The 454,030-nt window shown below is 67.1% G+C and carries 423 protein-coding genes, 4 tRNA genes, 1 other RNA gene, 2 pseudogenes and 1 riboswitch (2 of these 431 only partly in view); of the genes and pseudogenes, 228 read left to right on the top strand and 202 right to left on the bottom strand.

What is annotated here, in order from left to right:
• A protein-coding gene (locus tag WK25_RS12955; protein ID WP_040141817.1) for a FadR/GntR family transcriptional regulator crosses the window boundary here: on the top strand, positions 1-187 show its final stretch. 518 nt of this gene lie to the left of the window's left edge; the window shows 187 of its 705 coding nt (coding positions 519-705); its start codon lies beyond the left edge, outside the window; its stop codon occupies positions 185-187.
• Positions 188-208: 21 nt separating this feature from the next.
• On the opposite strand, the gene WK25_RS12950 is transcribed toward WK25_RS12955, so the two are convergent.
• A complete protein-coding gene (locus WK25_RS12950; RefSeq protein ID WP_059548649.1) occupies positions 209-454 on the bottom strand; it encodes a DUF1272 domain-containing protein in 246 nt (81 codons plus the stop codon).
• Between the two features lie 160 nt (positions 455-614).
• Between WK25_RS12950 and WK25_RS12945 the strand changes: the two are divergent.
• Positions 615-963: pseudogene (locus WK25_RS12945) on the top strand (GFA family protein).
• A gap of 45 nt (positions 964-1,008) precedes the next feature.
• Here the strand turns inward: WK25_RS12945 and WK25_RS12940 are convergent.
• Positions 1,009-4,116: a transglycosylase domain-containing protein gene (locus tag WK25_RS12940; protein WP_059548648.1), complete on the bottom strand. Its 3,108-nt coding sequence runs from the start codon at positions 4,114-4,116 to the stop codon at positions 1,009-1,011.
• Between the two features lie 410 nt (positions 4,117-4,526).
• Between WK25_RS12940 and WK25_RS12935 the strand changes: the two genes are divergently transcribed.
• Both WK25_RS12935 and WK25_RS12930 read left to right on the top strand, forming a co-directional pair.
• Complete coding sequence (locus WK25_RS12935; RefSeq protein WP_069241729.1) at positions 4,527-4,919, top strand: MAPEG family protein; 393 nt, start codon at positions 4,527-4,529, stop codon at positions 4,917-4,919.
• Positions 4,920-5,033: 114 nt separating this feature from the next.
• Positions 5,034-5,369 carry a PAAR domain-containing protein gene (locus WK25_RS12930; protein ID WP_069241728.1) on the top strand — a complete coding sequence of 112 codons (336 nt, stop codon included), beginning with the start codon at positions 5,034-5,036 and terminating at the stop codon, positions 5,367-5,369.
• Between the two features lie 43 nt (positions 5,370-5,412).
• On the opposite strand, the gene WK25_RS12925 is transcribed toward WK25_RS12930, so the two are convergent.
• On the bottom strand, positions 5,413-5,724 hold the full coding sequence (locus WK25_RS12925) for a cupin domain-containing protein (RefSeq protein ID WP_040141812.1): 312 nt from the start codon (positions 5,722-5,724) through the stop codon (positions 5,413-5,415).
• 95 nt (positions 5,725-5,819) lie between these two features.
• On the bottom strand, positions 5,820-6,503 hold the full coding sequence (locus tag WK25_RS12920) for a DJ-1/PfpI family protein (RefSeq protein WP_069241727.1): 684 nt from the start codon (positions 6,501-6,503) through the stop codon (positions 5,820-5,822).
• 116 nt (positions 6,504-6,619) lie between these two features.
• On the opposite strand from WK25_RS12920, the gene WK25_RS12915 reads away from it, so the two are divergent.
• Both WK25_RS12915 and WK25_RS12910 read left to right on the top strand, forming a co-directional pair.
• Complete coding sequence (locus WK25_RS12915) at positions 6,620-7,588, top strand: GlxA family transcriptional regulator (RefSeq protein WP_040141808.1); 969 nt, start codon at positions 6,620-6,622, stop codon at positions 7,586-7,588.
• 178 nt (positions 7,589-7,766) lie between these two features.
• Positions 7,767-8,741, top strand: a complete 975-nt coding sequence (locus WK25_RS12910) for a LysR family transcriptional regulator (RefSeq protein WP_059548642.1) — start codon at positions 7,767-7,769, stop codon at positions 8,739-8,741.
• A 644-nt stretch (positions 8,742-9,385) separates the two neighbouring features.
• On the opposite strand, the gene WK25_RS30345 is transcribed toward WK25_RS12910, so the two are convergent.
• The 9 genes and pseudogenes from WK25_RS30345 to WK25_RS12855 form a co-directional block, all read right to left on the bottom strand.
• Positions 9,386-9,646: a PAAR domain-containing protein gene (locus WK25_RS30345; protein WP_083252982.1), complete on the bottom strand. Its 261-nt coding sequence runs from the start codon at positions 9,644-9,646 to the stop codon at positions 9,386-9,388.
• A gap of 51 nt (positions 9,647-9,697) precedes the next feature.
• Positions 9,698-11,383, bottom strand: a complete 1,686-nt coding sequence (locus WK25_RS12895; protein WP_069241724.1) for a type VI lipase adapter Tla3 domain-containing protein — start codon at positions 11,381-11,383, stop codon at positions 9,698-9,700.
• A complete protein-coding gene (locus WK25_RS30340; RefSeq protein WP_226209320.1) occupies positions 11,380-12,102 on the bottom strand; it encodes an effector protein Tle3 domain-containing protein in 723 nt (240 codons plus the stop codon). The genes WK25_RS12895 and WK25_RS30340 overlap by 4 nt, the downstream gene beginning before the upstream one ends.
• A 48-nt stretch (positions 12,103-12,150) precedes the next feature.
• Positions 12,151-13,361 (bottom strand): IS3 family transposase gene (locus WK25_RS12885; RefSeq protein WP_135801118.1). Its coding sequence is split into 2 segments (ribosomal slippage): positions 12,151-13,046 and positions 13,046-13,361, totalling 1,212 coding nucleotides; the frame shifts between segments, so codons are not numbered across the junction.
• Between the two features lie 268 nt (positions 13,362-13,629).
• Positions 13,630-14,214: pseudogene (locus WK25_RS12875) on the bottom strand (site-specific integrase); the annotation flags it as partial.
• Between the two features lie 144 nt (positions 14,215-14,358).
• A tRNA-Met gene (locus tag WK25_RS12870) sits at positions 14,359-14,435 on the bottom strand.
• A gap of 132 nt (positions 14,436-14,567) precedes the next feature.
• Positions 14,568-16,226: an MFS transporter gene (locus WK25_RS12865; RefSeq protein ID WP_040141804.1), complete on the bottom strand. Its 1,659-nt coding sequence runs from the start codon at positions 16,224-16,226 to the stop codon at positions 14,568-14,570.
• A 235-nt stretch (positions 16,227-16,461) separates the two neighbouring features.
• Positions 16,462-18,015, bottom strand: coding sequence for a sensor histidine kinase (locus WK25_RS12860; protein WP_069241722.1), 1,554 nt, complete (start codon positions 18,013-18,015; stop codon positions 16,462-16,464).
• An 18-nt stretch (positions 18,016-18,033) separates the two neighbouring features.
• Positions 18,034-18,762 (bottom strand): response regulator transcription factor, encoded by a 729-nt coding sequence (locus WK25_RS12855; protein ID WP_069241721.1) that lies wholly within the window; start codon positions 18,760-18,762, stop codon positions 18,034-18,036.
• Between the two features lie 187 nt (positions 18,763-18,949).
• Here WK25_RS12855 and recA point away from each other — a divergent pair, with 187 nt between their 5' ends.
• The 9 genes from recA to WK25_RS12810 all read left to right on the top strand — a co-directional run bounded on the left by recA (position 18,950) and on the right by WK25_RS12810 (position 28,102).
• Positions 18,950-20,020, top strand: a complete 1,071-nt coding sequence (gene recA, locus WK25_RS12850) for a recombinase RecA (protein WP_040141800.1) — start codon at positions 18,950-18,952, stop codon at positions 20,018-20,020.
• Positions 20,020-20,907 (top strand): recombination regulator RecX, encoded by an 888-nt coding sequence (recX, locus tag WK25_RS12845; protein WP_069241720.1) that lies wholly within the window; start codon positions 20,020-20,022, stop codon positions 20,905-20,907. Before recA ends, recX begins: the two co-directional genes overlap by 1 nt.
• Before the next feature lie 146 nt (positions 20,908-21,053).
• The gene (locus WK25_RS12840; protein ID WP_040141796.1) at positions 21,054-21,662 is read left to right on the top strand and encodes a DUF2889 domain-containing protein; all 609 of its coding nucleotides are present in this window, start codon (positions 21,054-21,056) and stop codon (positions 21,660-21,662) included.
• 68 nt (positions 21,663-21,730) lie between these two features.
• The gene (gene sucC / locus WK25_RS12835; protein WP_040141794.1) at positions 21,731-22,897 is read left to right on the top strand and encodes an ADP-forming succinate--CoA ligase subunit beta; all 1,167 of its coding nucleotides are present in this window, start codon (positions 21,731-21,733) and stop codon (positions 22,895-22,897) included.
• Positions 22,898-22,964: 67 nt separating this feature from the next.
• A complete protein-coding gene (gene sucD, locus WK25_RS12830; protein WP_010090788.1) occupies positions 22,965-23,846 on the top strand; it encodes a succinate--CoA ligase subunit alpha in 882 nt (293 codons plus the stop codon).
• A 156-nt stretch (positions 23,847-24,002) separates the two neighbouring features.
• The gene (locus tag WK25_RS12825) at positions 24,003-24,707 is read left to right on the top strand and encodes a TerC family protein (protein WP_069241719.1); all 705 of its coding nucleotides are present in this window, start codon (positions 24,003-24,005) and stop codon (positions 24,705-24,707) included.
• 97 nt (positions 24,708-24,804) lie between these two features.
• A complete protein-coding gene (locus WK25_RS12820) occupies positions 24,805-25,401 on the top strand; it encodes a pilin (protein ID WP_040141790.1) in 597 nt (198 codons plus the stop codon).
• 165 nt (positions 25,402-25,566) lie between these two features.
• Positions 25,567-27,345 (top strand): PglL family O-oligosaccharyltransferase, encoded by a 1,779-nt coding sequence (locus tag WK25_RS12815; RefSeq protein WP_069241718.1) that lies wholly within the window; start codon positions 25,567-25,569, stop codon positions 27,343-27,345.
• A 406-nt stretch (positions 27,346-27,751) separates the two neighbouring features.
• The gene (locus tag WK25_RS12810; RefSeq protein WP_069241717.1) at positions 27,752-28,102 is read left to right on the top strand and encodes a TonB family protein; all 351 of its coding nucleotides are present in this window, start codon (positions 27,752-27,754) and stop codon (positions 28,100-28,102) included.
• Between the two features lie 158 nt (positions 28,103-28,260).
• On the opposite strand, the gene moaC is transcribed toward WK25_RS12810, so the two are convergent.
• Positions 28,261-28,749 (bottom strand): cyclic pyranopterin monophosphate synthase MoaC, encoded by a 489-nt coding sequence (gene moaC / locus WK25_RS12805; RefSeq protein ID WP_040141784.1) that lies wholly within the window; start codon positions 28,747-28,749, stop codon positions 28,261-28,263.
• Between the two features lie 240 nt (positions 28,750-28,989).
• On the opposite strand from moaC, the gene WK25_RS12800 reads away from it, so the two are divergent.
• Complete coding sequence (locus WK25_RS12800) at positions 28,990-30,690, top strand: M48 family metalloprotease (RefSeq protein ID WP_040141782.1); 1,701 nt, start codon at positions 28,990-28,992, stop codon at positions 30,688-30,690.
• A gap of 31 nt (positions 30,691-30,721) precedes the next feature.
• Here WK25_RS12800 and WK25_RS12795 read toward each other — a convergent pair whose 3' ends face one another.
• The 6 genes from WK25_RS12795 to WK25_RS12770 all read right to left on the bottom strand — a co-directional run bounded on the left by WK25_RS12795 (position 30,722) and on the right by WK25_RS12770 (position 35,300).
• Positions 30,722-31,330: a DUF2946 family protein gene (locus tag WK25_RS12795; protein ID WP_069241716.1), complete on the bottom strand. Its 609-nt coding sequence runs from the start codon at positions 31,328-31,330 to the stop codon at positions 30,722-30,724.
• Positions 31,323-32,360 carry a hydrolase gene (locus WK25_RS12790; protein ID WP_069241715.1) on the bottom strand — a complete coding sequence of 346 codons (1,038 nt, stop codon included), beginning with the start codon at positions 32,358-32,360 and terminating at the stop codon, positions 31,323-31,325. Before WK25_RS12790 ends, WK25_RS12795 begins: the two co-directional genes overlap by 8 nt.
• Before the next feature lie 33 nt (positions 32,361-32,393).
• A complete protein-coding gene (locus WK25_RS12785) occupies positions 32,394-32,840 on the bottom strand; it encodes a nuclear transport factor 2 family protein (RefSeq protein WP_040141776.1) in 447 nt (148 codons plus the stop codon).
• A gap of 115 nt (positions 32,841-32,955) precedes the next feature.
• On the bottom strand, positions 32,956-33,993 hold the full coding sequence (gene waaF / locus WK25_RS12780; protein WP_069241714.1) for a lipopolysaccharide heptosyltransferase II: 1,038 nt from the start codon (positions 33,991-33,993) through the stop codon (positions 32,956-32,958).
• Positions 33,994-34,131: 138 nt separating this feature from the next.
• On the bottom strand, positions 34,132-34,326 hold the full coding sequence (locus WK25_RS12775; RefSeq protein WP_006749970.1) for a zinc-finger domain-containing protein: 195 nt from the start codon (positions 34,324-34,326) through the stop codon (positions 34,132-34,134).
• Positions 34,327-34,376: 50 nt separating this feature from the next.
• Positions 34,377-35,300, bottom strand: coding sequence for a branched-chain amino acid transaminase (locus tag WK25_RS12770; protein ID WP_040141772.1), 924 nt, complete (start codon positions 35,298-35,300; stop codon positions 34,377-34,379).
• A 207-nt stretch (positions 35,301-35,507) separates the two neighbouring features.
• On the opposite strand from WK25_RS12770, the gene WK25_RS12765 reads away from it, so the two are divergent.
• The 3 genes from WK25_RS12765 to WK25_RS12755 all read left to right on the top strand — a co-directional run bounded on the left by WK25_RS12765 (position 35,508) and on the right by WK25_RS12755 (position 38,060).
• Entirely contained in the window at positions 35,508-36,263 is a 756-nt protein-coding gene (locus tag WK25_RS12765) for an AzlC family ABC transporter permease (RefSeq protein ID WP_069241713.1), read from the top strand.
• Positions 36,260-36,583, top strand: coding sequence for an AzlD domain-containing protein (locus WK25_RS12760; RefSeq protein ID WP_040141768.1), 324 nt, complete (start codon positions 36,260-36,262; stop codon positions 36,581-36,583). Before WK25_RS12765 ends, WK25_RS12760 begins: the two co-directional genes overlap by 4 nt.
• Positions 36,584-36,863: 280 nt before the next feature.
• The gene (locus tag WK25_RS12755) at positions 36,864-38,060 is read left to right on the top strand and encodes a phosphoglycerate kinase (RefSeq protein WP_040141765.1); all 1,197 of its coding nucleotides are present in this window, start codon (positions 36,864-36,866) and stop codon (positions 38,058-38,060) included.
• Positions 38,061-38,217: 157 nt separating this feature from the next.
• Here WK25_RS12755 and WK25_RS32265 read toward each other — a convergent pair whose 3' ends face one another.
• Entirely contained in the window at positions 38,218-38,346 is a 129-nt protein-coding gene (locus WK25_RS32265; protein WP_257785755.1) for a hypothetical protein, read from the bottom strand.
• Here WK25_RS32265 and pyk point away from each other — a divergent pair.
• The 6 genes from pyk to WK25_RS12725 all read left to right on the top strand — a co-directional run bounded on the left by pyk (position 38,345) and on the right by WK25_RS12725 (position 45,153).
• Positions 38,345-39,781 (top strand): pyruvate kinase, encoded by a 1,437-nt coding sequence (gene pyk, locus WK25_RS12750; RefSeq protein WP_040144787.1) that lies wholly within the window; start codon positions 38,345-38,347, stop codon positions 39,779-39,781. The two genes, WK25_RS32265 and pyk, sit on opposite strands and share 2 nt — an antisense overlap.
• Positions 39,782-40,103: 322 nt before the next feature.
• Entirely contained in the window at positions 40,104-41,168 is a 1,065-nt protein-coding gene (fba, locus tag WK25_RS12745) for a class II fructose-bisphosphate aldolase (RefSeq protein WP_040141763.1), read from the top strand.
• Positions 41,169-41,399: 231 nt separating this feature from the next.
• Positions 41,400-42,290, top strand: coding sequence for a phosphoribosylaminoimidazolesuccinocarboxamide synthase (locus WK25_RS12740; protein ID WP_040141761.1), 891 nt, complete (start codon positions 41,400-41,402; stop codon positions 42,288-42,290).
• 18 nt (positions 42,291-42,308) lie between these two features.
• The gene (gene purE / locus WK25_RS12735) at positions 42,309-42,830 is read left to right on the top strand and encodes a 5-(carboxyamino)imidazole ribonucleotide mutase (protein ID WP_011885906.1); all 522 of its coding nucleotides are present in this window, start codon (positions 42,309-42,311) and stop codon (positions 42,828-42,830) included.
• A gap of 86 nt (positions 42,831-42,916) precedes the next feature.
• Complete coding sequence (locus WK25_RS12730; protein ID WP_069241712.1) at positions 42,917-44,113, top strand: 5-(carboxyamino)imidazole ribonucleotide synthase; 1,197 nt, start codon at positions 42,917-42,919, stop codon at positions 44,111-44,113.
• 11 nt (positions 44,114-44,124) lie between these two features.
• Positions 44,125-45,153, top strand: a complete 1,029-nt coding sequence (locus WK25_RS12725; protein ID WP_040141757.1) for an L-threonylcarbamoyladenylate synthase — start codon at positions 44,125-44,127, stop codon at positions 45,151-45,153.
• 102 nt (positions 45,154-45,255) lie between these two features.
• Here WK25_RS12725 and WK25_RS12720 read toward each other — a convergent pair whose 3' ends face one another.
• The 3 genes from WK25_RS12720 to dacB form a co-directional block, all read right to left on the bottom strand.
• The gene (locus tag WK25_RS12720) at positions 45,256-46,395 is read right to left on the bottom strand and encodes an SGNH/GDSL hydrolase family protein (RefSeq protein ID WP_069241711.1); all 1,140 of its coding nucleotides are present in this window, start codon (positions 46,393-46,395) and stop codon (positions 45,256-45,258) included.
• Between the two features lie 95 nt (positions 46,396-46,490).
• The gene (locus WK25_RS12715) at positions 46,491-47,405 is read right to left on the bottom strand and encodes a sterol desaturase family protein (protein ID WP_069241710.1); all 915 of its coding nucleotides are present in this window, start codon (positions 47,403-47,405) and stop codon (positions 46,491-46,493) included.
• A gap of 374 nt (positions 47,406-47,779) precedes the next feature.
• Entirely contained in the window at positions 47,780-49,315 is a 1,536-nt protein-coding gene (dacB, locus tag WK25_RS12710; protein WP_069241709.1) for a D-alanyl-D-alanine carboxypeptidase/D-alanyl-D-alanine-endopeptidase, read from the bottom strand.
• Positions 49,316-49,499: 184 nt separating this feature from the next.
• On the opposite strand from dacB, the gene WK25_RS12705 reads away from it, so the two are divergent.
• The 6 genes from WK25_RS12705 to WK25_RS12680 all read left to right on the top strand — a co-directional run bounded on the left by WK25_RS12705 (position 49,500) and on the right by WK25_RS12680 (position 54,902).
• Complete coding sequence (locus WK25_RS12705) at positions 49,500-50,162, top strand: response regulator (RefSeq protein WP_040141750.1); 663 nt, start codon at positions 49,500-49,502, stop codon at positions 50,160-50,162.
• A gap of 3 nt (positions 50,163-50,165) precedes the next feature.
• On the top strand, positions 50,166-51,512 hold the full coding sequence (locus WK25_RS12700) for an ATP-binding protein (RefSeq protein WP_040141748.1): 1,347 nt from the start codon (positions 50,166-50,168) through the stop codon (positions 51,510-51,512).
• Positions 51,513-51,652: 140 nt separating this feature from the next.
• Positions 51,653-53,137 carry a DegQ family serine endoprotease gene (locus WK25_RS12695; protein ID WP_059548603.1) on the top strand — a complete coding sequence of 495 codons (1,485 nt, stop codon included), beginning with the start codon at positions 51,653-51,655 and terminating at the stop codon, positions 53,135-53,137.
• 94 nt (positions 53,138-53,231) lie between these two features.
• Positions 53,232-53,672: a carboxypeptidase-like regulatory domain-containing protein gene (locus WK25_RS12690; protein WP_069241708.1), complete on the top strand. Its 441-nt coding sequence runs from the start codon at positions 53,232-53,234 to the stop codon at positions 53,670-53,672.
• 134 nt (positions 53,673-53,806) lie between these two features.
• Positions 53,807-54,166, top strand: coding sequence for a DUF427 domain-containing protein (locus WK25_RS12685; RefSeq protein WP_040144786.1), 360 nt, complete (start codon positions 53,807-53,809; stop codon positions 54,164-54,166).
• 28 nt (positions 54,167-54,194) lie between these two features.
• A complete protein-coding gene (locus tag WK25_RS12680) occupies positions 54,195-54,902 on the top strand; it encodes a CoxG family protein (protein WP_069241707.1) in 708 nt (235 codons plus the stop codon).
• A gap of 54 nt (positions 54,903-54,956) precedes the next feature.
• Here WK25_RS12680 and WK25_RS12675 read toward each other — a convergent pair whose 3' ends face one another.
• Positions 54,957-55,958, bottom strand: a complete 1,002-nt coding sequence (locus WK25_RS12675) for a helix-turn-helix domain-containing protein (RefSeq protein ID WP_069241706.1) — start codon at positions 55,956-55,958, stop codon at positions 54,957-54,959.
• 154 nt (positions 55,959-56,112) lie between these two features.
• On the opposite strand from WK25_RS12675, the gene WK25_RS12670 reads away from it, so the two are divergent.
• Positions 56,113-56,778, top strand: coding sequence for a cysteine hydrolase family protein (locus WK25_RS12670; protein WP_059548599.1), 666 nt, complete (start codon positions 56,113-56,115; stop codon positions 56,776-56,778).
• Between the two features lie 121 nt (positions 56,779-56,899).
• Here WK25_RS12670 and WK25_RS12665 read toward each other — a convergent pair whose 3' ends face one another.
• On the bottom strand, positions 56,900-57,538 hold the full coding sequence (locus WK25_RS12665) for a TetR family transcriptional regulator (protein ID WP_040141734.1): 639 nt from the start codon (positions 57,536-57,538) through the stop codon (positions 56,900-56,902).
• 397 nt (positions 57,539-57,935) lie between these two features.
• Between WK25_RS12665 and WK25_RS12660 the strand changes: the two genes are divergently transcribed.
• The 3 genes from WK25_RS12660 to WK25_RS12650 are packed head-to-tail and all read left to right on the top strand — an operon-like array spanning position 57,936 to position 63,931.
• Entirely contained in the window at positions 57,936-59,192 is a 1,257-nt protein-coding gene (locus tag WK25_RS12660; RefSeq protein WP_069241705.1) for an efflux RND transporter periplasmic adaptor subunit, read from the top strand.
• A 15-nt stretch (positions 59,193-59,207) separates the two neighbouring features.
• Positions 59,208-62,408 (top strand): efflux RND transporter permease BpeB, encoded by a 3,201-nt coding sequence (gene bpeB, locus WK25_RS12655; RefSeq protein WP_040141730.1) that lies wholly within the window; start codon positions 59,208-59,210, stop codon positions 62,406-62,408.
• A complete protein-coding gene (locus WK25_RS12650; protein ID WP_040141728.1) occupies positions 62,408-63,931 on the top strand; it encodes an efflux transporter outer membrane subunit in 1,524 nt (507 codons plus the stop codon). The genes bpeB and WK25_RS12650 overlap by 1 nt, the downstream gene beginning before the upstream one ends.
• A gap of 267 nt (positions 63,932-64,198) precedes the next feature.
• Here WK25_RS12650 and WK25_RS12645 read toward each other — a convergent pair whose 3' ends face one another.
• On the bottom strand, positions 64,199-65,575 hold the full coding sequence (locus WK25_RS12645) for a nucleobase:cation symporter-2 family protein (protein ID WP_040141725.1): 1,377 nt from the start codon (positions 65,573-65,575) through the stop codon (positions 64,199-64,201).
• 447 nt (positions 65,576-66,022) lie between these two features.
• Between WK25_RS12645 and WK25_RS12640 the strand changes: the two genes are divergently transcribed.
• Together WK25_RS12640 and fghA are read left to right on the top strand one after the other, a co-directional pair.
• On the top strand, positions 66,023-67,489 hold the full coding sequence (locus tag WK25_RS12640; RefSeq protein ID WP_069241704.1) for a xylulokinase: 1,467 nt from the start codon (positions 66,023-66,025) through the stop codon (positions 67,487-67,489).
• 259 nt (positions 67,490-67,748) lie between these two features.
• Positions 67,749-68,597: an S-formylglutathione hydrolase gene (gene fghA, locus WK25_RS12630; protein WP_040141719.1), complete on the top strand. Its 849-nt coding sequence runs from the start codon at positions 67,749-67,751 to the stop codon at positions 68,595-68,597.
• A 105-nt stretch (positions 68,598-68,702) separates the two neighbouring features.
• Here fghA and WK25_RS12625 read toward each other — a convergent pair whose 3' ends face one another.
• The 4 genes from WK25_RS12625 to WK25_RS12610 are packed head-to-tail and all read right to left on the bottom strand — an operon-like array spanning position 68,703 to position 71,796.
• Positions 68,703-69,485, bottom strand: a complete 783-nt coding sequence (locus WK25_RS12625) for a metal ABC transporter permease (protein ID WP_040141717.1) — start codon at positions 69,483-69,485, stop codon at positions 68,703-68,705.
• Positions 69,478-70,365 carry an ABC transporter ATP-binding protein gene (locus tag WK25_RS12620; RefSeq protein WP_069241702.1) on the bottom strand — a complete coding sequence of 296 codons (888 nt, stop codon included), beginning with the start codon at positions 70,363-70,365 and terminating at the stop codon, positions 69,478-69,480. Before WK25_RS12620 ends, WK25_RS12625 begins: the two co-directional genes overlap by 8 nt.
• Entirely contained in the window at positions 70,362-71,285 is a 924-nt protein-coding gene (locus tag WK25_RS12615; RefSeq protein WP_040141713.1) for a metal ABC transporter solute-binding protein, Zn/Mn family, read from the bottom strand. The genes WK25_RS12620 and WK25_RS12615 overlap by 4 nt, the downstream gene beginning before the upstream one ends.
• A 49-nt stretch (positions 71,286-71,334) precedes the next feature.
• Positions 71,335-71,796, bottom strand: coding sequence for a Fur family transcriptional regulator (locus WK25_RS12610; RefSeq protein WP_014896195.1), 462 nt, complete (start codon positions 71,794-71,796; stop codon positions 71,335-71,337).
• A 326-nt stretch (positions 71,797-72,122) separates the two neighbouring features.
• On the opposite strand from WK25_RS12610, the gene WK25_RS12605 reads away from it, so the two are divergent.
• The 8 genes from WK25_RS12605 (at position 72,123) to WK25_RS12570 (ending at position 80,503) form a co-directional block, all read left to right on the top strand.
• A complete protein-coding gene (locus WK25_RS12605; protein ID WP_069241701.1) occupies positions 72,123-72,899 on the top strand; it encodes an L-iditol 2-dehydrogenase in 777 nt (258 codons plus the stop codon).
• Positions 72,900-72,971: 72 nt separating this feature from the next.
• On the top strand, positions 72,972-73,928 hold the full coding sequence (locus WK25_RS12600) for a sugar kinase (RefSeq protein WP_069241700.1): 957 nt from the start codon (positions 72,972-72,974) through the stop codon (positions 73,926-73,928).
• Entirely contained in the window at positions 73,916-75,274 is a 1,359-nt protein-coding gene (locus WK25_RS12595; RefSeq protein WP_069241699.1) for a D-tagatose-bisphosphate aldolase, class II, non-catalytic subunit, read from the top strand. The genes WK25_RS12600 and WK25_RS12595 overlap by 13 nt, the downstream gene beginning before the upstream one ends.
• A gap of 89 nt (positions 75,275-75,363) precedes the next feature.
• The gene (locus WK25_RS12590) at positions 75,364-76,689 is read left to right on the top strand and encodes an ABC transporter substrate-binding protein (protein WP_040141706.1); all 1,326 of its coding nucleotides are present in this window, start codon (positions 75,364-75,366) and stop codon (positions 76,687-76,689) included.
• A gap of 114 nt (positions 76,690-76,803) precedes the next feature.
• Positions 76,804-77,745, top strand: a complete 942-nt coding sequence (locus WK25_RS12585) for a carbohydrate ABC transporter permease (protein WP_040141704.1) — start codon at positions 76,804-76,806, stop codon at positions 77,743-77,745.
• Entirely contained in the window at positions 77,742-78,593 is an 852-nt protein-coding gene (locus WK25_RS12580; protein WP_069241698.1) for a carbohydrate ABC transporter permease, read from the top strand. Before WK25_RS12585 ends, WK25_RS12580 begins: the two co-directional genes overlap by 4 nt.
• The gene (locus WK25_RS12575) at positions 78,590-79,318 is read left to right on the top strand and encodes an HAD family hydrolase (RefSeq protein ID WP_040141700.1); all 729 of its coding nucleotides are present in this window, start codon (positions 78,590-78,592) and stop codon (positions 79,316-79,318) included. The genes WK25_RS12580 and WK25_RS12575 overlap by 4 nt, the downstream gene beginning before the upstream one ends.
• A gap of 75 nt (positions 79,319-79,393) precedes the next feature.
• Positions 79,394-80,503 carry an ABC transporter ATP-binding protein gene (locus WK25_RS12570; RefSeq protein WP_059547928.1) on the top strand — a complete coding sequence of 370 codons (1,110 nt, stop codon included), beginning with the start codon at positions 79,394-79,396 and terminating at the stop codon, positions 80,501-80,503.
• Between the two features lie 173 nt (positions 80,504-80,676).
• On the opposite strand, the gene WK25_RS12565 is transcribed toward WK25_RS12570, so the two are convergent.
• The 4 genes from WK25_RS12565 to WK25_RS12550 all read right to left on the bottom strand — a co-directional run bounded on the left by WK25_RS12565 (position 80,677) and on the right by WK25_RS12550 (position 85,916).
• A complete protein-coding gene (locus tag WK25_RS12565; protein ID WP_174554668.1) occupies positions 80,677-81,675 on the bottom strand; it encodes a sugar-binding transcriptional regulator in 999 nt (332 codons plus the stop codon).
• A 56-nt stretch (positions 81,676-81,731) separates the two neighbouring features.
• Positions 81,732-83,213, bottom strand: a complete 1,482-nt coding sequence (xylB, locus tag WK25_RS12560) for a xylulokinase (protein ID WP_069241696.1) — start codon at positions 83,211-83,213, stop codon at positions 81,732-81,734.
• Between the two features lie 123 nt (positions 83,214-83,336).
• Positions 83,337-84,731 carry a D-arabinitol 4-dehydrogenase gene (gene dalD, locus WK25_RS12555; protein ID WP_040141692.1) on the bottom strand — a complete coding sequence of 465 codons (1,395 nt, stop codon included), beginning with the start codon at positions 84,729-84,731 and terminating at the stop codon, positions 83,337-83,339.
• Between the two features lie 273 nt (positions 84,732-85,004).
• Positions 85,005-85,916 (bottom strand): LysR family transcriptional regulator, encoded by a 912-nt coding sequence (locus tag WK25_RS12550; protein WP_069241695.1) that lies wholly within the window; start codon positions 85,914-85,916, stop codon positions 85,005-85,007.
• A gap of 99 nt (positions 85,917-86,015) precedes the next feature.
• Between WK25_RS12550 and mdlC the strand changes: the two genes are divergently transcribed.
• The 4 genes from mdlC to WK25_RS12530 all read left to right on the top strand — a co-directional run bounded on the left by mdlC (position 86,016) and on the right by WK25_RS12530 (position 91,777).
• Positions 86,016-87,653: a benzoylformate decarboxylase gene (mdlC, locus tag WK25_RS12545; protein ID WP_069241694.1), complete on the top strand. Its 1,638-nt coding sequence runs from the start codon at positions 86,016-86,018 to the stop codon at positions 87,651-87,653.
• A gap of 26 nt (positions 87,654-87,679) precedes the next feature.
• Positions 87,680-89,131: an aldehyde dehydrogenase family protein gene (locus WK25_RS12540; RefSeq protein WP_069241693.1), complete on the top strand. Its 1,452-nt coding sequence runs from the start codon at positions 87,680-87,682 to the stop codon at positions 89,129-89,131.
• A gap of 13 nt (positions 89,132-89,144) precedes the next feature.
• Positions 89,145-90,089 (top strand): ketopantoate reductase family protein, encoded by a 945-nt coding sequence (locus tag WK25_RS12535; protein WP_069241692.1) that lies wholly within the window; start codon positions 89,145-89,147, stop codon positions 90,087-90,089.
• Between the two features lie 293 nt (positions 90,090-90,382).
• On the top strand, positions 90,383-91,777 hold the full coding sequence (locus tag WK25_RS12530; RefSeq protein WP_069241691.1) for an MFS transporter: 1,395 nt from the start codon (positions 90,383-90,385) through the stop codon (positions 91,775-91,777).
• Between the two features lie 23 nt (positions 91,778-91,800).
• On the opposite strand, the gene kynA is transcribed toward WK25_RS12530, so the two are convergent.
• The 3 genes from kynA to kynB form a co-directional block, all read right to left on the bottom strand.
• Positions 91,801-92,730 carry a tryptophan 2,3-dioxygenase gene (gene kynA, locus WK25_RS12525; RefSeq protein WP_040141679.1) on the bottom strand — a complete coding sequence of 310 codons (930 nt, stop codon included), beginning with the start codon at positions 92,728-92,730 and terminating at the stop codon, positions 91,801-91,803.
• Between the two features lie 93 nt (positions 92,731-92,823).
• A complete protein-coding gene (gene kynU / locus WK25_RS12520; protein WP_144245461.1) occupies positions 92,824-94,074 on the bottom strand; it encodes a kynureninase in 1,251 nt (416 codons plus the stop codon).
• A gap of 28 nt (positions 94,075-94,102) precedes the next feature.
• Positions 94,103-94,744: an arylformamidase gene (gene kynB, locus WK25_RS12515; RefSeq protein ID WP_059547938.1), complete on the bottom strand. Its 642-nt coding sequence runs from the start codon at positions 94,742-94,744 to the stop codon at positions 94,103-94,105.
• Positions 94,745-94,874: 130 nt separating this feature from the next.
• Here kynB and WK25_RS12510 point away from each other — a divergent pair, with 130 nt between their 5' ends.
• Positions 94,875-95,375, top strand: a complete 501-nt coding sequence (locus WK25_RS12510; protein WP_006477992.1) for an Lrp/AsnC family transcriptional regulator — start codon at positions 94,875-94,877, stop codon at positions 95,373-95,375.
• Here the strand turns inward: WK25_RS12510 and WK25_RS12505 are convergent.
• From WK25_RS12505 to WK25_RS12495, 3 genes are all read right to left on the bottom strand, one after another.
• Positions 95,362-95,871, bottom strand: a complete 510-nt coding sequence (locus WK25_RS12505; protein WP_069241994.1) for a flavin reductase family protein — start codon at positions 95,869-95,871, stop codon at positions 95,362-95,364. The genes WK25_RS12510 and WK25_RS12505 overlap by 14 nt on opposite strands.
• A 203-nt stretch (positions 95,872-96,074) precedes the next feature.
• A complete protein-coding gene (locus WK25_RS12500) occupies positions 96,075-96,740 on the bottom strand; it encodes a hypothetical protein (RefSeq protein WP_040141672.1) in 666 nt (221 codons plus the stop codon).
• Positions 96,737-98,143, bottom strand: a complete 1,407-nt coding sequence (locus WK25_RS12495) for a selenium-binding protein SBP56-related protein (RefSeq protein ID WP_069241690.1) — start codon at positions 98,141-98,143, stop codon at positions 96,737-96,739. Before WK25_RS12495 ends, WK25_RS12500 begins: the two co-directional genes overlap by 4 nt.
• A gap of 549 nt (positions 98,144-98,692) precedes the next feature.
• Here WK25_RS12495 and msrA point away from each other — a divergent pair.
• The gene (gene msrA, locus WK25_RS12490) at positions 98,693-99,253 is read left to right on the top strand and encodes a peptide-methionine (S)-S-oxide reductase MsrA (RefSeq protein ID WP_040141667.1); all 561 of its coding nucleotides are present in this window, start codon (positions 98,693-98,695) and stop codon (positions 99,251-99,253) included.
• Positions 99,254-99,334: 81 nt separating this feature from the next.
• Here the strand turns inward: msrA and WK25_RS12485 are convergent, their stop codons facing one another.
• From WK25_RS12485 to pdxH, 3 genes are all read right to left on the bottom strand, one after another.
• Complete coding sequence (locus tag WK25_RS12485; RefSeq protein WP_069241689.1) at positions 99,335-100,639, bottom strand: DUF72 domain-containing protein; 1,305 nt, start codon at positions 100,637-100,639, stop codon at positions 99,335-99,337.
• 23 nt (positions 100,640-100,662) lie between these two features.
• Positions 100,663-101,883 carry an SAM-dependent methyltransferase gene (locus WK25_RS12480; protein ID WP_040141663.1) on the bottom strand — a complete coding sequence of 407 codons (1,221 nt, stop codon included), beginning with the start codon at positions 101,881-101,883 and terminating at the stop codon, positions 100,663-100,665.
• A gap of 130 nt (positions 101,884-102,013) precedes the next feature.
• A complete protein-coding gene (pdxH, locus tag WK25_RS12475) occupies positions 102,014-102,658 on the bottom strand; it encodes a pyridoxamine 5'-phosphate oxidase (protein WP_040141660.1) in 645 nt (214 codons plus the stop codon).
• A gap of 128 nt (positions 102,659-102,786) precedes the next feature.
• Here pdxH and tcdA point away from each other — a divergent pair, with 128 nt between their 5' ends.
• Positions 102,787-103,644 carry a tRNA cyclic N6-threonylcarbamoyladenosine(37) synthase TcdA gene (gene tcdA / locus WK25_RS12470; RefSeq protein WP_040141657.1) on the top strand — a complete coding sequence of 286 codons (858 nt, stop codon included), beginning with the start codon at positions 102,787-102,789 and terminating at the stop codon, positions 103,642-103,644.
• Positions 103,645-103,749: 105 nt separating this feature from the next.
• Here tcdA and trxA read toward each other — a convergent pair whose 3' ends face one another.
• Both trxA and WK25_RS12460 read right to left on the bottom strand, forming a co-directional pair.
• Positions 103,750-104,598, bottom strand: a complete 849-nt coding sequence (gene trxA / locus WK25_RS12465; RefSeq protein WP_069241688.1) for a thioredoxin — start codon at positions 104,596-104,598, stop codon at positions 103,750-103,752.
• 51 nt (positions 104,599-104,649) lie between these two features.
• The gene (locus WK25_RS12460) at positions 104,650-105,531 is read right to left on the bottom strand and encodes a pirin family protein (RefSeq protein ID WP_069241687.1); all 882 of its coding nucleotides are present in this window, start codon (positions 105,529-105,531) and stop codon (positions 104,650-104,652) included.
• 282 nt (positions 105,532-105,813) lie between these two features.
• On the opposite strand from WK25_RS12460, the gene WK25_RS12455 reads away from it, so the two are divergent.
• Positions 105,814-106,692 (top strand): EamA family transporter, encoded by an 879-nt coding sequence (locus WK25_RS12455; RefSeq protein ID WP_174554675.1) that lies wholly within the window; start codon positions 105,814-105,816, stop codon positions 106,690-106,692.
• A gap of 58 nt (positions 106,693-106,750) precedes the next feature.
• Here WK25_RS12455 and WK25_RS12450 read toward each other — a convergent pair whose 3' ends face one another.
• Both WK25_RS12450 and tsaE read right to left on the bottom strand, forming a co-directional pair.
• Complete coding sequence (locus WK25_RS12450; RefSeq protein WP_069241686.1) at positions 106,751-108,277, bottom strand: N-acetylmuramoyl-L-alanine amidase; 1,527 nt, start codon at positions 108,275-108,277, stop codon at positions 106,751-106,753.
• Complete coding sequence (gene tsaE / locus WK25_RS12445) at positions 108,259-108,810, bottom strand: tRNA (adenosine(37)-N6)-threonylcarbamoyltransferase complex ATPase subunit type 1 TsaE (protein ID WP_059547944.1); 552 nt, start codon at positions 108,808-108,810, stop codon at positions 108,259-108,261. Before tsaE ends, WK25_RS12450 begins: the two co-directional genes overlap by 19 nt.
• Positions 108,811-108,827: 17 nt before the next feature.
• Between tsaE and queG the strand changes: the two genes are divergently transcribed.
• From queG to xerD, 3 genes are read left to right on the top strand one after another with little or no spacing between them, the layout of a single operon-like run.
• Positions 108,828-110,063 (top strand): tRNA epoxyqueuosine(34) reductase QueG, encoded by a 1,236-nt coding sequence (gene queG / locus WK25_RS12440; RefSeq protein WP_040141643.1) that lies wholly within the window; start codon positions 108,828-108,830, stop codon positions 110,061-110,063.
• A 55-nt stretch (positions 110,064-110,118) separates the two neighbouring features.
• On the top strand, positions 110,119-110,589 hold the full coding sequence (locus WK25_RS12435; RefSeq protein WP_069241685.1) for a methylated-DNA--[protein]-cysteine S-methyltransferase: 471 nt from the start codon (positions 110,119-110,121) through the stop codon (positions 110,587-110,589).
• The gene (gene xerD / locus WK25_RS12430; protein ID WP_040141638.1) at positions 110,586-111,539 is read left to right on the top strand and encodes a site-specific tyrosine recombinase XerD; all 954 of its coding nucleotides are present in this window, start codon (positions 110,586-110,588) and stop codon (positions 111,537-111,539) included. The genes WK25_RS12435 and xerD overlap by 4 nt, the downstream gene beginning before the upstream one ends.
• Before the next feature lie 51 nt (positions 111,540-111,590).
• On the opposite strand, the gene WK25_RS12425 is transcribed toward xerD, so the two are convergent.
• The gene (locus WK25_RS12425; RefSeq protein ID WP_069241684.1) at positions 111,591-113,153 is read right to left on the bottom strand and encodes a class I adenylate-forming enzyme family protein; all 1,563 of its coding nucleotides are present in this window, start codon (positions 113,151-113,153) and stop codon (positions 111,591-111,593) included.
• A 267-nt stretch (positions 113,154-113,420) separates the two neighbouring features.
• Between WK25_RS12425 and ybaK the strand changes: the two genes are divergently transcribed.
• Together ybaK and plsY are read left to right on the top strand one after the other, a co-directional pair.
• On the top strand, positions 113,421-113,912 hold the full coding sequence (gene ybaK, locus WK25_RS12420; RefSeq protein WP_040141625.1) for a Cys-tRNA(Pro) deacylase: 492 nt from the start codon (positions 113,421-113,423) through the stop codon (positions 113,910-113,912).
• Positions 113,913-114,094: 182 nt separating this feature from the next.
• The gene (gene plsY, locus WK25_RS12415) at positions 114,095-114,730 is read left to right on the top strand and encodes a glycerol-3-phosphate 1-O-acyltransferase PlsY (protein WP_069241683.1); all 636 of its coding nucleotides are present in this window, start codon (positions 114,095-114,097) and stop codon (positions 114,728-114,730) included.
• A gap of 85 nt (positions 114,731-114,815) precedes the next feature.
• Here plsY and WK25_RS12410 read toward each other — a convergent pair whose 3' ends face one another.
• The gene (locus WK25_RS12410) at positions 114,816-115,301 is read right to left on the bottom strand and encodes a YajQ family cyclic di-GMP-binding protein (RefSeq protein WP_040141621.1); all 486 of its coding nucleotides are present in this window, start codon (positions 115,299-115,301) and stop codon (positions 114,816-114,818) included.
• Positions 115,302-115,437: 136 nt separating this feature from the next.
• On the opposite strand from WK25_RS12410, the gene murB reads away from it, so the two are divergent.
• On the top strand, positions 115,438-116,487 hold the full coding sequence (murB, locus tag WK25_RS12405; protein ID WP_069241682.1) for a UDP-N-acetylmuramate dehydrogenase: 1,050 nt from the start codon (positions 115,438-115,440) through the stop codon (positions 116,485-116,487).
• 102 nt (positions 116,488-116,589) lie between these two features.
• On the opposite strand, the gene argF is transcribed toward murB, so the two are convergent.
• Entirely contained in the window at positions 116,590-117,519 is a 930-nt protein-coding gene (gene argF / locus WK25_RS12400) for an ornithine carbamoyltransferase (protein ID WP_040141614.1), read from the bottom strand.
• Between the two features lie 413 nt (positions 117,520-117,932).
• On the opposite strand from argF, the gene WK25_RS12395 reads away from it, so the two are divergent.
• Entirely contained in the window at positions 117,933-118,253 is a 321-nt protein-coding gene (locus WK25_RS12395) for a DUF3579 domain-containing protein (protein WP_011885815.1), read from the top strand.
• A 150-nt stretch (positions 118,254-118,403) separates the two neighbouring features.
• Here the strand turns inward: WK25_RS12395 and rpsT are convergent, their stop codons facing one another.
• Positions 118,404-118,676: a 30S ribosomal protein S20 gene (gene rpsT, locus WK25_RS12390; protein ID WP_006482211.1), complete on the bottom strand. Its 273-nt coding sequence runs from the start codon at positions 118,674-118,676 to the stop codon at positions 118,404-118,406.
• A gap of 305 nt (positions 118,677-118,981) precedes the next feature.
• On the opposite strand from rpsT, the gene murJ reads away from it, so the two are divergent.
• Both murJ and WK25_RS12380 read left to right on the top strand, forming a co-directional pair.
• On the top strand, positions 118,982-120,532 hold the full coding sequence (gene murJ / locus WK25_RS12385) for a murein biosynthesis integral membrane protein MurJ (protein ID WP_040141609.1): 1,551 nt from the start codon (positions 118,982-118,984) through the stop codon (positions 120,530-120,532).
• A gap of 8 nt (positions 120,533-120,540) precedes the next feature.
• On the top strand, positions 120,541-121,383 hold the full coding sequence (locus WK25_RS12380; RefSeq protein ID WP_069241993.1) for a SirB1 family protein: 843 nt from the start codon (positions 120,541-120,543) through the stop codon (positions 121,381-121,383).
• Positions 121,384-121,454: 71 nt separating this feature from the next.
• Here WK25_RS12380 and WK25_RS12375 read toward each other — a convergent pair whose 3' ends face one another.
• The 5 genes from WK25_RS12375 to lpxK all read right to left on the bottom strand — a co-directional run bounded on the left by WK25_RS12375 (position 121,455) and on the right by lpxK (position 125,416).
• Entirely contained in the window at positions 121,455-122,213 is a 759-nt protein-coding gene (locus WK25_RS12375; RefSeq protein WP_059547954.1) for an SDR family NAD(P)-dependent oxidoreductase, read from the bottom strand.
• A 218-nt stretch (positions 122,214-122,431) separates the two neighbouring features.
• Complete coding sequence (gene adk / locus WK25_RS12370; RefSeq protein ID WP_059547956.1) at positions 122,432-123,094, bottom strand: adenylate kinase; 663 nt, start codon at positions 123,092-123,094, stop codon at positions 122,432-122,434.
• A gap of 205 nt (positions 123,095-123,299) precedes the next feature.
• The gene (gene kdsB / locus WK25_RS12365; protein WP_040141603.1) at positions 123,300-124,091 is read right to left on the bottom strand and encodes a 3-deoxy-manno-octulosonate cytidylyltransferase; all 792 of its coding nucleotides are present in this window, start codon (positions 124,089-124,091) and stop codon (positions 123,300-123,302) included.
• A gap of 115 nt (positions 124,092-124,206) precedes the next feature.
• Positions 124,207-124,407, bottom strand: a complete 201-nt coding sequence (locus tag WK25_RS12360; protein ID WP_040141600.1) for a Trm112 family protein — start codon at positions 124,405-124,407, stop codon at positions 124,207-124,209.
• A complete protein-coding gene (gene lpxK / locus WK25_RS12355; protein WP_040141598.1) occupies positions 124,388-125,416 on the bottom strand; it encodes a tetraacyldisaccharide 4'-kinase in 1,029 nt (342 codons plus the stop codon). Before lpxK ends, WK25_RS12360 begins: the two co-directional genes overlap by 20 nt.
• Before the next feature lie 450 nt (positions 125,417-125,866).
• On the opposite strand from lpxK, the gene xseA reads away from it, so the two are divergent.
• Entirely contained in the window at positions 125,867-127,249 is a 1,383-nt protein-coding gene (gene xseA / locus WK25_RS12350; protein WP_069241681.1) for an exodeoxyribonuclease VII large subunit, read from the top strand.
• 239 nt (positions 127,250-127,488) lie between these two features.
• Positions 127,489-128,067, top strand: coding sequence for a superoxide dismutase [Fe] (gene sodB, locus WK25_RS12345; protein WP_040141592.1), 579 nt, complete (start codon positions 127,489-127,491; stop codon positions 128,065-128,067).
• A 102-nt stretch (positions 128,068-128,169) separates the two neighbouring features.
• Here sodB and chrA read toward each other — a convergent pair whose 3' ends face one another.
• On the bottom strand, positions 128,170-129,381 hold the full coding sequence (gene chrA, locus WK25_RS12340; protein WP_069241680.1) for a chromate efflux transporter: 1,212 nt from the start codon (positions 129,379-129,381) through the stop codon (positions 128,170-128,172).
• Positions 129,382-129,508: 127 nt separating this feature from the next.
• Positions 129,509-130,216 (bottom strand): Crp/Fnr family transcriptional regulator, encoded by a 708-nt coding sequence (locus tag WK25_RS12335; protein WP_069241679.1) that lies wholly within the window; start codon positions 130,214-130,216, stop codon positions 129,509-129,511.
• Between the two features lie 81 nt (positions 130,217-130,297).
• Here WK25_RS12335 and WK25_RS12330 point away from each other — a divergent pair, with 81 nt between their 5' ends.
• Positions 130,298-130,822 (top strand): DUF962 domain-containing protein, encoded by a 525-nt coding sequence (locus tag WK25_RS12330; protein ID WP_059547962.1) that lies wholly within the window; start codon positions 130,298-130,300, stop codon positions 130,820-130,822.
• A gap of 214 nt (positions 130,823-131,036) precedes the next feature.
• Entirely contained in the window at positions 131,037-131,660 is a 624-nt protein-coding gene (locus tag WK25_RS12325; RefSeq protein ID WP_040141583.1) for a methyltransferase domain-containing protein, read from the top strand.
• A gap of 15 nt (positions 131,661-131,675) precedes the next feature.
• Here WK25_RS12325 and WK25_RS12320 read toward each other — a convergent pair whose 3' ends face one another.
• The 3 genes from WK25_RS12320 to WK25_RS12310 form a co-directional block, all read right to left on the bottom strand.
• On the bottom strand, positions 131,676-132,950 hold the full coding sequence (locus WK25_RS12320; protein WP_069241678.1) for an EAL domain-containing protein: 1,275 nt from the start codon (positions 132,948-132,950) through the stop codon (positions 131,676-131,678).
• A gap of 211 nt (positions 132,951-133,161) precedes the next feature.
• A complete protein-coding gene (mdtD, locus tag WK25_RS12315) occupies positions 133,162-134,601 on the bottom strand; it encodes a multidrug transporter subunit MdtD (protein WP_069241677.1) in 1,440 nt (479 codons plus the stop codon).
• An 81-nt stretch (positions 134,602-134,682) separates the two neighbouring features.
• Positions 134,683-135,888: an IS110-like element ISBma3 family transposase gene (locus WK25_RS12310; protein ID WP_069240966.1), complete on the bottom strand. Its 1,206-nt coding sequence runs from the start codon at positions 135,886-135,888 to the stop codon at positions 134,683-134,685.
• A 386-nt stretch (positions 135,889-136,274) separates the two neighbouring features.
• Here WK25_RS12310 and WK25_RS12305 point away from each other — a divergent pair, with 386 nt between their 5' ends.
• On the top strand, positions 136,275-136,598 hold the full coding sequence (locus WK25_RS12305) for a DUF2917 domain-containing protein (protein WP_040141578.1): 324 nt from the start codon (positions 136,275-136,277) through the stop codon (positions 136,596-136,598).
• Here the strand turns inward: WK25_RS12305 and WK25_RS12300 are convergent.
• Positions 136,571-137,803, bottom strand: coding sequence for a citrate/2-methylcitrate synthase (locus WK25_RS12300; RefSeq protein WP_069241676.1), 1,233 nt, complete (start codon positions 137,801-137,803; stop codon positions 136,571-136,573). The two genes, WK25_RS12305 and WK25_RS12300, sit on opposite strands and share 28 nt — an antisense overlap.
• A gap of 136 nt (positions 137,804-137,939) precedes the next feature.
• On the opposite strand from WK25_RS12300, the gene WK25_RS12295 reads away from it, so the two are divergent.
• Positions 137,940-139,331: a CoA transferase gene (locus tag WK25_RS12295; protein WP_069241675.1), complete on the top strand. Its 1,392-nt coding sequence runs from the start codon at positions 137,940-137,942 to the stop codon at positions 139,329-139,331.
• A gap of 23 nt (positions 139,332-139,354) precedes the next feature.
• On the opposite strand, the gene WK25_RS12290 is transcribed toward WK25_RS12295, so the two are convergent.
• Positions 139,355-140,101, bottom strand: a complete 747-nt coding sequence (locus tag WK25_RS12290) for a GntR family transcriptional regulator (protein ID WP_040144783.1) — start codon at positions 140,099-140,101, stop codon at positions 139,355-139,357.
• Positions 140,102-140,258: 157 nt separating this feature from the next.
• On the opposite strand from WK25_RS12290, the gene WK25_RS12285 reads away from it, so the two are divergent.
• Together WK25_RS12285 and WK25_RS32325 are read left to right on the top strand one after the other, a co-directional pair.
• Complete coding sequence (locus tag WK25_RS12285) at positions 140,259-141,104, top strand: aldo/keto reductase (protein WP_040141573.1); 846 nt, start codon at positions 140,259-140,261, stop codon at positions 141,102-141,104.
• A gap of 35 nt (positions 141,105-141,139) precedes the next feature.
• Complete coding sequence (locus WK25_RS32325) at positions 141,140-142,285, top strand: hypothetical protein (protein WP_217265979.1); 1,146 nt, start codon at positions 141,140-141,142, stop codon at positions 142,283-142,285.
• 897 nt (positions 142,286-143,182) lie between these two features.
• Here WK25_RS32325 and WK25_RS12275 read toward each other — a convergent pair.
• The 5 genes from WK25_RS12275 to WK25_RS12260 all read right to left on the bottom strand — a co-directional run bounded on the left by WK25_RS12275 (position 143,183) and on the right by WK25_RS12260 (position 148,417).
• Positions 143,183-144,193, bottom strand: a complete 1,011-nt coding sequence (locus WK25_RS12275) for a HoxN/HupN/NixA family nickel/cobalt transporter (RefSeq protein ID WP_069241673.1) — start codon at positions 144,191-144,193, stop codon at positions 143,183-143,185.
• Between the two features lie 152 nt (positions 144,194-144,345).
• Positions 144,346-146,457, bottom strand: a complete 2,112-nt coding sequence (fusA, locus tag WK25_RS12270; protein WP_040141565.1) for an elongation factor G — start codon at positions 146,455-146,457, stop codon at positions 144,346-144,348.
• Positions 146,458-146,679: 222 nt separating this feature from the next.
• Positions 146,680-147,177 carry a DUF192 domain-containing protein gene (locus WK25_RS12265; protein ID WP_040141563.1) on the bottom strand — a complete coding sequence of 166 codons (498 nt, stop codon included), beginning with the start codon at positions 147,175-147,177 and terminating at the stop codon, positions 146,680-146,682.
• Positions 147,178-147,336: 159 nt separating this feature from the next.
• Positions 147,337-147,549, bottom strand: coding sequence for a hypothetical protein (locus tag WK25_RS30315; protein ID WP_006398520.1), 213 nt, complete (start codon positions 147,547-147,549; stop codon positions 147,337-147,339).
• A gap of 289 nt (positions 147,550-147,838) precedes the next feature.
• Positions 147,839-148,417, bottom strand: a complete 579-nt coding sequence (locus WK25_RS12260) for a pseudouridine synthase (RefSeq protein WP_069241672.1) — start codon at positions 148,415-148,417, stop codon at positions 147,839-147,841.
• Positions 148,418-148,690: 273 nt separating this feature from the next.
• On the opposite strand from WK25_RS12260, the gene icd reads away from it, so the two are divergent.
• Entirely contained in the window at positions 148,691-149,947 is a 1,257-nt protein-coding gene (gene icd, locus WK25_RS12255; RefSeq protein ID WP_040141560.1) for an NADP-dependent isocitrate dehydrogenase, read from the top strand.
• Positions 149,948-150,229: 282 nt separating this feature from the next.
• Positions 150,230-152,458 carry an NADP-dependent isocitrate dehydrogenase gene (locus WK25_RS12250; RefSeq protein ID WP_040141558.1) on the top strand — a complete coding sequence of 743 codons (2,229 nt, stop codon included), beginning with the start codon at positions 150,230-150,232 and terminating at the stop codon, positions 152,456-152,458.
• Positions 152,459-152,587: 129 nt separating this feature from the next.
• Here the strand turns inward: WK25_RS12250 and WK25_RS12245 are convergent, their stop codons facing one another.
• The gene (locus WK25_RS12245) at positions 152,588-152,812 is read right to left on the bottom strand and encodes a hypothetical protein (RefSeq protein ID WP_040141556.1); all 225 of its coding nucleotides are present in this window, start codon (positions 152,810-152,812) and stop codon (positions 152,588-152,590) included.
• A 696-nt stretch (positions 152,813-153,508) separates the two neighbouring features.
• On the opposite strand from WK25_RS12245, the gene WK25_RS12240 reads away from it, so the two are divergent.
• Positions 153,509-155,104: a multicopper oxidase family protein gene (locus tag WK25_RS12240; protein WP_069241671.1), complete on the top strand. Its 1,596-nt coding sequence runs from the start codon at positions 153,509-153,511 to the stop codon at positions 155,102-155,104.
• A gap of 181 nt (positions 155,105-155,285) precedes the next feature.
• Here the strand turns inward: WK25_RS12240 and WK25_RS12235 are convergent, their stop codons facing one another.
• A complete protein-coding gene (locus WK25_RS12235; protein WP_004196460.1) occupies positions 155,286-155,489 on the bottom strand; it encodes a cold-shock protein in 204 nt (67 codons plus the stop codon).
• Between the two features lie 56 nt (positions 155,490-155,545).
• On the bottom strand, positions 155,546-155,746 hold the full coding sequence (locus WK25_RS31210) for a hypothetical protein (protein ID WP_156432241.1): 201 nt from the start codon (positions 155,744-155,746) through the stop codon (positions 155,546-155,548).
• A gap of 289 nt (positions 155,747-156,035) precedes the next feature.
• Here WK25_RS31210 and clpS point away from each other — a divergent pair, with 289 nt between their 5' ends.
• The 4 genes from clpS to WK25_RS12215 all read left to right on the top strand — a co-directional run bounded on the left by clpS (position 156,036) and on the right by WK25_RS12215 (position 161,063).
• On the top strand, positions 156,036-156,350 hold the full coding sequence (gene clpS, locus WK25_RS12230) for an ATP-dependent Clp protease adapter ClpS (RefSeq protein WP_006398529.1): 315 nt from the start codon (positions 156,036-156,038) through the stop codon (positions 156,348-156,350).
• The gene (gene clpA, locus WK25_RS12225) at positions 156,347-158,647 is read left to right on the top strand and encodes an ATP-dependent Clp protease ATP-binding subunit ClpA (RefSeq protein WP_040141542.1); all 2,301 of its coding nucleotides are present in this window, start codon (positions 156,347-156,349) and stop codon (positions 158,645-158,647) included. Before clpS ends, clpA begins: the two co-directional genes overlap by 4 nt.
• Before the next feature lie 103 nt (positions 158,648-158,750).
• Complete coding sequence (locus WK25_RS12220) at positions 158,751-160,130, top strand: amino acid permease (protein ID WP_040144779.1); 1,380 nt, start codon at positions 158,751-158,753, stop codon at positions 160,128-160,130.
• Between the two features lie 162 nt (positions 160,131-160,292).
• Positions 160,293-161,063, top strand: coding sequence for a membrane protein (locus WK25_RS12215; protein ID WP_040141540.1), 771 nt, complete (start codon positions 160,293-160,295; stop codon positions 161,061-161,063).
• Between the two features lie 50 nt (positions 161,064-161,113).
• On the opposite strand, the gene dut is transcribed toward WK25_RS12215, so the two are convergent.
• The 5 genes from dut to WK25_RS12190 form a co-directional block, all read right to left on the bottom strand.
• Complete coding sequence (gene dut, locus WK25_RS12210) at positions 161,114-161,560, bottom strand: dUTP diphosphatase (protein WP_040144778.1); 447 nt, start codon at positions 161,558-161,560, stop codon at positions 161,114-161,116.
• A 55-nt stretch (positions 161,561-161,615) separates the two neighbouring features.
• A complete protein-coding gene (coaBC, locus tag WK25_RS12205) occupies positions 161,616-162,827 on the bottom strand; it encodes a bifunctional phosphopantothenoylcysteine decarboxylase/phosphopantothenate--cysteine ligase CoaBC (RefSeq protein ID WP_059548766.1) in 1,212 nt (403 codons plus the stop codon).
• A gap of 67 nt (positions 162,828-162,894) precedes the next feature.
• Positions 162,895-163,395, bottom strand: coding sequence for a signal peptidase II (gene lspA / locus WK25_RS12200; protein WP_040141536.1), 501 nt, complete (start codon positions 163,393-163,395; stop codon positions 162,895-162,897).
• A 2-nt stretch (positions 163,396-163,397) separates the two neighbouring features.
• On the bottom strand, positions 163,398-166,235 hold the full coding sequence (ileS, locus tag WK25_RS12195; protein WP_069241670.1) for an isoleucine--tRNA ligase: 2,838 nt from the start codon (positions 166,233-166,235) through the stop codon (positions 163,398-163,400).
• Between the two features lie 102 nt (positions 166,236-166,337).
• Positions 166,338-167,330 carry a bifunctional riboflavin kinase/FAD synthetase gene (locus WK25_RS12190; protein WP_040141532.1) on the bottom strand — a complete coding sequence of 331 codons (993 nt, stop codon included), beginning with the start codon at positions 167,328-167,330 and terminating at the stop codon, positions 166,338-166,340.
• Positions 167,331-167,452: 122 nt separating this feature from the next.
• Between WK25_RS12190 and purN the strand changes: the two genes are divergently transcribed.
• From purN to nadC, 6 genes are all read left to right on the top strand, one after another.
• Entirely contained in the window at positions 167,453-168,115 is a 663-nt protein-coding gene (gene purN, locus WK25_RS12185; protein WP_040141530.1) for a phosphoribosylglycinamide formyltransferase, read from the top strand.
• Positions 168,112-169,374 carry an RsmB/NOP family class I SAM-dependent RNA methyltransferase gene (locus WK25_RS12180; protein WP_069241669.1) on the top strand — a complete coding sequence of 421 codons (1,263 nt, stop codon included), beginning with the start codon at positions 168,112-168,114 and terminating at the stop codon, positions 169,372-169,374. The genes purN and WK25_RS12180 overlap by 4 nt, the downstream gene beginning before the upstream one ends.
• Before the next feature lie 18 nt (positions 169,375-169,392).
• The gene (locus WK25_RS12175) at positions 169,393-170,775 is read left to right on the top strand and encodes a mechanosensitive ion channel family protein (protein WP_069241668.1); all 1,383 of its coding nucleotides are present in this window, start codon (positions 169,393-169,395) and stop codon (positions 170,773-170,775) included.
• Positions 170,776-171,040: 265 nt separating this feature from the next.
• A complete protein-coding gene (locus tag WK25_RS12170) occupies positions 171,041-172,237 on the top strand; it encodes an acyl-CoA desaturase (protein ID WP_040141524.1) in 1,197 nt (398 codons plus the stop codon).
• A gap of 290 nt (positions 172,238-172,527) precedes the next feature.
• The gene (gene nadA / locus WK25_RS12165) at positions 172,528-173,664 is read left to right on the top strand and encodes a quinolinate synthase NadA (RefSeq protein WP_069241992.1); all 1,137 of its coding nucleotides are present in this window, start codon (positions 172,528-172,530) and stop codon (positions 173,662-173,664) included.
• Positions 173,661-174,542 carry a carboxylating nicotinate-nucleotide diphosphorylase gene (gene nadC / locus WK25_RS12160; RefSeq protein ID WP_040141522.1) on the top strand — a complete coding sequence of 294 codons (882 nt, stop codon included), beginning with the start codon at positions 173,661-173,663 and terminating at the stop codon, positions 174,540-174,542. The genes nadA and nadC overlap by 4 nt, the downstream gene beginning before the upstream one ends.
• A 99-nt stretch (positions 174,543-174,641) precedes the next feature.
• On the opposite strand, the gene nadB is transcribed toward nadC, so the two are convergent.
• From nadB to radC, 4 genes are all read right to left on the bottom strand, one after another.
• Positions 174,642-176,228, bottom strand: a complete 1,587-nt coding sequence (nadB, locus tag WK25_RS12155; protein ID WP_040141519.1) for an L-aspartate oxidase — start codon at positions 176,226-176,228, stop codon at positions 174,642-174,644.
• A gap of 161 nt (positions 176,229-176,389) precedes the next feature.
• The gene (gene rpmG, locus WK25_RS12150; protein ID WP_006478046.1) at positions 176,390-176,557 is read right to left on the bottom strand and encodes a 50S ribosomal protein L33; all 168 of its coding nucleotides are present in this window, start codon (positions 176,555-176,557) and stop codon (positions 176,390-176,392) included.
• A 17-nt stretch (positions 176,558-176,574) separates the two neighbouring features.
• Positions 176,575-176,808 carry a 50S ribosomal protein L28 gene (gene rpmB, locus WK25_RS12145; RefSeq protein WP_004186391.1) on the bottom strand — a complete coding sequence of 78 codons (234 nt, stop codon included), beginning with the start codon at positions 176,806-176,808 and terminating at the stop codon, positions 176,575-176,577.
• A gap of 238 nt (positions 176,809-177,046) precedes the next feature.
• Positions 177,047-177,823, bottom strand: coding sequence for a RadC family protein (radC, locus tag WK25_RS12140; protein WP_069241991.1), 777 nt, complete (start codon positions 177,821-177,823; stop codon positions 177,047-177,049).
• A 135-nt stretch (positions 177,824-177,958) separates the two neighbouring features.
• Here radC and WK25_RS12135 point away from each other — a divergent pair, with 135 nt between their 5' ends.
• The 8 genes from WK25_RS12135 to WK25_RS12100 all read left to right on the top strand — a co-directional run bounded on the left by WK25_RS12135 (position 177,959) and on the right by WK25_RS12100 (position 185,287).
• The gene (locus WK25_RS12135) at positions 177,959-178,414 is read left to right on the top strand and encodes an FKBP-type peptidyl-prolyl cis-trans isomerase (RefSeq protein WP_040141515.1); all 456 of its coding nucleotides are present in this window, start codon (positions 177,959-177,961) and stop codon (positions 178,412-178,414) included.
• Between the two features lie 2 nt (positions 178,415-178,416).
• Positions 178,417-179,397: a 4-hydroxy-3-methylbut-2-enyl diphosphate reductase gene (gene ispH / locus WK25_RS12130; protein WP_040141513.1), complete on the top strand. Its 981-nt coding sequence runs from the start codon at positions 178,417-178,419 to the stop codon at positions 179,395-179,397.
• Between the two features lie 270 nt (positions 179,398-179,667).
• Complete coding sequence (locus tag WK25_RS12125; RefSeq protein WP_083253015.1) at positions 179,668-180,471, top strand: branched-chain amino acid ABC transporter; 804 nt, start codon at positions 179,668-179,670, stop codon at positions 180,469-180,471.
• 211 nt (positions 180,472-180,682) lie between these two features.
• On the top strand, positions 180,683-181,633 hold the full coding sequence (locus WK25_RS12120) for a branched-chain amino acid ABC transporter permease (RefSeq protein WP_040141511.1): 951 nt from the start codon (positions 180,683-180,685) through the stop codon (positions 181,631-181,633).
• Between the two features lie 19 nt (positions 181,634-181,652).
• Entirely contained in the window at positions 181,653-182,822 is a 1,170-nt protein-coding gene (locus WK25_RS12115; protein WP_040141509.1) for an ABC transporter permease subunit, read from the top strand.
• Positions 182,823-182,846: 24 nt separating this feature from the next.
• Positions 182,847-183,623, top strand: coding sequence for an ABC transporter ATP-binding protein (locus tag WK25_RS12110; RefSeq protein WP_040141507.1), 777 nt, complete (start codon positions 182,847-182,849; stop codon positions 183,621-183,623).
• Positions 183,623-184,339: an ABC transporter ATP-binding protein gene (locus tag WK25_RS12105; RefSeq protein WP_012492822.1), complete on the top strand. Its 717-nt coding sequence runs from the start codon at positions 183,623-183,625 to the stop codon at positions 184,337-184,339. Before WK25_RS12110 ends, WK25_RS12105 begins: the two co-directional genes overlap by 1 nt.
• Positions 184,340-184,615: 276 nt before the next feature.
• Positions 184,616-185,287, top strand: a complete 672-nt coding sequence (locus WK25_RS12100) for a DUF2278 family protein (protein WP_040141503.1) — start codon at positions 184,616-184,618, stop codon at positions 185,285-185,287.
• A 36-nt stretch (positions 185,288-185,323) separates the two neighbouring features.
• Here WK25_RS12100 and WK25_RS12095 read toward each other — a convergent pair whose 3' ends face one another.
• From WK25_RS12095 to WK25_RS12085, 3 genes are all read right to left on the bottom strand, one after another.
• Positions 185,324-185,779, bottom strand: a complete 456-nt coding sequence (locus WK25_RS12095) for a GNAT family acetyltransferase (RefSeq protein WP_069241667.1) — start codon at positions 185,777-185,779, stop codon at positions 185,324-185,326.
• 13 nt (positions 185,780-185,792) lie between these two features.
• Positions 185,793-186,977 carry an acetylornithine transaminase gene (locus WK25_RS12090; RefSeq protein ID WP_069241666.1) on the bottom strand — a complete coding sequence of 395 codons (1,185 nt, stop codon included), beginning with the start codon at positions 186,975-186,977 and terminating at the stop codon, positions 185,793-185,795.
• A 294-nt stretch (positions 186,978-187,271) separates the two neighbouring features.
• Entirely contained in the window at positions 187,272-188,303 is a 1,032-nt protein-coding gene (locus WK25_RS12085) for a CDP-6-deoxy-delta-3,4-glucoseen reductase (protein ID WP_069241665.1), read from the bottom strand.
• A 105-nt stretch (positions 188,304-188,408) separates the two neighbouring features.
• Here WK25_RS12085 and WK25_RS12080 point away from each other — a divergent pair, with 105 nt between their 5' ends.
• Positions 188,409-189,446, top strand: a complete 1,038-nt coding sequence (locus WK25_RS12080; protein WP_059548778.1) for an NAD-dependent epimerase/dehydratase family protein — start codon at positions 188,409-188,411, stop codon at positions 189,444-189,446.
• On the opposite strand, the gene WK25_RS12075 is transcribed toward WK25_RS12080, so the two are convergent.
• Both WK25_RS12075 and WK25_RS12070 read right to left on the bottom strand, forming a co-directional pair.
• Positions 189,429-189,617, bottom strand: a complete 189-nt coding sequence (locus WK25_RS12075; RefSeq protein ID WP_040141491.1) for a hypothetical protein — start codon at positions 189,615-189,617, stop codon at positions 189,429-189,431. The two genes, WK25_RS12080 and WK25_RS12075, sit on opposite strands and share 18 nt — an antisense overlap.
• A gap of 105 nt (positions 189,618-189,722) precedes the next feature.
• Entirely contained in the window at positions 189,723-190,439 is a 717-nt protein-coding gene (locus WK25_RS12070; RefSeq protein ID WP_069241664.1) for a pseudouridine synthase, read from the bottom strand.
• Positions 190,440-190,705: 266 nt separating this feature from the next.
• Between WK25_RS12070 and WK25_RS12065 the strand changes: the two genes are divergently transcribed.
• Both WK25_RS12065 and WK25_RS12060 read left to right on the top strand, forming a co-directional pair.
• Positions 190,706-191,479, top strand: a complete 774-nt coding sequence (locus WK25_RS12065) for an SDR family oxidoreductase (RefSeq protein WP_069241663.1) — start codon at positions 190,706-190,708, stop codon at positions 191,477-191,479.
• A gap of 174 nt (positions 191,480-191,653) precedes the next feature.
• Positions 191,654-192,583 carry a LysR family transcriptional regulator gene (locus WK25_RS12060; protein WP_040141486.1) on the top strand — a complete coding sequence of 310 codons (930 nt, stop codon included), beginning with the start codon at positions 191,654-191,656 and terminating at the stop codon, positions 192,581-192,583.
• A 180-nt stretch (positions 192,584-192,763) separates the two neighbouring features.
• Here the strand turns inward: WK25_RS12060 and WK25_RS12055 are convergent, their stop codons facing one another.
• Both WK25_RS12055 and WK25_RS12050 read right to left on the bottom strand, forming a co-directional pair.
• The gene (locus WK25_RS12055) at positions 192,764-193,663 is read right to left on the bottom strand and encodes an SDR family oxidoreductase (RefSeq protein ID WP_069241662.1); all 900 of its coding nucleotides are present in this window, start codon (positions 193,661-193,663) and stop codon (positions 192,764-192,766) included.
• Between the two features lie 57 nt (positions 193,664-193,720).
• A complete protein-coding gene (locus tag WK25_RS12050) occupies positions 193,721-194,458 on the bottom strand; it encodes an SDR family oxidoreductase (protein WP_059548786.1) in 738 nt (245 codons plus the stop codon).
• A 117-nt stretch (positions 194,459-194,575) separates the two neighbouring features.
• Between WK25_RS12050 and WK25_RS12045 the strand changes: the two genes are divergently transcribed.
• Positions 194,576-195,478 carry a LysR family transcriptional regulator gene (locus WK25_RS12045; RefSeq protein WP_040141482.1) on the top strand — a complete coding sequence of 301 codons (903 nt, stop codon included), beginning with the start codon at positions 194,576-194,578 and terminating at the stop codon, positions 195,476-195,478.
• Positions 195,479-195,506: 28 nt separating this feature from the next.
• On the opposite strand, the gene WK25_RS31200 is transcribed toward WK25_RS12045, so the two are convergent.
• From WK25_RS31200 to WK25_RS12030, 4 genes are all read right to left on the bottom strand, one after another.
• Positions 195,507-195,674, bottom strand: a complete 168-nt coding sequence (locus WK25_RS31200; protein ID WP_156432242.1) for a hypothetical protein — start codon at positions 195,672-195,674, stop codon at positions 195,507-195,509.
• Positions 195,675-195,826: 152 nt separating this feature from the next.
• A tRNA-Leu gene (locus WK25_RS12040) sits at positions 195,827-195,911 on the bottom strand.
• A 101-nt stretch (positions 195,912-196,012) separates the two neighbouring features.
• Entirely contained in the window at positions 196,013-197,170 is a 1,158-nt protein-coding gene (locus WK25_RS12035) for an ABC transporter substrate-binding protein (RefSeq protein ID WP_059548788.1), read from the bottom strand.
• Positions 197,171-197,242: 72 nt separating this feature from the next.
• The gene (locus WK25_RS12030) at positions 197,243-198,184 is read right to left on the bottom strand and encodes a CysB family HTH-type transcriptional regulator (RefSeq protein WP_009689198.1); all 942 of its coding nucleotides are present in this window, start codon (positions 198,182-198,184) and stop codon (positions 197,243-197,245) included.
• Positions 198,185-198,400: 216 nt separating this feature from the next.
• On the opposite strand from WK25_RS12030, the gene WK25_RS12025 reads away from it, so the two are divergent.
• From WK25_RS12025 to cobA, 6 genes are all read left to right on the top strand, one after another.
• On the top strand, positions 198,401-200,080 hold the full coding sequence (locus WK25_RS12025; protein ID WP_040141480.1) for a nitrite/sulfite reductase: 1,680 nt from the start codon (positions 198,401-198,403) through the stop codon (positions 200,078-200,080).
• A 25-nt stretch (positions 200,081-200,105) separates the two neighbouring features.
• Positions 200,106-200,663: a DUF934 domain-containing protein gene (locus WK25_RS12020; RefSeq protein ID WP_040141479.1), complete on the top strand. Its 558-nt coding sequence runs from the start codon at positions 200,106-200,108 to the stop codon at positions 200,661-200,663.
• Positions 200,660-201,406: a phosphoadenylyl-sulfate reductase gene (locus tag WK25_RS12015; protein ID WP_069241661.1), complete on the top strand. Its 747-nt coding sequence runs from the start codon at positions 200,660-200,662 to the stop codon at positions 201,404-201,406. The genes WK25_RS12020 and WK25_RS12015 overlap by 4 nt, the downstream gene beginning before the upstream one ends.
• Positions 201,407-201,481: 75 nt before the next feature.
• Positions 201,482-202,444: a sulfate adenylyltransferase subunit CysD gene (gene cysD / locus WK25_RS12010; RefSeq protein WP_069241660.1), complete on the top strand. Its 963-nt coding sequence runs from the start codon at positions 201,482-201,484 to the stop codon at positions 202,442-202,444.
• Positions 202,445-202,466: 22 nt separating this feature from the next.
• The gene (locus WK25_RS12005; RefSeq protein WP_040141476.1) at positions 202,467-203,783 is read left to right on the top strand and encodes a sulfate adenylyltransferase subunit 1; all 1,317 of its coding nucleotides are present in this window, start codon (positions 202,467-202,469) and stop codon (positions 203,781-203,783) included.
• Between the two features lie 85 nt (positions 203,784-203,868).
• Positions 203,869-204,618 carry a uroporphyrinogen-III C-methyltransferase gene (gene cobA, locus WK25_RS12000; protein WP_040141475.1) on the top strand — a complete coding sequence of 250 codons (750 nt, stop codon included), beginning with the start codon at positions 203,869-203,871 and terminating at the stop codon, positions 204,616-204,618.
• Positions 204,619-204,741: 123 nt separating this feature from the next.
• Here cobA and WK25_RS11995 read toward each other — a convergent pair whose 3' ends face one another.
• The 3 genes from WK25_RS11995 to lptF are packed head-to-tail and all read right to left on the bottom strand — an operon-like array spanning position 204,742 to position 207,394.
• Complete coding sequence (locus WK25_RS11995; protein ID WP_069241659.1) at positions 204,742-205,125, bottom strand: sirohydrochlorin chelatase; 384 nt, start codon at positions 205,123-205,125, stop codon at positions 204,742-204,744.
• 25 nt (positions 205,126-205,150) lie between these two features.
• A complete protein-coding gene (gene lptG, locus WK25_RS11990; RefSeq protein WP_040141473.1) occupies positions 205,151-206,299 on the bottom strand; it encodes an LPS export ABC transporter permease LptG in 1,149 nt (382 codons plus the stop codon).
• A gap of 3 nt (positions 206,300-206,302) precedes the next feature.
• Entirely contained in the window at positions 206,303-207,394 is a 1,092-nt protein-coding gene (gene lptF / locus WK25_RS11985; protein ID WP_069241658.1) for an LPS export ABC transporter permease LptF, read from the bottom strand.
• A gap of 122 nt (positions 207,395-207,516) precedes the next feature.
• Here lptF and WK25_RS11980 point away from each other — a divergent pair, with 122 nt between their 5' ends.
• The 3 genes from WK25_RS11980 to WK25_RS11970 are packed head-to-tail and all read left to right on the top strand — an operon-like array spanning position 207,517 to position 210,254.
• Positions 207,517-209,028: a leucyl aminopeptidase gene (locus tag WK25_RS11980; RefSeq protein WP_069241657.1), complete on the top strand. Its 1,512-nt coding sequence runs from the start codon at positions 207,517-207,519 to the stop codon at positions 209,026-209,028.
• A gap of 34 nt (positions 209,029-209,062) precedes the next feature.
• Entirely contained in the window at positions 209,063-209,479 is a 417-nt protein-coding gene (locus WK25_RS11975) for a DNA polymerase III subunit chi (RefSeq protein ID WP_040141470.1), read from the top strand.
• A 25-nt stretch (positions 209,480-209,504) separates the two neighbouring features.
• A complete protein-coding gene (locus WK25_RS11970; protein WP_069241656.1) occupies positions 209,505-210,254 on the top strand; it encodes a DUF2486 family protein in 750 nt (249 codons plus the stop codon).
• 143 nt (positions 210,255-210,397) lie between these two features.
• Here WK25_RS11970 and WK25_RS11965 read toward each other — a convergent pair whose 3' ends face one another.
• Positions 210,398-210,727 carry a c-type cytochrome gene (locus WK25_RS11965; protein WP_069241655.1) on the bottom strand — a complete coding sequence of 110 codons (330 nt, stop codon included), beginning with the start codon at positions 210,725-210,727 and terminating at the stop codon, positions 210,398-210,400.
• A gap of 125 nt (positions 210,728-210,852) precedes the next feature.
• Positions 210,853-212,526 carry a dihydroxy-acid dehydratase gene (gene ilvD / locus WK25_RS11960; protein ID WP_069241654.1) on the bottom strand — a complete coding sequence of 558 codons (1,674 nt, stop codon included), beginning with the start codon at positions 212,524-212,526 and terminating at the stop codon, positions 210,853-210,855.
• 135 nt (positions 212,527-212,661) lie between these two features.
• Between ilvD and WK25_RS11955 the strand changes: the two genes are divergently transcribed.
• Together WK25_RS11955 and lgt are read left to right on the top strand one after the other, a co-directional pair.
• Entirely contained in the window at positions 212,662-213,579 is a 918-nt protein-coding gene (locus WK25_RS11955) for a LysR family transcriptional regulator (protein WP_069241653.1), read from the top strand.
• A gap of 110 nt (positions 213,580-213,689) precedes the next feature.
• Complete coding sequence (lgt, locus tag WK25_RS11950; protein ID WP_040141464.1) at positions 213,690-214,580, top strand: prolipoprotein diacylglyceryl transferase; 891 nt, start codon at positions 213,690-213,692, stop codon at positions 214,578-214,580.
• A 152-nt stretch (positions 214,581-214,732) separates the two neighbouring features.
• On the opposite strand, the gene WK25_RS11945 is transcribed toward lgt, so the two are convergent.
• The 6 genes from WK25_RS11945 to WK25_RS11920 form a co-directional block, all read right to left on the bottom strand.
• On the bottom strand, positions 214,733-215,473 hold the full coding sequence (locus WK25_RS11945; protein ID WP_040141462.1) for an SIMPL domain-containing protein: 741 nt from the start codon (positions 215,471-215,473) through the stop codon (positions 214,733-214,735).
• 205 nt (positions 215,474-215,678) lie between these two features.
• Positions 215,679-216,140, bottom strand: coding sequence for an EVE domain-containing protein (locus WK25_RS11940; RefSeq protein WP_040141460.1), 462 nt, complete (start codon positions 216,138-216,140; stop codon positions 215,679-215,681).
• A gap of 69 nt (positions 216,141-216,209) precedes the next feature.
• Positions 216,210-216,391, bottom strand: a non-coding RNA gene (ssrS, locus tag WK25_RS11935) — 6S RNA.
• Between the two features lie 80 nt (positions 216,392-216,471).
• On the bottom strand, positions 216,472-216,786 hold the full coding sequence (locus WK25_RS11930; protein ID WP_040141458.1) for a cell division protein ZapA: 315 nt from the start codon (positions 216,784-216,786) through the stop codon (positions 216,472-216,474).
• Positions 216,783-217,133: an ATPase gene (locus WK25_RS11925; protein WP_069241652.1), complete on the bottom strand. Its 351-nt coding sequence runs from the start codon at positions 217,131-217,133 to the stop codon at positions 216,783-216,785. The genes WK25_RS11930 and WK25_RS11925 overlap by 4 nt, the downstream gene beginning before the upstream one ends.
• 165 nt (positions 217,134-217,298) lie before the next feature.
• A riboswitch (cobalamin riboswitch) is annotated at positions 217,299-217,550 on the top strand.
• A 55-nt stretch (positions 217,551-217,605) separates the two neighbouring features.
• Complete coding sequence (locus tag WK25_RS11920; protein ID WP_069241651.1) at positions 217,606-218,013, bottom strand: hypothetical protein; 408 nt, start codon at positions 218,011-218,013, stop codon at positions 217,606-217,608.
• Between the two features lie 84 nt (positions 218,014-218,097).
• Between WK25_RS11920 and WK25_RS11915 the strand changes: the two genes are divergently transcribed.
• The 5 genes from WK25_RS11915 to cobC are packed head-to-tail and all read left to right on the top strand — an operon-like array spanning position 218,098 to position 222,348.
• Complete coding sequence (locus WK25_RS11915; protein ID WP_059548847.1) at positions 218,098-219,099, top strand: FecCD family ABC transporter permease; 1,002 nt, start codon at positions 218,098-218,100, stop codon at positions 219,097-219,099.
• Positions 219,096-219,896 (top strand): ABC transporter ATP-binding protein, encoded by an 801-nt coding sequence (locus WK25_RS11910; RefSeq protein ID WP_069241650.1) that lies wholly within the window; start codon positions 219,096-219,098, stop codon positions 219,894-219,896. Before WK25_RS11915 ends, WK25_RS11910 begins: the two co-directional genes overlap by 4 nt.
• A 52-nt stretch (positions 219,897-219,948) precedes the next feature.
• A complete protein-coding gene (cobT, locus tag WK25_RS11905; protein ID WP_069241649.1) occupies positions 219,949-221,013 on the top strand; it encodes a nicotinate-nucleotide--dimethylbenzimidazole phosphoribosyltransferase in 1,065 nt (354 codons plus the stop codon).
• Positions 221,003-221,779 carry an adenosylcobinamide-GDP ribazoletransferase gene (locus WK25_RS11900; protein ID WP_040141446.1) on the top strand — a complete coding sequence of 259 codons (777 nt, stop codon included), beginning with the start codon at positions 221,003-221,005 and terminating at the stop codon, positions 221,777-221,779. The genes cobT and WK25_RS11900 overlap by 11 nt, the downstream gene beginning before the upstream one ends.
• On the top strand, positions 221,764-222,348 hold the full coding sequence (cobC, locus tag WK25_RS11895) for an alpha-ribazole phosphatase (RefSeq protein ID WP_069241648.1): 585 nt from the start codon (positions 221,764-221,766) through the stop codon (positions 222,346-222,348). Before WK25_RS11900 ends, cobC begins: the two co-directional genes overlap by 16 nt.
• A gap of 42 nt (positions 222,349-222,390) precedes the next feature.
• On the opposite strand, the gene WK25_RS11890 is transcribed toward cobC, so the two are convergent.
• The 4 genes from WK25_RS11890 to cobU are packed head-to-tail and all read right to left on the bottom strand — an operon-like array spanning position 222,391 to position 225,815.
• A complete protein-coding gene (locus tag WK25_RS11890; RefSeq protein WP_059548849.1) occupies positions 222,391-223,308 on the bottom strand; it encodes a cobalamin-binding protein in 918 nt (305 codons plus the stop codon).
• Positions 223,305-224,324: a threonine-phosphate decarboxylase CobD gene (cobD, locus tag WK25_RS11885; RefSeq protein WP_069241647.1), complete on the bottom strand. Its 1,020-nt coding sequence runs from the start codon at positions 224,322-224,324 to the stop codon at positions 223,305-223,307. Before cobD ends, WK25_RS11890 begins: the two co-directional genes overlap by 4 nt.
• Positions 224,317-225,261 carry an adenosylcobinamide-phosphate synthase CbiB gene (gene cbiB / locus WK25_RS11880; protein WP_059548809.1) on the bottom strand — a complete coding sequence of 315 codons (945 nt, stop codon included), beginning with the start codon at positions 225,259-225,261 and terminating at the stop codon, positions 224,317-224,319. The genes cobD and cbiB overlap by 8 nt, the downstream gene beginning before the upstream one ends.
• The gene (gene cobU / locus WK25_RS11875; protein ID WP_069241646.1) at positions 225,255-225,815 is read right to left on the bottom strand and encodes a bifunctional adenosylcobinamide kinase/adenosylcobinamide-phosphate guanylyltransferase; all 561 of its coding nucleotides are present in this window, start codon (positions 225,813-225,815) and stop codon (positions 225,255-225,257) included. Before cobU ends, cbiB begins: the two co-directional genes overlap by 7 nt.
• Positions 225,816-225,889: 74 nt before the next feature.
• Between cobU and WK25_RS11870 the strand changes: the two genes are divergently transcribed.
• The 4 genes from WK25_RS11870 (at position 225,890) to WK25_RS11860 (ending at position 228,985) form a co-directional block, all read left to right on the top strand.
• The gene (locus WK25_RS11870; RefSeq protein ID WP_069241645.1) at positions 225,890-227,392 is read left to right on the top strand and encodes a cobyric acid synthase; all 1,503 of its coding nucleotides are present in this window, start codon (positions 225,890-225,892) and stop codon (positions 227,390-227,392) included.
• A gap of 82 nt (positions 227,393-227,474) precedes the next feature.
• The gene (locus WK25_RS31695; protein ID WP_167432646.1) at positions 227,475-227,612 is read left to right on the top strand and encodes a hypothetical protein; all 138 of its coding nucleotides are present in this window, start codon (positions 227,475-227,477) and stop codon (positions 227,610-227,612) included.
• Positions 227,613-227,783: 171 nt separating this feature from the next.
• A complete protein-coding gene (locus WK25_RS11865; RefSeq protein ID WP_069241644.1) occupies positions 227,784-228,197 on the top strand; it encodes a DoxX family protein in 414 nt (137 codons plus the stop codon).
• 128 nt (positions 228,198-228,325) lie between these two features.
• Positions 228,326-228,985 (top strand): ParA family protein, encoded by a 660-nt coding sequence (locus WK25_RS11860; protein WP_069241643.1) that lies wholly within the window; start codon positions 228,326-228,328, stop codon positions 228,983-228,985.
• Positions 228,986-229,154: 169 nt separating this feature from the next.
• Here the strand turns inward: WK25_RS11860 and panD are convergent, their stop codons facing one another.
• From panD to WK25_RS11840, 4 genes are all read right to left on the bottom strand, one after another.
• Positions 229,155-229,541, bottom strand: a complete 387-nt coding sequence (gene panD / locus WK25_RS11855; protein ID WP_040141426.1) for an aspartate 1-decarboxylase — start codon at positions 229,539-229,541, stop codon at positions 229,155-229,157.
• Positions 229,542-229,581: 40 nt separating this feature from the next.
• Complete coding sequence (gene panC / locus WK25_RS11850; RefSeq protein ID WP_040141424.1) at positions 229,582-230,421, bottom strand: pantoate--beta-alanine ligase; 840 nt, start codon at positions 230,419-230,421, stop codon at positions 229,582-229,584.
• Between the two features lie 254 nt (positions 230,422-230,675).
• Entirely contained in the window at positions 230,676-231,548 is an 873-nt protein-coding gene (locus WK25_RS11845; protein WP_040141422.1) for a segregation and condensation protein A, read from the bottom strand.
• A 4-nt stretch (positions 231,549-231,552) separates the two neighbouring features.
• Positions 231,553-231,741 carry a DUF3460 family protein gene (locus tag WK25_RS11840; protein ID WP_009692996.1) on the bottom strand — a complete coding sequence of 63 codons (189 nt, stop codon included), beginning with the start codon at positions 231,739-231,741 and terminating at the stop codon, positions 231,553-231,555.
• A 255-nt stretch (positions 231,742-231,996) separates the two neighbouring features.
• Here WK25_RS11840 and WK25_RS11835 point away from each other — a divergent pair, with 255 nt between their 5' ends.
• The gene (locus WK25_RS11835; RefSeq protein WP_069241642.1) at positions 231,997-233,823 is read left to right on the top strand and encodes an autotransporter assembly complex protein TamA; all 1,827 of its coding nucleotides are present in this window, start codon (positions 231,997-231,999) and stop codon (positions 233,821-233,823) included.
• A gap of 28 nt (positions 233,824-233,851) precedes the next feature.
• A complete protein-coding gene (locus tag WK25_RS11830) occupies positions 233,852-237,901 on the top strand; it encodes a translocation/assembly module TamB domain-containing protein (RefSeq protein ID WP_069241641.1) in 4,050 nt (1,349 codons plus the stop codon).
• A gap of 169 nt (positions 237,902-238,070) precedes the next feature.
• Here the strand turns inward: WK25_RS11830 and metG are convergent, their stop codons facing one another.
• Together metG and WK25_RS11820 are read right to left on the bottom strand one after the other, a co-directional pair.
• On the bottom strand, positions 238,071-240,242 hold the full coding sequence (gene metG / locus WK25_RS11825) for a methionine--tRNA ligase (RefSeq protein WP_069241640.1): 2,172 nt from the start codon (positions 240,240-240,242) through the stop codon (positions 238,071-238,073).
• 376 nt (positions 240,243-240,618) lie between these two features.
• Positions 240,619-241,260: an OmpA family protein gene (locus tag WK25_RS11820; protein WP_040141411.1), complete on the bottom strand. Its 642-nt coding sequence runs from the start codon at positions 241,258-241,260 to the stop codon at positions 240,619-240,621.
• A gap of 353 nt (positions 241,261-241,613) precedes the next feature.
• Here WK25_RS11820 and apbC point away from each other — a divergent pair, with 353 nt between their 5' ends.
• The 5 genes from apbC to WK25_RS11795 all read left to right on the top strand — a co-directional run bounded on the left by apbC (position 241,614) and on the right by WK25_RS11795 (position 247,334).
• Entirely contained in the window at positions 241,614-242,705 is a 1,092-nt protein-coding gene (apbC, locus tag WK25_RS11815) for an iron-sulfur cluster carrier protein ApbC (protein WP_069241639.1), read from the top strand.
• Between the two features lie 133 nt (positions 242,706-242,838).
• Positions 242,839-243,375, top strand: a complete 537-nt coding sequence (locus WK25_RS11810) for a superoxide dismutase family protein (protein WP_040141408.1) — start codon at positions 242,839-242,841, stop codon at positions 243,373-243,375.
• A gap of 195 nt (positions 243,376-243,570) precedes the next feature.
• Positions 243,571-244,140 (top strand): dCTP deaminase, encoded by a 570-nt coding sequence (dcd, locus tag WK25_RS11805; RefSeq protein ID WP_006398615.1) that lies wholly within the window; start codon positions 243,571-243,573, stop codon positions 244,138-244,140.
• 81 nt (positions 244,141-244,221) lie between these two features.
• Positions 244,222-246,501 carry an arginine/lysine/ornithine decarboxylase gene (locus WK25_RS11800; RefSeq protein ID WP_040141407.1) on the top strand — a complete coding sequence of 760 codons (2,280 nt, stop codon included), beginning with the start codon at positions 244,222-244,224 and terminating at the stop codon, positions 246,499-246,501.
• Entirely contained in the window at positions 246,501-247,334 is an 834-nt protein-coding gene (locus WK25_RS11795; protein WP_069241638.1) for a lysozyme inhibitor LprI family protein, read from the top strand. Before WK25_RS11800 ends, WK25_RS11795 begins: the two co-directional genes overlap by 1 nt.
• 97 nt (positions 247,335-247,431) lie before the next feature.
• Here the strand turns inward: WK25_RS11795 and WK25_RS11790 are convergent, their stop codons facing one another.
• The 5 genes from WK25_RS11790 to WK25_RS11770 all read right to left on the bottom strand — a co-directional run bounded on the left by WK25_RS11790 (position 247,432) and on the right by WK25_RS11770 (position 253,363).
• Positions 247,432-248,115 (bottom strand): HAD family hydrolase, encoded by a 684-nt coding sequence (locus tag WK25_RS11790; RefSeq protein ID WP_069241637.1) that lies wholly within the window; start codon positions 248,113-248,115, stop codon positions 247,432-247,434.
• A 103-nt stretch (positions 248,116-248,218) separates the two neighbouring features.
• Positions 248,219-249,628, bottom strand: coding sequence for an argininosuccinate lyase (argH, locus tag WK25_RS11785; protein WP_040141398.1), 1,410 nt, complete (start codon positions 249,626-249,628; stop codon positions 248,219-248,221).
• Between the two features lie 95 nt (positions 249,629-249,723).
• Positions 249,724-252,084 carry a fimbria/pilus outer membrane usher protein gene (locus tag WK25_RS11780; RefSeq protein WP_069241636.1) on the bottom strand — a complete coding sequence of 787 codons (2,361 nt, stop codon included), beginning with the start codon at positions 252,082-252,084 and terminating at the stop codon, positions 249,724-249,726.
• A gap of 25 nt (positions 252,085-252,109) precedes the next feature.
• Positions 252,110-252,820: a molecular chaperone gene (locus WK25_RS11775; protein ID WP_069241635.1), complete on the bottom strand. Its 711-nt coding sequence runs from the start codon at positions 252,818-252,820 to the stop codon at positions 252,110-252,112.
• 6 nt (positions 252,821-252,826) lie between these two features.
• Positions 252,827-253,363, bottom strand: a complete 537-nt coding sequence (locus tag WK25_RS11770) for a spore coat U domain-containing protein (protein WP_040141396.1) — start codon at positions 253,361-253,363, stop codon at positions 252,827-252,829.
• Between the two features lie 301 nt (positions 253,364-253,664).
• On the opposite strand from WK25_RS11770, the gene WK25_RS11765 reads away from it, so the two are divergent.
• Positions 253,665-254,666 carry a spore coat U domain-containing protein gene (locus tag WK25_RS11765; protein WP_040141394.1) on the top strand — a complete coding sequence of 334 codons (1,002 nt, stop codon included), beginning with the start codon at positions 253,665-253,667 and terminating at the stop codon, positions 254,664-254,666.
• Positions 254,667-254,672: 6 nt separating this feature from the next.
• On the opposite strand, the gene WK25_RS11760 is transcribed toward WK25_RS11765, so the two are convergent.
• Positions 254,673-255,482, bottom strand: coding sequence for a helix-turn-helix transcriptional regulator (locus tag WK25_RS11760; protein WP_069241634.1), 810 nt, complete (start codon positions 255,480-255,482; stop codon positions 254,673-254,675).
• Positions 255,483-255,664: 182 nt separating this feature from the next.
• On the opposite strand from WK25_RS11760, the gene WK25_RS11755 reads away from it, so the two are divergent.
• Positions 255,665-256,417 (top strand): class I SAM-dependent methyltransferase, encoded by a 753-nt coding sequence (locus WK25_RS11755; protein WP_059548822.1) that lies wholly within the window; start codon positions 255,665-255,667, stop codon positions 256,415-256,417.
• 139 nt (positions 256,418-256,556) lie between these two features.
• Here the strand turns inward: WK25_RS11755 and ppc are convergent, their stop codons facing one another.
• Positions 256,557-259,553 (bottom strand): phosphoenolpyruvate carboxylase, encoded by a 2,997-nt coding sequence (ppc, locus tag WK25_RS11750; RefSeq protein ID WP_069241633.1) that lies wholly within the window; start codon positions 259,551-259,553, stop codon positions 256,557-256,559.
• A gap of 217 nt (positions 259,554-259,770) precedes the next feature.
• On the opposite strand from ppc, the gene hemC reads away from it, so the two are divergent.
• The 3 genes from hemC to WK25_RS11735 are packed head-to-tail and all read left to right on the top strand — an operon-like array spanning position 259,771 to position 263,923.
• The gene (gene hemC, locus WK25_RS11745) at positions 259,771-260,757 is read left to right on the top strand and encodes a hydroxymethylbilane synthase (protein ID WP_069241632.1); all 987 of its coding nucleotides are present in this window, start codon (positions 259,771-259,773) and stop codon (positions 260,755-260,757) included.
• Positions 260,757-262,733, top strand: coding sequence for a fused uroporphyrinogen-III synthase HemD/membrane protein HemX (gene hemDX, locus WK25_RS11740; protein ID WP_069241631.1), 1,977 nt, complete (start codon positions 260,757-260,759; stop codon positions 262,731-262,733). The genes hemC and hemDX overlap by 1 nt, the downstream gene beginning before the upstream one ends.
• A gap of 2 nt (positions 262,734-262,735) precedes the next feature.
• Positions 262,736-263,923, top strand: a complete 1,188-nt coding sequence (locus WK25_RS11735) for a heme biosynthesis protein HemY (RefSeq protein WP_040141382.1) — start codon at positions 262,736-262,738, stop codon at positions 263,921-263,923.
• A gap of 125 nt (positions 263,924-264,048) precedes the next feature.
• Here the strand turns inward: WK25_RS11735 and WK25_RS11730 are convergent, their stop codons facing one another.
• From WK25_RS11730 to WK25_RS11720, 3 genes are all read right to left on the bottom strand, one after another.
• A complete protein-coding gene (locus tag WK25_RS11730; protein WP_040141380.1) occupies positions 264,049-265,353 on the bottom strand; it encodes an MFS transporter in 1,305 nt (434 codons plus the stop codon).
• Between the two features lie 133 nt (positions 265,354-265,486).
• Positions 265,487-266,245 (bottom strand): SDR family oxidoreductase, encoded by a 759-nt coding sequence (locus tag WK25_RS11725; RefSeq protein ID WP_040141378.1) that lies wholly within the window; start codon positions 266,243-266,245, stop codon positions 265,487-265,489.
• A 73-nt stretch (positions 266,246-266,318) separates the two neighbouring features.
• Entirely contained in the window at positions 266,319-267,758 is a 1,440-nt protein-coding gene (locus WK25_RS11720; RefSeq protein WP_069241630.1) for an aldehyde dehydrogenase family protein, read from the bottom strand.
• 436 nt (positions 267,759-268,194) lie between these two features.
• Between WK25_RS11720 and ppa the strand changes: the two genes are divergently transcribed.
• Positions 268,195-268,722, top strand: coding sequence for an inorganic diphosphatase (ppa, locus tag WK25_RS11715; RefSeq protein ID WP_011885693.1), 528 nt, complete (start codon positions 268,195-268,197; stop codon positions 268,720-268,722).
• Positions 268,723-268,779: 57 nt separating this feature from the next.
• Here ppa and WK25_RS11710 read toward each other — a convergent pair whose 3' ends face one another.
• Together WK25_RS11710 and WK25_RS11705 are read right to left on the bottom strand one after the other, a co-directional pair.
• Positions 268,780-269,685: a GIY-YIG nuclease family protein gene (locus tag WK25_RS11710; RefSeq protein ID WP_069241629.1), complete on the bottom strand. Its 906-nt coding sequence runs from the start codon at positions 269,683-269,685 to the stop codon at positions 268,780-268,782.
• Positions 269,686-269,755: 70 nt separating this feature from the next.
• Positions 269,756-270,934, bottom strand: coding sequence for a GNAT family N-acetyltransferase (locus WK25_RS11705; RefSeq protein ID WP_059548851.1), 1,179 nt, complete (start codon positions 270,932-270,934; stop codon positions 269,756-269,758).
• Between the two features lie 109 nt (positions 270,935-271,043).
• Here WK25_RS11705 and WK25_RS11700 point away from each other — a divergent pair, with 109 nt between their 5' ends.
• Both WK25_RS11700 and WK25_RS11695 read left to right on the top strand, forming a co-directional pair.
• Positions 271,044-272,750: an NAD+ synthase gene (locus WK25_RS11700; RefSeq protein ID WP_069241628.1), complete on the top strand. Its 1,707-nt coding sequence runs from the start codon at positions 271,044-271,046 to the stop codon at positions 272,748-272,750.
• A 98-nt stretch (positions 272,751-272,848) separates the two neighbouring features.
• Positions 272,849-273,187 carry a P-II family nitrogen regulator gene (locus WK25_RS11695; RefSeq protein WP_006398637.1) on the top strand — a complete coding sequence of 113 codons (339 nt, stop codon included), beginning with the start codon at positions 272,849-272,851 and terminating at the stop codon, positions 273,185-273,187.
• Between the two features lie 206 nt (positions 273,188-273,393).
• On the opposite strand, the gene WK25_RS11690 is transcribed toward WK25_RS11695, so the two are convergent.
• Together WK25_RS11690 and WK25_RS11685 are read right to left on the bottom strand one after the other, a co-directional pair.
• Entirely contained in the window at positions 273,394-274,473 is a 1,080-nt protein-coding gene (locus tag WK25_RS11690; RefSeq protein WP_040144770.1) for a porin, read from the bottom strand.
• Positions 274,474-275,048: 575 nt separating this feature from the next.
• The gene (locus tag WK25_RS11685) at positions 275,049-275,975 is read right to left on the bottom strand and encodes a LysR family transcriptional regulator (protein WP_069241989.1); all 927 of its coding nucleotides are present in this window, start codon (positions 275,973-275,975) and stop codon (positions 275,049-275,051) included.
• Positions 275,976-276,107: 132 nt separating this feature from the next.
• Here WK25_RS11685 and WK25_RS11680 point away from each other — a divergent pair, with 132 nt between their 5' ends.
• Positions 276,108-276,605 carry a GNAT family N-acetyltransferase gene (locus WK25_RS11680; RefSeq protein WP_040141369.1) on the top strand — a complete coding sequence of 166 codons (498 nt, stop codon included), beginning with the start codon at positions 276,108-276,110 and terminating at the stop codon, positions 276,603-276,605.
• Between the two features lie 53 nt (positions 276,606-276,658).
• On the opposite strand, the gene WK25_RS11675 is transcribed toward WK25_RS11680, so the two are convergent.
• The 4 genes from WK25_RS11675 to WK25_RS11660 all read right to left on the bottom strand — a co-directional run bounded on the left by WK25_RS11675 (position 276,659) and on the right by WK25_RS11660 (position 279,861).
• Positions 276,659-277,438 carry an ABC transporter ATP-binding protein gene (locus tag WK25_RS11675; protein WP_069241627.1) on the bottom strand — a complete coding sequence of 260 codons (780 nt, stop codon included), beginning with the start codon at positions 277,436-277,438 and terminating at the stop codon, positions 276,659-276,661.
• 18 nt (positions 277,439-277,456) lie between these two features.
• On the bottom strand, positions 277,457-278,170 hold the full coding sequence (locus WK25_RS11670; RefSeq protein ID WP_040141366.1) for an ABC transporter permease: 714 nt from the start codon (positions 278,168-278,170) through the stop codon (positions 277,457-277,459).
• Complete coding sequence (locus WK25_RS11665; protein ID WP_040141364.1) at positions 278,167-278,856, bottom strand: ABC transporter permease; 690 nt, start codon at positions 278,854-278,856, stop codon at positions 278,167-278,169. The genes WK25_RS11670 and WK25_RS11665 overlap by 4 nt, the downstream gene beginning before the upstream one ends.
• A gap of 228 nt (positions 278,857-279,084) precedes the next feature.
• On the bottom strand, positions 279,085-279,861 hold the full coding sequence (locus WK25_RS11660; protein WP_069241988.1) for an ABC transporter substrate-binding protein: 777 nt from the start codon (positions 279,859-279,861) through the stop codon (positions 279,085-279,087).
• Between the two features lie 366 nt (positions 279,862-280,227).
• Between WK25_RS11660 and WK25_RS11655 the strand changes: the two genes are divergently transcribed.
• Positions 280,228-280,926 (top strand): pirin family protein, encoded by a 699-nt coding sequence (locus WK25_RS11655; protein ID WP_069241626.1) that lies wholly within the window; start codon positions 280,228-280,230, stop codon positions 280,924-280,926.
• 68 nt (positions 280,927-280,994) lie between these two features.
• Here WK25_RS11655 and WK25_RS11650 read toward each other — a convergent pair whose 3' ends face one another.
• Positions 280,995-281,546, bottom strand: coding sequence for a periplasmic heavy metal sensor (locus WK25_RS11650; RefSeq protein WP_040141361.1), 552 nt, complete (start codon positions 281,544-281,546; stop codon positions 280,995-280,997).
• Positions 281,547-281,771: 225 nt separating this feature from the next.
• Between WK25_RS11650 and WK25_RS11645 the strand changes: the two genes are divergently transcribed.
• Together WK25_RS11645 and WK25_RS11640 are read left to right on the top strand one after the other, a co-directional pair.
• Positions 281,772-282,497: a response regulator gene (locus WK25_RS11645; RefSeq protein WP_039319657.1), complete on the top strand. Its 726-nt coding sequence runs from the start codon at positions 281,772-281,774 to the stop codon at positions 282,495-282,497.
• Positions 282,481-283,797, top strand: coding sequence for an ATP-binding protein (locus tag WK25_RS11640; protein WP_040141360.1), 1,317 nt, complete (start codon positions 282,481-282,483; stop codon positions 283,795-283,797). Before WK25_RS11645 ends, WK25_RS11640 begins: the two co-directional genes overlap by 17 nt.
• 40 nt (positions 283,798-283,837) lie before the next feature.
• On the opposite strand, the gene WK25_RS11635 is transcribed toward WK25_RS11640, so the two are convergent.
• A complete protein-coding gene (locus WK25_RS11635) occupies positions 283,838-284,104 on the bottom strand; it encodes a hypothetical protein (RefSeq protein ID WP_027786765.1) in 267 nt (88 codons plus the stop codon).
• Positions 284,105-284,597: 493 nt separating this feature from the next.
• Here WK25_RS11635 and WK25_RS11630 point away from each other — a divergent pair, with 493 nt between their 5' ends.
• The gene (locus tag WK25_RS11630; protein WP_069241625.1) at positions 284,598-286,355 is read left to right on the top strand and encodes an ABC transporter permease; all 1,758 of its coding nucleotides are present in this window, start codon (positions 284,598-284,600) and stop codon (positions 286,353-286,355) included.
• A gap of 22 nt (positions 286,356-286,377) precedes the next feature.
• Entirely contained in the window at positions 286,378-287,724 is a 1,347-nt protein-coding gene (locus WK25_RS11625) for an AAA-associated domain-containing protein (RefSeq protein ID WP_040141358.1), read from the top strand.
• Between the two features lie 88 nt (positions 287,725-287,812).
• Here WK25_RS11625 and WK25_RS11620 read toward each other — a convergent pair whose 3' ends face one another.
• Both WK25_RS11620 and WK25_RS11615 read right to left on the bottom strand, forming a co-directional pair.
• The gene (locus WK25_RS11620) at positions 287,813-288,307 is read right to left on the bottom strand and encodes a hypothetical protein (protein WP_069241624.1); all 495 of its coding nucleotides are present in this window, start codon (positions 288,305-288,307) and stop codon (positions 287,813-287,815) included.
• Positions 288,304-288,855: a hypothetical protein gene (locus WK25_RS11615; protein WP_040141356.1), complete on the bottom strand. Its 552-nt coding sequence runs from the start codon at positions 288,853-288,855 to the stop codon at positions 288,304-288,306. Before WK25_RS11615 ends, WK25_RS11620 begins: the two co-directional genes overlap by 4 nt.
• A 288-nt stretch (positions 288,856-289,143) precedes the next feature.
• On the opposite strand from WK25_RS11615, the gene WK25_RS11610 reads away from it, so the two are divergent.
• From WK25_RS11610 to WK25_RS11600, 3 genes are all read left to right on the top strand, one after another.
• Positions 289,144-289,341, top strand: a complete 198-nt coding sequence (locus WK25_RS11610; protein WP_040141355.1) for a hypothetical protein — start codon at positions 289,144-289,146, stop codon at positions 289,339-289,341.
• A gap of 149 nt (positions 289,342-289,490) precedes the next feature.
• On the top strand, positions 289,491-290,912 hold the full coding sequence (otsA, locus tag WK25_RS11605; protein WP_069241623.1) for an alpha,alpha-trehalose-phosphate synthase (UDP-forming): 1,422 nt from the start codon (positions 289,491-289,493) through the stop codon (positions 290,910-290,912).
• Positions 290,905-291,486, top strand: coding sequence for an AAA family ATPase (locus tag WK25_RS11600; RefSeq protein WP_069241622.1), 582 nt, complete (start codon positions 290,905-290,907; stop codon positions 291,484-291,486). Before otsA ends, WK25_RS11600 begins: the two co-directional genes overlap by 8 nt.
• A gap of 62 nt (positions 291,487-291,548) precedes the next feature.
• Here the strand turns inward: WK25_RS11600 and WK25_RS11595 are convergent, their stop codons facing one another.
• Positions 291,549-292,916, bottom strand: coding sequence for an MFS transporter (locus WK25_RS11595; RefSeq protein ID WP_059546313.1), 1,368 nt, complete (start codon positions 292,914-292,916; stop codon positions 291,549-291,551).
• 185 nt (positions 292,917-293,101) lie between these two features.
• Positions 293,102-293,482 (bottom strand): DUF5594 family protein, encoded by a 381-nt coding sequence (locus tag WK25_RS11590; RefSeq protein ID WP_040144767.1) that lies wholly within the window; start codon positions 293,480-293,482, stop codon positions 293,102-293,104.
• A gap of 156 nt (positions 293,483-293,638) precedes the next feature.
• On the opposite strand from WK25_RS11590, the gene WK25_RS11585 reads away from it, so the two are divergent.
• Positions 293,639-294,004 carry a hypothetical protein gene (locus tag WK25_RS11585; RefSeq protein WP_040144766.1) on the top strand — a complete coding sequence of 122 codons (366 nt, stop codon included), beginning with the start codon at positions 293,639-293,641 and terminating at the stop codon, positions 294,002-294,004.
• Positions 294,005-294,180: 176 nt separating this feature from the next.
• Here the strand turns inward: WK25_RS11585 and WK25_RS11580 are convergent, their stop codons facing one another.
• Positions 294,181-294,549 carry a hypothetical protein gene (locus WK25_RS11580; protein WP_059546314.1) on the bottom strand — a complete coding sequence of 123 codons (369 nt, stop codon included), beginning with the start codon at positions 294,547-294,549 and terminating at the stop codon, positions 294,181-294,183.
• A gap of 144 nt (positions 294,550-294,693) precedes the next feature.
• Here WK25_RS11580 and eco point away from each other — a divergent pair, with 144 nt between their 5' ends.
• Entirely contained in the window at positions 294,694-295,194 is a 501-nt protein-coding gene (gene eco / locus WK25_RS11575) for a serine protease inhibitor ecotin (protein WP_069241621.1), read from the top strand.
• Positions 295,195-295,546: 352 nt separating this feature from the next.
• Positions 295,547-296,317: an SDR family NAD(P)-dependent oxidoreductase gene (locus WK25_RS11570; protein ID WP_069241620.1), complete on the top strand. Its 771-nt coding sequence runs from the start codon at positions 295,547-295,549 to the stop codon at positions 296,315-296,317.
• A 30-nt stretch (positions 296,318-296,347) separates the two neighbouring features.
• Here the strand turns inward: WK25_RS11570 and WK25_RS11565 are convergent, their stop codons facing one another.
• Complete coding sequence (locus WK25_RS11565; protein ID WP_069241619.1) at positions 296,348-296,587, bottom strand: hypothetical protein; 240 nt, start codon at positions 296,585-296,587, stop codon at positions 296,348-296,350.
• 618 nt (positions 296,588-297,205) lie between these two features.
• Between WK25_RS11565 and WK25_RS11560 the strand changes: the two genes are divergently transcribed.
• Both WK25_RS11560 and WK25_RS11555 read left to right on the top strand, forming a co-directional pair.
• Positions 297,206-297,487: a type II toxin-antitoxin system HigB family toxin gene (locus WK25_RS11560; protein ID WP_069241618.1), complete on the top strand. Its 282-nt coding sequence runs from the start codon at positions 297,206-297,208 to the stop codon at positions 297,485-297,487.
• A complete protein-coding gene (locus WK25_RS11555; RefSeq protein WP_069241617.1) occupies positions 297,475-297,906 on the top strand; it encodes a helix-turn-helix domain-containing protein in 432 nt (143 codons plus the stop codon). Before WK25_RS11560 ends, WK25_RS11555 begins: the two co-directional genes overlap by 13 nt.
• Before the next feature lie 141 nt (positions 297,907-298,047).
• Here WK25_RS11555 and WK25_RS31690 read toward each other — a convergent pair whose 3' ends face one another.
• The 3 genes from WK25_RS31690 to WK25_RS11545 form a co-directional block, all read right to left on the bottom strand.
• On the bottom strand, positions 298,048-298,194 hold the full coding sequence (locus WK25_RS31690) for an Arm DNA-binding domain-containing protein (protein WP_167432645.1): 147 nt from the start codon (positions 298,192-298,194) through the stop codon (positions 298,048-298,050).
• A gap of 167 nt (positions 298,195-298,361) precedes the next feature.
• Positions 298,362-298,436, bottom strand: a tRNA-Arg gene (locus WK25_RS11550).
• Between the two features lie 147 nt (positions 298,437-298,583).
• Positions 298,584-298,766, bottom strand: coding sequence for a rubredoxin (locus tag WK25_RS11545; RefSeq protein WP_006478164.1), 183 nt, complete (start codon positions 298,764-298,766; stop codon positions 298,584-298,586).
• 199 nt (positions 298,767-298,965) lie between these two features.
• On the opposite strand from WK25_RS11545, the gene WK25_RS11540 reads away from it, so the two are divergent.
• From WK25_RS11540 to WK25_RS11520, 5 genes are all read left to right on the top strand, one after another.
• Positions 298,966-299,370: a DUF4399 domain-containing protein gene (locus WK25_RS11540; RefSeq protein WP_059546339.1), complete on the top strand. Its 405-nt coding sequence runs from the start codon at positions 298,966-298,968 to the stop codon at positions 299,368-299,370.
• A 204-nt stretch (positions 299,371-299,574) separates the two neighbouring features.
• Positions 299,575-301,560: an ATP-binding cassette domain-containing protein gene (locus WK25_RS11535; RefSeq protein WP_174554674.1), complete on the top strand. Its 1,986-nt coding sequence runs from the start codon at positions 299,575-299,577 to the stop codon at positions 301,558-301,560.
• 285 nt (positions 301,561-301,845) lie between these two features.
• Positions 301,846-303,828, top strand: a complete 1,983-nt coding sequence (parE, locus tag WK25_RS11530; RefSeq protein ID WP_040141330.1) for a DNA topoisomerase IV subunit B — start codon at positions 301,846-301,848, stop codon at positions 303,826-303,828.
• A gap of 69 nt (positions 303,829-303,897) precedes the next feature.
• Positions 303,898-306,219, top strand: coding sequence for a DNA topoisomerase IV subunit A (gene parC / locus WK25_RS11525; protein WP_069241615.1), 2,322 nt, complete (start codon positions 303,898-303,900; stop codon positions 306,217-306,219).
• A 208-nt stretch (positions 306,220-306,427) separates the two neighbouring features.
• On the top strand, positions 306,428-306,886 hold the full coding sequence (locus WK25_RS11520; protein ID WP_069241614.1) for a CopD family protein: 459 nt from the start codon (positions 306,428-306,430) through the stop codon (positions 306,884-306,886).
• Between the two features lie 64 nt (positions 306,887-306,950).
• Here WK25_RS11520 and WK25_RS11515 read toward each other — a convergent pair whose 3' ends face one another.
• The gene (locus WK25_RS11515; protein WP_069241613.1) at positions 306,951-307,835 is read right to left on the bottom strand and encodes a LysR family transcriptional regulator; all 885 of its coding nucleotides are present in this window, start codon (positions 307,833-307,835) and stop codon (positions 306,951-306,953) included.
• Between the two features lie 126 nt (positions 307,836-307,961).
• On the opposite strand from WK25_RS11515, the gene WK25_RS11510 reads away from it, so the two are divergent.
• Positions 307,962-308,408 (top strand): multidrug/biocide efflux PACE transporter, encoded by a 447-nt coding sequence (locus WK25_RS11510; protein ID WP_069241612.1) that lies wholly within the window; start codon positions 307,962-307,964, stop codon positions 308,406-308,408.
• Positions 308,409-308,484: 76 nt separating this feature from the next.
• On the opposite strand, the gene WK25_RS11505 is transcribed toward WK25_RS11510, so the two are convergent.
• From WK25_RS11505 to WK25_RS11475, 7 genes are all read right to left on the bottom strand, one after another.
• Positions 308,485-309,693 (bottom strand): chromate transporter, encoded by a 1,209-nt coding sequence (locus tag WK25_RS11505; RefSeq protein WP_040141320.1) that lies wholly within the window; start codon positions 309,691-309,693, stop codon positions 308,485-308,487.
• Between the two features lie 197 nt (positions 309,694-309,890).
• Positions 309,891-312,230, bottom strand: coding sequence for an EAL domain-containing protein (locus WK25_RS11500; protein ID WP_040141318.1), 2,340 nt, complete (start codon positions 312,228-312,230; stop codon positions 309,891-309,893).
• A 214-nt stretch (positions 312,231-312,444) separates the two neighbouring features.
• Positions 312,445-313,326, bottom strand: coding sequence for a PhzF family phenazine biosynthesis protein (locus tag WK25_RS11495; RefSeq protein WP_040141317.1), 882 nt, complete (start codon positions 313,324-313,326; stop codon positions 312,445-312,447).
• A gap of 8 nt (positions 313,327-313,334) precedes the next feature.
• Positions 313,335-313,793, bottom strand: coding sequence for a RidA family protein (locus WK25_RS11490; RefSeq protein ID WP_039319604.1), 459 nt, complete (start codon positions 313,791-313,793; stop codon positions 313,335-313,337).
• Between the two features lie 42 nt (positions 313,794-313,835).
• Positions 313,836-315,017, bottom strand: a complete 1,182-nt coding sequence (locus WK25_RS11485; protein WP_059546343.1) for a PLP-dependent aminotransferase family protein — start codon at positions 315,015-315,017, stop codon at positions 313,836-313,838.
• A 152-nt stretch (positions 315,018-315,169) separates the two neighbouring features.
• Complete coding sequence (locus tag WK25_RS11480; RefSeq protein WP_069241611.1) at positions 315,170-316,078, bottom strand: DMT family transporter; 909 nt, start codon at positions 316,076-316,078, stop codon at positions 315,170-315,172.
• A gap of 53 nt (positions 316,079-316,131) precedes the next feature.
• Complete coding sequence (locus WK25_RS11475) at positions 316,132-316,824, bottom strand: VOC family protein (RefSeq protein WP_069241610.1); 693 nt, start codon at positions 316,822-316,824, stop codon at positions 316,132-316,134.
• Positions 316,825-317,063: 239 nt separating this feature from the next.
• Between WK25_RS11475 and WK25_RS11470 the strand changes: the two genes are divergently transcribed.
• The 4 genes from WK25_RS11470 (at position 317,064) to WK25_RS11455 (ending at position 321,661) form a co-directional block, all read left to right on the top strand.
• Positions 317,064-318,524 (top strand): PLP-dependent aminotransferase family protein, encoded by a 1,461-nt coding sequence (locus WK25_RS11470; protein WP_069241987.1) that lies wholly within the window; start codon positions 317,064-317,066, stop codon positions 318,522-318,524.
• A gap of 157 nt (positions 318,525-318,681) precedes the next feature.
• A complete protein-coding gene (gene htpG / locus WK25_RS11465; protein ID WP_040144761.1) occupies positions 318,682-320,580 on the top strand; it encodes a molecular chaperone HtpG in 1,899 nt (632 codons plus the stop codon).
• Positions 320,581-320,588: 8 nt separating this feature from the next.
• Complete coding sequence (locus WK25_RS11460; protein WP_069241986.1) at positions 320,589-321,185, top strand: chorismate--pyruvate lyase family protein; 597 nt, start codon at positions 320,589-320,591, stop codon at positions 321,183-321,185.
• Positions 321,185-321,661: a DNA-deoxyinosine glycosylase gene (locus tag WK25_RS11455; RefSeq protein WP_059546349.1), complete on the top strand. Its 477-nt coding sequence runs from the start codon at positions 321,185-321,187 to the stop codon at positions 321,659-321,661. Before WK25_RS11460 ends, WK25_RS11455 begins: the two co-directional genes overlap by 1 nt.
• Before the next feature lie 277 nt (positions 321,662-321,938).
• On the opposite strand, the gene WK25_RS11450 is transcribed toward WK25_RS11455, so the two are convergent.
• On the bottom strand, positions 321,939-322,193 hold the full coding sequence (locus WK25_RS11450) for a hypothetical protein (protein ID WP_040144758.1): 255 nt from the start codon (positions 322,191-322,193) through the stop codon (positions 321,939-321,941).
• 197 nt (positions 322,194-322,390) lie between these two features.
• On the opposite strand from WK25_RS11450, the gene WK25_RS11445 reads away from it, so the two are divergent.
• From WK25_RS11445 to mctP, 3 genes are all read left to right on the top strand, one after another.
• On the top strand, positions 322,391-323,308 hold the full coding sequence (locus WK25_RS11445; RefSeq protein WP_069241609.1) for a spermidine synthase: 918 nt from the start codon (positions 322,391-322,393) through the stop codon (positions 323,306-323,308).
• A gap of 198 nt (positions 323,309-323,506) precedes the next feature.
• Positions 323,507-323,749 carry a DUF3311 domain-containing protein gene (locus WK25_RS11440; protein ID WP_059546352.1) on the top strand — a complete coding sequence of 81 codons (243 nt, stop codon included), beginning with the start codon at positions 323,507-323,509 and terminating at the stop codon, positions 323,747-323,749.
• Complete coding sequence (mctP, locus tag WK25_RS11435) at positions 323,746-325,296, top strand: monocarboxylate uptake permease MctP (protein WP_040144755.1); 1,551 nt, start codon at positions 323,746-323,748, stop codon at positions 325,294-325,296. The genes WK25_RS11440 and mctP overlap by 4 nt, the downstream gene beginning before the upstream one ends.
• Before the next feature lie 94 nt (positions 325,297-325,390).
• Here mctP and WK25_RS11430 read toward each other — a convergent pair whose 3' ends face one another.
• The 5 genes from WK25_RS11430 to WK25_RS11410 form a co-directional block, all read right to left on the bottom strand.
• The gene (locus WK25_RS11430; protein WP_040144754.1) at positions 325,391-325,846 is read right to left on the bottom strand and encodes a VOC family protein; all 456 of its coding nucleotides are present in this window, start codon (positions 325,844-325,846) and stop codon (positions 325,391-325,393) included.
• A gap of 244 nt (positions 325,847-326,090) precedes the next feature.
• Positions 326,091-327,044 (bottom strand): transaldolase, encoded by a 954-nt coding sequence (tal, locus tag WK25_RS11425; protein WP_040144753.1) that lies wholly within the window; start codon positions 327,042-327,044, stop codon positions 326,091-326,093.
• Positions 327,045-327,211: 167 nt separating this feature from the next.
• Entirely contained in the window at positions 327,212-328,423 is a 1,212-nt protein-coding gene (locus WK25_RS11420; RefSeq protein ID WP_069241608.1) for a benzoate/H(+) symporter BenE family transporter, read from the bottom strand.
• A gap of 57 nt (positions 328,424-328,480) precedes the next feature.
• Positions 328,481-329,656 carry a vWA domain-containing protein gene (locus WK25_RS11415; protein WP_040144751.1) on the bottom strand — a complete coding sequence of 392 codons (1,176 nt, stop codon included), beginning with the start codon at positions 329,654-329,656 and terminating at the stop codon, positions 328,481-328,483.
• Positions 329,657-329,677: 21 nt separating this feature from the next.
• Positions 329,678-330,520, bottom strand: a complete 843-nt coding sequence (locus WK25_RS11410; RefSeq protein WP_040144750.1) for an AAA family ATPase — start codon at positions 330,518-330,520, stop codon at positions 329,678-329,680.
• 245 nt (positions 330,521-330,765) lie between these two features.
• Between WK25_RS11410 and WK25_RS11405 the strand changes: the two genes are divergently transcribed.
• Together WK25_RS11405 and WK25_RS11400 are read left to right on the top strand one after the other, a co-directional pair.
• The gene (locus tag WK25_RS11405; RefSeq protein WP_006478192.1) at positions 330,766-331,125 is read left to right on the top strand and encodes a c-type cytochrome; all 360 of its coding nucleotides are present in this window, start codon (positions 330,766-330,768) and stop codon (positions 331,123-331,125) included.
• A 41-nt stretch (positions 331,126-331,166) separates the two neighbouring features.
• Positions 331,167-331,526 carry a c-type cytochrome gene (locus WK25_RS11400; RefSeq protein WP_040144749.1) on the top strand — a complete coding sequence of 120 codons (360 nt, stop codon included), beginning with the start codon at positions 331,167-331,169 and terminating at the stop codon, positions 331,524-331,526.
• A gap of 96 nt (positions 331,527-331,622) precedes the next feature.
• Here WK25_RS11400 and WK25_RS11395 read toward each other — a convergent pair whose 3' ends face one another.
• Positions 331,623-332,057 carry a DUF1841 family protein gene (locus tag WK25_RS11395; RefSeq protein WP_069241607.1) on the bottom strand — a complete coding sequence of 145 codons (435 nt, stop codon included), beginning with the start codon at positions 332,055-332,057 and terminating at the stop codon, positions 331,623-331,625.
• A 247-nt stretch (positions 332,058-332,304) separates the two neighbouring features.
• Here WK25_RS11395 and WK25_RS11385 point away from each other — a divergent pair, with 247 nt between their 5' ends.
• Positions 332,305-333,234, top strand: a complete 930-nt coding sequence (locus WK25_RS11385) for a DMT family transporter (protein WP_059546363.1) — start codon at positions 332,305-332,307, stop codon at positions 333,232-333,234.
• A gap of 106 nt (positions 333,235-333,340) precedes the next feature.
• On the opposite strand, the gene nth is transcribed toward WK25_RS11385, so the two are convergent.
• The gene (gene nth, locus WK25_RS11380) at positions 333,341-333,985 is read right to left on the bottom strand and encodes an endonuclease III (protein WP_040144745.1); all 645 of its coding nucleotides are present in this window, start codon (positions 333,983-333,985) and stop codon (positions 333,341-333,343) included.
• Positions 333,982-334,986, bottom strand: a complete 1,005-nt coding sequence (gene rsxB / locus WK25_RS11375) for an electron transport complex subunit RsxB (RefSeq protein ID WP_069241605.1) — start codon at positions 334,984-334,986, stop codon at positions 333,982-333,984. The genes nth and rsxB overlap by 4 nt, the downstream gene beginning before the upstream one ends.
• 156 nt (positions 334,987-335,142) lie before the next feature.
• Between rsxB and WK25_RS11370 the strand changes: the two genes are divergently transcribed.
• The gene (locus tag WK25_RS11370) at positions 335,143-335,775 is read left to right on the top strand and encodes a TetR family transcriptional regulator (protein ID WP_040144743.1); all 633 of its coding nucleotides are present in this window, start codon (positions 335,143-335,145) and stop codon (positions 335,773-335,775) included.
• 105 nt (positions 335,776-335,880) lie between these two features.
• On the opposite strand, the gene WK25_RS11365 is transcribed toward WK25_RS11370, so the two are convergent.
• Positions 335,881-337,371 (bottom strand): polyhydroxyalkanoate depolymerase, encoded by a 1,491-nt coding sequence (locus WK25_RS11365; RefSeq protein ID WP_040144742.1) that lies wholly within the window; start codon positions 337,369-337,371, stop codon positions 335,881-335,883.
• Between the two features lie 209 nt (positions 337,372-337,580).
• Entirely contained in the window at positions 337,581-339,410 is a 1,830-nt protein-coding gene (locus WK25_RS11360; protein ID WP_069241604.1) for a glycoside hydrolase family 15 protein, read from the bottom strand.
• 166 nt (positions 339,411-339,576) lie between these two features.
• Between WK25_RS11360 and WK25_RS11355 the strand changes: the two genes are divergently transcribed.
• Entirely contained in the window at positions 339,577-340,824 is a 1,248-nt protein-coding gene (locus WK25_RS11355; protein ID WP_156432188.1) for a lactonase family protein, read from the top strand.
• A 132-nt stretch (positions 340,825-340,956) separates the two neighbouring features.
• On the opposite strand, the gene WK25_RS11350 is transcribed toward WK25_RS11355, so the two are convergent.
• Together WK25_RS11350 and WK25_RS11345 are read right to left on the bottom strand one after the other, a co-directional pair.
• Complete coding sequence (locus WK25_RS11350; RefSeq protein WP_069241603.1) at positions 340,957-345,936, bottom strand: DNA translocase FtsK; 4,980 nt, start codon at positions 345,934-345,936, stop codon at positions 340,957-340,959.
• Between the two features lie 186 nt (positions 345,937-346,122).
• Entirely contained in the window at positions 346,123-346,668 is a 546-nt protein-coding gene (locus tag WK25_RS11345) for an META domain-containing protein (RefSeq protein ID WP_040144738.1), read from the bottom strand.
• Between the two features lie 233 nt (positions 346,669-346,901).
• On the opposite strand from WK25_RS11345, the gene purT reads away from it, so the two are divergent.
• The 4 genes from purT (at position 346,902) to WK25_RS11325 (ending at position 350,766) form a co-directional block, all read left to right on the top strand.
• Complete coding sequence (purT, locus tag WK25_RS11340; RefSeq protein WP_069241602.1) at positions 346,902-348,116, top strand: formate-dependent phosphoribosylglycinamide formyltransferase; 1,215 nt, start codon at positions 346,902-346,904, stop codon at positions 348,114-348,116.
• An 18-nt stretch (positions 348,117-348,134) separates the two neighbouring features.
• Positions 348,135-348,329: a DUF6726 family protein gene (locus tag WK25_RS11335; protein WP_059448675.1), complete on the top strand. Its 195-nt coding sequence runs from the start codon at positions 348,135-348,137 to the stop codon at positions 348,327-348,329.
• 82 nt (positions 348,330-348,411) lie between these two features.
• Positions 348,412-348,795, top strand: coding sequence for an MliC family protein (locus WK25_RS11330; RefSeq protein ID WP_059502684.1), 384 nt, complete (start codon positions 348,412-348,414; stop codon positions 348,793-348,795).
• A gap of 432 nt (positions 348,796-349,227) precedes the next feature.
• The gene (locus tag WK25_RS11325; RefSeq protein WP_083253013.1) at positions 349,228-350,766 is read left to right on the top strand and encodes a DEAD/DEAH box helicase; all 1,539 of its coding nucleotides are present in this window, start codon (positions 349,228-349,230) and stop codon (positions 350,764-350,766) included.
• Between the two features lie 331 nt (positions 350,767-351,097).
• Here the strand turns inward: WK25_RS11325 and gluQRS are convergent, their stop codons facing one another.
• Together gluQRS and WK25_RS11315 are read right to left on the bottom strand one after the other, a co-directional pair.
• A complete protein-coding gene (gene gluQRS / locus WK25_RS11320) occupies positions 351,098-351,994 on the bottom strand; it encodes a tRNA glutamyl-Q(34) synthetase GluQRS (RefSeq protein ID WP_069241600.1) in 897 nt (298 codons plus the stop codon).
• A 22-nt stretch (positions 351,995-352,016) separates the two neighbouring features.
• Complete coding sequence (locus tag WK25_RS11315; protein ID WP_059502680.1) at positions 352,017-352,871, bottom strand: sulfurtransferase; 855 nt, start codon at positions 352,869-352,871, stop codon at positions 352,017-352,019.
• A gap of 222 nt (positions 352,872-353,093) precedes the next feature.
• Between WK25_RS11315 and dnaE the strand changes: the two genes are divergently transcribed.
• From dnaE to WK25_RS11300, 3 genes are read left to right on the top strand one after another with little or no spacing between them, the layout of a single operon-like run.
• Positions 353,094-356,627 (top strand): DNA polymerase III subunit alpha, encoded by a 3,534-nt coding sequence (dnaE, locus tag WK25_RS11310; RefSeq protein WP_069241599.1) that lies wholly within the window; start codon positions 353,094-353,096, stop codon positions 356,625-356,627.
• Between the two features lie 57 nt (positions 356,628-356,684).
• The gene (locus WK25_RS11305; protein WP_069241598.1) at positions 356,685-357,863 is read left to right on the top strand and encodes a glycosyltransferase family 9 protein; all 1,179 of its coding nucleotides are present in this window, start codon (positions 356,685-356,687) and stop codon (positions 357,861-357,863) included.
• Entirely contained in the window at positions 357,856-358,794 is a 939-nt protein-coding gene (locus WK25_RS11300; RefSeq protein ID WP_040144729.1) for a glycosyltransferase family 2 protein, read from the top strand. The genes WK25_RS11305 and WK25_RS11300 overlap by 8 nt, the downstream gene beginning before the upstream one ends.
• Before the next feature lie 17 nt (positions 358,795-358,811).
• On the opposite strand, the gene WK25_RS11295 is transcribed toward WK25_RS11300, so the two are convergent.
• Positions 358,812-359,657 (bottom strand): beta-1,4-mannosyl-glycoprotein beta-1,4-N-acetylglucosaminyltransferase, encoded by an 846-nt coding sequence (locus tag WK25_RS11295; RefSeq protein WP_040144728.1) that lies wholly within the window; start codon positions 359,655-359,657, stop codon positions 358,812-358,814.
• 2 nt (positions 359,658-359,659) lie between these two features.
• Entirely contained in the window at positions 359,660-360,451 is a 792-nt protein-coding gene (locus WK25_RS11290) for a glycosyltransferase family 2 protein (RefSeq protein ID WP_059546385.1), read from the bottom strand.
• Between the two features lie 246 nt (positions 360,452-360,697).
• Between WK25_RS11290 and WK25_RS11285 the strand changes: the two genes are divergently transcribed.
• The 4 genes from WK25_RS11285 (at position 360,698) to WK25_RS11270 (ending at position 365,349) form a co-directional block, all read left to right on the top strand.
• A complete protein-coding gene (locus tag WK25_RS11285; RefSeq protein ID WP_069241597.1) occupies positions 360,698-362,038 on the top strand; it encodes an O-antigen ligase family protein in 1,341 nt (446 codons plus the stop codon).
• 41 nt (positions 362,039-362,079) lie between these two features.
• On the top strand, positions 362,080-363,042 hold the full coding sequence (locus tag WK25_RS11280) for a hypothetical protein (protein WP_226209214.1): 963 nt from the start codon (positions 362,080-362,082) through the stop codon (positions 363,040-363,042).
• Between the two features lie 56 nt (positions 363,043-363,098).
• Positions 363,099-364,883: a lipid A export permease/ATP-binding protein MsbA gene (gene msbA, locus WK25_RS11275; RefSeq protein ID WP_069241596.1), complete on the top strand. Its 1,785-nt coding sequence runs from the start codon at positions 363,099-363,101 to the stop codon at positions 364,881-364,883.
• A gap of 82 nt (positions 364,884-364,965) precedes the next feature.
• A complete protein-coding gene (locus WK25_RS11270) occupies positions 364,966-365,349 on the top strand; it encodes an RcnB family protein (RefSeq protein ID WP_040144723.1) in 384 nt (127 codons plus the stop codon).
• 58 nt (positions 365,350-365,407) lie between these two features.
• Here the strand turns inward: WK25_RS11270 and WK25_RS11265 are convergent, their stop codons facing one another.
• The 13 genes from WK25_RS11265 to upp all read right to left on the bottom strand — a co-directional run bounded on the left by WK25_RS11265 (position 365,408) and on the right by upp (position 376,801).
• Complete coding sequence (locus tag WK25_RS11265) at positions 365,408-365,992, bottom strand: FUSC family protein (protein WP_059546392.1); 585 nt, start codon at positions 365,990-365,992, stop codon at positions 365,408-365,410.
• Between the two features lie 39 nt (positions 365,993-366,031).
• Positions 366,032-367,300 (bottom strand): MFS transporter, encoded by a 1,269-nt coding sequence (locus WK25_RS11260; RefSeq protein WP_040144721.1) that lies wholly within the window; start codon positions 367,298-367,300, stop codon positions 366,032-366,034.
• Positions 367,297-368,262: a PRC-barrel domain-containing protein gene (locus WK25_RS11255; protein WP_040144720.1), complete on the bottom strand. Its 966-nt coding sequence runs from the start codon at positions 368,260-368,262 to the stop codon at positions 367,297-367,299. The genes WK25_RS11260 and WK25_RS11255 overlap by 4 nt, the downstream gene beginning before the upstream one ends.
• A gap of 261 nt (positions 368,263-368,523) precedes the next feature.
• The gene (locus WK25_RS11250) at positions 368,524-368,859 is read right to left on the bottom strand and encodes a YggL family protein (RefSeq protein WP_040144719.1); all 336 of its coding nucleotides are present in this window, start codon (positions 368,857-368,859) and stop codon (positions 368,524-368,526) included.
• A 91-nt stretch (positions 368,860-368,950) separates the two neighbouring features.
• A complete protein-coding gene (gene rng, locus WK25_RS11245) occupies positions 368,951-370,420 on the bottom strand; it encodes a ribonuclease G (RefSeq protein WP_040144718.1) in 1,470 nt (489 codons plus the stop codon).
• A gap of 8 nt (positions 370,421-370,428) precedes the next feature.
• Positions 370,429-371,076: a Maf family protein gene (locus tag WK25_RS11240; RefSeq protein WP_059546394.1), complete on the bottom strand. Its 648-nt coding sequence runs from the start codon at positions 371,074-371,076 to the stop codon at positions 370,429-370,431.
• A gap of 51 nt (positions 371,077-371,127) precedes the next feature.
• The gene (rlmH, locus tag WK25_RS11235) at positions 371,128-371,598 is read right to left on the bottom strand and encodes a 23S rRNA (pseudouridine(1915)-N(3))-methyltransferase RlmH (protein WP_059546396.1); all 471 of its coding nucleotides are present in this window, start codon (positions 371,596-371,598) and stop codon (positions 371,128-371,130) included.
• A 19-nt stretch (positions 371,599-371,617) separates the two neighbouring features.
• Entirely contained in the window at positions 371,618-372,055 is a 438-nt protein-coding gene (gene rsfS / locus WK25_RS11230; protein ID WP_069241595.1) for a ribosome silencing factor, read from the bottom strand.
• 4 nt (positions 372,056-372,059) lie between these two features.
• Positions 372,060-372,812, bottom strand: a complete 753-nt coding sequence (locus WK25_RS11225; protein WP_409995354.1) for a nicotinate-nucleotide adenylyltransferase — start codon at positions 372,810-372,812, stop codon at positions 372,060-372,062.
• Positions 372,809-373,729 (bottom strand): oxygen-dependent coproporphyrinogen oxidase, encoded by a 921-nt coding sequence (gene hemF / locus WK25_RS11220; protein WP_059546401.1) that lies wholly within the window; start codon positions 373,727-373,729, stop codon positions 372,809-372,811. The genes WK25_RS11225 and hemF overlap by 4 nt, the downstream gene beginning before the upstream one ends.
• Before the next feature lie 103 nt (positions 373,730-373,832).
• Complete coding sequence (gene purD / locus WK25_RS11215) at positions 373,833-375,113, bottom strand: phosphoribosylamine--glycine ligase (protein WP_040144712.1); 1,281 nt, start codon at positions 375,111-375,113, stop codon at positions 373,833-373,835.
• A gap of 105 nt (positions 375,114-375,218) precedes the next feature.
• Positions 375,219-375,947, bottom strand: a complete 729-nt coding sequence (locus WK25_RS11210) for a YebC/PmpR family DNA-binding transcriptional regulator (RefSeq protein ID WP_040144711.1) — start codon at positions 375,945-375,947, stop codon at positions 375,219-375,221.
• Between the two features lie 203 nt (positions 375,948-376,150).
• Entirely contained in the window at positions 376,151-376,801 is a 651-nt protein-coding gene (gene upp / locus WK25_RS11205; RefSeq protein WP_010091140.1) for a uracil phosphoribosyltransferase, read from the bottom strand.
• Positions 376,802-377,000: 199 nt separating this feature from the next.
• On the opposite strand from upp, the gene WK25_RS11200 reads away from it, so the two are divergent.
• From WK25_RS11200 to WK25_RS11120, 17 genes are all read left to right on the top strand, one after another.
• The gene (locus WK25_RS11200) at positions 377,001-377,780 is read left to right on the top strand and encodes an SDR family oxidoreductase (protein WP_040144710.1); all 780 of its coding nucleotides are present in this window, start codon (positions 377,001-377,003) and stop codon (positions 377,778-377,780) included.
• A gap of 61 nt (positions 377,781-377,841) precedes the next feature.
• Positions 377,842-378,234 (top strand): methylglyoxal synthase, encoded by a 393-nt coding sequence (locus WK25_RS11195; RefSeq protein ID WP_034208002.1) that lies wholly within the window; start codon positions 377,842-377,844, stop codon positions 378,232-378,234.
• Positions 378,235-378,401: 167 nt separating this feature from the next.
• A complete protein-coding gene (locus tag WK25_RS11190) occupies positions 378,402-378,647 on the top strand; it encodes a hypothetical protein (protein WP_069241594.1) in 246 nt (81 codons plus the stop codon).
• A 125-nt stretch (positions 378,648-378,772) separates the two neighbouring features.
• A complete protein-coding gene (locus tag WK25_RS11185) occupies positions 378,773-379,747 on the top strand; it encodes a quinone oxidoreductase family protein (RefSeq protein ID WP_069241593.1) in 975 nt (324 codons plus the stop codon).
• Between the two features lie 328 nt (positions 379,748-380,075).
• Positions 380,076-380,168, top strand: a complete 93-nt coding sequence (gene kdpF / locus WK25_RS11180) for a K(+)-transporting ATPase subunit F (RefSeq protein ID WP_040144707.1) — start codon at positions 380,076-380,078, stop codon at positions 380,166-380,168.
• Positions 380,165-381,970, top strand: a complete 1,806-nt coding sequence (gene kdpA, locus WK25_RS11175) for a potassium-transporting ATPase subunit KdpA (protein WP_040144706.1) — start codon at positions 380,165-380,167, stop codon at positions 381,968-381,970. Before kdpF ends, kdpA begins: the two co-directional genes overlap by 4 nt.
• A gap of 43 nt (positions 381,971-382,013) precedes the next feature.
• The gene (gene kdpB, locus WK25_RS11170) at positions 382,014-384,125 is read left to right on the top strand and encodes a potassium-transporting ATPase subunit KdpB (protein WP_069241592.1); all 2,112 of its coding nucleotides are present in this window, start codon (positions 382,014-382,016) and stop codon (positions 384,123-384,125) included.
• A gap of 27 nt (positions 384,126-384,152) precedes the next feature.
• Entirely contained in the window at positions 384,153-384,734 is a 582-nt protein-coding gene (gene kdpC, locus WK25_RS11165) for a potassium-transporting ATPase subunit KdpC (protein ID WP_040144704.1), read from the top strand.
• Positions 384,735-384,879: 145 nt separating this feature from the next.
• Positions 384,880-387,723, top strand: a complete 2,844-nt coding sequence (locus WK25_RS11160; protein ID WP_069241591.1) for a DUF4118 domain-containing protein — start codon at positions 384,880-384,882, stop codon at positions 387,721-387,723.
• Complete coding sequence (gene kdpE, locus WK25_RS11155) at positions 387,716-388,414, top strand: two-component system response regulator KdpE (RefSeq protein ID WP_040144702.1); 699 nt, start codon at positions 387,716-387,718, stop codon at positions 388,412-388,414. The genes WK25_RS11160 and kdpE overlap by 8 nt, the downstream gene beginning before the upstream one ends.
• Before the next feature lie 156 nt (positions 388,415-388,570).
• A complete protein-coding gene (locus WK25_RS11150; protein ID WP_040144701.1) occupies positions 388,571-388,861 on the top strand; it encodes a DUF333 domain-containing protein in 291 nt (96 codons plus the stop codon).
• 165 nt (positions 388,862-389,026) lie between these two features.
• The gene (sugE, locus tag WK25_RS11145) at positions 389,027-389,347 is read left to right on the top strand and encodes a quaternary ammonium compound efflux SMR transporter SugE (RefSeq protein ID WP_059546407.1); all 321 of its coding nucleotides are present in this window, start codon (positions 389,027-389,029) and stop codon (positions 389,345-389,347) included.
• A gap of 234 nt (positions 389,348-389,581) precedes the next feature.
• The gene (locus WK25_RS11140) at positions 389,582-390,199 is read left to right on the top strand and encodes a DUF4126 domain-containing protein (protein ID WP_040144699.1); all 618 of its coding nucleotides are present in this window, start codon (positions 389,582-389,584) and stop codon (positions 390,197-390,199) included.
• Positions 390,200-390,303: 104 nt separating this feature from the next.
• Positions 390,304-392,808, top strand: coding sequence for an ABC transporter permease (locus WK25_RS11135; RefSeq protein ID WP_156432190.1), 2,505 nt, complete (start codon positions 390,304-390,306; stop codon positions 392,806-392,808).
• Between the two features lie 42 nt (positions 392,809-392,850).
• The gene (locus WK25_RS11130; protein ID WP_040144698.1) at positions 392,851-393,261 is read left to right on the top strand and encodes a group II truncated hemoglobin; all 411 of its coding nucleotides are present in this window, start codon (positions 392,851-392,853) and stop codon (positions 393,259-393,261) included.
• A 102-nt stretch (positions 393,262-393,363) separates the two neighbouring features.
• The gene (locus WK25_RS11125; protein ID WP_059546411.1) at positions 393,364-394,095 is read left to right on the top strand and encodes an alanyl-tRNA editing protein; all 732 of its coding nucleotides are present in this window, start codon (positions 393,364-393,366) and stop codon (positions 394,093-394,095) included.
• A complete protein-coding gene (locus WK25_RS11120; RefSeq protein WP_069241589.1) occupies positions 394,092-394,715 on the top strand; it encodes a DUF924 family protein in 624 nt (207 codons plus the stop codon). Before WK25_RS11125 ends, WK25_RS11120 begins: the two co-directional genes overlap by 4 nt.
• A 120-nt stretch (positions 394,716-394,835) precedes the next feature.
• Here WK25_RS11120 and WK25_RS11115 read toward each other — a convergent pair whose 3' ends face one another.
• The 11 genes from WK25_RS11115 to WK25_RS11065 all read right to left on the bottom strand — a co-directional run bounded on the left by WK25_RS11115 (position 394,836) and on the right by WK25_RS11065 (position 404,364).
• Positions 394,836-396,728 carry an ArnT family glycosyltransferase gene (locus WK25_RS11115; protein WP_069241985.1) on the bottom strand — a complete coding sequence of 631 codons (1,893 nt, stop codon included), beginning with the start codon at positions 396,726-396,728 and terminating at the stop codon, positions 394,836-394,838.
• Positions 396,729-396,954: 226 nt separating this feature from the next.
• Positions 396,955-397,716, bottom strand: coding sequence for an SDR family oxidoreductase (locus tag WK25_RS11110; RefSeq protein ID WP_069241588.1), 762 nt, complete (start codon positions 397,714-397,716; stop codon positions 396,955-396,957).
• Between the two features lie 22 nt (positions 397,717-397,738).
• Positions 397,739-398,320: a TIGR00730 family Rossman fold protein gene (locus WK25_RS11105; RefSeq protein WP_040144694.1), complete on the bottom strand. Its 582-nt coding sequence runs from the start codon at positions 398,318-398,320 to the stop codon at positions 397,739-397,741.
• Positions 398,317-399,072, bottom strand: coding sequence for a TetR/AcrR family transcriptional regulator (locus tag WK25_RS11100; protein ID WP_040144693.1), 756 nt, complete (start codon positions 399,070-399,072; stop codon positions 398,317-398,319). The genes WK25_RS11105 and WK25_RS11100 overlap by 4 nt, the downstream gene beginning before the upstream one ends.
• Before the next feature lie 200 nt (positions 399,073-399,272).
• Positions 399,273-399,809, bottom strand: coding sequence for a diacylglycerol kinase (locus WK25_RS11095; protein WP_040144692.1), 537 nt, complete (start codon positions 399,807-399,809; stop codon positions 399,273-399,275).
• The gene (locus WK25_RS11090; protein ID WP_069241587.1) at positions 399,806-400,840 is read right to left on the bottom strand and encodes a glycosyltransferase family 4 protein; all 1,035 of its coding nucleotides are present in this window, start codon (positions 400,838-400,840) and stop codon (positions 399,806-399,808) included. Before WK25_RS11090 ends, WK25_RS11095 begins: the two co-directional genes overlap by 4 nt.
• A gap of 28 nt (positions 400,841-400,868) precedes the next feature.
• Positions 400,869-401,804 carry a UDP-2,3-diacylglucosamine diphosphatase gene (locus WK25_RS11085; RefSeq protein ID WP_069241586.1) on the bottom strand — a complete coding sequence of 312 codons (936 nt, stop codon included), beginning with the start codon at positions 401,802-401,804 and terminating at the stop codon, positions 400,869-400,871.
• A 264-nt stretch (positions 401,805-402,068) separates the two neighbouring features.
• Positions 402,069-402,509, bottom strand: a complete 441-nt coding sequence (locus WK25_RS11080; RefSeq protein ID WP_236857821.1) for an RDD family protein — start codon at positions 402,507-402,509, stop codon at positions 402,069-402,071.
• 78 nt (positions 402,510-402,587) lie between these two features.
• Complete coding sequence (locus WK25_RS11075) at positions 402,588-403,349, bottom strand: DUF3106 domain-containing protein (RefSeq protein WP_040144689.1); 762 nt, start codon at positions 403,347-403,349, stop codon at positions 402,588-402,590.
• Positions 403,350-403,375: 26 nt separating this feature from the next.
• Complete coding sequence (locus tag WK25_RS11070; RefSeq protein ID WP_040144688.1) at positions 403,376-403,804, bottom strand: DUF3619 family protein; 429 nt, start codon at positions 403,802-403,804, stop codon at positions 403,376-403,378.
• Positions 403,801-404,364, bottom strand: coding sequence for an RNA polymerase sigma factor (locus tag WK25_RS11065; protein WP_069241585.1), 564 nt, complete (start codon positions 404,362-404,364; stop codon positions 403,801-403,803). The genes WK25_RS11070 and WK25_RS11065 overlap by 4 nt, the downstream gene beginning before the upstream one ends.
• A gap of 351 nt (positions 404,365-404,715) precedes the next feature.
• On the opposite strand from WK25_RS11065, the gene WK25_RS11060 reads away from it, so the two are divergent.
• From WK25_RS11060 to WK25_RS11030, 7 genes are all read left to right on the top strand, one after another.
• The gene (locus WK25_RS11060; protein ID WP_040144686.1) at positions 404,716-406,479 is read left to right on the top strand and encodes an acetolactate synthase 3 catalytic subunit; all 1,764 of its coding nucleotides are present in this window, start codon (positions 404,716-404,718) and stop codon (positions 406,477-406,479) included.
• A gap of 111 nt (positions 406,480-406,590) precedes the next feature.
• On the top strand, positions 406,591-407,082 hold the full coding sequence (gene ilvN, locus WK25_RS11055; RefSeq protein WP_034207977.1) for an acetolactate synthase small subunit: 492 nt from the start codon (positions 406,591-406,593) through the stop codon (positions 407,080-407,082).
• A gap of 103 nt (positions 407,083-407,185) precedes the next feature.
• Entirely contained in the window at positions 407,186-408,202 is a 1,017-nt protein-coding gene (ilvC, locus tag WK25_RS11050) for a ketol-acid reductoisomerase (protein WP_069241584.1), read from the top strand.
• 1,191 nt (positions 408,203-409,393) lie between these two features.
• Positions 409,394-411,106 carry a group II intron reverse transcriptase/maturase gene (ltrA, locus tag WK25_RS11045; RefSeq protein ID WP_069241983.1) on the top strand — a complete coding sequence of 571 codons (1,713 nt, stop codon included), beginning with the start codon at positions 409,394-409,396 and terminating at the stop codon, positions 411,104-411,106.
• A gap of 116 nt (positions 411,107-411,222) precedes the next feature.
• Positions 411,223-411,867, top strand: a complete 645-nt coding sequence (locus WK25_RS11040; protein WP_006491035.1) for a phosphatidylserine decarboxylase — start codon at positions 411,223-411,225, stop codon at positions 411,865-411,867.
• Between the two features lie 16 nt (positions 411,868-411,883).
• A complete protein-coding gene (pssA, locus tag WK25_RS11035; protein ID WP_040144684.1) occupies positions 411,884-412,756 on the top strand; it encodes a CDP-diacylglycerol--serine O-phosphatidyltransferase in 873 nt (290 codons plus the stop codon).
• A 311-nt stretch (positions 412,757-413,067) separates the two neighbouring features.
• On the top strand, positions 413,068-414,612 hold the full coding sequence (locus tag WK25_RS11030) for a 2-isopropylmalate synthase (RefSeq protein ID WP_040144683.1): 1,545 nt from the start codon (positions 413,068-413,070) through the stop codon (positions 414,610-414,612).
• Positions 414,613-414,691: 79 nt separating this feature from the next.
• Here WK25_RS11030 and WK25_RS11025 read toward each other — a convergent pair whose 3' ends face one another.
• The 3 genes from WK25_RS11025 to WK25_RS11015 form a co-directional block, all read right to left on the bottom strand.
• Positions 414,692-416,242 (bottom strand): SulP family inorganic anion transporter, encoded by a 1,551-nt coding sequence (locus WK25_RS11025; protein WP_069241583.1) that lies wholly within the window; start codon positions 416,240-416,242, stop codon positions 414,692-414,694.
• 38 nt (positions 416,243-416,280) lie between these two features.
• Entirely contained in the window at positions 416,281-416,922 is a 642-nt protein-coding gene (locus tag WK25_RS32410) for a carbonic anhydrase (RefSeq protein WP_040144681.1), read from the bottom strand.
• 394 nt (positions 416,923-417,316) lie between these two features.
• Positions 417,317-417,829, bottom strand: coding sequence for a hypothetical protein (locus tag WK25_RS11015; protein ID WP_040144680.1), 513 nt, complete (start codon positions 417,827-417,829; stop codon positions 417,317-417,319).
• A 185-nt stretch (positions 417,830-418,014) separates the two neighbouring features.
• Between WK25_RS11015 and WK25_RS11010 the strand changes: the two genes are divergently transcribed.
• The 28 genes from WK25_RS11010 to WK25_RS10875 all read left to right on the top strand — a co-directional run bounded on the left by WK25_RS11010 (position 418,015) and on the right by WK25_RS10875 (position 444,717).
• The gene (locus WK25_RS11010; protein ID WP_069241582.1) at positions 418,015-419,274 is read left to right on the top strand and encodes a branched-chain amino acid ABC transporter substrate-binding protein; all 1,260 of its coding nucleotides are present in this window, start codon (positions 418,015-418,017) and stop codon (positions 419,272-419,274) included.
• A gap of 119 nt (positions 419,275-419,393) precedes the next feature.
• Positions 419,394-419,663 carry a 30S ribosomal protein S15 gene (gene rpsO, locus WK25_RS11005; RefSeq protein ID WP_006398792.1) on the top strand — a complete coding sequence of 90 codons (270 nt, stop codon included), beginning with the start codon at positions 419,394-419,396 and terminating at the stop codon, positions 419,661-419,663.
• Between the two features lie 294 nt (positions 419,664-419,957).
• Positions 419,958-422,102: a polyribonucleotide nucleotidyltransferase gene (gene pnp / locus WK25_RS11000; protein WP_069241581.1), complete on the top strand. Its 2,145-nt coding sequence runs from the start codon at positions 419,958-419,960 to the stop codon at positions 422,100-422,102.
• Positions 422,103-422,245: 143 nt separating this feature from the next.
• Positions 422,246-423,265: an NAD(P)H-quinone oxidoreductase gene (locus tag WK25_RS10995; RefSeq protein ID WP_069241982.1), complete on the top strand. Its 1,020-nt coding sequence runs from the start codon at positions 422,246-422,248 to the stop codon at positions 423,263-423,265.
• Positions 423,266-423,403: 138 nt separating this feature from the next.
• The gene (gene tpiA, locus WK25_RS10990; protein WP_059546422.1) at positions 423,404-424,159 is read left to right on the top strand and encodes a triose-phosphate isomerase; all 756 of its coding nucleotides are present in this window, start codon (positions 423,404-423,406) and stop codon (positions 424,157-424,159) included.
• Positions 424,160-424,231: 72 nt separating this feature from the next.
• Entirely contained in the window at positions 424,232-424,609 is a 378-nt protein-coding gene (secG, locus tag WK25_RS10985; RefSeq protein WP_059546424.1) for a preprotein translocase subunit SecG, read from the top strand.
• 111 nt (positions 424,610-424,720) lie between these two features.
• Positions 424,721-424,805 (top strand) — tRNA-Leu (locus WK25_RS10980).
• 154 nt (positions 424,806-424,959) lie between these two features.
• Positions 424,960-425,319, top strand: a complete 360-nt coding sequence (locus WK25_RS10975) for an NADH-quinone oxidoreductase subunit A (protein WP_006398798.1) — start codon at positions 424,960-424,962, stop codon at positions 425,317-425,319.
• A 62-nt stretch (positions 425,320-425,381) separates the two neighbouring features.
• A complete protein-coding gene (locus WK25_RS10970) occupies positions 425,382-425,861 on the top strand; it encodes a NuoB/complex I 20 kDa subunit family protein (protein ID WP_006398799.1) in 480 nt (159 codons plus the stop codon).
• Positions 425,862-425,882: 21 nt separating this feature from the next.
• A complete protein-coding gene (locus tag WK25_RS10965) occupies positions 425,883-426,485 on the top strand; it encodes an NADH-quinone oxidoreductase subunit C (RefSeq protein WP_040144675.1) in 603 nt (200 codons plus the stop codon).
• Between the two features lie 9 nt (positions 426,486-426,494).
• Positions 426,495-427,748 (top strand): NADH-quinone oxidoreductase subunit D, encoded by a 1,254-nt coding sequence (locus WK25_RS10960; protein WP_040144674.1) that lies wholly within the window; start codon positions 426,495-426,497, stop codon positions 427,746-427,748.
• A 181-nt stretch (positions 427,749-427,929) separates the two neighbouring features.
• A complete protein-coding gene (gene nuoE, locus WK25_RS10955) occupies positions 427,930-428,415 on the top strand; it encodes an NADH-quinone oxidoreductase subunit NuoE (protein WP_040144673.1) in 486 nt (161 codons plus the stop codon).
• Positions 428,412-429,722 (top strand): NADH-quinone oxidoreductase subunit NuoF, encoded by a 1,311-nt coding sequence (gene nuoF, locus WK25_RS10950; RefSeq protein ID WP_059546425.1) that lies wholly within the window; start codon positions 428,412-428,414, stop codon positions 429,720-429,722. Before nuoE ends, nuoF begins: the two co-directional genes overlap by 4 nt.
• Positions 429,723-429,806: 84 nt before the next feature.
• Positions 429,807-432,137, top strand: coding sequence for an NADH-quinone oxidoreductase subunit NuoG (gene nuoG / locus WK25_RS10945; RefSeq protein WP_069241580.1), 2,331 nt, complete (start codon positions 429,807-429,809; stop codon positions 432,135-432,137).
• Complete coding sequence (gene nuoH, locus WK25_RS10940) at positions 432,138-433,205, top strand: NADH-quinone oxidoreductase subunit NuoH (RefSeq protein WP_040144670.1); 1,068 nt, start codon at positions 432,138-432,140, stop codon at positions 433,203-433,205.
• Between the two features lie 15 nt (positions 433,206-433,220).
• A complete protein-coding gene (gene nuoI / locus WK25_RS10935) occupies positions 433,221-433,709 on the top strand; it encodes an NADH-quinone oxidoreductase subunit NuoI (RefSeq protein WP_011885529.1) in 489 nt (162 codons plus the stop codon).
• Positions 433,710-433,814: 105 nt separating this feature from the next.
• Positions 433,815-434,465, top strand: coding sequence for an NADH-quinone oxidoreductase subunit J (locus WK25_RS10930; protein ID WP_040144669.1), 651 nt, complete (start codon positions 433,815-433,817; stop codon positions 434,463-434,465).
• 18 nt (positions 434,466-434,483) lie between these two features.
• Positions 434,484-434,789, top strand: coding sequence for an NADH-quinone oxidoreductase subunit NuoK (gene nuoK / locus WK25_RS10925; protein ID WP_004185739.1), 306 nt, complete (start codon positions 434,484-434,486; stop codon positions 434,787-434,789).
• 17 nt (positions 434,790-434,806) lie between these two features.
• Positions 434,807-436,861: an NADH-quinone oxidoreductase subunit L gene (nuoL, locus tag WK25_RS10920; protein ID WP_069241579.1), complete on the top strand. Its 2,055-nt coding sequence runs from the start codon at positions 434,807-434,809 to the stop codon at positions 436,859-436,861.
• 17 nt (positions 436,862-436,878) lie between these two features.
• Positions 436,879-438,369, top strand: a complete 1,491-nt coding sequence (locus WK25_RS10915) for an NADH-quinone oxidoreductase subunit M (protein WP_040144667.1) — start codon at positions 436,879-436,881, stop codon at positions 438,367-438,369.
• Positions 438,370-438,405: 36 nt separating this feature from the next.
• On the top strand, positions 438,406-439,860 hold the full coding sequence (gene nuoN, locus WK25_RS10910; RefSeq protein WP_174554669.1) for an NADH-quinone oxidoreductase subunit NuoN: 1,455 nt from the start codon (positions 438,406-438,408) through the stop codon (positions 439,858-439,860).
• Positions 439,860-440,156 (top strand): DUF2818 family protein, encoded by a 297-nt coding sequence (locus WK25_RS10905; RefSeq protein ID WP_040144665.1) that lies wholly within the window; start codon positions 439,860-439,862, stop codon positions 440,154-440,156. The genes nuoN and WK25_RS10905 overlap by 1 nt, the downstream gene beginning before the upstream one ends.
• A gap of 41 nt (positions 440,157-440,197) precedes the next feature.
• Entirely contained in the window at positions 440,198-440,788 is a 591-nt protein-coding gene (locus tag WK25_RS10900; RefSeq protein ID WP_040144664.1) for an NUDIX domain-containing protein, read from the top strand.
• A gap of 135 nt (positions 440,789-440,923) precedes the next feature.
• Positions 440,924-441,346, top strand: coding sequence for a DUF1178 family protein (locus tag WK25_RS10895; protein ID WP_069241578.1), 423 nt, complete (start codon positions 440,924-440,926; stop codon positions 441,344-441,346).
• 51 nt (positions 441,347-441,397) lie between these two features.
• Positions 441,398-442,594, top strand: coding sequence for an acyl-CoA dehydrogenase family protein (locus WK25_RS10890; protein WP_040144662.1), 1,197 nt, complete (start codon positions 441,398-441,400; stop codon positions 442,592-442,594).
• 19 nt (positions 442,595-442,613) lie between these two features.
• Positions 442,614-443,747, top strand: coding sequence for an acyl-CoA dehydrogenase family protein (locus WK25_RS10885; protein WP_069241577.1), 1,134 nt, complete (start codon positions 442,614-442,616; stop codon positions 443,745-443,747).
• Positions 443,748-443,782: 35 nt separating this feature from the next.
• Positions 443,783-444,244, top strand: coding sequence for a MaoC family dehydratase (locus WK25_RS10880; RefSeq protein WP_040145002.1), 462 nt, complete (start codon positions 443,783-443,785; stop codon positions 444,242-444,244).
• Complete coding sequence (locus WK25_RS10875; RefSeq protein WP_069241576.1) at positions 444,241-444,717, top strand: MaoC family dehydratase; 477 nt, start codon at positions 444,241-444,243, stop codon at positions 444,715-444,717. Before WK25_RS10880 ends, WK25_RS10875 begins: the two co-directional genes overlap by 4 nt.
• Before the next feature lie 51 nt (positions 444,718-444,768).
• On the opposite strand, the gene WK25_RS10870 is transcribed toward WK25_RS10875, so the two are convergent.
• Both WK25_RS10870 and WK25_RS10865 read right to left on the bottom strand, forming a co-directional pair.
• Entirely contained in the window at positions 444,769-445,461 is a 693-nt protein-coding gene (locus WK25_RS10870; RefSeq protein ID WP_069241981.1) for a glutathione binding-like protein, read from the bottom strand.
• Between the two features lie 174 nt (positions 445,462-445,635).
• The gene (locus WK25_RS10865) at positions 445,636-446,427 is read right to left on the bottom strand and encodes an oxepin-CoA hydrolase, alternative type (RefSeq protein WP_069241575.1); all 792 of its coding nucleotides are present in this window, start codon (positions 446,425-446,427) and stop codon (positions 445,636-445,638) included.
• A 200-nt stretch (positions 446,428-446,627) separates the two neighbouring features.
• Here WK25_RS10865 and WK25_RS10860 point away from each other — a divergent pair, with 200 nt between their 5' ends.
• On the top strand, positions 446,628-447,284 hold the full coding sequence (locus tag WK25_RS10860; RefSeq protein ID WP_069241980.1) for a glutathione S-transferase: 657 nt from the start codon (positions 446,628-446,630) through the stop codon (positions 447,282-447,284).
• Positions 447,285-447,336: 52 nt separating this feature from the next.
• Here the strand turns inward: WK25_RS10860 and WK25_RS10855 are convergent, their stop codons facing one another.
• Positions 447,337-448,509 (bottom strand): pyridoxal phosphate-dependent aminotransferase, encoded by a 1,173-nt coding sequence (locus WK25_RS10855; RefSeq protein ID WP_059546433.1) that lies wholly within the window; start codon positions 448,507-448,509, stop codon positions 447,337-447,339.
• Between the two features lie 34 nt (positions 448,510-448,543).
• On the bottom strand, positions 448,544-449,044 hold the full coding sequence (locus tag WK25_RS10850) for a putative toxin-antitoxin system toxin component, PIN family (RefSeq protein WP_069241574.1): 501 nt from the start codon (positions 449,042-449,044) through the stop codon (positions 448,544-448,546).
• Between the two features lie 57 nt (positions 449,045-449,101).
• Between WK25_RS10850 and yaaA the strand changes: the two genes are divergently transcribed.
• Positions 449,102-449,884: a peroxide stress protein YaaA gene (yaaA, locus tag WK25_RS10845; protein WP_069241573.1), complete on the top strand. Its 783-nt coding sequence runs from the start codon at positions 449,102-449,104 to the stop codon at positions 449,882-449,884.
• Between the two features lie 88 nt (positions 449,885-449,972).
• The gene (locus tag WK25_RS10840) at positions 449,973-451,127 is read left to right on the top strand and encodes a M14 family metallopeptidase (RefSeq protein WP_040144655.1); all 1,155 of its coding nucleotides are present in this window, start codon (positions 449,973-449,975) and stop codon (positions 451,125-451,127) included.
• A gap of 84 nt (positions 451,128-451,211) precedes the next feature.
• On the opposite strand, the gene WK25_RS10835 is transcribed toward WK25_RS10840, so the two are convergent.
• From WK25_RS10835 to WK25_RS10820, 4 genes are all read right to left on the bottom strand, one after another.
• Complete coding sequence (locus WK25_RS10835; protein WP_069241572.1) at positions 451,212-451,868, bottom strand: BspC domain-containing protein; 657 nt, start codon at positions 451,866-451,868, stop codon at positions 451,212-451,214.
• Between the two features lie 137 nt (positions 451,869-452,005).
• Positions 452,006-452,680 carry an energy-coupling factor ABC transporter permease gene (locus WK25_RS10830; protein ID WP_040144653.1) on the bottom strand — a complete coding sequence of 225 codons (675 nt, stop codon included), beginning with the start codon at positions 452,678-452,680 and terminating at the stop codon, positions 452,006-452,008.
• A gap of 75 nt (positions 452,681-452,755) precedes the next feature.
• On the bottom strand, positions 452,756-453,592 hold the full coding sequence (locus WK25_RS10825) for a response regulator transcription factor (protein ID WP_040144652.1): 837 nt from the start codon (positions 453,590-453,592) through the stop codon (positions 452,756-452,758).
• Positions 453,593-453,801: 209 nt separating this feature from the next.
• A protein-coding gene (locus WK25_RS10820) for a DUF2863 family protein (protein ID WP_040144651.1) crosses the window boundary here: on the bottom strand, positions 453,802-454,030 show its 3' portion. The gene runs 989 nt beyond the window's last position; 229 of the gene's 1,218 nt are visible here — the last part of the coding sequence; the start codon falls outside the window, past its right edge — the gene reads right to left on this strand; its stop codon occupies positions 453,802-453,804.

Here is a 454,030-nt window from a genome sequence, read left to right as displayed (position 1 = left end):
CGCGCTGATCGACCGCACGCTCGAGGCGCAGCTGCATCTGAATGCGCGGCGCGCGCACGTGTTCAACGCGTCGCTGGCCGAGCATACGGCCGTCAGCGATGCGATCCGCGTGCGCGACGAGGACGGCGCGCGCCGCGCGATGGCGGCGCTGCTCGCGGTCACGCGGGCGCGGATCGAGAAGTCGTGAACGGCGGCCGGCGCGCGGCCGTCAGTGGCTCGGGCAGCCGCCCGGCTTCAGCACGCGCTGCGTCGACGCCGGGTACTTCGCGAGCAGGCTCGCGGGCCGGCGCGGCCGTGCGACCAGATCGCCGCCGCAGTTCGGGCAGCGCCCTTTGAGCACGTCGTCGGCGCAGCTCGCGCAAAAGGTACATTCGAATGTACAAATGCGTGCTTCCGCCGAATCGGGCGGCAAATCCTTGTCGCAGCATTCGCAGCCGGGGCGCAGTTCGAGCATCGCGGTATTCCTTGCAGTGGAACGGTTGTGGGCGGGGGGCGTACGCCGCAGGACATTGCACGCGGCACGCGTGAGCGCTACTGTACGCGCTTGAGCCGGCCCGGCCAACGGTGTCCCGCCGGGATGCCGATGCACGCACGGGCCGCCCCGGGAGACGACCATCCTCTATCGCGGAAGCTGTCACTGCGGTGACGTGAAGTTCGGCGCGCAAGGCGACTTGCGGCGCGTGATGGCGAGCAACTGCTCGATCTGCCGGCGCAAGAGCGCGCTGATGTGGTTCGTGCCGCGCGATCACATGACGCGCGTCGCGTCCGACGACAACCTTGCGACCTACCTTGTTCAACAAGCACGTGATCAGGCACCGCTTCTGCAAGCGCTGCGGAATTCACACGTTCGGCGAAGGCACGCATCCGGACGGCACCGAGATGGCCGCGATCAACGTGCGCTGTTTCGACGATGTCGATATCGATGCGCTGTGCGTCACGCACTTCGACGGCCGTTCGCTGTGAACGGCGCGCAGGCGCCGCGCGCGCGTCGAGCGTCCGGGCTCACTGTCACGACGGCTCGGCCGGCGCCGCTTGCGGCGTCGGCGTTTCCGCCTGCGGCGCGGGGCCCGCGGTGCGCGTGCCTGCCGTGGCCGGACGCTCGATCAGCGGCGCGAGCGCCGGCGCCATCGACTTCAGCAACTGCACGGCCATCGCGCTCGTGAAGTCGTAGCGCGCAGCGTATGGCTCGTGCGCGGTCGCCGTCAGCACGCCGAAGAAGCGGTCGCCGAGCACGAACACGAACGTGCCGCTGCGATTGACCTTGCGCGACTCGATCAGCCGCGCGCCGCGCGCGTAGACGTTGAAGCGCTGGTCGCCCGTCCCGGTCTTGCCGTACACGTCGAGCGTCTTGCCGTCGGGCAGCGTGAAGCCGCCCGCCAGGCGTCGCGCGGTGCCGTTCAGCACGACGCCGCGCAGCAGCGTGCGTGCGACGTTGACGATCTCCGGCGACAGCGTCTGCTGCGGCTGCGCGGCCGCGCGCACGAAGCGCGTTTCGTACGGCGTGCCCTTCGCAAAGTCGAGGCGGGTGATCGTCTCGGTGGGCGCCTTCTGCCCGCCGTTCGCGATCAGGCCGATCAGCTTGGCGAGCGCGTCGGGCTGGTCGCCCGATGCGCCGATCGCGGCCGCATACGACGGCGTGACTTCCGCGAACGGGTAGCCGAGCGCACGCCACGCCTTCGTGATTTCGCCGTATGCGCGCAGCTCGACCATCCGGCGGATGCGGCGGTCCTGCGTCGCGTGATAGCGCGTCTTGTAGAGCCACGAATAGGTGTAGAAGCGCGCGTCGTGGCTGTCGCGCTGGACGTCGGCGAGCGACGCGTCCGGGTGCGCGCGCAGGTAGTTGAGCGTCCACAGCGCGAGCGGGTGCACGCTTGCGATGTAGCCGCGATCGTTCAGGTTGAAGCGGTCGATCGCGTACTTCGCGTACAGCGCGGCGAGATCGTCGTCCGACAGCGTCGCGGCCGGTGTGCCCTTCAGCTGCGCGCGCATCTGCGCACTGAACCACGCAAGCGATTCGTTTGGCGCGACGCTGCGCAGCACCGTCGCGATCTTCGGCGGCGACTTGCGCACGTCCTTCAGCATCAGCGCGAGCGCGTCGTCGGGCGCCTTGCCCGCATAACGCGCGTAGTAGCGCTTCACGTACACCTTGCTTTCGCCGTCGACGAACTGAGCGAGGTAACGCTTGCGCTGTTCCGGATCGCCGAGCCACGACGACGACGGGCCGGCCGCCTTCAGCATCTCGTAATGGACGATGTCGCGCATCAGGCGCACGAACACGAGGTTCACCGAATGCTCGAACGCCGCATGCAGCGTCAGGATGCGGCCGTTGTCGGATTTTTCGAAGTTCGAGAACACCTGTGCGCCGCCGCCCGTGTAGAACACGTCCGGGCTCGCCGAGTACTTGCGTTCGACCGACGCGTCGAGCATTGCCTGCAGCGAGCGGTCGCGCGTGTGCGACAGGTAGTCGAGCGCCCAGCGCGACAGCCCGTCGAGCGGATCGGGCTTCACTTGCGCGAGCTGCGCGTTCGACAGGCTGCCGTAGCGCGCGTGCAGATCGGACACGATCTGAAGGTACGTGATCAGCGTGCGCAGCTTCGCGGTCGAGCCGAGGTTGATGCGGCCGCCGCGGTTCACGTCGAACGGCTGGTTCACGCTGTCGGTCTGCACCCGCAGCAGGTTCGCGCCGTTGCGATGCTCGTACAGCGTGAAGCTGTACGTAAGGTGCGACGGGTCGTCCTTCGGCGCGAGCATTTCGAAGCCGTACAGGCCGGCCGCCTGGGCGCCGTCGCGGGTCGACGCCTGCGCGAGCCGCTCGGCGACCGCCTGCTGTACGCCGTTGTCGAGCGTGCTGGTCGCTTCCAGGTCGAGCTGGTCGAGCTGGTACAGGTCGCTGATCCCGAGCGCGGCCAGCAGCGACGCGCGCGCGGACGACACGGCCTTGCGCGACACGAACGACTGCACGCGCGCCGCGGGCGGCGGCGCGCTGCGATCGATCCGCGCGGCGAGCGCGGCATCGCGCAGCGCGGGCGAGATCACGCCGCCGTTCGACAGCAGCCGAAGATAGCTGTCGGTCAGCTTCTGCAGCGCCGGATAGCCGCGATTCAGGAAGTACGACGGCGCGCGCTGCGCGATGATCAGCGACAGCACCTCGCGAAACGCCTTGCCTTGCTCGTCGACGTTGTCGCCGGTCGTCGGCGCGGACAGGATGCGATTCACGTCGTTGAAGTCGCGGCCGTACCACGCGGCGAGGCCATCGCCCAGGCCGGTGATTTCGCCGATGTGCGGCCGTGCGGCGAGCGGCACCGAATTCAGGTAGCGCACCAGAATTCCGCGCCGCGCGAGCATCGTCTGCGGGCCGTTCATATACGCAAGCACCGACGCGGATGCAATCTGCCGCAGCTTCTCCGGCGGCGTCGCCGTACGGCCGTCAGGCGAATGGCGGAACTTCTCGATCTGCGTCGCGAGCGTGCTGCCGCCGGGGCGCGCCTGGTGATGGTTGACGACGTGCAGCGCCTGATCGGCGAGCGCGCGGCTGAAGCGTCCCCAGTCGATCGCCGGATTGCGGTTCGGCTGGTTCGGGTCGAGCAGGTAGCGATCCTCGATGAACATCAGCGAATCGGCGACCACGCGCGGCACCGTGTCGAAATCAGCGTACACGCGCTGCGGGAACACCGTCGCGAACAGCGGCGCGCCGGTCGAGTCGAACAGCATCAGCCCGGTCTGGTCTTTCTCTTCATAAGGCAGGAACAGCCCGTGATCGGCGAGCGCCAGCATCCGGTCGGAATCGCGCGCCTGTTTGCCGACGACAAAGCCGTGCGCGAGCAAACGCTGCTGGAATGCAGGAATCATCGAATAGCCGAGGCGCTGATCGTACGGCCCGTTCGCGGGAAAGCGGATGTGGTCGCTCGCGCCCGCCTCGACGGTGTAGCCGACGTCACGGGTGAGCTCGGACAGATAGTGGGCCTGCAGGCGCGACGTCTCGATCTCGGTCATCACGAGCCGCGCGAGGATCGCGATCGCGATCACCAGCGCGGCCAGCAACGACCACTTGATCCACGTCCAGACCGATGCAGTCCCGGTCACCCGCGGCAGGATGCGATTCAGCGGCCGATTCATGGCGGCGTCTCCCTGAAGGCGCGGGCTCCGGCCGCACCTCATTAAGGATTAGTGTAGTCCTCCGCAGCGGGCTGCCAAGGGCGTTCACTACTGAGATGCGCGGGCGCAACGCGCATGCCCGCGACCGCGCAGCGCCGGTGCTGCACTGCCGCTGTGCATGCGGACCCGGTTCAACGTTTGCGCGTTTCGCGCGGGACCGCGTGCATGCCGCGCGCGGCGGCAGACGGCCGGGGCGCCGACGTTCCGACTGCGCGTGTCGCGGTGTTGCACACAAACAGGGCCGGATTATCGTTGCCGATTCAGGGGTGGCGCATGACGCCGCTACGGGTTTCCGAGATGGTCCGGCGCCGGCTGCCCACGGGTACGATCACCGGTTGTGCGGCGATTGCCGCTTTGGCTCCGGGGGTTCCATGTCGATTCATCCCGTCGCGCTCGTTTGCGCGGCAATTCTCGGAATGCTGCTGTTCGGGCTCGGGCTGTTCGTATCGGTCACGCGCTTTCGGCACACGACCGGTTGCGGGTGCACCTCCGATCCGGACAACGGGCTGCACAAGGTCGTGCGTGCGCACGGCAACACGGCCGAGTACGCGCCGTTTCTCGCGGTGCTGTTTCTCTATTTCGGTGCACACGATCCGTCGCGCGCCGTTTTGTCGTTGATCGTCGCGGCTACCGTTTGCCGGTGTCTGCTCGTGATCGGACTGCTCGCGTGGCCGACGATGGCGACGCCGAATCCCGCTCGCTTCGTCGGCGCGTTCGGTACGTATCTGTGTGGCGCCGCGCTATGTGTCGCGCTGTTGTTCTGATGGTCTGATCGCAGAACGCCCGCTGCGCTGAACCGCGTGCATCCGCCGAGCTGTCGCCCGCGCGACGATATCCTCGCGACACGCCCGCGACCGACAGGCGGATTCCGACTGCCCGTGCGCGGCTCGACGCCGTGCTGCGCGGCGTTTTCCGAGGGAGAGCGGAACCATGAGCCGCAAATCATTCTGAAGGGCGACGCGACCGACCATGGCGACGTCGTGCTCGACGGGATCGCCAATTCGTCGTTCGACGGCCGCGAACTCGCGTATCTCGGCGCCCCGGTGTTCTGCGCCGCGTGCAAGACGGAGGGCGTGATCGTGTCCGACGGCGGCGAACGGACGATGACCGTGATGGGAAAGGTCGTCGCGCTCGAACACGACCGGTGCCGGTGCCTGTGCACGCCGCAGCCGAAGCTGATTCCGTCGCAGGGGACGGGCACCGTGTCGGGCTGAAGCCCGGCGAATCTGCACGACGCCCGCGGCGCGGCGTCGATCTTCAGACGCTGCCTTCGGTCTCGATCACGAGAATGCGCGCGTCGCCAAGCGGATGCGCGACGTGTTCCGTGCCGGCCGTCGCGTGGAATACGTCGCCCGTTTCGAGCACCGTCGCGTGCTCGATGCCTGCTTCCCGGTAGCGCATCTCCACACGGCCGTCGAGCACCGCGAAAACTTCTTCTCCGTCGTTCACGTGCCAACGGTAAGGCTGATCGGTCCAGTGCAGACGCACCGTGATGCCGTTCAGATTCGCGATGTCCAGCGCGCCCCACGCGCGCTGCGCGGTGAATTCCGTGCTGCGGATGATCTTCATCGATAGGTTCGTGAGTGCGATTGCGAGGGATGGCGGCCAGGCGGCCCGCACATGGTTCCTGCGTGCGTGCCTGCCTGCCGATTGCCGTGTGCGGATTAGCGCGACGTCGCGCGCAACGCGGCGTCGATCGTCTTCCTGCGCTTGTCGAGTCCGGCCGCGGAGCGCTCGGTCACGCGCGCAAGGACCGACGCCGGCGCGGTGTCCGGCGAACCGGCATCGAACGGCGGTGCCGGCGCGTATTCGAGCTGCAGTTGAATCGCCTGCGCCTCTTCGTCGCCGACAAGCTCGGCGGCGATCGTCAACGCGAAATCGATGCCGGCCGTCACGCCGCCGCCGGTGATCAGGTTGCCGTCACGGACCACGCGTTCGCGCACCGGTACCGCACCGAGCGGTTCGAGCAGCGAATGAAACGCCCAGTGCGTCGTCGCGCGCCGCCCGCGCAGCAGGCCGGCGACGCCGAGCAGCAGCGCGCCGGTGCAGACCGACGTCACGTAGCGCGCCGAGGCCGCACGCTGCTGCACGAACGCGATCGTGGCGGCATCGAGCAGCAGATCGTTGATGCCGATTCCGCCCGGCACGCAGATCACGTCGAGCGGCGGGCAGTCGTCGAACGTGCAGGTGGGCGCGAGCGCGAGGCCGCTGCTCGACGCGACCGTGTCGCGCGATTTCCAGACCAGATGGACGGCCGCGTCGGGCAGTGACGCGAGCACGTCGTGCGGGCCGGTGAGATCGAGCTGCTGGACGCCGGGAAACACGAGAAGGCCGATATGCAGGGTCATGCGAACACTCCGACGGAAAGGGAAGGCGTCGCGGCCGGCGCTCGATGGACAGATCGATTGTAGGCGCGTAGTGTTTGGCGAAATTGCCATATCGCCCACGATTTCAGCCAACGCTCATGTCCGCCTCGCCACGCCCGATCCTGATCCTCGCGTTTCCCCGTGCGCAGTTGCTCGACGTCACCGGGCCGCTGCAGGTGTTCGCCTCCGTCAACGAACTCGCGCAAGAGCGCGGTCAGCCCGCACCGTATGCGCCGCGCGTCGTTGCCGCCGAGGCCGGGCCGATCGAGACGTCGTCCGGCCTCGTCGTGATGGCCGACTCGCTGCGCTCGGCCGGGCGGCCGGACACGGTGATCGTCGCGGGCGGCAAGGGTGTGCACGCGGCGTCGACGGACGCGCGGATGGTGCGTTGGGTACGGCAGCAGGCGCAGCGCGCGCGACGCATTGCGTCCGTCTGCACCGGTGCGTTCCTGCTTGCCGAGGCTGGCCTGCTCGACGGGCGGCGCGCGGTCACGCATTGGGCGCGCTGCGGCGAATTCGCCGCGCGCTATCCAAACGTGCGTGTCGAGCCCGATCCGATTTTCATCCGCGAAGGTACGTTGTGGACGTCGGCCGGCGTGACGGCCGGCATCGATCTCGCGCTCGCGCTCGTCGAAGAGGATCTCGGACGCGCGGTCGCGCTCGACGCCGCGCGCGAACTCGTCGTGTTCCTGAAACGGCCGGGCGGGCAAGCGCAGTTCAGCGCGATGCTGTCGATGCAGCGCACCGACGACCGCTTCGGCGAACTGCATGCGTGGATCGCCGAGCACCTGGCCGCCGATCTGTCGGTGCCGGCGCTCGCCGAGCGCGTCAGCATGAGCGAGCGCAGTTTCGTGCGCCACTATCGCGCGGAAACCGGGCGCACCCCCGCGCGGGCGGTCGAGCAGATCCGTGTGGAGGCCGCGCAGCGCCTGCTTGGCGAAACCGCGTGGCCGGTCAAGCGAATCGCGACGCGCTGCGGCTTCGGTTCCGAGGAAACGCTGCGGCGCAGCTTCGTGCGTGTGCTCGGTGTGTCGCCGCAGGGCTATCGCGAGCGGTTCGTGCGGTAGCGAGGCGACGGGCGGCAACCGGCGCGCAGCCGTCGTCGCGCGCAACTGCACGAAAACGGATCAGTTTCGACTCCGAAGCGTGTCGACTGTTCGGGCGATGGGAACAATGGACCGGGGCTTGTGCCGTGCCCGCCGCGCGCTCTATTCTGTCCCGTTGGCGATTCGAAGGGGGCGCAGCATGGACCGCATCCAGGCAATGGAAGTTTTCACCCGCGTGGTCGACGCGAACAGTTTTACGCGCGCGGCCGAAACGCTCGCGATGCCGCGCGCGTCGGTCACGACGATCATCCAGAATCTCGAGGCGCTGCTCGGCGTGCGCCTGATGCACCGGACGACGCGCCGGCTGTCGCTGACGCCGGAGGGCGCCGCGTACTACGAGCATTGCATGAAAATCATCTCGGAGATCGCGGAAGCCGACGCGAGCTTCCAGACCGGCAACCGCAAGCCGAGCGGCGTGCTGCGCGTGCACATGCCGAGCTCGCTCGGGCGGCGCGTGGTGTTGCCGTCGTTGTCGATCTTCCGGCAGCGCTATCCGGACATCACGCTCGACCTGGGCCTGTCGGACCGATACGTGGATCCGGTCGAGGAGGGCATCGACTGCATGATCCGGGTTGGGCCGCTCGAGGATTCGTCGATGGTTGCGCGGCGGATCGGGATGCTCAAACGCGTGACGTGCGCGTCGCCCGACTATCTGGCGCGCCAGGGCGAGCCGCAGGAGATCGCCGACCTGGCTGACCATCATGCGGTGAATTTCCGGGCGAGTCACGGTGCGCGCGCGATTCCGTGGGTGTTCATGATCGAGGGCAAGCCGGTCGAGGTGCGGATGAACGGCACTGTGACGGTCAACGATTCGGATGCGTACGTGACGTGCGGGCTCGAAGGGTTCGGGATGATCCAGCCGACACTGTTCATGGTGCTGCCGCACCTGCGCGACGGCTCGCTCGTCGAGGTGCTGCCCGACTGCAATCCGAAACCCAAGCCGATTTCGATCGTGTATCCGCACAACCGGCATCTGTCGCAGAAGGTGCGCGTGTTCGCGGACTGGATGGCGGAGCTGTTCGAGTCGACGCCGGCGCTGGAGGGCGGCGAGAACTGGCGCGGGAAGGTGCGGGCCGAGGCGCCGGATGTGCGGCGCGGGGCGGTGGTGGCGTAGCGGCGGTGCGCACGCGGCTCGGACGAGTCGCGGCGCAGGGCACCTGCGTGCGTCGCGCCGGATGACGCAATGAAAAAAGCCGCTGATCCTTGCGGAACAGCGGCTTTTCGCATTTGGTGGCGAATCAGGGACTCGAACCCCGGACCTGCGGATTATGATTCGAAAAACGGGCTATATTTCTCGCGCCATCTCTCCTGCAGTCACCTGATTTTACTACGCTTTTGATCTCTGGAGTCAACCTTGGCTAACACGACCTCTCGATCCAATTGTGGTAGATCTATGGCAGATTGTCATCGTCAGGTAGACCTACGTAGTGCAACTCGCGGCGGAGACGATCACGTAACCGGCGCGTCATCTCGGGCTTCCTGATTCCAGGAAATACGCCTGTCCGAGAGTCGTGTCGATAGACTAAATTGGTGACGACCTCCTGGGCGCTCATCAACCGTTCGTTTATCTCGGCCAATCTCTCACTTCGGCCGACTTCCCAGGCGCGGATTGCTTCAAGATCTAGGTCCCGGGAGGGAGTCGCAGTATCGACAACCACGGGATACTGGTTCTCAAGGCCGTACATGAGCTCCTGAATACGGCGTACCGCGTCATGTACTCGATTGGGCTGCCCGGAAAAAAGATCGACGTCAGGGCCATTAAATTCGACCTGCATTTCCCGTTGACGATCGAAGTGCCGAACCGCAGGTGGTCCGATGCCCGTCAAACGCGACAGCGCGGCCCTCGATCTTCACGTTCTCATCACCTTCGATGATCTCGCACGTACCGAGTCCAGCACGGCACGAACAACGATCACCGACTCGAGCGATGGCGCGTCCAAGAACGTCCGAGTTCTCGGCGCCCGTCTCGACCCGACAACCATGGTCCGTTACATCGCCCACCAGAATGACGCCGCGCATGTTCTACCTCGCTCGATCGTGCTTGTCCTCGATATTCGTCGTACCAGCATTTCAACCTGCTGACCGGTATTTCAGGGGATCGGGGCCGCGATGCTTGAGATTCGCGGCCTTACTCGCATCGTCCGGGGGGCTCACCACCACGATGCTGGCCGTGCCGTTGTCCATCAGATTAACCGTCACGCTCGCGCCACCACCCCGATAACTCCCGATGGTCGCAAGGCAGACCTGGACGAGGGCAGAGCTCACACCTGTATTGCCGATACGGCGACCGATATCGTAGCCTTCTTTGACCTCACTCAGATCGATGCCCTCGGCATTGCCGTGCAGCGCTTGTGACAGCGGAATCGCCCAGGCCCGATCCGACGACGTATCGTAGAACACGCGGGTCGGTTTAGCGCCGTCCGGCAGCGTCGCCATCGCCTGTTTCCAGCCCTCCTGAAGCGCTTGCGCCTGCTCGGCGCGCCGCATCGGCTTACCTTCGCTATCGGTCAACTTGACCGTGACGGGTCGGTGCAGGTATCCAAGCAGCGGTGCCTCGTCGAATTCCTCAACTTGCCAATTCGTCCACCGAACCGGAAGGTACGGGCTGGGTTTGAATTCGCCTGGTCCTTTGTTGGTGGCTTCTTTCCACAATTCCGGCAGCTTCGAAACCCACCAATCGGTCGTCATGGTCGCAACGCCAGTGCCGTTGTTCGGATTGTTGTTGAATTCCTCCTGGAAAATGTCATCTTGCTTCCAGTAGTAATTCCACAGCTTGACGACGTCGTATTGGGTCTTGTCCTTGTCAATATCGCCCGGCACGTCAACGGCGTAGGGACGTACAAGTTGATCGACGCGGTCTGTACGCGACACCAGCAAAGTCGCCATGCTGTCCGGGACAGGTGGAATAAAGGCGCCAGGTGGATCCGATGGGGTGCCGGGGGTTTTAGCCGCCCACCGATACTGCATTCCGTCTTGCGTCATCACAAGGACAGCCGGCACGTCCGGATGCTGATCGAAGAATTCGAACAGCTGAGAAAGTGCCGGAGCCGCGCTGCTGGTGTTCTTGTCGTCTATCCGCAAAAATAGCGTCACACCAAGCCCAGCATTTTGTCTTGCATCAGCAATTTCAAACGCTGATCGGTATTTCCCGATCGGTCCTTTCGGCGGCCCCAAGATGATCACTGGCAACGGCCAGTGATCAACTGCTTCACTGGCGGCATACTTGAACGCCGACCCCGAGGCTAACGTTGAAAAGATCTTTCGTTCGTCGGGATTCTCCCCATATCGCTTTGGATCGTCCGACAAGATCGTCGAATAGTTATCCTTTTTTTCCTCGATCTGTTCCCAAATCCCCTCTTGCCGACGTCCCGCAACGGCCAATCCGATACCGCGAATTTCCAGCGCGTATTTCTGACCGGTCGCCGCGAGCATCTTCGCGCTACCGGCATTTGCGTAGGGCGACGAGACCATCACATGTGCCGACGATGTGCTTGCCGCGACGGGCGCAGTCGCGTTAGCACTCGGCGTAGTACGCATGGCCCAATGTGCAGTGAAGCCAACCGCGACCAAGCCAACGATTGCGAACAGTCCGTTTCGGAGGGTGCTACCCATGTTGGGAACCTCAAGGCCGGTGCTCTCCCAGTGCTGGTAAGAGCCGAATAAGATATAGAACATCCAGGCGAACACGAGGATCGCCAACACAAACGCATAGGGTAGCAGGCGCGGGCGAGTGGCTGCAGTAAATGTCGGTTTCATTGGCGGTTCTTCGCGCGGTCCTTGTACGTTTCAGCATCAACCATCTTGGGTGGCTTTGTTGGAACCAGGCTGCTAGGAAATTTCCCTTGGGTGTAGTAAAAGAAATTTCCTTTAACCAGGCTCTTTGACGAATAGTCAAGGCTCGAGTAATAGGGATTATTTTCTATCGCGTCCATTCCCTTGGAGTCGATCTTCCAATCTGCAATCGCGATGAACAAATTCCGTACATTCGGATCGTCGAGACTCTTGGCCTGTCCGATCGCTACATCCATCGCAGCGACGCGACGAATGTTATCGGAATCACGCAGGACGGCCGAATGGTACGAATTCTTATCCCACGACTTCGCGTCTCTTTTCTCTAGCCGGCTACGGACCTCGTTCGGCGTTTCCAGTCGATGGTAGGTCAGTTTCCCGCCATCTGACAACCATACGGAATCCGTATGATCCTCCGGGTCCGGAGATTGACTATTGAACCACGCCAAAACTTTCTGATAACCGCCATCAAAAACATCTTTCGGCACATCGGGCATTACTACGGCTCGAATATCTTTGGCGCTAGGGTTGCCCAGTAACGTGTCGCGGGACACATAGTCCGGCTTATCACGTCCAGATGTATTCGGATCGCCCTTGATACCCTCATCTCCATATAAGTTCGGCTTGTACGGTGGCACAATGGCCTCACCATTGATCCAACGTTTTTCAATATCCTTCGAAATCAAGCCTGCGTCATAGGTGCTGGAGTTGACCCTGTAATCCCGGACACAGCGTCACACTAAGGTTGCTGAATCCATTGAGCGCCGGAACTCGCGAGGCGAGCGGTACTTCAGCGCGCTATGGGGATGCTTCTCGTTGTAATGCTCGAACGCGATGGCCAAGTTGCGTGCAGCAGTCGCTGCGTCCGGCTTTGGCATGAAGGCAACGTAGTCGCGCTTCATTGTCTTCACGAAGCTCTCGGCCATCCCGTTACTTTGCGGGCTGCACACCGGCGTGGTCAATGGCTTCAGGCCGATGGCCGCTGCAAACCGGCGTGTATCGTCGGCCGTATAGCCCGAACCGTTGTCACTCAGCCACTCGATTTCGGACGGTGTATGCAGCTCGTTGCCAAACCGATTTTCCACTGCTGCCAGCATGACGTCGCGCACGATGTCGCCGCTGTGACCTGCCGTCGTAGCCGCCCAGCTCATCGCTTCGCGGTCGCAGCAGTCAAGCGCGAATGTCACTCGAAGCGGCTCGCCGTTGTCGCAGCGGAACTCGAAGCCGTCCGAGCACCATCGCTGATTGCTGCGCGCGACGGCCACCTTGCCATCGTGCCGACGTTGCGGCCGAGGCGGGGCTGGACGCCGTTGCATCAGCAGACCGTGAGTGCGCATGATGCGATAGATGCGCTTCGCATTGAACGGCACCTGTCCGGCAGCAATGCGTTCATTGCGCAGCGAGCCCCACACCCGGCGATAGCCATAGCTGGGCAAATCGCCGACGACTCGGCGGATTTCCTCGACCACGCTCGCATCGTCCGTCTGCCGCGATTGACGGCCATCGCGCCACGTCACCGGACGCGACAGTCGTGCCGATACGTTCGAGCGCGACACGCCGAGAACTTCACAAACCAGTTTCACTGGTCGTCCTCCGGCAGCGAGGGCGAGTGCGCTATCCATTTTTTTGCTCGGCCATACTCGACTGCTTCGCGGAGAATCTCGTTCTCCATGGTCTTCTTGCCGAGCATCCGCTGCAGCTCACGAATCTGCTTGAGGGCATCGGCCAGCTCTGATGCAGGGACCACTTCCTCTCCAGCCTTGACCGCCGACAGACTCCCGTCCTGGTACAGCTTGCGCCAGTGGAACAGCTGGTTCGGGTTCACGCCGTGCTGGCGCGCAACCATCGAAACCGACTTCCCCGGTTCGAAACTCTCGCGAACCATCGCCAGCTTCTGCTCCGCCGTCCAGCGCCGCCGACGCTCCGGGCCCGTCAACACTTCCATCACTTCCTGCCTGGTGTTAGTCAAAAACACAGTCTTATGCCTACCCGCTAGTTTAAGTGAGAGGCTATGTCCGGTGTTTCAGGGGGCTGCTCCAGGTGCCCTCGTAATGAGCAGGTGTTGACCCAACCAGCACGGGTTGCCCGTTGTTAATGCCACTGGGCTTCTTCGTCCAGAGACGCTGATAAAACCGCAAGTTTCTTAGGTCGTTCATCGCGGGTATGACCGCTTTGGATTTTTGAATAGGTTTCCAGATACTGTTTTTCTTGTCGCTGAGGCGCACGATCCAGCCCAGCATCGGATTTGAGTGCTGGTCTACGGTTGCGAGTAGCTTCGCTTGCTCGCTTTCGGACAGACGTCGATTTCGCCCCTCGCCGGGACTGGGCTTACGGATGTTGGCGACCGGGTTGAAGATTAGCCCGATGTGCCATTCCTTGATGGCCACGTTAAACAGGTGGCCGAGTAGGGCGAGCTCAAGGCGGACGGTGTTGTTTGCCTTGCCGCGAGCGAGCCGGTCATCGCGATAGCGGCTCACCAGATCGGGAGTAACTGCGGCCAACGAGTATTTTCCAAAGTTCGCCTTCAACTCGCGGATGCGCGCGCCTTCCCGGCGCTGGGTGCTGGCCTTCTTGGTGGGGACGATTTCCCGCTCGTAGCGGTCGAGTGCGTCGGCAACCGTGGTCTTCTCGGACGGCGCGCGCTGTATGAACACGCCGCGCACCATCTCGTCCTCGGTGCGTCGAGCCCAATCCTCGGCATCGCGCTTCGTGCGAAACGTCTTAGCGGCCGTCGGCCAGCCAACGCGCCGGATGGTCGCTTTCCAGGTGCCAGAGGGGGTTTTTGTCAGTGCTGCCATGGTGCTCCTTCCTTGAGGTCTGCACCGCGTATTGCACCGAAATTGCACCGCGAGAGGATCGTAAAAGAAATCGGCTCGCAGCGAACCAGCAGGGCCGGAAGTGAAAAAGCCCGGTAGATCAAGGATCTACCGGGCTTCCACATTTGGTGGCGAATCAGGGACTCGAACCCCGGACCTGCGGATTATGATTCCGTCGCTCTAACCGACTGAGCTAATTCGCCGAAGACTTGAATTATGTCGATCTACCGTGAGGCTGTCAACACCTTTTTCGATCTTTCCCGAAAAAAGTTGCCGGCGGCCCGTTCGGGGCAGGCTAGCGGGTGGGAGGCGCCCGCTAGCCAATCTCAACGATCTCAATCCTGCGCGTAGATGTTGGAGTCCTTCGTCTCCTTGACGAACAGCAGACCGATCACGAACGTGGCCAGCGCGATCACGATCGGATACCAAAGGCCCGAGTAGATGTCGCCCTTGGCGGCGACGATCGCGAACGCGGTCGCCGGCAGGAAGCCGCCGAACCACCCGTTGCCAATGTGGTAAGGCAGCGACATCGACGTGTAGCGGATCCGCGTCGGGAACATCTCGACCAGCATCGCGGCGATCGGACCGTAGACCATCGTCACGTAGATCACGAGGATCGTCAGGATCACGATCGTCATCGGCCAGTTGAGCTGCGCCGGATCCGCCTTGGCCGGGTAGCCTGCCGCCTTCAGCGTCGACGCCAGCGTCTTGTCGAACGCCGCACCCTGCGCCTTCGCATCGGCCGCCTTGCCGTCATAGCCGGGAATCACCGTGTCGCCCACCTTGATCTCGGCGGTCGCGCCGGCCGGCGCCGCGACGTTCTCGTAGTTCAGGCCTGCCTTCGCCAGCGCGCTCTTCGCGATGTCGCACGAGTTGGTGAACTTCGACGTGCCGACCGGATTGAACTGGAACGAACAGGTGGCCGGATCGGCGACGACCGAGATCGGCGCCTTCTGCGTCGCGAGCTCGAGCTGCGGGTTCGCGTAGTGCGTGAGCGCCTTGAACAGCGGGAAGTACGTGAGCGCAGCGATCAGGCAGCCGGCCAGGATGATCGGCTTGCGGCCGATCTTGTCCGACAGCGAGCCGAAGAACAGGAAGAACGGTGTGCCGATCAGCAGCGCGATCGCGATCAGGATGTTCGCGCTCGCACCATCGACCTTCAGCGTCTGCGTGAGGAAGAACAGCGCGTAGAACTGGCCCGTGTACCACACGACGGCCTGGCCGGCGGTCAGGCCGACCAGCGCGAGGATCACGATCTTCAGGTTCTTCCACTGGCCGAACGCTTCGGTCAGCGGTGCCTTCGACGTCTTGCCCTCGGCCTTGATGCGCAGGAACACCGGCGATTCGTTCAGCTGCATCCGGATCCACACCGACACTGCGAGCAGCAGGATCGATGCGACGAACGGCACGCGCCAGCCCCAGCTGCCGAACGCCTCTTCGCCGACGAACGTGCGCACGCCGAGGATCACGAGCAGCGACAGGAACAGGCCGAGCGTCGCGGTCGTCTGGATCCACGCGGTGTAGAAGCCGCGCCGGTTGGCCGGTGCGTGCTCCGCGACGTAGGTCGCCGCGCCGCCGTACTCGCCGCCGAGCGCAAGACCCTGCAGCAGCCGCATCGCGATGAAGATCACCGGTGCGGCGATGCCGATCGACGCGTAACCGGGCAGAAAGCCGACCACGAACGTCGAGATGCCCATGATGACGATCGTCACGAGAAACGTGTGCTTTCGGCCGACGAGGTCGCCGAGCCGGCCGAATACGATCGCACCGAACGGACGTACGGCGAAGCCGGCCGCGAAGCCGAGCAGCGTGAAGATGAAGGCGGCGGTCGGATTGACCCCGGAGAAGAAGCTCTTGCTGATGTAGGCCGCGAGCGAGCCGGCCAGGTAAAAGTCGTACCACTCGAACACGGTGCCGAGCGACGACGCGAAGATCACCTTCTTCTCTTCGCCCGTCATCGGCGAGTGCGAAATTTGCCCGCCTAACGTTGCCATGAATCGTCTCCAAGTCCCTTGATAATAGATATGCGGCCGCCTTGGGTGGGCGGGCCTGTCAACGATTATTGGCACGGAAACTTACGGCGCACTGACTCGCGCGGACAAAACGACTGCGCGTTAACCCGCGAAGAATCGGCCGCTTTACGCGCCGATCATGCCGCAAACGGGCGGCAAAGCGTGCGTTCCGACGCGTTCGCAACGCGTCCGGTCCCGCGAGATGGTAGCCGGTGGATCACGATCGATCCGCAGCGGCTTCCGATAACGGCAGGCTGATGCGCACGAGCGTGCCGGCGAGGCGGGGGGCGTGCTGGTACACATGATCGTCGAGCGTCAGCGTGCCGCCGTGCTGTGCGGCGATCTCGCGCACGATCGCGAGCCCGAGGCCGCTGCCGTCGCCTTCGCGGCCGAGGATCCGGTAGAAGCGTTCGACCACGCGGTCTCGCTCGGCAGCCGGGATGCCGGGCCCGGTGTCCTCGACTTCGAGATGCACGCGCCGCGCCGCCGGCTCGGCCCGCACGCGCACCGTGATGCGGCCGCCTTCGGGCGTGTAGCGGATCGCATTGTCGACGAGGTTGCCGAGCATCTCGCGCAGCATCACCGGGTTGCCGTCGACGTCGAGCGGCGCGTCGTCGTCCGGGCCTTCGTAACCGAGGTCCATGCGTTTCGCGAGCGCGGCCTGCACCCAGTCGCGCACGGTGCGCCGCGCGAGCGAACCGATCTCGACCGGCTCGAACGTGAGCCCGCTCGCGCGGTTCTCGGCGCGTGCGAGCGCGAGCAGTTGCGTGACGAGCCGCGCGGCCTGCTCGGAACTGGTCGCGATCTGCTCCAGCGAGCGCTGCACGTCGGGCGGCACGGGGTGGCGCAGCGCGAACTCGGCCTGCGTGCGCAGCCCCGCGAGCGGCGTCTTCATCTGGTGCGCGGCATCGGCGATGAAGCGCTTCTGCAGCGCCATGTTCTGCTCGAGACGCGCGAGCAAATCGTTGAACGACGTGACGAGCGGCTCGATCTCGGGCGGCGCGCGCTGCGCCTCGACGGGCGACAGGTCGTCGGGCCGCCGCGCGCGGATGTGCGCCTGCAGCGCATTGAGCGGCGCAAGCCCGCGCGACAAGCCGAACCAGACGAGCAGGATCGCGAGCGGCAGGATCACGAACTGCGGCAGGATCACGCCCTTGATGATGTCGTTCGCGAGCGCGTTGCGCTTGTCGAGCGTCTCGCCGACCTGCACGAGCACGGGCTGCGCACCGTTCGACTGCGGCAGCTCGACGGTCGTATACGCGACGCGCACGTCATTGCCGCGCAGCAGATCGTCGCGAAACACGACGACGCCCGGCGGTGGGCGATCCTCGTCGCGCGGCAGCGGCATGTCGGCCTCGCCTGCGACCAGTTCGCCGCGCGTGCCGAGCACCTGGAAATAAACGCTGTCGACGTTGTCCGCGCGCAGAAAGTCGCGCGTCTGCTGCGGCAGCGTCAGTTCGGCGACGCCGTTGACGGGATGAATCTGCCGCGCGAGCACGTACGCGTTGGTTTCCAGCGCGCGGTCGAACGGGCCGTTCGCGATCGTCTTCGCGACCAGATACGTGACGGCGATGCTCATGGGCCACAGCAGCAGCAGAGGCGCCAGCATCCAGTCGAGGATCTCACCGAACAGCGAGCGCGGGCGGGTTGCCTCGGGCGCTTCGATTTCGTCGGGCGGCGCGAACGGGTTCGCGTAACGCGCGTCGCGCGCGACGTCGGCGGCGGACGGCTGCTCGCCGGTCGGATGGCGGGAATGGGCCGGCGTGGCCATCGCGGGCAACGGCCGGGGTCAGCGCAGCGGCGTGCCGGCTGCCGCGGGCGGGGCCGTGGCCGGGTCGGCCGGCGCCGCGGGTGCGACTTTTTCCAGGCAGTAGCCGAGCCCGCGCACGGTGGAAATCCGCACGCCGCTCGGCTCGATCTTCTTGCGCAGCCGGTGTACGTACACTTCGATCGCGTTGTTGCTGACTTCCTCGCCCCATTCGCACAGGTGGTCGACGAGTTGCTCCTTCGACACGAGCCGGCCGATGCGCTGCAACAGCACTTCGAGCAGTCCGAGTTCGCGCGCGGACAGATCGAGCACGCGCTCGTTCGCATACGCGATGCGGCCGACCTGGTCGAACGCGAGCGAGCCATGCCGCACGACGGTGGGGCCGCCGCCTGCGCCGCGCCGCGTCAGCGCGCGCACGCGCGCCTCGAGCTCGTTGAGCGCGAACGGCTTGGCCATGTAGTCGTCCGCGCCGAGGTCGAGTCCCTTCACGCGCTCGTCGACGCTGTCGGCGGCGGTCAGGATCAGCACGGGAAGATTGGAATTGCGTGCGCGCAGGCGCTTGAGCACGTCGAGCCCGGACATCTTGGGCAGCCCGAGATCGAGGATCAGCAGGTCGAAGGTCTGCATCGACAGCGCGGTGTCGGCCTCGACGCCGCTCTTCACGTGGTCGACCGCATAGCCCGATTGGCGGAGTGACCGGGTGAGGCCGTCCGCGAGTATGCTGTCGTCTTCGGCGATGAGAATTCGCATGTTGCTGACCGATGGCCGACGGGCGCGCGCCGGCGCGGTTGTCTCCGAAGTTATCCGTGTACAACGCAGCCTGCATTGCGGGCTTGCATAAAACACTGTTTTTTTATACAGTGTCTGCATTCGTGGGCGGCGCTTGAAAGCGGGCGCGCCTCTAACAGACGCTGCTCATCATAGCAAAGGACGATTCATGGAAGATAGCAAGAAGGGCTCCGGGATGACCGCCGAGAAGAGCAAGGCGCTGGCGGCCGCACTCGCGCAGATCGAGAAGCAGTTCGGCAAAGGGTCGATCATGCGGATGGGCGACGGCGAAGCGAAGGAAGACATCCAGGTCGTCTCCACGGGCTCGCTGGGCCTCGATATCGCGCTCGGCGTCGGCGGCCTGCCGCGCGGCCGGGTGGTCGAGATCTACGGTCCGGAATCGTCCGGTAAAACGACGCTCACGCTGCAGGTGATTGCAGAGCTGCAGAAGCTGGGCGGCACCGCGGCATTCATCGACGCCGAGCACGCGCTCGACGTGCAATATGCGGCGAAGCTCGGCGTGAACGTGCCGGAGTTGCTGATCTCGCAGCCGGACACCGGCGAGCAGGCGCTCGAAATCACCGACGCGCTGGTGCGCTCGGGTTCGATCGACATGATCGTCATCGACTCGGTCGCCGCGCTCGTGCCGAAGGCCGAAATCGAAGGCGAAATGGGCGACTCGCTGCCGGGCCTGCAGGCTCGCCTGATGTCGCAGGCGCTGCGCAAGCTGACGGGCACGATCAAGCGCACGAACTGCCTCGTAATCTTCATCAACCAGATCCGGATGAAGATCGGCGTGATGTTCGGCAACCCGGAAACCACGACGGGCGGCAACGCGCTCAAGTTCTATTCGTCGGTGCGTCTGGATATTCGCCGGATCGGCTCGATCAAGAAGAACGACGAGGTGATCGGCAACGAAACCCGCGTGAAGGTCGTGAAGAACAAGGTGTCGCCGCCGTTCCGCGAAGCGATCTTCGACATCCTGTACGGCGAAGGCATTTCGCGTCAGGGCGAGATCATCGACCTCGGCGTGCAGGCGAAGATCGTCGACAAGGCCGGCGCCTGGTACAGCTACAACGGCGAGAAGATCGGTCAGGGCAAGGACAACGCGCGTGAATTCCTGCGCGAGAATCCGGAAATTGCGCTCGAGATCGAAAACCGCATTCGCGAGTCGCTCGGCGTCGCAGCGATGCCCGATGGCGTAGTCGACGAAGCCGAGGCGATGGACGAAGAAGAGTGATGGTCGGGCGCCGAGGTCCGGCTGGCGAATCGGAGTCGAGCGACGCGCCTGAAACGGCAGATCGCTCGGGCCGACGAGCCGCATCCTCGGGTGCCGACCGGCGGCGCGCGGACAGTCATGCCGCGCACCGCACCGCGACGAGGGCATCCGACGATGCCCTCGTTTCGTTTGAGATCACTGCACCGGTCGATCCGTTCGACGACGACGAATCGTTCGATGCGCACGACAGGTCGCGCCGGCGCGTGTCCGGCGTCAGCTTCCCCGGCGAGCGCACGGGCGCTGCGGCCGCTGTGGACGATAAGGCCGCGCCCCCCACCGAAGATGTTTATACGCGCAGCAGCCAGCATCCGCGGCGCACTCGCCGTGCGTCAGGCAGCGCTGCCGGCGCCGCTTCCAGCGACGAGTCCGGTGCCGCGGGGCGCAAATCGTCGAAGCCGCCGCGTTCCCTGAAGGGGCGCGCGCTCGGCTATCTGTCCCGGCGTGAATACAGCCGCGCGGAGCTCGCGCGCAAGCTCGCGCCTTACGTCGGCGAGGACGAATCCGTCGAACCGGTGCTCGATGCGCTGGAGCAGGAAGGCTGGCTGTCCGACGCACGCTTTGCCGAAAGTCTCGTGCATCGCCGCGCATCGCGCGTCGGCGTCGCGCGGATCGTCAGCGAACTGAAGCGCCATGCGGTCGGCGACAGTCTCGTCGACGAAGTGAACGCACAATTGCGCGAGACGGAGTTCACGCGCGCGCAGGCTGTCTGGCGCAAGAAATTCGGTGCGCTGCCGCAAACGCCGGCCGAGCGCGCGAAGCAGGCGCGCTTTCTTGCCGCGCGCGGTTTCTCGAGCGCCACCATCGTGAAGTTGCTGAAGGTCGGCGACGATTTTCCGCTCGACGACTGACCGGCCCGGGCACGCGCGCCGCGCGCGATTTTGCTGCAATGCAACCGTTTCCGGACAGGCGGGAATACCCGCCGTCGGGGCCGAATGCCGCAAATACCCAATATGCTAAAATCCACGGGTTTTCCTCTTCGGCCTCAACCTCCAGCATGCCGCTATCCGAGCCCGTGCCCCGTCAGTTGCGACATCGACGCGCAATCCGAGCGGAAGCCTACGAGCGCGGCGACGGCTTGTGGGACATCGAAGCCTGCCTGACCGACCACAAGCCGCGCGATGTCGCGCTTGCGTCGGGCATCCGGCCGCAGGGCCTGCCGATCCACGAACTCTGGCTGCGCGTGACTATCGATCGTGACCTCAATGTCGTCGACGCCGAAGCGTCGTCGGAATGGGTTCCGTATCCCGGTCACTGTCAATCCGCCTCTCCTGCCTATCGGGCCCTCATCGGGCTCAATCTCTTCCGCAATTTCCGCCGCAACGCGAACCGGCTGCTCGCCGGCGTCGCGGGCTGTTCCCATCTCACCGAGCTGTGCGCCGTGCTGCCGACCGCGGCGATCCAGGCGTTCGCCGGTGATGTTTGGAATGTGCGCGAGGAGGGTGGCGAAGGGCCGGACCATGACGGCGTGCACGCCGAACCGCCTTTCCAGCTCGGCCGTTGCCGGGCGCTGCGGTTCGACGGCGAGGTCGTGCGGCAGTACTACCCGCGGTGGTATGGCCCGCTCCGGCCGGATCTGCCCGGTGAAGGCAGCACGAAGGAATGAACGGAAATCATTCGAAGAAGCGTCTTAAGCGACATTTCATCCAACTCTCAGACTGAAGGGAATCACGCATGAAGATTCACGAGTACCAGGGTAAGGAAATCCTGCGGAAATTCGGAGTCGCGGTACCGCGCGGCAAGCCGGCGTTCTCGGTGGACGAGGCCGTCAAGGTGGCAGAAGAGCTCGGCGGCCCGGTTTGGGTCGTGAAGGCTCAGATTCACGCGGGTGGCCGTGGCAAGGGCGGCGGCGTGAAGGTGGCGAAGTCGATCGAGCAGGTGCGCGAATACGCGAGCCAGATCCTCGGCATGCAGCTCGTCACGCACCAGACCGGTCCGGAAGGCCAGAAGGTCAACCGTCTGATGATCGAAGAAGGCGCCGACATCAAGCAGGAACTGTATGTCAGCCTCGTCGTCGATCGCGTGTCGCAAAAGATCGTGCTGATGGGTTCGAGCGAAGGCGGCATGGACATCGAAGAAGTCGCCGAAAAGCACCCGGAACTGATCCACAAGGTCATCGTCGAGCCGTCGACGGGCCTGCTCGACGCCCAGGCAGACGAGCTCGCCGCGAAGATCGGCGTGCCGGCCGCTTCGATTCCGCAAGCGCGCGCGATCCTGCAAGGCCTGTACAAGGCATTCTGGGAAACCGACGCATCGCTGGCTGAAATCAACCCGCTGAACGTCTCCGGCGACGGCAAGGTTGTCGCACTCGACGCGAAGTTCAACTTCGACTCGAACGCGCTGTTCCGCCACCCGGAAATCGTCGCGTACCGCGATCTGGACGAAGAAGATCCGGCTGAAATCGAAGCGTCGAAGTTCGACCTCGCATACATCTCGCTCGACGGCAACATCGGCTGTCTCGTGAACGGCGCAGGCCTTGCGATGGCGACGATGGACACGATCAAGCTGTTCGGCGGCGAGCCGGCGAACTTCCTGGACGTCGGCGGTGGTGCGACGACCGAGAAGGTCACCGAAGCGTTCAAGCTGATGCTGAAGAACCCGGGCCTGAAGGCGATTCTCGTGAACATCTTCGGCGGCATCATGCGCTGCGACGTGATCGCTGAAGGCGTGATCGCCGGTTCGAAGGCCGTGAACCTGAACGTGCCGCTCGTCGTCCGCATGAAGGGCACGAACGAGGACCTCGGCAAGAAGATGCTGGCCGATTCCGGCCTGCCGATCATCTCGGCAGACAGCATGGAAGAAGCAGCGCAGAAGGTCGTCGCGGCTGCAGCAGGCAAGTAAGCGCGCTAATGAATACGCATGGCGGCGCGGCTTGCACGCGACGCCAATCGAACAGAGGTCAAAATACATGTCGATTCTGATCAACAAGGACACGAAGGTCATCACGCAGGGCATTACCGGCAAAACCGGTCAGTTCCATACGCGTGCCTGCCGTGAATACGCAAACGGCCGCGAAGCATTCGTCGCGGGCGTGAACCCGAAGAAGGCCGGCGAAGATTTCGAAGGCATTCCGATCTACGCGAGCGTCAAGGAAGCGAAGGCCGAAACCGGCGCGACCGTGTCGGTCATCTACGTGCCGCCGGCAGGTGCAGCGGCTGCGATCTGGGAAGCGGTCGAAGCCGACCTCGACCTCGCGATCTGCATCACGGAAGGCATTCCCGTCCGTGACATGATCGAAGTGAAGGACCGCATGCGTCGCGAAGGCCGCAAGACGCTGCTGCTCGGGCCGAACTGCCCGGGCACGATCACGCCGGACGAACTGAAGATCGGCATCATGCCGGGTCACATCCACCGCAAGGGCCGCATCGGCGTCGTGTCGCGTTCGGGCACGCTGACGTACGAAGCGGTTGCTCAGCTGACGGCGCTCGGCCTCGGCCAGTCGTCGGCAGTCGGTATCGGCGGCGACCCGATCAACGGTCTGAAGCACATCGACGTGATGAAGATGTTCAACGACGATCCGGACACGGATGCTGTCGTGATGATCGGCGAAATCGGCGGTCCGGACGAAGCCAACGCCGCCCAGTGGATCAAGGACAACATGAAGAAGCCGGTCGTCGGCTTCATCGCTGGCGTCACGGCGCCTCCGGGCAAGCGCATGGGCCACGCCGGCGCGCTGATCTCGGGCGGTGCCGATACGGCCGAAGCGAAGCTGGAAATCATGGAAGCGTGCGGCATCACCGTCACGCGCAACCCGTCGGAAATGGGCCGTCTGCTGAAGAAGGCGCTGTAATTTCCAACGGATTCGTCCTGCAAAAAACGCCGGCTCTGCCGGCGTTTTTTGTTATGCTCGCGCAATGAATTTGTAAGCCCCGGCCATGCGCGACGCATTGGCCGGCGACGAAGCGGGCCGCGTGCCCGACCGCCGTTCCTCCATCCGATACCACTCATGCTTGAATTCCTGACGTCGCTGCACTGGGGCGCTGTGTTCCAGATCGTCATCATCGACATCCTGCTCGGCGGCGACAACGCGGTCGTGATCGCGCTCGCGTGCCGCAACCTGCCGGCCAACCAGCGGTTGCGCGGCGTCGTGTGGGGCACTGCCGGCGCGATCCTGTTGCGGGTCGCGCTGATCGCGTTCGCGGTCGTGCTGCTCGACGTGCCGTTCCTGAAGTTCGGCGGCGGCCTGTTGCTGCTGTGGATCGGCATCAAGCTGATGGCGCCGGACGCCGACGCGCATGACAACGTGAAGCCGGCCGACCGGCTGTGGGATGCCGTGAAGACGATCGTGATCGCCGACGCGGTGATGAGCCTCGACAACGTGATCGCGATCGCCGGCGCGGCCGAGCAGGCGGATCCGTCGCACCGGCTGGCGCTCGTGATCTTCGGGCTCGTCGTGAGCGTGCCGATCATCGTGTGGGGCAGCACGCTGGTGCTGAAGCTGCTCGACCGGTTCCCGATCGTCGTCGCGCTCGGCGCGGGGCTGATCGGATGGATCGCGGGCGGGCTGATGGTGCACGACCCGGTCGGCGATCGCTGGCCGGTGCTCGATACACCGGCCGCGGTCTACGGCGCGAGCATCGCCGGCGCGCTGTTCGTCGTCGCGGCCGGCTATGCGTTGCGCCGCCGCCGCGCGGTCTCGCACGCGCAGTGACATTGGCCGTCCGGCCGACTGCCGGGTTCGCGGCCCGCTGGCTACGATCGAAACGCCTGCCTTGTTCGGCAGGCGTTTTTCGTTTCCGGAGCCAGTCATGTTTGAAGCCTTTTCCGTTTCCCTGTTCCGCCGCATCGCCGCCGACCTGCGGCGCGCGCGCCGGCCGGCGCCGCGCTGGCGGCCGGCTGGCTTCACGCTGATCGAGCTGATGATCGTGCTCGCGATCGTCGGCGTGATCGCCGCGTACGCGATTCCCGCATACCAGGACTACCTCGCGCGGTCGCGCGTGGGCGAGGGCCTCGCGCTCGCATCGTCCGCGCGGCTCGCGGTCGCCGACAACGCTGCGAGCGGCGCTGCGCTCGATGGCGGCTACAGTCCGCCCGCCGGCACCCGCAACGTCGAATCGGTCGCGATCGACGGTGACACGGGCCAGATCACGGTGACGTTCACCGCGCGCGTCGCCGCGGCGGGCGCGAATACGCTCGTCCTGGTGCCGTCCGCACCGGACAAGGCCGACACGCCGACCGCGCGCGTACCGCTCAAGAAGGGCTCGATGCAGGCCGGCGCGATCGCATGGGAATGCTTTGCTTCCGGCAAGACGGCGTCGTCGCTGCCGGCGCCTGGAGCCGGTCCGTTGCCGACGGAGGCCGCGACGTTGCCCGGGAAGTATGCGCCGGCGGAATGCCGCGCGTAGCGTCGCAGGCGTGCAGGGCCGTGCCGGGCTGTGGGCACGGGGCGGCTCAGGCCGCGTCGGAGCCGGCCGCACCGGTGCTGCGGCATCGCGGGGCGGCACGACGGCGGCCGCACAGACCGGGGAAAGTTTTGTATAGTGCGCCGGTTGCTGACATCCGGTTCGCTCATGCCTTCTACTTTTTCCCGCTCGTTGCCGCTCGTTGCGCTGGCTGTCGCCCTGATCGTGCCGTACGCGATCACGAATCACACGTATCCGATCCCGACCTTCTATTCCGAATTTGCCGCGCTGGTGCTGTACTTGCTGTTGGGGCTCTCCGTCGTGCTGCTCGCGCGCACCGGCCGCCCGACGCAGCCGTTCGCCGCACCGGCCGCGTTCGTCGCGCCGCTCGGGTTCGCCGCGGTGCTGATCGCGCAGGTTGCGCTGATGCCGCTGAAGGTTCCGTCGATGAACTGGCTGGCGGTCGGCTATCTGGCCGCCGCGCTGGTTGCGATGCAGGCCGGCTATACGCTGGCGCGCGAAGGGCTCGCCGAAGCCGCCGCGCGCATGATGGCCGGCGCGCTGCTCATCGGCGGGGTATTTGCGGTCGCGAGCCAGGTCGTCCAGCTGTTTCATCTCGAGTCTGCGGTGTCGCCGTTCGTCGTCCTGTACAACATCGCCGTCGATCGCCGTCCGTACGGCAACATGGCGCAGGCGAACCACCTGGCGAGCTACATCGCGTTCGCGCTCGCGGGCGCACTGTATCTGGTGCAGACGCGTCGCCTCGCGGCATGGGTATGGCTCGCGCTGTCGATCGTGCTGTCGGCCGGCCTCGCGCTGACGGTGTCGCGCGGCCCGTGGCTGCAGGTCGCGGTGATGGTGGTTGCGGGCTTCTGGATGGCGTGGGTCGAGTCGCGCCGCGCGCCGGGCAATCGCCGCGCATGGTTGATGCCCGTTGTGCTCGCCGTGGTGTTCGTCGCGGTGAACGTCGCGGTGCGCTGGGCCAACGTGCATTTTCATCTCGGGCTCGCCGAGTCGGCGGCCGAACGCATGCGCGACGCCGGCCAGATCGCGCCGCGCCTCGCGTTGTGGAAGTACGGGCTCGCGATGTTCCGCGAGCATCCGCTGCTCGGCGTCGGCTGGGGCGAATTCCCGTCGCATCAGTTCGCGCTCGCGCGCACGCTTGGCGGGGTCGAGATCGCGAACAACTCGCACGATATCTTCATCGACTTGCTCGCGAAGTCCGGCATCGCCGGCCTCGGCGTGCTGGTCGTCGCGCTCGTCGCGTGGTTTGTGCGCGCGGTGCGCGCGCCGCAGTCGAGCACGCGCGTGTTCGGCTTCGCGCTGATCGGCATCCTGCTGATGCATGCGCTCGTCGAATACCCGCAGCAGTACATGTTCTTCCTGCTGCCGGCGATGTTCGTGATCGGCCTGCTCGACGTGAAGCCGCTGCGCATCCTGCCGGGCCGCGCGGCGTTCGCGCTGTTCGCGGTGCTGTCAGTCGGCGGCGTGCTGGCGGCGGTGCCGGTGCTGCGCGACTACCAGCGCGCGGAAGTGCTGTATTACGGCAGCGACCCGGCCGCGCAGTACCGCGACGCGCCGTCGTTGCTGTTCGGCGCATGGGGCGACTACGGCGCGGCGACACTGCTGACCATTTCGCCGGACAACCTGCCGCTGAAGCTCGCCGCGCACGAGCGCGCGATCGCGCTGCTGCCCGGCGAAACGGTGCTGCGCCGCTATGCGGCGCTGCAGGCGCTGGCCGGCCGCGAAGCCGACGCGCTCGATACGGTCGCGCGGCTGCACGTGTTCGCGAAGGAGTTGAAGGACTGGCCGCAGCAGCTCGCGTCGCTGTACAAGCTGTGCGACCAGCAGCCGGCGCTGAAGTCGTTCAAGGCGGCCGTCGTCGCGAAATACGGCGAAGTCCCGGCCGATGCGGACGACGACGACTCGGAAGACGATTCCGAGTAATCCCGCGCATCGCCGGGCGGGGAATCCCGGCGCGCGTTGGGGCGGGCAAAGCGGGGGAGCGGTGGCCACCCTTGGCCAGGCGGCGATTGTTTCCCGTCGAGAACGGGTAGTCGCGGAACCTGGCGCGATGCGCGTCAATCATTGTCAAATCGCCGCCGCGGCAGCCGCGGCGCGTGCACAATGCGCGAAAGCGTTCGCATACCGGGCCGGTGCACGCGCCCAAGCGAACGCGGCCCGCAGAGTCGGGAATTCGTGAAGCAGGATCGCGGCCGATGCACTCGGCGGCCGCGCGGCCGTAACGGAGCGCCGATCCGATGGCCGCGGCGCGGGGCGACACATGCGGTGCGGCTACTCACGTCCGCCGCCGCAGCTCGCCGGGAACAGTACTCAAGAACGACATTCGACCATGGTCCTTCGCTCCACATTCGTGATCCTGCCTGCCGTCACCGTGCTGTTTTCCGGCTGCGCGATGCTGTCGTCTTCGCAGGAAAGCAGGCTGACCTGCCACATTCCGCGTGCAGTCTATCCGGAGAGCGCGAAACCGCTCACGCGTCCGGTCACCGTACTCGTGCGCGCGCTGATGACGACTTCCGGCGAAGCGCAGAACGTAACCGTGACGACGAGCAGCCGCAATGCGGCGGCGGATCGCGCGGCCGTCGACGCGATGACGCATGCGACGTGCGCGCAAACCGGCGCGACCGCGAATCCGTTCCTGCTCACGCAACCGTTCGTATTCGAACCGCGGCGCGCGGAATGACGGCGCGGCCGGTGCGCGTGTTCGTGCCGTGACGCGACGCCCAGGCCGCTTGTCGTGATCACCTGCCGGGCGCGATCGCAATACCGCTTCATTACGCGGGCGACGCCTGGTGCCGCGGCATCAGATCCGCGCCGCGACACGCGACGCTCTGGGGCCGCTCAGCCCGCCGCATCCTCCGCCTTCCAGTCCCCCGACTTCCCGCCGCGCTTCTCCCTGACGCTCACGTCGGTGATCACCATCCCGCGATCGACCGCCTTGCACATGTCGTACACGGTCAGCAGCCCGACCTGCACGGCCGTCAGCGCTTCCATCTCGACGCCGGTCCGTCCGAACGTCTCGACCTGCGCGACGCAGTGCACGCCCGGCAGCGCGTCGTCGAGCTCGAAGTCGACGGCCACGCGCGTCAGCGCGAGCGGGTGACACAGCGGAATGAGGTCGGCGGTGCGTTTTGCGCCCTGAATGGCGGCAATGCGCGCGACGCCGAGGACGTCGCCTTTTTTCGCCTTGCCGTCGCGGATCAGCGCGAACGTCGCGGGCAGCATCCGGATCGTGCCGCGCGCGATCGCGATGCGTTGGGTTTCCTGCTTGCCGCCGACGTCGACCATGTGTGCGTGGCCGGCGGCGTCGAAATGCGTCAGTCCTGACATGTCTTGCTCCGATCTCGGGTTTCGCGGCCGGGCGATCCGCCGCATCCCGCGCCGGGCCGCAAACATCCGCAACGTTTCAACGGGCGCCTATCATAGCAGCGGGCCGCGCGGCGCCGGACGTGCAGATCGCGCATCCGGCGCGCGGAACAGCCGCGATCGCGCCGGTACAATGACCGGGATCCTCAGACCAAACGCCGCGATACGCGCCCGGCGCGCGGACGGCGTCGCTTTCAACCTGCCATGCGTGTCAAACAGTTGCTTGCCGTGCTGTTGTCGGCGGCGCTCGCGGTGCCGCCGACCGGCTATGCGCAGCGTGCGTCCGCGCTGCCGCTCGAGCCGGCGGACGGCGCTTCGCCGCCTCTTTCGACGGTGCCGGCCGGCATCGCGACCGGCGTATTCGGCACTTACGGCGGCGCGGAAAGCCGCTTTTCGGGCGCGGGCGCCGACGGCGCATCCGCACCGGTCGCTAACCTGCGCGCCCCGCTGCGCGCGCTGGAGCTGCCCGATCTCGGGGACGGCTCCGGCGGTTCGCTCACGCCGCAGGCAGAGCGCCGTCTCGGCGAGCGCGTGATGCGCGAGGTGCGGCGCGACCCCGACTACCTCGACGACTGGCTGGTGCGCGACTATCTGAACGCGATGGCGGCGCGGCTCGCGGCCGCGGCGGCGGCGCGCTACATCGGCGGCTACGCGCCCGACTTCGATCTGTTCCCGGTACGCGATCCGCAGATCAATGCATTCTCGATGCCGGGCGGCTTCATCGGAATCAACAGCGGGCTGGTCGTCACGACGCAGACGGAATCGGAACTTGCATCGGTGGTCGGCCACGAGATGGGGCACGTGCTGCAGCGGCACATCGCGCGGATGATCGGCGCGAACGAAAAGACGGGCTACACCGCGCTCGCGACGATGCTGCTCGGCGTGCTCGCCGGCGTGCTCGCGCGCAGCGGCGATCTGGGCAGCGCGATCGCGATGGGCGGCCAGGCATACGCGGTCGACAACCAGCTGCGCTTTTCGCGGTCGGCCGAGCGCGAGGCCGATCGCGTCGGGTTCCAGCTGCTTGCTGGCGCCGGTTACGACCCGTACGGAATGCCGGGCTTCTTCGAACGGCTCGAACGCGCATCGATGGGCGACGCCGGCGTGCCGGCCTACGCGCGCACGCACCCGCTCACGGGCGAACGGATCGCCGACATGGAAGACCGCGCGCGCCGTGCGCCTTACCGGCAGCCGCGCCAGTCTGCCGAATACGGGTTCGTGCGCGCGCGGCTGCGCATCCTGCAGAACCGCGCGCCGAACGACATCGCGGCCGAAGCGCGCCGGATGCAGCTCGAGATCGACGATCGCACCGCGCCAAACGTTGCCGCGAACGACTACGGAATCGCACTCGCGAACATGCTGCTCGGCCAGTTCGACGCGGCGGACAAAGCGCTCGCGGCGGCACGCGCGGCTTTCGACGCACGCGAGCGGCACGCCGACGAGCCGGCCACGAGTTCGCCGAGCCTCGACGTGCTGGCCGCGGACATCGCCCGCCGTGCCGGCCGGACCGACAGCGCGGTGCGGCTCGCGGCGCTCGCGCAGCAACGATGGCCGGCGTCGCACGCGGCAATCGTCGCGCATCTGCAGGCGCTGCTTGCGGCGCGCCGCTTCGCCGAAGCGCAGGCGCTCGCACGCACGCAGGCGAAGGCGGATCCCGAGCAGCCGGACTGGTGGGACTACTTCGCGAAGGCCAGCGATGGCCGGGGCGACGTGCTGGCGCGGCGGCGCGCGCTCGCGGAAAAGCTCGCGCTCGACGGCGCATGGCCTTCGGCGATCCGTCAGCTGAAGGAGGCGCGTGACGCGAAGGACGTGTCGTTCTACGACCAGTCGATCATCGGCGCCCGGCTGCTGGAATTCGAGGCGCGCTACAAGGAAGAGCGCGAGGACGAGAAGAACGGCCGCGGATGACGGCCGTCAGGCGATGGCGGCAGTTGTGCGTTCAGCATTCGCCGCTGCTGCCGTCGGCCGACGCATCGCGATCGCAATGCGCGCGGCGCGCGGGGCTCGCGACGAAGCCGAAGGTTGCGGGCACGTCGGCACACGCGACGGTACCGAGCGGCAGCGCGTGCCCGTCGCGCCAGCGCAGCACCGGCGGTGTCGCGTCGAAGTCCGCGTGATCGGCGAACAGGCCGAGGTCGTGGTCGTGCAGCGCGGCGATGCGCGGCGGTGTGCCGGCCGCGCGAAACAGCACGCCGCCCGCGTCGTCGAGCCACGCAGCTTCCGGTTCGAACGGCGCGCCGGTTTGGTCCGTCAACGCGAGCTGCCCGTCATGCTCGGCCAGGCGCACGATCCATGGCGTATACGCGAGTTCGACGTACACGCGCTGCGGGCCGTTCTGGAAGAACCACTGGCCCTGCGCATCGCACTCGTAGTTGCGTGCGATGAACGCGTTCAGCGCCGCATGCCGGATCGGCGAGCCGAGTTCGCCGGCGGCCTGCGCGGCGTCGTCGCGCAGCCGCCATTCGCCGCGCCGGTCGAGCAGCAGCCACCCGGTGCAGTGCGGAACGTTCGGCCACTTGGCGATGGCCTGCCTGACGATGTCATCCATGGTCGACGAATTTCGAGCAGTAGCCGAACACCCGCGCCGACAGCCAGTCGAGGCGGCCCGGGAACGGACCGGTCATGAATCCCGCGTGGCCGCCATGGGCGGGCTGATCCAGTTCGACGGCCGGTGACACGTCGGCGGCGCTCGGCAGCGCCGATTCGGGCAAAAACGGATCGTTGCGGGCGTTGAGGATCAGCGTGGGCACGTCGATTGCACGCAGCAACGGGCGCGTCGTCGCCTGGGTCCAGTAATCGTCGGCGTTCGCGAAGCCGTGCAGCGGTGCGGTTACGACTTCGTCGAAGTCGCGCATCGTCACGGCCCGCAGCATCGCGTCGCGGTCGAACAGCCCCGGGTACTGCTCGAGCTTCGCGAGCCCCTTGCGTTTCAGCGTCTTCAGGAAGCTGCGCGTGTACACCATCGCAAAGCCCTGCGACAGTGCGCGGCCGCCGGCATGCACGTCGATCGGCGTCGAGATCGCGGCGGCGGCGTGCACGATCGACGTGTCGCTGCGGTGCTCGCCGAGCCAGCGCAGCAGCACGTTGCCGCCGAGCGAGACGCCGGCCGCGACGATCGGCCCGCGATGCTGTGCGGCGAGCCGGCGAAGGATCCAGTCGACCTCGGCACTGTCGGCGAGATGGTAGAAACGCGGCTGCCGATTGAGCTCGCCGCTGCAACTGCGAAAGTGCGGGACAACCGCATGCCAGCCATTCGTGCGCGCGGCCGACATCATCGCGAGCGCATAGTGCGACGCGGAGCTGCCTTCGAGTCCGTGGAACAGCACGAACAACGGCGCGTCGGGCGGCGGCGCTGCGCTGTCGAGATGCGCGACCCAGTCGAGATCGATGAAGTCGTGGTCGGGGGTTTCCCATCGCTCTCGTCGGTACGCGACGGTCGGTCGTCGCGCGAACAGCGCGGGCACGATGGTTTGCACATGGCTGTTCGGCAGCCAGCGCGGTGCGCGATAGCGCAATGAATCGTCGTCGGGGGCCGGGGCCCCGCTCAGCGGCGAGGTGGGCGGAGAAGCCGTACTCATGATCGCCCCGCTAATGCGTTGCTTCGTTCTTCGTCAGTGCAGCGGACCCTGCCCGTGACGGATCTTCGCGGCGAATTGTCCGGCCGCCTGTTCGGGAATCGGACTCGCGTGGATGTGCGCGATCCGCCACTCGCCGCGCTCGTGGATCATCACGTACGTAGCGAAAACCATGTCGGGTTCGGCCGTCAGGTCGGCCTGCTGATGCGCTTCGGCGATCGTGTACACGACGGTGCCGAGGCTATCGTATACGCGGATGTCGAGCGGTTCGATCGTCACCGGGCGCGTCGCGAGGCGATTGCCGAGCCCGCTGCGGATCTGGTCGAGGCCGTGCAGATGCTCGCCGTCGGCCCACACGCAGCTGGCGAAGTCCTCGTCGATCCACAACCCCAGCAGCGCGTCGAGATTGGCATCGGCGACGGCCTGGTAGTAGGCGTTCAGCGTATCGGCAGCGGCTTCGAAAAGGCGGGCAAAGCGTGGCATCGGGGTTGTCTCTCGCGCGCGTCGCGCGCCGTATTCAGCACGGCGGCCCGGGTGGGGCCGCCGTACACCGGTGAATCGGATTGCCCGGCGCATCGTGCGACGCCGCCGGCCAGGGTCAGCGCTGCCCGACGAGCATGCCGCGCAAATCGCCGAATACCTGCTCGGGCCCGAGTTCGCGCAGGCAGTTCAGATGGCCGAGCGGGCACTCGCGTTCGAAGCAGGGACTGCATTCGAGATGCAACCATTGTACCTTCGCCAGCTCCGACAGCGGAGGGGTGTGGCGCGGATCCGTCGAGCCGTACAGCGCGACGAGCGGCCGGCGCAGCGCGGCGGCCACATGCATCAGCCCCGAATCGTTGGTCACGACCGCGTTCGCGCGCGCGATCAGCGCACATGCCTCGGACAGCGACGTCTGCCCGCACAGGTTGCGCACGTTCGGCGCATGGTCGGCGATCGCCTGCGCGGCGGCCGCGTCCTTCTGCGAGCCGAGCGCGATGATCTGCGTGTACGGGAACGACTGGTGAACGATTGTCGCGAGCGTCGCGAAATGCTCGGGCGGCCAGCGTTTGGCCGGGCCGTATTCCGCGCCGGGGCAGAATACGACGAGCGGCTTTCTCGTATCGAGATTGAAACGCGCGGACACGCGCGCCGTCTCGTTCAGGTCCGCGTCGAGGCGCGGCGCCGGCAGCGTCTTCATCGACTCGGGCAGCTTCGCACCCGGCGCGTACGCGAGCGCTGCGTAGTGCGTCGTCATCGGCGGCCGCTCGGCCGACTTGTCGGGGTTCACGTGGCGCACGTTGAGCAGGCCGTAGCGGTGCTCGCCGGTGTAGCCGATCCGCAGCGGGATGTTCGCGAGCCACGGGATGACCGCGGACTTCAGCGAATTCGGCAGCACGTACGCCGCGTCGTAGCCGACGTCGCGCAGGTCGCTCGCGAGCTGCCAGCGGCGCAGCAGTTGCAGCTTGCCGTGCGCGAGGTCGGTCGCGTAGACATCGTGGATCTCGGGCATCCGCTCGAGCACCGGCGCGACCCACGTGGGTGCGACGGCATCGATCGCGATGCGGGGATGGAGCTTCTTCAGCAGCGCAAAAAGCGGCTGCGCCATCAATGCGTCACCGATCCAGTTCGGTGCGATAACCAGCGCTCGACGCATCAGGTCGACTTCCGATGTCGTAATGAAGCGCGGCGCGCAGGCGCCGCGTTCGGGTTGTCAGAACAGGAAAAGGGCGGCGCGCCGGGCCTCCGGCTGCGCCGCCTCGCGTGCGGCGGGCCCGCAGGCCCGGATCGGGGCTCAGTGGCCCTTGACCACCTCGCCGTCGCGCAGCTTGTAGCGCGTGCCGCAGTACGGGCAGCGCGCCTCGCCGTGCGAGACGTCGATGAACACGCGCGGGTGCGCGCTCCAGCGCGCCATGGCCGGATTCGGGCAGTAGGCGGGAAGATCCTTGGCCGTCAGTTCGACCAGCGGCATTTCCTTGATTTCACTCATGAGACTTTCTCTTATCACTCTTTTGTGGGGCGGTCGGTCGCGCGGCGCGCTCAGACCTTGGTCAGCCAGTGCGCGTACTTCGCGTTCTTGCCCGACACGATATCGAAAAACGCCGACTGGAGCTTTTCCGTGACCGGGCCGCGCGCGCCGCTGCCGATCGTGCGGTTGTCGAGCTCGCGGATCGGCGTGACCTCGGCGGCCGTGCCCGTGAAGAACGCTTCGTCGGCCGTGTAGACCTCGTCGCGCGTGATGCGCTTCTCGATCACCTCGATGCCGGCGTCTTTCGCGAGCGTAATGACGGTGTCGCGCGTGATGCCGTCGAGGCACGACGACAGATCGGGCGTGTACAGCTTGCCGTTGTTCACGAGGAAGAAGTTCTCGCCCGAGCCTTCCGACACATAGCCGTCGACGTCGAGCAGCAGCGCTTCGTCGTAGCCGTCGGCGGTTGCTTCCTGGTTCGCGAGGATCGAGTTCACGTACCAGCCCGACGCCTTCGCCCGCACCATCGACACGTTCACGTGGTGGCGCGTGAACGACGACGTCTTCACGCGGATGCCCTTCGCGAGGCCGTCCTCGCCGAGGTACGCGCCCCACGGCCACGCGGCGATCGCGACGTGGATCGTGTTGCCCTTCGCCGACACCCCGAGTTTTTCCGAGCCGACCCAGATGATCGGGCGCAGGTAGCAGGACTCGAGCTTGTTCTCGCGCACGACTTCGAGCTGAGCGGCTGCGAGCGTTTCGTGGTCGAACGGCACGTCCATCTGGAAGATCTTCGCCGAATTCAGCAGACGTTTGGTGTGCTCCGGCAGGCGGAAGATCGCGGTGCTGCCGTCGGCCGTCTTGTACGCGCGCACGCCCTCGAAGACGCCCATGCCGTAGTGCAGCGTATGGGTCAGGACGTGGATCTTGGCGTCGCGCCAGTCGATCAGCTTGCCGTCCATCCAGATCTTGCCGTCGCGGTCGGCCATTGACATAGGATTCTCCTGGAAGCGGTGAGGTGCTGCGGGTTCTGTGCAGCGTTGAGCCGGAAAGACGCTTATTTTAGCGTCATTTGGCGTCGATCCGGTCGGTCGGCACAGGCCCGGGGCTATAATCGGCCGGTACCGATTCCAATAACGACGGGCCTTGCCGGCAGGAGACGCCGGCGCCCGGACGAACCGCCCGCTGCGGCCCGCTCTCCCATGCTCGCTCGATTGTCCGCCACCGACCGCTTCGCGCTGCTCCAGGGCGCCCGCGACTATTCGCCCACGCTGATGGCGATCCTGTCCTGGGGCCTCGTCACCGGCATCGCGATGAGCAAGTCAGTGATGACCCTCGGGCAGGCGAGCGCGATGTCGATCTTCGTCTACGCGGGCTCGTCGCAGCTTGCGGTGCTGCCGCTCCTCGTCGCGAAGCTGCCGGTCTGGACGATCCTGCTCACGGCCGCGATGGTCAACCTGCGCTTCGTGATCTTCAGTGCCGGGCTTGCCCCCCATTTTTCCTACCTCCCGCTGTGGCGGCGCCTCGCGATCGGCTATTTCAACGGCGACGTGATCTACCTGCTGTTCCAGAAGCAGGGCTTCGCATACGGGCACGTGCCGGGCAAGGAGGCGTACTTCTGGGGGATGGCGCTCGCGAGCTGGGCGTCCTGGCAGGTGTCGTCGCTCGCCGGCATCCTGCTCGCGAGCGTTTTTCCCGCGCGCTGGGGGCTGGGGCTGGCCGGCACGCTCGCGCTGATCCCGATCATGGTGTCGGCGGTCGCGAACCGCTCGACGCTCGCGGCCGTGGCGGTCGCGGGCATCGTGTCGCTGATCGCATTCGACCTGCCTTACCGGCTCGCGCTGCCGATCGCGGTGCTGGCTGCGCTCGCGGCCGGCTGCACCGCCGACTTTTTCGTCGAACGTGCCGACTGGCGACGCATCAGGACCGAAACCGTGCACGAAAAGGAAATCGATTGAGCGCGACCGACATCTGGATCGTCATCGCCGGGATGACGATCGTCACGGCCGTCACGCGGGCGCTGTTCCTGCTCGGCGGCGAACGCACGGTGCTGCCCGAGCGTGCGCAACGCGCGCTGCGCTATGCGCCGGCTGCCGCGCTCGTTGCGGTCGTGCTGCCGGACGTGCTCGAAACGCCGGCCGGGCTGTCGTTCGCGCTGTCCAACCATCCGTTCTACGCGGCGCTCGCGGGCCTGGGCTGGTATCTGTGGCGACGCAGCATGCTGGGCACGATCGTGATCGGCATGGTCGTCTTTACCGTCTTGCGCCTGGCCTCCTGACCGGCGGTCGTTGCTGCCGCCCGTACGCGTGCGCGTTCAGCGGCGTGTGCTGCTGCAGTGCAGCAACCGGTCGGCGCACACACGCGATCCCAAATAGGCGGAATTCGCCGCCGCACGGGTCAGTCTGCCGGATGGATCGGCTAGAATGCCCGTTCGAGATTTTTACCCGTGCGCGTCATGCGAACCGCCAGCCACGGCCGCATCCGGCGCCCTTTCGCGGCAGCCCGCGCACGTCCAGCGTGAACCCCCTTTCCCCATCCACTACTTCAATCTGTTCAACATGAGCCAAGTCAAGCGTCTTACCGACCTGATCGCCGCCGGCCAGCTCGCCGGCAAGCGGGTGTTCATCCGCGCCGACCTGAACGTCCCGCAGGACGATCACGGCAACATCACCGAAGACACGCGGGTGCGCGCGTCCGTGCCGGCCATCAAGGCCGCGCTCGACGCCGGCGCGGCCGTGATGGTCACGTCGCACCTCGGCCGTCCGACCGAAGGCGAATTCAAGCCGGAAGACTCGCTCGCGCCGGTCGCGAAGCGCCTCGGCGAACTGCTCGGCCGCGACGTGCCGCTCGTCGCGAACTGGGTCGAGAACGGTGTGAACGTCGCGCCGGGCCAGGTCGTGCTGCTCGAGAACTGCCGCGTGAACAAGGGCGAGAAGAAGAATTCCGACGAGCTCGCGCAGAAGATGGCGAAGCTCTGCGACGTATACGTGAACGACGCGTTCGGCACCGCGCACCGTGCTGAAGCGACCACCCACGGGATCGCGAAGTACGCGCCCGTCGCATGCGCGGGCCCGCTGCTTGCTGCGGAACTCGACGCGCTCGGCAAGGCGCTCGGCAACCCGGCGCGTCCGCTCGTCGCGATCGTCGCCGGTTCGAAGGTGTCGACCAAGCTGACGATCCTGAAGTCGCTCGCCGGCAAGGTCGATCAGCTGATCGTCGGGGGCGGCATCGCGAACACGTTCATGCTGGCGGCCGGCCTGTCGATCGGCAAGTCGCTCGCGGAAGCCGATCTCGTCGCCGAGGCGAAGGCGATCATCGACGAAGCGCGCGAGCGCGGCGCGTCGGTGCCGATCCCGACCGACGTGGTCACCGCGAAGGAATTCTCGCCGACGGCCGCGGCCACGGTGAAGCAGGTCGCCGACATCGAAGCGGACGACATGATCCTCGACATCGGCCCGGATACGGCGCGCGCACTCGCGAGCCAGCTCGAGAAGGCCGGCACGATCGTGTGGAACGGCCCGGTCGGCGTATTCGAGTTCGACCAGTTCGGCAACGGCACCAAGACGCTCGCCGAAGCGATCGCGAAATCGTCCGCGTTCTCGATCGCGGGCGGCGGCGACACGCTTGCGGCCATCGCGAAGTACGGCATCCACGACCAGGTCAGCTACATCTCGACGGGCGGCGGCGCCTTCCTCGAGTTCCTCGAAGGGAAGAAGCTGCCGGCGGTGGAAGTGCTCGAAACGCGGGCGGCCTGAGCGTGGCGGCGCGCGCAGGGGTAGCGAGGGCCGCGCGCTCCGCGAAAGCGGAGCAGCCGGCCGGCGCGGGCAAGCGCACGCGCGCGCCCGCGCAGGCGAACTCGGCCCCGCGCGCACCGGCGGCCGCCGGCGACGCGGTCGTGCAGCACCACGAGATTCAGAACAAAGCGATGCCGGGCGCAAGCACCGGCACGCCCCCCGGAACGGCCGCCGCTGGGCCCGCCGATTCCGGCTCTCGCAGCGTTTCACCCAGCGCATCCACCTTGATCCAGAAGAGGAGTTTCATGCAGCGCGCCACCAAGATAGTCGCCACGATCGGCCCGGCCTCCAGTTCGCCGGAGATTCTGCTGCAGATGATGCAGGCGGGCCTCGACGTCGTGCGGCTCAATTTTTCGCACGGCACGGCCGACGATCACCGCCAGCGCGCCGAGATGGTGCGCGAGGCCGCCCGCAAGGTCGGCCGCGAGATCGCGATCATGGCCGACCTCCAGGGTCCGAAGATTCGCGTCGGCAAGTTCGAGAACGGCAAGACCACGCTGGCGCCCGGCCAGCCGTTCATCCTCGACGCGGGCTGCGAGCTCGGCAACGACGAGCGCGTCGGCCTCGACTACAAGGAGCTGCCGCGCGACCTGAAGCCGGGCGATCTGCTGCTGCTGAACGATGGCCTGATCGTGCTGACCGTCGAGCGCGTGCTCGGCGACGAGATCCACACGATCGTCAAGGTGGGCGGCGAACTGTCCAACAACAAGGGGATCAACCGCCAGGGCGGCGGCCTGTCGGCGCCCGCGCTGACCGCGAAGGACATGGAGGACATCCGCACTGCGATGTCGCTCGGCGCGGATCTGGTCGCGGTGTCGTTCCCGAAGAACGCGACCGACATGGAAATGGCGCGCCAGCTCGCGAACATCGCAGGCGCGCCGTACGGCATCAAGCCGAAGATGATTGCGAAAATCGAGCGTGCGGAAGCGATCCCGGCGCTGCAAAGCATCCTCGACGCGTCCGACGGCATCATGGTCGCGCGCGGCGACCTCGCGGTGGAAGTCGGCAACGCGGCCGTGCCGGCGCTGCAGAAGCGGATGATCCGGATGGCGCGCGAGTCGAACAAGCTCGTGATCACCGCGACGCAGATGATGGAATCGATGATCTACGCGCCCGTGCCGACGCGCGCGGAAGTGTCGGACGTCGCGAACGCGGTGCTCGACGGCACCGACGCGGTGATGCTGTCGGCCGAGACGGCCGCCGGCAAGTACCCGGTCGTCACGATCGAGACGATGGCGGCCGTGTGCGTCGAGGCGGAAAAGTCCGAGCACGTCGAGCTCGACAAGGATTTCCTCGACCGCACGTTCACGCGCATCGACCAGTCGATCGCGATGGGCGCGCTGTTTACCGCGTACCACCTCGGCGCGAAGGCGATCGTCGCGCTGACCGAATCGGGTGCGACCGCGCTGTGGATGTCGCGCCACTACACGCACGTGCCGATCTTCGCGCTGACGCCGCGTGTCGGCAGCGAACGCACGATGGCGCTGTACCGCAACGTGACCCCGCTGCACGTCGACTTCAACAGCGACCGCGACTCGGCGCTGCAGGCGGCGCTCGAGATCGTCGTCAAGCAGGGCTACGTGCAGCACGGCGACATGGTCGTGCTAACCGTCGGCGAGCCGATGGGGCAGGCGGGCGGCACCAACACGCTGAAGATCGTGCGGGTCGGCGAACATTACTGAGATTGGGCCCGGGTGACGGCGGGCACGGGCCGGTCCGACGACCGGCCGCACCGCTGCCCGAGTCGATCCGGCACCTTTTTTTGATCCAAAGCCGCGCGGGGTCCGATGCCCCGCGCGGCTTTTTTTCTGTTTTTTGGCCGGATTGTGCCGTGCGAAGGTAACAAATTGCGAGCGCGCGCCCCCGGGCGGTCGGAAACGGAGGCGCTTCGCGATAAAATGCGGCTATTCGACGCTCAGCCGCGCCGTGCCGTCCCGGGTCAGCCCGGAGCGAGCGCCGGGCCGGCGTCAGGGCGCACCGGTTTTCATTCCAAGGAGTTCCACAATGCCTCTCGTATCAATGCGTCAATTGCTGGACCACGCGGCAGAGCACGGTTACGGCCTGCCGGCCTTCAACGTGAACAACCTGGAGCAGGTCCAGGCGATCATGGCGGCGGCGGACCAGGTCGGCGCGCCCGTGATCATGCAGGCATCGGCCGGCGCGCGTAAGTATGCGGGCGAGCCGTTCCTGCGCCACCTGATCGAAGCGGCGGTCGAGTCGTATCCGCACATCCCGGTCGTGATGCACCAGGACCACGGCCAGTCGCCGGCGGTCTGCATGGCCGCGATCCGCAGCGGCTTCACGAGCGTGATGATGGACGGTTCGCTCGAAGCGGACGGCAAGACGGTCGCCTCGTACGAATACAACGTCGACGTGTCGCGCAAGGTCGTCGAGATGGCGCACTCGATCGGCGTGACGGTCGAGGCCGAACTCGGCGTGCTCGGCTCGCTCGAGACGATGAAGGGCGACAAGGAAGACGGCCACGGCGCGGAAGGCACGATGACCCGCGAGCAGCTGCTGACCGATCCGGAGCAGGCAGCCGACTTCGTCAAGCTCACGCAGTGCGACGCGCTCGCGATCGCGATCGGCACGTCGCACGGCGCGTACAAGTTCACGAAGAAGCCGACGGGCGACATCCTGTCGATCCAGCGCATCAAGGAAATCCACGCGCGCATTCCGAACACGCACCTGGTGATGCACGGTTCGTCGTCGGTGCCGCAGGAGCTGCTGGCCGAGATCCGCGAATTCGGCGGCGACATGAAGGAAACCTACGGCGTGCCGGTCGAGGAAATCCAGGAAGGCATCAAGCACGGCGTGCGCAAGATCAACATCGACACCGACCTGCGTCTTGCGATCACCGGCGCGATCCGCCGCTACCTGTTCGAGAACCCGGGCAAGTTCGATCCGCGCGATTACCTGAAGCCCGCGCGCGAAGCGGCGAAGAAGGTGTGCGTCGACCGCTACCTTGCATTCGGCTGCGAAGGCCAGGCCGCGAAGATCAAGCCGGTCGCGCTCGAGAAGATCGCCGAACAGTACAAGTCCGGCGCGCTCGCGCAGGTCGTGCGCTGAGACTGTAGTACGATTGCCCCGCCCGGTTTCGCCGCCGGTCCGGGGCAGGCTGCCCCGGCGCCGGATCCGATCCGGCCCTGACAGCCATTTCGACCGGCCGAACAAGGGCCGGCCGGCAGCCGCGGGCGCGAGCGCCCGCCGGTTCGCCGACGCATTGCAAGACCGCCGTTCCCGCCTGCCGCGGGGAACGGCGTTTCCCTTTTTGTTTGGCTCCTTATCTGCGAAAAGACGATGTCTACCCTTTACGAATCCACGCTCCGCTCGCTGCCGCTCCTCGGTCGCGGCAAGGTCCGCGACAACTACGCGGTCGGCAACGACAAGCTCCTGATCGTCACGACGGATCGCCTGTCGGCATTCGACGTGATCATGGGCGAGCCGATTCCGAACAAGGGCCGCGTGCTGAACCAGATGGCCAATTTCTGGTTCGACAAGCTCGCGCACATCGTGCCGAACCACCTGACCGGCGACGCGCCGGAATCGGTCGTCGCGGCTGACGAAGTCGAGCAGGTCAAGGGTCGCGCGGCCGTCGTCAAGCGCCTCGAGCCGATCATGATCGAAGCGGTCGTGCGCGGCTACCTGGCCGGCAGCGGCTGGAAGGAATACCAGGCGTCGGGCGCGGTGTGCGGCGTGCAGCTGCCGGAAGGCTTGCAGAATGCGCAGAAGCTGCCCGAGCCGATCTTCACGCCGGCCGCGAAGGCCGAGCTGGGCGAGCACGACGAGAACATCACGTTCGAGGAAACCGAGCGCCGCATCGGCACCGAGCTGGCCGCGACGATCCGCGACATCTCGATCAGGCTGTACAAGGAAGCAGCCGACTACGCGGCGACGCGCGGCATCATCATCGCCGACACGAAGTTCGAGTTCGGCCTCGACAACCACGGCAAGCTGTACCTGATGGACGAAGTGCTGACGGCGGACTCGTCGCGCTTCTGGCCGGCCGACCAGTACCAGGTCGGCACCAACCCGCCGTCGTTCGACAAGCAGTTCGTGCGCGACTGGCTCGAGGCGCAGCCGTGGGGCAAGACCGCGCCGGCGCCGGCGCTGCCGGCCGACGTCGTCGAGAAGACGGCCGCGAAGTACCAGGAGGCGCTCGAGCGCATCACCGGCCAGCCGCTCGCCTGAGCGAAGGAACGCACGAAAATGACTGAAGTCCAGACTGCCCACACGCACAGCGCGCCGCTCGTCGGCGTGCTGATGGGTTCGAGTTCCGACTGGGACGTAATGAAGAACGCGGTCGCGATCCTGCAGGAATTCGGCGTGCCGTACGAAGCGAAGGTCGTGTCCGCGCACCGGATGCCCGACGAGATGTTCGACTATGCAGAGAAGGCGCGCGAGCGCGGGCTGCGCGCGATCATCGCGGGCGCCGGCGGTGCCGCGCACCTGCCCGGCATGCTGGCCGCGAAGACGACCGTGCCGGTGCTCGGCGTGCCGGTCGCGAGCAAGTACCTGAAGGGCGTCGATTCGCTGCACTCGATCGTGCAGATGCCGAAGGGCGTGCCGGTCGCGACGTTCGCGATCGGCGAGGCCGGCGCCGCGAATGCGGCACTGTTCGCGGTGTCGATCCTGTCCGGCACGTCGGTCGACTACGCGAACCGCCTCGCCGCGTTCCGTGTGCGCCAGAACGAAGCCGCGCATGCGATGGTGCTGCCGCCGCTCGCATGACGGCGCACCGCGGCCGCTGCGCGCTTCGGGCGGCCGCCTGATCTTCCTACTGCGGCGGGCCGTACCCGCCGCAACCGACCACTGACATGACCGCAACTCCTGATTCCGTTTCCCCGATCCTGCCCGGCGCGTGGCTGGGCATGGTCGGCGGCGGCCAGCTCGGCCGCATGTTCTGCTTTGCCGCCCAGTCGATGGGCTATCGCGTCGCGGTGCTCGATCCCGATCCGGCGAGCCCCGCGGGCGCGGTCGCCGACCGCCACCTGCGCGCGGCCTATGACGACGAAGCCGCGCTCGCGGAACTCGCCGGGTTGTGCGACGCCGTGTCGACGGAATTCGAGAACGTGCCGGCCGCGAGCCTCGATTTCCTCGCGCGCACCACCTTCGTCGCGCCGGCCGGCCGCTGCGTCGCGGTCGCGCAAGACCGGATCGCGGAGAAGCGCTTCATCGAGGCGTCCGGCGTGCCGGTCGCGCCGCATGTGGTGATCGAATCGGCGGCTGCGCTCGCCGCGCTCGACGATGCGGCGCTGGTCGCGGTGCTGCCGGGCATTCTGAAGACGGCGCGGCTCGGCTACGACGGCAAGGGCCAGGTGCGAGTGAACACCGCGCAGGAAGCGCGCGATGCGCATGCGGCGCTTGGCGGCGTGCCTTGCGTGCTCGAAAAGCGCCTGCCGCTGAAGTACGAAGTGTCCGCGCTGATCGCGCGCGGCGTCGATGGCCGCTCGGCCGCATTCCCGCTCGCGCAGAACGTGCACCACAACGGCATCCTGGCGCTGACCGTCGTGCCGGCGCCGGCCGCCGATGCGGCGCGCGTCGAGGAGGCGCAGCGGGCAGCGGTCCGGATCGCCGATACGCTCGGCTACGTCGGCGTGCTGTGCGTCGAATTCTTCGTGCTGGAAGACGGCTCGTTCGTTGCGAACGAAATGGCGCCGCGCCCGCACAACTCCGGCCACTATACGGTCGATGCGTGCGCGACCAGCCAGTTCGAGCAGCAGGTGCGCGCGATGACGCGCATGCCGCTTGGCAACCCGCGCCAGCATTCGCCCGCCGCGATGCTGAACATCCTCGGCGACGTATGGTTTCCGAATGGGGCCGAGGCCGACCCCGTCACGCCGCCGTGGGACACGGTCGCCGCGATGCCGGCCGCACACCTGCACCTGTACGGCAAGGAAGAAGCGCGCGTCGGCCGCAAGATGGGCCACGTGAATTTCACGGCCGAGACGCGCGACGGCGCCGTCGCTGCCGCCAACGCGTGCGCGCAACTGCTGCGCGTGCCGCTCGACTGAGGCGGCAGCCGATGTCGATCGATCTTCCGAACCCGGTGACGCCCGCGCAGATCGACGCGGCCGCCGCGCTGCTCGACGCGGGCCAGCTCGTCGCGTTTCCGACCGAAACCGTGTACGGGCTCGGCGGCGATGCGGCGAACCCCGAAGCCGTCGCGCGCATCTACGCGGCCAAAGGGCGTCCGGCGAACCATCCGGTGATCGTGCATCTGCCGCCGGGCGGCGATCCCGGCTACTGGGCCGACGACCTGCCGGCCGATGCGCGCGCGCTGATCGATGCATTCTGGCCGGGGCCGCTCACGCTGATCCTGAAACGCCATGCGCGCATTCCCGATGCGGTCAGCGGCGGTCAGGATTCGGTCGGCTTGCGCTGCCCGTCGCATCCGGTCGCGCAAGCGCTGCTGGCCGCGTTCAGCGCGCGGCGCAGCGGCCACGGCGGAGTGGCGGCGCCGTCCGCGAACCGCTTCGGTCACGTGAGTCCGACCACTGCGCAGCACGTGCGCGACGAATTCGGCGACACGGTGCACGTGCTCGACGGCGGCGCGTCCGAAGTCGGCATCGAATCGACGATTCTCGACCTGTCGCGCGGCTTCCCCGCGCTGCTGCGGCCCGGCCACGTGACGCCGCAGCAGATTGCCGACGTGCTCGGCCGCGCGCCGCGTCTGCCGGACGGCAGCGACGCGACCGCGCCGCGCGCATCCGGCACGCTGAAGGCGCATTACGCGCCGCGCACGCCGCTCGCGCTCCTGCCGTTCGACGCGCTCGAGCCGCTGCTCGCGGCTGCGCAGGTCGACGGCGAACGCGTCGCGCTCGTCGCACGCGCATCGCGAGCAGGGCGCTGGGCGCAGGCCGACGGCGTGCATTTCGTCGCGGCGCCGGAAGATCCGCAGGCCTATGCGCGCGACCTGTACGGGATGCTGCGCGCGCTCGACCGTGCGCAGGTCGCACGCATTCTCGTCGAGAAGCTGCCGGAGACCATCGAATGGATCGCCGTCAACGACCGTCTCGGCCGCGCGGCCGCGGCGTTCGAAGCGCGCGACTGACGCAGCAGCCGTTCGCAGCCCTTCGCATCGCTCCCGCAAACGAAAACGCCTGACCGGCGCGAACCGGTCAGGCGTTTTCGTTTTGGGCGCGTGGCCGGCGGCTTACTTGCCGACGCCGGACTTCGCGATCTGCTGTTCGACGTACTGCGCGAACAGCGCGTGCAGGCGCGTGGTCGGGTGCACCGTATCGGCGAACATGTAGGTCTGGTCTGCATTCGCGACCGTGTACGTCTGCGGCGAGCAGAACAGCGACGAACCGAACGCGGTCGCATTCGCGACGCCGTACTGCGTCGCGGCCTGGACCATCGCCTTCAGGTTGCACGCCGTATCGGTGTTCTTCACGCTGAAGCCGTTCGCCTGATAGTTGGCCGCGATGCCGTCCTGCCACGTGAACGAATCGATTACCGCGTACTTCGTCGCGTCGACCTTCAGCGCGGCCAGCGTGCCGACCAGCGTCTGGTTGAAGAGGCCCGACAATTGCGTGAACACTGCCTGCGTGCCGCCTTGCAGCGCGAGCGGCGTGCCGCCGATATCCGGCACGTTCGCGACGAACACGTGCGTCGCGCCGGCCGCGACGATCTGCTGGACGATGCCGCCGAGCTGCTGCGCGGCAAGGCCGATAGCCTGCGCGGCCGCGAGTTGCGCGGCCGGCGTGTTGCCTTGCGCCTGCGCGACCTGCGCCTGATAGAAGATGTCGTTCGCGCCGCCGTTGATCAGCACGATCTGGCCGGCGTTGAAGCTGCCGTGCTGCGACAGGTACTGTTTGACCTGGTCGGCGATCGGCGTCGTCGTCGCTTGTGCGTAGTCCGAGTTCGCGACGCTCGCGTCCGCGTGGCCGATGCCCGGCTGCAACGTCACGCGCGAGCCTCCCTGCGCATAGCCGAGCCCGCCGGTCGCCTGCAGCGGAATGCCGAAGCCGCCCTGGTTCGCGGGCTGCAGCGTGTCGCCGTAGTACTGCGCGACGTCCTGCGTCCACACCTGGCCCGGATTGGTCGTGAAGCGGCCGCCGCCGAAGCCGAGCTTGATCTGCGAGTAGGTGCCGACATCCGACAGGCTGTCGCCGAACGACACGATCTGCATCTTCACGCCGGACGGCGGCGTATTCGATGCACTGCTGCTGTTGTTGTCGTCACCGCCGCCGCATGCGGCGAGCAGCGCGAGCGCAGCGCCGGCGATCGCGACCTGCGCGGTGCGCAGCAGGCGTTGGCGGCTGCGCGACGGAGTGGATTGTTGCGTCTGCATCGATGGATCTCCTCGTAGATATGGCCCGATGTGTTGTGCATCTGCCGCGTGCCCGCTCAGGTTCGGACTGCGCGGCGGCCGTTGGCTGAAGCGGTTTATTGGTCGCGCACGGCCGCAAGCGGCGCGGTGCGCGGATCGTGATTCGCGGCCTCGGCGATCTGCGCATGATAAGCGCTCGCCCATTCGGGCGGGCCGAAAATCGCGCGCAGCTTGTTGCGCCATCCGCGCACGCGGATCGCGTCGGCCGCCATCGACACCCACTCGTGAAACGTCGCGACGAGCGGATTGTTCGAGCCGAGCGGCTCGACGATCCCGTATCGCGGCGGATCGTCGGACGCTTCCTCGACGAAGCTGCCGAACAGCCGATCCCAGATCACGAGCACGCCCGCGTAATTGCGGTCGATATAGCGCGGGTTGCGGGCGTGGTGCGCGCGATGAATCGACGGCGTGTTGAACACGTATTCGAGCCAGCCGAGCTTGCCGATCGCCTGCGTGTGCACGAAGAACTGGAACGCGAGATTGATCAGCACCACGCCGACGATCTGCTGCGGCGGAAAGCCGAGCAGCGCAAGCGGAAGCCAGAACACCCACATGCCGGCGACCGGATACATCAGGCTCTGCCGGAACGCGGTCGAGAAATTCATCCGCTCGGACGAGTGGTGTACGACGTGCGCGGCCCACAGCCAGCGCACGCGATGGATCGCGCGATGGAACACGTAATAGAGCAAATCCTGGCCGACGAACAGCACCGCGAACGACAGCCAGCCGTCGTGCCACGTGAACAGCCGGAAATGTGCGTAGCAGTACGCATAAACGGGGATCACGAACAGCCACGCGAGCTTGTCGGCGCCCTGGTGCATCAGCGCGAGCGCCGCATTGCACAGCGTGTCGCGCCACGCATAGACGTGATCCTGCGCACGCGTGCGCGCGAGGTGCCAGGCTTCCCACGCGATGCACAGCAGGAAGACGGGCGCCAGCGCGAGCAGAAGCAATTCGACGTCGAATCGCATGGACGTGTCTCCTCCTTTCCCCTGCAAGCCGTGAGGCCGGGCGTGCGGCCCGTTGTAGATATCGGTCAGGCCAACAGCCTACGCAATCGCCACGCACTAGGCGAGGGGGCAGCGTAGAGGGTTCCCTCTGAGGACAGGGTTTCTACGGAAGCCGCGCGGCGCGTGGCCGGGCGGTGTGGCCCTGTTTGCGGGCGCGGACGACGGGCAGCGCGCGGCGCACCGCAGCAGCTGGCCGTTTCAAACGGCGAACGGTGAATTCGATGGCGGGGCCGCGACCGCCGTTCCGCTACGCGCCGGGCATCCGATGCCGGCCAACGGACGCCGCAACGCGATCGCGAGCGGCGGCATGCTGCCGCGTCGTCGCGTATGCGGGGTCAGCGTGCGCCCGCGTAGACCCATTCGAGCAGCGTGTCGTGCGCGGCGCGCGCGGCTTCCGCATGATCGTCGTTGATGAAGCTGACGACGACGTAGCTCTGGCCGTCGGCGCCGGCCACGTAGCCCGCGATCGCGCGCACGTCGCGCAGCGTGCCGGTCTTGATGTGCGCGTTGCCGAGCACGCCCGCGTTGGTCAGGCGGTTCTTCATGGTGCCGTCGATGCCGGCGATCGGCAGCGAATCGATGAACGCCTGCGCGACCGGGCTCGCGTTCGCCGCCTGCAGCAGCGCGGCGAGCGACAGCGCGCTCACGTGCTCGTCGCGCGACAGGCCAGAGCCGTTGTCGAGTTCGAGGTCGGGCATCGCGATGCCGCTTTTCTGCAGGAACGCGTGAATCGCGCGGCTCGACTGCTCGGGTGTCGCGGGCGGCTTGCCGGCGACCGCGCCGATCGTCAGAAACAGGTTGCGCGCCATCACGTTGTTGCTGAACTTGTTGATGTCGTAGACGATGCTGCCGAGCACCGGACTGTGGTGCACGGCGAGCGGCCGCGCGGCGCTTGGCACCTTGCCTTCGGTGACCGGGCCCGCGATCGTGCCGCCGTCCTGCTGCCACAGCGCGAGGAAGCCGCGCGCGAAGAACGTCGTGTGATCGAGGATCGCGAGGTTGGTCGTGTGCGAGCCGCAGCGCAACGGATAGTCGCCGGCGAACGAGGCGGTCACGATCCCGCCGTTGCCCGCGGACAGCGTCGGACGTGCGGCCGCGGCGGCCGCGCCGCACGAGCCCGTGCCTTCGACGAGCTGATTGTCGATCGACAGGTTCGCGAGCGGCGGCAGCATGTCGACGGCAACCTTGCCGTCGTCGCCGGGCGTGACCGTGAACGAGACGGCCTTGAACGCGTACAGCAGCGGATCGGGGCCGACGTTGTACGGCGCGCTCACGTCGTCGTCGAACGACGGCAGGTCGCGCGTCGATGCGGCGAAATAAGTCTTGTCCAGCACGAGGCCGCCGGCCACGCGTTTGACGCCCGCCTTGCGCAGCTTGTCGACGAGGTCGATCAGTTCCTCGGGCACGAGCTTCGGATCGCCGGTGCCCTTGATGTACAGGTTGCCCTGCAGGGTGCCGTCCGGGTCGACCGGACCGTCCGCATATGCGGTGGTGCGCCAGCGGAAGTCGGGGCCGAGCATCGACAGGCCCGAATAGGTCGTGACGAGCTTCATCGTCGACGCCGGCAGCATCGGCCGGCTCGCGTTCCATGCAATGAGCGGCTCGGGATCGCCGACGCGCTCGACGACCACGCTCATCGCCGAAGCCGGCACCTTCGCGCGCTGCAGCGCGACGAGCACAGACGCGGGCAGGCCGGCGGCGCGCGCGGCGGGCGACACGATCGCTGTCTTGCGTGCTTCCTTGTGGGATTTCTTGCGAGCCTGCGCGGGCGGCGCGAATGCGAGGGCCGTGCAGGTGGCGACGACGGCGGCCGCGCGCAGGCAGACGCGGGCACGCGGGACGAAGCGGGCGGAAAGAGCGGAAATCGGCATGTGCGAATACGGGAAAAGCGCAGGGTCGGGGGCAGGGCGCGCGCGGCGCCGGAGCGCACATTGTAGAGACAACTGCGCGCACGGCCGCCGCAAACTGCCTTTCTGTTGCATTGCAGGGAGCACCCGGGATTCGCGGCGCTACAATGGTCGCCATGTTTCACTCGTCCCATGGGTTCCGGTTCCGATGCGGATTCTGCTAGTTGAAGACGATCGAATGATTGCCGAGGGCGTGCGCAAGGCGCTGCGCGCCGACGGCTTCGCGGTCGACTGGGTGCAGGACGGCGACGCCGCGCTCACGGCGCTCGGCGGCGAAACGTACGACCTGCTGCTGCTCGACCTTGGCCTGCCGAAGCGCGACGGCATCGACGTGCTGCGCACGCTGCGCGCGCGCGGGTTGTCGCTGCCGGTGCTGATCGTCACGGCGCGCGACGCGGTGGCCGATCGCGTGAAGGGCCTCGACGCGGGCGCCGACGACTACCTGGTCAAGCCGTTCGACCTCGACGAGCTCGGCGCGCGGATGCGCGCGCTGATCCGCCGCCAGGCCGGCCGCAGCGAGTCGCTGATCCGCCACGGCGCGTTGACGCTCGACCCGGCGTCGCACCAGGTGACGCTCGACGGCGCGCCCGTCGCGCTGTCCGCGCGCGAATTCGCGCTGCTCGAGGCGCTGCTCGCGCGGCCGGGCGCGGTGCTGTCCAAGAGCCAGCTCGAGGAGAAGATGTACGGCTGGGGCGAGGAGATCGGCAGCAACACCGTGGAGGTCTACATTCACGCGCTGCGCAAGAAGCTCGGGTCGGACCTGATCCGCAACGTGCGCGGGCTCGGCTACATGGTCGTCAAGGAAAGCTGACGCGTGAGGTCGATTCGTCATCAATTGCTGGTCTGGCTGCTCGCGATCGTCGTCGCGGGCGTGTGCGCCGCGGGCTGGCTGATCTACCGGCAGGCGCTCGCCGAAGCGAACGAACTGTTCGACTACCAGTTGCAGGAAATCGCCGCGGCGCTGCCGTCGGAACCGTTCTCGCAGGTGTTCGGCTCGCGCACCAACGGCGACGAAGGCATCGTGATCCAGATCTGGAACCGCAACGGTGTGCTGATGTACTTCTCGCATCCGCGCGCGCCGATCGCGCCGCGCGCGGAACTCGGCTTTTCGACCGAGCGCACCGATCGCGGCGAATGGCGCGTGTACGGCGCGATCGTCGGCGACAACGTCGTGCAGCTCGCGCAGCCTCTGTCGGTGCGCAACCGGCTCGCCGCAAACGTCGCGCTGCGCACGCTGTGGCCGCTGATCGTGCTGCTGCCGTTCCTCGGCGCGGCAGTCTGGATGATCGTCGGTCGCGGGCTCGCGCCGCTCGGCCGCGTGACGCGCGCGGTCGAGGCGCGCCGCCCGGAAGCGCTCGATCCGCTGCCCGACGCGCGGCTGCCGCTCGAGGTGCAGCCGCTCGTGCGCGCGCTGAACGGGCTGCTCGCGCGCTTGTCGGCGGCCCTCGATACGCAGAAGGCGTTCGTCGCCGATGCCGCGCACGAACTGCGCACGCCGCTCGCGGCCGTGCAGATCCAGGCGCAGCTCGTCGCACGCGCGAAGGACGACGCATCGCGCCGCGAGGCGGTCGCGGATCTGCAGGACGGCGTCACGCGCGCGACGCGCCTCACCGAACAGCTGCTCGCGCTCGCGCGCGCGGAGCCCGACGGCGCGACCGTGCGCGAGCCGGTCGACCTGCACGCGCTGCTCGCCGAATGCGTGGCCGCGCACGCGCCGCTCGCGCAGCGGCGCGGCATCGACCTCGGCTTCGAGGAGGCGCGCGCGGCGACCGTCAGCGCGGACATCAGCGCGCTGCGCGTGATGTTCGGCAACCTGCTCGACAACGCGGTGAAATACACGCCGGACGGCGGGCGCATCGACGTGTCGCTGACGCGCGATGCGGCCGGCCGCGCATGCGTGCAGATTGCCGACAGCGGGCCCGGCATCCCGCCCGACGAGCGCGAGCGCGTGTTCGACCGGTTCTACCGCGACAGCTCAGCACGCGCGCGCGCCGACGTGTCGGGCAGCGGACTCGGGCTCGCGATCGTCAAGCGAGTCGCGGCGCAGCAGGGCGCGACGGTGTCGCTCGGCGACGCAGCCGCGGGCGGGCTGCTCGTTAGCGTCGTGTTCCGCGACGCGGAGATGCCGCAGCCGGCGCCGCAAGCGTCCGAATCGGCGTGAGCTGCCGCAGTCGGCGCCGCAAGCGTCCGAATCGGCGTGAGCTGCCGCTCCGGCAGCGGCTTAAGCCCCGCTTAAGGCCGATTAAGCCTCCTTTAAGTCAGGGTCGTTACGCTGCGACCTAACAAAGAGGAGGTCCTACGATGAACACCCGATTCCTTGCGCGCGGCGCCGTCGCGGTCGCCGTGGCGGCCGCGCTGTCCGCCGGTTATGTCGCGGGTACCCGCCATGCCGATCCGCAGATCATCACGCCTGCGCAGGCTGCCGCGCTGATGCCGGCCGAAGCCGCGGCGAAGACCGGTATCCCCGATTTCTCCGGGCTGGTCGAAACCTACGGCCCGGCGGTCGTGAACATCAGCGCGAAGCACGTCGTGAAGCAGGTGTCGCGGCGCGTGCAGCAGCCGCAGCTGCCGATGGATCCGAGCGATCCGTTCTACCAGTTCTTCAAGCACTTCTACGGTCAGGTGCCGGGAATGGGCGGCGACGCGCAGCCGGACGACCAGCCGAGCGCGAGCCTCGGTTCGGGATTCATCGTCAGCTCCGACGGTTACATCCTCACCAACGCGCACGTGATCGACGGTGCGAACGTCGTCACGGTGAAGCTGACCGACAAGCGCGAATACAAGGCGAAGGTCGTCGGCTCCGACAAGCAGTCCGACGTCGCGGTGCTGAAGATCGACGCGAGCGGCTTGCCGACGGTGAAGATCGGCGATCCGGCGCAGAGCAAGGTCGGCCAGTGGGTCGTCGCGATCGGTTCGCCGTACGGCTTCGACAATACCGTCACGTCGGGCATCATCAGCGCGAAGTCGCGCTCGCTGCCCGACGAGAATTACACGCCGTTCATCCAGACCGACGTGCCGGTGAACCCCGGCAACTCGGGCGGCCCGCTGTTCAACCTGCAGGGCGAGGTGATCGGCATCAACTCGATGATCTACTCGCAGACGGGCGGCTTCCAGGGCTTGTCGTTCGCGATTCCGATCAACGAGGCGATCAAGGTCAAGGACGAGCTCGTGAAGACGGGCCACGTGAGCCGCGGCCGCCTCGGCGTCGCCGTGCAGGGGCTGAACCAGACGCTCGCGAGTTCGTTCGGTCTGCAGAAGCCCGACGGCGCGCTCGTCAGCTCGGTCGATCCGAACGGCCCGGCCGCGAAGGCCGGCCTGCAGCCGGGCGATGTGATCCTTGCAGTCAACGGCTCGCCGGTCGCCGATTCGACGTCGCTGCCCGCGCAGATCGCAAACCTGAAGCCGGGCTCGAAGGCCGAACTGCAGGTGTGGCGCGACAAGGCGAAGAAGTCGATCAGCGTGACGCTCGGCGCGATGAGCGACGCGAAGGTGGCGTCGAACGACGGCGGCCCCGTCGAGCAGGGGCGCCTCGGTGTCGCGGTGCGACCGCTGACGCCTCAGGAGCGCAGCGCAACGAATCTGTCGCACGGGCTGATCGTGCAGCAGGCCGGCGGCCCGGCCGCCAGCGCGGGCATCCAGCCGGGCGACGTGATTCTCGCGGTGAACGGCCGTCCGGTCACGAGCCCCGAGCAGTTGCGCGAGGCGGTCAAGGGAGCGGGCAACAGTCTTGCTCTTTTGATCCAGCGCGATAATGCACAGATCTTCGTGCCGGTCGACCTGAGCTGACCGGCGGCCGCAACGGGCCGGCCCGGCCGGCCCACGCGGGCGCCGCCGGCGTTCGGCGCCGAGATGTTGTGTTCCGACCCGAAAGGAGAGAGCCATGCAATATCTACGCAACGTGTCCCGATTTGCCGCCGCGGCGGCACTGGCCGCCGGCCTGGCGGTCGCCGTGCCGGCCGCGTACGCGCAATCGTCAGACGGCTTGCCCGAAGCGAGCCAGCAGGGCGATGTCAGCTTTGTGTCAGGCGGCATCGGCAAGGATCAGTCGACGGCGTTCGAGCGCAACGAAGCGGCATGGCCGCTGGCGCTGCGCTTCACCGGCAAGGGCGGTGAATATCTCGCGGACGTCCATGTGCGGATCGTCGACGGCAAGGGTAGCGAATTGCTGAAGACCGATGCGCGCGGGCCGTACATGCTCGTGAAGCTGCCGCCGGGGCGCTACACGGTGCACGCGTCGTATCAGGGCAGCGACGAGACGCGCGCGGTCACCGTCGGCGCGAAGGGCGGCGCGAAGGCCGCGTTCCAGTGGAGCGCCCAGTAACGCACCGTGCGTAGGCCCGCGGCGGGTAGCGCAATCGGATTAACTTTCGCCCATAATGAGAGCCACGGCTTCGTGCCGTGGCTTTTTCGTTTCCGCGCCCGGTGTGCCCGCCGGCGCTGCCCGGAGGAGAAACGATGTCCGATGCCGCCGACCCTCGCCTCGAAATCGTGCCGAACCGCCATCGCGTGCGCGTGATCCATCGCGGCATCACGTATGCCGACTCGCACGGCGCGCTGACGGTGCGCGAGGCGGGCCTGCCGGACATTCATTATCTGCCGCGCGGCGACGTCAACATGCGCAGGCTCGTGAAGTCGAGCGTCACGACGGCGTGTCCGCTGAGGGGGCAGGCCGTCTACTTCGACCTGCAGACCGAAGACGGCGTGATCGAGAACGCCGCATGGAGTTATGAAGAACCGGCGGAGGCGGCGGCCGCGCTCGCGCACTACGTTGCCTTCGATGCCGCACGGATCGACAGTCTCGTCGAGACGTCCTGATGCGGCGCGCGTTCATCGGGGAGGCGTCATGGAACTGAACGACACGTTGCGCGTACCGCTCGCGCCGGCCGTCGTGCGCGAGGCGCTGGAGGATCTCGCACTGCTGCGCGCGAGCTTCGATCATTGCGAGTCGTTCGAGAAGCTCGCGCACGGGGAATTCGCGCTGACGATCACGGTGCCGCTCGGCCCGCTGCGCGCGCGCTACGACGTGCGTGCCCATTCGGCGGGCGAACAGGGCGATGCGCAAGGGCTGCCGCGCCGCCTGCTGAACTTCAAGGCTCGGGCCGATGGTCTGGGCGCTCTGCGCGGCCAGGTCGAACTCGTGCTGCTGCGTGAACAAGGCGACGCCGAGGCGACGCGCATCGACTACGTGGTGTGGGCGACGGCGAGCGGGCCGCTCGCCGAACTGCCGGCGCGACAGATCGAAAATGCGCTGCGTGAATGGACCGACGATTTCTTCCGCGAATTCAGCGCGGTCGTGCAGGCGAAGCACGGTCTCGTGCCAAACCGCGCGCGGACGAATGCGCCGCGCCGGCAGCACGTGTTCCTGCGTCCCGCGTCGCTGATGGCCGCGGCGAAGCGTCCGCTGCCGCATCTCGGCGGCGCGCTGAGCGGCCGGGCCGCGAGCGTCGTGCATCATCGCGAATCCGGTCCGCTGTCCGGCTGGGCGTGGGCGGCGATCGTCGTGTTCGTCGCGCTGCTGCTGTACGCGGCGCGCTGGATCAACGGCGCCTGAGCATCCGCGGCCGCTCGCGCGTTGTCTGCGAGCCGGCCATCTGCGCGCCGGCCGTCAGCGCAATGCGTCGGGCCCGGCGCCGCGAAATTCCTTCCGATAAGCCGACGGCGACGTGCCGAGTGCGCTCGCGAAATGCTGGCGCAGCGACACGCTCGACCCATAGCCGGCCGCCTGCGCGATCGCGTCGATCGATTGTCCGGTGGTCTCCAGCAGATGCTGTGCGCGCGTGAGCCGCTCGGCCTGCAGCCATGCGGTCACGGTGGTGCCCGTCGCCTGGCGGAAGTGCCGCGTGAAGGTGCGCCGGCTCATCAGCACGCGCCCGGCGAGCGAATCCACGCTGTGCGCGACGTCGAGATGCGCGCGCACCCAGTCGAGCAGCCCCGCCAGCCGGGCGTCGCGCGGATGCGCGGCGACCGGCTGCGGCACGTATTGCGCCTGACCGCCCTGGCGGTGCGGCGGGATCACGAGGCGGCGCGCGATCCGGTTTGCGGCGTCCGAGCCGAAGCGCCGCCGCACGACGTGCAGGCAGCAGTCGAGCCCCGCGGCCGTGCCGGCCGATGTCATCAGGTTGCCGTCGTCGACGTACAGCACGTCGGGGTCGAGCTTCACACGCGGAAACCGCTGCGCGAAATCGTCGGCCCACGCCCAGTGCGTCGTGGCCGGACGTCCGTCGAGCAACCCGGCCGCTGCGAGCACGTAAGCGCCGAGGCACAGGCCGACGACCTGCGCGCCGCGCGCGGCCGCCGTGCGCACCGCGTCGACCATCGCGGCCGGCGGCGCTTCGTCCGGGTCGCGCCATGCCGGCACGATGACGATGTCCGCGTCGTCGAGCGCGTCGAGCCCGTACGGCGCGGTGATCGTGAATCCGCCCGTGGTCGACAGCGGGCCGCGCTCGGCCGAACAGACGCGGAAATCGAACGCGGGCGTGGCCGCGGCGTCGCGCTCCTTGCCGAACACGACGGACGGCACCGACAAATGGAACGGGCTGATACCGTCGTATGCGATCACGGCGACGATGGTCGGGGCGAGGGCGGCGGACGACGCGGTGACGCGCATGGGCGGACTCGGGCATGGTGATGGCCCGATTCTATCGAATATTGGCTATCGGGCCACTGTCCGCATGCGCGGTGCGATCCGACAATGCATCGCATCGCGCCGCTGTCCGTTCCGCTCCGGAGCGGGGCGGCGCAGTCCAACCGGGAGTCCTGCCATGTCGAATGCCGTGTCGTCGTCTTCTGCCGTTTCCGCTTCCCGCCGTGCACTGATCGTCATCGACGTGCAGAACGAGTACGTCACGGGCGGCCTGCCTGTCGAATATCCGCCGGTCGACGCATCGCTCGCGAACATTGGCCGCGCGATCGACGCCGCGCATGCGGCCGGCGTGCCGGTGATCGTCGTGCAGCACGTCGCGCCGGCCGGTGCGCCGATCTTCGCGCCCGGGACGGACGGTGTCGCGTTGCACCCGGTCGTTGCCGGCAGGCCCCATGCGCACCTGATCGTGAAGGCGCAGGCCAGCGCGTTCGCCGGCACCGATCTCGCCGCGTGGCTCGATGCGCACGAAATCGACACGCTCGCCGTCGCCGGCTACATGACGCACAACTGCAATGCGTCGACGGTGTATCACGCGGTGCATGCCGGGCTGACCGTCGAGTACCTCGCGGATGCGACCGGCGCGGTGCCGTACGAGAACGAAGCAGGAGCGGCGAGCGCCGAGGAGATTCACCGAGCGTACTCGGTGGTGTTCCAGTCGAACTTCGCGGCGGTGATGTCGACCGATGCGTGGATCGCCGGCATCGGCGGCGCGGCGATGCCGGCGCGCGATTCCGTCGCCGCGTCGAACCGGCGGGCCCGCGCCGGGCGCGCGAAGGCGGCGTGACGGACGCGCGCGGCGGGAAGGTCAAGAATTCGATCGGGTGGCGCATCGACCGCGTGCGGCCGGTCCATCCGGCCGCCGGCGATGAAACCGCACGCGGCGGCGTCGGCGGCGCGCTGGCCCGTCAGCCCGCTTTCAGCATCGCAGGGCTGTAACGCATCATGTCGAAGCAACCGTCGACGAGCTGCTCCGCGTGCTGCTCGGCGTCGATCTCGTCCGGCAGCATCAGCATGTCGCGCACGAAGCCGCTGACGAGCGTGTGCAGCATCAGCGTCGCGCGCCACGTGTCGAGCCGCTCGGGCAGCAGCTTGAGCTGCACGGCCGCCGCGAGATCGGCGTCGATCGCGTGCAGCGCTTCGCTCATGCCCGCGCGATTGCGTTGCAGCAGCGGCTCCATGTCCGCGACGTATTCGCATTTCATGAACAGGATGCTGAACACGCGCCGCAACTGCGAGTCGCGCTGCACGCCGAGCAGGCACCAGATCAGGATCTTGCGGATCTTCTCGAGCGGATTGCCGCCGGGCGCGTCGAGCGGCGTGCGCTTGAGCTCGTCGATCGGCAGGAACACGCGGTCGAACATCGCATCGAACAATTCGCTCTTGTTCGCGAAATGCCAGTAGATCGCGCCGCGCGTCACGCCGGCATGCTGCGCGATGTCCGCGAGCGACGTGTGCGACACGCCCTTCTCGAAGAACACGTGCTCGGCGGCGTCGAGAATGCGGTTGCGCGTCTCGAGCGCCTCCTCCTTGGTGCGTCTGACCATGTGCAGGCCTGAATGGATCGATCGTCGGTGAATATGGGTCTGTAACGCTCGCCGCCGCCGCGCCGAGCCGCTATGCTTGCGATTGGTAATAATTCGTAAGACTGAACGGGCGGGGGCGGGCGAGCGGGCTTTTTACATACATTCGTGAATGTATATACAATACCACCCTACGATCGAATGACCCAAGTGGCAATCAGTTAATATCCCACTCTGCTGATTCCCGCCCTAGTACAAGTCCGCAGTTCGCGGCATCTCGTCGGCATGGAGGTCTCGTGCCGACTTGCTGTATCCAGTAGTCCAGCAATTCAGGTGTTCGATCAGCGCCGCGAGGCGCATCCGTGTGGCGCTCCGTCCGGGCGCCGCACTCATTCCATTGGTTATACACAGAGGTCGCTCCATGCGCGTCGAACGGGTTCCATACCGCTTACTCACTGTCGCGACGGCCGCCGTTTTCCTGGCCGCGTGCGGGAAAAAAGAATCGGCACCGCCGCCGCAAACGCCGGAAGTCGGCGTCGTCACCGTCCAGCCGCAAGCCGTACCGGTCTTCACCGAACTGCCGGGCCGCACCAGTGCATTCCTCGTCGCGCAGGTCCGCGCGCGGGTCGACGGCATCGTGCTGCGTCGTGAATTCACCGAAGGCAGCGACGTCAAGGCCGGCCAGCGCCTCTACAAGATCGATCCCGCGCCGTACCTCGCGCAGTTGAACAGCGCGAAGGCGACGCTCGCGAAGGCGCAGGCGAACCTCGTCACGCAAAACGCGCTGGTCGCGCGCTACAAGGTGCTGGTTGCCGCGAATGCGGTCAGCAAGCAGGACTACGACAACGCGGTCGCCACGCAAGGGCAGGCGGCGGCGGACGTCGCAGCCGGCAAGGCAGCGGTCGAGACCGCGCAGATCAACCTCGGCTATACGGACGTCGTTTCGCCGATCACCGGCCGCGTCGGCATTTCGCAGGTGACGCCGGGCGCGTACGTGCAGGCGAGCCAGGCGACGCTGATGTCGACGGTGCAGCAGCTCGATCCGGTCTATGTCGACCTCACGCAGTCGAGCCTAGACGGGCTGAAACTGCGTCAGGACGTGCAGAGCGGCCGCCTGAAGACGAGCGGCCCGGGTGCGGCGAAGGTGTCGCTGATTCTCGAGGACGGCAAGACGTACTCGGAGCCGGGCAAGCTGCAGTTCTCCGATGTGACCGTCGACCAGACGACCGGTTCGGTCACGATCCGCGCGGTGTTTCCGAACCCGGGCCGCGTGTTGCTGCCGGGGATGTTCGTGCGCGCACGCATCGAGGAAGGCGTGAACGAGAACGCGTTCCTGGTGCCGCAGATCGGCGTCACGCACGACCAGAAGGGCCAGGCGATCGCGATGGTCGTGAACGCGAGCAACAAGGTCGAGCCGCGTCCGTTGAAGACGACCGGCATCCAGGGGCAGAACTGGATCGTCGAGGGCGGTCTGCAGGCGGGCGACCGCGTGATCGTGCAGGGCGTCGACAAGGTGCGTCCGGGTGCGACCGTGAAGTCGGTTCCGGCGCAGCTGCCGGCCGCCTCGGCGGCATCGGGCGTTGCAGCCGCATCCGCGGCGCCGGCCGCGGCCGGTTCGGGTGCCGCCGCCTCGGGCGCAGCACCGGCGAGCGCCGCCGCTGCGTCGAGCGCGCAATAACAGGGAGCCTGTTTCATGGCAAAGTTTTTTATCGATCGCCCGATCTTCGCGTGGGTGATCGCCATCATCCTGATGCTGGCCGGGGTTGCGGCGATCTTCACGCTGCCGATCGCGCAGTATCCGACGATCGCGCCGCCGTCGATCCAGATCACCGCGAACTACCCGGGCGCTTCCGCCAAGACGGTGGAAGACACGGTGACGCAGGTGATCGAGCAGCAGATGAGCGGTCTCGACAACTTCCTGTACATGTCGTCGACGAGTGACGACTCGGGCAACGCGACCATCACGCTCACGTTCGCGCCGGGCACCAACGCCGACATCGCGCAGGTTCAGGTGCAGAACAAGCTGTCGCTCGCGACGCCGGTTCTGCCGCAGGTCGTGCAGCAGCTCGGTCTGTCGGTGACGAAGTCGAGCAGCAGCTTCCTGCTGGTGCTCGCATTCAACTCCGAAGACGGCAGCATGAACAAGTACGACCTCGCGAACTTTGTCGCGTCGCACGTGAAGGATCCGATCAGCCGCCTGAACGGCGTCGGTACCGTCACGCTGTTCGGCTCGCAGTACGCGATGCGGATCTGGCTCGATCCGAACCGCCTGACGAACTACGGCCTCACGCCGGTCGACGTGACGAGCGCGATCACCGCGCAGAACGTGCAGATCGCGGGCGGCCAGATCGGCGGCACGCCGGCGAAGCCGGGCACCGTGCTGCAGGCGACGATCACCGAATCGACGCTGCTGCAGACGCCCGAGCAGTTCGGCAACATCCTGCTGAAGGTCAACCAGGACGGCTCGCAGGTTCGCCTGAAGGACGTCGCGCAGATCGGCCTCGGCGGTGAAAACTACAACTTCGATACGAAGTACAACGGTCAGCCGACCGCGGCACTCGGTATCCAGCTCGCGACCAACGCGAACGCGCTCGCGACCGCGAAGGCCGTGCGCGCGAAGATCGACGAGCTCGCACCGTTCTTCCCGCACGGCCTCGTCGTCAAGTATCCGTACGACACGACGCCGTTCGTGAAGCTGTCGATCGAGGAAGTGGTCAAGACGCTGCTCGAAGGTATCGTGCTCGTGTTCCTCGTGATGTATCTGTTCCTGCAGAACCTGCGAGCGACGATCATCCCGACGATCGCGGTGCCGGTCGTGCTGCTCGGCACGTTCGCGATCATGTCGCTGGTCGGCTTCTCGATCAACACGCTGTCGATGTTCGGCCTCGTGCTCGCGATCGGTCTGCTGGTGGACGATGCGATCGTGGTGGTCGAGAACGTCGAGCGCGTGATGGCGGAAGAAGGGCTGTCGCCCAAGGAGGCGACCCGCAAGGCGATGGGCCAGATCACCGGCGCACTCGTCGGCGTCGCGCTCGTGCTGTCGGCGGTGTTCGTGCCGGTCGCTTTCTCCGGCGGTTCGGTGGGCGCGATCTATCGGCAGTTCTCGCTGACGATCGTGTCCGCGATGGTGCTGTCGGTGCTCGTCGCGTTGATTCTGACGCCCGCACTCTGCGCGACGATCCTCAAGCCGATCCCGCAGGGCCATCACGAAGAGAAGAAGGGCTTCTTCGGCTGGTTCAACCGCACGTTCAACAACAGCCGCGACAAGTACCACGTCGGCGTGCACCACGTGATCAAGCGCTCGGGCCGCTGGCTCATCATCTATCTGGTCGTGATCGTCGCGGTCGGGCTGCTGTTCGTGCGCCTGCCGAAGTCGTTCCTGCCCGATGAGGACCAGGGCCTGATGTTCGTGATCGTGCAGACGCCGTCGGGTTCGACGCAGGAAACGACTGCGCGCACGCTCGCGAACATTTCCGACTACCTGCTGAAGGACGAGAAGGAAATCGTCGAATCGGCGTTCACGGTCAACGGCTTCAGTTTTGCCGGCCGCGGCCAGAACTCCGGTCTCGTGTTCGTGAAGCTGAAGGACTACTCGCAGCGTCAGCACGCGAACCAGAAGGTCCAGGCGCTGATCGGCCGGATGTTCGGCCGCTACGGCAGCTACAAGGACGCGATCGTGATCCCGTTCAACCCGCCGTCGATTCCGGAACTCGGCACGGCCGCCGGCTTCGACTTCGAGCTGACGGACAACGCCGGTCTCGGCCACGACGCGCTGATGGCCGCGCGCAACCAGTTGCTGGGGATGGCCGCGAAGGATCCGACGCTGCAGGGCGTGCGTCCGAACGGGCTGAACGATACGCCGCAGTACAAAGTCGACATCGACCGCGAGAAGGCGAACGCGCTCGGCGTGAGCGCGGATGCGATCGACCAGACGTTCTCGATCGCGTGGGCGTCGAAGTACGTGAACAACTTCCTCGACACCGACGGCCGGATCAAGAAGGTGTACGTGCAGGCCGACGCACCGTTCCGGATGACGCCGGAGGACATGAACATCTGGTACGTGCGCAACGGGTCGGGCGGGATGGTGCCGTTCAGCGCGTTCGCGACCGGTCACTGGACGTACGGTTCGCCGAAGCTCGAGCGTTACAACGGCGTATCGGCAATGGAAATCCAGGGTCAGGCCGCACCGGGCAAGTCGACGGGCCAGGCGATGACCGCGATGGAAGGGCTCGCGAAGAAGCTGCCGGTCGGTATCGGCTACTCGTGGACGGGCCTGTCGTTCCAGGAAATCCAGTCGGGCTCGCAGGCGCCGGTGCTGTACGCGATTTCGATCCTCGTGGTGTTCCTGTGTCTCGCCGCACTGTATGAAAGCTGGTCGATTCCGTTCTCGGTGATCATGGTGGTGCCGCTCGGCGTGATCGGTGCACTGCTCGCGGCGACGATGCGCGGCCTCGAGAACGACGTGTTCTTCCAGGTCGGTCTGCTGACCACCGTGGGCTTGTCCGCGAAGAACGCGATCCTGATCGTGGAATTCGCGCGCGAACTGCAGATGACGGAGAAGATGGGGCCGATCGAGGCCGCGCTGGAAGCGGCGCGCCTGCGGCTGCGTCCGATCCTGATGACGTCGCTCGCGTTCATTCTCGGCGTGATGCCGCTCGCGATCAGCAACGGCGCGGGTTCGGCGAGCCAGCACGCGATCGGTACCGGCGTGATCGGCGGGATGATCACCGCGACGTTCCTCGCGATCTTCATGATCCCGATGTTCTTCGTGAAGATTCGTGCGATCTTCAGCGGCGAGAAGGAAGACGTCGACGAGGCGCTGCGCCTGGCTCAGGAGCACTCGCATCACGAAGAGAAACCGGGCAACGGCGACGAAGGCAACAAGGGACAGTGATGATGCAAAAACACGCTTTGACTGCAATCGCAGTCGCGCTCCTGGCCGCGGGCTGCACGCTGGCGCCGCATTACACGCGGCCCGACGCGCCCGTCGCGCAGGCATACCCGTCGGGCGGCGTCTATGCGACGCAGCCCGGCGCTGCCGGCGCGCGCAGCGCGAACGGCCAGGCGGCGACCGCCATCGGCTGGCGCGAATTCTTCGTCGATCCGCGCCTGCAGCGGCTGATCGAGATCGCGCTGAAGAACAACCGCGACCTGCGCGTCGCGGTGCTGAACATCGAGGCGTCGCGCGCGCAGTACCAGATCACGCGCGCGGGCCTGTTCCCGACGCTCGACGGTACGGGCACCGGCAACATCCAGCGCGTGCCGCGCGGCGTGTCGCAGACCGGCGCGCCGTACATCTCGCGCACCTACAACGTCGGGCTGTCCGCGTCGTGGGAGCTCGACCTGTTCGGCCGCGTGCAGAGCCTGAAGGACCAGGCGCTCGCACAGTATCTGGCAACGTCGTACGCGCGTCAGGCGACCGAGATCTCGCTCGTGTCGCAGGTCGCGGACCAATATCTGACGCTGCTGTCGACCGAGGATCTGCTGAAGGTCACGGAAAACACGCTGAAGACCGCGCAGGCGTCGTACGACCTGACGAAGCTGCAGTTCGACAACGGTACGGGCTCCGAGCTCGACCTGCGTCAGGCGCAGACGGTCGTCGAAACGGCGCTCGCGAACCAGCAGGCGCAGGCGCGTGCGCGTGCGCAGGCGCTGAACGCGCTGGTGCTGCTGATCGGCGAGCCGCTGCCGGACGATCTGCCGGCGGGCATGCCGCTCGACGCGCAGAACCTGCTCACGGACGTGCCGGCGGGCCTGCCGTCGGATCTGCTCACGCGTCGCCCCGACGTGATGCAGGCCGAGCAGACGCTGCTTGCCGCGAACGCGAACATCGGCGCGGCGCGCGCGGCGTTCTTCCCGCGCATCTCGCTGACGGGCGCGTTCGGCACTGCAAGCCCGACGCTTGGCGGGCTGTTCAAGGCCGGCACGGCGGCGTGGTCGTTCGCGCCGCAGATCACGATGCCGATCTTCGAAGGCGGGCAGAACATCGCGAACCTGAATCTCGCGAACGTGCAAAAGCGCATCGAGATCGCGAACTACGAGAAGGCGATCCAGTCGGCGTTCCGCGAAGTGTCTGACGGGCTGGCAGCACGCGGCACGTACGACCAGCAGATCGCGGCGCTCGAGCGCAACGAGCACGCGCAGCAGCGCCGCTTCGACTTGTCGGACCTGCGCTACAAGAACGGCGTCGACAGCTATCTGTCGGTGCTGACCGCGCAGACCGATCTCTACTCGGCGCAGCAGACGCTGATCAGCGCACGGCTCGCACGCTGGACGAACCTCGTCGACCTGTATCGCGCACTGGGCGGCGGCTGGATCCAACGTGCCGGCGAGACGCCGCGAGCGCCTGACGAGACGGCCGGCTACGACAAGGCGGCCGCACCGGCGAGCGCGTCGGCAACCGCGACGAACGGGTAAGCACGGCGGCGGACACGGGCGGGGAACCGCTCCGCGTCGCCTCAGCTGCAGCACCTTCGATGCGACAACGCCACGGACGTTCGTCCGTGGCGTTTTTTTTGGGTGCGGTCGATGGATGCGAGCCGTGTGCGGCGAAGGCGGATCGTCGCCCGCGTCGCACGCATCGCCGCCGCCGTCGCGGGCCCGCTCCGCAAAGCAAAACGCCACGGCAGGCCGTGGCGTTTTATCCTTCACCGCAGCATTCGGCTGCGGCCGCTGCAAGACCAATCAGTGATGCACGTCGGCCGGACGTCCGTCGAAGTCGTGCCCTGCGCGGCGGATTTCGCAACGCGCTTCTTTTTCGCCCTTCACGCCGTTGAACACGATGTTCAGGATCACGGCCGTGGCCGATGCAAGCAGGATGCCGCTGTGCAGGATCGGCGCGAGCGCCGGCGGCAACTTCGAGAAGAAGTGCGGCGACACGACCGGCACGAGGCCCATGCCGACGCTCACGGCGACGATGAACAGGTTGTGCGCGTTGGTCACGAAGTCGACCTTCGACAGCACCTTGATGCCGTTCGCGGCGACCATCCCGAACATCACGATGCCTGCGCCGCCGAGCACGAACGGCGGCACCGATGCGACGACCTGCGCCATCTTCGGGAACAGCCCGAGCAGGACCAGGATCACGCCGCCGGTCGCGCAGACGAACCGGCTCTTGACGCCGGTCACGCCGATCAGGCCGACGTTCTGCGAGAACGACGTATGCGGGAACGAGTTGAAGATGCCGCCGATCAGCGTACCGAGGCCGTCGACACGCAGGCCGCGCACGAGGCGCTCCTGATTGACCGGACGATCGACCATGTCGCCGACCGCGAGGAACATCCCCGTCGATTCGATGAACGTGACGAACATTACCGTGACCATCGTCGCGATCGACAGCGGGTCGAAGTGCGGCATGCCGAAGTGGAACGGCATCACGAAGCCGACCCACGGCGCAAGCGCGACGCCGTCCGTGTTCACGCGGCCGATCGCGAACGCGATCACGAAGCCGGCGACGATGCCGAGCAGCACCGAGATGTTCGCGATGAAGCCGCGACCGTACTTGTTGATCAGCAGGATCAGCGTGAGCACGAGCAGCGACAGGCCGAGGTAGACGGGACTACCGTATTCGGGATTGCCGACGCCGCCGGCCGCCCAGTTGATCCCGACTTCCATCAGCGACAGCCCGATCACCGCGATCACCGTGCCGACGACGACGGGCGGGAAGAATCGCAACAGCCTGCCGATCATCGGCGCGAGCACGATGCCGATGATGCCGGCCGCGATCGTCGAGCCGAAGATGTCGAGAATGCCGAGGCCGGGATTGGTGCCGATCGCGATCATCGGGCCGACTGCCGCGAACGTGCAGCCCATGATCACCGGCAGCCGGATCCCGAAGATCCACAGGCCGAGCGTCTGGATCAGCGTCGCGATACCGCATGAAAACAGATCGGCGCTGATCAGGAACGCGATCTGGTCTTTGGGCAGCTTCAGCGCGCCGCCGACGATGAGCGGCACGGCGACGGCGCCGGCGTACATGACGAGGACGTGTTGCAGACCAAGCGTTACAAGCTTGCCGGTCGGCAGCACCTCATCGCACGGATGGACCGTGTTCGATTGCATCTGTCTCACTCCATGATCTTGTTTTCAGGGTGGTACGAAGTTATGCGGAATACCACATCGCAACAAGAGCGCTGGGTCCTATTCCGTTCTTTGCTGGTTCGATATGCCATTTCGGCATGAAGGGCGGTGTCGATCATCGGGAAACTGCCGCTGGAGTGAGGTTCCCCGGTTTTATAGCCGTCCAAAATAGCGCGGACCCCCGTGTCAAATATCGGTGTCTTTATGGTGTGTATCGCGACCTCGGCATAGTGGCAAAAACGACCGGTGGAAAATCGCGCCGGGTTAACCCGCGGGCACGCGTTCGCGCCGGCACGGTGCATCCCGGTGGAACCTGCCCGGCAGCCGCGTTCGTGCATCGTCGCGGCTACAAAAGACGCTGCGCCGATCGGGCCGCATGTCGCGATCCCGCTATCATCGGGATCCGTTTACTCGAATACGCGACCCGTCATGCGCCTGCTCGGAATCGACCTCGGCACCGGCTCCATCAAACTCGTCACGCTCGATGCCGATGGCGTCGAGCGCGCAGTCGCGAGCGAATCTTATGCGTTGTCGTCACCGCAGCCCGGCTGGGCGGAAATTGCGCCGGACGTGTGGTGGCACGCGCTCGTGCGCGCCGCTGCGCGGCTGCCGGCCGGCGAGCGCGAGCAGGTCGCCGCAATCGGGTTCTCGGGCCAGATGCACGGCGTCGTAGCGATCGATGCGGCCGGGCAGCCGGTGCGGCCCGCGATGCTGTGGCCCGATACGCGCGCGGTGCGCGAAGCGGACGCGGCCGCCTGGAACGACGCCGGCGTGTCCGTCGCAGGTGCGCCCGTTGCCCCAAATCCCGTCGCGCCGGGGATGGCGGGGCCGCTGTTGCGCTGGCTGGCCGCACATGAACCGGATGCGCTGCAGGCAGCGCGCTGGGTCGTACAGCCGAAGGAGTGGCTGCGGGTCGCGCTCGGCGGCGACGTCGCCGCCGATCCGAGCGATGCGTGCGCGACCGCACTCGCGACGCCGGACGGGGCATGGGATACGGCGCTGATCGACAGGTTCGGCCTGCCGCGAGACCGCTTTGCGCCGGTGCGCGCATCGAGCGCGCGCTGCGGCGTGCTCGACGCGAAGGCGGCCGCGGCACTCGGGCTGCCGGCCGGCGTGCCGCTTGCAACCGGTGCGGGCGATACCGCGTGCGCGGCGCTCGGCAGCGGGCTCGTCGCAGCCGGCGACGCGCTGCTGACGACCGGCAGCGGCGGCCAGATCGTCGTGCTCGCGCACGCTTTGCCTCCCGCGCGGCGCGGGCTGCATCGCTATCGGACGGCAGCGGGCGGCGGCTATTACACGATGGCCGCGATGCAGAACGTCGGGCTCGCGCTCGAAGCCGTGCGCGGCTGGCTCGGCTATGCGCGGTGGGCGGACGCATACGACGAAGCGTTCGCGCAGCCGGCGTCCGAGCGGTTGTGCTTTTTGCCGTACCTGACGGGCGAGCGCTCGCCGTGGATGAACCCCGATGCGCGCGGCGGCTGGCTCGGGCTCGGCCTCGGCGACACGCGCGGCGCGATGATGCGTGCCGCATTCGAAGGTGTCGCATTCGCGTTGCGCGCGGGGCTCGACGCAATCCGCGATGCGAACCGCACCGATCCGGTGACGACGCTGCGTCTGGCCGGCGGCGGTTCGGTCGATCCGCGCTGGCGCCAGTTGCTTGCGGATGCGCTCGGCGCATCGCTCGACGCGGTCAATTGCCCCAACGCCGCGACGCGCGGCGCGGCGCTGCTCGCCGGCGTCGCGATCGGGCACTGGCGCGAGGACGCGCTGCGCGCGCTGGCCCCGGCCGCGTCGTCGGTCGCCGTACCGCGCGACGATCGGGCGCTCGCCGCCCGTCACGCGCGTTTCGTCGATCTGTATGCGCGAACCGACGCATGGTTCACGACCGGCGATTAAACTCGGGCACGTGGCGCTTTGCAGCGGCGATGACGCATCGCGGCAAGCCGGCGGCTGTTTCGCGTGCGCGATGCGCGGCGCGATCGGCGATCATGGCGGGCACGCCGCGGCTTCGACGTGCCGCATCCGGGCCTGCGTCGCGGCATGGTGCGACCCGATCGTGCGCGTGCCGGCCGAGACGTGCCGCGGCAGCGCCGATCCGATGAAGAAGGGCGAATCGTTTCGCCCGAACGTGCTGTATTGAACGGAAGGGAATCCCATGCTCGAACTCGTTTCTTCGCATGCTTGCCACGGCGGCGAGCAACGCTTCTATCGCCACGATTCGACGGCCATCGGCCTGCCGATGAAATTCTCCGTGTACCTGCCGCCGCAGGCCGCGCACGGCCGCGTGCCGGCGCTGTTCTATCTCGCGGGGCTCACGTGTACCGACGAGACGTTCGCGATCAAGGGCGGCGCGCAGCAGTATGCGGCGCAACACGGTGTCGCGCTCGTGATGCCCGATACGAGCCCGCGCGGCGCTGGCGTGCCCGGCGAAGCCGATGCGTGGGATTTCGGCGTCGGCGCGGGCTTTTACGTGGACGCGACGCAGGCGCCGTGGTCCACGCATTACCGGATGGAGTCGTACGTGACCGGCGAGTTGCGCGAGCTCGTCACGACCGCTTTGCCGATTGACGGCGCGCGCCTCGGGATCTTCGGACATTCGATGGGCGGGCATGGCGCGCTGACGCTCGCGCTGCGTCATCCCGAGCTGTATCGCTCGGTGTCGGCGTTCGCGCCGATCGCCGCACCGACGCGTTGCCCGTGGGGCGAGAAGGCGTTCGCGGGCTACCTCGGCGACGATCGCGACGCATGGAAGCAGCACGACGCGAGCGAACTCGTCGCGCGCGCGGATGCGCCGAAGTTCGCGGACGGCATCCTCGTCGACCAGGGTCTCGCCGACCAGTTTCTCGCGAACCAGCTGAATCCGGACGTCTTCGAAGCCGCGTGCGAACAGGCAGGCCAGCCGCTGACGCTGCGCCGCCATGAAGGCTACGATCACGGCTACTACTTCATCTCGACGTTCATCGCCGATCACATTGCGCATCATGCGCGCGTGCTGGCCCGATGAGCGCGTCAAGCAGGTAACGCACATTTCGCGCGGCGAAGCGCGCGCAAAAAAACGCCGGCGTTGCCCATCGGGCACGCCGGCGTTTTCGTTATTGCCGCTCGACGTTCAGGGGCGCCGCAACAAACTCGCCCCATACACCAGCGCCGACAACGCCGTAATCCAGAAACTCGTCGGCCAGTCGGTGTGATAGGCGAGCGCGATGCCAACCCACGCTTCGAACAGCGCGAACAGCGCGGCGAGCGCGACGCCGGTCGACAGCCGCGTCGACACGTTCTGCGCGGCCGCCGCCGGCCCGACGAGCAGCGTGAACACGAGCAGCACGCCGACGATCTGGGTGGCCGCGGCCACCGCGAGCGCACACACCGCGAGGAACAACATCGACACCGTGCGCAGCGACACGCCTTTCGCTTCGGCCAGCTCCGGCTGCAGCGACGCGAACAGCAGCGGCCGCGCGATCAGCGCGAGCGCGACGAGGCTCACCGCGCCGATGCCGGCCAGCACCGCGAGGGTGTCGTGGCTCACCGCGAGCACGTTGCCGAACAGCAGCGCGGTGACCTGCGTCGCGAACGACGTGTAGAAGTGCAGAAACAACAGGCCGAAGCCGAGTGCGCCCGACAGGATCACGCCGATCGCGACGTCGCGACCCGCGAGCCGTTCGCCGAGCGCGCCCATTCCGATGCCGGCCGCGAGCGTGAAACCAACCATTCCCCAGATCGGCGAGATGCCGAGCAGCACCGCGCCGGTTGCGCCGGTGAAGCCGACGTGCGACAGCGCATGGCCGGCGAACGTTTGTCCGCGCAGCACCAGGAAATAACCGACGATGCCCGCGAGCACCGCGACGATCCCCGACGCGGCGAACGCGTTGATCATGAAATCGTATTCAAACATCGTGCGAATGCCCGGGATGAGCGTGTCCGTGGTGGTGATGGCCGTGGCCGCCGCCGCCGTGCGAGTGGCCGTCGTCTTCCTCGTGTTCGTGATCGTGCTTCTCGATCTCGACGTCGCCGGACATCACGAAGATCTTGCCGTTCACGCGCATCACGTCGATCGGCGACCCGTAAAGCCGCGACAGCACCGGCTTGGTGATCACCTCGTCGACGGTGCCGAGCGCCGCGACGCCGTTGCCGAGGTACAGCACGCGATCGAGCGCGTTCAGCAACGGATTCAGTTCGTGCGCGGAAAACAGCACGGTAATGCCGAGCTCCCGCTGCACATTGCGCACGAGTTCGACGACGCCGCGCTGATGATTCGGATCGAGGCTGATCAGCGGCTCGTCGAGCAGCAGCAGTTTCGGGCTGCCGAGCAGGCACTGCGCGAGCAGCAGCCGCTGCCGCTCGCCGCCCGACAGCTCGGACAGCGGCCGGCGCGCAAGCGCCGCGCCGCCGACGAGCTCGAGCACGCGATCGACGTCCCGCCGCGTTGCCGCGTTCGCGTGCGGCAACCCCCAGCGATGCCCGTCGGCGGCCATCGCGACGAAGTCGTAGCCGCGCATCCGGCGATTCGCGAGGCCGCTGCGGATCTGCGGCATGTAGCCGATCGACGCGTTGCCGCGCTCGACAGGCACGCCGCCGACCGACAGCGTGCCGCCCGTGACCGGAACGAGGCCGAGCACTGCGCGCATCAGCGTGGTCTTGCCTGCGCCGTTCGGTCCGAGCACGCCGACGAATTCGCCGGGTTCGATCGAGAAGCTCGCGTCGCGCAGGATAGTGCGACCGCCCAGTTCGAGCGTGACGCGATCGAGCGAGAGTGCGTGGGGAGTGGCGGTCATTTCTTGCTGGCGGAAAGCGCGGCCGCGAGCGCGTCGAGCTGGCCGGCCATCCATTGCTGGAAAGTCTTGCCGGCCGGCTGCGTCTCGGTGACGCTCACGCTCGGCACACCGCCGTCGCGCGCGATCTTCAGCAGGCGCCGGGTCATCGGCGCTTCGGCCTGGCTGTTGTAGATCAGCGCGCGCACCCGCTTGTTGCGAAGGTCGTTTTCGAATGCGGCGACGTCCTGCGCGCTCGCCTCGGTATCGTTCATCGTCGCGAGCTGGAAGCGCTGATTGCGCATGTCGAGGCCGATCGCGTCCGACATGTAGCCGAACACCGGCTCGGTGGCCGTCACCGGCACACCCTTGTACTGCGCGCGCAGCGCGGCAATCTTGTCGTCGACGGGCTTCAGCGATGCGATGAACTTCTGCAGGTTCGCGTCGTAGTCGGCCTTGTTCGCCGGGTCTGCGCGGCCCAACTCGGCCGCGATCGCGCGTGCGGCGACCGGCATCGTGGCCGGGTCGTACCACAGGTGCGGGTTGTCGCCGGCCTTCTTGCCGACCAGGTCGGCGACGACGATCGTCGCGCGTTTGGGCTGCTTCGACGCGGACAGCAGCTTGCTCATCCACGGATCGTAGTTCGCGCCGTTGTAGATCACGAGCTGCGCGCGCTGCAATGCGCGTGCGGTTTTCGGGCTCGCTTCGAACAGGTGCGGGTCCTGATCGGGATTGCTCAGGATGCTCGTTACCGCGACATGGCTGCCGCCAATCTGCGACGCGACGTCGCCATAGAAGTTCTCGGCGGCGACGACGTTGACGGCCGCGGCCTGCGCGACACCGGGTGCGGCGACCGACAGCATCGCAGCCGCGGCGGCTGCGGCCGCGAACAGGCGGGCAAGCGGCATGGCGCGCCGCGGCGCGCGCTTCAGGGCAATGGACATGAAACTCCTCGTTGGAAAGGGCGGCGCCGTGCGCCGCACGTGTGCGACGTCAGCGTTGGGCGGGCTTGCCCTTGCAGTGCCCGCACAGGCCGTTCAGCTCGACGACCTGATGGTGGACTTCGAACCCGTGCGCAGGCTCGCTCGCGGACAGTTGCTTCGCGAGGTCGCTGCCCGGGATCTCGACGGTCTCGCCGCATGAATCGCAGATCAGGAACTGGCCTTCGTGCGGCACGCCGATCTCGCAGCACGCGAAGAACGCGTTCTTCGATTCGATCCGGTGGATGAAGCCGTGCTCGACGAGGAAATCCAGCGCGCGATAGACGGTGGTCGGCGGCACGCGGCCGCGCTGCGGCTCGAGTTCGGCGAGCAGGTCGTATGCGCCGATCGGGCGCTGCGCGGCCAGCACGCGTTCGTAGACCTGGCGGCGCAGCGGCGTCCACGCGAGCCCGTGCTCGGCGGCGAATGCGTCGGCCCGGGACAGCCGGGCGTCGATGGGCGATGAGGTAGCCATGGCGGGAGGCGGCCAATGAAACGAAGTATCGCGATGATATAACGTATCTCCGCGCCGTGCAGCGCCGATTCCGTGTCGCGCGCCTGCTGCGCCCCTCGTCGCCACTTCAGCCGCGCCGCACCCAGCGCGTGACGCCTTGCGGCACGTGGCGTCCCGGCCGGCAGCCGATGCCGCCGTGCCGCAGCGCATCATCGAAAGCCGGCCCGCCGCCTTGACAGCGTCAATCGCGTATCCGATCATTCGACCAATAACAGAGCAATTGATCGGTCGGCGAGCGTTCGCTCACCTCGCGATCTTCGTGCAGCAGAACGAACCGGAGACAACCAGTGAGACTGGCAGACAAGGTCGCGATCCTCACGGGCGCGGCAAGCGGCATCGGCGAAGCCGTCGCGCAACGCTATCTGGACGAGGGCGCGCGCTGCGTGCTGGTGGACCTGAAGCCCGCGAGCGGTTCGCTCGCACGGCTGGTCGAGGCCAATCCCGGCCGCGCGGCGGCCGTCACCGCCGACGTCACCCGCCGCGACGACATCGAGCGCATCGTCGCGACCGCCGTCGAGCGTTTCGGCGGCGTCGACATCCTGTTCAACAACGCGGCGCTGTTCGACATGCGCCCGATCCTCGACGAATCGTGGGACGTGTTCGACCGGCTGTTCGCGGTCAACGTCAAAGGGCTGTTCTTCCTGATGCAGGCCGTCGCACGCCGGATGGTCGAGCAGGGGCGCGGCGGCAAGATCGTCAACATGTCGTCGCAGGCGGGGCGTCGTGGCGAGGCGCTCGTCTCGCATTACTGCGCGACCAAGGCCGCGGTGATCAGCTACACGCAGTCGGCCGCGCTCGCGCTCGCGCCGCACCGGATCAACGTGAACGGCATCGCGCCGGGCGTGGTGGATACGCCGATGTGGGAGCAGGTCGATGCGCTCTTCGCACGCTACGAGAACCGGCCGCTCGGAGAAAAGAAGCGGCTCGTCGGCGAAGCGGTGCCGCTTGGCCGCATGGGCGTGCCGGCCGACCTGACGGGCGCCGCGCTGTTCCTGGCGTCGGCCGACGCCGACTACATCACCGCCCAGACGCTGAACGTCGACGGCGGCAACTGGATGAGCTGAGATGCCGCCGCTCGTAAGCGCAACCCCGGTGGGTCCGCCGCGCGCGGCCGCCGCCGAACGAGGGCATGCCTGATGGCCGAGATCGTGGTTGCCGGCGAACTGCTGGCCGAATTCGTCGCCGCCGAGCGCGGCCAGGGCTTCGACGCGCCGGGCATGTTCGCGGGGCCGTTTCCGAGCGGTGCGCCGGCGATCTTCGCCGATCAGGCTGCGCGGCTCGGTGCGCGCGTCGCGTATGCGGGCTGTGTCGGCCGCGATGCGTTCGGCGACGCGATCGTCGCACGTCTCGAACGCGACGGCGTCGACGTCACGCGCATTCGCCGTGTTGCGCGCCCGACCGGCACCGCGTTCGTCGCGTATCGCGACGACGGTTCGCGCAGTTTCGTGTTCAGCCTGTCGACCAGCGCAGCCGCGTGCGTGGACGCGTCCGATGTCGACACGCCGATGTTCGACGGCTGCCGCTACTTCCACGTGATGGGGTCGTCGCTGACGAGCGAATCGGCGATCGCGGCCGTGCAGCGCGGCGTGATCGAAGCGGCGCACGCGGGCGCGAAGGTGTCGTTCGACCCCAACGTGCGGCCCGAGATGCTGAGCTTCCGGCCGATGCGCGCGGCGCTCGACGCAATGCTCGCCGCGTGCCACCTGTTCCTGCCGAGCGAGGCCGACTTGCCGTTCTTCTGCGGACCGCAGCCGGCCGAACGCGCGATCGCCGGGCTGCTCGCGACTCATCCGCTGCTCGAGCGCGTCGTGCTCAAGCGCGGCGCGGCCGGCAGTGTCGCGTTCGATCGGGCGAGCCGCGTCGATGCGCAGGCCTACCGTATTGACGAACTCGATCCGACCGGCGCGGGAGACTGCTTCGGCGGCACGCTGGTCGCGAGCCTCGTCGCGGGCCTGCCGATCGACGTCGCGCTGCGCCGCGCGAACGCGGCCGGCGCGATCGCGGTCACGCGGCGCGGCCCGATGGAGGGTAACAGCAGCGCGGCCGAGATCGACCGCTTCCTGACCGAACGAGGTGTCGCATGCCCGGCCTGACGAGCATCGCGGAGCACGCGCGCACCGCGCACGCTGGGACCGTGCTGCGGATGATCTTCGACGAGAACCGCGCGGATGCCCAGCGCGGCATCTACTCGATCTGCAGCGCGCACCGGCTCGTGCTGGAAGCCGCATGCGAAGCCGCGCGCGTCGACGGTTCGCCGCTGCTGATCGAGGCGACCTGCAACCAGGTCAACCATCTCGGCGGCTATACCGGCATGACGCCCGCGGACTTCCGGCGCGACGTCGATGCGATCGCGCAACGCTGCGGGCTTGCGCCGTCGGCGCTCGTGCTCGGCGGCGATCATCTCGGGCCGAACCCGTGGCGGCACCGCCGCGCGGCCGACGCAATGCGCGAAGCGGCCGCGATGGTCGCCGCGTATGTCGAAGCCGGGTTCGAGAAGATCCATCTCGACGCGAGCATGGCGTGCGCGGACGATCCGGTGCGGCTCGACGATCGCACAATCGCCGCGCGCGCGGCCGAGCTGTGCCGGGCCGCGGAGGATGCCGCGGCGCGCGCGGGCGTTGCGCCCGTCTACGTGATCGGCACCGAGGTGCCGACGCCGGGCGGCGAAGTCGCCGGCGACGGCGATGCGGACGGCGCCGCGATCGCGCGGATCGCGGTCACGCGCAGCGACAGCATCGCCGCGACGCTCGACGCGCACCGCAGCGCGTTCGCCGCGGCAGGGCTCGACGACGCATGGACGCGCGTCGTTGCGATCGTCGCGCAGCCGGGCGTCGATTTCGACGATCGTCATGTGCTCGACTACGACAGCGCGAAGGCGGCGTCGCTCGGCGCGAGCATCCTGCGCACACCGCGCCTCGTGTTCGAGGCGCATTCGACCGACTACCAGACCGAAGCCGCGCTTGCCGCGCTCGTGCGCGATCATTTCGCGGTGCTGAAGGTCGGCCCCGCGCTGACCTTCGCGCTGCGCGAGGCGCTGTTCGCACTCACGTTCATCGAGGATGCGCTGATCGACGACGTCGCGCAGCGCTCGCGCCTGCGCGACGTCGTCGACGCCGCGATGCGCGCGCAGCCGGAACACTGGGCGCCGTACTATCGAGGCGACGAGGCCGAGCAGCGGCTCGCGCGCCAGTTCAGCTACAGCGACCGGATCCGCTACTACTGGCTGCAGCCGGCCGTTGCGGCGGCAGTCGAGCAATTGTTCGGCAACCTCGCGCGGCAGCCGGTGCCGGAAACGCTCGTCGCGCAGTGGCTGCCGGACGTGTACGCGGCGTGCCGCGCGGGCGGCCTCGCACGGGAACCGCGCGCGTGGGTGCGCCACCGGATACGCGACGTGATCGCGCACTACGCGCGCGCGTGCGGGATGCAGCGGCCGGCATGACGGGCCGCGAAGGAAACGCGGCAACGCGACATACGCACTACGCAACACGCAATACCGACGACAGTTCGAACAATCACAGGAGACATGCCATGCAACGAAAGATGCTCGATGCCGCCGTACGCTGCTTCGCCGGAGCCGCGCTTGCGACGGCCGCGTGTGCGGCGTCCGCCGGCACGCTGACGATCGCGACGCTGAACAACCCGGACATGATCGAGTTGAAGAAGCTGTCGCCGGCGTTCGAGAAGGCGAACCCCGACATCAAGCTGAACTGGGTGATCCTCGAGGAAAACGTGCTGCGCCAGCGCGCGACCACCGACATCACGACCGGCAGCGGCCAGTTCGACGTGATGGCGATCGGCACCTACGAGACGCCGCAGTGGGGCAAGCGCGGCTGGCTCGCGCCGATGACGGGCCTGCCCGCCGACTACGACCTGAACGACATCGTCAAGACCGCCCGCGACAGCCTGTCGTACAACGGCCAGCTCTACGCGCTGCCGTTCTACGTCGAAAGCTCGATGACGTTTTACCGCAAGGACCTGTTCGCCGCGAAGGGGCTCAAGATGCCCGACCAGCCGACCTACGACCAGATCGCCGAATTCGCGGACAAGCTCACCGACAAGTCGAAGGGCACCTACGGGATCTGCCTGCGCGGCAAGGCCGGATGGGGCGAGAACATGGCGTACGTGTCGACGGTCGTGAACACGTTCGGCGGACGCTGGTTCGACGAGAACTGGAACGCGCAGCTCACGTCGCCCGAATGGAAGAAGGCGATCAATTTCTACGTGAACCTGCTGAAGAAGAACGGGCCGCCGGGAGCGAGCTCGAACGGGTTCAACGAGAACCTGACGCTCACCGCATCGGGCAAGTGCGCGATGTGGATCGACGCGACGGTCGCCGCCGGGATGCTCTACAACAAGCAGCAGTCGCAGGTCGCCGACAAGATCGGTTTCGCGGCCGCGCCGGTCGCCGTCACGCCGAAGGGCTCGCACTGGCTGTGGGCGTGGGCGCTCGCCGTGCCGAAGACGTCGAAGCAGCAGGACGCCGCGCGCAAGTTCATCGCGTGGGCGACGTCGAAGCAGTACGTCGAAATGGTCGGCAAGGACGAAGGCTGGGCGTCGGTGCCGCCGGGCACCCGCTCGTCGACGTATCAGCGCGCCGAGTACAAGGCCGCCGCGCCGTTCTCGGACTTCGTGCTGAAGGCGATCGAGACGGCTGACCCGAACGATCCGTCGCTGAAGAAGGTCCCGTACACGGGCGTGCAGTACGTCGGGATTCCTGAATTCCAGTCGTTCGGCACGGTGGTCGGGCAGGCGATCGCCGGTGCGGTGGCCGGCCAGATGTCGGTCGACCAGGCGCTCGCCGCGGGCCAGGCGGCCGCCGATCGTGCGGTGCGGCAGGCCGGCTACAAGAAGTAACGCCGGAAGTCACGCGGCGCGCACCGTGTGCGGCAGCGCGCACGATGCGCGCCGCCGAAGCAGCAATGCGGGCAGGCCGTTCGCGCCCGCGCATCAACCGGAGGGACTCCGATCATGCGTCATTTACGTCTTCCCCTGGGCCACGCGCCGTCGGTCGGCGACGCGTCGACGCCGCTCGCGCCGCGCCGCGCGCGCGGCGCGAGCTGGCTCGTGTCGCCGTCCGTCGCGGTGCTGCTGCTGTGGATGTCGATTCCGCTCGCGATGACGATCTGGTATTCGCTGTCGCGCTACAACCTGCTGAACCCGGACGTGAAGGGTTTCGCCGGGCTCGACAACTACCGCTTTCTCGCGACGGATCCGTCGTTCCTGCCCGCGATCTGGCACACGCTCGTGCTGATCGGCGCGGTGCTCGCGATCACGGTGATCGGCGGCGTGCTGATGGCCGTGCTGTTCGACCGCAAGTTCTACGGGCAGGGCATTGCACGGCTGCTGGCCATTGCGCCGTTCTTCGTGATGCCGACGGTCGCCGCGCTGATCTGGAAGAACATGATCCTGCATCCGGTGTACGGGCTCGTCGCGAATGCGATGCGCGCGTTCGGGATGACGCCGGTCGACTGGTTCGCCGATTACCCGCTCACCGCGGTGATCATGATCGTCGCGTGGCAGTGGCTGCCGTTCGCGTTCCTGATCCTGTTCACGGCGATCCAGTCGCTCGACCAGGAACAGAAGGAAGCCGCGCGCATCGACGGCGCGGGCCCGATCGCGATGTTCTTCTACATCACGCTGCCGCACCTGAAGCGCGCGATTGCCGTCGTCGTGATGATGGAGACGATTTTCCTGCTGTCGATCTTCGCGGAGATCTACACGACGACGGGCGGCGGCCCGGGCAATGCGACGACCAACCTGTCGTACCTGATTTACGCGCTCGGCCTGCAGCAGTTCGACGTCGGGCTCGCATCCGCGGGCGGGATCATTGCCGTCGTGGTCGCGAACGTCGTGTCGTTCTTCCTGGTGCGGATGCTCGCGCGCAACCTGAAGGGGGAGTACGAGTCATGAGCGACCTGACCATCGAAGGCCGGCGCGCGCCGGCCCCATTCGACCTCGTGCGGCGCGCGCTGCCCGGCGCGCTCGCGTGGCTGATCGCGCTGCTGCTGTTTTTCCCGATCTTCTGGATGGCGATCACCGCGTTCAAGACCGAGCAGCAGGCGTATGCGTCGACGCTGTTCTTCATGCCGACGCTCGACAGCTTCCGCGAGGTTTTCGCGCGCAGCAACTACTTCGCATTCGCGTGGAATTCGGTGCTGATTTCGGCGGGCGTCACGGCGATCTCGCTGCTGCTCGCGGTGCCGGCCGCGTACGCAATGGCGTTCTTTCCGAACCGCCGCACGCAGAAGGTGCTGCTGTGGATGCTGTCGACCAAGATGATGCCGTCGGTCGGCGTGCTCGTGCCGATCTATCTGCTCTGGAAGAACGCGGGGCTGCTCGATACCGTGTCCGGCCTCGTGATCGTGTACACGTTGATCAACCTGCCGATCGCGGTGTGGATGACGTTCACGTATTTCAACGAGATTCCGAAGGACATCCTCGAAGCCGGCCGCATCGACGGCGCATCGACGTGGCAGGAGATCGTCTATCTGCTGATGCCGATGGCGCTGCCGGGGCTCGCGTCGACCGCGCTGCTGCTCGTGATCCTGTCGTGGAACGAGGCGTTCTGGAGCATCAACCTGTCGAGCTCGAACGCGGCACCGCTGACCGTGTTCATCGCGTCGTATTCGAGCCCTGAAGGCTTGTTCTGGGCGAAGCTGTCCGCGGCGTCGCTGCTCGCGGTCGCGCCGATCCTGATCGTCGGCTGGCTGTCGCAGAAGCAGCTGGTGCGCGGGCTCACGTTCGGGGCGGTCAAATGAGCGCGGCCGGCGAAGGTGCGGCCGGCAAGCGCGCGGTCGGTCATGGCGTGAACGTGCTGATCTGCGATTGCGACGGCGTGCTGATCGACAGCGAGGCCGTCGCCGCCGACGTGATCGTGCGCGAACTCGATGCGCGCTGGCCGGGCGTCGATGCGCGGCCGGCGGTGATGCCGCTGCTCGGGCTGCGCATCGAGCGTGTGCTGGCCGGTGCGAGCGAAGCCGTCGGCCGTACGCTGTCGGCCGACGACGTCGATGCGATCCGCCGCGCGGTCGAAGCGGCGGCTGTCAACGCGCCGATGGTGGACGGCATCGATACGGCGCTTGCGGCGATCGAGCTGACGACCGCGTGCGCGAGCAACAGCTACCGCGCGTACGTCGAAGCGGCGCTCGCGCGCACCGGCCTCGCGCGCTTCTTCGGCGACCGGCTGTTCTGCGCGGACGCCGTCGCGCGGCCGAAACCGGCGCCCGACGTGTATCTGGCGGCCGCGCGCGCGCTCGGTGCGGTGCCCGCGCAGTGCCTTGTCGTCGAGGACAGCGTGACCGGCATCACCGCGGCCGCGGCGGCCGGCATGACCGTGCTCGGCTTCGTCGGCGGCGGGCATGCGTCGGCCGCGCAGATCGACGCGCTGCGAGGCATCGGCGCGCGGCACGTGTTCGACGACATGCGCGAGCTGCCCGACTACGTTGCGCGCTGGCAGGCGACGGGCGCCGTGCTGCCGGGCTAACGGCGAAAGACGATCGCGCGCGGCGTCGCCGCGGCGCACGATACATCAAGCATCACGAACGAACGGAGACAGACCATGGCAAGCGTGCTCCTGCGCAATATCGCGAAGCGCTACGACGACACCGAAGTGCTGCGCAACGTGAACCTCGACATCGCCGACGGCGAATTCGTCGTGTTCGTCGGCCCGAGCGGCTGCGGCAAATCCACGCTGATGAGGATGATCGCCGGGCTCGAGGACATCTCGAGCGGCGATCTGCTGATCGACGGTGCGAAGGTCAACGACGTGCCGAGCGCGAAGCGCGGCATCGCGATGGTGTTTCAGTCGTATGCGCTGTATCCGCACATGACGCTGTACGACAACATGGCGTTCGGCCTCAAGCTCGCGGGCGCGAAGAAGCCCGAGATCGACCAGGCTGTGAAGCAGGCCGCGAAGATCCTGCATATCGATCATCTGCTCGACCGCAAGCCGAAGCAGCTGTCGGGCGGGCAGCGACAGCGCGTCGCGATCGGCCGGGCGATCACGCGCAAGCCGAAGGTGTTTCTGTTCGACGAGCCGCTGTCGAATCTCGACGCCGCGCTGCGCGTGAAGATGCGGCTCGAATTCGCACGGCTGCACGACGAGCTGAAGACGACGATGATCTACGTGACGCACGATCAGGTCGAGGCGATGACGCTCGCCGACAAGATCGTCGTGCTGTCGGGCGGCGACGTGCAGCAGGTCGGCACGCCGAACGCCCTGTACCACGCGCCCGCGAACCAGTTCGTCGCGGGCTTCATCGGCTCGCCGAAGATGAATTTCCTGAAAGGGGCGGTCGAGTCGGCCGATGCGGGCGGCGTGCTCGTGCGCTTCGACAGCGGCGACATGCAGCGTGTCGCGGTCGACGCGGCCGGATTGCAGCGCGGTGCGCCGGTGACCGTCGGCGTGCGGCCGGAGCATCTGCTCGTCGGCGCGGCGGCGCAACATGTGACTGCGAAAACGATGGCCGTCGAGTCGCTCGGCGACGCGGCGTATCTGTATGCGGAGTCGTCGGCCGCACCGGACGGGCTGATCGCGCGAATCCCGCCGCTCGACACGTACCGTACCGGCGAGGTGCTGCAGATGCATGCGGATGCCGAGCACTGCCATCTGTTCGATGAGCACGGCCATGCGTTCCCGCGGCTCGGCGTGCACGCGAAGGCGGCGTGAGCGCAGGCCGGTCCCACGACGTTGCGTGATGCAACCGCCGGCGCGCGCGGCCGGTTACGGCACGTATCGAACGAGCCGTCGAGCGGTGACGGCGGCCGATAGCCCGGTACGGCGGATTGAAACCGGCTGCGCCGGTTTGGCGTCTTCGTTTTGCACGACCTCCATCGGCGCCATTACGCGTCGAGCGCCGCGCGTGCGCACGTCTCGTCGGTCACGAGCCCCGACACCCAGCCGCCGCGCAGCGCTGCGATCACCGCGTTGCGCTTCTTCGGGCCGCCCGCGAACGCGATCGTCGGCCGCTTCGGCGGCGTCGCGAGCGGCACGCTGGTCACACGCGCGCTCGTCGATACTTCGACGAGCCGGCCCTGCGCGTCGATCGGCACGCCGAGCAGCTCGGCCACCGCACCGCGCGCGATCATTTCGTCGCGCTCCTGTCCGGTGATGAAGCCGTCTTCGTACAGCGGGCAGTGCGGGCCGATGTTGCCGATTCCGACGAACGCGACGTCGGCCTGCGCCGACAGCGCGTCGACGATCCGGTACAGCCGGTGATTGCACCACTGCGCGCGCTCGGCGTCGCTGTCGGCGAACAGCGGCGCGGGCAACAGGAAATGCTTGCCGCCCGTTTTTTCGGAAATGTACTGCGCGACGTCGTAGCGGTTCGACGAGCCGTCGGCCGCGATCGCGCCGACCATCGACACGAGTCGATGCTGCGGCCGCTCGATCTGCGCGATCTGCGCGACCGCCGCCTTCAGCGTGCGGCCGCTGCTGACTGCGATCACCATCGGCCGCGTCTCGTTCAGATAGCGCTCCATCACCTGCGCGCCGGCAACGGCCAGCTTGCGGTCGATCGCATCGGGCGCGTCGGCATCGACGGGCACGACTTCGCACATCGCGAGCCCGTAACGTTTCGACAGCTGCGCGCCGAGATCGAGACAGTCGGCGAGCCGGTGATCGACGCGCACGCGGATCAGGTTCTTCTCGACCGCGAACGCGACCAGGCGCTGCGCGACGGGGCGCGACACCTGGAGCTTTTCGGCGATTTCGTTCTGCGTGTCGCCGGCTACGTAGTAGAGCCACGCGGCGCGCGTGGCGAGATCGAGTTTTTCTGAGGATTTGGACACGATAGCGGTTCGGTTCGAATCTGGGCCGGCCGTCAGGCGGCGCAACGACATCCACTGTAACGCATGCCCGGCGGCGGCCGACGCACTCGGCGCGCCGCAGCAGCGCGTTACGCGAGCCGCGCGCGCGACGGCTCGTAAAGCGGGCGCACGTGCCGATACAACGTGCGGAACGCATCGAGGCGCTCGTGCAGCGCCGCATGGCGGGACGGATTCGGCGCGTATTCGGCGCGCACCGGCGGCTTGGTCAGCACCGTATGCGGATCGCCGCCGACGGCGAGCCAGCCGAGGCGCGCGGCGCCGAGCGCTGCACCGGTTTCTCCGCCGCCGTGCTGGCGCGTGCGCACGTTCAGCGCGTCGGCGATCAGCTGCGCCCAGAACGCGCTGCGCGCGCCGCCGCCGATCAGCGACAGGCGATCGGTTTCGACGCCGGCCGCATGCAGGGCGTCGAGGCCGTCGGCCAGGCCGAGCGTCACGCCTTCGAGCACCGCGTAGCCGAGATGCGCGCGCTCGGTTGCATGTGTCATCCCGAAGAACACGCCTTGCGCATATGGATCGTTGTGCGGCGTACGCTCGCCGGACAGATACGGCAGAAACAGCGGGGCAGTGGCGAGCGCGCCGGCATCGAGCGCCTCGATTTCGGCGAGAAGTGCCGGCTCGTCGGTGCCCGTCAGCTTGCAGACCCAGCGCAGGCAACTGGCGGCCGACAGCACGACGCTCATCAATTGCCAGCGATCGGGAATCGCGTGACAGAACGCGTGCACGGCCGACGCGGGGTTCGGCATGAAGCGGTCGCCAACCACGCTCAGCACGCCCGACGTGCCGAGCGACACGAAGCCGTCGCCCGCATGAATCGCGCCGATGCCGAGTGCGCTCGTCGCGTTGTCGCCGCCGCCGCCCGCGACCACCACCGCCTCCGACAGCCCCAGCGCGCGCGCGACGTCCGCGCGCAGCGTGCCGGACGGCGCATTGCCTTCGACGATGCGCGGCATCTGCGCGCGCGTCATCCCGCAGGCGGCGAGCAGCGCGTCGGACCAGTCGCGGCGCGCGACGTCGAGCCACAGCGTGCCGGCCGCGTCCGACGGGTCGGACACTTTCGCGCCGGTGAGCCGGAACCGCAGGTAATCCTTCGGCATCAGCACGCACGCGGTCGCGGCGAACACGTCGGGTTCATGCTTCGCAACCCATAGCAGCTTCGGCGCGGTGAAGCCGGGCATCGCCAGATTGCCGGCGAGCGCGTGCAGATCGGGCGCGCGTTCGGTAAGCAGCGCGCATTCGTCGGCGCTGCGCATGTCGTTCCACAGGATCGCGGGGCGCAGCACGCGGTCGTCGCGGCCGAGCAGCACCGCACCGTGCATCTGCCCGGACAGGCCGATTCCGCGCACCTGCGCGAACGCTTCACGGTGCCGCTCGCGCAGTACCGCGAGCGCGGCGAGCGTGCCTTGCCACCAGTCCTCCGGATGCTGTTCCGCCCAGCGCGGGTGCGGCCGCGACACGCTGAACGGCGTGCCTGCGGTGCCGACCACGGTGCCGTCCGGGGCCAGCAGCAGCACCTTCACTTCCGAAGTGCCGAGGTCGATGCCGAGATACATGAGCGATCCGTTCCGTCAGAGAGGAGCCGCTACTTTAGCCGTACGCACGCACCGATGCCAACGCAGGTTGGCCCCGATGCAAGGCCGCGTGCGCGCGGCAGCCGCCGGAACCGGCGCCGCGCATCAGCGCTGCGCGAGCCATGCATCCACGCGGGCGAGCCCGGCGCGTAGCGCGTCGTGCAGCGCCGCGTTGCCGGCGACCGAGCCCCACAGCGCGCGGCTTGCGCACAGCGCGGCGGCCGGATCGTCGGCGTCGACGATCGCGCGTGCGGCGCTTTCGTCCATCACGCCGTCCTGGTACGCATACGGCAGCAGGCCGCGCGCCCAGCGTTCGAGAAAGCGCAGGAACAGCGCCGGAAGCACGGCGGTCGCGACAGGCGCGCGGCCGCGCGCGAACGACTCGACGAGCGTCGGGGCGATGAAGCCGGGAATCTTCGAGAAGCCGTCGGCCGCGACGCGCTGGTTCGTATCGAGCACGTACGGATTGCCGAAGCGTTCGAGCACGACGTCGCGATAGCGCGCGAGATCGAGCGGGCTCGGCGTCAGGCACGGCATCACGTCCTGCGTTACGTAATCGTGCGCGAAGCGGCGGATCGCCGCGTCGTGCGTGCCCTCGTGGATATACGTGTAGCCCGCGAGCGTGCCGGCCCACGCGATGCAGCTGTGCGTCGCGTTCAGGATGCGGATCTTCGCTTCCTCGTACGGGTGCACGTCGCCGACCAGTTCGGCTCCCGCCAGCTCCCAGCGCGGCCGGCCGGCCGCGAAACGGTCCTCGATCACCCACTGAATGAACGACTCGCCCATCACCGGACACGCATCGTCGACGCCGGTGGCCGCGCGCACGCGCTCGCGCACGTCGGCGGTCGGGCGCGGCGTGATGCGGTCGACCATCGCGCTCGGCGTCGCAACGTGCGCATCGAACCACGCGAGCAGGCCGCCTTCGCCGCGCCGTTCGAGGAATTCGCGCATGCCCGCGCGAAAGCGCGCGCCGTTGTTGCGCAGGTTGTCGCAGCTTTGCAGCGTGAGCGGGCCCGCGCCGCGCTGCACGCGTTCGGCGAGCAGCGCGGCGAGCGCGCCGTACAGCGTCGTGCGTGCGCCTTGCAGGTCCGCCGCGAGATCGGCATTCGCGACGTCGAGGCGGTTGTGTTCGTCGAGGTAATAGCCGCCTTCGGTGACGGTGAACGACACGATCCGGCACGCCGGGTCGGCGCCTGCATCGATCAGCGCGGCGAGGTCGACCGACCACGGCAGCACGCGCGAGATCGCTTGAATCGTCTCGTACGCGCGCTCGCCTTGCGGCGTGACGGTTTCGAGCGTGTATGCGCCGTGCTGCGCGGCGAGCGCGTCCATCGTCGCGCGCATGTCGTCGCGGATGTTGCCGACGGTCAGCGTCCAGCGCTCGTCGGCCGGCACGGCCGCGTTCACGCGGTGCAGGTACCACGCCTGATGCGCGCGATGAAACGAGCCTGCACCGATGTGCAGCAGCACGGGCGTGCGGGCGGAGGGCGAGTCGGTCATCCGGTGTCTCCTGTCGCGATCGGAGCGCGCGCAGCTGCGGCGCGGCATCCGCGATCGTTGCTGTCTAATACGATCATTTGCTCTTCATGTGAGCGAATGATCGTATTCGGAGGCGCGAAAGTCAAGGCGCGGACATGGCATTTCGATGGTGCGATGCGGCGGGGAGGGCTGGCGCCGGAGCCGCGAGCGCGGAGGGGCGGAGGGCGAGTGCCGCAGTAATGGCCGCAATGCGCCGGCGGCAAGCGCGGCCGGACACACCGGGCACGGCAGCGCTCACCCCGCGTCGCGCGTCAACGCGACGAGCTCGTCGAGGAGCTTCCCGGCCGGCCCCGGCAGGATGCCGTGACGCCGCCGGAACGCGGTCAGCGTGCGTATCGCGACGACCTCGCGCACCGGCAGCGTATCGATCGTGCCTGCCCGCCGTTCGGCGCCGTACATCGGTTCGGCCATCCAGCTCAGGAAGCCCGCATGCGCGACGAGGCCCTTCAGCGTCGTGACCGAGCGCGTCTCGACCGCGATGTCGGGCAGCGCGAGCCCGTGCGCGTCGAAGGTCGCGCGCATGTGGTCGAACGGTGCGGTGCCGCGCGGCGGAATCGCCCAGCGTGCGTGCAGCGTGTCGGCAAGCGTCGGCGCGCGGCCGAGCGCGCGGAGCGGATGGTGCGGCGCCGCAACGATATGGCTGCGATCTTCCCAGCGGCACTCCGGAATCGCGACGATCTCGTCCGTGTCGGGACCGTAAGCGGACAGCGCGAGATCGATCTCGTGTTTGGTGAGCCCTTCGGCGAGCCGGTCCCACACGCCTTCGATGATCTCGACACGCAGGTTCGGCCAGCGGTCCAGCACGCGGCCGACCGCGACCGGCAAAACCAGGCTTGCGATGCTGCCCACGGTGCCGACCTTGATCGTGCCCTTCGCGAAGCCGCGCATCGCGTCGAGTTCCTCGCGCGCGTGCTCGGCCTCGTGCTGCAGCAGCGTCGCGTGCGGCAGCAGCGCGTCGCCGAACGCGGTCAGCTGGACGCCTTTCGAGTGGCGTTCGAACAGCGGCGCGCCGACCTGGTCCTCGAGCCGCTTCAGGATCCGGCTCAGCGCCGGCTGTGTCACGTGCAGCGCTTCGGCTGCGCGGCCGAGACTTCCGCACGCGACGATGGTCGTGAATGCCCGCAATTGTCGAAGGTCGAAAGTCATGCCAAATCGTTATGGCTTTTCGCAAAAAATACAGTATCCGCGAATGGATCGCGCTTCGATACTGTGGAAACCGCCAAGCCACCGAGGAGACGCCCGAGCATGTCCGGCACCCCGTCCCGATCCGCCACGTCTGCGGCGGCCGCTACACCCGTGACCGTCCGCGGAGCCGTCATCGACCTGTTTCGCCAGTTCGGGATCGACCGCGTGTTCGGCAATCCCGGCTCGACCGAATTGCCGATGTTTCGCGATTTCCCGGCCGACTTCCAGTACGTGCTCGGCCTGCAGGAGGCCATCGTGGTCGGCATGGCCGACGGTTATGCGCAGGCCACCGGCAATGCGGCGGTCGTCAATCTGCATTCGGCGGCCGGCGTCGGCAACGCGATGGGCAACCTGTTCACCGCGTTCAAGAACCGGACGCCGCTGATCGTCACCGCTGGCCAGCAGGCGCGTGCAATCTTGCCGTTCGATCCGTTCCTGGGCTCGACGCAGGCCGCCGAGCTGCCGAAGCCGTACGTGAAGTGGAGCATCGAGCCCGCGCGCGCGCAGGACGTGCCGGCTGCGATCGCGCGTGCGTACCGGATCGCGATGCAGGAGCCGCGCGGGCCGGTGTTCGTGTCCATCCCGGTCGACGACTGGGATCAGCCGGCCGAGCTGCTGCCACGCCGCGACGTGAGCAGCGTCGTGCGGCCCGATCCCGACGCGCTCGCGCGGCTCGGCGACGCGCTCGATGCCGCGCGGCGGCCGGCGCTCGTGGTCGGCGCGGCCGTCGATCGTGCCGGCGCGTGGGACGACGTCGTGCGGCTCGCCGAGCGGCACCGGGCGAGCGTGTATGCCGCGCCGATGTCGGGACGCTGCAGCTTTCCCGAGGACCATCCGCTGTTCGCCGGCTTCCTGCCGGCGATTCGCGAGAAGATCGTTGCGCGGCTCGACGGGCACGACCTCGTGTTGGCGTTCGGCGCACCCGCGTTCACCTATCACATCGAAGGTTTCGGTCCGCACGTGCCGCCGGGCGCGACCCTCGTGCAGCTCGTCGACGATCCGGGCGTCGCAGCATGGACGCCGTCGGGCGACGCGGTCGTCGGCAATCTGCGGCTCGCGGCTCGCGACCTGCTCGCGCGGCCGGCACCGCCCGAGCGGCCGATGCCCACGCCGCGTCCGGCGCGTGCGCGCGTTGCAGCGCCGGGCGGCGGCGAGCGGATGTCGGTCGCATTCGCGCTGCAGACGCTCGCCGACGTGCGCGAGCCGCACGACATCGTCGTCGAGGAAGCGCCGAGCGCGCGGCCGGTGATGCAGGACTACCTTCCGTTCACGCACAGCGGCACGTTCTACACGATGGACAGCGGCGGGCTCGGGTACGGGATGCCGGCCGCGGTCGGTGTCGCGCTCGCGCGGCGCGGCCAGCGTGTGATCGCGCTGATCGGCGACGGCTCGAGCCTGTATTCGATCCAGGCGCTGTGGAGCGCCGCGCAGCTGAAGCTGCCGATCGCGTTCGTGATCCTCAACAATCGCCGTTACGCCGCGCTGCAGGATTTCGCGCCGGTGTTCGGTTTCGGCCCCGGCGATCCGGTGCAGGGCACCGATCTGCCCGACCTGGATTTCGTCGCGCTTGCGCAGGGAATGCGGTGCCGCGCAGTGCGCGTCGCCGACGCCTCGCGGCTGCGCGCGACATTGACCGATGTGCTCGCCGACGCGCTGCGGGCCGATACGCCCGTCGTCGTCGACGTCGAGGTTGCCTGACGCGCCACGCGTCTTCCGGAGAATCCATGCAAACCGTATCGATGCTGATCGGCGGCGAACGCCGCCATTCGTCCAGCGGAGTGACGTTCTTGCGCCGCAATCCGCTCGACGGAGACGTCGCGTCGTCGGCGCCCGCGTGCACGGTCGACGATGCGCGCGCGGCGGCCGACGCGGCGGCATGCGCGTTTCCCGAATGGGCCGCGCTCGGCCCCGGCGCGCGCCGCGCGCTGTTGCTGAAAGCGGCCGCTGCGCTCGAAGCGAAGCACGAGCAGTTCGTGGCCGCGATGGCGGCCGAAACCGGCGCGTCCGCGCTGTGGGCCGGTTTCAACGTTCAGCTGGCCGCCAGCGGGCTCGTCGAGGCCGCATCGCTGACCACGCAGATCGGCGGCGAGCTGATTCCGTCCGACGTGCCCGGCTCGCTCGCGATGGGTGTGCGGCAGCCGGCCGGCGTCGTGCTCGGCATCGCGCCGTGGAACGCGCCGGTGATCCTCGCGGCGCGTGCGCTCGCGCTGCCGCTCGCCTGCGGCAACACGGTCGTGCTGAAGGGCTCCGAACTGTGTCCGGTCACGCACGGATTGATCGTCGAGGCGCTGCATGAGGCCGGGTTGCCGCCGGGTGTCGTCAACTTCGTCACGAACGCGCCCGAGGATGCGGGCACCGTGGTCGACGCGCTGATCGCCCATCCGGCCGTGCGGCGCGTGAATTTCACCGGTTCGACGCGCGTCGGGCGGATCGTCGCGCAAGCGTGCGCGCAGTACCTGAAACCGGCGGTGCTCGAACTCGGCGGGAAGGCGCCGTTCGTCGTGCTCGACGACGCGGATCTCGACGCGGCGGTCGCGGCCGCCGCATTCGGTGCGTTCGCGAATTCCGGGCAGATCTGCATGTCGACCGAGCGGATCGTCGTCGACGAAGCAATTGCCGACGCATTCGTCGCGAAGCTTGCCGCCCGCGCGTCGTCGCTGCCGCTCGGCGACCCGCGCGACGGCCCCGTCGTGCTCGGCTCGCTGATCGACACGAATGCCGTCGAACGCTGCAACGCGCTGATCGACGATGCGCTCGCGCACGGCGCGACGCTCGTGTGCGGCGGCAAGTCGGGCAGCACGCTATTCCCGGCGACGCTGCTCGACCATGTGACGCCCGCGATGCGCATCTACGCGGAGGAATCGTTCGGGCCGGTGAAGCCGATCGTGCGCGTCGCCGGCGAAGCGGCCGCGATCCGGTGCGCGAACGACAACGCGTTCGGGCTCGCGTCGGCCGTGTTCAGCCGCGATGTGGCGCGCGCGATGCGCGTGGCCGCGCGGATCGAATCGGGCATCTGCCACGTGAACGGTCCGACCGTCCACGACGAGGCGCAGATGCCGTTCGGCGGCGTGAAGGAAAGCGGCTTCGGCCATTTCGGCGGCAAGGCCGGCATCGCCGCGTTCACGGACCTGCGCTGGATCACCGTGCAGACCGCGCCGCGTCATTACCCGTTCTGAGGAGGCGCGGACGATGAGGATCGCGATTCTGGGCGCCGGTGCGATGGGTTCGCTGTTCGGCGCGCTGCTCGCCGAGCGCGGCGAAGCGGTCACGTTGATCGACGTGAACGATGCGCATCTCGATGCGATCCGGCGCGACGGCTTGCGCATCGACGACGATCGCGGCGAACGCCGCGTCCGCGCGTTGCAGGCCGTCCGGCCCGAAGCGGCGAACGCGGCGGCGTGCGCGGCGCCCGACACATCGTTCGACCTGCTGATCGTGTTCACGAAGTCGCTGCACACGCGTACCGCGCTCAACGGCGTGCGCGCTTTGCTTACGCCGCGCACGTCGGTGCTGACGCTGCAGAACGGGCTCGGCAATGTCGAGACGCTGAGCGCGTTCGTGCCGCTCGAATGCATTCTGGTCGGCGTCACGACATGGCCGGCCGATTTCGCCGGGCCCGGCCACATACGATCGCACGGTGCGGGCACGATCCGCATGATGACGGCCGACGGTGCAGCGCGCCCGTTCGCAGCAGCCGTGGCCGACGTGCTGTCGCGTGCCGGGCTTGCGTGCTCGCTTGATGCGGATGTGTGGGCCGCGATCTGGGAGAAGGTCGCATTCAACGCGGCACTGAACACGCTGTGCGCGGCGACGGGCTGCACGGTCGATCAGCTCGCCTGTGTGCCCGACGGGCCACGGCTTGCGCTCGCGATCGCGGCGGAAACGGCTGCCGTCGCGCGCGCGAAAGGGATCGCCGTGGACGGCGCGCGCATCGCACGCAACGTCGAGCATGCGATTCATGCGCACCGCGGTCACCGGCCGTCGATGCTGCAGGACGTGCTCGCCGGGCGCCGCACCGAGATTGACGCGATCAACGGCCAGGTCGTCGCAGCCGCACGCGAGACGGGCGTCGCGGTGCCGCACGCGGACACGCTGCTTGCACTGGTGAGGCTGATCGACGCGCGGCGCGACTGAATGTCAGGCCTGCGGCCGGCGAGCGCCGCACGACGGGAAATGCGCCGCGCATCGCCGACGGCGCCCGACCGACGCGAACGGAACAGCAGACGGCGCCGGCGCGCACGCGTTGACGGCGCCGGTGCAGCACGAGATCCGGCACGCGCGTGCGCGCGAGCCCGGACAACTGGAGACGCGATGAAAGCCAGCAAATGCCGTTGTCTTGCCGTGCGCCGTTCGCGCACGTTGCCGCCGATGTGTTCGTTAGCGTCGTTGCCTTCGATACCGCCGATGCGCGGTGCACGGGAAGTCGGATGAGCACGCGCGATACATTGCCGCCGCCGTCGGTCGACATCGGCGCGACGCTCGACGAAGGGCCGTTCACGACGATGCAGCGGTGCGTCGTACTGCTTGCCGCGCTCGCGATCGTGCTGGACGGGTTCGACGGGCAACTCATCGGCTTTGCGATTCCGGTGCTGATCCGCGAATGGGGGATCACGCGCAGCGCATTCGCGCCCGCGGTGGCCGCCGGGCTGATCGGGATGGGAATCGGCAGTGCCTGCGCGGGACTCGCCGCGGACCGGTTCGGCCGCCGCCACGCAGTGATCGGCAGCGTATTCCTGTTCGGCGTCGCGACCTGTGCGATCGGTTTCGCGCCGGACGTCGCGACGATCGCGCTGTTGCGCTTCTGCGCGGGGCTCGGAATCGGCGGCGCGCTGCCGACCGCCACCACGATGACGGCCGAATACACGCCCGCGCGGCGACGCACGATGATGGTGACGGCGACGATCGTCTGCGTGCCGCTCGGCGGGATGCTGGCGGGCCTGTTCGCACACGAGGTGCTGCCGCGCTACGGCTGGCGCGCGCTGTTCTTCGCGGGGGGCGCGCTGCCGCTCGTGCTCGGCTTCGTGCTGGTGCGCGCGCTGCCCGAGTCGCCACGCTATCTCGCGCGCCGCCCCGCGCGCTGGCCGGAACTCGGCGCACTGCTCGGGCGCATGCAGCGGCCCGTGGCGCCGGGCACTGCGTTCACCGATCTGCGCGACGCACGCTCGCCCGGCGCGCGCGGCGGCTTCGGCGCGCTGTTTGCCGACGGCCACGCGCGCGACACGATCGCCCTTTGGTGCGCGTTCTTCATGTGTTTGCTCGCCGTGTATGCAGCGTTCAGCTGGCTGCCGACGATGCTGGCCGCGAGCGGCCTCAGCGTATCGGTCGCGGGTTCGGGGCTCACCGCGTACAACCTCGGCGGCGTGATCGGCGCGCTGCTGTGCGCATGGGCGATCGCGCATGCGGGTTCGCGCTGGCCGCTCGCGCTGTGCGGTATCGGCGGCGCGGCGAGCGCGGTGTGGCTGATCGGCGTCGACGCCGGACGCCACACGGGCTGGCTGCTCGTCGGGCTCGGTCTGCACGGGTTGTTCGTCAACGCAGTGCAGTCGACGATGTATGCGCTCTGCGCGTATATCTATCCGACCGCGGTCCGCGCGACCGGCACCGCGAGCGCGCTCGCGTTCGGGAGGCTCGGCGCGATTCTCAGCGCGTTCGCGGGCGCGCTCGTGATCACCGCGGGCGGTGCGACCGCGTACCTGACGCTGCTGGCCGTCGCGATGGGGGTGGTGTGCGTCGCGCTGCTCGCGGTGCAGCGGCACATTCCGCGGCTCGTGCGCGACGGCGAACCGGCGCGAGAAGGGAAGGTGGCCCGCACGTCGTCGTGACCGGCGGGCACCTCGCGCGGATGTTACAACGTGGTGCGCACGTGCCAGAGCTCGGGGAACAGCACGACATCGAGCATCTTGCGCAGATACGGCGCGCCGCTCGTGCCGCCGGTGCCCTGCTTGAAGCCGATGATGCGCTCGACGGTCGTCACATGCCGGAAGCGCCACTGGCGGAATGCATCTTCGAGATCGACGAGTTCCTCGGCCATCTCATACAGCTCCCAGTGCTGCTGCGGATGACGATAAACCTCGAGCCACGCGGCCTCGACGGTTTCGTCGTGACGCATCGGCTGCGTCCAGTCGCGCTCGAGCCGCTCGGGCGCGATCGGGAAACCGCGGCGCGCGAGCAGACGCACGACCTCGTCGTAGAACGACGGCGCCTCCAGCGTCGCGCGCACCTGTTCGAGAATGTCGGGCCGGTGCGCATGCGGCTGCAGCATCTGCACGTTCTTGTTGCCGAGCAGGAATTCGAGCTGCCGGTACTGGTACGACTGGAAGCCCGACGACTGGCCGAGATACGGCCGCATCGCCGAATACTCGGACGGCGTCATCGTGGACAGCACGTTCCACGCCTGCACGAGCTGCTCGAGAATGCGCGACACGCGCGCGAGCATCTTGAACGCGGGCGGCAGCGCGTCGGTGCGCACTGCATCCAGCGCGCCGCGCAGTTCGAACAGCGCGAGCTTCATCCACAGCTCGCTCGTCTGATGCTGAATGATGAACAGCATCTCGTTGTGATCGGGCGACAGCGGATGCTGTGCGTTGAGGATCGAATTGAGCGACAGGTAGTCGCCGTAGCTCATCGACTTCGAGAAATCGAGTTGCGCGTTGTGCCAGCCGGCTTGGCCCACGGCATCGCCGCCCGGCACGTGGGGCGCTTCGTGGGCGGGCTGGGCCGCACGTGCGCCCGAGAACGGGCAGCCCGCCGGCGCGTCGCCGCCGGGTGGCTGCATATGACCAGAATTCACGACCTTCTCCAGATTTGAATGACGGGGGGCGCGGCGCGCGATCCACTCGCAACCGCGGCGCGCGCCGGACGGTACCGATCAGGTCACCGCGCCGCGTTCGGCGAATTCGGGCGCCTTCCACGCATCGGTGGCGAGGATGTCGCGCAGCGTCTCGACGGCATCCCACACGTCGACGAAGCGCGTATAGAGCGGCGTGAAGCCGAAGCGCAGCACGTACGGCTCGCGGTAGTCGCCGATCACGCCGCGCGCGATCAGCGCCTGCATCACCTCGTAGCCGTGCGGGTGCTCGAAGCTCGCCTGCGAGCCGCGCTGGTGATGCGCGCGCGGCGTGACGAGCTTCAGCGACAGGCCCGCGCAGCGATGCTCGACGAGCGCGATGAACGCGTCGGTCAGCGCAAGCGACTTGCGACGGATCGCCTGCATGTCCGTCTGCAGGAACACGTCGAGCCCGCACTCGACCATCGACATCGACACGATCGGCTGCGTGCCGCACAGAAAGCGCGCGATACCCGGATCGGGTGCGAAGCCCGGCTCCATCGCGAACGGCGCGCGATGACCCCACCAGCCCGACAACGGCTGCGAGAAGTGCGCGAGATGGCGCTGCGGCACCCACACGAACGCCGGCGAACCGGGGCCGCCGTTCAGGTACTTGTACGTGCAGCCGACCGCGCCGTCCGCACGCGCGCCGTTCAGGTCGACCGGCACGGCGCCGGCCGAGTGCGCGAGATCCCACAGCATCAGCGCGCCCGCGTCGTGCACGAGCTGCGTGACAGCCGGCATGTCGTGCATGTAGCCGGTGCGGTAGTTCACGTGCGTGATCATCGCGACCGCCGTGTCCGCGCCGAGCGCGTCGGGCAGTTCGGCCGGATCGTCGATCAGGCGCAGCTCGTAGTTGCCGCCGAGCTGCGCGATCAGCCCTTGCGCGATGTAGAGGTCGGTCGGGAAGTTCGAGCGCTCCGACACGATCACGCGGCGTTCCGGCGCGCGTTCGGCCTGATGGCGCAGCATCGCCGACAGCAGCTTGAACAGATTGATCGAGATGGTGTCGGTGACGACCGTCTCGCCGGGCGCGCCGCCGATCAGCGTCGCGAGCTTGTCGCCGAGGCGGCGCGGCAGCGCGAACCAGCCGGCGGTGTTCCAGCTGCGGATCAGGCCTTCGCCCCATTCGGCGCCGATCACCTGTTGTGCGCGCGCGGCCGATGCGCGCGGCTGCGCGCCAAGCGAGTTGCCGTCGAGATAGATCACGCCGTCGGGCAGCGCGAACTGGTCGCGCAGCGCGGCGAGCGGGTCGTCGCGATCGAGTGCGAGCGCGTCTTCACGGGTGTTGATCATGATGTGAGTTCGTAGGTCGGGGTAATCAGGAGGCATGCGCGGGCAGCGCGCGCAGCACCGCGCGCACGGGGCTCGCATCGAGCGTCGCGAACTTCAGCGGCAGCGCGATCAGCTCGTAGTCGCCGGCAGGGACGTCGTCGAGCACGATCCCTTCGAGGATCGCCATCCGGTGCGCGCGCACGCGGTGATGCGCGTCCATCGTCTTCGATTCCTGCGGGTCGAGCGACGGCGTATCGATGCCGATCAGCTTCACGCCGTGCGCGGCGAGCAGGTCGACGGTCTCGGGCGCGACCGCGCAGAAGCCGCTGTCCCATCGTTCGACCGAGGCGCGCGCGTACGTGCGCAGCAGCACCCGCGGCGGCACGCCGCCGAGCGCGCTTTCGACGTCGGCCGGGCGCACGACCGGCGACGTGCCGATGCAGTGGATCACGCGGCACGGGCCGAGATAGGTATCGAGCGGCACCGCGCCGATCGGCGCGCCTTCGGCGTCGTAATGCAGCGGCGCGTCGCAGTGCGCGCCCGTGTGCGGCGACAGTGTCACGCGGCCGACGTTGACCGGCGAGCCGGCTTCCATCCGCCACACGCGTTCGATGGAAACCGGCGTATCGCCTGGCCACACGGGGGTGGCAGGGCTGACGGGCGGCGAGATGTCCCAGAGTGTGTCCATGGCATGACGAATCGGTAAATCGATCCTTCGAATGATAGGTGGACGCTCGCAAAAAGTGCTTGCGAAATAACCATGGACAATCGGCCCGATTGGCAGATAATTCGAATCAGAGGGAAAAGGGGGACCAAAAATGCACGCGATCACGCTCGACGCCACCGACTGCCGGATTCTCGCGGTACTGCAGGAGGAGGGCAGAATCAGCAATCTCGACCTGGCCGAACGCATCTCGCTTTCGCCGTCCGCTTGTTTGCGCCGGATGCGGCTGCTCGAGGAGCAGGGCGTGATCGAGCACTATCGCGCGTGCCTGAGCCGCGAGAAGCTCGGCTTCGAGCTCGAGGCGTTCGTCCAGGTGTCGATGCGCAACGAGGAGAATCAATGGCACGAGCGCTTCGCGGAAGCGCTGCGCGAATGGCCGGAGGTGGTCGGCGCGTTCGTCGTGACGGGCGAGAGCCACTATCTGCTGCGCGTGCTCGCGCACAACCTCAAGCACTATTCGGATTTCGTGCTGAACCGGCTGTACAAGGCGCCGGGCGTAATGGACATCCGTTCGAACATCGTGCTGCAGACGCTCAAGGACGAAGCGGGCGCGCCGGTCGGGCTGGCGCGCACCGGGGCGATCAAAGCGGTGTGAGGCCGTGGAAGCCGCCGCCGTGGAACACGAGCGGCGGCGCGCCTTCCGACGCGGGCCGCACGCCGCAGCGTTCCACTTCGCCGACGAAGATCACGTGGTCGCCTTCGTCGTAGCGGCTGCGGTTGTGGCATTCGAACCATGCGAGCGCTCCGTCGAGCACGGGCATGCCCGAGTTGCCGGCCACATGCGCGATCCCTTCGAACCGATCGCCCTTGTAGGTCGAGAAGCGCTTGCACAGGTCGAGCTGCGATGCCGCGAGCACGTTCACGACGTAATGGCTGTTGCTGCGGAACACCGGCGTCGACGCCGATTTGTGCGCGAGGCTCCACAGCACGAGCGGCGGATCGAGCGAAACCGAGTTGAACGAGCTCGCGGTGATGCCGATCAACTGTCCGGACGGCGCGCGCGTCGTGATGACGGTGACGCCGGTCGCGAACTGGCCGAGCGCCTGGCGAAAGGCGCCCGAATCGAAATCGGGCGGTGTGGCGTGGTTCATCGGGCGGCCATCCGGAACGAGACGGACGGGCGCGGCGCGCGGCGGATGCAACAGGCGCGGCGGACGAAGGGCGACAAGGCCGGGGCGGTCGGTTGGAAAGTGGTGCGCATGGCCCGATTTTAGCGGAATCGCGACCGCCGGGCCCGCGCGGACGGCGGATTGCGGGCCGAGCGTGAGGTAGCGAACATTGCCGCGCGACGCCCCTATCGCGCCGCCGCGAACCCCAGCGCCAGCGCGCCCGTCACGATCAGGCTCGACGCCCAGACCGCGTCGAGGTTGAACCAGCTCCGCGCGACGAACCTCAGCCCGAGATAGCGGTACACGAGCCACGCGAGCACGCCGCCGGCCGCGATCATCGCCGCCGCATGCGCGGCTGCGACGACGAGTGCCATCCCGACATGCGCGTGGACGAGCGCGGCCGCCGCGCGATGGCCGGCATCGCGGTCGAGGCCGCACAGCCCGAGATAGATCGGCACCAGCATCAACCCGGCGCCATGCGCGAGCGCGATCGCGAACGACCACAGCCCGAGCCGCGCGGGCGGAATCCGCGCGAGCGCACGCGGGTGGCGCCGCCGGATCAGCAATGCGGCACCGAAGCCGATCACGAGCGCGCTCGCGCCGATCCGGATCGCCGTCTGCCACGCGAGCAGCGCGGCGAGGAGGCCGAATGGCAGCATCACCATGAATACCGCAAGTGCGTGCCCGAGCGCCAGATAGCCGAGCGCCGCGACGAGCGCACTGCCGCGGCGCGCCATCAGCGCGTTCGATACCGCGAGCGGCCAGCCCATCGCCGGATTGAGCCCGTGATAGACGCCGCTCGCGAGCACCGCAGCCCAGAGCGCAAGCGGTGCGGTAGCGCCGGCGCTCAACGCTTGACCGACGGGTAGCAGAACGAGTCGGTCGAGCAGTCGCCACCCTCGAGCCGGATCTGGTGCGCGCGATAGCCGTCGGGAAACTCGACCCAGTAGTCGTCGGCAAGCGTCAGGCCGCCGTCCGGCCCCGCATGCGCGAGCACCTGCGCAGCCGGGAGGCCATCCGGATAGAACTGGTCGTCCCACGTCGAGTACAGCGAGTTGGTCCAGTACACGCGGCGGCCGTCGCGGCTGATCTCGACCATCTGCGGGCCGCCGGCGAACGCGCGGCCGTTCGGGTGCGGCGCACGGCGCACGATCCCGCCGATGCGCACCGACCCCGCGAGCACGGGGTGGTGAGGATCCGACACGTCGTACTGGCGCATTTCGCCGGTGCCCCAGCACGATACGTACAGGAAGCGGTCGTCGAGCGACAGGTCGATGTCGGTCACGAGCGGCGGCACCGCGCCGAAACCCTTCAGCAGCGGCGGCAGCTCGTCGGCCGCGGCCGGCTCGGGCGGGATCGTTGCGGTCTTCTTCACATGGAACTGGCCGCCTTCGCGCCACCAGGTCCAGATCGACCCTTCGAGATTGGTCGTATCGACCACGACGCCGACGAATCCGTATTCGCGCACCGGATCGTGCGCGGGGCGCACCTCCAGCGCCATCTGGTGCTGCGCGCCGAGATCGATCGTCTGCACGTTGCGGCGCGCGCGCAGATCCCAGAAATGCAGCCGGTGGCCGTACCGGTTCGCGAGCAGGTCGTCCGGCACGATGCCGTTCTCGAACTGCGGCGGCAGCGCCCATTCGCTCGACACCATGTAGTCGCGCGGCAGGTTCCACCAGAAGTCGTAATGCTTGTCCTGCGGGCCGCGATCGATTTCCCAGCGGCCGAGCACGTCGAACGTCTCGCAGTCCATGATGAAGATGCCCGGCGCGCCGTCCGTGCCGTCTTTGCCGGCCCCGCCGAGCGTGCTCACGTAGATGCCCTCGGGGCCGCAGTGCACCGTGTGCGGCCGCGAATAGCCGGTCTTCGCGAAGATTTCGTCGGGCTCGATGATCTTGTGGATGCGCGCCTGCGTCGGGTGCGGCTTCGTGTCGATCACGTAGATGCGCGACGAACGCAGCCCGGGGATGATCAGGAAGCGGCGTTCGAGAAATGCGTGCCCGGTCAGCGGCGACAGCGACGACGAGCACGCATTCCAGCCGAAGTGATGAAACTCGTCGCCGGTGTTCGGCATCGTCACCGTGTGCACGATTTTTCCGTAGGTCGACGAGCCGGGTTTCACGTCGATCACGGCGAGCGCGTCGGGTCTGGAAAAATCGGGGCTCAGCAACAACGTATATGCAAACTCCTCGGCCGGCGCCTGCATCGCAAGTTCCGGCGAAGCGTGAAAGGTTGGGTCGGGCCGCATGCTCATGGGGTGCCTCTCTCGGTTGTATCGGATCGCGGGCGCACGGCCGTCCGCTGCGGACGTGCGGGTCGGTGGGATGTGCAGCGGCCGCAAGCGGTTGCGGCACGCGGGCGCTCGTGCATCAGGTCGGCAAAGCGGGCAAGCTGGGTGAGCCGGATCGCGGTACAGGCCGTGCGGCGGGCACGCGGCCGCGCGACGGTGCGATGGCCGCGGCGGCGTGTGTGACACCCGTGGTGCGGCCGGCAATGCGGATGGAGTCTGCTGTGGCGTACATATCGATGTTCCGGCAGATGATGTTGGCATCAGGGCGGGCGTGCATCGGACGCTGCGTGCGGCCGGACGGTGTGCCGTCGCGGCGAAGCGTGCCTAAGTGTAGTCGAGAAACGCGCGTCGGGTCGGGCGCGGTACGCGCGCGATCCTGCCGGATTCATGCGCGAGTGAGATACTTGAACGCGTGCCGCTTCGCGCCGGGCAACCGGCCAGCGGCGATACGTAACGGCGGCCGCCGGCGCGCGAAGGCGTACCGGTCGCCATCATCAACGAGGTGCAGACTTCATGGGGAACGACATGCTTGAAACCGCGACGCTTGGCGGCGGATGCTTCTGGTGCACGGAGGCCGTGTTCCTCGACGTCGACGGCGTGACGGCCGTCCAGTCGGGATATGCGGGCGGCCATACGCGCAATCCCGGCTATCGCGACGTGTGCGAAGGCGACACCGGACACGCGGAGGTCGTGAGCGTGACCTTCGATCCGGCGCGCATCGGCTATCGCGAGATCCTCGAGATCTTCTTCGCGACGCACGATCCGACGCAGCTGAACCGGCAGGGCAACGACGTCGGCACGCAATATCGTTCGGTGGTGTTCACGCATTCGGACGCGCAGCGCGACATCGCGCTCGACGTGATTCGCGAGCTGGAGCGCGAGCAGGTATTCGGGCAGCCGATCGTCACGCAGGTCGTGCCGCTTGACGACAACTACTGGCCTGCCGAGGACTATCACCAGAATTATTACGCCCGCAATCCGGGGCAAGGCTATTGCTCGGTCGTGATCGGGCCGAAGCTCGCGAAATTCCGCCAGAAGTTCTCGCACCGGCTGAAGTCGCAGCGCGGCGCGTGATCGCGTCCAGCGCATTGCGCGCGGAAATCATCCGCGTATAACCGGCGTGCGCGCCAGCACGCGTCGCGTGCAGTGAAGTCCTTACGCCGCCTCGCTGCGCCAGTGCGCGCACGCGGCGGCGATTTCCCGCGCCAGCGCGATGCAGGAAAGCGGCGCAGACCCTTCCGCCTTGTTGTTGATCGTGATGATCACCGGCTGTCCGGCCAACGCGTAGCGCGCGGCCAGCTCGGCGAGCGCGGAGCGCGTGGCCGGATCCTCGTCGACGAGCTTGTCGAACGGCTCGTACTTCGCCTTCGCCTGTTCGTATTTGAACCCGCCGTGCAGGCTCCAGCGCACGATCAGCGGGCCCGGCGCGTCGCCGTCGAGCAATGCGAGCGCGGCCGCCTGACGCAGCGGGTCGGGCATCCGCGCATGCAGCCCGACGCAGTAGCGCACGCCGAGCGCGGCCAGCGCGCGGATGAAGCGCGGCGTGAGCAGGCACGCGTCGCGGATTTCGATCGCGTAGCGCGTGCCGTCGGGATCAGGCGGCAACGGCGGCAGCGCCGCGAAGAACGCCGACAGCCGGTCGATCAGTGCGGCTGGTTCGGCGAGCAGCTGATCGGGCATCGGCGAAAACTGGAACACGAGCACGCCGGCTTTCTTGCCGAGCCCGTCGATGCAGGGCTGCACGAACTCCTGTGTTGCCAGCTGCGCGTCGAGAAACGTCGGGTTCGGGCCGGACGGCTCGCCGCGCCGGCCGCGCACAACCGCGTCGGTGACGGACGCCGGCGCTTTCACGACGAACCGGAAGTCGTCGGGCACCTGTTGCGCATAGCGCAAATAATCGGCCACCGACAGCGGGCTGTAGAACGACCGGTCGAGGCTGACGCTTTTCAGCAGCGGATGCGCACCGTACGCTTCGAGCCCCTCGCGGGACAGCTTCGTCTGCGCGAACTCGCCGTCGTAGACGATGCCGTCCCAGCCGGGGAAATACCACGACGACGTGCCCAGCCGCACGTTCGGCGGCAGCGCGGCCGCCGCGTCGGCGACTTCGGCGGACACCGGGGCCGGCGGCACGCCGCGCCGGCCCCGGCCTTTCTTCGACGGCGCGGCGGGCGGCGACGGTTCGTCCCATAGCAGGCCGGAGGAGGGCGCAGGCTCCGGTTCGCGATCCGACGAAGCGCGGGACGGTGCGCGGCCGGCGCGCGCCGGCGATTTCGCCGGGCGCGCAGTGCCGTGTTCGTCCGGCGTGGCGTACGCGCCGGCGCCTGCGGGGTGATCGTCGTTCGCACGCGCGTCGCCGGGCGCGCCGAACAGGTCGAACTGCCCGTCGGCGTGCGACTCGTCCGGTCCGTCGCGTTGCTGTCGTTGCGGCGGCGCGTTGCGCCGCGTGCTGCCGTCACCCATGCATGCCCAGCGTGAAGCGCCGCCTAGCGCGGCAGCGGGTTTTCGTACATGTAGCGCCGCGACCACGGCAGCGTTTTCGCGCTGCGGCCGGCCTTGCGGCACACGATCTGGAAGATCGATACGTCGTCGTGCTCGAACGCATACGCGCAGCCGGCCAGATAGACGCGCCAGATGCGGAATTTTTCGTCGTCGACGAGCGCACGCGCCTGTTCCGCCTTCGCCTCGAAGTTCTCGGTCCAGATGTCGAGCGTGCGCGCATAGTGTCGCCGCAGGCTTTCGATGTCAATCGCTTCGAGCCCGCCGCGCTGCGCCGCTTCGAGCGCGAGGCTGATGTGCGGCAGCTCGCCGTCCGGGAACACGTAGCGGTCGATGAATTCGCCGCCGCCGAGCGCGGTCTCGCCGCTCTCCGCGTCGGTCGACGTGATCCCGTGGTTCATCGCGATGCCGTCGTCCGTCAGCAGTTCGCGGATGCGCGAGAAATAGAGCGGCAGGTTCTTGCGCCCGACGTGCTCGAACATCCCGACGCTCGTGATGCGATCGAACTGGCCTTCGACCTCGCGATAGTCCTGCAGGCGGATCTCGATCTTGTCTTCGAGCCCGGCCGCCTTCACGCGCGCGGTTGCCAGGTCGAACTGGTTCTGCGACAGCGTCACGCCGAGGCACGTCGCGCCGAACTTCTGCGCGGCCCGCAGCACGAGCGCGCCCCAGCCGCAGCCGATGTCGAGCAGGCGCTGGCCCGGCTCCAGCCGGATCTTGGTGAGGATGTGGTCGATCTTCTTGATCTGCGCGGTAGCGAGATCTTCGTCGCCGTTCTCGAAGTACGCACACGAGTACACCATGTTCTCGTCGAGCCACAGCTGGTAGAACTCGTTCGAGACGTCGTAGTGGTACTGGATCGCCTTCTTGTCGCTGCTCTTCGTGTGGTTGAAGTAGCGCTTCACCCGCGCGAGCTTGCTTGCGCTCGTCACGGTACTCCGTGCGAGCGAGTACCCGATGTTGATGATGTCCGACAGCTTGCCTTCGATGTCGATCTTGCCCTTCACGTACGCCTCGCCGAGATTGTCGAGGCTCGGTTCGAGCAAAAGCGGCAACGCGGACGCGCTGTTGACCTTCAGCGTGACCTGCGGCGCGCTGAACGTGCCGAAATCGAGTTGATCGCCGTTCCACAGCACGAGGCGCGCCGGTATGTTCGCTTTCGCCCGTACATCGTCCGCCCACTGCGCCAGCTTCTTTTCCCAGAACATTTGGATTCTCCGTTTGTTCGTTGAATCGAATACAGCCGAGTTTCTTGACGGCGCCAGCCCTTGCGGCACGGGCGCCCGGATGCAACACGAAGTACGGCCGGCACGCGCCGGCGCCGCTGCGGCCGGTTGTTTACGGCGACAGGCGCGAGATCGTCCAGCCCGACGCCGCCGCTGCGTCGCGCGTATAGAGCAGCCGGTCGTGCAGCCGCGACGGGCGGCCCTGCCAGAACTCGATCGCGTCGGGCACGACACGGTAGCCGCCCCAGTGCGGCGGGCGCGGCGGGTTCTCGCCGTAGCGCTCGGCCACGGCCTTCTCGCGCGCTTCGAGCGTCGCGCGGCTGTCGATCACCGCGCTCTGCTCGGACGCCCACGCGCCGATGCGCGAGCCGAGCGGGCGCGACGCGAAATAGCGGTCGCTTTCGTCGGCGCTGGTTTTCTCGATACGGCCCTCGATGCGCACCTGGCGCTCGAGTTCGATCCAGTAAAACAGCAGCGCCGCGTACGGATGGGCGGCGAGGTCGCGGCCCTTGCGGCTTTCGTAATTGGTAAAGAAGACGAACCCGCGTTCGTCGACGCCCTTGATGAGCACGATTCGGGCCGACGGGCGGCCGTCGTCGCCGACGGTTGCCAGCGTCATCGTATTGGGCTCGGGAAGTTTGGCGTCGAGCGCCTCCTTGAACCAGCGATCGAACTGCGCGAACGGGTCCGGGGCGGCGTCGGCTTCGTCGAGCGAAGCACGCGAATAGTTGATGCGGAGATCGGCGAGTGTCGTCATGTTATGCAAACGCTTCAATCGGGGGCCAGTATAGCGAACGCGCGGGAATCGTGCGTGCGCGGTGCCGCGTGCGGGCGGGGACTTCAGGCAAAATAGAGGGCTGCACGACTTACGTTTTCCTTGCTGCCATGTCTGCCGCCGACGCCGCCCCGCACAGTTCCTCTGATCTTACCCCGACCCCGACGATCCAGCTTGACGTGGATCGCGAGCGCCGCTTCGGCGGTATTGCGCGGTTGTACGGCGCACCGGCGCTCGCCGCGTTCGAGCGCGCACACGTGGCCGTGATCGGCATCGGCGGCGTCGGGTCGTGGACGGCCGAGGCGCTCGCGCGCAGCGCGATCGGCACACTCACGCTGATCGATCTCGACAACGTCGCGGAAAGCAATACGAACCGGCAGATCCACGCGCTCGACGGCAATTACGGAAAGCCGAAGGTCGACGCGATGGCCGAGCGCATCGCGCTGATCGACCCCGCGTGCCGCGTGAACAGGATCGAGGATTTCGCGGAGCCCGACAATTTCGATGCGCTGCTCGGCGGCGGCTTCGACTACGTGATCGACGCGATCGACAGCGTGCGCACGAAGGTCGCGCTGATCGCATGGTGCGTCGCGAAGGGGCAGCCGCTCGTCACGGTTGGCGGCGCGGGCGGCCAGCTCGATCCGACGCGCATCCGCATCGACGATCTCGCGCTGACGATCCAGGATCCGCTGCTGTCGAAGGTGCGCGCGCAGTTGCGCAAGCAGCACGGCTTCCCGCGCGGGCCGAAAGCGCGCTTCAGGATCAGCGCCGTGTATTCGGACGAGCCGCTGATCTATCCGGAGGCGGCCGCTTGCGACATCGAGGATGGTGCGGAGCCGTCCACCGCCGCGCATGTCGCGGGGCTCAACTGCGCGGGGTTCGGGTCGAGCGTGTGCGTGACCGCGAGCTTCGGGTTCGCGGCGGCCGCGCACGCATTGCGCGCAATTGCGGCGCGCGCTGCCGGCTGATCGGGGCAGCTCGGGCCGCGAACGGGAATGGTGCGTGCGGTACGGCGGCGGCGCCGCCGTACGTTCGCGAACCGGCCAGGCCGTTGCGGCCGGCCGTTCGGACAATCAATTGAGCGCCATGCTCAGCTTGCGCCGCCACGCGGCGACGAGCTCGGGCCGATCGCCCGCCAGTTCGAACACCGAAATCATCGTGCGGCGGCCGAGATCGTCGCCATACGTGCGGTCGCGCAACACGATTTCCAGCAACTGCTCGAGTGCGCCTTCGTACGCGCGTCGAGCGATCAGGGTCTGCGCGAGGTCGAAGCGCGCTTCGAGATCGGCGGGATTGGCGGCGATGCGTGCTTCGAGCGCGTCGGTCGGCGGCAGGTCGGCCGTTGCATCGAGCGCATCGAAACGGGTCTTGATCGCCTGGTAGCGCGGATCCGCGCCCTGAAGCGTCTGCGGCGACAGGCGTTCGGCTTCGGCGCGTGCGGCGTCCACGTCGTTGCGCGCGAGCAGCAGCTCGATCAGGTCAAGCCGTGCATCCTCGAAGCCGGGGTTCAGCGCGAGCGCGGCTTCGAGGTGCGCGAGTGCATCGTCGTAGCGGGATTCGGCGATCGCATCTTGTGCGGCGCGGCGCTCCGCTTCGTCGGGCGCCGGCAGCAGCCGGTCGAGAAACGCGCGCAACTGTCCTTCCGGCAGCACGCCGATGAACTGGTCGACCGGGCGGCCGTCCGCGAATGCGATCACGTGCGGAATGCTGCGCGTCTGGAAATGCGCGGCGAGTTCCTGATTCTCGTCGACGTTAACCTTCACGAGCTTCCAGCGCCCTTCGTAGTCGGCTTCGAGCTTTTCGAGCAGCGGGCCGAGCGTCTTGCACGGGCCGCACCACGGCGCCCAGAAGTCGACCAGCACGGGCGTGTCCAGCGACGCCTCTATGACGTCTCTTTCGAAAGTGGCAAGCGTGGTATCCATGTCGTTCTCTTCCGTTCGAATGTCGTCAGGGTGGGGGCGGCGCGCGCTTTTTCAACGCGGCTTCGATTCGGGCAGCGGAATCCACTCGGTTTCGCCGGGCACCTTGCCCATTTCCTGGTTCGTCCATGCCCGCTTCGCGCGCTCGATCGCGTCGCGGCTGCTGGCAACGAAATTCCATTCGATGAAGCGCTCGCCGTCGATCTTGTCGCCGCCGAGCAGCATCGCGCGTGCGCCATGGGCGCTCGCGAGCGTGACCGTCGCACCCGGCGCGAGCACGGCCATCTGCTCGGCCGGCACGCTCGTGCCGTCGATCGTCAGGTCACCGTCGACCACATAGACGGCGCGCTCCTGATGCGACGCATCGAGCTCGACGCGGCCGCCGGCCGCGAATTCGGCGGCGACGTACAGCGTGCGCGAGAACGTCTTGACGGGCGAGCGCAGGCCGAATGCGTCGCCGGCGATCACGGTCAGCGCGACCCCGTTTTCTTGATGCTTGGGCAGCGTGTCGGCCGGATGGTGCTCGAACGACGGCTCCGTGGTCTCGTGCGCGACCGGCAGTGCGACCCAGGTCTGGATACCGTGGACGGTATGGCCGCTCGCGCGCTGCGCGTCGGGCGTGCGCTCCGAGTGCACGATCCCGCGTCCGGCGGTCATCCAGTTCACGTCGCCCGGCACGATTTCCTGCAGCGAGCCCAGGCTGTCGCGGTGCAGGATCGCACCGTCGAACAGGTACGTGACGGTCGCGAGCCCGATGTGCGGATGCGGGCGCACGTCGAGCCCGGTGCCGGCCGGCAGCGCGGCGGGGCCCATGTGATCGAAGAAGATGAACGGGCCGACGAGGCGTGCGGCGAGCGCGGGCAGCGTGCGGCGCACCTGCAGGTTGCCGATGTCGCGGATGTGCGGCTTCAGCAGGGCTTTGATCGGGTCGGTCATGGGGGGCCTCGTGGGGGACGGCAGGTTTGCCGGTCATTGTACCGGCGGCACAGCCGCGCGGGCGACGGGGAACGCGGCGTGCCGGCGGTGCGATGGAGCGAGCCGACGCGGTGCGTGTTGCGCTGCAGCGGCCGCAGGCATGCGGCGTGCCCGGTCCGGGGAGCCCCGCACGCCCGCGCGCGCGCCGATTCCATTCGCGCCGCGCGGGTATCGGGCGGTGCGGCGAAACCCGGTAGACTGAGCGCCTTTCGAACTCATCCGACAATCGAGGAGACGCCGATGATGGCCCCGAAGGACCTGCTGCTCGCGCTGGTCGTGATCCTCGCGTGGGGTGTGAACTTTGTCGTGATCAAGGTCGGCCTGCACGGCATGCCGCCGATGCTGCTCGGTGCGCTGCGTTTCACGCTCGCGGCGGTGCCTGCGGTGTTCTTCGTGCGCCGCCCGCAGATTCCATGGCGCATGCTGCTGCTGTACGGCGCGACGATCCAGCTCGGCCAGTTCGTGTTCCTGTTCACCGGCATGTACGTCGGCATGCCGGCCGGCCTTGCGTCGCTGGTGCTGCAGTCGCAGGCGTTCTTCACGCTTGTGTTCGCGATGCTGTTCCTCGGCGAGCGGCTGCGCGTGCAGAACCTGGTCGGCCTGGCGATCGCCGCGGCCGGGCTCGTCGTGATCGCCGTGCAGGGCGGCAGCGCGATGACGCTCGCGGGCTTCCTGCTGACCATCGGCTCGGCCGCGATGTGGGCGTTCGGCAATATCGTCACGAAGAAAGTCGGCAACGCGAACCTGGTCTCGCTCGTCGTGTGGGCGAGCCTCGTGCCGCCCGTGCCGTTCTTCGTGCTGTCGCTGTGGTTCGAGGGGCCGCAGCGGATCGGCGCCGCGCTGGCCGGGCTCGACCGCGCATCGATTTTCGCGGTCGTGTATCTGGCGTTCGTTGCAACGCTGCTCGGCTACGGATTATGGAGCCGCCTGATGTCGCGCTATCCGGCTGCGCAGGTCGCTCAGTTCTCGCTGCTGGTGCCGATCGTCGGGCTCGCGTCGTCGGCGCTGCTGCTCGACGAGCACCTGAGCCACGCGCAGCTGATCGGCGCGGCGCTCGTGCTGGCTGGCCTTGCGGTGAACGTGTTCGGCGGGAAGCTGATACGCCGTTTCGCGGCGTCGTGACGCGCCGGCACGCGGCGCGTGCCGGCGGCGCGGGAGAGGGCGCTCGCGCGTGCGGCCGTCAGGCCATCCGGTTCTTCGCGAGCGGCGGATTCGCGGCGAAGTAGCGCTTGATGCCGCGGAAGATCGCGTCGGCCATCTCGTCGCGATAGCTGTCGTCGTTGAGTTTGCGCTCTTCGTCCGGATTGCTGATGAACGCGGTCTCGACCAGAATCGACGGAATGTCCGGCGCTTTCAGCACCGCGAATCCGGCCTGCTCGACCGAGCCTTTGTGCAGCTTGTTGATGCCGCCGACTTCCTTCAGCACGTAATTGCCGTAACGCAGCGAATCGCGGATCTGCGCGGTCGTCGACATGTCGAACAGCGCGCGGCTCACGGCCGCGTCTTGCGTCTTGATGTTGATGCCGCCGATCAGGTCCGACGCGTTTTCCTTGTTCGCGAGCCAGCGCGCGGCCGCGCTCGACGCACCGTGATCCGACAGTGCGAACACCGACGAGCCGCTCGCGGACGGCGTCGTAAACGCATCCGCATGGATCGACACGAACAAATCGGCGCCCACGCGGCGCGCCTTCTGCACGCGCACGTTCAGCGGCACGAAGAAGTCGGCATCGCGCGTCATCATTGCGCGCATGTTCGGCGCGCCGTCGATCTTCGCGCGCAGCTTCTTCGCGATGTCGAGTGCGATGTGTTTCTCGTACGTACCGCCGCCGCCGATCGCGCCGGGATCCTCGCCGCCGTGGCCCGGATCGATCGCGACCGTCAACAGGCGCATGGTGCCGCCCTTGCCCGACTTCGGCGCGGTGAACTTGTAGGTGTCGCCGTCGTCGTCGCTGTCGTCGCGGCGCGCGATGACGGCCGGCGGCTTGACGGCCGGCTTCGCCGGTGCCGACGGTGTGGCCGCGGCCGGCGGCGTGCGCGGCGTCGCCGGAGCGTTCTGCGCGAAGCGCTGGAAGAACGCGTCGCTGTTGTCTGCCGCCGAGGGCGGCGGTGCGGCCGGGCCCGCGAGCGTGGTCGGCGGCTGCATCTGCTGCGCACGCGCGGTGTCGTTGAGCGCCTGTTCCTTGCGTTCGGTCTGCGCGATCAGATCGGCCAGCGGATCGGGCGCGACGGCCGGATAGAGGTCGAACACGAGCCGGTACTTGTAGGTGCCGACCGGCGGCAGCGTGAAAACCTGCGGCTTCACCGAGCCCTTCAGGTCGAACACCATCCGCACGACATGCGGCTGATACTGGCCGACGCGCACCGACTGGATCTGCGGATCGTTCGGTGCGATCTTCGACACGAGGTCGCGCAGCGCCTGGTCGAGCTCGAGGCCGGTCAGGTCGACGACGAGGCGGTCGGGAGCCTGCAAGAGCTGTTGGCTATTCTGCAGCGGCTGGTCGGATTCGATCGTGACGCGCGTGTAATCGCGGGCGGGCCACACGCGCACGCCGAGCACCGACGACGCATGCGCGAGCCGCGGCGCGGCGAGGCCGAGCACCAGCGTCGACGCGCCCGCGCGCAGGATCTGACGGCGCCGCCAGTTGTGCGTCGCGGTGGCCGCCGATTCGATCGAGCGGAACGGTTTGATCAACATCTTTCGAGACATGCCTTTCCTGAAGCGCTGTACGCCCGGACGGTGAGGGCGCGGCCTTCGCCGTCCACGTCGAGCGAGAAAACCAGATCGGGCACGCCGAGCAGGGTGCCCGCCTGTTGCGGCCATTCGACGAGGCAGATCGCGCTGGAATTGAAGTATTCGCGAAAGCCTGCATCGGACCATTCGGCCGGATCGTTGAATCGATACAGATCGAAGTGATAGACCTCAAGTTCCCCGTCGTCGCGTGCGAACGCGTACGGTTCGACGAGCGTGTAGGTCGGGCTGCGCACGCGGCCGGCATGGCCGAGGCCGCGCAGGACCGCGCGCACGAGGGTCGTTTTGCCCGCGCCGAGATCGCCGAGCAGCTGAATCTGCAGCCCCTCGAACGCGTGCGCTCGGGCGAGTTCGGTGCGCGCCGCGTCGAGCGCGTGCGCGAAGCGGGCGCCGAAGGCTTCGGTCGCCGCTTCGTCGGCGAGTGCGATTACGCGCTCCGCGAGCGGGGCGGGCAGCGTGTCGGCGTGACGCGTATGGGGCGTGGCTGGCATTCTCGTAAAATAGTGCGATGAACCGATTACCGGAACTCGCCGCATCCGACACCCCTTCGACTCGTGCCGAAGGCGCGGCGCCGTGCGCGCTCGATGATGCGACGTTGACTGCGCTCGCCGCTCGCATCAGGGCGTGGGGGCGCGAATTGGGTTTCGGGGCAATCGGCATCAGCGACACCGATCTCTCGGATGCCGAAGCGGGCCTCGCCGCCTGGCTGGAAGCCGGGTACCACGGCGAAATGGATTATATGGCCAAACACGGGATGAAACGCGCGCGGCCGGCCGAACTTGTGGCCGGCACGCGACGCGTGATTTCCGCACGGCTCGCGTATCTGCCGGCCGAAACGCTGGCCGCCGACGCGCCCGATGCGGCGGCAGGCGCGCTCGCGCCGCACGACTGGCGCGCACGCGAGCGCGCGCGCGTCGACGATCCGCAGGCGGCCGTCGTGTCGATCTACGCGCGCGGCCGCGACTATCACAAGGTGCTGCGCAACCGGCTGCAGACGCTCGCGGAGCGCATCGAGCGCGAGATCGGCGGATTCGGCTACCGCGTGTTCACCGATTCCGCGCCGGTGCTCGAGGTCGAGCTCGCGCAGAAGGCCGGGGTCGGCTGGCGCGGCAAGCATACGTTGCTGTTGCAGCGCGACGCGGGCTCGCTGTTCTTTCTCGGAGAAATCTACGTCGACATTCCGCTGCCGACCGACGCGCAGACGGCGCCCGGCACCGCGCCCGAGACGCCCGGCGCGCACTGCGGCAGCTGCACGCGCTGCATCGACGCGTGCCCGACCGGCGCGATCGTCGAACCGTATCGCGTCGACGCGCGCCGCTGTATCTCGTATCTGACGATCGAACTGAAAGGCAGCATTCCCGAACCGCTGCGGCCGCTGATCGGCAACCGCGTGTACGGCTGCGACGACTGCCAGCTCGTGTGTCCGTGGAACAAGTTCGCGCAGGCGGCGCCGGTCGCCGATTTCGACGTGCGGCACGGACTCGATCGCGCGACGCTCGTCGAGCTGTTCGATTGGGATGCCGACACGTTCGAGACGCGGATGCAGGGCAGCGCGATCCGGCGCATCGGGCATGAAAGCTGGCTGCGCAATCTCGCGGTCGGCCTCGGCAATGCGCTGCGCGCGCCGCGCGATCGACTCGCGCCGGATGCGCGCGACGCGATCGTCGCCGCGTTGCGCGCGCGCGCCGAGGATCCGTCGCCGGTCGTGCGCGAGCACGTCGAATGGGCGCTGCGTGCCGCGTGAAGGCGGCGTAGAGTGTCGGCGCGGCGCCGCACGTTGCACCGGTAAGGAGAAGCTCATGTTCAACGCAGTCATCGACGCGCCATTCGGCAAGGTCGGCATTCGCACCGATGCCGCGGTGGTGCGCGAAATCGTTTATCTGCCGGAGTCGATCGCAACGGTCGCGCCCGATTCGCCGCTCGCGAAGCGGGCAGTCGAGCAGATCGAACGTTATTTCGAGCGCGCGTCGGCGCGCTTCGACCTGCCGCTCGCGCAGGTCGGCAGCGCGTTTCAGCACCGAGTGTGGGGCGTGATCAGCGACATTCCGCCAGGCACGGTGCTGACGTACGGGCAGGTCGCGAAGCGCATCGGCAGCGCGCCGCGCGCGGTCGGCCAGGCGTGCGGCGCGAACTATTTCCCGCTCGTGATTCCATGCCATCGCGTCGTCGCGGCGGGCGGCCTCGGCGGCTTCGCGAATCACGACGACGGTGGCTACTACCAGAAAGTAAAGCGCTGGCTGCTTGCGCACGAGGGTGTGCCGTACAAATGACCGAACCGCTGCTGTCCCCCGATTCCGATGCGGGTTCCATTGCCGACGCGTCGCCCGCGCTGCTCGCGAGCCGTGCGTCGATCGACGTGTTCTGCGATGCGCTGTGGCTCGAGCACGGGCTTGCGCGCAATACGCTCGATGCGTACCGGCGCGACCTGATGCTGTTTTCGCAATGGCTGGCCGCGACGCACGGCGCGCCGCTCGACGCGGCCGACGAGGCAATGGTGACCGGCTACATCGCCGCGCGCAGCGACGGCAAGGCGACGTCGTCGAACCGGCGGCTGTCGGTGTTCCGCCGTTATTACGGCTGGGCCGTGCGCGAGCATCGCGCGACCGCGGACCCGACGCTGCGGATCACGTCTGCGAAGCAGGGCACGCGGTTCCCGTCGACGCTGTCGGAGGCCCAGGTCGAGGCGCTGCTCGGCGCGCCCGACATCGCGACGCCGCTCGGCCTGCGCGATCGCACGATGCTGGAGCTGATGTATGCGAGCGGGCTGCGCGTCAGCGAGCTCGTCACGCTGAAGACGGTCGAAGTCGGATTGAACGAAGGCGTCGTGCGCGTGATGGGCAAGGGTTCGAAGGAGCGGCTCGTGCCGTTCGGCGAAGTCGCGCACGGCTGGATCGAACGCTATCTGCGCGACGCGCGGCCGGCGCTGCTCGGCGCGCGCGCGGCCGACGCGCTGTTCGTGACCGCGCGCGGCGATGGAATGACGCGCCAGCAATTCTGGAACATCATCAAGCGCCATGCGCTGAAGGCCGACGTGCGCGCGCACCTGTCGCCGCATACGCTGCGGCACGCGTTCGCGACGCACCTGCTGAACCACGGCGCCGACCTGCGCGTCGTGCAGCTGCTGCTCGGCCACAGCGACATCTCGACCACGCAGATCTACACGCACGTCGCGCGCGAACGGTTGAAGACGCTGCATGCGCAGCATCATCCGCGCGGCTAGGTTCACGCGGCGCGTGCGCCGGCTCGCAGGCCGCGGGGCCGGCGCCGAGCGTTACCCGAGTTCGCGCAGCTTGTGCTTCAGCACCTTGCCGGTCGACGCGGCCGGCAGCGCGTCGAGCACGCGGATGCGGGCCGGGCGCTTGTAAGGCGCGAGTCGTTGCGCGCACCATGCGTGCAGCTCGGCCTCCGTCGCCGTCGCATCTGGCACCAGTTCGACGAATGCAAGCACTTCCTCGTTGCCGTCGACTGCACGGCCGACAACTGCCGCCTGCACGACGTCCGCGTGCGCGTTCAGCACCTGTTCGACTTCCACCGGATACACGTTGAAGCCCGAGCGGATGATCAGCTCCTTGCTGCGGCCGGCGATCGTTACCGAGCCGTCGGCGTCCTGCCGCGCGAGATCGCCGGTGGCGAGCCAGCCGTCTTGCGACACCGCCGCGTGCGTCGCGTCCGCATTCCGGTAATAGCCGAGCATCACGTTCGGCCCGCGCACGCGGATCTCGCCGACCTCGCCGCGCGGCACGTCGGTGCCGTCGGGCGCGACGATCCGCATCTCCACGCCGGGGATCGGCATGCCGACGGAGCAGTCGGCGCGCGGTGCGTCGAGCGGCGTCTGCGTGATCGTCGGGCTGCTTTCGGTCATCCCGTAGCCGTTGTGCAGCGGCACGCCGTACATGCGTTCGACGCGCGCCTTCAGGTCGGCATCGAGCGGCGAGCCGCCCGAATACGCGAAGCGCAGTCGCGGCGCGTGCCACGCGTGTGCGTGCGTGTGCAGATGCTCGAGCAGCTTTGCGTGCATCGCGGGCACGCCCTGGAGGATCGTCACGCCTTCGTCCGCGAGCGCGACCCGCACGGCCTCCGGCGAAAACCGCGGTGCGAGCCGCAGCGTCGCGCCGGCATACAGGCTGCCGAGGCACACCGATGCGAGCCCATATACGTGCGATACCGGCAGCACCGTATAAACGACATCGTCGGGCGACACGCGACGCAGTGCGCTCGACGTCGCCGCGATGAACAGCAGGTTGCGATGCGACAGCATCACGCCCTTCGGCGTGCCGGTCGTGCCGGTCGTATAGATGAGCGCCGCGCATTGCGCGGCGCCGTCGGCCGCGACCGGCTCGGCGGGCGCGCGCGCGTCGACGTGGTGCGACCACGCGCCGATGTCGACGGACAGCGCGTCGGCGGGCGTTGCGCCGTACCGCGCGGCGTGCGCGCGCGCATCGGGTGACGCTTCCGTCGTAAACGCGATCAGCTTCGGGCGCGCGTGCGCGGCGATCGCGTCGAGCTCGCCGGCCGACAGCCGCGCGTTCGACATGAGCGCCCAGGCGTCGATGCGCGCGGCCGCGAACAGCAGCACGATCTGCGCGACGCTGTTTTCCGCGACGATCATCACGCGATCGCCGCCGCGCACGCCAAGGGCGGCGAGCCGTTGGGCGGCCGCGTCGACGGCTTGCGCGAGCTCGCCGTACGACAGCCGGCGTGCATCCTCGATCAGCGCCGGCTGCGCGGGCGCATGCGCGGCCCGGCGGGCAGGCACGTCGGCGATGCGGTCGGGCAATGCGGCGAGCAGCGCCGCGACATCGAGCGGCGTGGCCGGGCGGACAGCAGGGATCATGGCGTCTCCAGAAGAAGGGCCGGGCAACCGCGCGGCGAGATTTGCGAACGATCGTGCCATGACGGCGCACGCGCCACAATCGGGCAATCGGGCAATAGCGCTTCGCGATGTGCGCAATGATGACGGACGCGACGACGGGCATGCTCGCCCGCGCCTGAAGGGCCGCGAGTATACCGCCGGTGCGCGAGCCGCAGGCGCGGACACCGAACAAGCGCATGCCGGCGCGATCGTGGGCTCCCGCCGCTCGTTCGCCATTAAAATGCGGCCATGAGCAAATCCAGACACGTGTCCGAGACACCGGCGACCCAGCTGCTGCGCCGCCACGGCATCGCATTCGGCGAGCATCCGTACGATTACGTCGAGCACGGCGGCACCGGCGAGTCGGCGCGCCAGCTTGGCGTCGACGAACACTGCGTCGTGAAGACGCTCGTGATGGAGGACGAGCACGCGAAGCCGCTGATCGTGCTGATGCACGGCGACCGCACGGTGTCGACCAAGAATCTCGCGCGGCAGATCGGCGCAAAACGCGTCGAGCCATGCAAGCCCGACGTCGCGAACCGCCATTCAGGCTATCTGGTCGGCGGCACGTCGCCGTTCGGCACGCGCAAGACGATGCCCGTGTACGTCGAGTCTACGATCCTCGAATTGCCGACGATCTACCTGAACGGCGGCCGCCGCGGCTATCTCGTGAGCCTCGCGCCCGCGGTGCTCACGACGCTGCTCGGCGCGACGCCCGTGCAGTGCGCGAGCGCCGACTGAGGGTTTCACCTTCGTGGCAGGCCGCGTTCGTTCGGTAGAATGGGCGCCGTTTTGGCCGGTCGGCCCGCACGGCCGGCCGAAACGGCCTGCCGGCGCTCCGCCGCGGCGGCGCCCGTCGCAACCGGTCGGGATGCCGCTCCCGGCCGTCCCTTCACCGATACGTTGAAAGAAGAGTTCTCCGCATGCAGATCCTGCTCGCCGCACTTGTTGCCTACCTGATCGGTTCGGTGTCGTTCGCCGTCGTCGTCAGCGCCGCGATGGGCCTGGCCGATCCCCGTTCGTACGGGTCGAAGAATCCCGGCGCGACCAACGTGCTGCGCAGCGGCAACAAGAAGGCCGCGATCCTGACGCTCGTCGGCGACGCGTTCAAGGGCTGGCTCGCGGTGTGGCTCGCGCGGCACTTCGGACTGTCAGACGTGGCCGTCGCATGGGTCGCAATCGCCGTATTTCTCGGCCACCTGTATCCGGTGTTCTTCCGCTTCCAGGGCGGCAAGGGCGTCGCGACAGCCGCCGGCGTGCTGCTCTCGGTGCACCCGGTGCTCGGGCTCGCGACCGCGCTGACCTGGCTGATCGTCGCGTTCTTCTTCCGCTATTCGTCGCTCGCGGCGCTGGTCGCGGCCGTGTTCGCACCGGTGTTCGACGTGTTCCTGTTCGGCACCGGCCACAATCCGGTCGCATGGGCCGTGCTGGCGATGAGCGTGCTGCTCGTATGGCGTCACCGCGGCAACATCTCGAAGCTGCTGGCGGGGCAGGAGAGCCGGATCGGCGACAAGAAGAAGGCGGCCGACGGCGGCGCGCAGGACGGCGGCAAGGCCTGAGAAAGGTACTGCCGGATGGCCCGGCCGCCGGGGCGCTGCTGCGTGCGGGCGCCGGCGGCGCGGGACGGCCGGTCGACGGCGTCGATCAGTCGCGGAAGTTGTTGAAGTCGAGCGGGGTGTCGGTCACGTCCTTGCGCAGCATCGCGATCACGCTCTGCAGGTCGTCGCGCTTGGTGCCGGCCACGCGCACCGCGTCGCCCTGGATGCTCGCCTGCACCTTGATCTTGCTGTCTTTCACGAGCCTGACGATCTTCTTCGCGAGATCGCCGGTCACGCCCTTCTTCACGGTGACGACCTGCTTGACCTTGTCGCCGCCGATCTTTTCGACCTTGCCGTAGTCGAGGAAGCGCACGTCGACGTTGCGCTTCGCGAGTTTGCTGATCAGTACGTCCTTGACCTGCCCGAGCTTGAAATCGTCGTCGGCGAACAGCGTCAGCTCGCGCTCCTTCTGCTCGACGCGCGCGTCGGAGCCCTTGAAGTCGAAGCGCGTCGAAATTTCCTTGTTCGACTGCTCGATGGCGTTTTTCACTTCGATCATGTTCGCTTCGGAAACGACGTCGAACGATGGCATGGCATTCTCCCTTGAGGTGCGGGCGCCCGGCTCGCGCGCGGGTACTCGCTATAATTGCGGACTGTTTGCCATTTTACCGATGCCCCTCCGTTTGCCCAAGGCCGGCCATGCGCGCGCCTGGCGGACGTGACCGCCAATGCCGATGCCCCCTGACGAATCCGCCCTGTCGCTGCTTCCCGACCATCCGCTCGCCGCACACAACACGTTCGGCATTGCCGCGAACGCGCGCTTCGCCGCGCGCATCACGCACGCGGCGCAGTTCGAGGCGCTGCACCGCGACCCGCGCGTCGCGTCGCTGCCAAAGCTCGTGCTCGGCGGCGGCAGCAACGTCGTGTTCACGCGCGATTTCGACGGCGTCGTGCTGCTCGACCAGATCGCCGGCCGCCGCGTCGTTCATGAGGACGACGATGCGTGGTACGTCGAGGCCGGCGGCGGCGAGACCTGGCACGAATTCGTTGCATGGACGCTCGAGCACGGAATGCCCGGCCTCGAGAATCTCGCGCTGATTCCGGGCACCGTCGGCGCCGCGCCGATCCAAAACATCGGCGCGTACGGCCTCGAGATGAAGACGCACTTCCACTCGCTGCACGCAATCGAACTCGCGACCGGACGCACCGAACGTTTCGATGCGGCGCGCTGCGCATTCGGCTATCGCGACAGCTTCTTCAAGCGGGACGGGCGCGGCCGCTTCGCGATCGTCGCGGTGACGTTCCGGCTGCCGAAGCAATGGACGCCGCGGCTCGGCTACGCGGACGTCACGCGCGAGCTCGACGCGCGCGGCATCGCCCCCGATGCCGCAACGCCGCGCGACGTGTTCGACGCGGTCGTCGCGATCCGTCGCGCGAAGCTGCCCGACCCGCTCGTGCTCGGCAACGCCGGCAGCTTCTTCAAGAATCCGGTGATCGACGGCGCGCAGTTCGATGCGCTGCGCGCGCGTGCGCCGGACGTCGTGTCGTATCCGCAGCCGGACGGGCACGTGAAGCTCGCGGCCGGCTGGCTCATCGATCAGTGCGGCTGGAAGGGGCGCGCGCTCGGCGCGGCGGCCGTGCACGACCGGCAGGCGCTCGTGCTGGTGAATCGCGGCGGCGCGACGGGGGGCGACGTGCTCGCGCTCGCGCGCGCGATCCAGGCCGACGTGCGCAAGCGGTTCGGCGTCGAGCTCGAGCCCGAGCCGGTGTGCATGTAACGCGGTCGCCCGCGCCGGCTTCACCCACGCAAACAAAAAGCGCCGATCGATGACCGGCGCTTTTTTTTTATCCGCGCGCGTGCGCGCGGGCGGTTGCCGCGATTAGTGCTTGAGGCGGCCGAGCAGCAGGAACTCCATTAGCGCCTTCTGCACGTGCAGGCGGTTCTCCGCCTCGTCCCACACGACGCTCTGCGGGCCGTCGATCACGCCGGCCGTCACTTCCTCGCCGCGATGCGCGGGCAGACAGTGCATGAAGAGCGCGTCCGGGTTCGCGTGACCCATCATTTCCTCGTCGACGCACCAGTCGGCAAACGCCTGCTTGCGTGCGTCGTTCTCGGCTTCGAAGCCCATGCTCGTCCACACGTCGGTGGTGACGAGATCGGCGCCCTTGCACGCTTCGTTCGGATCGTCGAACACTTCGTAGAACGGTGCGCTGTCCGGCGACACGAGCTTCATGTCGAGCGCATAGCCAGGCGGCGTCGACAGGCGCAGCTTGAAGCCGAGGATCTGCGCGGCTTCGATCCAGGTGTACAGCATGTTGTTCGCATCGCCGACCCACGCGACCGTCTTGCCGGCGATCGGGCCGCGGTGCTCGTAGTACGTGAAGATGTCGGCGAGCACCTGGCACGGGTGGTATTCGTTGGTCAGCCCGTTGATCACCGGCACGCGCGAATTCTGCGCGAAGCGTGTGATCACGTCCTGTTCGAACGTGCGGATCATGATGATGTCGACCATCCGCGAGATCACCTGCGCGGAATCCTCGACGGGCTCGCCGCGGCCGAGCTGCGTGTCGCGCGTGCTCATGAACACCGCGTGGCCGCCGAGCTGGAAGATGCCCGCTTCGAACGACAGCCGCGTGCGGGTCGAGCTCTTTTCGAAGATCATCGCGAGCGTGCGGTCGTGCAGCGGGTGATAGGTCTCGTAGTTCTTGAACTTGCGCTTCAGGATACCCGTGCGTTCGAGCACGTACTCGTAGTCTTCCAGCGAGAAATCCTTGAACTGCAGGTAGTGACGAATGGTTTTGGCGGTCATGAAACGAAATACGGCGGGTCGGGACCGGCAGCGAGGCCGGACGGCGCCGCCGTCGGATGTGGATAACTCAAAGCAGCATAAAGGATTTTCCGTGCTTTGACGAGCCGCGCGCAGAAGCGGGGAGCGATCTCGACGGGCGGCGGCGCGCGTCGGAAGAGGGGCCGCGGCACGACGCGCGATGCCGCGCTGCGGTATAATTCAAAAGTTTTCTCCAGCCCGGCAGGCAAGCCGTTTCGCGCACTGCCGGACACAAGCCGTGCGCTGCACAAATCCGGTGCGGCGCGTCGGCGGCGCGCATCGACAGCCTGTTTTCGGGATATCGACGCGCATCTGCCGCTGTCCATTCCAGCTTTGTGTTCGCGTACCCAGGCGCCGTCGCCTGGACATCGCCGGGCCGTCACTTGGGTAACCACATGGCTGAAACCCCTCCGACCGAATTCTTCATCCAGGGCATCACGAAAGACGGGAAAAAGTTTCGCCCGAGCGACTGGTCGGAGCGTCTGGCCGGCGTGATGGCCTGCTTCGGGCCGGGTGCGAGCGGGCCGAACGCGCGTCTGAAATATTCTCTGTACGTGCGCCCGACGATGCTCGGCGACCTGAAATGCGTGATCCTCGATTCGCGGCTGCGCGACATCGAGCCGATGGCATTCGATTTCGTGCTGAACTTCGCGAAGGACAACAACCTCGTCGTTACCGAGGCATGCGAGTTGCCGGACTACAACGACAAGAAGTGAATCCGGCGGGGGCGAGCGCGCACGATGCGGGTTCGCCCGGTGGCCTCCGGCGCAGCGATGCCCGGACGACGCATGCAAAAAAGCCCGCCTAGGCGGGCTTTTTCGTGATCGCAGGAAACAGGAGCGCCCGCCGAAGCGGGCACGCCGGATTTACGCTGCTGCCTGCAGGCCCTTGACGGCTGCGGCGAGGCGGCTCTTGCTGCGAGCGGCCTTGTTCTTGTGAACGATCTTCTTGTCGGCGATCGTGTCGATCGTCTTCACGGCAGCCTTGAACAGCTCGGCAGCCTTTGCCTGGTCGCCGGCTTCAACAGCCTTGCGAACCGACTTGATCGCGGTGCGGAATTTCGAGCGCAGCGCCGAGTTGTGCGAATTTGCCTTCGCGGCTTGGCGGGCGCGCTTGCGTGCTTGTGCGGAGTTAGCCATGACGGTTCCTTATCCTGTCCTGTTTCCAGAGCTTGGAGCCTGACGGCCAAGCGCTGCTTTTCGATCCGTCCCCTGAGAACGATTGCCCAGGGGCGCATAAAAAAACGGTGATTTTAACCGAGGCCGAGACATGAAAACGACAGGCGCCGTGCATGTAACAGGCTCAGAAACCGGGGATTATAGCAACAAAATCAAGCGCGTGGCAAGTCCGACGTGACGTCGGGTGCTCAGGCGCGAGGGCGGCGTTTGGGCTTTTCGGCGTCCGTCCGTGCCGGGGCACGCAACGTCCGTATAATAAGCGCCCCATGAATCTATTCCGAGCCCTGCTGACGGTCAGCGGCTTCACGCTGCTGTCGCGCGTGACCGGACTGGCCCGCGAGACGCTGATCGCCCGTGCGTTCGGCGCCAGTCAATACACCGACGCGTTCTACGTCGCCTTCCGCATTCCGAACCTGCTGCGCCGCCTGTCCGCCGAGGGTGCGTTCTCGCAGGCGTTCGTGCCGATCCTCGCCGAGTTCAAGAACCAGCAAGGCCACGATGCGACCAAGGCGCTCGTCGACGCGATGTCGACCGTGCTCGCGTGGGCGCTCGCGGTGCTGTCGGTCGTCGGCATTGCCGGCGCGTCGTGGGTCGTGTTCGCGGTCGCGTCCGGCCTGCATACTGACGGGCAGGCGTTCCCGCTCGCGGTCACGATGACGCGGATCATGTTCCCGTACATCGTGTTCATCTCGCTGACGACGCTCGCATCCGGCGTGCTCAACACTTACAAAAGCTTCTCGCTGCCCGCGTTCGCGCCGGTGCTGCTGAACGTCGCGTTCATCGCCGCGGCCGTGTTCGTTGCGCCGCACCTGAAGGTGCCGGTATTCGCGCTCGCATGGGCGGTGATCGTCGGCGGCGTGCTGCAGTTCGCCGTGCAACTGCCGGGCCTGAAGAAGATCGACATGGTGCCGCTGATCGGGCTGAACCCGTTGCGTGCGCTGCGCCATCCGGGCGTGAAGCGCGTGCTCGCGAAGATGGTGCCCGCGACGTTCGCGGTGTCGGTCGCGCAGCTGTCGCTGATCATCAATACCAACATCGCGTCGCGGCTCGGGCAGGGCGCGGTGTCGTGGATCAACTATGCGGATCGCCTGATGGAATTCCCGACCGCGCTGCTCGGCGTCGCGCTCGGCACGATCCTGCTGCCGAGCCTGTCGAAGGCGCACGTCGACGCCGATACGCAAGAGTATTCGGCGCTGCTCGACTGGGGGCTGCGCGTCACGTTCCTGCTCGCGGCGCCGAGCGCGCTTGCGCTGTTCTTCTTCGCGACGCCGCTCACCGCGACGCTCTTCAACTACGGCAAGTTCGACGCGCACACCGTCACGATGGTCGCGCGCGCGCTCGCAACCTACGGGATCGGCCTCGTCGGCATCATCCTGATCAAGATCCTCGCGCCGGGCTTCTACGCGAAGCAGGACATCAAGACACCGGTGAAGATCGCAATCGGGGTGCTGATCGTCACGCAGCTGTCGAACTACGTGTTCGTGCCGCTGATCGGCCACGCGGGCCTCACGCTGAGCATCGGCGTCGGCGCGTGCCTGAACTCGCTGCTGCTGTTCTTCGGGCTGCGCAAGCGCGGCATCTATCAGCCGTCGCCGGGGTGGCTGCGCTTCTTCGTGCAGCTGGTCGGCGCGGCGCTCGTGCTCGCGGGCCTGATGCGCTGGTGCGCGATCAACTTCGACTGGACGGGCATGCGCGCGCAGCCGCTCGATCGCATCGCGCTGATGGCCGCGTGCCTCGTGCTGTTCGCTGCACTATATTTCGGTATGTTGTGGGTGATGGGCTTCAAATACGCTTACTTCAGAAGGCGCGCCAAGTGACGACCGCAATGACCCGCGTTCTCGACTACTTCAGCACGCTCGTGGCGGACGACGACAGTCTGCCCGTCACGGAAACCGCGCTGTCGCTCGCGCAGGACGCCTATCCCGACCTCGACCTGCAGGGCACGCTGGCCGAACTCGACATGCTGGCCGCGCGGCTGCGCCGCCGGCTCACCGACGATGCGGACCTGAAGGACCGCGTCGCCGCGCTGAACGAGTTCTTCTTTCGCGAACTCGGCTTCGCCTGCAATCACAACGATTACTACGACCCCGATAACAGCCATCTGAACGCGGTGCTGAAGCGGCGTCGCGGGATTCCGATCTCGCTGTCGGTGCTGTACCTGGAGCTCGCCGAACAGATCGGCGTGCCGGCGCGCGGCGTGTCGTTCCCCGGCCACTTTTTGCTGCGCGTGACGCTGCCGGACGGCGACCTGATCATCGACCCGACCAACGGCCATTCGCTGTCCGAAGCCGAGATGGTCGACATGCTCGAACCGTACGTCGCGCGCGCGGCGGGCGCGGTCGACAGCGCGTTGCGCGCGCTGCTTCAGCCGGCCACGAACCGCGAGATCATCGCTCGGATGCTGCGCAACCTGAAGACGATCTATTTGCAGACGGAGCGCTGGCAGCGCTTGCTCGCGGTGCAGCAGCGGCTCGTTATTCTGCTGCCGGAGCAGCTCGACGAAGTGCGCGATCGCGGCTTTGCGTATGCGCGGCTCGACTACCTGCGCCCGGCGCTCGAGGATCTGGAGCAGTATCTCGGCGAGCGCCCCGACGCGGAAGACGCGACCGTCGTCGAATCGCAGGTGACCGAACTGCGGCAGCGGATGCAGCGCGACGCCGACGATTGAGCCGCCGCCGGAAGCCCGCACCATGAAGAACGCCTGCATCGCAGGCGTTTTTTGTTTGCAGTTGTTTGCACTTATTTCGGCTGCATCCGGATCGCGCCGTCGAGGCGGATCACTTCGCCGTTGAGCATCGGATTCTCGAGGATCTGGCGCACCAGCAGCGCGTATTCGGCCGGCTTGCCGAGCCGCGGCGGGAACGGCACCATCGCGGCGAGCGCGTCCTGCACATCCTTCGGCATGCCGAGCAGCATCGGCGTCTCGAACAGCCCGGGCGCGATCGTCATCACACGGATGCCGCTGCGTGCGAGATCGCGCGCGATCGGCAGCGTCATGCCGGCGACGCCAGCCTTCGACGCCGCATATGCCGCTTGGCCGATCTGCCCGTCGTAAGCCGCGACCGACGCCGTGCTGACGATCACGCCGCGCTCGCCGCCGCCGTCCGGCGTGGTCGCGGCCATCGCGGCGGCGGCGACGCGGATCATGTTGAAGGTGCCGACGAGATTCACGTTGATCGTCTTCGCGAACACGTCGAGCGGATGGGGGCCGTCCTTGCCGACGGTCTTCGCAGCAGGCGCGATGCCCGCGCAGTTCACGAGCCCGCGCAGCGTGCCTGCGTGCGTCGCCGCGTCGACCGCGGCCTGCGCGTCGGCCTCGCTCGACACGTCGCAGCGCACGAACACGCCGCCCAGTTCGGACGCGAGCGCCGTGCCGGCCGCTTCGTTCAGGTCGGCGAGCACGACGTTGCCGCCGGCCTGCGCAAGCATGCGGGCCGTTCCCGCGCCGAGGCCCGATGCGCCGCCCGTGATCAGAAAGACGTTGCCGCGAATCTCCATCACTGTCTCCTTGGTTGGTCCGATGCCGGTCGATCGGAGGGTGCGCGCGCGGCGTCGCGTCACGGCGCCCGTGCGTCCGATCGATTGTACGGGCCGCCGCCGCGTGGGGCGACAGCGACACGGCGATGCGAATCCTGCCGCGCGAATCGGATCGAGTGGACGAAAAAAAGCCGCCCGGCAAGGGCGGCTCGCGCGTGCACGACGCGGTGCGTCGGTGCTTACTTCAGTGCGTCGAACGCACGCTCGCGGATTTCGTCCACGGTGCCGAGGCCGGAGATCTTGCGATACTGCGGGGCCTTCAGCCCGTTTTCCTCGCCGCGCTGCGCCCAGTCGCCGTAGTACGTGATCAGCGGCTTGGTTTGCGCCTCGTACACCTCGAGACGCTTCTTGACGGTTTCTTCCTTGTCGTCGTCGCGCTGGATCAGCGGTTCGCCCGTCACGTCGTCCTTGCCCTCGACCTTCGGCGGGTTGAACTTCACGTGATACGTGCGGCCCGATGCCGGGTGCGTGCGACGGCCGCTCATGCGCTCGATGATCTCCGAGAACGGGACGTCGATTTCGAGCACGTAGTCGATCGCGACGCCTGCTTCCTTCATCGCGTCAGCCTGCGCGATCGTGCGCGGGAAACCGTCGAACAGATAGCCGTTCGCACAGTCGGCTTCTTTCAGGCGCTCCTTCACGAGCCCGATGATCAGCGCGTCCGGCACGAGCTTGCCGGCGTCCATGTAGCCCTTTGCCTCGACGCCGAGCGGCGAGCCTGCCTTGACGGCCGCGCGCAGCATGTCGCCGGTCGAGATCTGCGGGATGCCGAACTTTTCCTTGATGAAGTTTGCCTGGGTGCCCTTTCCCGCGCCGGGCGCGCCCAACAGGATCAAACGCATGGTGATATCTCCAGTATGTAGATTCGTCTGGCGAGACGCAAAGCGTCGGCGACAGCGTGCGCGGGGCTTGTCTGCCGCGCGGCGCACCGGTCTGACGCGGCGCGCGGCGAAAAGCGGCGCGCGGCTGCCGGGGCGGGCCGTGGCGGGTCAAGCGAGAACGCGCGGGTCGCGGACGGCTCGCACAATCGCCTGATTATGCCACGGGTTATTTTGAACCCGGCCGAAAAAGGGCCTGCACGCGAGCGAGATCAGCCGGCGTGTCGATCCCCGCTTCGGGCGCATGCTCGGTGATCCGCACCGCGATGCGTTCGCCGTGCCACATCGCGCGCAGCTGCTCGAGCTGCTCGGCCTGCTCGATCGGAGCCTGCGCGAGCGACGGATACGTGCGCAGGAAACGCGCGCGATACGCATAGAGGCCGATGTGGCGATGGACCGGAAACGCCGGTGCGGGCATCGATGCGACGTCGGGCCAGTGCGGCTGGTACGCGTCGCGGCTCCACGGAATCGGCGCGCGCGAGAAGTACATCGCGACGTTGCGCGCGTCGAGCGCGACCTTCACGATGTTCGGGTTGAACACGTCGGCCGCGTCATGGATTGGATGCGCGGCGGTCGCGATCGCGCAGTCCGGATGCGCGGCGAGGTGCGACGCTACGTCGCGCACCAGTTCGGGGTCGATCAGCGGTTCGTCGCCCTGCACGTTGACGACGACGGTGTCGTCGCTCCACCCGAACGTCGCGGCGACTTCCGCGAGCCGGTCGGTGCCGGACGGATGGTCGGCGCGCGTGAGCACCGCGTCAAAGCCGTGCTCGCGTGCCGCATCGAGCACGCTCTGTGCGTCGGATGCGACGAGCACCTGCTGCGCACCCGCTTCGCGCGCGCGCTCGGCGACGCGCACGACCATCGGCTTGCCGCCGAGATCGGCGAGCGGCTTGTTCGGCAAGCGCGTCGACGCGAGCCGGGCAGGAATGACGGCGATGAAGGGTTGCGAATGAGTCATCTGGACTGGGCGGGGGGAAAGGCAGGGACGAGGCCGGCGGTTTGAGCGGCCGGCACGTTTGGCGCGCCCGGCGCGGCCGCGGAAATCCCGAGGCCATGCGCCGGTGCGGCGGCGTTCAGCTGGCCGGACCGGCCGGATCGACCGGCGTGCCTTCGACGGTCTGCCGCGCTTCGTCGACGAGCATCACGGGGATGCCGTCGCGGATCGGATACGCGAGCTTGTCCGCGTTGCAGATCAGCTCCTGCGCGGCGCGGTCATGGTGGAGCGGGCCTTTGCAGATAGGGCACACAAGGATTTCAAGCAGGCGAGCGTCCACGGAGTTTCTCCACAACGAGGGCAATGAGGCGAGGATCGAGCGCGGCTTCGACGGGGACGACCCACAGCCGAGCATCGCGCCAGGAAGCGCCCAATTTTACTGCATCCTTCTCGGTGATCAGGATCGCGTCGACCGCGTCGTCGACGAACGGATTGTCGGCGAACGCGTAATGGTCGGGCAGCGCGCGGGTCGCCGGCGCCAGGCCGGCCGCGCGCAATGTCGCGAAGAAGCGTTCCGGCGCGCCGATCCCCGCCGCGGCGAGCACGCGCTCGTTCGCGAACTGCGACAGCGGGCGGCGCAGCGCCGGCTGGTCGAGATGCCATGCGGCGCCCGGCGTCAGCGCGAGCGCGTAGGTGTCGGGCCACGGCGGCAGTGCGCCGCTGTACGGATCGTTGACGAGCGTCGCGTCGCGACGGCGCGACAGCGGCTCGCGCAGCGGGCCCGCGGGCAGCAGGAAGCCGTTGCCGCCGAGCCGGTGATCGAACACGACGAGCTCGACGGTGCGCGCGAGGCGATAGTGCTGCAGGCCGTCGTCGCTGACGATCACGTCGACGTTCGGATGCGCGGCACGCAGCGCCTGCGCGGCGGCGACGCGGTCCGGGCACACCCACACCGGCGCACCGGTGCGGCGCGCGATCAGCAGCGGCTCGTCACCGGCCGCGCTCGCGCGCGATGCCGGCGTGACCGCGGTCGGTGCCTGCACGTTCGCGCCGTAACCGCGCGATACGACGCCCGGCGTGAAGCCGGCCGCGCGCAACGCATCGACGAGCGCGATCACGGTCGGGGTCTTGCCGGTGCCGCCGACGGTCACGTTGCCGACCACGACGACGGGCACGCCGACGTCGACCGGCTTTTTCCAGCCTTGCGCGTACGCGGCGCGGCGCAGCGCCGCGCACGCGCCGAACACGCACGCGAGCGGCGTGAGCGCCCATGCGAGCGCACCGCGCCGCTGCCATTCGCGCGTGAGCCGCGCTTCGAGGCGCGCGAGCGGGCCGCCGGGCGCGCTCATCGGGCCGGACGCGGCGCGCCGTGCGCCGCGACGTGGGACGGATTCGTCAACACGGATTCTCCGTTGGGCGGCACTTGCCGCAAGGTGTTCGGAAGGCGGCACTCTAGCGTGCCGCACGCGGGCGCGGCAAGCGGCCTCCGTGACAACGACGAAGGGGCCGGATCGGCGCGCACTGTGGATAACTCTGTGAAAAACTCCGCGCCCGTGAGCGCCAGATGCCCGCCGGACGGACATCGTGTCGGAAGTGAAGAATGCCGTAAGGTTTAAAAGTTCATTGAAATCAATGTGTTATGGGGAATCGTCTGGATTTTCCCGCGGTTTTCCAAGGTTTTTGCTGGACGATTGACAGAGTGTGGACACATTCCGGGTGCAGCAACGCCCGAACGTCGGCGCTGGACGCCGCGCGCGCGTCGGACTATCGTGTCGCCGCCAGCATTCATTCGACCGCCCATGCTTTCCGACTCTCCCTTTTCCGCTCCCGGCGCGACCCGCGGCGGTGACGAAGTGATTCCCGTTTCGGCGCTCAATCGCGCGATTTCGTCGATGCTCGAGCGCTCGTTTCCGCTGCTGTGGATCTCGGGTGAAGTGTCGAATTTCACGCGCGCCGCGAGCGGTCACTGGTACTTCTCGATCAAGGACCAGCAGGCGCAGATGCGTTGCGTGATGTTTCGCGGCCGTGCGCAGTATGCGGAATTCACGCCGCGCGAAGGCGACCGGATCGAGGTGCGCGCAGTCGTCACGATGTACGAGCCGCGCGGCGAAGTGCAGCTCAACGTCGAGGCCGTGCGGCGCACCGGTCAGGGGCGTCTGTACGAGGCGTTCCTCCGCCTGAAGGCGCAGCTCGAGGCCGAAGGACTCTTTGCGCCCGAACGCAAGCGGCCGCTGCCGGCCCATCCGCGCGCAATCGGCATCGTCACGTCGCTGCAGGCCGCCGCGCTGCGCGACGTGCTGACCACGCTCGCACGCCGCGCGCCGCACATTCCGGTGGTCGTCTATCCCGCGCCCGTGCAGGGGGCCGGCTCGGCGGAGAAACTCGTCGCTGCGGTGCAGACGGCGAACGCACGGCGCGAGGTCGACGTGCTGCTCGTCTGTCGCGGCGGCGGGTCCATCGAAGATCTGTGGTCGTTCAACGACGAAGCGCTTGCGCGTGCGATCGCGGCGAGCGAACTGCCGGTCGTCAGCGGTGTCGGCCACGAAACCGATTTCACGATCGCGGATTTCGCAGCCGACTTGCGCGCGCCGACGCCCACCGGCGCAGCGGAGCTCGCGAGCCCGCAGCGCGCCTTGCTGCTGCGCGAGCTCGGTGATCGTCAGCGCGCCCTGGCGCGCTGTCTGGAGCGCGGGCTCGAGCAGCGTGCGCAGCAGCTCGACTGGCTCGCGCGCCGGCTCGTCAGCCCGGGCGAACGGCTGAAGCGGCAGCGCGTTCACGTCGAGCAGCTCGCGGTGCGGCTCGCGTCGGTGGCGTCGCGGCCGGTGCGCGATGCGCGTGCGCGTTTTGCGCTCGCGCAATTGCGCTGGCAGCGCGCGCGGCCCGACCCGACGCAGGCGCGGCATGCACTCGCCGGGCTGTCGCAACGTCTTGCGCTCGCGCTGCGGCGCCGTCACGAGCGCGACACCGCGCGTGTGTCGGCGTGCGCGGCTCGGCTCGAGGTGCTGAGCCCGCAGCGCACGCTCGAGCGCGGCTACGCGGCGCTGATCGACACGCAGACCGGCCGCGCGGTGCGGGCGCCGAGCGCGCTGAAGCCGCAGCGCCGGCTGACCGTCCATCTCGCCGAAGGCTCGGCCGACGTGTCGCTCGCCGACGTGCAGCCGCGCCTGACCGATACGATCTGACGACACCGCGTAAGCGAAACGAAGGTCGCGCGCGCGGCCGCCCACCGGCGCGTCGCGGCGCGCCCGGGAATGGATGCTGCGCGCGGCCGTGTCGTCCTGCCGGGTGAAGCGCCAGCACCGATTTTCTGCATACCGCGGATAAATACCCGTGAGTTTGCGGGGATATTCGGAGTCGCCTACAATCGGACGCTCGGCAGCATTCAACACAGCCTCCCTACATACTCAACGAAGGAATCGCCATGGCTCATACGCTCCCGCCGCTCCCGTACGCTGAAGACGCACTCGCGCCGACCATCTCGAAAGAGACGATCGAGTACCACTACGGCAAGCATCACCAGGCTTATGTGACGAACCTGAACAATCTGATCCCGGGCACGGAATTCGAAAACCTGTCGCTGGAAGAGATCATCAAGAAGTCGTCGGGCGGCATCTTCAACAACGCCGCGCAAATCTGGAATCACACGTTCTTCTGGAACAGCCTGTCGCCGAACGGCGGCGGCGCACCGTCGGGCGCGCTGGGCGACGCGATCAACGCGAAGTGGGGTTCGTACGACGCGTTCAAGGAAGCGTTCACGAAGGCAGCAGTCGGCACGTTCGGTTCGGGCTGGGCATGGCTCGTGAAAAAGGCCGACGGCTCGCTCGACATCGTGTCGACCAGCAACGCCGCCACGCCGCTGACGACGGCCGACAAGCCGCTGCTGACGATCGACGTGTGGGAACACGCTTACTACATCGACTACCGCAACGCACGTCCGAAGTTCGTCGAAGCGTTCTGGAACATCGTGAACTGGGACTTCGCAGCGAAGAACTTCGCGTAAGTCCACGCGCGCTGCGCGCCGCCGCGGCGCGCAGCGCGTCGAGAAAAAGCCCTCATTTCGAGGGCTTTTTTGTTTTTGCCCGCCGCGGCGCCGATTGCCGGATCACGCGATCATCGTCGACGCCCACCCGAGCGCCGCGCTTGCGATCACGACGGCCCATGGCGGCACGCGCCAGAACACGAGCGCAACAAATGCGACGAGCGCCGCCGCGAAATCACTCGGCGCGACGATCGTCTCGCTCCACACCGGGTAATAGAGCGCGGCGAGCAGCAGTCCGACGACGGCTGCATTCACGCCCGCGAGCGCTGCCTGCATGCGCGCGCTTCGGCGCAAGCGTTCCCAGAACGGCGCGGTGCCCGCAACGAGCAGAAACGACGGCGCGAAGATCGACACGAGCGCGATCGTCCCGCCGATCCAGCCGTTCGGCGCATCGCGCAGCGACGCACCGAGGAACGCGGAGAACGTGAACAGCGGCCCCGGCACGGCCTGCGCGACGCCGTAGCCGGCGAGGAACGCCGAATCGCCGATCCAGCCGGGCGTGACGACCGCGGCCTGCAGCAGCGGCAGCACCACGTGTCCGCCGCCGAACACGAGCGCCCCGGTGCGGAAGAACGCGTCGACCACGGCGAGCGCATGCGAATGAAGCGCAGCCGCGGCGATCGGCAGCGCGACGATCAGCGCGGCGAACAACGCGAGCCACAGCACGCCCGCGCGGTGCGACACATGCAGCGGCAACGGATCGTGCGCGCCGCTCGCGAGCCGCGGCAACAGCATGAGGCCGGCTGCGCCGGCCGCGACAATCACGACGACCTGCAGCCACGCGGCCGGCACGAGCAGCGCGATGCACGCCGCGATCGCCATCAGCGTCACGCGGCGGGCATCGGGGCACAGTGTGCGCGCCATCCCCCATACCGCCTGCGCGATCACCGCGACCGACACGATCCTCAGCCCGTGCAGCGCGCCGGCTGCAACCGGCATGCCCGTCGCATGCACGCCGATCGCAAACAGCATCATCAGCAGCGCCGACGGCAGCGTGAAGCCGAGCCATGCGGCGAGCATGCCCGCGTAGCCGGCGCGCGAAAGACCGATTGCCATTCCGACCTGGCTGCTCGCCGGCCCAGGCAGGAACTGGCACAGCCCGACGAGATCCGCGTATGCGCGTTCGGTCAGCCAGCCGCGACGCGTGACGAACGCATCGCGGAAATAGCCGAGATGCGCGACGGGGCCGCCGAACGACGTGAGCCCGAGCCGCAGGAACGCGACGAACACGGGCCATGCATGGCGGGAAGGAGCGGTGACAGTCGATGTGCTCAAGTGCGTGTGCAGGAAAGGGCCTGAGGAAAGCGGTGCGAGCCGTCACGATAGCGCGATGCGATGACGGCGCAAACCCGGCGTTGCAGCGCCGTTGTATTCGCGACGTTGGCGCGTAATTGGTGCTGCGTCAGCTCGTGCGATCGGGCAGCCCGCTCGCGCGGCGCAGTGCGTCGACGTCGACGAGTTCGATCTCGCCGACGTGCAAGCGCACGACGCCGTCTGTCTCCAGCGCCTTCAGCAACTGGTTGGCGGTCTGCCGCGTCAGCGACAGCATCGCCGCGAGCTTCTCCTGCGACAGCCGAATACGGGTGCGGCCGGCGCTGATCCCGCCATATCCGTCGGCGATCATCAGCAGCCGCGCGGCGAGCCGTTGCGCGGCGGGCATCACGCTCATCGATTCGACGGTCAGGAAGCTGAGACGCAGCTTTTGCGCCATCAGCAGCGCGAACTGCCGCCAATATTGCGGTGTCGCGTCGAGCATCGCGAGCAACTCGGCCTGCGGCACATGCAACAGCAGCGTGTCGTCGAGCGCGATCGCATCGTGCGTGCGCGGCTGGCCGTCGAACAGCGCGATCTCGCCGAACCACGTGACGGGTTCGGCAACCGTCAGCAGCGCTTCCTTGCCTTGCGGATCGACCGCGCCTATCGTCACGGAACCGGCGAGCACCGCATACAGCCCGCACGGCGGATCGCCGCGCCGGAACAGCGCGTGGCCGGCAGGCAGGCGCCGCAACGTCGCGCGCGCGAGCAAGGCGTCGCGCAACGCGGACGGTAGCGCGGCGAACCACGGGCTCGCTTCGATCTCCGGCAAGTAGGGGGCAAGCTGCGACGGCATGGGCGCGCGATGTCGGGTAGCTGACAGAGGTTCTCGGGTTTGACGCGCATGATAGCGCTCAATGATCGTCCAGGAGACGCGATGAAAACGCTCGAAGATCACCTTTCCCAGTATGCGGCTTACCATCGCGACGCGCGCAACATCGCGACGCATCTGGTCGGCATCCCGATGATCGTGTTCGCGGTCGAGGTGCTGCTGTCGCGGCCGGCGCTCGGTACGCTGGCCGGCGTCGCGCTGTCGCCGGCGCTCGTGCTCGCCGCCGCGTTCTCGGTGTTCTACCTGCGGTTGGACCTGCGTTTCGGCGTCGTGATGACCGCGCTGTTCGCGCTCGGGCTGTGGGCCGCGCAGACGCTCGCGCTGCGGCCGACCGCGCAATGGCTCGCAATCGGCATCGGCGCGTTCGTGGTCGGCTGGGTCGTGCAGTTCGTCGGGCACTGGTTCGAGGGACGCAAGCCGGCGTTCGTCGACGACCTGGTCGGCCTGATGGTCGGGCCGCTGTTCGTCGTTGCCGAAGTTGCGTTCTTCGCAGGCCTGCGCGGCGACGTGCGTCGCGAAGTCGAGCGGCGCGCGGGCCCCGTGCGCGGCGGCGCGCATTCGCATGTGTGACGCGCCGGCCGGGGCGTCCGGCACGCGATTCCTGTGAACCGGTTGATGTCGGGCGCCGCCGCGGCCGGCCGGGGCTCGTGCTCGTTGTGGTCAATCGGCGCGTGACGATGCGGCGGCGGCCTGGCCGGCGTGCGGCGCGCCGCACCACGCGCGACGCGCAACGGCTAAGATGCGGGGTGCGTCATTCGACGTACACATCCGCGGAGTAACCGCCATGGCAGATCGCCTGACCCTCGATGCCTACGAAGCCCATGCCGCGCAATACGCGCAGGACTGGCTCGACCAGGCCGCCCCCGACGACATGTATGCGCTGCTCGAGCAGCATTTCTCTCCCGGGCCGACGGCCGACGTCGGCTGCGGCGCGGGGCGCGACACAGCGTGGCTTGCGTCGCAGGGATTCGACGTGCGCGGCTACGACGCGAGCGCCGCGCTGCTCGCCGAGGCGCGCTTGCGGCACCCGTCGCTCACGTTCGAGCTGGCCGCGTTGCCGGCGCTGGCCGGCGTGCCGTCCGGCGCATTCCGGAACGTACTGTGCGAGACGGTCGTGATGCACCTGGAGCCTGCCGATGCGGCTGCGGCGGCGGCCCGGCTCGCCGCGCTGCTGATGCCGGGCGGCACGCTGTACCTGAGCTGGCGCGTCGGCGGAAACGGCACGCTGCGCGACGAGCGCGGCCGCTTGTACACGCCGCTCGATGCGGCGCGCATGCGTGCGGCGCTTGGTCCCGGCATCCGCGTGATCGACGAACATGAGGTGGTCAGCGCCGCGTCCGGCAAGCGCGTGCATCGGCTGATCGCGCGTCGCGACGACGCCACCCCGGCCGCAGCGGGCGCCGCGTGAGCGCGGCGCGGGGCTTCATTCGCGGCTGAGCGCCGCTTCCCAGTTGATGTCCACGCACAGCACCTGCATGCCGGCCGCGGCCGGCGCGGCGATCGACGCGGTCACGCACAGATGCGCCTCGTTGATCGACAGGTACGGCGGCGTCAGGTGCACGCGGCCCGGCGCGCGCATTGCGTGAATGAAGTAAGGCCGGCGTTCCCAGCTCGCGCCTTCCGAGTGCAGCAGCGGTCGAAAGCGCTTCGCCCGCTGCGATATGCTGCCGCGCGCGAGCACGTTGTCGCCGATCTGGCGGCCCGATGCATCGAGCAGGAAGCAGCGCGCGGTTTCCGGCAAGCCGAGCACGGCGCCGGCGGCGTCGATCAGCGTTTCTCCGGCCGCGAGCTTCTGGCTCGCTTCCTCCAGCGCGGCAACATACGGCGCGAGGCGTTCGGCCTGCGTGCGTTCGCGCTGCGCGACACGCAGCCGCAACGCGGCCGACAGCGTATCCATGCAACCCGCGGCCGCCTGCGGTTGCACCGGGTCGACGCTCGGCCCCGCAAAATACTGCCCTTGCACGAAATCGACGTCGCATTCGAGCGCGATCAGCGCGTCGCGCTCGGTCGACAGGCCGCCCATCAGCACGAGTTGGCCGGATTCGTGCAGCAGCGACACGAGCCCCGGCAGCACGCGCTCCAGATGTGAGTGCTCGCTCGCCTGCGCGAGAATCCCGCGGTCCAGCGTGACGATGTCGGGGTGCAGGTGCCACACGCGGTCGATGTTCGAGTGCTTCGCACCGAAGCCGCCAAGCGCGATCAGGAAGCCGGCCTTGCGCAGCCCGTCGACGATCGCTGCATAGCGCGGCGTTTCGCCGCCCGCCTGTTCGGGCACCTCGAGGACCACGCGATGCGGCGGCAGGCCGAGTGCCTTGAGGTTGGCGAGCAGCGCATCGCCGTAGACGGTGTCCATCAGCGCGGCCGGGTGCAGGCTCAGGAAGAGCCATTCGTCGTGGCTGTCGAACGCATGGAAGTTGCCGAGATGCAGCGATTCGGCGAGCCTGCCGAGTTCGAGCAGGTCGCCGCGCCGCGCCGCCTGCGTGAATACCTCGTGCGACGCGACCTGGCGGCCGTCCTCGTCGTGCGCGCGCAGCGACGCGTGGTAGCCGATCGCGCGGCGGTGCGACACCGAGAAAACGGGCTGAAACACGCTGAACACGGTGTATGCGCCGTACAGCACGGTGCGCCGCTTGCCGTCGTCGCCCGCGACGGGGCGGGGCGGCTGGAAGCCGGGGGGATCGATGTCGATCATGCTCATGATGTCGGCCGAAGGAATACTGCAAGTTTACCTACAGAATAGGCCAGCAAGAAGCATGCACGGCAGCGTATCGCGTGCGGCTGCCCGCCGCAGCCGTCCCCCGTCCGCCGAAGCGCCGCGCGGCGCAGCGCCGCTGCACCGACATGGTGCGCGCCGCGCCGCCGTGGCCGCTGCACCGGCGCGCATCGCGCACATTACGTGCATGCCGGGGTCATGCGCGTTCGGAAGGATCGGTCTTCTGCTGCGCGCGGCCGCGGATCTCGGGCGCGAGCTGTGCGAAGATCCACGCGGACGCTGCCGTGATGATCCCGACGCAGATGAAGGTCGCGTGGAATGCGGGCAGCGTGTTGCTCGGCGTAACCGTGCGCAGCATGCCGGTGAAAGTCGCCAGCAGCGCGCCCGCGACCGTGACGCCGAGGCTCATCGACAGCATTTGCACGAGCGAGAACAGGCTGTTGCCGCTGCTCGCGCCGCCCGTGCCGAGATCCTTCAGCGTCAGCGTGTTCATCGCGGTGAACTGCATCGAGTTGAAGCCGCCGAACAGCGCGAGGTGGACGATCTTTACCCAGACCGGCACCGTGTCGCGCATCAGCGCGAAGCTCGCCATCATCACGCCGACCATGATCGTGTTCGCGAGCAGCACCTTCCGGTAGCCGTGCCGGGTGATCAGGTGCGTGATGATCCGCTTCGAGAACATCCCGGCCGCCGCGACCGGCAGCATCATCAGTCCCGCCTCGAACGCCGAATAGCCGAGGCTCACCTGCAGCAGCAGCGGAATCAGGTACGGCATCGCGCCGCTGCCGATCCGCGCGAACAGGTTGCCGAGCAGCCCCACGCTGAACGTGTGGATCTTGAACAGCTCGAGCGAGAAGATCGGCTGCGGCGCACGCACCGCGTACAGCCCGTATGCGACGAAGCACGCGAGGCTCAGGATCAGCAGCACGAGCACGGCCGCGTGCTGCATTCCGAGATCGGCGAGGCCGTCGAGCGACAGCGAGATCGCCACCATCCCGATCGTCAGCAGCAGATAGCCCTTGATGTCGAAGCGGCCGACGGCCGGATTGCGCGCGTCCGGCATCGAGTAGAAAGTCGCGACGCAGCCGGCGATGCCGACCGGCACGTTGATCAGGAAAATCCAGTGCCATGACGCGATCTTCACGAGCCAGCCGCCGAGCGTCGGCCCGATCAGCGGTCCGATCAGCCCGGGTATCGCGACGAACGACAGCGCGGGCAGATAGCGTTCCGCCGGAAACGTGCGTAGCACGGCGAGCCGTCCGACCGGCAGCAGCATCGCGCCACCGACGCCCTGCACGACGCGGAACGCGACGAGCTGTTGCAGCGTATGCGCGTTCGCACACAGCAGCGAACCGAGCGAGAACACCAGGATCGCGCTGAAGAACACGCGCCGCGTGCCGAAGGTGTCGGCGAGCCAGCCCGACACCGGGATCATCACCGCCATCGTCAGCGAGTATGCGATCACGACCGACTGCATTCGCAGTGGCGATTCGCCGAGGCTCACGGCCATCGACGGCAGTGCCGTGTTGACGATCGTCGCGTCGAGCGTCTGCATGAAGAAGCCCGTCGCAACGAGCCAGAGCATTACGGTGAGGTTCTTTTCGCCGGGAGCGGCGGCGGGGGGGCTTTGGAACATGACGGGGCCGGTGGCGCAAGACAGCCGTCATTGTAGGCAAAGCTGCCGTGCCGCGCAGGAGGGGTGCCCCTATGTGTTTCGTCAAGCGTTAGGGGCTGACTTGGGTTGGTAAATGGTGCCGTCGCGCAGCATGGCGAACAGAACGTCGCAGCGTCGCCGCGCGAGCGCGATGAGCGCTTGGTTATGACGCTTGCCTTGCTGGATCTTGCGCGAGTAATAGGCCCGTGAGACTGGGTCCCGCAAGGCCGCGAAGGCGGATAGGAACAAGGCGCGCTTGAGCACCTTGTTGCCGCGTCTGGATGGATGTTCACCGCGTATCGATGAACCTGAGCGTCGGGTAACCGGCGCGAGGCCGGCGTAGGCCGCCAGATGCGCAGCCGAAGCGAACGCCTTATGGGCGACCTCGGTCAGGAGTCTGGCGGCGGTCCTGACGCCGACTCCCGGCATGCTGGTCAGGACCGGCCAAAGAGGGTGAGCAAGCACCAGTCGTTCCACTTCGACAGCGACCTCGTCGCGCTGCTGACGCAAGGCTGCAAGCTGCTGGGCTAAACGGGGCATGACGATGGTGGCGGCTTGCGTGCCGGGCACGGTCACGGCTTGTTCGCTCAGTGCCTGAACGATTTCGGCCGCTAGGCCTTTGCCCATGCGCGGAGCGAGCTTGGTCAGGCGATTGGCGAGCGTCTTCTCGCCGGTGCCGGCAAGCGCGGCGGGCGACGGATAGCGCTCAAGCAGATCGAGTACCGCTGGATGGTCAAGGCGCGGTCCGAGAACACGCTCGAGCGCCGGATGGATCTGGGTAAGCAGGCCGCGAATGCGGTTGCTGGTTTGCGTGACCTGAGCGGCGAGGTCGTCATCGAAGCCGCAGAGCATGGTGAGTTCGGCGAGTTGCTCGTCGGCCAGTCGAAGCGAGCGCAGCGTATGCGGCATCGATCGAGCGGCTTCGGCGATGATCGCGGCGTCGCGGGCATCGGTCTTGGCTTCGCCGGCGTGCAAATCAGCGATGCGGCGCATGGCCAGTCCGGGCAGATAGGCGACGAGTACGCCTTCAGCGCGGGCGACGGCTACAGGAAGCGCGCCGATGGTGGAAGGCTGATCGACGACGAACAGCAGTCGACCGTGAGTCTTGAGTTCGGCGATGAGGGCGCGCAGCTTGGCCTCGTCGTTGGGTAGCGCCTTGTTGTACAGGCGCTTACCGTTCCGATCGAGTGCCACGGCGTGATGGTGGCCCTTACCGACATCGACGCCGACAAAGACATCGACGGCGTCACGTTGTTGAGTGTCTTGCATCGAAGTTTATGCAGAGTGAACGGATTGGCCTGCAACAACGGTGGCAAGTCTCGGCATCCACGTTACGGACGGCGTCGGGATATCCCGGCCAAACCCCTATCAGCGATCACCAGCCACCCACCAGGCCCGGTGACAACACCCCCCGGATCATGACTGCGACTGGGGGCGAGAACCATGCCGGGCCTGGCTGGCCATAGCCCCGATTATCGAGGCGTGAAGATAGTAACGGGGGCGCCCGCGTGTCCCCGGCCCACCCGATCAGGCGGACGCCCGTCCGTCCGCGGGCCGGTACAGTTCAGCCAAAAGTCTTCGAAGGCGTATCTGTCCGCTTGCTGCCGCCGTCCGAAATACTGGTGCCATCGAACCCACGCGATCTGGAGGCCGCCATGCGCGAATTGCGACTCTACGAGATGGACGGCAACGAGCCGGCCGGACGCTGGCGGATCGTCGATCGCACCGTGCTGCAGGTCGCGGACGGCGGCCTGTGGGCGACGGTCGAAGGCCGGCCGGACGATCATTGGCTGCGCGCCGGCGAGTCACTGCTGCTGGAGCCCGGCATGCGCGTGTGGATCAGCGCGGCTGCGGGCGGCGCGGTGTTCGCGTTCGGCCCGCAGGCGGCGCCGGCCGTGCAGGTGGCCCCTACGGCGTGGCGCCGGCTCGCCGCGTGGCGCGGCGGCCGCCCTCAGGCGGCCGCGACGCTGCCCACGTAGCGCGCGCGAGGCCGAATCAGCTTGCCGTCCGCATATTGTTCGAGCGCATGCGCGATCCAGCCGGCTGTGCGGCCTGCCGCGAACAGCGTGAACGCGGCGCCGTCCGGCAGCGCGAGCGTGCGTTCCAGCACCGCAAGCGCGAAATCGATCGTCGGCCGCAGCCCCGTCGCCGTCTCGACGCGAACGGCAAGTGCGCGGGCCATGCGTAGCGGCGCGCGGTCGGGCACTGCGGCGTGCAGCGCATCGAGCAGCGCGCGAGCGCGCGGATCGCCGTCGGGATAGAGCGGATGCGCGAAGCCGGACAGCACCGTGCGCGCACCGTCGGCCCGCTCGTCGTGCGCGACGCGCAGCGCGAGATAGCGGTCGAGATCGGCGGCGCGCGCCGCTTCGTCGAGCAGCGCGCCCGCGCGGAACGTCTCGCCGCCGTGACGCGGGCCCGACAGCGCGGCGAGTCCGCCGGCGACCGCGCCGAACAGATGCGTGCCGGTCGATGCGATGCAGCGCACCGCAAAGGTCGACGGGTTCAGTTCGTGATCGGCGCACAGCACGAGCGCGCGGCGCAGCAGGTCCGCTTCGTCGCGCCGCCGAATGCGCCACGCGGCGGCGAGTTGCCGATGCACGGGCGCGTTGCCGGGGGCGGCGCCCGCGAGCGCGGCTGCCGTTATGCGCAGCAGCAGCGCGGCCGTATCGAACTGCGCATCGCGCTCCAGCGCCCAAAGGCGCGGCAGCGATGCAGCGGCGGCGGGCAGCAGCACCAGCGCGCGCTCGAGCGGTGGCAGATGCATCCACCGACGAGTCCAGTCGCCCCACTGGGCGGCGTCGAAGCCGCCAGCCGCAAGCGACGTCGCCGCGAGCCGTGCCGGCGGACAATCCCATAATCGGGCGGCCGTTTCTTCGAGCGTCGCACTGTTCGCGAGCACGACCGCATCGACGCCGCGATAGCGCAGGCGGCCGTCGGCAATCTGCGTGATTCGCGACTCGAGCACCGGCACGCCCCAGTCGAGCGAACGTTCGGCGACGCCGCCCGCGCGTTTCGCATCGGCGCGGCGACGCGCGAGCAGACGCACCTCGTCCGCGTCGTAGCGGCGGCGCTTGCTCGCACCGTCGGGCAGCGAGCGCAGCAGGCCACGGCTCACGTACGCGTAAAGGGTGCTCACGCTGACACCAAGAATGCCGGCGGCTTCCGGTGCGCTGACTGACGTCATGCCGATCGCTCCTGTCGGGGCGCATGAAGCGCGGCCCGGTTACAACTATTCGTTATGCATTGATTCCCGCGATCAAGATTGATCGCACGTGCAGCGGATTCTAGACTCGTTTGCGTGTTCACGACGGCTATCCACCATGACACCCGAATTCGCATTGACCCGCTTGTGGCAGCTCGCGCGCGGCGAGGCCGGCGCACTCGCACGCGTGACCGTGACGGGGCAGGACCCGACGCTCCCGTCGACGTTCCATGTCGGCACGCTCGCCGCGGCGACGATCGCCGCGGCCGGCCTTGCGGCGGCCGAATGCCATCGCCTGCGCTCGGGTGTCGCGCAGCGCGTCGACGTGTCGGTGCGCGACGCGCTCGTCGCATTCCGCAGCGAGCGCTACCTGCGGGTGGACGGCGGGCCGCCGCCCGAGCCGCGCCATCCGGTGACGGGTTTCTACGACACCCGCGACGGGCGCTGGATCCAGCTGCATGCGAATTTTCCGCATCACCTGCACGGAATTCTCGACGTGCTCGGCTGCGGCCCGCAGCGCGACGACGTTGCGACGGCGATCCGCACGTGGGACGGCGCGATACTCGATACCGCGCTGGCCGACGCGGGGCTCTGCGCGGCATTGATCAGAAGCCCTGAAGAATGGGCCGCGCACGAGCAGGCGCGTGCACTTGCTTCGCTGCCGCTGTTCGAGATAGAACGGATCGGCGACGCGCCCGTCGAGGCGATCGGACGCGGCGAGCCGGACCAGCCGCTCGCGGGCGTGCGCGTGCTCGATCTCACGCGCATCATCGCGGGGCCGGTCGCGGGCCGCACGCTGGCGTCGCACGGTGCGCAGACGCTGCTCGTCAACGGCCCGCACCTGCCGAACATCGCATCGCTCGTGATCGACAACGGGCGCGGCAAGCGCTCGACTTGGATCGACCTGCGCGATGCCGCAGGCATCGCCGCATTGCGCGAACTTGCACGCGGCGCGGACGTGTTCCTGCAGGCGTACCGTCCCGGCGCGCTCGCGGCGCGCGGATTCTCGCCGCAGGCGCTCGCCGAGTTGCGGCCGGGCATCGTATGCGTGTCGGTGTCTGCGTATGGCCACGCGGGGCCATGGGCGATGCGGCGCGGCTTCGACAGCCTCGTGCAGTCGGCGAGCGGCATCGCGTGGCAGGAGCAGCACGCTGCGCACGCGGACGGCCCGCGCCATCTGCCTTGCCAGGCGCTCGATCATGCGACGGGCTATCTCGCGGCGTTCGGCGCGATGATCGCGCTCGCGCGCCGCGCGACGGAAGGAGGCAGCTGGCATGTGCGCCTGTCGCTCGCGCAGACGGGGCGCTGGCTGCAATCGTTCGGTGCGGTACCGGACGGCCTGCACGCAGCGGATTTCACGGCTGACGACGTGCGGGACCGGCTCGACCGGACCGCATCGCCGTTCGGCATGATCGATGCCGTGCGTGCGGCCGAGCGCCTGTCGGCAACCCCGGCGCGATTCGTGCGGCCGCCCGTGCCGCTCGGCACCGACGCTGCGCGCTGGCTGTAGGCGGGGCCGCCTGGCAGCGCGCGCTACTTGCGCAGTTCGACGACGAAATCGTAGTAGTCGTTGCGGCAGTAGGTGTCGGTGAGCTCGATCGCGCGCTGGTCGGCCGTATAGCCGATCCGCGTGATCAGCAGCAACGCGTCGTGCGGTGCGATGCCCATCTGCTGCGCGATCTCGTCGGTTGCATTGACTGCGCGGAAATGCTGCAGCGCGCGTACGATCGGCGTGCCGCGCGCTTCGAGATAGCTGTACAGCGAACCGGCGATTGCCTGCGGATCGGGAATGAGGGTGGCGGGGAACGTCGAGTTCTCCACCGCCATCACGATGCCATCGGCGAGGCGCAGGCGCTTCAGCCGTGTAACGGATGCTGCCGGCGACAGGCCGAGTTGAATTACTTCGTCGCGGTTCGCCGGCTGGATCTCGCGTTCGAGCCATTGCGAACTCGGCTTGAAGCCACGCCGCTCGAGCATCTCGCTGAAGCTCGACAGGCGCGACAGCGGATCCTCGTAGCGCGGCTGGATGAAATTGCCCGCGCCTTGCGTGCGGCGGATGAGGCCTTGCTCGACGAGCAGCGCGATCGCCTTGCGTGCGGTAATGCGCGACACGCCGAGCGCTTCGGACAGTACGCGTTCGGACGGCAGCGCCTCGCCGGCTGCCCAGCGATTGTCGTGGATCGCGTCGCCGAGCTTGCGCGCGAGCTGCAGATAGAGCGGCGTGTCGTTGTCGGGGTCGGGGCGCAGGTCCTGCCAGCGGTCGTCCGTGGGTGCCTTCATGGAATGGGTATCGATCAGGTTGCCGGCCATTCTAAGTCATCACGCGGCGCCGTTATAGCCGGTTTTTGCCGTGCGATAGGCGGGCAGCGCCCCGATTGACTACACTGGCCGATGCTTCGGCCGCGGTGCGCGGCCGTCTATCCGACGTGAGGAGCGCATGACAGACACGATCGCCACGGTCGTCCTGCCGGACGGCGAAACGATTCCGAAGCTTGGCCTCGGGACTTGGGAAATGGGTGAGCGGCCTGCGCGGCGCGCGGACGAAATCGCCGCACTGCGCGAAGGGATCGCGCTCGGGATGACGCTCGTCGATACCGCCGAGATGTACGGCGACGGCGCGACCGAGGAACTCGTCGGCGAAGCGTTGAGCGGCCTGCGCGACGACGTGTTCGTCGTCAGCAAGGTCTATCCGCATCATGCGAGCCGGCGCGGCGTGGTCGCCGCGTGCGACGCGAGCCTCAAGCGCCTGCGCACCGATCGCATCGATCTGTATCTGCTGCACTGGCGCGGCTCGGTGCCGCTGGAGGAGACGGTCGAAGGCTTCGAGTCGCTGCGGCGTGCGGGCAAGATCCGTCACTGGGGCGTCAGCAATTTCGACACGGCCGATATGGTCGAACTCGTCGACGAAGCGGGTGGTGGTGCGTGTGCGACCAACCAGATCCTCTACAACCTCGCGCGCCGCGGCCCGGAATTCGACCTGCTGCCGTGGCTTGCCGATCACCGCATCCCGGCGATGGCCTACAGTCCTGTGGATCACGGGCGGCTGCCGCAGCGTTCGCCGCTTGATGAAATCGCGCGTCAGCGAGGCGTTTCGGTCATGCGTGTCGCACTCGCGTGGGTGCTGGCGCAGCCGCACGTGTTCGCGATTCCGAAGGCATCGCGAATCGAGCACGTCCGCGACAACCGCGCGGCGCTCGACGTCGTGCTCAGTGATGACGAGCGCGCGCAGCTGGACGGGTACTTCCGTCCGCCGCGCAGCAAGCGCGCGCTCGAAATGCTCTGACAGCATCGGGTCAGGCGGTGCGTCGGTCAGTGGCCATGGCCGCCGTTACCGCCGGCGCTGCCGCTACCGTTGCCATTGCCGACGCCGTTGGCGCCACCGTTGCCGGCGCCGCCGCTCCCGTTGCCGCTGCCATTGCCACCACCGTTTCCGTGGCCGCCGGTGCCATGACCGCCGCCGCCGGAACCGCCGCCGGAGCCGCCGCCGGAGCCGCCACCCGAACCACCGCCGGAGCCGCCGCCGGAGCCGCCGCCGGAACCACCGCCGGAGCCGCCGCCGGAGCCGCCACCCGAACCACCGCCGGAGCCACCGCCGGAACCGCCACCGGAGCCGCCACCGGAGCCGCCACCGGAGCCGCCACCGGAGCCGCCACCGGAGCCGCCACCGGAGCCGCCACCGGAACCGCCACCGTGACCGCCGCCGGAGCCGCCGCCGGAGCCGCCGCCGGAGCCGCCACCGGAGCCGCCACCGTGACCGCCACCGGAACCACCGCCCGAGCCACCTCCGGAACCGCCACCAGAGCCGCCACCAGAGCCGCCACCAGAGCCGCCACCGTGACCGCCACCGGAACCACCGCCGGAACCACCGCCGGAACCACCACCGGAACCACCACCGGAACCACCACCGGAACCACCGCCGGAGCCGCCACCGTGACCGCCGCCGGAACCGCCCCCGGAACCACCGCCGGAACCACCGCCGGAACCACCGCCGGAACCACCGCCGGAACCACCGCCGGAGCCGCCGCCGGAGCCGCCACCGGAACCGCCACCGGAGCCGCCACCGGAACCGCCACCGGCGCCACCCCCCGAACCGCCGCCGGAGCCGCCGCCGGAGCCGCCGCCGGAGCCGCCGCCGGAGCCGCCGCCGCCGGAGCCACCGCCGGAACCACCGCCGGAACCACCGCCGGAACCACCGCCGGAACCACCGCCGGAACCACCGCCGGAACCACCGCCGGAACCACCGCCAGAGCCGCCACCGGAGCCACCTCCGGAACCGCCACCGGAGCCGCCACCGTGACCACCGCCGGAACCACCGCCGGAACCACCGCCGGAACCACCGCCGGAACCACCGCCGGAACCACCGCCGGAACCGCCGCCGGAACCACCGCCGGAACCGCCGCCGGAACCACCGCCGGAACCACCGCCGGAACCACCGCCGGAACCACCGCCGGAACCACCGCCTGAACCGCCGCCTGAGCCGCCGCCTGAGCCACCACCGGAGCCACCACCGGAACCACCACCGGAACCACCACCGGAACCACCGCTGGAGCCGCCACCCCCTCCATGTCCACCACCGCCGTCGCCGCCACCCGAAGCCCCGCCCCCGGAAGTGCCACCTGAACCCCCACTGCCGGAGGCATTGCCCCCGCGGCCTGTACCGCCGGAACCGTTCGTCCCGCCGACGCCGGCCGGGCCCACGGCGCCGTTGCCGTTGTTGCCACCGCTGCCCGTGCTGCCACCCGAGCTGCCTCCTCCGCTGCCACCGGCCCCGTTGCCGACACCGCGGCCGGCATACACGTGTACCGCACAAGCAGCGGGATTGGCACCGCACGTCGCCGCGTTCTCGGCCAGCATCATCACGGCGTCCGCGCCGCTGTCCGCATTGGCTGCGGCATCGGGCACCTGGGTTGACGGGGTAGTCGAGGAGCCGTTATCCGGCAGTACAGTCACCGGAACCACGGCTGTCGCGTCCTGCGCGCTGGCATACGAGCAGCACGCAATCGCGGCTGCGGCCAGCAGGGTCATGCGATAGCATCGTCCCGTCACGCGGGACGATTGTTTCGTTATGCTCATCATTGGCCTCCCGATGCGCGCGATGCCTCGTCACGCGCGTTCATCAACGTGTGATGCAGGGGACCAGCAACGATGCATTGTCGTTTCGGCAGCCGACACGTATCGGACCGGCACAGGAGGCCCGTCGCTAACACGAGTCGGCACGCGGGCCCGCCGTGCGAATCCGTTACCGCGAGATTCGTGCCATCGGCTCGCTATGCCCACGGCGCAAGGCGCGGCCGGATCCCTGGCAACCGGGGGAAGTGCCGTGTCGGGTTTTTGTTTCGGAAGTGAAACGTCTGACTACGGTCAGCGTGCCGTCGCATCGGCAGCGCGCAGCCACCGGTGGCACAGGATCGATGCGATCCAGCCGATCAGAAACAGCGCGACGATGCCGTAACCGATGGTGCCGAAATGCTCGCCAAGCGCATCGAGCGCGTCGCGCACGGGGCCCGTCAGCGACAGCTTGTCCGCGAGCAGGCCGGCCGCCTCGATTCCGCCGACCGCGAGCGCGACGGCGGCGGACACGAGCGTGATGCTCGCGTTGTAGAGCAGCTTGCGCTGCGGATCGTCCATTGCCCAACCGTATGCATGAATCATCAGCACGTTGTCGGTGGAGTCGATTAGCGTCATGCCGGCCGCGAACAGCGCGGGAAACAGCATGATCGTGTAGACCGGCAGCGCATGGGTCGCCTGAGCGGCCGCGATCGCGAGCAGCGCGATTTCCGTTGCAGTATCGAAACCGAGGCCGAACAGTACGCCGACGGGATACATGTGCCAGCTCTTCGACACGAACCGGAACAGCGGGCGCAGCAGCCGCGCCACCAGGCCGCCCGTGCGATGCGTGTGGGCGGCGCCGTGCGCGTGGCCCGGCGCGCCGCGATAGCGTCGCCATACGTCGCGCAGGATCGCGAGGTTCATCCCCGCGAGCACCAGCAGGAACGTCGCGGACACCGCCGTGCCGATCGTGCCGCCGATCGCGCGGAATGCGTCGAAGCGATCGCGCAGCGCGAATGCGGTCAGCGCGATGCCGAGCGTCGCGGCGATCACGATCGTCGAGTGGCCGAGCGAGAAGAACAGGCCGACGGTCATCGGGCGCTGCCCGTCCTGCATCAGCTTGCGCGTCGCGACGTCGATCGCGGCGATGTGATCGGCATCGACCGCATGACGCAGCCCGAGGCCGTATGCGATCGCCGCGGTACCGAGCAGCAGCGGATGGTCGCGCAGCACCGCGAGCGCCCACAGCCAGACGGCGGCGTTCGCGGCGATCAGGCCGGCATACAGCATCAGCAGCCGGCGCAGGGCAGGGGTGGTCGGCATCGGGGCGTTTCCATCGGACGAATCACGATGGATTGTGTCATGCGAAAAAAAATGCCGGCGTGGCGGCCAAAAAGACCGCCCGTGCGGTAGACGAAAAAAAGCCCATCCGGAACCGGACGGGCTTCGACTAACGGCAGCGTACTGCCCCGTGCTTACTTCGCCTTCGCACTGATCACCGCTTCCGACACGTTCGTCGGCGTTTCCGCGTAGTGCTTGAACTCCATCGTGTAGGTGGCGCGCCCCTGCGTCGCGGAGCGCAGCGATGTCGAATAGCCGAACATCTCGGCGAGCGGCACCTCGGCGCGCACGAGCTTGCCGCCGCCGCCGGCGATGTCGTCCATTCCCTGCACGATGCCGCGCCGGCTCGACAGGTCGCCCATCACGTTGCCCATGAAGTCCTCGGGCGTTTCGACCTCCACCGCCATCATCGGCTCGAGCAGCACCGGCTTCGCCTTGCGCATCGCTTCCTTGAACGCCATCGAGCCGGCCATCCGGAACGCGTTTTCGTTCGAGTCGACGTCGTGGTACGACCCGAACGTCAAGTGCACCTTCACGTCGACGACCGGGTAGCCCGCAAGCACACCCGACTTCAGCGTGTCCTGGATGCCCTTGTCGACCGCCGGGATGTATTCGCGAGGAATCACGCCGCCCTTGATCTCGTCGAGGAACTCGTAGCCTTTGCCCGGGTTCGGCTCGAGCGTGATCACCGCATGCCCGTACTGGCCGCGGCCGCCCGACTGCTTGACGAACTTGCCTTCGACGTCGGCCGCCGTCGTGCGCACCGTTTCGCGATACGCGACCTGCGGTTTGCCGACCGTCGCCTCGACGCCGAACTCGCGCTTCATCCGGTCGACCAGGATTTCGAGGTGGAGCTCGCCCATCCCCGAAATGATCGTCTGGCCGGATTCCTCGTCGGTCTGCACGCGGAACGACGGGTCTTCCTGCGCGAGGCGGTTCAGCGCGAGGCCCATCTTTTCCTGGTCGGCCTTCGTTTTCGGCTCGACGGCCTGAGAGATCACCGGCTCGGGGAATTCCATCTTCTCGAGGATGATCGGTTTGGCCGGATCGCACAGCGTGTCGCCCGTCGTCGCTTCCTTCAGGCCGACTGCCGCCGCGATGTCGCCCGCGCGCACTTCCTTGATTTCCTTGCGCTCGTTCGCGTGCATCTGCAGGATCCGGCCGAGCCGTTCCTTCTTGTCCTTCGTCGCGTTCAGCACCGTGTCGCCCGATTCGACGACGCCCGAATACACGCGGAAGAAAATCAGCTGGCCGACGAACGGGTCGGTCATGATCTTGAACGCGAGCGACGAGAACGGCTCGTCATCGCTCGGATGACGTTCCGCCGGCTTTTCCGGATCGGCGAAGTCGTGGCCGAGAATCGCGGGCACGTCGACCGGCGACGGCAGGTAGTCGATCACCGCGTCGAGCATCGCTTGCACGCCCTTGTTCTTGAACGCGCTGCCGCACAGCATCGGCACGATCTCGTTGGCGATCGTGCGCTGGCGCAGCGCGGCCTTGATCTCGTCCTCGGTCAGCGATTCATGGTCGTGCAGATACTTCTCGAGCAGTTCCTCGCTCGCTTCGGCTGCGGCCTCGACCATCTTCTCGCGCCATTCGTGCGCGAGATCGACAAGATTCGCCGGGATGTCCTCGTACGTGAATTTCACGCCCTGGCTTTCGTCGTCCCACACGATTGCCTTCATCTTCACGAGATCGACGACGCCCTGGAAATGATCTTCCGCGCCGATCGGAATCTGGATCGGCACGGCGACGCCCTTCAGGCGCTCGCCGATCTGCTTCTGAACGCGGAAGAAGTCGGCGCCGACGCGGTCCATCTTGTTGACGAACGCGATGCGCGGCACCTTGTACTTGTTCGCCTGACGCCACACTGTTTCGGACTGAGGCTGCACGCCGCCGACCGAGTCGTAGACCATGCACGCGCCGTCGAGCACGCGCATCGAGCGCTCGACCTCGATCGTGAAGTCGACGTGCCCGGGGGTGTCGATGATGTTGATCCGGTGTTCCGGATAATTGCCGGCCATGCCTTTCCAGAAGGCCGTGGTCGCGGCCGACGTGATCGTGATGCCGCGTTCCTGCTCCTGCTCCATCCAGTCCATCGTGGCCGCGCCGTCGTGCACTTCACCGATCTTGTGGCTCACGCCGGTGTAAAACAGGATGCGCTCGGTCGTCGTGGTCTTGCCGGCATCGATGTGAGCGCTGATCCCGATGTTGCGATAGCGCTCGATGGGGGTTTTGCGGGGCACGTGAACCTCCTGGTGGTTCGGATCGTAAGGGGACCGGCTGCGGCCGGCCCGGACGTGGAACAAGCGAGATTTAAAGGATAGCGCTTGTCGGTGGCTTTTGCAGATGCGGGCGCCGTCGGCCGAATCAAGGCGGCCGCCGCTGTCGGGCCGTAAAAAAAGCCGGCGCGCTGCGAGCGGCCGGCTTCGGTCGATGCGCGGGCGGCGCCGCCCCGTTCGCCGTTATTACGGCTTGGGCAGCCCGTCGAGCTTCATGCCCGGCTTGATCCCCTTCGCGGCGAACCAGCCCTTGCTCATCTCGAGCGCATAGACGCCATTGTTGCGCGGGCAGTGGTTGTCGGTCGTCTCGGCCTTCATCTCGTCGATGTCGGTAATCGTGCCGTCCGCGCGAATGAACGCGATCGACAGCGGAATCAGCGTGTTCTTCATCCAGAAGCAGTGCACGGCGTTCTCGTTGAATACGAACAGCATGCCTTCGTTCGGCGCGAGCTGTGACCGGTACATCAACCCCTGTTCGCGGTCGGCGTCGTTTGCGGCGACGGCCGCGTCGATCACGTACATGCCGGCGCGCAACTTCACGCGCGGGAATTCGCTCGGTTGCTTGGCGCCGGGCGGGATCTGCGCGTGGGCGGGCTGCATGCCGAGTGCGAGGACGGCGAGCGCGGCGGGAAACACGGCGGCGCGCGCAAGGCGGCCGAGCGACGAGCGCAGGGAGAATCGCACAGCAGGGCTCCTATCTGGAAAACAAGACCCGCATGGTACGCGAAGCGCGCCGGCGGGCACAAAAAGAAAAAGGCAGATCGCCTCGCGGTGATCTGCCTTTCAACGCCGTAAGAACGGCAAGACTGCGTGTTCTTGACTGCGTTATTACAACCAGCTTGCTTAGTTCGAAGCAGCTGCCGGAGCTTCGGCTTCGCTAGCAGCCTTCTTAGCTGCGTGGTGCTTCTTTGCGTGGTGCTTCTTGGCAGCCTTGTGCTTTGCCGGTGCCGAAGCAGCTGCCGGAGCAGCAGCCGAAGCAGCTTCCGGAGCCGAAGCTTGTGCGAAAGCAGCCGTTGCGAAGAGACCAGCGACCAGAGCAGCGATCAGTTTGTTCATGTTGTGTTCCTCAGCTTTAGTTAATTAACCAAATGACCCGGCAATAGGAGTCATGTCGTCTAACGGTGCCATCCACCTTTCGGTTGACAGACGCTTCGAGAAATTTCTCTTTGCGCTGCGGGCGCCGAATCGTATTCGAAGAAAGCGTCGCTTTCGTGACGCAAACACGCAAATACCGGTTCGGCTGCCAATGCCGGATAGCTAAGGGTGGCATCTGCGTGGTTTAACGCACGATGTTCGCCGGCGGTTGACGAAAAAGATGACGAAAAATCGCGCGTCGCCGGAACCGTCATCCAGCGTGTGCGAAACCGTCCCACGGCGCGCGCGGCGGCAGTGCGATTGTTTCGCCCGGTGCAATGCCGAGCGCGAATATGTCGAGTGCGCCGATGCCCACGCGCACGAGACGCAACGTCGGGAAGCCGACCGCGGCCGTCATCCGGCGCACCTGCCGATTCTTGCCTTCGGTGATGGCCAGCTCGATCCACGTCGTCGGAATCGCCGCGCGGTAGCGGATCGGCGGGTTGCGCGGCCACAGTGAGTCGGGCGGCTCGATGAATTCCGCCCGGCACGGACGTGTCACGTAATCGCCGAGATCGACGCCGCGCGCGAGCGCCTTCAGGTCGGCCGGCCCCGGTGCGCCGTCGACCTGCGCCCAGTAGCGCTTCACGAGCTTGTGGCGGGGTTCCGCGATGCGCGCCTGCAGCGCGCCGTCGTCGGTGAGCAGCAGCAGGCCCTCGCTGTCCGCGTCGAGCCGGCCGGCCGGGTAGACGCCGGGCGTTTTTACCCAGTCGCCGAGCGACGGCCGCGTCTCGTGAGCGGAAAACTGGCAAATGGTGCCGAACGGCTTGTTGAGGGCGATCAGGGGCATGGCGGGGCGCGCCCGGCGTGCCGCCGGAGGCGGCGCGGGCGGTCTATGGCAAATGGCGGAATCTTAATGCATAATACGGAACGGCAAGTCCTCTGTCTTATATAAGACATAAGGGAAGACTTGATACGCAGCGTCGCGCTTCGTGCCGCCGCGCCCGGTTGGGGCGCTAGAATAGCGGCTCGCTGTTGCCGTCACGAGGGTGGCGAAGGCCGCCCCGCGGCGCGCGCAGTTTCGACCAGCATCACCTGCTCAGCCACGTCACTGGAGTCGATCATGCCGTATCAGCACATCAAGGTTCCGGAGGGCGGTGACAAGATCACCGTCAACAAGGACTTCTCGCTCAACGTTTCCGATCAGCCGATCATTCCCTATATCGAAGGCGACGGTACGGGCTTCGATATCACGCCGGTCATGATCAAGGTGGTCGACGCGGCTGTCGCGCATGCATACAAGGGCAAGCGCAAGATCCACTGGATGGAGATCTTCGCGGGCGAGAAGGCGACGAAGGTGTACGGTCCGGACGTGTGGCTGCCGGACGAAACGCTGCAAGTGCTGAAGGAATACGTGGTGTCGATCAAGGGGCCGCTCACGACGCCGGTCGGCGGCGGCATCCGTTCGCTGAACGTCGCGCTGCGCCAGGAACTCGACCTCTACGTGTGCCTGCGCCCGGTCCAGTACTTCAAGGGCGTGCCGTCGCCGGTGCGCGAGCCGCAGAAGATCGACATGGTGATTTTCCGCGAGAACTCGGAAGATATTTACGCCGGTATCGAATGGGCCGCGGGCTCCGAGCAGGCGAAGAAGGTGATCAAGTTCCTGCAGGACGAGATGGGCGTGAAGAAAATCCGCTTCCCGGAAACCTCCGGGATCGGCGTGAAGCCCGTGTCGACCGAAGGCACCGAGCGTCTCGTGCGCAAGGCGATCCAGTACGCGATCGACAACGACCGCAAGTCCGTCACGCTCGTGCACAAGGGCAACATCATGAAGTTCACGGAAGGCCTGTTCCGTGACGCCGGCTACGCGCTCGCGCAGAAGGAATTCGGCGGCGAACTGATCGACGGCGGCCCGTGGATGCGCGTGAAGAACCCGAAGACGGGCAGCGAGATCGTCATCAAGGATTCGATCGCCGACGCATTCCTGCAGCAAATCCTGCTGCGCCCGGCCGAATACGACGTGATCGCGACGCTGAACCTGAACGGCGACTACATCTCCGACGCGCTGGCCGCGCAGGTCGGCGGCATCGGGATCGCGCCGGGCGCGAACCTGTCGGACTCGGTCGCGATGTTCGAGGCAACCCATGGCACGGCGCCGAAGTATGCGGGCAAGGATTACGTGAACCCCGGTTCCGAGATCCTGTCGGCGGAAATGATGCTGCGCCACCTCGGCTGGACGGAAGCGGCCGATACGATCATCGCCGCGATGGAAAAGTCGATCCTGCAGAAGCGCGTCACGTACGACTTCGCACGCCTGATGGAAGGTGCGACGCAGGTTTCGTGCTCCGGTTTCGGCGAAGTGCTGATCGAGAACATGTAAGTCCCCTTCCGGGGTAGGCCGGCGTAGAGCCGGCCGCCCCGGCGCCTGCTGCCGGGCGCCGGGGCGTTTCGTGAACGGCAGGTTTGTTGGCAGGGCGGTCCGGCGTGCGGGCCGCGGCGCCGCGATGCGGCCCGGATGCCCTGCAAGGTAGAACATGACGGCCCTCGCAACACCGCCGCCCGGCTGAGCCGGCGCGCCCCTTTCGCGACCGACCCGGTCGCTCCCCGCCGGTTACCGCCGGCGCTCTTCAGTCAAAAATTTTCACGTAGCAACGCATCGACCATGTCCACTTCGCCCAAGATCATCTACACCCTCACCGACGAAGCGCCCGCGCTCGCGACCTATTCGCTGCTGCCGATCGTCAAGGCTTTCACGCGCTCGTCCGGCGTCGCCGTCGAAACGCGCGACATTTCGCTCGCCGGCCGCATCATTGCGGCATTCGCCGACGTCCTGCCGCCGGAGCAGAAGGGTTCGGACGATCTGGCCGAACTGGGCCAGCTCACGCTGAAGCCTGAAGCGAACATCATCAAGCTGCCGAACATCAGCGCATCGGTGCCGCAGCTGAAAGCCGCGATCGCCGAACTGCAGGCGCAGGGCTACAAGCTGCCGGCGTACCCGGAAGAGCCGGCGACCGAAGAAGAGAAGGCCGTCAAGGCACGCTACGACAAGATCAAGGGCAGCGCGGTGAACCCGGTGCTGCGCGAAGGCAACTCGGACCGCCGCGCGCCGCTGTCGGTCAAGAACTACGCGCGCAAGCACCCGCACAAGATGGGCGCGTGGAAGCCGACGTCGAAGGCGCACGTCGCGCACATGACCGAAGGCGACTTCTACGGCAGCGAGAAGTCGGCGCTGATCGCCGATGCCGGCAGCGTGAAGATCGAACTCACGACAACCGACGGCGTGAAGAAGGTGCTGAAGGAGAAGACGGCGGTGAAGGCCGGTGAAATCATCGACGCATCGGTGATGAGCCGCAAGGCGCTGCGCAGCTTCATCGAAGCGCAGATCGCCGACGCGAAGGCGCAGGACGTGCTGTTCTCGGTGCACCTGAAGGCGACCATGATGAAGGTCTCGGATCCGATCCTGTTCGGTCACTTCGTGTCGGTGTTCTACCGCGACGCGCTCGCGAAGCACGCGGACGTTCTCGCACAGGCCGGTTTCAACCCGAACAACGGGATCGGCGACCTGTACGCGCGCCTGAAAGACCTGCCGGCCGACACGCGCGAAGCGATCGAAGCCGACGTGAAGGCCGAATACGCGGTGCGTCCGCGCCTCGCGATGGTCAACTCGGACAAGGGCATCACGAACCTGCACGTGCCGAGCGACGTGATCGTCGACGCGTCGATGCCGGCGATGATCCGCGAGTCGGGCTGCATGTGGGGCCCGGACGGCGAACTGCACGACGCGAAGGCCGTGATTCCGGACCGCTGCTACGCAGGCGTCTACCAGGCTGTGATCGAGGACTGCAAGCAGCATGGCGCGTTCGACCCCGTCACGATGGGCAGCGTGCCGAACGTCGGCCTGATGGCGCAGGCGGCCGAGGAATACGGTTCGCACGACAAGACGTTCCTGATCCCGGCTGACGGTGTCGTGCGCGTTATCGACGAAGCCGGCAACGTGCTGCTCGAGCATGCGGTCGAGTCGGGCGACATCTGGCGCATGTGCCAGACGAAGGACGCGCCGGTGCAGGACTGGGTCAAGCTCGCTGTGAACCGCGCGCGCGCGACCGGCGCGCCGGCCGTGTTCTGGCTCGATCCGGCACGCGCGCACGACGCGCAGATCATCGCGAAGGTCGAACGCTATCTGAAGGACCACGACACGAACGGCCTCGACATTCGCATCATGACGCCGGTCGACGCGACGCGGTTCTCGCTCGAGCGCATCCGCGCGGGCAAGGACACGATTTCGGTCACCGGCAACGTGCTGCGCGACTATCTGACCGACCTGTTCCCGATCATGGAGCTCGGCACCAGCGCGAAGATGCTGTCGATCGTGCCGCTGATGGCCGGCGGCGGGATGTTCGAAACGGGTGCGGGCGGTTCTGCGCCGAAGCACGTGCAGCAGTTCGTCGAGGAAGGCTTCCTGCGCTGGGATTCGCTCGGTGAATTCCTTGCGCTGGCCGCGTCGCTCGAGCATCTCGGCCACGCTTACCAGAACCCGAAGGCGCTCGTGCTCGCGAAGACTCTCGACCAGGCAACCGGCAAGTTCCTTGACGAGAACAAGTCGCCCGCGCGCAAGGTCGGCGGCCTCGACAACCGCGGCAGCCACTTCTACCTGTGCATGTACTGGGCGCAGGCGCTCGCCGAGCAAACCGAGGACGCGGCGCTGAAGGCGCAGTTCGAAGGTGTCGCGAAAGCGTTGTCCGACAACGAGGCGCGCATTCTGGAAGAGCTGTCGGCCGCGCAGGGCGCCGCGCAAGCGATCGGCGGCTACTACCGTCCGAGCGTCGAACTCACGAGCCGGGCGATGCGCCCGAGCGCCACGCTGAACGGCATCGTCGACGCGCTCGCCTGACGCCGGCCGCGCCACGGCGCGGGCCACGTCGACAGCGGCAGCCGATACGGCGGGCTTCGCGGCTCGCCGTCGCGCCGAACATGACAACGCCCCGGTCGCCCGGGGCGTTGTTCGTTGCAGGCGTGCCATTCAGACGTGAACGATTTCCCATTCGGCGATTTCGTCCGGCACTTCGAGGGTGGCGGTGTCCAGTTCGGACGGCTGCGCACAGTCGCCGCGCGAGATGCGCTCGGCCGCCACTTCCGGGCACGAGAACGCGCCGAGCGAAGCATTGCCGAACGTCGCTTCCCAGCCGCCGTTGGCCGGCAGAATGTAGAACGACCCGAGCGCTGAACCAAAGCGAAATCCCTTCATTTCCGTTCTCCCTTTCAGATCAAAAGCAATTCTGGTGTGCGGCCCGCCGGTTCGTCCGGCTGTGGTCCGACGGATTGCTTGCGCCGGATTCCGTACCGAACCGCGTACGAAGCGTCAGTGCATGGAACAAAGTCTACGTCCGCGGCCGGTGTCGATGGTGCAGGTAGAACGGATTCTCAAAACAAAAATTTCCTTTGAAAAACAAGCATATATTTTGTGCGTTTTGTATTGCGGAACGTTTTTTGGCATCGCGAAACAGCGAATTTGTGCCCTGCACCACGAATTTTTATAACGCAGAGACTTGTTGCACATCGTGAAAAATCGGCGACTCCACGCGTGGGTGCCGCGGGGGCGTGCAAATGGCGGCGTCGGCGGCCGGTCAAAAGTGTCGTTGAGGGGCGGCGGCGAAATCGGCGGACCGAACGCTGCAATCGCCATTGCGGCGCGTGCGGCAGCATCGGTCACAGCATTCCCCGCTTGGGGAAAGCGCGCCGGCGATGGCGCGCGAGCCGGGTTGCGCGGCCGGTACTGCGACGAATCGACGCTCGTTGGGTGCCGCGCCTTATCGCCCGCGGGCTGCGGTTATGATGACGCGGGCCATGAGTCACCGCGTCGCGCACGGGCGCTGGTCCGGAGCCGATTGGCGCGGCTGTCGCGACGATCGCGCGACCTGGTACGAATAACGAGGAACGATTGATGATACGGAGAACCTTCCTGGCGCGCGCCATCGGCGTGGCGGCCGCATCGCTGTTCGCACGCACGGCGTCGGCGCAGCACGCCGGTCACGCTGGCATGGCCGGCATGGAGATGGACGACATGCCGGGCATGTCCGGGATGGCTGCGCACCCGCAGCACGCGAAGCCCGCGCCCGCCACGCTCGCGTCCGCTGATGCGCTGCCGGCCGGCGCGCCGCTCGCATCGCTGCGGACGCTCGCGAACGAAAGCCGAGAGCCCGGCACGTTCCGCGCGACGCTGGTCGCACAGCCGGTCGCGCGGCCGCTGCTGCACGGCGCGCGTCCGACGACGTTCTGGCAATTCGGCACCGGCACGCAAGGGCCGGTCGTCGGTGCGCTGATCGACGTGCGCGAGGGCGATACGGTCGAAATCCGTTTCGTGAACAAGCTGCCGCAACCGTCGACGCTCCACTGGCACGGCCTGCCGGTGCCGCCCGACCAGGACGGCAACCCGGCCGATCCCGTCGCGCCGGGCGCGTCGCGCGTGTATCGCTTCACGTTGCCGAAGGGAAGTGCCGGCACCTACTGGTATCACCCACATCCGCACATGATGACGGCCGAGCAGGTGTTCCGCGGCCTCGCCGGCCCGTTCATCGTGCGTGCGGCCGACGATCCGCTCGCCGGCTGGCCGGAACGCAACCTGTTCGTGTCCGACCTCAAGCTCGCGCGCGACGGCACGATTCCGCCGAACGACATGATGGACTGGATGAACGGCCGCGAAGGGCAGTTCGTGCTGGTCAACGGCGCGCGCCGGCCGCGGATCGACCTCGCGGGCGACGAGCGCTGGCGCATATGGAACGCATGCAGCGCGCGCTATCTGCGCATCGCGTTCGACGACGGCCGCGCATTCGAGCACGTCGGCACCGACGGCGGGCTGTTCGACGCGCCGCGCGGCGTGACGTCGCTGCTGCTCGCGCCGGGCGAGCGTGCGGAACTGCTTGTGCGCGCCGGCGACCGCGCGTCACGCGCAGTGCTGCAAGCGGCCGAATACGACCGCCGCAAGATGGCGATGTCGCACGACAACGGTCATGGCAGCCTGCCGCCCGATCCGGCAGTTCCGCTGGCCGATGTTGCGTTTGCGCCGGCCGCTGCGCGCCCGCTGCCCGCGCTTCTGCGTGCGGTACCCGCGCTGGGCACGCCGGTGGCGGATAAGACGGTGGCATTCGGCGAAGAAATGGACATGGACGCGATGATGGCGGGGCCCGCGCACGGCCGCCCGGCGGGGATGCGATTCACGGTGAACGGCGACGTGTACGCCGCACATCGGGCGACATTGACGAGCCGCGCCGGCGACGTCGAGCGCTGGACGATCCGCAACGACACCGACATGGACCACCCGTTTCATGTGCATGGCACGCAATTCCAGGTGGTCGAGCGCGCAGCAGGCGGAACGCGCACGCCCGAGCCGTTCCGTGCATGGCGCGACACGGTGAACGTACGCAGCGGCGAGACGGTGACGATCCACGTCATGCAAGACATGCCCGGCGAGCGCATGTTTCACTGCCATATTCTCGAACACGAGGATCTCGGCATGATGGGGACGCTGAAGGTCGTGTAACCGGCAATCTAATATGTTTCACGCGTATGTCCGCATTCGATTTGCGCACGCGACGAGACAATGTATGTTCAATTATCGGGATTGAACGAAAAGGCCGGCCAATCGAATAAACGATTGGCCGGCCTGAAAAAAAAAGAAACCCGGCGCGGTGCCGGGTTTCTTCGTCTGATATCCGGTGCCTTTATGCGGCCTGGATGTTCGACGCTTGCTTGCCCTTCGGGCCTTGGACGACCTCGAAGCTCACCTTCTGGCCTTCCTTCAGGGTCTTGAAGCCCTGCATGTTGATGGCCGAGAAGTGCGCAAACAGATCTTCACCGCCCTCGTCGGGAGTGATGAAACCGAAGCCCTTCGCGTCGTTGAACCACTTAACGATACCAGTTGCCATTTCCTACTTCCCCTGTCACACAGTCGCTGCTACTTACCACGAGCACGCTCGAAAAGCTAAACGACCGGAAAATACAGCCGTTCCCCCCTCACAAGCTCACCATCGGCCTCTTTCATCTCGCCGTCAGACGAATTGAAAAAAGTGCCAGCTTGATTGTTGGCGCTCTTTATTTGAGTGTCAAGCGGAATTTTGAGACGTTTGGAGGGCCGTTGTAAAGAATCCATTTTCAGGGTTTTTCCGGCTTTGCTTTGCAGCATGCCGCCAAGCGCGCCGACTTGAAAAGTCGCATAATCGGCTCATATACCAGGCTCGAGTGACACGCGATCGAGTCGTCCGGCTTGTGGGATACTGGATGCGGATGCGACGGTCCGGTGCGGTCTCCCCCTGACGGTTCGTGTTCCGCGCCACGCGTGAAAGCCGGCACCGCAGCCGGCTTTCGTATGGCACGAAGACGATCGCGCATCGTCGGGAACCAGGGAGGGCGCCGGCCGGTCGGTCGGGTAATGGCAGGATTGCGGGCCTGTCCGAGTTGTTTAGAATGGGTGTATGGCGATTATCCCGGACAAGCAGGACAGCACCGTCCTGGAACGCAAGCAGCAGAAGCTCAAGCCGCCTTCGATGTACAAGGTGGTGCTGCTGAACGACGACTTCACCCCGATGGAGTTCGTCGTGATGGTCGTACAGGAGTATTTCAAGAAGGATCGCGAGACGGCCACGCAGATCATGCTGAAGGTCCATCGCGAGGGGCGAGGGGTATGTGGGGTCTATACGCGGGACATCGCGTCGACCAAAGTTGAGCAAGTCGTTACCCATGCGCGGCAGGCCGGGCATCCGCTGCAGTGCGTGATGGAGGAAGCATGATTGCCCAGGAATTGGAAGTCAGCCTGCACATGGCGTTCATGGAAGCACGCCAGGCGCGCCATGAGTTCATTACGGTCGAGCATTTGCTGCTGGCCCTGCTGGATAATCCGACGGCAGCCGAGGTGTTGCGCGCGTGCGCGGCAAACATCGAGGACCTCCGTCAGAACCTGCGCAATTTCATCCACGACAACACACCTACCGTCCCGGGCACCGACGATGTCGATACCCAGCCGACGCTCGGTTTCCAGCGCGTGATCCAGCGCGCGATCATGCACGTCCAGTCGACGTCGAACGGCAAGAAGGAAGTCACCGGCGCGAACGTGCTGGTCGCGATCTTCGGCGAGAAGGACTCGCACGCGGTGTACTACCTGCAGCAGCAGGGCGTCACGCGCCTCGACGTCGTGAACTTCATTTCGCACGGCATCGCAAAGACGAACGGCGGCGAAGCCGCGAAGTCGTCGGATGCGAACGCGGAAAGCGAAGACGCGAATGCGCAGAAGGAAACGCCGCTCGCGCAATTCACGCAGAACCTGAACCAGATGGCGAAGGATGGCCGCATCGATCCGCTGATCGGACGCGAGCCGGAGGTCGAGCGCGTCGTGCAGGTGCTGTGCCGCCGCCGCAAGAACAATCCGCTGCTTGTCGGTGAGGCCGGTGTCGGCAAGACGGCGATTGCCGAAGGGCTCGCCTATCGCATCACGCGCGGCGAAGTGCCGGACATCCTTGCGAACGCGCAGGTGTATTCGCTCGACATGGGCGCGCTGCTCGCGGGCACCAAGTATCGCGGCGACTTCGAGCAGCGCCTGAAGACGGTGCTGAAGGAACTGAAGGAGCGCCCGCATGCGATCCTGTTCATCGACGAGATCCACACGCTGATCGGCGCGGGCGCCGCATCGGGCGGCACGCTCGACGCATCGAATCTGCTGAAGCCGGCGCTGTCGTCGGGCACGCTCAAGTGCATCGGCGCGACCACGTTCACCGAATATCGCGGCATCTTCGAGAAGGATGCGGCGCTGTCGCGGCGCTTCCAGAAGGTCGACGTGACGGAGCCGACCGTCGAGCAGACGGTCGCGATCCTGCGCGGGCTGAAGTCGCGCTTCGAGGAGCACCATGGCGTCAAGTATTCGTCGGGCGCGCTGTCGGCCGCGGCGGAGTTGTCGGCACGCTTCATCACCGATCGGCATCTGCCGGACAAGGCGATCGACGTGATCGACGAGGCGGGCGCCGCGCAGCGCATCCTGCCGAAGTCGAAGCAGAAGAAGACGATCGGCAAGAGCGAGATCGAGGAAATCATTTCGAAGATCGCGCGCGTGCCGGCGCAAAGCGTGTCGCAAGACGATCGCAGCAAGCTGCAGACGCTCGATCGCGACCTGAAGAGCGTCGTGTTCGGCCAGGATCCGGCGATCGATGCACTCGCCGCGTCGATCAAGATGGCGCGCGCGGGCCTCGGCAAGATGGACAAGCCGATCGGCGCATTCCTGTTCTCCGGCCCGACCGGCGTCGGCAAGACCGAAGTGGCGCGCCAGCTCGCGTTCACGCTCGGTATCGAGCTGATCCGCTTCGACATGTCGGAATACATGGAGCGGCACGCGGTGAGCCGACTGATCGGCGCGCCGCCGGGCTACGTCGGGTTCGACCAGGGCGGCCTCCTGACCGAAGCCGTCACGAAGAAGCCGCATTGCGTGCTGCTGCTCGACGAAATCGAGAAGGCGCATCCGGACATCTTCAACGTGCTGCTGCAGGTGATGGACCACGGCACGCTGACGGACAACAACGGCCGCAAGGCGGATTTCCGCAACGTCATCATCATCATGACGACGAACGCCGGCGCCGAGTCGATGCAAAAGGCGACGATCGGTTTCACGACGCGTCGCGAAACCGGCGACGAGATGACCGACATCAAGCGCCTGTTCACGCCGGAGTTCCGCAACCGTCTGGACGCGATCATCAGCTTCCGCTCGCTCGATGAGGAAATCATCATGCGCGTGGTCGACAAGTTCCTGATCCAGCTCGAGGAGCAACTGCACGAGAAGAAGGTCGACGCGCTTTTCACCGACGCGTTGCGCAAGCATCTCGCGAAGCACGGCTTCGACCCGCTGATGGGCGCGCGGCCGATGCAGCGGTTGATCCAGGACACCATCCGCCGTGCGCTCGCCGACGAGTTGCTGTTCGGCAAGCTGCTGAACGGCGGTCACGTGACGGTCGACGTCGACGAAGCCGACAAGGTGCAGTTGTCGTTCGACAAGCTGGCGAATCCGCCGCACAAGCCGAACGAAGAGACGGTCGAAGTCGAGTAAGCGATAATTGGTTGTTCATGCGAACGGCGCGGGAAGTCCTCCGCGCCGTTTCGTTTTATCTGGCGCCGGCGGCGCGATGGTGGTGCAGGGGAGTGGCAACGCAGTGACACAACAACAACGGTCGTTCGACAACATCGTCGCGCGCGAACAAGGGTTGCGCCATGCGCTGACGTCCGGGCAGATGGCGATGATCGCAATCGGCGGCGCGATCGGCACGGGCCTGTTTCTCGGCAGCGGGTTCGCGATCGGGCTCGCCGGGCCGAGCGTGCTCGTTTCGTATGCGATCGGCGCGCTGATCGCGCTGCTGCTGATGGGCGCGCTCGCGGAAATGACGGTCGCGCATCCGACGGCCGGCTCGTTCGGCGCTTACGCCGAGCACTACGTCGGTCCGCTGGCGGGCTTTCTCGTGCGCTATGCGTACTGGTTCGCGGTGGTGTTCGCGATCGGCACCGAAATCAGTGCGATCGCCGTGTTCATGAAGTACTGGTTCCCGTCCGTGCCCGGCTGGTATTGGGTGATTGGCTTCTCGGCGCTGCTGATCGCGGTGAATCTTGCGAGCGTCACGCTGTACGGAACGGTCGAATATGCGTTCTCGCTGCTGAAGATCGCGGCGATCGTCGTGTTCATCGTGCTGGGCGCCTATCTCGTATGGTCCGCGCCCGCGGATACCGGCATCGGCTTCGCGAACTACACCGCGCACGGCGGCTTCATGCCGAAAGGCCCCTGGGGCACCTGGGTCGCGGTGATCGTCGCAATTTTCAGCTACATGAGCATCGAGGCGGTCGCGATCGCTGCCGGCGAGGCGCGCGATCCGCAGCATGCGGTCACGCGCGCGTTCCGCTCGACGGTGTTCCGGCTCGTTTTGTTCTACCTGCTGACGCTCGCGCTGATGCTCGCGATCGTTCCGTGGACGCAGGCCGGTACCGACGAAAGCCCGTTCGTGAAGGTGATGGCCGCGACACACGTGCCGTATGCGGCCGGCGTAATCAACTTCGTGCTGTTGATCGCGGCGCTGTCCGCGATGAACAGCCAGCTGTACGTGACGACGCGGATGATGTTCAGCCTGTCGCGCGCACGGCTCGCGCCGGCCGTGTTCGGCCGCCTCGGCAGCAACGGCGTGCCGCGCGCGGCATTGTGGATCTCGACGAGCGGCGTCGCGGTCGCGGCCGTGCTGGTCGCGCTGTCGCCCGACACCGCATTTACGGTGATGATGGCGATCGCGATGTTCGGCGCGCTGTTCACGTGGCTGATGATTTTTGTCACGCATCTGCGGTTCCGTGCACGCTACAGCGGTCCCGTGCTCGCATTCCGGATGTGGGGTCATCCGTTCGGCAGCCTGCTCGGCGCAGCGCTCGTCGGCGCGATTTTGCTCACGACCGCGTTCACGCGCGAATTCCGGATGACGATGGTGGTCGGCGTGGTGTTCGTCGTGCTGTTGACGCTCGCGTACGCGCTGCATTACCGGCACGCACACGCGCGTTGAATGCGCATTGATGTGCGGGGCCGCCGCCGAGTGAGAGCGCCCGCCGTCGCTTTTCGACGCCGCTAAGGTTGCGTTAAGCCGCCGACGGCTACATTCGAACCTGTCCGCATTGCCGGGGGCGGCCGATGCAGGCCCCGCGGCTTATCTGTACAAGGGGTTCGAATGAACAAACTTCCCGAAATCACGCTCGCGTTCTGGATCATGAAGATCTGCGCGACGACGCTTGGCGAAACCGGCGGCGACCTGCTGTCGATGACCTTGAACGTCGGCTACGCCGTGAGTTCGATCCTGCTGTTCGGGTTCTTCGTCGTCACGCTCGGTGCACAGCTCCGCACGACCGGCTATCGTCCGGCGATCTACTGGGCAGTGATCGTCGCGACCAGCACGGCCGGGACGACGATGTCCGATTTCATGGATCGCACGCTCGGCCTCGGTTATGCGGCCGGCTCGTCGATCCTCGTCGCGATCCTGCTGGCGATTTTCGCGGTGTGGCGCCTGAGCGGCGAATCGCTGTCGGTCGACCTGATCCGCACGCGCAAGGTTGAATTGCTGTACTGGATCGCGATCCTGTTTTCGAACACGCTCGGCACCGCGCTCGGCGATTTCCTCGCGGACAGCTCGGGCCTCGGCTTCGGCGGCGGCGCGCTGTTGATCGGCGGATTGCTCGTGGCAATCGTGCTCGCGCACTATTTCACGCGCATCTCCGGCGTACTGCTGTTCTGGGCGGCGTTCGTGCTCACGCGGCCGTTTGGCGCGACGGTCGGCGATCTGCTGACGAAACCTGTCGCGAAGGGCGGGCTCGCACTCGGCACGGTCGGGTCGTCCGCGGTGCTGCTGGGCGTGCTGATCGCGATGGTGATCTACGCGACGATTGTGCAGGCGCGGCGACGCGAACTCGCACCGGCGCGCATTGCGCAGACCGCCAACCGTTGAGCCGTAACGGAAGAAGAAGGGGCCGCGGCCCCTTTTTTACGCTGTGCGGCTCAGTGGCGGCCGGTGCTGCCGAAGCCGCCTTCGCCGCGATCGCTCTGCGCGAAGTCGCTGACGATGTTGAATTGCGCCTGCACGACCGGCACGATCACGAGCTGCGCAAGGCGCTCGAACGGGTTCAGCACGAACTCGCTCTGACCGCGGTTCCACGTCGACACCATCAGCTGCCCCTGATAGTCGGAATCGATCAGGCCGACGAGGTTGCCGAGCACGATCCCGTGCTTGTGGCCGAGGCCGGAGCGCGGCAGGATCAGCGCCGCGTAGCCCGGGTCGGCGAGGTGGATCGCCAGGCCGGTCGGCACCAGCGTCGTTTCACCGGGCTGCAACGTGACGGGCGCGTCGAGGCATGCGCGCAGGTCGAGGCCGGCGCTGCCGGTGGTTGCATACGCGGGCAGGTAGTCGCGCATGCGCGCGTCGAGAATCTTCAGGTCGAGTTTCATGCAGTCGTCGAATCGGTCGGGAAGGGCGCGGCGGCGCGTGCAGCCGCGCAAAGGATCAGATCAGGCGGTTGTCTGGCAGGCGCTTCGCGATTTCGGCCACAAGCGCGTGCGCGAGTTCGTCCTTGGGCGCGCGCGGCAGGCGCGTGAGGCCGGCCGCCTCGAACAGCACGACTTCGTTGTCGTCGCGGCCGAACGTCAGCGGGCCGAGATTGCCGACCAGCAGCGGCACGTTCTTGCGCTTGCGCTTCTCGTCGCCATGCACGTCGAGATCGCCGCTCTCGGCCGCGAAGCCGACGCAGAACGGCGCGTCGGGCAACGCCGCGACCGACGCGAGGATGTCGGGGTTCTCGACGAACGCGAGCGCGGGCATCTTGCGATCGGCGGTCTTTTTCATCTTGTGCTCGGCGGGGTGCTCGACGCGCCAATCGGCGACCGCGGCGACCGCGATGAAGATGTCCGCGTCGGACACCGCATGCATGACAGCGTCGTACATCTGCTGGGCCGTCTGCACGTCCTGGCGGTACACACCCCACGGCGTGTCGAGCGCGACCGGCCCGGCGACCAGATGCACGTCGGCGCCAGCCTGCTGCGCGGCGCGCGCGAGCGCGAAGCCCATCTTGCCGCTCGAACGGTTCGTGAGGCCGCGCACCGGATCCAGCGGCTCGAACGTCGGGCCGGCCGTGATCAGCACGCGGCGGTGCGCGAGCACCTTCGGCGCAAAGTGCGACACGATGGCTTCGTAGATCGCGTCGGGTTCGAGCATGCGGCCGTCACCGACTTCGCCGCACGCCTGCGCGCCCGAGTCGGGGCCGAGCACCGACACACCGTCGGCGCGCAGCTGCGCTGCATTGCGCTGCGTGGCCGGGTTCTGCCACATCTGGCGGTTCATCGCCGGCACGACGAGCAGCGGACAGTCGCGTGCGACGCACAGCGTCGATAGCAGATCGTCGGCGAAGCCGTGCGCGAGCTTCGCGAGGAAATCCGTCGACGCCGGTGCGATCACGATGGCGTCGGCTTCGCGCGACAGGTCGATGTGCGCCATGTTGTTGCCGACGCGTGCGTCCCATTGGCTCGTGTAGACGGGCCGGCCGGACAGTGCCTGCATCGTGACCGGTGTGATGAACTGGGTGGCGGCTTCGGTCATCACGACCTGCACGGTCGCGCCGGCCTTCACGAGCAGCCGTGTGAGCTCGGCGATCTTGTAGCAGGCGATGCCGCCCGTCAGGCCGAGAACGAGGTGTTTTCCTGCGAGTTCTGCGTGTGCCAACTCAGGCCTCCTGGGGTCAAACGGAACGGCCGGCGCGAAGCCGGCCGCCGACGCCGAGTATGCGCGTTCAGCGCGAGCCGCGCACGCGACGCAGTTCGTCGTAGATCAGCAGCACCGCGCCGATCGTGATCGCGGAGTCGGCGAGGTTGAACGCCGGGAAGTGCCACGCACCGACGTGGAAATCGAGAAAGTCGATCACGTGGCCGTAGACGAGCCGGTCGATCACGTTGCCGAGTGCGCCGCCGAGGATCAGCGCGAGCGACAGGCTGAACAGCCGCTGCTGACCGTGACGGCGAAGCAGGTAGCAGATCACGAGCGTCGCGCCGATGCCGAGCGCGGTGAACGCCCAGCGCTGCCAGCCGCTTGCGGTCGACAGGAAACCGAATGCGGCACCGCGGTTGTACACCAGCACGAGGTTGAAGAACGACGTGAGCGCATGCTGCGCGCCGTACGCGAACGTTTTGAGGATCGCGATCTTCGACAGCTGATCGAAGAGGATCACGATCAGCGAAATGCCGAGCCAGGGCGCGAGCGCGCCGCTGGCCGGTTTCGACAAGGTTTTCGCCATGGTCAAGCAGCGCTCCGGATTTCGCCGTTTTCAAACAGGTTCGAGAAGCAGCGGCCGCACAGCGTCGGGTGATCGGCATGTGCGCCGACATCGTCGCGGTAGTGCCAGCAGCGTTCGCACTTCTGGTACTTCGACGCGGCCACGTCGACGCTTTCCTGCGCTTCGTGGTCGACCTTTACGACAGTCGCCGCCGACGTGATCAGCACGAATTTCAGGTCGTCGCCGAGGCTGGTCAGCGCATCGTAGCGCGCGCCGCTCGCATGCACGGCCACTTCGGCCTGCAGCGACGAACCGATACGGTTCGCGGTGCGCGCTTCCTCGAGCGCCTTCGTCACGTTGCCGCGGACTTCGCGCAGGAGCGCCCACTTCGCGATCAGCGCGGCCGAGCCGGCGACTTCCGGATACGCGTAGTAGGTTTCTGTGAACACGGTGTCGCTGGCCGGCTGGAACACCTTCCACGCCTCTTCTGCGGTGAACGACAGGAACGGCGCGAGTACGCGCAGCAGCCCTTGCGTCAGGTGGTACAGCGCGGTCTGCGCGGAGCGGCGCGCGCGCGAATCGGGCGCGCTCGTGTACAGGCGGTCCTTCAGCACGTCGAGATAGAAGCCGCCGAGATCTTCCGAGCAGTACGTTTGCAACTTCGCGACGACCGGGTGGAATTCATACTTCTCGTAGTGCCCGAGCAGTTCCGTCTGCAACTGCGCGGAGAACGCGACCGCGTAGCGGTCGATCTCGAGCCATTCGTCGACCGGCACCGCGTGCTGCGCGAAGTCGAAGTCGGACAGGTTCGCGAGCAGGAAGCGCAGCGTGTTGCGGATCCGGCGATAGCCCTCCGTCACGCGCTTCAGGATTTCCTCGGAAATCGCGAGTTCGCCCGAATAATCGGTCGACGCGATCCACAGGCGGATGATTTCCGCGCCGAGGCGGTTCGCGACTTCGTGCGGATCGATGCCGTTACCGAGCGACTTGCTCATCTTGCGGCCTTCGCCGTCGACCGTGAAGCCGTGCGTGAGGAGACCCTTGTACGGCGCGCGGCCGTCGATCATCGATGCGGTAAGCAGCGACGAATGGAACCAGCCGCGGTGCTGGTCCGAGCCTTCGAGGTACAGATCGGCCGGGAACTGCAGCTGATCCTTGTGCGAGCCGCGCAGCACGTGCCAATGCGTCGTGCCCGAGTCGAACCACACGTCCAGCGTGTCGCGGTTCTTTTCGTACATGTTCGCGTCGTCGCCGATCAGTTCGCGCGGATCGAGCGACTGCCACGCCTCGATGCCCGACTGCTCGACGCGCTTCGCGACTTCCTCGAGCAGTTCGAGCGTGCGCGGGTGCAACTCGCCGGTTTCCTTGTGCACGAAGAACGCCATCGGCACGCCCCACTGGCGCTGGCGCGACAGCGTCCAGTCCGGGCGGTTCGCGATCATGCTGAACAGGCGCTGCTTGCCCCACGACGGGTAGAACGCGGTTGCATCGACGCCTTCGAGCGCTGTTTCGCGCAACGTCTTGCCGCCGTCGCGCGGCGTCACGTCCATGCCGGCGAACCACTGCGACGTCGCGCGGTAGATGATCGGCGTCTTGTGGCGCCAGCAGTGCATGTAGCTGTGCGTGTACTTCTCGCTGCGCAGCAGCGAGCCGGCCGCGTTCAGCGCGTCGACGATCTTCGGGTTCGCGTCCCAGATCGACAGGCCGCCGAACAGCGGCAGCGATTCGATGTAGCGGCCGTCGCCCATCACCGGGTTGATGATGTCCGAGTCGGTCATTCCGTGCGCCTTGCACGACACGAAGTCTTCGATACCGTACGCAGGCGACGAGTGCACGACGCCGGTACCCGTGTCGGTCGTCACGTAGTCGCCGAGGTAGACCGGGGCGGTGCGCTTGTAGCCGGGGTGGGCCGACGCGAGCGGGTGGTGGAAGCGCAGGTTCGCGAGCTTCACGCCCGGCGCGGTCGCGACGACGCGGCCGGTCAGCTTGAAGTCGGCCATGCACGCTTCGACGCGCTCTTGCGCGATGATCAGCAGTCCGCGCTCGGTGTCGACCAGCGCGTAGACGATTTCCGGATGGAGGTTCAGCGCCTGGTTGGCGGGAATCGTCCACGGCGTGGTGGTCCAGATCACGATGCCGCCGTCGGTGCGCGGCAGCGCCGCCAGGCCGAACGCCTGCGCGGTCTTTTCCGGCTCCGCGAATGCGAACATCACGTCGATCGTCGGATCGGTGCGGTCCTTGTACTCGACTTCCGCCTCGGCGAGCGCCGAGCCGCAGTCGAAGCACCAGTTCACCGGCTTCAGGCCGCGATACACGAAGCCCTTTTCGATGATCTTGCCGAGCGCGCGAATCTCTTCCGCTTCGTTTACGAAGTTCATCGTCTTGTACGGATTCGCCCAGTCGCCGAGCACGCCGAGGCGCTTGAAGCCGACCTTCTGCTTCTCGATCTGCTCGGTCGCGTATGCGCGCGCCTTGCTCATCACTTCGGCGGCCGGCAGCGACTTGCCGAACTGCTTTTCGATCTGGATCTCGATCGGCATCCCGTGGCAATCCCAGCCGGGCACGTACGGCGCGTCGAAGCCGGCCATGTTGCGCGACTTCACGACGATGTCCTTCAGGATCTTGTTCACCGCGTGGCCGAGGTGGATGTCGCCGTTCGCATACGGAGGGCCGTCGTGCAGGATGAACTTCGGCCGGCCCTTGCTGGCCGCGCGGATCTTCTCGTAGATGCCGCGCTCTTCCCACTCCTTGACCCACTGCGGCTCGCGCTTCGGCAAGTCGCCGCGCATCGGGAACGGCGTGTCGAGCAGGTTGACCGGATACTTGGCCTGCGGTTTCGAATCGGCTTTCTTGTTGCTCATGATGGGATCGCTATCTAAATCGGGGGACGCTCGTGCGTCGTGAATCGGGGATGCGCGCGTGTCGGCGGCGCGAGGGCGCGGCGCGGGGCGCCGCCGGCCGGATCAGCTAATTCGGTCGGTGGCCGACGTCGCGAAGCCGGTCGCGCTGCTGCCCGGCGCGCGGTCGCGCTCCGCGAAGTACGCGCGCGCATTCGCGACGTCGAGTGCGATCGCGCGCGACAGCGCTTCGAGATCGTCGAACTTCGCTTCGTCGCGCAGCTTCTTCAGGAATTCGACGCGGATCAGCTTGCCGTATGCGTTGCCGTGCCAGTCGAGCAGGTGGACTTCGAGCAGCGTGCGGCCGGAATCGTCGACGGTCGGCCGCAGCCCGAGGCTCGCGACGCCCGGCAGCGGGGTAGGGGCAAGGCCGTGCACCTGGACGACGAAGATGCCCTTGAGCGCCGGACGCTTGTGGGCGATCGGCAGATTCAGCGTCGGAAAGCCGAGGTCGCGGCCGAGCTTGAGCCCGTGTGCGACGTGGCCGCTGATCAGGTAGCCGTGGCCGAGCGCCTGCGCGGCCGCGTCGAGGTCGCCCGCGGCGAGCGCCGCGCGCACGCCGGAGCTCGAGATGCGCGTGCCGTCGCTGCCGGCGACGGTGCCCATCTGCTCGACTTCGAAGCCGTACCGTTCGCCCGCTGCCTTCAGCGTGTCGAACGTGCCTGCGCGTTTCGCGCCGTAGCAGAAATCGTCGCCGACCATCATCCAGCGCGTGTGCAACCCGCCGACCAGCGTGCGTTCGACGAACGCCTGCGGCGACTGGCTCGCGAACGTGTGGTTGAAGTGCTCGACGACGACGCGGTCGACGCCGTGGTCGCGCAGCGCCTCGAGCTTGTCGCGCAGCATCGCGATCCGCGGCGGTGCGCCGGCCGGATTGAAGAATTCGCGCGGGTGCGGCTCGAACGTCATCACGCAAACGGGCAGGCCACGCGCGTCCGCTGCCGCGCGCACGCGCGCGAGCAGGGCCTGGTGGCCGCGATGGACACCGTCGAAGTTGCCGATCGTCAGCGCGCACGGCGCGCGGCTCTCGGCATTGGGCAGGCCGCGGAAGACTTTCACGATAGCGGATGCAGCGTCGGGGAATGGGCGGTGGGATGCCGCAAAGCAGAAGATTATAAACGTTCGGGCGGCCCGGCGGCCGAGAAGGCGGGAAACGCGGGGGCGAATGGTAAAATTCGCGGATGAAAAAACTCGTGATCCTGATTTCCGGTCGCGGCAGCAACATGGAGGCCATCGTCCGCGCGTGCGCGCAGGAACGCTGGCCGGCCGAGGTTGCCGCCGTGATCGCCAACCGGCCCGACGCGGCCGGCCTGGCTTTTGCCGCGTCGCACGGGGTGGCGACCGCGGTGGTCGACCATCGAGCGTTCGATGGCCGCGACAGCTTCGACGCGGCGCTCGCCGCCGAGATCGACCGCTTCGCGCCCGATCTCGTCGTGCTCGCCGGCTTCATGCGCATCCTTACGCCCGCATTCGTCAGACGATACGAAGGCCGATTGCTGAACATCCACCCGTCGCTGCTGCCGAGCTTCAAGGGCATCCACACGCACCAGCAGGCGCTTGATGCCGGCGTCGCGCTGCACGGCGCGAGCGTGCATTTCGTGATTCCCGAACTCGACAGCGGCGCGATCGTCGCGCAGGGCGCGGTGCCCGTGCGCGCGGGCGACGACGCGGCGGCGCTCGCGCAGCGTGTGCTGGCGGTCGAGCACGTGCTGTATCCGCGCGCGGTGCGGTGGTTCGTCGAAGGGCGCTTGCGTCTCGAGGACGGCCGCGCCGTGGTCGCACCGGGCGAGGCGCGCTGGATTTTCGCGGATCAACCGCAAACCGAAACGAACGAGGGCGTATGAAGCTGCACGGATTCCTGATTGGCCAGACCGAAACCCTGCTCGCCGAGGTGCTGAAGTTCGCCGGCCCCGCCGACGCAACGACGAGCCGGTTCTTCCGCGCCCATCCGAAGCTCGGGCATGCGGAGCGCGGCGTGATCGCCGAGGCGGTGTTCGCGGTGCTGCGCCGGAAGATGGAGTTTTCGCATCTCGCCGAGAGCGGCACGGGCAGCCCGGCGAGGCGCCTCACGCTGCTCGGCCTGATGCAGACGCTCGGCCGCAACGCGCTGAAGCCGTTCGTGTCAGAGACGGAAGCCGCGTGGCTCGAGCACGTGTCGAAGATCGATCCGGCGAGCCTGCCGGTGCGCGTGCGCACGAACCTGCCCGACTGGATCTACCAGGCGCTGTCGGCCCGTTTCGACGCCGAGGAACTCGCGCAGCTCGCCGCCGCGCTCAACTATCCGGCGCCGCTCGACCTGCGCGCGAACGTGCAGAAGGCGACGCGCGACCAGGTGATCGACGCGCTCCGCGCGAACGGCATCGACGCGGGCGAGACGCCGTTCGCGCCCAACGGCGTGCGCGTGGTCGGCAAGCCGGCGCTCACGCGCCTGAAGCTGTTCGAGGAAGGCCAGATCGAGGTGCAGGACGAGGGGAGCCAACTGCTGTGCTCGCTCGTTGCGCCGCGCCGCGGCGAGATGGTCGTCGATTTCTGCGCGGGCGCCGGCGGCAAGACGCTGGCGCTCGGCGCAATGATGCGTTCGACCGGGCGGCTCTACGCATTCGACGTATCCGAAAAGCGGCTCGCAAAGCTCAAGCCGCGCCTCGCGCGCAGCGGGCTGTCGAACGTGAACCCGGTGCTGATCGACAGCGAGCACGACGCGAAGATCAAGCGGCTTGCCGGCAAGATCGATCGCGTTCTGGTCGACGCGCCGTGCAGCGGCCTCGGCACGCTGCGCCGCAACCCGGACCTGAAGTGGCGTCAAACGCGGACGTCGATCGACGAGCTCGCGCCGAAGCAGGCGTCGATCCTCGCGAGCGCCGCGCGGCTCGTGAAAAAGGGCGGCCGGCTCGTCTATGCGACCTGCAGCGTGCTCGACGCCGAAAACGAGGCGATCGTCGAGCAATTCCTCGCCGATCACCCCGACTTCGTGCTGGTGCCCGCGCAGAAGGTGCTGGCCGACCAGCGCATCGCCCTCGAGACCGGCGACTGCCTGTCGTTGTGGCCGCACCGCCATGCAACCGACGGCTTCTTCGCCGCGGTGCTCGAGCGGCGCGCGCAGTAACGACGGTCGGGACGGACGATGGAGAATCTGCAGAGCCGCCTGCTGTCGCACCGGCTGGCATCGGTGATCCGCGATTTCCACCAGCCGGTGATGATCTGGCAGGCGGCGGTGCTCGTCGGCGCGCTCTGTTTCGCGTGGGTGGCCGCGCGCTTCGTCCATGGCCGCATCGACGCGCGCCGCCGGGCTGCCGGGCGCGCGCCCGGCGCAGGTGCGCACAGCCTGAAGCGCGCGTTGTTCCCGCTGTTCGGCGGCGTCTTCGTGGGGATCGCGCAATTCGCGTTCGATCCGTTCATGTCGACGTCGCTGCTGTCGCTCGCGCTTGTGCCGCTGTTCGGTATCGGGCTGATTTACGTGCTGTTCTTCTTTGCGCGGCGCGTATTTGCGCGCGACGGGCACACGCACGCATGGCTGTCGATCGTCGAGAAGATCGTGTCGACCGTCGTGTGGATCGCGATGGCGCTGACCGTGCTGGGCATTCAGCGCGACGTGCTCGGCTGGCTCGACAGTGTGCAGTTTCGCGTCGCCAACGCGCATCTGACGCTGCTGTCGGTAATTTCCGGCGCGCTGTGGGTGTGCGTGACGCTGATGGTCGCGATGTGGCTGGGCTCGGTGCTCGAAGAGCGCCTGACGCGCGCTACCACGCTCGATGCGAACCTGAAGGTCGTGCTGTCGCGGGTCGGCCGCGCGCTGCTGGTGTTCGCGGCGATCCTGATCGGGCTCTCGCTCGTCGGGATCGACGTGACGGTGCTCGGCGTGTTCGGCGGCGCGGTCGGCGTCGGCCTCGGCTTCGGGCTGCAGAAGATCGCAAGCAACTACGTGTCGGGCTTCATCATCCTGCTCGACCGCTCGCTGCGGCTCGGCGACGCGATCAGCGTCGGCGGGCTGCAGGGCGTCGTCACGCAGATCCGCACCCGCTACACGGTGGTGCGTGGCCTCGACGGCAACGAGACACTGATTCCGAACGAAAAGCTGATCACCGACGTGGTGCAGAACCAGTCGTCATACCTGACGCGCGGTTATGCGAAGGTCGCGGTGCAGGTTGCTTATACCAGCGATGTCGAGCAGGCACTTGCGTTGCTCGCGCAAGCTGCGGACGGCGTGCCGCGCGTACTGACGGAGCCGGCGCCGACGCCGTACCTCGTCGCTTTCGGCGCGGACGGCATCGATCTCGAACTCGGATTCTGGATCGAGGACGCGGCGAAGGGTACGTCCGGCGTGCGTTCGGCGGTGAACCGCAACATCTGGCGCCTCTTCAGCGAGCACGGGGTCTCGATCCCGTTCCCGCAGCGCGAAGTCCGCGTGGTCGGGCTGCCGGAGGGCTTTGCCGCGACCGGCGTGGTGGCGGAAGGGGGGCCCGCGGCCGGCGACGGCGCGGCTCGCGGTCGGGCTTCGGCCGCGTAGCGGCGGCCGGCGGCGCCGAACGCGCGGGCGATTCGGGCAATTCGCGCGCTCGCGCGGCCCGCAGGCAGCCGCTGGGCGGCCAGAACCGGATCGGGGGCCTTTGCGGGTCCGCCGATGGACTATCGGCGTTGCGTCATGACAAGAAAATATTCATTTTTTACAAAGACTTGGAACGGTTGAAGTAAAATTTCGGTCTACACGCGGTATGCTTTCATTTTTATGACGTCGGCCTGCGCCGGCGTCGCTCTCACCACAGGTAACTGCCTTGTTGAATTCCCTGCTCGATTTTCTTTCCCACGGGCTTCTGCGTTTTTCCTGGTGGCAGGTCGCGCTGTTCGCGCTGGCCGTCACGCACGTCACGATCATCGGCGTGACGGTCTATCTGCACCGCTGCCAGGCGCACCGTGCGCTGGAGCTGCATCCGATCGCGAGCCACTTCTTCCGTGCATGGCTGTGGATGACCACCGGCATGCTGACCGGCCAGTGGGCCGCGATCCATCGCAAGCACCACGCGAAGTGCGAAACCGAGGAAGATCCGCACAGCCCGCAGACGCGCGGCATCTGGAAGGTGTTCCTCGAAGGCGCCGAGCTGTATCGCGCGGAAGCGAAGAATGAAGAAACGATGCGCAAGTTCAGCCACGGCACGCCGAATGACTGGATCGAGCGCAATGTGTACTCGAAGTATCCGATCCTCGGCGTGAGCCTGATGATGGTGATCGACGTCGCGCTGTTCGGCGTGCTCGGCCTCACCGTGTGGGCCGTGCAGATGGTGTGGATTCCGTTCTGGGCCGCCGGTGTCGTGAACGGTTTCGGCCACTTCTGGGGCTACCGCAACTTCAACTCGGCCGATGCGAGCACGAATCTGTTCCCGTGGGGCATCGTGATCGGCGGCGAAGAACTGCACAACAACCACCACACGTTCGCGACGTCCGCGAAGCTGTCGAACAAGTGGTACGAGTTCGACATCGGCTGGATGTACATCCGCATCATGTCGGCGTTCGGCTTGGCGAAGGTGAAGAAGGTTGCGCCCACGCCGCGTCTGAACAAGCCGAAGACGGTGCTCGACCAGGAAACGCTGCAGGCCGTGCTGTCGAACCGCTACGAAGTGATGGCGCGCTACGGCAAGGCGGTGAAGCGTGCGTACCGGCAGGAGCTCGCGCATCTGAAGGAGCTCGGTTCGAGCGAGAAGTACCAGCTGATGCGCAGCGCGCGCAAGTGGTTCCACAAGGATGCCGACGGCCTCGACGAGCCGCAGAAGAAGCTGTTGCCCGAGATTTTCGCGAACAGCCAGAAGCTGCAGACGTATTTCCAGCTGCGCCAGGATCTGGCCGCGATCTGGGATCGTTCGACTGCGTCGCGCGAACAGCTGCTTGCCCAATTGCAGGATTGGTGCCACCGCGCGGAACAAAGCGGCATCAAGGCGCTGCAGGAATTTGCGATGCGCCTGCGCCGCTACGCCTGATTCGAAATCGATTAGAATCTCAGGACGTCAAAAACCCCGCGTTGGCGGGGTTTTTTCATTTCGGCGGCCGGTTTTTTGTGGAATCGGACGTGCCGGAATTCGTATGAGGCTTGGGGCGGTCAGTGACCGCGAAGCGTGGGATCGGAGCGGTAAGCGCTCGGGCGCCAACTTGGGCCGACCGCGTAGCATGGGACCCGAGTAAGCGCTAAAGCGCCAACTCTGGCCGACCGCGAAGCATGGGGCCCAAGTAAGTGCTGAAGCACTAACTTGGGCCGACAGGAGATATGGAGATGCAATCGACGATCAAATCCGTCGAGTACGACCGGCCGGTCTCGGCAGGAACCGTCTGTGGCGTCGGCCAGGCATGGGCGAAGGTGCCCGATGCGCCATCGGCCGAAGAACGCGCCGCGCTGAAGGCGCGCATCAAGGCGCTGCTCGCACGTGAGAAGGCCGTGCTCGTCGCGCACTACTACGTGGATGCCGAACTGCAGGAACTCGCCGACGAAACCGGCGGCTGTGTCGCCGACTCGCTCGAAATGGCCCGCTTCGGCCGCGATCACGACGCGCAGACGCTCGTCGTCGCCGGCGTGCGCTTCATGGGCGAAACCGCGAAGATCCTGAGCCCCGGCAAACGCGTGCTGATGCCCGATCTCGATGCGACCTGCTCGCTCGATCTCGGCTGCCCGGCCGACGAATTCTCCGCGTTCTGCGATGCGCACCCGGACCGCACGGTCGTCGTCTACGCAAACACCAGCGCTGCCGTGAAGGCGCGCGCGGACTGGATGGTCACGTCGTCGATCGGCCTCGAGATCGTGGCCGACCTCCACGCGCGCGGCGAGAAGATCATCTGGGCTCCCGATCGCCATCTCGGCAGCTACATCCAGAAGAAAACCGGCGCGGACATGCTGCTGTGGCAGGGCTCATGTCTGGTCCACGACGAATTCAAGGGCATCGAGCTCGACCTGCTGCGCGCCGAATATCCGCATGCGAAGGTGCTCGTGCACCCGGAGTCTCCGGAAAACGTGGTCGCACAGGCGGACGTCGTCGGCTCGACCACGCAGCTGATCGACGCAGCCGTGAAGTTCGACGCGACACACTTCATCGTCGCAACCGACCTCGGCATCCTGCACAAGATGCAGCTCGCGGCTCCTGGCAAGACCTTCATCGCCGCGCCGACCGCAGGCAACAGCGCGACCTGCAAGAGCTGCGCGCACTGCCCGTGGATGGCGATGAACGGTCTCGCGAACCTCGCCGACGTGCTCGAGCGCGGCCACAACGAAATCTTTGTCGATCCCGCGATTGGCGTGCGCGCGCGCGTGCCGATCGACCGGATGCTCGATTTCGCGGCCGCACACAAGAAGCGCGTGCAAGCCAGCGGCGATCTGCAGCGCGACCAGCAACTGTTCGCGAACGTGGGGGCCGCATGACCAGCGCGGTTTCTCCGTTGTTCGAAGCCGTCCGCGCGCAATACGGTGCGGCATTCGACGAAGCGATCGCCCGCAACGTCGCCGACGCGATCGCGGAAGACGTGGGCCCCGGCGATCAGACCGGCCGCCTCGTGCCGGCCGGCGAACGCCGCCGTGCGCGCATCATCGTGCGCGAGCAAGCGGTGCTGTGCGGCGTGCCGTGGTTCGAAGCGGTGATCGCGCGGATCGATCCGTCGATCGTCGTGAAATGGCACTATCGCGAAGGCGACCGGATGACGGCGGACTCGATCGTCTGCGAACTCGATGGGCCGGCGCGTGCATTGTTGACTGCGGAGCGCAACGGCCTGAACTTCCTGCAACTGCTGTCCGGCGTCGCGAGCGCGACGCGCCGTTACGTCGACCGCGTCGAAGGCACGCGCGCGAAGATCCTCGATACGCGCAAGACGCTGCCGGGGCTGCGGCTCGCGCAGAAGTACGCAGTGCGGGTCGGCGGCGGCGAAAACCAGCGTCTCGCGCTGTACGACGGGATCCTGATCAAGGAAAACCACATCGCCGCAGCAGGCGGCGTCGGCGAAGCGCTCGATGCGGCGTTCGCGCTCGAAGCGGGCGTGCCCGTGCAGGTCGAAGTCGAGACGCTGGCGCAGCTCGATACGGCGCTCGCGCATGGCGCGCAGTCGGTGCTGCTCGACAACTTCACGCTGGACATGATGCGCGAAGCGGTGCGGGTCGCGGCCGGCAAAGCCGTGCTCGAAGTGTCGGGCGGCGTCAATTTCGACACGGTTCGCACGTTCGCGGAGACCGGCGTCGACCGTATCTCGATCGGTGCACTGACCAAGGACGTGCGCGCAACCGACTACTCGATGCGAATCGTCGACTGAGCGTTTATCGTATCTCGTCCATCTGACGAAAAAGCCGCTGGCGCGCAAACGCCAGCGGCTTTTTTCATTCGACGGCGGCCGCCGCGAACGGCGTGCCGCTCAGCGGCGCGAGCGCGGCGTAAGCACGCTCGGCAGCGCCTTCGGCAGCGTGTGCGGCCAGTCGCGGCTGTAGTGGAGTCCGCGGCTTTCGCGGCGCGAGTACGCGCTCTTCACGATCAGCGTCGCGACGTCGACGAGGTTGCGCAGCTCGAGCAGGTCGCGTGTCACGCGGAAGTTCGCGTAGTACTCGTGGATCTCGTCGCGCAGCAACGACAACCGGTGCTTCGCGCGTTCAAGACGCTTGTCGGTGCGCACGATGCCGACGTAGTTCCACATCAGCCGGCGCAGTTCGTCCCAGTTGTGCGCGACGACGACTTCCTCGTCCGCATCCGACACGCGGCTTTCGTCCCATGCGGGCAGCGCCTTCGGCGTTTCGGCGTCGAAGCCGGCCGCCTCGATTGCCTCGGCGGCCGCGCGGCCGATCACCAGGCATTCGAGCAGCGAATTGCTCGCGAGCCGGTTCGCGCCATGCAGGCCGGTGTACGAAGTTTCGCCGACCGCGTACAGGCCAGCCAGGTCGGTGCGCCCCGCGAGATCGGTGACGACGCCGCCGCACGTATAGTGAGCGGCCGGCACGACCGGAATCGGCTGCTTCGCGATGTCGATGCCGAATTCGAGGCAGCGCGCGTGGATCGTCGGGAAGTGTTCGCGCAGGAAAGCTTCCGGCTGATGGCTGATGTCGAGATATACGCAGTCGATCCCGCGCTTCTTGATCTCGAAGTCGATCGCGCGCGCGACGATGTCGCGCGGCGCGAGCTCCGCGCGAGGGTCGTGCGCGGGCATGAAGCGTGTGCCGTCAGGCAGCTTCAGCAAGCCGCCTTCGCCGCGCACGGCCTCCGAAATCAGAAACGACTTCGCATATGGATGGAACAGGCAGGTCGGGTGGAACTGGATGAATTCCATGTTCGACACGCGACAGCCCGCGCGCCACGCCATCGCGATGCCGTCGCCGGTCGCGGTGTCCGGGTTCGTCGTGTACAGGTAGACCTTGCCGGCGCCGCCGGTCGCGAGCACCGTGTGCGGCGCCTCGATCGTGATCGTGCGGTCGTTGTCGACGTCGAGCGCGTACAGCCCGTGACAGCGGCGGCCGGGCAGGCCGAGACGGTCCGACGTGATCAGGTCGATCGCGTGGTGGTTCTCGAAGAACGTGATGTTCGGATGCTGGCGCGCGCGCTCGGACAGCGTCGCGAGTACCGCATGGCCGGTCGCGTCGGCCGCGTGGATGATCCGGCGGTGGCTGTGGCCGCCTTCGCGCGTCAGATGGAAGCCGAGCTCGGCGGCGTCGTCCTTCGTGAACGGCACGCCCTGCGAGATCAGCCATTCGATCGCTTCGCGGCCGTGTTCGACGATGTAGCGGGTCGCGCCTTCATCGCATAGCCCGCCGCCGGCGACCAGCGTGTCGTCGACATGATTCTCGATGCTGTCCGCGGAGTCGAGGACGGCCGCGATGCCGCCCTGCGCGTGGTCGCTTGCACCCTCCATCATCGAACGTTTCGCGATCAGCGCGACACGCCGCGTGTCGGCCAGGTTCAGTGCGACCGACAGGCCCGCGAGGCCGCTGCCGACGATCGCCACGTCGAATTTCATGCTGCATCTCCATCGTTACGCTTTTCGATCCTGCGTTCCGTCGGTTGTCACCGCGGAAAGGGGAGAGCATACCGCGTCGAGGGCCTGCGCGTACGCGCAAAACAAAAAGCCCCGCATGTGCGGGGCTTTTCGGTCGCCGTCAGGCTGGCAGAAACCGGAGATTACTTGATCTTGGTTTCTTTGTATTCCACATGCTTGCGGACGACGGGATCGAACTTCTTGATCGCCATCTTTTCCGGCATGTTGCGCTTGTTCTTCGTGGTCGTGTAGAAGTGACCCGTACCAGCGGTCGACTCGAGCTTGATCTTGTCGCGTGCGCCTTTTGCCATGATTGTGCTCCTTGGGCTTAGGCTTCGCCGCGTGCGCGCAGGTCAGCGAGCACGGAATCGATGCCGTTCTTGTCGATCAGGCGCAGGCCGGCGTTCGAGACGCGCAGACGCACCCAGCGGTTTTCGCTCTCCACCCAGAACCGGCGGTTTTGCAGGTTCGGCAGGAAGCGACGCTTCGTCTTGTTGTTGGCGTGGGAAACGTTGTTGCCGCTCATCGGCGCTTTCCCAGTTACTTGGCATACGCGTGCCATGAGAGCACTCCTAATACGCTAAATTCGGGGTTCGATCGCCGATGAAGGTTCCATCGTACCGCCACGTGATCCATGGCTGCACTCAGAACGCCGAAGCCCATACAGACAAGGCCCTTCGATGGCTAGAACTGGTTGGAAAAAAGACAGACGACGATTCTAGCAGAAAAAGCTCAGAAAAATCAAACCCAATTTCGCTTCGTCGTTGCGGCGCCACCGGGGCGGGGCGCCGCCGCACAGTCTACAGCCAACCGGCGCGCGCGAACGAAAATGTATCGGCGGTGCCGACGACGATGTGATCGAGCAGCGTCGCGTCCACCAGCGTCAGCGCCTCGCGCAGCACCCGCGTAAGCCGGCGGTCTTCCGCGCTCGGCTGCACGGCGCCCGACGGATGATTGTGCGCGATGATCAGCGACGCGGCGTTCAGCATGAGCGCGCGCCGCACGATCTCGCGCGGATACACCGCCATCCGCGTGAGCGAGCCGCGTGCGCTTTCCTCCACGTCGATGAGGCCGTGGCGCGCATCCAGGTACAGCGTGACGAACACCTCGTACGGACGCATGCCGATCCGCAGTCGCAGATAGTCCTCCACCGCACCCGGCGAGTCGATCTGCATCCGCTCGCGCGCCTTTTCGACCAGGGCGCGCCGCACGATCTCGGTGACCGCGATCAGCACGGCCGAGCGCGCGGCGCCGATGCCGGGGTGCGTTGCGAAGACGCCGGGCTCCGCATCCAGCATGTCGCGCAGCGAATCGCCAAAGCGCGCAAGCAGCGCTCGTGCGCTGGCGAACACGTCGCGGCCGCCTCCGCCGGTGCCGAGCAGCAGCGCGACGAGCTCGGCGTCGGTCAGTGCGGCCGGCCCGCGTTCGAGCAGCCTCTCGCGGGGCAAGTGCGGTTTCCAGTTCCGCGGGCGCCGCTTGCGCGGCCCTGCGGGCCCGGCCCGGCGTGCCGGATCGGCCCGCGTGTCGGCGACGTCGCGACATTCCGTCGCCGGGGCGGCGACGCAGATTGACAGCATGATCGGCACTCCATTGGCGGCGGCCGCACGCGCGACGTTGTCGCACTTTCAGCCTTGCTCGCTCAGGTGACTTACAATATTGGCTTTGCGCCGGGCTTTTCGCCCAGTTCGGGCGCCGACGAACACGAGTCATTCATGAGCATCATCGATCTATCCGAAGTGAAGCCCGGTTCCCATGTGACGCTGCATTACCGGCTTGCACTGGCCGACGGCGCCGACATCGTCAACACCTTCTCCGACAAGCCCGCCACGCTGCTGCTCGGCGCCGGGCAGCTGGCGCCCTCGCTGGAACAGATTCTGCTGGGGCTGCGGGTCGGCGACCATTCGACTTTTCAGCTAACGCCGGAGCAGGGGTTCGGTCCCCGCAATCCCGACATGCTTCAGCGCGTGACGCTGTCGACGCTGCGCGAGAACGGGATGGTCGGCGACGATTTCACGCCCGGCGACCTGATCGAGTTCAACGCACCGGACGGCGGCCGTTATGCGGGCGTGCTGAAGGAAGTCAGCGAAACCTCGGCGCTGTTCGATTTCAATCATCCGCTCGCGGGCCAAGCGCTCACGTTCGAAGTGAAAATCATCGGAATCCTGTAATCATGAGCACCACCGATACGCTGTCCGGACAGACCGTCGCCGCCGACGCCGAAATCCTGCTCGCCCAGCCGCGCGGTTTCTGCGCGGGGGTCGATCGCGCGATCGAGATCGTCGAGCGCGCAATCGCGATGCATGGCGCGCCGATCTACGTTCGTCACGAGATCGTCCACAACAAGTACGTGGTCGAGGATCTCAAGAAGAAAGGCGCGATCTTCGTCGAGGAGCTTGAAGAAGTGCCGGCCGGCAACACCGTCATCTTCAGCGCGCACGGCGTGTCGAAGGCCGTGCGCGACGAGGCCGACGTGCGCGGGCTGCGCATTTACGACGCGACGTGCCCGCTCGTCACGAAGGTGCACGTCGAAGTGGCGAAGATGCGTCAGGACGGCGTCGACATCGTGATGATCGGCCACAAGGGTCACCCGGAAGTCGAGGGCACGATGGGGCAGGTTGAGCGCGGCATGCATCTCGTCGAGAGCGTCGAGGACGTGCAGAAGCTCGAGCTCGCCGATCCGGAGCGCATCGCGCTCGTCACGCAGACGACGCTGTCCGTCGACGACGCCGCCGAGATCATCGGTGCGCTGAAGGCGAAATATCCGAAGATCCGCGAGCCGAAGAAACAGGACATCTGCTACGCGACGCAGAACCGCCAGGACGCGGTGAAGTTCATGGCGCCGCAGTGCGACGTCGTGATCGTCGTCGGCAGCCCGAACAGCTCGAATTCGAGCCGGCTGCGCGAAGTGGCCGAGAAGCGCGGCGTGGCTGCGTACATGGTCGATGCACCCGAGCAGATCGATCCGGCGTGGGTGGCCGGCAAGCGCCGTATCGGCGTGACGGCCGGCGCGTCGGCGCCGGAGGTGCTCGCCCAGGCCGTGATCGCGCGGCTGCGTGAGCTCGGCGTGCGCAACGTTCGCGCGCTGGAAGGCATCGAGGAGAACGTGTCGTTTCCGCTGCCCCGAGGGCTGAATTTGCCGCCCGCCGCGTGAGTGCGGCGTCGCACCCGCGGTACCCCGAAGCGCGCCTGCCGGCGCGCTTTTTTTTGCGCTGCGAAAATCCGGGCGCAACCATTATTCATATTAAGGTTGCAACCGGGTTGCTATCGTCGTGTTCAGCCGTCTCTCAAAATTGGTTGCAATGCAGGAAAACCCCATCGAATCAGGATTATTGGCGGCCCGTAAATGGAGTTACAATGCGCCCGTTTTCAGGCCGGAATGGCTTTGAAATCGGGTTCTGGCAAGGCGCGGGAGACCTATTCGATGCATGTGAAGTTGGCTTACGCCACGTACGTCGCCGCACCGGTTGCAATGTTGGCCGGTGACGGGAAAACGAGCGACGGCAGGGCGGGCAGGATGGCTGCGGGTTACGCGTTACCGGCGGCCAGCGACATGCGCACTGCGAGAACCGGCCGTGCGGCGCCGTCGGCGTGCCGCATTGCGCAATCGGACAGTGACAAGGACAACGGGGCACGTTTGGCAATCGACGCATTCAACGCGCAGGGCTCGACGATCGGCATGCATTCGACACGGCACGAAGTTCGGGCCGGCGGCGTGGCGCTCGACCGCGCGACGGGCACACGGGGTGCCCGACAACGAGCCGCCGGACGTCAGGCGGCAGCAGCGCGCGTCGAACGACGGGCGCTCGGGTTTCGGGGCAACGCAGGCAACGTGCAGATGGCGCTGATCCCCTTTCATTTCGATTCGACGAAGCAGGACGTCGCTGCGGCTTCCATCATCGCGGCGGGCGGAATGCTTCGTCTCACGAATTCCGATGCAGTCCTGACGAAAGTTGGGCGCCACTCTCGCGTTGCCCTTTCGGGCGCCGCGCGGACGGCGGACGGCATCGGAGCGCAAACCCTTGGCGACAACGGCATGTGCGCCGTCAAGGTGGTCGAGCCCGCGGGCGACGCGGCGCGGAACCTGATCTGCCCGGACGCGGGTTTCGCCCCGGCCCGGACGGAAAAAGGCACGGAAGCCGGGAAACCGGACGCCGGCCGTTTCGGCACGCTGCCCTACGACTTCAAGGAGGCCAAGACCACCGTCCTCGATGTCGTGACGATTTAGCGACGGGACTCGTGATGGCACCGGAACAGTGCGGTGCCGTTTTTGTATCCGCTCCGGCGGCAGGTCCGGCCGTACAGGCCGGGCGGCGCGCGCCGGGACGATCCACCCTTACCGGTATTGACTAGTACCCGCAGTGTCGCCGAGAAGGCGCGATTCCTCGCTTACCGGCGGGGCGCAACGTCCTCCGGCAGCATGGGCCAAGGAGCTTTAAATGGATATTTTCGTCCAGCAGATCCTCAACGGGCTGGTGCTCGGCAGTGTGTACGCCATCATCGCGTTGGGTTACACGATGGTGTACGGCATTCTCGGCATCATCAACTTCGCGCACGGCGACGTGCTGATGATCGGCGCGATGGTCGCCCTGTCCGCGATCACCGTGCTGCAGAACCACTTCCCGCAACTCGGCAACGTCGCGACGCTGACGATCGGTCTCGGCATCGCCGCGATCGTCTGCGCGTTCGTCGGCTTCACGATCGAACGCGTCGCGTACCGGCCGCTGCGCCGCGCGCCGCGTCTCGCACCGCTGATCACCGCGATCGGCGTGTCGATCCTGCTGCAGACGGCCGCGATGATCATCTGGTCGCGCAACCCGCTGCCGTTCCCGCAATTGCTGCCGACCGATCCGATCAACGTGATCAAGGCGACCGACACGACGCCCGGCGCCGTGATCTCGATCACCGAAATCGTGATCATCGCGGTCGCGTTCATCGTGATGGGCGGCCTGCTGCTGCTCGTGCACAAGACCAAGCTCGGCCGCGCGATGCGCGCGATCGCCGAAAGCCCGAATACGGCGAGCCTGATGGGCGTGAACCCGAACTTCGTGATCTCCGCGACGTTCATGATCGGCTCCGCGCTCGCCGCGCTGGCCGGCGTGATGATCGCGTCCGAATACGGCAACGTGCACTTCTACATGGGCTTCATCCCCGGCATGAAGGCGTTCACGGCCGCGGTGCTCGGCGGGATCGGCAACCTGGGCGGTGCGATGGTCGGCGGCGTGCTGCTCGGCCTGATCGAGCAGCTCGGCGCGGGCTACATCGGCAACCTCACGGGCGGCGTGTTCGGCAGCAACTACCAGGACGTGTTCGCATTCATCGTGCTGATCATCGTGCTGGTGTTCCGTCCGTCGGGCCTGCTGGGCGAACGTGTCGCGGACCGCGCGTAACGGAAGGGGAGCAAACAACATGACATCCATTCAACCGATCGAATCGTCGACGTCGCTCGTCGAAGAGCGCAACACCACCAAGACCGTCATCATCGGCATCCTCACCGCGGCCTTCGTGATCGCGGCGCCGATCATCATCGGCTCGGCCGGCGGCAACTACTGGGTCCGCGTGCTCGACTTCGCGATGCTGTACGTGATGCTCGCGCTGGGCCTGAACGTCGTGGTCGGCTTCGCCGGCCTGCTCGACCTCGGCTACATCGCGTTCTACGCGGTGGGCGCGTACACGGCGGCGCTGTTGAGCTCGCCGCACCTGACCTCGCAGTTCGAGTGGATCGCGGCGCTCGCGCCGAACGGGTTGCACGTGCCGTTCCTGATCATCGTGCCGATCGCGATGGCATTGGCGGCGACCTTCGGGATCCTGCTCGGTGCGCCGACGCTGCGCCTGCGCGGCGACTACCTGGCGATCGTCACGCTCGGCTTCGGTGAAATCGTCCGGATCTTCATGAACAACCTCGACCGTCCGGTGAACATCACCAACGGCCCGAAGGGGATCACGGGCATCGATCCGGTGCACGTCGGCGGATTCAACCTGTCGCAGACGCACACGATCTTCGGCTTCCAGCTGCCGTCGGTCTACATGTACTACTACCTGTTCGTGCTGTGCGCGCTGCTGGTGATCTGGGTCTGTACGCGCCTGCAGCACTCGCGTATCGGCCGTGCATGGGCGGCGATCCGCGAAGACGAAATCGCCGCGAAGGCGATGGGCATCAACACCCGCAACGTGAAGCTGCTCGCGTTCGCGATGGGCGCGTCGTTCGGCGGTCTGTCGGGCGCGATGTTCGGCGCGTTCCAGGGCTTCGTGTCGCCCGAGTCGTTCACGTTCTGGGAATCGATCGTCGTGCTGGCCTGCGTGGTGCTCGGCGGCATGGGCCACATCCCGGGCGTGATCCTCGGCGCGGTGCTGCTCGCGATCTTCCCGGAATTCCTGCGCTCGACGATGAGCCCGCTGCAGCACGCGCTGTTCGGTCACGACATCGTCGACACCGAAGTGATCCGTCAGGCGCTGTACGGCCTCGCGATGGTCGTCATCATGCTGTACCGCTCGGAAGGCCTGTGGCCCGCGCCGAAGCATGAGGACAAGATCGCTAAACTGGCGAAGCGCAACAGCAAGAAGCCGGTGCGCGCTTAACCAACGGACAAGGGGATATCACACATGAGCGACAAGCAAATCCGACTGTCCGTCACGGGCGTGAACAAGCGCTTCGGCGGGCTGCAGGCGCTGTCCGATGTCGGCCTGCAGATCAAGGAAGGCGAGATCTATGGGCTGATCGGCCCGAACGGCGCGGGCAAGACCACGTTCTTCAACGTGATCACGGGCCTCTACACGCCGGACTCCGGCGACTTCAAGCTGGACGGCGAGAATTACACGCCGACGGCGGTGCACCAGGTCGCGAAGGCCGGCATCGCGCGCACGTTCCAGAACATTCGCCTGTTCGGCGGGATGACGGCGCTGGAGAACGTGATGGTGGGCCGCCACGTGCGCACCAAGCACGGGCTGCTCGGCGCGGTGTTCCAGACGCCGGCCGAACGCCAGGAAGAGCGCGAGATCAAGGAGCGCGCGATCGAGCTGCTCGAATACGTCGGCGTGTTGCAATACGCGGACTACACGTCGCGCAACCTGTCGTACGGCCACCAGCGTCGCCTGGAAATCGCGCGCGCGCTCGCGACCGACCCGAAGCTGCTCGCGCTCGACGAGCCGGCGGCCGGGATGAACGCGACCGAGAAGGTCGAACTCACGCGCCTGCTCGACAAGATCCGCTCGGACGGCCGCACGATTCTGCTGATCGAGCACGACGTGAAGCTCGTGATGGGATTGTGCAACCGGATGACGGTGCTCGATTACGGCAAGGTGATCGCCGAGGGTCTGCCGCAGGACGTGCAGAAGAATCCGAAGGTGATTGAGGCATATCTCGGCGCAGGGGTGCACTGATGGCAGCGGCAATGTTGAAAATCAAGGGCTTGCAGGTCAACTACGGCGGCATCCAGGCCGTCAAGGGCGTTGACATGGAAGTCCGCCAGGGCGAACTCGTGACGCTGATCGGCGCAAACGGTGCCGGCAAGACCACGACGATGAAGGCGATCACGGGTCTCAAGCCGTACTCGGCCGGCGACATCGAGTACGACGGCAAGTCGATCAAGGGCATTCCGCCGCACGAGTTGCTCAAGCGCGGCCTCGCGATGGTGCCGGAAGGCCGCGGGATCTTCGCGCGGATGTCGATCATCGAGAACATGCAGATGGGCGCGTACCTGCGCAACGACAACGAGCAGATCAAGAAGGACGTCGACCGGATGTTCGGCTTCTTTCCGCGCCTGAAGGAGCGTGCGACGCAGCTCGCGGGCACGCTGTCGGGCGGCGAGCAGCAGATGCTCGCGATGTCGCGCGCGATTCTGAGCAAGCCGAAGCTGCTGCTGCTCGACGAGCCGTCGATGGGGCTGTCGCCGATCATGGTCGAGAAGATCTTCGAAGTGGTGCGCGAGATCTCGAAGGAGGGCATCACGGTGCTGCTCGTCGAACAGAACGCGCGCCTCGCGCTGCAGGCGGCCGACCGTGGCTACGTGATGGATTCGGGCACGGTCACGATGGAAGGCGACGCGAAGCAGATGCTCGACGATCCGAAGGTGCGGGCCGCGTATCTGGGTGAATAAACGGGCCCGGTGCGGCGCGGCGGCGGACGCCGGCGTGCCGTGCAAAGGCTTGCGAGGGCTGTCACGGGTTCCCGTGGCAGCCTTTTTTCATTTTGCGCGCCCGGCGGCGAACCGCGCGCGGACGCGACTCCATTTCTTCGAGCGGGGCATCGGCGATGCGGGCCGGAATGCGGCGGCGTGAATGCGGTACGTCAGCGGCCCTTCGCCAGCGGCCCTCCGCAAACCGTCACGCGGAACGCGTACCATGATTGATCCATCGTGACAGGGAGAGCGCGCATGAGTCTCGACTACGGTTTCGTCAAGGCGAAGGTGACGTCGGTCGCACGGCTGAAGGGTTCGCCGCACGGCAGCGAGATCCAGTATCACATCCACCTGACGCTCGCGTTGCCGACCGGCGACTGGGACGTCGCGATCAACGTCGGCACCAACGACGCGGACGATCTGCTGAACTACAAGCTCGTCTACGATTTTCATCATCCGGTCACGGCGACGCTCGCGGCGGCGGCCGAAGGCTATACCGACCTGACCGGACACACCGCGCTGCCGGCGCTCGACTACCTGCGCAGCGACATCCTGAACGAGACGGGGGCATGGCGCGCGAGCGCGGTGATGGACGGTACCGAGCACGCGGAGCCGATCCCGTCGCTATTGCGGCTCGTCAACGCCGCGCAGTCGCAGGGGCTCGACGTCGTCGTGTTCGGCCGCACGTATTCGGAGGGCAACGGCATCCACGACACGCACATGAACCAGGGGTCGACCGGCGCGAATTACCTGCACCGCGCCGGCGACGACCACAACGATCACAACGACGTGTGGCAGGACGGCGCGCTGATCGTGCGCGTGAGCGACACGCAATGGGCCGCGTATTTCGCGGCGTTCGAGAAGCAGGCCGTGCCGACCGACGCACTCGGCAATCCGCTGCCGGACGCGGGGCCGATCACGCGCTGATCGTGAAGGTGGCGGCGGCGAGTGTCGGCGGCGGCGTCATGCGGCCGGCAGCGCCTTGCCGAACGAGATGCGTTCCTCGACCCGATAGCCGAGCGCCGCATAGAAGCGGCACGCATCGTCGTTGCCCGGCAGCACCTGCAGATTGATCTTCAGGCAGCCGCGCGCGGCGAGCGCGCGTTCCGCATGCGCGATCAGCGCGCGGCCGATGCCGAGCCGCCGCGCATCGTTCGCTACGCCGAACGAGTAGAGCCAGCCGCGATGTCCGTCGAAGCCCGCCATCAGCGTGCCGACGATCCGCGCGCCGCACGTTGCGACGAAGAACAGCTCCGGCTGCGTCGCGAGCTTCAGCTCGATCGATCGCCGCGGATCGCGGTGCGGCGGCGCACCGGCTTCGTCGTACTGCGGGAACGCGTCGCGCCAGACCGCCAGCACGGCATCGGTGTCGGCGCGTTCGAACGGGCGAATAACGAGGGCATCGGCGGCGGCATCCATCGCGGCACGCTCCTTACAGCGTGTCGAGGATCGACCGCAGCATCGCCATCATCTGGTCGATCTCCTCGGTCGACACGTTCAGTGCGGGCATGAAGCGCAGCAGGTTCGGGCGCGCCGCGTTCAGCAGCAGGCCGTCGGGCTGCATGTCGCGCGCCTTCTCGACGATCTGCGGGCCGATATCCTTGCCGAGCAGCAGCGCGCGCAGCAGGCCTTCGCCGCGTTCACCCTCGAAACCGCGCTCCTCCGACAGCTCGAGCAGCTTGCGCTTCAGATACTCGCCGCGCGCGCGCACGCCCTCGAGGAAGCCGGGGGCGACGAGCTGCGAGATCACCGAATGGCCGACTGCCGTCATCAGCGGGTTGCCGTTGTACGTGCCGCCCTGGTCGCCGGCCTCGAACACCGCGACGTCGGCCTTCGACAGCAGCGCGCCGAGCGGCACGCCGCCGCCGATACCCTTCGCGAGCGTCATGACGTCCGGCTCGATACCCGACAGCTCGTACGCGAACAGCGTGCCCGCGCGGCCGCAGCCGCTCTGCACTTCGTCGACGATCAGCAGCAGGTTGTGCTGCTTCGTCAGCGCGCGCAGCGCCTGCATGAATTCGCGCGTTGCCGGGATCACGCCGCCTTCGCCCTGGATCGGCTCGAGCATCACGGCGACGGTCTTGTCGGTGATCAGCTTTTCGACCGAGTCGATGTTGTTCAGCTCGGCTTTCGGGAAGCCCGGCACCTGCGGTGCGTAGATCGTGTCCCAGCCCGGCTTGCCGCTCGCCGACATCGTCGCGAGCGTGCGGCCGTGAAAGCTGTGATCGAACGTGATGATCTCGTACGCGCCGTTCTTGAACTTGCGGCCCCATTTGCGCGCGAGCTTGATCGCGCCTTCGTTTGCTTCCGCGCCGCTGTTCGTGAAGAACACCTTGTCGAACACGCTGTGCTGCGTGAGCAGCCCCGCGAGCTTTGCCATCGGCTCGTTGTAGAACGCCGGCGACGGGTTCAGCAGCTTTTCGGCCTGCGTTTTCAGCGCTTCGACGATGCCGTCGTTGCAGTGGCCGAGGCTGTTGACGGCCCAGCCCTGGATGAAGTCGAGATAGCGCTTGCCCGTGTGATCGTAGAGCCACGAACCTTTGCCGTGCGTGAACACGATGTCGGGGCGGTTCGTGATGTACATCAGCGAGTCGATCGGGTAATCGTTCAGGGGCATGGCAGCAGACTCCAGCGGACGTTGAAAGGGAAACGGGCAATAAAAAAGCCACGGAAGGCCGTGGCTGGTGGGTCGAACAGCTTGTGCGTAACCGGTGAAGCGGAGGAGGGTTACGCGCGAGTCCGTGACGAGCCGGCGGCATCCGGGAGGAGCGGCGAGCGGCGACGTCGGAAAGCGGACAGGAAACGGTTCATGTGCGCAAGCATAAGGCATCCCGCGCCCCACTGTAAACCGCCGCGATGCCACGGATGTGACACGGCGGCGCGCAGCGGGGCGCGTTCACGCATGCGGTGCTCAGACCGGATGCGCGAGATCGGCGGCACTCGTGAAAGAGTCAGCGTAGAACTCGTCGGCCGGCAGCGCGTGGTGTTGCGTGAAGTCGCGCTGGGCGGATTCGACCATCACCGGCGCGCCGCACGCATATACCTGGTGACCGGACAGATCGGGCAGATCCTCGATCACCGCGCGGTGGACGAAGCCGGTGCGGCCGGTCCATTGGTCGGCGTCGTCCGGCTCGGACAGCACCGGCACGTACTTGAAGTTCGGGATCTCGCGCGCCCACTGCTCGGCGAGCTCGCCGAGGTAGATGTCTTTCTTGCGGCGGGCGCCCCAGTAGAGCGTCATCGGACGCGTGATGCCCGCGTGCTTCACGTGCTCGATGATCGCCTTGATTGGTGCGAAGCCGGTGCCGGACGCGAGCAGCACGATCGGCTTGTCGGAATCCTCGCGCAGGAAGAACGTGCCGAGCGGGCCTTCGAAGCGCAGGATGTCGCGCTCCTTCATCGCGCCAAATACGTGGTCGGTGAACTTGCCGCCCGGCATGTGGCGGATGTGCAGCTCGATCGGGCCTTCCTCGTGCGGCGCGTTCGCCATCGAGTAGCTGCGGCGCGAGCCGTCCTTCAGGATGAATTCGATGTACTGGCCGGCGAGGTATTGCAGGCGTTCGTTGGCCGGCAGCTGCAGCTTCACGATCATCACGTCGTCGGCGCGGCGCTCGAGCGCCGCGATCCGGCACGGCAGCTTCTTCACCTGCACGCCGTCGACGCCGGCGATCTCACGCACGTCGATCTCGAGATCGCATTGCGCCTTCGAGCAGCACAGCAGCGCGAGGCCGCGCGTGCGTTCGTCGTTGGACAATGCCGACGCGGCATGGGGCCCCTGTTCGATCTGGCCCGACACGATCTGGCCCTTGCACGAGCCGCACGCACCGTTCTTGCACCCGTACGGCAGGTGCACGTTCTGGCGCAGCGCCGCCGCCAGCACGGTTTCGTCCGACTCGACCTGGAACTGCCGGCCGCTTTGCTTGAGAGTAACGTTGAATGCCATAGAACCAAATAGAACAAGATGTGGGGACCGTGCATTTCACGCACGGCAGCTACAATGCAAGCCCGTTGCGCGCCGCGCAACGTTGCAACTGATTTCGCAACCAACATGATCGCGACTCGAATCCTGCGCCGCCCGCGCGCACTGATCGTCGGCTGCGGCGACGTCGGCCTGCGCTGCGTCGCGCAATGGCGCGAAGCCCGCCCGGAGCTGCGCATCGTCGCGCTGACGAGCCATCCGGGCCGCTGCGACGAATTGCGCGCGGCGGGCGCGGCCCCGCTCGTCGGCAATCTCGATCGGCGCGCAACGCTTTCGCGAATCGCCGGTCTTGCCCGCACGATTCTGCATCTCGCGCCTCCGCAAGCCGAGGGCCGCGACGATCGCCGCACGCGCGCGCTGATCGCCGCATTGTCCGTGCCCGCACGACGGCCGTCCGCACCGGCCGTTGCCGCGGTCGGCCGGCTGCGCACGCTGCGGGGCGCGACGCGGCAGGCCGGCGGGCCGGTTCGGGCAGCGCGTATTGTACCCGACGCCCTTCGCGCGCCGACGCTCGTCTACGCGAGCACGACCGGCGTCTACGGCGATTGCGGAGGCGCCCGCATCGATGAAACGCAGCCGCTGCGCCCCGGTAATCCGCGCGCCTTCCGGCGCGTGTCGGCCGAGCGTCAACTGCGGGCGGCGACGGTGCGACGCGTGCTGTCCGCGCGCATCGTACGGATTCCCGGCATCTATGCGGCGAACCGGCTGCCGCTCGCGCGGCTCGAGCGTGGCACGCCGGCGCTCGACGCGGCCGACGACGTCTACACGAACCACATCCACGCGGACGATCTCGCGGCGATCCTGCGCCGTGCGGCCGTGCGCGGCAAGCCGGCGCGCGCGGTGCACGCGTCGGACGACAGCGAACTGCGGATGGGAGAGTATTTCGACCGGGTTGCGCACGCGTTCGGCCTGCCGCCGCCGCCGCGCATCAGCCGCGCGGACGCCGAGCACCAGCTCGAGCCGACGCTGCTGTCGTTCATGCGTGAGTCCCGGCGCCTGTCGAATGCGCGGCTCAAGGCCGAATTGTGCGTGACGTTGCGCTATCCGACCGTAGACGAATTCCTTCAAACGCTCGCGCCGGGCGGCGCGTCAGGTCAAGGCCGGTAACGCTTCGATCAGCAGGAAGCACAGCAGCGCACCGATCATCGCGCCGATCAGGTTCGGATGATATTTGTGCTTCATGTGCATCGTGGCCAGCAGCGCGCCGATCACGATGGCACCCATGACCGCGAACGCGATCATCACGTAGGAAAGCTCGAAAGAATGGTTGGCGTTCATGATGTCTCCCCTGCATCGCTGCTCGTACAGCTTGTGATTTCAGTATAGCGGGGGAACGTGCGGCCGCGACGCGTGCCGACACCGAACGGTCGTGCGGATTTTCCCTTACAGGGTTTTGACGGAATTGCGCAGTGCCGCAAGGTCGCTGGTGTCGAGCCAGCGCCACGCGCCGGGCGCGAGATCGTCCGGAAGCCTGAAGCCGCCGATGCTTTCGCGGTGCAGCGCGTCGACGCGGTTGCTGGCCGCGGCGACCATGCGTTTCACTTGGTGATATTTGCCTTCGAGAACGGTCAGCGCGAGCGTGTGCGTGTCGCGCGCGTCCGCAGCCATCGCCGCGATCGGCTTCGGCTCGCCGTGCAGTTGCACGCCGGCGCGCAGCGCGTTCAGCTGGGCGTCGTCGAGCGGGTGGCGCACGGTCGCCACGTAGGTTTTCGGCACCTTGCGCTTCGGCGATGTGTATGCGTGTACGAACTGGCCGTCGTCGGACATCAGCAGCAGGCCCGTGGTGTCCTGGTCGAGACGGCCGACGCACTGCACGCCGCGCGCGACGAGCGGCGCCGGCAGCAGGCTGAACACGCTCGCATGGTGCTGCGGCTCGCGCGAGCACTCGTATCCGGCCGGCTTGTTCAGCGCGAGATACGCGCGGGCATGAAACGGCCAGGCGATGTCGTCGACGGTGAATACGAGACCGTCGGTGTCGAGGGTCGCGTCGGGGTCCGTCGCGCTCGCTCCCGCGATGGTGACGCGGCCCGTTTCGATCAGGCCGCGGCACTGGCGGCGCGAGCCGAAGCCCTGCGTGTAGAGAATGCTTTCGAGATCCATAGCGCGCGCATTCTATCAAGCGGCGCGGCGGCACTGGCACGGCAGATCGATGCGATGCCCTGCGCATGCTGACGCGCGCGCATGCGTTCGCGGTGTGACGGGTCCGGCCGAGCAGATTTCGCCACCGGCGTCGGTGCGGTACCTGACCATTACCACGCGCCGATTGGATCGCTTTTCTGGATAATCCATCCAGCCATGCGCGGCTGACCGCGCCCGTCCTGCGTGCCTACACTCCTAGCTTCATTCAACGCAAAAAGGAGTCGACCGTGGCTACTCACACGCTCGCAGACAAGGTCGTCCTGATCGCAGGCGGCGCCAAGAATCTCGGCGGGCTGATCGCCCGGGATCTGGCCGGCCACGGCGCGCAGGCGGTGGCGATTCACTACAACAGCGCGGCGTCGCAGGCGCAGGCAGAGGAGACGGCTGCCGCGGTGCGCGCAGCCGGCGCGCAAGCCGCGACGTTCCAGGCCGACCTGACGACGGCCGCCGCGGTCGAGAAGCTGTTCGGCGACGCGAAGCGGCGCTTCGGCAAGATCGACATCGCGATCAATACCGTCGGCAAGGTGTTGAAGAAGCCGATTACCGAAATCTCCGAAGCCGAATACGACGAGATGTTCGCGGTGAACAGCAAGTCGGCGTTCTTCTTCATCAAGGAAGCGGGGCGGCACCTCGAGGATCACGGCAAGCTCGTCACGCTCGTGACGTCGCTGCTCGGCGCATTCACGCCGTTCTATGCGGCGTACGAAGGGTCGAAGGCGCCGGTCGAGCACTTCACGCGCGCGGCGTCGAAAGAATACGGCGCGCGCGGCATCTCGGTGACGGCGGTCGGGCCGGGCCCGATGGACACGCCGTTCTTCTACCCGGCCGAAGGCGCCGACGCGGTCGCGTACCACAAGACGGCGGCGGCGCTCTCGCCGTTCAGCAAGACCGGGCTGACCGACATCGAGGACGTCGTGCCGTTCATCCGCCATCTCGTGACCGACGGCTGGTGGATCACGGGCCAGACGATCCTGATCAACGGCGGCTATACGACCAAGTAACACGCCGTTCGGGCGGTCGCAGCGCACGCGCGGCGCCGCAATGGAGCGTTTGCATGGACAATGGGCGGGTGCGCGAACACAAAGCCGCGCGCCCGTTTTTTTTGTGCCGGGGCTGGCCGCGACGCGCGGCGCTCGCCGGCGACGATCGCCCGAACCCACGTTTTCCGCTCGCCGATGGACAAGCTGGACCAGGTCAGAATCTTCCTTCAGGTTGCCGAGATGGGCAGCTTCATCAAGGCCGCGCATGCACTCGACGTGCCGCGCGCGACGGTCTCGGCGGCGGTCCAGCAACTGGAGGCGGGGCTCGGCACGCGGCTGCTGCATCGCACGACGCGGCAGGTGCAACTCACGGCCGACGGCGCGCTGCTGCTCGAGCGCGGCCGGCGGCTGCTCGCGGAGGCCGACGACCTCGATCGCCTGTTCCGCCGCCGCGAGCGCGACGTGATCGGACGCCTGAGCGTCGACGTGCCGAGCCGGATCGCGCGCCGCGTGATCGCGCCCGCGTTGCCGTCGCTGTTTCGCCGCTACCCGAAGCTCCAGCTGTCGCTCGGCTCGACGGACCGCTCGATCGATCTCGTGCAGGAGGGTGTCGACTGCGCGATCCGGGTTGGGCGGCTCGCGGACAGCAGCCTCGTGGTAAGGCCGCTCGGCCAGTTCGCGCTGATCAACTGCGCGAGCCCCGACTATCTGCGCGAATGCGGCGTGCCCGACCATCCGGATGCGCTCGCGCACGGGCACTGGGCGATCGGCTATGCATCGCCGACGACGGGGCGCGAACTCGCGTGGGAATACTGCACGGACGGCGACCGGCACGTGCTGACGCTGCCGAGTCGCGTGATCGTCAACAACGCGGAGACCTATATCGCCAGCTGCATCGCGGGGATGGGCCTGATCCAGATTCCGCGCTTCGATGTTCAGCATCTGCTCGACGGCGGCGCGCTCGTCGAGGTGATGCCCGGCTATCGCGCCGCGCCGATGGACGTGTCGGCCCTGTACCCGCACCGCCGGCACCGGTCGCGGCGCCTCAACGCGTTCGTCGACTGGTTCGGCGAATTGATGGCGGACGCGTTGAACGAGCCGGGGCCGACGAGCGAAGGCGACTGATCGCGCCCCGCACAGCTCGGGCCTGGCGCGGGCAGCTTTTCACGGAGCGCTGCGAGCGGGGAACGCTCGACGGGGTGGGGCACTTCCCGCAGCGCGAAGCCCCGGTGACGGACGCCGACGCGATCCGTGCGTTCCGCGCCGCCGGGCCGGCGCGCATGAGCCGTCCTGACGCGCTGCGGATCAGCCGCCGACGCGCGGCGCGAGCAGGTCGGCGAGGCCGATGTTCCTGAACATCTCGCGGCGGATGCGATCGCCGACGCGGAACACTTCCTCGGCGCCGTCCTGGGACGGATCGATGAACACGCGATACGGGCGCTTGCCGCGCGGCGCGGCGACGATGTCGACGATTGCCGTCGCGACGGCGCCGGCATCGGCGTCCGCCGGTTCGAGCGCCGCAAGCGCTGTCAGCGCCTGTGCGGCGACGCCCGTGTACGGGCCATGGTCGTAGTCGGCCTGGACGGCCGCAGCGGCCGGCCTGCCTGCGTGCGCGAAGTGATTGGTCCCCTGCGTGAACGCACCCGGCACGACGATCGACGTCTCGATCCCCCACCGCGCAAGCTCGGCCGCATAAGACACCGCGAGCGAATCCATCGCGGCCTTCGCGGCGAAGTAGGGGGCGAGGAACGGCGGCGTGCCGCCGCGTGCCGACGAGGACGACACCCACACGAGCAGGCCGCGGCCCTGGCGACGCAGGTGCGGCAGCGCCGCGCGGTTCACGCGCTGGGTCGACACGACGTTGACGTCGTAGAGCTGCGCGAGCTGGTCGGGCGTGAACGCTTCGGCGGGCCCCAACACCATGTGGCCGGCGTTGTGGACGACGACGTCGAGGCGGCCGTTGTCGGCGATCACGCGTTCGATCGCGCTGGCGACCGAGGTATCGTCGCTGACGTCGAGTTCGACGGTACGCAGATCCACACCGTGCTCTTGCGCATAGGTGGCGACCGCGGCGACGCACGGCGCGTTGCGGCCGGTACTCTCGCGCATCGACGCATAGACCGTATGGCCGGCGCGGGAAAGTGCCTGGGCGGTCAGCAGGCCGAAGCCGCTGGACGCGCCCGTGACGAGAATGACTTCCTTCATGATCGATCTCCGGAAAGCGGGTGAGGGAGGCTGTGTCGCGCGGTATCCCGGCGTGCCTCAGCACATACCGCCGTTGGCGCGCAGGATCTGGCCGTTGACCCACGCGCCGTCCGGGCCGGCGAGGAACGCGACGACGCCGGCGATGTCGTCGGGCTGGCCCAGCCGCTCGAGCGGGTTCAGTTTCGCCATGCGGTCGATGAGCTCCGGGCTCTTGCCGTGCAGGAACAGCTCGGTCGCGACCGGCCCCGGCGCGACGGCATTCACGTTGATGCGGCGGCCGCGCATTTCCTGCGCGAGCACCTGCGTCATCGCCTCGACGGCCGCCTTGGTCGCGATGTATGCGCCGTAGGTCGGCAGGCGCATGCCGATCACGCTCGACGTCAGGTTCACGATGCGACCGCCGTCGCGCACGCGCTTCGCGGCCTCGCGGCTGACGTTGAACGCACCCTTCAGGTTGATCGCGACGGTTTCGTCGAACACGGCGTCGCCGAGTTCGGCGAGGGGTGCGAGCTTCATGATGCCCGCACTGTTGACCACCACGTCGATGCGGCCGAATGCTTGCTCGGCTGCGTCGAACAGCGCGGCCACGGCGGCCGGATCGACGACGTCGGCTTGTACCGCGACGGCCTCGCCGCCGTCGGCGGCGATCGCGTCGACCACTTCGCGGGCCGCACCGGCGCTGCCCGCGTAGTTCACGACGACGCCGAAGCCGTCCCGGGCCAGACGACGCGCGATTTCCGCGCCGATGCCGCGCGACGAGCCCGTGACGAGGGCGACCTGTTTCGATGTGCTCATGTCCTGCTCCTTGGCGAGTAAGTGCCGGGGAATCCGGCGACAGGATTAATGTAGGCGCCCTCGATCAATAAAAATAATGAATAATGATCAGATCATGAATGACTAAAAGTATGTCTCATGGCATTCGACAGCAGACTTCTGAGCGGAATCGGCGTGCTTTCGGCGGTGATCGAGGCGGGCACCTTTGCACGTGCGGGCGAGGCGATGGGGCTCACGCAGCCGGCGGTGAGCCGGGCGGTCGCGCGGCTGGAGGAGCGCGTTGGCATCCGGATCTTCAACCGGACCGCGCGCGCGATCACGCTGACCGACGAAGGGCGGCGGTTCTACGAGGCAGTAGCGCCGCTGCTGGCCGGCATCGAGGAGGCCGCTGTCGACGCCGGTCGTTCGCGGGCGCGCGTCAGGGGGCGGTTGCGGGTCAACGTGGACGGCACCTTCGGCCATTACGTGCTGGCGCCGAGGATGGCCGAGTTCCTCGATCGTTTCCCCGAGCTGTCGGTGGAGATCAGCGTGCGCGACCGGATGGGCGACCTCGTGGCCGACGGATTCGACGTGGCCGTGCGCTTCGGCATTCCGGAGCCGTCGTCATACCGTGCGCGGCTGCTGCTGGAGACGCGCGTGCTTACCTGCGCGTCGCCCGGCTACGTCGCGCGTCACGGCGAGCCGGGCCACCCGCGGGATCTCGCGAGCGGCCATCGCTGCGTGCTGATCCGCGATCCGGTGACGGGGCGGCCGTACGACTGGGTATTCCATCGCGGCAAGGACGTGGTGCCGGTCGACGCGACCGGCCGGCTGATGGTCAACGATACGGGCGGGCTGCTCGGCGCGTGCCTGGGCGGCGAGGGCGTCGCGCAACTGCTGGCGCTCTACGCGCGGGACATCCTCGCCGACGGGCGACTGGTTCAACTGCTGCCGGAATGGGCGGACGAGACGTTTCCGCTATATGCGTATCACCACGCGTCGAACCTGGTTGCCGCGAAGGTCCGCGTGTTTCTCGACTTCGTGCGCGAACTGACGGCCTGAGCGCGCGCGGCGGCGCGACGCGCGGCGATCATTCGGTGCGGTGCGGGACGTCGTCCGGGAACGGATAGGGCGCATGCGGGCCCGGCCAGTCGGGCACGGGCGGGGCGGTCAGCACGTCGCATCCGCACAGCGCGAGCAGCAGCATGGCGGCGAGCATGCGGGCGCGCAGCGGGGATGACATCTTGCGGATGAACATGGGCTGCCTCGGTGCCGCGTATTCGTCATGATGCTTCGACCACCGCGCGCGGCCGCGCGTTGCGTCGCGTGGGGCGGAAAACAAAAAACCCGCGAAGCGGCGAGCTGCGCGGGTTTCGACAGGTGCAGCGCATGACGCTGCAGAAGAAATACTGGTGCCCAGGGCCGGAATCGAACCGGCACGCCTTGCGGCGGGGGATTTTGAGTCCCCTGCGTCTACCAATTTCACCACCTGGGCTTGCTTCCGGCCACGCATCCATCGATGCGGACTGTGCGCGGCGAAACGCGGATTATGGCGTAAAACCGGCCGCCGGGCAAGCAGCGCTGCCCGGCGGCGCACTACTGGCTCAAGTACACGAACTGCCCGTGCTTGACGATCCCCATTACGCTCGCGCGCTGATCGAGCCCGACGTGATCCTTGTCGCTCGTATTCACGACGCCGTTCGGCACGACGAGCTCATGCGCGCGTTCGAGTTCGCGCCGCAGCGCCGCGCGGAAGGCCGGCGTGCCGGGAGGCGCGCCCTTCAGCGCGCGGCCGACCGCGTCCGCGAGTCGCGGGTACACGCCCGCCGCGTCGCCCGCGAACTGCGTGACGGTACCCGCGCCGTATTTCGCTTCATATGCGTCGACGAACGCCAACGCGGCCTTACGTGCCGGATGATCGGCCGGCAGCGTGCGCGCGACGACGACCGGCTGCGTCGGGAACAGCGTCCCGTCGACGTCCTTGCCGCCGAGCTTGATGAATTCGGGCGTCGCAATTCCGTGCGTCTGGTAGATCGCGCCCTTGTAGCCGCGCTCGATCAGCGTGCGCTGCGGCAGCACGGCTGGCGTGCCCGAGCCCGCGATCAGAATCGCGTCGGGCTTCGCCGCGATCAGCTTCAGCGCCTGGCCGGTGACGCTCGCGTCGGTGCGGTTGAAGCGCTCCGTCGCGATCACGCGAATCTTGCGCACTTCCGCGAAGCGCGTGAACTCGTTCAGCCAGCTGTCGCCGTAACTGTCCGCGAACCCGATGAAGCCGACCGTCTTCACGCCATGGTTGGCCATGTAGCGCGTCATCACGTCGGCCATCGCGCTGTCGCTCTGCGCCATCTTGAACGCCCAGGTCCGCGCGCCTTCCTGCGGCTCGACGATCGCGCCCGAGCCGACCAGCGTGATCATCGGCGTCTGGGCGCCGGCCACCGCATCGAGCGCCGCCAGCGCGGCCGGCGTGATGTTCGGGCCGACGACGACGTCGACGTGATCCTCGTCGACCAGCTTGCGGATGTTGCGCACGGCAGTGCCCGGATCGGACGCATCGTCGAGCACCGTCACCTGCACCGGCTGCCCGGCGATCGTCTTCGGCCACATCAGGATCGCATTCTTGCTGGTGATGCCGATCGCCGCGGCCGGGCCGGTCGACGACAGGTCGACGCCGACCTTCAGGTCGGCATGCGCGGCCGCGCAGGCGAGCACGAGGGCGGCGCCGGCGGCGCGGCGCAACAGGGCGGGAAGCGTCATGCGGGTATCTCCTTCTGCGTCGGGCAACAAAAAAAGGGGCGCGATGTGCGCCCCGGTGTTCTTACCTGTCCGTCAAAGCTCGTACGATTCGGATTCGCCCTTGAGCGCCTGCTCGATCAGCTTCCGGTTCAGCGTCGGCGACAGCAGTTCGACGAGCGTATACACATAGCTGCGCAGGTAGGCCCCCTGCTTGAGCGCGACGCGCGTCACGTTGCTGCCGAACAGGTGGCCGACCGGAATCAGCCGCAGGTTGCGGTCGCGCTCGGGGTTGAACGCGATGTCGGCCATGATCCCGACGCCGAGACCCAGCTCGACGTAGGTCTTGATGACGTCCGCGTCGATCGCCTCGAGCACGATGTCGGGCGACAGCCCGCGCAGCGCGAACGCGTGATTGATCTTCTTGCGGCCGGCAAACGCGTCGTCGTACGTGATCAGCGGGTACTGCGCGAGATCGTCGAGCGTGACCGGCTTGCGCTCGAGCAGCGGGTGATCGGCCGGCACGACGGCCGCGTGATGCCACTGGAAGCAGGGCAGCGACACGAGTTCCTTATAGTCGGCGATCGCCTCGGTCGCGATCGCGAGATCGGCCTGGTCGTGGATCACCATCTCGGCGACCTGCGTGGGGCTCCCTTGCAGGATCGACAGGTGCACCTTCGGAAAGCGCTTCTTGAACTCGGCGATCGCTGCCGGCAGCGAGTAGCGCGCCTGCGTGTGGGTTGCCGCGATCGTCAGGTTGCCCTGATCCTGCGCCGCATAATCTTTCCCGACCCTTTTAAGGCTTTCGACCTCCTGCAGGATCCGCTCGACCGATGCGAGGATGATTCTGCCCGGCTCGGTCAGCGAGCGCACGCGCTTGCCGTGCCGTGTGAAGATCTCGACGCCGAGCTCGTCCTCCAGCTCGATGATCGCCTTCGATACCCCCGGCTGCGACGTGTACAGCGCCTTGGCGGCCTCGGTGAGATTGAAATTCTGCCGGACGGCCTCGCGCACGAAGCGAAATTGGTGCAGGTTCATTTATAACCCTTCCGCATATCAACAGAATTTTTTAGTCGTTTGAAATATAAGGGGAGTTTATTACGATTCACCGGAGTTTTTCAAATATGGATATCTGTTTTCGTCATTAGCAATCCAGTCGGGCCGCGGAAGGCTCGCGATAGCGGCGGAACGGAGATTCGGGCGCGACGTGGCTAGGACGTCGCGCGGTCACCACGAAAACCCTGGGGTCCCCGAATGTATCAGTACGACCAGTACGACCAGACGATCGTCGACGAGCGAGTCGCGCAGTACCGCGATCAGGTGCGCCGCCGCCTGTCGGGCGAATTGAGCGAAGACGAGTTCCGTCCGTTGCGCCTGCAGAACGGGCTGTACATGCAGCGCCACGCGTACATGCACCGCATCGCGATTCCGTACGGCAACCTGCGCAGTGAGCAGCTCCGCATGCTCGCGCGCATCGCGCGCGAGCACGACCGCGGCTACGGCCACTTCTCGACGCGCTCGAACATCCAGTTCAACTGGGTCGAACTCGAAGAGACGCCCGAGATCCTCGCGAAGCTGGCGTCGGTGCAGATGCACGCGATCCAGACGTCGGGCAACTGCATCCGCAACATCACGGCCGACCAGTTCGCCGGCGTCGCGCAGGACGAAGAGATCGATCCGCGCCCGTGGGCCGAGATCCTGCGGCAGTGGTCGACGTTCCATCCCGAGTTCGCGTGGCTGCCGCGCAAGTTCAAGATCGCCGTGTCGGGCTCGAAGCATGACCGTGCGGCCGTCCAGATCCACGACCTGGGCGTGTATCTGAAAAAGAACGCGCAGGGCGAAGTGGTCGCGAGCATCCTCGCGGGCGGCGGCCTCGGCCGTACGCCGATTGTCGGTGCGGTGATCAAGGAAGACCTGCCGTGGCAGCACCTGCTCACGTACTGCGAAGCAGTGCTCCGCGTATACAACCGCTACGGCCGCCGCGACAACCTGTACAAGGCGCGGATCAAGATCCTCGTGAAAGCGCTGTCGCCGGCGAAGTTCGCGCAACAGGTCGACGAAGAGTGGCAGCACCTGAAGGACGGCCCGTCGACGCTCACGCAGGCCGAAATCGACCGCGTGTCGCAATACTTCTTGCCGCCCGTCTACGAGAAGCTCGCCGACACCGACGCGTCGTTCGAACAGCACCTGCTCGAGAACAAGGCGTTCGCACGCTGGGTCGAGCGCAACGTCGCGCCGCACAAGGTGCCGGGCTATGCGGCGGTCACGCTGTCGCTGAAGGACCACCGCGTGGCCCCGGGCGACGCGACGGCCGAGCAGATGGACCTGGTGGCCGACTGGGCCGACGCATATTCGCTCGGCGAACTGCGCGTGTCGCACGAGCAGAACCTGATCCTCGCGAACGTGAAGAAGCGCGACCTGTTCGCGCTGTGGGAAAAGGCGAAGGCGGCCGGTTTCGCGACGCCGAATATCGGCCTGTTGACCGACATCATCGCGTGCCCGGGCGGCGACTTCTGCTCGCTCGCGAACGCGAAGTCGATCCCGATCGCGCTCGCGATCCAGCAGCGTTTCGACGATCTGGACTACGTGTACGACCTCGGCGACCTGTCGCTGAACATTTCCGGTTGCATGAACTCGTGCGGTCACCATCACGTGGGCAACATCGGCATTCTCGGCGTCGACAAGGACGGCGCCGAGTGGTATCAGGTGTCGCTCGGCGGTGAGCAGGGCACGGGCCGCAACGGCGCGCGCCTCGGCCGCGTGATCGGGCCGTCGTTCTCCGCCGAAGAGGTGCCGGACGTGATCGCGAAGCTGATCGACACGTTCGTCGAAGCGCGCATCGACGGCGAGCGCTTCATCGACACGTACGACCGCATCGGCATCGCGCCGTTCAAGGAGCGCGTGTATGCGGCGCGCCAGGCAGTGAACGCGTAACCAACCGGGTACAAGGAATTTGCAGATGGCTTCGATTATCAAGAACCGCGCAGTGATCGACGACGCATGGCAGGTCGTGCGCGCGGCTGAAGACGGCGCACTGCCCGCGGTCGACGCATTGCCGGCCGGCAAGGTGCTGGTGCCGTTCGCGCTGTGGCAGGCCGAGCGTGCGACGCTCGTCGCTGCGAAGACGAAGGACGAACTCGGCGTGTGGCTCGCGCCGGACAGCGAGCCGGCCGATCTGGTGGCCGACTTCGGTGCGATTTCGCTGATCGCCGTCGATTTCCCGCGCTTCGCGGACGGCCGCGGCTACAGCATCGCGCGCCTGCTGCGCGAGCGCCACGGCTGGACCGGCGAGTTGCGCGCGATCGGCGACGTGCTGCGCGACCAGCTGCTTTACATGTCGCGTTGCGGCTTCGACGCGTTCGCGGTGCGTGCCGACAAGGACATCCGCGACGCGCTGAACGCGTTCACGGAATTCACGCAGCGTTACCAGGGCGCGTTCGACGAGCCGGCGCCGCTGTTCCGCCGCCGTGCTGCCGCGGCCGATGCAGCGACGCCCGCTGCAAAGGTGAACGCATGAGCACCGCCAACGCACTCGCGCCCGAACTCGCCGCGAAGATCGAGCGCCTCGACACGCTGCTCGCGCAGATCGGCGCACGCCACGACAAGGTCAAGCTCGCGAGCAGCCTCGCCGCGGAAGACATGTTGCTCACGCACGCGATTCTGTCGAAGCAGGTGCCGATCGGCATCTTCTCGCTGAACACGGGCCGCCTGCATGCGGAGACGCTCGGCATGATCGACCGCGTGCGCGAGCGCTACGGCTACGAGATCGAGCAGTTTCACCCGCTGCAGGACGCGGTCGACCAGTACGTCGCCGAGCACGGTCTGAATGCGTTCTACGAAAGCGTCGAGCTGCGCAAGTCGTGCTGCCATATCCGCAAGGTCGAGCCGCTGAACCGTGCACTCGCCGACGTCGGCGCGTGGGTCACGGGACAGCGTCGCGAGCAGTCGGTCACGCGTGCGGAGCTGCACGAGGAAGAACAGGACGAAGCGCGCGGGATCGCGAAGTACAACCCGCTCGCCGACTGGACGGAAGCCGACGTGTGGGCGTACCTCAAAGCGTTCGACGTGCCGGTGAATCCGCTGCACGCGCGCGGCTATCCGAGCATCGGCTGCGAGCCGTGCACGCGTGCGATCCGCCCCGGCGAGGACAGCCGCGCGGGCCGCTGGTGGTGGGAGTCGCGCGACACGAAGGAATGCGGGCTGCACATCACGACGATCACGCCGATTCCCGCGAATGCCGAAGCCGGCGCCGCGCACTGAAAGCCGACAAGAAACCGAATATTGCGCCGCCTGCGACAGCGGGCGGCACGAACCCAGAAGAGAAGGACTGAAATCATGAGCACGACGCTCGAGCAATCCGCCTTTGCCCCGCCCGCCGGTGCCGACAACCGGATGGGACACCTCGACTGGCTCGAAGCCGAGTCGATCCACATCCTGCGCGAACTGGTCGCCGAGTGCAGCAAGCCGGCGCTGTTGTTCTCGGGCGGCAAGGACTCGGTCGTCGTGCTGCATCTCGCGCTGAAGGCATTCGGTCTCGGCGCGAACCGCAAGACGACGCTGCCGTTCCCGCTCGTGCACATCGACACGGGCCACAACTACGAGGAAGTGATCGCCTTCCGCGATCGCCGTGCGAAGGAACTCGGCGCCGAGCTGGTGATCGGCCACGTCGAGGACTCGATCAAGCGCGGCACGGTCGTGCTGCGCCGCGAAACCGATTCGCGCAACGCCGCGCAGGCCGTGACGCTGCTCGAGACGATCGAGCAACACGGCTACACCGCGCTGATCGGCGGCGCGCGCCGCGACGAAGAGAAGGCGCGCGCGAAGGAGCGGATCTTCTCGTTCCGCGACGAATTCGGCCAGTGGGATCCGAAAGCGCAGCGTCCGGAACTGTGGAGCCTGTACAACGCACGCCTGCACAACGGCGAGCACCTGCGCGTGTTTCCGATCTCCAACTGGACCGAACTCGACGTGTGGCAGTACATCGCGCGCGAAAACCTCGAACTGCCGTCGATCTACTACGCGCACCAGCGCGAGATCGTGCGCCGCAACGGGCTGCTCGTGCCGGTCACGCCGCTCACGCCGATGCGTGAAGGCGAGACGAGCGAGATCGCGCAGGTCCGCTTCCGCACGGTCGGCGACATCAGCTGCACGTGCCCGGTCGCGAGCGACGCGGACGACGTCGAGAAGATCATTGCCGAGACGGCGGTGACCGAGATCACCGAACGCGGCGCGACCCGGATGGACGACCAGGCGTCCGAAGCGGCGATGGAACAGCGCAAGAAGCAAGGTTATTTCTGAAGCACACGAGGACATTCACACCATGAGCATCATCGAGAACACCGAAGACCTCGGCGTGCTGCGTTTCATCACCGCGGGCAGCGTCGACGACGGCAAAAGCACGCTGATCGGCCGCCTGCTGTACGACAGCAAGGCCGTGCTGTCCGACCAGCTGTCCGCGCTGTCGCGCGCGAAGAACAAGCGCACCGTCGGCGACGAGATCGACCTCGCATTGCTGACGGACGGGCTCGAAGCCGAACGCGAGCAGGGCATCACGATCGACGTCGCGTACCGCTATTTCGCGACCGCGAAGCGCAAGTTCATCATCGCCGACACGCCGGGCCACGAGCAGTACACGCGCAACATGGTGACGGGCGCATCGACCGCGCACGCGGCGATCATCCTCGTCGACGCGACGCGCGTGACGGTCCAGAACGGCGTCGCCGAACTGCTGCCGCAGACGAAGCGCCACAGCGCGATCGTGAAGCTGCTCGCGCTGCAGCACGTGATCGTCGCGATCAACAAGATGGATCTCGTCGATTACAGCGAAGCGCGGTTCAACGAGATCCGCGACGCGTACGTCGCGCTCGCGAAGCAGCTCGGGCTGAATGACGTGCGCTTCGTACCGGTGTCCGCGCTGAAGGGCGACAACATCGTCGGCGCGAGCGAGCGCATGCCGTGGTACGCGGGCGAACCGCTGCTCGACGTGCTCGAATCGCTGCCGGTCGAGACGCAGGCGCACGATGCGCTGCGCTTCCCGGTGCAGTGGGTCGCGCGCCAGGACGGCAGTTCGGCCGACGATTTCCGCGGCTACATGGGCCGCATCGAGTCGGGCGAAGTGAAGGTCGGCGACACGATCGTCGTGCTGCCGTCGAACCGCACCGCGACGGTCGCCGAGATCATCGCGCCGGTGCCGGGCGGCACCGCGGCGGTCCCGCACGCGTTCGCGGGGCAGACGGTGACGATTCGCGTGGCGGAAGACGTCGACGTGTCGCGCGGCGACATGTTCGTGACGACCGCCGAGCCGGTCGCGCCGGCGAAGAAGCTCGAGGCGGACCTGTGCTGGTTCGACGAGACGCCGCTGTCGCCGCAGCGCAAGTACCTGCTGAAGCAGACCACCAGCACGGTGTTCGCGAAGATCGGCGCGGTGAAGGAAGTGCTCGACGTGCATACGCTGTCGCACGCGACCGACCGTCAGGAACTGAAAATGAACGACATCGGACGCGTGGCGCTGACGCTGCAGAAGCCGATCGTCTGCGATACGTACGATGCGCATCCGGGCACGGGCGCGTTCGTGTTGATCGACGAGGCGACGCACCATACGGTCGCCGCCGGCATGATCCGCGCGTTCTCCGCGTAAGCGGCATGACCGGCGTTGACCGCCGCCGTCGCGGCGGTGCGCGCCGGCTGCCATCGGCATGAGCAGGACGAGTGAAGCGACAAACATGGGCAAGGTGTATCTGATCGGCGCAGGGCCGGGCGCAGCGGACCTCATCACAGTGCGCGGGATGCGGCTGCTCGAGCAGGCCGACGTGGTGCTGCACGACGCGCTCGTCGAGCCGGCGATGCTCGACTACGCACCGAACGCGCGCAGGATCGCGGTCGGCAAGCGCTGCGGGCAGCGTTCGACCGCGCAGCACTTCATCAACAAGCAGATCGTCGATGCAGCCCGCGAGCATGCATGCGTCGTGCGGCTGAAGGGCGGCGATCCGATGTTGTTCGGTCGCGCCGAAGAGGAAATGCGCGCGCTGGAAGCGGCCGGCATCGACTACGAGATCGTGCCGGGCATCACCGCGGCGCTGGCCGGCGCGGCGACGCTCAAGCGTTCGCTCACGTTGCGCGGTGTGTCGCGCAGCGTGGCGTTTGCGACGCACAGCCGCGCGCCGGGGAGCGACGAGATCCGCGAGGCCGCGCGCGCCGATTCGATCGTCTACTACATGGGCCGCGACAGCGCGCCCGGCATTGCGCAGGAACTGATCGACGCCGGCCGTGCGCCCGCGACGCCCGTCGCGATCGTCGAGGCGTGCAGCACCGCACGCGAGCGCACGCTGACGCTGACGCTCGCGCAGATGGCCGCTGGCGACGCGCAGGCCTGGCTCGACCCGGCCGAACCGAGCCTGCTGATGATCGGCGATGCATTCGCCGAGCGCGCGCCGATCGCGAAATCGGGCGATGCGTTGCGCAATGCCGCTTGAATCGGCGGGGCGGTCCGATCGGCAAACGTCGCGGCGATGAGTCCGGCACGCAAAAAAAAGAGCGCTGGCTATGGAAGCCAGCGCTTTTTTGTTTGGGGTGGCCGGGTCGGGCCGCCGAGTCGCTTACGCGTCGCGCTCGACCTGCTCGATGCAGTAGCGTGCGATCGCATCGAGCACGCCGTCGTCCTCGCCGACCGCCGTCGCGCAGCGGATGTCGACGCCCGGATGCGCGGCGCGGCACGCGTCGACGAACTGCGGCAGGTCGCGGCGGACATGGCCGCCCTGGCCGAAGAACACCGGCACCACGGTGATGCGCGTGCATCCGGCCGCGACCTGCGCGGCGACGGCCGTGTCGAGCGACGGCGTCATCAGTTCGAGGAATGCGAGCGACACGTGCGGCGCGGGCGCGCCCGCGCCCCGCAGTCTTGCGGCCAGCCGTTCGAACGGGTCGGCCCAGCGCGGATCGCGCGCGCCATGGCCGAACAGGACGATGCCTTGCGAACTCATGTCGAAGCCTCCGTCGTGACGGCGCTCAATGCCGGTCGACCCACTTCAGCGCGAACAGGCCGAGCGCGAGATAGATGAGGCCCGGCGTGGCCGCGGTCAGCGGCGCCGGCCAGGTATTGAGCGTGCCGATGTGCGAGAACAGCGTGTTCAGCAGCTGGAAGCTCATCCCGAGCATGATGCCGCCGAACACCTTCACGCCGACCACGCCGGCGCGCGTATGCAGATACGCGAACGGCAGCGACAGCACGAGCATCACGAACACCGCGAACGGGTAGAGCAGCTTGCGCCACAGCGCGATGTCGTAGCGCTGCGTATCCTGCTGGTTCTCGCGCAAGTGCTGGATGTAGCGGAACAGGTTGATCAGCGACATGCGCTCCGGCGACACGAGCAGCACCGACAGAATCTGCGGCGTCAGATCCGAGCGCAGCCGGTATTCGGGCAGCGTCACCTGCTGCGACCGGTACACGGGGTTCAGCGCGTCGGCCGGCTCGCCGCTGACCGGCTTGATCGGCGTCAGTTCGGTTTCCGTCACGCCCTTGAGCAGCCAGTGGCCGGGCGGCTCATAGCTGCCCGTCTGCGCGATCCGCACGTTCTGCAGCTGGAATTTCGAATCGAACTCGTAGATGCGCACGTTGCTGATCGTCGAATCGGGCGACAGGCTGCCGACGTTCACGAAGCGCGTGACCTGATCGCCGTTCTCCCGGGCCGCGAGCGTGTCCTTCACCCACACGCCCGACTGGAAGTTCGACGACACCGACGCGCCGAGCGCCTGCAGTCTCACGCGTTCGGACAATTGATCGGCGTACGGGCCGACGAATTCGCCGATCAGGTAGGTGACGATCACGAGCGGAACGCCGATTTTCAGCAGCGAGCGCAGCGCCTGGTTGGTCGCGAGACCCGACACGCGGAAGATCGTGAATTCCGAGTTCGCGGCCATCTGCGCGAACACGTAGATCGCGCTGATCAGCGCGGCGACCGGGATGATCTCGTAGAAGCGCGACGGGGTTTGCAGCGCGACGCGCAACACCGCGTAGCCGAACTTGTAGTTGCCGTGCCCGACCGAGTTCAGTTCGTTGATCAGGTCGAAAAAGAAGAACAGGCCCGAGAACGCGAACAGGATGAAGACGAACGTGATGTAGATCTGCCGCGCGAAGTATTTTTCATAGAGCCGCATCGATCATGCTCCCGAGCGGCCGAACAGCGCGCGTGTAAACAGCGGACGATTGCGCACCCGCAACCAGAAAATGAACGCGACGATCGCCGCGACGATCACGTGCAGGCCGACGAGGCCGACGCCGAACGACATCTTGCCCTGTTCGATTTGCGCCTGCACGACGTTCAGCAGATTCGAATAGGTCAGGTAGATCAGCACGGCCATCACGAGGTTGATGGTACGGCTGCGGCGCGGGTTCTGGTACGACAGTGGAATGCCGAGCACCATCAGGTTGATCGCGATCAGCGGCAGCCCCGCGCGCCATGCGAATTCGGCGAGATTGTTGCGCGTCGGATCGCGCAGCAGGTCCGGCGTCGACGTGCTGTTGGTGGTCGGCACGTTGGTGACCGGCGTGCTCGTGATCTTCACGCCGTAGCGCTGGAATTCCATGATTTTGAAGTTCGGCTGGCCGGGCGTGCCGTCATAGCGGCGGCCGTCTTCCAGCACGACGAAACGGTCTCCGTCGCGCGTCTCGGTATGGCCCGTATGCGACACGACGACGTTGACCTTGCCGTTCTCGGTCGACGTGACGAACACGTTCTGGACCTTGCTCTGGTCCGGCGACATCTTTTCGATGAAGAACACGCGATGGTTCGACGCCGATTCGCGGAACTGGCCGGGCGCAAGCAGCGAGATTTCGTCGCGCTGCTGGAAGCGCGCCTTGATCATCTTGCTTTGCTGGTTCGACCACGGCCAGCCGACGAACGCGAAGAATGCGATCAGCAGGACGATCGGCGTCGCGAACACGCCGATCGGCTTGATCAGGCGCGTGAGGCTTACGCCCGACGCGAGCCAGACCACCATTTCGGAGTCCCGGTACCACCGGGTCAGCACGAACAGGATCGACACGAACAGCGTGACGACGAGCATCACGGCCAGATAGCCGATCACGGTCAGGCCGATCAGCACGAGCACGTCGCGCGGATCGATTTCGCCGGACGCGGCATAGCCGACGATGCGGATCATCATCGTCGTGAGCATGATCGTGAGCAGCACCATGAACACGGCGCCAGCCGTATACGCAAGCTCGCGCTGGAGGGAGCGTTCGAAGATCATTCTTGATGAGAAGAGGGCGGGAGGCTGCGCACGCGTGGTGGAGCGCTCGCGCCGCCACGGGAAAAATAGAGGATAATTGCGGCTTTCATCCTTAGCCCAGATTTTATCCGAGGACAAGCGCGATGGACTTTAGCATAAAAGGCTGTGATTGGAGCAAAGGCGAGGCCAAGGGGTTCCTGACCGGGAAGTCCGATTGCATCGTGCTCGGCATCTTCGAGGCGCAGACGCTCTCCGGTGCGGCGCTCGACATCGACACGGCGACCAAGGGGCTCATCTCGCGCGTGGTGAAGGCCGGCGACATGGACGGCAAGCGCGGCAAGACGCTGTTCCTGCATGAAGTGTCGGGCATCGGCGCATCGCGCGTGCTGCTGGTCGGCCTCGGCAAGCAGGATGCTTTCAATCAGAAAGCCTATAACGATGCGGTCACGGCCGCATGGCGCGCGCTGCTGGCGACCAAGGTCGTCCAGGTCACGTTCTCGCTCGCGCAACTGCCGGTCGACGAGCGCAGCTCCGACTGGGGCGTGCGCGCCGCGATCCTCGCGCTGCGCAACGAGACGTACCGCTTCACGCAGATGAAGAGCGAGCCGGAACCGGCGTCGCACACGCTCAAGCGCGTCGTGTTCAGTGTCGACCCGGCGGACGAAAAGGCTGCGAAGGTTGCGATCAAGCAGGCCGTCGCGCTCGCGAACGGGATGGACCTCACGCGCGACCTCGGCAACCTGCCCGGCAACGTGTGCACGCCGACCTATCTCGGCAACACCGCGAAGAAGATCGCGAAGGATTGGGGCCTGAAGGCCGAGGTGCTCGGGCTGAAGCAGATCCAGGCGCTGAAGATGGGTTCGTTCCTGTCGGTCGCGCGCGCGTCGGTCGAGCCGCCGCAGTTCATCGTGCTGCACTACCAGGGCGCTGGCGCGAAGGCCGCGCCGATCGTGCTGGTCGGCAAGGGCATCACGTTCGACACGGGCGGCATCTCGCTGAAGCCGGGCGAGGGCATGGACGAAATGAAGTACGACATGTGCGGCGCCGGTTCGGTGCTCGGCACGATGCGTGCGGTCGCCGAAATGGGCCTGAAGATCAACGTCGTCGCGATCGTGCCGACCTGCGAGAACATGCCGGGCGGCAACGCGACGAAGCCGGGCGACATCGTTACCAGCATGAAGGGGCTGACGATCGAGGTGTTGAACACCGATGCCGAAGGCCGCCTGATCCTGTGCGACGCGCTCACATATGCGGAACGCTTCAAGCCGGCAGCCGTGATCGACGTCGCGACGCTGACGGGCGCGTGCGTGATCGCGCTCGGCGCGCACAACAGCGGCCTGTTCTCGAAGGACGATGCGCTCGCGGGCGAACTGCTCGACGCATCGCGCGAAGCGAACGATCCGGCGTGGCGCATGCCGCTCGACGACGAATACCAGGAACAGCTGAAGTCGAATTTCGCGGACATCGCGAACATCGGCGGTCGTCCGGCCGGCGCCGTGACGGCCGCGTGCTTCCTGTCGCGCTTCACCGAGAGCTACCCGTGGGCGCACCTGGACATCGCGGGCACCGCGTGGAAGGGCGGCGCGGCGAAGGGGGCGACGGGACGTCCGGTGCCGCTGCTCGCGCAGTTCCTGATCGACCGCGCCGGCCAGTGATGGAGGCAGTCAAGACGATGCGGGCAAGCGGGCAATGACGCGAATCGATTTCCATTCGAACGTCGGCGATTCGCTTGCGTATGCATGCCGGCTGCTGCGCAAGGCCTATCAGGCAGGGCAGCCGGTCGTCGTGCTCGCGGAGCCCGCGCGCCTGCGCGCGCTGGACGAGCGGCTGTGGACGTTCTCGCCGCTGGATTTCATCCCGCACTGCAGCGTCGACAGCGCGCACGCGGCGAGCACGCCGATCGTGCTGACGACGGACCTCGCCCAGGCGCCGCATCATCACGTACTGCTGAACCTGGGCGCGACCGTGCCCGCGCAGTTCGCACGCTTCGAGCGCCTGCTCGAAGTGGTGGGCAATGCGCCGGACGAACTTGCCGCGGGCCGCGATCGCTACCGCTTTTACCGCGATCGCGGCTACGCGCTGAACAATTACAAGCAGGGCGGCTAGCCGAAACCGTCGACGGAGCGCACCCGTGACACAACCCGAATCCCCTTCGATCCCGACGCTGACCGACGTGCTCGTGCCGGGCAAGCCGGTGCCGGCGCCGGCGCGTTCGGACGCGGCCGATGCGCCGCCGCGTGACGATGCCGCCATTCCGGTGCTGACCGATGTGGTTACGTCGGGCCTTGCGACCCGTGTGTCCGGCGGATTCCCACACGAACGAACGGACCCCGAATTCGTCGTGGTCGAGCCGGTCCCGACGCCGGAAGTGCCGGCCACCGAATTGCCGGGCGATAGCGACGCGCCGGCGCAGCCGGGCGCGGCCGGGCACGTCGTCGCGCACGAGCCGGCGTCCGCGCTGGCGCCGCTGCGGTCCGTGCTCGGCGCCGAGGATCTGCAACCGCCCGGTATGAGCGCGGCGCCGGCAGATGACGACGCGATGCTGCACCGGGAAACCACGCCGGCTGCCGGCGCGCTCGTCACCGATCATCTCGCCGGCGGTGTGTCCGGGGCGGCTGCGCCCGCAGCCGCGGTGCTGACGCCGGAAGATGCGCAGCACATCGCCGAGCGCCTGCGCAATCGGCTCACGAATTATCTGACCGGGGAAGGGCGCGACGCTATCGAAGCCCGCTGCCGCGACGCGCTGCACGACCATACGGCCTGGCTTGTCGGCCAGATCACGCGCGAGGTGGCGCTGGCACTTGAAACCGAAGTGATGGAGTGGGTTCGCGACGCGGTCGATGAAGAGATCGCGCGCCGCCGGACCGGTCATTCGGGCTGACGTCTGCCGCCGCCGCGTGTGGGCGAACCGCACGCGCGGGTTCCCTCCGCATCGGCGATGTCGGCGCGATGCGCCAACAATGAAGTGCGTCGAGCGGTGCGCGGCGAACGGCGACGCGTACTGGCGCGCAGCTCGTTAACGGCTCAGTGCAGCGACATCACCCACTGCGCGAGCGTATGCGCTTCGGCGCTCGTCAATTGCGTGTTGGCGGGCATCGGCACGCCGCCCCATACGCCCACACTGCCCCTGACGATCGATTGCGCAAGGTAATCGACGGCGTCGGCGCGCATCGCGTACTTGCCGGCGATGTCGTGGAACGACGGGCCCATCAACGGCTTGCCGACCGCATGGCATGCCATGCAGTTTTTGCGCTGCGCGAGCGCGACCCCGTCGCCGGCCAGGTCGGCATGCGCGGCGGTCGCGCTGCCGGTCAGCAGCGCGACGAGCAGCGCGCGCAATATCGTCTGTTTCATGCGGTTCTCCGCCGGCGGGGACGGCCGGCTTCACGGTCCGCGCATTATAAGAGCAAAGGGAACCGCCGTTCTGCGCGTTTCCGCCGCGGCGGTCCGCAATGGGGTCATATACCCTGCGATGCTCGTCAACCGGTGACCGCGCCCTTGTTCGCCGGCCGCGCGAGCGCCGCGTATTTCGCGAGCACGCCGCGCGTGTAGCGCGGGGCCGGCTGCTTCCACGCGGCGCGGCGGCGCGCGAGCTCAGTGTCGTCGACGTTCAGCTGCAGCACGAGCCGATGCGCGTCGATCGTAATCGAATCGCCTTCCTGCACGAGCGCGATCGTGCCGCCGACGAACGCTTCGGGCGCGACGTGGCCGACGACCATGCCCCACGTGCCGCCCGAGAAGCGGCCGTCCGTGATGAACCCGACCGACTCGCCGAGCCCCTTGCCGATGATCGCCGAAGTCGGCGCGAGCATTTCCGGCATCCCGGGGCCGCCCTGCGGCCCGAGATAGCGCAACACCAGCACGTCGCCGGCGCGGATTTTGTCGCCGAGGATCGCGTCCATCGCGCTTTGCTCGTCGTCGAATACGCGCGCCGGGCCGGTAATCACCGGGTTCTTCAGGCCGGTGATCTTCGCGACCGCGCCGTCTTCGGCGAGATTGCCCTTCAGGATCGCGAGATGGCCTTCGTTGTACAGCGCGCGATCGATCGGGAAGATCACGCTCTGATCCGCGCGCGGCACGCCCGGCACGTCCTTCAGTTCGTCGGCGATCGTGCGGCCGGTGATCGTCATGCAGTCGCCGTGCAGCAGCCCCGCGTCAAGCAGGATCCGCAGCACCTGCGGGATGCCGCCGGCGCGGTGGAGATCGGTCGCGACGTACTGGCCCGACGGCTTCAGATCGCAGATCACCGGCACGCGTTTGCGGATGCGCTCGAAGTCGTCGATCGACCAGTCGACCTCGGCCGCATGCGCGATCGCGAGATAGTGCAGCACCGCGTTGGTCGAGCCGCCGGTCGCCATGATCAGCGACACCGCGTTCTCGATCGACTCCTTCGTGATGATGTCGCGCGGCTTCAGGTCGCGCTTCACGGCCTCGACCAGCACGCGCGCCGATTCGGCGGCCGAGTCGACCTTCTCCTGATCGGGGTTCGCCATCGTCGACGAATACATCAGCGACATGCCGAGCGCTTCGAACGACGAGCTCATCGTATTCGCGGTGTACATGCCGCCGCACGATCCCGACGTCGGGCATGCGTTCTTCTCGACCCCTTCAAAATCCTCCTGGGACATCCGGCCGGCAGTAAACTCGCCGACCGCCTCGAACGACGACACGATCGTCAGGTCGCGGCCCTTCCAGTGTCCCGGGCGGATCGTGCCGCCGTACACGTAGATGCCCGGCACGTTCAGACGCGCGAGCGCGATCATCCCGCCCGGCATGTTTTTGTCGCAGCCGCCGACTACCACTACGCCGTCCATCCACTGGCCCTGCACGCAGGTCTCGATGCAGTCGGCGATCACTTCGCGCGAGACTAGCGAGTATTTCATCCCTTCCGTGCCCATCGACATGCCGTCCGAGATCGTCGGTGTGCCGAAGATCTGCGGGTTCGCGCCGGCCGCCTTCACGGCCGCGACGGCCGCGTCCGACAGCCGCTGCAAGCCGGAATTGCACGGCGTGATCGTCGAGTGGCCGTTCGCGATGCCGATCATCGGTTTGTCGAAATCCTCCTTCTGATAGCCGAGCGCGTAGTACATCGAGCGATTCGGCGAACGGGCCACGCCTTGCGTGATGTTTCGAGAGCGGCGGTTGTACGGCATGGGGAACTCCATCGTTGTTTGAGCGACGCCGGCGCGCAGGCGCGCCGGATGGTTCGATCAAGAATGGAGTTTCCGTTATCGGATGTCCAATATATTATTTCTCGCTTATTAAGTCGTTTTCCGAATGAGTAATACATGGCCGACCCGACGCCCGACCTGCGCCAGTGGCGCTATTTCGTGACGGTTGCCGACGAGCGCCACTTCGGCCGCGCGGCCGAGCGATTGTCGATGACGCAGCCGCCGCTGTCGCAGGCGATCCGCGCGCTGGAGGACGCGCTCGGCGTCGCGCTGTTCGCGCGCACCAAGCGCTCGGTCGCGCTGACGGCGGTGGGCGCCGCGCTGCTGCCCGACGTGCGCCGGCTGCTCGCGTCGGCCGACGCGCTGCCGCCGCTAGCGCGGCGTCTCGCGCGCGGCGAGGCGGGCTCGCTGTCGCTCGCGTTCGTGTCGACCGCCGACTACGGGCTGCTGCCGTCGCTGCTGCGCGCGTTCGGCGCGCGGTATCCGCAGGTGCGGCTGCAGCTCGCGGAGGCGACGAGCGACGTCCAGATCGACGAACTCGTCGCGGGCCGTATCGACGCGGGGCTCGTGATTCCGCCGGTGCCGCCGCGCCACGCGGCCGGGCTGTCGTATCTGCCGGTGGTGCGCGAGCCGCTGGTGGTCGCGATGCCGGCCGCCGCCGCGCCCGACGTGCCCGAAACCGAGCCCGTGCATCTGGCCGACCTGGCCGCGCTGCCGCTCGTCATCTTCCCGCGTCGTTTGGCGCCCGGCTTTTATGACATCATTACGGGCTGCTACGGCGCGGCGGGGGAAACCCCGCGCATCGGCCAGGAGGCGATCCAGATGCAGACGATCGTCAGCCTCGTATCGGCCGGCATGGGTGTCGCACTGGTGCCGCAGTCGCTGCGTAACCTGCGGCGCACCGGCGTGGTCTACCGGCCGCTGGCCGGGCACGCACCGGTCGTCGAGACGGGCCTCGTGTGGCGCACCGGCGACGTGAGCCCCGTGCTCGCGGGCTTCATCGACGTCGTGCGCGCGCAGTCCGTGACCGCGTGATGCGGACCGCGGCCGGCCGCGGCGCGAACGATGGCACGCCGGCGCCGTCCAATGCGCGGTGCGGCGCAGTGCGAGCGCCGTACCGCATTCGAAAACTTCATCGCTAACCCATGATCATTCACCCGAATTTCGACCCCGTAGCGATCCATCTCGGCCCGCTGGCCGTGCGCTGGTACGGCCTCATGTATCTCGTCGGTTTCATTGCGGCGATCGTCGTCGGCCGAATCCGCCTGAAGCTGCCGCATGTCGCGGCGCAGGGCTGGACCGTGAAGGACATCGACGACATGATGTTCTACGGCGTGCTCGGCACCGTGCTCGGCGGCCGGCTCGGCTACGTGCTGTTCTACAAGGCCGACTTCTACCTCTCGCACCCGCTCGACGTGTTCAAGGTGTGGGAGGGCGGGATGTCGTTTCACGGCGGCTTCCTCGGCGTCACGCTCGCGATGGTGCTGTTCGCGTGGCAGCGCAAGCGCCACTGGCTGCAGGTCACCGATTTCGTCGCGCCGATGGTGCCGACCGGGCTTGCGGCAGGGCGGCTCGGCAACTTCATCAACGGGGAGCTGTGGGGCCGTGTGACCGATCCGGGCGCACCGTGGGCGATGCTGTTCCCGGGCGCGATGCGCGACGACGCCGCGTGGCTGCCGAAGCATCCGGCGCTCGTCGAGAAGTGGCATCTGGCCGATGTGTTCATGCAGTACCAGATGCTGCCGCGCCATCCTTCGCAGCTCTATGAAATCGCACTCGAAGGCATTGCGCTGTTCTTCGTGCTGTTCTTCTTCGCGCGCAAGCCGCGGCCGATGGGCGCGGTGTCCGCGTTGTTCCTGATCGGCTACGGGCTCGCGCGTTTCACCGTCGAATTCGCGCGCGAGCCGGACGACTTCCTGGGCCTGCTCGCACTTGGCCTGTCGATGGGGCAGTGGCTGTCGCTGCCGATGATCGTCGCGGGCATCGCGTTGCTCGTATGGGCGTATCGCCGCCGCACGGTGAACGCGGTGGCGTAATGCCGCCGCATGATGCGCAGCGGTTTGCGTTGCCGGATGACGCGCTGCCGATGCGCACATGCCGTGTCCGTCGCGAGCGTTGACTCGCAAACAAAAAACGCCGGCCCGAGGGCCGGCGTTTTCACATCGGGCGCGCGACGGCGCGATGCGCGTTACTTCATCTGCACCGAACCGTTGACGGTCACCGACACGGTTGCCTTGCCGCCTTCGACCGAGATCGGTGCGCTCATCTTCGCGCTGTCCATCGGCGCCGCGGCCATTGCCATCATCCGCGTGTACGGCTGCACGTTGCGGCCGCCGCCAACATTCACGTCGCGAATCGAGTAGCTGCTGTAGCCGAACGCCTTCGCGGCTTCGTCGGCGCGTGCGCGGAACGATTTGATCGCCTCCGTCGTGAGTTTTTGCTCGGCCGCGCGCTGCGCTTCCGGCGACAGCGAGAATTCGACGTTCGCGACCTGCATCTGGCTCGACAGTTGCCCCGCGAGCTTCGACGCCGCCGCGAAATCGCGCGATTCGAGCACGACTTCGGTCCGGCCGCGCCACGCGGAGATTTTCCCGTCGCGATCGGTGCTCGGATACACGGAGAACGCGCCGGTGTGCGCGGACACGCCCGACGCACCCTTCGCCTGCGCGAGCGCCGCGTCGGCGCGCTGGTTCAGCGCGGCCGTCAGGCTGCCCGGGTCCTTCGCTTGCTGCTCGTAGAACAGCGTGATGTGGATGATGTCCTGCGGCACGTCGGCGCTCGCCTGCGACGACAGCGACAGCACGCCGGCCGGCTCCGGGAAATGCGGGTTCGCGGTCTGCGCATGCGCGGCCGGCGATGCGAGGGTCAGTGCGACAGGCACGGCGGCGGCGAGGGCGAGCGACAGCGCGAGTGCGGATTTCTTGGTCATTGTTGGACTCCTTGTGCGAGGGCGCGCACGCGGATCACGCGTGCGCGACGCGGGCGTGCCGCGCGACGAAAAAACAGCCGCCTGCCCGATCGGGCGACAGCGGTTGCTTAGGCTGCACGAACGTGCCGGGAGTTCCGTGGTGGCGGCGCGGCTTGACCGGATTTGACGTTCGGCGTGCGGTTTGGCCTGCGCGTACTGCGTGCGCTTACTTCATCAACTTTTCGGTGATGAAGCGCCATTCCGCGCGCGTGACCGGCGTGATCGACAGCCGGTTGCCGCGCGCGAGCACGCGCATGTCCGCGAGTTCATCGTGTTCGCGCAGCACCGCGAGCGGCACGAGCGGAGACTTTTTCACGAAGCGCACGTCGACGAGCAGCCAGCGCGGTGCTTCCTGCGTCGACTTCGGATCGTAGTACGGGCTTTTCGGATCGAACTGCGTTGGATCGGGGTATGGCGTCGACGAGACTTCGGCGAGGCCCGCGATGCCCGGTTCGGGGCAGCTCGAGTGATAGAACAGCACGCCGTCGCCGATCTTCATCGTGTCGCGCATGAAATTGCGCGCCTGATAATTACGCACGCCCGTCCATGGCAGCGATTGCTGCGGCGCATGCGCGAGATCGTCGATGCTTGCTTCGTCCGGTTCGGACTTCATCAGCCAGTATTGCATGGATCGTAATCGACGCAGAAAGGGCTGTTGCAAAAGGAAACGGCATCGGGAGTTCCCGATGCCGTTGAATAGGCCCCCGCCTTGGCCGCTAGGCCGGCATCCTGAACCTGAGGTTCAGAATTGGTCGCAGTTAGCAGCACTTCGGGTACATCAGACAGAGTGACGCGCGCGCCCGTGCTACAAATTTCCGCAACCGTGCACATGGCATTGGTTCAAGGAATATATGACCTTGGCGAACCAGGCAGGGAAGCTGACTGAACTGTGTTTCGTTGCGCCAATTTGACCACCGTTGATCGCCGAGATCAAGGGGAATCGACGCATCGATCAAACGTTACTGCGCTTCGTGCTGTGCGAGCACCGCGCCGAGCTGTTCGTTCATCTGGTGCATTGTACGACGGATTTCTTCGGCCGGAAATGCTTCACCGTGCCGCACGCTCGTTTGCAGTCGCAGCAATTCGGACGCGAGCGACAGCGCGGCCATTACTGCGATGCGATCGGTGCCGCGCACCGAGCTGTTCGCGCGGATCTTCGACATTTCGGCATCGACGCGCGCGACGGCCTCGAGCAGCGCCGCTTCGGTTTCAGCCGAACAGGCGAGCCGATACGGCTGACCGAGAATCGAGACTTCGATCTGCTTGGTGCTCATGCATGTTCTCCGTGGCTGGCCGCGTCGTCGCTATCCGGGCGCGCCTGCGCATCGAGCAGGTCGAGCTGGTTGTCGGCTTGCTCCGCGCTCTTCGTGCGCGGCAGCTTTTCGAGAATCGCGTTCAGCTTGACCTGCGCGTCGTCGATCTTCGCCGACAGCGCGTCGCGCTCGGCCGCAAGCGCATTGCGTTCGTCGCGCAGCTGCTCGAGCTCCGCGCGGACCGTGTCCGCTTCCGCGCGCATTTGCGCGACCTGCTCCTCGAGCGCGAGCCGTTCCGAGTGATAGCGCTTGTTCAGCGAGATCAGACGGCCAATATTTTGAGATAAGGTTTCGAGTTCGTTGAGCATCTGCTGCGTCCTCTAAAGACCCAGCATTTTAGCGCGGAATAACGCGCATTCCGACATCTGTAACGTTTCCAGTCGTAACACCCCCGCTTCTTGCTGCGAATATGCATGCCCGGCATGCGCTGCGCATGCGTTTTGACGCTTTCTTGACGCTCGCGCAGCCCGCTCCTAAACTGGCGCCGCATCGGTGCTCGCGCGCGTGTCGCGCGGTTAAACGGGAAGCAGGGCGCGTGCTCCGCCAGGAGATCGCCAACCTGCGCTGCCCCCGCAACGGTAAGCGGCCGCGTCGTATGACGCAGGCCGGCTCGGGCGCGTTTCGCGTGCAGGTTCGCACGCGGGCGCGGGCCACTGCGCGTACGCGCGGGAAGGCGAGCCGGTCCGTCGCCAGCCCGGATACCGGCCGATGCGGGAAGCCTGCAGGGCTTCATGACGCGTGGCCCGCGGGGAAGCGGGGCGCGCAGTGCTCCACGAGATTTCACTTCGATGCTGACCCCAATCGCGCGCGCAGCGCCTCCAGTGCGCCGCCGCGTGCCGCTCGCCGCGGTCCCCGCGCGGACTGCTGCGGCTGCCGCTTCGTGCGCAGCGGCGCCGACGCCGGCGGTCGCAGCGCACGGATCGACTGCGCGGCGCACCGGCGCGTATCAGGCAGGGCGAGCCATGCGTGCAGCAGTATCGAGCGCGCCAAAGGACCGCGCAGGCGCGGCGCCGGTCGACCCGGTACGGCGGCTTCCACTATATTGCGCAGATTGCCGGCCGCGCGACGTTGCGCTGCGACGCAAACACCACCGTCGGCCGTGTCGCGCGACGGCATCGCCGCGTTACGGTTCCCGGTGCGCGCATCAACAACCCGTTCAACGAGGATGACGAGCTTGCGTATGCCCATTACACGCGGTCGCGCGACGCCCATGTCCGGCCGGGCCGGCGACGACCCTGAGCGTCGCACGTCATGCACCGCGCCGTGCAGCGCATGAGCGCCGCGCGCGCCGCGGCGATCTGGGCCGTGCTGGCGGCCGTGGTCGCGCTGCTGTTCGTGGCTTCGCTGTCGATCGGCAGCGTGCCGATGTCGCCCTGGCAGGCGCTCGCGTCGCTCGTGCCGCACGGCGGCGCAGATGTGCTGTTCGCCGACATCGTGCGCACACTGCGATTGCCGCGTGCGCTCGCGGGTTTCGCGTGCGGCGCGCTGCTCGCGTTGGCCGGTGCGCTGCTGCAGGTGCTGCTGCGCAATCCGCTCGCGGAGCCGTACGTGCTCGGCGTATCGGGTGGCGCGGCCGGTTTCGCGCTCGTCGCGATGATCGCGGGCGCCGCGTGGTGGGTCGTCGACGCATGCGCGTTCGCCGGCGCGCTGGTGTCGGTCGCGCTCGTGCTCGGGCTCGCGCGCCGCGAGCTGTGGCGCGGCGATTCGCGCGACGCATCGCCGCGGCTGCTGCTGACGGGCGTCGTGATCGCGGCCGGGTGGGGCGCGCTCGTCACGCTGCTGCTGTCGCTCGCGCCCGATGCGCGGCTGCGGGGAATCATCTTCTGGCTAACGGGCGATCTGAACGGCGTGACGACGCCATGGTTCGCGTGGGGCGCGCTGTTGCTGGCCGCATGCGTCGCGCTGCCGGCAGCGCCGCAACTGAACGTGCTGCTGCGCGGCGACGCGACCGCGCTCGCGCTCGGCGTGCCGGTCGCGCGCTTGCGCGTGCGGATCTACCTCGTCGCGTCGCTCGCGGCCGCGGCCGCGGTGACGACGGCCGGTACGATCGGCTTTGTCGGCCTCGTCGTCCCGCACGCGCTGCGGCTGGCATTCGGCAACGATCAGCGGATGCTGCTGCCCGCAGCGATGCTGGCGGGCGGCGGCGGCGTGATGGCATCTGACCTGCTCGCGCGCACTGCGATCGCGCCCGCGCAATTGCCGGTCGGCGTGATGACCGCGCTCGTCGGCGTGCCGGTGTTCCTGTGGATGTTGCTGAGGAGGCCGATGCGATGACGCAAGCCGCCTGCGACGTCCGTTGTGCAGCGGTCGACCTGACGCTCAAGGCCGGCGAGCGGATGCTGCTCGACGGTTTCACGCACGCGTTCCGGCCTGCCGAGATCTGGTGTGTCGCAGGGCCGAACGGTGCCGGCAAGACGACGCTGCTCGCGACGCTCGCAGGCTTGCAGCGGCCGGCCGGCGGCCACGTCGAGATCGACGGTCGGCCGCTCGCCGACTGGCCGGCCGGCGCGCTCGCGCGGCGCCGGGCGCTGATGCCGCAGCAATTGCACGACGCGTTCAGCGCGACCGTATTCGACACGGTGTTGCTCAACCGCTTCCCGTATCTCGGCGGGTGGGGCTGGGAGCGCGACGACGACCGCGCGGCCGCGCGCGACGCACTCGCCACGTTCGGACTGAACGCGCTCGCGTCGCGCGACGTGCTCTCTCTGTCGGGCGGCGAGCGGCAGCGCGTCGCGCTTGCCGCGACGCTGTGTCAGGACGCGCCGCTGATGCTGCTCGACGAACCGCTCGCCCATCTCGATCTCCATCACCAGATCGACGCGCTGACCGCGCTGACCGAGTGGCTCGGCGCGGGCGCGCGCACGGTGCTGTTCTCATGCCACGACCTGAATCTCGCGCGGCGTTTCGCCACGCACGCGCTGCTGCTCGACGGCCGCGGCCATGCGTGGGCCGGCCCCGTGCACGACGTGCTGACGCCCGCGCGCGCGAGCGACGCGTTCGGCTATCCGATCGTGCTGATCCGCGAGAACGGCCGCGACGCGCTGCTGCCCGCGTGGCCGCAGCGACGATGAACCTTCTTCCTTCGATCCGCGGCGCCGGCCGCGCCAACGAGGCAACCTTACGATGACGAACCCGACCGCCCAGACCGACTTCCCGCCTGCGATCGCCCCGCTGGACGACGCGCTGCGCCGGCGCCTGCAGCATGTGATCGATCACAAGACCAAGCCGCCCGGCAGTCTCGGCCAGCTCGAGTCGCTCGCGCTGCAGCTGGGCCTGATCCAGCGTACCGAGCGGCCGCAGGTGCTGCGTCCCGTGACGATCGTGTTTGCCGGCGACCACGGGATCGCGGCCGAGGGCGTGAGTCCGTATCCGCAGTCGGTCACCGCGCAGATGGTCGCGAACTTCCTGGCCGGCGGCGCGGCGATCAACGCGTTTTCCGGCGTCGCGCAGAGCGTGCTCGAAATCGTCGATGCGGGCGTCGCGTCGCCGCTGCCGGTGTCCGACCGGCTCGTGTCGTTGCCGGTCGCGCGCGGCACGCGCAACTTTGCAGCCGAACCCGCGATGACGCACGAAGAAGCGCACGCGGCGCTCGCCGCCGGCGCGGCGCGCGTGCGCGTGCACGCGTCGCTCGGCACGAACGTGATCGGCTTCGGCGAAATGGGAATCGCGAACACGTCGTCGGCCGCGTGCCTGATGAGCCGTCTGCTCGACGTGCCGATCGACGCGTGTGTCGGCCGCGGCACGGGCCTCGACGATCAGGGTCTCGCGCACAAGCGCGCGGTGCTCGGACGCGCGCTCGTACGGCATTCGCATGCGATCGCGCCGCTCGACGTGCTCGCGACGTTCGGCGGCTTCGAGATCGCGATGATGACGGGCGCGTATCTCGCGGCCGCGAGCGAACGGATGACGATTCTCGTCGACGGCTTCATCGCGACGGCTGCGCTGCTCGTCGCGGAGCGCATTGCGCCCGGCGTGCGCGACTACTGCGTGTTCTCGCATACGTCGCACGAAGCCGGGCACCGGCGCATGCTCGAGTATTTCGGCGCAAAGCCGCTGCTTGCACTCGACCTGCGGCTCGGCGAAGGCACCGGCGCCGCGCTCGCGCTGCCGCTCGTGCGCGCGGCAGCCGCATTCCTCGCCGAGATGGCGAGCTTCGAATCCGCAGGCGTCGACAACCGTGACGCCTGAGCGCGCACGCGGCCCACGCGCGGAGCTGCGCTACTTCTTCGTCGCGCTCGGCTATTTCACGCGCGTGCCGGTGCCGCGCTCGATCGGCCATGCGGCTGGCGACCTCGACCAGGCCGCGCGCTACTTCCCGCTGGTTGGCGCATGCGTCGGCGCGTGGGGTGCGCTCGTCTATCTGGTCGCGCTGCGCGTGCTGCCGGCGTCGATCGCGGTCGGGCTGTCGATGGCCGCGACGTTGCTTGCGACCGGCGCGTTCCACGAGGACGGCCTCGCCGACAGCTGCGATGCGTTCGGCGGCGGCTATACACGCGACGACGTGCTGCGGATCATGCACGACTCGCGGATCGGCACCTTCGGTGCGGTGGCGCTCGTGGTGACGCTCGGCCTCAAGTGGCAGGCACTTGCGTCCATGCTGCCGCTGCGTGCCGCGTGGACGATGATCGCCGCGCATGCGGCGAGCCGCGCGGCGGCGGTGAGCCTGCTGATGTCGCTCGACTACGTGCGCCCAGAGGGCAAGGCGAAGCCGGTCGCGCAGCGCATGGGCGCGCGCGCGGCGTGGGCCGCGGCCGCATTCGGGCTGCCATGGCTGTTCTGGCCGGACTGGCGCGCGGGGCTCGCGGCCTTTGTCGCGCTCGTGCTCGTGCGTGCATGGGCCGCGCGCTATTTCATGAAACGGATCGGCGGCTATACAGGTGACTGTCTCGGCTTCGCGCAGCAACTGAGCGAACTGGCGATCTACCTCGTGGTGCTCGGATGGATCTCGTCCTGATTCGTCATCCGGCCGTCGATGTCGAACGCGGCATTTGCTACGGCCGCAGCGACGTGCCGCTCGCCGCATCGGCCGACATCGGCGCGCAGCACGTGCGCGAGCGTGTCGCGACGCTCGGGGCGCCGTTGCCCCGACACATCTGGACGAGTCCGCTGACGCGCTGCGCATCGGTCGCCGAACGGCTCGCGCACGCGTTCGGCGTGCCGCTGCGGCATGACGCAGGCTGGCAGGAAATGGACTTCGGCGCGTGGGAACTTCAACGCTGGGACGATATCGGCCGCGCCGCGCTCGACGCATGGGCCGCCGATCTGATGCATGCGTGCGCGCACGGTGGCGAGAGCGTGGCGCGATTCGCCGCACGGGTGGCGCGCGCGGCCGACGAGGTCGTGGGGGCCGGCACGCCGCAATGGGCAGTGACGCACGCCGGCGTGATCCGCGCGTTCGCGTCGCACGCGCTGCGCGTGCCGCTCGATACGCTGCTGGCGCGACCGGTGCCGATCGGCGGTGTCGTGTGGTTGCGGCTGGACGATGCGTCACGCTCGTGGAAAGTCGAGCACTGGGACGAGTAGGCGCTCGTGCACGCCGCGCAACAGTGTTGGAGAAGCCGGAAATCAGCGTGCGGGCCGTCTCGCGCGCGCGGCGTCCAGATCCTCGCACAGCGCTGCCGCGCCTTGCGCGATTCGCGGCGACGGCCGCGTCAGCAGGTCGCCGTCGATCGCGAACAGGTTGTTGCGTGCAACGGCCGTCAGCGCGGGCCACGCACGCCAGCGTGCGAGACTCGGCAGTGGGGCATCCGAGCGCGTCGCACCGGCGGCGGTCGTGACGATCGCTTCCGGATTCGCCGCGAGCACGGCTTCGTCGGTGACGGCCGGCGCGAGCGGCTTCAGCGCTGCGAACACGTTGCGGCCGCCGCACAGCGCAATGACGTCGTTGAACAGATGCGCGCCGTTGAGCGTCGTCAGCGGCCGGTCCCATACCTGGAAGAACATCGTGACGGGCGGCCGCGCGGAATAGCGTGCGCGCAGCGCCGCGATGTCTCGCGAGAACGAGGCGGCCGCCACATCGGCTGCCGGCCCCGTGCCGAGCAGCGTGCCGAGCCGGCGCAGCGACGTCGCCACGTCGTCGAGATGCTTCGGTTCGCTGAAGAACAGCGGGATCTGCAGCGCGCGCAGCGCGTCGGTCTGCCGCTCGGCATTGCCGTGCCGCCATACGACGATCAGATCGGGCTTCAGCGCGGCGATTCGTTCGAGGTCGAGCGCCTTGTTGTCGCCGACGCGCGGCACCGCCTGCGCTGCGGGCGGATAGTCGCTGTACGTGACCGTGCCGACCAGTTTCGCGCCGCCGCCGGCCGCATAGATCAGTTCGGTCGCGTGCGGCGCAAGGCTGATCACGCGTTGCGCGGGAGCGGCGAGCGTCACTGTGTTGCCGGCATCGTCACGGGCCGCGACGTCCGCGCGCGCGAGCGGTGCGTGCGCGAGTGCGGCCAGCATCGCCAGCGCCGGCAGGCGGCCGAGCGGGGCGCGGCTCATGCGGATGCCGGCTGCAGCGCCGTCATGCATTGCGTGAGCGCGTCGGCGAAGCGCTGCCATTCGGCTTCGTTGCCGGGCAGGCCGATGCGGATGCTCGACCGCTGCGCGAAGTGCCGTGTCCAGATGCCGTGCGCGGCAAGCGCTGCATGCAGTGCGGCGGCACGCGCGTCGTCGGTCCAGCTGAAGAGCGGCGTCGCGCGCACCGCGAAGCCATGTGCGCGCAGCAACGCGGCGAGGCGTTCGCCGTCGGCGGTGAGCCGTTCGCGGGCGGCGGCCTGCCATGCGCGGTCCGCGAACGCGGCGGCAACCGCATGGCGCGCGGGCCCGCTGACGGTCCACGCACCGAGCACGTCGCGCAGTGCCGCGATCGACGCGGGATGCGCGAGCACGAAGCCCGCGCGGATGCCGGCAAGGCCGAAGAACTTGCCGACCGAGCGAAGCACCACGAGGCCGGGACGATCAACGTATTGCGCAAGCGATGGTGCGGTGCCGGTATCCGCGAATGCCTCGTCGACGATCAGCGTGCCGCCGCGTGCGGACAGCTGCGCATGCCAGCAGAGCAGCCGTTCGACCGGCACGAATTCGGCGGTCGGATTGTTCGGGTTCCCGACGATCACGTGACGCAGCGTGGCGGGCAACGCGTCCACGCCGATGTCGAGCGCGACGACGCGATGGCCACGACGCGCGAATGCCGGCGCGTACTCGCCATACGCGAGCGGCGCGACACCGGCGTCGCCGGTCGGCAGCAGCGCGGGCAGCGCGCGGATTGCGGCCTGGCTGCCGGCGACCGGCAGCACGTGCTCGGCATCCGGCGCGCCGTAGTAACCGGCCGCGCACGCGGCGAGCGCGTCGCCGTCGTCCGGCAGCCGGCGCCATGCATCGGCCGGGACCGGCGGCACCGGATAGCCGACCGGATTGATGCCGGTCGACAGGTCGAGCCATGCGTCGTATGGAATGCCGTGGCGGCGCGCTGCTTCGTGCAGGTTGCCGCCGTGTGGAATGCGTGCGTCAGACATGATGAGTAGCGAGGACGAGTGCGCCGCCCGCGACGAGCAGCGCAAGCCACAGCGCGAGCGTGCGCGTGACGAGCGACAGCGCGGCGACGACGTGCACGGCCGTCGCCGTCGCGCCGGTGCCGAGCACGGGACGATCTTCGATCTCGCCGTGATAGACGGCCGGGCCGCCGAGCTGCACGTTCAGGCTGCCGGCGCCGGCGGCCATCACGGGGCCGGCGTTCGGGCTGTCCCAGTGGCGCGCTTGCGTGCGCCAGCAGCGCCACGCGGCGGCCGTGTCGCCGAGCAGTGCGTAGCTCGCGGCGGTGGCGCGCGCGGGAATCCAGTTGAGCGCGTCGTCGAGACGCGCGGCCGCCCAACCGAACGTCAGGAAGCGCGGCGTGCGGTAGCCCCACATCGCATCGAGCGTGTTCGCGAGCCGGAACAGCAGCGCGCCCGGGCCGCCTGCGACGACGAACCAGAACAGTGCGCCGAAGATCGCGTCGTTGCCGTTCTCGAGCGCCGATTCGACGGCCGCGCGCGATAGCGCGCCTTCGTCGGCCTCGCTCGTGTCGCGGGACACGATGCGCGCGGTGAGCGCGCGTGCGGCATCGAGATCGCGCCGCAGCAGCGCGGCGGCGATAGGCGTGACGTGATCGGCGAGGCTTCTCGCGCCGAGCGCAAACCACAGCAGCGCGACGTGCAACGCGGCGGCGAGCGGCCACGGCAGCACCGCAGCGAGCCACGCGGCGACGGCCACCGGGGGCGCGACGGCGGCGAGCCATGCGGCGACGCCGGCCGCACGGCCGTGCCGGCCCGTGTTCAATGCACCTTCGACGCGCGCGGCGAGCCGGCCGAATGCGACGAGCGGATGCCAGCCGGCCGGTTCGCCAAGCACGCGATCGACGATCGCGGCCGCGACCGCGAGCATCGCGACGAGCGGCAGCGACAGCATCAGCATGACGGCGCTCCGTCCTTGAGTTCGAGCGGCAGTCCCGCCACGAGCAGCGTCACGCGGGTCGCGAGCGCTGCGATGCGCTGGTTCAGGCGTCCGAGCTCGTCGACGTAGCGGCGCGTGACCGATCCGAGCGGCACGACGCCGAGCCCGATTTCGTTGCTGACGACGATCACCTTCGCGCGGGCGTGGCGCAGCGCGTGTTCGAGTCGCTCGACCTGCGCGGCGTACTGCGCGTCGTCGAGCGGTTCGCCGTCGAGTGGACACAGCAGGTTCGTGAGCCACAGCGTCAGGCAGTCGACGAGCAGGCATGCGCGCGGATCGTCGAGCCGCACGAGCGTGGCGGCGAGATCGACGGGCGCATCGGCGAAACCCCAGTCGGCCGGCCGGCGCGCGCGGTGATGCGCGATGCGCCGTTCGAATTCGGCATCGGCCGTGCTCGACGCCGCGGTCGCGATATAGGTGACGGGGCGGCCGCAGTCGGCGGCGAGCCGCTCGGCATGCGCGCTCTTGCCCGAGCGTGCACCGCCGAGGACGAAGGTGAGGTCGTGCGGAATCATCGCGTGATTGTAACGGCGCGGGCGTCGCACGCGGGCGATAATGCGGCCTTCGCTTCGCCACGACTCTCCATACGATGAACGCACCCGAACCGCGGCCGCGCGGCACGTTGATGATCCAGGGCACGACGTCCGATGCGGGCAAGAGCACGCTCGTCGCGGGCTTGTGCCGCCTCGCGCGCCGCGCCGGTGCGCGCGTCGCGCCGTTCAAGCCGCAGAACATGGCGCTCAACAGCGCGGTGACGGCCGACGGCGGCGAGATCGGCCGCGCGCAGGCGCTGCAGGCATTGGCCGCGGGTGTCGCGCCGCATACCGACTTCAACCCGGTGCTGCTGAAGCCGACCAGCGACCGCGGTGCGCAAGTGATCATCCACGGCAAGGCGCGCATGAACCTCGACGCGCGCGCGTATCACGATTACAAGCCCGTCGCGTTCGACGCGGTGCTCGAGTCGTACGCGCGGCTGCGCGCCGGCTACGACACGGTGCTCGTCGAAGGCGCGGGCAGCCCGGCCGAGATCAATCTGCGCGAAGGAGACATCGCGAACATGGGCTTCGCCGAACGCGTCGACTGCCCGGTCGTGCTGGTGGCGGACATCGATCGCGGCGGAGTGTTCGCGCATCTGGTCGGCACGCTCGCGTGCCTGTCGAACAGCGAGCGTGCGCGCGTGCGCGGCTTCGTGATCAACCGCTTTCGCGGCGACATCAGGCTGCTGGAACCGGGGCTCGACTGGCTGCGGGCGCAGACCGGCAAGCCCGTGTTCGGCGTGCTGCCGTACCTGCACGGGCTGCTGCTCGACGCCGAGGACATGCTGCCGTCGCAGGCGCGCAGCGCGGCCGTGCGCGGCGACGCCGGCGTGCTGCGCGTCGTGGTGCCCGCGCTGCCGCGCATCAGCAACCACACCGATTTCGATCCGCTGCGCGCGCATCCGCAGGTGGAGTTCACTTACTGGAAGAGCGGCCCGGTGCCGGACGCCGACCTGCTGATCCTGCCCGGCTCCAAGAGCGTGCAGCGCGATCTCGCGTGGCTGCGAGACGCGGGCTGGGACACGGTGATCCGCCGCCACCTGCGCTACGGAGGCAAGGTGATCGGCATTTGTGGCGGGATGCAGATGCTCGGCCGCACCCTCGATGATCCGCTCGGCCTCGAAGGCGCGCCCGGCAGCGTGCCGGGGCTCGGGCTGCTCGAATTCGACACGACGCTGCAACCGCACAAGACGCTGAAGAACGTGAGCGGGCGGCTCGCGTTGCCCGGTGCGGCCGCCGTGCAAGGCTACGAGATTCACATGGGCGACACGCGCGGGCCGGCGCTTGCGGCACCCGCGCTCGAACTGGCCGCCGACGATGTGCAGGGCGGCACGCGCTCCGACGGCGCGATTTCCGCCGACGGGCAGATCCTTGCGACCTACGTGCACGGTCTGTTCGACGCGGCCGACGCGTGCGCGGCGCTGCTTGCATGGGCGGGGCTCGACGGCGCGGCGCGCATCGACTACCCGGCGCTGCGCGAGGCGTCGCTGGAGCGGCTGGCCGATTCGTTCGCCGAACACCTCGACCTGCGCGCGCTGTACGCCGAATTTCGTTGACCGACGGCGCGCCGGCTCTGGCATTTTGCGGCGAATCGCGTACAACTTAGAGGGGCGGAGGTCCGCCCGAAGGAGCGCGACGATGAAGGGTCGATGGTGGTTGAGCGTGCTGCTCGCGGCGCTGCTGGGCGCATCCGCGGCGGCGCATGCGTGCGATTCGTACGCGCCTGGCGGCGGCGCAGGCTCGGGCGGTGCCGCACAAGGCAAGAGCGGCGGTTGAAAGACATCCCGGCCGACACATACCGGATACAAGGGCATGATCGATCATGCCCTTTTTTATCCATCGATTCGTTCTCCATGGGAATCAGTTAAAGCCGTTCAGCGCGTTTATTGGCGGATTCGATTCGAATACAGTGCGGTCCATTCCCCTCCACTCACGAAGGAATCCGCCATGAACCCCAACCGCCTGAACGATCTTGGCGCGACGCTGTTGCGCGTCGCACTCGGCGTGCTGTATCTCGCGCACGTCGCGCAGAAGGTGTTCGTCTTCACGCTGCCGGGCACCGCGCAGTTCTTCGCGTCGATCGGCCTGCCCGGCTGGCTCGCGTACGTGACGACCGTCGTCGAACTGGTCGGCGGGCTTGCGCTGCTCGCGGGTTTCCGCGTGCGCACCGCCGCGCTGGTGCTGCTGCCGTTCATGCTCGGCGCGGTGTCCGCGCATCTGCCGAACGGCTGGGGCTTCGCATCGCCGCACGGCGGCTGGGAGTATCCGGCGTTCTGGGCTGTCACGCTGGCCGTGCAGGCGCTGCTGGGCGGCGGAGCATTTGCGCTCGGCGCCCCGCGCGTCGCGGCGCGAACCGCCTAAACGGGACGGGCATCGGCGCCACCCGTTCCGGTGACCCCCGGTTTGCCGATATCATCGCTCCCTGTATCCGCAATCGAGCGGCGCGTGCCAACCGCGGCACGCGCCGCGCGGCTTTTTCGGGGGAATTCATGACGGTGATCGTGGTGGCGAATCCGAAGGGCGGCGTGGGGAAGAGCACGCTGTCCACCAATCTTGCCGGCTATTTCGCGGCGCAGGGCGCGTGGGTCGCGCTCGCCGATCTGGACCGGCAGCAGTCTGCGCATGCATGGCTCGATCTGCGGCCCGCAGGCCTGCCGGCGATCGAGGCATGGGATCTCGATCCGGACGCGCCGTCGAAGCCGCCGCGCGGCCTTGAATATGCGGTGATCGACACGCCGGCCGGCCTGCACGGCAACCGGCTCAACGTCGCACTGCAACTCGCGGACAAGGTGATCTTGCCGCTGCAGCCGTCGATGTTCGATATTCTCGCGACACAGCAGTTTCTCGAGCGGCTCGCCGCCGAAAAGGCCGTGCGCAAGGGCAGCGTCGAGATCGGGATCGTCGGGATGCGGGTCGATGCGCGCACGCGTTCGTCCGACCAGTTGCACCGTTTCGTCGAAGGGCTCGGACTGCCGGTGCTCGGCTACGTGCGAGACACGCAGAACTACGTGCAGATCGCCGCGCACGGCCTGACGCTGTGGGACGTCGCGAAGAGTCGCGTCGAGAAGGATCTCGAACAATGGCGGCCGATCGTCGAGTGGGCCGAGCGCCGTGCGCCGAAGGCGGAGAAGGCCGCGAAGGCGTCCTGACCCGCGCCGCGCGCCGGCGGGTTGTGTGAAACGACGAAGGGCCTGATCCGGCATCGCGCCGGATCAGGCCCTTCGTACGTATGCGGCGCCTCGGGGTTGGCCCGCGCGAGCGTGCGGGGCGCCATGGCAACACCCGGCGCGTGTCGCGACACGCGGCCGGGCGCGCGGATCAGCTCCAGCTCTGCGTCGGCACGTGATCGCGGTGGCCCTTGATCTTGTTGCCTTCGTCGATGAACACGAGCTTCGGCTTCCAGCCGGCCTGCAATTCGGCTTCGTCGACCATCGCGAACGCCGCGATGATCACGAGATCGCCCAACTGCGCGCGGCGTGCAGCCGAGCCGTTCAGCGAGATCATCCCGCTGCCGCGTTCGCCCTTGATCGCATACGTCGAGAAGCGCTCGCCGTTGTTGATGTTCCAGATGTCGATCCGTTCGTTTTCGATGAGACCGGCCGCTTCGAGCAGATCTTCGTCGATCGCGCACGAGCCTTCGTAGTGCAGCTCGCAGTGCGTGACGGCCGCGCGGTGGATCTTCGATTTGAGCATGTGGCGCTGCATGGTATCTCCGTGATGCGTGACTGGCGAAGGTGGCCCGCCGTCAGATTTCCAGGTTGTCGATCAGGCGCGTCGCACCGAGTTTCGCGGCCGCGAGCACGACGAGCGGCTCGCCGGCTTCAAGTTCGGCGGCGCTCGGCGCGAGCAGGTTCGCGCGGCGGCGGATCGCGATGTAGTCGGGCGCCCAGCCACGCTCGGTCAGGTGCGTGCGCGCGTGCTGCTCGAGCTTGCCGAGGTCGCGTTCGCCGCCAAGCACGCTGTCGCGCACGCGCTGCAGCGTTTTCGCGAGTTCGGGCGCTTCCTTGCGCTCGTCGGTGCCCAGGTAGCGGTTGCGCGACGACAGCGCGAGACCGTCCTCGTCGCGCACGGTCTCGGCCGCGACGATGTCGACCGGCAGCGCGAGCTGCTGGCACATCCGGCGCACGATCATCAGCTGCTGGTAATCCTTCTTGCCGAACACGGCGACGCGCGGCTGCACGCACGACATCAGCTTCGTGACGACCGTGCACACACCGGCGAAGAAGCCCGGCCGAAACTCGCCCTCAAGAATCCCGCCGAGATCGTCGGGCGGCAGCACGCGGTACTCCTGCGGCTCCGGATACATGTCGCGCTCGGTCGGCGCGAACAGCACGTAGACGTTTTCCTTCTGCAGCTTCTCGATGTCGTCCTGCAGCGTACGCGGATACTTGTCGAAATCCTCGTTCGGGCCGAATTGCAGGCGGTTGACGAAGATGCTCGCCACGACCGGGTCGCCGTGCTGGCGCGCGAGGCGCATCAGCGACAGGTGACCTTCGTGCAGGTTGCCCATCGTCGGCACGAACGCCGTGCGGTTCTGGCCGCGCAACTGGTCGCGCAGTTCCTGGATCGAGCTGATGACTTTCATGATCGGGTAGCGGGTTCCTCGCGCGAGGCGCGCGTTGGCGCCGCAACAGCGGCGTCGGGGTCGAAGCGGAGAACGCCGGCGCGCGGGCGGCGCATCGGGCGTCGGCGGATTGTAGAGGATTTGGCCGCCGCACGCATCGAAAATGGAACGATCGTTCACTTTTTACTCGAGCGTGCCGCGACCGGGCGCGCAGGCGCCGTGGCAAGCGACCAGTGCACGCAGGCGGGTTCGGGAGACGCCGGGGGCGGCGCGCGTTACGCGGGCAGGTAGGCGAGCCGGACGTAGATCGGCGCGAACGGCTCGGCCTGCGTGATCTCGACAAGCGATTCGCGCGCAAGCTCGAGCATCGCGATGAAATTCACGACGACGACCGGCACGCCGCGCGACGTGTCGAAGAGATCGGCGAACTCCATGAAGCGCGCGTTCTGCAGCCGGCGCAGGATCAGGCTCATGTGCTCGCGCACCGACAGTTCCTCGCGGGAAATCTTGTGGTGCTGGACGAGCTTTGCGCGCTTGAGCACGTCGGCCCATGCGGCGCGCAGGTCGTCCGAGTTCACGTCCGGAAAGCGCGGCGTGATGCTCTGTTCGATGTAGACCTCGGCGCGCAGGAAGTCGCGGCCGAGTTGCGGCAACTGGTCGAGGCGCTGCGCGGCGAGCTTCATCTGCTCGTATTCGAGCAGGCGGCGCACCAGTTCCGCGCGCGGATCCTCGGCTTCCTCGCCGGTGTCGGCCTTCTTGACCGGCAGCAGCATGCGCGACTTGATCTCGATCAGCATCGCGGCCATCAGCAGGTATTCGGCAGCCAGCTCGAGGTTCGACGTACGGATCTGGTCGACATAGCCGAGATATTGCGCGGTCACCTGCGCCATCGGGATGTCGAGCACGTTGAAGTTCTGCTTGCGGATCAGGTACAGCAGCAGGTCGAGCGGGCCCTCGAACGTCTCGAGGAACACCTCGAGCGCATCGGGCGGGATGTAGAGATCCTGCGGGAGCTTGAAGAGCGGCTCGCCGTACAGGCGAGCGAACGCCGCGACACCGTCGACCGTGTCGGGCGTCGAGTCGGCGCCCGCGGGCGCGGCGATCGCGTCGTCCTGCCGGGCGGCGCTGCCCTCGTCGGCGGCGCTCACGTCGTCAGAAGTTCTGGTAATAGACGTAGGGCGTTTGCTTCACGCGCGATTCCTGCTGCTCGGCGCGCTCGTCGAGGTCGATCGGCTGCTTGTCCCACAGCAGGGAACGGCCCTTGCGTTGCTCTTCTTCGAGCGTCGGCTTCTGTTGCTTGAGCTGGTTCAGGAACTGCGTGACGTCGGACTGGTACGGCATGGCTTGTTTTTCCGTTTCGGGCGGCGCACGGTGCGCCGGGTTCGCGATGGCGGGATTTTACCGCATCGCGGGGAACAGCCGGCGTCAATCGCGCGTCGAATCCGCTGGCCCGTTCGCGCGGCGTGGTCGCGCCAGCCCGGCACGCGCTTCGTTGCGTGCAAGCGTCAAAGCGGTGCCGGAGCGGGCATGACCGCGGCCATGTGGTCAAATACAGGGTTTTCCACGAAATCACGACAACCGAGGGCGAGGTCCTATTTGGCGGGTCAGGCGAACCAGCAAGCACATACGGCGGACGACGCGGCCGCGCGCGCGGCCCGCAACCCTGGCCGGCGCGCGCGGCGCGGCGCCTGCGCCGCGGGCCGGGCGGCCCTCGCCGGCTGTCTGGCGGCGCTCGTCGCGCTGCCCGCGTACGCGAAGTACGACGTCGACATCGACGCGCCGCGCCCGATCCGCAAGCTGCTCAAGGCTCATCTCGACATCGCGCGCTTCGCGAAGCGCGACGACATCAGCGACGACCAGTTCGACTTCCTCGTGACCGCCACGCCGCAGCAGGTGCGTGACCTGACCGCGACCGCCGGCTACTTTTCCCCGGTGGTGCGCACCGACGTGCGCACGCGCGACGGCAAGCGCGATGTGCGTGTCGCGGTCGATCCGGGGCCGCAGACGGTCGTATCGAGTGTCGACCTGACGTTCAAGGGGCCGGTCGGCACCGAGGATCCGAAGCAGGAAGCCGCGACCCGCTTCGCCTTTTCCCTGAAGCCGGGCGAGCCGTTCACGCAGTCTGACTGGGACGGCGCGAAAGGGGCGGCGCTCAGGCAGCTGCAGTCGCGCCGTTACCTCGGCGCGAAGATCGCGTCGTCGGAGGCGCGTATCGATCCGCGCACGCAGCGCGCGACGCTGGCGGTCACGTTCGACAGCGGCCCGACGTTTACGATCGGCAAGGTCGACGTCGATGGCGTGCGCCGCTACCCGGAGAAAATCGTCACGAACGTCAATCCGTTGTCGGAAGGCGAGATCTACGACGCGCGCCGGATCACCGAGCTGCAGCGGCAACTGCAGAACACGCCGTACTACGCGAGCGTCGCGATCGACGTCGGCGACGATACGTCGAAGCCCGAGCGTACGCCCGTGCACGTGAAGGTCAGCGAGTTCCCGTACAACAGCATTCGCGGCGGCGTCGGCTACGCGACGGACACCGGCCCGCACGTGCAGGGCTCATACACCTACCTCGACACGTTCGGCGCTGCGTGGCCGCTTACCGTGTCGGGTCGGCTCGATCAGATCCAGCAGTACGGCCAGGTCCAGCTGTCGATGCCGCCCGGCGAGAAGGGATGGACCAACAGCGTGCTCGCGTCGTACACGAACACCAACGTGTCGGACACGCGGATCTACAGCGCGCGTGTCGGCGCGCAGCGCACGCGTACCGGTCAGTTCATCGACTATTCGTACTCGCTCATGTACTACCAGGATCGGCTCGACCAGAACAGTGCGGGCCCGACCACGAGCCGTGCACTGGTGCCGCAGTGGGCGTGGACGCGGCGCAACGTCGACGATCCGCTGTTCCCGCGCTCGGGGAACCTGATCCACGCGGAGGCCGGCTTTGCGATCAAGGGCGTGCTGACCGATCAGACCTTCATTCGCGGTTACGCGCGCGGCCAGCAATACCTGCCGATCGGCCGGCGCGATCTGTTCGTGTTCCGCGCGGAGCTTGGCGGCGTGTTCACGAGCAGCAGTTCGAACGGCGTGCCGGCGTCGCTGCTGTTTCGCGCCGGCGGGTCGAACTCGGTACGCGGCTACGGCTACCAGAGCATCGGCAACAACGTCGGCGGCTCCGTGCTGCCGACCAAATACCTGATGACGGGCACCGCCGAATACCAGCACTGGTTCAACCACGACTGGGGTGCCGCGACGTTCTTCGACATCGGCACCGCGACCGATGCGTGGGGCGAACGCGTGTTCTATCCGGGCGTCGGCATCGGCGCGCGCTGGCGCAGCCCCGTCGGCCCGATCAACGTCGACGTCGCATACGGGCTGCGCAACCACAGCGTGCGCCCGTACCTGACGCTCGGCATCGCTTTCTGACCTTGTTGCCCGACCCACGACGAACCGCATGACGAAGGACCCGAACGACATGCCGCCTCCGAACCCGGACTCGCCCGAGCGGGCGCCCGGGGAGCGGCCGCGCACGCGGCGCCGCGCACGTGCGGGCCGAATCGTCGCGTGGTCGCTCGTGACGGCCTTGCTGCTCGTCGTGCTCGCGGTCGGGCTCGTGCTGGCGGCGGCGACGACCGAGCGCGGCACGCGGCTCGCGTGGCAGGCGGCCGTGCGCGTGCTGGGCGGCCGGCTCGCGGGTACGCTGGAAGGCGGCGCGCTCGCGACGGGGGTGCGGCTGCGCGGCTTCGCATGGACGAGCCCCGGCACCGCAGGCACCGAAGTGCGGATCGACCGGCTCGACGGCCGCTGGGCGTTGACGCGCGCGCCGTGGCGGCTGTCGGTCGCGTATCTGCGCGCGGGCACGATCGACGTGCGGATCGCGCCGGGCCCGTCGACGCCGTCCACGATCCCGCAGGACCTGAGCCTGCCGCTGCAGGTACGGATCGACGACTTGCGCGTCGACCACCTCGCGATTCACGAGGGCGCGTCGACGACGCAGCTCGATCATCTCGCGCTGAACGGTCGCAGCGACGGCCGTCACCATGAACTTGCGCTCGATGGCGTCGACACGCCGTACGGCGCGCTGACCGCGCGGGCGAAGCTCGATGGCGTGAAGCCGTTCGCGCTGACGGGCAACGCCACTTACGCGGGCAAGCTCGCCAACGAGCCGGTCAACGCGAGCGCGAACGTGTCGGGTTCGCTCGAAGCGCTCGTCGCGGACATCTCCGCGAGCGGGATGAAGCTGAACGGGCGTGCGCACGTCGAGGCCGCGCCGTTCGGCGCGGTGCCGCTCACCCGCGCGTCGCTCGTGTTCGATCACGTGAATCCGCAGGCGATTTCGCCCGGCGCGCCGGCCGCCGATCTCGCGGTGCGCGCGGAGCTCGCCCCCGTGACCGCGCCGGCCGGCGCAGCACCCGCAAAGGGCTTCGCGGTCACGGGGCCGGTGTCGATCGTCAACGCGAAGCCCGGCACGCTCGGCGAGCACCTGCTGCCGATCGTTGATGCGCACGCGACCGTGAACCTCGACGCGCACGCGCAGAGAATCGACGGCCTCGCGCTGAAGCTGATCCGCGATGGCAGCGTGACCGGCGGCGGCACGCTGACGGGCGGCAAGGGCCGCTTCGATCTGAAAGTCGCGAATCTCGATCTCAATGCGTTCGTCGCCGAGCTGCGGCCGATGCGGCTCGGCGGTCCGATCGGCGTGACGCTTGCCGGCGACGCAACGACAGTCGACTTCAACGTGAACGATCCGAAGCTCGCGCTCGGCGCGCGCGCGAAGGTCGCGTTGACGCAGCAGCAGACGGTGGTGACCGATGCACGCGTGACGGCCGGCAACGGGCATATCGATCTGACCGGCGTGTTCCGGCACGACGCGCATTCGAGCTACGACGCGAAGGCGACGCTAACCGCATTCGATCCGCTGCGGCTCGCCGCGGGGAGCGCGCCGGGCGCAGGCAGCGCGCGCACGGGCAAGCCCACGAAACCGGCTGCGAAGGCGCCTGCCAAACGCGGCGAAACGCGCGTATCGGGCACGCTGACGGCATCCGGTGCGTTTGCGCCGCAGGTATCGACGAAGGCGACTTTCAAGCTCGGCGACAGCCTGTACGACGGGGTGCCGCTGACCGGCGCTGGCGTCGTGCAGCTCGCCGGCACGCGGATCCTGCCGAGCAATGCGACGCTGTCGATCGCAGGCAACCACGTCGAGCTGCGCGGCAGCTTCGGCGCGCCGGGCGACCGGCTGCGTTTCGTCGTCGATGCGCCGGAGCTCGACCGGCTCGGCTTCGGCATGCAGGGCCTCGTGCAGGCGCAGGGCGACCTGACCGGCAGCTTTGCGCATCCGAACGTGACGGCCAGCTACAAGGCCCAGCACGTCGTGATCGGATCCAACCGGATCGGAGCCGCACAGGGCCGCGCGGACATCCGCGATGGCGCGCACGGCGCGCTCGTCTTCACCGCCGACGCAACCGACATCGCGCTCGGCTCGCTGCAGCTGAAATCGCTGCGTGCGAACCTCGACGGCACGCGCGCGAAGCACACGCTCGACGCATCGGCGCTCGGCGCGGCCGGCGGCCGCGTGATCGACCTGACGCTCGCGGCGAACGGCGGCGTGGTCGAGAACCGCGACGGGATGCGCTGGGACGGCACCGTCACGCGCCTCGCAAACCGCGGCACGCCGTCGGTCGCGTTGCAGTCGCCGCTCGCCGTGTCGGCCGGCGCGGGGCGCGTCACGCTCGGCGCGGCGCGGCTCACGCTGGAGGGCGCGGCAATCGACCTGAAGTCGTTCGTGTTCGATCATGGCCAGATGCGCTCGGCCGGCACCGTGCGCGACGCATCGGTCGCGCGCTTCCTGCAGGTCCGCCAGGAGCTGACAGGCCAGCGGCCGCCAGTGCGCACCGACGTCGTGCTAGACGCCGACTGGGATTTCGCGCTCGGTCAGAACGCGACCGGCTACGTGCAGGTGAAGCGGCGGGGCGGCGACGTGACGATCGAGACAGGGCGCGGGATCGCGTCGCTGGGGCTGACCGACCTGTCCGCACGCGCGAGCTTCGTGCCCGGCAACCGGCTGAACGTGGTCGCGCTCGCGAAGGCGAACCGGATCGGCTCGCTCGACGCGAACCTGACCGTGCCGTTCGCGCTGCGCGACGGCGTGTTCGGCGTCGCCGACGACGGCCAGCTGGCCGGCCGCATCGACGCGGACATCCCGTCGCTGAGGGCAACCGGCAACCTGTTCGGGCCGAGCTACCTGCTCGGCGGACGCGCGGCGTTGCACCTGACGGTCGCAGGCACGCCGGTGAAGCCGAAAGTGTCGGGGATGCTGACGGGCGACGATCTGTCGGCGACGCTGGTCGATCAGGGCGTGCAGCTGAAGGACGGCATCGTCCGCGTGAAGCTCGCGGAGAACCTGGTCGAGTTCCAGCAGGTCGAGTTCCACGGCGGCGACGGCACGCTGCGCGCGATCGGCCGCGTGCGGCTCGACGGCGAGGCGCCGGACCTGACCGCGAACATCGTCGCCGACAAGCTGGAGCTGTTCGCGGCGCCGGACCGCAAGCTTTCGCTGTCGGGCAAGGCGACCGTCGCAAACGACGGGCCGCGCGGCGCGCTGTCGATCGACGGCAAGTTCGTCGTCGATCGCGCGCTGTTCGACTTGCCGGAGCAGTCGGCGCCGCATCTGTCCGACGACGTCGTGATCGTGCGCCCGGACGGCACGGTGCGCGGCGACGTACAGACGGGCACCGCGGCCGCGAAACCGCAGAAGGTCGACGAGAAGCCGGCGCCGTCGCTCGCGCCGCGCGCGAACATCGACATCGGGCTCGGCAACGACTTCCGCTTCAAGGGTCACGGCGCGGATCTCGGGCTGCGCGGCACGATCACCGTGATGAGCGCGCCGGGCGTGCCGCTGCGTGCGGTCGGCAACGTGCGCGTGACCGAAGGGTCGACGTACACGTCGTTCGGCCGCAAGCTCGCGGTCGAGAACGGCTTCTTCACGTTCAACGGCCCGGTGTCTAACCCGGGGATCAACATTCTCGCGATGCGGCGCAACCAGGAGGTGGAAGCGGGCGTGCAGGTCACCGGCACGATCCAGTCGCCGACGGTCAAGCTCGTGTCCGAGCCGAACGTCACCGACAACGAGAAGCTGTCGTGGCTGCTGTTCGGCCACGGCACCGACCAGGGCAACAACGTCGGCCAGCAGAACGCGATGACGGCCGCACTCGCGCTGCTCGGCAGCGCGACCGGCAAGCGCGTCGCGCAGAGCATCGGCCTCGACGAATTCTCGATCGGCCGCAGCGACGTCGGCCTGACCGATCCGCAGGTCGTGCAGATTTCGAAGGCGATCAACGAGCGCTTCGTGCTCGGATACGAGCAGGGGCTGCAGTCGGCGAGCAACGCGTTCAAGGCGACGATCAACCTGACGCGGTTCTGGTCGGTGTCCGCGTATGGCGGCACGTTCCAGGGCGTCGACCTGAACTACACGCGGCGATTCGATCGGTGGTTCGGGCAGCGGTGAGGTTGAAGCCGAAGCGCACGTAGCCGGCCGGCGGGGTAGTGCGGTGCGGGCACGGTCGCGACGGGGTCGGGGCGAACACCGTGAGACCGGCCCGCAACGGCACCGGCACGCGGGCAAAAAAAACCCGCACGGATAGGTGCGGGGTTGTCGCCCGAGCTGGTGCGCCGTCTTACTTCACGCGCATGCCCGGCTTCGCGCCACTGTGCGGTTCGAGGATGTACAGGCCCGGTTCGGCCTTCTCGTCCGCCGCCGATGCCGCGAGCACCATCCCTTCGGACAGACCGAACTTCATCTTGCGCGGCGCAAGGTTCGCGACCATCACCGTCAGCTTGCCGACGAGCTGCTCGGGCTGATACGCGGACTTGATGCCCGAGAACACGTTGCGGGTCTTTTCCTCGCCGACGTCGAGCGTGAGCTGCAGCAGCTTGTCCGAGCCTTCGACGGCCTGGCACGCCACGATCTTCGCGATGCGCAGGTCGATCTTCGCGAAATCGTCGATCGAAATCGGGCCGTCGTCCGCACCGTTTGCCGCGGCTGCCTTCGCGTTCGCCTTTGCGCTTTTCGCGTCCTTCGCGGCGTTGGCGGCGTTGGCGGCGGCCGCACCGGCTGCGGCGGCGCTGGCTGCATCCGCCTGCAGCGAATCGCGGTTCGCGGCCAGCAGCGCGTCGATCTGCTTCGCGTCGACACGCGTCATCAGGTGCTGGTACGCACTGATCGGCTGCGCCGACGACAGCGGCTTCGCCGCATCGGCCCACGCGAGCGGCGCGATGCCGAAGAATGCTTCGACCGCTTCGGCCACGCGCGGCAGAACGGGCTTCAGCGCGAGCGACAGCAGGCGGAATGCCTCGAGGCTCACGCTGCAGGTTTCGTGCAGCGCGACCGCATTGGCCGGATCTTTTGCGAGTTCCCACGGCTTCGCGCCGTCGACGTACGCGTTCACTTCGTCGGCGAGTTCCATCGTCTGGCGCAGTGCACGGCTGTATTCGCGCGCTTCGTAGTGCGCGGCGATCGTCGGAATCGCATTGCGCAGCTTCGCGACGAGCGGATGGTTCATCGCGCTGTCCTGCACGCGGCCGTCGAACCGCTTGATCAGGAAGCCGGCCGCGCGGCTCGCGATGTTCACGTACTTGCCGACGAGGTCGCTGTTCACGCGCGCCTGGAAGTCGTCGAGGTTCAGGTCGATGTCTTCCATCGTCGCGTTCAGCTTCGCGGCGAAGTAGTAGCGCAGCCATTCGGGGTTCAGGCCCGTGTCGATGTAGCTTTGCGCGGTGATGAACGTGCCGCGCGACTTCGACATCTTCGCGCCGTCGACCGTCAGGAAGCCGTGCGCGAACACGTTGGTCGGCGTGCGATGGCCGGAGAACTCGAGCATTGCCGGCCAGAACAGCGTGTGGAAATACAGGATGTCCTTGCCGATGAAGTGGTACTGCTCGGCGGTCGACCCCGAACGGATCCACGCGTCGAAGTCGATGCCCTTGCGGTCGCACAGGTTCTTGAAGCTCGCGTAGTAGCCGACCGGTGCGTCGAGCCACACGTAGAAGTACTTGCCGGGCGCGCCGGGGATCTCGAAGCCGAAGTACGGCGCGTCGCGCGAGATGTCCCAGTCGGCGAGCTTTGCTTCGCCGGCGTCGCCGAGCCATTCGCGCATCTTGTTCGTGGCTTCCGGTTGCGCGAGGCCGCTGACCCATTCGCGCAGGAACGACTCGCAGCGCGGGTCGGACAGGCGGAAGAAGTAGTGCGTCGACGTCTTGCGCACCGGCGTCGCGCCGGACACGACCGAGTACGGATTCAGCAGCTCCGTCGGCAGGTAGGTCGAGCCGCACACTTCGCAGTTGTCGCCGTACTGGTCCTTCGCGTGGCACTTCGGGCATTCGCCCTTGATGAAGCGATCCGGCAGGAACATTTCCTTGACGGGATCGTACGCCTGCTCGATCTCGCGCTCGGCGATCAGGCCGTTTTCCTTCAGCGCGAGGTAGATCTTCTCGCTCAGCACGCGGTTTTCGTCCGAATCGGTCGAGTAGAAGTTGTCGAACGACACGCCGAAGCTGTCGAAGTCGCGCTTGTGCTCGGTCCACACGCGGTCGATCAGCTGCTTCGGCGTGAGGCCTTCCTTCTCCGCGCGCAGCATCACCGGTGTGCCGTGCGTGTCGTCGGCGCCGATGTAGTACACCTCATGGCCGTGCATTCGCAGCGTCCGCACCCAGATGTCGGTCTGGATGTATTCGACCAGATGGCCGATGTGGATCTGCCCGTTGGCATAGGGCAGTGCGGACGTAACGAGGATCTGGCGGCTGCCTTGCGGCGCCGCGGCCTGCACGGAAGTGAGGTCGGATGCGGACATAGGGTCTGTAGAAGAACGGCGGGAAAACGACGGAAACTGCGATTCTAGCAGGGGCGCGGGCCGCTCAGCCGGGGCAGGCGCCACGGGGCGGGCACGGTCGGGCCGGCGAATGCGGCAGCAGCGTGCATGGTCGCTCAATGCTGCGCCGCAGCAGAGAAATTGCGGGCAAAAAAAACCGGGGCGGATACGGCCCCGGAGCAACAACGACAAGAGGAGAATGGTGACGCGCCGGCAGCGCCAGCCGCGTACCGTAAAGACAGACCGCGTGTCGCGACAGAAGTTCGAAATTTTTTTCGATTTGTTACGAGCCGTGCGGAAAGCCTTGTGGGACGGGGCTGTGCGGTTCGCACGGCCCCGATTCCGGTCGTTGCGATGCTTACTGCTGTGCTGCGCGCAGGTAGATTTCGACGCGGCGGTTTTGCGCGCGGCCCGCTTCCGTCGCGTTGTCCGCGATCGGGTTCGACGGACCCATGCCTTGCGCGGACAGGCGGCCGCCGGCCACGCCGCGCTGCACGAGCGCGTTCACGACGCTTTGCGCGCGGTTCTGCGACAGCGTCTGGTTCAGCTGCTGCGAACCCGTGCTGTCCGTGTAGCCGATGATCGACGCCGTCACCTGCGGGTTCTGGTTCAGCGTCGTCGCCAGGTCGTTCAGCAGCGGCGTGAAGGCCGGCGTGATCGCGTACTGGTTGGTCGCGAACGTGACCGAGCTCGGTACGTTCAGTTTCAGCGAACCGTCCGGCTGCTCGGTCACCTGCGTGCCCGTCTTCGCTGCCGACGGTGCGAGCTTGTTCTTGATCGCCTGCCAGTTGTAACCCGTCACGCCACCGACCAGGGCGCCGACGCCCGCGCCGATTGCCGCGCCCTTGCCGCCACCGGCCAGTGCGCCGATGCCCGCGCCCAGCGCCGCGCCCGTGCCGGTGCCGACGGCCGTGTTGTTGCCTTGCTGGGTGGCGCAGCCTGCGAGCAGTGCGCCGGCAAGTGCGAAGACGGACAGGCGGGTCGCGATTTTCATGTTCATCTTGGATTCCTCTCTTGGTTGAACGAGTCGACAACGACGACAAACAACAGTGACGGCGTCCAGCGCGAACCGCCCGAAAAAGGGAGGGCAGGCTCGCACTCGCGGCAGCCGCCGAGGCGGCCGCATGCCCTGTTCGCCAGCGTGGCTGTTCGGACAGGGTGACGCGTCAGCCTCTACAATATAGGCGGTTGGCGGCCGATTTGGCCCCATAGCATGCCGCACGCGAAGATTGCTCCGCCGCGCGCGTTCGCGCAATGGCGTGCAACAGATTCTTTCACTTTTCCCGTTTTTCGCAGCGTTATTTGATGTTTCTTGACGTTTGCGCGAGAGAAAAACGTTTTCACGGAGTTTCGATGAGCATTGACCGGGCACAAGTCGACGCCGCGCTGGCGGCTGTCGTCGATCCCAATACGGGCCGTCCGTATGCGGCGAACAAGGGCGTGCGCAACGTCGCGATCGACGGCGACGCCGTGGCGGTCGACATGGTGCTCGGCTATCCGGCGCGCAGCCAGCACGACGACGTGCGCGCGCGAATCGCCGCCGCGTTGAAAGCCGTGCCCGGCGTGCGCGATGCGCGCGTTGCCGTGTCGCAGGACATCGTCGCGCACACGGTCCAGCGCGGCGTGAAGCTGCTGCCGAACGTGAAGAACATCGTTGCGGTCGCATCGGGCAAGGGCGGCGTCGGCAAGAGCACGACGGCCGTGAACCTCGCGCTGGCGCTGGCTGCGGAAGGCGCGTCGGTCGGCATTCTCGACGCCGACATCTATGGGCCGTCGCTGCCGACGATGCTCGGCATTCACGGCCAGCGCCCCGAGTCGCCGGACAACCAGTCGATGAACCCGCTCGCGGGCCACGGGCTGCAGGCGAACTCAATCGGTTTCCTGATCGAGGAAGACAACCCGATGGTATGGCGCGGCCCGATGGCGACGTCCGCGCTCGAGCAACTGCTGCGCCAGACCAACTGGCGCGAGCTCGATTACCTGATCGTCGACATGCCGCCGGGCACGGGCGACATCCAGCTCACGCTCGCGCAGCGCGTGCCGGTGACGGGCGCCGTGATCGTCACGACGCCGCAGGACATCGCGCTGCTCGACGCGAAGAAGGGCCTGAAGATGTTCGAGAAGGTCGGGATTCCGATCCTCGGGATCGTCGAGAACATGAGCATCCACGTGTGCTCCAACTGCGGGCACGAAGAGCACATCTTCGGCGCGGGCGGCGCCGAGCGAATGGCGAAGGACTACGGCGTGCACGTGCTCGGCAGCCTGCCGCTCGACATCGCGATCCGCGAGCGCGCCGACAGCGGCACACCGACGGTCGTGGCCGAGCCGGACGGTGCGCTGGCGCGGCGCTATCGCGAGATCGCGCGCGGCGTCGCGCTGGCGATCGCCGAGCGCGCACGCGACATGACGTCGAAGTTCCCGTCGATCGTTGTTCAAAATACGTAAAACCCTTGCGGGGCGGGGCCTTACGCTGTTTACGGCGCCGCGAGGCGCGGTATCATGGCGACTTTTCCCGGGTCCCTTTACCCGCCCGGCATGGCCGCCGTGTCGCACGGTCGCCAGCCGGCATGAGGATCGAATGAACCAACCACATCACGGCGCGCGCGCCGGCCGCGTGCAGCGCGCGCTGCTGGCCGCCGCCGCGCTGGGCCTGCTGGCCGGCTGTACCTCGTTTTCCTCGTCGCACGAAAAGCGCGCCGACGTGCAACTGCAGCCGACCGTCGGCTCGCAGACGCGCGGCGCGGTGACGTTCGTCGAACGCCCGGACGGCGTCCAGGTCACGTACAACCTCGTCGGCCTGCCGCCGAACAGCGATCACGCACTGCAGGTGCATGAACGCGGCGACTGCAACGCGGGCGACGGCTCGAGCGCCGGCCCCGTGTTCGCGCCGGCCGCCGAACGGCTGCGCGCGGGCGCGCGGGTCGCCGGCGATCTCGGCAACATCCATGCGGATGCGAATGGCGTCGCGGCGGGCTTCATCGTCGCCCCCGATCTGGCCCTCGACGGCGTGCGGTCCGTGCTGAACCGCGCGGCGCTGGTGCACCGCGAGTCGAGCGACCCCGCGTTTCCGCAGCACGGCGCGGGGCCCGCGCTCGCGTGCGGCGTGATCCGGTGACGGCCGTCGCGTGCCCGACCCGATGATCGCGTAAAATGTGCGCCTTTCGCGGCCGCCGTCCCGAACCGGCGGCCTTCACTTACCGTCACGCAGCGTTTCCTGGCGCCCTGAAATGAAACGACCCCAACGCCCGCTTCGTTCGCTGTCCCCCGAGGGGACGGCCCGCCTTCCTGGGACGGCCCGGCGGAGGCACGCATGAGCATCAAGTCCGACAAGTGGATTCGGCGCATGGCCGAAGAACACAAGATGATCGAGCCGTTCGTGCCCGATCAGGTTCGCGCGTCCGAGGACGGTCGCAGGATCGTCAGCTACGGCACGTCGAGCTACGGCTACGACATCCGCTGCGCGGACGAATTCAAGATCTTCACGAACATCAACTCGACGATCGTCGATCCGAAGAACTTCGACGAAGGTTCGTTTGTCGATTTCAAGGGCGACGTGTGCATCATCCCGCCGAACTCGTTCGCGCTGGCCCGCACCGTCGAATATTTCCGCATCCCGCGCACCGTGCTCACCGTGTGCCTTGGCAAGTCGACGTACGCGCGCTGCGGGATCATCGTCAACGTGACGCCGTTCGAACCCGAATGGGAAGGCTACGTCACGCTGGAATTCTCGAATACCACGCCGCTGCCCGCGAAGATCTACGCGAACGAAGGTGTCGCGCAGGTGCTGTTCTTCGAAAGCGACGAAGTGTGCGACGTGTCGTACGCCGATCGCGGCGGCAAGTATCAGGGGCAGCGCGGTGTCACGCTGCCGAAAACCTGATCTGGTTGCATAACGTCTCACCAGTTTTCGGGTGACCGCTGCGCGTGACGCGCCGCGGTCGTTCTTTTTGGAGAATCGCCCATGAAGTTTCGTTTCCCCGTCGTGATCATCGACGAAGATTTCCGCTCCGAGAACATCTCGGGCTCCGGCATCCGGGCGTTGGCCGAAGCGATCGAGAAAGAGGGCGTCGAAGTCCTCGGCCTCACGAGCTATGGCGATCTGACGTCGTTCGCGCAGCAATCGAGCCGCGCGTCGTGCTTCATCCTGTCGATCGACGACGACGAACTCATGCTCGGCGAAATCGGCCCGGACGGCGAACTGCCCGAACTCGCGACCGCGATCATCGAGCTGCGCGCGTTCGTCACCGAAGTGCGCCGCCGCAACGCGGACATCCCGATCTTCCTGTACGGCGAAACGCGCACGTCGCGCCACCTGCCGAACGACATCCTGCGCGAACTCCACGGCTTCATCCACATGTTCGAGGACACGCCGGAGTTCGTCGCACGCCACATCATCCGCGAAGCGAAGGTCTATCTCGACTCGCTCGCGCCGCCGTTCTTCAAGGAGCTCGTGAAGTACGCGGACGAAGGCTCGTACTCATGGCACTGCCCGGGCCACTCCGGCGGCGTCGCGTTTCTGAAGAACCCGCTCGGCCAGATGTTCCATCAGTTCTTCGGCGAGAACATGCTGCGCGCGGACGTCTGCAACGCGGTCGACGAACTCGGCCAGCTGCTCGATCACACGGGGCCGGTCGCGGCGTCCGAGCGCAACGCCGCGCGGATTTTCAGCGCGGACCACCTGTTCTTCGTGACCAACGGCACGTCGACGTCGAACAAGATCGTCTGGCACGCGACGGTCGCTCCCGGCGACATCGTGCTGGTCGACCGCAACTGCCACAAGTCGATCCTGCACGCGATCACGATGACCGGCGCGATTCCGGTGTTCCTCACGCCGACGCGCAACCACTTCGGCATCATCGGGCCGATTCCGCGCGACGAATTCAAGCCGGAGAACATCCGCAAGAAGATCGACGCGAACCCGTTCGCGCGCGAGGCGATGCGCCAGAATCCGGACCTGAAGCCGCGCATCCTGACGATCACGCAGAGCACGTACGACGGCGTCGTCTACAACGTCGAGATGATCAAGGACCTGCTCGGCGACCTGCTCGACACGCTGCACTTCGACGAAGCGTGGCTGCCGCACGCCACGTTCCACCCGTTCTACCGCGACATGCATGCGATCGGCGACGGCCGCCCGCGCACGGGCGCGCTCGTGTTCGCGACGCACTCGACGCACAAGCTGCTCGCGGGCATCTCGCAGGCCTCGCAGATCGTCGTGCAGGATTCGGAGAACCGCACGTTCGACAAGCACCGCTTCAACGAGGCGTACCTGATGCACACGTCGACGAGCCCGCAGTACGCGATCATCGCGTCGTGCGACGTCGCGGCCGCGATGATGGAGCCGCCGGGCGGCACCGCGCTCGTCGAGGAATCGATCGCCGAGGCGATCGACTTCCGTCGCGCGATGCGCAAGGTCGATGCCGAATACGGCGACGACTGGTTCTTCAGCGTGTGGGGCCCGGACGACCTGTCGGAAGAGGGCATCGGCTCGCGCGACGACTGGATGCTGAAGCCGAACGACCACTGGCACGGCTTCGGCCCGCTCGCGGAAGGCTTCAACATGCTCGACCCGATCAAGGCGACGATCATCACGCCGGGTCTCGACGTCGACGGCGAGTTCGGCGAGACGGGCATTCCGGCCGCGATCGTCACGAAGTACCTGGCCGAGCACGGGATCATCGTCGAGAAGACGGGCCTGTACTCGTTTTTCATCATGTTCACGATCGGCATCACGAAGGGCCGCTGGAACTCGATGGTGACCGAGCTGCAGCAGTTCAAGGACGACTACGACAACAACCAGCCGCTGTGGCGCGTGCTGCCGGAATTCGTTGCGCAGCATCCGCGCTACGAGCGCGTCGGGCTGCGCGACCTGTGCACGCAGATTCACGACGTATACCGTGCGAACGACATCGCACGCCTGACGACGGAGATGTACCTGTCGGACATGGAGCCGGCGATGAAGCCGTCGGATGCGTTCGCGAAGCTCGCGCACCGCAAGATCGACCGCGTGCCGCTCGACGAGCTCGAAGGCCGCGTGACGAGCATCCTGCTCACGCCGTACCCGCCGGGTATTCCGCTGCTGATTCCGGGCGAGCGCTTCAACAAGACGATCGTGAACTACCTGCGGTTCGCGCGCGACTTCAACGAGCGCTTCCCGGGTTTCCATACGGATATCCACGGCCTCGTCGCGGAAGAAGTCAACGGCCGCGTCGAGTACTTCGTCGACTGCGTGCGCGACTGATGGCGGCGCAGGGACGAATCCGGACGATGCGTGCGGCGCTTGCCGCGCTCGTCGTCTGGACGGCAGGATTGACGGGGCTCGCGGGCGCGGGCGTCGCTCGTGCGGAAGTTGCCGCGGCCGATCCGATCGACGTCGCGATGCGGCAGTGTCTCGCACGGCGCGACCGGTCGTCCACGGCCGGCCAGATCCAGTGCATGGGCGAGGCGCAGCAGCAGTGGCAGACGGTGATGGACCGCGCGTACCAGCGACTGTCGAGCGATGCGCCGGCCGACGCGAAGCGCGGCTGGCAGGACAGCCAGCGCCGCTGGGTCACATGGCGCAAGGATGAACTCCAGCTGCTGAAGGCCGTGTACGACACGACACGCGGCACGTCGTACGCGATGTCGAGCGCCGACATGCAGCTGCAGCCGGTGCGCGATCGCGCGCTCGCGCTGCGCGCGGCGGCCGATCGCTATGCGCCACCGCCGGCTGCGTTGCCGGTCGCGGCCGCGAGCGGCGCGCGGGGCGTTGTCCCGGGCGCGGCGCCGGCCGCCGCGGCAGCTGCCGGCAAGCCGGCGAACGCTGCGCCGCGCGATCCGCCGATCGGGCGCGTGCGGCCGTGCGTGCAGGACGCCGCGTGCGAACATGCGCTGTTCGACCTGAACCGCTATTACCAGAAGCTGCGCCGGAAAATGCCCGCGCATTCGGCTGCGACGCTCGTGCGCGCGCAGCGCGCGTGGGTCGCGTTCCGCGATGCGACGGCGCCGCTCGTCGGCGAGGACGGGCGCGTCGACCTGATCGGCGCCCGCATCGCGACGATGAAGCGGCTGTCGGAGACCGCGGGCAACCAGTAGGAATCGCCGCGGCCGCGATGCCGGCGATCCGGCGCGGTAATGCAGAACGGGCACCCGAGGGTGCCCGTTGCCGTTTCGGCGCCTGCTACGTGCGCGCTTACGCGGGTTGCTGCGTATCCAGGCGGCCGAACCACGACGGCACGAGCTCGACCGCATCGTCGAGCGACGCGAGCACGTGCAGGCTCAGCGCGACGATCTCGGGCGTCGGCGCCTTCAGGTCGGGCACGGTGATCACCGATGCGCCGGCGCCGGCGGCCGACAGCGCACCGAAGTCGCTGTCCTCGAACGCGACGCACGCGTGCGCCGGCACGCCGAGGCGTTCGGCCGCGAGCCGGTACACGGCCGGATCGGGTTTGCCGCGCGCGACTTCGTCGCCACCCGCGATCGCGTGGAAGAACGGCAGCACGCCGACCGCATCGAGCCGCGCCCGGATCACGTCGCGCGCGGACGACGACGCGACCGCGCACGGAATGCCCGCTTGCGCGAGCGTTTCGAGCAGCGCCAGCGCGCCCCGCTTCAGCGGAAACTTCGGGTTGGGCTCGGGTGCGGCCAACCGTTCGCGCACGCGAATGCGCACCGCGTCGAACGTGTCGGGGTTGCCGATCAGGCGCGCGAGGATCACCTGGCCCTCGGCGAACGAGCGGCCGACGATCTGCAGATAATCGATCTCGGTCAGCACGACGCCGTGCGCGTGCGACACGTCGATCCACGTGTTCATGATGGTCCGCTCGGAATCGACGAGCAGGCCGTCCATGTCGAAGAGCGCGGCGGAGAAGGTCATCGGCGGGTCCGAAAAGCGGTGAAGCCGGGAAGCGGGACAGGCGGCGCGCCGGCCGCCCGAATGGAACACGGACGCCGGGCGGCGTCCGCTCGTGACAGCGTGCTTACTTGCCGAGCGCGGCGCGCGCGGCCTTGACTGCCGCACGCACCTGGTCGGGCGCGGTGCCGCCCGGGTGATTGCGGCTCGCGACCGAGCCTTCGAGCGTCAGGTAGTCGAACACGTCGTCGCCGATCAGGTGCGCGACGTTCGGCAGTTCCTGCTTCATTTCGTCGAGCGTCAGGTCGGCGAGATCGATCCCGCGGTCGTCGCAGATCTTCACTGCGTGCGCGACCGCTTCGTGCGCGTCGCGGAACGGCAACCCGCGCTTCACAAGGTAGTCGGCGAGGTCGGTGGCGGTCGAGAAGCCCTGCAGCGCGGCCGCGCGCATCGCGTCCGGCTTCACGGTGATGCCCGCGACCATCTCCGCGAAGATCCGCAGCGTGTCGGCGACGGTGTCGACCGTGTCGAACAGCGGTTCCTTGTCTTCCTGGTTGTCCTTGTTGTACGCGAGCGGCTGGCCCTTCATCAGCGTGAGCAGCGCCATCAGATGGCCGTTCACGCGGCCCGTCTTGCCGCGCGCGAGTTCCGGCACGTCAGGGTTTTTCTTCTGCGGCATGATGGAACTGCCCGTGCAGAAGCGGTCGGCGATGTCGATGAAGCCGACGCGCGGGCTCATCCACAGCACGAGTTCTTCCGAGAAACGCGACACGTGCGTCATCACCAGCGCGGACGCCGCCGTGAATTCGATCGCGAAGTCGCGATCCGACACGGCGTCGAGCGAGTTCGCGCAGATGCCGTCGAAGCCGAGCGTTTTCGCGACCGCATGACGGTCGATCGGATAGCTGGTGCCGGCGAGCGCGGCCGCGCCGAGCGGCAGGCGGTTCACGCGGGTGCGGCAGTCGCGCATGCGTTCCGCATCGCGCGTAAACATCTCGACGTACGCGAGCAGGTGATGGCCGAACGTGACCGGCTGCGCGACCTGCAGGTGCGTGAAGCCCGGCATGATCGTGTCCGCGTTCTTTTCCGCGAGGTCGACCAGCGCGCCGCGCAGGTCGTTCAGCAGCCCGCCGATGCGGTCGATCTCGCCGCGCAGCCACAGGCGGATGTCGGTCGCGACCTGGTCGTTGCGCGAGCGGCCGGTGTGCAGCCGCTTGCCGGCATCGCCGATCAGCGCGGTCAGGCGCGCTTCGATGTTCAGGTGGACGTCCTCGAGATCCAGCTGCCATTCGAATTCGCCGCGCTCGATCTCGCCCTTGATCTGCGTCATCCCACGCTCGATCGCGGCGAGGTCGTCGGCGCTGATGATCTTCTGCGCCGCGAGCATGCTGGCATGCGCGAGCGAGCCGGCGATGTCGACGAGCGCGAGGCGCTTGTCGAAAAACACCGACGACGTGTAGCGCTTGACCAGCTCCGACATCGGTTCCGAGAAGCGGGCCGACCAGGCCTCGCCCTTTTTGTGCAGTTGGGACGTCATGGCGATTCTTCGAACGGGGGTTGGGCGGCCGTGCGCCGCCGGAGGAATCCCGCGATTCTAACATTCGCGCGGCGCGCGGCCGGGAGCCGCCACGCCTATCGCAGGCCGCAGGTGAGGGGCCCGATCGTCGGCAGCGTGCCGTTGTCCGGGCGCCGGTATGCGAACGCGACCGAGCACGCGCCGGCGCTGCCGGAGATTTCGAGGTGATTGTCGGCGACGAGGCCGTCGACGAAGGTCAGGCCGTCGTAGCCGACGATCGTGCGGTGGCCGCTTTCGACGTGGCGTACTTCGAGCCCGGCCGGCAGCGGCGCGCCGTCGGGCGCGCGCAGCACGATCGATGCGGCGCTGTAGCGCGTGACGGCGAAGCGGGCGAGCACGCCGGAGCGCGCCTGCGGCACGACGTCGAGCGTCGTGTCGGTGAGCCGCGCATCGGCGGGCAGCCCGGTGCTGTCGATCGCGACGCGATTGCGCTGGTACGCATTCAGGTCGGGCACGAGCAAATAGCCCGCGCGGTCGGTCTCGCCGATCAGGCGATTCTGGTGCAGCACGGGCACGCGGCCCGTGTCGGTCGATACCAGGGCAAAGCCGTCGTCGATACGGCGCGCGGTCATCAACCTGCCGTCCATCAGTACGAACGCGCCCGTGACGTCGACCGACGCGTTGCTGCGCCCGTCGAACGACTGCGCGAGCACCGTCACCTGGCCGGCGCGGCCGAGATACTGCACCTGGCCCTGCCCGTAGCGCATGCCCGCACTCGTCCCGGCCTGCACGTTCCAGCCGAAGCCGCCGCCGTAGTCGGGCGGGCGCGACGCGTTGAGGGTGTAGGTCGATTCGCCGTTCTGCCGGCCGGCGTTCGCCGACACGGACGCGTTGCCGCCCAGCCCGACGCTCATGCTGACGAAGAAGCCGCGCGCGTCGTGTTGGCTGAAGTCCTGGAAGCCGCTGAACGTGATCGATATCAGGCCGCCGAGATTGACGAGATACGCGATCGAGCCAATCCGCGACGCGGCAACGCCCGGATATTTGAGTGCGAGATAACTGAACGACAGCGTCTGCGCGCGCAGGAACGGAAACGATACGGTGACGCGATCGGTCGCGCGCGATACGGGCGCGCCTTCGCGGCTGCCGAGGTCGCCGTAGTCGCCGAACGCGCGCAGCGTCTGCGCGTCGATCGAGAAGCGCGGCGTCACGTACTGGTAGCCGGCGCCGGCCTGCACGCCGGTGCGGCCCGGCGCACTGAGCGCCAGCGACGCGTTCGCCACGCCGCGCTCGCCGAGCCGCGCGAGCGCGCCGGCGCCGACGTTGTACACGCCGGCCGTCGCTTCCGCGTGCGCCTCGGCGGTCAGGCGCTCGCTGATCCCGTAGCGCAGCGAGCCGCTCGCTGCCGGCGTGCGCGCGTAGTCGAACGAATTGCTGCCGTACGCGCGCCGCAGGAAGCCGGCTTCGGCCGAATAGCTCGCGAGCCCCGGCGCGAGCAGGCGCGTGTCGACGTACAGCGGAATCGACGTTGCGATCGAACGGCCGAGCGCATCGCGCGTCACGACCGTCGCGCTGCCGGCGCCGGTGATGCCGGGCACGCTGTTGATCACGAACGGCCCGCTCGGCACGTCGCCGGTGAACTGGCGCACGTTGTTCACGTACAGGTCGACCGAGGTCGGCACAACCGCGTTGCCGGACAGTGCGGGCACCGGAAACGTGACGAGGTCCGGGCGCAGGCCGAAGTTGCTGCGCCACTGAACGCCGCCGAGACGCAGCGAACGGGTCCACGACAGCGACGACGAAATCGTGTCGCCGACCTGCGTCGTCGTGAGCGTGCCGGGGTTCGAGCGGGTCCACGACGTGTCATAGCGCACGTAGCGCCTGCGGTCGTCGTACAGGTATGCGATGCCGGTGCTGCTGAATACACCGGCCGGATCGAAGTAGCGCGCCTCGCTCCAGACGGCGAGCGGCGCACGCGCGAAGGTCTGCGCATACGCGTCGTAGTTCAGCACGAAACCGCGGCCGGATGTCGCGGGCGGCGCGGCGGCGAGCGCGCGTGTATCGAACGTGTGCGGAATGCGCAGCGAATCGGGCACGCGCAGGTCGAGCGTCTGCCGGCCTGCGTCGTAGTCGTAGCGCAGCCCCGCAAGCGTATCGAGCGCGACGAGGGCGTTCGACGGGACGTTCGACGGCATGCGTCCCGGCGCCTCTGTCGCGATGCCCAGGTCGGCCAGATCGGCGGACGCCGCGTACAGCCGTCCGTCGATTTGCCGGAAGCGGGCGATCCGGTGCGTCGGTTCGCCATTGAGCGACACGTCGAGATACAGGCCGTCGCCCTCCGGCGAGGGCGCGGCCACGGCGGCGGGCGGGATCGGCGCCGGTTGCGCGCAGCCTGTGACCGCACGCAGTGCCAGCGCGTGCGCGAGCAGCGCGGTGGCGCCGGCGCGGCGGATCGTGCTCGGCGTCGTCACGGGCACCGTCGCGGCATCCTGCCCGGATCGATCAGGGCGTCGTCAGCCGGGCTTCGACCGGCTGCGCGTTGACGACCGCCTGGATCTTGACGAACGCGGCCGCGCCCGGATCGAGCTTGAGCGGCCAGCGCCGTGTACTGCCCGCGAGCGCATAGCCGAACAGGCCGCGCGTGAGTTCATGGACGCCGCCTCGCGTATCCACGAGCCGCACGGCCGAAATCTGCGCGCGCCGGCCGCCATGGTTGTCGACCGCGAGCCGCATGCCGGCCGCGTCGCGCTCGATGCGCCAGTCGAGCCGGGGCGGTGCCGTCGCCGCATCGGGTTCGACGAACACGGGCACGGAATAGCGCAGCCGGATCGTGATGCCGTTCTCGACCGGGGTGCCGGGCGCAGGCAACTCGTCGATCAGCACGCGAAAGCTCTCCTCGGCGGCCGGCGCGCCGCGACCCGTGCGCACGAGCCGGATCAACTGATCCGCGTTCGCGCCGATCTGCAGCAGCGGCGGCGACGCGGCGAGCGCGTCGGTCGGCGTCAAGACGTCGTCGCCGTTTTCCTGCGTCCATCGATAGGTGCGGACCTGGCCGTAGATCGGCCGCCCGCCCGCATTGGCGAGCGTGATGCCGGCCGCGGCGGCCGACGGCGGCAGCTCGAGCGTCACGGGCGTGATCTGCAGCGTGGCCGCGGACGCGACGGCTGCCGACGCCGCCCACAGAGCGCCGAAAGCGCGCAGGAGAATCGTCACGGCGCGTCAGAAGTAGACGGTCGCGGTGACGGTAGCCTGGTACGTGTCGGGTTTCGGCGTCGCTTGCGCCGGCACGTGGCCGTAGACGTTCAGCGCCTGGGCGGAACCGGTGCCCGTGCCGCCAACCGTGTCGGTGCCTTGCGTGTTGCCCCAGATGGTGGCGTGGCCCGAGTCCTGGTAGATCTGGTAGCCGACCGTCGTGCCGGTGTTGCCGGTCGTGGTGCCGGCCATCAGCCGGCTGGCGACCGTGGAGCCGGTGACGGCGCCGGCGTCGAGGCCGACGTTGTACGGCGTCGTGTTCGTGCAGGTGACGGACAGGGTGGTCTGCTGGTCGAGCGCCGACGCCAGCACGCCGGTCGTGCCGAATGCGAGCGGGTTCGCGGCGATCGTGCAATTCGCCTGGATCGTCAGCGTGACGTTGAACTGGGCTGTGGCGGTGCCGTTCAGATAGGTCGCGGCGACCGTGACGGGTTGCAGTGCCGGTGCGAATGCGAGAGCGGTTGCCAGTGCGGCTGAAAGGACACGACGTCGGGTAGCGTTCATTGTGATTTTCTCCTGCCGTTCAACGGGTGTCGCCCGGCTCGCGTGTGGCCCTCCGCGATGTGCCTGCCGTGCGACGGAACAGCGCTGTCGTTCGTGAAAGCCTACTCCACGCCGTTGCGCGCCCGCAAGGGTGAAAACGCCGAAACGGCGGATAACGTCAGGGATTCCTGACGGATCACCGTCGGCACGTTTGATCTGGATCAAAAATCCGGGTGAAACTCCGGGGCGCATCCGGATACCATCGGAAAAACGCGATGGCGCACGGCAGTCGTCGCGCGGTGACGGGCTTTCGGGGAGGACCATGGCGGACGAGCGGTTCAACGCGGCGCGGGGCTGGCTGCACATGCTGTCGTGCCTGTTGCTGGCCGCGGTGCTTGGCGCGGGCTGGACGCCGGCGCGCGCGGATTCGTGCACGGTGACGCCGCCCGCCCCGAACTTCGGCTCGGTCAGCCCGATCCGGCTGGCGGCCGTCACGACGACCAGCACGATGATCGTCAACTGCACGTGGGACGCGCTAAGTCTGAATACGGGCGTGCTCGTCTGCGTGAATCTCGGCGGCACGAGCCCGCGCTACCTGAGCAACGGTGCGAACCAGATGCAGTACGACCTGTATCAGGATGCCGGGTACTCGCAGCCATGGGGAGCGGTCAGCGCCGGAACGACACCGATTTCGGTCACGTTGACGAAGCCGCTGCTCGGCACGAGCGCGAGCGCGAACGTCACCGTCTACGGCCGCGTCGCGGCGAACCAGCCTGCGGTGCCGACCGCGAACAACAGCAGTACCGTCTATACGCAAAGTTTCAGCGGCACCCAGGCAACGTACAGCCAGAGTTTTTCGCTGCTGAGCATCCTGCCGACGCTGTCGTGCGCGTCGCAGCCGACGGCCGGCACGATGAGTTTTTCCGCGACGGCGACCGTCATCGCCGATTGCATCATCACCGCGACCGGCGTGGCGTTTCCGGCCACCGGCGTACTGACGTCGGCACTGTCGGCAGCCGGATCGATCAGCGCGCGATGCACGAACGGCGACGCGTTTCAGATCGCGCTGAACGGCGGCGGCAGCGGCAACGTCGCCGCGCGCGCAATGCCGCGGGCGGGCGGCGGCGGTTCGGTCCGCTATCAGCTGTATCAGGATAGCGGTCATGCGAACCCGTGGGGCGACGGCACTGCCGGTACGTCGATGGCGACGGGGGCGGGCACCGGCTTCAACCAGACGATTCCCGTGTACGGGCTCGTACCCGCGCAGGCGACGCCGGCGCCGGGCAACTACAGCGACACCATTACCGCGACGATCAGTTTCTGAGCCGCGTCAGTCACGCACCAGCACGACGAGCTTCAGGTCCTCGCGATGCGCGGGCTTCAGCGTGATCTGCTGATACACGACGCGGCCTTCGGCCGGATGGTCGAACTCGCGCAGGCCGCCTTCGCGCTCGAACACGTCCTGCGATGCCCAGTACTGCGCGAACGCATCGCTGCCGGCCGTCAGCGCGTCGATGAGCGCGCGCGTCGGCGCATCGGCGAGATGCCGGATCGAGTCTGCGCGGAACTCGGCCGCGAGCCGCCGCGCGCGGCTTTCCCAATCGACGATCAGCGTGCGCGCGGCCGGCGCCATGAACGTGAAACGCAGCAGGTTGCGGTCGTGGTCGCCGTCGAGCCAGCCGGTGAACAATGCGGCGGCCGGCGCGTTCCATGCGAGCGCGTTCCATTGCCGGTCGAGCACATACGCGGGCGTCGCGATCGCGGCGACGGTCGCCGCGAGCGTCGGCGGCAGGCCGCCGGCCGCGACGTCGGGCTCGGCCGGATCGCGCTGCGCGGCCAGTTCGAACAGGTACGCGCGTTCGGCTTTCGACAATTGCAATGCGACGGCGATCCGCGCGAGCGCATCGGCCGACGCCGACACCGGGCGGCCCTGCTCGATCCACGTGTACCAGGTCGGACTGACGTCGCACAGCTGCGCGACTTCCTCGCGCCGCAGCCCCGGCGTGCGCCGGCGCGGCCCGGGCGGCAGGCCGACGGCCTGCGGCGACAGCCGTTCGCGGTGCGCGCGGATGAATTCGCCAAGCGCGCGGGCAGGCGTGGCGTCGAGCGGCGGGGGCGGGGCGGAGGACGGCTGATTCATGCGGAAACGGCTGAAACGACTGAATGGACGAAAAATGCGCGCTCGGCGGCGCGGCAACGATCAGGCAGGTGTAACGAATACCAGAATAACTGCTTAACTTGTACTGGTACAAGCGCGGCCCTATTGTAGCGATTCGCGCGCTGGCAGGCAGCAGGCGCCCCATTCAGAAGAAGGAGCGAACGATGAAACACCACGATCAGGTCGCCGACGCATTCGGCACGACGGCCGCCGCATACCTGACGAGCGCGGTCCATGCGACGGGCGCCGACCTGGCGGCGCTGGCCGATGCGGTGCGTACGACGCCCGCAGCCGCCGTGCTCGATCTCGGCTGCGGAGCGGGCCACGCGAGTTTCGCGGTCGCGCCGCACGTACGCGACGTGGTGGCGTACGATCTCGCCGCGCCGATGCTCGCGACCGTCGACGCCGCTGCGCGCGAGCGCGGGTTCGCGAACATCCGCACGCAGCAGGGGCCGGCCGAGCGGCTGCCGTTCAGCGCGGGCACGTTCGACTGGGTGATCAGCCGGATGAGCGCCCATCACTGGCACGACGTGCGCGCGGCGCTCGGCGAAGTCCGCCGCGTGCTGAAGCCGGGCGGCCGCGTGCTGATGATCGACATCGCCGGCAACGACCATCCGCTGCTCGACACGTATCTGCAGGCCGCGGAAGTGCTGCGCGATGCGTCGCACGTGCGCGACTACCGTGCCGACGAATGGCTCGCGATGTTCCGCGACGCCGGGTTCGATGCGCACGTGCAGCGCCGGTGGCGCTTGCCGATCGACTTCGACACGTGGGTCGAGCGAATCCGCACGCCGGCCGACAGCGTCGCGGGCATCCGCGCATTGTGGGCGCATGCGCCCGACGAGGTGCGCGGCTACTACGCGGTGCAGCCGGACGGTTCGTTCGAGCACGATGCGTTGCTGATCGCCGCGCAATGAGCGCACGGGACGGCGGCCGACGCGGTCGTGCCGTCCGACGAAAAAAAGCCGCGACACGCGTGAGCGCGTATCGCGGCTTTCGTTTTGCGATGCCGGCGTGGCGCGGCGTGGCGTGGCCCACGCCCGCGCCGCGCGCGGTTCAGCCGGTATTGCGCAGGCCGGCCGCGATCCCGTTGATGGTCAGGTGAATCCCGCGACGCAGCCGCGCGTTCGTGTCGCCCGCGCGGTGACGCTTGATCAGCTCGACCTGCAGGTGGTTTAGCGGATCGAGGTACGGGAAGCGGTTCTTGATCGAGCGCGCGAGCAGCGGGTTGGTCGCGAGACGCCCTTCATGCCCGGTGATTTCGGCGAGCGCGTGCGACGTGCGCTCCCATTCGGCGACGATCCGCTCGAACACGTGCTTGCGCAGCTTGCGGTCGGCGACCAGTTGCGCGTAGCGCGACGCAACGGCGAGATCGGTCTTTGCGAGCACCATGTCCATGTTCGACAGCAGGTTCGCGAAGAACGGCCACGTCTTGTTCATCTTCTTGAGCAGCGCCAACCGCTTCGTGCGCTCGGCCGCGTCGGGCGCGCCGTCGAGATACGCGCTCACCGCGCTGCCGAAGCCGTACCAGCCGGTCAGCAGCAGCCGGCACTGCCCCCACGAGAAGCCCCACGGAATCGCGCGCAGGTCTTCGATCTTGCGGTTCTTCGGATCCTGCAGCTTGCGCGACGCCGGACGGCTGCCGATGTTCAGCTCCGCGATTTCGGTGATCGGCGTCGACGAGAAGAAGTAGTCGGTGAAGCCCGGGGTTTCATAAACGAGCTCGCGATACGACGCCATCGCGGTATCGGACAGCGTCTGCATCGCGGCCTCGAACGCGGGCAGCTGCGCGGGCGCGTTCGACTGCGGCAGCAGCGACGCCTCGAGCGTCGCGGCAACGACCGTCTCGAGGTTGCGCCGGCCGATCTCCGGGTTCGCGAACTTGCTCGCGATCACTTCGCCCTGCTCGGTCAGGCGGATCTGGCCGTTCACGGTGCCCGGCGGCTGCGACAGGATTGCCTGGTAGGTCGGGCCGCCTCCGCGGCCGACCGTGCCGCCTCGACCATGGAACAGGCGCAGCGTGATCTTGCGTTCGCGGAACAGGTCGACGAGCGCGAGTTCGGCGCGATACAGTTCCCAGTTCGACGTCAGGAAGCCGCCGTCCTTGTTGCTGTCGGAGTAGCCGAGCATCACTTCCTGCTCGGCGCCCTGGTGCGCGATGAGCGCATCGATGCCCGGCAGTGCGAAGTAATCGCGCATGATGCGCGCGGCGTCGCGCAGGTCGGGGATCGTCTCGAACAGCGGGATCACCATCAGCCCGTTCTTCGCATGACTGCCGAGCGTGCCTTCGAGCAGGCCGGTTTCCTTCTGCAGCAGCAGCACCTCGACAAGGTCGCTGACGCTTTCCGTATGCGAAATGATGTAGTTGCGCACCGCGCGCGCGCCGAACTGCGCGCGCACTTCGCGCGCCTTCTCGAACACGCCGAGTTCGCTCTGCGCGAGCGCCGAATACTCGAGGTATGGCGAGCGCAGCGGGCGCGGATCGGCGAGCGCGGCGAGCAGTACGCGAAGCTTGTCTTCCTCGGCGAGCGCCGCGTAGTCGGCTTCGACGCCTGCACGCGCGAACAGCTCGGCGACCACGGCTTCGTGAATGTCGGAGCTCTGGCGCAGGTCGATGCTCGCGAGATGGAAGCCGAACACTTCTGCCGCGCGCACGAGCGGCGCGAGCCGCGGCGCGGCCAGCGACGCGCCGTGATGTTCGTCGAGCGACGCCGTCAGCACCTTCAGGTCGGCGACGAATGCGTCGGAGTCCGCATACGGAACCGCGCGAACCGGCGGCGCGCCGCGGCCGGCGCTGCGCACCGGGACCGTGCCCTCGCCGACGCGCACGCGCGCGCTCGCCGCGAGCCGCGTGTAGATGCCGATCAGCGCACGGCGGTACGGTTCGTCGACGCGATGCGGCGACTGGTCGGGCGACGCCGCCGCAAGTGCCTTCACTGCGTCGCTCGCGCCGACCAGCAGGTTCGACACCGACAACTCGGCGCCGAGCTTGTGCACCTGTTCCAGATAGTGTTCGAGGATCACCGCGGCCTGGCGGTTGATCGCTTCGTCGAGCGTTGCGGCCGTCACGTTCGGATTGCCGTCGCGATCGCCGCCGATCCAGCTGCCCATCTGGAAGAATGCAGGCACGCGCGCCTGCAGGCCGTGCTCGGCGAGCGCAGCCTCGATGTCGCCGTACAGCGCGGGCAGTTCGTCGAGGAACGTCGCGCGGTAGTACGACAGCGCGTTCTCGATCTCGTCGCCGACCGTCAGGCGCGCGTCGCGCAGCATGCGGGTCTGCCACAGCGCGGTCACGCGCGCGCGCAGCATCGACTCGTTGTACGCGCGTTCGCGCGCGGTCAGCGGCTGGTCGCGTTCGGCGAGCAGGCGGGCGATGTCGTGCTGCGCGTCGAGAATGCTCTTGCGCTGCACTTCGGTCGGGTGCGCGGTCAGCACCGGCACGATCAGCGCATCGTCGAAGAAGCGCTGCAGCAGCCGCTTCGATGCGTTGCCGGTCGTTTTCAGCTGTTCGAGCGCGTACGCGACGGTGCCCGGCTGCGGCGCGGAGCCTGCCAGCGCGTGGATGCGGCGGCGCCGGTTGTGGTGGCGGTCTTCCGCGATGTTCGCGAGATGCGAGAAATAGCTGAACGCGCGCACGACGCTCACCGTTTGCTCCGGCGTCAGCTTGCGCAGCTTTTTCTCCAGCGTTTGCGCGGCTTCGCTGTCGTCCTCGCGGCGAAACTTCACCGCCGTCTGGCGAATCGTCTCGACGACGTCGAACACCGTATCGCCTTCCTGTTCGCGCACGACGTCGCCGAGCAGGCGGCCGAGGAAGCGGATGTCCTCGAACAGCGGGCGGTCCTTGTCGTCGCGCGTGCGCGTGCCGCGCTTCGCCGTGCCGGCAGCGGTGTCGGCTGCGTCGATCGCGCGTTTTGTCTGACGTATCGGGTCTTTCGGTTTCGTTGCCGGTTTCGCACGGCCGTTCGCGGCGGTGGCGAGGGTGCCCGTCTGGGCGTCGGAGGAGGGCAGGGCAGCATTGCGGCGCACCGTACGCGCCGATCCGGAAGACTTCACGATGGGTTTCCTTGGGAAAGCTCGAGTCAAAAGGGACTGCGGGAACTGCGGAAACTACGGGAACTGCATTCAAGCAACCAGTTACGTGCGGCACATCCGCGCATCGGTATCACGGCGCGCGCAAAGGCGCGGCGCACGCAGCCTCCGGGCCCGGGCGGCCCAAGACGTGCGTGCTACCATTGTTCGGTCTTCAATCCCGTCCTTCGATGTTCCAGCAATGAATTCCGAGACCCTTTCGGTGCCCGCTCCGGCGACGCTGACGATCGCCTCGCGCGAGAGCCGCCTCGCGATGTGGCAAGCCGAACATGTGCGTGATGCGCTGCGCAAATTATATCCAGCTTGTGACGTGAAAATCCTCGGGATGACGACCCGCGGCGATCAGATTCTCGATCGCACGCTGTCGAAGGTCGGTGGCAAGGGCCTGTTCGTGAAAGAGCTGGAGAATGCGCTGGCCGACGGCCGCGCCGACCTGGCCGTGCATTCGCTGAAGGACGTGCCGATGGCGCTGCCCGACGGCTTCGCGCTGACCGCCATCATGGAGCGCGAGGATCCGCGCGACGCATTCGTGTCGAACGACTACGCGTCGCTCGACGCGCTGCCGGCCGGTGCCGTCGTCGGCACGTCGAGCCTGCGCCGCGAGGCGATGCTGCGCGCGCGCTATCCGCACCTGAACGTGCTGCCTCTGCGCGGCAACCTCGACACGCGGCTGGCCAAGCTCGATCGCGGAGACTATGCGGCGATCATCCTTGCGGCCGCGGGCCTGAAACGCTTGGGCCTCGACGCGCGAATCCGTGCACTGATCGACGTCGAGGCCAGCCCGCCGGCCGCCGGCCAGGGCGCGCTCGGGATCGAGATCGCCGCGCACCGTACCGACGTCGCCGCATGGCTCGCGCCGCTGCACGACTCGCGGACTGCGCTCGCGGTCGAGGCCGAGCGGATGGTGTCGCGCGCGCTCGGCGGCAGCTGCGAGGTGCCGCTCGCGGCGCATGCGGTGTGGCGGGCAGGCGAGCTTTACCTGACGGGCCGCGTGTCGACGACCGACGGCCGCCGCGTGCTGACCGCCGACGAGTGCGGCGCCGTGATGAACGTCGCCGATGCGCTTGCGCTCGGCCGCGCGGTATCCGACGAACTCGAGGCGCAAGGCGCGCGCGACATCGTCAACGCGTTGCTCGCCGGCTCGCAGGCCGGCAAGGGCGACGCCTGATGGCGGGCGGCGCGCGCGCGTTCACAGCCGTCCTGACGCGCCCGGACGGCCAGTCCGCCGCACTCGCGGCCGAACTGGCTGCCGCCGGCTGCGACGTGCTCGAATTTCCGCTGATCGATATCGCACCGGTCGACGATCCGGCGCCCCTCGATGCTGCGTTCGCGGCGCTTGCCGACTACGCATTGGTGATCTTCGTGTCGCCTAACGCGATCGAGCGCGCGCTTGGACAGTACGGCGCGATCTGGCCGAATGCGCTGCCGGTCGGCGTCGTCGGCCCCGGCAGCGTCGCGGCGCTCGAGCGCCACGGGATCGCGGCGCCCGCGCATCGCGTGATCGCACCGCACGCGCCAGCGGACGGCGGCGTGCCGCACTACGACTCCGAAAGCCTGTTCGCGCGCATCGAGGCCGAGTTCGGCGGCGCGCAGGCGCTCGCAGGCAAGCGCGTGCTGATCGTGCGCGGCGACGGCGGCCGCGAATGGCTCGCCGAGCGGCTGCGCGAAGCGGGCGCCGACGTCACGCTCGTCGCCGCATACCGGCGCGTCGTGCCCGAGCCGCGCATCGGCGCATGGGAGCGCGTGCACGCGCTGCTCGCCGGCGCGCCGCACGCATGGCTCGTCACGAGCTCGGAAGGCGTACGCAACCTGCACGAACTCGCGCGTACGCATCTGAACGACGCCGAGATCGACGCACTGAAGCATGCGCGGCTCGTGACGCCGCACCCGCGCATCGAGCAGACCGCGCGCGCACTCGGTTTTGATAGGATTACGCTGACCGGCGCGGGCGATGAGCGCATCGTCCGCGCGTTTCGAACGATGGCCGACGAGGCCGTCCAACCGGCGACAGCCGCACCGGTGACTAAACGCATGACAGATACCAACGATTCCAAAAGCGTCGCTTCCCAGCCGGCCGCTGCATCCGCACCGCCGTCCAGCCCCCGTTATATCGCGTCCGAACCGCCCGCACGCCGCGGCGGCAGCGCGGCGCTGTGGTTCGTCGTCGTCGTGCTTGGCTGCGCGGCAGGCGTCGGCGGCTATGCGCTGAACCGCAAGGTCGACCGGCTCGACGATTCGTTCGTCGCCCGCCAGAAGGCGCTCGATGCGCAGACGGCCGAGATCCGCATGAAGACCGAGCAGGCGCTCGCGAGCACGCATCAGGTCGACACGCAGCTCGCGCAGCTCGACGGCAAGCTCGCCGACGCGCAGAGCGCACAGCAGGCGCTGCAGCAGCAGTATCAGGATCTGTCGCGCAACCGCGACGCGTGGATGCTCGAGGAAGTCGACCAGATGCTGTCGAGCGCGAGCCAGCAGCTGCAGCTGACCGGCAACACGCAACTCGCGCTGATCGCGCTGCAGAATGCCGACGCACGCCTCGCGACGTCGCAAAGCGCGCAGGCCGTCACGGTGCGCAAGGCGCTCGCGCAGGACATCGAAAAGCTGAAGGCCGCGCCGTCGGCCGACCTCACGGGTCTCGCGATCAAGCTCGACGATGCGATCGCGAAGATCGACGCACTGCCGCTGTCGGGCGAGGCGATCGTCCCGCACACGGCGCCGAAGGCCGAGCCGGCCGTCGCCGCGTCGTCGGCCGCGGCCACGCCCGGCGAGCCGCGCTGGAAGGTGTGGTGGCATGACTTCTCGGCCGGCCTCGGCCAGCAGCTGAAGGGGCTCGTGCAGGTGCGCCGGATCGACAACGCGGACGCGATGCTCGCGTCGCCCGATCAGGGCTACTTCGTGCGCGAGAACGTGAAACTTCGCCTGCTCACCGCGCGGCTGTCGCTGCTTGCGCGCAACGACACCGCGATGAAGGCCGATCTGCACGCCGCGCAGGCGTCGCTCGGCAAGTATTTCGACCAGGCATCGAAGGACACGCAGTCCGTCGAGGATCTGCTCAGGCAGGTGGACGGCGCATCGCTGACGGTCGCGGTGCCGAATCTGAACACGAGCCTGAACGCCGTTCAGCAGTTCAAGAGCCGGGGGTAACGATGACGCTTCGAGGAATCGTCTGGCTCGCGATCCTGTTCGCGATCGCCGCGGCACTCGCCACCGTCGGCCGTTTCGATGCGGGGCAGGTGCTGCTCGTCTATCCGCCGTACCGGGTCGACGTGTCGCTGAACCTGTTCGTGATCGCCATCGTGGTGCTGTTCATCGTCCTGTATGCGCTGTTGCGCATCGTGCGCAACATTTGGCGCATGCCGCAGCGGGTCGCCGCATATCGTGCGCGTTCGCGTAACGAAAAGGCGTCGGCGTCGCTGCGCGATGCGATCGCGAACCTGTACGCGGGCCGCTTCTCGCGCGCCGAGAAGGCGGCGCGCGACGCGCTTGCGGTCGACGCGAACCAGGGCGCCGCGAGTCTCGTCGCGGCGACCGCCGCGCACCGGATGCACGAATACGCGCGCCGCGACGACTGGTTGTCGAAGGTCGACGCGCCCGAGTGGCAGGACGCGCGGCTGCTCGCCGCGGCCGACATGCGCGCCGATGCGCGCGATGCCGACGGCGCGCTCGCCGCGCTGGCCGACATGCAGGCGGGCGGCAAGCGCATCCATGCACAACAGGTCGCGCTGCGCGCGCAGCAGCAGTTGAAGAACTGGGCCGAGGTGCTGAAGCTCGCGAAGGCGCTCGAAAAGCGCGAGGCGCTGCACCCGGCTGCTGCCGTGCGGCTGCGCCAGCAGGCGGCGGAGAATCTGCTGCGCGAGCGTCGGCATGATCCGGACGCGCTGCTCGAGGTGTGGCAATCGCTGTCGCCGCTCGAGCGCCAGTCGCCGCGTCTCGCCGATCTGGCGGCCGAGTTGCTGGTTGCGCTCGAGCGTCGCCCGGAAGCGCGCCGCATCGTCGAGGAGGCGCTTGCGCACAACTGGGATGCGCGGTTGCTGCGCCGCTATCCGGACACGGCCGGCGGCGATGCGCTGCCGCTGATCCAGAAGGCCGAAGGCTGGAAGAAGGATCATCCGGAAGATGCCGACCTGCTGTTCGCGCTTGGTCGTCTGTGCCAGCAGCAGCAACTGTGGGGCAAGGCGCAATCGTTCCTCGAGGCGGCGCTGAAGCTGGCCGACAACGAGGCGCTGAAGGTGCGCGCGCACCGCGCGCTCGCGCGCCTGTTCGAGCATCTTGGCGAATCCGACAAGGCGGCGAAGCACTACCGCGAAAGCGCGCTCGCGATCACCGTGGTCTGACGCGGCGGCGGTGCGCCGCCGCACGTAACAATGCCCCGAACGCCGTCAGGCCTTCGGGGCATTTTTTGTTCATCGACGATCGGCGCGGCCGCCGCACCGTCGCGCTGCACGCGCCGTTTGCCGGATTACTTGTCGACGAGCCGCTTCGGCACCGACAGCGCGAGCAGGCCGCCGAGCACAAGGAAGCCGGCGAGCATGTACATGCCCGCGTCGTTGGTGCCCGTCGCCTGCTTGAGCCAGCCCATCAGGTACGGGCTCAGAAAACCCGCGAGGTTGCCGATCGAGTTGATCATCGCGATGCCGGCAGCGGCCGCGGCGCCGCCGAGGAACGCGGTCGGCAGGCTCCAGAACAGCGGCAGCGTCGTCAGGATGCCCATCGTCGCCAGCGTGAGGCCGAGCATCGCGAGCGACGTTTCGTGCGCCCAGATAACCGACAGCACGAGCCCCACCGCGCCGAACGCGGCCGGAATCGCCAGGTGCCAGCGCCGTTCGCGGCGCTTGTCCGCGCTGCGCGCGATCAGGATCATCGCGACCACCGCCGCCGCGTACGGCACCGCCGACAGCAGCCCGATCATGACCGTGTCGGTCACGCCGGTCGCCTTGATGATCGTCGGCAGCCAGAAGCCGACGCCGTACAACCCCATCACGAACGAGAAGTAGATCAGGGCCATCAGCCACACGCGCGGGCTCGACATCACCATGCCGAGCGGCAGGTCTTCCTTCGTCGCTTCCTCCGCGTCGACGTTGCGTGCGAGCAGCGCCTTCTCGTCGTCGGTCAGCCATTTCGCCTTCGCGATCCGGTCGTCGAGCGCAAAGAACACCAGCACGCCGGCCAGCACCGACGGAATCCCTTCGAGCAGGAACAGCCACTGCCAGCCGTGCCAGCCGCTCACACCGTTGAACGCCTTCAGGATGAACCCGGAGATCGGGCCGCCGATCACGCCGGACAGCGCGACGGCCGTCATGAAGAACGTCGTCATCCGTCCGCGTCGATGGGCCGGATACCAGTAGGTGAGATACAGGATCACGCCGGGGAAGAAGCCGGCCTCGGCGACGCCGAGCAGAAAGCGCATGACGTAGAACATCGCGGGCGTCGTGACGAACATCGTCAGGATCGAGATCACGCCCCACGTCGCCATGATCCGCGCGATCCATACGCGCGCGCCGACCTTGTGCAGGATGATGTTGCTCGGCACTTCGAACAGAAAGTAGCCGAAGAAGAAAATCCCGGCACCGAGCCCGTAGACGGTATCGCTCAGATTCAGGTCGCTCGCCATCTGCAGCTTCGCGAAACCGACGTTGACGCGGTCGAGATACGCGACCACGTAGCACAGCAGCAGTAGCGGAGTGAGCCGCCACGACACCTTGCGGTAGGTTGCTTCCTCGAATGCGCCGGACGAGCCCGGCAGCGAATGCGTCGATGTTGCCATGTTGTCTCCTGTCCTTTCTTGTGGTGGCCGGAGCAGGCGCAATGCGCCCGATCCGGTGTCGCGCAAAGCACCGACTCCGCGCGAATACGGTGCCGCCCGGCGCAGCCGGCGCGGCGCGAACACGGTCGTGCGGCTAGATGCAGCGGCCGCCGTCGACTTCGAGACAGACGCCGGTGATGAACTCGGCTTCGTCCGATGCGAGGTAAAGGGCCGCGTTCGCGATGTCCTGCGGGGTCGAGAAGCGGCCGAGCGGAATCGTCGCGAGGAACCGGCGGCGATTCTCGGGCGTATCCTCGCAGCCCATGAACTCGGTCATCAGGCCCGTCTCGCCGAGCACCGGGTTGATGCAGTTCACGCGGATGCGGTCGGCGCCGAGTTCTGCCGCGAGCGACTTGCTCGCGGTAATCATCGCGCCCTTCGTGCTGTTGTACCAGACGAGGCCCGGGCGAGGCCGCACGCCGGCCGTGGACGCGACGTTCACGAACACGCCGCCGCCTTGCGCGCGGAAGTAGGGGACGAAGGTCTGCACGCTCCAGAACAGGCTCTTCATGTTGACCGCGTACACGCGGTCGAACTCGGCTTCCGTTACGTCGAGCACCGGCTTGTTGCGGTGGGTGGTGCCGGCGTTGTTCACGACGACCTGCACCGAATGGAAGTCGTCGAGCGCGGCTTCGAGCAGCGCGCGCCAGTCGGCGTCCTTCGACACGTCGCCCGCGACCGCGATCGCCTTGCCGCCAGCCAGCGCGATCTCGCTCGCGACGCGCTCGGCCGCCGCGCCGTTCAGGTCGTTGACGACCACGTTCGCGCCTTCGCGCGCGTACGTCTTTGCGATACCTTCGCCGAAACCCGAGCCGCCGCCGGTGACGATGGCCGTCTTGCCGCTCAACCGCATGGTGTGTCTCCTGTTTTGGACGAGTGCATGGTGTGGCGGTGGCGTGGCCGTCGGTCCCGGCCCGGGCGCCCGATCAGCCGTGCCGGATCGCGATCGTCTTCAGCGCGGTGAATCCGTAAAGTGCCTCGAAGCCTTTTTCGCGGCCGTGGCCCGAGTGGCCGACGCCGCCGAACGGCAATTCGACGCCGCCGCCCGCGCCGTAGTTGTTGATGAACACCTGGCCCGCACGCAGGCGTCGCGCGAGACGCAACTGCCGCGCGCCGTCGCGCGTCCAGATGCCGGCGACGAGGCCGTACGGTGTGCCGTTCGCGAGCGCGACCGCTTCGTCCTCGTCGACGAACCGCATCGCGGCGAGCACGGGGCCGAACACTTCTTCCTGCGCGAGCCGGTGCGACGCCGGCACGTCGCGCAGCAGCGCGGGCGCCTGGTAAAAGCCGCTTTCAGGAGCATCGGCGACGACCTGGCCGTGCGCGGCCATTGGAATGCCGTCGTGCTGCGCGTCGGACAGGAAATCCCACACGCGCTGCTGCTGCTTTGCGTTGATCAGCGGGCCGCAGTCGAGATCGGCGCGGCTCGGGCCGACGCGCAATCCGTTGAACGCGGTCGCGAGCCGTTCGACGAGCGGCTCGTACACCGCGCGCTCGATCAGCACGCGGCTGCCGGCCGAGCAGGTCTGCCCGCCGTTTTGCACGATCGCCGACACGAGCACGGGCAGCGCCGCTTCGAGATCGGCGTCGGCGAACACGATCTGCGGCGACTTGCCGCCGAGTTCGAGCGTGACCGGCACGTGGTTCTCGGCCGCCATCTGCGTGACGAGCTTGCCGGTTGCCGGCGAGCCGGTAAACGAGATGTGGTCGATGCCGGGATGGCGTGCGAGCGCGGCGCCTGCTTCATGACCGTAGCCGGTGACGACGTTGAGCGCACCGGCCGGCAAGCCGGCTTCGGCGGCGAGTTCCGCCACGCGCAGCACCGACAGGCATGCATCTTCGGCCGGCTTCACGACGCACGCGTTGCCGGCCGCAAGCGCGGCGCCGACGCTGCGGCCGAAGATCTGCATCGGATAGTTCCACGGCACGATGTGGGCGGTGACGCCATGCGGTTCGCGCACTGTCAGCACCGTGTAGCCGGCGTGATAGGGGAGCGTTTCGCCGTGCAGCTTGTCGGCGGCCCCTGCGTAGAATTCGAAGTAGCGCGCGAGTGCGGCCGCGTCGGCGCGTGCCTGCTTCAGCGGCTTGCCGGTATCGCGGGCTTCGATTGCGGCAAGCTCCTCTAGGTGATCGGCGACGCGCGCTGACAGGCGCATCAGCACGCGGCCGCGCTCGGCGGCGCTCGCGGCGCCCCACGGGCCGGCGAATGCATCGCGGGCGGCGGCGACGGCGCGCTCGATATCGGGTGCGGTGCCGCGCGCGATCGTCGCGAACGGTTGGCCGTCGGACGGGTCGACGACCGGGATTGTCTCCAGTTGCGCGGGCAGTGTCCATTCGCCCGCAATGAAGTGCTTCGCTTCTTCCATGCCTGCTCCTGTCGACCCGAGTTAGCGCTTTAGCGCTTACTCGGGTCCCATGCTTCGCGGTCGACCCGAGTTAGCGCTTTAGCGGATACCCGGGTCCCATGCTTCGCGGTCGACCCGAGTTAGCGCTTTAGCGGATACCCGGGTCCCATGCTTCGCGGTCGACCCGAGTTAGCGCTTGAGCGGATACCCGGGTCCCATGCTTCGCGGTCGACCCGAGTCAGCGCTTTAGCGGATACCCGGGTTCCATGCTCGACGCCGGATTCACGATGCCGCCCACGCGTCGTTGCCCGGACATCCGGAACGATTATCGCGCCGATCGTCATCCGGACGCCACCGGTCGATTGGCTATAATGGCGCATTCCCTGCGGGGACGCCCGCGGCGGTGCATCGGCCGCGGCGCCTCGTCCCGAATTCCCATCGACCAACAGAGAGCGCTATGAGCTTCAATCATGTTCCGGCCGGCAAGGACCTGCCGCACGATTTCAACGTGATCATCGAGATTCCCGCCCAAAGCGATCCGGTGAAGTACGAGGCGGACAAGGAGCTGGGTCTCCTCGTCGTCGACCGCTTCATCGGTACCGGCATGCGCTATCCGGTGAACTACGGCTACATCCCGCAGACGCTGTCGGGCGACGGCGATCCGGTCGACGTGCTGGTGATCACGCCGTTCCCGCTGCTGGCCGGCTCGATCGTGCGTTCGCGCGTGCTCGGGATGCTGCAAATGACGGACGAATCGGGCGTCGACGCGAAGCTCGTCGCCGTGCCGCACGACAAGGTCTGCCCGATGACGGCGAACCTGAAGTCGATCGACGACGTGCCCGAATACCTGAAGGATCAGATCAAGCACTTCTTCGAGCAATACAAGGCGCTCGAAAAGGGCAAGTGGGTGAAGGTCGAAGGCTGGGCCGGCATCGACGCCGCGCACAAGGAAATCGCCGACGGCGCTGCGAACTACAAGAAGTAAGCCGGCTGGCCGGCCTCGCGGCCGGTTCGTTGGCAACGCAAGACCGCGCGTGTCTCGTCAGGAGGCCGCGCGGTTTTGTTTTGTGCGTGCAGCCGCCCGTGCGGCGGCTTTCTTGCGAGCGCGGACGGGCGCACGCACGGCGGCGGCGTCCGATGTGGAATCGGGTGCGGCTTTCGTGCGCGGCGCACGCGTTGCGCCGCGCGTGGCGGCGACAGGACCACCGGCTTCGACGGTTTCGGCACGAGTCGCTCGCGGCGACGTGCGGCGGCGCGCCGGCGCGGGCGTGGCGCCGGCATGTTCGTTGCCTGCGGGCTTGCCGCCGGTCGCCTGCATCGTTCGTTTCGACGCTGCGCGCGCGGCCGGCTTGTCTTGCTTCGCCGCGGTCCGGCGCGACGCGGTTTTCCTGGCTTCGGCGTCGTCGCCGGTGTTCGCTCGTGGCGCCGCTGTTGCGCCCTTGGCCTTTGCGGGAGCCGGTGCCGATTGCACGCGTTTGGCGGCCTTTGTCGGTGCGGACCCGGACGTTGTTCGCTCATCGCCCGTCTTTGCCGCCTTTGCCGTGTTCTTCGCCGTCCGTTTCGTTTCGGCCGCCTGGGCCGCGACGTCGCCGGCCTGCATTGGCTTCGCCTGCGCTTTCCGCGCGCGCGGGCCGGCTGGCAAACCGCTCGCGTCGATGTGCGCGGCGATCGACATCCCGACCGGCAACACCGAATCGAGCGTGCGTATCCCGGCCGCCAGCTCGCGCTTCTGCGCGGCCGTGAGCCGCTTCACCCAGTACTCGGCGCGCGACGCGATCGAGCGGTCGGGCAGCGGAAACGACGCGAGCACCGCGCGCGGCTTGCGCGAGCGCGTGTAGCGCGCGCCCTTGCCGGACGCATGCTCGTCGAAGCGCGCGGAGACGTCGGTCGTGATGCCCGTGTAGACGCTGTCGTCGGCGCACTCGATCAGATACAGGAACCAGGACATGGCGAGGTGGCGGGATGCGAAGCCGCCAGTGTCTCAGAATTCACGCCGCGCGCGATGCGATTGGCGACCGTCACCGGCCGCGCCGAAACGGATCGTGTTCGCGCAGTTCGTCGACGTACGCGTGGATATGCTCGGTCTCGCGTTCGAGAAAGCGCGCGACCGCATCGGAAAATGCCGGATGCGCAAGCCAGTGCGCGGAATGCGTGACGGTCGGCAGAAAGCCGCGCGCGAGCTTGTGCTCGCCCTGCGCGCCGCCTTCGAACGTGTCGATCCCGGCCTCGATGCAGAATTCGAGCAACTGGTAATACGCCGTTTCGAAATGCAGGCAGGGCACGTGCCCGAGCGCACCCCAGTAGCGGCCATACAGCGTGCCGCCGCGGCCGTTCGCGCCGCGGCGGTAGACGGCGAGCGAACTTGCGATCGGCTGGCCGTCGGCTTCAGCGATGACGAGCAGCAGGTTCTCGGGCATCGTTGCGCCGATCGCGCGGAAGAAGTCGAGATTCAGATACGGGCTGGAATAGTGTTCGCGGTACGTTTGCCGATAGCAGCGCGAGAAGAAGCGCCAGTCGGCATCGGTGATTCGATCGCCGGTGAGCTGCCGGAACGTGACGCCCGCGTCGCGCACCTTGCGCCGTTCTGCACGGATGTTCTTGCGCTTCTTCTGTTCGAGCGTGCCGAGGAAGTCGTCGAAGTCGCGATAGCCGTCGTTGAGCCAGTGGAACTGCACGCCTTCGCGCAGCATCATCCCCATCGATTCGAGCAGCCGCGCTTCGTCGCCGGTCGGGAACAGCACGTGCAGCGACGATACGTCGCTCTGCTCCGCGAACGCGAGCAGCGTGGCCGCGAGCCGGCGCCGCGCGTCGTCGTCGGCCGCGAGCAGGCGCGTGCCTTGCACGGGCGTAAACGGCACCGCGCACAGCAGTTTCGGGTAATAGGGCAAGTCGTTGCGCTGGTACGCATCGGCCCACGCCCAGTCGAACACGTATTCGCCGTACGAATGCTGCTTCGCGTAGACGGGCGCCGCAGCCGCGAGCCGGCCCGTGTGCGCGTCGGTGAGCGTGACGAAGTGCGGCGACCAGCCGGTGTCGTCGACCGCGCAGCGTGCGACGTGCAGCGCGTCGAGGAACTCGTGGCGCAGGAACGGCGTTGGCTGCGCGTCCTGCTCGAGCAGCGCGTTCCATTCGTCGGCCGGCACCTCGGCGGGGGACGACAGGATGCCCGTGCGATAATCGATGCGTTCGTGTTTCAAGCGTGAATCCGTACCGTTGGATGCCGCCGGATGCGTGCCGCCTTGGCTCGCATCCGGGACGATTTCGTCAGCCATTCGAGGCGCGCCGCGGGGCTGCGCCGATCCCGTCATGAAGACCCGACTCGCTCTCGCCCAGATCAACGTCACCGTCGGCGATTTCGCCGGCAACGTCGCGCGTATCGTCGCGGCCGCCCGCGCCGCGCACGACGATGGTGCGCAACTGATGGTCGCGCCCGAACTCGCGCTGTCCGGCTATCCGCCGGAAGACCTGCTGCTGCGCCCCGCGTTCTACACGGCCGCCGCCGCCGCGCTCGATGCGCTCGCCGACGCGCTGCGCGCGTTCGACGGGCTCGCGGTGCTGGTCGGCCATCCGTTGCGCGGTGCGGGCAGCGGTGCGCAGGCGCCCGCCGTCGATGGTAATGCAAACCGCCCGATCGAGCGCGGCGTGCCGCCGTCGGACACTTACAACGCGGTGTCGCTGATCGTCGGCGGCGAGATCGTCGGCACCTACCGCAAGCAGGATCTGCCGAACGCCGACGTGTTCGACGAGAAGCGTTACTTCGCGACCGACACGGAGCCGCTCGTGTTCGAGCTGAACGGCGTCAGATACGGCGTGATCATCTGCGAGGATGCCTGGCATGCGTCGGCCGCGCAGATCGCGAAGGCCGCCGGCGCGCAGGTGCTGTTGATCCCGAACGGTTCGCCGTACCACATGAACAAGGAAGCGCTGCGCGTCGACATCCTGCGCGCGCGAATCCGCGAAACCGGGCTGCCGATGGTGTACGTGAACCTCGTCGGCGGGCAGGACGAGCTCGTGTTCGACGGCGGTTCGTTCGTGCTCGACGGCGACGGCGCACTCGTCGCGAAAATGCCGCAGTTCGACGAAGGCCACGCGATCGTCGAATTCGACGGTGCGCGGCCGTTGCCGGGCAAGATCGCGCCCGAGCTGCCGCTCGACGCACAGGTCTATCGCGCGCTCGTGACCGGCGTGCGCGACTACATCGGCAAGAACGGCTTTCCCGGCGCGCTGATCGGGCTGTCGGGCGGCGTCGATTCGGCGCTGGTGCTCGCGGTCGCGTGCGACGCGCTCGGGCCCGACCGCGTACGCGCGGTGATGATGCCGTCGCGCTACACGGCCGACATCTCGACCACCGACGCGGCGGAGATGGCGCGGCGCGTCGGCGTGCGCTACGACGAGATCGCGATCGCGCCGATGTTCGACGCATTCCGGGCGGCGCTCGCGAGCGAATTCGCGGGCTGCGCGGAGGACGCGACGGAAGAGAACATCCAGGCGCGCATCCGCGGCACGCTGCTGATGGCGCTGTCGAACAAGTTCGGCTCGATCGTGCTGACCACCGGCAACAAGAGCGAGATGGCGGTCGGCTACTGCACGCTGTACGGCGACATGGCCGGCGGCTTCGCGGTCATCAAGGACATCGCGAAGACGCAGGTCTACCGGCTGTGCCGCTATCGCAATGCAACGGCCGACTACGGCTCGCGCGACGTGATCCCCGAGCGGATCCTTACCCGCGCGCCATCGGCGGAGCTGCGCGAGAACCAGACGGACCAGGACAGCCTGCCGCCGTACGACGTGCTCGACGCGATCATGCAGATGTATATGGAGGAGGACCGGCCGCTTGCCGAAATCGTCGCGGCCGGCTATGCGGAGGCCGACGTCGCGCGCGTGACGCGGCTCATCAAGGTCAACGAATACAAGCGCCGCCAGGCGCCGATCGGGATTCGCGTCACGCACCGCGCGTTCGGGCGCGACTGGCGCTATCCGATCACGTCACGCTTTACCGAGCGTCTCGGCTGAGTCGAGACGCGCCGTCCGCGGCCGGCTCGGGCTTACACTTACGGCTTACAATCGGGACCGCGATTTTCCATCCAAACGAGCATTGAGGGACAGCCATCATGAAACGCATCACAGCCATCATCAAGCCGTTCAAGCTGGACGAAGTCCGCGAAGCGCTCGCCGAAGTGGGCCTGACGGGCCTGACCGTGACGGAAGTGAAGGGCTTCGGCCGCCAGAAGGGGCACACCGAGCTGTATCGCGGCGCCGAATACGTCGTCGATTTCCTGCCGAAGATGAAGATCGAGGTGGTCGTCGCGGAAGCGCAGGTCGATCAGGTGATCGACGCGGTGATCGGTGCGGCCCGCACCGGCAAGATCGGCGACGGCAAGATCTTCGTGTCGGACGTCGAGCGCGTGATCCGTATCCGCACCGGCGAAGAGAACGAAGCGGCGGTCTGAGGATCGCGCCCGTTCATTCGGTTGCGCGGCGCTCGCTTCCTGGCCGCTTTCCAGCGGCTTGAATCGCGCGGGCCGCGGGCCGCGGGATGCGCGAGCATGGCCCGCCAATAAAAAAAGGTGCGATACCCGGGTGGGTACCGCACCGATACGCGCCTCTCGCAGCAGCGTGGAAAGTGTTGTCGATTCGTTCTCTGAACGGCGCCTGATCAGAACAGGTGCTGGATGCCGGCGTAGACGCCGGTCTGGCTGCCGCCCGGATGCGGGTTGCCGGTCGACACGGCGGTGCCTGCACCGTTCGCGTTCAGGCCGAAGTTGGCCGTCGAGCTGTTGCGCACCGTCGCGACCTGGACGTCGAACAGCGTGCGCTTCGAGATGTTGTACGAACCGCCGACCGTGTAGATGTTCGCGTTGCCGCCGCCGTGGTTCGCGTTCACGTGGTACACCGCCGCGATCAGCGCTGCGGCCGGCGTTGCCTGCCACGTCACGCCGCCCCAGACCTGTTGCGTGCCCGTCACGCCGGCGTTGACCGCCGGGCCGCCGCTGCCGTCGGCGTGCGATGCCTGGTAAGCCGCCTGAAGCTTGAACTGGCCGAGGAACACGTTCACGCCGGCGAAGTATTCGCGCGAGTAGTTGAACACGTCCGAGAAGCGGCCGTTGCTGTCGCGCGTTTCGTCGTAGATGCCGCGCAACTGGAACAGCGAATTCGTATAGGTGACCTGACCGCCCATGGCGCGGCCTGGTTGGCCGGCCGTCGTATTGCCGTTGAAGCTGGTCGAGTTCGAGAACGAGAACTGGCCGTAGAAGTCGAGGCCATACAGCGACGGCGACTGGTACGACACGTTGTTGCTGGTCTTGTTCCAGTTGCGGCCGCGCACGAGCGATGCCGTCGACCATGCCGACTGACCGAACGGATCGAAGTCCCACACGCCGTTCGCGATCGCGAGTTCGCGACCCAGCAGCAGCGTACCGTAGCGGTCGTTGGAGATGCCGACGGTCGCGAAACGATCCCAGATCGAGCCGCTGAAGCCGCCCGTCATCGTGTTGAACGCGCCTTCGAGGTGGAACAGGATCTTGTTGCCGCCACCGATGTCTTCGCTGCCCTTCAAGCCCCACAGGCTCGTGCCCCAGTCGCCGCTTTCCGCGCGCACTTGGTGGCCGTTCTGCAGGCCGTTCAGGTACTCAAGGCCGGCATCCAGGCGACCATACAGCGTCACGCTGCTCTGCGCGTGCGCCGTAACCACCCCAGCAGCCATCAGCGCGGCCGCGACCAAAGCTTTCTTCATCATCTCCTCCATACCCTGTCAAAAAGTCAACCCAGACTGCACGAGATGCCCGGCGCAGCGAACGTCGGGCAAAAGCGAAAAGCGGGATAACCAGGGAGACCTCGTGCAGGGCCGGTAAGCGCGGCACGCGGGCAAGCGGACGGAAAACCGTTGAGCGGTCCCGCGCGGCCGGGTCGGCTTGCGGGGTCTCCTTGTTGTGTCGTGAAGCTAAACTACATTTCACGACTTTCGTTTTGCTACTTTGGTTACTAATTTAGCAAAAATACAATTTTGTGGCGACGGAAATCGTTGTTTGACTAACACGTGTCGCCAATTTGCCATGCAACACGGTGCGCGGTGGGCGCCGGACGGGGCGTCGGGGGCAGGAAAACCCTTGTCCGACAAGGCAGACACGGTTTCGGCGAGCGTGGGTCAAGGATTGCCACTATTGACGACGTGGCGGCTGCCAGCGTAAGCGCGTCTCGGTGCGAATTGGTAAGTATTTCGTAATAAATTGACGACGCTTCGGAGGCGCCGTGCGGCGCGCTGAACGCGAGTGGCTCAGGGGTGCCGCCGGCTGCTGCACGAGCGTCCCGGCCTCAATCGAGCGCCGGCCGTGCAGCGAGCAACTGCGCGCGCAGCCAGCGGTGCGCGTCGGTGCGCGCATGCTTCGCGTGCGAGTACACCTTGATCGTGTAGCGCGGAATCTCGAACGGCGCCGGGAAAATGCGGATCGGCGCCGCACCGCGCAGCGTCTGTGCGGCGCGGTTCGGCACCGTCATCAGCAGCGCAGATTCCGCGATCACGAACGGGGCGGCGAGCACGGTCGGCAGTTGCACGGCGACCTGCCGCGCGAGACCGAGCCGGTCCAGCACGTAGTCGACTACGCCGCGCGGCTCGTTCCACGGCGTGACGACCGCGTGTCGCGCGGCCAGATACTGGTCGAGCGTCAGCCGCCGGCGGATGTCCGGGTGCGTGGCGCTCGCAATGACCACGTAGTCGTCAGAGAACCAGTCGAAATCCTCGATGCCAGGCGCGTCGGCGGCCGATTCCTCGTGGTATCCGAGCGCGAAATCGATCCGGCCGGCCGCGAGCTCGTCGATCGAGATCTTTCGGTCCGAATGAACGACGCGGATCTTCAGCCGCGGCGCGACCTGCTCGATGCGCGCGAGCAATGCGGGCAGCACGGCGAATGCCGTGTAGTCCGTCGCGGCGAACACGAACGTGCGGTCGCTTTGCGCCGCATCGAAGCGGCGTGCGCGGGCAAGCCCTTTCGACATCGTGTCGAGCGCGTCGCCGGCCCAGCTGGCAATGTCGTCGGCGCGCACGGTCGGCTGCATCTCGTTGCCGAGCCGCACGAACAGAGCGTCGCCGATCGCATCGCGCAGCCGCGCGAGCGCATGGCTCAGCGCGGACGGGCTCATCGCCAGCTCGTGGGCGGCCGCGGCGACCGACCGGTGGCGGTACAGCGCGTTGAACGCAAGCAGCAGGTTCAGGTCGAGCCGGCGCAGGTCGGGATGCATCATGTTCATGTCTCGATGAAGAAACTGCACTTCCTGCAGTTCAGGCGTGACCGTAGCATGTCGACTTGGCCTGCGCCACCCGCGATCGCGGGCGCCGCATTCCGTATTCAGCCCGGGCCGGGGAGGGCCCCAATCGTGCAAATCGACATCCGTTCCGCTACCGTCGCCGACGTGCCGCAAATCCTGCGTTTCATCACCGAGCTGGCCATCTACGAGAAGGCCGAGCATGAAGTGATCGCAACGCACGCATCGCTCGAGCGCAGCCTGTTCGGCGAGGACACGCCGGCGCGCGCGCTGATTTGCGAGGTCGACGGCGAACCGGCCGGCTTCGCCGTGTATTTCTTCTCTTATTCGACGTGGCTCGGCCGCCAGGGGCTGTATCTCGAGGATCTGTACGTATCGCCGCGCTTTCGCGGCGCGGGCGCCGGGCTGCGGCTGCTGAAGGCGCTCGCGCGCATCGCGGTGGACACCGGCTGCGGGCGCTTCGAATGGAGCGTGCTCGACTGGAACGAGCCCGCGATCCGCTTCTACGAAAGCGTCGGCGCGGCGCCGCAGAGCGAATGGGTACGCTACCGGCTCGCGGGCGACGCGCTGCGCGCGTTCGCCCACGCCGCGCCGGTCGACGCCGCGTAAACGCAAAGCGGGCGCCGGATGGCGCCCGCTCGTGCTGCGTAACGCGCGGCGCGTTACTTCAGGCTGCCCGACAGGAACGCGCGCAGGCGCTCGCTCTTCGGATTCGCGAACACCTCGGACGGTACGCCTTCTTCTTCCACGCGCCCCTGGTGCAGGAACATCACGTGGTTCGACACGTTGCGCGCGAAGCCCATCTCGTGCGTGACGACGATCATCGTGCGGCCTTCCTCGGCGAGCTTTTGCATCACCTTCAGCACTTCACCGACGAGTTCCGGATCGAGTGCGGAAGTCGGTTCGTCGAACAGCATCACGTCCGGATGCATTGCGAGCGCGCGCGCGATCGCGACGCGCTGCTGCTGGCCGCCCGACAGGTGCGACGGATACTGCTTTTCGACGCGCGGCGCGAGGCCGACTTTCTCGAGATACTCGCGCGCGCGATCCTCGGCTTCCTTCTTCGGGATTCCGAGCACGTTGACGGGCGCTTCCATCACGTTCTCGATCACGTTCATGTGCGACCACAGATTGAAGTGCTGGAACACCATCGACAGCTTCGTGCGCACGCGCTGCAGTTGCTTCGGATCGGCCGCGCGCAGCGCGCCCGTCTTGTCGAGCGCGGTCCGGACTTCCTCGCCGTCGACGAAGATGCGGCCCGCGTTCGGCTGCTCGAGGAAGTTGATGCAGCGGAGCATCGTGCTCTTGCCGGAACCGGACGAGCCGATCACGCTGATCACGTCGCCCGAGTTCGCCTTCAGCGACACGCCCTTGAGCACCTCGTTGTCGCCGTACCGCTTGTGGAGATCGTCGACGAAAAGCTTTTGAGTCTGGGAATTCATCAATATTCCTGCGGAAACTTACTTGCCTTGCGGGCGCAGATACGCGAGCCAGCGACGCTCGGCCTGGCGGAACAGCCACACGAGCGTGAACGAGATCACGAGATAGAGCAGGGCGGCGATGCCGAATGCGTGGAACGACATGTACGTCGCCGAGTTGACGTCGCGCGCGATCTTCAGGATGTCGGGCACGGTGGCGGTGAACGCGACGGTCGTCGCGTGCAGCATCAGGATCACTTCGTTGCTGTACAGCGGCAGCGAACGGCGCAACGCGGACGGCAGGATCACTCGGCGATACATCGTGAAGGTCGACATCCCGTACGCGCGGGCGGCCTCGATCTCGCCGTACGACGTCGCCTTGATCGCGCCCGCGAAGATCTCGGTGGTGTATGCGCAGGTGTTCAGCGTAAACGCGAGCAGCGTGCAGTGCATGCCGTCGCGGAAGAACGCATCGAGCAACGGCGTGCCGCGTACGATCTGCAGGCTGTAGAGGCCGGTGTAGCAGAGCAGCAATTGCACGTAGAGCGGCGTGCCGCGGAACACGTACGTGTACAGCCACACGGCGCCCGACAGCCACTTCTTCTTCGACACGCGGGCCACCGCGAGCGGCACCGACAGGCAGAAGCCGAGGCCGATCGACACGACGAGCAGCCACAGCGTGATCGCGACGCCGGTGATCCGGAAGCCGTCGGTGTAGAGGTAGTTGCGCCAGTATTCTTGAATGAGTTCGATCATAGGTCAGCCTTGCGGACACCGGTCGAGTAGCGCTTTTCGAGCCACATCAGCACGAAATTCGAGATCGTCGTGATCGCGAGGTAGACGGCGCCGGCGATCAGCGTGAAGAAGAAGAACCGCAGCGTGCCTTTGCCGGCGTCCTGCGACGCCTTCACGACGTCCGCGAGGCCGATGATCGACACGAGTGCGGTCGACTTCACGAGCACCTGCCAGTTGTTGCCGATGCCCGGCAGCGCGAAGCGCATCATCTGCGGGAACATGATGCGCGTGAACACCTGCCAGTTGGTCATCCCGTACGCGCTGCCGGCCTCGAGCTGGCCGCGCGGCACCGACAGGAACGCGCCGCGGAAAGTCTCGGTGAAATATGCGCCGTAGATGAACCCCAGCACGAGCACGCCCGCGAGGAACGGGTCGATGTCGATCTGGTCCCAGCCGAGCGCGTCGGTCGCGACGTTCAGCCAGATCTGCAGGCTGTAGAACAGCAGCAGCATCAGCACGAGATCGGGGACGCCGCGGATCAGCGTCGTGTAGACGGTGCCGACGCCGTTCGTGAAGCGGTTGCGCGACAGCTTCGCGCCCGCGCCGAGCAGGCCCAGCACGAACGACAGCGCGAGCGAAAGCACCGCCAGTTTGACGGTCTGCCAGGTGCCGGCGAGGATCAGCGGGCCGTAGCCTTGTAGAAACATATGTGGTCCCTGGTGTGGTCCCGGAGGGCGCACGCGGTGCGCCCGGAAAGACGCGCCCGCCATGCTGCGCGGAACGCCCCCGTGCGTATCATCGCCGTCCGCCCCCGGCATCGGTGCCGGTCAGGCCCGTCGCGCGAAGCGTCGGGCGATCGGGCGGGCGGCGCGCGGTTGACTGCCTGTGTTGCCCGGACGCGGGGCCGCCCCCGCATCCGCTCCCATCGTTGCAGCTCAGCGAGCCGAATAGACGCTGAACGCGAAATACTTGTGCGACAGCCGGTCGTACGTGCCGTCCTTGTGCATGTCGGCCAGCGCCTTGTTGATCTTGAGCTTCAGATCGGTGTCTTCCTTGCGCAGGCCGATCGCGGTGCCGTCGCCGATCGTTTTCGGATCCTTCACTTCCGGTCCGGCAAATGCGAAACCCTTGCCGCGCGGCGTGCGCAGAAAGCCGTAGTCGGCCTGGAGCTCGTCCTGCAGCGTCGCATCGAGGCGGCCCGAGCCGAGATCGGCATAGACCTGGTCCTGGTTCTGGTAGGGCACGATCGTCACGCCCTGCGGTTCCCAGTACGCCTTTGCGTACGATTCCTGCGTCGAACCCTGCTCGACGCCGACGCGCTTGCCCTTGAGCGACGCGACCGTCGGCAGCAGCGGCGAGCCCGCCTTCGCGATCATCCGCGCGGGGGCGTCGTACACCTTGTCGGAGAAGTCGATCTGTTCGCGGCGCTTGTCCGTGACGGTCAGCGACGACACGATGACGTCGTACTTCTTCGCCTTCAGCGCCGGGATGATTCCGTCGAGATCTTGCGCGACCCACACGCACTTCAGGTTGATCCGCTTGCAGATTTCCTTGGTGAGATCCACGTCGAAACCGACGATCTCGCCGCTAGGCGCGGTCGACTCGAACGGCGGGTAGCTCGCATCGACGCCGATTCGCACGGTCTTCCACTCTTTCGCGAAGGCGCTGCCCGCCACGAGGGCGAGGGCGGCGCACAGGGCGGCCTTCTTCATTTCCATGCTGTTGTCGCTCACTTCCGGGGGGCGCTCGCGGCCGGTCGTGTCGGGCGCCGCGGCGTATTCTAGACGGCCAAAATTCGTGTTTCGGCGCGCTGGCAACGGCATCCGCCGGACGGGCGGACGCCAAAAGGGCGGTATTTTACCCGAACGCGATACCCGGAAAACGGCAATCCGGCACAACCGATCGATTCCTCGAACCGGCTGTTGCTGCGGTGGTGGTATTCACAACGAGTATTGCGCCGATTGGGCGCGTGAATGCAACGATGCGGTGCGCGGGCGGCGGATTGTGGCGCGCACGGCGCGCCCCTAGAGTGCAGGTAAACCCGAACCAAGAATACCCGCCTGCCGGAGTGCCGCCCCATGTTCCAGATCCGCCGCGCCGCCGACCGCTGCCATACGCGTCAGGGCTGGCTCGAATCGAGCCACAGCTTCCCGCTCGCCGGCCACGCGGCAACCCAGCATCCGCCGTTCCGCGCGCTGCGCGTGCTGTGCGAGGACCGGATCGCGCCGACCCGCGGCTTTGGCATGCAGCCGCGCCGGGATTTCGAAATCGTCACGTACGTGCTGGATGGCGCACTTGCGCATCGCGACAGCCTTGGCAATGGCGCGATCGTACGCGCCGGCGGCGTCCAGCGGGTGAGTGCGGGCACGGGCCTCGTGCACAGCGAGACCAACGCGTCGCGCGATCGCGCACTGCACCTGCTGCAGATCTGGCTGCAGCCGGCCGAACCCGGCGGGCGGCCGGGCTATGCGCAGCGGCATTTCGCCGACGCCGCCAAGCGCGGCCGCTTGCGGCTCGTCGCATCGTCGGACGGCGACGACGGCGCGTTGCCGCTGCGCGCGGACGCACGGATCTTCGCCGGGCTGATCGACGGCGACGAGGAAGCCGCATTCGACGTGCCGGTCGCGCGCCAGGCCTACGTGCATGTCGCGCGCGGCGACGTGGAAGTCAACGGACATGCGCTGGCCGCCGGCGACGGTGTGCGGATCGCGGGCGTCGACACGGTCGCGTTCGCACGTGGCCGCGCGGCCGAGGTGCTGCTGTTCGACGTCGCGTGAAATGAAAGGGGACGCGGCCCGGGCGCCCGCGTCCCCCTCGAAGCCGCCCTGCAAGGCGGCCAGCCGGCTTACTGCGCCGGTGCCGACGCGGCCTTGGCCGCGCGGTGCTGCTCCCAGCGTTGCTTCATCTTCTCGTGACGCTGCTCCATCTGCGCGAACTGCTGCTTGAGCGCGGTGCTGACCGTCGTCTTCTGCTGGTCGTTCAGCCCGTTGTAGAACGCCAGCCATGCGGCCGCGCTTTGCTCGCGCAGCTGCGCGTTCTGCTGCTCGGCCTGCTGGCGGGCCGCATGCATCGCGTTCAGGTCGAGGATCGGCTGATTCTGCTGCGCCTTGAATTGCTCGCGCATCTGCTCGTGGCTCTTGCGCATCGCTTCATGGTTCTGCTTCATCGTGTTGACGGCCGTCTGCCACTGCTGTTCCTGCGACGCGTTGAGCTTGAGCTGGTCGTGCAGTTTCATGAGCACGCCGAACGGGCCGCCTTCATGGCCGGGGTGCATCTGGTGCATGCCGGGGCCGCCCGGCGGCGGCATGTCGTCGGGCTGCGCGGCATGCGCGGCGCCGAATGCGAGTGCGAGCACGGTGGCGGCCGCAATGGCCACGCGGGAAGTCTTCTTATACATTTCGGAAACTCCTTGAATCGAAAGGTCCGGCGATACGGTGCGCGGGGTGGTCCGCATGCCGCATCCGGTAAGACGCAGGTTAGCGGTGCACCCCCGGCCCGGTGTTACGCGGGATCGCCGCCGGGTTACCGAGCATTACAGTTCCCTTGCGCGGTAACCCGCAGTAACCCTTTCGCACCTTTGTATCGTTCTTCGACTCCGCGCTCGCGCGCTAAACTTCCAGCCATGACTACCCAGATCCTCATCGTCGACGACGACCAAGAACTCCGAGACCTGCTGCGCGACTATCTCGTGCGCCAGGGGATGGAAGTGTCCGTGCTGCACGACGCGGCGTCGCTCGAGAAGCGCCTCGAGCGCGAGCGGCCCGACCTGATCGTGCTGGACCTGATGATGCCGGGGGTGGACGGCCTGACCGCGCTGCGCCAGTTGCGCGCGGCCGGCGACGACATCCCCGTGATCATGCTGACCGCGCGCGCGGACGACGTTGACCGCATCGTCGGCCTCGAACTCGGCGCGGACGACTACCTCGGCAAGCCGTTCAATCCGCGCGAGCTGCTTGCGCGCGTGCAGGCCGTGCTGCGCCGCCGCCGTGCGACGCCTTCGGCTGCGGCGCCCGAGCAGCGCGAGCCGTTCGCGTTCGGCCGCTTCGTGCTCGACTTCCAGGCGCGCACGCTGTCGGTCGACGGCAAGCCGGCAACCCTGTCGAGCAGCGAATTCGCGCTGCTGAAAATCTTCGTAAACCACGCGCTGCGCACGCTTACGCGCGAGCGACTGCTCGAGCTGCTGCACGGGCCCGAGTACGACGGCACCGATCGCGGCATCGACGTCCAGGTGTGGCGACTGCGCCGCATCCTCGAAACGGATCCGTCGACGCCGCGCTTCATCCAGACGGTGCGCGGGCGCGGGTACGTATTCGTGCCCGACGGCGAGGCCCATGCGCAAACCCATTGATTCACTGTTCGGGCGACTGGCCCTGCTGGTCGTCGGCGTGCTGCTCCTGTCCCACTTCGCGTGGTTCTTCGCGATGCGGCTCGAGCGCCACCAGATGCAGACGCGTTACGCGGTCGAGGAGGCCGCGTTCCTCGTCGATGCGGTGCGCCAGCACGTCGAGCGCACGCCGGACCAGCCGCTGCCGTCGCGCGTGCGGCTCGTGGCGCCGGACAGCCCCGACGTCCCGAAGGGCGACGCGTCCAACCTGCCGGCACCGCTGAAGCGGTTCCGCGACGACGTGAGCGACCGGATGCCGCCGGGCACGCAGGTCGCGATCGGCGCGCCGGGCCATCCGCCGGTGCTGTGGGTCAAGGAGCCGACCGACCGGAACTGGATCGTCGTGCCGGTGCAGCCGCTGCGCCCGCCGCGTTCGCTCGACCGGATGCTGCTGTGGCTCGGCACGATCTTTTCGGCTGGCGTGATCGCCGCTCTGTTCGCGGCGTGGCAGCTGCAGCAGCCTCTGCGCTCGCTGGCGCGCGCGGTCGCGCGCTTCGGCCGCGGCCAGCCGGTGCCGCCGCTGCGCGAGCGCGGGCCGCGCGAGCTGCGCCAGCTCACGCACGGCTTCAATCAGATGGTCGAGCAGGTGTCGCAAGCGGAGAACGACCGCGCGGTGATGCTGGCCGGCGTCGCGCACGACCTGCGCACGCCGCTCGCGCGGATGCGTCTGCGCGCCGAGATGATGGATGACGCGCGGCTGCGCGATGGCGTCGTGCGCGACGTCGACTCGATGTCGCACATCGTCGACCAGTTCCTCGTGTTCGCGCACGGCGGAGCCGATCGCAGCGAGCCGGTGCCGGTCGACCAGACCTGCGAGCGGATTGCGCGCAGCTATCGTGCGGTCGCGCCGAACGCGCCGCCGGTCGAGACGCATCTGGCCGCGGACGGCGCCTTCCGGCTGCCGACCGCGACGCTCGACCGGATTCTGTCGAACCTGCTCGACAACGCGCATGCGTATGGTGCGCCGCCCGTGTTGGTCGAGACGGCGCGCACGCCGGCCGGTTATGTGCTGTCGGTCAGTGACAGCGGGGGCGGGATCGCGCCGCGCGACCTGGCGGCCGCGACGCGGCCGTTCGTGCGGCTCGACCCTGCGCGCGGCGGGAACGGCCACAGCGGGCTCGGGCTCGCGATCGTCGAGCGGCTCGTGCAACGGCTAGGCGGGACCTGCGAGATCGGCAACCGTCCCGAGGGCGGCCTGCGCGTCGCGATGACGTTTCCGTTCGACGTGGTGCCGAAGGACGAGCCTCACGCGCAGGCCGCGTAAGCGGCCAATGCGGCGCCTGCCCGGCAGGCGCCGCGCGGTATCATTCGCCGAACAGTGTGCCGAGCGTTTCGGCGGCGTTGCTGTCGATGGTGTTGTAGGTCACGCTCGTGGCCTCGAAGATATAGACGGTCGTGTAGCGGCCGAGGCGCTCCAGGATTTCCTCCTGCAGCGATTCCGGCACCACGTTCATGTTCAGGTACCACGCCGTCGACGACAGCCGGGTCTGGAACGACCCGTATTCCTGCATCAGCTCGTAGAACGCATCGGCGTCCTGATCGCGGCAGACGATCACCAAATTTCCTGCCATTCCCTTCCTCCCGCTGGTCGGTCGATGCCCGGCGGCGGTCGGTCGACCGATGCCGGGGGCCAGCCCCGATCATACCTGCTTCGCTTGACCGTCCGCTGACGGCCGGCCCGGTTTGCGCCCATGTGCGGCTGCCGGGTTCCCGGCCGGCCCGGATCACGGCATAATTCGGGGCCTGCATGCCGGCCGACAGACTGCGGCCGGGCTGCTCCGCACCGCGCCGCGCGCCGTCCGCACGCGCGCCGGGCACGATCCGTGCGCCGCCCGGCGCCGCGCCTGGCCCCGGACGGTTGAACCTGAAATACAGGTTGGTGTAGTGTCGTGCCGTCGCGGCCCGACTCGGCCTGCCGGGGCGCAGCCTGAACGCACGGCGCGTCGCGCCGGCGTGAAATCGTGAATCAATCGAATTACCGCGTCGAATTACCGCGCCCGTGCGCTTTGCCATGAATCAACATCGTCTGCCGGCTTCGTTCGGCCTTACCGGGGAGGGCGCCTGATGGACGTCGGATTCTTCAATCCGAACCGGACCGCCAACGCGTCCGCGTGGCGCGTCCTGCCGAACCGATGGGACTTCATCGCGTTCCCGCTGATCATCTGCCTGATCGCGATGGCAGTTGTCGGCTTCCATGAAACGATGGCGCCGATCGGGACCCTCCAGACCCAGAGGATTTCGCTCGATCCGGCGAACCTGCCCGAATACGCGTTGCGCACCACGCTGCGGATGCTCGCCGCGATGGTCGCGTCGCTCGCGTTCACGCTGGTGTACGGCACGCTCGCGGCCAAGAGCCGCCGTGCGGGCATGGTGCTGATCCCGGTCCTCGACATCCTGCAATCGGTGCCGGTGCTCGGCTTCATCTCGTTTACGGTCACGTTTTTCCTCGCGCTGTTTCCGAGCCGCGTGCTCGGCGCCGAGCTCGCCGCGATCTTCGCGATCTTCACGAGCCAGGCATGGAACATGACGTTCAGCTTCTACCAGTCGCTGCGCACGGTGCCGCGCGATCTGGACGAAGTGTCGCGCGGCTTCCATCTGACGTCGTGGCAGCGGTTCTGGAAGCTCGAGGTGCCGTTCTCGATGCCGGGGCTGATCTGGAACATGATGATGTCGATGTCGGGCGGCTGGTTCTTCGTCGTCGCGTCGGAGGCGATCACCGTCGGCAACCAGACGATCACGCTGCCGGGCATCGGCGCATATCTCGCGCAGGCGATCTCGGACAAGAACCTCGGCGCGATCGGCTGGGTGATCCTGACGATGACCGTCGTGATCCTCGCGTACGATCAGTTGCTGTTCCGGCCGCTGATCGCGTGGGCCGACAAGTTCCGGATGGAGAACACCGCGTCGGGCGACGCGCCGCAATCGTGGCTGCTCGACCTGGTGCGCCGCACGCGGCTGATTCATCAGCTGCTCGTGCCAGCCGGCTGGTTCTTCGCGAAGGCCGCGCGGGTTCCGCTGCGCCTGCCGCTGTCGGGGGCGATGCGCTTTACGCTGCCGAAAGTCGAGAAGAAGGCGTCGCGCACGGTCGACATCGCATGGGCGGCGCTGTTGCTGGCCGGCACCGCGTACATCGTGTGGCGTGTCGTCAGCTTCGTCGCGACCGGCGTGACGATGGCCGAGGTTGGGCACGTGATCATGCTCGGGCTGATCACGTTGTTGCGCGTGGTCGTGCTGATTGCGATCGCGTCGGTGATCTGGGTGCCGGTCGGCGTGTGGATCGGGCTGCGCCCGAAGCTCGCCGAGAAGCTGCAGCCGCTCGCGCAGTTCCTCGCCGCATTCCCGGCCAACCTGCTGTTCCCGGTGTTCGTGATCGTGATCGCACGCTTTCACCTGAACGCCGACATCTGGCTGTCGCCGCTGATCGTGCTCGGCACGCAGTGGTATATCCTTTTCAACGTGATCGCCGGCGCGACGTCCTATCCGAACGACTATCGCGAGGCGGCGACGAACTTCCGGATCCGCGGCTGGCAATGGTGGCGGCAGGCGATTCTGCCCGGCATCTTCCCGTACTACGTGACCGGCGCGATTACCGCGTCGGGCGGCGCGTGGAACGCGAGCATCGTGTCGGAAGCGGTGCAGTGGGGCACGACCCGGATCGAGGCGCACGGCCTCGGCGCGTATATCGCGCAGACCACTGCCGCCGGCGACTTCCCGAAGATCATCCTGGGCATCGCCGTGATGTCCCTGTTCGTTACCCTGTTCAACCGCCTGTTGTGGCGCCCGCTGTATGCCTTCGCCGAAGCGAAGCTGCGGCTCGACTGAGACCGATTGAGAGCGAAACGCGATGCACAATCCGAATGCTGTAAACGCCCCTGTCCAGACGTCCCAGCCGCTTCAGCCGCCGCGCCTCGGCGACGAAATCCTGCGCGTCGACCACGTGAGCCGCGGCTTCAACAAGACGCAGGGCGAGCTGCTCGTGCTCGACGATGCGAACCTGTCTTTGCGCGAAGGCGAGATCGTCGGGCTGCTCGGCCGCTCCGGGTCGGGCAAATCGACGCTGCTACGGATCATCGCGGGGCTGATCGAGCCGACCGGCGGTGAAGTCACGTATCTCGGCAAGCCGCTGCGCGGCCCGGCCGAAGGCGTCGCGATGGTGTTCCAGACCTTCGCGCTGTTCCCGTGGCTGACCGTGCTGCAGAACGTCGAAGCCGGGCTCGAGGCGCTCGGCGTCGGCGCGCGCGAACGGCGCGAGCGTGCGCTCGCCGCGATCGACCTGATCGGCCTCGACGGTTTCGAGAACGCGTATCCGCGCGAACTGTCGGGCGGGATGCGGCAGCGCGTGGGCTTCGCACGCGCGCTCGTCGTCGATCCGACGATCCTGCTGATGGACGAGCCGTTCTCCGCGCTCGACGTGCTGACGGCCGAGACGCTGCGTACCGACCTGCTCGACCTGTGGACGCAAGGCCGGATGCCGATCAAGTCGGTGCTGATCGTCACGCACAACATCGAGGAAGCGGTGTTCATGTGCGACCGGATTCTCGTGCTGTCGTCGAACCCGGGCCGCGTGATCGCCGAGATCAAGGTGCCGTTCAAGCATCCGCGCAACCGGCTGGATCCGGCGTTCCGCAAGCTCGTCGACGACATCTACGCGAAGATGACCGCGCGCCAGATCGGCGAGACGACGAAGAAGGGGCTGGAGCTCGGCAGCTGGCTGCCGCAAGTGTCGACGAACCTGATGGCCGGCCTGATCGAGACGCTGGCAATGGCGCCGTACCACGGCCGCGCGGACATGCCGGAAATCGCGCGTACCCTGCACCTTGAAGTGGACGACCTGTTCCCGATCGCAGAAGTGCTGCAGTACCTCGGTTTTGCGGACGTACGCGAAGGCGACGTGTTCCTGACGCCGCCGGGGCGCGTATTCGCCGAATTCGGCACGCAGGAACGCAAGCTGATGTTCGCGGATCATCTGCTGAAGCACGTGCCGCTCGCCGCGCGGATCAAGAAGGTGCTGAACGAACGGCCGGGCCATCGCGCGCCGCGCGTGCGGTTCGAGCAGGAGCTGGAGGATTTCCTGTCGGACGGCGCAGCCGAGGAAACGCTCGACGCGGTGATCGACTGGGGCCGTTACGGCGAGATCTTCTCCTACAACGACCAGACCGAGATCTTCAGCCTCGAGGACGTCGAGTCCTGATCGACGGGCCGGGCCGCGAGGCCCGGCATACGTCATCGTCCACCTGCGCAGCGCGTGTATTCGGGCGCCGCGCCTCGCGCCGTCGTCGTTATTGCAGACTGCCCCACCGGTCGACGGCCGGTTCCGCCGATGCCCACTTCCAGTGCGTGCCTTGCTGACACGCATTCGCGAAATACCAGTCGGCCTTGTCGCCGTCCTTCACCGAGAACGCGAATTCCTTGCATAGCGCGAGCGCCGTCGAATAAGCGCGCGTGACGCGCACTTCGCCCTCGCCGTTTTCGAGCGGCAGCGTGTTCTTCACCTTCCACGGCTTCGCTTCGCCGACAGCCAGGCCGCCCGCCGCCTGCGCGATCGCGTCCTGCTGGTTCTGATGGAGCTGCTTCATCGTGCGGTTGACGGCCTCGTCGGTCGCCGCCTGCACGGCGATGCCGACACCGACGCCGACAGCCGGGTTCGCGGTGACGAGGCCCGTCGCCGCGCCGGCGAGCGCGCCGCTTGCCGCGCCGACCGAGCCGCAGCCCGACAGCGCGACGCTGGCCGCGCACAGCGCGCCGAGCGCCGCGAGACGGATCGCGCCGCTCATTGCAGCGCGCCCCAGCGCTCGGTTGCGGGCTCCGCCGACGCCCATTTCCACACCGGACCGTCGCGGCAGATCGTCGCGACGTAGAACGCCGATTGCGCGGCCTTGTCGGCCTTCGCCGGCGTGTCGACCGCAAACACGATTTCCTTGCAGTCGAGCGGCCCGATGCTGATCATCCGGCTGACCGTCACGCGGCCCTGCTCGTCGTCCTCGATCGGGAACGAGTGGTGCGTCGACCACGGCGCGACACCGCCGACGTCGAGCGGGCCGGCCGCCTTCGCGATCTGTTCCTGCGTGTAGCGGTGCGCGACGCGCTGCGTGTACTGGACGCCCGCGCGCGCGCCGGCTACGGCGCCGAGACCGATGCCGGTTGCGACGGCTGCGTTGTTGGTGACCTTGGAAGCGATCGCGGCGCCCGCGATACCGGCGCCGGCCGTTGCGCCTTCGCTGTACAGCGAGTTGCAGCCGGACAGCAGTGCAGCCGCGGCGAGCGCGGCCAGCGCGATGCGCGCCGGCATGGCCCGGCGCGGCGGTTCGAAACGCATGTTCATCCCTGAGTGCAAGTCCTGTCTGGGTGAGCGGCGACGCATGCGCGCCCCCTTGCCGCGTCATTGTTTCGCAATCGTCGGAAGAAAATTGCAAAGCTTTGACAAATCGGCAGTGTGCGGCTCGCGCGCGTACGCGCGGCGCTATTGTCGGACAGACCGCGCGGCAGGGGTCGAATCGTTACAAATTGAAGGTAATTGTTACCTTGAAGTGCGCGTTAGCGCCCTAAACTCAATTGTCATGGAATGTTTCAACGACGGCTCCGAGCCGCACTGCATATGAGACACCCAGCCATGCGCCGTCCGAAACGGCTTGCTCCGCGGCGACCCGACGCCGACGCCGAGCGCGCGCGTCCGCAGACCGACGCGCCGGGGGCATTGCCTGCCGGTACGCCCGACGACACGCCGTCCGACGGCGATCACAACCAGGGCGGCGCACGCCCCGAAGGGCTCGATTATCAGCGCGACCTCGGTCAGGAGCAGGACGCGTGAGCCCGTCGCCACGGCATTCCGCTGCCGCATTTCATTGCGCTCTTTGTTGCATCGCTCACATCTGAATCGCCGCGCGGCCGTCCCCGGACCGCCGCGCCGCCCTGGCGCGCGCCGCGCGTCAGCCAATCGAATCGAGGAGGGAAAGCCGCATGAGCAGATTGATCGTGGTATCGAACCGTGTCGCCGTCGGCGAGGACACGCGCCCCAGCGCCGGAGGCCTCGCGGTCGGCGTGATGGACGCGCTGAAGGACACCGGAGGCGTGTGGTTTGGCTGGAACGGCGAGATCGTCGGTGCGCCCGATGCCGCCCCCGCGATCCAGCGGGACGGCAACGTCACGTATGCGACGGTCGGGCTGACCCGACGCGACTACGACCAGTACTACCGCGGCTTCTCGAACGCGACGTTGTGGCCGGTATTCCACTACCGCGGCGATCTCGCCCGCTTCGACCGGCAAGAGTATGCGGGCTATCTGCGCGTGAACGCGATGCTCGCGAAGCAGCTTGCCGCGCTGCTGCGCCCCGATGACCTGATCTGGGTGCACGACTACCATCTGCTGCCGTTCGCGCATTGCCTGCGCGAGCTCGGCGTGAAAAATCCGATCGGCTTCTTCCTGCATATTCCGTTTCCGTCGCCGGACGTGCTGCGGCTCGTGCCGCCGCACGAGGAACTCGTGAAGTTCATGTGCGCGTACGACGTCGCCGGTTTCCAGACCGACGCCGACAAGCAGGCGTTTACCGACTACATCGAGCGGCGGGGAATCGGCGCGGCCAGCGACGACGGGATGCTGCACGCGCACGGCCGCGTCGTGAAAGTCGCCGCCTATCCGATCGGCGTGCACCCCGATGCGATCGCCGAGGCGGCCGTGCAGTACGGCTCGCGCAAGCCGGTGAAGATGCTGCGCGATGCGCTCGATGGCCGCAAGCTCGTGATGAGCGTCGACCGGCTCGACTATTCGAAGGGGCTCGTCGAGCGCTTCCAGTCGTTCGAGCGGATGCTTGCGAACGCGCCGGGCTGGCAGGGCCGGGTCTCGCTCGTGCAGATCGCGCCGCCGACGCGCTCGGACGTGCAGACCTACCAACGCATCCGCGAAACGCTCGAACGCGAAGCGGGCCGCATCAATGGCCGCTTTTCGCAGCTCGACTGGGCGCCGATCCAGTACCTCAACCGCAAGTACGAGCGCAACCTGCTGATGGCGTTCTTCCGGATGTCGCAGGTCGGCTACGTGACGCCGTTGCGCGACGGGATGAATCTCGTCGCGAAGGAGTACGTCGCGTCGCAGGACCCGGCCGATCCGGGCGTGCTCGTGTTGTCCGAGTTCGCCGGTGCGGCGGCGGAGCTGAGCGGCGCGCTGCTCGTGAATCCGTACGATCTGTCGCAGATGGCCGACGCGCTCGAGCGCGCGCTGTCGATGCCGCTCGCGGAGCGGCAGGCGCGGCACCGCGACAACCTCGCGCAGCTGCGCAAGAACGATCTATCGGTATGGCGCGATACGTTCGTCGCCGACCTGCGCAGCGTCGCGGCGGCCGCATCGGTCACGCAGCGCGCGGGCCGGCGACCCGCACATGTCTGAGCGCGCGGGCGACGGCAGCGGCGCGGACGATGCGTGTCAGCGCTTTTTCGTCGTCACGGGCGGCCCCGGCTCGGGCAAGAGCTCGTTGGTGGATGCGCTGGAGCGCGGCGGCTTCGCGCGTTCGCACGAGGCCGGCCGCGGCGTGATCCGCGACCAGATGGCGATCGATGGCCCGGCGCTGCCGTGGCGCGACCGCGCCGCGTTCGCCGAACTGATGCTGACTTGGGAAATGCGCTCGTACCATCTCGCAGGCGCCGCGCGCGGGCCGGTGTTCTTCGATCGCGGCGTGCCCGACGTGATCGGCTATCTCAGGCTGACAGGGCTGCCGGTGCCTGCGCATGCGGAGGCCGCCGCGCGTCGCTTTCGCTATCACCGGCGCGTGTTCATCGCGCCGCCGTGGCCCGAGATCTACGCGCAAGACACCGAACGCCGGCAGGATTTCGCGGAAGCCGTGCGCACGTACGAAGCGATGGTCGACTGCTATACGGCGTACGGGTATCGGCTGATCGAGCTGCCGCGAGCCAGCGTGAAGGCGCGTGTGCGCTTCGTGACGGACGCGCTCGACGGCGCGTGACGCCTGATGCTTGCAGCGTGAGCGCAGTGACGGCCACGGTGGCCGCGGCTGCGCGCGTCGCGTTACTTCGCCGCATCGGGCCGCGGCGAAGCGATCCGCAGCATGCTGACCACCGCGGCGACCGCCGCGAACGCCGTGGCGACATAGAGGGCGATCGTCGGACCGCGGTCGGGCGCGAGCCCGAAAATCAGCGCGACGAGCGCGGCGCCGAGCGTCTGCCCGGTGAGCCGAGCGGTGCTCAGCATCCCGCCCGCGCCGCCGCTGCGCTCGCGCGGCGCCGACGACAGCATCGCGCGATTGTTCGGTGACTGGAACAGCCCGAAGCCCGCGCCGCACAGCGCCATGCGCCACACGATGTCGACCGTGCCCGGATGCGCGCCGATCGTCGCGAGCGACAGCAGCCCGGCCGCGAACAGCGCGAGCCCGATGCCGCCGAGGATGCCGGCCGAGTAGCGGTCCGACAGCACGCCGGCGAGCGGGGCGGCGAACACGATCACGAGTGGCCACGGGGTCATGTACAGGCCGGTATCGACCTGCGAGAACCCGAGCGAATTCTGCAGCCAGAACGGCAGCGCGACGAACGCGAGCATCTGCGACGTGAACGATGCGACCGACGTGCCGATCGACAGCGCGAACATCGGAATGCGCATCAGGTCGACCGGCAGCAGCGGTGCCGGTTGCGACAGCTGCCGCTTCACGAAGAAATAGCCGACGCCGAACGCGACGGCCAGCTCGGCTGCGACGTACGCATGGCGCTCGCCGTGACCGAGCCCGTCGACGGCCATGATCAGCAGGCCGAACACGCATGCGTTCATCAGTGCGCTCGGGAAGTCGTACGGTGCGTCGTGCAGCGGATTGGCCGGCAGCGCCCGCATGCTGCCGAACACCGCCGCGATGCCGATCGGCACGTTGACCGCGAACAGCCACGGCCACGACGCAAACGACAGGATCGCCGATGCGACGGTCGGGCCGATCGCCGACGACAGCGCGACCACCATCGCGTTGATCGACAACCCGCGTCCGAGCATCGACGACGGGTAGATCATCCGCACCAGCGCCGCGTTCACGCTCATGATGCCGGCTGCACCGAATCCCTGGATCACGCGCATCACCGCAAGCGCCGGTAGCGAGCCGGCGAGCGCGCAGCCGAGCGACGCTGCGGTGAATAGCGCGAGTCCGCTGATGTAGACGCGTCGATAGCCGATGCGCTCGCCGAGCGACGCAAGCGGCAGCAGCGTGATCGTGACCGCGAGCTGATATGCGTTGACGATCCAGATCGATGCGGCGTCGGACGCGTGCAGATCGTGCGCGATCGTCGGCAGCGCGACGTTGGCGATCGCGCCGTCGAGCACGGCGAGCGTGATGCCCAGGGCGACGCAGACGATCGCCCAATAGCGTTGGGGAAGCGGCAGGCCGGTATCGGCGTTCATGGCGGGAGCGAAAGCGTGATTGGCCGCGCGCCTGCAAGGCGGTTGCATGCGCAACCATGCTCGCGGGTGGAGGCGGCGATGAACGGCCCGGCCGTCAATGACGCGCGGGCGCGGGACCGGTCGAGTGTATCACCGGCACGCATCGCGCGACGCCTGCGCAACCGGGCGCCGGCCGGCACGTGCATTCAGCCTTCGAAGTCGAGGCCGCCCAGTCGCACGAGCGGATCGGCCTGGGTGCGCGATGCGAGATCGATGTCGCGCGCGCCTTGCCATGCGTCCAGTTTTCGCGGCAGCGCACTCAGGTAGTGCTCGAAGCGGGCGGGGCCGTCCGGTTCCATCAGCCGTTCGATTTCGTCAGTGTCCCACGTCAGTTCGAGGTTCAGCGGATGCGCGAAGCCGCTCACGTGTTCGTGCGGCGCGCTGCGGATCTGCACGCACGTCGGGTGCCCGTGCCCGCCGTACGGGACGACGTCCGCGTGAACGTGCTCGGCGAAGAAGGCGGCGATCGCCCGCGCGATGCGCGGCGCGAATTCGGTATCGAAACGGCGGGCGGTTTCGGGCTGCATGACGGCGTCTCCTGTGTGCCGAAAATCGTAGCACGGCAGCGCCGCGTTCCGGTGTGCGCGATATGCGTGATGGCGCGTTACCACTTGCTGCATCTATTACGGGCGCGCGCAGCCACAATGCATCGCATCCAGTACCACTTCGCGTGGGAGTCCATCATGAAGAAGATTGCCGCAGTATGTGTCGTTGCCGCTTCATTGGCGGCGGCCGGCCCGGCGTCCGCGCATGGCCGCGACGGGGGCGCCGTGCTTGGCGCGCTGATCGGCGGCGCGGTGCTCGGCGCGATCGTGACGTCGGCGATGAATCCGCCCGTTGCCTATCAGGCGCCCGCGTATCAGGCGCCAGCCTATCAGCCGCCGACGTACTATCAGGCGCCGGCCTACCAGCAACCGGCCTACCCGGCCTATCAGCAGGCGCAGTATCAGGACGACGACGGCGCAGGCTATTGCTACGACCGCTATCAGCGGGCGTACGTATGCGGCGCGCCCGTGGCGCGCGGCTATGCGCCGCCGGCGGGGTGGTAAGCCGGCACGCGTCTGAGACTGAGCCGGTTCGGTTCTGCCGGCGTTGCGTGACTCAGGGCGGGCGGACGACAAAAGGCCCTCGCAGTGATGCGAAGGCCTTCGTCTTTTGGCGGTCGTCGATCGGTTCGTATCCGTCTCGTGGGATGCGTGTGCGGATACAAACGGTTGCAATTGCGTCAGTGGCGATGGCCGCCGCCGTTGCCCTGGCCGTTTCCGCCGCCATCATTCCAGTCGGCGCGGCGTCCGTCGCCGCGGCCCCAGCCGCCATGACGCGCGCGCTCGCCGCGGTCGCGGTCCCAACCGCCGCGGTCGCGATTCCAACCGTCGCGTCCGCGATCCCAGCCGCGACGGTCGCGGTCCCAGTCGCGTCCGCCGCCGCCCCAGATGTTGACCGTGCCATACACGGGCGAAGGCGCGTAGGCCGGGCCGTACGCATAGCCCGGATCGGAATAGTAGGTCGGCCCGTAGCCGTATCCGGCGTCCGGCCCGACGACGCAGCCGGCCAGCAGGGCGGTGACGCCGGCGACAGCAATGAGCTTCAGCATGATGATCTCCGTTGGTTTCCGTATAAGTACCGCGCACGGGGATTGCCGGCTGTTTGCAATTGTGTCGCCAAATTACAGCGTCGTAAGGGTTTGCGACGAAAGTGTTAGCATCCGAGGCCTGTTTTGTTTATCGGGAGCACATCGATGAAATTCGCGATCCGGGCCGCGCTGGCCGCTTTCTGTGTCACGGCCGCAGCCGCCAGCGCGGCGGCACCCGCGTCGGCGCCTGTCGTGCCGGCCGAGTCGATCAAGATGTTTCCGCAGCCTGCGGCCGGCCAGCAGCGCGCGGTGATTTCGCTGCCCGCGCTCGAGAACGAAGGCGACGCGCGCGTCGAGCTGATGATCGGCAAGACGCTGCAGACCGACTGCAACCAGCAATGGTTCGGCGGCGAGCTCACCGCAGAGGACGTGAAGGGCTGGGGCTATACGTATTATCGGCTGACCGACGTGAAGGGGCCGGCATCGACGCTGATGGCGTGCCCGGGCCAGGCGCCGCAGCAGCGCTTCGTGCAGGTGCGCGGTGACGGCCAGCTTCTGCGTTACAACAGTCGCCTGCCGCTCGTCGTCTACGTGCCGGACGGATTCGAGGTGCGCTACCGCGTGTGGCATGCGTCGAAGGACGTGCAGCACGCCGTCATGCAGTAACGTACCGACGTGATCGTGCGCGGCACCTGCCGCCGCACGACCGCGCATTTGCTTCTCGCGCTTCGTTCCGGGAGTGCTGTTGTCCGCTGCGTCGCAGGCACGATCAGGTGGCGCAGCGTGGTGCGCATCGCCACGATGCACGCACGGCTCGCGCATGTCGCGCGACGCGAATTCCCGCTCCGCCATTTGTCGTGCTTCTTCAAATGGGTCCGTGATCGGTTATCTGCCTGCATGTTTCCGCTTGTGCAACATCGCGCGCCCCGGTGAGGGAACGCGGAATGCGTCGCTTCGGGATATCGGCGCGCGGGCGCGCGCCGTTACTCTGAACAGCCTCAAGCGGAGGAACAGGTACATGAAACTGCAAGGCATTCGCGCGCTCGTCACGGGCGCGGACTCCGGAATCGGTCAGGCGATCGCAACGTTGTTTGCGCAGGAAGGCGCGGACGTCGCGATCGTCTATCACACGGACCACGATGGCGCGCAGGAAACCGTGCAGCGTATCGAGGCACTCGGTCGGCGCGCATGTGCGATACAGGGCGACGTATCGGATCCGCAATCGGTTGCCGCTTTCTTTCGCGACGCGACAACCACGCTCGGCGGGCTTGAAGTGTTGGTAAACGACGCAGGTGTCGGCGCGCCCGGTGCGGCGGTCGCCGATCTCGAGGATACGCAGATCGATACCGTACTGCGGATCGATTTGCTCGGCCCGTTATATTGTTGTCGCGCGTTCGTGCGGCAACGCCGTGCGGCTGGCGGCGGCGGGCGCATCGTCAATATCTCGTCGGTCGCGCAACATCTGCCGACCCCGGAAAGCGCGCCGTACGGGATGGCGAAGGCGGGCCTCGGCTCGCTTACCCGCAGCCTGTCCCGCGAGGTGGCAGAGGACAAGATCAACGTCAACAACATCGCACCGGGGCTCATTGATACGCCGATGACGCGCGATCGCCTCGACGACCCGCACGGGCGGGACAAGTCGATGTCGGTGATTCCGTGGCACCGGCCCGGGCAGCCGGAGGAAATTGCGCGCGTCGCGCTGTTTCTTGCATCGGACGACGGCGATTACGTCACCGGGCAGACGTGGACGATCGATGGCGGCCTGACGATGCAATGGGGCGGCGCGTGAGCGGGTGCTGATGCGCCGTGCGCGGCCGCGTCAGGCGGCCGGGTCGCCGCCGCTGCGCGGTTCGACGTCGTTCGGATTGTCGAGATGGCCGGGCGGCGGTTCGTACGGGCCTTTGTCGGGTTCCGGCTTCTGCGGAATCATCGTGTCGTCCATGCTGCCGTGACCTTTCTGCCGGACGTTGCCTTTGCGGTCGATGCTCACCTCGTCGGTGGTTTGTGGCGGGTTCTTGTTGGCGGGGTCGGCTTGGTCGGCCGCGGTCGGGCGTGTCATGGGTTATCTCCGTTGGGATGTTGACGCGGGGAATATGGCGGTTATTAGCCGGCCGGCAATCGTGGCGCCGGCGCAGCGCGTGCGGATCGGCCCCGGATGGAGATAGCATCCTTCGTTCCCTGGCAGGTGCGGAGGAAGTCGTCGTGCAAATGGTTGTTTTATGCCGCGAGGTGGTGCGGGATGTGGCGCTTGACGGTTCGATCGAACGAGAGGGTGTGCAATGGCGTGCCAAGCGTGGGGCGCGGCGGGATGGAATTCGCTGTGGGGGAATCGGAAGAGGGGCGGTTAGATTTGTGGCTGGTCCCCCGACAGAATTCACGTTTCCTTATAAGGAAAGGGGTTGTGCGCTATACAATGGATTTGTGCCCCTAAAAGTGCCCCTTAAAGGAGCTGCTAAACAAACGGGGGCGAATCGTGGCACCGATTCGGTGCCTTCGCGTGTAGCTCGTTCGGACAATACGCGAAGCACATGCAAGTCGCCATCGCTTGCGCCCACGTGCCGGAAGATCCGGCGGTAGTGGGAGGCTTCATCCAGCAAGGAATGGCTTGGATGGAAGCTAAATCACCTAATGTGTAACAACGCTTGGTTGCAATCTCAGGCTGAGATACTGTCGCTTCATGCGAGTCATCTCCAACAAAGCCTTGACCGACTTCGCCGCCAAGCATCCGGACGCTGGCGTGCCGCTCCAGATATGGAGGAAGACGGTCGAGGCTGGAACATTCGGCAGCTTTGCGGACCTGAAGAAAGCTTTCAATGCGACAGACAAGGTTGGAGCGTTCTACGTGTTTGATATCGGCGGTAATAAGTTCCGGATCATTGCCGCAGTGCACTTTAATGTGCAGACGTTATATGTGCGTCATGTATTCACGCACAAGGAGTACAGCAAATGGAAGCCTTGAATCTTACGCGGAATGACATCGATGAGCTGGCCGCGCACTTCGAGGCTATCTCCCAAAAGGTGCCGCTTCATCCGATCAACTCGGATATTGAGTACGACTTCGCTGTGCGAGCGTTGAATGCGCTGCTTGACGCAGGCGCAGCTGACGAAGGGCATAGACTCGCGCCACTCGCCGCCACGCTGGGCGACTTTATCAATGAATATGATGAAGGACATCATCAACTGCCAGATGCATCTCCCGCTGATGTCCTCAGATATCTGATGCTGGAGAATGATGTCCGACAGGCTGATCTTCCTGAGATTGGGAGTCAGGGGGTTGTTTCGGAAATCCTCAGTGGGAAGCGGGAGTTGAATGTACGACAGATCGCGGCATTGGGCCGTCGATTCAATGTGAACCCAGTGGTATTCCTGCCGATCTGATTGATTCGACCGTCCACGGCGCGAGCCGTTATAAGCCCGCTGCAGCCATGCTGCGACAGCCTCCCGAGCCCGGGCGCATCACATCAAGCCCCGCCTCACGCGGGGCTTTTCATTTCTGACCGGGCGTGGTTCATGAGCGTGCTACGATCCCTCGCCGGAAAGAGGAGGCGACCCGTTCGGCATGACCTCGAGATACAAGCCCTTGCCGTCTGCCAGGCGATAGGGCTTGTCGGCCGGCTTGGCCTTGCGGATCTGCATCTCGGTCAGCGGAGTAGCGCGCTTCGGCATGGCGTGGGGGCATCGAGTTTGGGGGCATGGAGGCATGTCCCAAAAGATGCCCCCAAGTTCGGTTGCTTGTACTGGGCAACCTTGGGCAATGATGGCAGCAAAAGTCTAGGCGACACAAGGCTGTGCGCGACTTTTTGGGCAAACTTGGGAGAAGATGGGAGCCAGGTTGGTCCCCCCGACAGGAATCGAACCTGTATCTAGCGCTTAGGAGGCGCTTGTTCTATCCATTGAACTACGGGGAGGGCCATGTCCGCGATTCGGCATGCAAAAGACGCGAACGGGACGGCAATGTGGACAGCGCGCAGAGTATAGCAAACGCGCGGCGCATCGGCGGACGGAATGCGCGCCGATGCACGGCCCGGCGCGCAGCCGTCGTCAGAAATACAAGATCAGAAATCGACGACGACGAAATCTTCCTTGCCCACGTCGCACAGCGGGCAGCGCCAGTCGGCGGGAATGTCGGCGAAACGGGTGCCGGCGGGGATGCCTTCGTCGGGCAGGCCTTCTGCCTCGTTGTAGACCCACCCGCAAATCAGGCAGACCCAGCTCTGGTATTCGGTTACTTCGCTCATGTGGCGCTCGGGATGATGAAAGTCGGTGATGCCGTCCGCCGCGTGACCGCCGGACGAAAGGCGCAATGTTACCGGAATTTCGCGCAACGTCTGCGCAACGTCGTTTTAAACGTACGCATCGCGAACAACAGCCGCCATCGCGCGCGCAGGGCATGCAGTGTATGCTTCGTGGGCCTTTCAATCTGAAGGAGAAAAAACGATGCTCAACAAGAAGTGGATCGCGGGTGCGGTGTGTGTCGCGGCGCTGGCCGTGTCGACGCTCGCGCGTGCGGAGGCGCGCGTGTTCTTCGTCGAGCCGCAGGACGGCGCGACGGTCTCGAGCCCCGTTCACGTGAAATTCGGCCTCGAAGGGATGGCGCTGAAGCCGGCCGGCGACATGGCGCCGGACACCGGCCACCATCATCTGCTGATCGACGGCAAGCCGGTGCCGAAGGGCGACGTGATCCCCGCCACCGAACACTCGCTGCACTTCGGCAAGGGTCAAACCGAAACGGACGTGAAGCTGCCTCCGGGCCAGCACACGCTGACGCTGCAGCTCGGCGACGGCGCACACCGCTCGTACGGCCCCGAGCTGAGTTCGACGATCACGGTCAACGTGAAGTAAGCACCACTGCAGCTGCGGGCGCCCAGCCGGAAGCAGCGGCCGGACGCCCGTGCACGACACCGCGCCACACCGCCGCGCGCGGCGCCGACACCATCCGCAGCATGCGCGCAGCCGCCCCCGCCGGGCACCAACTCGGCACGAATGGAAGCGCATACTGGCCTAGCCCATCCGGCCAACCCGGCGCAGGCGTCCGCCACCGGTACAATGGGCGCTTCCGATTTCTCTCTTCGCCGTCTCCCCATGTCGCTTTATTCCATTACCGGCGCGCAACTCGCGTTCGGTCACGTCGCGTTGCTCGATCACGCGGACTTCTCGCTGGAGGCCGGCGAGCGCGTCGGCCTGATCGGCCGCAACGGTGCGGGCAAGTCGTCGCTGCTGAAGATCGTCGCCGGGCTTGCGAAGCCGGATGACGGGCTGATTACGCGTCAACAGGAGCTCGTGACCGTCTACGTGCCGCAGGAGCCCGAATTCGAACCAGGCGCGACGGTGTTCGACGCGGTGGCGTCTGGGCTCGCGCATACGCGCGAGGTGCTCGAAGAGTACGATTCGATCGCGCACCGCCTCGCGGAAACGCCGGAAGGCGCCGAGCACGACGCGCTGCTCGCGCGGATGAACGCGCTGCAATCGACGCTCGACGCGCACGATGCGTGGAACTGGCGCACGCGCGTGTCGATGACGCTCGCGCAGATCGGCCTGACGGACGGCGACGCGCAAGTCGACGCGCTGTCGGGCGGGATGCAGAAGCGCGTCGCGCTGGCGCGCGCGCTGGTGCTGCAGCCGGATGTGCTGCTGCTCGACGAACCGACCAACCACCTCGACTTCGACGGTATCCGCTGGCTGGAAGAACTGCTCGTCGCGCAGCGCGCGGGCCTGCTGTTCATCACCCACGATCGCGCATTCCTCGATCGCGTCGCGACGCGCATCGTCGAACTCGATCGTGGCCGGCTGCTGTCGTACCCGGGCAATTTCTCCGCGTACCAGACGCGCAAGGCGCAGCAGCTCGAAATCGAACGCGTGGAAAACGAGAAGTTCGACAAGCTGCTCGCGCAGGAGGAAGTGTGGATCCGCAAAGGCGTCGAGGCGCGCCGCACGCGCAGCGTGGGCCGCATCGCGCGGCTCGTGCAAATGCGCAACGAGCGCGCGGAGCGCCGCAACGCGCAAGGCAACGTGAAGCTCGACGTCGCGCAGGGCGAGAAGTCAGGCAAGATCGTCGCGGAGCTGACTGACGTGACGAAGCGCTATGGCGACCGCACGGTCGTGGATACGTTCTCGACGACGGTCATGCGTGGCGACAAGATCGGATTCGTCGGCCCGAACGGCGCCGGCAAGACCACGCTGCTCAAGCTGATCCTCGGCGAGCTGCAGCCCGATGCCGGCACGGTGCGCACGGGCACGAACCTGCAGGTTGCGTATTTCGACCAGATGCGCGCGCAGCTCGACCAGGAAAAGAGCCTCGCCGATACGATCAGCCCCGGCAGCGAATGGGTCGAGATCGGCGGCGTGCGCAAGCACGTGATGAGCTATCTCGGCGACTTCCTGTTCGCGCCGGAACGCGCGCGCTCGCCGGTGAAGTCGCTGTCGGGGGGCGAACGCAACCGGCTGCTGCTCGCGCGCCTGTTCGCGCGCCCGGCCAACGTGCTGGTGCTCGACGAACCGACCAACGACCTCGACATCCCGACGCTCGAACTGCTCGAAGAGCTGCTGGCCGACTACGACGGCACGGTGCTGCTCGTCAGCCACGATCGCGCGTTCCTCGACAACGTCGTCACGTCGGTGATCGCGGCCGAGGGCGACGGCAAGTGGCGCGAATACGTCGGCGGCTTCACCGACTGGCAGATCCAGAGCGAGCGTTCGCAGCAGATCGCGCAGCAGGAAGCGGCGAAGCGCGCAGTCAAGGAAGCGGCGCCGGTCAAGGAAGACGCGGCGAAAGGCGCAGCCGGCCGCAATGCGCAGCGCACGGTGAAGCTGTCGTTCAACGAGCAGCGCGAACTCGACGCGCTGCCGGAAAAGATTGCCGCGCTCGAGGAAGAACAGAAAACGATCAACGCGCAACTCGAGGACGGCTCGATCTTCGCGAAGGATCCGCAAGAAGGCACGCGCCTGACCGAGCGGTTCGCGGCAATCGACGACGAGTTGCTCGCCGCGCTCGAGCGGTGGGAAACGCTCGAGGCGAAGCGCAAGCCGGTCTGACGCCCGGCGCCGGCCGCGCACGCCGGCGCGCCGTTCGGCCGCCCCGCTCGGCGGGCGGCGTTCGACGATCTCGACGATTCGGCGATGTTGCGATGGCACGCCACGCGGAACCAGTAAAATACCGCGCGTCCCGGGCCGCGCTGCGCACGCTGCGCGCCCGCTTTCGGAGCAGTCCACGCACACCGTTGTTTCGATTCGCTTTTTTACGGAACTCAACGTTTTGTCCACGACGTTATCCACACGAGATGTGGAAAACGTCCCGATGAATGACGAAATTCAGCGCCTATGTCAACGAAGAAGCCCAGCGCGGCCTATAGCGAAGCATCGATCAAGGTGCTCAAGGGTCTCGAGCCGGTCAAGCAGCGGCCCGGCATGTACACCCGTACCGAAAACCCGCTGCACATCATTCAGGAAGTCATCGACAACGCGTCGGACGAGGCGCTCGGCGGCTACGGCAAGCAGATCACGGTCACGCTGCACGCCGATCAGTCGGTGTCGGTCGAGGACGACGGCCGCGGCATTCCGTTCGGGATGCACCCGGAGGAAGGGGTGCCCGTCGTCGAGATCGTATTCACGCGTCTGCATGCGGGCGGCAAGTTCGACAAGGCGGCCGGCGGCGCGTACACGTTCTCGGGCGGCCTGCATGGCGTCGGCGTGTCGGTCACCAATGCGCTGGCGACGCGCCTTGACGTGACGGTCTGGCGCGACGGCAAGATCGCCGAACTCGGCTTCGCCGACGGTGACGTCGTAAAGCCGCTGGCGACGCAGGCCGCGGGCCGCGGCGAGAAGAAATCCGGCACGCGCGTGCAGGTGTGGCCGAATCCGAAATACTTCGACTCGCCGAACTTGCCGCTTGGCGAACTGCAACGGCTGCTGCGCTCGAAGGCCGTGCTGCTGCCGGGCGTGGAAGTCGTGCTCGTCAACGAGAAGACCGGCGAGCGCCAGACGTGGAAATACGACGACGGCCTGCGTGGTTATCTGCTCGACGAGATGAACGGCAGCGAGCTGCTGATTCCGCTGTTCGAAGGCGAGCGCTTTGCCGATGCACGATCGGCCGACGAAACCTTCGCCGAAGGCGAGGGCGCGTCGTGGGTCGTCGCGTGGAGCGAGGAAGGCTCGCTCGTGCGCGAGTCGTACGTGAACCTGATCCCGACTCCGGCGGGCGGCACGCACGAGTCGGGCCTGCGCGACGGTCTCTACCAGGCGGTGAAGAGCTTCGTCGAACTGCACAACCTGCAGCCGAAGGGGGTGAAGCTGCTCGCGGAAGACGTGTTCGCGCGCGTGTCGTTCGTGCTGTCCGCGAAGGTGCTCGATCCGCAGTTCCAGGGGCAGATCAAGGAACGCCTGAACAGCCGCGACGCGGTGAAGCTGGTGTCGTCGTTCTCGCGTCCGGCGCTCGAACTGTGGCTGAACCAGCACGTCGAGCACGGCAAGAAGCTCGCGGAACTCGTGATCAAGCAGGCTCAGGCGCGCACGCGCGCGGGCCAGAAGGTCGAGAAGCGCAAGAGCTCGGGCGTCGCGGTGCTGCCCGGCAAGCTGACCGACTGCGAGACGGAAGATATCGCGCGCAACGAACTGTTCCTCGTCGAGGGCGACTCGGCGGGCGGCTCCGCGAAGATGGGCCGCGACAAGGAATATCAGGCGATCCTGCCGCTGCGCGGCAAGGTGTTGAACACGTGGGAAACCGAGCGCGATCGCCTGTTCGCAAACAACGAGGTGCACGACATTTCGGTCGCGATCGGCGTCGATCCGCACAGCCCGGACGACACCGTCGACCTGTCGAATCTCCGCTACGGCAAGATCTGCATCTTGTCGGACGCGGACGTCGACGGCTCGCACATCCAGGTGCTGCTGCTCACGTTGTTCTTCAAGCATTTTCCGCAGCTGATCGAGCGCGGCCACGTGTACGTCGCGCGCCCGCCGCTGTTCCGCGTCGACGCGCCCGCGCGCGGCAAGAAGCCCGCGCAGAAGCTCTACGCGCTCGACGAAGGCGAACTCGAGGCGACGCTCGACAAGCTGCGCAAGGACGGCGTGCGTGAAACGCAGTGGAGCATCAGCCGCTTCAAGGGGCTCGGCGAAATGAGCGCGGAGCAGCTGTGGGACACGACGATGAACCCCGACACGCGCCGCCTGATGCCGGTCAAGCTCGGCGAGCTCGACTACGAGGCGACGGTCGCGCGGATGACGATGCTGATGGGCAAGGGCGAGGCGGCCGCGCGGCGCGGCTGGCTCGAGGAAAAGGGCAACGACGTCGAAGCGGATATCTAAGCCGGGAATCCGCGCGGCCGGGCATCGCGCCCGGCCTGGCCTCATGTCAGTTACGAATACGGAATACAGATGGACGACAATACTTCCGATCTCTTCGCCGGCTCCGACGCACCGGACACCGATGCGCTGACGCTCGGCAACTACGCGGAGCAGGCGTACCTCAGCTACGCGGTCAGCGTCGTGAAGAGCCGCGCGCTGCCCGACGTGTGCGACGGCCAGAAGCCGGTGCAGCGCCGGATCCTGTTCGCGATGAACGAAATGGGCCTCGGCCCCGACGCGAAGCCGGTGAAGTCGGCGCGCGTGGTCGGCGACGTGCTCGGTAAATACCACCCGCACGGCGACCAGTCGGCGTACGACGCGCTCGTGCGTCTCGCGCAGGACTTCTCGCTGCGCTACCCGCTGATCGACGGGCAGGGCAACTTCGGCTCGCGCGACGGCGACGGCGCGGCGGCGATGCGGTATACCGAAGCCCGGCTCACGCCGATCTCGAAGCTGCTGCTCGACGAGATCGACCAGGGCACGGTCGACTTCATGCCGAACTACGACGGCTCGTTCGAGGAGCCGAAGACGCTGCCGAGCCGCATGCCGTTCGTGCTGCTGAACGGCGCGTCGGGCATCGCGGTCGGCCTTGCCACCGAAATCCCGTCGCACAATCTGCGCGAGGTCGCGGCGGCGGCAGTCGCGTTGATCCGCAATCCGAAGCTCACGCACGCGGAGCTGATGAACCTGATCCCCGGCCCGGACTTCCCGGGCGGCGGCCAGATCATCTCGAGCGACGCTGAAATCGCGGCGGCTTATGAAACCGGCCGCGGCAGCCTGAAGGTGCGCGCGCGCTGGAAGATCGAGGATCTCGCGCGCGGTCAGTGGCAGCTGGTCGTCACAGAGCTGCCGCCGAACACGTCGGGCCAGAAGGTGCTCGAGGAAATCGAGGAACTGACCAACCCGAAGCTCAAGCTCGGCAAGAAGACGCTGACGCCCGAGCAGCTGAACACGAAGAAGGCGATGCTCGACCTGCTCGACGCGGTGCGCGACGAGTCGGGCAAGGAAGCGGCGGTGCGGCTCGTGTTCGAGCCGAAGTCGCGCACGATCGACCAGACGGAATTCGTGAACACGCTGCTCGCGTACACGAGCCTCGAATCGAACGCGACGCTGAACCTCGTGATGATCGGCGCCGACGGCCGGCCGGGCCAGAAGGGGCTGCTGACGATTCTCGACGAGTGGGTGAAGTACCGCCAGCTGACGATGACGCGCCGCTGCCGCCATCGTCTCGCGAAGGTCGACGATCGGATCCATATCCTCGAAGGGCGGATGATCGTCTTCCTGAACATCGACGAGGTGATCCGCATCATCCGCGAGTCCGACGAGCCGAAAGCCGCGCTGATCGGCGCGTTCGGCCTCACCGACCGCCAGGCGGAAGACATCCTCGAAATCCGTTTGCGCCAGCTCGCGCGGCTCGAGAAGATCAAGATCGAGAAGGAGCTCGAGGCGCTGCGCGACGAGAAGGCGAAGCTCGAAGAGCTGCTCGCGAACGAAAGCGCGATGAAGCGGCTGATGATCAAGGAGATCGAGGCCGACGCGAAACAGTACGGCGACGATCGCCGCACGCTGATCCAGCAGGAAAAGCGCGCGACCTTCGAGGCGAAGGTCGTCGACGAGCCGGTTACGGTGGTCGTGTCGCAGAAGGGCTGGGTGCGCGCGCTGAAGGGCCACGGCCTTGATCCGGCCGGCTTCTCGTTCAAGGCCGGCGACAGCCTGTACGCGGCATTCCAGTGCCGCACGCCCGATCGCCTGATCGCGTGGGGCAGCAGCGGGCGCGTGTATTCGGTCGACGTGTCGGTGCTGCCGGGCGGCCGCGGTGACGGCGTGCCGGTCACGTCGCTGATCGAGCTCGAATCGGGCTCGCACCTGATGCATTACTACGCAGCGCCGGCCGATCAGCAGCTGCTGCTCGCGTCGAGCAACGGCTTCGGGTTCCTCGCCAAGGTCGGCGACATGGTGAGCCGTGTGAAGGCCGGCAAGTCGTTCATGACGATCGATGCGGGTGCTGTGCCGCTTGCGCCGATGCCGGTGCTGCCGAATGCGACGCAGGTCGCGTGTCTGTCGAGCGGCGGCCGCCTGCTGGTGTTCGGGATGGACGAGATGAAGACGCTGTCCGGCGGCGGCCGCGGCGTGATCCTGATGGCGCTCGACGACAAGGAAACGCTCGTGCAGGCGCTCGCGATCGACCCGGCCGGCGTCGTGCTGATCGGCACGGGCCGCGGCGGCAAGGTGCAGGACGAAACGCTGTCGTATGCGGGGCTCGCGCCGCACATCGGCAAGCGTGCACGCAAGGGGCGTGCGCCGGAAACGAAGCTGAAGGTCGTCAACGAGCTGCGTCCGCTCCTCGGCTGACCCCGCGTCCGCTTCGGCGGCGTGCGGCCTTCGTCTTTCTCGCGACGTATTGCGGCGAGCGACGGTGGCGCCGTCGTACGGAACTTGCAAAATATTGTGAAATGCCGCCAGGTCCCTGAACCGAGCGGCAGCGGGTCGGTCGAACGTCGCTCGAGACCGCGCACGACGCGGCCGATCGTTGCCTTCAACCCATAACAGGATTGCCGCCATGTCCCACGCTGTTGCCGTCGCGCTGTTTCTTCATCTGCTGGCCGTCGCCGTGTGGGTGGGCGGGATGGTCTTCGCGAACTTCTGCCTGCGGCCGGCGCTGTCGGACCTGACGCCACAGCTTCGGCTGCCGCTGATCGAGGGCGTGTTCGGCCGCTTCTTCAACTGGGTGTCGGGCGCGGTGATCGTGATCCTGCTGTCCGGCGGGTTCCTGCTCACCGCGTTCGGCGGCGCGCATGCAACGTGGTCGCTGCATGCGATGGCCGGGCTCGGTGTCGTGATGATGCTGATCTTCGGTCATATCCGCTTCGCGCTGTTCCCGCGGATCCGCCGTGCGGTGCAGGCGCAGAACTGGCCGGACGGCGCGCGCGCCGTGAATACGGTGCGCCTGCTGGTGGTCGTCAATCTCGTGCTCGGCGTCGTGACGATCGGCGCGGCCGTGCTGTCGCGCGGCTTCTGAGCGCCGGTTCGTTCCGGGGCCCGGCGCCGATCGGCGCCCGCGGCCCGCGCGATGTCGCGCGCCGCTACGCGGCCAGCATCGCGTCGAGCAGCCACGCGCCGGCCGGGCCGAGCGGCCGGTTGCGCGACCACACCGCGTCCACGCGCACGCGGCGCGGCCAGCCTCGCGCGCGCAGCTCGCTCAGGCGATCGCGCGCGAAGTGCTCGACCATCCAGCGCGGCAACTCGGCCCACCCGAACCCGAGCACTGCCATCTCCAGCAGCATCAGATAGCTCGGCGCGAGCCAGCGCTGCGTGCCGACTACGATCCGGTCGTCGGCGGTCTGGTCCTCCGGTTTCACGTACGTAATCAGACGCAACTCGCGTGCATCGCGCAGCGCCGCATGCGGCACTTCGGCGTCGCCGTATTCGGCGAGCGCGTGCGTGCGGCCCACGAACAGGCCGATCTCCGATTCCTCCGCGACCGTTGCCGCACCGATATCGGGCGGGTAGGCCGCGCGCGCGGCCATCAGCCCGAGTTGCGCGCGGCCCTGCTGGATCAGGTCGAGCACGTCTTCGTGCTCGGCGATCTGGCATTCGAGCTCGAGCGCCGGAAAGCGCTGCTCGAGCGCCATCAACGTTTCCTCGTAACGCTTCGACTGGTACGTATCGGACACCACCAGCGTCAGCCGCGCTTCCTCGCCCTGCGCGAGCCGTGCGGCCGTGCGGTCGATCGCGGCGCCGGCCTCGAGCGCGCGCTGCACCTGCGGCAGCAGCGCGCGGCCGGCATCGGTGAGCGTCGGCGTGCGCGTCGACCGGTCGAACAACTGCACGCCGAGATCGATCTCGAGATTGGCGATCGCCTCGGACACCGTCGACTGGCGCTTGCCCAGCTTGCGTGCGGCGGCCGTGAACGAGCCGAGCAGCGCGGCTTCGGCGAATGCAACCAGCGCTTCCGGAGCATGGCGCATAGGGTGAGCCTCATCGCGTTATATCGGTAAAACCGATGATAACAAACTGGATGCGCGCAGTTACACCGATCAGAATGACGGCATCGTTCGTGTCAAGCGCGAACTGCACATGAATCGGAGGGAACGATGAAACATGCGAACAAAACGGTGACAGAACGCCTCGTCCATGCGCTGACGTTCGAGCTGCTTGCGATCGCGCTGTGCGCGCCGATCGGCGCGTGGCTGCTCGACATGCCGGTGTCGCACGTCGGCGTGCTGACGGTGATGGTGTCGCTGATCGCGATGGCGTGGAACATGACGTTCAACACGCTGTTCGATCGCTTTGAACGGCGCGCGGGCCTCACGCGCACGCTCGGCATGCGGATCGCGCACGCGGTCGTATTCGAGCTCGGCCTCGTCGCGATGGTGGTGCCGCTCGCCGCGTGGTGGCTGAACGTGAGTCTCGTCGAAGCGCTGCTGCTCGACCTGGGCATCGTGCTGTTCTTCCTGCCTTACACGTTCTGCTTCAACCTCGCGTACGACGCGCTGCGCGCCCGGTGGATCGCGCGCCGCGTCGCGGTGCAAGCTGGCTAAGGAGCATGCGGCCGCGGTCAACGCGGGCCTGTGACGGCGTGCGCGGCTGTGCCGCTGCGTGCGCCTGCGACCGGCCTCAGTGCGCGACCGCCCACAGCCACGCGCCGCACGCGATTGCGACCGCGCCGTAGACCGCATACACGGGCAGCCTGAAGCGCGCGAAACACAGCGTCGCGAACGCGCCCGTGAGCCAATAAACCGGATCGGCCGGCTCGCGGTGCAGGATCTTCACCACGGCGACGACGAGGAAGCCGGTCGTCGCCGCGCGCAACAGCCGCATCCCGTGCTCGAAGCGCGAATGGCGCTTGAGCCGGAACAGATGGTGCTGCGCGAACACGACGAGGCACCCCGACGGAATGAACAGCGCAGCGGTTGCGAGCAGCGCGCCGATCCAGCCGTCGGTCAGGTAGCCGAGAAACGGCACGACGTTCAGCAGCGGGCCGGGCGACACCGGCGACAGCGCGAACGCGAGCGTGAAGTCGTGATCCGAGATCCCGGTTGCCGGCGACACGAACAACGCCTTGAGCACGGGCAGCGCCGAGAAGCCGCCGCCGAACAAGGTCATGCCGGCGCCGGCGAGCCGTGGCCATAGCAGCGTCATCTGATAGTTGCCGGGCAGCGGCAGCGCGAACAGCGCAACGAAGATCGCCAGCAGCACGAGCAGCCTGCGGTCGCGCTTCGCCAGCCTCACGTCCACCGCATCGTATTGCGGTGGGCCGGTGAGCCAGCCCGCTGCAAACGCAGCGAACAGAATCCCGACGAAAGCGGCCGGACTATGTGCGAAAGCGAGCAGAATCGTCGACAACGCGGCGATCACCTGTTCGAGCCGCGTGCTGGCGAGCGTGCGCAGCTGCTTGATCCACGTGACGCCGATCAGCGCGGCCAGCACCATCCCGAAATGGTTGATCAGTATCGGCGCGGCGAGCGAGCGCACGATCGGCGTGCGATAGAACATCGCGAACAGCGTCATCAACACGAAGAACGGCAGCACGCTCGCAATGCCGGCGACCCATGCGCCGATGCGGCCGTGCAGCGCCTGGCCGACCTGCACCGCGACGTTGCAGCCGACCGGGCCGGGCACGAGCCACGCGAGCGCGACGAAATCGGCGAATACGTGCGGCTCGATGCGTTGCAACCGGTCGACGTAGTGGCGTTCGAGCTGCGCCATCATCGACAGCCCGCCCCACGACATCGCGGAGATGCCGGCGACGGCCTTGAACAAGGCCCACAGGGAAGCCTGCGTGTGTTCGACACGTTCGGCCGCTTGAACTTCGACGGTTGTCATGATGGTGCAGTTGGCGCAGGGCCGGTCTCGCGCATAGGAACGTGGCGGCGGTCCGCCGACACGATGGCCCTCCCGATTGTCCGCCGCGCATCGTGACACTGCCATGCGCGAAAACGCTAGTTAATGAACTAAACGATCGGCGTGGAACCCGAAACAATCGGTGTGCTACGCAACATGGGCCGGCGAGGGCGGCGCGCTCAGTCGCCCGTGCTGCCGGTCGCGCGGTGCGGGAGGACGTTCGGCCGGTCGCCGCGCACGCCGAAGCGCTCGATCAGCGCGGGGATCGCGTCGGCCGGCACGGGGCGCGAGAACAGGAAGCCTTGCGCCTCGATCTCGCCGAGCGCGGACAGCCACGCAATCTGCTCCTCGGTTTCGGTGCCTTCGACGACGACGGTCAGCCCGAGCGAGCGGGCGAGATGCACGATCGACGACACCATTACGCACACGCTGCGATCGTTCGGGATCGCCTGCACGAACGAGCGGTCGACCTTCAGCGTATCGACGGAGAACCGGTGCAGGTACGACAGCGACGAGTAGCCGGTCCCGAAATCGTCGAGTGCGATCCGGATGCCGAGTTTCTTCAGCGCGACGATCTTTTCGGACACGAGCTCCGGATACTCCATCATCGCGGTCTCGGTGATCTCGATCTCGAGTCGGTTCGCGTCGATGCCGGTGTCCAGCAATGCCTGCGAAATCGTCTCGATCAGGTCGCCGCGCCAGAACTGCACCGGCGAGATGTTGACCGCGAGCGTCAGCGTGTCGTGACCTTCGTCGCGCCAGCGCGCGATCTGCTCGCACGCGGTGCGGATCACGAAGTCGCCGATCGGCACGATCAGGCCCGTCGATTCGGCGATCGAAATGAATTCGTTCGCGGAGATGATGCCGTGCTCCGGGTGGTCCCAGCGCGCCAGCGCCTCGAAGCCGGTAATCGTGCGGTGCGCGAGATCGATTTTCGGCTGGTATGCGAGGAACAGCTGCCCTTCGGCGAGCGCGACGCGCAATTGCTGTTCCCAGCGCATCAGGTGATCCGCGCGGTGCGACAGGTGCGGCGCGTAGAACTGATAGCAGTTCTTGCCCGCGTCCTTCGCGCTGTACATCGCCAGGTCGGCCTTCTTCAGCAGGTCGATTTCGCTTTCGTTCGCGACGGTATGCAGCGCAATGCCGATGCTCGCATGCAGCACGAACGAACTGCCGCGCACGTCGAACGGTTCGCCGAACATCCGGATGATCGCTTCCGCGAGCCGCACCGCGCGCCGTTCGACGTCGTCGCCCTTCATCACGACCACGAATTCGTCGCCGCCGATCCGCGCGAGCGAACCTTCGTCGCCGACGGCATCCGACAGGCGCGACGCGGTCATCTGCAGCACGATGTCGCCGGCGTTGTGGCCGAGCGTGTCGTTGACGGTCTTGAAGTTGTCGAGGTCGATGAACAACAGGCCGAGCCGCGACAGGCTCGTCGGCATCGACACGTCGTTGCGCAACCCGCGCAGCGTCGCGTAGCGGTTTGCGAGGCCGGTCAGCAGGTCGTATTCGGCGAGCTGCGTCATTTCGCGCTCGCGGCCGAGCAGCTTGCCGATCAGCCCCGTCGCGACGCCGAAGAACGCGAGCATCGCGAGCGTGATGAAGCTCGTCATCAGCAGGTAGACGTTGCGCGTGTGGTAGTAGTCCGCGAATTCCTCGGACTGCGACAGGCCGACCATCACCGCGAGCGGGTAGCCGTCGAGGTGGCGGTACGACACGATGCGCGTGACGCCGTCGATCGGATCGGTGATCGTGCCCGTCACACGCTCGGCAATCGGGTAGACGCCCGACGCGGAGAACGCGCCCGGCGCGTTGCTGACCGATCCGGTGCGCCGCGCGAGCACGGCGCCCGTGTCGGACACCACGGCGATCACGCCTTCCTTGCCGATCGCCGCGTTGTTGTAGAAGTCGTTCGTGAAGTAACTCGGGTCTTCGGACACGACGACGACGCCTGCGAAGCTGCCGTCGGGGTTGTTCAGCCGGCGCGTCATCTGCAACGTCCAGTGGCTCGATACGCGGCCGAGCACGGGCTTGCTGATGTACAGGCGGTCGTCGTTGTGCGCGAGGTGGACTTTGAAATGCTCGCGGTCGGACAGGTTGATCGGCTGCGGATGGAGCTCGGCCGTGTTCGCGAACAGGATGCCTTTCGCGTTGACGAGCGAAACCTGAATCAGCGTGTCGCTCGGCACGACGCCTTTCTCGACCGCGCTGGCGAGGTTGAAGTGCGCGGGCGACTTCTCGAATTCGAACTTGACGAAGCGCGTGATCTGATCGACCTGATGGATCGCCTTGACCGTGTGCTGCTCGAGCGCCGACGACAGGATTGCCGCAGACGCCGCCGCCTCCTTGTACGCGCTGTCCTTTTCGACCGACAGCCGCGCGATGATCACCGCCCACAGCAGCGCAAGCGCCAGCATCCCGAGCAGCGGGATCGCGAACAGCGCGCGCCGGCGCGACTTGCGTGGCGCGCGCAGCGGCCGGGTCGGCGGCGTGTGGTTTGACCGGGCGGAACTCATCGAAGAGGGCGGGTCCTGCTCGCGTGCGCCTTCCCCTGTCGGGGATCGGCTGTGGTTGGGGTCGCACCGGCGTCTGTTCGTTCGCGGGATGCGCAACCAAGGACAGACCCGCCGAAGCGACGGATTAGGCCCGATATTACTGGCTGGAACGTTTTTGCGATAGCCGGGGGAATCGTAGGGCGCCGGCCGGGCCGGCGCGTACGCCGCCCCGACGTCAGGCGGGCGCCTGGAACGTGCCGTCGACGACCGTCACGACGTGGCCGCCGATCCAGATCGTGCCGTCGTCGTCATAGCGGACGGCAATGCGGCCGTCGCGGCCGATCGCCGTGCCCTGGCGGACGGTGTACGACGGGCCGGGACGCCGCTGCTGGCGGCTCAGCAGTCCGGCCAGCGCGGCGTTCGCGCTGCCGGTCACGGGGTCCTCGCCCGTGCCGAAGCCGCCGCCCGTCATCAGGCAGCGGATTTCGAACGTCGCGGGGCCGCCGTCGGGGTGGGGCGCGTACACCGCAAGGCCATGCGTGCCGTAGCGGTGCGTGAGCGCGTCGAGCGCGGCCGGATCGGGCGCGAGCCCGACGCAGGCGTCGGCCGAGGTGAGCCGCACGACGAGCCACGGTGCGCCGTTGTCGACCGCGCACGGTTCGGCATCCGGATCGAATGCGTCGCTACGCAACGCGGCTGCGAGTGCCGGGTAGTCCGAACGGTCGAGCGGGGTGAACCGGGCCGGCGGCGCGGCGAACGCCCAGCCTTCGGCTTGTTCGCGCAGTTCGACCCGGCCGACCCCGCACTGCTGGATCAACCGGCCCGGCGTGCGCGGCCGCGCGCCGCTTTCGACGAACGCATGCGCGGTGCCGAGCGTCGGGTGGCCGGCGAACGGGAGTTCGCCGCCCGGCGTGAAGATCCGGACGCGGTAGTCGGCGTCCGGATCGCTCGGCGTGCACAGGAACGTGGTTTCCGACAGGTTCGTCCAGCGGGCGATTGCGAGCATGTCGTCGTCGCCGAGCGCGTCGGCGTCGAATACCACGGCAAGCGGGTTGCCCTTGAACGGGACCGACGTGAACACGTCGACCTGCTTGAAACGGACGCGGCGGCCGGTCATCGGGCGCGTTACGCGACTTCGGCGATCAGTTCGATCTCGACGCACGCGCCGAGCGGAATCTGCGCGACGCCGAATGCCGAACGCGCGTGCTTGCCCGCGTCGCCGAACACTTCCGCGATCAGTTCCGATGCGCCGTTCGTGACGATGTGCTGTTCGGTGAAGTCGAGCGTCGAGTTCACGAGGCTCATCAGCTTCACGATGCGCGTGACCTTGTTCAGGTCGCCGGTGTGCGCGTGCAGCGTCGCGAGCAGGTCGATCGCGATCGCGCGCGCGGCGGCCTTGCCGTCTTCCGTCTGCAGGTCGGCGCCGAGTTTGCCGGCCCAGACCTTGCCGTCCTTCTTCGCGATGTGGCCCGACAGGTACACCGTGTTGCCGCTCTGCGCGCTCATGACGTAGGCGGCGGCCGGTGCGCCGGCGGTCGGGAGCTCGATGCCGAGCGACTTGAGTTTGTCGTAGACGTTAGCCATGCGTTCGATTCCTCGTTGAGAGTCGTGACAGGAAAAAGGGGCTCACAGACGTTCGCGCAGCAGCTTGCCGAGGCGCGCGACGCCTTCCTCGATCTTCTCCGGCGGCACCGTCACGAACGACAGGCGCAGCGTGTTCTGTTGCGGGTCGTTTGCGAAGAACGGCGCGCCCGGCACGAAGGCGACATGATTCGCGACCGCGGCTTCGAGCAGCTTCATGCTGTCGATCTGCGCGGGCAGCTTCACCCAGATGAACATGCCGCCCTCAGGACGATTCCACGTGACGCCTTCCGGCATGTGGCGCGCGAGCGACGCGAGCATCGCGTCGCATTGCGCGCCGTACAGCTGGCGGATCGTCGGAATGTGTTCGTCGAGGAAACCGTCCTTGATCACCTCGTGCGCGATACGCTGCGTGAGCGTCGGCGTGTGCAGGTCGGTAGCCTGCTTGGCCTGCACCAGCTTGAAGTGCAGTTCCTCGGGCGCGATGATGTAGCCGATCCGCAGGCCCGGCGCGAGCACCTTCGAGAACGTGCCGAGGTGCACGACGTGGTCGGGCGCCATCGACAGCATCGTGGGCAGCGGCTCGCCCTGGTAGTTCAGCGCGCCGTACGGATCGTCTTCCAGCACCGGGAACGGGCTCGACTGCGCGAACGCGGCGAGCGCGCGGCGGCGCTCGACGGGGAGGCGGCGGCCGGTCGGGTTCTGGAAGTTCGGCTGTGCGTACAGCAGCCGCGCGCCTTGCGTGAGCTCGGGCGTGAGCCCTTCGGGCAGCAGGCCCTGTTCGTCGGTCGGCACCTGCACGTAGCGCGGCTCGTACAGCGAGAACGATTGCAGCGCGCCGAGATAGGTCGGCGTTTCGACGAGGATCGGGCTCGTCGGATCGATCAGCGCCTTGCCGAGCAGGTCGAGCGCCTGCTGCGAGCCGGTCGTAATCAGCACCTGCGACACGCGCACGCGGTAGCGCTCGGCGATCCATTCGCGCAGCGGCAGGTAGCCTTCGGTCGCGCTGTACTGAAGGGCGGCGGCGGGCGCATCGCGCAGCACGCGGTCGGCAGCGGCGCGCATGCGTTCGGCCGGGAAGGTCGCCGGTGCGGGCAGGCCGCCTGCGAACGAGATGACCTCGGGGCGTTCCGTGACCTTCAGGATCTCGCGGATCGCAGAGCTCGTCAGCTTGCGGGCGCGTTCGGAAAGCTGCCAGTGCGGCGGATGCAGGTCGCTCGGATTCATAGTCTCCTCGTTCGGATATCGTGGTGAGTCAAGAAAGGTCGATCAGGCCGATTGCGTCGCCGCGGCCGGGTGGGCGTACGGGAGTGCGATCGGGCCATCGCGGCCGGGTGGGCAAAACCGTTCAGGCAAAACGGACATTATGGCGCACCTCATCAGCCGGCGCGAGCGGGATGCGGGCCGGCGGCCACCGCCGAGCGTCGGCCCAGCATCACGGTCGCGATCACGGCAGCCGCGAACAGCCATGTGGACGGCGTGACCGTCTCGCCGAACAGCAGCGCCGAAAACGCGATCGTGAAGAAGATCTGCAGCAATTGCACCTGGCCGACGCGTGCGGTGCCGCCCATCGCGAGCCCCGCATACCACGCGAAAAAGCCGATGAATTGCGAAAAAAGGGTCACGTAGCCGAACGCGAGCCACGTGCGCAGCGCGAGCGGCGCAGGATGCGCGGCGTGCTGCATCCATGCGAGCCAGCCGACCGGCAGCACGAGAAACGGCGCCGACACGACGAGCGCCCAGCAGATCACCTGCCAGCCCCCGATCTGGCGTGCGAGGCGCGCACCTTCCGCATAGCCGAGTGCGCCGATGCCGACCGCGACGAGCATCAGCGCGTCGCCCGCCTGCACGGTGCCGCCGCCGTCGCGCAGCGCGAACGCGATCACGAGCGCGCTGCCCGCGAGCGCGCTCGCCCAGAATGCTCTCGACGGCCGCTCGTGCGACAGCCACGCCGCGTACAGCGCGACGAACAGCGGCTGCAGCCCGTTGACGACCGCACCGTGCGACGCCGGCACCGTCTTCATCGCCCACGCCGAAAACACCGGGTACGCGACGATCACGCCCGCCGACACGACCGCGAGACTTTTCAGCTGCGCGCGGGTGGGCAGGCGTTCACGGCGCCACCACAGCAGCAGGCCGGCCGGCACGGCCGCGGCGAGCGCACGGCCGAGGCCGTTGAGCAGCGGATTGAGTTCGGAGACGACGATGCGCGTCATCGGCAGCGTCAGGCTGAAAATCATCACGCCGATGAGACCGAGCAGCATGCCCGGGGTTTCGCGCGAGTTCATGTATGGGTGTCTCCGTGTTGCCGGGTTCGGGTAATCGAGAGGCGGCCGCGCGTTCAGCGCAGCGTACGCGCGCCTTGCGGCGTGTCGAATTCGGCGACGAGCGCCGGTGCGGCGTCGCCGGTCTCGACGTCGAGCAGATGGCCGGCGCCGAGCCAGTCGAGCTGCTCGCGGATCACGTCTGCGCGCGGATGGCTGCCCTTGAACGACTTTAGCGCGACGCCGTTGTCCGGCAGCGAATCGGCCGGATGGCGTGCGCTGTCCCACTGGATCAGCGACGGCAAGAGGCCGTCGCCGGCGCCTTGCCACGCGGGAAACGCGCCGTCGTCGGGCACGGTCAGCCCCCAGCTCAGATCGCCGCGCCGCATCGCGACGACCGGCGCGATGCGGGCCGGGTACTGGCGCTGCCACCGCGCGAGCTGGCGCGGGCGGTCGACGCGGGCGACCCAGTGCGCGAGGAACGGCCCGTCGGCGAGCCGCGCGTGAATTGCCGGGTCGTCGAGGCCGAACAGCCGCGCGCGGGGCGCGGGCGCGTCATCGTTCGCGGCCGGTGCGTCGGGATCGACCGCAATCACTTCGAGGTATAGCCCGCCCCACGCGCCGAACAGCGCGTTGTGCGTGCGCATCAACGGATGACTGCCGCCGCCGGCCGGTTCGATGCCGAGCGCGTCGGCGACATGGCGCACGCCTTCGTCGAGCGTGCGGGCTGCGATCACGAGATGGTCGAGGGTCAGGAAGCGGGATGGCATGAACGTCGGTCGGGAAGCGAAAGTGTCATGGTGGCGTGCGATACGCGCGGCGGCTGCCCGGCCGGCCGGGACCTCGGCCGCGGACCTGTGCCGAAAGGGCCCGCGCCTCATGCGGCAAGGCCGGACCGGCGGCCGCACGATCGCCATTGCGGTCAACTGTAATCGTCGTTACCGGCACAGTAACGGTACAATCGCCGCGATAGCCTTCGGTACAGTTGGAGCCGCCGCCCATGTCGACCATGTCCACCGTTCCTCTCGCGCAGATCCCCGTGCCGCACGATACGGCCACGCTCACGCTCGTCGACCAGCTCGTTCAGTGGGCGCGGCGCCGGATCGACGAACGCGTGTTCCGCCCCGGCATGCGGATGCCGTCGATCCGCAAGCTCGCCCTCGACAAGAGCGTGTCGCGCTTCACCGTCGTCGAGGCGTACGAGCGGCTCGTCGCGCAGGGGTATCTCGATTCGCGGCGCGGCTCGGGCTTCTACGTGCGCGAGCGCACGGCCGCGGGCCCGCAGCCGGCCGACGGCGCGGCACGCGTGGCCGAGGCCGCGCCGGTGCACAACACGATCGACGTCGTGTGGCTGCTGCGCAACATGCTGCACACCGTCAGCCCCGAAAAAGGGCCGGGTCTCGGCTACCTGCCGGGCCGCTGGCTCGACGGCGAACTGATCACCGGCGCGCTGCGGGCGCTCGGGCGCCAGGCGGGCGCGCAGATGCTCGGTTTCGGCACCGCGCAGGGCTTCCTGCCGCTGCGTCAGCAACTGCAGACGCGGCTCGCGGAAGTCGAGATCGGCGCAAAGCCGGAGCAGCTCGTGCTGGTGTCGGGAATCACGCAGGCGATCGACCTGATCTCGCGGATCTACGTGCGGCCGGGCGACGCGGTGATCGTCGGCGATCCCGCGTGGTTCCAGATGTTCGGCCGCTTCGCCGCGCAGGGCGCGCAGCTCGTCGGCATGCCTTATACGCCGGACGGCCCCGATCTCGACGCGCTGGAAACACTCGTGCAGATGTGGCGGCCGAAGATGCTGGTGATCAATTCCGTGCTGCAGAACCCGACCGGCACGTCGCTGTCGGCCGCGCAGGCGTTCCGGATCCTGAAGCTCGCGGAGGCGTACGACTTCCTCGTCGTCGAGGACGACGTGTACGGCGACCTGTGCCCGCCGAGCTATCCGGCCACACGCCTCGCAAGCCTCGACCAGTTGAAGCGCGTGATCTACCTCGGCAGCTATTCGAAGACGCTCGCGGCGAACCTGCGGGTCGGCTATGTCGCGTGCGCGCCGGAGATCGCGAAGGCGATCACCGACCAGAAGATGCTGGTCGGAATGACCACGCCGGAGCTCAACGAGCGCGTGCTTTACAAGATCCTGACCGAAGGGCACTACCGGCGCCACGTCGAGCGGCTGCGTGCGCGGCTCGACGGCGTGCGCGACAAGACCGCGCGGATGCTCGAGCGCACCGGGCTGCGGCTTTTCACGATGCCGGCGGCCGGGATGTTCCTGTGGGCCGACACCGGCGTCGATTCGGACGCGCTCGCGGCCGCCGCGCACGAGGAGGGATTCTTGCTCACGCCGGGGAGCCTGTTTTCGCCGCAGCAGTCGCCGTCGACGTGGACGCGCTTCAACGTCGCGAACTGCGGCGATCCGGCGCTGGCGCCATTTCTCGCGCGCTATATCGAGTCGGCGGCGCGGCGCGCGTCGTGACGGCGGGCGGCACGGCCGCCACTTGAAATCGCGTCGCCCGTCCCCATATGCCGGCGCAAACCGCTTGCGCCAGGCGGTTGTCCTTGACGGGCGCCGGCATCGCGCGCCGGCCGCCTGCGCCACACCATTCAAGTTCAAGTAAGAGGAAACAGCATCCATGGCACACGAAACGATGAGCTTTCAGGCAGAGGTCAAGCAGCTCCTCCACCTGATGATTCATTCGCTCTACAGCAACAAGGAAATCTTCCTGCGCGAACTGGTGTCGAACGCGTCCGACGCGGCCGACAAGCTGCGTTTCGAAGCGCTCGCGGACAACGCGCTGTACGAGAACGATCCGAACCTGCGCATCCGCATCGGCTTCGACAAGGCCGCGCGCACGATCACGATCGAGGACAACGGCATCGGCATGAGCCGCGACGAAGCGATCGCGAACCTCGGCACGATTGCGCGTTCGGGTACCAAGGAATTCTTCACGAAGCTGTCCGGCGACCAGCAGAAGGACGCGGCGCTGATCGGCCAGTTCGGCGTCGGCTTCTACTCGGGCTTCATCGTCGCCGACAAGATCACCGTCGAGACGCGCCGCGCCGGCCTGCCGGCGAACGAGGCCGTGCGCTGGGAAAGCGCGGGCGAGGGCGACTTCACGATCGATGCGATCGAGCGCGCGCAGCGCGGCACGACGATCACGCTGCACCTGCGCGACGGCGAGGACGAATTGCTGTCGTCGCATCGCCTGAAGTCGATCATCCAGAAGTACTCCGATCACATCGCACTGCCGATCCTGATGCGCAAGGAAGAATGGGATCAGGAAAAGGGCGAGATGGTCCTGAAGGACGAGGACGAGACCGTCAACCAGGCGAGCGCGCTGTGGACGCGTGCGAAGAGCGACATCACCGACGAGCAGTACACGCAGTTTTACCAGCACATCGCGCACGACCACCAGGATCCGCTCGCATGGACCCACAATCGCGTCGAAGGCCGCAGCGAATATACGCAGCTGCTGTTCGTGCCGGCGCGCGCGCCGTTCGACCTGTGGAACCGCGACTACCGCGGCGGCCTGAAGCTGTACGTGAAGCGCGTGTTCATCATGGACGATGCCGAGCAGCTGCTGCCGCAATATCTGCGCTTCGTGAAGGGCGTCGTCGATTCGGCCGACCTGCCGCTGAACGTGTCGCGTGAAATCCTGCAGGAAAGCCGCGACGTGAAGGCGATCCGCGAAGGCGTGACCAAGCGCGCGCTGTCGATGCTCGAGGAGCTGGCGAACGCGGAAGACGATGCCGGCAAGGAGAAGTACAAGACGTTCTGGAGCGCGTTCGGCCAGGTGCTGAAGGAAGGCGTCGGCGAGGATCACGCGAACCGCGAGCGCATCGCGAAGCTGCTGCGCTTCGCGTCGACGCACGGCGACACCGACGCGCAGGACGTGTCGCTCGCCGACTACGTGTCGCGGATGAAGCCGGAGCAAAGCAAGATCTACTACGTGACCGCCGATACGTGGCAGGCCGCGAAGAACAGCCCCCATCTGGAAGTGTTCCGCAAGAAGGGCGTCGAGGTGCTGCTGCTGACCGATCGCGTCGACGAATGGATGCTGTCGTTCCTGCACGAATTCGACGGCAAGCCGCTCGCGAGCGTGGCCCGCGGCGACCTCGACCTCGGCGAGCTGAACGACGAGGAAAAGAAGGCGCAGCAGCAGGCGGGCGAGGCGATCAAGCCGGTCGTCGACAAGATGAAGGAAGCGCTCGGCGACAAGGTGAAGGAGGTGCGCGTCACGTTCCGCCTGACCGATTCGCCGTCGTGCCTCGTCGCGGACGACAACGACATGAGCGGTTACCTGCAGCGGATGCTGAAGGCGGCCGGCCAGAACGCGCCGGCGATGCAGCCGATCCTCGAGATCAATCCCGAGCACGCGCTCGTGAAGCAGCTGAACGCCGACAGCGCCGATTTCGGCGACTGGTGCCATCTGCTGTTCGACCAGGCGCTGCTGGCCGAAGGCGGGATGCTCGACGATCCGGCCAGCTTCGTGAAGCGGACCAACGCGCTGCTGCTGTCGCGCACGGCGTGAACGCGCGGATGCGATTCGACGGCGCACGGGCCGGCTGGCGCGACACGCCGCGGCCCGGCTGCACGCTCGACCAGCGCGACTGGCTCACGCGCGGCGGATCGCTGACCGCGCATCTCGCGCGGCTCGGCAGCGTGAGCGTGCGTGTGACGCGCGAGGCCGTCGACGGCCCGTGGTTCGACGAACCCGACGCGCTCGGCAGCGCGCCGCGCGCGCCGATGTGGGTGCGCGAGGTGATTCTGTCGGTCGACGGCACGCCGTACGTCGCCGCGCACAGCATCGCGCCGCTCGCGGCCAGCAAGGGCGTGTGGCAGGCGATGCGGCGCCTGCGCACGCGGCCGCTCGCCGAGCTGCTGTACAGCGATCCGCAGGTCGAGCGCTCGGCGCTCGTCAGCCGGCGCGTGATCGCCGGCCATCCGCTGTATGCGCTCGCGTGCCATGCGTTGCGGGGCGAGCGGGCGCCGCACGCATTCGCCGCGCGGCGCTCGGTGTTTCAGCGGCACGGCGAGCCGCTGATGGTCACCGAATGCATGCTGCCCGCACTGTGGCGTCATCTCGACGCGCACGGTGACGGGCCGCGCTCGTGCGGGCCACGCGGAGAACGGTGATGCTGCAAGGCTTTCCGCCAGTCGTCGCCGCGCATACGCATACGATGATCCTCGGCAGCTTTCCCGGCGAGGCGTCGCTCGATGCCGCGCAGTACTACGCGCATCCGCGCAATCAGTTCTGGCGGTTGTTGGGCGCGGTGCTCGGCGAACCCGGGTTGCACGAGCTTGCGTACGATGCGCGGCTCGAACGCGTGCTCGCGCGCGGCATCGGCATCTGGGACGTGCTCGATGCATGCCATCGCGAAGGCAGTCTCGATTCCGCGATCCGCAACGCGAAGCCGAATGACTTCGCGTCGTTGCGCGAACATGCGCCGTTGCTGAAGAAAGTGTGTTTCAACGGGAAGACGGCGGGGCGCTTTGCCAGTGTGATCGGCGAGGCAGGGTACGAGACCCTCGTGCTGCCGTCGTCGAGTCCGGCGAACGCAATGCTGTCGTTCGAGCAAAAGCTCGAGCATTGGCGCCGAATCGTGCTTTGATCGTCCGGCGCTCAGGGCAGCAGCGGCGGCCAGCGCGTCGAAAAGACTGGAACCACGGCTGTCGTCCGGCTGCGAACACGATTTCGACGTGCCCTTCTGCTTGCGACCGGTGATCGCGCCCGACGACAATTGGCCCGGTCGCGTCCAAGCTTCGCCACAGATTCGAGCATTTTCGTCTTGCTCGCCCCGCGAACTCCCGCGCGGCATGTTCGACCGCTTCGACTGAGGGCAGTGCCGACGAATCGCAACGGCATGGGCTTGCGTGCCGCGTTGAAGCTCAATCGTCGTTGCCCCATCGCCAGCGAGGTTTCTCGCCCTTGAGCCAGCACACCGCAGTCAGCAGCGCGACCAGCACCGCGATGCACGCGGCGTAGGCAAGCGGCGAGCGTTGCGGCGGCGCGAGCCACGCGCACGCGATGACGCCGATCGCGAACAGCAACAGCACGACCCAGCCTTGCCACGCGACCGGCAACCCCCATCCCCACCCGTAGCGTTTCGCCGGGAACCAGATCTTCTTGTCGTTCGACGTCATGTGATTTTCTCGCGGTCAGGGGAAGTCGCTTTCTCGTCGCGCACGCACTGCGAGGATATCAGGTGCAAGTCGCGCACATGGCCAGCCGGCGGAGAGCGGGTGCGCGTACCGTGGCCCGGAGCGTCACCAATGCTATCCTCTCGTCCGCTCATCCAGGCCGATTCAGCCTGCTCCAGTGTCACCCAGCGAGATTCATCATGACCCGACTGATCAAGCGCGCGTCCGCCGAGGCGCGCGCGTTCAAGCAACGCCAGCCGTCCGCGTACAACGGTTCCGACAAACTGCAGCCGCCGCGCGTGAAGCGCCGCCCGGAGATCGGCGAGCACGACGACGTGCCCGTCCTCGACGCGCCGCGCAAGCCGCGCTTCGCGCCGGTCACGTTCTCGGAAGAACGCGGCGTGCGCTTCCTGCACTTCGGCACCGAGTGGGTGCAGGGCGCGATGCGCATCTCGAAGCCGTTGCACATCGAGCTCGAATACGCGCAGCAGATGATGGCGTGGCTGCTGTTCCTCGAAACGCCCGCGCGAATCGTGCAGCTCGGGCTCGGCACCGGCGCGCTGACGAAGTTCTCGCACCGCTTCCTGCCGCATGCGAAGGTCGAGGCAGTCGAGCTGAATCCGGCCGTGATCGTCGCCGCGCGCACGATGTTCGCGCTGCCGCCCGACGACGACCGCCTCGTCGTGCACGAAGCCGACGCATGGGACTTCGTCAACGACCCGGCCAACCGCGGCACGACGGGCGTGCTGCAGATCGACCTGTACGATGCGACCGCGCGCGGCCCCGTGCTCGACAGCGTCGCGTTCTACCGCGCGGTGCGCGGCTGCCTCGCGGATGCCGGCATCGCGACGATCAACCTGTTCGGCGACCATCCGAGCTTCGTGCGCAACATGAAACATCTGAACGCGGCGTTCGATCATCGCGTGATCGCGCTGCCGGAAGTGCACGACGGCAACCGGATCGCGATCGCGTTCTCCGGCCCGTCGCTCGACGTGTCGTTCGCACAGCTTGACGCTCGCGCGAAGCTGATCGAGGACACGCTGAAGCTACCCGCTCGCAAGTGGGTGAAAGCTTTGAAAGAAACGACGGGCGCGCGCGACGCATCGTTCGCGATCTGACGCTCATGCGCCGGCCGCATGCCGGTGCAACCGCGCGATCAGGGGCGGATCACCTCGGGTTCGCCCCCGCTTGACCGTGCGCGCGCGGCTCCTATACTGGCGCGAAGCCAGGGGAGCCGCAGCTTACCCGTTTTGCCGCTCCTCTCGCCGCCGTACCCGCTCAACAAGATCGATAACCGGGAAAGATGAGGAGACGTCATGGCTCACGATGCCGACGCCAATCGGGCCGCCAAGCGCTGGCTCTGGCTGCTGGTGCTGCCGCTGATTGCGATGGTCTGGGTGCCGTCGTACAGCAAGATCGAACCGCAATGGCTGGGATTTCCGTTCTTCTATTGGTATCAGCTGCTGTGGGTGTTCATTAGCGCGGTGATCACCGCGTTCGTGTACTACAAGACCAAGAACGCGTGGAAGTCGGGCGGCACGCGCGGAGGTGCTCAATGAATCTCGGCGCCACCTTCGTCTTCGTCCTGCTGTTCATCGGCGTCACCATCCTCGGCTTTCTCGCCGCGAACTGGCGGCGCGGCGACCTCGCCCACCTCGACGAATGGGGCCTCGGCGGCCGCCGCTTCGGCACGATCGTCACGTGGTTCCTGCTCGGCGGCGACCTCTACACGGCGTACACGTTCGTCGCAGTGCCCGCGCTCGTGTTCGGCGCCGGCGCGATGGGCTTCTTCGCACTGCCGTACACGATCCTGATCTACCCGTTCGCGTTCGTCGTGTTCCCGAAGCTGTGGAGCATCGCAAAACGGCACGGTTACGTGACGGCCGCCGACTTCGTCAACGCACGGTATGGCAGCCGGATGCTCGCGCTCGCGATCGCTGTGACGGGCATCCTCGCGACGATGCCGTACATCGCGTTGCAGCTCGTCGGTATCGAGGTCGTGATCGGTGCGCTCGGATTCGACACGACCGGCTTTGTCGGCGACCTGCCGCTGATCATCGCGTTCGCGATCCTCGCCGCGTATACGTACACGTCGGGGCTGCGCGCGCCCGCGATGATCGCGATCGTGAAGGACATCCTGATCTACATCACGATCGCCGCCGCGGTCATCGTGATCCCCGCGAAGCTCGGCGGGTTCGGGCACATCTTCTCGACCGTGCCGCCCGCGAAGCTGCTGCTGAAGGCGCCCGATGCGATGAGCCTGAACGGCTACAGCGCGTACGCGACGCTCGCGATCGGCTCCGCGCTCGCGCTGTTCCTGTATCCGCACTCGGTCACGGCGATCCTGTCGTCGTCGTCGGGCAACACGATCCGCCGCAACATGGCGATGCTGCCCGCGTACTCGTTCGTGCTCGGCCTGCTTGCGCTGCTCGGCTACATGGCGCTCGCGTCCGGCGTGAAGGACATGCCGCAGTACGCGCCGTACTTCAAGGCGTTCGGCCCGAACTTCGCGGTGCCCGCGCTGTTCCTCAACTACTTCCCGTCGTGGTTCGTCGGCGTCGCGTTCGCGGCGATCGGCATCGGCGCGCTGGTGCCCGCGGCGATCATGTCGATCGCGGCGGCGAACCTGTACACGCGCAACATTCATCGCGAGTTCGTGAACCGCAACATGACGCACGACCAGGAGACGCACGTCGCGAAGCTCGTGTCGCTGATCGTGAAGGTCGGTGCAGTCGCGTTCATTCTCGGCTTGCCGCTCACGTACGCGATCCAGCTGCAACTGCTCGGCGGGATCTGGATCATCCAGACATTGCCGGCGATCGTGCTCGGCCTGTACACGCGCGTGCTCGACCACCGCGGCCTGCTCGCAGGCTGGGCGGCCGGCATCGTGTGCGGCACGTGGATGGCGATCTCGCTGAAGCTGGCCGGCTCGATCTTCACGATCCACCTGTTCGGTCTCGCGATTCCCGGCTACGCGGCCGTGTGGTCGCTGATCGTGAACCTGGTGGTGTCGATCGTGGTGAGCGTGCTGGTGCGCGTGATCGGCATGGCGCATGCGGAGGATCGCACGCGTCCGGAGGACTATCTCGACGTCGTCGAGAGCTGACCGGCGCGCGCGGCGCGGTCGCCAGCCGCGTGGCGAACGCCGTGCGGCAAAGAAAACGCCCGTCACTGCGAAGTGGCGGGCGTTTTCGTTTGCGTCAGCCTTGCGCGCGTTTCGCGAGTTCCTCGCGTTGCGACAGGTCCTCGACGTTGACCATCCAGTGCACGCCGAAGCGATCCTTTGCCATCCCGAAGCCGAGCGCCCAGAACGTCTTGCCGAACGGCATCGTCACTTCGCCGCCGTCGGCGAGCGCATTGAACAGCCTCTGTCCTTCGTCGACGGTTGCCGGATTCAGCGACAGCGAATAGCCGGCGTGCGCGGCGCCGGCCGGCTGGCTGCAGTCGCCGTCGGAGCACATGATCATCGACTCGCCGATCTTGAAGCTTGCGTGCATCACCTTGTCGGCCATTTCCGGCGCGATCGGGTAGTCCGGGTTCGGCGGCGCATCCTTGAAGTGCATCTTGAACATCGTCTTCGCACCGAGCGCCTTTTCGTAGAACTGAAGGGCTTCTTCCGCGCGGCCGTAGAACGTCAGATACGGTTCGACTTGCATCGTTGTCTCCTGTGGACCGGGCCGGCGGGGCTGCGCCGGCTCGGGTACTGCGGGGATTGACCGTAAAGAGCGCGACGGGATGCGGCCGCCGCACTCGTGACGTGGATTGTAGTGCGCGCGCTTGACGAGGGAATGAAAAATAAAACGGCCGCGAACACGTCGTTCGCGGCCGTTTCGTCGTGCAACTGACGGCTGTTGTCAGGCTTGCTGACAGATCGGCCGACGGCCGTCACATGAGCGCGGTTCAGCGCAGCGCGTCGATGAGCTTCTCGAGCTTTACCGCGTCGGCGGCGAACACGCGAATGCCTTCGGCAAGTTTTTCCGTCGCCATCGCTTCGTCGTTCAGCTGGAAGCGGAACGACGCCTCGTCGATCGCGACGCGCTCGGTCGGCGTGTCGTGCAGCGCGTCCGGGGACAGCTTGCGCGCGACCGTTTCGTTGCTGTCGTGCAGCTTCTGCAGCAGGTCCGGGCTGATCGTCAGCAGGTCGCAGCCGGCGAGCTCGGTAATCTGGCTGGTCGTGCGGAAGCTCGCGCCCATCACTTCGGTCTTGTAGCCGAACGTCTTGTAGTACGTGTAGATGCGGCGCACCGACTGCACGCCCGGATCGTTCGCGCCGCCGTTCTTCGCTTCGTCCCAGTCGGCGCCGGCCTGCTTCTTGTACCAGTCGTAGATGCGGCCGACGAACGGCGAGATCAGCTGCGCGCCGGCTTCCGCGCATGCGGCGGCCTGCACGAGCGAGAAAAGCAGGGTCATGTTGCACTTGATCCCTTCCTTTTGCAGCACCTCGGCCGCGCGGATGCCTTCCCACGTCGATGCGAGCTTGATCAGGATGCGTTCGCGGCCGACGCCGGCCGCTTCGTACAGCTTGATGAGTTCGCGGCCCTTGTCGATCGAGCGCTGCGTGTCGAACGACAGGCGCGCGTCGACTTCGGTCGACACGCGGCCCGGGATCAGCTTCAGGATCTCGGTGCCGAATGCGATCAGCAGGCGGTCGATGATGAAATCGGTGCTTTCGTTGCGGTGATCGCGGACGGTTTTCTCGAGGATCGGCTTGTATGCGTCCTTCTGGACCGCCTTCAGGATCAGCGACGGGTTCGTGGTCGCATCCTGCGGCTTGTATTGCGCAAGCTGCTGGAAATCGCCCGTGTCGGCGACGACGGTCGTGTACTGCTTCAGCTGGTCGAGTGCGTTGGTCATGGCGATTCGGGAGGAGGGCGCGGGGCGCCGGGGTTCTCACGGGCCGCGCGAGCGCGGCAGCGAAGCGAGGCGGCGCAGGCGCCGCCTCCGATCCACTATTCTAGGCCCGATTCGCGTCGCGCACGTTGTGGCGTGCCTTTTGCGTCGCGCACGCGCGCGACGCGGCGCTACGCGGGGCGCCGCGCATTCAGGATCACCTGCGTGACGACGCCCGCGACAAGCCCCCAGAACGCCGAGCCGATCGACAGCAGCGTAAGGCCCGACGCGGTGACCATGAACGTGACGAGCGCGGCTTCGCGCTGCTTCACATCCTGCATCGCATTCGCGAGCCCGCTCATGATCGAGCCGAACAGCGCGAGCGCGGCCACCGACACGACGAGCGCCTTCGGCAGCGCGGCGAACAGCGCGGCGATCGTCGCGCCGAACACGCCGGCGATCAGGTAGAACGTGCCGCACCACACGGCGGCCGTGTAGCGCTTCGCGTGATCGTCGTGCGCTTCGGGGCCCGTGCAGATCGCGGCCGTGATCGCCGCGAGGTTCACGCCGTGCGAGCCGAACGGCGCGAGCAGCAGCGACGCGAGGCCGGTCGTCGCGATCAGCGGCGACGACGGTGTCCGATAGCCGTCCGCGCGCAGCACCGCGATGCCCGGCACGTTTTGCGACGCCATCGCGACGACGAACAGCGGAATGCCGATGCTGACGATCGATGCGATCGAGAACGCGGGCATCGTGAACACGGGTTGCGCGAGCGCGATGTGGAAATGGCTGAAGTCGAGCAGACCGAGCCCGCCTGCGACGGCGGTGCCGACGATCAGCGTCGTGACGATTGCATAGCGCGGCGCGAGCCGCTTGACGATCAGGTACGTGAAGAACATCGCGAGCACGAGCGCCGTCTGGAACTGCGCGGCGCGGAAGATCTCGATGCCGATCTCGAACAGGATGCCCGCGAGCAGCGCGGCCGCGATGCCGGCCGGAATGCGCTTCATCAGCGTGTCGAACAGCCCGCTTACGCCGACGGCCGTCAACAGCACCGCGCACACGACGAACGCGCCGATCGCTTCGGGATACGGCACGCCGGGCAGCGATGTGATCAGCAGTGCGGCGCCGGGCGTCGACCATGCGACGACGACGGGCGCGCGAAAGCGCAGCGACAGGCCGATCGTCGTCAGCGCCATCCCGATCGACAGCGCCCAGATCCAAGACGAGATCTGCGCGTCGGTGAGGTGCGCGGCCCGTCCGGCCTGGAACATCAGCACGAGCGAGCTCGTATAACCGGTCATCATCGCGACGAAGCCGGCGACGAGCGTGGACACCGACGTGTCGGCGAAAAAGCGGCGGCCGCCGGCGCGGCCGGCGCTCACGGTGGGCGAAGGGTTCATGCTGTCTCCGGGGCAAGGCCGCCGGGGCGCGGCCTTCGTGTCTGCTGGGTGGGTGCGTTACTTGCTGAGTGCGCGCATCGCGGTTTCTAGGCCGGCGAGCGTGAGCGGATACATGCGCTGACCCAGCACGTCGCGAATGATCGAGACCGATTGCCGGTATTCCCATAGCCGCTCGGGCTCGGGATTCAGCCATGCATGGTGGGGGAACTGATCGGCGAGGCGGCGCAGCCATACGGCGCCGGCTTCCGGGTTGTTGTATTCGACCGAGCCGCCCGGCTGCAGCACTTCGTACGGGCTCATCGTCGCATCGCCGACGAAGATCAGCTTGTAGTCGGGCGTGAACTTGTGCAGCACGTCCCACGTCGCGGTGCGCTCCGAGTGCCGGCGGCGGTTGTTCTTCCACAGGTGGTCGTACACGCAGTTGTGGAAGTAGTAGAACTCCAGATGCTTGAACTCGGCCTTCGCGGCCGAGAACAGCTCCTCGGTGCGCTTGATGTGGTCGTCCATCGAGCCGCCGACGTCGAGCAGCATCAGCACCTTCACGTTGTTGTGGCGCTCGGGCACCATCCGCAGATCCAGCCAGCCGGCGTTCGCGGCGGTGCTGCGGATCGTGCCGGGCAGGTCGAGCTCCTCGGCCGCGCCTTCGCGCGCGAAGCGGCGCAGGCGCCGCAGTGCGACCTTGATGTTGCGCGTGCCGATCTCGACGGAGTCGTCGTAGTCGCGATACGCGCGCGCCTCCCACACCTTGACCGCGGTGCGGTTGCCGTTCGACGGGCCGCCGATGCGCATCCCTTCGGGGTTGTAGCCGCCGTGCCCGAACGGCGACGTGCCGCCGGTGCCGATCCACTTGTTGCCGCCTTCGTGGCGCGCCTTCTGCTCGTCGAGCAATTCCTTCAGGCGCTCCATCAGCTTGTCGAGGCCGCCCAGCGCGTCGATCTGCGCCTTTTCTTCCGGCGACAACTCCCGTTCGAGCCGCTTCTCGAGCCAGTCGAGCGGAATGTCGAACGCTTCGGACGGCAGCGTGGACACGCCGTGGAAATACGCACCGAACGCCTGGTCGAACTTGTCGAAGTACTGCTCGTCCTTGACGAGCGTCATCCGCGCGAGGAAGTAGAACGCGTCGATCGACGGCGAGATCAGCCCGGCCTTCAGCGATTCGAGCAGCGTCAGGTATTCCTTCACCGAGACGGGCAGCTTGGCTGCGCGCAGCGCGTAGAAGAAATTGAGCAGCATGGCCGGGCCTTCGCGGGTCGATTACCGGTTGTGCCGGTTCATGTAGACGAGCCGCTCGAGCAGGCTCAGATCCTGCTCGTTCTTCAGCAGCGCGCCTGCGAGCGGCGGCACGATCTGCTTCGCATCGGCGCCGCGCAGCGCGTCGGCCGGGATGTTCTCGGCGAGCAGCAGCTTCAGCCAGTCGAGCAGCTCGGACGTCGACGGCTTCTTCTTCAACCCCGACACGCCACGCAACTCGAAGAAGCTTTGCAGTGCCGCGTGCAGCAGCTCTTCGCGGATGTTCGGGAAGTGGACGGCGACGATCTTCTGCATCGTCGCCGCGTCCGGAAACTGGATGTAGTGGAAGAAGCAGCGGCGCAGGAACGCGTCGGGCAGCTCCTTCTCGTTGTTCGACGTGATGATCACGAGCGGCCGGTGCTTCGCGCGAATGGTCTCGCGCGTCTCGTACACGTGGAACTCCATCCGGTCGAGCTCGCGCAGCAGATCGTTCGGGAATTCGATGTCGGCCTTGTCGATCTCGTCGATCAGCAGCACGCTCGGGCGTTCGGCGTCGAAGGCCTGCCACAGCACGCCTTTCACGATGTAGTTTGCGATGTCCTTCACGCGCTCGTCGCCGAGCTGGGAGTCGCGCAGCCGCGACACCGCGTCGTATTCGTACAGGCCCTGCTGCGCCTTCGTCGTCGACTTGATGTGCCATTGCAGCAGCGGCATGTCGAGCGCGGCGGCGACTTCCTCGGCGAGCATCGTCTTGCCGGTGCCGGGCTCGCCCTTGATCAGCAGCGGGCGTTGCAGCGTCAGCGCGGCGTTGACCGCGAGCTTCAGGTCGTCGGTGGCGACGTAGTGCGAGGATCCTTCGAAACGCATGGCGGCGCTCTTCTTAATCGCAAAAAAACCCAGTATAAGTCAGAAGGGCTGTCCGGGCAGGCGGCGCCCGCGTATCGTTGCGGGGCTGCGGCGGGGCGGACCGGGGCGCCAATATGGACGCGTTCCCCGCCGACGCGGTACAATCTGGCCGTTTTTTTTGGCCTGCGTGGCGATCCGATAAGCAAACCGGCGCGGGCCGTTGCCGCTTCGGCGCCAGTTTCCCCTCAAGCTAGGTTACAAGAGCTATGAACAAATTCGTCGGCAAACACGTCGTTGTCGCAGCGCTCGTGGCGCTCGCGGGCAGCGCGCAGGCGGCCGGTGTGGTCGGCAACCCGAAGGACGGGGCGAGCAAGGCCGCCATGTGTATCGGTTGCCACGGCATCCAGGATTACCGCGCGGCGTACCCGGAGGTCTACCGGGTGCCCGTCCTCGGCGGGCAGAACCAGCAATACCTCGAGAACGCGCTGAAGGCCTACCGCAAGAAGGATCGTCACTTCCCGTCGATGAACGCGATCGCCGGTTCGCTGACGGATCAGGACATCGCGGATCTGTCGGCCTACTACGCCGCACAGAAGGCCGACACGAAGGACAATCCCTACAAGTAAAGCGCGCGCCGCCGATTCTTACCGGCGGGACAGGAGCATTCATGAACAACGCATTCAAGACGGCGGCGGTTGCACTGGCGGCCGGCCTCGCGATCGGCACCGCGCATGCGGCAGACATCACGAAGGGCAAGGAACTGGTCGAATCGCACAACTGCGCGGCCTGCCACGGCGCGCAGCTGAACAAGCCGATCAACGCCGAGTATCCGCGCCTCGCGGGCCAGCACGCCGATTACCTCGTGTGGGCGATGCGCCAGTACCAGATGGGCCTGACGAACCCGCTGCTCGGCCGCAACAACGCGATCATGCAGGCGCAGGTGCAGAACCTGTCGGTCAACGACATGAAGGACATCGCGGCCTACATCGAATCGCTGAAAGAGACCGACCTCGTCTTCAAGAAGTAAGCGCGCCGGGCCGTTGCGGCCCGTGCGGCACGAATACCCCGCCGCGGCGGGGTATTTTTTTGTCCGTCGGCCGATATGGCCGCAGCGCCGCGGCGCTCAGTCGCGCGACGCGCGATGCAGGATGCGCTGCAGGTAAGCGTCCGTATCGGGGGGCGTGCCCGTGCGCTGCGCTTCCCAGATCGTTTCGCCGAGGCATTCCATGATCGCGTGCTGCGCTTCGTGCGTCGAGTCGAGCTTCGCGGCCAGCTTGTCGTGCGCGGCGCGGATGCCGGGCGGCTGGTCGATCGACAACTGCTCGCTGATCGCGAGATGCATCGACAGATGCAGGAACGGATTCGTGCGGCCTTCCTCGGGCGTGTAATTGCGCGCGGCGGCGCCGTCGGCGTCCGCGAGGTCGTCATGGTATTCGGGGTGCTCGGCGATCCAGTCGGCGGCCATCGCTTCCAGCGGCGTCAGGATCTCGCCTGCGCGCTGCTTGCGCCAGGTTTCGGTGAAAAAGCGACGGACTTCGTCGCGACTCGGATTGAACATGGTGGGGAAACGTCGTGATTCGGGCGGCGTCGTGCCGCGTCGCGCATTGTACGCCGGGTCGGCGCGCGATGCAGGCGGCCTCGTCGCGCGTGGCGGCGGCTGTGGGCGCTGGCTGCTGGTCCGCGCAGGCGGCGTTGACTGCCGCTGCGTCGGCCGCGCGGCGCAACGGGTAAGCGCGGGCTAGGCTGGCTGCCGCCGCGCCGCTACACTCCGACGATTCCCGTCGTCGCGCTCGCGCCGTTTCGCCATGTCCGCCACCGTTCGCTCACCTTCCGCCGCGCTGCAGGGCGCGCTTTATGTCGCGTTGTCCGCCGCCGCGTTCGGCGCGATGGCGATCTTCGGCCGCTATGCGTATGCGGGCGGCGTCGACGTGCTCGGACTATTGATCGTGCGCTTCGCGATCGGGGGTGCGGTCCTCGCCGCGATCGCACGGCACCGCCGCGTCGCCTGGCCGCGCGGCCGTGCGCTCGCGCCGCTCGTCGCGATGGGCGCGCTCGGCTACGTCGGGCAGTCGTTCTGCTATTTCAGCGCGCTGCAGCATGCGCAGGCGAGTCTCGTCGCGCTGCTGCTCTACCTGTACCCGGCATTCGTCACGCTGCTGGCCGCGTGGTGGCTCGGCGAGCGTCTCACGCGCGCGAAGGCGATCGCGCTGGTGCTCTGCGTCGCGGGTTCCGCGCTGATGGTCGGCGGCGGCCATGGCGAGCCGCTCGGCATCGCGCTTGCGCTGGCCGCCGCGGTGATCTATTCGCTGTACATCGTCGGTGGCACGAAAGCGACGCGCGGCGTCGATCCGGTCGCGACCACCGCGATCATTTGCCTGTCGGCGACCGCGACGCTCGTCGCGATCGCGCTGGTGCGGACCGCAGCGTTCGGCGCGCCGCCGCGCTGGCCGGCGACGGCCGCCGGCTGGGCGTCGATGCTGGCGATCGCGCTGGTGTCAACGGTGGCCGCGATGCTCGCGTTCTTCGCCGGGCTGGAGCGGCTCGGGGCCGCGCGTACGTCGATGTTGTCGACGCTCGAACCGGTCGTGACGGTCGCGCTCGCCGCGCTGCTGTTCGGCGAAGCGCTGGCGCCGCTGCAGTGGGCGGGCGCCGTCGCGATCCTCGCGGCCGTGCTGGCGCTGGTGCGCGCGGGCGGCGCGGCAGCCGACGACGCGACGGCGACGTCCAATGCTTGACGGGAAAGGGGAAGCCGCCGGCGCGTAACGGCGCCGGCCGGCCGCACCGCGCGTGCCGCGAGCAGATAACCCGATGCGATGATTCGTCAGCCGCGGCTGACGCGCATCATTCGTTCGGCGGCGGCGTTTTCGGACGGAATTCGCACAGCGGCTCGATCGCGCAGTGCCAGCATTCGGGCTTGCGCGCCTTGCATACGTAGCGTCCGTGCAGGATCAGCCAGTGATGCGCGTCGTGCAGGAATTCCTTCGGCGTGAACTTCTCGAGCGCGGCCTCGACGGCCCGCACGTCCTTGCCCGGCGCAAGCCCCGTGCGATTCGCGACGCGGAAGATGTGTGTATCGACCGCGATGGTCGGCTGGCCGAACGCGGTGTTGAGCACCACGTTCGCGGTCTTGCGGCCTACGCCCGGCAGGCTCTCGAGCGCTTCGCGATCGGCCGGCACCTCGCCGTCGTAGCGCTCGAGCAGGATGTTGCACGTCGCGATCACGTTCTTCGCCTTCGTGCGGTACAGACCGATCGTCTTGATGTAGTCGGCGACGCCTTCCTCGCCGAGCGCGACGATTTGTCGCGGGGTGTTCGCGACCGGAAACATCTTCCGCATTGCCTTGTTGACCGACACGTCGGTTGCCTGCGCCGACAGCATCACCGCGATCAGCAACTCGAACGGCGTCGTGTATTCGAGCTCGGTGGTCGGATGCGGATTGAGGCTTTGCAGCGTTTCGTAGATCGCGCGTCGTTTGGTGGCGTTCATGGACGGTGCTTGTCGGGCGGGGCGGCCGGGCCGTTTTGCGCGGCGTTGTTGTCTTCTGGCGTGCTGCCGGCGCGGTCGGCTGCCGCGGCCTCGGCGTCACGCTGCGCCTGCTGTTCTGCGAGCCGCTTGCGGCGGGCTTCGGCCGCATCGATCTGCGCCTGCACGGCCGCACTCACGCCCTCGGTGTTCTTCGGCGCAGCGCCTTGCGCGGACAGCTCTTCCTTCTTCTTGCGCGCGCGTTCGAGCGCAGCTGCGATGATCGCGCGTTTCTTCGCGTCGGCGTCGTCGGCGGGTGCGGCGCTCGCTTTGCCGGTGTCTGCCGCGGCCGGCGCGTTGCCCGCACCGGCACTCGCGCTCGCCGCGCGGCGGGCGGCCGCGCGCGCTTCGGCGGCCTCGCGGTCGCGGCGCTGGCGTGCGAGCCTGCGGTCGTGGCGTTCGCGCGCGGCGTCGGCCTGTTCCTGCGACCACGCGTCCCAGCCGGTGCGCTCGCCGGTGACGGGAACCATCGCGATGCAGTCGACCGGGCAGGGCGGCACGCACAGGTCGCATCCCGTGCACAGCGATTCGACGATCGTATGCATCTGTTTCGGCGCGCCGACGATCGCATCGACCGGGCACGCCTGCATGCACAGCGTGCAGCCGATGCACAGGTTTTCGTCGATGAACGCGACGGCGCGAGGGTGCTCGGCGCCGTTGACGGGATTCAGCGGAATCACCGGCTTGCCGAGCAGTTTCGCGAGGCGCGCGATGCCTTCGGCGCCGCCGGGCGGGCACTGGTTGTAGTTCGCGTCGCCGGCGGCGATCGCCTCGGCGTACGGACGGCAGCCGTCATAGCCGCACTTCGTGCATTGCGTCTGGGGAAGCAGATCTTCGATGCGATCCGCGAGGGTCTTGGAATCGGTCACGGTGACAACGGGCGCGGCAGCGCCGAATGGCTCTCGGCCACGTCGCACGTGGCCGGAAAGGTTTGCCAAACCTCGATTATCGCCGATTTCCCGCATTGCGCTGGACGCCGTCTATGCGCATAATCGAACCGCTTTTTTGCAGGGGCTCAGCAGTAGGGCGGCCGCGCGCGGCGCGTCCGTTCGACGGCGGCCGGCGCCGAGGCGGTGGGGGTACCGGTCCGGATCACGCGGCTCACATAGCAAAACGCCACCATGAATCAGCCAAAAATCAAAAGAGATCCTGAAGGTACACGCCGCCGCATCCTGATGGCGGCAGCCGAAGAGTTCGCGGGTGGAGGGCTGTTCGGCGCACGCGTCGACCAGATCGCGCGGCGCGCCGAAACCAACGAGCGCATGCTGTATTACTACTTCGGCAGCAAGGAGCAGTTGTTTACGGCCGTGCTCGAACACGCGTTCTCCGCGCTGACCGAAGCCGAGCGCGTGCTCGATCTCGATGGCGTCGCGCCCGTCGAAGCCGTCACGCGGCTCGCACATTTCGTGTGGGACTACTACCGCGACCACCCCGAACTGCTGCGGCTCATCAACAACGAGAACCTCCACGAAGCGCGCTACCTGCACAAGTCGACGCGGATCCGCGAGATGATGTCGCCGATCGTCGCGAAGCTCGGCAACGTGCTGATGCGCGGCCAGAAGGCCGGGCTGTTCCGCAGCGACGTCGATCCACTGCGCTTCTACGTAACGCTGTCGGGACTCGGCTACTACATCGTGTCGAACCGCTTCACGCTCGCCGCGACGCTCGGCCGCGACTTCAGCGAAGCCGACGAGCGCGCGGAGATGGTCCGGATGAACACCGAGGTGTTGCTAGCGTATCTGCTGCGGCGCTGAGCCGACGAATCGACGAACCACTGGGCCCCCCGCTCGGGGCCGCCCGACGCAAAAACGCCGCCGTGCGCAAGCACCGGCGGCGTTTTTGCGTCGGAACGCAGCGTGTCAGGCGGCCTTGCGGGCGCGCACCGGCTTCGCGCGCGTGCTGCCTGCGCGTTTCGCGCTTGGCGCGGCCTTCGCGGCCGGCGTCCTCACGGGGGCGACCGTCACCGCCGGCGCTTTCGTGCGCGTGCGTTTCGCGGCGGCGGCGCGCGCCGTCGTTTCGGGCTGCGGCGTGGTGGCGGCCGGTACGCCGCCGATCGCGGTCGCGTCCTGCGCATCGGGCGGCAGCTTCGCCGCGCCGTTCTTCGGTTCCGGCGCGTGCTCGCGGATGAAGTCGCGCAGCTGCGGGTAGATGATCGTGCGCCAGCGGCGGCCCGAGAAGATCCCGTAGTGACCGCATTTCTCGGCGGTCAGGCTGCGGCGGTCGTCCTGCGGGATGCCCGTGCACAGCTCATGCGCGACGTGCGTCTGGCCGCTGCCCGAGATGTCGTCGAGCTCGCCCTCGATCGTCATCAGTGCGGTGCGCTTGATGTCCTGCGGACGCACGCGCTCGCCCTCGACGTCCCACGTGCCTTCCGCGAGCCGGAACTCCTGGAACACGATGCGGATCGTTTCGAGGTAATACTCGGCCGCCATGTCGAGCACCGCGTTGTACTCGTCATAGAAGCGGCGGTGCGCCTCGGCATCGTCCTCGTCGCCGCGCAGCAGGCTCTGGTAGAAGTCCCAGTGCGATTGCGCGTGGCGTTCGGGGTTCATCGCGACGAAGCCCGTGTGCTGCAGGAAGCCCGGATACACCTGGCGGCCTTCACCCGGATAGTTCGCGGGCACCGTGTGGATCACGTTGTTCTCGAACCATGCGGTCGAATGTTGCGTAGCCAACGAGTTCACGGACGTCGGGCTCCGACGCGCGTCGATCGGGCCGCCCATCATCGTCATCGTGAGCGGCGTGTCCTCGCCGCGGCTTGCCATCAGCGAGATCGCGGCGAGCACCGGCACCGTCGGCTGGCATACCGAGATCACGTGCAGATTGCGTGCACCGATGTGGCGGATGAATTCCTGGATGTAAGCGATGTAGTCGTGCAGGTGGAACGGGCCGACCTCGACCGGCACCATCCGCGCGTCGATCCAGTCGGTGATGTACACCTTGTGATCCTGCAGCAGCGTGCGCACGGTGTCGCGCAGCAGCGTCGAGTGGTGGCCCGACAACGGCGCGCAGACCAGCACGACCGGCTCGTCCTTCAGCTGGGTGACGGCGTCGGCGTCGTCCGAGTAGCGCTTGAAGCGCAGCAGCCGGCAGAACGGCTTCTCGATGATCGTCTGCTCGACGATCGGAATGTTGTGGCCGTCCTTGACGATCTGATGAATGTTGAATTCGGGCTTCTCGTAGTCCTTGCCGAGCCGGTACATCAGTTCGTACGCGGCGGCCATCCGCGTCGCGCCGGGCATCAGCGAGAACGGGCTGGACGGATTGGCGAACGACTTGGAAGCGGCCTGGGCCCAGGCCGTAAGCGGGCTCAGCATGGCCCGCTGGAATTCGTGCAATTGGTAAAGCATGCAGACAACTCCCGCGTGGGGGACGGTGCGGGCGGCGTGGGGCGTCGCGGCGTGCCGTGTGGGTCAGCGACCGGCCATGTTGCAGCGCGGCCGGACAATCGAGTCGATCATATCGGACAACGATGGGTGTTGCAATGCAACATTTCCTCAATTTTTCATCAAACTTTTGCGAATTGACGTTCTCTGAAAAAGCCGGCCCCCGCCGCCCGTCAACGCCCCGTCGCCACGGCCGGCGCGGGCTGGCCGGCGGCGCGCGCCATTGCTTCTTCGTGGTGCATCAGGTTCATTGCGGTATGCACGAGCGCCACGTGCGAGAACGCCTGCGGGAAATTACCGACGAGCCGGCCGTCCACCGGATCGTATTCCTCGGCGAGCAGCCCGAGATCGTTCGACAGCGCGAGCAGGCGGCTGAACAGCCGGTGCGCGTCGTCGATCCGGCCGAGCAGGGCGTAGTTGTCGACCAGCCAGAAGCTGCATGCGAGAAACGTGCCTTCGCCGGGCGGCAGACCGTCGTCGTACTCGGTCGTGCGGTAGCGCATCACGAGTCCGTCGTGCAGCAATTCCCGCTCGATCGCATCGACGGTGCCCACGATGCGCGGGTCCTCGGGCGGCAGGAAGCCGAGCAGCGGCATCAGCAGCACGCTCGCATCCAGCTCGTCGCTGCCGTAGCTTTGCGCGAACGCCTGTTTGCCTTCATGCCATGCGTTGGCGCACACATCCGCGTGGATCCGGTCGCGCAGTGCGCGCCACCGGTCGAGCGAGCCGGGCAGCCTGAACATCTCGGCCGACTTGATCGCGCGATCGAACGCGACCCACGCCATCACCTTCGAGAACGTGAAATGGCGGCGGCCGCCGCGCGTTTCCCAGATGCCTTCGTCGGGCTCCTGCCAGATCTTCTCGAGATGGTCGAGCAGCGAGCACTGCACGGACCACACGGTGTCGTCGGCCTGCAGCCCGCCCACGCGCGCGAGGTGCAGCGCGGCCATCACTTCGCCGAACACGTCGAGCTGCAGCTGGTTCGCGGCGCCGTTGCCGACGCGCACCGGTTTCGAATCCTGGTAGCCGGGCAGCCAGTCGAGTTCCATTTCGGGCAGGCGGCGCTCGCCCGCGATCCCGTACATGATCTGGATCTGCTCGGGCGAGCCGGCCATCACGCGGCCGAGCCACGTGCGCCACGCGCGCGCCTCGTCGTAGTAGCCGCCGCGCATCAGCGCGAGCAGCGTGATGGTCGCGTCGCGCAGCCAGCAGTAACGGTAGTCCCAGTTCCGGTTGCCGCCGATCTTCTCGGGCAGCGATGTGGTCGGCGCGGCGACGATCCCGCCGGTCGGCTCGTACGCGAGCGCCTTCAGCGTGATCAGCGAGCGGCGCACGGCCGCCGCGTAGCGGCCTTGCACCTGGCAGCGTCCCGACCATTCGAGCCAGTAGTTCTCGGTGCGTGCAAGCATCGACAGCGGGTCGCGCGCGGGCGGCAGCCGCAGGTGCGACGCCGCATAGCCGAGCGAGAACGGCACGCGCTCGTCGGCACTCACCGTGAACTCGGCGAGCGTGTGCAGATTCTTGCCGATGAGCGGCACGGGCGTGCGCAGCACGACCGTATCGGGGCCGGCGATGGCTTTCATCCCGTTTTCACGCGACAGCTGCGTGACCCAGGGAATCGAGAAACCGTAGTCGAAGCGCAACACGAGTTCCATCCGCATCTTCATCGTGCCGTGGCGGCCGACGACGATCCGCACGAATTCCGACCAGCCGTTGCCGGGCGGCATGAAGTCGATCACCGTAACGGCGCCGTCGGCGCTTTCGTAGTCGGTTTCGAGAATCAGCGTGTCGCCGCGATAGCGGCGTGTCGTGTGCGTGATCGCGACGTCGGCGGCCGGCGCGAGCAGCCAGCGGCCGTGTTCCGGCGTGCCGACGAGCGCCGCGAAACAGGCGCCCGAATCGAAGCGGGGCCAGCACAGCCAGTCGACGGAGCCGTCTCTTGAAACCAGCGCGGCCGTATGGCCGTCGCCGACAAGGGCGTAGTCTTCGATCAGGGCAGGCATGGGCAAGCGGTCCTTGGGTTATTCGAGTTCACAATGCAGGCTGCGGCGTCCGGGCTTCACGTGCCGGCGCCGCGCCCCGTATACTCGGCCGGGCGGCGGAGCGCGTTGACGGCCGGCGTTTCGTCCTATCTCAACACTTGAAGCGACTCGATGCAAGGAGGATTCAATGCCCAACCGTTTACGCGAGCATGACGCGCGCGCCACGACACGAGGGTTCCCGCTTAGGCTCGCTCACTGGATGAAAGGTTTCGCGATCGTCCTGTCGCTGTCCGCGAACCACGCATTCGCGCAGCAAGCGCCCGCACCGGCCGACGGCGTCTACAACCTGCTCGTCGGCACCTATACGGGCCACGGCAGCGACGGGATCTACGTGTACCGCTTCGATACGAAAACGGGCAGCGTCGCGCCCGTGTCGTCCGCGAAAACGGTGAACCCTTCCTATCTGTTGCCGAGCCGCGACGGTCGCACCGTCTATGCGGTCAACGAACTGCCCGGCGACAACGGGCCGGCCGCGCAGCGCGGCGGCATCAGCGCGTTCGGCTTCGATGCGAAGACAGGCACGCTCACGTTCATCGACCGCGTGTCGTCGGAAGGGAACGACCCCTGCTATCTCGCGCTGTCGCCGGACGGCAAGTACCTCGTCACCGCGAACTACTCGGTCGCCGCCGATCCGGGCGGCAGCTTCGCGGTGTTCCCGGTGCGTGACGGCGGCGCCGTCGACCCGGCCGTGCTCACGGTGCACCATGAAGGCACCGGGCCCGTGAAAGGCCGTCAGGACGGCGCGCACGTGCATTCGACCGTGTTCTCGCCGGATGGGCGGTACCTGTTCGTGCAGGATCTCGGCGCCGACAAGATCTACGGCTATCGCTATACCGTCGACGGCAGCCGCGGGCTGATCAGTCCGACCGATACGCGCTATACGCCGGTGAAGGCCGGTTCCGGTCCTCGTCACATGGTGTTCAGTGCCGACGGCCGGTTCGCGTACGTGACGAGCGAGCTCAACGCGTCGGTCGAGGTGTTCGGTTATCGGGACGGCAAGCTGACGCCGCTGCAGACGCTGCCGATGACCGTGCCGGGCTTCAAGGGCAAGGTCGGCGGCGGCGCGATCCACCTGTCGCCGGACGGGCGGTTCCTGTACGCGAGCAATCGCGGTGACGTGAACGAAATCGTGATCTACGCGGTGAACCAGGCCGACGGCCGGCTGAAGACGGTGGGCCGCCAGTCGAGCCTCGGCAAGACGCCGCGCGAATTCCTGATCGATCCGACCGGCAAGTGGCTGATCGTCGGCAACCAGGACAGCGATACGTTCTACGTATTCGGCCGCGACGTCGCAACGGGCCAGCTAGCTCCGAATCCGCAGAAGGTGGCGGTCGGCAGCCCGGTGGACTTCAAGCTCGTACCGGTCGCGCAGTAAAACGCGGTCGATTCACGGTCGATCCCCGGTCGATGCGAAAAGGGCGCTGCCGACGCAGCGCCCTTCGTACTGTGGGCAGCCGCTTGCGCGGCGCGCCCGTAAGCGATGCCGGCGGCCGTGCGGCCGCGATGCTCAGTCGGCCGCGGCCGGCACGAGCACCTCCCGGCTGCCGTTGATGCCCATCGACGATACGAGGCCGGCCGCTTCCATTTGCTCGACGAGACGCGCGGCGCGGTTGTAACCGATCCGCAGCTGGCGCTGCACCGACGAAATCGACGCGCGCCGCGTGCGCACGACGAACGCGACCGCCTCGTCGTACAGCGGATCCGCTTCCGCATCCGGCGCATCGCCGAACAGGTCCTGCGTCGCGCCGTCGGCTGCCGGGCCGTCGAGAATCCCTTCCTCGTACTGCGGCTCGCCGAACTGCTTCAGGTATTCGACGATCCGGTGCACTTCCTCGTCGGCGACGAACGCGCCGTGCACGCGCTGCGGGTAGCCGGTGCCCGGCGGCAGGAACAGCATGTCGCCCTGGCCGAGCAGCGATTCGGCGCCCATCTGGTCGAGGATCGTGCGCGAATCGATCTTCGACGACACCTGGAACGCGACGCGCGTCGGGATGTTCGCCTTGATCAGGCCGGTGATCACGTCGACGGACGGACGCTGCGTCGCGAGGATCAGGTGAATGCCGGCCGCGCGCGCCTTCTGAGCGAGTCGGGCAATCAACTCCTCGATCTTCTTGCCGGCGACCATCATCAGGTCGGCCAGTTCGTCGATCACGACGACGATCAGCGGCAGCTTCGACAGCGGCTCGGGATCGTCGGGCGTCAGCGAGAACGGATTGCCGATCTTCTTTTCCTTTGCCTCGGCGTCGCGGATCTTCTGGTTGAAACCCGCGAGATTGCGCACGCCGACGGCCGACATCAGCCGGTACCGCTTCTCCATTTCGCCGACGCACCAGTTCAGCGCATTCGCCGCGAGCTTCATGTCGGTGACGACCGGCGCGAGCAGATGCGGGATGCCTTCATAGACCGACAGTTCAAGCATCTTCGGGTCGATCATGATCAGCCGCACGTCCTCGGGCGTCGCCTTGTACAGCAGCGAGAGGATCATCGCGTTGATCGCGACCGACTTGCCCGAGCCCGTCGTGCCGGCGACCAGCATGTGCGGCGCTTTCGCGAGATCGGTGACGACCGGGTGGCCGGTGATGTCCTTGCCCATCGCGATCGTCAGCTGCGATGCCGAATGCTGGTACTGGCGCGATTCGAGGATTTCCGACAGCCGGATCATCTGGCGCTTCGCGTTCGGCAGTTCGAGGCCCATGCAGGTCTTGCCGGGAATTGTCTCGACGACGCGGATCGACGTGAGGCCGAGGCCGCGCGACAGGTCCTTCATCAGGCCGACGATCTGGCTGCCGCGCACGCCGAGTGCGGGCTCGATCTCGAAGCGCGTGATCACCGGGCCCGCCGATGCACCGACCACCGTCACCGGCACCTTGAACTCCTGCAGCCGCTGCTCGATCACCTGGGCCGTTTGGGCGAGATGTTCGTCGGTGATCGGTTCGACGTCGTCGGACGCGGGCTCGAGCAGGTCGAGCGTCGGCAGTTCGACGTTGAACGACGCGGGCGCGTGGAATTCGAACGCGTTCGGACGCGGCGGGCGGGCGGGGGCGGCGGCCGCGTCGGGGGCCGGGGCGGCCGGCTGGGCTGCTGCTTGCGACGCATCGGTTGCCGGCGTCGGCGTGGCGGCAGCGAGAGGCGCGCTCACCCAGGGCGCGGGGGCGGTGATGTCGGCGGCCACCGGCGGCTGGGCGGCTGCAAGCGTCGACCAGCTTGCCGGCGAAGCGGCGGGCGTCTGCGGCGTGGCAACGGACTGAATCTGCGGCGCGGACACGGGCGCGTTCGATGGTGCAGGGGCGGCTGCGCCGACCGGCGTCGGCGCAGCCGATGCGGGCGGCAACGTCGATACCGGCGCGATGGGGGAAGCGGGCGGCGTCAGAGAGGCAGCCGATGCGGGCGTGGACGCAACGGCGCTGGCGGGCGCCGCCGGCGTCGCGCCGAAGGCCGCGGGCGAAGCGGTTCCTGTGGTGTTTGTCGACGCGAGTGCGTTGGAATGCGGTAGCGGAACCGCGACGGCCGCGGGCACGGTAGCGGTTGCCGGCGGCGTTGCTCCAGCCAGTGCGGCCGGCGTACCGATCGTCGGCGCGTCGGGGGCGCGGTTCGACGGCGCGGCCGAAGGTGTGACAAGTGTGCTCGATGTTGCGGTGAGCGCACTTGCGGGCTGCCCGGACGTTGCCGCCGTGGCCGTCGCGCTCGGCGCCGGTTGCGATACGGATGCACCAAAGATCGTGCCGGTGCTCGCGGGGGCGGACGCGGCGGGTGATGAGGTTGCCGCGATCGCGGCGGTCCCAGCGGTGCCTGTTGCGGTGGCTGCGAGCGGGGCCGATCCGTGAGGCTGCGTCGTGATTGGACTGGAAGCGTTGGCGACTGAGGTCGACGCGGAAGTCGGCGCGGAAGTCGGCGCAGAAGTCGGCGCAGAAGTCGGCGCAGAAGTCGGCGCAGAAGTCGGCGCAGAAGTCGGCGCAGAAGTCGGCGCAGAAGTCGGCGCGGATGCGACCGGCGCAGCGGCGAAAGGTTTCGCGGCGAAGGACGCGTTCGTCGCAGACGTAGGGGTGGCGCCTGCCGCCGCGCTGTTGGGCGCGGCCGCAAAATTCGCGCCGGCGGCGATGCGCGGCGCGGCGGGCTCCGGCGTGGAAAGGGACGCCGGTGCTGCTGGAGGCGCAGACGGCGGCACGGCGGACGGGAACGAACCGCCAGCCGCTGGCGGCGGTGTAACAGTGCCGGACACAGGCGTCAAAGCGTCGCGCGCGGGCGGCGCGGCAACGGGCATGCGCCCGCCGGCATCCTCCGTGGTCCCGATGGCGCCCGCTGGCGCGGACGGCACAATCGACATGACTGCTGCTGCGGGGGGCGCCGACGTGGCCGGGCGCGACATCGAATCGGGAGCCGTATTCGTCATGCCGGCAATCGCAGGCGCCGCCGCGACGGTCGGGCTGGCCGAACCATTCGCCAGGGCGGGCGCGGCGGAAGCGGGCGCGTTGGCGACGGACGACGCACCGGCTGCCAATGCCGCTTCAGCGACCGAGGAAGGTTCGGCGGGCAGCGATTGTGACGGCTGGGCGGATGCAGGAGCGTTGCCAGAGACGGATTCCGTGGTCGCGGAGACGGCCGTTGATGGAGCAGGCGCGGGTACCCACACGCGTCCCGTTGCCGATGGCGCTGCGCGTTGCGGGTCTGCCGGCAGCGTAGCGGTTTCGCCGTCGTCCTTTGCTGCCGCGCTCGAGACCGTTCCGGTCAGGGCGTCGGCCGGGGCCGCACCCGACGCGGGCAGCGGTGGAGTCGCGATTCCAGCGAGCGGCATCGGGATCGTGTCGCCAACTGCACGCGCCGGCGTTGCGGTCGTCGACGAAGCGGGGAGGGGAGGGGGCAGCGCGGCCGGTTCGGCGGGTTTCACGCGGTCCGTAATTTCGTCCGTGCCGCCCGTCGTTTCGGCCGATGCGAAGGAATCGGCCGGCTGAGCGGCGTGCGACGCATCGAAGCCGGCAATCGGCCGGCTGGCGGCGTCTTCCCACGGTGCAGGATCGATCGGCGTGTCGATTGCCGGCGCGGCGACTGGCACGACGTCTGCATGATGGGGCGGCGCGTCGGCTTCGACGCCGAGATTCGGCGTCGCGGGCCGCGCGGCGTCGGCGAACGTCGTCGGGCCAGTATCGATGAGCGGCATGCGCACGTCTTGGCGGCCTGGCATGAACGCGTCGAGCACGATCGGATCGTCGTCGTATGGCGGCGATGCGGTTTCGTGCGCGTCCGGATCGCGGGCTGCATCGCGCTGTGCGACTGGAGCTTGACCGGAAACCATCGCTCCCGGCGAGGCAGTCGGTGCCGACGCGGCCACGCTGCCTGCTGCAACCGCCGGAGCGGTCGTGCTCGCAGCCGCAGCGCCAGCCGTTGTTGCCGCCCCGTTACTCGGTCGTGCGCCATCGAGCGCCGCCCATTGCGCGGTACTGGCTTCGATCGAGCGCAGCGTGTCGTGCACGCTCGGCGCCGGCGCGATCGGCTCGGCCGGTTGTTGCACCCAGGCATAGAGCGGTGCGCGCGCAGGGGCGGGCGGTGCTGGGCGGCGCCGTGCCCCGTCCTGCGGCTGGCCGGCGGCGCTGGCGCCCGGCATCGGTCGGGTCGGTGTGCGCGCGGGCGTTGCGGCGACCGGGCGCGGCGTGACCGCGGCGCGCGGCGCGGCGGGCTGCTTCAACGCGGCAGCGGCCGGTCGGGCGGCGGTCGGTCGCGGGCGGACGGGCTCGAACCCGGCCGGAAGCGGAGCCGGACTGGGGCGCGGCGTCTGGGCGTTCGCGGCCGCGCGCGCGAGGCTCGCGGTGCTGCCGGTCGGCGGCGGCGGCATCGCGCTCGCCGCGCCCGGTGCGGGAGGCGTCGGCATGCGGCGCCCCGCCGTCGGCTTCAGCCAGCCGGATGGCGCGACGGGTTCCGCGAGCGGACGCGGCGTCGCCTTGCTGCGCGGCTTCGGCCTCGCGTGGGGATCCGGTTTCCACAGCGTCGGGCGCGAATACCGGCCGTTCTGCCGCGGCGCCATCGAGTTCACGGTGTGCGCGGTGGTCGGTTGCACGATGTCGTCGTCGCGGTGCAGCGCGCTGCGCGGCAGATCGGCGACGCCCCGCACATCGTCGTCGCCGACGTCGCGCGCGAGCTTCACGCCGAACGACGTGTCGACCCACGCGGCGAACTGGCGCCAGCCGATGCCGGTCAGCCACGGCAGGCCCGCGAAAAACAGTACGACCATCGCGACCGGGGTGCCGATCGGGCCGAGCAGATGCGCGAAGCCGTTCGAGAATGCGTGGCCGAGCGCGTTCGTGTCGGGGCCCGACAACGGGCTCGTCAGCGCGCAGCTCGCGACGAACACGGCCGCGAAGCCGAGCCACAGGCGGATCGAGCCGCGGCCGGCGAGGCCGCCGCCGCCGGGCAGCATCGCCTGAACGAGACGCCAGATGAGAAGGAGGAACCAGACGGCGGAGATGCCGAACCAGCCGAAGACAACCGTGTGCATGCTTTGATGAAACAGGAAAAGGGCGGGGAGCGCGGTGCGCGACCCGCCGAGTTTAACCGGCCGGCGAACGGGACTGACGGGACTCCGGGCCGCGCGAACCCGGCGGTGCGCGTTCAGGCCGCGGGGCGTGCGTCCGGCATCCATGCGCGACGAAGGCGGTCGGTCGGCCCTCGCCCGCGCACTGCGTCAGCGGCTGCGGCGCGTGAAGGTCAGCGTCGCGCCGGCTTCGGTCACGATCTGCAACTGCTGCGGATCGCGCATCTGCACGCCGGTCTTCCGAATGTGGGCAAGCGCATCGAGGTACGCGTGTTCGAGCTCGCCGCCGAGCGCATTCGGGCACGCCATGCGCGTGCCGGCGAGCGGGCCGAAGCTCAGCAGGCCGTTCTTGATCGCGTAGGTGCCCATGTAGCGGTTGCAACCGGAAAAACCGCTCGCTCGCCGGACGCCCGATTCGGTCGACAGCGCCAGCTTGATCGGTTCGCCGTTGTCGCCGTGCGGAATCGTGCGCGGCGTGCCGTCGGCGTTCAGCCAGCTCGTGAGCTCCCAGCTCGTGTCGTCGAGCAACTGGACGGCGGCGGGATTGTACGGATCGGGTGCGGGGGCGGCGGAGTCGGGATGGGTCGGCATTGCGCAGGCGGCGAGAAGCGTGGCAAGCGTCAACGCGCAAAGCGGCGCGCGCAACGGGCGAAGCAGGCCGGTGCGTGCGCGTGCGGCCGCGGACAGGTGGGACATGAGCCTCGTTCCTCATCGGATTCTGATCAAGGCGTAAGAGTAACGCACCCGTGCCGCGCGAGGCGAGCCGACACTTCGCGCGTGAAAACGTTCGCAGCATGCCCGCGGCTCTCGCGTGGTGCTCGCGCGGCACGGCGCCGGCGCGGCGAAACCGCCCGAACCGGCCGCGGTGCGCGTGTTAACATCGGAGCCGTTTTCGTCCTCCAACAGAAACAGAACCAGCGGGAAATCACATGCAGATCGGTCAGCGGCTCGGTACGCCGCTTTCACCTTCGGCCACGCGCGTCATGCTGCTCGGCGCGGGCGAACTCGGCAAGGAAGTCATCATCGCGCTGCAGCGGCTCGGCGTCGAAGTCGTCGCGGTCGACCGCTATCCGGACGCGCCGGGCCACCAGGTCGCGCATCGCGCACACGTGATCGACATGACCGACGCCGCGGCGCTGCGCGCGGTCGTCGAGGCCGAGCGCCCGCACCTGATCGTGCCGGAGATCGAGGCGATCGCCACCGACGCGCTCGCGGCGATCGAGGCGGCCGGCCTCGCCGAGGTGATCCCGACCGCCCGCGCGACGCAGCTCACGATGAACCGCGAAGGCATCCGCCGGCTCGCAGCCGAGGAGCTTGGGCTCGCGACGTCGCCGTACGCGTTCGCGGAATCGTTCGACGCGTTCAGCGCGGCGGTCGCGAAGATCGGCATGCCGTGCGTCGTGAAGCCGGTGATGTCGTCGTCGGGCAAGGGCCAGTCGGTCGTGCGGACCGAGGCCGACGTGAAGCCCGCGTGGGAGTACGCGATGGCGGGCGGACGCGTGAACCACGGCCGCGTGATCGTCGAGGGCTTCATCGATTTCGACTACGAGATCACGCAATTGACCGTGCGTGCGATCGATCCGGCGACGCTCGACACGCGCACCTACTTCTGCGAACCGGTCGGCCACGTGCAGGTGGCGGGCGACTACGTCGAATCGTGGCAGCCGCAGCCGATGAGCGCGACCGCGCTGGCCAGGTCCCGCGAGATCGCGCACAAGGTGACCGAGGCGCTCGGCGGGCGCGGGCTGTTCGGCGTTGAACTGTTCGTGCGCGGCGACGACGTGTGGTTCTCCGAAGTGAGCCCGCGGCCGCACGACACGGGCCTCGTCACGCCTGCGTCGCAGCGCCAGTCGGAGTTCGAATTGCACGCGCGCGCGATTCTCGGGCTGCCGGTCGATCCGGCGCTCGGCTCGCCGGCCGCATCGGCGGTGATCTACGGCGGCCTCGACGAGCGCGGCATCGCGTTCGAAGGCGTGCGCGACGCGCTCGCGGTGCCGGGTGCCGACCTGCGCCTGTTCGGCAAACCGGAGAGCTTTGCGAAGCGACGCATGGGCGTCGCGCTCGCGACCGGTGCGACTGTCGACGAAGCCCGCGAACGCGCGAAGCGCGCCGCGGCGGCCGTGCGGCCCGTATCGGCACGCTGACGCGATCAGGAGAGCACGATGGCATCGACATGGCGGCGCATCGGCCGTTTCGGCAAGGTGGGTGCCGCACTGGCGCTGATCGCGAGTCTCGCGGGGTGCGGCCTTGCGGCCGCGCCGTGCCGGGTCGCCTCGGCCGGGCTGAAGATCGTGCCGCTCGTCGGCCATGTCGCGGCCGCGCCGACCGACGCGTGCGCCGACGTCATCGATCCCTGAACGTCGAACGCTCGACCGATGATCAACGATAACCGCGCGCCCCGCGAGGGCGCGCTTCCACCCGTCTCGTGAGAGGACCTGCATGATTCGCCAAACCTTCGCCGCGCTCGCGCTGGCCGGCGCCGCCGTCTCCGTCGCGCATGCCGCGCAACTGACCGTCGAGGAGATCGACGCCGATGCCCGCGTGCAGACCGTCTATCAGTGCGCGAACCAGAAGCAGCCGGTGCGCGTGTCGTACTGGCGCGCGGGCAACGGCCAGAGCTTCGCGCTCGTGCCGGTCAACGGGCAGCAACTGCTGTTCGTCGATACCGTTTCGGCGTCGGGCGTGCGCTACCAGGCCGGGCGCTATACCTGGTGGACGAAGGGCAAGGAAGGGACGTTGCGCGACGAGATTGCCGACCAGAATGCGGCTCCGCTGCTCGGCGACTGCGTGCAGGTCGAGAAGAAGAAAAAGAAGAAGGGCTGAGCGCCGCGCGCGTTTCGCACCCGCAGCGCGGCCGTGCCGATTGCCGCGATCGATGCGGGCCGCCGGGTTCGATCCCGGGCTCGGCCGAGCAGGCGACGCTCGGGCTCGTCGGCCGCTTACCGATTTCCCTGAAGCATATGTCCGACATGTGGCCCCGATTTTTTCTCATCGGCCGATCGGCATAGCCCGGTCGCTCGACGCATTTCCCCGCGCCCGGGCCGGCCGGAGGTCGCCGCGAACCGCCGCCGGGGGCGTTCGCGGCGTTGTCACGGACAGATTGCTGCGCAGTGCTACAATACGGCCCTTTCCGCCGGCATTCGCGCCGAACGGAGTCCGCACGGCCTGTGGCGCCCGATGTTCGAAATGAACCGGTCCCAAGCGCCAGAGCGGCGCCGCGCGGCGCGCCGCGGCTCTGTCTACTTCCGAAATGTGATGAGCGCAGGCCCGGCCGGCCTGACGCACGATGTCCCCGCCGCGCCTTTTGAGCGAAACGCCACCATGTCCGATTCTGTCGCCAAGCCAGTCGACGCAACCTTCGATCAATTCGGCCTTGCCGCCGATATCCTGAAAGCCATTGCGGAGCAGGGCTATACGACGCCGACGCCGATCCAGGCGCAGGCCATTCCGGTCGTGCTCGCCGGCCGCGACGTCATGGGCGCCGCGCAAACGGGCACCGGCAAGACCGCGAGCTTCTCGCTGCCGATCCTCCAGCGGCTCCTGCCGCAGGCCAACACGAGCGCGTCGCCCGCGCGCCATCCGGTGCGCGCGCTGATCCTCACGCCGACCCGCGAGCTCGCCGACCAGGTCGCCGCGAACGTGCATGCGTACGGGAAGCACACGTCGCTGCGCAGCGCGGTCGTGTTCGGCGGCGTCGACATGAACCCGCAGATGGCCGAACTGCGCCGCGGCGTCGAGATCCTGATCGCGACGCCGGGCCGCCTGCTCGATCACGTGCAGCAGAAGACGGCGAATCTCGGGCAAGTCCAGATCCTCGTGCTCGATGAAGCGGACCGGATGCTGGACATGGGCTTCCTGCCCGACCTGCAGCGCATCCTGAACCTGTTGCCGAAGGAACGCCAGACGCTGCTGTTCTCGGCCACCTTCTCGCCGGAAATCAAGAAGCTCGCGTCGACCTACCTGCGCAACCCGCAGACGATCGAGGTCGCGCGCAGCAACTCGACCAACGCGAACGTCACGCAGATCGTCTACGACGTCGCCGAAGGCGACAAGCAGGCCGCGGTCGTGCAGTTGCTGCGCGATCGCGGGCTCAAGCAGGTGATCGTGTTCTGCAACAGCAAGATCGGCGCAAGCCGGCTGGCGCGCAACCTCGAGCGCGACGGCGTGGTCGCGTCGGCGATCCACGGCGACAAGTCGCAGATCGAGCGGATGCAGGCCCTCGACGCGTTCAAGCGCGGCGAAATCGAAGCGCTGGTGGCGACCGACGTGGCCGCGCGCGGTCTGGACATCGCCGAGCTGCCGGCCGTGATCAACTTCGACCTGCCGTTCAACGCGGAAGACTACGTGCACCGGATCGGTCGTACGGGCCGTGCGGGCGCGACCGGCGATGCGCTGTCGCTGTGCAGCCCGAACGAACGCAAGCAGCTCGCCGATATCGAAAAGCTGATCAAGCGTCCGCTCGACGTGCAGACGCTTACCCTCGACAAGCCTGCGCGTCCCCGCCATGACGAGCGCGGCAGTGAACGCGGAGACCGCGGCGACCGCGGCGGCCGTCGCGATCGCGACGAGCATCGCGGCGCGGCGGGGCGCCGCGCGGGCGGCTCCGAGCGCGGTCATCACCGTCGCCACGAAGCGCCGGTCGACGATTTCTTCCTGAAGCCGTACGAGCCGTCGGCGCCGGCGAAGCAGCCGGAGGAGCCGACGTCCGCGCAGCAGCCCGAGAAGAAGGGGCCGAAGCGTCAGGTCGCGGCGCTGCTCGGCGGATTCGGGATGCCGCGCAAGCCGTCCGCGTAAACGAACGGCTTGCGAACGGTCGATGTGGCGCGCAAGCGCCGCCGCGCAAACGGGTGCATGTGACGAGCATGTGCCCGTTTTTTATTGGGCGCGATGATTCGAAGGACGTGCGCGGTGCGTCATTGCGTGCCATGCGGGTGATTGCGATGCCTGGAGCGGCATCGCGACGGCGTCGTCGCCGGCACGCTGGTCGCCGTGGCTGCCAGTGGGCGGTCATGCGGGATGATTCAACGCGGACGACGCTCGCCGGCGCGGCAAGGAGGCGGCCGGCACGCACCGGCGCGTGTGCGACAGCGGCGGCGGTGCAGCGGTCGAGCGGGTTCAAGCCGATTCAGGCGGCCCGCGGCCCGAAGCGTCGTGCCCACGCGCCGATCGCGGCCGCCAGGAACGCGTCGATCGTATCGCCCGATATGTCCCCATCGGTCGCGAGACCGAGATGCGCGGCTGCGGCCCGCAGCGCCGGCAAGGGATCGTCGTCGCGTTCGAGCGCGAGCGCGCCCGTCTGCTTGCTGAGCTTTTCACCGTTCGCATCGACGACGACGGGCACGTGCAGGTACTCGGGCGTCGGCACGCCGAGACAGCGCTGCAGATAGATCTGGCGCGCGGTCGAATCGAGCAGGTCGGCGCCGCGCACGACGTGCGTGATGCCGGCGTCGGCATCGTCGACGACGACCGCGAGCTGGTACGCCCATTGGCCGTCTGCGCGCTTGAGCACGAAATCGCCGACCTCCGTCGCGAGGTTCTGCGCCTGCGTGTGCTGCCAGCGGTCATCGAACGCAACGACCGCGGCGTCGCCGTCCGGCACCCGCAGCCGCCACGCGCGCGGCGGCTTGCCGTGCAGGCCGCTGCGGCAGGTGCCCGGATACGCGAGCGTCGTGTGGCGTTCGTGCGCGGAGCGCAGCGAATCGGCGATTTCCTTGCGTGTGCAGCCGCACGGATAGACGAGCCGCGCGGCGGCGAGCCGTTCGAGCGCGGCCGTGTAATGCGCGTCGCGCGTGCTTTGCCACACGGGCGGCTCGTCGGGCGTCATGCCGAAATGTGCGAGCGTCGCGAGGATGTCGTCGGCGGCGCCGGGCACGGTGCGCGGGCCGTCGATGTCCTCGATGCGCACGAGCCACGCGCCGCCATGCGCACGCGCGTCGAGCCAGCTCGCGAGCGCACCGACCAGCGAGCCGAAATGCAGCGGGCCGGTGGGCGACGGCGCGAAGCGGCCGCGGTAGCCGTTCATCGGGGCGCGACGCGACGCGCGCTTATGCGGCGCTGGCTGCCTGCGCGCAGGCCGGGCACGACTTGCCGGGCACGTAGCTCGGCGATTGCTGGGCTTCCGGCGTGACGACCGCGCGGCACGCGAAGCACGTGACGTTGGCGGTCGGCTGCAGCTGCGGGTTCAGCGCGGTGCGGTAGTCGAACACGAAGCAGTCGCCGTGGTAGTGCGCGCCGCCGACTTCCTCGAAATACTTCAGGATCCCGCCCTCGAGCTGGTACACGTTCTCGATGCCGATTTCCTTCATGTGGATCGCCGCCTTCTCGCAGCGGATGCCGCCCGTGCAGAACGACACGACCGTCTTGCCCTCGAGATCGGCGCGGTTCGCGTCGATCACTTCCGGGAACTCGCTGAACTTGTCGATCCGGTAGTCGAGCGCGTCGTCGAACGTGCCGACGTCCACTTCGAATGCGTTGCGCGTGTCGAGCATCACGACCGGGCGGCCGGCATCGTCGTGGCCGCGGTCGAGCCACGCCTTCAGCGTGCGCGCGTCGACCGACGGGGCACGGCCGAGCTCCGGCTTGATCGCGGGCTTCTTCATCGTGATGATCTCGCGCTTCAGGCGCACGAGCATCCGGCGGAACGGCTGCGAGTCGGACAGGCTCTCCTTGAACTGCAGCGTCGCGAACTTGCCTTCGAACAGCGGATCGTGGCGGATGTAGTCGATGAACGCGTCGGTCGCCTCGCGCGGGCCGGCGATGAACAGGTTGATGCCTTCCGGCGCGAGCAGGATCGTGCCGCGCAGGCCGAGTTCGTTGCAGCGGGCGGTGACGAGCGGGCGCCATTGCTCGGTCGCGTCGAGCGACACGAAGTGGTAGGCGGCAAGGTTGACGATGGTCATGATGGTCCGACGGGAAAACGGCCGCGGCCGTGCGCCTGGCGCACGGCGGCCCCGCAAAAAAGGGTGCGAAGCCGGGGCGATGATTCGAAAACCCGTATTATCCCGCAAACTGCGCATGCGCCGGCACCTGACCGTTCGGCCGACGTCGCGCGCATCGGCCGAACGGCCGGGCGCGGGGATTTTTTGGGCAGCCGGCGCGACGACGCGGCTACAATATCGCCCATGTCAGATCCCCGCTTCGTCCATCTTCGCGTTCACTCCGAATTCTCGATTGCCGACGGCATCGTGCGTCTCGACGACATCGTCAAGGCGGCGGCCGCGGACGGTCAGGGCGCGCTCGCCCTGACCGATCTCGGCAACGCGTTCGGCCTCGTCCGTTTCTACCAGGAAGCCCGCGGCAAGGGCATCAAGCCGATCGCAGGCTGCGACGTCTGGATCACCAATCCGGACGATCGCGACAAACCGTCGCGGCTGCTGCTGCTGGTGAAGGACAAGGTCGGCTACCTGAACCTGTGCGAGCTGCTGTCGAAGGCGTGGCTCACGAATCAGTACCGCGGGCGCGCGGAGCTCGACGCGAGCTGGCTCGACGGCGAGCTGTCGCAGGGGCTGCTCGCGCTGTCCGGCGCGCAGCAGGGCGACATCGGGCTTGCGCTGGCCGCCGGCAACGAGGAAGCCGCGCGCCGTCATGCGCAGCGCTGGTCGAAGCTGTTTCCGGGCGGCTTCTACATCGAGTTGCAGCGTTACGGCCAACCGGGCGCCGAGGCGTATATCCAGCAAGCAGCGACGCTCGCCGCGTCGCTGAAGCTGCCGGTCGTCGCGACGCATCCGACGCAGTTCATGACCGACGACGATTACACCGCGCACGAAGCGCGCGTGTGCATCTCGGAAGGCGACATGCTCGCGAATCCGCGGCGTCAGAAGCGTTTCACGACCGATCAGTATTTCCGCACCCAGGACGAGATGGTCGCGCTGTTCGCCGACCTGCCGTCGGCGGTCGCGAACACGGTCGAGATCGCGAAGCGCTGCAACCTGAAACTCGAGCTCGGCAAGCCGAAGCTGCCGCTGTTCCCGACGCCGGACGGCATGTCGCTCGACGACTATCTGGTGCAGTTGTCGAAAGAGGGGCTCGAGAAGCGCCTCGAGCAGCTGTATCCGGATGCGGCGGAGCGCGACGCGCAGCGCGACACGTATTACAAGCGGCTCGAATTCGAGTGCGGGACCATCACGAAAATGGGGTTCCCTGGCTACTTCCTGATCGTGGCCGACTTCATCAACTGGGCGAAGAACAACGGCGTGCCGGTCGGCCCGGGCCGCGGTTCGGGTGCGGGCTCGCTGGTCGCGTATGCGCTCGGCATTACCGATCTCGACCCGCTGCGCTACAACCTGCTGTTCGAGCGATTCCTGAATCCCGAACGCGTGTCGATGCCCGACTTCGACATCGACTTCTGCCAGCACGGCCGCGATCGCGTGATCCAGTACGTGAAGGAAAAATACGGTGCGGACGCCGTGTCTCAGATTGCCACGTTCGGCACGATGGCCGCGAAGGCGGCCGTGCGCGACATCGGCCGCGTGCTCGATCTCGGCTACATGTTCACCGACGGCGTCGCGAAGCTGATCCCGTTCAAGCCGGGCAAGCACGTGACGATCGCCGACGCGATGAAGGAAGAGCCGCAACTGCAGGAGCGCTACGACAACGAGGACGAGGTCCATCAGTTGCTCGACCTCGCGCAGCGCGTCGAGGGCCTCACGCGTAACGTCGGGATGCATGCGGGCGGCGTGCTGATCGCGCCCGGCAAGCTGACCGACTTCTGCCCGCTGTACACGCAGGGCGACGAAGGCGGCGTTGTCAGCCAGTACGACAAGGACGACGTCGAAGCCGTCGGCCTCGTGAAGTTCGACTTTCTGGGTCTGACGACGCTGACAATCCTCGACTGGGCCGAGCGCTACATCCGCCGCCTCGATCCGACGAAGGCCGACTGGTCGCTCGCGCAGGTGCCGCTCGACGATCCCGCGTCGTTCCAGATCCTGAAGAAGGCGAACACGGTCGCCGTGTTCCAGCTGGAAAGCCGCGGGATGCAGGGCATGCTGAAGGACGCGCAGCCCGACCGTTTCGAGGACATCATCGCGCTCGTGTCGTTGTATCGTCCGGGCCCGATGGACCTGATCCCGAGCTTCTGCGCACGCAAGCACGGGCGCGAGAAGGTCGAGTATCCGGATCCGCGCGTCGAGCCCGTCCTGAAAGAGACCTACGGGATCATGGTCTATCAGGAGCAGGTGATGCAGATGGCGCAGATCATCGGCGGCTACTCGCTCGGCGGCGCCGACCTGCTGCGCCGCGCGATGGGCAAGAAGAAGCCCGAGGAGATGGTCAAGCACCGGGAGATCTTCGCGGAGGGTGCGGCGAAGAACGGTCTCTCGCGCGAGAAGTCCGACGAGATCTTCGACCTGATGGAGAAGTTCGCGGGCTACGGCTTCAACAAGTCGCACGCGGCCGCGTACGCACTGCTTGCGTACTACACCGCATGGCTGAAGGCGCATCATCCGGCCGAATTCATGGCGGCCAACATGACGCTCGCGATGGACGACACCGACAAGGTGAAGATCCTGTTCGACGACTGCGTGATGAACAACTTGGTCGTGCTGCCGCCGGACATCAACCAGTCGCACTACCGGTTCGAGCCGGTCGCGGAACCCGACGGCAAGCGCTCGCGCACGATCCGCTATGGCCTCGGTGCGGTGAAGGGCAGCGGTCAGAACGCGATCGAGGAAATCTTGCGCGCGCGCGAGGAAAAACCGTTCACCGACCTGTTCGACTTCTGCGAGCGCATCGACCGTCGGGTCGTCAACCGCCGCACGGTGGAGGCGCTGATCCGCGCCGGTGCATTCGATTCGCTGAATGCGAACCGCGCGCAGATGCTCGCGTCGGTGCCGCTCGCGATGGAAGCGGCCGAGCAGGCCGCGGCGAACGCGATGCAGGCCGGCCTGTTCGACATGGGCGCCGAGTCGCCGCACGCGCATGCGCTCGTCGACGAGCCCGCGTGGGACGACAAGCGCCGGCTGCAGGAAGAGAAGGGCGCGCTCGGCTTCTACCTGTCCGGCCACCTGTTCGACGCGTATCGCGACGAAGTGCGCCGGTTCGTGCGGCAGAAGCTCGGCGACCTGAAGGAAGGCCGCGACAAGCTCGTCGCCGGCATCATCGCGTCGCTGCGCACGCAGATGACGCAGCGCGGCAAGATGCTGATCGCGTTGCTCGACGACGGGTCGGGCCAGTGCGAGATCACGATCTTCAGCGAACAGTTCGACGCGAACAAGGCGCTGTTCAAGGAAGACGAGCTGCTGATCGTGCAGGGGCAGGCGCGCAACGACGCGTTTACCGGCGGCATCCGCTTCACGGCCGACACGGTGATGGACCTCGAACGTGCACGCAGCCGCTACGCGCAGGCGGTTCGGCTCACGATGAACGGCAATGCCGATGCGGCGGCGCTGCGCCGCGTGCTCGAGCCGCACGTGTCGAAGGACGACCCGGCGGCCGCGCCGGCATTCGATGCGCCCGCGCCGCGCGGCGGCGGCCGCGACGGAGGCCGCCGCCCGCAGGCGCCGCTGCCGAACGGGCTCGCGGTCCAGATCCACTACAGCAACGCGCGCGCGCAGGGCGAAATGCGGCTCGGCGACGCATGGCGCGTGAAACCGAGCGACACGCTGCTCGCGGAGCTGCGCGCGGCGTTCGACGGCAGCGTCGTCGAGATTACGTACTGAACGCGCTGAGTATGCCGATCCGATAGCCACCGGAGACCAACGAGGCTCAGCCGATTTATGAATCAAGTTTTGCACCTGTTTCCCACGGACCGCCCTCCACGCACAATACTGGTCGTCTGCACGCGACGCATCGGCGACGTGCTGCTGACGACACCCCTCGTGCGCTCGCTGAAGGAGCGCTGGCCCGCGGCGCAGATCGACATGCTGGTGTTTCGCGGTACCGAGGGTGTGCTCGAAAACAATCCGGATATCCGCCGCGTAATCACGGTCGCGCAACGTGCCCGTATCGGCGAGCGTTTCGCAGATGCTGCGCGGATCTGGCGCCGCTATGATCTGGCATGCGCCGCGATCAGTTCGGATCGCGCGCGGTTCTACAGCTGGTTCGCCGGCCGAAAACGCATCGGTCTGTTGGCGCGTGAGCGGGTCACGTGGTTCAATCGCTGGATGCTCGACCGTCATGTCATTGACGACGGAGATCTTCACACCGTCAATAGTGTTCTGTCATTGGCGCGCGCGATCGGCATCACGCCCGTCCCGCACGTGGTGCCGCCTGCCGTAGGCAGCGACGCCGCGGCAGTTGCGCGGTACGAACAGCGTTTTGACGGCGCGGACGAACTGCTGGGGCGGCCGTACGTCGTGCTGCATCCGTACCCGATGTTCGCGTACAAGTTGTGGCACGTCGATGGTTGGGTCGAGCTCGCTACGTGGTTGCATGCCCAAGGGTTCGCGGTCGCATTGAGTGGCGGCCCCGCAGCGGCTGAGCGCGAATATGCGGAACATATCGCCGCCCGTCTTCCGGGCTTCGTGCTGAATCGGGTCGGACAACTTTCGTTGGCGGAATGCGCGGAGATGATTCGACGGGCGCGTCTGTACGTGGGCCCCGATACGAGCGCCACGCATATCGCGGCGGCGACCGGTACGCCGACGCTCGCGCTGTTCGGCCCGTCCGATCCCGTGCGCTGGGGGCCATTGCCTGCCGCATGGGCTGCGACAGTCAACCCCTGGCAGCGCAAGGGGACGGCGCGACAAGGAAACGTCTATCTGCTTCAAGGCGAAGGCAATTGCGTCCCGTGTCTGAAGGAAGGGTGTGAGCAACACGTGGAGAGCAGCAGCGAATGCCTCACCACGCTCAGCGCGACCCGCGTGATTCGGGCCGCCGGCGAATTGCTGAACGTGCCCGTGGCCACGGCGCTGGTGCGCGTCGATTCAATAGCGAGAGAAAACAAGCATGTTTAGCATCCTGATTCCAACCTGGAACAACCTGCCTTATCTGAAACTGTGTGTCGACAGTATTCGGCGGCATTCGGCCTACGAGCACGAGATCGTCGTGCATGTCAACGACGGCAGTGACGGCACGCTCGACTGGGTGCGCGAACAAGGCATCGCCCATACGTGGAGCAGGGGGAACGTCGGCGTGTGCATCGCGCTGAATGATGTGGCGAGGCTCGCGACACGCGACTGGATCGTCTTCATGAACGACGACATGTTCTGCACGCCGGGCTGGGATCTCGCATTCGAAACGGCGCTGCGCGGACTCGATCACTCGTGCGCGTACTTGTCGTCGCATCTGATCGAGCCGACGCAGACGGGGAATGACCTTGTCTCGGTAGGCGCATTCGGCACCGGCCCCGAGACCTTCGACGAAGCCGGCTTGCTTGCCCATGCCAGGCAGCTGAAGAGCGTCGATCGCGACGGTGTCGCATCCCAGCCTACGCTCGTGAGCCGCGAGCTGTGGCATCGCGTCGGCGGCTACAGCATCGAGTTCGGGCCCGGCATGAGCAGCGACGACGATTTCCTGATCAAGCTGTGGCTGGTCGGCTGCCGCGTGTTCCGGATCGTCGGCGACAGCCGCATCTATCACTTTAGCTGCCGGAGCACCGGACGCATCAGGCGCAATCGCGGCGGGCGCGAATTCCTGATGAAGTGGGGCATCTCTCCACGCGAATTCAAGAAGAAGTACATGCGCGACGGCGCCGGCATGCCGCGCGACGCGCTGCCAAACGTGCCGGTGCCGAGCTTGAAGAGCCGCCTGAAGCGCCTGATGTATGCGTTCGGTCGTTACCCCACCCTCGATCTAGATGCGTGGGAGCCGAACCTTCCCGGCCAACTGCAGTTCGCCCCGTTTGCGGAGCGCGACGCTCGATCAACCGACAAGAGCAGCGTCTGAAGTATGTTCGGGGCCGCTCAGAGCGGCCTCAGCCATCGCGCGTAACGTTCACTGTGCGCGGCGAGGTAAGGGGGGAAGCGGTCGGCATCGGGCGCTTGCGCGACGTAGCGGCTGTTCGGATTGAGCAGGTCTCGACCGGCGTGGATCTGCGTGTCGATATATGCCAGATCCTTGAACTCGTCGCGCACGAACTCCTGCTCGGCAATGCTCTCCATTTTGAGCAAGATTTTCTCCGGCGGCAGCACCCATGTGAAATGCCAGCCGCCCGGCGTCAAACGCTGTACTTCGAAGCGCCGGAACCAGGCGCGACGCAGCGAGCGCAGCGGTCCGGACGATTTGTATGAACGGACTGCGTTGATGTTGCCGAAAAACCGTTCGACCTGGCGCATGGTCGTGATCTTCGACCCTGTCCAGATCGCGGGCCGGCCGTCTTTCTCCACCAACTGATTGTTCAGGAAATACGCATATGCGTGCTGCTGAAAATCACCGCGGCGGTAGCGCGGATCGTACGTGCGAATCGAGGCCGGGTGCGGAATTTCGTCGAGGTCCGACACCAGGATCCAATCATCAGGTTGTGCGTCGTGCAGCCCGTGAATCAGATAGTTCCGCTGATAGTTCTCGTTCGTCCAGGCGCTACGCGCGCCCGGTGCAAAATGATCGACCACCAGGTACCGAATCTTGTCGCGGTATTTGGCAAATTTGTCGATGTCGAAATTCAGCGGTTTAGGGTTGCCCGTCTGCGTGTAGACGGCCTCCGAAATCACAAAGTAGTCGACGTGGTCCCACAGCGTTTCGAGCCGCAGCTCGAGCAACATGTCCTCGTTGAAATAGCAGAAACAATCGTAGATCTTTGGGCGGCTCATGTTCAGGTTTGCGGGTGATTGTCGCGTTCGTCGGCGAGCAACATCATTTTCAGATAGCGATAGTACGAAGCCTCGGCATTCGATACGGCGAGAATGAAACCCATTTTGCCGTCGAGAAAGCCAAGCTTGATCACGTAGGTACGGATGAACGTCCACAGGCCATGCAATATCGCGTGGCGCAGACCGCCGGATTTGCCGCGCGCCACCTTCTGCGCGGCGCCATAGCTCGAATAGCTGTCGATCTTGCCCAGCACTTCCGAAAAATCGCGGTACGTGTAATGGAGCAGCGGGGCAGCAAGCCGTGCGCTCCGCGCGCCGTCGTCGCCCACTACGCGCTCGTGAACGAGATCGTCGGAGAAGCGCGCACGGCCGCGCATGAACAGGCGCCGCACGTAATCGGGATTCCAGCCGCTGTGGCGAATCCAGGTGCCGCAATAATTGGACCGCCGCGGGAGATCGTAGAGCTCGGCACGCGGCGACGCAATGCAAGCGAGAATCTCGTCCCTCAGCTCGGGTGGAACGCGCTCGTCGGCATCGATCGAAAGCACCCATTTTCCGCGAGCCTGGTCCAGCGCGCGCTGTTTTTGCACGCCGAAACCCGGCCAGTCGGTTTCGTGAACGATCGCGCCGTACTCGCGGCAGATCGCCTGCGTGCCGTCGGTGCTGCCGGAGTCGAACACGACGATCTCGTCGACCCAGGGGCGCAGCGATGCGAGACACGCACCGATATCACGAGCCTCATTCTTGGTGATTACGATGGCGCTGAGAGTGGGGGCGGCGAAACGGTCGCTCATGAGACGTGAGGGGTGGGTCGGGCGGGGCTGGAGGATCGATGCAACTCGCGCAAGTATAGCAAGCGCCGATATGGGCGATGCCTGCGTGCTCAAGGCTGCGGGGACGAGCGTGCCAATTTCGGTACTCGGCACGACGCTGGCTCCACGGGCGCGCGGCGTGCCCCGGTGCCGATTCGTCGCCCCGAAGTCCGTGTGCTATTCTCCGGTTGGCAATTTCACGCAATAATTCCGCGATATCCGAAATCAATGAGCATGTTGTTTGATCGTCTGCTGCCTGGCGCTTCGCGCCGAGAGGGGCCGCAGCACGACTTCGCACCCCGTCGCCGGTTGGTGGACCTCGCGACCGTGCTGGCAGCCGGACTGGGTGTAGCCGGATATTTGAGCTGGCGTGGCGCGACCAATACCGCGCTCTTCGTCATGTCGCTGCTGGCCGTGCTGCACGGCCCGGCATGGTGGGCCGAAGCGCGCGGTCAATGGCGCCGCTTCGCACCTTTGATGGTCGCCTTGGCCGCGCCGATCGTCGCGCTCGGGATCGGGCAGCTGTTTCGGCAAGAATGGGTGCTGAAGGCGTTTGATGCGCCCATGCGGATGTTGCTCGCGATTCCGATTCTTCTGCATTGCTATCAACGCCGTGTCGACTTCGCTCGTATCGTCGGCTATGCGGCGCCGCTCGCTTTGTTCGCGATGCTAATCGAAGTGTGGCTCGATCCGACGGCCTCCCGGCAGTGGGGCGGCCGCTATGCGACGTATTTTGTCGATACGGACACCTTCGGGGTTTATGGGCTGGTGCTGACCGGCTTTTGCTTGTTTTCCATCCGCGTTACGTCCGAACGTGCCGGCAAGCTGCTGGTTGCGTGGCAGTCGGTTGGCGTGCTGGTTGGCATCGCGCTGATCATCGGTTCCGGAACGCGCACCGCCTGGTATGTGATACCGGTCGTATTTGCGCTGTCGCTGTGGCTGAACCGGCGCTCCGTCAGACTGTGGTGGCTTCTGGCTGGTTTCGCCGCACTGGTTGCCGTGCTTGTGCTCAATCAAGAAATAGCCGCGCGCCTGGTGAGCGGTTACGACGAAATACGCCAATGGCTGACTGGTACGCAGCGCGACACGTCGGCTGGCTTGCGGCTGACGATGTGGCACATGTCGTGGGAACTGTTCAAGCATCGCCCGTGGGGCGGCTACGGCGATACCGGCTATCTGGCATTGCTGAACCAGCCGTGGATCACGTCGATTGCGCCCCCATCGCAGGCGATCGCGATCGAGCATGGCCCGCATAACGAACTCTTGGCGAACCTGCTGCGCTCAGGCGTGGCGGGCGGTGTTGCGGTGCTGTGCCAATTCCTGATTCCGCTCGTGTTCTTCGCGCGGAGGTGCCATGCTGCCAACGCTTCCGTCAAGCAGGCGAGCCGACTGGGCCTGATTTATATCATCTGCGTGATGGTGATGAGTATCGGTTTTGAAATGTTCACACTTAAATATACCGCGTCGTTCTATGGTCTGATGATCGCGTGCCTTGGTGCGCAGGCTTTGGCGGGCGAAGATACGCGGCGGCGCGACGCGCACCCGCTGAACGGGGCTGCAAGAGGATGAATCGGTATACCAAAATCAGGGTCGTTTGCCCGGGCGGCGCGATGACGGCCGGCCCCGAGGCGCTGCATCAGCTCGTCGCCGAATTGAACCGGTTGGGCCAGCCGGCAGCGATTGTGTACAGTCCTTTCAGCCGAACATTCGAAACGCCCGAACCGTATCGCAAGTACGCGGCGCCGGTGGAGGCGTATGCGGACAATCCCGGCGAACTCGTCGTGTTTCCCGAGATCATGCCGACCGACGCGCTGCACGTCCGACACGCCGACGCGGCGATTTGGTGGATGTCGTTGAACAATTACACATGCGTGCGCTACGGAAACCCGCTGCGTGACCGCTTCCGCTATTTCAAGGCGTGGATCAAGGGCAAGCGGCCGTTGGGTGGAATTGGTGCATTACGGCATCTGAAGCACTTCGCCCAAAGCCATCACGCGCAGTCATATCTTGCGGCACGTGGTTTTTCCGTGCTGCCGCTGACTGATTCGATCCCGGTTTACACCTCGCCCGATTATCTGGCGGCGTTGCCGCGGCGCCTGGCCGCCGCTCGGCACGACGACGTGATTCTGTACAACCCGAGCAAGGGACGGGCGACTACCGAGCGCCTGATGCGTGCATACCCGCAGTGGCAATTCAAGCCGTTGCGCGGCCTGAACCGCGAGCAACTTGCCGATGCGTTTTGCGCCGCCAAGGTCTATATCGACTTCGGGCACCATCCGGGCCGGGACCGGCTGCCGCGCGAGGCGGCCGTGCACGGCTGCTGCGTGGTCACGGCCCGGCACGGCTCCGCCGGCAACCCGGTGGATGTGCCGATACCGGACACGTACAAGCTCGACCCAAAGGCGAGCGGATTCGTCGAGCAGTTCGGCCAGGTCATCGGTACGATTTTTGACGATTTCGCTCGCTGTTCGGCCGAATTCGAGCCATATCGGCAGATGATTCATCAGGAAGCTGACGTATTCATCGCGCAGATCCGGCGCGCGTTCGAGCTGGAGGAGCCGCGAGCCTTATAATTCGCTCCGTTTAACAAACCATCCCGGGCTCGTCCCATTCGGATCAAAGGATCGTCTTGAGCAAGCACCAAACAGGCCTCAGAAGGCCAGTCGGCGACGGACATACGCAAACCTCCGCGGTCGGCAAGCGGCTGTGGGTCTACGTTCGTCCGCTGGTGGGCGTGCTGCTGCTCGGCGTGCTGGCGATGGCGATCAGTTCGGCGACCGACGCCGGCATTCCGGCCCTGCTCAAACCGCTCCTCGATCATGGTTTCGGCAGCAACGGAAGTCATCAGGCGGTATGGTTCGTGCCGATCGCCGTGATCAGCCTTGCGTTCGTGCGCGGCGCGGCGCAGTACGCATCGCAGTATCTGCTCGCCTACGTGTCGAACCGGATCCTGCTGCAGATGCGCCTTGACATGTTTTCCCGGATGGTCAACACCAGCGCATCCTTTTTTCAGCGTGAAACGGCGAGCACGGTGATCAACGCGATCGTGTTCGAGGTCAATCAGATCCTGAACGTGTTGGTCAGCGTGATGGTCACACTGGTGCGCGACTCGCTGACCGTCGTGTTCCTGCTGGGCTACTTGTTCTATCTGAATTGGCGGCTCACGCTGATCATTGCCGTGATCCTGCCGGGCATCGGCTGGCTCGTCAGCAAGATCAATCGGCGTCTGCGCAGGCTCGGGCGCGATCAGCAGATGCTCACCAACGACCTTTCGTACGTCGTTGAGGAGGCCGTCGCCGGCTACAAGGTCGTCAAGGTGTATAACGGCGAGCCATACGAAATCTCGCGCTTCAGCGAAATGGCCAAACGCCTGCGCGGCTATGCGATGAGGATGACCGTTGCCGGCGGCCTCGCGCAACCTTTGACGCAGTTTCTCGCGTCGATCGCGCTTGCGATCGTGATCACGGTTGCGGTCGTGCAGTCGAAGCACGATCAGACCACGGTAGGCGGCTTCGTCGCGTTCGTCACGTCGATGCTGCTGATCATTTCACCGCTCAAGCACTTGATCGACGTGAATCAGCCGCTGCAGCGTGCGGTGACCGCCGCCGAGCTGATCTTCGGCCTGATCGACGAACCGGCCGAGCCGCAGGGCGGCGGCCGCGCGCTGCCGCGCGCACGCGGCGAGATCGAGTTCCGCGACGTATCGTTCGACTATGGCGCATCCGAGCGTCCGACACTCGACCGTATTTCGTTCAAAGTCGCACCGGGCGAGATGATCGCCCTCGCGGGCCCGTCAGGCAGCGGCAAGACGACGCTCGTGAACCTGCTGCCGCGCTTCTTCGATCCCACCGGCGGCGCGATCCTGGTCGACGGCGTGCCGGTGGCCGACTACGACATCCACGCGCTGCGCGCACAGATGGCGATGGTCAGCCAGGATGTCGTGCTGTTCAACGATACGATCGCCGCGAACGTTGCATACGGGCAGACGCCCGATCGGGCCCGCGTGCAGGCGGCGCTCGAGGCCGCGAACCTCGCCGATGCGGTCGCTGCAATGCCGGACGGGCTCGACACGGTGGTGGGCGGCAACGGAATGCGCCTGTCGGGCGGCCAGCGCCAGCGGCTCGCGATCGCGCGCGCGATCTACAAGGACGCGCCGATCCTGATCCTCGACGAGGCGACCTCGGCGCTCGATTCGGAATCCGAGCGTCACGTGCAGGCCGCGCTCGAGCGGTTGATGGAAGGGCGCACGACGCTCGTGATTGCGCACCGGCTGTCGACCATCGAGCGTGCGGACCGGATCCTCGTGCTCGAGGCCGGCAAGATCGTCGAAGAGGGCAGCCACGACGAACTGCTTCGCCACGGCGGGCTGTACGCACACCTCCACCGGATCCAGTACCAGCAGCAGGCGGCCTGACGCTGCGCCACGCGCGTGTGCTAGGCTTGATCGTGCAGTCCAGTTGTTTCCGATTCGACGTGACAACACGGAGGGAAGAACGATGAGGAAGATGCACGGGATGATGCTGGCCGCGCTGCTCGCCGCGACGGTCGCGGCACCGGCCGCGATGGCGCAGGGGCATGGCAACGACGACGATCACGGCGGCCCGGGCATGCACCGCGGCCATGGCCCGAAGCACATGCCGCCGGGCCACGCGATGCATCGCGACGACGACGTGCCGCCGCGCTGGGCCGACCAGCCGCGCCGAGACTGGCACAAGGGCGACCGCCTGCCCGACGAATTCCGCGATCGCCAGTACGTGGTCGACGACTGGCGCGGCTATCACCTGAGCCCGCCGCCGCGCGGCTATCACTGGGTCGGCGTGGGCGGCGACTATCTGCTCGTGCAGATCGGCTCGGGCATCGTGCTGCGCGTCGGTCCGTAACGCTTTCGCCACGGATCCTCGGTTCATCCGGTTGCCGGGCTTGCGTCCGGCAACCGCGTCAGGTATTCGCGTCCTTGCGATGGTCCGCCGCCCGCCGGTACCAGCATCGCTCGATCCGCGACATCAGCCAGCACACGCCGAGCGCGCACACGGTGCCGAGCGCCACTTCCGCGAGCCGCATCAGCGGAATGTCCCACAGGGGGCCGTTGCCCGGGAACAGCAGCACGATCGTTGCGGTCACGCCGCCGAGCCGTGCCGCGCTGCCGACGTTCAGACACCAGCACGCGACGATCGCAACTGCGACCGCAATCGCATACGCAACGACGCGATCGCCGCCGAGCGCCGCGCCCGCGAAGCCGACGAGGCCGCCGATCATCGCGCCGATGAACTGATCGCGCGACAGCGACATCGTGTCCGAGTAGTTGTGCTGCGTGACGGCGATCGCGGTGATCGCCGCCCACACGGCTTGCTCGGTGTGCAGGGCGCGGCCGATCGCGTACGCGAGACACGCGCCGCAGACGGCCTGCAACGCCATCAGCGCGCCTTGCGCGAGCCGTTCGCCGAAGGTGAGCCCCTTGAACAGATCGAAGATCGATTGCTGGATCTGCTGGCGGGCTTCGTTGAGGGTCCTGATCGTGTCCATCGTCTGCGTGACCTCAGGCGGATGCGGCGTGCGAGTGCGTCAGTGCGTCTGCTCCGACGGCGCGGCGGCCGGCTCGCCGGCAGTCGCGTCGCCATTCTCGACGCGCGTTTCCGGCATCGCAAGCCAGACCAGCAGCACCGCAAGCGCACCGGCGGCGGCGAGCCCGAAGAAGCTGACCGCGTTGCCGAAGTGATCGGCGACGTAGCCGGCCACGGCCGTGCTGAGCGTCGCGCCGATCCCGGCCGACAGACCGAACAGCCCGATGCACAGGTTGTAGCGCCCCTTGCCGGCCGCGACGTCGGCCGCAATGAGCGGCAGCATGACGCCGAACACCGCCGCGCTGATGCCATCGAGCATTTGCACCGGTACCAGCAGGTACGGGCTGCTGACGCCGGCGAACAGCAGCGCACGCACCGGCAGCGCCGAGAAGCCGAGCAGCAGGATCGGCCGGCGCCCCCAGCGTTGCGCTGAGCGGCCGACCCATGGCGACAGCATTGCCACGATCGCCTGCGGCACGATGATGCACGCGGCGATCACGAGTTGCACGTTCTCGCCCATTCCGGCCGTTACTTCGCCGGCCGCGAGGTTGAGCATCGCCGCGTTCGACAGGTGGAACAGCACGACGCACGCCGCGAAGGTCAGCATCCGGCGATCGCGCAGCAGTTCGATCAGCGTTTCGCGTTCCTCGCCTTCGTCGTGATCGTCGCGGTCGTCCGGCTTCTGCGCATGCGGGATCACTTCGTGCGTCGGCTGGATCATCGCGAGCGCGAACAGCGCGGGCAATGCGAGCACGGCGGTCAGCCAGAACACCGCGCGCGCGGAGAAATACTCGCCGGTGAGTCCCATCAGCCCCGCAGCGACGGCACTGCCGATCGATGCCCAGCGCGCGTTGCGGCCGAGCCGGTCGCCGAGATCCGCGCGGCCCACGAGCGAGAACGAGATCGCGGCCATCGCCGGCACGAGCATGCAGCTCGCGAAGCCGTGAAACACCTCGGCCGCGATCACCGGCACGATCGTCGGGCTCGATGCGAGCAGCACCGCGGACAGGATGATCGCGGCGATCGCCCATGCGGCCGCGCCTTTCTTGTTCTTGAGCGCGTCAACGGCGGCGCCGCCCGGCACCTGACTGACCATCGCGCTGATCGTGCCGATCGACAGCACCATGCCGATCTCGCCCTGCGTCCACTTGTGCGATGCGAGGTAGGACGCGATGAACGGACCGAAGCCGGTTTGAACGTTTGCAACGAAGAAGTTGAGCCAGTCGAGAGCGCGGAGACTGCGAACGCTGACGGAATGCTTGATCGTCATCGGGCAGCACTCGCAGACGAAGCCGGCGCGGCGGCGGAAACCGGGGGCGAGACCACGACGATCGGCTTGTCGGCCGCATAGGGCGGGGCGGCCTTGATCTGCGCGTCGTTCAGGTCGAGCTGCGGATGCAGCGCCTTGTCGCGCGTGACGAAGCGCAGCGCGCCCCAGCTCGCGGCAATCGAACGGCGGTCGGTATTGACGAGCCCGCCGAGGTCGAGCACGACGGCCTGCGGCTGTGCGGCGCGGTCGATCAGCACGTCGACGACGCGGCCGATCTTCGTGCCGTTCGGGCGCTCGATGTCGCTGTCGAGCATCGGCAGCCGCGTCGTGGGCGACGCCGCGGCCGAACCCGACAACGGCACGGCCTTGGGTCGAGCGGCCGGGGGCAGCTCGCCCGACGGCACGTCGAGCACGATCGGCTCCTGCTTGCCGCCCGGCGTGAAGCGGAACACGTTCCACGGGAAGCTGACCTTGCGGTCGCCGACGCCCATGAAGCCCTGCAGGTTGACGATCATCTCGCGCGGCTTGCCGCCCGCATCGACGACCATGTCGACCGCGCGACCGATCACCTTGCCGTTGCGGCGCGCGACTTCACTGTCGAGCAGCGCATGGATCTGGCTGCGCTCGACCGGGCGCGTCGCAATCAGCGGAGGCGGTGGGGGCGGCGCCGGCGTCGGCGATTCGGGGCGCTGCACCGGTTTCGGCCGTGGCGCCTCGCGGTGCGGTTTTTTCGGCGCTTCGGGTTCCTCCGGCTGCACGAGCGGCGGCACGGGCGGCATCGTCAACGGTTCGCCTGCGGTTTCACCGACGGGCTCGACGAGCGCCTCGCTGATCGGGGCAGGCGGATTCTGCGTCGGCAGCAGCCCGCAGCCGGACAGCAGCGCAGCGGCTGCGAGAACGAGGAAGACCGTCGACGACGGAAACGGCATGCGGGATGCGGGAAACGGAAGTCCGCCGCTCATTGACACTCACTCCATGGGTCGGGGGCGTGCCCGAAGGCTCGCGCTGGCGATGGATGGCGGGTGCGGGCGGCGCACCACGCGAGGTGAGAGTTTAACGTGTCTTCCTTTCAGGACCGATTTCTGCGGAGGAATGGGCGAGGGGTGGCGGGCAAATGGCGAGGATCGACCGCCGAAACTGCGTCGGCGGCGGCTCCAAAGAACACGGCGCCCGGCCGTCGACGACGGAGCGGGCGCCGCATGAGGCGCGGAGCAAGCGGAACGTCAGGCGTCCGGATACCACGCGTCGCTGAATTCGCTGACCTGGACGTCGGTCAGCTCCGGACGTGCGGCGAGCCATGCGCGCACGGCCTCGCGGTCGGCGTCGGTCGTCGTGCCGCGCGGGGCGCCGGAGATCACGTACGCGCCAATGCCTTCGTCGGCGGATGCGACTGTCAACAGCCCGTTGGCTTCGACGAAATCGATGAACGCGTCGATCAGCTGACCGCGCTCGAGGTCGGACAGCTCGTTGCGGTACTGCGCGGTCGCGTTGAACGCGAGTTCCTGGAACTCGGCGATGTGGAGTTTCTTGCGCTGGCGGCGGTTGTGGCGTTTGCTCATGGTGTGTGACGAACGGGAAGGGGGAAGGAAGCGGCGGCGGGCGCCGCATTGGACGCCGCGCGGCGGGGCCGGCGGCGGTCGGCTCAGAGCGTTACATCAGCACGATATCGTATTGCTCCTGGCTCAGATTCGACTCGACCTGTAGCGACACAGGCTTGCCGATGAAGTCGATCAGCATCGCGAGATGCTGCGATTCCTCGTCGAGGAACAGGTCGATCACCTGCTGCGCGGCGATTACGCGGAATTCGCGCGGATTGAACTGGCGCGACTCGCGCAGGATCTCGCGCAGGATGTCGTAGCAGACGGTGCGCGACGTCTTCACCTGGCCCTTGCCCTGGCAGGTCGGGCAGGGTTCGCACAGCACGTGCGCGAGCGATTCGCGCGTGCGCTTGCGGGTCATCTCCACGAGCCCCAACTGCGAAAAGCCGTTGACCGTCACGCGCGTGCGGTCGCGCGACAGCGCCTTCTTCAGCTCGGACAGCACCGCGTCGCGATGCTCGGCGTTCTCCATGTCGATGAAGTCGATGATGATGATCCCGCCGAGGTTGCGCAGCCGCAGTTGCCGCGCGATCGTGTGCGCGGCCTCGAGGTTGGTCTTGAAGATCGTGTCGTCGAAATTGCGCGCGCCGACGTAGCCGCCGGTATTCACGTCGATCGTCGTCATCGCCTCGGTCTGGTCGATCATCAGATAGCCGCCGGACTTCAGATCGACGCGGCGCGACAGCGCACGCTGGATCTCCGTCTCGATGTTGTACAGATCGAACAGCGGCCGCTCGCCGGTGTAGTGATGCAGCTTCGGGCTCACCGCCGGCGTGAACTCGGCCGCGAATTCCGCGAGGCGCTGGTAGGTTTCGCGCGAGTCGACCTGGATGCGTGTGGTGTCGTCGTTCGCGAAGTCGCGCAGCACGCGCTGCGCGAGGTCGAGATCCTGATACAGCAGGCTCGTCGCCGGCATCCGCTGCGCCTGCGCGACGATCGTCGCCCAGGTCTTGCGCAGGTACGCGACGTCGCCGGCCAGTTCGTCGGACGTCGCATCCTCGGCGATCGTGCGCACGATGTAGCCGCCTTTCTCGTCCGGTGGGATCACGGCGGTCAGCCGCGCACGCACGGCCTCGCGCTCGGCTTCGCTCTCGATCTTCTGCGAGATGCCGATGTGCGGCTCCTGCGGCAGGTACACGAGCGTGCGGCCCGCGATGCTGACCTGCGTCGACAGCCGCGCGCCCTTCGTGCCGATCGGATCCTTGATCACCTGGACCATCAGTGTCTGGCCTTCGAACACGGTCTTCTCGATCGGCTGGTGCGGCGCGCCCGACTGCGGCTCGCCCGCGAGGCGCGGATGCCAGATGTCCGCGACGTGCAGGAACGCCGCGCGTTCGAGGCCGATGTCGATGAACGCCGATTGCATGCCGGGCAGCACGCGCACGACCTTGCCGAGGTAGATGTTGCCGACCCGCCCGCGCGACAGCGTGCGCTCGACGTGAAGCTCCTGCACCGCGCCTTGCTGCACGAGTGCGACCCGCGTTTCCTGCGGCGTGAGGTTGATCAGGATTTCTTCGTTCATGGTGGGATTCAGAAGGCGACGCGCGCGGCGCGCAGCAGCGCGGCAGTCTCAAAAAGGGGCAGACCCATGATACCCGAATGGGAGCCGTCGATTCGCTCGATGAACTCGGCCGCGCGGCCCTGGATCGCGTATGCGCCGGCCTTGCCGAACGGCTCGCCGGTGTCCACGTAGCGCGCGAACGCGTCGCGCGATGCGGCGCAAACGCGCACCGACGAGCGCGACAGGGCGGGCGGCAGGAGTTCGCCGTCCGCGCCGATGACTGCGACGGCCGTCAGCACCTCGTGTTCGCGGCCGGCGAGGCGCGTCAGCATCGCGAGTGCCTCGTCGGCATCGGCCGGCTTGCCGAGAATCTTCCCGTCGATCGTGACCGTGGTGTCCGCGACCAGCACCGGCGCGGCCGGCTTGCCGCTCGCCACAAGGCGCGCACGCGCGGCCTCGGCCTTCAGGACGGTCACGCGGCGTACGTATGCATCGGCGGCTTCGCCGGGCAGCTCGGCTTCGAGTGCCTCGGCATCCTCGTCCGGGCGCGGCAGCAGCAGTTCGAAGCGCACGCCGATCTGCTGCAGCAGCTCCTGGCGGCGCGGACTTTGCGAGGCGAGGTAAAGGGTCTGGAAAAGCGGGGCCGGAAAAAGTGCGGACGGGGTGCTGGACGGCATGGTGTCGTTATCTCGTTGAGCGCGCGCGGCGCGCGTCCCGAGGGCGACGCGTCATGCGCGATGATAGGGGTGATTCTGCGTGATGCTCCACGCCCGGTAAAGCTGTTCGGCAAGCAGCACGCGGACCATCCCGTGCGGCAGCGTCATGCTGGAGATGCGCAGCAACAGGTCGGCGCGCGCCTTGAGCTCCGGATCGAGGCCGTCGGCGCCGCCGATCACGAACGCGACGTCGCGACCGTCCTGCTGCCAGCCGGGCAGCGCCTGCGCGAGCTGCATCGTGGTCCAGTCGCGGCCGCGCTCGTCGAGGGCCACGATGCGCGCGCCCTTCGGCAGCGCAGCGTCGATCTTCTGCCGCTCGGCCGCCATCACGCTTTCCGCGCTGCGGCTGCCCGAACGCAGTTCGGGCTTGATCTCACGCAGCTCGATGCGCAGCTCGGGCGGCATCCGCTTCGTGTATTCGTCGAAGCCGGACGCGATCCAGCCGGGCATTTTGTGGCCGACCGCGAGGATGAAAAGCTTCATCGGAACGACTCGCGGCGGCTCAGCGGCGACGGGCCGCCGTCTTGCGCGCCGGGCGGGCGGGGGCTTCTTCCTCGTCGTCGCCGGCCGTGGCGGCGCCGTTCGGGCCCTTGCCGCCGCCGAGCTTCATCCGCACGGGCTTGTCGCCCCAGATTTCCTCGAGGTTGTAGTACTGGCGCAGCGCCGGCTGCAGGATGTGCACGACCGCGTCGCCGCAATCGACCAGCACCCATTCGCCGGTGTCTTCGCCCTCGGAGCTGACGATGTCGCCGCCGGCTTCCTTGACCTTGTCGCGCACGCTGGACGCGAGCGCCTTGGTCTGCCGGTTCGACGTGCCCGACGCGACGATCACGCGGTCGAACAGTTCGGTCAGGTGGCTGGTGTTGAACACCTTGATGTCTTGCGCCTTGATGTCTTCGAGAGCGTCGACGATCACGCGCTGCAGTTTGCGGATATCCATGGAATCAGGAATGGTAGAGGCGATGTTGAAGAATATAGGCCCAGACGGCGGCCGGCACATGCTCGGCCGACGCGTCGGGCATTTGCGCATGACGCGCGATGCATTCGCGCAGGTGCGCACGGATGTCGGTTGCCGCGATATCGAACGCGAGCGCCGTGTCGATCAGCAGATGGCCGGCCGGCGTCGCCTTCAGCACGTCGGCGCCTGCCTGACGCCGCGCGATTTCCTGCGTGACGGCGGCCGGCGCCGCGCCGAGGTCGAAACCGGGGCGCGTCGACACGCACACGTGCGCGTAGTCGAACAGCGCGCGCCAGTCGCGCCACGTGTCGAGCCGCACCAGCTGGTCGGCGCCGATCAGCAGCGACAGCGATGCATCGGAGCCGATCCGCTCGCGCCAGCGCGCGAGCGTCTCGACGGTGTAGGTCGGCCCGTCGTGTTCGATTTCGTCGGTCGCGACGGTGACCGTCACGCCGGGCAGCGACAGCGCGCCCGCAGCGGCGCGCGTCATCGCGAGGCGGTGCTCGGCGGCCGACACGTCGCGCTTCTGGTACGGCTGTCCGGCCGGCAGCAGGGCGAGCTCGGTCAGGCCGAGCACGTCGGCGAACCGCCGCGCGAGCGCGAGATGGCCGTCGTGGATCGGGTCGAACGTGCCGCCGAGCAGGCCGATGCGACGCGACAGCGGACGCGGCTGCGGGGCGGGGCGGGCGGTGGTGTTCAGAAAAACGTGTCCTGTTCTTGAGGCGGCCGCGCGGGTCAGACCCAGTCGCGCGGCACGAGGAATTCGGCGAGGCGCGCTTCCGGCGAACCCGGGGCAGGTTGCCAGTTGTAGCGCCAGTTCGCGACCGGCGGCATCGACATCAGGATCGATTCGGTGCGGCCGCCGCTTTGCAGGCCGAACAGCGTGCCGCGGTCGAACACGAGGTTGAATTCGACGTAGCGGCCGCGCCGGTAAGCCTGGAACTCGCGTTCGCGCTCGCCGTACGGCAGCGTGACGCGGCGTTCGACGATCGGCAGGTACGCGTTCAGGAACGCGTCGCCGACGCTTTGCATCATCTCAAACGAGCGTTCGAATCCGGGCTCCGAGAAATCGTCGAAGAAGATCCCGCCGACGCCGCGCGTCTCGTTGCGGTGCTTCAGGAAGAAATACTCGTCGCACCACGTCTTGAAACGCGGATACAGCTCGGCGCCGAACGGGTCGAGCGCGTCCTTGCACGTCTGGTGGAAGTGTCGCGCGTCATCCTCGAACGGATAAACCGGCGTCAGATCCATGCCGCCGCCGAACCAGAAGACCGGCGCGTCGCCCGGTTTCGTCGCGATCAGCATCCGCACGTTCATGTGCACGGTCGGGCAGTACGGATTGCGCGGGTGCAGCACGAGCGACACGCCGAGCGCCTCGAAGCCGCGGCCGGCCAGCTGCGGGCGCGCGGCGCTCGCCGACGGCGGCAGCGCGTCGCCCGCGACGTCGGAAAAGCCGATTCCCGCACGCTCGAACACGCGGCCGCCTTCGAGAATCCGCGTGCAGCCGCCGCCGCGCAGGCGCTCTTCGGGACCGCGTTGCCACGCGTCGGTCGCGAGCGGCGTGCCGTCGAGCGCGCCGAGCGCGTCGGCGATGCGTGTCTGCAGGCCCTGGAGGTACGTGCGCACGCGCGTTACGTCGTAGGTCGAATCGGTCATGTCTGAACTGGGCGCCCGCGCGCGAGGCGCGGGCCGTAAAAAAGGCATCTGCCGGGCATTCTAGCGAACCCCGGCAGAGGAGCGGGCGCGCCCGGCGCGATCGTCACGCGCTCTTGCGGTTCAGCGCGCGGAAGCCGATGTCGCGGCGGTATTGCATGCCTTCGAAATTGATCTGGTTGATCGCATCGTACGCATGCTGCTGCGCTTCGCGCACGGAATCGGCGAGGCCGACCACGCACAGCACGCGGCCGCCCGACGTGACGAGCTTGTCGCCGTCGACGAGCGTCGTGCCCGCATGGAACGTCACCGCCTGTTCGGTCTCGGCCGGGATTCCGTTGATGCGGTCGCCCTTGCGCGGCGCGTCCGGATAACCGTGCGCGGCCAGCACGACGCCGAGCGCGGTGCGGCGGTCCCAGTCCAGCTCGACCGTATCGAGCGTGCCCGCGATCGCCTGCTCGACGACCTTCGAGAAATCGCTCTTCAGGCGCGCCATGATCGGCTGCGTCTCCGGGTCGCCCATCCGGCAGTTGAATTCCAGCGTGCGCGGATTGCCGTCCTTGTCGATCATCAGGCCCGCATACAGGAAGCCCGTGAAGCGGATGCCGTCCTTCTCCATCCCGCGCACCGTCGGCATGATGATTTCGCGCATCACGCGTGCGTGCATCTGCGGCGTGACGATCGGCGCGGGCGAGTACGCGCCCATGCCGCCCGTGTTCGGGCCGCGGTCTTCGTCGAGCAGACGCTTGTGGTCCTGACTCGAGGCCAGCGCCAGCGCGTGCTTGCCGTCGACCATCACGATGAAGCTCGCTTCCTCGCCGTCGAGGAATTCCTCGATCACGACGCGCGCGCCGGCGTCGCCGAGCTTGTTGCCCGACAGCATCATGTCGACTGCCGCATGCGCTTCTTCCAGCGTCATCGCGACGACGACGCCCTTGCCGGCCGCGAGGCCGTCGGCCTTCACGACGATCGGCGCGCCTTTCGCGTCGATGTACGCGTGCGCGGCCGCAGCGTCGGAGAAGGTTTCGTAGTCGGCGGTCGGAATGCCGTGACGCTTCATGAACGCCTTCGCGAAATCCTTCGAGCTTTCGAGCTGCGCGGCCTCGCGCGTCGGGCCGAAGATCTTCAGGCCGCGCGCGCGGAACAGGTTGACGATGCCGGCCGCGAGCGGCGCTTCCGGCCCGACGAGCGTGAACGCGACGCCTTCGCTTTCCGCGAAATCGGCCAGCGCGTCGAGCGACGTGATGTCGATGTTCTTCAGACGCTCGTCCTGCGCCGTGCCGCCATTGCCGGGCGCGACGTAGACCATCTGGACGCGCGGCGATTGCGCGAGCTTCCACGCCAGCGCATGTTCGCGGCCGCCGGAACCGACGACGAGTAGTTTCATGGGATTCCCCGCAGACTAGAAAACAGGGCGGCCGGCACGCTGAGGCGCGCCGGCCGCGAAATCGGTCGGGCCGCCGCCGCGACGATGCGCACGGCGGCCTGCATGTCATTCCTCGACGATGACGGCGTTCGTATACACCTCCTGCACGTCGTCGAGGTTCTCGAGCGCGTCCAGGAGCTTCTGCATCTTCACCGCATCGTCGCCCGCGAATTCGACTTCGTTCTGCGGCTTCATCGTCACTTCGGCGAGCTCGGCCTTGAAGCCCGCGGCTTCGAGCGCGTCCTTCACCGCCGAGAACGCCTGCCAGTCGCACAGCACTTCGATCGAGCCGTCGTCGTTCGTGCTGACGTCGTCCGCACCGGCTTCGAGCGCCGCTTCCATCAGCGCGTCTTCCGACGTGCCGGGCGCGAACAGGAACTGGCCGACGTGATCGAACATGAACGCGACCGAACCGTCGGTGCCCATGTTGCCGCCGAACTTCGAGAACGCGTGGCGCACTTCCGCGACCGTGCGGGTGCGGTTGTCGGTCAGCGTGTCGACGATGATCGCCGCGCCGCCGATGCCGTAGCCTTCGTAACGGATCTCTTCGTAGTTCGCGCCGTCCGCGCCGCCGACGCCGCGGTCGATCGCCCGCTTCACGTTGTCCTTCGGCATGTTCGCGTCGGCTGCCTTGTCGACCGCGAGACGCAGACGCGGGTTCGAGCCCGGGTCGCCGCCGCCGAGGCGGGCCGCGACCTGGATTTCCTTGATGAGACGGGTCCAGATCTTGCCGCGCTTCGCGTCGGCCGCTGCCTTCTTATGCTTGATGTTGGCCCATTTCGAATGACCAGCCATACCTTTCTCCGTGCCCGGGCGTGCTTGCGCGGGCGTGTGTGCCAATGTGTCGTTGAATCGGCGGCCGTGTCGGCGGGCGTGATGCCGCGGGGCCGCGCGTGTCGAGTGGAACGTGATTTTATCACGCGGCGACCGCCGCTTCGGGGCCGCCGCGCATGGCCGAACGGCCGGGCGGGCCATCGCGGCGCGCCCGGTGCGCGCCGTCAGTTCTTCGTGCCGAACAGGCGATCGCCCGCGTCGCCGAGGCCCGGCACGATGTACGCGTGCTCGTTCAGGTGCGAGTCGAGCGACGCGACGTACAGCTTCACGTCCGGATGCGCGTCCTGAAACACCTGCACGCCCTCGGGCGCGGCGACGAGCGCCACGAACATGATGTTCGCGGCCGGCACGTTGCGGCGCTTCAGCACGTCGACCGCGTGCACCGCCGAATAGCCGGTTGCGACCATCGGGTCGCACAGGATGAAGATCCGGTCTTCCAGATCCGGCAGGCGCACCAGGTATTCGACCGGGCGGTGGTCGTCGGCGCGGTACACGCCGATGTGGCCGACGCGCGCGGACGGCACGAGGTCGAGCAGGCCGTCCGACATCCCGACGCCGGCACGCAACACCGGCACGATCGCGAGCTTCTTGCCGGCGATCACCGGCGCGTCGATCTCGACGAGCGGGGTTTCGACCCGCTTGGTCGTGATCGGCAGGTTGCGAGTGATCTCGTACCCCATCAGCAGCGTGATCTCGCGCAGCAGCTCGCGGAACGTGCGCGTGGACGTGTCCTTGTCGCGCATGTGGGTCAGCTTGTGCTGGATCAGCGGGTGATCGAGGATGAAGAGATTCGGGAAACGGCTGTCCTGTTTCATGACGGGGCGCCTTGGCGGCAAAAGAGGATCGGGGGCGGCGCCGGCGCAAGGCAGGCCGCCGCTTATGGCGGCAATTTTACCAAGGCGCGCCGCGCGATCCGGATATTATCGATGTGTGACGACAATCCGCGCGCCGCGTTCGCCTGTCCGGCGGCACGGCAGGCAAGCGCCGGCGCGCGCCGCCACAAAGGAATCGACGATGGATCTCGGCATCGCAGGAAAGACCGCGCTCGTGTGCGCGGCGAGCAAAGGGCTCGGACGCGGCTGCGCGGAAGCGCTGGCCGCGGAGGGCGTGAATCTCGTGATCGTCGCGCGCACGCGCGACACGCTCGAGGCAACCGCGGAAGAGATCCGCGCAGCGTCGGACGTGTCGGTCACCGCGGTCGCCTGCGACATCACGACGCCGGACGGGCGCGCGGCCGCGCTCGCCGCGTGCCCGCAGCCGGACATTCTCGTGACGAATGCGGGCGGGCCGCCACCCGGCGACTTCCGCGATTTCTCGCACGACGACTGGATCCGCGCGCTCGACGCGAACATGCTGACGCCGATCGAGCTGATCCGCGCGACCATCGACGGGATGATCGGGCGCGGCTTCGGCCGGATCGTCAACATCACGAGTTCGGCCGTGAAGGCGCCGATCGACGTGCTCGCGCTGTCGAACGGTGCGCGCTCGGGGCTCACCGGTTTCGTCGCCGGCCTGTCGCGCAAGGTCGCGGGGCAGGGCGTGACGATCAACAACCTGCTGCCGGGGCTGTTCGACACCGACCGGATCGCGACGACGCTCGCCGCGTCGGCGAAGGCGCAAGGCGTGACGGTCGACGAGATGCGCGCGCGGCGCACGAAGGACATCCCGGCCGGCCGGCTCGGCACGCGCGCGGAATTCGGCGCGGCCTGCGCGTTCCTGTGCAGCGTGCATGCCGGCTACATCACCGGGCAGAACTGGCTGCTCGACGGCGGCGCGTATCCGGGCACGTTCTGACCCGCCGCCGCGCCGCACCATTCACGATGACGACAACCACTGAACGACGAAGGAACCGGAGATGAGCAAACCCCGCATCGCATTGATCGCGCACGACGCGAAGAAGGACGAGATCGTTGCGCTCGCGGGCCAGTACCGCGAGACGCTCGCGCAATGCAGGCTGGTTGCGACCGGCACGACGGGCGGCCGCATCGCCGCCGCGCACGGGCTCGACGTCGAGCGCAAGCTGTCGGGGCCGCTCGGCGGCGACTTGCAGATCGGTGCCGAACTCGCCGATGGCCGGGTCGACATCGTCGTGTTCCTGCGCGATCCGATGACCGCGCAGCCGCACGATCCGGACATCACCGCGCTGGTGCGTGCATGCGACGTGCACGACGTGCCGGTTGCGACCAACGTCGCGACCGCGCGGATGCTGCTCGACGATCTGGCGCGCAACATGCAGGACGTGTGCTAGGCAGGCAGCGGTGCACGAATTCGGATCCGGCGGATGATCGGGTTGGCAAACGGCCAAGTTGCGCGGCCGTCATCTCGTAAATGTGCGCGGCAGGACGCGGGTCAACCGACCGGCCCGTCGCAAGCTGTGGATAACCTGACCACGTGCGGCGATGCGCTGCGTCGGACTTGTCGCGCGCCGACTGCCACGCGGGGACCCGCGGCGGCAGTCAGGCCACGCCGTCGCAGGCAAAGTCGACGTTCGTCCGGCTCGGCAACGCGATGAATCCCGCAAGTCGCAGTGCGACGACCGTCATTGGCGCGAATGCGATTTCGAACGAATCCAGCGACCTGCTCAAAGCTGCGGCCCCGCGCGCATGGTTTGTCGGCGCCATTGATCGCGAAAACCCTGACGATGTGAAGGGATTGCGGTGACACGGTGCATGACCGCGCAGCACGCGCGAGAATCGTTCGCTACGTCCGCCGCTCGCATGCATCGAGCGGCGACGATGTAGCCGTATTTGCCGAACACGATTTCCTGACCAACAAGGAGCGAAACGATGCCGAAAGCAATCCGATACGACCATCCCGGCGGCCCGGACGTGATGAAGTGGGTCGACGTCGAAGTCGGCGCGCCGAAGGCGGGTGAAGTCCGCATCCGGCAGCATGCGGTCGGGCTCAACTACATCGACGTCTATTTCCGCACCGGCCTTTATCCGCAGCCGCTGCCCGGCGGGCTCGGGATGGAGGCGGCGGGCGAGGTGACGGCCGTCGGCGACGGCGTGACCGCGTTCAAGGCCGGCGACCGCGTCGCCTACGTCGGCCAGCCGCCGGGCGCATATGCGCAGGAGCGCGTGATGCCGGCCGAGCGCCTGGTCAAGCTGCCGGACGGGATCAGCTACGACGACGCGGCATCCGTGATGCTGCAGGGACTGACCGCGCACTACCTGCTGCGCCGCACGTATCCGGTGAAGGCAGGCGACACGATCCTGATTCATGCGGCCGCGGGCGGCGTCGGCCTGCTCGTGTGCCAATGGGCGAAGGCGCTCGGCGCGACCGTGATCGGCACGGTCGGGTCCGACGAGAAGGCCGCGCTCGCGAAGGCGCACGGCTGCGATCATCCGGTCGTCTACACGCGCGAGAATTTCACGCAGCGCGTAAAGGAGATCACGAACGGTGCAGGTGTACCGGTCGTCTACGATTCGATCGGCAAGGACACCTACATCGGTTCGCTCGACTGTCTCGCGCCGCTCGGCTACTTCGTCAGCTTCGGCAATGCGTCGGGCCCGCTGCCGCCGATCGACTCGAAGGAGTTTTCGTCGCGCGGCTCGCTGTTCTTCACGCGGCCGACGCTGTTCTCGTACATCGCGAAGCGCGCCGATCTCGAAGGCGCGGCTGCCGAGCTGTTCGACGTGATCCTGTCGGGCAAGGTGAAGACCAGCATCAATCAGCGCTATCCGCTCGCCGAAGTCGGCCGCGCGCATGCCGACCTCGAGTCGCGCAAGACGACCGGCTCGACGATCCTCGTTCCCTGACGCACCCCGCTCGTGCCGGCATCACGCCGGCACGTCCCGTTGCGGGCGGCACCGGCGTGCCGCCCGTCCGTCGCTGCGCACGCAGTCCCGCCGGGCATTCCGCCAGCCGCTCTCCGCCGCGTGCGTTTACGCGTTTTTTATACGCGCCCGAGCACCTTTGACCCGCCCTTTACGCGCATTCCCATAACGTTCGAGTCGTCAGATTTCGACGACGGAGAACAAAAATGGATGGGGTTTTCATCGGCGCACTGGTGGTCTTCACCGCGCTGATCCTCGGTTTGATTGCCGGTTGCGACAAGCTTGCGCAATACGGCCGCGGGGGGCGCGCATGAGCTGGATGCTTTGGCTGGCCGGCGCCTCGACGGCGCTGCTGTTCGCGTATCTCGTGTTTGCGCTGCTGCGCGCGGAGGACATCGAATGAACGCGAACAACCTGTTGCAGACGTTGCTATTCATCGTCGTGCTGCTCGCCGCGGCCGTGCCGGTCGCGCGCTACCTGACCGCCGTGATGGACGGCAGCTCGCGCGCGGTGCGCGTGTTCGGGCCGCTCGAGCGCGCGCTGTACCGGATCGCCGGCGTCGATGCCGGCACCGAAATGACGTGGAAGCAATACGCGCTCGCGACGATCGCGTTCAATGCGTTCGGCGCGCTGTTCCTCTACGGCCTGCTGCGGCTGCAGGGCGTGCTGCCGGGCAACCCGCAGCAGTTCGGCGCGATGACCGTCGACGGTGCATTCAACACGGCCGTCAGCTTCGTCACCAACACGAACTGGCAGGACTACACGCCCGAGCAGACCGTCAGCTACCTGACGCAGATGCTCGGCCTGACCGTGCAGAACTTCCTGTCGGCGGCGACCGGCATCGTCGTCGTGATCGCGCTGATCCGCGGCTTCGCACGTCACACGGCGCAGACGATCGGCAACTTCTGGGTCGACCTCACGCGCGTGACGCTGTACGTGCTCGTGCCGATGTCGGTCGTGATCGCCGGGCTGCTGATGAGCCAGGGCGTGATCCAGAACATGAAGGCGTACCAGGACGTGCCGGTGCTGCAGGCGAGCACCTACGCGGCGCCGAAGCTCGACGCGCAGGGCAATCCGGTGAAGGACGACAAGGGCAATCCGGTCACGGTGCCGACTCCGCTCGTGAAGCAGACGCTCGCGATGGGCCCGGTCGCTTCGCAGGAAGCGATCAAGATGCTCGGCACCAACGGCGGCGGGTTCTTCAACGCGAACTCCGCGCATCCGTACGAGAACCCGACGCCGTTCACGAACTTCGTGCAGATCTTCGCGATCCTGATCATTCCGGCCGCGCTTTGTCTCGTGTTCGGCCGGATGATCGGCGACCGGCGGCAGGGCATCGCGGTGCTCGCGGCGATGACGGTTGCGTTCGCGGTCGCGGTCGGCGTCGAGATCGGTGCCGAGCAGCGCGGCAACCCGACGCTCGCCGCGCTCAACGTCGACCAGTCGGCGAGCGCGCTGCAGCCGGGCGGCAACATGGAAGGCAAGGAAACGCGCTTCGGGATCGCGCAGACCGGCATCTTCACGGTCGCGACGACGGCCGCGTCATGCGGCGCCGTCGACACGATGCACGACTCGCTGACGCCGCTCGGCGGCCTCGTGCCGATGCTGTTGATGCAGCTCGGAGAAGTGATCTACGGCGGCGTCGGCTCCGGCCTCTACGGGATGCTCGTGTTCGCGCTGCTCGCGGTGTTCGTCGCCGGCCTGATGATCGGCCGCACGCCCGAATACGTCGGCAAGAAGATCGAGTCGTACGAGATGAAGATGGTGTCGATCGTCGTGCTGCTCACGCCGCTGCTCGTGCTGGTCGGCACGTCGATCGCCGTGCTCGCCGATGCGGGCAAGGCAGGCATCGCGAACCCGGGCCCGCACGGCTTCTCGGAGATCCTCTATGCGTTCAGCTCGGCCGCCAACAACAACGGCAGTGCGTTCGCGGGCCTGACGGTCGGCACGCCGTTCTACAACTGGATGACCGCGATCGCGATGTGGTTCGGCCGCTTCGGCACGATCGTGCCGGTGCTGGCGATCGCCGGCTCGCTCGCCGCGAAGAAGCGCATCGCGGTGACGGGCGGCACGCTGCCGACACACGGTCCGTTGTTCGTCGTGCTGTTGCTCGGCACCGTGATGCTGGTGGGCGCACTGACCTACGTGCCGGCGCTCGCGCTCGGCCCGGGCGTCGAGCATTTGATGATGTGGCTGGGTGCCTGACCCGTCCGCATGGCGATACATTGAAAAAGTTGAAGAGATCGCAATGACTCAACATTCCGCAACACGATCCATGTTCGATCCCGCGCTGCTGCGTCCGGCGATCGTGGATTCGTTCAAGAAACTCACGCCGCGCACGCAGTTTCGCAACCCGGTGATGTTCTGCGTGTACGTCGGCAGCATCCTCACCACGATCCTGTGGGTCGCGGCGCTGTCGGGCCAGGCCGAGGCGCCGGCCGGCTTCATCCTGGCGATCGCGCTGTGGCTGTGGTTCACCGTGCTGTTCGCGAACTTCGCCGAAGCGCTCGCCGAAGGGCGTTCGAAGGCGCAGGCTGCGTCGCTGCGCAGCGCGAAGAAGGACGTGATGGCGAAGAAGCTGAACGAGCCGCACCCGAAGTCGCCGATCCGCATCACGACCGCGTCCGAACTGCGCAAGGGCGACGTCGTGCTGGTCGAGGCCGGCGACGTGATCCCGGCCGACGGCGAAGTCGTCGACGGCGTCGCATCGGTCGACGAATCGGCGATTAGCGGCGAATCCGCGCCGGTGATCCGGGAGTCGGGCGGCGACTTCTCGTCGGTGACGGGTGGCACGCGCGTGCTGTCCGACTGGATCGTCGTGACGGTCACCGCGAACCCCGGCGAGGCATTCCTCGACCGGATGATCGCGATGGTCGAAGGCGCGAAGCGCAAGAAGACGCCGAACGAAGTCGCGCTGACGATCCTGCTCGTCGCGCTGACCATCGTGATGCTGCTCGCGACCGCGACGCTGCTGCCGTTCTCGATGTTCTCGGTCGAGGCAATGAAGTCCGGCCACGTGGTGACGATTACCGCGCTCGTCGCGCTGCTCGTGTGCCTGATTCCGACGACGATCGGCGGCCTGCTGTCCGCGATCGGCGTGGCCGGGATGAGCCGGATGATGCAGGCGAACGTGATCGCAACGTCGGGCCGCGCGGTGGAAGCGGCTGGCGACGTCGACGTGCTGCTGCTCGACAAGACCGGCACGATCACGCTCGGCAACCGGCAGGCGTCGGCGTTCGTGCCCGCGCCGGGGGTGACCGAGGAAGCGCTCGCGGACGCCGCGCAGCTGTCGTCGCTCGCCGATGAAACGCCGGAAGGCCGCAGCATCGTGGTGCTCGCGAAGGAGCGCTTCAACATCCGTCAGCGCGACATGGCGCAACTGCACGCGACGTTCATCGGCTTTTCCGCGCAGACGCGGATGAGCGGCGTCGATCTGGCTCCGCAGGGAACTTCGTCCGGGGCGCCCGGCCGCGAGATCCGCAAGGGCGCGGCCGATGCGATCCGCCGCTACGTCGAGACCCACGGCAGCCGCTTCCCCGAAGAAGTGCGCCGCGCGGTGGACGACGTCGCGCGCCGCGGCAGCACGCCGCTCGTCGTGGCCGAGCTGCAGGACGGCGTTGCGCGCGTGCTCGGCGTGATCGAGCTCAAGGACATCGTGAAGGGCGGCATCAAGGAGCGCTTCGCCGAGCTGCGCAAGATGGGCATCAAGACGGTAATGGTGACGGGCGACAACCGGCTGACGGCCGCGGCGATCGCGGCGGAGGCGGGCGTCGACGACTTCCTCGCGGAAGCGACGCCGGAAACCAAGCTCGCGACGATTCGCGAGCACCAGGCGGCCGGGCGCCTCGTCGCGATGACGGGCGACGGCACCAACGACGCGCCGGCGCTCGCGCAGGCCGACGTCGCAGTCGCGATGAATACCGGCACGCAGGCGGCGAAGGAGGCCGGCAACATGGTCGACCTCGATTCGAATCCGACCAAGCTGATCGAGATCGTCGAGATCGGCAAGCAGATGCTGATGACGCGCGGCTCGCTGACGACGTTCTCGATCGCGAACGACATCGCGAAGTATTTCGCGATCATCCCGGCCGCGTTCGTGACGACGTACCCGCAACTGAAGGTGCTCGACATCATGCATCTGACGTCGCCCGCGTCGGCGATCCTGTCGGCGGTGATCTTCAACGCGCTGATCATCGTCGCGCTGATCCCGCTCGCGCTGAAGGGCGTCACGTACCGGCCGCTCGGCGCCGCGTCGCTGTTGCGCCGCAACCTGCTGGTGTACGGCCTCGGCGGCATGCTGCTGCCGTTCCCGTTCATCAAGCTGATCGACATGACGCTCGCCGCCCTGGGCTGGGCCTGATGCGCGGCACCTGAAGGAACCACCACCATGAAAACGCTGATTCGCCCCCTCGTCGTGATCTTCGTCGTGCTGACCGCCGTGACGGGGCTCGCTTACCCGGCCGTGATGACCGTGTTCGGTCAGGCCGTATTTCCATCGCAGGCGAACGGCAGCCTGATCGAGCACGACGGCAAGGTCGTCGGTTCCGCGCTGATCGGCCAGCAGTTCGACGCGCCGAAGTACTTCTGGGGCCGGCTGTCGGCCACCTCGCCGATGCCGTACAACGCGACCGGCTCCGGCGGCTCGAACCTCGGGCCGCTGAACCCGTCGCTCGCCGACCAGGTGAAGGCGCGCATCGCCGCGTTGCGCGACGCGGGCACCGATCTGTCGAAGCCGGTGCCGGCCGACCTCGTGACGGCGTCGGCGAGCGGCCTCGATCCGGAGATCACGCCGGCTGCCGCCGCGTATCAGGTCGAGCGCGTCGCGAAGGCGCGCAAGCTCACGACCGACGCGGTCGCGCAACTCGTCGCCGAGAACACGACGGGCCGCCAGTTCGGCGTACTCGGCGAGCCGCGCGTGAACGTGCTGAAGCTGAACCTCGCGCTCGACGCGGCGCAAGCCGCGCACTGAGCGCGGGCGCCGCGGCGCGGCGCGGCATGCTGCGCGCCGCGCCGGCATCGACCGGCGGCGCATGCGCCGTCTTTGCGTTTTGCAGCGATTTGGAACCACAATGCGTGTATCTCGCGCGCCATCCGGCGCTTCCCCATCCTGACGCATGAACCGCCCCGATCCCGACCAACTCCTCGACAAGCTGCAGCGCGATGAAGAAAAGCAGCGGCGCGGCCAGCTGAAGATCTTCTTCGGCGCGTCCGCCGGTGTCGGCAAGACCTACGCGATGCTGCAGGCCGCGCGCCAGCGGCTGCAGGACGGCGTCGACGTCGTCGTCGGGATCGTCGAGACGCACGGCCGCGCCGAAACTGCGGCGCTGCTCGACGGCTTCGACGTGCTGCCGCTCGCGCACATCGAATATCGCGGCCGCACGCTCACGGAGTTCGATCTCGACGCCGCGCTTGCGCGTGCGCCGCAGCTGATCCTCGTCGACGAACTCGCGCATTCGAACGTGCAGGGCGCACGGCATCTGAAGCGCTGGCAGGACGTGCACGAACTGCTCGACGCGGGCATCGACGTGTACACGACGGTCAACGTCCAGCATCTCGAAAGCCTGAACGACGTGGTCGGTGCGATCACCGGCATTCGCGTGTGGGAAACCGTGCCCGATCGTGTATTCGATGCGGCCGACGAGGTCACGCTGGTCGACCTGCCCGCCGAGGAACTGCTCGAGCGGATGCGCGACGGCAAGGTCTATCTCGCGCAGCAGGCCGAGCGCGCGGTGCGCAATTTCTTCCGCAAGGGCAACCTGATCGCATTGCGCGAACTCGCGCTGCGGCGCACGGCCGATCGCGTCGACGCGCAGATGCGAGAGTACCGCGCGGACCGTTCGATCCAGCGCATCTGGCAGGCGCGCGAGCGGTTGCTCGTCTGCGTCGGGCCCGGCCCGGAAGCGCCCACGCTCGTGCGCGCGGCCGCGCGGCTTGCAGCGAGCGTGAAGGCCGACTGGATCGCCGTGTACGTCGAGACGCCGCGGCTGCAGCGGCTGCCCGACGCGCGCCGGCAGCGCACGCTCGACGCGCTGAAGCTCGCGGCCGAGCTGGGCGCCGAGACGGCCACGCTTGCCGGCGACGACGCGCTCGCCGCGCTGATCGGTTATGCGAAGGTGCGCAACGTGTCGAAGATCGTGGCCGGCGGCTCGTCGAAGGTCGGGCTCGCCCGCCGCTTCGCTCGGCCGTTCGGCGAGCGGCTCGCCGAGCGCGCGGGCGACGTCGACCTGATGCTGATCCGCGCATCCGCGACCGACGACGCACGTGCGGCGCCGCGCGACGCGCGCGCCCGCGACTGGCGCGACGCGTTCGCGCAGTTCGGCATGCGGCGTTCGCCGCCGCGCCATTATGTGTATGCGGCCGCGATCTGCGCGGCGATCACCGGTGTCGCGAGCATCGTGTCCGCGCGGCTGGACCTGACGAACCTCGTGATGCTGTACCTGCTTGGCGTCGTGTTCTCGGCCGTGCGGCTCGGGCGCGGCCCGGGCGTGCTGCAGTCGTTCCTGTCGGTGGCCGCGTTCGACTTCTTCTTCGTGCCGCCGCGGATGTCGTTCTCGGTCAGCGACACGCAATACCTGCTGACCTTCTTCGGGATGCTGCTCACGTCGCTCGTGATCAGCCATCTGACGTCGACGCTCACGCGTCAGGCGAGCGTCGCGCAGCATCGCGAGCGCCGCACGGGCGCGATCTACGCGATGGCGCGCGAACTCGGCGCGGCGCTGACGACCGAGCAGATCGTCGAGATCGGCAGCCGGCACGTCAGCGAGGTGTTTCGCGCGCGCGTCGCGTTCCTGCTGCCGGACAGCGCTGACCAGGTGCGGCAGAAGATCGAGGAGCCCGACGCGGCCGTGACGCTGACCGGCCCGGAGCTCGACAGCGATGTCGGCCAGTGGGTGTACGACCAGCAGAAGCCGGCCGGCCGCGGCACCGACACGCTGCCCGCGACCGCTGCGTTGTACCTGCCGCTGAAGGCGCCGATGCGCACGCGCGGCGTGCTCGCGGTCGCATCGCGCGAGCCGCGCGAACTCGAGGTGCCGGAACAGCAGCGGATGCTCGATGCGTTCGCGGCGCAGATCGCACTTGCACTCGAACGCGTGCACTACGTCGAGATCGCGCGCGACGCGCTCGTCAACATGGAATCCGAGCGGCTGCGCAATTCGCTGCTGTCGGCGATCTCGCACGACCTGCGCACGCCGCTCACCACGATCGTCGGTTTCTCGTCGATGCTCGCGAACGGGCGCGCGGCCCGTGCATCGACTGACGACGCGGCGGCGGAACGTGCCGCGCAACGCGAAGCCGAGCTGGTCGACGCGATCCACGACGAGGCGCTGCGGATGACCGGCATCGTCACGAATCTGCTCGACATGGCGCGGCTGCAGGCCGGCAGCCTGCAGCTCAAGCGTCAGTGGTCGGTGCTGGAGGAAACCGTCGGCGCCGCGCTCGCCGCGTGCAAGCGCGTGCTGGCGCGCCATCCGGTGCGCGTCGCGCTGCCGGCCGACCTGCCGCTGCTGCAGACGGATGCGGTGCTGATGGAGCGGCTGTTCGCGAACCTGTTCGAAAACGCGGCGAAGTACACGCCGGCCGACACGCCGATCGACATCGGCGCCGAACGCGTGACCGACGACGGCCGCGCGTTCGTGCGCGTGCACGTCGACGATTACGGCCCCGGCCTGCCGCCCGGGATGGAAACGCGGATCTTCGACAAGTTCACGCGCGGCGAGAAGGAATCTGCGACGCCCGGTATCGGCCTGGGCCTCGCGATCTGTCGCGCGATCGTCGACGCGCACGGCGGTACAATCGGCGCGCTCAACCGTACCGGGCCCGACGGCCGCGTGGCCGGCGCGCGCTTCTGGTTCACGCTGCCGGTCGACACGCCGCCGCCCGCGCCTGCGGTACCCGACGACGACCTCGACGCGCCCGGCGCGTCGCCTTCTTCCGAGCCGTTGCCAGACCATGAGTGAACCGAGCCTGACCGTCGTCCTGATCGAGGACGAAAAACAGATCCGCCGCTTCGTGCGCGCCGCGCTCGAGGAGGAGGACATTGCCGTGTTCGACGCGGAGACGGGCAAGCAGGGGCTGATCGATGCGGCGACCCGCAAGCCCGATCTCGTGATCGTCGACCTCGGGCTGCCCGATACCGACGGCATCGACGTGATCCGCGAATTGCGCGGCTGGTCCGACGTACCGGTCATCGTGCTGTCGGCGCGCACGCAGGAAGAGGAGAAGGTGGCCGCACTCGACGCGGGCGCCGACGACTATTTGACGAAGCCGTTCGGGGTGTCCGAGTTGCGCGCGCGGATTCGCGCGCAGCTGCGCCGGCGCAACCAGGGGGGCGCCAACGAGTCGCCGAAGGTCGGTTTCGGCAACGTGACGGTCGATCTCGCGCTGCGCCAGGTGTGGCGCGACGGCGAGATCGTGCATCTCACACCGCTCGAGTACCGGTTGCTCGCGACGCTCGTGCGGCACGCGGGGCGCGTGCTCACGCACCGCCAGCTGCTGCGCGACGTGTGGGGGCCGTCGCACGTCGAGAGCCCTCACTATCTGCGCATCTACATGGCGCATCTGCGCCAGAAGCTCGAGCGCGATCCCGCGCAGCCGGAGCACATCGTCACCGAAACGGGCGTCGGCTACCGGCTCGTCGGCGCCGCATGACGTGTGCGGCGTGTGGCGCGATGCGGCCGGAATGTCGCGCCGCACGGCGGTGCAGTGGCTTCGGCGCGACATTGCGGCCGCCGGCACGGCCGCGTACACCGCTTGCGCATTCCCCGCTATGCTGATCGTTCCGCGAACGCATCCGAGGAGCGTGCAATGTCCGTCCGTCTGATCGTTATCGCTGCGCTGGCGCTTGCTGCATCGGGCGCGTTCGCGCAGCCGCTGCCGCCGGGCCAGCAGCCTTCTGCGCCGCGTGCGGCGCTCGCCAATCCCGCGTCGGTCAATTGCGAGAAACTCGGCGGCCGTCACGTGATTCGCGACCTGCCGCGCGGGCAGGTCGGCATGTGCGTGTTCAAGGACGGCCGCGTGTGCGACGAATGGGCGCTGTACCGCGACGATCGCTGCGTCGGCGGTGTCGGCGCGAAGCGCGCGTCGAAGAGCGGCTGAACCAGGCGGGCGGGCGCTTTCCCCGCCATGACCTGCCCAGGCCCGCAGCGGCCGGCGGCATCCGGCGCCGCCGTAAGCGCCTTGTTATACTCGCCGCCGCCCGGGGACGGCCCCGGGCCATTCGCTTCAACGGGGACGGCCCCATCCGATACGGAGTACGTCGAGATGGCGTGGGTATTGTTGTTGATCGCCGGTTTGCTGGAAGTGGCCTGGGCGGCCGGCATGAAATCGTCCGAGGGCTTCACGAAACTCGGACCGTCGGTATTGACGATCGTGACGGCGCTCGCCAGCTTCGCGCTGCTCGCGGTCGCGATGCGCCAGCTGCCGCTCGGCACCGCGTATGCGGTATGGACGGGCATCGGCGCGATCGGCGCGTTCGTGTTCGGCATCGTGGTGATGGGCGAGGCGTTGACCGTCGCCCGCGTCGCGAGTGCATCGTTGATCGTGATCGGGCTGATCGGCCTGAAACTGTCGTCGGCCACCTGAGGCCGCCTGACATGGCATGCCGGCGCGCCGGACAACCGGCACGCATCCGGCCCTGACGCACTGCGGAATTGCGCCGGCCGTGCCGATAGCCTGTCTATAATGGAACGCATTCGGGCCTGAATGCCGTCGTGCCGTTCGCGGCACGCGGTGCTGGTCGCCACGCGCCCCGCGGCCGGTCATACCGACTCGATCCGATCAATCGGCAAAACGCACGGAAAGTGCAAGGAGAGGGCCATGATCGAAGCCATTTCGCTCGGCGCGGGGCTCGCGTGGGCGAGCGGGCTGCGCCTTTATCTGACGGTGCTGATCGCCGGCGTGCTCGCGCGGGTCGGCTGGCTGCATCTGCCCGATACGCTCGCGGTGCTGACGTCGCCGTGGGTGATCGGCGCCGCCGCGGTGCTCGCCGTCACCGAATTCCTCGCCGACAAAATTCCCGCGTTCGACTCGCTGTGGGACGCCGTGCACACGTTCATCCGCATTCCGGCAGGCGCGGTGCTGGCCGCCGGCGCGCTCGGCCATGCCGATCCGACCGTGCTCGCGGTCGCGGGGCTGGCCGGGGGCTCGCTCGCCGGTGCCGCGCACGTCGCGAAGGCCGGCACGCGCGCGTTGATCAACCTGTCTCCCGAGCCGATCTCGAACTGGGTCGCATCGTCCACCGAGGACGGGCTCGTGTTCGGCGGCCTCGCGCTCGCATTCTTCGTGCCGCTCGCGTTCCTGGTGCTGCTCGCGGCGTTCATCGCGGCGTCGGCGTGGGCGTTGCCGCGTCTGTGGCGTGGCGTGTCGGGCGGTTTCCGCGGGATGGCGAATCATATGGTGTCGCGGCTCAATTCGATCGGAGGCAAGCGCGATTGAAGGCGCCGCCATCCGTCGAGCGGCAGTACGCTGATCCGTCGGCCGGGCGTCACGCCCATGCCGGCCGCTTCGGCTGGCACGATCTGATCCGGCAGGCCGCGCGCATGACCGCACGCGACTGGCGCGCCGGCGAACTCACGCTGCTCGTGCTGGCACTGGTGCTGGCCGTCGCCGCGCTGACGAGCGTCGGCTTTCTCGCCGATCGCTTGCGCCAGGGGCTCGAGCGCGACGCGCGCCAGATGCTCGGCGCCGATTTCGTCGTGCGCGCCGATCATCCCGTCGACCCGTCGTTCGATCGCGAGGCTCGCTCGCTCGGGCTGCGTACCGCGACGACCGCGATTTTCCCGAGCATGATCGCGCCGGCCGCCCCGGGGCCCGCGGGCGGCGCGGCGCCGTCGCGCCTCGCGGCCGTGAAAGCAGTGTCTGCCGGCTATCCGTTGCGCGGCGCGGTCGAGATCGTGCCGGCCGGCGCGCAGGCTGCGCTGAAGGCGGACGCGATCCCCGCGCCCGGCACCGTATGGGCCGATCCCGCGCTGCTCGATGCGCTGCATCTGAAGGCGGGCGACACCGTGCGGGTCGGCCTGCGCACGTTCACGGTCGCCGCGTCGATTTCCCGCGAACTCGATCGCGGCTTCTCGTTCGTCAATTTCTCGCCGCGGCTGATGATGCGTGCGGACGAGCTCGCGGCCACCGGGCTCACCGGGTACGGCAGCCGCGTCACGTACCGGCTGCTGGTTGCCGGAAACGCGCAGGCCGTTGCGCGCTTCGAGGCCTATGCGCACGGTCGCGTCGACGGCGGCAAGCTGCGCGGCGTCGGCCTCGAATCGCTTCAGGAAGGCCAGCCGCAGGTGCGCCAGACGCTCGACCGCGCGCGTCATTTCCTGACGCTCGTCGCGCTGCTGACCGCACTGCTCGCGGCGGTCGCGATCGCGATGGCCGCGCAGCGCTACATGCGGCGCCATCTCGACGGCTGCGCGACGATGCGCTGTCTCGGTGTGAGCCGCCGCACACTCGGCGCGCTGTTCGCACTCGAATTTGCCGGCATCGGCATCGTGTCGGGCGTCGCGGGCGCGGTGCTCGGCTACGGCGGCCACTGGGCGCTGCTTGCCGCGCTCGGCAGCCTGATCGACGTCGTGCTGCCGTCGCCGACACCGTGGCCGGCGCTCGTCGGAATCGGCGCCGCGCTCGTGCTGCTGCTCGGCTTCGCTTTGCCGCCGCTGGCGCCGCTCACTCGCGTGCCGCCGGTGCGCGTGCTGCGCCGCGACTGGGGCGATGCGTCGCGCACCGCGTGGGCCGCGTATGCGCTCGGCGTCATGCTGTTCGCCGCACTGCTCGTCATCGCCGCGGGCAACCTGAAGCTCGGCCTGATCGTCGCCGGCGGGTTCGCGGGCGCGCTGGCCGGTTTCGCGCTGATCGTGCGGCTCGTGCTGTACGCGGCCGCGCGCGCGGTACGCAATGCACGCGTGGCGGCCGGTATCGGATGGCGCTACGCGCTCGCGTCGCTGCACCGGCGCGGCACGGCGAGCGCGCTCCAGATCACCGCCCTCGCGCTGGGACTGATGTGCCTGCTGCTGATCGCCATCACGCGCAACGACCTGGTTGCCGGCTGGCGGCAGTCGACGCCGCCCGATGCGCCGAACCAGTTCCTGATCGACATCCAGCCCGACCAGCGCGACGACGTCGCCGCGTGGCTCGCCGCGCACGGCGTGCGCGACGCGGTGCCCGCGCCGATGGTGCGCGGGCGGCTCGTCGCGATCAACGGCAAGCCGGTGAACCCCGATGCGTATCCGTCCGACGAAGCGCGCCGCCTCGTCGACCGCGAGTTCAATCTGTCGTATACGACCGAGTTGCCGTCCGACAACCGGATCGTCGAAGGCGACTGGTTCGGCACGTCGTCGCGTCCGCAGATTTCGATCGAGGCCGGGCTCGCGAAGACGCTGAACGTGAAGCCTGGCGACACGCTGCGTTTCGACGTGACGGGGCTCACGGTCGACGCGCCGATCACCAGCGTACGCAAGCTCGACTGGGGCTCGTTCCGCGTCAATTTTTTCGTGCTGATGCCGCCGCCGGTGCTGAAGGACTTCCCGGCCGTCTATCTTACGAGCTTTCATCTGCCGGCTGCGCAGGCGGCGCTGCTCGATCCGCTGATCGCACGCTACCCGAATCTGACCGCGATCGACGTCGCGCCGATCCTCGCGCAGTTGCAGCGGATGATGCTGCAGGTGGTCGGCGCGGTGCAGTTCCTGTTTGCGTTCACGCTCGCGGCCGGCGTGCTCGTGCTTTACACCGCGCTCGCCGGCTCGCGCGACGAGCGCGTGCGCGAGGCCGCGCTGCTGCGCGCGCTCGGCGCGTCGCGCGCGCAGGTGAATGCGGTGCAGCGCGCCGAATTCATCGTCGTCGGCGCGCTGGCCGGCCTGCTGGCGTCGTTGGGCGCGATCGCGGTCGGCTCGGTGCTCGCGTCGCGCGTGTTCGACTTCCAGCTCGCCGTCGATCCGTGGCTCGTGCCGGCGGGCATCGCGGCCGGCGTCGCGTGCGCCGGTGCGGCCGGCTGGCTGAGCCTGCATAATGTGCTGCGGCGCCCGGCGCTGCAGTCGCTGCGCGACGCATGAGCGTTGCCGGCGACCCCGACCATCCCGTTTCCGATTATCCGTATGACCGATGTGAATGATGAGGCGCCGTCGCAGCCGACGGCGTTCGAGCTCGTGGGCGGCGAAGCCCGCGTGCGCGACATGGTGGACCGCTTTTACGACCTGATGGATCTGGAGCCCGAGTTCGCGCAGATTCGCGCGCTGCATCCGGCGTCGCTCGACGGCTCGCGCGACAAGCTGTTCTGGTTCCTGTGCGGCTGGCTCGGCGGCCCCGATCACTACATCAGCCGGTTCGGCCATCCGCGGCTGCGCGCACGGCACCTGCCGTTCCCGATCGCGTCGGTCGAGCGGGATCAGTGGCTGCGCTGCATGGCGTGGGCGATGGAAGACATCGGGCTGCCCGAGCCGCTGCGCGAACGGCTGATGCACTCGTTCTACGATACGGCCGACTGGATGCGCAACCGGCCCGGTTGATCGACCGGTACGCTGCCGTTCCGGTGCAGGACGATGTGCGTCTGGGCGGCTGCGCCACGCGGCGCGACACTGACTGTTTCCGATCGATACGAGGCGAGTCCGATGACCACCCAGGCTTTGTTTCGCGAAGACGCATACCTGACGCAATGCGACGCGATCGTCGTTGCCGTCGGCGACGACGGCATCCGGCTCGACCGCACGGTGTTCTATCCGCTCGGCGGCGGCCAGGCCGGCGACAGCGGCACGCTGACGCTGCCCGACGGCATTGCGATCACGATCGCCGATACGCGCAAGGCGAAGTTCGACGGCGCGACGCCCGACGATGCGGTGCACGTGCCTGCGGCTGGCCAGGACGCGCGCGTCGCGTCGCTCACGCCCGGTATGCGTGTGGTCGCGGCCATCGACTGGCCGCAGCGCTACCGGCGGATGCGGCTGCATACCGCCGCGCATCTGATGTGCGCGGTGCTGCCGTATCCGGTCGACGGCTGCAGCGTGACGGCCGACTACGTGCGGCTCGATTTCGCGACGTCGGACGCGATCGACCGCGTCGACGTCGAACGTCGCCTCGCGGCGCTGGTGCACGGCGCGCATCCAGTCACGACCGAATGGATCACCGACGCGGAGATGGCCGAACGGCCCGAACTCGTGCGCACGATGAGCGTGAAGCCGCCGATGGGGCTCGGGCGCGTGCGATTGTTGCGGATCGACGGCATCGACCTGCAGCCGTGCGGCGGCACGCACGTGCGCAACACGTCGGAAATCGGCGGCCTGCGGGTCGCCAAGCTCGAAAAGAAGAGCGCGCGGACACGGCGCCTGGTACTGGAGTTTGCATGACGGTCGACAACCCGGGGCGAGCGGACGCCGCCGCCGCGCTCGATCCGCAAGCGCGCGAGATTCTCGATTTCTGGTTCGGTGCGCCGGATTCGGCGGCGTTCGGCCACGCACGCAGCGTGTGGTTCAACGGCGGCGCGGCGTTCGACGACGTGCTGCGCGCGCGTTACGGCGCGCTGCTCGACGCCGCATGCGACGGCGCATGCGATCACTGGGCCCGCACGCCGCTCGGCGCGCTCGCGCTGATCGTGGTCCTCGACCAGTTCTCGCGCAACATTCATCGCGGCACGCCGCGCGCGTTCGCCGCCGATCCGAAGGCGCTGGCGCTCGCGCGGCGCATCGTCGCCGCAGGTTGGGACGCGCAGTTGCCGAGCGGCCACCATCGTGCGTTCGCATACCTGCCGTTCGAGCATGACGAGTCGGACGAAAGCCAGCGCGAGGCGGTGCGGCTGTGCGCAGGCATTCGTCGGGAGGCCGGATGCGAAAGCTATCACGACTTCGCGTTACGTCATGCGGCCGTCGTCGAGCGCTTCGGCCGGTTCCCGCACCGGAACGCGATCCTCGGCCGCGCGTCTACCGGCGACGAAGCGGCCTTCCTGCGGCAGCCAGGGTCGTCGTTTTGACGCGGGGACAGCGGCGAGCGGCGCGGCCGGCATGAGTCCCCGTTCTGGCGTCGCGGGCGGCGGCCTTCGGCCCGCGCGTGGCCGAGCGGCGACGTCGCCGCCGCGCGGCGCCGCGTTCGGTTACGGCGCGTTGTGTTGCTCGGGCGTGCGCACGTAGACGCGCAGCATTTCCTTGTCGTCGCCCGGGCGCGCGCCGCTCCAGAACAGCTTCCATTCGTTGCCCGGCGACGGATCGACGGTCCGCACGCCCTGGACGATCATCCACGTGCAGCGCGTGGTCTTCGCGTCGTCAATCGGCGTGTGCTGGATGCCGGAGAAGTAGTACAGCATTGGTGCTTCGGATTCACCGAGCCCGTGCAGACTCGCCATGCAGTCGCCGTCGTTCCATTCGAGCGCGAGATGCGCGTTCAGGTCGTCGAACACCGACCGGTAGCTCTTCGCGACGTCGAGCCACGGCAGCAGCAGCGTGTACACGAGCCCCCACGCGGCCAGCGCGCCCGCACTCCACGACAGCGCGCCGCGCCACGGGCCCGTTGTGCGCAGCTTCGGCAGCAGCGTCAGCCAGCCGATCGTCAGCACGAGCGCGCCGAGCACGAGCGCCGGCACGATCGGCATCGTCCAGTCGAGCGGCAGCCAGCGGCCGAGCGGCGCGATGCTCGCACGCGACGCGCCCGGATCGGCCATCGTCGCCCAGATCGCCCACGCGAGCACGACGACGGTGCCGAACAGCAGCCGGCTCAGGTAGTCCCACGCGAGATGCAGCCCGCGCGGCAGGCGGTCGATCGCCTGCGCAGCGACCAGCGAGAGCGGCGCAAAGAACGGCAGGATGTAGAGCTGGCGCGAGGTCGCCGATACCTGCAGCACCGCGAGGCCGATGCCCACGAACAGCACCGGCAGCCCGATGTGCGGCGTGCGCCAGTCGCGCCATGCGCCGCGGGCGAGCGCGACGATCGCGAGCGGCGCGACCGGGAAACCGACCAGCAGGAATGCTCGCAGGATGAAGAGCGGCTTGTCGTTTTCGGCGCCGAGTTCGGGCACCGAGAAGCCGAAGAAGCGGCCGACGTTGTTGTCCCAGAACCACGTCATGAACAGCGTCTCGGAGCGCAGGAACAGCACGGTCGGCCAGATCAGCGCGAACGGCGCGAACACGAGCGCGGCGACGCCGAGCGAGCGTGCGAACGCGCGCGTCCGGCAGGCGGGGTAGAGCACCATCGTACCCACGACGGTGGCCGCGAACACGAGCGGCACGAACAGCCCCTTCGCCATCAGCGCGATGCCCACGCCCGCGCCGAACATCGGCGCGGCCCGCCGGCCGGCCGGCCGCACCGGCAGCCCGTGCTGCACCTGCCGCCCGCGTGCCACGTGCTGCATCACGAGTTCGAGCAGTCCGCAAAAGCCGATCGCGGCGCCGGCGAACAGCGCGACATCCGTGATCATGTCGTGCACGTGCTTGATGACGACGAGCGTGCCGGCGCTCAGCACGACCGGCCCGATCACGCGCAGGTCCAGCCAGCTGTCGGCGCGGCTCGCACTGCGCGCCGCGCGTGCGATGAAGCCGAATGCGAGCGCCGCGAACAGCGCGCTCGCAAGCCGGGCGGCATCGTGCAGCGGCATCACGCGCTGCAACAGCCATGCGAGACTCGTCGCGACCCATGCGTAGAGGGGCGGCTTTTCCATGAACGGCAACCCGGCGTTGGTCGGCACGACGAAGTCGCCGGTCTCGAGCATGTGCTGGATGATGCCGAACGTATAGGTTTCGTCCTGCTTCCACGGATCGTGGCCGAGCACGCCCGGCAGCGTATAGGCGCAGAGCAGCGCTGCCACCAGCATCCACACGCGCCAGCCGAGCCGCAGGATGCGATCGCGGGCTGCGCCGGGCGCGGCGGTATCGGCCGCGGCGAACGGGCCGGCGGCATGGAGTGTCGTGCTGAGGTCGGGATCGGCGGGGGATCGGGCGTGCGCCGAAGCGGGCGCGGACGTGCGTCGCCGGCCGGGCGCTGCGGTTCCTGGCATGGAAAAGATCTCGTTCGGGTCAAGCTGGTCCGGCGGCATTGGCCGACACCATTAGGGTCACATCGACGCGACATGACAGCCGGATGACGGCTGCTGGCGTTCGGCGCTAGTAAAGCACGGAACTGTTACGGATGTTTACCGGGACGCTCACGATTTTGTGGAGATTTGTGGTGTCGTGACCGCGTGGCGGGTCGCGGCGGCCCGCCGGGACACTTTACGGGTGCGATTACCGTCCGCCGCCGACGTCGAGCAGCGCACCGGTCGTATAGGACGCCGCGTCGCCGAGCAGCCAGACAATCGCTTCCGCGACCTCGTACGCGGCGCCGGCCCTGCCAAGCGGCGTCTGCGCGCCGAGACGTGCCGCGCGGCCCGGCTGGCCGCCGCTCGCATGGATGTCGGTCTCGATCAGGCCGGGGCGCACCGCGTTCACGCGCACGCCGTGCGGGCCGAGTTCCTTCGCGAGGCCGATCGTCATCGAATCGACCGCACCCTTCGAGCCCGCGTAATCGACGTACTCGTTCGGCGACCCGAGCCGCGACGCGATCGACGATACGTTGACGATCGCGCCGCCGCGCCCGCCGCGATCGGTCGACAGCCGGCGCGCGGCTTCGCGCGCGCACAGATACGCGCCGAGCACGTTGGTGTCGAACATCCGGCGCAGTCGGTCGAGCGGCATGTCGGCGAGCGGCATCGACGGTGCGACGATCCCCGCATTGTTGACCAGCGCGTCGAGCCGGCCGAACGCGGCCGTGACGGTGTCGAACATCGCGATAACGTCCGCTTCGTTCGCGACGTCGCCGGCCACCACGCACGCGCGGGCGCCGGCGTCGCGCACGGCCTCGGCGGTCAGCTCGGCCGCCGCGGCGTCGCGTGTGTAGTTGATCCCGACGTCCCAGCCGCGCGCGGCCGCCAGCACCGCGGTCGCGCGGCCGATGCCGCGGCTCGCGCCGGTGATGAGGACGACTTTGCGCTCGGACGGTGCGGGCATCGCGGGCGGTTCCGGAATGGTGTTACTTGGCTGCGTCCGGCGCCCACTTGTCGCGGGCGGGCGGCTGGTAGCCGCGCAACTGCTCGATCAGCGCGGCGGGCTCGGAAGCGATGCACAGTGCGTCGAAGTAGGTGGGGCGCATGAAGCCTTCGTCGACGGTATGGCGCAGCAGCGCGATCAGCGGATCGTAGAATGAATCGATGTTGTACAACGCGACCGGCTTGCGGTGATAGCCGAGCTGCGCCCACGTGTAGACCTCGAACAGCTCTTCCAGCGTGCCGGCGCCGCCGGGCATCGCGACGAATGCGTCGGCGAGGTCGGCCATCATCTTCTTGCGGTGGTGCATGTCGGGCACGACGTGCAACTCGGAGAGCCCCGTATGGCCGACTTCCTTGTCGACGAGGAGCTCGGGGATCACGCCGACCGCACGGCCGCCGGCCGCCATCACTTCATCGGCAATCACGCCCATCAGGCCGACGCGGCCGCCGCCGTAGACGAGCGTGAGGCCGGCATCGACGAGCGCGCGGCCGAATGCACGCGCGGCATCCGCATAGACGGGCCGCACGCCGGACGACGAACCGCAATACACGCAGACTGCCTTCATTGTTTCGTATCCTTCGCGGCGGGCTTGGCGGCGACCGGACTGCCCGCCGGGCGCGGCGAACCGTCGCGCGGCGGCAGGTAGTCGGCGAACTGGCGCTTCGGCAGCTTGCCGGAGACGAGATCGTCGAACAGCTGGCGCGACCGGCCGCGCAGGTACGGGGCCATGATCGAGATCACGTGCATGCTGACCTGGTGCAGCTCCTCTCGGATCGCGTCCTGGTCGTTGTACTTGCGCGGATGCATCACGTACTGATACGACAGCCAGTACGTCGAGATCACGGCCATGTTCGTCGCGATGACCTCGATCTCGGCCGGCGTCGCGACCATTTCGGCGTCGGACACGAGCAGCTCGCACATGTCGTGCGCGAAGCGCACCTTGTGGCTGATGATCTGCTTGAAGTGCGTCTCGAGCGTGCGATTGCGCGCGAGCAGGTCGTTCAGGTCGCGATACAGGAACCGGTAGGTCCACATGAAATCGGCCATGTACTGCAGGTAAGACCAGGTTTCGTCGATCGTCGGACGGTGATCTTCGGGGAAGCGCAGCCGCCGTTCGATCTGCTGCTCGAACTGCGCGAAGATGCTGTTGATGATGTCGTCCTTGTTGCGGAAATGGTAGTACAGGTTGCCTGGACTGATTTCCATTTCCTCGGCGATCGTCGTGGTCGTGACGTTCGGCTCGCCGATCTCGTTGAAGAGTTTCAACGACAACTCGAGAATCCGTTCGCGGGTGCGGCGGGGAGGTTTCGCTTCCATGTCGTCCGGCCCTGTGTATGCCGGACTGGCGGGCGCTGCAATCGATGCTGCGAGATTCGTCCGGCGCGGGTTGCTGTTCTAAGTCTGGCCGACGATTATAAACCGCTGTTTCCTCGCATCGGGCGCATTTCGTGTGCGCAATGCATGCGCCGCGTGCTGCACCGCCGCATGCGCGCGCCGCGGCGGCCCCGTGAATGCGGCTAGAACCCGAGCCAGCGAGCGACGACCGGACCGAGCACGAACCCCCACGTCGTCACGCATGCGAACAGCGCGACCGTGACTGCCGCGCTGCCGAGGTCCTTCGCGCGCTTCGAAAGCTCATGGCGCTCGAGCGAGATGCGGTCGATCGCGGCCTCGACGCTCGAATTGAGCAACTCGACGATCAGCACCAGCAGCACCGAGCCGATCAGCAGCGCGCGCGAGACGGCCGGCACCGGCGAGAACGCGCCGATCGGCAGCATCAGCGCGGCGAGCGTGAGTTCCTGGCGGAACGCGCTTTCCTCGCGGATCGCGACGCGAAAGCCGTTCAGCGAATGCTTGAGCGCGTACCACGCGCGCGTGATGCCGCGGTGGCGCTTGTACGGATTCGCCGGCAGCGGCGCCAGACGGTCGTCCGGGCCGAGCGGTTCGTGCGCGTGCAGGTCCGCATCGGCGTGCGGCTCTTCCTCGTCGAACGGACGATGCGGCTGCGCCGTCGCGGCAGGGGATGGATTGCGGTCGTTCAGGTCTCGTTTCAAACGGGTGCACCTTCGGCGGGCGAGTACGCAGTCTTCGGCAGCGGCTTCAGGTGGGACGCGAACTGCTCGGACGCCGCGCGCCACGAGAAGCGTTCTGCCCAGGCGCGCGCGGTCTCGCGTTCGATCTTCAGCGCCTCGAAGCAGGCTTCCTGCAGGTCTTCGTGCATCGCGCCGGCATTGCCCCCGCTCAGCACGTCGATCGGACCCGTGACCGGGTAGGCCGCAACCGGCGTGCCGCATGCGAGCGCCTCCAGCAGCACGAGGCCGAACGTGTCGGTGCGACTCGGGAACACGAACACGTCGGCCGCAGCATACACCTTCGCGAGCTCGGCTTGGGACAGCACGCCCAGATAGTTCGCTTCCGGATAGCGCGACTTCAGCTCGGCGAGCGCCGGGCCTTCCCCCGCGACCCACTTCGAGCCCGGCAGGTCCAGACGCAGGAACGCCTCGACGTTCTTTTCGATCGCGACGCGGCCCACGTACAGGAAGATCGGCCGCGCGGTATTCAGCACCTTCGAGTCCATCGGCCGGAAGATGTCGAGATCGACGCCGCGCGTCCACAGCACGACGTTCGTGAAGCCGAACTTCTCGAGGTCCTGCTTGACGACCGGCGTCGGCGCCATCACCGCGAGCGACGGTGCATGGAACCAGTGCAGGAACTTGTAGGTCGCCGCCAGCGGGATCCCGAAGCGCGCCTGCACGTATTCCGGAAAGCGCGTGTGATAGGCAGTCGTGAACGGCAGCTTGCGCGCGCGCGCATAGCGGCGGGCGGCGAGACCGAGCGGGCCTTCGGTTGCGATGTGCAGCGCGTCGGGGGCGAACGCATCGATCCGTGCACGCAGTTTCCGGTACGGCAGGATCGACAGGCGAATCTCGGGGTAGGTCGGGCAGGGCACCGTGCGGAATTCCAGCGGCGTCAGCAGTTCGACGCGGTGGCCGAGCGCCGTGAGTTCGCGCGACGTGCTCTTCAGCGTGCGCACGACGCCGTTGACCTGCGGTTCCCACGCGTCGGTGACGATCATGATCTTCATCGCGGCATGTCCTGTAAGTAGGGTTGTGTCAGGCAGTGGCCTTGGCCTTGCGCGACGTGGTCTCCGACGGTGCGGTGCGCATCACCGTCCAGTAGACGATCTTCAGTTCGCCTTCCATCGTTTCGACGAGCGCGGACAGGCTTTCGACCCAGTCGCCGTCGTTGCAGTACAGCACGCCGTCGATGTCGCGAATCTCGGCCTTGTGGATGTGGCCGCAGACGACACCGTCGCAGCCGCGGCGGCGCGCTTCGTCCGTCATCACGGTCTCGAACTGCGAGATGAAGTTGACCGCGTTCTTGACCTGGCGCTTCAGGTACTGCGACAGCGACCAGTACTGGAAGCCGAGCCGGCTGCGGATCCGGTTGAACCAGCGGTTCAGCACGAGGATCAGCGTGTACAGCGTGTCGCCGAGATAGGCGAGCCATTTCGCGTGCTGGATCACGCCGTCGAACAGGTCGCCGTGCACGATCCACAAACGTTTGCCCGCGAGCGTCGTGTGAAACGCCTCGCCGCGCACCTGGATGTCGCCGAACGCGAGGTCGCAGAACTGCCGCGCGCCTTCGTCGTGGTTGCCCGGGATGTAGACGACCTGCGTACCCTTGCGCGCCTTGCGCAGGATCTTCTGCACGACGTCGTTGTGCGCCTGCGGCCAGTACCAGCCTTTCTTCAGCTGCCAGCCGTCGATGATGTCGCCGACGAGGTACAGGTATTCCGAATCGTTGTGGCGCAGGAAGTCGAGCAGATACGTCGCCTGGCAGCCGCTCGAGCCGAGGTGGATGTCGGACAGCCAGATCGTGCGGTACCGGTGGGCCGACGATTCGGGCTCGTCATGTGTCGCGTGCGTCGGCGTCGGCTCGTGCGGCGCCAGCGCATCGGTTGCGGCAGAGCCGGACAGGAACGCGTTGACGGCTCGGGCGCCGAGCGGTTGACGGAACAGGGAGGTCGCGGACGTTTTCTGGCCCATGCATGACTCGCGCCGGTTGACATGCACGCATTGCGCCATGCGGGCGTGACCATGCCGTGACAGTCACGAGACGTTCTTATTACTGTCGTCCCGGCGTGTTTAGCAGTGAATGCGGCAGCGTTGAGTTATCTGCCGAACCGACCGTTGGACCGGCATCCCGCAAGCCGACCGGGGCGGTCGGCGGGTATCCGCGACGAATTTCGTCAGATCAATGCGTCGTGGAGCCGAGGGCGGCGCGGGTGCCGTCGCGGATCGCGCGGCGCGTCAGCGCGGAAGTGCGACGATGCGGGTGCGGGCGAGGCGGTCGTGCGGGAACTGGCGGTCGGCATGCAGGCACGCGGCGCCCGCCCACGCGGCGATCCATGCGGCGGCAATCGCGAGCGTGACGGGCACCGGCAGCCCGAGGAGCGGATGCAGCGCGAGCGGCGGCAGGAACCACAGCCAGCCGAGCGCATACCGGACGAGTGCTTGAGCCGCGTTCAGCGGCCGCCCGCTCGACGATTCGAGCCGCAGCCGCCAGGTCTTCATTGGCAGCGTCTGGCCGCCGTGGGTCCAGAACCACACGAAATACGCGCCGACGACGAGCGCGATCCATGCGGTGAGCAGGTTGTGATGGACGAGGCCGTTGCGCTGCTGGGTCACGAGGCCGAATGCGAGCCCGGCGAAGAACACCACGCCGAACAGCAGCACGGCTTCGTACAGCATTGCCGCGAGGCGCCGGCGCACGGACGGCGTGGCGCCGGCGGGCGGGGCGGATGGCGCAGGCACGTTCGTCACGGCTGCTCAGGAACCCTTGAACAGCGAAGGCGCGTCCGCCGGCGACACCGGCGTGACGGTGGCCGGCGCGGTCGCGGGCCCGGTGCCGGACGTCGCCGACGCAGCGGGCGGCGCACCGGCGCCGGCCGATGCGGGCGCCGGTGCGACCGCCGCATTGCTCGCCGGATGGTCGTGCGCATTGACGAGCCGGCGCACATCGCGGTCGGCGACGGCCGGTGGCGCGCTGACGACGCTTGGCCGGCGGCGGCGCTCGGTCGCGGCCAGCCGTTGCTTCTGTTCTTCGGGCAATTGCTGATAGGCCTTCCACGCGCGCTCGCGCGCCTGCGCGGACAGTTCCTTCGCGCTCTGGTAGTTCTCGCGCGCGACGCGGCGTTGCTCGGGCGTCATCCGCACCCATTCGGACATCCGATCCTGCAGATGTTTCTGCGCGTCGGGCGTCAACTTCGCGAAACGCGACGCGATCTTCAGCCATTTGCGCTTGCGCGCGTCGCTGAAGCCGTCCCATTGGTCGGCGAACGGCGCGAGCGCCGCACGCTGCGCGGGCGTCAGGCGCGCCCATGACAGCGGGCCGTTGGCGGCCGGCAGCGGCAGGGGCAGCGGGGGAAGTTCGGTGCTCAGGCCGGCCGCGGCCGAGGTCGGCGCGGGTGCGCTGCTGGCCGCGGTGGAAGCCGCGGGAGGCGGGTTGAATCGGGAATAGGTGGCGACGTACGAAACGGCGATCGCGATCACGCATCCGAAAAATACGGCCAGGCCGCGTTTCTGACTCACCCGTGCGATCCCCTCGTTATTGTCTGTTAGCGTGCGTGCGAAAGATACGCGTTGAACCCGTGGTCGAGATACGCGTTGAGCGGCAGGTCGTCGCTCAGCATCGCGGCGTCGATGTCCGCGAGCTCGGCGGTGCGCTGCATGTCTTCCCAGTACGCGATGCCGACGAGCCCCGCGAGCAGCAGCGCGAGCGGCCACGCGCGCAGCAGGCGGCGCGCGAACGATGCCCGCGGGCGGTTTGCGGGCGCCGGCGCGCCGTACGTGCCGGCCCCGCCCGCGAAGGCCGGTACGAATACCGGCGCGCTCGCGGCTTCCGGCTTCTTGCGCGCGAGCGCGGCCCGGCGCGCGGCGGCCAGGCGGTCGGTGGTCGCGGCAGGCAGCGCCGCGGCACGTTCGTCCAGCGCGCGGCGCACCTTCAGCGCGAATTCGTGTTCTCGATTTACGGGAGCGGAGCTCATAGCGTGATTCCTTTGGCCTTGAGCGCTTGCGCCAGCGCGTGGGTGGCTCGCGAGCAGTGCGTTTTGACGCTGCCTTCGGAGCACCCCATGGCGGCGGCCGTCTCGGCGACATCCATATCTTCCCAATAACGCATCAGGAACGCTTCCCGTTGACGCGTCGGAAGTTTCTGGATTTCCTCGTCGATCAGGGCCAGAACCTGTTCCCGCTCGAGGCGGTGCTCGGTGCTCTCGACTCCTGCATTGTCGCCCGCCGATTCGAGCGTTTCCAGTGGATCGAAGTCTTCGTCGTCCGTATTGTTCAGCGACGAGAAGAGGGTGACCCAGGTGTTGCGGACCTTCTGCCGGCGGAACCAGTCGTGGATCGCATTCTGCAGGATCCGCTGAAACAGCAGCGGCAGCTCGGCCGCCGGCCGGTCGCCGTATTTCTCCGCCAGCTTGATCATCGCGTCCTGCACGATGTCGAGCGACGCATCGTCGTCCCGCACGGCGTACGCGGCCTGCTTGAACGCGCGCCTTTCGACGCCCGCCAGAAAGTCGGCGAGTTCCTTGTCTGATGCCATTCCGTAAAGGTATGCGCTGCGGACTGCGGCGTGTGAAAGGTCGAAAAATTTCGTAAAACCCGCGGATGCTAACAAATTTTCGCGTGAGTTGGCATCGGTTGCGGCGCGCCACGTTGCTCACGAGCCGCGTGCGCGGGCCGCCGCGCGCCGGCCATGATGCGCTGCGGGATATTTTGCTTGACGGCCCAATCTCGAGCCGCTATTGTCAGCGATTCGCAACATGAAGTGATAGTCTCATTTGAGGCTGGCCCAAGAAGCCCGCCCTTCAACTGGACGCGCCGCTTGAACCCGAGCCACAAGCCCGGCAGAGAGCACCCGATCAATTTTTTGCCGAAAATTCGAAAGGTCAAAATGAACATGCCCAGCGCGGAATTCTCCACGTCGGAACCCCTTTCCCCTCCCGATAGCGACTCCATCGGCGCCACCGTGCTCATGAAGGCACTGGCCGACGAGAACGTCGAATTCATCTGGGGTTACCCCGGCGGCTCGGTACTCTACATCTACGACGAGCTTTACAAGCAGGACAAGATTCAGCACGTGCTGGTGCGCCACGAGCAGGCGGCCGTGCACGCAGCCGACGCGTATGCGCGTTCCACCGGCAACGTCGGCGTCTGTCTCGTGACGTCCGGCCCCGGCGTCACCAACGCGGTGACCGGCATCGCGACGGCGTACATGGATTCGATCCCGATGGTCGTGATCAGCGGCCAGGTGCCGACTGCCGCGATCGGCCAGGACGCGTTCCAGGAGTGCGACACGGTCGGCATCACGCGTCCGTGCGTGAAGCACAACTTCCTCGTGAAGGACGTGCGCGACCTTGCGGAAACCGTCAAGAAGGCGTTTTACATCGCCCGCACCGGCCGTCCCGGCCCGGTCCTGATCGACATCCCGAAGGACATCTCCAAGACGCCGTGCCAGTACGAGCCGGTCAAGAGCGTGTCGCTGCGTTCGTACAACCCGGTCACGAAAGGCCATTCGGGCCAGATCCGCAAGGCCGTGTCGCTGCTGCTGTCGGCGAAGCGTCCGTACATCTACACGGGCGGCGGCATCATCCTTGCCGACGCGTCGCGCGAGCTGAACCAGTTCGCGGATCTGCTCGGCTACCCGGTCACGAACACGCTGATGGGCCTCGGCGGCTATCGCGCGTCGGACAAGAAATTCCTCGGCATGCTTGGCATGCACGGCACCTACGAAGCGAACATGGCGATGCAGCACTGCGACGTGCTGATCGCCATCGGCGCCCGCTTCGACGACCGCGTGATCGGCGATCCGGCGCACTTTGCGTCGCGGCCGCGCAAGATCATCCACATCGACATCGACCCGTCGTCGATTTCGAAGCGCGTGAAGGTCGACATCCCGATCGTCGGCGACGTGAAGGAAGTGCTGAAGGAGCTGATCGAGCAGCTGCAGACGGCCGAGCACGGCCCCGACACCGAGGCGCTCGCGCAATGGTGGAAGGACATCGAAAGCTGGCGCGCGAAGGACTGCCTGAAGTTCGACCGCGAAAGCGAGATCATCAAGCCGCAATACGTGGTCGAGAAAGCCTGGGAGCTGACGGACGGCAACGCGTTCGTGTGCTCGGACGTCGGCCAGCACCAGATGTGGGCCGCGCAGTTCTACCGTTTCAACAAGCCGCGTCGCTGGATCAACTCCGGCGGCCTCGGCACGATGGGCTTCGGCCTGCCGGCAGCGATGGGCGTCAAGATGGCGCACCCGGACGACGACGTGCTGTGCATCACGGGCGAAGGCTCGATCCAGATGTGCATCCAGGAGCTGTCGACCTGCCTGCAGTACGACACGCCCGTGAAGATCATTTCGCTGAACAACCGCTATCTCGGCATGGTTCGCCAGTGGCAGCAGATCGAATACAGCAAGCGCTATTCGCATTCGTACATGGATGCGCTGCCGGACTTCGTGAAGCTCGCCGAAGCGTACGGCCATGTCGGCATGCGGATCGAAAAGACTTCGGATGTGGAGCCGGCGCTGAAGGAAGCGCTGCGCCTGAAGGACCGCACCGTGTTTCTCGACTTCCAGACCGATCCGACCGAAAACGTCTGGCCGATGGTACAGGCCGGCAAGGGCATCACCGAGATGCTGCTCGGATCGGAAGATCTGTAACGGCGCGACGCGCGCCCGGGCCCGAGCGGCCGCCTTCACGAAGGGCGGTGTGGCATCGGGCGGCGCGCGGCGCGAGTGAATCGACACGGACACATTCTGGAAGAAGCGAACATGAGACACATCATTTCCGTCCTGCTGGAGAACGAACCGGGCGCGCTGTCGCGCGTGGTCGGTCTGTTTTCCGCACGCGGCTACAACATCGAAACCTTGACGGTGGCGCCGACCGAAGACCAATCGCTGTCGCGGCTGACCATCGTTTCCATTGGCTCGGACGACGTGATCGAACAGATCACGAAGCATCTGAACCGCCTGATCGAGGTGGTGAAAGTGGTGGACCTGACCGACGGTGCACACATCGAACGCGAGCTGATGCTGATCAAGGTACGTGCAGTGGGCAAGGAGCGCGAAGAAATGAAGCGGATGTCGGACATTTTCCGCGGCCGCATCATCGACGTGACCGAAAAGACCTACACGATCGAATTGACGGGCGCGAGCGACAAGCTCGACGCATTCATCCAGGGGCTGGACGCCACCGCGATCCTCGAGACCGTGCGGACCGGCAGCTCCGGCATCGGACGCGGCGAGCGCATCCTGAAGGTGTGATGCCGATATTGCAACAAGGCACGCCGGGTGCGCCGTCATGTCCCGGCCCGCAGTACCCCATCCGAACGAATTGTTGAATTTTTGAATTAGCGAAGGAACCATCATGAACGTTTTCTACGACAAAGACGCCGACATCTCCCTCATCAAGGGCAAGCAAGTCACGATCATCGGTTATGGCTCGCAAGGCCATGCACACGCACTGAACCTGAAGGACAGCGGCGTGAACGTGACGGTCGGCCTTCGCAAGGGCGGCGCGTCGTGGAGCAAGGCCGAGAACGCAGGCCTGTCGGTCAAGGAAGTCGCGGAAGCGGTGAAGAACGCAGACGTCGTCATGATGCTGCTGCCGGACGAGCAGATCGCCGACGTCTACGCGAAGGAAGTGCACGCGAACATCAAGCAGGGCGCGGCGCTCGCGTTCGCACACGGCTTCAACGTCCACTACGGTGCGGTGATCCCGCGCGCCGACCTCGACGTGATCATGATCGCGCCGAAGGCGCCGGGCCACACCGTGCGCGGCACGTACTCGCAAGGCGGCGGCGTGCCGCACCTGATCGCGGTTGCGCAGAACAAGTCGGGCGCGGCACGCGACATCGCGCTGTCGTACGCAGCAGCGAACGGCGGCGGCCGTGCCGGCATCATCGAGACGAACTTCCGCGAAGAGACCGAAACCGACCTGTTCGGCGAGCAGGCCGTGCTGTGCGGCGGCACCGTCGAGCTGATCAAGGCTGGCTTCGAAACGCTGGTCGAGGCAGGCTACGCGCCGGAAATGGCGTACTTCGAGTGCCTGCACGAGCTGAAGCTGATCGTCGACCTGATCTACGAAGGCGGCATCGCGAACATGAACTACTCGATCTCGAACAACGCCGAGTACGGCGAGTACGTGACGGGCCCGCGCATCGTCACGGAAGAGACGAAGAAGGCGATGAAGCAGTGCCTGACCGACATCCAGACGGGCGAGTACGCGAAGAGCTTCATTCTCGAGAACAAGGCAGGCGCGCCGACGCTGCAGTCGCGCCGTCGCCTGACGGCCGAGCACCAGATCGAGCAGGTCGGTGCAAAGCTGCGCGCGATGATGCCGTGGATCGCGAAGAACAAGCTCGTCGACCAGACGAAGAACTAAGCACCGACAGAAGCAAAACGTGCTGTTCCGGCCCTTCGAGTGGAGGGTCGGTATCAAAAAGCCGTCCGAAGGCAGCAGTGCCCCGGGCGGCTTTTGCTATCCTACGGGCTTTGGTGCGACACGCACGCTCGTGTCCGGGCAGTCCCAACGTAAGGGACATCGACTAGCGGTGTTAAGGAGGCGTCAGTACGAGCCTTACCAGCCGCGAAAAGTGCAATGTGGGCCTCATGAAGCCCGGCAGCCTTTGCACTTCTGGTAACGAGACGAACCCGGTATGGGTATGCCGGGTATCGCCATAGGCGATGTCCGGTGTGCTGAACTACGCCGGACTTCGCATTGCATTGACCTGATTACCGTCAGGTTCCGCCCAGTCAGCGGCTTCATCTCCGCTGACCAAGCGGAGTGGGGTATGCAAATCCCGCGCCCTCGGGCTACGGATTCGTTGCGCGATACGAGCGATAGCTCGGTGTGTCATTGTTCGGCCTCACCAGCAGTAAGGGTGAGTGAAGGGAACCTGCTGTACGACCAGCAGTAGCCTAGGAAGACATGCGTCACTGGTAACGGTGGGGTGTGAAGCTCTTCTGACAATGTAGCCTCCGGAAGTTTCGGGCATGCATGAGTCGCGAGACACGTGCGTGGAGACTCCCAGCAGCGATGGGGTCAAGGAGCTAGGCTGACCGACATGGTTAACGTAAGTGAACTGCTGATAAACCTCGTAAGTAGTGGAAGTGCCTAAGCTGCTGTCAGGCATGAACCAAAAGGTGTGCGGTCGGATAACCCGTTCAAAGCTCGGGTTACGTCGTCGCTGGACCGCCGGGGGAGAGGCAGAACCTAAATCGGTCGTGTGACATGCCGGGAACGTGGTAAGCCCGTATTGCTGCCAACGCGTGAGCGCTGGCAGGCGAACCGTGAGGAACGCTGTTGGCAGTGCGGGTATGGGAGGACGGAGAAAGCGAACGCCGGGCTGTAATGGTCCGGATAGAGGTTGAAACATCACCTCACGCGAAAGCGGGCAGACTTCCGTCTGGTCTACCGTCGCAAGACGGCTGACTAACCCTCAAGCTGAAATTGTGATTGCTGGTGGCTTCTTAGTCATCAGTGTTGTTCTTTTCCCTTGTGGGAGCAAAACGCTCCCGCAAGGGGCGTGTTGCTTTCCGCGAAGGGATTCACTTCTTTGAGCAGGAGAGCAGCATGAAAGTATCTGCCCGTGAGGGTGGGTCTGCGCTCTCCCACGCGCTGGACCACTGGCACGACGTCGATTGGCGTCGCGTGGAACGGAACGTGAGAGGGATGCAGATTCGAATTGCGAAGGCAACGCGGGAAGGTGACTGGCGCAGGGTGAAAGCCCTGCAACGGATGCTGACCCGCACGTTGTCCGCGAAGTTGTATGCGGTACGACGTGTTACGCAAAACCAAGGTGCGCGAACGGCTGGAGTCGATCGCGAACTGTGGGATACGCCTGAGAGCCGATGGGAAGCTGTCGGCAAGTTGAAGCGGCGCGGATACAAGCCTCTGCCATTACGGAGAGTCTTTATCCCCAAGGCCAATGGGAAGTTACGCCCTCTGGGCATACCGACCATGCGGGACAGGGCGATGCAAGCCCTGTACTTGCTGGCTTTGGAGCCGGTGTCGGAATCGACGAGCGACCCGAACTCATATGGGTTTCGGGCCAACCGCTCAACGGCCGACGCTATGTCGCAGTTGTTTGTCTCGCTGTCTCAGAAGGCTTCGGCCCAATGGGTCTTGGAGGCAGACATCAAAGGCTGCTTCGACTACATCAACCATGACTGGCTGGTGAACCATGTCCCGATGGACAAGGAGATCCTCCGCAAGTGGTTGAAGGCTGGCCTGATTTACAAGGGGCAGCTACAGGCAACCGAGGCCGGTACGCCACAGGGAGGCATCATTTCCCCGACGCTGGCCAACGTGACGCTGAACGGGTTGGAGCGTGAACTGATCGAGCACTTGCGTGCGAGATTCGGGATCGCGAAGGCCAAGAAGTTGAAAGTGAATGCAGTGCGGTACGCGGACGACTTCGTGATCACCGGTGACTCGCAAGAGATGCTGGCGAACGAGGTTAAGCCTTGGGTTGAAGCATTCCTTGCGCAGCGAGGACTGCAACTTTCCGAGGAAAAGACGCGCATCGTGCACATTGACGAAGGCTTCGATTTCCTTGGGTGGAATTTCCGGAAGTACTCGGGAACGCTACTCATCAAACCGAGCAAGAAGAACGTGCAGACGTTCTATCGCAAGGTTGCGGAAACGATCGGCGGTAACAAGGCGGCAAAGCAGTCGGACCTGATTCGATTGCTGAGTCCGATGCTACGAGGGTGGGCGCAGTATCACCGCCCCGTGGTGGCAAAGCAGGCGTACAGCCGCATGGAGTCTTTGGTCTTTCAGAGGCTCTGGCGGTGGGCGAGGAGGCGGCATCCGAAGAAGAGGGCTGACTGGGTGAGAAAGAAATATTTCCACACGGTTGGAACTCGACACTGGGTATTCGCTGTCCGAGCGGTTCGCGAAGACGGTAGTCAGGGGCTGAATGAGCTGTACCACCTCAGTGGTACGGAAATCAAACGGCACAAGAAGATCAAGGGTGGCTACAACCCCTTTGATCCGGAGTGGGAGCAGTACGGCGAGCTATTGCGGCAGGAGCGAATGGGAGACACCATGCGCTACCGAAAACAATGGGCGAGCCTGTACATGTCGCAGGGCGGGTTGTGTGCGCACTGTGGCTGTGCCCTGTCGGACGAGACCGGATGGCATGACCATCATCTGGAATACCGGATGCATGGCGGCACCGATGCTCTCTCCAACCGGGTTTTGCTTCACCCCGACTGTCACCGGCAGGTGCACGCCGGTAAAATTGCGGTAACTAAGCCGGTCCGACCCCAGGTCGGACTTTGATCGACATGTAGGCTCGAGCCGTATGCGGGGAAACTCGCACGTACGGTTCCTAGGGGGCCCCTTCTCCGCAAGGAGAGGGGGCTACCCTACCAATTCACCGAACACCGAACGAACCCATGAACTATCCTCATCCGATCATCGCGCGCGAAGGCTGGCCGTTCATCGCGATTGCAGCCGTCATCGCGTTGTTGATCCACGCCGTCGGGGGCTTCGGCTTTGCGTGGCCGTTCTGGCTGCTGCTCGTCTTCGTCGTCCAGTTCTTCCGCGATCCGCAGCGCCCGATCCCGGCGCAGCCGAACGCGGTGCTGTGCCCGGCGGACGGCCGCATCGTCGCGGTCGAGACCGCGCAGGATCCGTACGCGAACCGCGAAGCGCTGAAGATCAGCGTGTTCATGAACGTCTTCAACGTGCACTCGCAGCGTTCGCCGGTCGACGGCGCGATCTCCAAGGTCGAATACTTCCCGGGCGCGTTCCTGAACGCGGCGATCGACAAGGCGTCGACCGAGAACGAGCGCAACGCGGTCGTGATCCAGACCGCAAGCGGCAAGACCGTTACGTCCGTGCAGATCGCCGGCCTGATCGCACGCCGGATCCTCTGCTACGTGCGCGCCGGCGAGCCGCTGTCGCGCGGCCAGCGTTACGGTTTCATCCGCTTCGGTTCGCGCGTCGACGTGTATCTGCCGCTCGGCAGCCGCGCGAAGGTGTCGATCGGCGAGAAGGTCTACGCGTCGTCGACGATCCTCGCCGAGCTCGAACAGTAAGCGGCGGGGACGCACGATGGCCGCATTCAAACCGCGCCGGCCGCGCAACGGCACCAGCCAGACGCCGCGCCCGTTCCGCCGCAACAAGGTGCTGGCAGCCGATCCGGTGCCGAGCGAAAGCCGCCGTGCCGCGCGCCAGCGGTTCCTGAAGACGCGCGGCATCTACCTGCTGCCGAACGCGTTCACGACCGCCGCGCTGTTCTGCGGCTTCTTCGCGGTCGTGCAGGCGATGAACGTGCGCTTCGAGATCGCCGCGATCGCGATTTTCGTCGCGATGGTGCTCGACGGAATGGACGGGCGCGTCGCGCGGATGACCCACACGCAAAGCGCGTTCGGCGAACAGTTCGACAGCCTGTCGGACATGGTGTCGTTCGGCGTCGCGCCCGCGCTCGTCATGTACGAATGGGTGCTGAAGGATCTCGGCCGCTGGGGCTGGCTCGCGGCGTTCGTCTACTGCTCGGGCGCCGCGCTCCGGCTCGCGCGCTTCAACACGAACATTGGCGTGGTCGACAAGCGCTTCTTCCAGGGGCTGCCGAGTCCGGCCGCTGCCGCGTTGATCGCCGGCTTCGTATGGCTCGCGACCGACAACCGCGTGCCGATGAAGCTCGGCTGGCTGCCGTGGGTCGCGTTTGCGCTGACGATCTACGCGGGCGTGACGATGGTGTCCAATGCGCCGTTCTATAGCGGCAAGGCGCTCGACGTGCGGCACCGTGTGCCGTTCGCGGCAATCCTGCTGGTCGTCGTCGCGTTCGTGCTCGTGTCGTCCGATCCGCCGCTGATGCTGTTCTGCCTGTTCGTTCTGTACGGGCTGTCCGGCTACGTGTTCTGGGCCTACCAGGCCATGCGGGGGCGGGCGAATCCCGCGCGCTCGTCGCAGCGCGATCATTGACGCGCAACCTGCGCGGAAACGGCGGCTTCGGGCCGCCGTTTTCATTTGCCCCCTTTTCGCATCCGCGGCCCGTCCCCCCAGGCGTCGTCCGATTGCGCCCCCGGCGGAATGTCGCTATAGTCTTTGGCATGACTGCATTTCCCCGCCTCTCCCTCCTTCTAGCCGGTGCGCCGCTACGCGCGCTAGCTGTGGCGCGCCTGCCGCGCTGATCGTTCTCGCCCTCCGTCAAGCCTCGTCTGTTGTTGAGCGTCGCCAGCGGTGGCGCGATCTCGTTACGTTTGATTCCCGTATAAAGAGCCCTGGAGCCCCCCATGACAGACAAGCTGATCATTTTCGATACGACGTTGCGTGACGGTGAACAATCGCCCGGCGCGTCGATGACGAAGGAAGAGAAAATCCGCATCGCGAAGCATCTCGAGCGGATGAAGGTCGACGTAATCGAGGCCGGCTTCGCGGCCAGCTCGAACGGCGACTTCGACGCGATCCACACGATCGCCGGTCTCGTGAAGGACAGCACGGTCTGCTCGCTGGCGCGCGCGAACGACAAGGACATCCAGCGTGCGGCCGACGCGCTGAAGCCAGCCAATAGCTCGCGGATCCACACGTTTATCGCGACGTCGCCGCTGCACATGGAGAAGAAGCTGCGAATGACGCCCGACCAGGTGTTCGAGCAGGCACGGCTCGCGGTGCGCTTTGCGCGCAAGTTCACCGACAACGTCGAATTCTCGCCGGAAGACGGCAGCCGTTCGGACCTCGACTTCCTGTGCCGCGTGCTGGAAGCCGTGATCGACGAAGGCGCGACGACGATCAACATTGCCGACACGGTCGGCTATGGCGTGCCGGAGCTGTACGGCCATCTCGTGAAGACGCTGCGCGAACGCATTCCGAACTCGGACAAGGCGATCTTCTCCGTGCACTGCCACAACGACCTCGGGATGGCCGTCGCGAACTCGCTCGCCGGCGTGAAGATCGGCGGCGCGCGGCAGGTCGAGTGCACGATCAACGGGCTCGGCGAGCGCGCGGGCAACACGTCGCTCGAGGAGATCGTGATGGCGGTGAAGACGCGCAAGGACTACTTCGGCCTCGACGTCGGCATCGACACGACGCAGATCGTGCCGACGTCGAAGCTGGTGTCGCAGATCACCGGTTTCGTCGTGCAGCCGAACAAGGCCGTGGTCGGCGCGAACGCGTTCGCGCACGCGTCGGGTATCCACCAGGACGGCGTCCTGAAGGCCCGCGACACTTACGAGATCATGCGCGCGGAAGACGTGGGCTGGACCGCGAACAAGATCGTGCTCGGCAAGCTGTCGGGTCGCAACGCATTCAAGCAGCGCCTGCAGGAGCTCGGCGTGTCGCTCGACAGCGAAGCCGAACTGAACGCCGCGTTCATGCGCTTCAAGGACCTGGCCGACCGCAAGGCCGAGATTTTCGATGAAGACATCATCGCGATCGTCTCCGAAGAATCCGCGCTCGCGCAGGAGCAGGAGCACTTCAAGTTCGTGTCGCTGTCGCAGCGCTCCGAAACCGGCGAGCAACCGCAGGCGAAGGTCGTGTTCGCGGTCGATGGCAAGGAGGTGACGGGCGAGGCGCGGGGCAACGGCCCGGTCGATGCGACGCTGAATGCGATCGAGAGCGAAGTCGGGAGTGGTTCCGAACTGCTGCTGTATTCGGTGAACGCGATCACGACCGGTACGCAGGCGCAGGGCGAGGTGACGGTGCGGCTGTCGAAGAGCGGCCGGATCGTCAACGGCGTCGGCACCGATCCGGACATCGTCGCGGCGTCCGCGAAGGCGTATATCGCCGCGCTGAACAAGCTGCACTCGAAGGACGACAAGCTCAACCCGCAGCGCGCATAAGCGCCGCGCGTCGAGCGCGTGCAACACCTGAAACGCCCCGTGCGGCCTTGCGCCGCCCGGGGCGTTTTTCATGCATCGATCATTCGGCGGCCGGCGTGCGGAACGACCAGCGGCGCGCGGCCGGGCTCGCCGCCGGGTTGCGCCGGCGGAACTCGACCACGATCCCGCGCCGAGGCGCATCGGCGATGAACGCGTCGAGCAGCTCGAGCACGTCGTGGTCGATGTAGTCGGCGCGCGTCGCGTCGATGATCACGGCCGCGCGATCCGGAATGTGGCGCAGGTGATGCTTGACCTGCACCTTGCCGAGGAACGACACGTCCTTGCGGAACGACAGCAGGAAGTGGTCGTCGTGCTGCGCGAGCGTGACGGGGCTCTTCAGGTTGGCGACGGCGACTGCAAGCACGCTGCATGCAAGGCCCACGGCAATGCCGAACAGCAGGTCGACCGCGAGCACACCCGCGATCGTCGCGGCGAACGGCACGAACGCAGCCGGGCCTTGCTTCATCACCGAGCGGAACAGCGCCGGTTTCGCGAGCTTCAGACCGGTGTGGATCAGGATCGCGGCCAGGCTGGCGAGCGGGATCAGGTTGATCAGTCCGGTGAGCGCAAACACACTCGCAAGCAGCAGGATTCCGTGCACGATCGCCGACATCCGGCTTTGCGCGCCGGCGTTGACGTTGGCCGAACTACGCACGATCACCGACGTGATCGGCAGGCCGCCGACGGCGCCCGCGACGAGGTTGCCGACGCCCTGTGCCTTCAGCTCGCGGTCGGGTTGCGTCGGCCGCCGCTTCGGATCGATCTGTTCGACCGCTTCGAGGCACAGCAGCGTCTCGAGACTCGCGACGACCGCAAGCGTGATCGCGACGCGCCATACGTCCGGATTGGCCAGTTGCGCGAAGTTCGGGCCGAGCTCCGCATGCTTGAGCGATGCCGCGAGCGCCGCGAACGAGTCGAATTCGGGAAGCGTGACGCGATGCGCGGCGCCCGGTGCGGCCGCCGGTGCGATCGCGCCGAGCAAGAGCGTCGCGCCGATGCCGAGCACGACGACCGCGAGCGGCGCCGGCACCGAGCGCACCCACGCGAAGCGCTTGAGCGCCGGCGTGTCCCACGCGATCAGCAGCGCGAGCGACGCGAGCGCGATCGCCGTGGCGGCCCATGCGGCCGGCAGATGCGGCCACGAAGCAAACGATTGCGCGGCCGGGCCGCCGATACCGAACGCGAACGGAATCTGCTTCACGATCAGCAGCAGGCCGATCGCGGCGAGCATGCCTTTGATGACCGGCGACGGCACATACGCGGCGAATCGGCCGGCGCGCAGCATGCCGAAGCCGAATTGCAGCACGCCGGACAGCAGCACCGCGAGCAGGAACGCGGAAAAGCTGCCGAGTTGCGCGATTCCTTCGACGACGATCACGACGAGGCCGGCGGCCGGGCCGCTGACCGACAGCGACGAGCCGCTCAGCAGCGCGACGACGATGCCGCCGACGATGCCCGACACGAGCCCGGCAAACGGTTCGACGCCGGACGCATTCGCGATGCCGAGACATAGCGGAAGCGCGACGAGGAAAACGACGATGCCGGCGACGATGTCGCGCGGCAGGGTGGACAGATGCTCGTTCAGTTTCATGGTTGGGGCGATTTCACGGGCGTTGGGGGCGGTGTGGATCAGTCGAGCGCGGCGGCCGCGGCAAGCTGTTCCGGCTCGGTTTCGACAGGCGGCGCGGTGTAGCCGGAGTCCAGCTCCTTCAGACGGCCGTCGGCAAGCGAGAAGATCCAGCCGTGGACGAGCGGCGGCCGCTGGCGGCCCTGCACGATCGGCGATGCGCGCAGCAGCCGCACCTGCTCGAGCACGTTGAGTTCGGCCAGCCGGTCGGCGGCAGCGATGTCGTCGAGGCCGTCGAGCGCGTCGCGATGGCGGCGCGCAAGCCCGCAGAGCGGCGCGATGCGCCGCGCAACGTGCGGCAGGTCGGCCGGCGGCGGCAGCAACGACGCGCGTACGCCCCCACAGCCGTAGTGACCGCACACGATCACATGGTCGACCTCGAGTACGCGCACGGCGTACTCGAGCACGCTTGCGGAATTGTCGTCGTCGGGATGGAACAGGTTCGCGATATTGCGATGGACGAACAACTCGCCGGGCACGCTGTGCGTGATGGTTTCAGCCGGCACGCGGCTGTCCGAGCAGCCGATCCACAGCACGCGCGGATTCTGGCCGCGCGCGAGCGCGTCGAAGAAGCCGGGCGTATGTTCGCGCGTCTCCCGGGCCCACGCGATATTGGCAACCAGCATGCTCTTGGGGCGGTTCATGAGGACTCCTTTCTGGTTGAAACAAATAAATGAAAACCGGACGAAGGGGAGCAATAGGATGCTTTCTAAATTGAAAGGTTCAATTTCGACTGATATTAGGGGTATGCCCTAGCATTCGGGGTTACTGATACAAATTGTTTCAAGTCGATCGGGCGCGGTGCATCGCATGCACCAATCGAACGCATGACATGTATGGCGAGTGCCTGTTTCGGGCCAGCCCGCGCGGGCCGGGGAATCGGGCGAGGTGACTGTTGCGCGGGCGGCATCGGCCGGAAAGCATTACCGCGCCGCATTGCCGCTTAATCGAAAATGACGGGAAATAAGAAATGGCCATTCACGCAACAATTCGTAAATGGCCATTGTGAAAATTGCGCGTAAATGCGCAATCCGGCGATCAGAACAGATTGCGACGATCGGGGTCGTGCAGCGGATCCGGCGTTTTCTGGGTAGTGCGCAGGATGCCCTGCGGATCGAAGTAGAAGCTGTACATCATGTACCAGACGTTGTCTTCGAGGTACCGGTAGGTCCACACCTCGCGCTTCATCAACGGGAAGTAGGACGTCTCGACCGGGCGGCCGAAGTTCACGAGCACGTCCGTCTTGGTCCACTTGCCGATCTCCGCGCGATAGAACTCGCTCGGCTGCAGCACCTGGCGCACGTTGACGATCCGGTGGCTCGCGTCGACGTCGGCCGCGATCGTGATCTCGCCCATCGGCTGGGTCGGCCACATCAGGCGCTTGCCGCCTCCGGGCAGATCGTAGATCTCGCGCGGCGGCCCCATGCGCGCGACGATCGCCGACTCGTCCTGACCGGCCTGGTATTGCTGCCACGGTTGTGCGCAGCCGGCAAGCAGCGCCGCCGCGCAGGCGGCCAGCACCGGCAGGCGCACGGAAATGCGAATGCGCATGGGATTCTCCAGAACTAGAATTCGCTGACCGCTCAGTTGTATCACGGACGGCGCGTAGCCGTGCATCCTGCCGCAAAAATCGGTGCGGATCACGCGCGGCGTGTCGTGCAGCGCGATGCTTGCGGGCGCCGGCGACGACGGCCTATGATCCGCGCTTTCCGGACAGATTGAAGGACAGGTGGCCGATGCAGTTGTGGAAACGATGCGCACTCGCATTGAGTGCCGGATGGATGATGGCGTCGTCCGCGTTCGCGGCCGGCGAGCCGGTGCGGATCGCGCTGATCGAAGGGATGTCGGGCCCGTTCGCGAACGCGGGCGCCGCGGTCGAGCGCAACCTGCGCTTCGGCATCGAGAAGATCAATGCGGCGGGCGGCGTGAAGCTGCGCGACGGCGTGCATCCGCTCGAGCTGGTCGTGCTCGACAGCAAGGGCAGCCCGGAAGAGGCGCTCGTGCAGCTGCGCGCAGCGGCGGACCGGCACATCGGCTTCGTCGCGCAGGGCAACAGCTCGGCGGTGGCTGCCGCGCTCGTCGCGGCGCTCGACAAGCTGAACGCGCGCAACCCGGACAGCCGGATGCTGTTCGTCAACTATTCGGCCGACGATCCGGCGCTGACCGGCGCGCGCTGCAGCTTCTGGCATTTCCGCTTCGACGCGCACGCCGGGATGCGGATGGCCGCGCTCGCGGACGTGATGGCGCGCGATCGTGCGTTGCGCAAGGTCTATCTGCTGAACCAGGACTACAGCTTCGGTCACGACGTCAGCGCGCTGGCGCGGCAGGCGCTCGCCGAGCGGCGTCCCGACGTGACGATCGCCGGCGACGAATTCCATCCGATCGGCCGCATCAAGGATTTCTCGCCGTACGTCGCGAAAATCCGGGCGAGCGGCGCGGACGCGGTCGTGACCGGCAACTGGGGCAACGATCTCACGCTGCTTGTGAAGGCGGCGCGCGAGCAGGGGTTGAACGCGAAGTTCTACACGTTTTACGGCAACAGCCTCGGCGCGCCGGCCGCCCTGGGCGACGGCGGCGTCGGGCGGGTAGTGGCGGTCGCGGACTGGCATCCGAACGCGGGCGGTGCACAGTCGGACGCGTTCTATCGGGCGTTCCGGACCCGTTTCCCGGCTGCGCAGGACGACTATCCGGTGCGGCGGATGAGCCTGATGATCGAAATGCTTGCCACCGCGATGAACCGGGCCGGGTCGGCCGACCCTGTCGCGGTCGCACGTGCGCTGGAAGGGCTGGCGTTCGACGACGGCTTTCATGCGTCGACGATGCGCGCGCAGGACCATCAGTTGATCCAGCCCCTTTATGTGATGGAAATGGACAAGGCCGGCACGCCGGGCGTGCGGTTCGACAACGAAGGTTCGGGCTATGGCTTTCGCACGGTGCTGGCGGTGCCCGCGCAACGCACGCAGATGCCGTCGACGTGCTCGATGACGCGCCCGTGACAGCGGCCGGTAGGAACGGCGTGCAGTTGTGCTACAATGCCCGCCGGTTGTAAGTCACGGCACGGCCATTCTTCCGTGTCCGCGTGTTCAGTTAGCCAGTAGGAAATCAAGGAAATCACATGTCTGTTGCAGATATCAAGAAGTCGGAAGTCGTTGCTCAGTTCGCCCGCGGTACCAACGACACGGGTTCGCCCGAAGTCCAGGTCGCACTGCTGACCGCACGTATCGTCGAACTGACGGGTCACTTCAAGACCCACGCGAAGGACCACCACAGCCGCCGCGGCCTGCTGCGCATGGTGAGCCGCCGTCGCAAGCTGCTCGACTACCTCAAGGGCAAGGATGCCGACCGTTACCGCGCGCTGATCGAGAAGCTGGGTCTGCGTAAGTAATCGAGGCGATTGCCGCCAGCAAGATGCCTGTGTCAGTCCGCTGATGCAGGCATTTTGTTTTTGCGCGGTGCGTAGCGTCACGCGCACCGCAGGTCGTCCGGCACGTGGGTGCCGGGCTGCCGGAACGGCTGATACCGGGGTCGGGATTTGTGTCATTCCAGCGCGCTGCCGCTCGTCGAGCGCCGCGCTGGAATGGCATAAAAAACACACCTTGCTCCGGGTGATTCGGTCGGGACGCCGCCGCGCGGGATGGCCCGGGCGGCGAATGAAATGAATGAATTCAAAGGAGCAACCATGTCCATGTTCAACAAGGTCGTGAAGGAATTCCAGTGGGGCCAGCACAAGGTGCGCCTCGAAACCGGTGAAGTCGCCCGTCAGGCGAGCGGTGCCGTGATCGTCGACGTGGAAGACACCGTCGTGCTGGCAACCGTCGTCGGCGCGAAGTCGGCGAAGCCGGGTCAGGATTTCTTCCCGCTGACCGTCGACTACCTCGAAAAGACCTACTCGGCCGGCAAGATCCCCGGCGGCTTCTTCCGTCGCGAAGGCCGCCCGTCGGAACACGAGACGCTGACGTCGCGCCTGATCGACCGTCCGCTGCGCCCGCTGTTCCCGGAAGGCTTCTACAACGAAGTCCAGGTTGTGATCCACGTGCTGTCCGTGAACCCGGAAATCCCGGCGGACATCCCCGCGCTAATCGGTGCATCGGCCGCGCTCGCCGTGTCGGGCCTGCCGTTCAACGGCCCGGTCGGTGCCGCGCGCGTCGCATACATCGACAACGCGTACGTGCTGAACCCGACGCGTGACCAGCTCAAGGCGTCGCGCCTCGACCTCGTCGTCGCAGGCACGGAACGTGCCGTGCTGATGGTCGAATCGGAAGCCGACCAACTGCCGGAAGACGTGATGCTGGGCGCGGTCGTGTTCGGCCACGAGCAGATGCAGATCGCGATCGACGCGATCCACGAACTCGTGCGCGAAGGCGGCAAGCCGGAGTGGGACTGGCAACCGGCGCCGAAGAACGAGGCGCTGATCGCACGCGTGACGGAACTGGCGCACGCCGACCTGCTCGCGGCTTACCAGCTGCGCGACAAGCAGGCGCGCTCGACCAAGCTGAAGGAAGTCTACGCGGCGACTTCGGCGAAGCTCGAGGAAGAAGCGCTGGCGGCCGGCACGGTTGCGGCCGACAAGGCCACCGTCGGCAACATCCTGTTCGACATCGAAGCGAAGATCGTGCGTTCGCAGATCCTGAACGGCGAGCCGCGCATCGACGGTCGCGACACGCGCACCGTGCGTCCGATCGAGATCCGCACCGGCGTGCTGCCGCGCACGCACGGTTCCGCGCTGTTCACGCGCGGCGAAACGCAGGCGCTCGTCGTCGCGACGCTCGGCACGAAGGGTGACGAACAGATCATCGACGCGCTCGAAGGCGAATACCGCGAGCGCTTCATGCTTCACTACAACATGCCTCCGTTCGCAACCGGCGAAACGGGTCGCGTGGGCTCGCCGAAGCGCCGCGAAATCGGCCATGGCCGGCTGGCCAAGCGCGCGCTGGTCAAGTGCCTGCCGAGCGCCGACGAATTCGGCTACTCGATCCGCGTCGTGTCGGAAATCACCGAGTCGAACGGTTCGTCGTCGATGGCATCGGTGTGCGGCGGCTGCCTCGCGCTGATGGACGCCGGCGTGCCGATGAAGGCGCACGTCGCCGGTATCGCAATGGGCCTGATTCTCGAAGGCAACAAGTTTGCGGTGCTGACCGACATCCTTGGCGACGAAGATCACCTCGGCGACATGGACTTCAAGGTGGCCGGCACGGAGCACGGCGTGACGGCGCTGCAGATGGACATCAAGATCCAGGGCATCACGAAGGAAATCATGCAGGTCGCGCTCGCGCAGGCGAAGGAAGGCCGCATGCACATCCTCGGCAAGATGACTTCGGCGGTCTCGGGCGCGAACACGCAGCTGTCGGAATTCGCACCGCGGATGATCACGATCAAGATCAACCCGGAAAAGATCCGCGACGTGATCGGCAAGGGCGGTTCGGTGATCCGTGCGCTGACGGAAGAAACCGGCACGACCATCGACATCTCGGACGACGGCGTCGTCACGATCGCGAGCACGAGCAGCGAAGGCATGGCCGAAGCGAAGAAGCGCATCGAGCAGATCACGGCCGAGATCGAAGTTGGCCAGGTATACGAAGGCACGGTGCTCAAGCTGCTCGATTTCGGCGCGATCGTGAACCTGCTGCCGGGCAAGGACGGCTTGCTGCACATCTCGGAAATCGTCAACGAACGCGTGAAGGACATCAACGACTACCTGAAGGAAGGTCAGCAGGTGAAGGTCAAGGTGATCCAGACGGACGAGAAGGGTCGCGTCCGTCTGTCGGCGAAGGCGCTGCTGAACGAAGCAGCGGCGGCTTCGCAGTCGGATACGCCGCAGCAGTAAGCGGGCAGGCGTGAGAACGGCCGGCAGTGCGAAAGCGTGCCGGCCGTTTTTTCTGTAGCATCGTTGTGCGACGCAGCAGCGTCGGCGGCGCGACCGTGCGACGCACGGTGCGTCTCCCGATTCCGATTCTGGAGCGAATTCCCATGAAAGCCATCGAAATCACCGAATTCGGCGCCCCCGACGTGTTGAAGCTCGCCGAGCGTCCGCGCCCGGAACCGAAGCGCGGAGAAGTGTTGATCAAGGTGGCGGCTTCCGGCGTCAACCGGCCGGACGTATTCCAGCGCAAGGGCGCGTATGCGCCGCCGCCGGGTGCGTCGGATCTGCCGGGCCTGGAGGTCGCGGGCGAGATCGTCGGCGGCGACCTGTCGGATGCCGCGTTGAACCCGTTCGGGCTGAAGCTCGGCGATCGCGTCTGTGCGCTGCTCGCGGGCGGCGGCTACGCCGAGTATGCGGTCGCGCCGCTGCCGCAATGCCTGCCGGTGCCCGGCAGCCTCACCGACATCGAAGCCGCATCGCTGCCCGAGACGTTCTTCACCGTGTGGAGCAACGTGTTCGACCGTGCGCTGCTCGGCGCGGGCGAAGGCGGCGAGCACGAAACGCTCCTCGTGCAGGGCGGCTCGAGCGGGATCGGCGTGACGGCAATCCAGATCGCGCATGCGCTCGGCTTTCGCGTGTTCGCGACGGCCGGGAACGAAGACAAGTGCCGCGCATGCGAGGCGCTCGGCGCCGAGCGTGCGATCAACTATAAAACCGAAGACTTCGTCGAGGTCGTCAAGTCGTTGACGCACGATCGCGGTGTCGACGTGATTCTCGACATGGTCGCGGGCTCGTACGTACCGCGCGAGCTGTCCGCACTGGCGGATGGCGGCCGTCTCGTGCTGATCGCGCTGCTCGGCGGCGCGAAGGCCGAGGTCAACCTGAACGAGATCCTGCGCCGCCGGTTGACCGTCACCGGCTCGACGCTGCGCCCGCGGCCGGTCGAATTCAAGGCGCGGATCGCCGCGCAGCTGAAGGCGCGCGTGTGGCCGCTGCTCGAGGACGGGCGCATCAAGCCGGTGATCTACCGAGTACTACCGGCCGGCGAGGCCGCGCAGGCGCATGCGTTGATGGAAAGCGGCGAGCACATCGGCAAGATCGTGCTCGATTGGGGTAAGAACGCGTGACGGCGCGCGGCGGGCTTGACATGCGCGGTTTGACCGGTTCAACGCGCGCGCAGTAAAATCGCGGGTTTGCTTCGCCAGATCCAACCTGACGGCCGGGCTCCGGCGCGTTAATGACAAGATAGTGACGAGACAGACACGATGTCGAAACAACGAACAAAGCGAGTGATCGGCAACTGGAAGATGCACGGCCGGCTGGCCGGCAACCAGGCGCTGCTGAACGAAGTGGTGCAGGGCGCAGGTGCGGTGGCGGCGGAAACGTCGATCGGCGTGTGCGTGCCGTTCCCGTATCTCGCGCAGGTTCAGGCGCAGCTCGGCGGCGGCCGCGTCGCGTTCGGTGCGCAGGACGTGTCCGCGCACGAGCAGGGCGCATTCACCGGCGAGGTCGCAGCCGCGATGGTTGCGGAGTTCGGCGCGCAGTATGCGATCGTCGGTCACTCGGAGCGTCGCGCGTATCACGGCGAGCGCAACGAAACGGTCGCCGCGAAGGCGCAGCGCGCGCTTGCGGCAGGCCTCACGCCCGTCGTGTGCGTTGGCGAAACGCTCGCCGAGCGCGAAGCCGGCACGACCGAGCAGGTGGTCGGCGCGCAGCTCGACGCGGTGCTCGCGGTGCTGAGCGCCGAAGAAGCGGCTCGCATCGTCGTTGCCTACGAGCCGGTGTGGGCGATCGGCACGGGCAAGAGCGCGACGTCGGCGCAGGCGCAGGACGTGCACGCATTCCTGCGTGCGCGTCTCGCGGCGAAGGGGGCGGAGCACGTGTCCGTGCTATACGGCGGCAGCGTGAAGCCGGACAACGCGGAAGAGCTGTTCTCGCAGCCGGACATCGACGGCGGCCTGATCGGCGGCGCGTCGCTGAAGGCGGAAGATTTCCTGGCGATCTGCCGGGCCGCGCGTTGAGCGGTCCGCGATCGAATTGAACCATGATGGCGGCCGGTCGGTCCGGTCGCCTGATCCAATCGGGTGGGTGTGATGCTGTTATTCAAGACGCTGATTATTGTCGTGCAGGTGCTGTCTGCGCTGGGTGTGATCGGGCTCGTGCTGCTGCAGCACGGCAAGGGTGCCGACATGGGCGCCGCATTCGGCAGCGGCGCGTCGGGCAGCCTGTTCGGTGCGACGGGCTCGGCGAACTTCCTGTCGCGCACGACGGGCATTCTCGCGACGATCTTCTTCGTCGCGACGCTCGCGCTGACGTACCTCGGTTCGTACAAGTCGACGCCGTCGGCGGGCGTGCTCGCCACGGCGGCGACCGCGCCGGCAGCGTCGTCTGCAGCGTCGGCTCCGGCCGTCGCGGCGTCTGCTGCCGCCGGCTCGGCAGCGAGCGCGCCGAGCCAGGACGTCCCGAAATAAAAAGTTCAAATTTTTGCGTTTGTGCGTTGAACAAATCTGGAACTCGGGTTAGAATTTAATTCTTGAAGCGATTCGCGGGAAACGAGCAGTACGACCCGAGTTGCATGCAGTGCCGACGTGGTGAAATTGGTAGACACGCTATCTTGAGGGGGTAGTGGCGAAAGCTGTGCGAGTTCGAGTCTCGCCGTCGGCACCAAAGTTACTCAATGCCAGCCGCTTCTAGTGGCTGGCATTTTTCATTTGTGGGGTGTGTCTTGCGATTGTCTTGTGATCGCCTGCACTCCGAAATGATTCCTTCCGCCGGAAGTGGTATTCTCCGGACGCTCAGAACCAACCGATAGAGGATTGCCTTGAACCTCGCAGCCTATTACCCCGTCTTGTTGTTCCTCCTCGTGGGCACTGGTTTAGGTATAGCGCTGGTCAGCATCGGCAAGCTCCTCGGTCCCAACAAGCCGGACGTCGAGAAGAACGCACCGTACGAGTGCGGCTTCGAAGCCTTTGAAGACGCCCGGATGAAATTCGACGTCCGGTACTACCTCGTCGCCATCCTGTTCATCATCTTCGATCTCGAAACCGCATTCCTGTTTCCGTGGGGCGTCGCGCTCCGGGACATCGGCTGGCCGGGTTTCATCGCAATGATGATTTTTCTGCTCGAATTCCTGCTGGGCTTTGCCTATATCTGGAAGAAAGGCGGCCTCGACTGGGAGTGATGGGTTAATCGCCGGTTTGCATGGGCGGCCACGCTGGGTCGCTCGTCTGGAGTGGAAAGCAAATGAGTATCGAAGGGGTCTTGAAGGAAGGGTTTGTCACCACGACGGCTGACAAGCTGATCAACTGGACGCGTACCGGCTCGCTGTGGCCGATGACGTTCGGGCTCGCGTGTTGCGCCGTCGAGATGATGCATGCGGGCGCCGCCCGTTACGACCTGGACCGGTTCGGCGTGGTGTTTCGCCCGAGTCCGCGTCAGTCGGACGTGATGATCGTGGCCGGCACGCTGTGCAACAAGATGGCGCCTGCGCTGCGCCGCGTGTACGACCAGATGGCCGAGCCGCGCTGGGTGATCTCGATGGGGTCGTGCGCGAACGGCGGTGGTTACTACCACTACTCGTACTCGGTGGTCCGCGGCTGCGACCGGATCGTGCCGGTCGACGTCTACGTGCCGGGCTGCCCGCCCACGGCCGAGGCGCTGGTCTATGGCGTGATCCAGCTTCAGGCGAAGATCCGCCGCACCAACACCATCGCCCGTCAATAAAGCCCCGAGCGTCCCCTCAATATGGCAAGCAAAATCGAGACCCTCAAGGCCAACCTCGAAGCCGCGCTCGGCGCGCGCGTGGTGAGCCTCACCGAAGCGATCGGTGAACTGACGCTCGTCGTGAAGGCGAGCGATTACCTCGAAGTCGCAAAGACGCTGCGCGACGATCCGAAGCTCCGTTTCGAGCAACTGATCGACCTGTGCGGCGTCGACTACCAGACATACGGCGACGGCGCGTACGACGGCCCCCGTTTCGCGGCCGTGTCGCAGCTGTTGTCGGTCACGAACAACTGGCGCCTGCGCGTGCGCGTGTTCGCGCCGGACGACGATCTGCCGATCGTTGCGTCGCTCGTCGACATCTGGACGTCCGCGAACTGGTACGAGCGCGAAGCGTTCGATCTGTACGGCCTCGTGTTCGAGGGTCACCCCGACCTGCGCCGCATTCTCACCGACTACGGCTTCATCGGCCATCCGTTCCGCAAGGACTTCCCGGTGTCGGGCTACGTCGAAATGCGTTACGACCCGGAAGAGAAGCGTGTCGTCTACCAGCCGGTGACGATCGAGCCGCGCGAAATCACGCCGCGCGTGATCCGCGAGGATCGCTATGGCGGTCTGAAACATTAAGGGGGCGTCATGGCAGAAATCAAGAACTACACCCTCAACTTCGGCCCGCAGCACCCGGCAGCGCACGGTGTGCTGCGCCTCGTGCTCGAGCTCGACGGCGAAGTGATCCAGCGTGCCGATCCGCACATCGGCCTGCTGCACCGCGCGACTGAAAAGCTCGCGGAAAACAAGACGTTCATCCAGTCCGTGCCGTACATGGACCGCCTCGACTACGTGTCGATGATGGTCAACGAGCACGGCTACGTACTCGCGATCGAAAAGCTGCTCGGCATCGAAGTGCCGGAGCGTGCGCAGTACATCCGCGTGCTGTTCGACGAAATCACGCGCGTGCTGAACCACCTGATGTGGATTGGCGCGCACGCACTCGACGTCGGCGCGATGGCGGTGTTCCTGTACGCATTCCGCGAGCGCGAGGACTTGATGGACGTGTACGAAGCGGTGTCCGGCGCGCGGATGCACGCTGCGTACTACCGCCCGGGCGGCGTCTATCGCGACCTGCCTGACGCAATGCCGCAATACAAGGCGTCGAAGATTCGCAACGAGAAAGCGCTCGCGAAGATGAACGAAGCGCGCAGCGGCTCGGTGCTCGATTTCATCGACGATTTCTTCACGCGTTTCCCGAAGTGCATCGACGAATACGAAACGCTGCTGACCGACAACCGGATCTGGAAACAGCGTCTGGTCGGGATCGGTGTCGTCAGTCCGGAACGTGCGCTGCAGATGGGGCTGACGGGCCCGATGCTGCGCGGCTCCGGCATCGCGTGGGACCTGCGCAAGAAGCAGCCGTACGAAGTGTACGACCGCATGGATTTCGACGTGCCGGTCGGCGTGAACGGCGATTGCTACGACCGCTATCTGGTGCGCGTCGAAGAAATGCGCCAGTCGGTCCGGATCGCGAAACAGTGTATTGAGTGGCTCCGCAAGAATCCGGGCCCGGTGATGACCGACAATCACAAGGTTGCGCCGCCGTCGCGCGTCGGCATGAAAACCAACATGGAAGACTTGATTCACCACTTCAAGCTCTTCACCGAAGGTTTTCACGTGCCGGAAGGCGAAACTTACGCGGCCGTCGAGCACCCGAAGGGCGAGTTCGGCATCTACCTCGTGTCGGATGGTGCAAACAAGCCGTATCGTCTCAAGATTCGCGCGCCGGGCTTCGCACATCTCGCGTCGCTCGACGAAATGGCGCGCGGTCACATGATTGCCGACGCCGTCACGATCATCGGTACGCAGGACATCGTGTTCGGCGAAATCGATCGCTAATGGTTGCGCCGCCCGTTTGCTCCGGGCGGCGAGCGGTAAGTCACACGCGAAGTCACCTGCGGTATGCGCTGAACCGGCGCGGCTTCGCAAGCTGTCAACAGTGAGCGCCAGGTCTGCCGTCCATGCACAGCAGTGCGGCAGGTTGTTCGTTCGGTAGGAATTGAAAGAGTCGTGTCTGAAAATGATCTCAGCTGAAGGCCTGAAGGAAATCGATCGAGCGTTGACGAAGTATCCCGCCGATCAGAAACAGTCCGCCGTGATGTCGGCGTTGGCCGTCGCTCAGGAAGAGCACGGCTGGCTGTCGCCCGAACTGATGCAGTTCGTCGCGGACTATCTCGGCATGCCGGCCGTCGCCGTGCAGGAAGTCGCGACGTTCTACACGATGTACGAGCTCAAACCGGTCGGCAAGCACAAGATCACGCTCTGCACGAACCTGCCGTGCCAGCTCGGGCCGCACGGCGGCGCGGAAGCGACGGCCGAGTACCTGAAACAGAAGCTGGGCATCGACTTCGGCGAGACCACGCCCGACGGCAAGTTCACGCTGAAGGAAGGCGAATGCATGGGCTCGTGCGGCGATGCACCGGTGCTGCTGGTGAACAACCACAGAATGTGCAGCTTCATGAGCCGCGAGAAGATCGACCAGCTGCTTGAGGAGCTTTCGAAATGACGTCCCTCCACGACCGTCACATCAAACCGTTGATCCTCGCTGGTCTGAACGGCGAGAACTGGCATCTCGAAGATTACGTTGCGCGCGGCGGCTACAAGCAACTGCGCCGCATTCTCGAAGAAAAGATTCCGCCGGAGCAGGTGATCGCCGACGTGAAGGCGTCGGGCCTGCGCGGCCGCGGCGGTGCGGGCTTTCCGACCGGCCTGAAGTGGAGCTTCATGCCGCGCCAGTTCCCGGGGCAAAAATACCTCGTCTGCAACTCCGACGAAGGCGAGCCCGGCACGTTCAAGGATCGCGACATCCTGCGCTGGAACCCGCATGCGCTGATCGAAGGGATGGCCATCGGCGCGTACGCGATGGGCATTACCGTCGGCTACAACTACATCCACGGCGAAATCTTCGAAGTGTATCGACGCTTCGAGGCCGCGCTGGATGAAGCGCGCGCCGCAGGTTTCCTCGGCGACAACATCATGGGCTCGGAATTCTCGTTCCAGCTGCATGCGCACCACGGCTACGGCGCGTACATCTGCGGCGAGGAAACGGCGCTGCTCGAGTCGCTCGAAGGCAAGAAGGGCCAGCCGCGCTTCAAGCCGCCGTTCCCGGCGAGCTTCGGCGTATACGGCAAGCCGACCACGATCAACAACACCGAGACGTTCGCCGCGGTGCCGTTCCTGCTGGCCATCGGGCCGCAGAATTACCTCGAGATCGGCAAGCCGAACAACGGCGGCACGAAGATCTTCTCGGTGTCCGGCGACGTCGAGCGTCCGGGCAACTACGAAGTGCCGCTCGGCACGCCGTTCGCGACGCTGATGGAGCTCGCCGGCGGGATGCGCGGCGGCCGCAAGATCAAGGCCGTGATTCCGGGCGGATCGTCGGCGCCGGTGATCCCGGGCGACATCATGATGCAGACCGATCTCGATTACGACTCGATCGCGAAGGCGGGCTCGATGCTCGGCTCCGGCGCGGTGATCGTGATGGACGAGACGCGCTGCATGGTGCGTTCGCTGCTGCGCCTGTCGTACTTCTACTACGAGGAATCGTGCGGCCAGTGCACGCCGTGCCGCGAAGGCACCGGCTGGCTGTATCGCGTCGTGAACCGTATCGAGCACGGCGAAGGGCGTCAGGAAGATCTGGACCTGCTGAACTCGGTTGCCGAGAACATCATGGGCCGCACGATCTGCGCGCTCGGCGATGCGGCGGCGATGCCGGTGCGCGGGATGCTCAAGCATTATTGGGACGAATTCGCGTACCACGTCGAGCACAAGCACTGCATGGTCGGCGGCCATGCGCACGCGGCGGCAGCCTGAAGCGAAGCACCGGTTGCGGAATTTGAGCGCACGGTCGGGCCAAGGCGCGAACGGGCGGAAATAGGTTAAGGACCATTCACCATCATGGTTGAACTTGAAATAGACGGCAAGAAGGTCGAGGTGCCCGAAGGCAGCATGGTGATCCAGGCTGCGCACAAGGCGGATACGTACATTCCTCACTTCTGCTATCACAAGAAACTGTCGGTCGCGGCCAACTGCCGGATGTGTCTCGTCGAAGTCGAGAAGATGCCGAAGGCCGTGCCTGCCTGCGCGACGCCCGTGTCGGCCGGCATGATCGTGCGCACGCAGTCCGACAAGGCCGTGAAGGCGCAGCAGTCGGTGATGGAATTCCTCCTCATCAACCACCCGCTCGACTGCCCGATCTGCGATCAGGGCGGCGAATGCCAGCTGCAGGATCTGGCGGTCGGCTACGGCAAGTCGTCGTCGCGCTACTCGGAAGAAAAGCGCGTGGTGTTCCACAAGAACGTGGGCCCGCTGATCTCGATGGAAGAAATGTCGCGCTGCATCCACTGCACGCGCTGCGTCCGGTTTGGCCAGGAAATTGCCGGCGTGATGGAGCTCGGCATGCTGGGCCGCGGGGAGCACTCGGAAATCACGACGTTCGTCGGCAAGACGGTCGACTCCGAGCTGTCGGGCAACATGATCGACCTGTGTCCGGTTGGCGCGCTGACCAGCAAGCCGTTCCGCTACAGCGCCCGCACGTGGGAACTGTCGCGCCGCAAGTCGGTGAGCCCGCACGATTCGGTCGGCGCGAACCTCGTCGTGCAGGTGAAGAACAACCGCGTGATGCGCGTGCTGCCGTTCGAGAACGAAGCGATCAACGAATGCTGGATCTCCGACAAGGATCGTTTCTCGTACGAAGGCCTGAACAGCGAAGAGCGCCTGACGAAGCCGATGCTGAAGCAGGGCGGCCAGTGGATCGAAACCGACTGGCAGACCGCGCTCGAATATGTCGCGAAGGGCCTGAAGGGCATCGCTGCGGATCACGGCGCGAACGCGCTGGCGATGCTCGCGAGCGCGCACAGCACCGCTGAAGAGCTGTTCCTCGTGAAGCAGCTCGCAAACGAGCTGAAGACGCCGAACGTCGACTTCCGTCTGCGTCAGCAGGATTTCTCCGCACCGGTCCAGGGTGCACCGTGGCTCGGCATGCCGATCGCGGAACTGTCGAACGTGGATGCCGCGTTCGTTGTCGGGTCGTTCCTGCGCCGCGACCACCCGCTGTTCGCGGCACGCCTGCGTCAGGCTGCGAAGAACGGCGCGAAGCTGCACTTCCTGCATGCGAGCGCCGACGACTCGCTGATCCCGACCGCGCAGCGCATCGTCGCCGCTCCGTCGGCATGGCTCGACGAACTGGCAGGCATCGCCGCGGCCGTCGCGCAACTGCGTGGCGTCGCGCTGCCGGATGCGCTCGCGGGCGTCACCGCATCGGCTGCCGCACAGGCGGTCGCGCAATCGCTCGCGAATGGCGAGCGCCGCGCAGTGCTGCTCGGCAACGTCGCGGTTCGTCATCCGCAATTCTCGAAGCTGCACGCCGTCGCGCAGTGGATCGCCGACAACACCGGCGCCACGTTCGGTTTCCTGACCGAAGCGGCGAACACGGTCGGGGCGCACGTCGTCGGCACATTGCCGGGCGAAGGCGGCCTGAACGCACGCGAAGCGTTCGCGCAGCCGCGCAAGGGCTACGTGCTGCTGAACGTCGAACCGGAATTCGACACGGCAGATCCTGCGCAGGCGCTTGCCGCGCTGAACCAGGCTGAAATGGTCGTCGTGATGTCGCCGTTCAAGCACGGCCTCGATTACGCCGACGTGCTGCTGCCGATCGCGCCGTTCACGGAGACGGCCGGTACGTTCGTCAACGCCGAAGGCACCGTGCAGAGCTTCAACGGCGTCGTGCGCCCGCTCGGCGACACGCGTCCGGCCTGGAAGGTGCTGCGCGTGCTCGGCAGCCTGCTCGGCCTGCCGAACTTCGAATACGAGACGGCCGAAGAAGTGCGTCTGGCGGCGCTCGGCGACGCAGGTGTCGCGAACCGCCTGTCGAACCGGACGCCGGTCGCGCCGGCCCGCGTCGCGGCAGCTGCCGCGAACGGCAGCTTCGAGCGCCTCGCCGATGTACCGATCTATCACGCCGACGCGCTCGTGCGCCGCGCGGGTGCGCTGCACCTGACGGCGGCCGCGAAGGCGGCGAACGCCGCAGCCCTGCCGGCCGCGCTGTTCGACAAGCTGGGCTTGAAGGAAGGCGACGCAGTGCGCGTGCGCCAGGGCGAGCGTGCGGTGCAGTTGCCGGCCGTGCGCGACGCGAATCTTGCGGAGACGGTCGTTCGCGTGTCGGCGGCAACGCCTGCCGGCGCAGCGCTCGGCAGCCTGTCCGGTGAACTGGTGGTGGAGAAGGCGTAAATGAGCTTGTTCGATACGATCAACGCGGGTGGAGCCCAGCTTCTCGGCGTCGCATGGCCGACCGTGTGGGCGCTCGTGCGCATTCTCGTCGTCGCCGTCGTGATCCTGCTGTGCGTCGCGTACCTGATTCTGTGGGAGCGCAAGCTGATCGGCTGGATGCACGTGCGTCTCGGCCCGAACCGCGTCGGCCCTGCCGGCCTGCTGCAGCCGATCGCCGACGTGCTGAAGCTGCTGCTGAAGGAAGTCATTCAGCCGACGGCCGCCAGCCGCTGGCTGTACCTGATCGCACCGATCATGACGGTCGTGCCGGCGTTCGCCGTGTGGGCCGTGATTCCGTTCCAGGCCGAAGCCGTGCTCGCGAACGTGAACGCGGGGCTGCTGTATGCGATGGCGATCTCGTCGATCGGCGTGTACGCGGTGATTCTCGCCGGCTGGGCGTCGAACTCGAAGTACGCGTTCCTCGGCGCGATGCGCGCCGCGGCGCAGATGGTGTCGTACGAAATCTCGATGGGCTTCGCGCTGGTGCTCGTGCTGATGACGGCAGGCAGCCTGAACCTGTCGGAAATCGTCGGCTCGCAGCAGCACGGCTTCTTCGCCGGCCACGGCGTGAACTTCCTGTCGTGGAACTGGCTGCCGCTCCTGCCGGCGTTCGTCGTCTACTTCGTGTCCGGCATCGCCGAAACGAACCGTCACCCGTTCGACGTGGTGGAAGGGGAGTCGGAGATCGTCGCAGGTCACATGATCGATTACTCGGGCATGGCGTTCGCGCTGTTCTTCCTCGCCGAGTACATCAACATGATCGTGATCTCGGCGCTGGCCGCGACGCTGTTCCTCGGCGGCTGGGACGCACCGTTCGAATTCCTGTCGTTCATTCCGGGCATCTTCTGGCTGGTGCTGAAGGTATTTGCGCTGCTGTCGGTGTTCATCTGGGTCCGCGCGACGTTCCCGCGCTACCGTTACGACCAGATCATGCGCCTGGGCTGGAAGGTGTTCCTGCCCGTCACGGTGATCTGGGTGGTCGTGGTCGGCTTCTGGATGATGTCGCCGCTCAACATCTGGGTGAAGTAAAGATCGGACGAAATCATGACGGCAATCCAACACTTCTTTAAGACCTTCTTCCTGACGGAGCTGCTGAAGGGGCTCGCGCTCACCGGTCGTTACACGTTCCGGCGCAAGTTCACCGTGCAGTTCCCGGAAGAGAAGACCCCGATCTCGCCGCGTTTTCGCGGGCTGCACGCGCTGCGCCGCTACGAGAACGGCGAAGAGCGCTGCATCGCGTGCAAGCTGTGCGAGGCCGTATGCCCCGCAATGGCGATCACGATCGAATCGGAAACGCGCGCGGATAACACGCGCCGCACGACGCGTTACGACATCGACCTGACGAAGTGCATCTTCTGCGGTTTCTGCGAGGAAAGCTGCCCGGTCGACTCGATCGTCGAGACGCAGATTCTCGAGTACCACGGCGAAAAGCGCGGCGACCTGTATTTCACGAAGGAAATGCTGCTCGCGGTGGGCGATCGCTACGAGAAGGACATCGCCGCGGCGAAGGCCGCCGACGCGCCGTATCGTTGATTGTGTGTGCAGTGCCGGCCCGGGATGAACGGGCCGAGCCGCCGCGACGGGTGCGGACGTCCCGCAAGCCGCGCCTGACTATGGCCTAACGATGAACCGGTAATCATGGAATTCACGACCGTACTGTTCTACATCTTCGCGCTGCTCCTGGTGGTATCAGGGCTGAAGGTGATCACTTCGCGCAACCCGGTGGCGTCTGCGCTTTTCCTTGTGCTGGCGTTTTTCAACGCCGCAGCGATCTGGATGCTGCTGGAAGCGGAGTTCCTCGCGATCCTGCTGGTGCTGGTGTACGTGGGCGCCGTGATGGTGCTGTTCCTGTTCGTCGTGATGATGCTGGACATCAACATCGATTACCTGCGCCGCGACTTCAAGCGGTTCGTGCCGATGGCAACGGTCGTCGGCGCGATCATCGTGATCGAAACCGCGCTGATCCTGTGGCGCGGCTACGGCGACACGCACGCGGTGCATGCAATGGCGACGGGCGCGATGGCCGACTGGTCGAACACGCGCCTGATCGGCAAGGTGATCTACACCGATTACATCTTCGCGTTTGAAATCGCCGGCCTGGTGCTGCTGGTCGCGATCATCGCCGCGATCGGGCTGACCGAGCGCAAGGGCAAGGACAGCAAGCGCCAGCGCGTGTCGGATCAGGTCAAGGTGCGCCGCGGCGACCGCGTGCGCCTCGTGAAGATGGAAGCGGACAAGCCGCAGCCGGAAACGGCGCAGAGCGAAGCCGGTACGAGCACCAACGGCTAAGCGGAGGAAAAGAAAACCATGCTGACTCTTGCTCACTACCTCGTGCTCGGCGCGATCCTCTTTGCGATCGCGATCGTCGGGATCTTCCTGAACCGCCGCAACATCATCATCATCCTGATGGCGATCGAACTGATGCTGCTGGCGGTGAATACCAACTTCGTCGCGTTCTCGCACTACCTCGGCGACGTGCACGGCCAGATCTTCGTGTTCTTCGTGCTGACCGTCGCCGCAGCGGAAGCCGCGATCGGTCTCGCGATTCTGGTGACCCTGTTCCGTAAGCTCGACACGATCAATGTCGAGGATCTCGATCAGCTCAAAGGTTAATTTCAGGCAACGCTGTTATGTCAACGACACTCAATGAAAACCTGCTGCTGGCGATTCCGCTCGCTCCGCTGGCCGGCTCGCTGATTGCGGGGCTGTTCGGGAACGCAGTGGGGCGCAAGGGCGCACACCGGATCACGATCCTCGGCGTATTGATCGCGTTCCTCCTGTCGGCGAAAGTCTTCGTCGACGTGATGGGCGGTGCGAGCTTCAACGCGACCGTCTACGAATGGATGAACGTCGGCTCGCTGAAACTCGAAGTCGGCTTCCTCGTCGATTCGCTGACCGCGATGATGATGGTCGTCGTGACCTTCGTGTCGCTGATGGTGCACGTGTACACGATCGGCTACATGTCGGAAGAAGACGGCTACCAGCGCTTCTTCTCGTACATCTCGCTGTTCACGTTCTCGATGCTGATGCTCGTGATGAGCAACAACTTCCTGCAGCTGTTCTTCGGCTGGGAAGCGGTGGGTCTGGTGTCGTACCTGCTGATCGGCTTCTACTTCACGCGTGAGAGCGCGATCTACGCGAACATGAAGGCGTTCCTCGTGAACCGCGTCGGCGACTTCGGCTTCCTGCTCGGCATCGGCCTGCTGCTCGCGTTCGCGGGTTCGATGAACTACGGCGAAGTGTTTGCGAAGCGCGCGGAGCTCGCGAGCCTGCACTTCCCGGGCACCGACTGGGGCCTGCTGACCGTTGCGTGTATCTGTCTGTTCATCGGCGCGATGGGCAAGTCCGCGCAGTTCCCGCTGCACGTGTGGCTGCCGGACTCGATGGAAGGCCCGACGCCGATCTCCGCGCTGATTCACGCGGCGACGATGGTGACGGCCGGCATCTTCATGGTGTCGCGCATGTCGCCGCTGTTCGAACTGTCTGACACCGCGCTGTCGTTCATCACGGTGATCGGCGCGATCACCGCACTGTTCATGGGCTTCCTCGGGATCGTCCAGAACGACATCAAGCGCGTGGTCGCGTACTCGACGCTGTCGCAGCTCGGCTACATGACCGTCGCGCTCGGCGTGTCCGCTTACCCGGTAGCCGTATTCCACCTGATGACGCACGCGTTCTTCAAGGCGCTGCTGTTCCTCGGCGCCGGCTCGGTGATCATCGGCATGCACCATGACCAGGACATGCGCAACATGGGCGGCCTGCGCAAGTACATGCCGATCACGTGGATCACGTCGCTCGTCGGTTCGCTCGCGCTGATCGGTACGCCGTTCTTCTCGGGCTTCTACTCGAAGGACTCGATCATCGACGCGGTGAAGCTGTCGCACCTGCCGGGTTCGGGCTTCGCGTACTTCGCGGTCGTCGCGAGCGTGTTCGTCACGGCGCTGTACTCGTTCCGCATGTACTTCCTGGTGTTCCACGGCGAAGAGCGTTTCCGCCAGCCGAAGCATCCGGAATCGCCGATGGGGATGGCCGCCGCACACGGTCACGACGATCACGGGCACGGCCATGGCCACGACGATCATGCGCACGAGCCGCACGAGACCCCGTGGGTCGTGTGGGTGCCGCTGGTCCTGCTGGCGATCCCGTCGGTGATCATCGGCGCGATCGCGATCGGCCCGATGCTGTTCGGCGACTTCTTCCAGCATGGCGTCGCGTTCGACAAGGTGATCTTCATCGGCGAAAACCATCCGGCGCTGACCGAGATGGCCGAAGAGTTCCACGGCTGGGTCGGCATGGGCCTGCACTCGGTGTCGGGCCTGCCGGTGTGGCTGGCGCTTGCCGGCGTCGTCGTCGCGTGGTTCCTGTACCTGAAGCGTCCGGATCTGCCGGCGTCGATCCGCCGCGCGTTCGGCCCGATCTACACGCTGCTGGACAACAAGTACTACATGGACAAGATCAACGAAGTGGTGTTCGCCCGTGGTTCGGTGGCGATCGGCCGCGGCCTGTGGAAGGAAGGTGACGTCGTCGTGATCGACGGCCTCGTCAACGGCAGCGCCCGGTTCATCGGCTGGTTCGCCGGCGTGATCCGCTTCCTCCAATCCGGTTACATCTATCACTACGCGTTCGCCATGATCATCGGCATGCTGGGGCTCCTGACCCTGTTTGTAACGCTCGGCGGCAAATAAGGCGGGGGACAACACTAATGCACGCTTTTCCGATTCTCAGTACCGCGATCTGGCTGCCGATCGTTTTCGGCCTCCTCGTGCTCGCGGTCGGTAACGACAAAAACCCGGGGACGGCCCGCTGGGTCGCGCTGATCGGTTCGCTGCTCGGCCTCGCGGTCACGATTCCGCTGATCACGGGCTTCGATTCGAGCACGGCTGCGCTGCAGTTCGTCGAGCAGTCGACCTGGATCGAACGCTTCGACATCTCGTATCACCTTGGCGTCGACGGCATCTCGATGTGGTTCGTCGTGCTGACCGCGCTGATCACGGTGATCGTCGTGATCGCCGCGTGGGAAGTGATCACCGAAAACGTCGCGCAGTACCTCGCGGCCTTCCTGATCCTGTCCGGGATCATGATCGGCGTGTTTTCGGCGGCCGACGGCCTGCTGTTCTACGTGTTCTTCGAGGCGACCCTGATCCCGATGTACATCATCATCGGCGTGTGGGGCGGCCCGAACCGCGTGTACGCGGCGTTCAAGTTCTTCCTGTACACGCTGGCCGGCTCGCTGCTGATGCTGGTCGCCCTGATCTACCTGTACACGGAAACGCATTCGTTCGACCTTGCGACGTGGCAGAACGCGAAGATCGCGATGACGCCGCAGATCCTGCTGTTCATTGCATTCTTCCTCGCGTTCGCGGTGAAGGTGCCGATGTGGCCGGTGCATACCTGGCTGCCGGATGCGCACGTGGAAGCGCCGACGGGCGGCTCGGTCGTGCTGGCGGCGATCATGCTGAAGCTCGGCGCCTACGGTTTCCTGCGTTTCTCGCTGCCGATCACACCTGACGCGAGCCACTTCCTGGCGCCGGTCGTGATCACGCTGTCGCTGATCGCGGTGATCTACATCGGCCTCGTCGCGATGGTGCAGGCCGACATGAAGAAGCTGGTCGCGTATTCGTCGATCGCGCACATGGGCTTCGTCACGCTCGGCTTCTTCATCTTCAACCAGCTCGGCGTCGAAGGCGCGATCGTGCAGATGATCTCGCACGGCTTCGTGTCGGGCGCGATGTTCCTGTGCATCGGCGTGCTGTACGACCGCGTGCACTCGCGCCAGATTGCCGATTACGGCGGCGTCGTGAACGTGATGCCGAAGTTCGCGGCATTCGCGATGCTGTTCTCGATGGCTAACTGCGGCCTGCCGGGTACGTCGGGTTTCGTCGGCGAGTTCATGGTGATTCTCGCGGCCGTCCAGTACAACTTCTGGATCGCGTTCGGCGCGGCATTCACGCTGATCCTCGGCGCTGCCTACACGCTGTGGATGTACAAGCGCGTGTACTTCGGCGCGGTCGCGAACGATCACGTTGCCAAGCTGAAGGACATCGGCCGTCGCGAATTCACGATGCTGGCCGTGCTCGCCGCGTTCACGCTGCTGATGGGCCTGTATCCGAAGCCTTTCACCGACGTGATGCACGTTTCCGTGGAAAACCTCCTCTCCCACGTCGCGCAGTCGAAGCTGCCGCTGGCCCAGTAATCGCGAGCGGAGGAAATCAAGATCATGAACGCTCCTATGAATGTCCTGTTGCCTGACGCGCTGGTGATGGTCGCCATCGTCGTCGCATGGCTGAACGACACCTTTACCGGTGCCGCCGGCCGCCGCCTGACCTATCTGATCGCGGTGGTTTCGTCGGTCGTCGCCGGCGTCTGGTTTGCCGTGCAGGCGCTGGACCCGCAGCCGTACTACTTCTTCTCGCGGATGGTCGTCGTCGACTCGTTCGCGAGCATGATGAAGGCCGTCGTGTCGATCGGCTTCGCGGTCTCGCTCGTCTATTCGCGCAAGTATCTCGAAGACCGCGACATGTTCCGCGGTGACGTGTTCCTGCTCGGCATGTTCTCGCTGCTCGGTCAACTGGTGATGGTGTCCGGCAACAACTTCCTGACGCTGTACCTCGGCCTCGAACTGATGTCGCTGTCGCTGTACGCCGTCATCGCGCTGCGCCGCGATGCCGCGCAGTCGAGCGAAGCCGCGATGAAGTACTACGTGCTGGGCGCGCTCGCGTCGGGCTTCGTGCTGTACGGCATCTCGATGCTTTACGGCGCGACCGGCTCGCTCGAGCTGGGCGAGGTGTACAAGGCGGTCGGCGGCAACACCGACGCAGCCGTGCTGATGTTCGGCGTGATCTTCATCGTCGCGGGTATCGCGTTCAAGCTTGGCGCCGTGCCGTTCCACATGTGGGTGCCGGACGTCTACCAGGGCGCGCCGACCGCGATGACGCTGTTCGTCGGCGGCGGCCCGAAGGTTGCCGCGTTTGCGTGGGGTCTGCGCTTCCTGGTGATGGGCCTGCTGCCGCTCGCACAGAACTGGCAGACCGCGCTCGTGATCCTCGCTGCGCTGTCGCTGATCGTCGGCAACATCACCGGTATCGTCCAGCGCAACATCAAGCGGATGCTCGCGTACTCGGCGATCTCCAACATGGGCTTCGTGCTGCTCGGCCTGCTCGCCGGCATCGTGAAGGGCGACGCGGCCGCACCGGCGAACGCTTACAGCTCGGCGATGTTCTACGCGATCGTCTATCTGATCACGACGCTCGGCTCGTTCGGCGTGGTGATGCTGCTCGCGCGCCGCGATTTCGAAGCGGAAACGATCGACGACTTCAAGGGTCTCAACAAGCGCAGCCCGGTGTTCGCGTTCGTGATGATGGTCATGATGTTCTCGCTGGCCGGCATTCCGCCGACCGTCGGCTTCTACGCGAAGCTCGCGGTGCTCGAGGCGACCGTCAACGCGGGCCTGACTTGGCTGGCCGTGCTGGCCGTGATCACGTCGTTGTTCGGCGCGTTCTATTACCTGCGCATCGTCAAGCTGATCTACTTCGATGCGCCGCAGGACACGGCCCCGATTACCGGCGACTTCTGCAAGCGTACGATCCTCGTGCTTAACGGTGTCGCGGTCGTCGTGCTGGGCCTGATCCCGAGCCCGCTGCTGACGGCCTGCCTGCAGGCGATTCGTCACACGCTGCCGCTGTAATGTCGGCAGCCGGCTGGTTCATCGTGCTGTTGGCGCTCACGGGCGCCAACGTGCCGTTCCTGAACCAACGTCTCTTCGCCGTCGTGCCGTTCGGCGCGGCGAAGAAGAGCGCGTGGATCCGGATCGGCGAGCTGATCGTCCTGTATTTCGTGGTCGGCGCGCTGGGCTTCTGGCTCGAGTCGCGCGCCGGCAACCGCTTCGAACAAGGCTGGCAGTTTTACGCGATCACGTTCAGTCTTTTCGTCGTGTTCGCGTTTCCCGGCTTCACGTTCCAGTATCTCGTCAAACGACGCTGACGGCTTCGGCCGTCGCGTGCTCACTCCTCAGGAGCCCGCCGATGGCCGAACTTCCCAATCACGACGCCGCACTGACCGAAACCTGCCTCGAAAGCGAGGCGATTTTCGAAGGCTCGTTCCTCAAGCTCAAGCGCGACACCGTTCGCCTGCCTGACGGCAAGCAGGCCACGCGCGAATACGTGCAGCATCCGGGCGCGGTGATGGTGATTCCGCTGTTCGACGACGGTCGCGTGCTGATGGAAAGCCAGTATCGGTATCCGATCGGCAAGGTGATGGCCGAATTCCCGGCCGGCAAGCTCGATCCGAACGAAGGTGCGCTCGCGTGCGCGGTGCGCGAGCTGCGCGAGGAAACCGGCTATACGGCGCGTGAATACGTGTTCCTGGCCCGGATTCACCCGATCATTTCCTATTCGACCGAATTCATCGATCTCTATCTCGCACGCGGGCTGACGGCCGGTGAACGCAAGCTCGACGAAGGCGAATTCCTCGAAACCTTCACCGCGACGCTGGCCGACCTGCTCGAATGGGTGCGCACGGGCCAGATCACCGACGTGAAGACCATCATCGGCACGATGTGGCTCGACAAGGTGCTGTCCGGCGCGTGGCCGCTGGGTCCGGTCGAGCGGCCCTGACGGGCGTCTGCAACGGGTCGGGCGCCGCGTTACAATCCCGTGACGCGGCCGCCGTGCGGTAACGCGCTCCCGGTTTAGCACGGTCGTTCACAAAAGCGCGTTTTGCGCTACACTCGTCACACGCCCTGATTCAGCATGAAGGTCCTCGATTTACAGTGCCCGCACGGTCATCGGTTCGAAGGCTGGTTCGCTTCCGCCGATGAGTTCGAAGCGCAGTTGTCCCGCAAGCTGGTCGAATGCCCGGTATGCGGAACGACGCAGATCAACCGGATGCCGTCGGCTCCGCGCCTGAACCTGTCGGGTGGGACGCAGGCGCAGCCGGCCGATCCGCGCGCGTTGCAGGCGCACGTGATGCGGGCACTGCGAGAGGTGCTGGAGAAAACCGAGAACGTGGGCGAGCGCTTCGCCGAGGAAGCGCGGCGCATCCATTACAACGAGGCGCCGGCACGGAGCATTCGCGGCGTCACGACGCCGGAGGATGCACAGTCCTTGGTCGAAGAAGGCATCGACGTGATGCCGCTGCCGATTCCTGCCGCGCTTAAAGAACCGCTGCAATGACGTACGCAGTGTGTTCGTGGCCGGGGCGGCTGCGGACAGGAGACACTGCGCATGGATCTGGATTATTCCCCCGCCGACGACGCATTCCGCGCCGACGTCCGCGCGTGGCTCGAGGCGAATCTGCCTCAAGCACTGCGCGCCAAAGTACTTGATCACAAGCGACTCGACCGCGAGGATTTCGCAAGCTGGCACCGGCTTCTCGGCCAGCGCGGCTGGTCCGCGCCTGCATGGCCGGTGGAATACGGCGGGCCGGGCTGGAACGCGACGCAGCGGCACATCTGGGACGAGGAGTGCGCACGCATCGGCGCACCGACCGTGCTGCCGTTCGGCGTGTCGATGGTCGCGCCGGTGCTGATGAAATACGGCAGCGACGCGCAGAAGCAGCACTATCTGCCACGTATCCTCGACGGCACCGACTGGTGGTGTCAGGGCTATTCGGAGCCGGGTTCCGGGTCCGATCTCGCGTCGCTGCGCACGCGCGCCGAACGTCACGGCGACTACTACGTCGTCAACGGCCAGAAGACCTGGACGACGCTCGGCCAGTATGCGGACATGATGTTCTGCCTCGTGCGCACCGATCCGGCGGCGAAGAAGCAGGAGGGCATCTCGTTCCTGCTGATCGACATGAAGACGCCAGGCATCACCGTGCGCCCGATCATCACGCTCGACGAGGATCACGAAGTCAACGAAGTCTTCTTCGAGGACGTGAAGGTGCCGGTCGACAATCTCGTCGGCGACGAGAATCGCGGCTGGACCTATGCGAAGTATCTGCTCGGCCACGAGCGTACCGGCATCGCGCGCGTGGGCGCGTCGAAGCGCGAACTCGCGTTCCTGAAGCGCGTGGCGTCGAACCAGCGCAAGAACGGCAAGCCGTTGCTCGCCGATCCGGTGTTCGCCGCGAAGGTCGCGGCGCTCGAAGTCGAGCTGATGGCGCTCGAGGTGACGGTGCTGCGCGTCGTGAGCCGCGAGACGAGCGGCCAGGGGCCGGGCCCCGAGGCGTCGATGCTGAAGATCAAGGGAACCGAGGTGCAGCAGGCGCTCACCGAGCTGATGTTCGAGGCGATCGGCCCGCTGGCCGCGCCGTTCGACGTCCCGTTCCTCGCCGGCGAGCGCGAACACAGCATCGCCGGCGACGACGATGCGGCGCCGCTTGCCGCGTACTACTTCAATTATCGGAAGACGTCGATCTACGGCGGCTCGAACGAAATTCAGAAGAACATCATCGCGCAGATGATCCTCGGGCTGTGATCAGGTAACGGAGACAACCATGGATTTCGGTTTTACCGATGAGCAGCAACAGTTCGCCGACGCGCTGCGCCGTTATCTCGGCGAGCAGTACGGTTTCGACGCGCGCCAGGCCATCGTGCGCAGCGACGCCGGCGTGTCGGACGTGCAATGGAGCGCATTCGCGGAGCTCGGCCTGACCGCGCTGCCGGTGCCCGATGCACACGGCGGCTTCGGCGGCGGCACCGTCGACATGCTGGTGGCGATGCAGGAGCTCGGCCGCGCACTCGTCGTCGAACCGTACTGGGCGACGGCGGTCGGCATCGAGGCGCTGAGGGTCGCCGGTTCCGGCACGGGGGACGATGCGGCTCTGCTGGAAGCGGTCGCTCAGGGGCAGAAGCGCCTGGCCGTGGCGTTCCACGAACCGCGGGCGCGCTATGACCTGTACGAAATCGATACGCGTGCGCGCGAGGACGGCGGCACACATCGGCTGACCGGCACGAAATCGATTGTCCAGCATGGTGCGCAGGCACATGCGTGGATCGTGCCCGCGCGCGTCGACGGCGGCGGCATCGGCCTGTTCGTCGTCGAGCGCGACGCCGCGGGCGTCAAACTCGCCGATTACCGGACGATCGACGGCCAGCGCGCCGCAACGATCGAGCTGCATGAAACGCCCGCACGGCAGTTGACCGGCGGCGCGCGCGATGCGGCTGCGCTCGAGCAGATTGCCGACTACGCGACCTTCCTGCTGTGCGCGGAAGCGGTCGGCGCGCTCGACGAGTTGAATCGTGCGACAGTCGAGTACACGAAGACGCGCGAGCAGTTCGGCGTACCGATCGCGCGCTTCCAGGCGCTGCAGCACCGGATGGTCGACATGCTGATTCACGCGGAGCAGGCGCGTTCGCTGACGTATCTCGCCGCGGTGCGTTACGCGGGCGGCGATGCCGACGCGCGGCGCAAGGCGGTGTCCGCCGCGAAGGCGCGCGTGGGAGCGGCCGCGCGATTCGTCGGCCAGCAGGCCGTGCAACTGCACGGCGGGATGGGCGTGACCAACGAGGTCGCGGCCGCGCACCTGTTCAAGCGGTTGTCGATCATCGAGATCACGCTTGGCGACACCGATCATCACCTTGCGCGCATCGCGGCCCTGCCGGATTTCGCGCAGTTCGACGCTGCATGACGGCGACGCGCGAGCGCGCCACGGGAGACGCACAAGTGGGTATCAGCTACGAAGATCTGGAAGTCGGCAGCACGACCGAAATCGGTCGCTACACGTTCGAGTCGGACGACATCAAGGCGTTCGCGCAACGCTACGACCCGCAACCGTTCCACCTCGACGAGGCCGCCGGCAAAGCATCGCCGTTCGGCGGCCTCGTCGCGAGCGGCTGGCATACCTGTTCGGTGTTCATGAGCCTGCTCATCAAGAAGCTCGGCCCGGATTCGACGAGCATGGGTTCGCCCGGCATCGATTCGATTCGCTGGCTCAAGCCCGTGCGCGCCGGCGACACGATCACGATGTACCAGAAGATTCACGACAAGCGCGTGTCGGCCAGCAAGCCCGATCGCGGCATCGTGTCGACGGAGTGGATCGGCATCAACGAAGCCGGCGACACGGTGATCACCGTTCACACGAAAGTGATCTTCGGGCTGCGTCATCCGCAAGGAGTGGGCGCATGACCGACACGACATTGCCGCTCATCGCATCGGCGCCGGCGCTGCATGCTCTGGTCGGTGCGGAGCCGTTTGCCAGCGGCTGGATCGAGGTCGATCAGCAGCGGGTCGACCGTTTTGCCGATGCGACCGACGATCGCCAGTGGATTCATGTCGATCCCGAGCGTGCGCGGCGCGAGTCGCCTTTCGGCGGCCCGATCGCGCACGGGTTCCTGACACTGTCGCTGATTCCCGCGCTGATGACCGACGCGATGCGCTTCGAGCACAAGATGGGTGTGAACTACGGACTGAACCGCGTTCGGTTCCTGAAGCCGGTGGCAGTCGGTGCGCGCGTGCGTGCGCTGTTCGCAGTGAAGGAAACGGCGGACGCCGCGCGCGGTGGCGTACAGGTAACGTGGTCGGTGTCGGTGCAGGCCGATCGTCCCGATGCGCCGCAGCTTGTTTGCGCGGCGGAATTCATCACGCTGCACTACTTCTGACGCGTGCAGTGGCATCGCCGGATGCCGCCGCGCTCGCCGTTGCCTGCCGCATCAGTGCTTCGCGTATTGCGTTGCGCCGAACAGGATCTCGCGTGCCTTGTCGTCCTGCAGCGCCTTGCGCAGCGACGAGAGAACTTCGACGCCGCGCTGCACGGCCGGGCGCGCGGCAATCGCTTCATGCCAGCGCTTCACGTTTGGCAGTTCGTCGAGCACGATGCCCTGGTTCTGCCACGAACGCGTCCACGGAAACGTCGCGATGTCCGCGATCGTGTACGTGTCGCCCGCGAGATATTCGGATTCGCCGAGGCGCTTGTCCATCACGTTGTACAGGCGCTTCGCTTCGTTGGTGTAGCGATTCACCGCATATTCGATTTTTTCCGGTGCGTAGATGCGGAAATGGTGTGCCTGTCCGAGCATCGGGCCGACCCCGCCCATCTGGAACATCAGCCATTCGAGCGTCGCGTAGCGCGCGGCCGGATCCGACGGCAGGAAATTGCCGGTTTTTTCCGCGAGGTAGACGAGGATCGCGCCCGATTCGAACAGCGAGATCGGCTGGCCGCCCGGGCCGTCGGAATCGACGATCGCGGGAATCTTGTTGTTCGGGCTGATCTTCAGGAATTCTGGCTTGAACTGGTCGCCCGCACCGATGTCGATCGGATGCGCTCGATACGCGAGGCCGGTTTCCTCGAGCATGATGTGGATCTTGTGGCCGTTCGGGGTCGCCCAGCTGTAGACGTCGATCATCGTCAACTCCTTCGTTGCATGCGCGAAAACGGCGCCGGTACGGCGCCGCGACAGGCGGTCATTAGAGCATGGATCGCCGTGCGCTGCAGGCGGCGCGAAACCGCGCCGGCAACAGGCACATGCGTGTCGCCGCAACGCCGGTAACGCCGTTGGAGTGGTGGAGTCGCGCGGGCATCAGCGCTTGTAGCGCGGTGCCCGTTTCTCGAGAAATGCGGTAATCCCCTCGAACGCATCCGCGTGATGCAGCGACGCGACGAAGTGATCGCGCTCGGCGCCGAGATGTGCGTCGAGCGGCTGCGCGGTTGCGTCGTCGAGCAGCGATTTGATGCGCGTGAGCGCGTTCGGCGAGACGCCGGCCAGCGAGTCGGCCCACGCGAGCGCGTCGGACAACGCGGCCCCCGGCGCGGCGAGCCGGTTGACGATACCGAGCGCATGCAGGCGTTCGGCCGCGACGGGCTTGCCCTCGAACAGGATTTCCGCCGCCAGCGCGCGCGGCAGCGCACGGGCGAGGAACCAGGAGCCGCCGCCGTCCGGCGTGAGGCCGACGCGAGCGTACGACATCACGAATTTCGCGTCGTGCGCGGCGACGATCAGATCGCATGCGAGCGCAAGCGAGAAGCCTGCGCCGGCCGCCGCGCCTTCGACTGCTGCGATCACCGGCTTCGTCGACGCGCGAATCGCCGTAATCCATGCGGCGAGCTGATCGATGCTGTCAGCCTGGCAAGACGGGTCCTTCGATCGGTTGTCGAGCAGCCGGTTCAGGTTGCCGCCCGCGCAAAAGAAACGGTCGGCGCCCGTGAGCACGACGGCGCGGATCGCCGGATCGCGATCGGCGGTGGCGAGCGCTTCGACGCCGGCTGCGTACATGTCGGGATGCAGTGCGTTGCGTGCGCCGGGGCTGGACAACGTGAGGACGAGCGTCGATTCGCTTTCGGGCGGACGCGAGGCCAGCAGTTCAGCGCTCATGCGAGTGTGTCTCCATCGAATGGCGACGCTGCGGCGTCGCGCGTTGCGCATGCAGGCGAGCGTGACGCTGCAGCGGATGTAATGGCGTCGTGACGGACGTGAAACTGCTTTAGACTAGCACGAACGTGCTTTTTGGCGCGATGCATCCCGATGCGGCCGGTAGCGCTGCGGCCGCGCTTCAAGCAACGCAGGAGACTCCGATGCTACAGCTGTGCGGTATTCCGTTGTCCAACTATTACAACAAGGTGAAGTTCGTGCTGCTCGAGCACGGCATCCCGTTCGAGGAATCGACATGCGGCTTGCCGATCAGCGACCCGGCATTGCTCGCCGATTCGCCGCTCGGCAAGATTCCGTTCGTGAAGACGGAAGAGGGCGCGCTGTTCGAATCGCAGGTCATCGTCGAGTATCTGGCGGCGCGCTACCCTGAGAAGGCGATCCTCCCGCATAGTCCATTCGCGGCCGCCAAGGTACGTGAACTCGTCGAGACGCTCGAGCTGTATCTCGAATGGACGGCGCGCGAAGTTTATACGGAAGCATTTTTCGGCGGCAAGGTCAGCGACGGGATGAAGGCGCACGTCGAGAAGCGCCTGCCGCGCGCGATCGACGCATTCAAGCAAATGGCGAAGTTTTCACCGTATGTGCTCGGCGACACGTTTGGCTTGGCCGACATCGCCGCGACGGTACATCTGCCGGTGATCGGAATGGCAACGAAGGCGATCTTCGGCCGCGATTTCCTGGTCGACGCAGGCATTGACTGGAAGGCGCATGCGAAGCTGGTCGGCGAGCGGCCCGCCGCACAACGCGTGGCAGCCGATCGCAAGGCGTATATCGAAGCATCCGGCATCGCGCGTTCATAAGCGCGATGGGGCGGGCGCGGCGAGCGGCCGCGCCCGGCCGGCCCAATCCGGTTTACAAGCGCGCGAGCCGTTCTAGTGCGGATGCGAGCGTGCTTTCCTGTTTCGCGAAGCAGAAGCGCACGACGCCCGATTCATGCGGCTCGTGATAGAACGCGGACACCGGAATTGCCGCCACGCCGATTTCCGAGGTGAGCCATTTCGAGAATTCCGCTTCCGGCAGGTCGCTGATCGCCGAATAATCGACGCACTGAAAGTACGTGCCCGTGCACGGCAGCAGCCTGAAGCGCGTGCGTTCGAGGCCGGCGCGGAAGAAGTCGCGCTTCTTCTGGTAGAAATCGGGCAGCGTCAGGTACGGTGCCGGATCGCGCAGGTAGTCGGCGAGCCCGATCTGCATCGGCGTGTTGACCGTGAATACGTTGAACTGGTGGACCTTGCGGAACTCCGCGGTCAGCGCCGCGGGCGCCGCGACATAGCCGACTTTCCAGCCGGTCACGTGGTACGTCTTCCCGAAGCTCGACACGATGAAGCTGCGCGCGGCGAGCTCCGGGTAGCGCGCGACGCTCTCGTGCCGCGCGCCGTCATAGACCATGTGCTCGTACACCTCGTCCGACAGGATCAGCACGTTGGTGCCGCGCACGATCTCCTCGAGCCTGCGCATGTCCGTGTCGCGCCACACCGTGCCGGTCGGATTGTGCGGCGTGTTGATCATGATCATGCGTGTCTTCGGCGTGATCGCCGCCGCGAGACGATCGAACGGAATGGCGTAGTCCGGCGCTTCCAGCGTGACGAACACGGGCTTGCCGCCGGCCAGTTCGATCGACGGCAGATAGCTGTCGTAGGTCGGTTCGATGACGATCACTTCGTCGCCCGGATGCACCGCGCACAGGATTGCCGTCAGCAGCGCCTGCGTCGCGCCGGCGGTCACAGTGATCTCCGTGGCCGGATCGTAGCGCCGGCCGTAGACGTGCGCGATCTTGTCGGCAATCGCGTCGCGCAGCGGGGCCACGCCCGCCATCGGCGGATACTGGTTGTGCCCGTTGCGCATCGCGGCCGAGACCGCGTCGACGATGCGCGGATCGCAGTCGAAATCGGGGAAGCCCTGCCCGAGGTTGACCGCGCCTTTCTCGGCGGCGAGCGCGCTCATGACCGTGAAAATCGTCGTGCCGACGTTCGGCAGGCGCGAGGGGAAAACGGGAGTCTTGGGCATGTCGGAAGGAGCGTTCATCGATACGGTCGCAAGCGGTGTGGCGCCGGGCCTGTCAGGCCGGCGTGGAGGTGGTGGCCGACGCGGCATCGAGCGCGCAGGCTTCGGTAAACGGCGCAGGCTGTGCGATCCGGAAGCCGAAGTCGCGCGCGGTGCGCTTCGCGAGCTTGAGCAGCGCGCGATCCTTCGATACGAGCCAGTCGGCCTGCGCGGCGCGCGCGAGCTCGAGAAATTTCTGATCGTCGCGGTCCTTGCATTTCGGCAGCGGCAGCGTGTCGGCGGCGGCGATGGCCGGCGGCTCGACGAGCGTCGCCAGGCGCGCGACGATCGCGAGCGCTTTGGCCTTGTCGATCGCGCGCGCCCGGAACTGCGGATAGTCGAGCACGAGTTCGAGCTCGTTCAGGCAGCGGCCGTCGATCACGGCGCCGAGCGTACCGCGCTCGAGCGCAGCACGGATCGGGCGCGTGGCAGGGTCGTCGAACACGAGGATGTCGATCCAGACGTTCGAGTCGAGCACGACGCGAAGCGCGTCATGCGGGGCGAGGGAGCGGGTCATTCGTTACAATCGGTGGTTTTCGTCTGACCGCAAGGCACGGCGTGCCAGCGAGCCTCTATGATAATCGTTCTCTCTCCCGCCAAATCCCTCGACTACGATACGCCCGCCCACGTCCCGTCTTACACGAATCCTGCATTCGTCGAGGATGCGTCGGAACTGATCGATGGTCTGCGCAAGCTGTCGCCGCAGGACATCGCAACGCTGATGGACATCTCCGATCCGCTCGCGCGCCTGAACTTCCAGCGTTACGCCGACTGGTCGCCGAATTTCACGACGGCCAATGCGAAGCAGGCGGTGCTCGCGTTCAACGGCGACGTCTACGAAGGATTCGACGCAAAATCGCTGTCGGCTGCCGATCTCGACTTCGCGCAGCAACACGTGCGCGTGCTGTCGGGCTTGTACGGGCTGCTGCGTCCGCTCGACCTGCTGCAGCCGTACCGGCTCGAGATGGGGACCCGTTTCGCGAACGCGCGCGGCAAGGATCTGTACGCGTTCTGGGGCGACCGGATCACACGGGCGCTGAACGAGCAGCTCGAGACGCGCACGGGTGCAGCGCGCGTGCTGGTCAACTGCGCGTCCACCGAGTACTTCAAGTCGGTGAAGCCGAAACTGCTGGCCGCGCCGATCGTCACGCCGGTATTCGAGGACTGGAAGGGCGGCCGCTACAAGATCATCAGCTTCCACGCGAAGCGCGCCCGTGGCCTGATGGCGCGCTATATCGTCGAGAACCGCATCGCCGAACCCGCGGCGCTGAAGGATTTCGCGATGGAAGGTTACGCGTTCGACGCGGCTGCATCGAACGATTCGACTTACGTATATCGCCGGCGCATCGGCGAGTGACCATGCCGGCCGTTCACGAGGCGGCCGGCGCAAGCATGAGGCCGGACATGCGGCAAACCGCCCGCTCCGGTCGCAATTGGAGAGAAGGATGACCCTTTCGATCACCAGCAATTTCGATGCGGGCGCGATCGACGTCGTGTCGTGCGACAGCCCGGACGCGATCCGTCTGCGCGTGCGCGGCGACAGCCGTTCCGAGTTCGCGCAATGGTTTTACTTCCGCCTGACCGGCGCTCGCGATGAGCGTTGCGTGATGGCGTTCGAGAATGCGGCCGACTGTGCGTATCCGTCGGGATGGCGCAACTACAGTGCGGTCGCGAGCTACGACCGCGTCGACTGGTTTCGCGTGCCGACGACATTCGACGGCAAGACGATGACCATCGACCACACGCCGGAATTCGACAGCATTTACTACGCATACTTCGAGCCATATTCGGAAGAGCGCCATGCGGCGTTCGTCGGTGCGGTCCAGCAGCTGCCGCACGCGAATGTCGTCGAGCTTGGGCGCACCGTCGAAGGCCGGCCGATGTCGCTGCTGACGCTTGGCACGCCGGAAGTCGACGGCGCGCCGAAGAAGAAGGTGTGGATCATCGCGCGCCAGCATCCCGGCGAGACGATGGCCGAGTGGTTCGTCGAAGGGCTCGTCAAGCGGCTCGCCGGCTGGGGCGACTGGGCGGGTGACCCGGTTGCGCGCAAGCTGTACGACCACGCAACGTTCTACATCGTCCCGAACATGAATCCGGATGGCAGCGTGCACGGCAATCTTCGCACCAACGCGGCGGGCGCGAACCTGAACCGCGAGTGGATGGAACCCGATGCCGCGCGCAGCCCGGAAGTGCTGGTCGTGCGCGACGCGATCCATGCGACCGGTTGCGACATGTTCTTCGACATTCATGGTGACGAGGATCTGCCGTACGTGTTCGTTGCGGGTTCGGAGATGCTGCCAGGCTTTACCGAGCAACAGCGCAGGGAGCAAGCCGCATTCATTGATGCGTTCAAGGTCGCAAGCCCCGACTTCCAGACCGAGCACGGCTATGCGGCGAGCAAGTACAAGGAGGACGCGCTCAAGCTCGCGTCGAAGTACATCGGCCATCAGTTCGGCTGCCTTTCGCTGACGCTCGAGATGCCATTCAAGGACAACGCGAACCTGCCCGACGAGCGCGTCGGCTGGAACGGCCAGCGCAGCGCGGCGCTCGGCGCGGCGATGCTCGCGGCAATCCTCGCGCACGTCGAGACGTTCGCGTAAGCGCGCAGTCGTCGATATGAAAAAAAGCCGGCGCATCGTGCGATGCGCCGGCTTTCTTGCTTCTGTCGTTGCCGCTCCGTCGTATCAGGACTTCTTCGCGGTTTTCTTTTTGACGGCTTTCTTCGTACCGCTCGATTTTTTCGTCGCGACTGCCTTCTTGCCGCCGGTGCGGCCGGCTGCGTTCGCTTTTGCCTTGCCGCGGTGCGACTTGCCCTTGAACTTCTTGGTCGACGACGACGGGCGCTCGACACGGGGCTTCAACGGCGGCACGGGATCGTTCCAGCTGAACGCGAGCATTTGCTGACCGACGTAGCCGCAACGGAATTTCAACGGTGTCGGTGCGCTGCCGTCGTTGCGGACGCCGAGGCCGTCCACGGTGACGATGTTGTCGACCTTCACGCGCTGCTTGCCCTGATCGAACGAATCGTTCCACGGCGTCATTGTTGCGTTGCCGCTTTCGAACGCACTCGGCGCGAAGTCGACGCGGTCGAACGCCGACGACGTGCTCGCGATGAAGCTGCCGTGCGCCGCACAATCCGCGACGATCGGATCGGCATGCATCTCGTTGACGAATTTGTTGATCAGTTCGGAGCGCTGGTCGAGGAGGTCGGCGAATACCGGTGCCGGAAGCGCAAGCGACAGGCCCGCGACACAGGCTGCCAGCTTGCCGAGCGCCCGGAAAATCCGGAGCGAGGCAGGAGAGCTGTCCATCAGGTTATTGGTGAGAAGCAAGTGAGGCATCGGGACGTATAGATGCCCGATGAAGATCAGGAGTTCAATCTTAGCGTAAAAAAGTGGTGCGTCAGTAGACGTCGCGCTCTCCCGCGCTCCGCAAGCGGTTCGACGCACGCGTTGTTGGACCGGGACAGCTCAGGCATTCAAGCGCGCGGGCCGCCGAGACGATAGCGGCGGACATCGAACGTCGTGACCCATGCGGGACGATAGACGGCGATGAGCGCGGTCGCCATCCCGGTGAACCATGCTTCGCCGAGCGCGAGCAGCGCTGTGTTCAGCATGTAGCCGGCCGGAATCACGACGGGCACGCCATCCGCGAGCGCGAGCTGCACACCGGCCGCCGCACCGGCAACCGCGACGATCGCGATGGCCGGCGACAGGAAGCCCTGCCCGGTGATGAACGACGCGAGGTTGTGCGGCAGCCACGCGAGCGCCGCGCGCTGCAGCAGCGCGGATACCGCGACCGGCAGCGCGCCGTACACCAGATAGGTGAGACCGACGCCTTGCCACGGTGCGTCGAAAACAACTGCCGCGACGCCCGTGACGGCACCCATCGCGATCAGTGCGAGCGTCCAGTCGAACAGCGTAACGAGTAGCGTCGCGCCGAGCAGATGCATGACGATCCCGTCCTCGAGCCACGCGTTCGACGCCCACAGAACCGCGATCGCGGTGACGAGCGCGAGCCACACGTGCTGGAGCGTTGCGTCCTGCAGGCGGACGAAAGGACGATTCCAGATCGCGAGCGCGAGCAGCGCCACGGCGGCGATCCAGCCACCGACGCCTACCCAGAGCGGAAGCGGTGTGAAAAGAAAACCCATGCGTTCATATTACTCGTTGAGGATCAAAGGTGGGAATCCGCACATTCCGAGCGTCGCAATATCGAGACTGTCCGACTAGCGCTCGCGCCGAAACCGTGCCGGCGGCTCGGCCGCGAGCGGCAAGTCGCGGGTACCGGCGTTTGCCGCGGGCAACGGATACGCACGCTCTCTCCGTTGCGCGCGCAGCGGAACCGGGCCGCGCTCCCCGATGGCCGGTTTGCTGGCGCGATCGCGGTTGGCCAGAAGCACCTCGAGATGCGGCGACAACCAGCCGTTGTAGATCGCGACCGCGGCGGCGCGATTTGCCGCGCCGAGTTGCTGGAAGATGCTGGCGAGATGGATCTTCACGGTGCCTTCGCTGATTCCGAGCGTTCGCGCAATCATCTTGTTGGTGCTGCCCATGTGAACGAAACGCATGATTTGCGCCTGCCGCGGCGATAGCAGGCCGACGGGCGGCCTGCGTGGCAGGGATCCGGCCAGTTTCTGGAAATGGGCGTCGTTGCGCGCCGCGGCGGCGGACGGCAGTAGGCTCAGCGCGATCGGCGGGATGTAGTGGCCGCCGAGCAGCACGATTTCGAGTGCCCGCACGATCAGATGCGGCCGCGTGGAATGCGGGATCACGCCCGCGACGCCATAGTTGTAGAAGCGCTGGATGGCTTGCGGCGTGGACTCGTCGATCAGTACCGCGGTGGGAGTCGGCGAGCACGCGCTGGACAGCGCCTGGACTTCGCTCAGCCTGCCGACGTCCGGCCAGTTGATCGCGACCAGATCGAAACGCTGGGTGCGCAGCAGCCGGCGCGCCTGGAAGCCGTCGGGCGCATCGTTGATGCTGGCGTGACGGTCGATCTGCCGCAGCAGGGCTTTCAGTCCGTCACGCCGTTCGGCGTCTGAATTCAGCACCAGGAACCGCATATTCAACCTCCTTAAGATGAATCATTGAGCTGCCGTCGGCATGCCTTCAGTCCGATAATGACAAAAACCTTACACGATGTCTGCTTGGCTGAAAGGCTTAGGAAAAGTCTGAAATGTCGGCGGATGGTGCGATCGACGAAAAAAAAGCCGCTCCGGCTGGAACCGGGAGCGGCTTCGGGCGGGGCAGGCCATGCTGGCCTGCGACGCGGTCAGTGGAAGTGCGGTTGCGCGGGCGACGCGTCTTCCGGCATTTCGGCGTGGACGATTTCGCCGAGCGGATCCGCATAGAGCGGCACGCCGCAGTCGTCGCAATATTCGGGTTCGAAGCGTCCGGCGTGCCGCCGGACGTCCGTTACGCCGCATTCCTTCAGCAAACTCACGATTTCTTCGAGCGGCCCGTCGATCGGCGCCTCGCCTTCGAGCGTCGCGCTGTCGATC

The sequence above is a fragment of the Burkholderia latens genome, from assembly GCF_001718795.1.
GTDB lineage: Bacteria > Pseudomonadota > Gammaproteobacteria > Burkholderiales > Burkholderiaceae > Burkholderia > Burkholderia latens_A.
This window is presented reverse-complemented; position numbering and strand designations above follow the sequence as displayed.

Coding starts and splice junctions, on each gene's coding strand:
- WK25_RS12950 (WP_059548649.1), bottom strand. CDS start 454: ATGCTCGAACTGCGCCCCGGCTGCGAATGCTGCGACAAGGATTTGCCG.
- WK25_RS12940 (WP_059548648.1), bottom strand. CDS start 4,116: ATGAATCGGCCGCTGAATCGCATCCTGCCGCGGGTGACCGGGACTGCA.
- WK25_RS12935 (WP_069241729.1), top strand. CDS start 4,527: ATGTCGATTCATCCCGTCGCGCTCGTTTGCGCGGCAATTCTCGGAATG.
- WK25_RS12925 (WP_040141812.1), bottom strand. CDS start 5,724: ATGAAGATCATCCGCAGCACGGAATTCACCGCGCAGCGCGCGTGGGGC.
- WK25_RS12920 (WP_069241727.1), bottom strand. CDS start 6,503: ATGACCCTGCATATCGGCCTTCTCGTGTTTCCCGGCGTCCAGCAGCTC.
- WK25_RS12915 (WP_040141808.1), top strand. CDS start 6,620: ATGTCCGCCTCGCCACGCCCGATCCTGATCCTCGCGTTTCCCCGTGCG.
- WK25_RS12910 (WP_059548642.1), top strand. CDS start 7,767: ATGGACCGCATCCAGGCAATGGAAGTTTTCACCCGCGTGGTCGACGCG.
- WK25_RS30345 (WP_083252982.1), bottom strand. CDS start 9,646: ATGCGCGGCGTCATTCTGGTGGGCGATGTAACGGACCATGGTTGTCGG.
- WK25_RS12895 (WP_069241724.1), bottom strand. CDS start 11,383: ATGAAACCGACATTTACTGCAGCCACTCGCCCGCGCCTGCTACCCTAT.
- WK25_RS12865 (WP_040141804.1), bottom strand. CDS start 16,226: ATGGCAACGTTAGGCGGGCAAATTTCGCACTCGCCGATGACGGGCGAA.
- WK25_RS12860 (WP_069241722.1), bottom strand. CDS start 18,015: ATGGCCACGCCGGCCCATTCCCGCCATCCGACCGGCGAGCAGCCGTCC.
- WK25_RS12855 (WP_069241721.1), bottom strand. CDS start 18,762: ATGCGAATTCTCATCGCCGAAGACGACAGCATACTCGCGGACGGCCTC.
- recA (WP_040141800.1), top strand. CDS start 18,950: ATGGAAGATAGCAAGAAGGGCTCCGGGATGACCGCCGAGAAGAGCAAG.
- recX (WP_069241720.1), top strand. CDS start 20,020: ATGGTCGGGCGCCGAGGTCCGGCTGGCGAATCGGAGTCGAGCGACGCG.
- WK25_RS12840 (WP_040141796.1), top strand. CDS start 21,054: ATGCCGCTATCCGAGCCCGTGCCCCGTCAGTTGCGACATCGACGCGCA.
- sucC (WP_040141794.1), top strand. CDS start 21,731: ATGAAGATTCACGAGTACCAGGGTAAGGAAATCCTGCGGAAATTCGGA.
- sucD (WP_010090788.1), top strand. CDS start 22,965: ATGTCGATTCTGATCAACAAGGACACGAAGGTCATCACGCAGGGCATT.
- WK25_RS12825 (WP_069241719.1), top strand. CDS start 24,003: ATGCTTGAATTCCTGACGTCGCTGCACTGGGGCGCTGTGTTCCAGATC.
- WK25_RS12820 (WP_040141790.1), top strand. CDS start 24,805: ATGTTTGAAGCCTTTTCCGTTTCCCTGTTCCGCCGCATCGCCGCCGAC.
- WK25_RS12815 (WP_069241718.1), top strand. CDS start 25,567: ATGCCTTCTACTTTTTCCCGCTCGTTGCCGCTCGTTGCGCTGGCTGTC.
- WK25_RS12810 (WP_069241717.1), top strand. CDS start 27,752: ATGGTCCTTCGCTCCACATTCGTGATCCTGCCTGCCGTCACCGTGCTG.
- moaC (WP_040141784.1), bottom strand. CDS start 28,749: ATGTCAGGACTGACGCATTTCGACGCCGCCGGCCACGCACACATGGTC.
- WK25_RS12800 (WP_040141782.1), top strand. CDS start 28,990: ATGCGTGTCAAACAGTTGCTTGCCGTGCTGTTGTCGGCGGCGCTCGCG.
- WK25_RS12795 (WP_069241716.1), bottom strand. CDS start 31,330: ATGGATGACATCGTCAGGCAGGCCATCGCCAAGTGGCCGAACGTTCCG.
- WK25_RS12790 (WP_069241715.1), bottom strand. CDS start 32,360: ATGAGTACGGCTTCTCCGCCCACCTCGCCGCTGAGCGGGGCCCCGGCC.
- WK25_RS12785 (WP_040141776.1), bottom strand. CDS start 32,840: ATGCCACGCTTTGCCCGCCTTTTCGAAGCCGCTGCCGATACGCTGAAC.
- waaF (WP_069241714.1), bottom strand. CDS start 33,993: ATGCGTCGAGCGCTGGTTATCGCACCGAACTGGATCGGTGACGCATTG.
- WK25_RS12775 (WP_006749970.1), bottom strand. CDS start 34,326: ATGAGTGAAATCAAGGAAATGCCGCTGGTCGAACTGACGGCCAAGGAT.
- WK25_RS12770 (WP_040141772.1), bottom strand. CDS start 35,300: ATGTCAATGGCCGACCGCGACGGCAAGATCTGGATGGACGGCAAGCTG.
- WK25_RS12765 (WP_069241713.1), top strand. CDS start 35,508: ATGCTCGCTCGATTGTCCGCCACCGACCGCTTCGCGCTGCTCCAGGGC.
- WK25_RS12755 (WP_040141765.1), top strand. CDS start 36,864: ATGAGCCAAGTCAAGCGTCTTACCGACCTGATCGCCGCCGGCCAGCTC.
- pyk (WP_040144787.1), top strand. CDS start 38,345: ATGCAGCGCGCCACCAAGATAGTCGCCACGATCGGCCCGGCCTCCAGT.
- WK25_RS32265 (WP_257785755.1), bottom strand. CDS start 38,346: ATGAAACTCCTCTTCTGGATCAAGGTGGATGCGCTGGGTGAAACGCTG.
- fba (WP_040141763.1), top strand. CDS start 40,104: ATGCCTCTCGTATCAATGCGTCAATTGCTGGACCACGCGGCAGAGCAC.
- WK25_RS12740 (WP_040141761.1), top strand. CDS start 41,400: ATGTCTACCCTTTACGAATCCACGCTCCGCTCGCTGCCGCTCCTCGGT.
- purE (WP_011885906.1), top strand. CDS start 42,309: ATGACTGAAGTCCAGACTGCCCACACGCACAGCGCGCCGCTCGTCGGC.
- WK25_RS12730 (WP_069241712.1), top strand. CDS start 42,917: ATGACCGCAACTCCTGATTCCGTTTCCCCGATCCTGCCCGGCGCGTGG.
- WK25_RS12725 (WP_040141757.1), top strand. CDS start 44,125: ATGTCGATCGATCTTCCGAACCCGGTGACGCCCGCGCAGATCGACGCG.
- WK25_RS12720 (WP_069241711.1), bottom strand. CDS start 46,395: ATGCAGACGCAACAATCCACTCCGTCGCGCAGCCGCCAACGCCTGCTG.
- WK25_RS12715 (WP_069241710.1), bottom strand. CDS start 47,405: ATGCGATTCGACGTCGAATTGCTTCTGCTCGCGCTGGCGCCCGTCTTC.
- dacB (WP_069241709.1), bottom strand. CDS start 49,315: ATGCCGATTTCCGCTCTTTCCGCCCGCTTCGTCCCGCGTGCCCGCGTC.
- WK25_RS12705 (WP_040141750.1), top strand. CDS start 49,500: ATGCGGATTCTGCTAGTTGAAGACGATCGAATGATTGCCGAGGGCGTG.
- WK25_RS12695 (WP_059548603.1), top strand. CDS start 51,653: ATGAACACCCGATTCCTTGCGCGCGGCGCCGTCGCGGTCGCCGTGGCG.
- WK25_RS12690 (WP_069241708.1), top strand. CDS start 53,232: ATGCAATATCTACGCAACGTGTCCCGATTTGCCGCCGCGGCGGCACTG.
- WK25_RS12685 (WP_040144786.1), top strand. CDS start 53,807: ATGTCCGATGCCGCCGACCCTCGCCTCGAAATCGTGCCGAACCGCCAT.
- WK25_RS12680 (WP_069241707.1), top strand. CDS start 54,195: ATGGAACTGAACGACACGTTGCGCGTACCGCTCGCGCCGGCCGTCGTG.
- WK25_RS12675 (WP_069241706.1), bottom strand. CDS start 55,958: ATGCGCGTCACCGCGTCGTCCGCCGCCCTCGCCCCGACCATCGTCGCC.
- WK25_RS12670 (WP_059548599.1), top strand. CDS start 56,113: ATGTCGAATGCCGTGTCGTCGTCTTCTGCCGTTTCCGCTTCCCGCCGT.
- WK25_RS12665 (WP_040141734.1), bottom strand. CDS start 57,538: ATGGTCAGACGCACCAAGGAGGAGGCGCTCGAGACGCGCAACCGCATT.
- WK25_RS12660 (WP_069241705.1), top strand. CDS start 57,936: ATGCGCGTCGAACGGGTTCCATACCGCTTACTCACTGTCGCGACGGCC.
- bpeB (WP_040141730.1), top strand. CDS start 59,208: ATGGCAAAGTTTTTTATCGATCGCCCGATCTTCGCGTGGGTGATCGCC.
- WK25_RS12650 (WP_040141728.1), top strand. CDS start 62,408: ATGATGCAAAAACACGCTTTGACTGCAATCGCAGTCGCGCTCCTGGCC.
- WK25_RS12645 (WP_040141725.1), bottom strand. CDS start 65,575: ATGCAATCGAACACGGTCCATCCGTGCGATGAGGTGCTGCCGACCGGC.
- WK25_RS12640 (WP_069241704.1), top strand. CDS start 66,023: ATGCGCCTGCTCGGAATCGACCTCGGCACCGGCTCCATCAAACTCGTC.
- fghA (WP_040141719.1), top strand. CDS start 67,749: ATGCTCGAACTCGTTTCTTCGCATGCTTGCCACGGCGGCGAGCAACGC.
- WK25_RS12625 (WP_040141717.1), bottom strand. CDS start 69,485: ATGTTTGAATACGATTTCATGATCAACGCGTTCGCCGCGTCGGGGATC.
- WK25_RS12620 (WP_069241702.1), bottom strand. CDS start 70,365: ATGACCGCCACTCCCCACGCACTCTCGCTCGATCGCGTCACGCTCGAA.
- WK25_RS12615 (WP_040141713.1), bottom strand. CDS start 71,285: ATGTCCATTGCCCTGAAGCGCGCGCCGCGGCGCGCCATGCCGCTTGCC.
- WK25_RS12610 (WP_014896195.1), bottom strand. CDS start 71,796: ATGGCTACCTCATCGCCCATCGACGCCCGGCTGTCCCGGGCCGACGCA.
- WK25_RS12600 (WP_069241700.1), top strand. CDS start 72,972: ATGGCCGAGATCGTGGTTGCCGGCGAACTGCTGGCCGAATTCGTCGCC.
- WK25_RS12595 (WP_069241699.1), top strand. CDS start 73,916: ATGCCCGGCCTGACGAGCATCGCGGAGCACGCGCGCACCGCGCACGCT.
- WK25_RS12590 (WP_040141706.1), top strand. CDS start 75,364: ATGCAACGAAAGATGCTCGATGCCGCCGTACGCTGCTTCGCCGGAGCC.
- WK25_RS12585 (WP_040141704.1), top strand. CDS start 76,804: ATGCGTCATTTACGTCTTCCCCTGGGCCACGCGCCGTCGGTCGGCGAC.
- WK25_RS12580 (WP_069241698.1), top strand. CDS start 77,742: ATGAGCGACCTGACCATCGAAGGCCGGCGCGCGCCGGCCCCATTCGAC.
- WK25_RS12575 (WP_040141700.1), top strand. CDS start 78,590: ATGAGCGCGGCCGGCGAAGGTGCGGCCGGCAAGCGCGCGGTCGGTCAT.
- WK25_RS12570 (WP_059547928.1), top strand. CDS start 79,394: ATGGCAAGCGTGCTCCTGCGCAATATCGCGAAGCGCTACGACGACACC.
- WK25_RS12565 (WP_174554668.1), bottom strand. CDS start 81,675: ATGTCGTTGCGCCGCCTGACGGCCGGCCCAGATTCGAACCGAACCGCT.
- xylB (WP_069241696.1), bottom strand. CDS start 83,213: ATGTATCTCGGCATCGACCTCGGCACTTCGGAAGTGAAGGTGCTGCTG.
- dalD (WP_040141692.1), bottom strand. CDS start 84,731: ATGACCGACTCGCCCTCCGCCCGCACGCCCGTGCTGCTGCACATCGGT.
- WK25_RS12550 (WP_069241695.1), bottom strand. CDS start 85,916: ATGACTTTCGACCTTCGACAATTGCGGGCATTCACGACCATCGTCGCG.
- mdlC (WP_069241694.1), top strand. CDS start 86,016: ATGTCCGGCACCCCGTCCCGATCCGCCACGTCTGCGGCGGCCGCTACA.
- WK25_RS12540 (WP_069241693.1), top strand. CDS start 87,680: ATGCAAACCGTATCGATGCTGATCGGCGGCGAACGCCGCCATTCGTCC.
- WK25_RS12535 (WP_069241692.1), top strand. CDS start 89,145: ATGAGGATCGCGATTCTGGGCGCCGGTGCGATGGGTTCGCTGTTCGGC.
- WK25_RS12530 (WP_069241691.1), top strand. CDS start 90,383: ATGAGCACGCGCGATACATTGCCGCCGCCGTCGGTCGACATCGGCGCG.
- kynA (WP_040141679.1), bottom strand. CDS start 92,730: ATGCAGCCACCCGGCGGCGACGCGCCGGCGGGCTGCCCGTTCTCGGGC.
- kynB (WP_059547938.1), bottom strand. CDS start 94,744: ATGGACACACTCTGGGACATCTCGCCGCCCGTCAGCCCTGCCACCCCC.
- WK25_RS12510 (WP_006477992.1), top strand. CDS start 94,875: ATGCACGCGATCACGCTCGACGCCACCGACTGCCGGATTCTCGCGGTA.
- WK25_RS12505 (WP_069241994.1), bottom strand. CDS start 95,871: ATGAACCACGCCACACCGCCCGATTTCGATTCGGGCGCCTTTCGCCAG.
- WK25_RS12495 (WP_069241690.1), bottom strand. CDS start 98,143: ATGAGCATGCGGCCCGACCCAACCTTTCACGCTTCGCCGGAACTTGCG.
- msrA (WP_040141667.1), top strand. CDS start 98,693: ATGGGGAACGACATGCTTGAAACCGCGACGCTTGGCGGCGGATGCTTC.
- WK25_RS12485 (WP_069241689.1), bottom strand. CDS start 100,639: ATGGGTGACGGCAGCACGCGGCGCAACGCGCCGCCGCAACGACAGCAA.
- WK25_RS12480 (WP_040141663.1), bottom strand. CDS start 101,883: ATGTTCTGGGAAAAGAAGCTGGCGCAGTGGGCGGACGATGTACGGGCG.
- pdxH (WP_040141660.1), bottom strand. CDS start 102,658: ATGACGACACTCGCCGATCTCCGCATCAACTATTCGCGTGCTTCGCTC.
- tcdA (WP_040141657.1), top strand. CDS start 102,787: ATGTCTGCCGCCGACGCCGCCCCGCACAGTTCCTCTGATCTTACCCCG.
- trxA (WP_069241688.1), bottom strand. CDS start 104,598: ATGGATACCACGCTTGCCACTTTCGAAAGAGACGTCATAGAGGCGTCG.
- WK25_RS12460 (WP_069241687.1), bottom strand. CDS start 105,531: ATGACCGACCCGATCAAAGCCCTGCTGAAGCCGCACATCCGCGACATC.
- WK25_RS12455 (WP_174554675.1), top strand. CDS start 105,814: ATGGCCCCGAAGGACCTGCTGCTCGCGCTGGTCGTGATCCTCGCGTGG.
- WK25_RS12450 (WP_069241686.1), bottom strand. CDS start 108,277: ATGTCTCGAAAGATGTTGATCAAACCGTTCCGCTCGATCGAATCGGCG.
- tsaE (WP_059547944.1), bottom strand. CDS start 108,810: ATGCCAGCCACGCCCCATACGCGTCACGCCGACACGCTGCCCGCCCCG.
- queG (WP_040141643.1), top strand. CDS start 108,828: ATGAACCGATTACCGGAACTCGCCGCATCCGACACCCCTTCGACTCGT.
- WK25_RS12435 (WP_069241685.1), top strand. CDS start 110,119: ATGTTCAACGCAGTCATCGACGCGCCATTCGGCAAGGTCGGCATTCGC.
- xerD (WP_040141638.1), top strand. CDS start 110,586: ATGACCGAACCGCTGCTGTCCCCCGATTCCGATGCGGGTTCCATTGCC.
- WK25_RS12425 (WP_069241684.1), bottom strand. CDS start 113,153: ATGATCCCTGCTGTCCGCCCGGCCACGCCGCTCGATGTCGCGGCGCTG.
- ybaK (WP_040141625.1), top strand. CDS start 113,421: ATGAGCAAATCCAGACACGTGTCCGAGACACCGGCGACCCAGCTGCTG.
- plsY (WP_069241683.1), top strand. CDS start 114,095: ATGCAGATCCTGCTCGCCGCACTTGTTGCCTACCTGATCGGTTCGGTG.
- WK25_RS12410 (WP_040141621.1), bottom strand. CDS start 115,301: ATGCCATCGTTCGACGTCGTTTCCGAAGCGAACATGATCGAAGTGAAA.
- murB (WP_069241682.1), top strand. CDS start 115,438: ATGCCGATGCCCCCTGACGAATCCGCCCTGTCGCTGCTTCCCGACCAT.
- argF (WP_040141614.1), bottom strand. CDS start 117,519: ATGACCGCCAAAACCATTCGTCACTACCTGCAGTTCAAGGATTTCTCG.
- WK25_RS12395 (WP_011885815.1), top strand. CDS start 117,933: ATGGCTGAAACCCCTCCGACCGAATTCTTCATCCAGGGCATCACGAAA.
- rpsT (WP_006482211.1), bottom strand. CDS start 118,676: ATGGCTAACTCCGCACAAGCACGCAAGCGCGCCCGCCAAGCCGCGAAG.
- murJ (WP_040141609.1), top strand. CDS start 118,982: ATGAATCTATTCCGAGCCCTGCTGACGGTCAGCGGCTTCACGCTGCTG.
- WK25_RS12380 (WP_069241993.1), top strand. CDS start 120,541: ATGACCCGCGTTCTCGACTACTTCAGCACGCTCGTGGCGGACGACGAC.
- WK25_RS12375 (WP_059547954.1), bottom strand. CDS start 122,213: ATGGAGATTCGCGGCAACGTCTTTCTGATCACGGGCGGCGCATCGGGC.
- adk (WP_059547956.1), bottom strand. CDS start 123,094: ATGCGTTTGATCCTGTTGGGCGCGCCCGGCGCGGGAAAGGGCACCCAG.
- kdsB (WP_040141603.1), bottom strand. CDS start 124,091: ATGACTCATTCGCAACCCTTCATCGCCGTCATTCCTGCCCGGCTCGCG.
- lpxK (WP_040141598.1), bottom strand. CDS start 125,416: ATGAGCGCGCCCGGCGGCCCGCTCGCGCGCCTCGAAGCGCGGCTCACG.
- xseA (WP_069241681.1), top strand. CDS start 125,867: ATGCTTTCCGACTCTCCCTTTTCCGCTCCCGGCGCGACCCGCGGCGGT.
- sodB (WP_040141592.1), top strand. CDS start 127,489: ATGGCTCATACGCTCCCGCCGCTCCCGTACGCTGAAGACGCACTCGCG.
- WK25_RS12335 (WP_069241679.1), bottom strand. CDS start 130,216: ATGCCGTCGCAGCTTGCCCCCTACTTGCCGGAGATCGAAGCGAGCCCG.
- WK25_RS12330 (WP_059547962.1), top strand. CDS start 130,298: ATGAAAACGCTCGAAGATCACCTTTCCCAGTATGCGGCTTACCATCGC.
- WK25_RS12325 (WP_040141583.1), top strand. CDS start 131,037: ATGGCAGATCGCCTGACCCTCGATGCCTACGAAGCCCATGCCGCGCAA.
- WK25_RS12320 (WP_069241678.1), bottom strand. CDS start 132,950: ATGAGCATGATCGACATCGATCCCCCCGGCTTCCAGCCGCCCCGCCCC.
- mdtD (WP_069241677.1), bottom strand. CDS start 134,601: ATGTTCCAAAGCCCCCCCGCCGCCGCTCCCGGCGAAAAGAACCTCACC.
- WK25_RS12310 (WP_069240966.1), bottom strand. CDS start 135,888: ATGCAAGACACTCAACAACGTGACGCCGTCGATGTCTTTGTCGGCGTC.
- WK25_RS12305 (WP_040141578.1), top strand. CDS start 136,275: ATGCGCGAATTGCGACTCTACGAGATGGACGGCAACGAGCCGGCCGGA.
- WK25_RS12300 (WP_069241676.1), bottom strand. CDS start 137,803: ATGACGTCAGTCAGCGCACCGGAAGCCGCCGGCATTCTTGGTGTCAGC.
- WK25_RS12295 (WP_069241675.1), top strand. CDS start 137,940: ATGACACCCGAATTCGCATTGACCCGCTTGTGGCAGCTCGCGCGCGGC.
- WK25_RS12290 (WP_040144783.1), bottom strand. CDS start 140,101: ATGAAGGCACCCACGGACGACCGCTGGCAGGACCTGCGCCCCGACCCC.
- WK25_RS12285 (WP_040141573.1), top strand. CDS start 140,259: ATGACAGACACGATCGCCACGGTCGTCCTGCCGGACGGCGAAACGATT.
- WK25_RS32325 (WP_217265979.1), top strand. CDS start 141,140: ATGGCCGCCGTTACCGCCGGCGCTGCCGCTACCGTTGCCATTGCCGAC.
- WK25_RS12275 (WP_069241673.1), bottom strand. CDS start 144,193: ATGCCGACCACCCCTGCCCTGCGCCGGCTGCTGATGCTGTATGCCGGC.
- WK25_RS30315 (WP_006398520.1), bottom strand. CDS start 147,549: ATGAACAAACTGATCGCTGCTCTGGTCGCTGGTCTCTTCGCAACGGCT.
- WK25_RS12260 (WP_069241672.1), bottom strand. CDS start 148,417: ATGCCCCTGATCGCCCTCAACAAGCCGTTCGGCACCATTTGCCAGTTT.
- icd (WP_040141560.1), top strand. CDS start 148,691: ATGCCGTATCAGCACATCAAGGTTCCGGAGGGCGGTGACAAGATCACC.
- WK25_RS12250 (WP_040141558.1), top strand. CDS start 150,230: ATGTCCACTTCGCCCAAGATCATCTACACCCTCACCGACGAAGCGCCC.
- WK25_RS12245 (WP_040141556.1), bottom strand. CDS start 152,812: ATGAAGGGATTTCGCTTTGGTTCAGCGCTCGGGTCGTTCTACATTCTG.
- WK25_RS12240 (WP_069241671.1), top strand. CDS start 153,509: ATGATACGGAGAACCTTCCTGGCGCGCGCCATCGGCGTGGCGGCCGCA.
- WK25_RS12235 (WP_004196460.1), bottom strand. CDS start 155,489: ATGGCAACTGGTATCGTTAAGTGGTTCAACGACGCGAAGGGCTTCGGT.
- WK25_RS31210 (WP_156432241.1), bottom strand. CDS start 155,746: ATGCTGCAAAGCAAAGCCGGAAAAACCCTGAAAATGGATTCTTTACAA.
- clpS (WP_006398529.1), top strand. CDS start 156,036: ATGGCGATTATCCCGGACAAGCAGGACAGCACCGTCCTGGAACGCAAG.
- clpA (WP_040141542.1), top strand. CDS start 156,347: ATGATTGCCCAGGAATTGGAAGTCAGCCTGCACATGGCGTTCATGGAA.
- WK25_RS12215 (WP_040141540.1), top strand. CDS start 160,293: ATGAACAAACTTCCCGAAATCACGCTCGCGTTCTGGATCATGAAGATC.
- dut (WP_040144778.1), bottom strand. CDS start 161,560: ATGAAACTCGACCTGAAGATTCTCGACGCGCGCATGCGCGACTACCTG.
- lspA (WP_040141536.1), bottom strand. CDS start 163,395: ATGGCGAAAACCTTGTCGAAACCGGCCAGCGGCGCGCTCGCGCCCTGG.
- ileS (WP_069241670.1), bottom strand. CDS start 166,235: ATGAGCAACAAGAAAGCCGATTCGAAACCGCAGGCCAAGTATCCGGTC.
- purN (WP_040141530.1), top strand. CDS start 167,453: ATGAAAAAACTCGTGATCCTGATTTCCGGTCGCGGCAGCAACATGGAG.
- WK25_RS12180 (WP_069241669.1), top strand. CDS start 168,112: ATGAAGCTGCACGGATTCCTGATTGGCCAGACCGAAACCCTGCTCGCC.
- WK25_RS12175 (WP_069241668.1), top strand. CDS start 169,393: ATGGAGAATCTGCAGAGCCGCCTGCTGTCGCACCGGCTGGCATCGGTG.
- nadA (WP_069241992.1), top strand. CDS start 172,528: ATGCAATCGACGATCAAATCCGTCGAGTACGACCGGCCGGTCTCGGCA.
- nadC (WP_040141522.1), top strand. CDS start 173,661: ATGACCAGCGCGGTTTCTCCGTTGTTCGAAGCCGTCCGCGCGCAATAC.
- nadB (WP_040141519.1), bottom strand. CDS start 176,228: ATGAAATTCGACGTGGCGATCGTCGGCAGCGGCCTCGCGGGCCTGTCG.
- rpmG (WP_006478046.1), bottom strand. CDS start 176,557: ATGGCAAAAGGCGCACGCGACAAGATCAAGCTCGAGTCGACCGCTGGT.
- rpmB (WP_004186391.1), bottom strand. CDS start 176,808: ATGGCACGCGTATGCCAAGTAACTGGGAAAGCGCCGATGAGCGGCAAC.
- radC (WP_069241991.1), bottom strand. CDS start 177,823: ATGCTGTCAATCTGCGTCGCCGCCCCGGCGACGGAATGTCGCGACGTC.
- WK25_RS12135 (WP_040141515.1), top strand. CDS start 177,959: ATGAGCATCATCGATCTATCCGAAGTGAAGCCCGGTTCCCATGTGACG.
- ispH (WP_040141513.1), top strand. CDS start 178,417: ATGAGCACCACCGATACGCTGTCCGGACAGACCGTCGCCGCCGACGCC.
- WK25_RS12125 (WP_083253015.1), top strand. CDS start 179,668: ATGCATGTGAAGTTGGCTTACGCCACGTACGTCGCCGCACCGGTTGCA.
- WK25_RS12120 (WP_040141511.1), top strand. CDS start 180,683: ATGGATATTTTCGTCCAGCAGATCCTCAACGGGCTGGTGCTCGGCAGT.
- WK25_RS12115 (WP_040141509.1), top strand. CDS start 181,653: ATGACATCCATTCAACCGATCGAATCGTCGACGTCGCTCGTCGAAGAG.
- WK25_RS12110 (WP_040141507.1), top strand. CDS start 182,847: ATGAGCGACAAGCAAATCCGACTGTCCGTCACGGGCGTGAACAAGCGC.
- WK25_RS12105 (WP_012492822.1), top strand. CDS start 183,623: ATGGCAGCGGCAATGTTGAAAATCAAGGGCTTGCAGGTCAACTACGGC.
- WK25_RS12100 (WP_040141503.1), top strand. CDS start 184,616: ATGAGTCTCGACTACGGTTTCGTCAAGGCGAAGGTGACGTCGGTCGCA.
- WK25_RS12095 (WP_069241667.1), bottom strand. CDS start 185,779: ATGGATGCCGCCGCCGATGCCCTCGTTATTCGCCCGTTCGAACGCGCC.
- WK25_RS12090 (WP_069241666.1), bottom strand. CDS start 186,977: ATGCCCCTGAACGATTACCCGATCGACTCGCTGATGTACATCACGAAC.
- WK25_RS12085 (WP_069241665.1), bottom strand. CDS start 188,303: ATGGCATTCAACGTTACTCTCAAGCAAAGCGGCCGGCAGTTCCAGGTC.
- WK25_RS12080 (WP_059548778.1), top strand. CDS start 188,409: ATGATCGCGACTCGAATCCTGCGCCGCCCGCGCGCACTGATCGTCGGC.
- WK25_RS12075 (WP_040141491.1), bottom strand. CDS start 189,617: ATGAACGCCAACCATTCTTTCGAGCTTTCCTACGTGATGATCGCGTTC.
- WK25_RS12070 (WP_069241664.1), bottom strand. CDS start 190,439: ATGGATCTCGAAAGCATTCTCTACACGCAGGGCTTCGGCTCGCGCCGC.
- WK25_RS12060 (WP_040141486.1), top strand. CDS start 191,654: ATGGACAAGCTGGACCAGGTCAGAATCTTCCTTCAGGTTGCCGAGATG.
- WK25_RS12055 (WP_069241662.1), bottom strand. CDS start 193,663: ATGAAGGAAGTCATTCTCGTCACGGGCGCGTCCAGCGGCTTCGGCCTG.
- WK25_RS12050 (WP_059548786.1), bottom strand. CDS start 194,458: ATGAGCACATCGAAACAGGTCGCCCTCGTCACGGGCTCGTCGCGCGGC.
- WK25_RS12045 (WP_040141482.1), top strand. CDS start 194,576: ATGGCATTCGACAGCAGACTTCTGAGCGGAATCGGCGTGCTTTCGGCG.
- WK25_RS31200 (WP_156432242.1), bottom strand. CDS start 195,674: ATGTTCATCCGCAAGATGTCATCCCCGCTGCGCGCCCGCATGCTCGCC.
- WK25_RS12035 (WP_059548788.1), bottom strand. CDS start 197,170: ATGACGCTTCCCGCCCTGTTGCGCCGCGCCGCCGGCGCCGCCCTCGTG.
- WK25_RS12030 (WP_009689198.1), bottom strand. CDS start 198,184: ATGAACCTGCACCAATTTCGCTTCGTGCGCGAGGCCGTCCGGCAGAAT.
- WK25_RS12025 (WP_040141480.1), top strand. CDS start 198,401: ATGTATCAGTACGACCAGTACGACCAGACGATCGTCGACGAGCGAGTC.
- WK25_RS12020 (WP_040141479.1), top strand. CDS start 200,106: ATGGCTTCGATTATCAAGAACCGCGCAGTGATCGACGACGCATGGCAG.
- WK25_RS12015 (WP_069241661.1), top strand. CDS start 200,660: ATGAGCACCGCCAACGCACTCGCGCCCGAACTCGCCGCGAAGATCGAG.
- cysD (WP_069241660.1), top strand. CDS start 201,482: ATGAGCACGACGCTCGAGCAATCCGCCTTTGCCCCGCCCGCCGGTGCC.
- WK25_RS12005 (WP_040141476.1), top strand. CDS start 202,467: ATGAGCATCATCGAGAACACCGAAGACCTCGGCGTGCTGCGTTTCATC.
- cobA (WP_040141475.1), top strand. CDS start 203,869: ATGGGCAAGGTGTATCTGATCGGCGCAGGGCCGGGCGCAGCGGACCTC.
- WK25_RS11995 (WP_069241659.1), bottom strand. CDS start 205,125: ATGAGTTCGCAAGGCATCGTCCTGTTCGGCCATGGCGCGCGCGATCCG.
- lptG (WP_040141473.1), bottom strand. CDS start 206,299: ATGCGGCTCTATGAAAAATACTTCGCGCGGCAGATCTACATCACGTTC.
- lptF (WP_069241658.1), bottom strand. CDS start 207,394: ATGATCTTCGAACGCTCCCTCCAGCGCGAGCTTGCGTATACGGCTGGC.
- WK25_RS11980 (WP_069241657.1), top strand. CDS start 207,517: ATGGACTTTAGCATAAAAGGCTGTGATTGGAGCAAAGGCGAGGCCAAG.
- WK25_RS11975 (WP_040141470.1), top strand. CDS start 209,063: ATGACGCGAATCGATTTCCATTCGAACGTCGGCGATTCGCTTGCGTAT.
- WK25_RS11965 (WP_069241655.1), bottom strand. CDS start 210,727: ATGAAACAGACGATATTGCGCGCGCTGCTCGTCGCGCTGCTGACCGGC.
- ilvD (WP_069241654.1), bottom strand. CDS start 212,526: ATGCCGTACAACCGCCGCTCTCGAAACATCACGCAAGGCGTGGCCCGT.
- WK25_RS11955 (WP_069241653.1), top strand. CDS start 212,662: ATGGCCGACCCGACGCCCGACCTGCGCCAGTGGCGCTATTTCGTGACG.
- lgt (WP_040141464.1), top strand. CDS start 213,690: ATGATCATTCACCCGAATTTCGACCCCGTAGCGATCCATCTCGGCCCG.
- WK25_RS11945 (WP_040141462.1), bottom strand. CDS start 215,473: ATGACCAAGAAATCCGCACTCGCGCTGTCGCTCGCCCTCGCCGCCGCC.
- WK25_RS11940 (WP_040141460.1), bottom strand. CDS start 216,140: ATGCAATACTGGCTGATGAAGTCCGAACCGGACGAAGCAAGCATCGAC.
- WK25_RS11930 (WP_040141458.1), bottom strand. CDS start 216,786: ATGAGCACCAAGCAGATCGAAGTCTCGATTCTCGGTCAGCCGTATCGG.
- WK25_RS11925 (WP_069241652.1), bottom strand. CDS start 217,133: ATGCTCAACGAACTCGAAACCTTATCTCAAAATATTGGCCGTCTGATC.
- WK25_RS11920 (WP_069241651.1), bottom strand. CDS start 218,013: ATGGGCATACGCAAGCTCGTCATCCTCGTTGAACGGGTTGTTGATGCG.
- WK25_RS11915 (WP_059548847.1), top strand. CDS start 218,098: ATGAGCGCCGCGCGCGCCGCGGCGATCTGGGCCGTGCTGGCGGCCGTG.
- WK25_RS11910 (WP_069241650.1), top strand. CDS start 219,096: ATGACGCAAGCCGCCTGCGACGTCCGTTGTGCAGCGGTCGACCTGACG.
- cobT (WP_069241649.1), top strand. CDS start 219,949: ATGACGAACCCGACCGCCCAGACCGACTTCCCGCCTGCGATCGCCCCG.
- cobC (WP_069241648.1), top strand. CDS start 221,764: ATGGATCTCGTCCTGATTCGTCATCCGGCCGTCGATGTCGAACGCGGC.
- WK25_RS11890 (WP_059548849.1), bottom strand. CDS start 223,308: ATGAGCCGCGCCCCGCTCGGCCGCCTGCCGGCGCTGGCGATGCTGGCC.
- cobD (WP_069241647.1), bottom strand. CDS start 224,324: ATGTCTGACGCACGCATTCCACACGGCGGCAACCTGCACGAAGCAGCG.
- cbiB (WP_059548809.1), bottom strand. CDS start 225,261: ATGCTGATGCTGTCGCTGCCGCTCGTCGCGATGCTCGCGGTCGCGGCC.
- cobU (WP_069241646.1), bottom strand. CDS start 225,815: ATGATTCCGCACGACCTCACCTTCGTCCTCGGCGGTGCACGCTCGGGC.
- WK25_RS11870 (WP_069241645.1), top strand. CDS start 225,890: ATGAACGCACCCGAACCGCGGCCGCGCGGCACGTTGATGATCCAGGGC.
- WK25_RS31695 (WP_167432646.1), top strand. CDS start 227,475: ATGAAGGGTCGATGGTGGTTGAGCGTGCTGCTCGCGGCGCTGCTGGGC.
- WK25_RS11865 (WP_069241644.1), top strand. CDS start 227,784: ATGAACCCCAACCGCCTGAACGATCTTGGCGCGACGCTGTTGCGCGTC.
- WK25_RS11860 (WP_069241643.1), top strand. CDS start 228,326: ATGACGGTGATCGTGGTGGCGAATCCGAAGGGCGGCGTGGGGAAGAGC.
- panD (WP_040141426.1), bottom strand. CDS start 229,541: ATGCAGCGCCACATGCTCAAATCGAAGATCCACCGCGCGGCCGTCACG.
- panC (WP_040141424.1), bottom strand. CDS start 230,421: ATGAAAGTCATCAGCTCGATCCAGGAACTGCGCGACCAGTTGCGCGGC.
- WK25_RS11840 (WP_009692996.1), bottom strand. CDS start 231,741: ATGCCGTACCAGTCCGACGTCACGCAGTTCCTGAACCAGCTCAAGCAA.
- WK25_RS11830 (WP_069241641.1), top strand. CDS start 233,852: ATGACGAAGGACCCGAACGACATGCCGCCTCCGAACCCGGACTCGCCC.
- metG (WP_069241640.1), bottom strand. CDS start 240,242: ATGTCCGCATCCGACCTCACTTCCGTGCAGGCCGCGGCGCCGCAAGGC.
- WK25_RS11820 (WP_040141411.1), bottom strand. CDS start 241,260: ATGAACATGAAAATCGCGACCCGCCTGTCCGTCTTCGCACTTGCCGGC.
- apbC (WP_069241639.1), top strand. CDS start 241,614: ATGAGCATTGACCGGGCACAAGTCGACGCCGCGCTGGCGGCTGTCGTC.
- WK25_RS11810 (WP_040141408.1), top strand. CDS start 242,839: ATGAACCAACCACATCACGGCGCGCGCGCCGGCCGCGTGCAGCGCGCG.
- dcd (WP_006398615.1), top strand. CDS start 243,571: ATGAGCATCAAGTCCGACAAGTGGATTCGGCGCATGGCCGAAGAACAC.
- WK25_RS11800 (WP_040141407.1), top strand. CDS start 244,222: ATGAAGTTTCGTTTCCCCGTCGTGATCATCGACGAAGATTTCCGCTCC.
- WK25_RS11795 (WP_069241638.1), top strand. CDS start 246,501: ATGGCGGCGCAGGGACGAATCCGGACGATGCGTGCGGCGCTTGCCGCG.
- WK25_RS11790 (WP_069241637.1), bottom strand. CDS start 248,115: ATGACCTTCTCCGCCGCGCTCTTCGACATGGACGGCCTGCTCGTCGAT.
- argH (WP_040141398.1), bottom strand. CDS start 249,628: ATGACGTCCCAACTGCACAAAAAGGGCGAGGCCTGGTCGGCCCGCTTC.
- WK25_RS11770 (WP_040141396.1), bottom strand. CDS start 253,363: ATGAACGCTACCCGACGTCGTGTCCTTTCAGCCGCACTGGCAACCGCT.
- WK25_RS11765 (WP_040141394.1), top strand. CDS start 253,665: ATGGCGGACGAGCGGTTCAACGCGGCGCGGGGCTGGCTGCACATGCTG.
- WK25_RS11760 (WP_069241634.1), bottom strand. CDS start 255,482: ATGAATCAGCCGTCCTCCGCCCCGCCCCCGCCGCTCGACGCCACGCCT.
- WK25_RS11755 (WP_059548822.1), top strand. CDS start 255,665: ATGAAACACCACGATCAGGTCGCCGACGCATTCGGCACGACGGCCGCC.
- hemC (WP_069241632.1), top strand. CDS start 259,771: ATGAATTCCGAGACCCTTTCGGTGCCCGCTCCGGCGACGCTGACGATC.
- hemDX (WP_069241631.1), top strand. CDS start 260,757: ATGGCGGGCGGCGCGCGCGCGTTCACAGCCGTCCTGACGCGCCCGGAC.
- WK25_RS11735 (WP_040141382.1), top strand. CDS start 262,736: ATGACGCTTCGAGGAATCGTCTGGCTCGCGATCCTGTTCGCGATCGCC.
- WK25_RS11730 (WP_040141380.1), bottom strand. CDS start 265,353: ATGGCAACATCGACGCATTCGCTGCCGGGCTCGTCCGGCGCATTCGAG.
- WK25_RS11725 (WP_040141378.1), bottom strand. CDS start 266,245: ATGCGGTTGAGCGGCAAGACGGCCATCGTCACCGGCGGCGGCTCGGGT.
- WK25_RS11720 (WP_069241630.1), bottom strand. CDS start 267,758: ATGGAAGAAGCGAAGCACTTCATTGCGGGCGAATGGACACTGCCCGCG.
- ppa (WP_011885693.1), top strand. CDS start 268,195: ATGAGCTTCAATCATGTTCCGGCCGGCAAGGACCTGCCGCACGATTTC.
- WK25_RS11710 (WP_069241629.1), bottom strand. CDS start 269,685: ATGTCCTGGTTCCTGTATCTGATCGAGTGCGCCGACGACAGCGTCTAC.
- WK25_RS11700 (WP_069241628.1), top strand. CDS start 271,044: ATGAAGACCCGACTCGCTCTCGCCCAGATCAACGTCACCGTCGGCGAT.
- WK25_RS11695 (WP_006398637.1), top strand. CDS start 272,849: ATGAAACGCATCACAGCCATCATCAAGCCGTTCAAGCTGGACGAAGTC.
- WK25_RS11690 (WP_040144770.1), bottom strand. CDS start 274,473: ATGATGAAGAAAGCTTTGGTCGCGGCCGCGCTGATGGCTGCTGGGGTG.
- WK25_RS11685 (WP_069241989.1), bottom strand. CDS start 275,975: ATGATGCATCCCGACCTGCGCCGGCTCGACCTGAACCTGCTGCTTGCG.
- WK25_RS11675 (WP_069241627.1), bottom strand. CDS start 277,438: ATGAATTCCCAGACTCAAAAGCTTTTCGTCGACGATCTCCACAAGCGG.
- WK25_RS11670 (WP_040141366.1), bottom strand. CDS start 278,170: ATGATCGAACTCATTCAAGAATACTGGCGCAACTACCTCTACACCGAC.
- WK25_RS11665 (WP_040141364.1), bottom strand. CDS start 278,856: ATGTTTCTACAAGGCTACGGCCCGCTGATCCTCGCCGGCACCTGGCAG.
- WK25_RS11660 (WP_069241988.1), bottom strand. CDS start 279,861: ATGAAGAAGGCCGCCCTGTGCGCCGCCCTCGCCCTCGTGGCGGGCAGC.
- WK25_RS11655 (WP_069241626.1), top strand. CDS start 280,228: ATGTTCCAGATCCGCCGCGCCGCCGACCGCTGCCATACGCGTCAGGGC.
- WK25_RS11650 (WP_040141361.1), bottom strand. CDS start 281,546: ATGTATAAGAAGACTTCCCGCGTGGCCATTGCGGCCGCCACCGTGCTC.
- WK25_RS11645 (WP_039319657.1), top strand. CDS start 281,772: ATGACTACCCAGATCCTCATCGTCGACGACGACCAAGAACTCCGAGAC.
- WK25_RS11640 (WP_040141360.1), top strand. CDS start 282,481: ATGCGCAAACCCATTGATTCACTGTTCGGGCGACTGGCCCTGCTGGTC.
- WK25_RS11635 (WP_027786765.1), bottom strand. CDS start 284,104: ATGGCAGGAAATTTGGTGATCGTCTGCCGCGATCAGGACGCCGATGCG.
- WK25_RS11630 (WP_069241625.1), top strand. CDS start 284,598: ATGGACGTCGGATTCTTCAATCCGAACCGGACCGCCAACGCGTCCGCG.
- WK25_RS11625 (WP_040141358.1), top strand. CDS start 286,378: ATGCACAATCCGAATGCTGTAAACGCCCCTGTCCAGACGTCCCAGCCG.
- WK25_RS11620 (WP_069241624.1), bottom strand. CDS start 288,307: ATGAGCGGCGCGATCCGTCTCGCGGCGCTCGGCGCGCTGTGCGCGGCC.
- WK25_RS11615 (WP_040141356.1), bottom strand. CDS start 288,855: ATGAACATGCGTTTCGAACCGCCGCGCCGGGCCATGCCGGCGCGCATC.
- WK25_RS11610 (WP_040141355.1), top strand. CDS start 289,144: ATGCGCCGTCCGAAACGGCTTGCTCCGCGGCGACCCGACGCCGACGCC.
- otsA (WP_069241623.1), top strand. CDS start 289,491: ATGAGCAGATTGATCGTGGTATCGAACCGTGTCGCCGTCGGCGAGGAC.
- WK25_RS11600 (WP_069241622.1), top strand. CDS start 290,905: ATGTCTGAGCGCGCGGGCGACGGCAGCGGCGCGGACGATGCGTGTCAG.
- WK25_RS11595 (WP_059546313.1), bottom strand. CDS start 292,916: ATGAACGCCGATACCGGCCTGCCGCTTCCCCAACGCTATTGGGCGATC.
- WK25_RS11590 (WP_040144767.1), bottom strand. CDS start 293,482: ATGCAGCCCGAAACCGCCCGCCGTTTCGATACCGAATTCGCGCCGCGC.
- WK25_RS11585 (WP_040144766.1), top strand. CDS start 293,639: ATGAAGAAGATTGCCGCAGTATGTGTCGTTGCCGCTTCATTGGCGGCG.
- WK25_RS11580 (WP_059546314.1), bottom strand. CDS start 294,549: ATGCTGAAGCTCATTGCTGTCGCCGGCGTCACCGCCCTGCTGGCCGGC.
- eco (WP_069241621.1), top strand. CDS start 294,694: ATGAAATTCGCGATCCGGGCCGCGCTGGCCGCTTTCTGTGTCACGGCC.
- WK25_RS11570 (WP_069241620.1), top strand. CDS start 295,547: ATGAAACTGCAAGGCATTCGCGCGCTCGTCACGGGCGCGGACTCCGGA.
- WK25_RS11565 (WP_069241619.1), bottom strand. CDS start 296,587: ATGACACGCCCGACCGCGGCCGACCAAGCCGACCCCGCCAACAAGAAC.
- WK25_RS11560 (WP_069241618.1), top strand. CDS start 297,206: ATGCGAGTCATCTCCAACAAAGCCTTGACCGACTTCGCCGCCAAGCAT.
- WK25_RS11555 (WP_069241617.1), top strand. CDS start 297,475: ATGGAAGCCTTGAATCTTACGCGGAATGACATCGATGAGCTGGCCGCG.
- WK25_RS31690 (WP_167432645.1), bottom strand. CDS start 298,194: ATGCCGAAGCGCGCTACTCCGCTGACCGAGATGCAGATCCGCAAGGCC.
- WK25_RS11545 (WP_006478164.1), bottom strand. CDS start 298,766: ATGAGCGAAGTAACCGAATACCAGAGCTGGGTCTGCCTGATTTGCGGG.
- WK25_RS11540 (WP_059546339.1), top strand. CDS start 298,966: ATGCTCAACAAGAAGTGGATCGCGGGTGCGGTGTGTGTCGCGGCGCTG.
- WK25_RS11535 (WP_174554674.1), top strand. CDS start 299,575: ATGGGCGCTTCCGATTTCTCTCTTCGCCGTCTCCCCATGTCGCTTTAT.
- parE (WP_040141330.1), top strand. CDS start 301,846: ATGTCAACGAAGAAGCCCAGCGCGGCCTATAGCGAAGCATCGATCAAG.
- parC (WP_069241615.1), top strand. CDS start 303,898: ATGGACGACAATACTTCCGATCTCTTCGCCGGCTCCGACGCACCGGAC.
- WK25_RS11520 (WP_069241614.1), top strand. CDS start 306,428: ATGTCCCACGCTGTTGCCGTCGCGCTGTTTCTTCATCTGCTGGCCGTC.
- WK25_RS11515 (WP_069241613.1), bottom strand. CDS start 307,835: ATGCGCCATGCTCCGGAAGCGCTGGTTGCATTCGCCGAAGCCGCGCTG.
- WK25_RS11510 (WP_069241612.1), top strand. CDS start 307,962: ATGAAACATGCGAACAAAACGGTGACAGAACGCCTCGTCCATGCGCTG.
- WK25_RS11505 (WP_040141320.1), bottom strand. CDS start 309,693: ATGACAACCGTCGAAGTTCAAGCGGCCGAACGTGTCGAACACACGCAG.
- WK25_RS11500 (WP_040141318.1), bottom strand. CDS start 312,230: ATGAGTTCCGCCCGGTCAAACCACACGCCGCCGACCCGGCCGCTGCGC.
- WK25_RS11495 (WP_040141317.1), bottom strand. CDS start 313,326: ATGACCGGCCGCCGCGTCCGTTTCAAGCAGGTCGACGTGTTCACGTCG.
- WK25_RS11490 (WP_039319604.1), bottom strand. CDS start 313,793: ATGGCTAACGTCTACGACAAACTCAAGTCGCTCGGCATCGAGCTCCCG.
- WK25_RS11485 (WP_059546343.1), bottom strand. CDS start 315,017: ATGAATCCGAGCGACCTGCATCCGCCGCACTGGCAGCTTTCCGAACGC.
- WK25_RS11480 (WP_069241611.1), bottom strand. CDS start 316,078: ATGAACTCGCGCGAAACCCCGGGCATGCTGCTCGGTCTCATCGGCGTG.
- WK25_RS11475 (WP_069241610.1), bottom strand. CDS start 316,824: ATGCCATCCCGCTTCCTGACCCTCGACCATCTCGTGATCGCAGCCCGC.
- WK25_RS11470 (WP_069241987.1), top strand. CDS start 317,064: ATGTCCACCGTTCCTCTCGCGCAGATCCCCGTGCCGCACGATACGGCC.
- htpG (WP_040144761.1), top strand. CDS start 318,682: ATGGCACACGAAACGATGAGCTTTCAGGCAGAGGTCAAGCAGCTCCTC.
- WK25_RS11460 (WP_069241986.1), top strand. CDS start 320,589: ATGCGATTCGACGGCGCACGGGCCGGCTGGCGCGACACGCCGCGGCCC.
- WK25_RS11455 (WP_059546349.1), top strand. CDS start 321,185: ATGCTGCAAGGCTTTCCGCCAGTCGTCGCCGCGCATACGCATACGATG.
- WK25_RS11450 (WP_040144758.1), bottom strand. CDS start 322,193: ATGACGTCGAACGACAAGAAGATCTGGTTCCCGGCGAAACGCTACGGG.
- WK25_RS11445 (WP_069241609.1), top strand. CDS start 322,391: ATGACCCGACTGATCAAGCGCGCGTCCGCCGAGGCGCGCGCGTTCAAG.
- WK25_RS11440 (WP_059546352.1), top strand. CDS start 323,507: ATGGCTCACGATGCCGACGCCAATCGGGCCGCCAAGCGCTGGCTCTGG.
- mctP (WP_040144755.1), top strand. CDS start 323,746: ATGAATCTCGGCGCCACCTTCGTCTTCGTCCTGCTGTTCATCGGCGTC.
- WK25_RS11430 (WP_040144754.1), bottom strand. CDS start 325,846: ATGCAAGTCGAACCGTATCTGACGTTCTACGGCCGCGCGGAAGAAGCC.
- tal (WP_040144753.1), bottom strand. CDS start 327,044: ATGACCAACGCACTCGACCAGCTGAAGCAGTACACGACCGTCGTCGCC.
- WK25_RS11420 (WP_069241608.1), bottom strand. CDS start 328,423: ATGAACCCTTCGCCCACCGTGAGCGCCGGCCGCGCCGGCGGCCGCCGC.
- WK25_RS11415 (WP_040144751.1), bottom strand. CDS start 329,656: ATGCTGCTCAATTTCTTCTACGCGCTGCGCGCAGCCAAGCTGCCCGTC.
- WK25_RS11410 (WP_040144750.1), bottom strand. CDS start 330,520: ATGCGTTTCGAAGGATCCTCGCACTACGTCGCCACCGACGACCTGAAG.
- WK25_RS11405 (WP_006478192.1), top strand. CDS start 330,766: ATGAACAAATTCGTCGGCAAACACGTCGTTGTCGCAGCGCTCGTGGCG.
- WK25_RS11400 (WP_040144749.1), top strand. CDS start 331,167: ATGAACAACGCATTCAAGACGGCGGCGGTTGCACTGGCGGCCGGCCTC.
- WK25_RS11395 (WP_069241607.1), bottom strand. CDS start 332,057: ATGTTCAATCCGAGTCGCGACGAAGTCCGTCGCTTTTTCACCGAAACC.
- WK25_RS11385 (WP_059546363.1), top strand. CDS start 332,305: ATGTCCGCCACCGTTCGCTCACCTTCCGCCGCGCTGCAGGGCGCGCTT.
- nth (WP_040144745.1), bottom strand. CDS start 333,985: ATGAACGCCACCAAACGACGCGCGATCTACGAAACGCTGCAAAGCCTC.
- rsxB (WP_069241605.1), bottom strand. CDS start 334,986: ATGCGGGAAATCGGCGATAATCGAGGTTTGGCAAACCTTTCCGGCCAC.
- WK25_RS11370 (WP_040144743.1), top strand. CDS start 335,143: ATGAATCAGCCAAAAATCAAAAGAGATCCTGAAGGTACACGCCGCCGC.
- WK25_RS11365 (WP_040144742.1), bottom strand. CDS start 337,371: ATGCTTTACCAATTGCACGAATTCCAGCGGGCCATGCTGAGCCCGCTT.
- WK25_RS11360 (WP_069241604.1), bottom strand. CDS start 339,410: ATGCCTGCCCTGATCGAAGACTACGCCCTTGTCGGCGACGGCCATACG.
- WK25_RS11355 (WP_156432188.1), top strand. CDS start 339,577: ATGCCCAACCGTTTACGCGAGCATGACGCGCGCGCCACGACACGAGGG.
- WK25_RS11350 (WP_069241603.1), bottom strand. CDS start 345,936: ATGCACACGGTTGTCTTCGGCTGGTTCGGCATCTCCGCCGTCTGGTTC.
- WK25_RS11345 (WP_040144738.1), bottom strand. CDS start 346,668: ATGTCCCACCTGTCCGCGGCCGCACGCGCACGCACCGGCCTGCTTCGC.
- purT (WP_069241602.1), top strand. CDS start 346,902: ATGCAGATCGGTCAGCGGCTCGGTACGCCGCTTTCACCTTCGGCCACG.
- WK25_RS11335 (WP_059448675.1), top strand. CDS start 348,135: ATGGCATCGACATGGCGGCGCATCGGCCGTTTCGGCAAGGTGGGTGCC.
- WK25_RS11330 (WP_059502684.1), top strand. CDS start 348,412: ATGATTCGCCAAACCTTCGCCGCGCTCGCGCTGGCCGGCGCCGCCGTC.
- WK25_RS11325 (WP_083253013.1), top strand. CDS start 349,228: ATGAGCGCAGGCCCGGCCGGCCTGACGCACGATGTCCCCGCCGCGCCT.
- gluQRS (WP_069241600.1), bottom strand. CDS start 351,994: ATGAACGGCTACCGCGGCCGCTTCGCGCCGTCGCCCACCGGCCCGCTG.
- WK25_RS11315 (WP_059502680.1), bottom strand. CDS start 352,871: ATGACCATCGTCAACCTTGCCGCCTACCACTTCGTGTCGCTCGACGCG.
- dnaE (WP_069241599.1), top strand. CDS start 353,094: ATGTCAGATCCCCGCTTCGTCCATCTTCGCGTTCACTCCGAATTCTCG.
- WK25_RS11305 (WP_069241598.1), top strand. CDS start 356,685: ATGAATCAAGTTTTGCACCTGTTTCCCACGGACCGCCCTCCACGCACA.
- WK25_RS11300 (WP_040144729.1), top strand. CDS start 357,856: ATGTTTAGCATCCTGATTCCAACCTGGAACAACCTGCCTTATCTGAAA.
- WK25_RS11295 (WP_040144728.1), bottom strand. CDS start 359,657: ATGAGCCGCCCAAAGATCTACGATTGTTTCTGCTATTTCAACGAGGAC.
- WK25_RS11290 (WP_059546385.1), bottom strand. CDS start 360,451: ATGAGCGACCGTTTCGCCGCCCCCACTCTCAGCGCCATCGTAATCACC.
- WK25_RS11285 (WP_069241597.1), top strand. CDS start 360,698: ATGAGCATGTTGTTTGATCGTCTGCTGCCTGGCGCTTCGCGCCGAGAG.
- WK25_RS11280 (WP_226209214.1), top strand. CDS start 362,080: ATGACGGCCGGCCCCGAGGCGCTGCATCAGCTCGTCGCCGAATTGAAC.
- WK25_RS11270 (WP_040144723.1), top strand. CDS start 364,966: ATGAGGAAGATGCACGGGATGATGCTGGCCGCGCTGCTCGCCGCGACG.
- WK25_RS11265 (WP_059546392.1), bottom strand. CDS start 365,992: ATGGACACGATCAGGACCCTCAACGAAGCCCGCCAGCAGATCCAGCAA.
- WK25_RS11260 (WP_040144721.1), bottom strand. CDS start 367,300: ATGACGATCAAGCATTCCGTCAGCGTTCGCAGTCTCCGCGCTCTCGAC.
- WK25_RS11255 (WP_040144720.1), bottom strand. CDS start 368,262: ATGAGCGGCGGACTTCCGTTTCCCGCATCCCGCATGCCGTTTCCGTCG.
- WK25_RS11250 (WP_040144719.1), bottom strand. CDS start 368,859: ATGAGCAAACGCCACAACCGCCGCCAGCGCAAGAAACTCCACATCGCC.
- rng (WP_040144718.1), bottom strand. CDS start 370,420: ATGAACGAAGAAATCCTGATCAACCTCACGCCGCAGGAAACGCGGGTC.
- WK25_RS11240 (WP_059546394.1), bottom strand. CDS start 371,076: ATGCCGTCCAGCACCCCGTCCGCACTTTTTCCGGCCCCGCTTTTCCAG.
- rlmH (WP_059546396.1), bottom strand. CDS start 371,598: ATGAAGCTTTTCATCCTCGCGGTCGGCCACAAAATGCCCGGCTGGATC.
- rsfS (WP_069241595.1), bottom strand. CDS start 372,055: ATGGATATCCGCAAACTGCAGCGCGTGATCGTCGACGCTCTCGAAGAC.
- hemF (WP_059546401.1), bottom strand. CDS start 373,729: ATGACCGATTCGACCTACGACGTAACGCGCGTGCGCACGTACCTCCAG.
- purD (WP_040144712.1), bottom strand. CDS start 375,113: ATGAAACTACTCGTCGTCGGTTCCGGCGGCCGCGAACATGCGCTGGCG.
- WK25_RS11210 (WP_040144711.1), bottom strand. CDS start 375,947: ATGGCTGGTCATTCGAAATGGGCCAACATCAAGCATAAGAAGGCAGCG.
- upp (WP_010091140.1), bottom strand. CDS start 376,801: ATGAAACAGGACAGCCGTTTCCCGAATCTCTTCATCCTCGATCACCCG.
- WK25_RS11200 (WP_040144710.1), top strand. CDS start 377,001: ATGGATCTCGGCATCGCAGGAAAGACCGCGCTCGTGTGCGCGGCGAGC.
- WK25_RS11195 (WP_034208002.1), top strand. CDS start 377,842: ATGAGCAAACCCCGCATCGCATTGATCGCGCACGACGCGAAGAAGGAC.
- WK25_RS11185 (WP_069241593.1), top strand. CDS start 378,773: ATGCCGAAAGCAATCCGATACGACCATCCCGGCGGCCCGGACGTGATG.
- kdpF (WP_040144707.1), top strand. CDS start 380,076: ATGAGCTGGATGCTTTGGCTGGCCGGCGCCTCGACGGCGCTGCTGTTC.
- kdpA (WP_040144706.1), top strand. CDS start 380,165: ATGAACGCGAACAACCTGTTGCAGACGTTGCTATTCATCGTCGTGCTG.
- kdpB (WP_069241592.1), top strand. CDS start 382,014: ATGACTCAACATTCCGCAACACGATCCATGTTCGATCCCGCGCTGCTG.
- kdpC (WP_040144704.1), top strand. CDS start 384,153: ATGAAAACGCTGATTCGCCCCCTCGTCGTGATCTTCGTCGTGCTGACC.
- WK25_RS11160 (WP_069241591.1), top strand. CDS start 384,880: ATGAACCGCCCCGATCCCGACCAACTCCTCGACAAGCTGCAGCGCGAT.
- kdpE (WP_040144702.1), top strand. CDS start 387,716: ATGAGTGAACCGAGCCTGACCGTCGTCCTGATCGAGGACGAAAAACAG.
- WK25_RS11150 (WP_040144701.1), top strand. CDS start 388,571: ATGTCCGTCCGTCTGATCGTTATCGCTGCGCTGGCGCTTGCTGCATCG.
- sugE (WP_059546407.1), top strand. CDS start 389,027: ATGGCGTGGGTATTGTTGTTGATCGCCGGTTTGCTGGAAGTGGCCTGG.
- WK25_RS11140 (WP_040144699.1), top strand. CDS start 389,582: ATGATCGAAGCCATTTCGCTCGGCGCGGGGCTCGCGTGGGCGAGCGGG.
- WK25_RS11135 (WP_156432190.1), top strand. CDS start 390,304: ATGACCGCACGCGACTGGCGCGCCGGCGAACTCACGCTGCTCGTGCTG.
- WK25_RS11130 (WP_040144698.1), top strand. CDS start 392,851: ATGACCGATGTGAATGATGAGGCGCCGTCGCAGCCGACGGCGTTCGAG.
- WK25_RS11125 (WP_059546411.1), top strand. CDS start 393,364: ATGACCACCCAGGCTTTGTTTCGCGAAGACGCATACCTGACGCAATGC.
- WK25_RS11120 (WP_069241589.1), top strand. CDS start 394,092: ATGACGGTCGACAACCCGGGGCGAGCGGACGCCGCCGCCGCGCTCGAT.
- WK25_RS11115 (WP_069241985.1), bottom strand. CDS start 396,728: ATGCCAGGAACCGCAGCGCCCGGCCGGCGACGCACGTCCGCGCCCGCT.
- WK25_RS11110 (WP_069241588.1), bottom strand. CDS start 397,716: ATGCCCGCACCGTCCGAGCGCAAAGTCGTCCTCATCACCGGCGCGAGC.
- WK25_RS11105 (WP_040144694.1), bottom strand. CDS start 398,320: ATGAAGGCAGTCTGCGTGTATTGCGGTTCGTCGTCCGGCGTGCGGCCC.
- WK25_RS11100 (WP_040144693.1), bottom strand. CDS start 399,072: ATGGAAGCGAAACCTCCCCGCCGCACCCGCGAACGGATTCTCGAGTTG.
- WK25_RS11090 (WP_069241587.1), bottom strand. CDS start 400,840: ATGAAGATCATGATCGTCACCGACGCGTGGGAACCGCAGGTCAACGGC.
- WK25_RS11085 (WP_069241586.1), bottom strand. CDS start 401,804: ATGGGCCAGAAAACGTCCGCGACCTCCCTGTTCCGTCAACCGCTCGGC.
- WK25_RS11080 (WP_236857821.1), bottom strand. CDS start 402,509: ATGCTGTACGAAGCCGTGCTGCTGTTCGGCGTGGTGTTCTTCGCCGGG.
- WK25_RS11070 (WP_040144688.1), bottom strand. CDS start 403,804: ATGAGCTCCGCTCCCGTAAATCGAGAACACGAATTCGCGCTGAAGGTG.
- WK25_RS11065 (WP_069241585.1), bottom strand. CDS start 404,364: ATGGCATCAGACAAGGAACTCGCCGACTTTCTGGCGGGCGTCGAAAGG.
- WK25_RS11060 (WP_040144686.1), top strand. CDS start 404,716: ATGAACATGCCCAGCGCGGAATTCTCCACGTCGGAACCCCTTTCCCCT.
- ilvN (WP_034207977.1), top strand. CDS start 406,591: ATGAGACACATCATTTCCGTCCTGCTGGAGAACGAACCGGGCGCGCTG.
- ilvC (WP_069241584.1), top strand. CDS start 407,186: ATGAACGTTTTCTACGACAAAGACGCCGACATCTCCCTCATCAAGGGC.
- ltrA (WP_069241983.1), top strand. CDS start 409,394: ATGAAAGTATCTGCCCGTGAGGGTGGGTCTGCGCTCTCCCACGCGCTG.
- WK25_RS11040 (WP_006491035.1), top strand. CDS start 411,223: ATGAACTATCCTCATCCGATCATCGCGCGCGAAGGCTGGCCGTTCATC.
- pssA (WP_040144684.1), top strand. CDS start 411,884: ATGGCCGCATTCAAACCGCGCCGGCCGCGCAACGGCACCAGCCAGACG.
- WK25_RS11030 (WP_040144683.1), top strand. CDS start 413,068: ATGACAGACAAGCTGATCATTTTCGATACGACGTTGCGTGACGGTGAA.
- WK25_RS11025 (WP_069241583.1), bottom strand. CDS start 416,242: ATGAAACTGAACGAGCATCTGTCCACCCTGCCGCGCGACATCGTCGCC.
- WK25_RS32410 (WP_040144681.1), bottom strand. CDS start 416,922: ATGAACCGCCCCAAGAGCATGCTGGTTGCCAATATCGCGTGGGCCCGG.
- WK25_RS11015 (WP_040144680.1), bottom strand. CDS start 417,829: ATGCGCATTCGCATTTCCGTGCGCCTGCCGGTGCTGGCCGCCTGCGCG.
- WK25_RS11010 (WP_069241582.1), top strand. CDS start 418,015: ATGCAGTTGTGGAAACGATGCGCACTCGCATTGAGTGCCGGATGGATG.
- rpsO (WP_006398792.1), top strand. CDS start 419,394: ATGTCTGTTGCAGATATCAAGAAGTCGGAAGTCGTTGCTCAGTTCGCC.
- pnp (WP_069241581.1), top strand. CDS start 419,958: ATGTCCATGTTCAACAAGGTCGTGAAGGAATTCCAGTGGGGCCAGCAC.
- WK25_RS10995 (WP_069241982.1), top strand. CDS start 422,246: ATGAAAGCCATCGAAATCACCGAATTCGGCGCCCCCGACGTGTTGAAG.
- tpiA (WP_059546422.1), top strand. CDS start 423,404: ATGTCGAAACAACGAACAAAGCGAGTGATCGGCAACTGGAAGATGCAC.
- secG (WP_059546424.1), top strand. CDS start 424,232: ATGCTGTTATTCAAGACGCTGATTATTGTCGTGCAGGTGCTGTCTGCG.
- WK25_RS10970 (WP_006398799.1), top strand. CDS start 425,382: ATGAGTATCGAAGGGGTCTTGAAGGAAGGGTTTGTCACCACGACGGCT.
- WK25_RS10965 (WP_040144675.1), top strand. CDS start 425,883: ATGGCAAGCAAAATCGAGACCCTCAAGGCCAACCTCGAAGCCGCGCTC.
- WK25_RS10960 (WP_040144674.1), top strand. CDS start 426,495: ATGGCAGAAATCAAGAACTACACCCTCAACTTCGGCCCGCAGCACCCG.
- nuoE (WP_040144673.1), top strand. CDS start 427,930: ATGATCTCAGCTGAAGGCCTGAAGGAAATCGATCGAGCGTTGACGAAG.
- nuoF (WP_059546425.1), top strand. CDS start 428,412: ATGACGTCCCTCCACGACCGTCACATCAAACCGTTGATCCTCGCTGGT.
- nuoG (WP_069241580.1), top strand. CDS start 429,807: ATGGTTGAACTTGAAATAGACGGCAAGAAGGTCGAGGTGCCCGAAGGC.
- nuoH (WP_040144670.1), top strand. CDS start 432,138: ATGAGCTTGTTCGATACGATCAACGCGGGTGGAGCCCAGCTTCTCGGC.
- nuoI (WP_011885529.1), top strand. CDS start 433,221: ATGACGGCAATCCAACACTTCTTTAAGACCTTCTTCCTGACGGAGCTG.
- WK25_RS10930 (WP_040144669.1), top strand. CDS start 433,815: ATGGAATTCACGACCGTACTGTTCTACATCTTCGCGCTGCTCCTGGTG.
- nuoK (WP_004185739.1), top strand. CDS start 434,484: ATGCTGACTCTTGCTCACTACCTCGTGCTCGGCGCGATCCTCTTTGCG.
- nuoL (WP_069241579.1), top strand. CDS start 434,807: ATGTCAACGACACTCAATGAAAACCTGCTGCTGGCGATTCCGCTCGCT.
- WK25_RS10915 (WP_040144667.1), top strand. CDS start 436,879: ATGCACGCTTTTCCGATTCTCAGTACCGCGATCTGGCTGCCGATCGTT.
- nuoN (WP_174554669.1), top strand. CDS start 438,406: ATGAATGTCCTGTTGCCTGACGCGCTGGTGATGGTCGCCATCGTCGTC.
- WK25_RS10905 (WP_040144665.1), top strand. CDS start 439,860: ATGTCGGCAGCCGGCTGGTTCATCGTGCTGTTGGCGCTCACGGGCGCC.
- WK25_RS10900 (WP_040144664.1), top strand. CDS start 440,198: ATGGCCGAACTTCCCAATCACGACGCCGCACTGACCGAAACCTGCCTC.
- WK25_RS10895 (WP_069241578.1), top strand. CDS start 440,924: ATGAAGGTCCTCGATTTACAGTGCCCGCACGGTCATCGGTTCGAAGGC.
- WK25_RS10890 (WP_040144662.1), top strand. CDS start 441,398: ATGGATCTGGATTATTCCCCCGCCGACGACGCATTCCGCGCCGACGTC.
- WK25_RS10885 (WP_069241577.1), top strand. CDS start 442,614: ATGGATTTCGGTTTTACCGATGAGCAGCAACAGTTCGCCGACGCGCTG.
- WK25_RS10875 (WP_069241576.1), top strand. CDS start 444,241: ATGACCGACACGACATTGCCGCTCATCGCATCGGCGCCGGCGCTGCAT.
- WK25_RS10870 (WP_069241981.1), bottom strand. CDS start 445,461: ATGATCGACGTCTACAGCTGGGCGACCCCGAACGGCCACAAGATCCAC.
- WK25_RS10865 (WP_069241575.1), bottom strand. CDS start 446,427: ATGAGCGCTGAACTGCTGGCCTCGCGTCCGCCCGAAAGCGAATCGACG.
- WK25_RS10860 (WP_069241980.1), top strand. CDS start 446,628: ATGCTACAGCTGTGCGGTATTCCGTTGTCCAACTATTACAACAAGGTG.
- WK25_RS10855 (WP_059546433.1), bottom strand. CDS start 448,509: ATGAACGCTCCTTCCGACATGCCCAAGACTCCCGTTTTCCCCTCGCGC.
- WK25_RS10850 (WP_069241574.1), bottom strand. CDS start 449,044: ATGACCCGCTCCCTCGCCCCGCATGACGCGCTTCGCGTCGTGCTCGAC.
- yaaA (WP_069241573.1), top strand. CDS start 449,102: ATGATAATCGTTCTCTCTCCCGCCAAATCCCTCGACTACGATACGCCC.
- WK25_RS10840 (WP_040144655.1), top strand. CDS start 449,973: ATGACCCTTTCGATCACCAGCAATTTCGATGCGGGCGCGATCGACGTC.
- WK25_RS10835 (WP_069241572.1), bottom strand. CDS start 451,868: ATGCCTCACTTGCTTCTCACCAATAACCTGATGGACAGCTCTCCTGCC.
- WK25_RS10830 (WP_040144653.1), bottom strand. CDS start 452,680: ATGGGTTTTCTTTTCACACCGCTTCCGCTCTGGGTAGGCGTCGGTGGC.
- WK25_RS10825 (WP_040144652.1), bottom strand. CDS start 453,592: ATGCGGTTCCTGGTGCTGAATTCAGACGCCGAACGGCGTGACGGACTG.